At 40.4% G+C, this 410,000-nt stretch carries 404 protein-coding genes, 2 rRNA genes, 2 pseudogenes, 2 riboswitches and 1 other annotated feature (2 of these 411 running past the window's edge); of the genes and pseudogenes, 96 read left to right on the top strand and 312 right to left on the bottom strand.

Features of this window, described 5'->3' with window-relative positions:
• From IGI42_RS11125 to pth, 13 genes are all read right to left on the bottom strand, one after another.
• A 16S ribosomal RNA gene (locus IGI42_RS11125) occupies positions 1-1,323 on the bottom strand; it reaches 237 nt to the left of the window's first position.
• A gap of 518 nt (positions 1,324-1,841) precedes the next feature.
• Positions 1,842-3,338 carry a lysine--tRNA ligase gene (lysS, locus tag IGI42_RS11120; protein WP_438715926.1) on the bottom strand — a complete coding sequence of 499 codons (1,497 nt, stop codon included), beginning with the start codon at positions 3,336-3,338 and terminating at the stop codon, positions 1,842-1,844.
• Positions 3,339-3,429: 91 nt separating this feature from the next.
• Positions 3,430-4,437, bottom strand: a complete 1,008-nt coding sequence (dusB, locus tag IGI42_RS11115; RefSeq protein WP_438715925.1) for a tRNA dihydrouridine synthase DusB — start codon at positions 4,435-4,437, stop codon at positions 3,430-3,432.
• 1 nt (position 4,438) lies between these two features.
• Positions 4,439-5,326 carry an Hsp33 family molecular chaperone HslO gene (gene hslO, locus IGI42_RS11110; protein WP_438715924.1) on the bottom strand — a complete coding sequence of 296 codons (888 nt, stop codon included), beginning with the start codon at positions 5,324-5,326 and terminating at the stop codon, positions 4,439-4,441.
• 142 nt (positions 5,327-5,468) lie between these two features.
• Positions 5,469-7,544 (bottom strand): ATP-dependent zinc metalloprotease FtsH, encoded by a 2,076-nt coding sequence (ftsH, locus tag IGI42_RS11105; protein ID WP_438715923.1) that lies wholly within the window; start codon positions 7,542-7,544, stop codon positions 5,469-5,471.
• An 86-nt stretch (positions 7,545-7,630) separates the two neighbouring features.
• The gene (gene hpt, locus IGI42_RS11100) at positions 7,631-8,176 is read right to left on the bottom strand and encodes a hypoxanthine phosphoribosyltransferase (RefSeq protein ID WP_438715922.1); all 546 of its coding nucleotides are present in this window, start codon (positions 8,174-8,176) and stop codon (positions 7,631-7,633) included.
• 12 nt (positions 8,177-8,188) lie between these two features.
• Entirely contained in the window at positions 8,189-9,529 is a 1,341-nt protein-coding gene (gene tilS / locus IGI42_RS11095) for a tRNA lysidine(34) synthetase TilS (RefSeq protein WP_438715921.1), read from the bottom strand.
• A 58-nt stretch (positions 9,530-9,587) separates the two neighbouring features.
• Complete coding sequence (locus IGI42_RS11090) at positions 9,588-10,031, bottom strand: S1 domain-containing RNA-binding protein (RefSeq protein ID WP_438715920.1); 444 nt, start codon at positions 10,029-10,031, stop codon at positions 9,588-9,590.
• A gap of 44 nt (positions 10,032-10,075) precedes the next feature.
• A complete protein-coding gene (locus IGI42_RS11085; protein WP_438715918.1) occupies positions 10,076-10,501 on the bottom strand; it encodes an FtsB family cell division protein in 426 nt (141 codons plus the stop codon).
• A 75-nt stretch (positions 10,502-10,576) separates the two neighbouring features.
• Positions 10,577-10,846 carry an RNA-binding S4 domain-containing protein gene (locus IGI42_RS11080; protein ID WP_438715917.1) on the bottom strand — a complete coding sequence of 90 codons (270 nt, stop codon included), beginning with the start codon at positions 10,844-10,846 and terminating at the stop codon, positions 10,577-10,579.
• A 4-nt stretch (positions 10,847-10,850) separates the two neighbouring features.
• On the bottom strand, positions 10,851-12,413 hold the full coding sequence (locus IGI42_RS11075) for a putative polysaccharide biosynthesis protein (protein WP_438717042.1): 1,563 nt from the start codon (positions 12,411-12,413) through the stop codon (positions 10,851-10,853).
• Between the two features lie 39 nt (positions 12,414-12,452).
• Positions 12,453-15,965 (bottom strand): transcription-repair coupling factor, encoded by a 3,513-nt coding sequence (gene mfd / locus IGI42_RS11070; RefSeq protein ID WP_438715916.1) that lies wholly within the window; start codon positions 15,963-15,965, stop codon positions 12,453-12,455.
• A 15-nt stretch (positions 15,966-15,980) separates the two neighbouring features.
• Entirely contained in the window at positions 15,981-16,538 is a 558-nt protein-coding gene (gene pth, locus IGI42_RS11065) for an aminoacyl-tRNA hydrolase (RefSeq protein WP_438715914.1), read from the bottom strand.
• Positions 16,539-16,842: 304 nt separating this feature from the next.
• Between pth and IGI42_RS11060 the strand changes: the two genes are divergently transcribed.
• The gene (locus IGI42_RS11060; RefSeq protein WP_438715913.1) at positions 16,843-17,826 is read left to right on the top strand and encodes an L-lactate dehydrogenase; all 984 of its coding nucleotides are present in this window, start codon (positions 16,843-16,845) and stop codon (positions 17,824-17,826) included.
• 143 nt (positions 17,827-17,969) lie between these two features.
• Positions 17,970-19,376: a L,D-transpeptidase family protein gene (locus tag IGI42_RS11055; protein WP_438715912.1), complete on the top strand. Its 1,407-nt coding sequence runs from the start codon at positions 17,970-17,972 to the stop codon at positions 19,374-19,376.
• 62 nt (positions 19,377-19,438) lie between these two features.
• Here IGI42_RS11055 and IGI42_RS11050 read toward each other — a convergent pair whose 3' ends face one another.
• From IGI42_RS11050 to IGI42_RS10945, 22 genes are all read right to left on the bottom strand, one after another.
• On the bottom strand, positions 19,439-20,161 hold the full coding sequence (locus IGI42_RS11050) for a YebC/PmpR family DNA-binding transcriptional regulator (RefSeq protein ID WP_438715911.1): 723 nt from the start codon (positions 20,159-20,161) through the stop codon (positions 19,439-19,441).
• Positions 20,162-20,242: 81 nt separating this feature from the next.
• A complete protein-coding gene (locus IGI42_RS11045; protein WP_438715910.1) occupies positions 20,243-20,746 on the bottom strand; it encodes a VanZ family protein in 504 nt (167 codons plus the stop codon).
• A gap of 70 nt (positions 20,747-20,816) precedes the next feature.
• A complete protein-coding gene (locus tag IGI42_RS11040) occupies positions 20,817-22,205 on the bottom strand; it encodes a C40 family peptidase (RefSeq protein ID WP_438715909.1) in 1,389 nt (462 codons plus the stop codon).
• 213 nt (positions 22,206-22,418) lie between these two features.
• Entirely contained in the window at positions 22,419-22,952 is a 534-nt protein-coding gene (mreD, locus tag IGI42_RS11035) for a rod shape-determining protein MreD (protein ID WP_438715908.1), read from the bottom strand.
• A complete protein-coding gene (gene mreC, locus IGI42_RS11030; protein ID WP_438715907.1) occupies positions 22,949-23,809 on the bottom strand; it encodes a rod shape-determining protein MreC in 861 nt (286 codons plus the stop codon). Before mreC ends, mreD begins: the two co-directional genes overlap by 4 nt.
• Before the next feature lie 147 nt (positions 23,810-23,956).
• Positions 23,957-24,595 (bottom strand): thiamine diphosphokinase, encoded by a 639-nt coding sequence (locus IGI42_RS11025; RefSeq protein ID WP_438715906.1) that lies wholly within the window; start codon positions 24,593-24,595, stop codon positions 23,957-23,959.
• A complete protein-coding gene (gene rpe / locus IGI42_RS11020; RefSeq protein ID WP_438715905.1) occupies positions 24,595-25,245 on the bottom strand; it encodes a ribulose-phosphate 3-epimerase in 651 nt (216 codons plus the stop codon). The genes IGI42_RS11025 and rpe overlap by 1 nt, the downstream gene beginning before the upstream one ends.
• Before the next feature lie 20 nt (positions 25,246-25,265).
• Positions 25,266-26,147: a ribosome small subunit-dependent GTPase A gene (gene rsgA, locus IGI42_RS11015; protein WP_438717041.1), complete on the bottom strand. Its 882-nt coding sequence runs from the start codon at positions 26,145-26,147 to the stop codon at positions 25,266-25,268.
• A gap of 116 nt (positions 26,148-26,263) precedes the next feature.
• Positions 26,264-28,432, bottom strand: a complete 2,169-nt coding sequence (gene pknB, locus IGI42_RS11010) for a Stk1 family PASTA domain-containing Ser/Thr kinase (RefSeq protein ID WP_438715904.1) — start codon at positions 28,430-28,432, stop codon at positions 26,264-26,266.
• Positions 28,429-29,172 (bottom strand): Stp1/IreP family PP2C-type Ser/Thr phosphatase, encoded by a 744-nt coding sequence (locus tag IGI42_RS11005; protein ID WP_438715902.1) that lies wholly within the window; start codon positions 29,170-29,172, stop codon positions 28,429-28,431. Before IGI42_RS11005 ends, pknB begins: the two co-directional genes overlap by 4 nt.
• Before the next feature lie 12 nt (positions 29,173-29,184).
• Positions 29,185-30,546 carry a 16S rRNA (cytosine(967)-C(5))-methyltransferase RsmB gene (gene rsmB, locus IGI42_RS11000; protein ID WP_438715901.1) on the bottom strand — a complete coding sequence of 454 codons (1,362 nt, stop codon included), beginning with the start codon at positions 30,544-30,546 and terminating at the stop codon, positions 29,185-29,187.
• The gene (gene fmt, locus IGI42_RS10995; RefSeq protein ID WP_438715899.1) at positions 30,546-31,487 is read right to left on the bottom strand and encodes a methionyl-tRNA formyltransferase; all 942 of its coding nucleotides are present in this window, start codon (positions 31,485-31,487) and stop codon (positions 30,546-30,548) included. The genes rsmB and fmt overlap by 1 nt, the downstream gene beginning before the upstream one ends.
• Positions 31,480-31,971, bottom strand: a complete 492-nt coding sequence (gene def, locus IGI42_RS10990) for a peptide deformylase (RefSeq protein ID WP_438715898.1) — start codon at positions 31,969-31,971, stop codon at positions 31,480-31,482. The genes fmt and def overlap by 8 nt, the downstream gene beginning before the upstream one ends.
• A 9-nt stretch (positions 31,972-31,980) precedes the next feature.
• The gene (priA, locus tag IGI42_RS10985; RefSeq protein ID WP_438715897.1) at positions 31,981-34,383 is read right to left on the bottom strand and encodes a primosomal protein N'; all 2,403 of its coding nucleotides are present in this window, start codon (positions 34,381-34,383) and stop codon (positions 31,981-31,983) included.
• Positions 34,384-34,630: 247 nt separating this feature from the next.
• Complete coding sequence (gene tnpA, locus IGI42_RS10980; RefSeq protein WP_438715896.1) at positions 34,631-35,113, bottom strand: IS200/IS605 family transposase; 483 nt, start codon at positions 35,111-35,113, stop codon at positions 34,631-34,633.
• Positions 35,114-35,286: 173 nt separating this feature from the next.
• A complete protein-coding gene (gene rpoZ, locus IGI42_RS10975) occupies positions 35,287-35,592 on the bottom strand; it encodes a DNA-directed RNA polymerase subunit omega (RefSeq protein WP_438715895.1) in 306 nt (101 codons plus the stop codon).
• Between the two features lie 4 nt (positions 35,593-35,596).
• Positions 35,597-36,211, bottom strand: a complete 615-nt coding sequence (gmk, locus tag IGI42_RS10970; RefSeq protein ID WP_438715894.1) for a guanylate kinase — start codon at positions 36,209-36,211, stop codon at positions 35,597-35,599.
• Between the two features lie 94 nt (positions 36,212-36,305).
• Positions 36,306-36,590: a hypothetical protein gene (locus IGI42_RS10965; protein ID WP_438715893.1), complete on the bottom strand. Its 285-nt coding sequence runs from the start codon at positions 36,588-36,590 to the stop codon at positions 36,306-36,308.
• 13 nt (positions 36,591-36,603) lie between these two features.
• Entirely contained in the window at positions 36,604-37,488 is an 885-nt protein-coding gene (locus IGI42_RS10960) for a YicC/YloC family endoribonuclease (RefSeq protein WP_438715892.1), read from the bottom strand.
• A gap of 9 nt (positions 37,489-37,497) precedes the next feature.
• On the bottom strand, positions 37,498-37,716 hold the full coding sequence (locus IGI42_RS10955) for a YdbC family protein (RefSeq protein ID WP_438715891.1): 219 nt from the start codon (positions 37,714-37,716) through the stop codon (positions 37,498-37,500).
• The gene (locus IGI42_RS10950; protein ID WP_438715890.1) at positions 37,686-39,326 is read right to left on the bottom strand and encodes a patatin-like phospholipase family protein; all 1,641 of its coding nucleotides are present in this window, start codon (positions 39,324-39,326) and stop codon (positions 37,686-37,688) included. The genes IGI42_RS10955 and IGI42_RS10950 overlap by 31 nt, the downstream gene beginning before the upstream one ends.
• 61 nt (positions 39,327-39,387) lie before the next feature.
• Positions 39,388-40,101 carry a class A sortase gene (locus tag IGI42_RS10945; RefSeq protein WP_438715889.1) on the bottom strand — a complete coding sequence of 238 codons (714 nt, stop codon included), beginning with the start codon at positions 40,099-40,101 and terminating at the stop codon, positions 39,388-39,390.
• Between the two features lie 278 nt (positions 40,102-40,379).
• Between IGI42_RS10945 and IGI42_RS10940 the strand changes: the two genes are divergently transcribed.
• Positions 40,380-41,150 (top strand): hypothetical protein, encoded by a 771-nt coding sequence (locus IGI42_RS10940; protein WP_438717040.1) that lies wholly within the window; start codon positions 40,380-40,382, stop codon positions 41,148-41,150.
• Positions 41,151-41,194: 44 nt separating this feature from the next.
• Here IGI42_RS10940 and thiT read toward each other — a convergent pair whose 3' ends face one another.
• The 3 genes from thiT to IGI42_RS10925 form a co-directional block, all read right to left on the bottom strand.
• Positions 41,195-41,779 carry an energy-coupled thiamine transporter ThiT gene (thiT, locus tag IGI42_RS10935; RefSeq protein ID WP_438715888.1) on the bottom strand — a complete coding sequence of 195 codons (585 nt, stop codon included), beginning with the start codon at positions 41,777-41,779 and terminating at the stop codon, positions 41,195-41,197.
• A gap of 52 nt (positions 41,780-41,831) precedes the next feature.
• A riboswitch (TPP riboswitch) is annotated at positions 41,832-41,930 on the bottom strand.
• Positions 41,931-41,991: 61 nt separating this feature from the next.
• Positions 41,992-42,357 carry a hypothetical protein gene (locus tag IGI42_RS10930; protein WP_438715887.1) on the bottom strand — a complete coding sequence of 122 codons (366 nt, stop codon included), beginning with the start codon at positions 42,355-42,357 and terminating at the stop codon, positions 41,992-41,994.
• A 64-nt stretch (positions 42,358-42,421) separates the two neighbouring features.
• On the bottom strand, positions 42,422-42,880 hold the full coding sequence (locus IGI42_RS10925; protein ID WP_438715885.1) for a low molecular weight protein-tyrosine-phosphatase: 459 nt from the start codon (positions 42,878-42,880) through the stop codon (positions 42,422-42,424).
• 70 nt (positions 42,881-42,950) lie between these two features.
• Here IGI42_RS10925 and IGI42_RS10920 point away from each other — a divergent pair, with 70 nt between their 5' ends.
• Entirely contained in the window at positions 42,951-43,925 is a 975-nt protein-coding gene (locus IGI42_RS10920) for a 2-hydroxyacid dehydrogenase family protein (RefSeq protein WP_438715884.1), read from the top strand.
• Here the strand turns inward: IGI42_RS10920 and IGI42_RS10915 are convergent.
• The 10 genes from IGI42_RS10915 to IGI42_RS10870 all read right to left on the bottom strand — a co-directional run bounded on the left by IGI42_RS10915 (position 43,916) and on the right by IGI42_RS10870 (position 53,999).
• Positions 43,916-44,485 carry a TetR/AcrR family transcriptional regulator gene (locus tag IGI42_RS10915; protein WP_438715883.1) on the bottom strand — a complete coding sequence of 190 codons (570 nt, stop codon included), beginning with the start codon at positions 44,483-44,485 and terminating at the stop codon, positions 43,916-43,918. The two genes, IGI42_RS10920 and IGI42_RS10915, sit on opposite strands and share 10 nt — an antisense overlap.
• 10 nt (positions 44,486-44,495) lie before the next feature.
• Positions 44,496-45,494 carry a Holliday junction branch migration DNA helicase RuvB gene (gene ruvB / locus IGI42_RS10910; RefSeq protein WP_438715882.1) on the bottom strand — a complete coding sequence of 333 codons (999 nt, stop codon included), beginning with the start codon at positions 45,492-45,494 and terminating at the stop codon, positions 44,496-44,498.
• 30 nt (positions 45,495-45,524) lie between these two features.
• On the bottom strand, positions 45,525-46,118 hold the full coding sequence (ruvA, locus tag IGI42_RS10905) for a Holliday junction branch migration protein RuvA (protein ID WP_438715881.1): 594 nt from the start codon (positions 46,116-46,118) through the stop codon (positions 45,525-45,527).
• 91 nt (positions 46,119-46,209) lie between these two features.
• Positions 46,210-46,638 (bottom strand): peptide-methionine (R)-S-oxide reductase MsrB, encoded by a 429-nt coding sequence (gene msrB, locus IGI42_RS10900; protein ID WP_438715880.1) that lies wholly within the window; start codon positions 46,636-46,638, stop codon positions 46,210-46,212.
• Positions 46,639-46,700: 62 nt separating this feature from the next.
• Positions 46,701-47,258 (bottom strand): Maf family protein, encoded by a 558-nt coding sequence (locus IGI42_RS10895; RefSeq protein ID WP_438715879.1) that lies wholly within the window; start codon positions 47,256-47,258, stop codon positions 46,701-46,703.
• A 13-nt stretch (positions 47,259-47,271) separates the two neighbouring features.
• Entirely contained in the window at positions 47,272-49,281 is a 2,010-nt protein-coding gene (gene mutL / locus IGI42_RS10890) for a DNA mismatch repair endonuclease MutL (RefSeq protein WP_438715878.1), read from the bottom strand.
• Positions 49,282-49,299: 18 nt separating this feature from the next.
• Entirely contained in the window at positions 49,300-51,855 is a 2,556-nt protein-coding gene (mutS, locus tag IGI42_RS10885) for a DNA mismatch repair protein MutS (RefSeq protein WP_438715877.1), read from the bottom strand.
• A complete protein-coding gene (locus IGI42_RS10880) occupies positions 51,855-52,217 on the bottom strand; it encodes a YlbF family regulator (RefSeq protein ID WP_438717039.1) in 363 nt (120 codons plus the stop codon). The genes mutS and IGI42_RS10880 overlap by 1 nt, the downstream gene beginning before the upstream one ends.
• A gap of 12 nt (positions 52,218-52,229) precedes the next feature.
• Positions 52,230-53,024: a TIGR00282 family metallophosphoesterase gene (locus IGI42_RS10875; RefSeq protein WP_438715876.1), complete on the bottom strand. Its 795-nt coding sequence runs from the start codon at positions 53,022-53,024 to the stop codon at positions 52,230-52,232.
• 195 nt (positions 53,025-53,219) lie between these two features.
• Entirely contained in the window at positions 53,220-53,999 is a 780-nt protein-coding gene (locus tag IGI42_RS10870) for a Cof-type HAD-IIB family hydrolase (RefSeq protein WP_438715875.1), read from the bottom strand.
• Between the two features lie 382 nt (positions 54,000-54,381).
• Between IGI42_RS10870 and rpsD the strand changes: the two genes are divergently transcribed.
• On the top strand, positions 54,382-54,993 hold the full coding sequence (rpsD, locus tag IGI42_RS10865; protein ID WP_207671779.1) for a 30S ribosomal protein S4: 612 nt from the start codon (positions 54,382-54,384) through the stop codon (positions 54,991-54,993).
• Between the two features lie 132 nt (positions 54,994-55,125).
• On the opposite strand, the gene IGI42_RS10860 is transcribed toward rpsD, so the two are convergent.
• The 7 genes from IGI42_RS10860 to IGI42_RS10830 form a co-directional block, all read right to left on the bottom strand.
• A complete protein-coding gene (locus IGI42_RS10860; protein WP_438715874.1) occupies positions 55,126-56,055 on the bottom strand; it encodes a hypothetical protein in 930 nt (309 codons plus the stop codon).
• Positions 56,056-56,103: 48 nt separating this feature from the next.
• Positions 56,104-56,613, bottom strand: coding sequence for a hypothetical protein (locus IGI42_RS10855; protein WP_438715873.1), 510 nt, complete (start codon positions 56,611-56,613; stop codon positions 56,104-56,106).
• Between the two features lie 105 nt (positions 56,614-56,718).
• On the bottom strand, positions 56,719-57,198 hold the full coding sequence (locus IGI42_RS10850) for a hypothetical protein (RefSeq protein WP_438715872.1): 480 nt from the start codon (positions 57,196-57,198) through the stop codon (positions 56,719-56,721).
• Positions 57,199-57,212: 14 nt separating this feature from the next.
• Positions 57,213-58,787: an AAA family ATPase gene (locus IGI42_RS10845; protein WP_438715871.1), complete on the bottom strand. Its 1,575-nt coding sequence runs from the start codon at positions 58,785-58,787 to the stop codon at positions 57,213-57,215.
• Positions 58,788-58,803: 16 nt separating this feature from the next.
• Positions 58,804-59,247, bottom strand: coding sequence for a hypothetical protein (locus tag IGI42_RS10840; RefSeq protein WP_438715870.1), 444 nt, complete (start codon positions 59,245-59,247; stop codon positions 58,804-58,806).
• Positions 59,244-59,684: a hypothetical protein gene (locus IGI42_RS10835; protein WP_438715869.1), complete on the bottom strand. Its 441-nt coding sequence runs from the start codon at positions 59,682-59,684 to the stop codon at positions 59,244-59,246. Before IGI42_RS10835 ends, IGI42_RS10840 begins: the two co-directional genes overlap by 4 nt.
• Positions 59,684-61,399, bottom strand: coding sequence for a hypothetical protein (locus IGI42_RS10830; RefSeq protein ID WP_438715868.1), 1,716 nt, complete (start codon positions 61,397-61,399; stop codon positions 59,684-59,686). Before IGI42_RS10830 ends, IGI42_RS10835 begins: the two co-directional genes overlap by 1 nt.
• A gap of 454 nt (positions 61,400-61,853) precedes the next feature.
• On the opposite strand from IGI42_RS10830, the gene IGI42_RS10825 reads away from it, so the two are divergent.
• The 3 genes from IGI42_RS10825 (at position 61,854) to IGI42_RS10815 (ending at position 65,037) form a co-directional block, all read left to right on the top strand.
• Positions 61,854-63,680, top strand: coding sequence for a VWA domain-containing protein (locus IGI42_RS10825; protein WP_438715867.1), 1,827 nt, complete (start codon positions 61,854-61,856; stop codon positions 63,678-63,680).
• A gap of 175 nt (positions 63,681-63,855) precedes the next feature.
• Positions 63,856-64,230, top strand: a complete 375-nt coding sequence (locus tag IGI42_RS10820) for a hypothetical protein (protein WP_438715866.1) — start codon at positions 63,856-63,858, stop codon at positions 64,228-64,230.
• 264 nt (positions 64,231-64,494) lie between these two features.
• Positions 64,495-65,037, top strand: coding sequence for a biotin transporter BioY (locus IGI42_RS10815; protein ID WP_438715865.1), 543 nt, complete (start codon positions 64,495-64,497; stop codon positions 65,035-65,037).
• 49 nt (positions 65,038-65,086) lie between these two features.
• On the opposite strand, the gene IGI42_RS10810 is transcribed toward IGI42_RS10815, so the two are convergent.
• From IGI42_RS10810 to IGI42_RS10750, 13 genes are all read right to left on the bottom strand, one after another.
• The gene (locus tag IGI42_RS10810) at positions 65,087-65,869 is read right to left on the bottom strand and encodes a class I SAM-dependent methyltransferase (protein ID WP_438715864.1); all 783 of its coding nucleotides are present in this window, start codon (positions 65,867-65,869) and stop codon (positions 65,087-65,089) included.
• A 150-nt stretch (positions 65,870-66,019) separates the two neighbouring features.
• Positions 66,020-67,234 carry an ABC transporter permease gene (locus tag IGI42_RS10805; protein WP_438715863.1) on the bottom strand — a complete coding sequence of 405 codons (1,215 nt, stop codon included), beginning with the start codon at positions 67,232-67,234 and terminating at the stop codon, positions 66,020-66,022.
• A complete protein-coding gene (locus IGI42_RS10800) occupies positions 67,224-67,910 on the bottom strand; it encodes an ABC transporter ATP-binding protein (RefSeq protein ID WP_438715862.1) in 687 nt (228 codons plus the stop codon). The genes IGI42_RS10805 and IGI42_RS10800 overlap by 11 nt, the downstream gene beginning before the upstream one ends.
• Positions 67,907-68,728 (bottom strand): efflux RND transporter periplasmic adaptor subunit, encoded by an 822-nt coding sequence (locus IGI42_RS10795; protein ID WP_438715860.1) that lies wholly within the window; start codon positions 68,726-68,728, stop codon positions 67,907-67,909. Before IGI42_RS10795 ends, IGI42_RS10800 begins: the two co-directional genes overlap by 4 nt.
• A 207-nt stretch (positions 68,729-68,935) precedes the next feature.
• The gene (locus tag IGI42_RS10790; protein ID WP_438715859.1) at positions 68,936-69,769 is read right to left on the bottom strand and encodes a lysostaphin resistance A-like protein; all 834 of its coding nucleotides are present in this window, start codon (positions 69,767-69,769) and stop codon (positions 68,936-68,938) included.
• An 88-nt stretch (positions 69,770-69,857) separates the two neighbouring features.
• Positions 69,858-70,718 (bottom strand): ROK family protein, encoded by an 861-nt coding sequence (locus tag IGI42_RS10785; protein WP_438715858.1) that lies wholly within the window; start codon positions 70,716-70,718, stop codon positions 69,858-69,860.
• A 50-nt stretch (positions 70,719-70,768) separates the two neighbouring features.
• A complete protein-coding gene (locus IGI42_RS10780) occupies positions 70,769-71,668 on the bottom strand; it encodes a ketose-bisphosphate aldolase (protein ID WP_438715857.1) in 900 nt (299 codons plus the stop codon).
• A 15-nt stretch (positions 71,669-71,683) separates the two neighbouring features.
• Complete coding sequence (locus tag IGI42_RS10775) at positions 71,684-72,538, bottom strand: class II fructose-bisphosphate aldolase (RefSeq protein WP_438715856.1); 855 nt, start codon at positions 72,536-72,538, stop codon at positions 71,684-71,686.
• Positions 72,539-72,553: 15 nt separating this feature from the next.
• Positions 72,554-73,636: a PTS fructose transporter subunit IIC gene (locus IGI42_RS10770; RefSeq protein WP_438715855.1), complete on the bottom strand. Its 1,083-nt coding sequence runs from the start codon at positions 73,634-73,636 to the stop codon at positions 72,554-72,556.
• Positions 73,637-73,654: 18 nt separating this feature from the next.
• Complete coding sequence (locus IGI42_RS10765) at positions 73,655-73,969, bottom strand: PTS fructose transporter subunit IIB (protein ID WP_207671762.1); 315 nt, start codon at positions 73,967-73,969, stop codon at positions 73,655-73,657.
• A gap of 64 nt (positions 73,970-74,033) precedes the next feature.
• Entirely contained in the window at positions 74,034-74,519 is a 486-nt protein-coding gene (locus IGI42_RS10760) for a PTS sugar transporter subunit IIA (RefSeq protein ID WP_438715854.1), read from the bottom strand.
• Positions 74,519-75,991: a BglG family transcription antiterminator gene (locus tag IGI42_RS10755; RefSeq protein ID WP_438715853.1), complete on the bottom strand. Its 1,473-nt coding sequence runs from the start codon at positions 75,989-75,991 to the stop codon at positions 74,519-74,521. The genes IGI42_RS10760 and IGI42_RS10755 overlap by 1 nt, the downstream gene beginning before the upstream one ends.
• A gap of 237 nt (positions 75,992-76,228) precedes the next feature.
• A complete protein-coding gene (locus IGI42_RS10750) occupies positions 76,229-76,705 on the bottom strand; it encodes an S-ribosylhomocysteine lyase (RefSeq protein WP_438715851.1) in 477 nt (158 codons plus the stop codon).
• 475 nt (positions 76,706-77,180) lie between these two features.
• On the opposite strand from IGI42_RS10750, the gene IGI42_RS10745 reads away from it, so the two are divergent.
• Positions 77,181-77,699: a DUF2975 domain-containing protein gene (locus IGI42_RS10745; RefSeq protein WP_438715850.1), complete on the top strand. Its 519-nt coding sequence runs from the start codon at positions 77,181-77,183 to the stop codon at positions 77,697-77,699.
• Between the two features lie 23 nt (positions 77,700-77,722).
• Positions 77,723-77,932: a helix-turn-helix domain-containing protein gene (locus tag IGI42_RS10740; RefSeq protein WP_438715849.1), complete on the top strand. Its 210-nt coding sequence runs from the start codon at positions 77,723-77,725 to the stop codon at positions 77,930-77,932.
• A 42-nt stretch (positions 77,933-77,974) separates the two neighbouring features.
• Here the strand turns inward: IGI42_RS10740 and IGI42_RS10735 are convergent, their stop codons facing one another.
• The 4 genes from IGI42_RS10735 to IGI42_RS10720 all read right to left on the bottom strand — a co-directional run bounded on the left by IGI42_RS10735 (position 77,975) and on the right by IGI42_RS10720 (position 80,727).
• On the bottom strand, positions 77,975-78,712 hold the full coding sequence (locus tag IGI42_RS10735) for a 3-oxoacyl-ACP reductase (protein WP_438715848.1): 738 nt from the start codon (positions 78,710-78,712) through the stop codon (positions 77,975-77,977).
• Positions 78,709-78,930: a DUF2829 domain-containing protein gene (locus tag IGI42_RS10730; protein WP_207671755.1), complete on the bottom strand. Its 222-nt coding sequence runs from the start codon at positions 78,928-78,930 to the stop codon at positions 78,709-78,711. Before IGI42_RS10730 ends, IGI42_RS10735 begins: the two co-directional genes overlap by 4 nt.
• Positions 78,927-79,541 (bottom strand): DUF1054 domain-containing protein, encoded by a 615-nt coding sequence (locus IGI42_RS10725; protein WP_438717038.1) that lies wholly within the window; start codon positions 79,539-79,541, stop codon positions 78,927-78,929. Before IGI42_RS10725 ends, IGI42_RS10730 begins: the two co-directional genes overlap by 4 nt.
• A 214-nt stretch (positions 79,542-79,755) precedes the next feature.
• Positions 79,756-80,727 (bottom strand): helix-turn-helix transcriptional regulator, encoded by a 972-nt coding sequence (locus IGI42_RS10720; protein WP_438715847.1) that lies wholly within the window; start codon positions 80,725-80,727, stop codon positions 79,756-79,758.
• Between the two features lie 357 nt (positions 80,728-81,084).
• On the opposite strand from IGI42_RS10720, the gene IGI42_RS10715 reads away from it, so the two are divergent.
• Positions 81,085-81,819 carry an MIP/aquaporin family protein gene (locus IGI42_RS10715; RefSeq protein WP_438715846.1) on the top strand — a complete coding sequence of 245 codons (735 nt, stop codon included), beginning with the start codon at positions 81,085-81,087 and terminating at the stop codon, positions 81,817-81,819.
• Positions 81,820-81,923: 104 nt separating this feature from the next.
• Here IGI42_RS10715 and IGI42_RS10710 read toward each other — a convergent pair whose 3' ends face one another.
• From IGI42_RS10710 to IGI42_RS10695, 4 genes are all read right to left on the bottom strand, one after another.
• Positions 81,924-82,922, bottom strand: a complete 999-nt coding sequence (locus IGI42_RS10710) for a zinc-dependent alcohol dehydrogenase family protein (RefSeq protein WP_438715845.1) — start codon at positions 82,920-82,922, stop codon at positions 81,924-81,926.
• 323 nt (positions 82,923-83,245) lie between these two features.
• Positions 83,246-84,202, bottom strand: coding sequence for a Gfo/Idh/MocA family protein (locus IGI42_RS10705; RefSeq protein ID WP_438715844.1), 957 nt, complete (start codon positions 84,200-84,202; stop codon positions 83,246-83,248).
• Between the two features lie 19 nt (positions 84,203-84,221).
• On the bottom strand, positions 84,222-84,839 hold the full coding sequence (locus IGI42_RS10700; protein WP_438715843.1) for a TVP38/TMEM64 family protein: 618 nt from the start codon (positions 84,837-84,839) through the stop codon (positions 84,222-84,224).
• A gap of 13 nt (positions 84,840-84,852) precedes the next feature.
• The gene (locus IGI42_RS10695) at positions 84,853-85,725 is read right to left on the bottom strand and encodes an alpha/beta hydrolase fold domain-containing protein (RefSeq protein ID WP_438715842.1); all 873 of its coding nucleotides are present in this window, start codon (positions 85,723-85,725) and stop codon (positions 84,853-84,855) included.
• A gap of 102 nt (positions 85,726-85,827) precedes the next feature.
• On the opposite strand from IGI42_RS10695, the gene IGI42_RS10690 reads away from it, so the two are divergent.
• From IGI42_RS10690 to IGI42_RS10680, 3 genes are all read left to right on the top strand, one after another.
• Positions 85,828-86,838, top strand: a complete 1,011-nt coding sequence (locus IGI42_RS10690; RefSeq protein ID WP_438715841.1) for an acyltransferase family protein — start codon at positions 85,828-85,830, stop codon at positions 86,836-86,838.
• 153 nt (positions 86,839-86,991) lie between these two features.
• Entirely contained in the window at positions 86,992-87,573 is a 582-nt protein-coding gene (locus tag IGI42_RS10685) for a LemA family protein (protein ID WP_438715840.1), read from the top strand.
• Positions 87,574-87,575: 2 nt separating this feature from the next.
• Positions 87,576-88,391, top strand: coding sequence for a TPM domain-containing protein (locus tag IGI42_RS10680; RefSeq protein WP_438715839.1), 816 nt, complete (start codon positions 87,576-87,578; stop codon positions 88,389-88,391).
• 175 nt (positions 88,392-88,566) lie between these two features.
• Here the strand turns inward: IGI42_RS10680 and IGI42_RS10675 are convergent, their stop codons facing one another.
• From IGI42_RS10675 to IGI42_RS10555, 25 genes are all read right to left on the bottom strand, one after another.
• Complete coding sequence (locus IGI42_RS10675) at positions 88,567-89,295, bottom strand: DNA alkylation repair protein (protein WP_438715838.1); 729 nt, start codon at positions 89,293-89,295, stop codon at positions 88,567-88,569.
• Positions 89,296-89,346: 51 nt separating this feature from the next.
• Positions 89,347-90,435, bottom strand: coding sequence for a DNA alkylation repair protein (locus IGI42_RS10670; protein ID WP_438715837.1), 1,089 nt, complete (start codon positions 90,433-90,435; stop codon positions 89,347-89,349).
• 177 nt (positions 90,436-90,612) lie between these two features.
• Complete coding sequence (locus tag IGI42_RS10665) at positions 90,613-91,800, bottom strand: iron-containing alcohol dehydrogenase (RefSeq protein WP_438715836.1); 1,188 nt, start codon at positions 91,798-91,800, stop codon at positions 90,613-90,615.
• Positions 91,801-91,843: 43 nt separating this feature from the next.
• The gene (locus tag IGI42_RS10660; RefSeq protein WP_438715835.1) at positions 91,844-92,605 is read right to left on the bottom strand and encodes an alpha/beta fold hydrolase; all 762 of its coding nucleotides are present in this window, start codon (positions 92,603-92,605) and stop codon (positions 91,844-91,846) included.
• Positions 92,606-92,661: 56 nt separating this feature from the next.
• The gene (gene deoD / locus IGI42_RS10655) at positions 92,662-93,366 is read right to left on the bottom strand and encodes a purine-nucleoside phosphorylase (RefSeq protein ID WP_438715834.1); all 705 of its coding nucleotides are present in this window, start codon (positions 93,364-93,366) and stop codon (positions 92,662-92,664) included.
• A 121-nt stretch (positions 93,367-93,487) separates the two neighbouring features.
• Positions 93,488-94,306, bottom strand: coding sequence for a purine-nucleoside phosphorylase (locus IGI42_RS10650; protein ID WP_438715833.1), 819 nt, complete (start codon positions 94,304-94,306; stop codon positions 93,488-93,490).
• A gap of 69 nt (positions 94,307-94,375) precedes the next feature.
• Positions 94,376-95,548, bottom strand: coding sequence for a phosphopentomutase (deoB, locus tag IGI42_RS10645; RefSeq protein ID WP_438715832.1), 1,173 nt, complete (start codon positions 95,546-95,548; stop codon positions 94,376-94,378).
• Between the two features lie 762 nt (positions 95,549-96,310).
• Positions 96,311-97,264, bottom strand: coding sequence for an ABC transporter permease (locus IGI42_RS10640; protein WP_438715830.1), 954 nt, complete (start codon positions 97,262-97,264; stop codon positions 96,311-96,313).
• Positions 97,264-98,391, bottom strand: a complete 1,128-nt coding sequence (locus IGI42_RS10635) for an ABC transporter permease (RefSeq protein ID WP_438715829.1) — start codon at positions 98,389-98,391, stop codon at positions 97,264-97,266. The genes IGI42_RS10640 and IGI42_RS10635 overlap by 1 nt, the downstream gene beginning before the upstream one ends.
• Positions 98,384-99,919, bottom strand: a complete 1,536-nt coding sequence (locus IGI42_RS10630; RefSeq protein ID WP_438717037.1) for an ABC transporter ATP-binding protein — start codon at positions 99,917-99,919, stop codon at positions 98,384-98,386. Before IGI42_RS10630 ends, IGI42_RS10635 begins: the two co-directional genes overlap by 8 nt.
• Before the next feature lie 179 nt (positions 99,920-100,098).
• Positions 100,099-101,193, bottom strand: a complete 1,095-nt coding sequence (locus IGI42_RS10625) for a BMP family lipoprotein (protein WP_438715828.1) — start codon at positions 101,191-101,193, stop codon at positions 100,099-100,101.
• A gap of 62 nt (positions 101,194-101,255) precedes the next feature.
• Positions 101,256-101,651 (bottom strand): cytidine deaminase, encoded by a 396-nt coding sequence (locus IGI42_RS10620; RefSeq protein WP_438715826.1) that lies wholly within the window; start codon positions 101,649-101,651, stop codon positions 101,256-101,258.
• 25 nt (positions 101,652-101,676) lie between these two features.
• Entirely contained in the window at positions 101,677-102,339 is a 663-nt protein-coding gene (gene deoC, locus IGI42_RS10615) for a deoxyribose-phosphate aldolase (protein WP_438715825.1), read from the bottom strand.
• 13 nt (positions 102,340-102,352) lie between these two features.
• Positions 102,353-103,654, bottom strand: coding sequence for a pyrimidine-nucleoside phosphorylase (locus IGI42_RS10610; protein WP_438715824.1), 1,302 nt, complete (start codon positions 103,652-103,654; stop codon positions 102,353-102,355).
• A gap of 138 nt (positions 103,655-103,792) precedes the next feature.
• Positions 103,793-104,809: a LacI family DNA-binding transcriptional regulator gene (locus tag IGI42_RS10605; RefSeq protein WP_438715823.1), complete on the bottom strand. Its 1,017-nt coding sequence runs from the start codon at positions 104,807-104,809 to the stop codon at positions 103,793-103,795.
• A 30-nt stretch (positions 104,810-104,839) separates the two neighbouring features.
• Positions 104,840-105,400, bottom strand: coding sequence for a GNAT family N-acetyltransferase (locus IGI42_RS10600; protein WP_438715822.1), 561 nt, complete (start codon positions 105,398-105,400; stop codon positions 104,840-104,842).
• 203 nt (positions 105,401-105,603) lie between these two features.
• Complete coding sequence (locus tag IGI42_RS10595) at positions 105,604-106,830, bottom strand: zinc-binding dehydrogenase (protein WP_438715821.1); 1,227 nt, start codon at positions 106,828-106,830, stop codon at positions 105,604-105,606.
• 16 nt (positions 106,831-106,846) lie between these two features.
• Positions 106,847-107,701 carry a mannose/fructose/sorbose PTS transporter subunit IID gene (locus tag IGI42_RS10590; RefSeq protein WP_438715820.1) on the bottom strand — a complete coding sequence of 285 codons (855 nt, stop codon included), beginning with the start codon at positions 107,699-107,701 and terminating at the stop codon, positions 106,847-106,849.
• Between the two features lie 56 nt (positions 107,702-107,757).
• The gene (locus tag IGI42_RS10585; RefSeq protein WP_438715819.1) at positions 107,758-108,567 is read right to left on the bottom strand and encodes a PTS mannose/fructose/sorbose transporter subunit IIC; all 810 of its coding nucleotides are present in this window, start codon (positions 108,565-108,567) and stop codon (positions 107,758-107,760) included.
• 18 nt (positions 108,568-108,585) lie between these two features.
• On the bottom strand, positions 108,586-109,074 hold the full coding sequence (locus tag IGI42_RS10580; protein WP_438715818.1) for a mannose/fructose/sorbose PTS transporter subunit IIB: 489 nt from the start codon (positions 109,072-109,074) through the stop codon (positions 108,586-108,588).
• 1 nt (position 109,075) lies between these two features.
• Positions 109,076-109,492 (bottom strand): PTS sugar transporter subunit IIA, encoded by a 417-nt coding sequence (locus IGI42_RS10575; RefSeq protein WP_438715817.1) that lies wholly within the window; start codon positions 109,490-109,492, stop codon positions 109,076-109,078.
• Positions 109,493-109,501: 9 nt separating this feature from the next.
• A complete protein-coding gene (locus tag IGI42_RS10570) occupies positions 109,502-110,302 on the bottom strand; it encodes an SDR family oxidoreductase (RefSeq protein ID WP_438715816.1) in 801 nt (266 codons plus the stop codon).
• 569 nt (positions 110,303-110,871) lie between these two features.
• Positions 110,872-111,819 (bottom strand): sugar-binding transcriptional regulator, encoded by a 948-nt coding sequence (locus IGI42_RS10565; RefSeq protein ID WP_438715815.1) that lies wholly within the window; start codon positions 111,817-111,819, stop codon positions 110,872-110,874.
• Between the two features lie 189 nt (positions 111,820-112,008).
• On the bottom strand, positions 112,009-112,614 hold the full coding sequence (locus IGI42_RS10560; RefSeq protein ID WP_438715814.1) for a class I SAM-dependent methyltransferase: 606 nt from the start codon (positions 112,612-112,614) through the stop codon (positions 112,009-112,011).
• Positions 112,615-112,653: 39 nt separating this feature from the next.
• Positions 112,654-113,232: an SGNH/GDSL hydrolase family protein gene (locus IGI42_RS10555; protein WP_438715813.1), complete on the bottom strand. Its 579-nt coding sequence runs from the start codon at positions 113,230-113,232 to the stop codon at positions 112,654-112,656.
• A gap of 249 nt (positions 113,233-113,481) precedes the next feature.
• On the opposite strand from IGI42_RS10555, the gene coaA reads away from it, so the two are divergent.
• Together coaA and guaA are read left to right on the top strand one after the other, a co-directional pair.
• Positions 113,482-114,405: a type I pantothenate kinase gene (gene coaA / locus IGI42_RS10550; protein WP_438715812.1), complete on the top strand. Its 924-nt coding sequence runs from the start codon at positions 113,482-113,484 to the stop codon at positions 114,403-114,405.
• A gap of 96 nt (positions 114,406-114,501) precedes the next feature.
• Positions 114,502-116,070: a glutamine-hydrolyzing GMP synthase gene (guaA, locus tag IGI42_RS10545; RefSeq protein WP_438715811.1), complete on the top strand. Its 1,569-nt coding sequence runs from the start codon at positions 114,502-114,504 to the stop codon at positions 116,068-116,070.
• Between the two features lie 99 nt (positions 116,071-116,169).
• On the opposite strand, the gene IGI42_RS10540 is transcribed toward guaA, so the two are convergent.
• From IGI42_RS10540 to IGI42_RS10520, 5 genes are all read right to left on the bottom strand, one after another.
• Positions 116,170-118,029: a UvrD-helicase domain-containing protein gene (locus tag IGI42_RS10540; RefSeq protein WP_438715810.1), complete on the bottom strand. Its 1,860-nt coding sequence runs from the start codon at positions 118,027-118,029 to the stop codon at positions 116,170-116,172.
• Positions 118,030-118,032: 3 nt separating this feature from the next.
• Positions 118,033-120,240: an AAA family ATPase gene (locus IGI42_RS10535; protein WP_438715809.1), complete on the bottom strand. Its 2,208-nt coding sequence runs from the start codon at positions 120,238-120,240 to the stop codon at positions 118,033-118,035.
• Between the two features lie 91 nt (positions 120,241-120,331).
• Positions 120,332-121,879 (bottom strand): hypothetical protein, encoded by a 1,548-nt coding sequence (locus IGI42_RS10530; RefSeq protein ID WP_438715808.1) that lies wholly within the window; start codon positions 121,877-121,879, stop codon positions 120,332-120,334.
• Positions 121,851-122,303 carry a toll/interleukin-1 receptor domain-containing protein gene (locus IGI42_RS10525; RefSeq protein WP_438715807.1) on the bottom strand — a complete coding sequence of 151 codons (453 nt, stop codon included), beginning with the start codon at positions 122,301-122,303 and terminating at the stop codon, positions 121,851-121,853. The genes IGI42_RS10530 and IGI42_RS10525 overlap by 29 nt, the downstream gene beginning before the upstream one ends.
• Positions 122,304-122,658: 355 nt before the next feature.
• On the bottom strand, positions 122,659-122,880 hold the full coding sequence (locus tag IGI42_RS10520) for a helix-turn-helix domain-containing protein (protein WP_438715806.1): 222 nt from the start codon (positions 122,878-122,880) through the stop codon (positions 122,659-122,661).
• Positions 122,881-123,065: 185 nt separating this feature from the next.
• On the opposite strand from IGI42_RS10520, the gene IGI42_RS10515 reads away from it, so the two are divergent.
• Entirely contained in the window at positions 123,066-123,233 is a 168-nt protein-coding gene (locus tag IGI42_RS10515; protein WP_438715805.1) for a hypothetical protein, read from the top strand.
• 392 nt (positions 123,234-123,625) lie between these two features.
• On the opposite strand, the gene IGI42_RS10510 is transcribed toward IGI42_RS10515, so the two are convergent.
• A complete protein-coding gene (locus IGI42_RS10510) occupies positions 123,626-124,552 on the bottom strand; it encodes an anti sigma factor C-terminal domain-containing protein (protein WP_438715804.1) in 927 nt (308 codons plus the stop codon).
• A 2-nt stretch (positions 124,553-124,554) separates the two neighbouring features.
• Complete coding sequence (locus IGI42_RS10505; protein WP_438715803.1) at positions 124,555-125,019, bottom strand: RNA polymerase sigma factor; 465 nt, start codon at positions 125,017-125,019, stop codon at positions 124,555-124,557.
• Between the two features lie 236 nt (positions 125,020-125,255).
• Between IGI42_RS10505 and IGI42_RS10500 the strand changes: the two genes are divergently transcribed.
• The gene (locus IGI42_RS10500) at positions 125,256-126,134 is read left to right on the top strand and encodes a hypothetical protein (RefSeq protein WP_438715802.1); all 879 of its coding nucleotides are present in this window, start codon (positions 125,256-125,258) and stop codon (positions 126,132-126,134) included.
• Between the two features lie 237 nt (positions 126,135-126,371).
• Here IGI42_RS10500 and IGI42_RS10495 read toward each other — a convergent pair whose 3' ends face one another.
• From IGI42_RS10495 to IGI42_RS10485, 3 genes and pseudogenes are all read right to left on the bottom strand, one after another.
• Positions 126,372-127,367: a helix-turn-helix domain-containing protein gene (locus IGI42_RS10495; protein ID WP_438715801.1), complete on the bottom strand. Its 996-nt coding sequence runs from the start codon at positions 127,365-127,367 to the stop codon at positions 126,372-126,374.
• A gap of 9 nt (positions 127,368-127,376) precedes the next feature.
• Positions 127,377-128,075, bottom strand: a complete 699-nt coding sequence (locus IGI42_RS10490) for a helix-turn-helix domain-containing protein (protein WP_438715800.1) — start codon at positions 128,073-128,075, stop codon at positions 127,377-127,379.
• Between the two features lie 90 nt (positions 128,076-128,165).
• Positions 128,166-128,417 (bottom strand): annotated as a pseudogene (locus tag IGI42_RS10485) (hypothetical protein); the annotation flags it as partial.
• Between the two features lie 726 nt (positions 128,418-129,143).
• Between IGI42_RS10485 and IGI42_RS10480 the strand changes: the two are divergent.
• The 3 genes from IGI42_RS10480 to IGI42_RS10470 are packed head-to-tail and all read left to right on the top strand — an operon-like array spanning position 129,144 to position 130,004.
• Positions 129,144-129,473: a hypothetical protein gene (locus IGI42_RS10480; RefSeq protein ID WP_438715799.1), complete on the top strand. Its 330-nt coding sequence runs from the start codon at positions 129,144-129,146 to the stop codon at positions 129,471-129,473.
• Positions 129,474-129,522: 49 nt separating this feature from the next.
• Positions 129,523-129,738, top strand: coding sequence for a type II toxin-antitoxin system RelB family antitoxin (relB, locus tag IGI42_RS10475; protein WP_438715798.1), 216 nt, complete (start codon positions 129,523-129,525; stop codon positions 129,736-129,738).
• Entirely contained in the window at positions 129,738-130,004 is a 267-nt protein-coding gene (locus tag IGI42_RS10470; protein WP_438715797.1) for a type II toxin-antitoxin system RelE family toxin, read from the top strand. Before relB ends, IGI42_RS10470 begins: the two co-directional genes overlap by 1 nt.
• 346 nt (positions 130,005-130,350) lie before the next feature.
• Here IGI42_RS10470 and IGI42_RS10465 read toward each other — a convergent pair whose 3' ends face one another.
• From IGI42_RS10465 to IGI42_RS10455, 3 genes are all read right to left on the bottom strand, one after another.
• Positions 130,351-132,192 (bottom strand): ABC transporter ATP-binding protein, encoded by a 1,842-nt coding sequence (locus IGI42_RS10465; protein ID WP_438715796.1) that lies wholly within the window; start codon positions 132,190-132,192, stop codon positions 130,351-130,353.
• 12 nt (positions 132,193-132,204) lie between these two features.
• Entirely contained in the window at positions 132,205-134,553 is a 2,349-nt protein-coding gene (locus IGI42_RS10460; RefSeq protein WP_438715795.1) for an ABC transporter ATP-binding protein, read from the bottom strand.
• Between the two features lie 75 nt (positions 134,554-134,628).
• Positions 134,629-135,315, bottom strand: a complete 687-nt coding sequence (locus IGI42_RS10455; RefSeq protein WP_438715794.1) for a TetR/AcrR family transcriptional regulator — start codon at positions 135,313-135,315, stop codon at positions 134,629-134,631.
• Positions 135,316-135,676: 361 nt separating this feature from the next.
• Between IGI42_RS10455 and IGI42_RS10450 the strand changes: the two genes are divergently transcribed.
• On the top strand, positions 135,677-136,519 hold the full coding sequence (locus IGI42_RS10450; RefSeq protein WP_438715793.1) for an aldo/keto reductase: 843 nt from the start codon (positions 135,677-135,679) through the stop codon (positions 136,517-136,519).
• 300 nt (positions 136,520-136,819) lie between these two features.
• On the opposite strand, the gene IGI42_RS10445 is transcribed toward IGI42_RS10450, so the two are convergent.
• The 12 genes from IGI42_RS10445 to IGI42_RS10390 all read right to left on the bottom strand — a co-directional run bounded on the left by IGI42_RS10445 (position 136,820) and on the right by IGI42_RS10390 (position 150,653).
• Positions 136,820-137,806: a choloylglycine hydrolase family protein gene (locus IGI42_RS10445; RefSeq protein WP_438715792.1), complete on the bottom strand. Its 987-nt coding sequence runs from the start codon at positions 137,804-137,806 to the stop codon at positions 136,820-136,822.
• A 204-nt stretch (positions 137,807-138,010) separates the two neighbouring features.
• The gene (gene sdaAA / locus IGI42_RS10440) at positions 138,011-138,880 is read right to left on the bottom strand and encodes an L-serine ammonia-lyase, iron-sulfur-dependent, subunit alpha (RefSeq protein ID WP_438715791.1); all 870 of its coding nucleotides are present in this window, start codon (positions 138,878-138,880) and stop codon (positions 138,011-138,013) included.
• A gap of 12 nt (positions 138,881-138,892) precedes the next feature.
• Complete coding sequence (sdaAB, locus tag IGI42_RS10435; RefSeq protein ID WP_438715790.1) at positions 138,893-139,558, bottom strand: L-serine ammonia-lyase, iron-sulfur-dependent subunit beta; 666 nt, start codon at positions 139,556-139,558, stop codon at positions 138,893-138,895.
• Between the two features lie 21 nt (positions 139,559-139,579).
• The gene (locus IGI42_RS10430) at positions 139,580-141,013 is read right to left on the bottom strand and encodes an amidohydrolase (protein ID WP_438715789.1); all 1,434 of its coding nucleotides are present in this window, start codon (positions 141,011-141,013) and stop codon (positions 139,580-139,582) included.
• A gap of 5 nt (positions 141,014-141,018) precedes the next feature.
• Positions 141,019-142,230: an MFS transporter gene (locus IGI42_RS10425; RefSeq protein WP_438715788.1), complete on the bottom strand. Its 1,212-nt coding sequence runs from the start codon at positions 142,228-142,230 to the stop codon at positions 141,019-141,021.
• A 153-nt stretch (positions 142,231-142,383) separates the two neighbouring features.
• Positions 142,384-144,729: a helix-turn-helix domain-containing protein gene (locus IGI42_RS10420; protein ID WP_438715787.1), complete on the bottom strand. Its 2,346-nt coding sequence runs from the start codon at positions 144,727-144,729 to the stop codon at positions 142,384-142,386.
• A gap of 177 nt (positions 144,730-144,906) precedes the next feature.
• Positions 144,907-146,454 carry a bifunctional metallophosphatase/5'-nucleotidase gene (locus tag IGI42_RS10415; RefSeq protein ID WP_438715786.1) on the bottom strand — a complete coding sequence of 516 codons (1,548 nt, stop codon included), beginning with the start codon at positions 146,452-146,454 and terminating at the stop codon, positions 144,907-144,909.
• 81 nt (positions 146,455-146,535) lie between these two features.
• A complete protein-coding gene (locus IGI42_RS10410; RefSeq protein WP_438715785.1) occupies positions 146,536-147,339 on the bottom strand; it encodes a metallophosphoesterase family protein in 804 nt (267 codons plus the stop codon).
• A 2-nt stretch (positions 147,340-147,341) separates the two neighbouring features.
• Positions 147,342-148,124 carry a phosphonate ABC transporter, permease protein PhnE gene (gene phnE / locus IGI42_RS10405; protein WP_438715784.1) on the bottom strand — a complete coding sequence of 261 codons (783 nt, stop codon included), beginning with the start codon at positions 148,122-148,124 and terminating at the stop codon, positions 147,342-147,344.
• Entirely contained in the window at positions 148,121-148,900 is a 780-nt protein-coding gene (gene phnE, locus IGI42_RS10400) for a phosphonate ABC transporter, permease protein PhnE (RefSeq protein ID WP_438715783.1), read from the bottom strand. The genes phnE (IGI42_RS10405) and phnE (IGI42_RS10400) overlap by 4 nt, the downstream gene beginning before the upstream one ends.
• Positions 148,872-149,663, bottom strand: a complete 792-nt coding sequence (gene phnC / locus IGI42_RS10395) for a phosphonate ABC transporter ATP-binding protein (RefSeq protein WP_438715782.1) — start codon at positions 149,661-149,663, stop codon at positions 148,872-148,874. Before phnC ends, phnE (IGI42_RS10400) begins: the two co-directional genes overlap by 29 nt.
• Before the next feature lie 60 nt (positions 149,664-149,723).
• Positions 149,724-150,653 carry a phosphate/phosphite/phosphonate ABC transporter substrate-binding protein gene (locus tag IGI42_RS10390; RefSeq protein WP_438715781.1) on the bottom strand — a complete coding sequence of 310 codons (930 nt, stop codon included), beginning with the start codon at positions 150,651-150,653 and terminating at the stop codon, positions 149,724-149,726.
• Positions 150,654-150,851: 198 nt separating this feature from the next.
• Here IGI42_RS10390 and IGI42_RS10385 point away from each other — a divergent pair, with 198 nt between their 5' ends.
• Positions 150,852-151,529: a cyclic nucleotide-binding domain-containing protein gene (locus tag IGI42_RS10385; RefSeq protein ID WP_438715780.1), complete on the top strand. Its 678-nt coding sequence runs from the start codon at positions 150,852-150,854 to the stop codon at positions 151,527-151,529.
• A 280-nt stretch (positions 151,530-151,809) separates the two neighbouring features.
• Positions 151,810-152,775, top strand: a complete 966-nt coding sequence (locus IGI42_RS10380) for a hypothetical protein (RefSeq protein ID WP_438715778.1) — start codon at positions 151,810-151,812, stop codon at positions 152,773-152,775.
• Between the two features lie 80 nt (positions 152,776-152,855).
• Here IGI42_RS10380 and IGI42_RS10375 read toward each other — a convergent pair whose 3' ends face one another.
• The 12 genes from IGI42_RS10375 to IGI42_RS10320 form a co-directional block, all read right to left on the bottom strand.
• Positions 152,856-153,527 (bottom strand): TVP38/TMEM64 family protein, encoded by a 672-nt coding sequence (locus IGI42_RS10375; protein WP_438715777.1) that lies wholly within the window; start codon positions 153,525-153,527, stop codon positions 152,856-152,858.
• Between the two features lie 19 nt (positions 153,528-153,546).
• On the bottom strand, positions 153,547-154,239 hold the full coding sequence (locus IGI42_RS10370) for a putative ABC transporter permease (protein WP_438717036.1): 693 nt from the start codon (positions 154,237-154,239) through the stop codon (positions 153,547-153,549).
• 230 nt (positions 154,240-154,469) lie between these two features.
• Complete coding sequence (locus tag IGI42_RS10365) at positions 154,470-156,155, bottom strand: allophanate hydrolase (protein ID WP_438715776.1); 1,686 nt, start codon at positions 156,153-156,155, stop codon at positions 154,470-154,472.
• Positions 156,156-156,158: 3 nt separating this feature from the next.
• On the bottom strand, positions 156,159-159,782 hold the full coding sequence (gene uca / locus IGI42_RS10360; RefSeq protein WP_438715775.1) for an urea carboxylase: 3,624 nt from the start codon (positions 159,780-159,782) through the stop codon (positions 156,159-156,161).
• 4 nt (positions 159,783-159,786) lie between these two features.
• Complete coding sequence (locus IGI42_RS10355) at positions 159,787-160,500, bottom strand: urea amidolyase associated protein UAAP1 (protein WP_438715774.1); 714 nt, start codon at positions 160,498-160,500, stop codon at positions 159,787-159,789.
• A gap of 2 nt (positions 160,501-160,502) precedes the next feature.
• The gene (locus IGI42_RS10350; RefSeq protein WP_438715772.1) at positions 160,503-161,159 is read right to left on the bottom strand and encodes an urea amidolyase associated protein UAAP2; all 657 of its coding nucleotides are present in this window, start codon (positions 161,157-161,159) and stop codon (positions 160,503-160,505) included.
• A 12-nt stretch (positions 161,160-161,171) separates the two neighbouring features.
• Complete coding sequence (locus IGI42_RS10345; RefSeq protein ID WP_438715771.1) at positions 161,172-161,969, bottom strand: ABC transporter ATP-binding protein; 798 nt, start codon at positions 161,967-161,969, stop codon at positions 161,172-161,174.
• 11 nt (positions 161,970-161,980) lie between these two features.
• A complete protein-coding gene (locus IGI42_RS10340; RefSeq protein WP_438715770.1) occupies positions 161,981-162,790 on the bottom strand; it encodes an ABC transporter permease in 810 nt (269 codons plus the stop codon).
• An 84-nt stretch (positions 162,791-162,874) separates the two neighbouring features.
• The gene (locus IGI42_RS10335) at positions 162,875-163,939 is read right to left on the bottom strand and encodes an ABC transporter substrate-binding protein (RefSeq protein ID WP_438715769.1); all 1,065 of its coding nucleotides are present in this window, start codon (positions 163,937-163,939) and stop codon (positions 162,875-162,877) included.
• Between the two features lie 26 nt (positions 163,940-163,965).
• A complete protein-coding gene (locus tag IGI42_RS10330) occupies positions 163,966-164,319 on the bottom strand; it encodes a P-II family nitrogen regulator (protein ID WP_438715768.1) in 354 nt (117 codons plus the stop codon).
• Between the two features lie 12 nt (positions 164,320-164,331).
• Positions 164,332-164,658: a P-II family nitrogen regulator gene (locus IGI42_RS10325; RefSeq protein ID WP_438715767.1), complete on the bottom strand. Its 327-nt coding sequence runs from the start codon at positions 164,656-164,658 to the stop codon at positions 164,332-164,334.
• Positions 164,659-165,015: 357 nt separating this feature from the next.
• Positions 165,016-166,179, bottom strand: a complete 1,164-nt coding sequence (locus IGI42_RS10320) for an MFS transporter (protein WP_438715766.1) — start codon at positions 166,177-166,179, stop codon at positions 165,016-165,018.
• Positions 166,180-166,366: 187 nt separating this feature from the next.
• Here IGI42_RS10320 and IGI42_RS10315 point away from each other — a divergent pair, with 187 nt between their 5' ends.
• From IGI42_RS10315 to IGI42_RS10300, 4 genes are all read left to right on the top strand, one after another.
• Positions 166,367-167,041: a response regulator transcription factor gene (locus tag IGI42_RS10315; RefSeq protein ID WP_438715765.1), complete on the top strand. Its 675-nt coding sequence runs from the start codon at positions 166,367-166,369 to the stop codon at positions 167,039-167,041.
• A complete protein-coding gene (locus IGI42_RS10310; RefSeq protein ID WP_438715764.1) occupies positions 167,038-167,949 on the top strand; it encodes a sensor histidine kinase in 912 nt (303 codons plus the stop codon). The genes IGI42_RS10315 and IGI42_RS10310 overlap by 4 nt, the downstream gene beginning before the upstream one ends.
• Before the next feature lie 85 nt (positions 167,950-168,034).
• Positions 168,035-168,697, top strand: a complete 663-nt coding sequence (locus IGI42_RS10305) for an ABC transporter ATP-binding protein (protein ID WP_438715763.1) — start codon at positions 168,035-168,037, stop codon at positions 168,695-168,697.
• A 12-nt stretch (positions 168,698-168,709) separates the two neighbouring features.
• A complete protein-coding gene (locus IGI42_RS10300; RefSeq protein ID WP_438715762.1) occupies positions 168,710-171,310 on the top strand; it encodes an ABC transporter permease in 2,601 nt (866 codons plus the stop codon).
• A gap of 163 nt (positions 171,311-171,473) precedes the next feature.
• On the opposite strand, the gene alsE is transcribed toward IGI42_RS10300, so the two are convergent.
• The 12 genes from alsE to IGI42_RS10240 form a co-directional block, all read right to left on the bottom strand.
• Complete coding sequence (alsE, locus tag IGI42_RS10295) at positions 171,474-172,169, bottom strand: D-allulose 6-phosphate 3-epimerase (protein ID WP_438715761.1); 696 nt, start codon at positions 172,167-172,169, stop codon at positions 171,474-171,476.
• A gap of 24 nt (positions 172,170-172,193) precedes the next feature.
• Positions 172,194-173,294 carry a PTS fructose transporter subunit IIC gene (locus IGI42_RS10290; protein ID WP_438715760.1) on the bottom strand — a complete coding sequence of 367 codons (1,101 nt, stop codon included), beginning with the start codon at positions 173,292-173,294 and terminating at the stop codon, positions 172,194-172,196.
• A 13-nt stretch (positions 173,295-173,307) separates the two neighbouring features.
• On the bottom strand, positions 173,308-173,637 hold the full coding sequence (locus IGI42_RS10285) for a PTS fructose transporter subunit IIB (RefSeq protein ID WP_438715758.1): 330 nt from the start codon (positions 173,635-173,637) through the stop codon (positions 173,308-173,310).
• A 23-nt stretch (positions 173,638-173,660) separates the two neighbouring features.
• Positions 173,661-174,110 carry a PTS sugar transporter subunit IIA gene (locus tag IGI42_RS10280; protein ID WP_438715757.1) on the bottom strand — a complete coding sequence of 150 codons (450 nt, stop codon included), beginning with the start codon at positions 174,108-174,110 and terminating at the stop codon, positions 173,661-173,663.
• A 15-nt stretch (positions 174,111-174,125) separates the two neighbouring features.
• Positions 174,126-174,443: a PTS fructose transporter subunit IIB gene (locus tag IGI42_RS10275; RefSeq protein ID WP_438715755.1), complete on the bottom strand. Its 318-nt coding sequence runs from the start codon at positions 174,441-174,443 to the stop codon at positions 174,126-174,128.
• Positions 174,440-174,868 carry a PTS sugar transporter subunit IIA gene (locus IGI42_RS10270; protein ID WP_438715754.1) on the bottom strand — a complete coding sequence of 143 codons (429 nt, stop codon included), beginning with the start codon at positions 174,866-174,868 and terminating at the stop codon, positions 174,440-174,442. The genes IGI42_RS10275 and IGI42_RS10270 overlap by 4 nt, the downstream gene beginning before the upstream one ends.
• Positions 174,858-176,348, bottom strand: coding sequence for a BglG family transcription antiterminator (locus tag IGI42_RS10265; RefSeq protein ID WP_438715753.1), 1,491 nt, complete (start codon positions 176,346-176,348; stop codon positions 174,858-174,860). The genes IGI42_RS10270 and IGI42_RS10265 overlap by 11 nt, the downstream gene beginning before the upstream one ends.
• Before the next feature lie 389 nt (positions 176,349-176,737).
• Positions 176,738-177,973, bottom strand: coding sequence for an MFS transporter (locus IGI42_RS10260; protein WP_438715752.1), 1,236 nt, complete (start codon positions 177,971-177,973; stop codon positions 176,738-176,740).
• Between the two features lie 22 nt (positions 177,974-177,995).
• Positions 177,996-179,645, bottom strand: coding sequence for a family 43 glycosylhydrolase (locus tag IGI42_RS10255; RefSeq protein ID WP_438715751.1), 1,650 nt, complete (start codon positions 179,643-179,645; stop codon positions 177,996-177,998).
• Between the two features lie 417 nt (positions 179,646-180,062).
• A complete protein-coding gene (locus tag IGI42_RS10250) occupies positions 180,063-180,986 on the bottom strand; it encodes a helix-turn-helix domain-containing protein (protein WP_438715750.1) in 924 nt (307 codons plus the stop codon).
• 143 nt (positions 180,987-181,129) lie between these two features.
• On the bottom strand, positions 181,130-181,780 hold the full coding sequence (locus IGI42_RS10245; protein ID WP_438715749.1) for a GNAT family N-acetyltransferase: 651 nt from the start codon (positions 181,778-181,780) through the stop codon (positions 181,130-181,132).
• A gap of 21 nt (positions 181,781-181,801) precedes the next feature.
• Complete coding sequence (locus IGI42_RS10240) at positions 181,802-182,116, bottom strand: PTS lactose/cellobiose transporter subunit IIA (RefSeq protein WP_438715748.1); 315 nt, start codon at positions 182,114-182,116, stop codon at positions 181,802-181,804.
• 412 nt (positions 182,117-182,528) lie between these two features.
• Between IGI42_RS10240 and IGI42_RS10235 the strand changes: the two genes are divergently transcribed.
• Positions 182,529-183,191 carry an alpha/beta fold hydrolase gene (locus IGI42_RS10235; protein WP_438715747.1) on the top strand — a complete coding sequence of 221 codons (663 nt, stop codon included), beginning with the start codon at positions 182,529-182,531 and terminating at the stop codon, positions 183,189-183,191.
• A gap of 53 nt (positions 183,192-183,244) precedes the next feature.
• Here the strand turns inward: IGI42_RS10235 and IGI42_RS10230 are convergent, their stop codons facing one another.
• From IGI42_RS10230 to IGI42_RS10220, 3 genes are read right to left on the bottom strand one after another with little or no spacing between them, the layout of a single operon-like run.
• Positions 183,245-183,709: a PTS sugar transporter subunit IIA gene (locus IGI42_RS10230; RefSeq protein ID WP_438715746.1), complete on the bottom strand. Its 465-nt coding sequence runs from the start codon at positions 183,707-183,709 to the stop codon at positions 183,245-183,247.
• Complete coding sequence (locus IGI42_RS10225; RefSeq protein ID WP_438715745.1) at positions 183,702-185,087, bottom strand: class-II fumarase/aspartase family protein; 1,386 nt, start codon at positions 185,085-185,087, stop codon at positions 183,702-183,704. The genes IGI42_RS10230 and IGI42_RS10225 overlap by 8 nt, the downstream gene beginning before the upstream one ends.
• A 10-nt stretch (positions 185,088-185,097) precedes the next feature.
• Positions 185,098-186,654 carry a PTS transporter subunit EIIC gene (locus tag IGI42_RS10220; RefSeq protein WP_438715743.1) on the bottom strand — a complete coding sequence of 519 codons (1,557 nt, stop codon included), beginning with the start codon at positions 186,652-186,654 and terminating at the stop codon, positions 185,098-185,100.
• Positions 186,655-186,791: 137 nt separating this feature from the next.
• Between IGI42_RS10220 and IGI42_RS10215 the strand changes: the two genes are divergently transcribed.
• Complete coding sequence (locus IGI42_RS10215) at positions 186,792-188,333, top strand: helix-turn-helix domain-containing protein (protein WP_438715742.1); 1,542 nt, start codon at positions 186,792-186,794, stop codon at positions 188,331-188,333.
• A 73-nt stretch (positions 188,334-188,406) separates the two neighbouring features.
• Here IGI42_RS10215 and IGI42_RS10210 read toward each other — a convergent pair whose 3' ends face one another.
• Genes IGI42_RS10210 through deoD (IGI42_RS10200) form a run of 3 tightly spaced genes read right to left on the bottom strand, consistent with a single transcriptional unit; the run spans position 188,407 to position 191,688 of the window.
• The gene (locus IGI42_RS10210; RefSeq protein ID WP_438715741.1) at positions 188,407-189,777 is read right to left on the bottom strand and encodes an MFS transporter; all 1,371 of its coding nucleotides are present in this window, start codon (positions 189,775-189,777) and stop codon (positions 188,407-188,409) included.
• A gap of 14 nt (positions 189,778-189,791) precedes the next feature.
• Positions 189,792-190,958: a phosphopentomutase gene (gene deoB / locus IGI42_RS10205; protein ID WP_438715739.1), complete on the bottom strand. Its 1,167-nt coding sequence runs from the start codon at positions 190,956-190,958 to the stop codon at positions 189,792-189,794.
• Positions 190,959-190,974: 16 nt separating this feature from the next.
• Complete coding sequence (gene deoD / locus IGI42_RS10200) at positions 190,975-191,688, bottom strand: purine-nucleoside phosphorylase (RefSeq protein WP_438715738.1); 714 nt, start codon at positions 191,686-191,688, stop codon at positions 190,975-190,977.
• A gap of 126 nt (positions 191,689-191,814) precedes the next feature.
• Between deoD (IGI42_RS10200) and IGI42_RS10195 the strand changes: the two genes are divergently transcribed.
• Entirely contained in the window at positions 191,815-192,534 is a 720-nt protein-coding gene (locus IGI42_RS10195) for a GntR family transcriptional regulator (RefSeq protein ID WP_438715737.1), read from the top strand.
• A gap of 138 nt (positions 192,535-192,672) precedes the next feature.
• Here IGI42_RS10195 and IGI42_RS10190 read toward each other — a convergent pair whose 3' ends face one another.
• The 40 genes from IGI42_RS10190 to IGI42_RS09995 all read right to left on the bottom strand — a co-directional run bounded on the left by IGI42_RS10190 (position 192,673) and on the right by IGI42_RS09995 (position 231,809).
• Entirely contained in the window at positions 192,673-193,053 is a 381-nt protein-coding gene (locus IGI42_RS10190) for a hypothetical protein (RefSeq protein WP_438715736.1), read from the bottom strand.
• Positions 193,054-193,067: 14 nt separating this feature from the next.
• Complete coding sequence (locus IGI42_RS10185; RefSeq protein WP_438715735.1) at positions 193,068-193,988, bottom strand: phosphodiester glycosidase family protein; 921 nt, start codon at positions 193,986-193,988, stop codon at positions 193,068-193,070.
• Entirely contained in the window at positions 193,985-195,034 is a 1,050-nt protein-coding gene (locus IGI42_RS10180) for a glycosyltransferase (protein WP_438715734.1), read from the bottom strand. Before IGI42_RS10180 ends, IGI42_RS10185 begins: the two co-directional genes overlap by 4 nt.
• A 24-nt stretch (positions 195,035-195,058) precedes the next feature.
• Positions 195,059-196,870 carry a carbohydrate-binding domain-containing protein gene (locus IGI42_RS10175; RefSeq protein WP_438715733.1) on the bottom strand — a complete coding sequence of 604 codons (1,812 nt, stop codon included), beginning with the start codon at positions 196,868-196,870 and terminating at the stop codon, positions 195,059-195,061.
• Positions 196,871-197,130: 260 nt separating this feature from the next.
• Positions 197,131-197,808, bottom strand: a complete 678-nt coding sequence (locus IGI42_RS10170) for a DUF4956 domain-containing protein (RefSeq protein WP_438715732.1) — start codon at positions 197,806-197,808, stop codon at positions 197,131-197,133.
• Complete coding sequence (locus IGI42_RS10165) at positions 197,801-198,589, bottom strand: polyphosphate polymerase domain-containing protein (protein WP_438715731.1); 789 nt, start codon at positions 198,587-198,589, stop codon at positions 197,801-197,803. Before IGI42_RS10165 ends, IGI42_RS10170 begins: the two co-directional genes overlap by 8 nt.
• Positions 198,590-198,831: 242 nt before the next feature.
• Positions 198,832-200,103: a sensor histidine kinase gene (locus tag IGI42_RS10160; RefSeq protein ID WP_438715730.1), complete on the bottom strand. Its 1,272-nt coding sequence runs from the start codon at positions 200,101-200,103 to the stop codon at positions 198,832-198,834.
• Entirely contained in the window at positions 200,093-200,782 is a 690-nt protein-coding gene (locus tag IGI42_RS10155) for a response regulator transcription factor (protein WP_438715729.1), read from the bottom strand. Before IGI42_RS10155 ends, IGI42_RS10160 begins: the two co-directional genes overlap by 11 nt.
• 480 nt (positions 200,783-201,262) lie before the next feature.
• A complete protein-coding gene (locus IGI42_RS10150; protein ID WP_438715728.1) occupies positions 201,263-201,394 on the bottom strand; it encodes a hypothetical protein in 132 nt (43 codons plus the stop codon).
• A gap of 1,126 nt (positions 201,395-202,520) precedes the next feature.
• Positions 202,521-202,868 (bottom strand): hypothetical protein, encoded by a 348-nt coding sequence (locus IGI42_RS10145; RefSeq protein WP_438715726.1) that lies wholly within the window; start codon positions 202,866-202,868, stop codon positions 202,521-202,523.
• A 151-nt stretch (positions 202,869-203,019) separates the two neighbouring features.
• Positions 203,020-203,322 carry a DUF4176 domain-containing protein gene (locus tag IGI42_RS10140; protein WP_438715725.1) on the bottom strand — a complete coding sequence of 101 codons (303 nt, stop codon included), beginning with the start codon at positions 203,320-203,322 and terminating at the stop codon, positions 203,020-203,022.
• Positions 203,323-203,425: 103 nt separating this feature from the next.
• Positions 203,426-203,974, bottom strand: a complete 549-nt coding sequence (locus IGI42_RS10135) for a hypothetical protein (protein WP_438715724.1) — start codon at positions 203,972-203,974, stop codon at positions 203,426-203,428.
• Positions 203,975-203,992: 18 nt separating this feature from the next.
• Entirely contained in the window at positions 203,993-205,009 is a 1,017-nt protein-coding gene (locus IGI42_RS10130) for a hypothetical protein (RefSeq protein WP_438715723.1), read from the bottom strand.
• Between the two features lie 7 nt (positions 205,010-205,016).
• Positions 205,017-205,631 (bottom strand): hypothetical protein, encoded by a 615-nt coding sequence (locus IGI42_RS10125; RefSeq protein ID WP_438715722.1) that lies wholly within the window; start codon positions 205,629-205,631, stop codon positions 205,017-205,019.
• A gap of 160 nt (positions 205,632-205,791) precedes the next feature.
• Entirely contained in the window at positions 205,792-206,400 is a 609-nt protein-coding gene (locus IGI42_RS10120; protein WP_438715721.1) for a hypothetical protein, read from the bottom strand.
• Positions 206,401-206,627: 227 nt separating this feature from the next.
• Positions 206,628-207,089, bottom strand: coding sequence for a DUF5085 family protein (locus IGI42_RS10115; RefSeq protein WP_438715720.1), 462 nt, complete (start codon positions 207,087-207,089; stop codon positions 206,628-206,630).
• Between the two features lie 10 nt (positions 207,090-207,099).
• Entirely contained in the window at positions 207,100-207,528 is a 429-nt protein-coding gene (locus tag IGI42_RS10110) for a hypothetical protein (protein ID WP_438715719.1), read from the bottom strand.
• A complete protein-coding gene (locus tag IGI42_RS10105; RefSeq protein WP_438715718.1) occupies positions 207,521-208,246 on the bottom strand; it encodes a hypothetical protein in 726 nt (241 codons plus the stop codon). The genes IGI42_RS10110 and IGI42_RS10105 overlap by 8 nt, the downstream gene beginning before the upstream one ends.
• Positions 208,247-208,411: 165 nt before the next feature.
• A complete protein-coding gene (locus IGI42_RS10100) occupies positions 208,412-209,221 on the bottom strand; it encodes a hypothetical protein (RefSeq protein WP_438715717.1) in 810 nt (269 codons plus the stop codon).
• Positions 209,222-209,272: 51 nt separating this feature from the next.
• Entirely contained in the window at positions 209,273-210,121 is an 849-nt protein-coding gene (locus IGI42_RS10095) for a hypothetical protein (RefSeq protein WP_438715716.1), read from the bottom strand.
• 5 nt (positions 210,122-210,126) lie between these two features.
• Positions 210,127-211,782, bottom strand: coding sequence for a T7SS effector LXG polymorphic toxin (locus IGI42_RS10090; RefSeq protein WP_438715715.1), 1,656 nt, complete (start codon positions 211,780-211,782; stop codon positions 210,127-210,129).
• The gene (locus tag IGI42_RS10085; RefSeq protein ID WP_438715714.1) at positions 211,773-212,135 is read right to left on the bottom strand and encodes a hypothetical protein; all 363 of its coding nucleotides are present in this window, start codon (positions 212,133-212,135) and stop codon (positions 211,773-211,775) included. The genes IGI42_RS10090 and IGI42_RS10085 overlap by 10 nt, the downstream gene beginning before the upstream one ends.
• A 12-nt stretch (positions 212,136-212,147) precedes the next feature.
• The gene (locus IGI42_RS10080) at positions 212,148-212,399 is read right to left on the bottom strand and encodes a hypothetical protein (protein ID WP_438715713.1); all 252 of its coding nucleotides are present in this window, start codon (positions 212,397-212,399) and stop codon (positions 212,148-212,150) included.
• A 425-nt stretch (positions 212,400-212,824) separates the two neighbouring features.
• Positions 212,825-212,947 (bottom strand): hypothetical protein, encoded by a 123-nt coding sequence (locus tag IGI42_RS10075; RefSeq protein WP_438715712.1) that lies wholly within the window; start codon positions 212,945-212,947, stop codon positions 212,825-212,827.
• A 7-nt stretch (positions 212,948-212,954) separates the two neighbouring features.
• On the bottom strand, positions 212,955-213,644 hold the full coding sequence (locus IGI42_RS10070; protein ID WP_438715711.1) for a DUF805 domain-containing protein: 690 nt from the start codon (positions 213,642-213,644) through the stop codon (positions 212,955-212,957).
• A 3-nt stretch (positions 213,645-213,647) separates the two neighbouring features.
• Positions 213,648-214,013 (bottom strand): DUF805 domain-containing protein, encoded by a 366-nt coding sequence (locus tag IGI42_RS10065; RefSeq protein ID WP_438715710.1) that lies wholly within the window; start codon positions 214,011-214,013, stop codon positions 213,648-213,650.
• Between the two features lie 227 nt (positions 214,014-214,240).
• The gene (locus IGI42_RS10060) at positions 214,241-214,606 is read right to left on the bottom strand and encodes a DUF805 domain-containing protein (RefSeq protein WP_438715709.1); all 366 of its coding nucleotides are present in this window, start codon (positions 214,604-214,606) and stop codon (positions 214,241-214,243) included.
• Between the two features lie 82 nt (positions 214,607-214,688).
• Positions 214,689-219,152 carry a type VII secretion protein EssC gene (essC, locus tag IGI42_RS10055; RefSeq protein WP_438715708.1) on the bottom strand — a complete coding sequence of 1,488 codons (4,464 nt, stop codon included), beginning with the start codon at positions 219,150-219,152 and terminating at the stop codon, positions 214,689-214,691.
• A complete protein-coding gene (gene essB / locus IGI42_RS10050) occupies positions 219,130-220,305 on the bottom strand; it encodes a type VII secretion protein EssB (RefSeq protein WP_438715707.1) in 1,176 nt (391 codons plus the stop codon). The genes essC and essB overlap by 23 nt, the downstream gene beginning before the upstream one ends.
• A 7-nt stretch (positions 220,306-220,312) precedes the next feature.
• On the bottom strand, positions 220,313-220,567 hold the full coding sequence (locus tag IGI42_RS10045) for an EsaB/YukD family protein (RefSeq protein WP_438715706.1): 255 nt from the start codon (positions 220,565-220,567) through the stop codon (positions 220,313-220,315).
• Positions 220,560-221,057, bottom strand: a complete 498-nt coding sequence (essA, locus tag IGI42_RS10040) for a type VII secretion protein EssA (RefSeq protein WP_438715705.1) — start codon at positions 221,055-221,057, stop codon at positions 220,560-220,562. Before essA ends, IGI42_RS10045 begins: the two co-directional genes overlap by 8 nt.
• Positions 221,050-224,442, bottom strand: a complete 3,393-nt coding sequence (gene esaA / locus IGI42_RS10035; protein ID WP_438715704.1) for a type VII secretion protein EsaA — start codon at positions 224,440-224,442, stop codon at positions 221,050-221,052. The genes essA and esaA overlap by 8 nt, the downstream gene beginning before the upstream one ends.
• 61 nt (positions 224,443-224,503) lie before the next feature.
• Positions 224,504-224,800 (bottom strand): WXG100 family type VII secretion target, encoded by a 297-nt coding sequence (locus IGI42_RS10030; RefSeq protein ID WP_438715703.1) that lies wholly within the window; start codon positions 224,798-224,800, stop codon positions 224,504-224,506.
• A gap of 186 nt (positions 224,801-224,986) precedes the next feature.
• Positions 224,987-225,859, bottom strand: a complete 873-nt coding sequence (locus tag IGI42_RS10025) for an Rgg/GadR/MutR family transcriptional regulator (protein WP_438715702.1) — start codon at positions 225,857-225,859, stop codon at positions 224,987-224,989.
• Between the two features lie 667 nt (positions 225,860-226,526).
• Positions 226,527-227,126 (bottom strand): hypothetical protein, encoded by a 600-nt coding sequence (locus IGI42_RS10020; RefSeq protein WP_438715701.1) that lies wholly within the window; start codon positions 227,124-227,126, stop codon positions 226,527-226,529.
• Positions 227,126-228,556, bottom strand: a complete 1,431-nt coding sequence (locus IGI42_RS10015) for a glycoside hydrolase family 1 protein (protein WP_438715700.1) — start codon at positions 228,554-228,556, stop codon at positions 227,126-227,128. Before IGI42_RS10015 ends, IGI42_RS10020 begins: the two co-directional genes overlap by 1 nt.
• 466 nt (positions 228,557-229,022) lie before the next feature.
• The gene (locus tag IGI42_RS10010; RefSeq protein ID WP_438715699.1) at positions 229,023-229,820 is read right to left on the bottom strand and encodes a histidine phosphatase family protein; all 798 of its coding nucleotides are present in this window, start codon (positions 229,818-229,820) and stop codon (positions 229,023-229,025) included.
• A gap of 12 nt (positions 229,821-229,832) precedes the next feature.
• Positions 229,833-230,174, bottom strand: a complete 342-nt coding sequence (locus IGI42_RS10005; protein WP_438717035.1) for a PTS lactose/cellobiose transporter subunit IIA — start codon at positions 230,172-230,174, stop codon at positions 229,833-229,835.
• A 23-nt stretch (positions 230,175-230,197) separates the two neighbouring features.
• On the bottom strand, positions 230,198-231,466 hold the full coding sequence (locus IGI42_RS10000) for a PTS sugar transporter subunit IIC (protein ID WP_438715698.1): 1,269 nt from the start codon (positions 231,464-231,466) through the stop codon (positions 230,198-230,200).
• A gap of 28 nt (positions 231,467-231,494) precedes the next feature.
• Positions 231,495-231,809, bottom strand: a complete 315-nt coding sequence (locus IGI42_RS09995) for a PTS sugar transporter subunit IIB (protein WP_207671648.1) — start codon at positions 231,807-231,809, stop codon at positions 231,495-231,497.
• Positions 231,810-231,996: 187 nt separating this feature from the next.
• Between IGI42_RS09995 and IGI42_RS09990 the strand changes: the two genes are divergently transcribed.
• The gene (locus IGI42_RS09990; RefSeq protein WP_438715697.1) at positions 231,997-233,904 is read left to right on the top strand and encodes a BglG family transcription antiterminator; all 1,908 of its coding nucleotides are present in this window, start codon (positions 231,997-231,999) and stop codon (positions 233,902-233,904) included.
• Positions 233,905-234,211: 307 nt separating this feature from the next.
• Here the strand turns inward: IGI42_RS09990 and IGI42_RS09985 are convergent, their stop codons facing one another.
• From IGI42_RS09985 to IGI42_RS09975, 3 genes are read right to left on the bottom strand one after another with little or no spacing between them, the layout of a single operon-like run.
• Positions 234,212-234,421 carry a hypothetical protein gene (locus IGI42_RS09985; RefSeq protein ID WP_438715696.1) on the bottom strand — a complete coding sequence of 70 codons (210 nt, stop codon included), beginning with the start codon at positions 234,419-234,421 and terminating at the stop codon, positions 234,212-234,214.
• Positions 234,402-234,677, bottom strand: a complete 276-nt coding sequence (locus tag IGI42_RS09980) for a DUF2187 family protein (protein ID WP_438715695.1) — start codon at positions 234,675-234,677, stop codon at positions 234,402-234,404. Before IGI42_RS09980 ends, IGI42_RS09985 begins: the two co-directional genes overlap by 20 nt.
• Positions 234,674-234,889 (bottom strand): hypothetical protein, encoded by a 216-nt coding sequence (locus IGI42_RS09975; RefSeq protein WP_438715694.1) that lies wholly within the window; start codon positions 234,887-234,889, stop codon positions 234,674-234,676. Before IGI42_RS09975 ends, IGI42_RS09980 begins: the two co-directional genes overlap by 4 nt.
• A gap of 165 nt (positions 234,890-235,054) precedes the next feature.
• Here IGI42_RS09975 and IGI42_RS09970 point away from each other — a divergent pair, with 165 nt between their 5' ends.
• Positions 235,055-235,783, top strand: a complete 729-nt coding sequence (locus tag IGI42_RS09970; RefSeq protein ID WP_438715693.1) for a MurR/RpiR family transcriptional regulator — start codon at positions 235,055-235,057, stop codon at positions 235,781-235,783.
• 53 nt (positions 235,784-235,836) lie between these two features.
• Entirely contained in the window at positions 235,837-236,991 is a 1,155-nt protein-coding gene (locus tag IGI42_RS09965; protein WP_438715692.1) for a CapA family protein, read from the top strand.
• An 84-nt stretch (positions 236,992-237,075) separates the two neighbouring features.
• On the opposite strand, the gene IGI42_RS09960 is transcribed toward IGI42_RS09965, so the two are convergent.
• From IGI42_RS09960 to IGI42_RS09950, 3 genes are read right to left on the bottom strand one after another with little or no spacing between them, the layout of a single operon-like run.
• Positions 237,076-238,455 carry a gluconokinase gene (locus IGI42_RS09960; RefSeq protein WP_438717034.1) on the bottom strand — a complete coding sequence of 460 codons (1,380 nt, stop codon included), beginning with the start codon at positions 238,453-238,455 and terminating at the stop codon, positions 237,076-237,078.
• A 54-nt stretch (positions 238,456-238,509) separates the two neighbouring features.
• On the bottom strand, positions 238,510-239,841 hold the full coding sequence (locus IGI42_RS09955) for a 6-phospho-alpha-glucosidase (protein ID WP_438715691.1): 1,332 nt from the start codon (positions 239,839-239,841) through the stop codon (positions 238,510-238,512).
• A 1-nt stretch (position 239,842) separates the two neighbouring features.
• Entirely contained in the window at positions 239,843-241,450 is a 1,608-nt protein-coding gene (locus IGI42_RS09950; protein ID WP_438715690.1) for a PTS transporter subunit EIIC, read from the bottom strand.
• A gap of 234 nt (positions 241,451-241,684) precedes the next feature.
• On the opposite strand from IGI42_RS09950, the gene IGI42_RS09945 reads away from it, so the two are divergent.
• The 3 genes from IGI42_RS09945 to IGI42_RS09935 all read left to right on the top strand — a co-directional run bounded on the left by IGI42_RS09945 (position 241,685) and on the right by IGI42_RS09935 (position 242,370).
• On the top strand, positions 241,685-241,930 hold the full coding sequence (locus IGI42_RS09945; protein ID WP_438715689.1) for a toxin-antitoxin system, toxin component: 246 nt from the start codon (positions 241,685-241,687) through the stop codon (positions 241,928-241,930).
• A 97-nt stretch (positions 241,931-242,027) separates the two neighbouring features.
• On the top strand, positions 242,028-242,150 hold the full coding sequence (locus IGI42_RS09940) for a hypothetical protein (RefSeq protein ID WP_438715688.1): 123 nt from the start codon (positions 242,028-242,030) through the stop codon (positions 242,148-242,150).
• A gap of 19 nt (positions 242,151-242,169) precedes the next feature.
• Positions 242,170-242,370, top strand: a complete 201-nt coding sequence (locus tag IGI42_RS09935; protein ID WP_438715687.1) for a hypothetical protein — start codon at positions 242,170-242,172, stop codon at positions 242,368-242,370.
• Positions 242,371-242,417: 47 nt separating this feature from the next.
• On the opposite strand, the gene IGI42_RS09930 is transcribed toward IGI42_RS09935, so the two are convergent.
• Positions 242,418-244,181, bottom strand: a complete 1,764-nt coding sequence (locus tag IGI42_RS09930) for an ABC transporter ATP-binding protein (protein ID WP_438715686.1) — start codon at positions 244,179-244,181, stop codon at positions 242,418-242,420.
• Positions 244,182-244,200: 19 nt separating this feature from the next.
• On the bottom strand, positions 244,201-244,944 hold the full coding sequence (locus IGI42_RS09925) for a MarR family winged helix-turn-helix transcriptional regulator (RefSeq protein ID WP_438715685.1): 744 nt from the start codon (positions 244,942-244,944) through the stop codon (positions 244,201-244,203).
• Between the two features lie 202 nt (positions 244,945-245,146).
• Here IGI42_RS09925 and IGI42_RS09920 point away from each other — a divergent pair, with 202 nt between their 5' ends.
• Together IGI42_RS09920 and IGI42_RS09915 are read left to right on the top strand one after the other, a co-directional pair.
• Positions 245,147-246,952 (top strand): glycerophosphoryl diester phosphodiesterase membrane domain-containing protein, encoded by a 1,806-nt coding sequence (locus IGI42_RS09920; RefSeq protein ID WP_438715684.1) that lies wholly within the window; start codon positions 245,147-245,149, stop codon positions 246,950-246,952.
• Positions 246,953-247,110: 158 nt separating this feature from the next.
• On the top strand, positions 247,111-248,031 hold the full coding sequence (locus IGI42_RS09915; RefSeq protein WP_438715683.1) for a N(5)-(carboxyethyl)ornithine synthase: 921 nt from the start codon (positions 247,111-247,113) through the stop codon (positions 248,029-248,031).
• A gap of 441 nt (positions 248,032-248,472) precedes the next feature.
• On the opposite strand, the gene scrK is transcribed toward IGI42_RS09915, so the two are convergent.
• The 6 genes from scrK to IGI42_RS09885 all read right to left on the bottom strand — a co-directional run bounded on the left by scrK (position 248,473) and on the right by IGI42_RS09885 (position 253,716).
• On the bottom strand, positions 248,473-249,342 hold the full coding sequence (scrK, locus tag IGI42_RS09910; protein WP_438715682.1) for a fructokinase ScrK: 870 nt from the start codon (positions 249,340-249,342) through the stop codon (positions 248,473-248,475).
• Between the two features lie 3 nt (positions 249,343-249,345).
• Positions 249,346-251,025 (bottom strand): glycoside hydrolase family 13 protein, encoded by a 1,680-nt coding sequence (locus IGI42_RS09905; protein ID WP_438715681.1) that lies wholly within the window; start codon positions 251,023-251,025, stop codon positions 249,346-249,348.
• 18 nt (positions 251,026-251,043) lie between these two features.
• Entirely contained in the window at positions 251,044-251,433 is a 390-nt protein-coding gene (locus tag IGI42_RS09900) for a VOC family protein (protein WP_438715680.1), read from the bottom strand.
• Positions 251,423-252,280, bottom strand: a complete 858-nt coding sequence (locus IGI42_RS09895; RefSeq protein WP_438715679.1) for an endonuclease/exonuclease/phosphatase family protein — start codon at positions 252,278-252,280, stop codon at positions 251,423-251,425. The genes IGI42_RS09900 and IGI42_RS09895 overlap by 11 nt, the downstream gene beginning before the upstream one ends.
• A gap of 9 nt (positions 252,281-252,289) precedes the next feature.
• Positions 252,290-252,778: a PTS sugar transporter subunit IIA gene (locus IGI42_RS09890; RefSeq protein WP_438715678.1), complete on the bottom strand. Its 489-nt coding sequence runs from the start codon at positions 252,776-252,778 to the stop codon at positions 252,290-252,292.
• A 104-nt stretch (positions 252,779-252,882) separates the two neighbouring features.
• Complete coding sequence (locus tag IGI42_RS09885; RefSeq protein ID WP_438715677.1) at positions 252,883-253,716, bottom strand: AraC family transcriptional regulator; 834 nt, start codon at positions 253,714-253,716, stop codon at positions 252,883-252,885.
• A 201-nt stretch (positions 253,717-253,917) separates the two neighbouring features.
• On the opposite strand from IGI42_RS09885, the gene IGI42_RS09880 reads away from it, so the two are divergent.
• The 3 genes from IGI42_RS09880 to IGI42_RS09870 all read left to right on the top strand — a co-directional run bounded on the left by IGI42_RS09880 (position 253,918) and on the right by IGI42_RS09870 (position 256,754).
• Complete coding sequence (locus tag IGI42_RS09880) at positions 253,918-255,495, top strand: alpha-glucoside-specific PTS transporter subunit IIBC (RefSeq protein WP_438715676.1); 1,578 nt, start codon at positions 253,918-253,920, stop codon at positions 255,493-255,495.
• 72 nt (positions 255,496-255,567) lie between these two features.
• On the top strand, positions 255,568-256,338 hold the full coding sequence (locus IGI42_RS09875) for a MurR/RpiR family transcriptional regulator (RefSeq protein WP_438715675.1): 771 nt from the start codon (positions 255,568-255,570) through the stop codon (positions 256,336-256,338).
• Positions 256,335-256,754: a hypothetical protein gene (locus IGI42_RS09870; RefSeq protein WP_438715674.1), complete on the top strand. Its 420-nt coding sequence runs from the start codon at positions 256,335-256,337 to the stop codon at positions 256,752-256,754. Before IGI42_RS09875 ends, IGI42_RS09870 begins: the two co-directional genes overlap by 4 nt.
• Before the next feature lie 363 nt (positions 256,755-257,117).
• Here IGI42_RS09870 and IGI42_RS09865 read toward each other — a convergent pair whose 3' ends face one another.
• On the bottom strand, positions 257,118-257,573 hold the full coding sequence (locus IGI42_RS09865) for a DUF3788 domain-containing protein (RefSeq protein ID WP_438715673.1): 456 nt from the start codon (positions 257,571-257,573) through the stop codon (positions 257,118-257,120).
• Positions 257,574-257,697: 124 nt separating this feature from the next.
• Entirely contained in the window at positions 257,698-257,988 is a 291-nt protein-coding gene (locus tag IGI42_RS09860; RefSeq protein ID WP_438715672.1) for a hypothetical protein, read from the bottom strand.
• Positions 257,989-258,213: 225 nt separating this feature from the next.
• Here IGI42_RS09860 and IGI42_RS09855 point away from each other — a divergent pair, with 225 nt between their 5' ends.
• Genes IGI42_RS09855 through IGI42_RS09845 form a run of 3 tightly spaced genes read left to right on the top strand, consistent with a single transcriptional unit; the run spans position 258,214 to position 260,393 of the window.
• On the top strand, positions 258,214-258,654 hold the full coding sequence (locus IGI42_RS09855) for a LytTR family DNA-binding domain-containing protein (protein ID WP_438715671.1): 441 nt from the start codon (positions 258,214-258,216) through the stop codon (positions 258,652-258,654).
• A complete protein-coding gene (locus tag IGI42_RS09850) occupies positions 258,651-259,061 on the top strand; it encodes a hypothetical protein (protein ID WP_438715670.1) in 411 nt (136 codons plus the stop codon). Before IGI42_RS09855 ends, IGI42_RS09850 begins: the two co-directional genes overlap by 4 nt.
• 57 nt (positions 259,062-259,118) lie before the next feature.
• Positions 259,119-260,393, top strand: coding sequence for a D-serine ammonia-lyase (locus IGI42_RS09845; protein ID WP_438715669.1), 1,275 nt, complete (start codon positions 259,119-259,121; stop codon positions 260,391-260,393).
• A gap of 35 nt (positions 260,394-260,428) precedes the next feature.
• Here IGI42_RS09845 and IGI42_RS09840 read toward each other — a convergent pair whose 3' ends face one another.
• The 6 genes from IGI42_RS09840 to thiW form a co-directional block, all read right to left on the bottom strand.
• Positions 260,429-261,001 (bottom strand): phosphatase PAP2 family protein, encoded by a 573-nt coding sequence (locus IGI42_RS09840; RefSeq protein WP_438715668.1) that lies wholly within the window; start codon positions 260,999-261,001, stop codon positions 260,429-260,431.
• A 104-nt stretch (positions 261,002-261,105) separates the two neighbouring features.
• A complete protein-coding gene (locus tag IGI42_RS09835) occupies positions 261,106-262,029 on the bottom strand; it encodes a magnesium transporter CorA family protein (RefSeq protein WP_438715667.1) in 924 nt (307 codons plus the stop codon).
• A 137-nt stretch (positions 262,030-262,166) separates the two neighbouring features.
• Complete coding sequence (locus tag IGI42_RS09830) at positions 262,167-262,493, bottom strand: cupin domain-containing protein (RefSeq protein ID WP_438715666.1); 327 nt, start codon at positions 262,491-262,493, stop codon at positions 262,167-262,169.
• 16 nt (positions 262,494-262,509) lie between these two features.
• Positions 262,510-263,163 (bottom strand): thiamine phosphate synthase, encoded by a 654-nt coding sequence (gene thiE / locus IGI42_RS09825; protein ID WP_438715665.1) that lies wholly within the window; start codon positions 263,161-263,163, stop codon positions 262,510-262,512.
• On the bottom strand, positions 263,130-263,951 hold the full coding sequence (locus tag IGI42_RS09820; RefSeq protein WP_438715664.1) for a hydroxyethylthiazole kinase: 822 nt from the start codon (positions 263,949-263,951) through the stop codon (positions 263,130-263,132). Before IGI42_RS09820 ends, thiE begins: the two co-directional genes overlap by 34 nt.
• On the bottom strand, positions 263,944-264,462 hold the full coding sequence (gene thiW, locus IGI42_RS09815) for an energy coupling factor transporter S component ThiW (protein WP_438715663.1): 519 nt from the start codon (positions 264,460-264,462) through the stop codon (positions 263,944-263,946). The genes IGI42_RS09820 and thiW overlap by 8 nt, the downstream gene beginning before the upstream one ends.
• Before the next feature lie 234 nt (positions 264,463-264,696).
• Positions 264,697-264,786: riboswitch (TPP riboswitch) on the bottom strand.
• 108 nt (positions 264,787-264,894) lie between these two features.
• Between thiW and gloA2 the strand changes: the two genes are divergently transcribed.
• Positions 264,895-265,287, top strand: a complete 393-nt coding sequence (gene gloA2 / locus IGI42_RS09810; RefSeq protein ID WP_438715662.1) for an SMU1112c/YaeR family gloxylase I-like metalloprotein — start codon at positions 264,895-264,897, stop codon at positions 265,285-265,287.
• A 96-nt stretch (positions 265,288-265,383) separates the two neighbouring features.
• On the opposite strand, the gene IGI42_RS09805 is transcribed toward gloA2, so the two are convergent.
• From IGI42_RS09805 to IGI42_RS09785, 5 genes are all read right to left on the bottom strand, one after another.
• Positions 265,384-266,898 (bottom strand): helix-turn-helix domain-containing protein, encoded by a 1,515-nt coding sequence (locus IGI42_RS09805; RefSeq protein WP_438715661.1) that lies wholly within the window; start codon positions 266,896-266,898, stop codon positions 265,384-265,386.
• Positions 266,899-267,047: 149 nt separating this feature from the next.
• The gene (locus IGI42_RS09800; protein WP_438715660.1) at positions 267,048-267,377 is read right to left on the bottom strand and encodes a nucleotide pyrophosphohydrolase; all 330 of its coding nucleotides are present in this window, start codon (positions 267,375-267,377) and stop codon (positions 267,048-267,050) included.
• Positions 267,378-267,451: 74 nt separating this feature from the next.
• On the bottom strand, positions 267,452-268,009 hold the full coding sequence (locus tag IGI42_RS09795; RefSeq protein ID WP_438715659.1) for a hypothetical protein: 558 nt from the start codon (positions 268,007-268,009) through the stop codon (positions 267,452-267,454).
• Positions 268,006-268,311, bottom strand: coding sequence for a hypothetical protein (locus IGI42_RS09790; protein WP_438715658.1), 306 nt, complete (start codon positions 268,309-268,311; stop codon positions 268,006-268,008). Before IGI42_RS09790 ends, IGI42_RS09795 begins: the two co-directional genes overlap by 4 nt.
• Positions 268,312-269,220 (bottom strand): helix-turn-helix transcriptional regulator, encoded by a 909-nt coding sequence (locus IGI42_RS09785; RefSeq protein WP_438717033.1) that lies wholly within the window; start codon positions 269,218-269,220, stop codon positions 268,312-268,314.
• Between the two features lie 179 nt (positions 269,221-269,399).
• Between IGI42_RS09785 and proC the strand changes: the two genes are divergently transcribed.
• A complete protein-coding gene (proC, locus tag IGI42_RS09780) occupies positions 269,400-270,212 on the top strand; it encodes a pyrroline-5-carboxylate reductase (protein WP_438715656.1) in 813 nt (270 codons plus the stop codon).
• A gap of 112 nt (positions 270,213-270,324) precedes the next feature.
• On the opposite strand, the gene lpdA is transcribed toward proC, so the two are convergent.
• From lpdA to IGI42_RS09725, 11 genes are all read right to left on the bottom strand, one after another.
• Complete coding sequence (gene lpdA / locus IGI42_RS09775) at positions 270,325-271,716, bottom strand: dihydrolipoyl dehydrogenase (protein WP_438715655.1); 1,392 nt, start codon at positions 271,714-271,716, stop codon at positions 270,325-270,327.
• A 12-nt stretch (positions 271,717-271,728) separates the two neighbouring features.
• Positions 271,729-272,940 carry a dihydrolipoamide acetyltransferase family protein gene (locus IGI42_RS09770; RefSeq protein WP_438715654.1) on the bottom strand — a complete coding sequence of 404 codons (1,212 nt, stop codon included), beginning with the start codon at positions 272,938-272,940 and terminating at the stop codon, positions 271,729-271,731.
• A gap of 15 nt (positions 272,941-272,955) precedes the next feature.
• Positions 272,956-273,930 carry an alpha-ketoacid dehydrogenase subunit beta gene (locus tag IGI42_RS09765; protein WP_438715653.1) on the bottom strand — a complete coding sequence of 325 codons (975 nt, stop codon included), beginning with the start codon at positions 273,928-273,930 and terminating at the stop codon, positions 272,956-272,958.
• Positions 273,931-274,142: 212 nt separating this feature from the next.
• Complete coding sequence (locus IGI42_RS09760) at positions 274,143-275,144, bottom strand: thiamine pyrophosphate-dependent dehydrogenase E1 component subunit alpha (RefSeq protein WP_207671603.1); 1,002 nt, start codon at positions 275,142-275,144, stop codon at positions 274,143-274,145.
• A 69-nt stretch (positions 275,145-275,213) separates the two neighbouring features.
• Positions 275,214-276,161, bottom strand: coding sequence for a sugar-binding transcriptional regulator (locus IGI42_RS09755; protein WP_438715652.1), 948 nt, complete (start codon positions 276,159-276,161; stop codon positions 275,214-275,216).
• A 293-nt stretch (positions 276,162-276,454) separates the two neighbouring features.
• Entirely contained in the window at positions 276,455-276,730 is a 276-nt protein-coding gene (locus IGI42_RS09750; RefSeq protein ID WP_438715651.1) for a hypothetical protein, read from the bottom strand.
• Positions 276,731-276,754: 24 nt separating this feature from the next.
• Entirely contained in the window at positions 276,755-277,492 is a 738-nt protein-coding gene (locus tag IGI42_RS09745; protein WP_438717032.1) for an SDR family NAD(P)-dependent oxidoreductase, read from the bottom strand.
• Between the two features lie 22 nt (positions 277,493-277,514).
• Positions 277,515-277,793, bottom strand: coding sequence for a PTS sugar transporter subunit IIB (locus tag IGI42_RS09740; protein ID WP_438715650.1), 279 nt, complete (start codon positions 277,791-277,793; stop codon positions 277,515-277,517).
• The gene (locus IGI42_RS09735; protein WP_438715649.1) at positions 277,786-279,186 is read right to left on the bottom strand and encodes a PTS galactitol transporter subunit IIC; all 1,401 of its coding nucleotides are present in this window, start codon (positions 279,184-279,186) and stop codon (positions 277,786-277,788) included. Before IGI42_RS09735 ends, IGI42_RS09740 begins: the two co-directional genes overlap by 8 nt.
• A 45-nt stretch (positions 279,187-279,231) precedes the next feature.
• Entirely contained in the window at positions 279,232-279,696 is a 465-nt protein-coding gene (locus tag IGI42_RS09730; protein WP_438715648.1) for a PTS sugar transporter subunit IIA, read from the bottom strand.
• The gene (locus IGI42_RS09725) at positions 279,677-281,854 is read right to left on the bottom strand and encodes a BglG family transcription antiterminator (RefSeq protein ID WP_438715647.1); all 2,178 of its coding nucleotides are present in this window, start codon (positions 281,852-281,854) and stop codon (positions 279,677-279,679) included. The genes IGI42_RS09730 and IGI42_RS09725 overlap by 20 nt, the downstream gene beginning before the upstream one ends.
• Before the next feature lie 176 nt (positions 281,855-282,030).
• On the opposite strand from IGI42_RS09725, the gene IGI42_RS09720 reads away from it, so the two are divergent.
• On the top strand, positions 282,031-283,059 hold the full coding sequence (locus IGI42_RS09720) for a zinc-binding dehydrogenase (protein WP_438715646.1): 1,029 nt from the start codon (positions 282,031-282,033) through the stop codon (positions 283,057-283,059).
• Between the two features lie 72 nt (positions 283,060-283,131).
• Here the strand turns inward: IGI42_RS09720 and IGI42_RS09715 are convergent, their stop codons facing one another.
• The 4 genes from IGI42_RS09715 to IGI42_RS09700 all read right to left on the bottom strand — a co-directional run bounded on the left by IGI42_RS09715 (position 283,132) and on the right by IGI42_RS09700 (position 290,373).
• Entirely contained in the window at positions 283,132-285,795 is a 2,664-nt protein-coding gene (locus IGI42_RS09715; protein WP_438717031.1) for a cation-translocating P-type ATPase, read from the bottom strand.
• 849 nt (positions 285,796-286,644) lie between these two features.
• A complete protein-coding gene (locus IGI42_RS09710) occupies positions 286,645-288,366 on the bottom strand; it encodes an ABC transporter permease/substrate binding protein (protein WP_438715645.1) in 1,722 nt (573 codons plus the stop codon).
• Positions 288,359-289,564, bottom strand: coding sequence for a quaternary amine ABC transporter ATP-binding protein (locus IGI42_RS09705; protein WP_438715644.1), 1,206 nt, complete (start codon positions 289,562-289,564; stop codon positions 288,359-288,361). Before IGI42_RS09705 ends, IGI42_RS09710 begins: the two co-directional genes overlap by 8 nt.
• Positions 289,565-289,719: 155 nt before the next feature.
• Positions 289,720-290,373 carry a GntR family transcriptional regulator gene (locus IGI42_RS09700; protein WP_438715643.1) on the bottom strand — a complete coding sequence of 218 codons (654 nt, stop codon included), beginning with the start codon at positions 290,371-290,373 and terminating at the stop codon, positions 289,720-289,722.
• Between the two features lie 201 nt (positions 290,374-290,574).
• Between IGI42_RS09700 and IGI42_RS09695 the strand changes: the two genes are divergently transcribed.
• Positions 290,575-291,756: a NupC/NupG family nucleoside CNT transporter gene (locus tag IGI42_RS09695; protein WP_438715642.1), complete on the top strand. Its 1,182-nt coding sequence runs from the start codon at positions 290,575-290,577 to the stop codon at positions 291,754-291,756.
• Between the two features lie 28 nt (positions 291,757-291,784).
• Here IGI42_RS09695 and IGI42_RS09690 read toward each other — a convergent pair whose 3' ends face one another.
• From IGI42_RS09690 to IGI42_RS09680, 3 genes are all read right to left on the bottom strand, one after another.
• On the bottom strand, positions 291,785-293,158 hold the full coding sequence (locus tag IGI42_RS09690) for an APC family permease (protein ID WP_438715641.1): 1,374 nt from the start codon (positions 293,156-293,158) through the stop codon (positions 291,785-291,787).
• A gap of 153 nt (positions 293,159-293,311) precedes the next feature.
• Positions 293,312-293,617, bottom strand: a complete 306-nt coding sequence (locus tag IGI42_RS09685) for a DUF5960 family protein (protein WP_438715640.1) — start codon at positions 293,615-293,617, stop codon at positions 293,312-293,314.
• A gap of 71 nt (positions 293,618-293,688) precedes the next feature.
• Positions 293,689-294,096 carry a hypothetical protein gene (locus IGI42_RS09680; RefSeq protein ID WP_438715639.1) on the bottom strand — a complete coding sequence of 136 codons (408 nt, stop codon included), beginning with the start codon at positions 294,094-294,096 and terminating at the stop codon, positions 293,689-293,691.
• A gap of 195 nt (positions 294,097-294,291) precedes the next feature.
• On the opposite strand from IGI42_RS09680, the gene IGI42_RS09675 reads away from it, so the two are divergent.
• Complete coding sequence (locus IGI42_RS09675) at positions 294,292-295,218, top strand: alpha/beta hydrolase (protein WP_438715638.1); 927 nt, start codon at positions 294,292-294,294, stop codon at positions 295,216-295,218.
• Positions 295,219-295,269: 51 nt separating this feature from the next.
• Here IGI42_RS09675 and IGI42_RS09670 read toward each other — a convergent pair whose 3' ends face one another.
• The 34 genes and pseudogenes from IGI42_RS09670 to IGI42_RS09505 form a co-directional block, all read right to left on the bottom strand.
• A complete protein-coding gene (locus tag IGI42_RS09670; RefSeq protein WP_438715637.1) occupies positions 295,270-296,232 on the bottom strand; it encodes a sugar-binding transcriptional regulator in 963 nt (320 codons plus the stop codon).
• 61 nt (positions 296,233-296,293) lie between these two features.
• The gene (locus IGI42_RS09665; protein WP_438715636.1) at positions 296,294-296,647 is read right to left on the bottom strand and encodes a PTS glucitol/sorbitol transporter subunit IIA; all 354 of its coding nucleotides are present in this window, start codon (positions 296,645-296,647) and stop codon (positions 296,294-296,296) included.
• A gap of 29 nt (positions 296,648-296,676) precedes the next feature.
• Complete coding sequence (gene srlE / locus IGI42_RS09660; RefSeq protein ID WP_438715635.1) at positions 296,677-297,696, bottom strand: PTS glucitol/sorbitol transporter subunit IIB; 1,020 nt, start codon at positions 297,694-297,696, stop codon at positions 296,677-296,679.
• Between the two features lie 15 nt (positions 297,697-297,711).
• A complete protein-coding gene (srlA, locus tag IGI42_RS09655) occupies positions 297,712-298,245 on the bottom strand; it encodes a PTS glucitol/sorbitol transporter subunit IIC (RefSeq protein ID WP_438715634.1) in 534 nt (177 codons plus the stop codon).
• Positions 298,246-298,260: 15 nt separating this feature from the next.
• Entirely contained in the window at positions 298,261-298,641 is a 381-nt protein-coding gene (locus IGI42_RS09650) for a transcriptional regulator GutM (RefSeq protein WP_438715633.1), read from the bottom strand.
• A 58-nt stretch (positions 298,642-298,699) separates the two neighbouring features.
• Positions 298,700-299,950, bottom strand: coding sequence for an NAD(P)H-dependent oxidoreductase (locus IGI42_RS09645; RefSeq protein WP_438715632.1), 1,251 nt, complete (start codon positions 299,948-299,950; stop codon positions 298,700-298,702).
• Between the two features lie 769 nt (positions 299,951-300,719).
• Positions 300,720-301,337: an AAA family ATPase gene (locus tag IGI42_RS09640; protein ID WP_438715631.1), complete on the bottom strand. Its 618-nt coding sequence runs from the start codon at positions 301,335-301,337 to the stop codon at positions 300,720-300,722.
• A 1-nt stretch (position 301,338) separates the two neighbouring features.
• Entirely contained in the window at positions 301,339-302,205 is an 867-nt protein-coding gene (locus IGI42_RS09635) for a class II fructose-bisphosphate aldolase (RefSeq protein ID WP_438715630.1), read from the bottom strand.
• Between the two features lie 25 nt (positions 302,206-302,230).
• Entirely contained in the window at positions 302,231-302,635 is a 405-nt protein-coding gene (locus IGI42_RS09630) for a tetratricopeptide repeat protein (RefSeq protein ID WP_438715628.1), read from the bottom strand.
• A gap of 21 nt (positions 302,636-302,656) precedes the next feature.
• Positions 302,657-303,940, bottom strand: a complete 1,284-nt coding sequence (locus tag IGI42_RS09625; RefSeq protein WP_438715627.1) for a PTS sugar transporter subunit IIC — start codon at positions 303,938-303,940, stop codon at positions 302,657-302,659.
• Between the two features lie 26 nt (positions 303,941-303,966).
• Positions 303,967-304,275, bottom strand: a complete 309-nt coding sequence (locus IGI42_RS09620) for a PTS sugar transporter subunit IIB (protein WP_207673349.1) — start codon at positions 304,273-304,275, stop codon at positions 303,967-303,969.
• A 32-nt stretch (positions 304,276-304,307) separates the two neighbouring features.
• The gene (locus tag IGI42_RS09615; protein ID WP_438715626.1) at positions 304,308-306,392 is read right to left on the bottom strand and encodes a BglG family transcription antiterminator; all 2,085 of its coding nucleotides are present in this window, start codon (positions 306,390-306,392) and stop codon (positions 304,308-304,310) included.
• Between the two features lie 649 nt (positions 306,393-307,041).
• Positions 307,042-308,157 (bottom strand): annotated as a pseudogene (locus tag IGI42_RS09610) (glycerate kinase).
• An 87-nt stretch (positions 308,158-308,244) separates the two neighbouring features.
• Positions 308,245-308,598 (bottom strand): PTS glucitol/sorbitol transporter subunit IIA, encoded by a 354-nt coding sequence (locus IGI42_RS09605; RefSeq protein WP_438715625.1) that lies wholly within the window; start codon positions 308,596-308,598, stop codon positions 308,245-308,247.
• Between the two features lie 38 nt (positions 308,599-308,636).
• Positions 308,637-309,638: a PTS glucitol/sorbitol transporter subunit IIB gene (gene srlE / locus IGI42_RS09600; protein WP_438715624.1), complete on the bottom strand. Its 1,002-nt coding sequence runs from the start codon at positions 309,636-309,638 to the stop codon at positions 308,637-308,639.
• A gap of 23 nt (positions 309,639-309,661) precedes the next feature.
• Positions 309,662-310,213, bottom strand: a complete 552-nt coding sequence (gene srlA / locus IGI42_RS09595; protein WP_438715623.1) for a PTS glucitol/sorbitol transporter subunit IIC — start codon at positions 310,211-310,213, stop codon at positions 309,662-309,664.
• Between the two features lie 2 nt (positions 310,214-310,215).
• Complete coding sequence (locus tag IGI42_RS09590) at positions 310,216-310,698, bottom strand: transcriptional regulator GutM (RefSeq protein WP_438715621.1); 483 nt, start codon at positions 310,696-310,698, stop codon at positions 310,216-310,218.
• A 1-nt stretch (position 310,699) separates the two neighbouring features.
• Complete coding sequence (locus IGI42_RS09585) at positions 310,700-312,547, bottom strand: BglG family transcription antiterminator (protein ID WP_438715619.1); 1,848 nt, start codon at positions 312,545-312,547, stop codon at positions 310,700-310,702.
• Positions 312,548-312,565: 18 nt separating this feature from the next.
• Positions 312,566-313,366, bottom strand: coding sequence for an SDR family oxidoreductase (locus IGI42_RS09580; RefSeq protein ID WP_438715618.1), 801 nt, complete (start codon positions 313,364-313,366; stop codon positions 312,566-312,568).
• Between the two features lie 253 nt (positions 313,367-313,619).
• A complete protein-coding gene (locus IGI42_RS09575; protein WP_438715616.1) occupies positions 313,620-314,678 on the bottom strand; it encodes a 2-hydroxyacid dehydrogenase in 1,059 nt (352 codons plus the stop codon).
• Positions 314,671-315,513 carry a rhamnulose-1-phosphate aldolase gene (rhaD, locus tag IGI42_RS09570; RefSeq protein WP_438715615.1) on the bottom strand — a complete coding sequence of 281 codons (843 nt, stop codon included), beginning with the start codon at positions 315,511-315,513 and terminating at the stop codon, positions 314,671-314,673. Before rhaD ends, IGI42_RS09575 begins: the two co-directional genes overlap by 8 nt.
• Before the next feature lie 15 nt (positions 315,514-315,528).
• Positions 315,529-315,711: a hypothetical protein gene (locus IGI42_RS09565; RefSeq protein ID WP_438715614.1), complete on the bottom strand. Its 183-nt coding sequence runs from the start codon at positions 315,709-315,711 to the stop codon at positions 315,529-315,531.
• Positions 315,712-315,787: 76 nt separating this feature from the next.
• Positions 315,788-316,480, bottom strand: coding sequence for an L-ribulose-5-phosphate 4-epimerase (locus IGI42_RS09560; RefSeq protein WP_438715613.1), 693 nt, complete (start codon positions 316,478-316,480; stop codon positions 315,788-315,790).
• 11 nt (positions 316,481-316,491) lie between these two features.
• On the bottom strand, positions 316,492-317,553 hold the full coding sequence (locus tag IGI42_RS09555) for a galactitol-1-phosphate 5-dehydrogenase (protein WP_438715612.1): 1,062 nt from the start codon (positions 317,551-317,553) through the stop codon (positions 316,492-316,494).
• Positions 317,554-317,564: 11 nt separating this feature from the next.
• Entirely contained in the window at positions 317,565-318,986 is a 1,422-nt protein-coding gene (locus tag IGI42_RS09550; RefSeq protein ID WP_438715611.1) for a PTS galactitol transporter subunit IIC, read from the bottom strand.
• Between the two features lie 15 nt (positions 318,987-319,001).
• Positions 319,002-319,310: a PTS fructose transporter subunit IIB gene (locus tag IGI42_RS09545; protein WP_438715610.1), complete on the bottom strand. Its 309-nt coding sequence runs from the start codon at positions 319,308-319,310 to the stop codon at positions 319,002-319,004.
• Positions 319,311-319,329: 19 nt separating this feature from the next.
• On the bottom strand, positions 319,330-319,635 hold the full coding sequence (locus tag IGI42_RS09540) for a PTS sugar transporter subunit IIB (RefSeq protein ID WP_438715609.1): 306 nt from the start codon (positions 319,633-319,635) through the stop codon (positions 319,330-319,332).
• Between the two features lie 71 nt (positions 319,636-319,706).
• The gene (locus tag IGI42_RS09535; RefSeq protein WP_438715608.1) at positions 319,707-320,165 is read right to left on the bottom strand and encodes a PTS sugar transporter subunit IIA; all 459 of its coding nucleotides are present in this window, start codon (positions 320,163-320,165) and stop codon (positions 319,707-319,709) included.
• A gap of 211 nt (positions 320,166-320,376) precedes the next feature.
• Positions 320,377-322,467, bottom strand: coding sequence for a BglG family transcription antiterminator (locus IGI42_RS09530; protein ID WP_438715607.1), 2,091 nt, complete (start codon positions 322,465-322,467; stop codon positions 320,377-320,379).
• A 123-nt stretch (positions 322,468-322,590) separates the two neighbouring features.
• Positions 322,591-323,649 carry a zinc-binding dehydrogenase gene (locus tag IGI42_RS09525; RefSeq protein WP_438715606.1) on the bottom strand — a complete coding sequence of 353 codons (1,059 nt, stop codon included), beginning with the start codon at positions 323,647-323,649 and terminating at the stop codon, positions 322,591-322,593.
• Between the two features lie 15 nt (positions 323,650-323,664).
• Positions 323,665-324,933 carry a PTS galactitol transporter subunit IIC gene (locus IGI42_RS09520; RefSeq protein WP_438715605.1) on the bottom strand — a complete coding sequence of 423 codons (1,269 nt, stop codon included), beginning with the start codon at positions 324,931-324,933 and terminating at the stop codon, positions 323,665-323,667.
• Between the two features lie 124 nt (positions 324,934-325,057).
• Positions 325,058-325,351 carry a PTS sugar transporter subunit IIB gene (locus IGI42_RS09515; RefSeq protein ID WP_438715604.1) on the bottom strand — a complete coding sequence of 98 codons (294 nt, stop codon included), beginning with the start codon at positions 325,349-325,351 and terminating at the stop codon, positions 325,058-325,060.
• Positions 325,352-325,367: 16 nt separating this feature from the next.
• The gene (locus IGI42_RS09510) at positions 325,368-325,844 is read right to left on the bottom strand and encodes a PTS sugar transporter subunit IIA (RefSeq protein ID WP_438715603.1); all 477 of its coding nucleotides are present in this window, start codon (positions 325,842-325,844) and stop codon (positions 325,368-325,370) included.
• Between the two features lie 4 nt (positions 325,845-325,848).
• The gene (locus IGI42_RS09505) at positions 325,849-327,918 is read right to left on the bottom strand and encodes a BglG family transcription antiterminator (protein WP_438715602.1); all 2,070 of its coding nucleotides are present in this window, start codon (positions 327,916-327,918) and stop codon (positions 325,849-325,851) included.
• Between the two features lie 363 nt (positions 327,919-328,281).
• Here IGI42_RS09505 and IGI42_RS09500 point away from each other — a divergent pair, with 363 nt between their 5' ends.
• A complete protein-coding gene (locus tag IGI42_RS09500; protein ID WP_438715601.1) occupies positions 328,282-330,648 on the top strand; it encodes a phosphoketolase family protein in 2,367 nt (788 codons plus the stop codon).
• 58 nt (positions 330,649-330,706) lie between these two features.
• On the opposite strand, the gene IGI42_RS09495 is transcribed toward IGI42_RS09500, so the two are convergent.
• The gene (locus IGI42_RS09495) at positions 330,707-331,114 is read right to left on the bottom strand and encodes a DUF4809 family protein (protein ID WP_438715600.1); all 408 of its coding nucleotides are present in this window, start codon (positions 331,112-331,114) and stop codon (positions 330,707-330,709) included.
• Position 331,115: 1 nt separating this feature from the next.
• Entirely contained in the window at positions 331,116-331,787 is a 672-nt protein-coding gene (locus tag IGI42_RS09490; RefSeq protein WP_438715599.1) for an HAD family hydrolase, read from the bottom strand.
• A 191-nt stretch (positions 331,788-331,978) separates the two neighbouring features.
• On the opposite strand from IGI42_RS09490, the gene IGI42_RS09485 reads away from it, so the two are divergent.
• Entirely contained in the window at positions 331,979-332,173 is a 195-nt protein-coding gene (locus IGI42_RS09485; RefSeq protein WP_438715598.1) for a hypothetical protein, read from the top strand.
• A 157-nt stretch (positions 332,174-332,330) separates the two neighbouring features.
• Here IGI42_RS09485 and IGI42_RS09480 read toward each other — a convergent pair whose 3' ends face one another.
• The 3 genes from IGI42_RS09480 to IGI42_RS09470 all read right to left on the bottom strand — a co-directional run bounded on the left by IGI42_RS09480 (position 332,331) and on the right by IGI42_RS09470 (position 333,941).
• The gene (locus IGI42_RS09480) at positions 332,331-332,564 is read right to left on the bottom strand and encodes a hypothetical protein (RefSeq protein WP_438715597.1); all 234 of its coding nucleotides are present in this window, start codon (positions 332,562-332,564) and stop codon (positions 332,331-332,333) included.
• A gap of 65 nt (positions 332,565-332,629) precedes the next feature.
• On the bottom strand, positions 332,630-332,830 hold the full coding sequence (locus IGI42_RS09475) for a cold-shock protein (protein WP_438715596.1): 201 nt from the start codon (positions 332,828-332,830) through the stop codon (positions 332,630-332,632).
• Positions 332,831-333,125: 295 nt separating this feature from the next.
• On the bottom strand, positions 333,126-333,941 hold the full coding sequence (locus tag IGI42_RS09470; RefSeq protein ID WP_438715595.1) for a ZIP family metal transporter: 816 nt from the start codon (positions 333,939-333,941) through the stop codon (positions 333,126-333,128).
• 150 nt (positions 333,942-334,091) lie between these two features.
• Between IGI42_RS09470 and spxB the strand changes: the two genes are divergently transcribed.
• Positions 334,092-335,819, top strand: coding sequence for a pyruvate oxidase (spxB, locus tag IGI42_RS09465; RefSeq protein WP_438715594.1), 1,728 nt, complete (start codon positions 334,092-334,094; stop codon positions 335,817-335,819).
• A 72-nt stretch (positions 335,820-335,891) separates the two neighbouring features.
• On the opposite strand, the gene IGI42_RS09460 is transcribed toward spxB, so the two are convergent.
• The 6 genes from IGI42_RS09460 to IGI42_RS09435 form a co-directional block, all read right to left on the bottom strand.
• On the bottom strand, positions 335,892-336,746 hold the full coding sequence (locus IGI42_RS09460) for a PTS system mannose/fructose/sorbose family transporter subunit IID (RefSeq protein ID WP_438715593.1): 855 nt from the start codon (positions 336,744-336,746) through the stop codon (positions 335,892-335,894).
• The gene (locus IGI42_RS09455; RefSeq protein WP_438715592.1) at positions 336,746-337,513 is read right to left on the bottom strand and encodes a PTS mannose/fructose/sorbose/N-acetylgalactosamine transporter subunit IIC; all 768 of its coding nucleotides are present in this window, start codon (positions 337,511-337,513) and stop codon (positions 336,746-336,748) included. The genes IGI42_RS09460 and IGI42_RS09455 overlap by 1 nt, the downstream gene beginning before the upstream one ends.
• A gap of 19 nt (positions 337,514-337,532) precedes the next feature.
• The gene (locus IGI42_RS09450; protein ID WP_438715591.1) at positions 337,533-338,006 is read right to left on the bottom strand and encodes a PTS sugar transporter subunit IIB; all 474 of its coding nucleotides are present in this window, start codon (positions 338,004-338,006) and stop codon (positions 337,533-337,535) included.
• Between the two features lie 14 nt (positions 338,007-338,020).
• A complete protein-coding gene (locus IGI42_RS09445) occupies positions 338,021-338,440 on the bottom strand; it encodes a PTS sugar transporter subunit IIA (protein WP_438715590.1) in 420 nt (139 codons plus the stop codon).
• 24 nt (positions 338,441-338,464) lie between these two features.
• Positions 338,465-339,538 (bottom strand): alcohol dehydrogenase catalytic domain-containing protein, encoded by a 1,074-nt coding sequence (locus tag IGI42_RS09440; protein WP_438715589.1) that lies wholly within the window; start codon positions 339,536-339,538, stop codon positions 338,465-338,467.
• 308 nt (positions 339,539-339,846) lie between these two features.
• Positions 339,847-340,224 carry a PTS sugar transporter subunit IIA gene (locus tag IGI42_RS09435; protein ID WP_438715588.1) on the bottom strand — a complete coding sequence of 126 codons (378 nt, stop codon included), beginning with the start codon at positions 340,222-340,224 and terminating at the stop codon, positions 339,847-339,849.
• Between the two features lie 140 nt (positions 340,225-340,364).
• On the opposite strand from IGI42_RS09435, the gene IGI42_RS09430 reads away from it, so the two are divergent.
• Entirely contained in the window at positions 340,365-341,993 is a 1,629-nt protein-coding gene (locus tag IGI42_RS09430) for an ABC-F family ATP-binding cassette domain-containing protein (protein WP_438715587.1), read from the top strand.
• A 79-nt stretch (positions 341,994-342,072) separates the two neighbouring features.
• Here IGI42_RS09430 and IGI42_RS09425 read toward each other — a convergent pair whose 3' ends face one another.
• Positions 342,073-343,038, bottom strand: a complete 966-nt coding sequence (locus IGI42_RS09425; RefSeq protein WP_438715586.1) for an AEC family transporter — start codon at positions 343,036-343,038, stop codon at positions 342,073-342,075.
• Positions 343,039-343,059: 21 nt separating this feature from the next.
• A complete protein-coding gene (locus tag IGI42_RS09420; RefSeq protein ID WP_438717030.1) occupies positions 343,060-344,757 on the bottom strand; it encodes a malolactic enzyme in 1,698 nt (565 codons plus the stop codon).
• Positions 344,758-344,872: 115 nt separating this feature from the next.
• Between IGI42_RS09420 and IGI42_RS09415 the strand changes: the two genes are divergently transcribed.
• Entirely contained in the window at positions 344,873-345,790 is a 918-nt protein-coding gene (locus IGI42_RS09415) for a LysR family transcriptional regulator (protein WP_438715585.1), read from the top strand.
• Between the two features lie 93 nt (positions 345,791-345,883).
• Here IGI42_RS09415 and IGI42_RS09410 read toward each other — a convergent pair whose 3' ends face one another.
• The 14 genes from IGI42_RS09410 to dnaA form a co-directional block, all read right to left on the bottom strand.
• A complete protein-coding gene (locus IGI42_RS09410) occupies positions 345,884-346,750 on the bottom strand; it encodes a DegV family protein (RefSeq protein WP_438715584.1) in 867 nt (288 codons plus the stop codon).
• A 73-nt stretch (positions 346,751-346,823) separates the two neighbouring features.
• The gene (locus IGI42_RS09405) at positions 346,824-348,116 is read right to left on the bottom strand and encodes an adenylosuccinate synthase (protein WP_438715583.1); all 1,293 of its coding nucleotides are present in this window, start codon (positions 348,114-348,116) and stop codon (positions 346,824-346,826) included.
• A 280-nt stretch (positions 348,117-348,396) separates the two neighbouring features.
• Positions 348,397-349,758: a replicative DNA helicase gene (dnaB, locus tag IGI42_RS09400; RefSeq protein WP_438715582.1), complete on the bottom strand. Its 1,362-nt coding sequence runs from the start codon at positions 349,756-349,758 to the stop codon at positions 348,397-348,399.
• A 99-nt stretch (positions 349,759-349,857) separates the two neighbouring features.
• Positions 349,858-350,310, bottom strand: a complete 453-nt coding sequence (rplI, locus tag IGI42_RS09395; protein ID WP_438715581.1) for a 50S ribosomal protein L9 — start codon at positions 350,308-350,310, stop codon at positions 349,858-349,860.
• Entirely contained in the window at positions 350,307-352,274 is a 1,968-nt protein-coding gene (locus IGI42_RS09390; protein WP_438715580.1) for a DHH family phosphoesterase, read from the bottom strand. The genes rplI and IGI42_RS09390 overlap by 4 nt, the downstream gene beginning before the upstream one ends.
• A 114-nt stretch (positions 352,275-352,388) precedes the next feature.
• Positions 352,389-352,622, bottom strand: a complete 234-nt coding sequence (gene rpsR, locus IGI42_RS09385; protein ID WP_207673307.1) for a 30S ribosomal protein S18 — start codon at positions 352,620-352,622, stop codon at positions 352,389-352,391.
• A 23-nt stretch (positions 352,623-352,645) separates the two neighbouring features.
• The gene (gene ssb / locus IGI42_RS09380; protein WP_438715579.1) at positions 352,646-353,155 is read right to left on the bottom strand and encodes a single-stranded DNA-binding protein; all 510 of its coding nucleotides are present in this window, start codon (positions 353,153-353,155) and stop codon (positions 352,646-352,648) included.
• 43 nt (positions 353,156-353,198) lie between these two features.
• Positions 353,199-353,498 carry a 30S ribosomal protein S6 gene (gene rpsF / locus IGI42_RS09375; RefSeq protein WP_207673305.1) on the bottom strand — a complete coding sequence of 100 codons (300 nt, stop codon included), beginning with the start codon at positions 353,496-353,498 and terminating at the stop codon, positions 353,199-353,201.
• A gap of 195 nt (positions 353,499-353,693) precedes the next feature.
• Positions 353,694-356,138, bottom strand: coding sequence for a DNA gyrase subunit A (gyrA, locus tag IGI42_RS09370; RefSeq protein ID WP_438717029.1), 2,445 nt, complete (start codon positions 356,136-356,138; stop codon positions 353,694-353,696).
• A gap of 62 nt (positions 356,139-356,200) precedes the next feature.
• On the bottom strand, positions 356,201-358,150 hold the full coding sequence (gene gyrB, locus IGI42_RS09365; RefSeq protein WP_438715578.1) for a DNA topoisomerase (ATP-hydrolyzing) subunit B: 1,950 nt from the start codon (positions 358,148-358,150) through the stop codon (positions 356,201-356,203).
• Complete coding sequence (recF, locus tag IGI42_RS09360) at positions 358,151-359,269, bottom strand: DNA replication/repair protein RecF (RefSeq protein WP_438715576.1); 1,119 nt, start codon at positions 359,267-359,269, stop codon at positions 358,151-358,153.
• Positions 359,256-359,498, bottom strand: a complete 243-nt coding sequence (gene yaaA / locus IGI42_RS09355) for a S4 domain-containing protein YaaA (protein ID WP_438715575.1) — start codon at positions 359,496-359,498, stop codon at positions 359,256-359,258. Before yaaA ends, recF begins: the two co-directional genes overlap by 14 nt.
• A 222-nt stretch (positions 359,499-359,720) precedes the next feature.
• On the bottom strand, positions 359,721-360,851 hold the full coding sequence (dnaN, locus tag IGI42_RS09350) for a DNA polymerase III subunit beta (protein WP_438715574.1): 1,131 nt from the start codon (positions 360,849-360,851) through the stop codon (positions 359,721-359,723).
• A 165-nt stretch (positions 360,852-361,016) separates the two neighbouring features.
• The gene (dnaA, locus tag IGI42_RS09345; protein ID WP_438715573.1) at positions 361,017-362,342 is read right to left on the bottom strand and encodes a chromosomal replication initiator protein DnaA; all 1,326 of its coding nucleotides are present in this window, start codon (positions 362,340-362,342) and stop codon (positions 361,017-361,019) included.
• A gap of 500 nt (positions 362,343-362,842) precedes the next feature.
• On the opposite strand from dnaA, the gene rpmH reads away from it, so the two are divergent.
• From rpmH to jag, 4 genes are all read left to right on the top strand, one after another.
• Entirely contained in the window at positions 362,843-362,977 is a 135-nt protein-coding gene (gene rpmH, locus IGI42_RS09340; protein ID WP_002293121.1) for a 50S ribosomal protein L34, read from the top strand.
• Between the two features lie 554 nt (positions 362,978-363,531).
• Positions 363,532-363,891, top strand: a complete 360-nt coding sequence (gene rnpA, locus IGI42_RS09335) for a ribonuclease P protein component (protein ID WP_438715572.1) — start codon at positions 363,532-363,534, stop codon at positions 363,889-363,891.
• Complete coding sequence (locus IGI42_RS09330; protein WP_438715571.1) at positions 363,888-364,712, top strand: YidC/Oxa1 family membrane protein insertase; 825 nt, start codon at positions 363,888-363,890, stop codon at positions 364,710-364,712. Before rnpA ends, IGI42_RS09330 begins: the two co-directional genes overlap by 4 nt.
• Positions 364,713-364,774: 62 nt before the next feature.
• Positions 364,775-365,515: an RNA-binding cell elongation regulator Jag/EloR gene (gene jag, locus IGI42_RS09325; RefSeq protein WP_438715570.1), complete on the top strand. Its 741-nt coding sequence runs from the start codon at positions 364,775-364,777 to the stop codon at positions 365,513-365,515.
• 212 nt (positions 365,516-365,727) lie between these two features.
• Here jag and IGI42_RS09320 read toward each other — a convergent pair whose 3' ends face one another.
• Together IGI42_RS09320 and IGI42_RS09315 are read right to left on the bottom strand one after the other, a co-directional pair.
• Entirely contained in the window at positions 365,728-366,294 is a 567-nt protein-coding gene (locus IGI42_RS09320; RefSeq protein WP_438713796.1) for a DUF2922 domain-containing protein, read from the bottom strand.
• A 58-nt stretch (positions 366,295-366,352) separates the two neighbouring features.
• Positions 366,353-366,736: a hypothetical protein gene (locus tag IGI42_RS09315; RefSeq protein WP_438715569.1), complete on the bottom strand. Its 384-nt coding sequence runs from the start codon at positions 366,734-366,736 to the stop codon at positions 366,353-366,355.
• Positions 366,737-367,777: 1,041 nt separating this feature from the next.
• Here IGI42_RS09315 and IGI42_RS09310 point away from each other — a divergent pair.
• The 8 genes from IGI42_RS09310 (at position 367,778) to mnmG (ending at position 376,925) form a co-directional block, all read left to right on the top strand.
• Complete coding sequence (locus IGI42_RS09310) at positions 367,778-369,742, top strand: BglG family transcription antiterminator (protein WP_438715567.1); 1,965 nt, start codon at positions 367,778-367,780, stop codon at positions 369,740-369,742.
• Between the two features lie 20 nt (positions 369,743-369,762).
• Complete coding sequence (locus tag IGI42_RS09305; RefSeq protein WP_438715566.1) at positions 369,763-370,248, top strand: PTS sugar transporter subunit IIA; 486 nt, start codon at positions 369,763-369,765, stop codon at positions 370,246-370,248.
• A 3-nt stretch (positions 370,249-370,251) separates the two neighbouring features.
• Entirely contained in the window at positions 370,252-370,536 is a 285-nt protein-coding gene (locus IGI42_RS09300) for a PTS sugar transporter subunit IIB (RefSeq protein ID WP_438715564.1), read from the top strand.
• A 26-nt stretch (positions 370,537-370,562) separates the two neighbouring features.
• Positions 370,563-371,939 carry a PTS galactitol transporter subunit IIC gene (locus IGI42_RS09295; RefSeq protein WP_438715563.1) on the top strand — a complete coding sequence of 459 codons (1,377 nt, stop codon included), beginning with the start codon at positions 370,563-370,565 and terminating at the stop codon, positions 371,937-371,939.
• Between the two features lie 184 nt (positions 371,940-372,123).
• A complete protein-coding gene (locus IGI42_RS09290) occupies positions 372,124-372,633 on the top strand; it encodes a hypothetical protein (RefSeq protein WP_438715562.1) in 510 nt (169 codons plus the stop codon).
• 15 nt (positions 372,634-372,648) lie between these two features.
• The gene (locus tag IGI42_RS09285; RefSeq protein ID WP_438715561.1) at positions 372,649-373,290 is read left to right on the top strand and encodes a class II aldolase/adducin family protein; all 642 of its coding nucleotides are present in this window, start codon (positions 372,649-372,651) and stop codon (positions 373,288-373,290) included.
• A 336-nt stretch (positions 373,291-373,626) separates the two neighbouring features.
• Positions 373,627-375,021 (top strand): tRNA uridine-5-carboxymethylaminomethyl(34) synthesis GTPase MnmE, encoded by a 1,395-nt coding sequence (mnmE, locus tag IGI42_RS09280; protein WP_438715560.1) that lies wholly within the window; start codon positions 373,627-373,629, stop codon positions 375,019-375,021.
• Between the two features lie 11 nt (positions 375,022-375,032).
• Positions 375,033-376,925 (top strand): tRNA uridine-5-carboxymethylaminomethyl(34) synthesis enzyme MnmG, encoded by a 1,893-nt coding sequence (mnmG, locus tag IGI42_RS09275; protein ID WP_438715559.1) that lies wholly within the window; start codon positions 375,033-375,035, stop codon positions 376,923-376,925.
• 77 nt (positions 376,926-377,002) lie between these two features.
• Here the strand turns inward: mnmG and IGI42_RS09270 are convergent, their stop codons facing one another.
• Both IGI42_RS09270 and IGI42_RS09265 read right to left on the bottom strand, forming a co-directional pair.
• Positions 377,003-378,175 (bottom strand): site-specific integrase, encoded by a 1,173-nt coding sequence (locus IGI42_RS09270; RefSeq protein ID WP_438715558.1) that lies wholly within the window; start codon positions 378,173-378,175, stop codon positions 377,003-377,005.
• A gap of 45 nt (positions 378,176-378,220) precedes the next feature.
• On the bottom strand, positions 378,221-378,793 hold the full coding sequence (locus tag IGI42_RS09265; RefSeq protein ID WP_438715557.1) for a helix-turn-helix domain-containing protein: 573 nt from the start codon (positions 378,791-378,793) through the stop codon (positions 378,221-378,223).
• A 136-nt stretch (positions 378,794-378,929) separates the two neighbouring features.
• On the opposite strand from IGI42_RS09265, the gene IGI42_RS09260 reads away from it, so the two are divergent.
• From IGI42_RS09260 to IGI42_RS09165, 20 genes are all read left to right on the top strand, one after another.
• Positions 378,930-379,130, top strand: coding sequence for a helix-turn-helix transcriptional regulator (locus IGI42_RS09260; RefSeq protein WP_438715556.1), 201 nt, complete (start codon positions 378,930-378,932; stop codon positions 379,128-379,130).
• A gap of 32 nt (positions 379,131-379,162) precedes the next feature.
• The gene (locus IGI42_RS09255; protein ID WP_438715554.1) at positions 379,163-379,435 is read left to right on the top strand and encodes a hypothetical protein; all 273 of its coding nucleotides are present in this window, start codon (positions 379,163-379,165) and stop codon (positions 379,433-379,435) included.
• 257 nt (positions 379,436-379,692) lie between these two features.
• The gene (locus tag IGI42_RS09250; protein ID WP_438715553.1) at positions 379,693-379,986 is read left to right on the top strand and encodes a hypothetical protein; all 294 of its coding nucleotides are present in this window, start codon (positions 379,693-379,695) and stop codon (positions 379,984-379,986) included.
• The gene (locus IGI42_RS09245) at positions 379,983-380,219 is read left to right on the top strand and encodes a hypothetical protein (protein ID WP_438715552.1); all 237 of its coding nucleotides are present in this window, start codon (positions 379,983-379,985) and stop codon (positions 380,217-380,219) included. The genes IGI42_RS09250 and IGI42_RS09245 overlap by 4 nt, the downstream gene beginning before the upstream one ends.
• Positions 380,216-381,064, top strand: coding sequence for a bifunctional DNA primase/polymerase (locus tag IGI42_RS09240; protein WP_438715551.1), 849 nt, complete (start codon positions 380,216-380,218; stop codon positions 381,062-381,064). The genes IGI42_RS09245 and IGI42_RS09240 overlap by 4 nt, the downstream gene beginning before the upstream one ends.
• Positions 381,054-382,520 (top strand): VapE domain-containing protein, encoded by a 1,467-nt coding sequence (locus IGI42_RS09235; protein ID WP_438715550.1) that lies wholly within the window; start codon positions 381,054-381,056, stop codon positions 382,518-382,520. Before IGI42_RS09240 ends, IGI42_RS09235 begins: the two co-directional genes overlap by 11 nt.
• Before the next feature lie 270 nt (positions 382,521-382,790).
• Positions 382,791-383,264, top strand: a complete 474-nt coding sequence (locus tag IGI42_RS09230; RefSeq protein ID WP_438715549.1) for a hypothetical protein — start codon at positions 382,791-382,793, stop codon at positions 383,262-383,264.
• Between the two features lie 3 nt (positions 383,265-383,267).
• The gene (locus tag IGI42_RS09225; RefSeq protein WP_438715548.1) at positions 383,268-383,492 is read left to right on the top strand and encodes a hypothetical protein; all 225 of its coding nucleotides are present in this window, start codon (positions 383,268-383,270) and stop codon (positions 383,490-383,492) included.
• 2 nt (positions 383,493-383,494) lie between these two features.
• Positions 383,495-383,884 (top strand): HNH endonuclease, encoded by a 390-nt coding sequence (locus IGI42_RS09220; RefSeq protein WP_438715547.1) that lies wholly within the window; start codon positions 383,495-383,497, stop codon positions 383,882-383,884.
• A 147-nt stretch (positions 383,885-384,031) separates the two neighbouring features.
• Positions 384,032-384,172 carry an XtrA/YqaO family protein gene (locus tag IGI42_RS09215; RefSeq protein ID WP_438715546.1) on the top strand — a complete coding sequence of 47 codons (141 nt, stop codon included), beginning with the start codon at positions 384,032-384,034 and terminating at the stop codon, positions 384,170-384,172.
• Positions 384,173-384,260: 88 nt separating this feature from the next.
• The gene (locus tag IGI42_RS09210) at positions 384,261-384,743 is read left to right on the top strand and encodes a phage terminase small subunit P27 family (RefSeq protein WP_438715545.1); all 483 of its coding nucleotides are present in this window, start codon (positions 384,261-384,263) and stop codon (positions 384,741-384,743) included.
• Positions 384,736-386,430 (top strand): terminase large subunit, encoded by a 1,695-nt coding sequence (locus IGI42_RS09205; protein WP_438715544.1) that lies wholly within the window; start codon positions 384,736-384,738, stop codon positions 386,428-386,430. The genes IGI42_RS09210 and IGI42_RS09205 overlap by 8 nt, the downstream gene beginning before the upstream one ends.
• Positions 386,431-386,583: 153 nt before the next feature.
• Positions 386,584-387,786 carry a phage portal protein gene (locus IGI42_RS09200; RefSeq protein WP_438715543.1) on the top strand — a complete coding sequence of 401 codons (1,203 nt, stop codon included), beginning with the start codon at positions 386,584-386,586 and terminating at the stop codon, positions 387,784-387,786.
• Positions 387,779-389,278 (top strand): phage major capsid protein, encoded by a 1,500-nt coding sequence (locus tag IGI42_RS09195; RefSeq protein ID WP_438715542.1) that lies wholly within the window; start codon positions 387,779-387,781, stop codon positions 389,276-389,278. Before IGI42_RS09200 ends, IGI42_RS09195 begins: the two co-directional genes overlap by 8 nt.
• Before the next feature lie 58 nt (positions 389,279-389,336).
• Positions 389,337-389,621, top strand: coding sequence for a head-tail connector protein (locus IGI42_RS09190; RefSeq protein ID WP_438715541.1), 285 nt, complete (start codon positions 389,337-389,339; stop codon positions 389,619-389,621).
• The gene (locus IGI42_RS09185) at positions 389,608-389,940 is read left to right on the top strand and encodes a phage head closure protein (protein WP_438715540.1); all 333 of its coding nucleotides are present in this window, start codon (positions 389,608-389,610) and stop codon (positions 389,938-389,940) included. Before IGI42_RS09190 ends, IGI42_RS09185 begins: the two co-directional genes overlap by 14 nt.
• 335 nt (positions 389,941-390,275) lie before the next feature.
• Positions 390,276-390,857 (top strand): hypothetical protein, encoded by a 582-nt coding sequence (locus tag IGI42_RS09180; protein WP_438715538.1) that lies wholly within the window; start codon positions 390,276-390,278, stop codon positions 390,855-390,857.
• Between the two features lie 775 nt (positions 390,858-391,632).
• Positions 391,633-392,058, top strand: coding sequence for a GNAT family N-acetyltransferase (locus tag IGI42_RS09175; protein ID WP_438715537.1), 426 nt, complete (start codon positions 391,633-391,635; stop codon positions 392,056-392,058).
• Between the two features lie 172 nt (positions 392,059-392,230).
• Entirely contained in the window at positions 392,231-393,118 is an 888-nt protein-coding gene (locus IGI42_RS09170) for a diacylglycerol/lipid kinase family protein (protein WP_438715536.1), read from the top strand.
• Between the two features lie 76 nt (positions 393,119-393,194).
• A complete protein-coding gene (locus tag IGI42_RS09165; RefSeq protein ID WP_438715535.1) occupies positions 393,195-393,428 on the top strand; it encodes a hypothetical protein in 234 nt (77 codons plus the stop codon).
• Positions 393,429-394,604: 1,176 nt separating this feature from the next.
• Here IGI42_RS09165 and IGI42_RS09160 read toward each other — a convergent pair.
• A complete protein-coding gene (locus IGI42_RS09160; RefSeq protein ID WP_438715534.1) occupies positions 394,605-395,486 on the bottom strand; it encodes a shikimate dehydrogenase in 882 nt (293 codons plus the stop codon).
• 254 nt (positions 395,487-395,740) lie between these two features.
• On the opposite strand from IGI42_RS09160, the gene rsmG reads away from it, so the two are divergent.
• Genes rsmG through IGI42_RS09130 form a run of 6 tightly spaced genes read left to right on the top strand, consistent with a single transcriptional unit; the run spans position 395,741 to position 400,177 of the window.
• Positions 395,741-396,457, top strand: a complete 717-nt coding sequence (rsmG, locus tag IGI42_RS09155; RefSeq protein WP_438715532.1) for a 16S rRNA (guanine(527)-N(7))-methyltransferase RsmG — start codon at positions 395,741-395,743, stop codon at positions 396,455-396,457.
• 11 nt (positions 396,458-396,468) lie between these two features.
• Entirely contained in the window at positions 396,469-397,236 is a 768-nt protein-coding gene (locus IGI42_RS09150; RefSeq protein ID WP_438715531.1) for a ParA family protein, read from the top strand.
• The gene (locus IGI42_RS09145) at positions 397,223-398,116 is read left to right on the top strand and encodes a ParB/RepB/Spo0J family partition protein (RefSeq protein WP_438715529.1); all 894 of its coding nucleotides are present in this window, start codon (positions 397,223-397,225) and stop codon (positions 398,114-398,116) included. Before IGI42_RS09150 ends, IGI42_RS09145 begins: the two co-directional genes overlap by 14 nt.
• An 11-nt stretch (positions 398,117-398,127) precedes the next feature.
• Complete coding sequence (locus IGI42_RS09140) at positions 398,128-398,313, top strand: DUF951 domain-containing protein (RefSeq protein WP_438715528.1); 186 nt, start codon at positions 398,128-398,130, stop codon at positions 398,311-398,313.
• Positions 398,314-398,350: 37 nt separating this feature from the next.
• A complete protein-coding gene (gene ychF / locus IGI42_RS09135) occupies positions 398,351-399,451 on the top strand; it encodes a redox-regulated ATPase YchF (protein ID WP_438715527.1) in 1,101 nt (366 codons plus the stop codon).
• Positions 399,452-399,469: 18 nt separating this feature from the next.
• The gene (locus tag IGI42_RS09130; RefSeq protein ID WP_438715526.1) at positions 399,470-400,177 is read left to right on the top strand and encodes a DUF1129 domain-containing protein; all 708 of its coding nucleotides are present in this window, start codon (positions 399,470-399,472) and stop codon (positions 400,175-400,177) included.
• Positions 400,178-400,281: 104 nt separating this feature from the next.
• On the opposite strand, the gene IGI42_RS09125 is transcribed toward IGI42_RS09130, so the two are convergent.
• Both IGI42_RS09125 and IGI42_RS09120 read right to left on the bottom strand, forming a co-directional pair.
• Positions 400,282-400,989 (bottom strand): DUF4811 domain-containing protein, encoded by a 708-nt coding sequence (locus tag IGI42_RS09125; RefSeq protein WP_438715524.1) that lies wholly within the window; start codon positions 400,987-400,989, stop codon positions 400,282-400,284.
• Positions 400,986-402,446, bottom strand: a complete 1,461-nt coding sequence (locus tag IGI42_RS09120; RefSeq protein WP_438715523.1) for an MDR family MFS transporter — start codon at positions 402,444-402,446, stop codon at positions 400,986-400,988. The genes IGI42_RS09125 and IGI42_RS09120 overlap by 4 nt, the downstream gene beginning before the upstream one ends.
• Before the next feature lie 137 nt (positions 402,447-402,583).
• Here IGI42_RS09120 and IGI42_RS09115 point away from each other — a divergent pair, with 137 nt between their 5' ends.
• Together IGI42_RS09115 and guaB are read left to right on the top strand one after the other, a co-directional pair.
• A complete protein-coding gene (locus tag IGI42_RS09115; protein WP_438715521.1) occupies positions 402,584-403,060 on the top strand; it encodes a MerR family transcriptional regulator in 477 nt (158 codons plus the stop codon).
• Positions 403,061-403,155: 95 nt separating this feature from the next.
• Positions 403,156-404,640, top strand: a complete 1,485-nt coding sequence (guaB, locus tag IGI42_RS09110) for an IMP dehydrogenase (protein WP_438715520.1) — start codon at positions 403,156-403,158, stop codon at positions 404,638-404,640.
• Positions 404,641-404,739: 99 nt separating this feature from the next.
• Here guaB and serS read toward each other — a convergent pair whose 3' ends face one another.
• From serS to IGI42_RS09095, 3 genes are all read right to left on the bottom strand, one after another.
• Positions 404,740-406,020: a serine--tRNA ligase gene (gene serS, locus IGI42_RS09105; protein ID WP_438715519.1), complete on the bottom strand. Its 1,281-nt coding sequence runs from the start codon at positions 406,018-406,020 to the stop codon at positions 404,740-404,742.
• A 50-nt stretch (positions 406,021-406,070) separates the two neighbouring features.
• Positions 406,071-406,280: a binding site (T-box leader), on the bottom strand.
• Positions 406,281-406,315: 35 nt separating this feature from the next.
• Positions 406,316-407,500 carry a sensor histidine kinase gene (locus IGI42_RS09100; RefSeq protein WP_438715518.1) on the bottom strand — a complete coding sequence of 395 codons (1,185 nt, stop codon included), beginning with the start codon at positions 407,498-407,500 and terminating at the stop codon, positions 406,316-406,318.
• Positions 407,490-408,179, bottom strand: a complete 690-nt coding sequence (locus tag IGI42_RS09095) for a response regulator (RefSeq protein WP_438715517.1) — start codon at positions 408,177-408,179, stop codon at positions 407,490-407,492. Before IGI42_RS09095 ends, IGI42_RS09100 begins: the two co-directional genes overlap by 11 nt.
• 626 nt (positions 408,180-408,805) lie before the next feature.
• Here IGI42_RS09095 and IGI42_RS09090 point away from each other — a divergent pair.
• Positions 408,806-410,000 (top strand): 16S ribosomal RNA (locus tag IGI42_RS09090) (it continues 365 nt past the right edge of the window).

Raw genomic sequence — 410,000 nt, 5'->3', positions numbered from 1 at the left:
TCCGAACTGAGAGAAGCTTTAAGAGATTAGCTTAGCCTCGCGACTTCGCGACTCGTTGTACTTCCCATTGTAGCACGTGTGTAGCCCAGGTCATAAGGGGCATGATGATTTGACGTCATCCCCACCTTCCTCCGGTTTGTCACCGGCAGTCTCGCTAGAGTGCCCAACTAAATGATGGCAACTAACAATAAGGGTTGCGCTCGTTGCGGGACTTAACCCAACATCTCACGACACGAGCTGACGACAACCATGCACCACCTGTCACTTTGCCCCCGAAGGGGAAGCTCTATCTCTAGAGTGGTCAAAGGATGTCAAGACCTGGTAAGGTTCTTCGCGTTGCTTCGAATTAAACCACATGCTCCACCGCTTGTGCGGGCCCCCGTCAATTCCTTTGAGTTTCAACCTTGCGGTCGTACTCCCCAGGCGGAGTGCTTAATGCGTTAGCTGCAGCACTGAAGGGCGGAAACCCTCCAACACTTAGCACTCATCGTTTACGGCGTGGACTACCAGGGTATCTAATCCTGTTTGCTCCCCACGCTTTCGAGCCTCAGCGTCAGTTACAGACCAGAGAGCCGCCTTCGCCACTGGTGTTCCTCCATATATCTACGCATTTCACCGCTACACATGGAATTCCACTCTCCTCTTCTGCACTCAAGTTTCCCAGTTTCCAATGACCCTCCCCGGTTGAGCCGGGGGCTTTCACATCAGACTTAAGAAACCGCCTGCGCTCGCTTTACGCCCAATAAATCCGGACAACGCTTGCCACCTACGTATTACCGCGGCTGCTGGCACGTAGTTAGCCGTGGCTTTCTGGTTAGATACCGTCAAGGGGTGAACATTTTACTCTCACCCTTGTTCTTCTCTAACAACAGAGTTTTACGATCCGAAAACCTTCTTCACTCACGCGGCGTTGCTCGGTCAGACTTTCGTCCATTGCCGAAGATTCCCTACTGCTGCCTCCCGTAGGAGTTTGGGCCGTGTCTCAGTCCCAATGTGGCCGATCACCCTCTCAGGTCGGCTATGCATCGTTGCCTTGGTGAGCCGTTACCTCACCAACTAGCTAATGCACCGCGGGTCCATCCTCGAGTGACGCAAAAGCGCCTTTCAAAAGAAAACCATGCGGTTTTCTTTGTTATGCGGTATTAGCACCTGTTTCCAAGTGTTATCCCCCGCTCGAGGGTAGGTTACCCACGTGTTACTCACCCGTTCGCCACTCCTTTTCTTTCGGTGGAGCAAGCTCCGGTGAAAGAAAAAGCGTTCGACTTGCATGTATTAGGCACGCCGCCAGCGTTCGTCCTGAGCCAGGATCAAACTCTCATATAAGATGTTTGAAACAGTCCTAAGACTGTTAAGCTCAATTTAAAAATTGATTCGCTAGCAATTGCTTGCTATGTTGTTTGTTTCTATATAATAGAAACGCCCTACACATTTGGTTTGTTTTATTCGTTCAGTTTTCAAAGGTCTACTTAATGAAATTTGCGTTTCTCGCTGCATCAGCAACTCATATATCATATCAAGTTACCAACTCGAAGTCAACAACTTTTTTAACTTTTTTTGAAAAAGTTTTTTTCGATTTATTTGAGTTGTTCCGATGCGACTTTGATAGAATAACTGATTTCCAGTCATCTGTCAACGTCTTTTTTTATTTTTTTTCGAACGTTATTCGCTCGTTTTGGAACAATACATAATATACCAACATTATCGCCTGCGGTCAACGAAAAAAACAACTTTTTTTCAACTTTTTTTCACAAACGATTGTTGATAGTCCATCACTTAACAATCGTTCGTAAATAACAAAAAAAAGACTGATCTACCTTCTTAAAAGCAGATCAGTCTTTTTTTTAGCGCATAGTCGGAAATAATAGTACGTCACGAATTGACTGAACATCTGTTAACAACATTACTAAACGGTCAATTCCAATTCCTAATCCCCCTGTTGGAGGCATACCATATTCCAAAGCTTCAAGGAAATCTTCATCCACGCCATGGGCTTCGTCATTCCCTTGTTCTTTTTCTTTTTCTTGTGCTTCAAATCGCTCTCTTTGATCGATTGGATCATTCAATTCTGTAAAGGCATTAGCAAATTCACGACCTACAATAAACAGTTCAAACCTGTCTGTAAAACGAGGATCTTCATCATTTTTCTTAGCAAGCGGCGAAACTTCTACCGGATGTCCATAAACAAAGGTGGGCTGTTCTAAAGTATCTTCAACGAATGTCTCGAAGAACTCATTTAGGATATGGCCAACTTCCATATTTTCATTGATCTCAACATTGTGCTCTTTTGCTGCAGCACGGGCTTCTTCGATGGTCATTTCTTTCCAGAAATCCACACCGGTTTGTGCTTTAACGGCATCAGCCATATGAATTCGTTTAAAGTCATTGCCTAAATCAATAGCCGTTCCGTCATAGCTGATTGTTGTTTCGCCTAATACATTTTTGGCTACATTACGAATGATTCCTTCGGTTAAATTCATAATGTCTAGGTAATCACTGTAAGCAGTGTATACTTCCATCATCGTAAATTCCGGATTATGAGTTGTATCGATTCCTTCATTTCGGAATACCCGACCAATTTCATAAACCTTTTCCATACCGCCGACGATTAGTCGTTTTAAATGCAGTTCTAGTGCGATACGTAAGTACAAATCGATATCCAATGCATTATGATGAGTAATAAATGGGCGAGCAGTAGCTCCTCCCGCTTCATTGTGCAGCACTGGTGTTTCTACTTCGATATAGCCTAAACCATCTAAGTAACGACGGATTTGACTGATGATTTGACTGCGTTTCATAAAGCGATCAAAGCTTTCACGGTTACTAATCAAATCTAAGTAACGTTGACGATAGCGTTGTTCCACATTTGTCAAACCATGATATTTTTCCGGCATTGGACGCAATGATTTTGTTAATAGCGTAATCTCTTTAGCTTTAATAGATACTTCACCCGTGTTGGTTTTCATCACTTCACCGGTAACGCCGAAGAAATCACCTAGATCAGCACGTTTGAAGACTTCATAGTTTTCATCGCCAACTTCATCTTTGCGTACATAGATCTGAATTTGACCTTCGCGATCTTGCAGGTGGGCAAATCCAGCTTTTCCTTTACCACGTTTCGTCATCATACGACCAGCAATGCTAGCTGTTAACGCCAATTCATGTAATTCTTCTTTTGTGTTGCTATCATACTTTTCGTGTAATTCTTGCGAGTTTGCTGTGCGCTCAAAGCGTTTGCCAAATGGATCGCTGCCTTCTTCGCGAATAGCCTCCATTTTTTCGCGGCGGACACGCATTTGGTCATTCATTTCCGCTAAGCTGTTTTGTTGTTCCTCAGTCACGAATTTTCCTCCTTTGATGTAGGTACTCTTTCTTATAATGCCAATCTATCCACAAAAAATCAAGCCGAATCGATAATTCGGCTTGGAAAGATTAACTAATTTTTTGTTTTGCTTCTAGTGATTCGACAAATTGATCTAAAATATCCAGGATCACTTGTTTCTCTTCAGTTTGATTAATTGCTACTTTTACTTTAGCTGCTCGTGGAATTCCTTTTAAATAGTAGCTAGCGTGTTGACGAAACTCCCGGCAAGCAATTTTTTCGCCTTTTAAATTGATCAACCGTTCTAAATGCAGCTTAGCTGTTTCTATTTTTTCTCTTGGAGTTGGTTCCTCGATCAATTCACCTGTTTCCAAATAGTGTTGCGTGCGGTGGATCATCCAAGGATTGCCTAGTGCTGCCCGTCCGATCATTACACCATCTGCACCTACTTCTTCAATCATACGTTTGGCATCCTCAGGTGTTTTGACGTCCCCATTACCCATAAACGGAATTGTTAAATGGTCAGCTACTTCTTTTAAAATTTCCCAATCAGCTTGCCCATCATACATCTGAACGCGTGTGCGTCCATGCATAGCTATCGCTGACGCTCCTGCACTTTGAGCTGCTAAAGCATTATTTACAGCAAAAACATGTTTGTCGTCCCAGCCTGTACGCATTTTTACCGTTACGGGTATGTCCACTGCTGTAGAAACTGCTTGAACCATTTCATAAACTTTATCTGGATCTAAAAGCCATTTTGATCCAGCTTCAGCTTTAATTACTTTGTTTACGGGACATCCCATATTAATGTCAATAATATCTGCTTCAGTATTATCCTGCACAAATCGAGCAGCTTCTACTAACGATTCTTTGCTGCCGCCAAAAATTTGGACACTTAATGGATGCTCCCGTTCATCAATGTACAACATTTCCAAAGTCTTTTTGTTTCGAAAATGAATCCCTTGATCACTAATCATCTCGCAAACAACTAAACCCGCACCAAATTCTTTTACAGTTACTCGAAAAGCAGCATTAGTTATTCCTGCCATCGGAGCTACCACTACCCGATTGGGGATTTCTACATCACCAATTTTCCATGATCCGTTCAACGGCTTCACTCTAAACTTCCCCCATCGCTTCTCGTTTTAATTCTACTAAATCAGCTTCACTATATTCATATTTATTATTACAGAATGCACAAACAGCCTCAGCTCCGTGGTCTTCCTCAATCATAGCTTGAATTTCATCTGGGCCTAAGCTGATAATTGCTGCGCCAAACTTATCTTTTGAGCAATCACACTTAAACTGAACCGGCATCGTCTCCAAAAAATCGATATCATCTGTTCCCAATAAACCTTGCAGAATCTCTTCAGGGGTTTGTCCTTGATCTAATAATGATGAGATACGGGTTGTTTCTTTTAAGCGGTTTTCAATTTGATCAATTATTTCGTCACTAGCACCCGGCATAATTTGAATCATGAAACCACCGGCAGTTTTAATCGAATCGTCTGTATCCACAAGTACAGAAACCCCTACAGCAGAAGGAATTTGTTCAGAAACAGCAAGATAGTAGGTGAAATCTTCTCCTATTTCCCCTGAAACAATCGGTGTTTGCCCTGAAAATGGTTCTTTCAGACCTAAATCCTTAATCACTGTCAACATTCCTTCTGTTCCGACAGCACCTCTAACATCAATCTTGCCAATTGAATTTAACGGCAGACTAAGATGAGGATTTTTTATATAACCTTTCACATCACCATTGCCATTGCTGTCAACAACAATTCCACCTGCGGGACCATTACCGTTTATTTTAATTGTTAATTTATCGTCGCCTTTTAAAGTGGCGCCTAGCATTAAACCACCAATCATCGTACGGCCAAGTGCAGCAGAAGCAGTATTCCACGTGTCATGACGACACTGTGCTTCAGCTACTGTATCTGTTGCATCTACCGCATATGCACGGACAAATCCATCATAAGCTAAGGCTTTTACTAAATAATCAGACATTTGTTATCTCCTTCTTATATTACTTCGTTACTATCAAACATTTTACTTGTGATTGCATCATACTAGCACTTGAGTTTTTTTTCAACTTCATTGTATGACTTTAAAAGAAAAAAAGCATGTCAATTAAGACATGCTTTTAAGACTACTGTTCATCGTCGCTTGTATTGTCAGGTGATTCCAGTGATTCATTTTTTCCATTTGGATCATCGTGTTTCTTTTCATCCTGTGCTTGTTTTTCAGCATCTTCTTCTTCCAAAGCACGTTTAGCTTCTTCAAACGTAAGAGCCTGTGCTTTTTCACTTGGGTAAGGACTGCCTTTTCCTTCTGGCATTTCACCAGTTTCAAACAAGGATTTGATTGCTTTAGCATCTAAAGTTTCAAACTCTAATAGTTTTTCAGCAATTAGTTTATGCTGTTCACGATGTTCTTCAATAATTTGACGAGCTTTCTCGTGAGCTTCCATCAGAATCTTACGAACTTCTTCGTCAATTTCAAAAGCTACTTGTTCAGAGTAAGCTTTTGTCTGACCATAGTCGCGACCAACAAATACTTGATGATTTCCTTCATATTGAACAGGTCCAAGCTTATCGCTCATTCCGTATTCAGTAACCATACTACGGGCTAAGGCTGTTGCTTGTTCAAAGTCATTAGAAGCCCCAGTTGATTGTACATTGAAGACAATTTCTTCTGCAGTACGTCCACCTAATAGGCCAACAATCTGCTCAAACATATCATCTTTAGTCATCAACATTTGATCTTCTTTTGGCAAAGCAATCATGTATCCGCCAGCACGCCCACGAGGGATAATCGTTACTTTATGGACAACACGTGCACGGTTTAGAACCATTCCAATAATTGTGTGTCCCGCTTCATGATAGGCAACCATCGCACGTTCACGTTTGCTGATTACACGATCTTTCTTAGCAGGACCGGCAATCACACGATCTTCAGCTTCATCTACGTCTGACGCATCAATTTTCTTCTTGTTACGACGAGCAGCTACCAGAGCTGCCTCATTTAGTACGTTCTCTAGATCTGCACCAGCAAATCCTGGTGTTTGTTGTGCAACAACTTTCAAATCTACATCATCTGCAAGCGGCTTGTTCCGCGCATGGACGCGCAGAATTGCTTCACGACCTTTAACGTCTGGACGACCCACCAAGATTTGGCGGTCAAAACGACCTGGACGTAATAGCGCTGGATCTAGTACATCAGAACGGTTAGTAGCGGCAATGACAATAACACCTTCATTACCATCAAAACCATCCATCTCAACAAGCAATTGGTTTAAGGTTTGTTCACGTTCATCGTGTCCGCCGCCCATACCAGCTCCCCGTTGACGACCCACAGCATCGATTTCATCGATAAAGATAATCGCTGGAGCATTTTTCTTCGCCGTTTCAAATAAATCCCGAACACGGCTAGCACCGACGCCGACAAACATTTCAACGAAATCAGAACCTGAAATAGAATAAAATGGCACGCCTGCTTCACCAGCAACTGCTTTAGCTAGTAAAGTTTTACCAGTTCCGGGAGGTCCTTCAAGTAAGACACCTGCCGGAATACGAGCACCTAGTTCAACGAAACGACGTGGATCTTTCAAAAATTCAACAACTTCGACTAGTTCTTGTTTCTCTTCTTCAGCTCCAGCTACATCTGAGAAGCGTACACGGTTGGCTTTTTTGTCAGCTTCTTTGGCTTTAGATTTACCAAAGTTCATAACACGGCCGTTGCCACCGCCGCCACCACCTTGTTGTCCCATAATCATGTAGAAGAAGAACACCATTAACAAAATTGGCAAGAAGCTCACAAGCAAGGTTACCCACATGCCGCTACTAGATTCCTCTTGAATTTCAGTTGTGATTCCATTCTCGCTAGCAAGAGTTGTCACTTCATTCAAAGTCGAATCATTTGGCAAAACTATTGTGCTGAAATGGGTAGTTGAACTCTCAGTGGAGCCCATAATATTTAAACCACCTGTGTTAGCAACTTCTTGTTGTTCATTGTATTCACCAGTGACTCTGTATACGCCGCCTGCTGGTTGAATCCTGAATTCTTTAATCTTTCCTTCTTTTAATTGTTCAGTAAAAGTGGAATACTCGATATCTGGCGTCTGAGTTCGGTTGTCACCAAAAAGAAAATACACAACCATAACCATAGCCAAGATGACGAGGATATAATAGAGAGCATTTTTTGCTCCCTTTGGGTTTTTATTCATACGTTTCCTCCTCGTAATTGTCTCTTGCTTTAAGTTTTATCAATCCTGACCATTACAGTATATCATAATGTGAATTGTTCCTGTCACTAATTTGATTGATAAACTTCAGGTTTTAAAATACCGACATACGGCAAATTACGATATGTTTCTGCAAAATCTAATCCATAACCTACTACAAATTCATTAGGTACATTAAAGCCTATATAATCTGCTTCAATATCAACTACTCGTCCTTCTGGCTTGTCTAGTAAAGTAACAATTTTAACTGATTTCGCTTTACGGTATTTGAATAATTCGACTAAATAATGAAGTGTACGCCCACTATCAATAATATCCTCAACAATTAATAGATCACGACCTTCAACATTTGTATCCAAATCTTTAATGATTTTTACTTCACCTGAAGAAACAGTTTGGTTCCCATAACTAGAAACATCCATAAAATCCAATTCCAAGTAAGTATCGATTTCACGAACGATATCTGCCATAAATGGAACTGCTCCTTTTAAAATACCAACCACTAGTGGGTTTTTGTCCGCATAGTCTTCCGTTAATTCTTTGCCTAGTTCAACACAACGTTGCTGAATTTCAGCACGGTCAATCAAGACTCTTTCAATATCCTTCCCTTGCATGAGAGGCTCCTTTCAATAGTACAAATAATAGTCAAGTATGTAGTGTATTCTATCAGTTTCATTACTAATACTCAAATAGGAATTGACAAAGGGAAGCAGGCTCAAGACTTCCCCTGAAGCATCTGTGACTACCCAAGATTGTTCTCTGGCTTTTTGTGGGATTTTTTTATCAATAAAATAACGACTAACTTTCTTTCGTAACCGACTAGTTAGCTGAATTCGGTCACCATCTCTTCGCCGTCGTATAGTTAACGGCAACTTTACCGTTGTGGGTAATACGACTGCAAACTCTGCTTTATCATCTTGTTTCCCCCCCACGCTGAGACGTATTTTTTCAGCCTCAGATAAGCTTACAGTATCCCCTACAGCTAATAAATAGTCCTTTTGCACAAGATTTGATCGCTTTCCTAACGTATAGGTTTGATAACTAGCAGAGAATTGCCAATCCTGAGCTAAGTCAAAGGACCACTGTGCTGCACCATGATCTAGCAAGTGGACCAATTGGAAAAGCTGACGCTGTGAGACTTCAATATTCACAGTATTTCTGACTTCTTCAAATAAAAAGGTCAAAAAATAATAACGCAGACTTTTATCTGCAGGAAGGTCTTTCCTTGTGAACGTCCACTGCTGTTCCTTAGATACTACATTGTTTAAATTTTCTTTTAGTGCCTGGCGTAGGCCTTCTTCAGCCCAATTTAACTGTTGATGAAACAGATGAACCTGCTCTAATAACCGCGGATTTTCTTCTTTTAAAACTGGCAGCACTTGATGTCTCAATCGGTTTCTAGTATAGCTTAGTGTACCATTACTACTATCTTCAAAATAAGTAACAGAGTTTTCAGAAGCATAGTCAACAATCGTTTCTTTAGCAAATGGGAGTAAAGGTCGCAGCAAAGCTCCCGAAGAAAAAGGTCGTTTCTTCTGTATACCCGCATGTCCTAACAAAGTACCGCCCCGTACAAATCTCATCAACATTGTTTCAATTTGGTCATCTCCATGATGGGCAGTCATCAAAAGTGGCCACCCTTCTTGCTCCATTAATTCAGCAAAGAAAGCATAACGAAATTGGCGAGCTGCTGCTTCAACACCAATTTGAGGTGGTGATTCCCATACTTTTTCATAATATGGTAATTGATGTACTCGGCAATATTCGCGCAAAAACTGCGCCTCTTCCTTCGATTCTTCCCGAAGTTGATGGTCTACATGAGCAACACCTATCTGTATCTCTAACTTTATACACAGTTTTTCCATTAACTGTAAAAGAACCATCGAATCTACTCCGGTAGAAACTGCGATCAAAACTCGGTCAACTTTTTGAATTTCGGGGTTCATTTGCAAAAATTGTTGTTCCATTGAATTTCTCCTATTGAAAAAAGCTGAAATTCACTAAGAATTCCAGCTAGTTGTTTATTTAGTTGCGACGGCCGCCACGGCCACCACGTTTACCTTCAGTATTGCGTTTTAATGATGATAACCGATCATCGCTATCCTTTAAAAAGGAACTCATCAATGTATCGAAGTCTTCTTTCTTGTTCTTTGAAAAATTACCTTTTGCTTGCGGACGCGTTGGGCGACTTTCTCGTTTTTCTCTGTTAAATGGTTTCTTTTCGGGTTGAGGCTGATCTTGAGCTTTGCGAATAGACAAACCGACTTTACCATCATTACCTACAGAGGTAACTTTTACCGTCACTTCATCGCCGACAGTTAACACATCATGGATGTCTTTAACAAATCCATTGGAAATTTCACTAATATGGACTAAGCCTGTCTTGCCTTCCCCTAAATCAATAAATGCACCAAAATTGGTGATACCGGACACTTTTCCTTGTAGCTTAGCTCCTACTTCGATTGACATAAAAAGATTGTTCCTCCTATTTTTATCCTATTTATTAAAACCGCTTATTCTGCAGTTTCTGACTTAACAATTTCGTCAGATGCAGTTTTTTGCGATGTTTGCTCTTGGTCAGGCAAGACAAACACCAATTCTCCATCTTTTGAATAATAATAGCGGCTGCGCGCCAATTTAGCAACATATTCTTCATCTTGCAATAAAGCGACATCGCTCTTCAACGCCTTCACTCGCTGATCAAGTTTTGTAGACTCTGTTTCTGTCTTAGTTTGAATGGCCTTTAGTTCATTCAAGTGCTGATGTTCACCAAAAAGCTGAACGCCCATAATAGTGAAAACAAACGCAGCAATCAAGAAAAGTGCCGTTAAGCGACGACGTTTAAAAATTAGCTGGCGCTGTTGTTTTTGAAATTTCTTGTATTGATCTTTTGCATAGGGGGTACCTAGCGTAGCAACCTTCAGCTTTTTTTCTGCCATTCGCAATGCTCCTCTTCTCTTGAGTTTCTTTCCTATTATAGCAATTCCGAATTCTAATGTCTATTTGAAATACCTTTAATTATAGTTATTTTCAACTCTAGTCTCTTGAATGATCTCGTACATTCCTGCTGCATCTTCTTTTTTAGTTGACTCATGCAGTGCAGCAACTTTAGCTTCCATTATTTTATTGCCAAATTGAATACGAACCACATCACCAATCTTGACATCCGTAGAAGATTTAGCCAATTTCCCGTTTATTTGTATCCGTCCTTTGTCCGCTACTTCTTTTGCTACAGAACGTCGTTTAATGATTCTTGAAATTTTTAAAAATTTGTCTAACCGCATAATGTCACTCTCTCTTTCTTCTCATTCGTAATATTTTTGAACCCATTGGCAGCATCAACCACTCTCTGGTCGTTAACAATTTCAACCGAATTGCTAGAAATAAAAATATACTAGCACCGATTATCACTCCAATGACAGCAGCGAACAACGCTTGACTGCGATGTTGCACAGGATTCCCCAGCACTTGTAATACTGTATAATAACCAAATATGCTGACAGTCATTCCACTTAAACAGGTAACCAATTTTTTACCAAAATTTCTTTCTCTCAAATAGCCTGTGAGTTCTTCTTCACTTCCCCGACGCAGTACAGCTAAAACAACAAGTAGTCCAAATAGAGTGGACAAGCTTGCACCTACAGTTCCTAGAAATTTAGCAAATAAACTGGTGGTTAATGTTTTTGCTAGCAATCCCCCAATCGCAGCTCGTAATGAACTCCGATACAAGCTCTGACTTTGAGCAATACTTTGATAGCTTTGAATCATTGCCATTAAGAAAATTGCAAAAACAAATAGTACCAAAGTAAAGTTACCAGAATAGTCTTTGAATAATGCATAATTAACATATGGTAGTAACAATATCAATCCTATTGAAGCTGCTGCTGCTATTGCGCAAGTCAAACGTAGAAATATTTGGCTAGATTTAATAAACAATTTCCGTTCATGATTAGTAGTGTAACGCGTTAATATCGGCAGAAAGCTAGAGCTTAATGCCAGTGCTACTACTAATCCTAGCTGAACTAGCGGCTGTCCACGATCATAAACTCCCTTAGCAACTTTTGCTCCATACTCACTAAATCCAGAATCGACTAATGCTTTTTTTATAGTAAAGGAGTCCACCAATTGAAACAAAATCAGGTACCCGCTATAAATAGTCATTAGTCCCCCTTCTAAAATAAGCCGTTTCATCAATTGTTTAGAACAATCAGTAATTTTAAAAAAAGCTATTGGAATACTGCTACTTAATACTTTTTTGCGATAATACTGTAAGATAAATACAGCAGCCAAACCACCTGCTAAAGCTCCCACCATAGCAACAGTCCCAGTATGGTATACATCCCAATGAAACTGTTGAAAACACCAAGCCGCTAATAAAATGACAGCCACCCGTATCAGTTGCTCGACAACCTGTGAAACTGCTGTTGGAACCATTAATAACTTTCCTTGAAATTCTCCTCGGGTAATCGCTAATAATGGCATCACTACAAAAGTAAAGGATACTACTCGAATAAGTGACGCTAGTTCAGCATCGCCCATTCCGTTAGCTATTTGTCGGCTACCAAAAAAAGTGATTGCCCATAACACCAATCCTATTCCTGTTATCAAAGGAAATAGTTCCGTTAATGCGATACGTTGTTCTTTGGGCCCTCTTTTTTCTGCTACATATTTTGAAATAAATTGTGGCAATCCTGAAAGAGCCAATGTCATAGCAATGCCATAAATTGGATAAACTTGCTGGTAAACGTAAAACCCCTCATCTCCAGCCAAGTTTTGATAAGGAACACGATAGATCGCACTTAAAATTTTTGCAACAAAGGAAGCTACAGTCAATACAAAAGCACCATGCATCATGACTTTCATTTCTTTATTAGCCAGTGCTCTCAGCCCCTATTCCTTATATTTTTGTTCGCGCAATGCCTTAACAAACTTCGTCAGTTCTCGCAACCAAACCGCTTGATCTGTTTTGTGTTGTATGACTAGTTTAATCACCATTTTTTCTTTTTCAACGCCCAAAGTAGCTTTCAACTTGGTCGCACTCAACGCCTCAAACAATTGCTCAACAACATAAGCCTTGGTACCCACTTTACTTAAAGTAACTATTAGTTGTTGCTCGCGTTTTGCAATACTTTCAATTAATGCGCGATCACCGTCCATTTTTATTTGTCCGATGTTTAATAAGTTAGCCACTTCATCAGGATAATCACCGAAACGGTCTATTAAGTCAGCCTCTACTTCATCAAGCATTTCCCGGCTCTCCAATTCACGAATTCGCTTGTAAATTTCAATTTTTTGACGTTCATCTTCGATATATGTCCCTGGAATGTATGCATCGATACCTAGGTTGATTTCAACCGAAGTTCTTTCGATCTGTGTATTTTTCCCTTGCTTACGATCAACGGCTTCTGTCAACATTTGAGAGTACATATCGAAACCGACCGCATCAATAAACCCATGCTGCTGAGCACCCAGTAGATTACCGGCACCACGTATTGACAAGTCTCGCATTGCAATTTTAAATCCTGAGCCTAATTCAGTGAAGTCCTTAATAGCCTGCAAGCGTTTCTCACTAACTTCGTTCAATATCTTTTGCGGTTCATACATGAAATAAGCATAAGCAACTCGATTGCTTCTGCCTACTCGTCCTCTTAACTGATATAGTGTAGACAATCCCATATAATCAGCGTTTTCAACAAACATTGTGTTCACATTTGGAATGTCAACTCCGGTCTCAATAATTGTCGTAGTTACCAGAATATCATACTGTCCTTCAATAAAGTCCAACAATGTATTCTCTAACTGCACTTCAGTCATCTGTCCATGCGCATATCCTACTCGGGCGTCCGGCACAAGTATTTGCAACTCTTCTACCTTGCGCTCAATCGTTTCGACTCGATTATATAGATAGAACACTTGTCCTCCACGAGCCATCTCGCGTTCGATTGCTTCACGAATAGCACCAGGATTAGTTTCCATAACATAAGTTTGGATTGGATATCTATTTTCTGGAGGAGTTTCTATTACAGACAGGTCACGAACACCTAACATTGACATATGCAAAGTTCGCGGAATCGGTGTTGCAGTCAGTGTTAATACATCTACTTGAGATCGTAATTGTTTCAATCGTTCTTTATGTTTTACGCCAAACCGCTGTTCTTCGTCAATGATCAGCAAGCCAAGGTCGGCAAACTTCAAATCCTGAGATAGTAGTCGATGTGTCCCTACTACTATATCCGCCTGGCCAGTACGCAATTGCTCGATCGTTTCATTTTGCTGTTTTTTAGTTCTGAAACGGCTCAACATGGCTACATTGACAGGAAAGTTTTCAAAACGTTCAACCATTGTATCGTAATGTTGTTGAGCCAGAATAGTAGTAGGCACTAAAAAAGCTACCTGTTTATTCTCTTTAATCGCTTTAAACGCAGCACGCAACGCCACTTCCGTTTTCCCAAAACCAACATCACCAACCAATAAGCGATCCATAGGTCGAGACTTTTCCATATCGTGTTTAATCTCTGCTGTACTTCGAAGTTGATCATCCGTTTCCGTATATGGAAATGCCTCTTCAAATTCTTTTTGATATTCATCATCTGGACCGAAAGCGTATCCACGCTCAGCTTCACGTTTAGCATATAACTCAATCAAATCGTCTGCAATATCTTCAATTTTTTGTGAAACTTTTCGTTTCGTCTTACTCCATTCGCTACCTCCCAATTTATTGACTTTTGGAGGTTTGGCTTCAGAAGCGACATATTTTTGAATCAGATTCAGCTGAGTAACTGGGATAAAAAGCTTATCATCTTTTTGGTAAAGAATTGTCATGTAATCTTGATGAACACCATCAATCTCAATTGTCTCCATCCCAATATACTTGCCGATTCCGTGATTGGCGTGAACAACATAATCACCCGTTTTTAATTCATTGTAACTTTTTAATCGTTCAGCATTAGAAATAGTCTGACGCCGCGCGCGTTTCTTAGTAACCTTTTGGAAAATCTCACGTTCTGTAACAACTACTATATGATCTTGCGGCAACTCAAATCCCGATGACAAATTCCCTTCAATTACTTGCGTTTTTCCGACTAGTAATTGATCTGGGGTCGTCTCAAGAGCTCGAATCCCAACATCCTGAAATTCCTGCATTAACTTTTCTTGTCGATCTTGATCTGAAACAACAAAAATGACAGTTTGCTGTTGCTTTTCCCAGCGATCTACTTCCGTTTTAAGCAGCGGAATCTGTCCAAAGAATTGCTGCATTGAACGGTACTGAAAAGGGTGAATTGCTAAAAATCTTAGATTGCCCATTCCTTTTTGAAATAGCGAAAAGAAGGAAGTATTTAAGTTTGTCTTTTTCAACATGCTAAGTAGATCCATGCCAAAATGTTGCTCAGAAAAAACCCGTAGTTCTGATAATTTCTGAGTGTGCCATTCTGCTTCTTCTCTTTCCATCTCACGATTTGTTTCCATAATACGACCATAATCATCAATGAATAGCCAAGCATTATTTTCAACATATTGTAACAAAGAGTTGTCACTTCCATAAATTAAATCCGTATAAAAGCGGGCTTCCTCAGTCGGAATTCCATCTTTCCATGAAGCAATCAACTGTCCGTAATAATCCTTCAAAAAGTTCTGGTCTGATTTTTCCTTTGTTACCGCTAAACGATTTTCTAACAATTGACCAACTTTTTCCGCTCCGCGGTCCAAATCAGACTGATCAAATACTAGTTCAGTTGTCGGATTGATCCAAACCTCTTCTAAATTCCCGACAGATCTCTGAGTATCTGCCTCAAAATATCGGATAGAATCGACTTCCACGTCAAATAATTCTACACGAATCGGATAAGCAGTCGTTAAAGGATAAATGTCTACAATACTTCCCCGCATACTAAATTCGCCAGGTTTGCCTACCATTGATTGACGTTCATATCCCATCAGTACCAATTTCTGTGCTAATTTTTGAAGATCAATTTCGCTTCCAATCTTCCAATATAGTTGATTTTTTTGCCATGTTTTCGGCGCCGGTAAGTATTTTCTCAATGCTGCTGCTGGAACAACATAAATTCCTTTTTTTCCTTGGCTTAAAGCGGTTAACGTTTCTACACGCTCAGCACGTGCCTCAGGTGAAGAAAAAGCCATTTCAGCTGACAACACTTCATCAACCGGAAACAAATGCACATCTTCTGTAATTTGACGTAATTCTTCTGTCAGCTGATTACTATAGTAGAGATTAGGAACAACAACAATTATTTGCCGCTGGTATTCCTCATAAGCACCTGCCATTATTAACGCCTTAGCCGACCCAGCTAAACCAACTAATAGTTGGCGTTTAGCTTGCTGTTCTAAGTTTTTGTGCCACTGTTTTACTAAAGGTGTCTGATTAATTATTTCTACGAGATTCATAACTGAACCACCTCCTTAATTGAATCGATTCATTGTTTGAATAAAATCATTGCTTTCAATAAAGAAAGCTGCGGCTTCTGATGCCCGATCTACACAAGATAAAACCTCGGATTGTTCTTCTTTTGAAAAGGGACTTAAAACGTGATTGACTACTGTTTTCCCAGTCGGTCTGCCTATGCCAATTTTAATCCGATTAAATTCTTGGCTTTTTAAATGAGAGATTATACTCTTTAAACCATTATGTCCACCAGCGCTACCTTTTTGGCGCAGACGCAACTTGCCAAGTGCTAAATCTAGATCATCATGAATGACTACTAATTCCTCCGGATAAACACCAAAATAAGTCATTAAAGGCCCGACAGCCCTTCCTGACTCATTCATAAATGTTAAAGGTTTCACTAGTAACACTTTCTCACCGTTGATAAAAAAATCAGCTATCTCGGCTTCAAACGTATGCTTTTTGAATATCACACCTTGGTCTTTCGCCAATTGATCCACCGCCATAAAACCTACATTATGTTTTGTATTCTCATATTTTTTTCCTGGATTCCCCAGGCCTACAATCATCTTCATTATTTTTCCTTTCACTTAAAGCATGCCAAAATGCTGGACCGTCATATGACGGTCCAGTCGTTCTTAGGTAGTATAACACAAAACAATCTGTAATGGTCAAGTCTCTGTTTTTAGACTGACACAAAGTTTATCTTTTCATTAAGAACTCTCCTTTGGCTGTTTCCTTTTGCATCAATCATTAAACCGTTTTCCACTATAACAACAATTAGAACTGTATTAGTTTGAAGCGAAATACGTGACATTTTATACAAAATAGTGTTATGATGTCAACGATAGAACAAATAGAAGAAGGGACTGGTACACAATGACTGCAGCAGCAGGAAATGTTAAAAACCATCAAAAAGTAATTTTAGTCGGAGACGGTGCAGTAGGATCAAGCTATGCATTTGCTTTAGTTAACCAGAATATTGCTCAAGAAATAGGAATCATCGATATTGATAAGAATAGAACTGAAGGGGATGCGATTGATCTTTCACATGCCTTGGCTTTTACTTCTCCCAAAAAAATCTATTCAGCAACTTACGATGACGCTCACGATGCTGACCTAGTTGTTATCACAGCAGGAGCACCACAAAAACCTGGTGAAACTCGTTTAGACTTAGTTAATAAAAACTTACGTATCAATAAAAGTATTGTTGATCAAATTGTAGCATCTGGCTTCAACGGAATTTTCTTAGTAGCTGCTAACCCAGTAGACATCCTAACGTATGCTACTTGGAAGTTTTCAGGCTTTCCTAAAGAACGTGTCATTGGTTCAGGAACTTCATTAGATACAGCACGTTTCCGTCAAGCAATTTCTGAATTAGTAAATGTTGATCCTCGTAACGTTCATGCCTATATCCTAGGTGAACATGGCGATTCAGAATTCCCAGTGTGGTCACATGCTAATGTTGCAGGATTGCAAATTTACGAATGGGTAAAGGACAATCCAGAAGTTGATGAAGAAGCATTAGTTAATCTATTTTTCGGTGTGCGTGATGCGGCTTATGAGATTATCGAGAAGAAAGGTGCGACATTCTACGGTATCGCAGTTGCTTTAGCAAGAATCACTCGTGCTATTTTAAACGATGAAAGTGCTGTTTTCCCGTTGTCTGTCTACTTAGAAGGACAATATGGACAAAGTGATATTTATATCGGTGCACCTGCTGTTGTAAATGCTAAAGGTATCCAAAATATCATTGAAATTCCTTTAACAGACGCAGAAAAAGATAAGATGAATGCCTCTGCTAGTCAATTAAAAGATGTAATGGAAAAAGCTTTCGCCGAGTTAGAGAACGAAGAAAAATAACTTGCTAAATACCGTGAGAAAAAATCTCACGGTATTTTTAAATATTTTTTATATTACATCGTAGAAGACTCGCTTTTTATTGGTTCTATGGTATATTTGAGTCCGATACGCCACTTATTCTTTAAATTTAAGGAGTTATTTCAATGCGAAGATCTGATAAGAAACATTCACGCTCTAAAGTAGGTTTAATTGTCGTACTTGGCATTATTGTATTATCAGCGGCAGGCTATGCCTTCCGAAGTACATATTTTAACAATCGGTTCTTACCCAACACTGTGGTTAATGGTATAAACATTGAGAACCTCACTGTAGAAGACGCGAACAAAAAAATGGAAAAAGCTTTATCTAATGATCCTTTCGTTATTAAAATTGATGACAAAGACTGGAAAGAAATTGATCGGCAAGACCTTGGCTGGACAACCGATTATGCAGAAGAATTATCTTCTATAAAAGAATCACAAAATCCGTTTAGTTGGGGTATGCAATTAGTTTCTGCTGCCGAAACAAAAGATGTCTCTGGCAACACCCTGGATCAAGATCAATTAAACACTGTAAAAGAACAGGTCAAAACGGATCTCACTCAAGTAAACGAACCACGAACACCTACAGAAAACGCAACAATCCAACAGACTGATACTGGATTTGAAATTATTCCCGAAAAACAAGGAACAACAATTGATGTTAACGCAGCGGCAGATGCATTTGCTGAAGCAGCGTCTGCGGGCAAACAATCAATAAGTTTGAATGATTACCTAGAAAAACCAACGATCAAAAAAGACGATCCACAATTAAAAGAAACGCTAAATGAGATGAATAAAATAGCTGAAGTTAAAGCAACTTATAGCATCAATGGAAATACCTTTGATGTACCTGCTGATCAAATTCACGATTGGTTGACTGTAGGCACTGATGGAAAATTAGTATTGGATCAAGCAAAGGTATCCGCCTATGTTACTGAACTTGGACAAACATATAACACAAGCACACAGCCAACAAAATTCGCTAGTACCCGACGTGGCGAAGTAGAAATCCCAGCTGGCACTTATAGTTGGTCGATTAGTACCGACGCAGAGACAGCGGCATTAAGCGAACAAATCCTTCAAGGGGAAAGCTTTACCCGTTCACCTATTGTAGAAGGTGCTACAACAGATTCAGGTAAAGCTTTAATTGGGAACACCTATGTAGAAGTTGATTTGCAAAACCAACATATGTGGGTATACAAAGATGGCGCTGTTGCATTGGAGACTGATATCGTTAGCGGAAAACCCACTTCACCAACCCCACCAGGTGTCAACTATGTCTGGATTAAAGAAAGAAATGCTACGTTACGAGGTCTAAATGATGATGGCAGTAAATATGCTAGTCCTGTGAGCTACTGGATGCCCATAGACTGGACGGGCGTAGGTATCCACGATTCAGACTGGCAATCTGCTTATGGTGGAGATCTCTGGTTAACACGAGGATCACACGGATGTATCAATACCCCACCTGGAGTAATGGCGCAAGTATATGATATTGTTGATATCGGAACACCCGTATTAGTCTTTTAACTGGAAAAGTCGTTTGGAATTTAATTCCAAACGACTTTTTTTAGAAGATAAATTCTGTTTAGTTATTCAAGAGAAGTAAACACTTCTGATACGTCATCGTCATCTTCTAATTTTTCGACTAATCGATCCAACTGTTCTTTTTGTTGTTCATCTAATCTAACCGTTGTTTGAGGAACCATCGTTAACTCTGCTTGAGCCAAAGTCAATCCATCCTTCTCCAGATGATCACGAACGTTAGTAAAATCTTCTGGTACCGTGTAGATTTCGAAAACATCGTCTGAGGTTTCCATATCTTCACCACCTGCTTCGATTACCATTTCCAGCATTTCATCTTCATCAACTGTTACATTTTTACGTTCAATTGCAATATAGCCTTGACGCTCAAACATATAACTTACTGAACCTGTCTCACCTAAATTCCCACCGTTTCGAGTGAAGGCTACTCGTACATTCGTAGCTGTTCGATTACGGTTGTCAGTCAAGGCATGAACTAAAATAGCTACCCCGCCAGGACCATACCCTTCGTAAGTAATTTCTTCATAATGTTCACCTTCATCTGAAGCGGTTGCCTTCTTTATAGCACGGGCAACATTATCATTTGGCATGTTGGCACTTTTAGCTTTATCTATTACTAAACGCAGTGCAGGATTTATACTCGGATCAGGACCGCCAGATTTGGCAGCCATATAAATTTCACGCGAAATCTTTTGAAAAACTTTTCCTCTTTTAGCATCTTGTGCGTTTTTTCGACCTTGAATATTGTGCCACTTACTGTGTCCAGACATAGTGTTTACCTCCAATTATTTGTTTGAATACTAGTACTATTTTCACTCTTAAAAAATAGTTCGTCAAGAAAAAGCCCTATCTTACCGACCTTTCACAACTTTACTATAAAGTAAAATAAGTAAACACGCTGTTAGAGCTCCTGCAGAATCTAACATAACATCCTGAAATAGAGGCGTTCTCCCTCCTGTTAACATTTGATGAAATTCGTCCATAGCTGCATAACCCGTTGCTGAAAACCAAGCAAAGAATACTGCAAGCACTGATAATTCATGCTTTAGTTTGGGCTGTAGTCCTAAAAATAAACTTCCCCCCAATATAAAATAGGTACCAAAATGAGCCCCTTTACGAATAAAAAACTCTATAAATTTTGCATATCCGAGCGTTGAAATACTAATTTTACTACCAGCATAATTAAAAGAAGCCGAAGATAATAATCCTTTTAGCGGTTCGTTGCTCAATATCCGCTCAATTAATGATACTTGATTTTGCTGTTCATAAGTCATCGATGAACTGACAAATAGAATAACTATCATGATAAAAGCAATTCCTAAATATAAATTTCCGTTTTTCCGCTGCTTGATCATTTCTTGTCCTCCAAAAAAAGAAAAGCCGATACGAAAGAATTCTTCGTACCGGCCAATAATTTTAAATTAATTACATACGAACCGCAAAGCTTGGTGCGTAATATGCATATGAAGAAGTTGTTACTGTTTGTCCTGGTGCTGGTGCATGAACATATTGTCCGCCACCTAAAGCGATTGCTACATGGCTAGTACCACCATGGCCGCCCCAGAATAGTAAATCTCCAGGTTGCGCTTGGTCGATCGAGATTGTTGTTCCAGCTGACTCTTGAGGAACAGTCCATCCACCGATCTCACGTCCTGTCGCTACGCGATAAACATAGCTAGTAAATCCTGAACAGTCGAATGAATCAGGTCCCTTAGCTCCCCAAACATATGGTTTGCCAATGTGCTTCATTGCTTCAGCAACTACTGCAGCACCTGTACCAGATGAAACTGGCGGAGTTGGAACAGACGGTTGTTCTGGTACTTCAGGTTGCGGCTGTGGTTCCGGTTGAGGTTCAGGCTGCGGTTCTGGTTGTTCTGGTACTTGAGGCGTCTCAGGAACCGGAACTTCAGAAGGTGTTGTAACCTCTGCTTCTTCTGTACTTTCTTGTGTTTGCTCTTCAGTTGAAGGAGTAGTTGTTGATTCATTCCCACTAGATTCTACTGTACTTGATTCAGAACTTGCCGCTTCTTCTGCTTGTTTAGCAGCTTCTTCTTCTGCCTTGCGCAGTGCTTCCTCTTGGGCAGCAGCTTGAGCTTCAGCAGCTTTACGAGCTTCCTCTTGAATACGAGCTTGTTCTGCCTCGGCATCTGCTTTTTGTTGTTGCAAAGCAGCTTTTTCATTTTCAGCAGTTGCTTGTTCGGCAGCTAATGAAACAGTTTGAACATTTAAATCAGCTTGTTTAGCAATCAATTCGCCTTTTTGACTTTCTAATTGGGCTTGGTTAGCTGCAATTTGTTCTAATTGTTGTTGATTTTCGGCTTCTTTTTGCTCAACTTCTTGTTTATCAGCTTTTTGTTGTTCAACTAAGTCATTGTTCGCTTTAACAATAGTACTCATCGCTTGTACTCGACCAACTGCATCACTAAATGATTCAGCATTTAAAACAACATCAATCACGTTTGAAGTAGTTTGTTTTACTTGAACGTCACGCGCTTGTTCTTGAATTGCTTGTGAACGTTTTTCGATTCTTTCTTGTAAAGCTTGGATTTGTTTTTGTAACTCTTCTGACTTTTGACGTAAACTTGTTTGTTCACTGATTAGGTCTTGAGCTGTTGTATTGATAGCAGCGACTTCATTTTCCAAAGCACTGATAGTTGATTGTGCTGTTACCTGTTGATCTTGTAAATTTGAAATTTTCGCATCTTGATCAGCTATTTTATTATCGAATTCATCGGCTGAAGCTGCGGCTGGAGCTGCTAGTGCGCTTAATGTTACTGAACATACCATTAATGCTGATAACAAACTTTTTTTCACTCTTATATCCTCCGACTACTTTGTAGGTTTTTATTTTATGAAATTTATTAGACTTTTCTTCTAACACAATGATGAGTTTACCATAGCTGTATGTCATGTGTATAATAGCTTTGTTACAAAACCATTTCAATTTCAAGCTATTTTATAGGATGATCTGTCACAATAAAAAAAACAGAAGGAAATCCCCTCTGCTTTTTATAAGTTAACTTTTGATTAAATAATCCTTGATTTCTCATAGTTTTGTTCAACTAAGACCCTTCTGAAAGGAACGATTAAAATGACAAACATTATAATATTCAATGCTAATGTGGGACCCAAAAAGCGCGTAACAAAAAATTGACTATTTACATGAGCTAGCTGAAAGATTAGCTGCAAAAAAGAACTGCCCAATTCAAAAAAGGTTACAAAAATGATCATCGAATAAAATAGTGTCAATAAGCTCTGGTAAATTACCTGTCCAAACAAATAAATCAGAATTACAATTAAAGGTAAGATGACTGCATAAATGCCAATAACACCAACATAATACACATCATACAAAATGCCAATTGCTAACATAGTCCCAATCATGAAACGTCTATTTACAACTTCAGACATCACTAGAATAGCCAACACCATCAAATGAGCATTCATTAAATAATGACTAGTAAATACACTAGTAAATATTCGATTAATATGCGCATCTAACAACATGCAAATAAACAGAAGGGGGGGTGCAACATACTTTACGTAGTTTCTTGGGATCATTCGCCAGCCTCCACCATCCGCTGTACAATGGTTACAACAGAAATATCATACATTTGAGTGTACGGTTTGATATATACTTCACGATTCAAGCCAAAACTGTCTGGCTTCACCTTTACAACAGTGCCAATAGCCAAGTTAGCAGGTGAATTCCCCCCCAAGCCAGAAGTTTGAACAACGTCACCTTCTTTGATATCTTCTTCGCCAGTAATTTCAGAAGCAATCAGTTGCTGAGTTTCCGAGTCATAACTAGCTAGTACACCAAAAGAATCTCCCCCATCAGAAGTGATGCGTATTGGAAAATGATTAGTATTTGTATTATCGGAAGTTAGCAGTTCTACTTTCGATGTATGCACATTCACTTCAACTATACGCCCAACTAAACCTTTTTGTGACATTACAGCCATATTGCTCTCGATACCATCCGCACTACCTTTATCTACAACAAGCATATCTTGCCATGTATCAGGCGAACGAGTAATAACATTAGCAGTCACTTTCTGAAAGCTAGTCAATGTTTGGTTCAGCGCCAATTCTTCTTTCAATTGTTCAATTTCTTTTTCATGATTTGTATTTTCTAATGCTACTTCGTCATATTGATCGATCTTGCTTTTTAGCTGTTCGTTTTCCTTATACGTATTGATAAGATTCGAAACAGCATTTGTACCACTAGCTAACCATCGTCCTGGTGCAGTAATGACTTTATCTACAGCACCAACAGTGTCATTAACCATTGATTGCACAATATTGGTTTCACCTTCACGAGCGCGATTTGCCGCAGTGATTGAAATTGTCGTTACGACAATGATAGCCAAAATCAGCAGAATAATAATATTTTTATTTGTATTGAACTTTCTCACAAAGGCACCTCGGGACATAATAAGATACTTTAAATTCTACCACTAACCAATGGCATAACAAAGTAACGATACACGATTTTAAAGAATTTTAGCAACTAAAAAAGCCAGTAGAACAAATAAAATTTTTTTGCTCTGCTGACTTACTATCTAATCACGACTTTGTATTACTGCAATAGTTCCGCAAGTAAAACTTATTTCCGCTTCCCCAACCAAAAATTCATTACTAGCTAAACTGGTAGGTTGTAAAATATCACTATTGGTCAATGGATATTTTACATTTCTAAGGGTTAATTCTTTGATCGGCGTTAAACAGCAATAACCTAAATATTTCATATCTTTTTCTTGAAAAACTTTATGGCTGCCTGCTGCAAGATAACTGACCGTGTTAGTCTTGTCTTTCAACTGAAACTGTTTCAGATAGGGCTCAAACCGCGGTTCTAAACCTAACCATATATTAGCAAGCAGATGATCTAAGCGACCTCCAGTAGCACCAATGATAGTTACATCAGCTTCAGGGTAGCGCTCAAATACCTTAGATAAGGCTAACTGAGTATCTGTGTCATCTTTTTCAGCTGGTGATTGGGATATTTCATCAACTGAATGAAAGACCTTCCGCTGCTCATCCTCAGTTAACGAATCAAAATCTCCTACAGCTAAATCAGGACAGATTCCTGCGTTTAGCAAATAGAGATTGCCACGGTCTATTCCTACAAACAAATCAAAGTCTTCAACGTGAAATTTAGGCCATTGGTGCGGACTTCCGCCAGCAACTAACAATATTCTCATTAGTCTAAAACTTCCCTCAACGCTTTTATTTGTGCTTCAGGATTTTCTGCACCATAAATGTACGAGCCCGCTACAAAAACATCTGCTCCAGCTTCACGACATTTAGCAGCTGTTTCAGGTACAATCCCACCATCAACTTCAATTTCATAATGGTAGCCATTCTCTTTTCGTAACTTGTCTAACTCAGCAATCTTTTCAACTGTTTCTTCAATGAAAGATTGTCCACCAAAACCAGGATTTACCGTCATAACCAAAATTTGGTCAACTTGCGACAGCACATATTTAATTGACTCTACTGGAGTACCAGGGTTTAATACTACTCCTGCCTTCACGCCTGCTTGTTTAATCATTTGAACCGCACGATGAATATGTGGCGTAGCTTCAACATGCGCCATAATAATATCCGATCCTGCTTTCGCAAAATCCTCGATATATTTCTCAGGTGCATCAATCATCAAATGGACATCCAATGGTAGCTTTGTGATCGGGCGCAACGAAGCTACTACGCTAGGACCGAAAGTAATATTTGGTACAAAGTTACCATCCATTACATCGATGTGAATATAATCCACTCCTGCTGCTTCTACCATTTTTACTTCTTCACCTAAACGAGCAAAATCCGCACTTAAAATCGATGGGGCAATTTTCATTTTGTTTACTCCTTTTTATGTTAGTTTTTCTTTTTGTACACAGGTCGACGATTTTCAATTTCCTGTAAAAATTGCAAATAATTATCATAGCGAGACTGGGCAATTTCCCCAGCTTCTACCTGTTTTTTCACTTCACATCCAGGCTCTTTTACATGACGACACTCACGAAAGCGACAGTAAGGTGCCGCTGCCCGAAATTCAGGGAAATCTTTGGGAAGGTCTTCTGCTAGTAATTCCAGAAAATCAATTGAACTGAATCCTGGTGTATCTGCAACTAGCCCATTAAAAAGTTCCAATAATTCCACATGGCGAGTGGTGTGTTTCCCTCTTCCCAAGGATTCGGAAATTTCACCTGTCGCTAGTCCTAATTCAGGTGCCAATTCATTTAATAAAGTAGATTTTCCAGCACCTGATTGACCCATAAATACAGTTAATTTACCATTAAATAATTGTGTCAGACGTTCTTTTTCAGGAAGCCCTGCAATCACAGGATAGCCTAGAGGTTCATAGACTGCTTTAATTTTGTTCACTTGTTCTTCGTCTTCGATCAGATCTATTTTTGAAAGATAAACGACAGGATCGATTACTTTGCTTTCTAATGTTACTAAAAATCGGTCCAATAAATTATAAGAAAACTTTGGTTCAACCAAGCTAGCTACAACAACACCTAAATCGATGTTTGCTACGGGCGGGCGGACAAGTTCATTTTTACGCGGTAAAAGTTCCAAAATGTACCCTTCGCTATTCTTTTCGCTGCTGAAAACTACTTCATCTCCAACCAGTGGTGTCAATCCACGCTTGCGGAAATTCCCTCTAGCTCTTGTCTGGTGTATTTTTCCCTTACTAGAGACGTAATAAAAGCCACTCAATGCCTTGCGAATTTGTCCTTCGATGTTTCTCACTCCTTTCAATAAAATCTCTTACATTTATTGTACCATAATCAGCGAATAAATATTAGTAAAAAAAACCTAAAAAAAGCACCTTCACCGATAAGATGAAGGTGCTTTCTAAATATTTATTATGGAACAGTAATACTTGTTTCTTTATTTACATTTCTTTGTACGGCTGTAATACCATCTCTTTGAACTTCAATTGTAGCTTCTTCACCATCTCTTATGGTTACAGGTACTGCTTGACTACTGGAAGTAGTCCTTGCATCTAAAGTGAAGGTAGCTTTGTTAGACAAAGTACTGTTATTTGCATCTCTTACTAAAACCGTAATGGTCTCTGGTTGGTCATTGCTCCCTTTATATGCTGCATTGATGGTGACATTAAAGTTAGTTTCCTTAACCTCGGCCCCTTTTGAGACTCTTAAAGATACAGTGCTACCATTATCAACCGATTCGCCACTGCCAGGATTTGTTCCTATAACTCTTCCTGCATCTACATCATCGGAGAATTCTTCAGTTACAGTATATTTTAGTCCCAAATTTATCAATTCATTCTGCGCCTCATCTTGGGTCTGTCCACTTAAGTTAGGGACTTCCACTTTAGTAGGCCCTCGACTGACTTGAAGTTTAATTAAGTCATCTGCTGTTACCTCGGATCCAGCAACTGGGGTCTGTCCAATCACCGAACCTTCCTGTACTGTTTCACTATCTTCATTAATGCGTTGAATTTGAGCAGAATTAATTCCTAAGCTTATTAAAGCCGCCTCAGCTTCTTCATAAGTCATACCTGAATAGTCCGCAAGTGTAAAAGTTTGAGGCCCCTTTGAAACTTTAAAAGTAACCGTATCTGTAGAAGGATCCACTTGTTCACCAGCAGTAGGCTCTTGACTGATAACTGATCCTTTTTCAACTTCCTCATTGAATTCTTCAGACGTTTTGATCTGGGAAGACACAAAACCTAAATCTCGTAATTTAGATTTAACATCATTGATTGGCTCACCAGTATAATCATCTAGTGTAATTGTTCCTACACCACTACTTACGTATAGACGAACCGAGCGATTCCGTCGGATCATACTACCAGCTTCAGGATCAGTTCGGATTACGTGCCCTTCTTCAACTTCGTTATCGGGAATTGATTCTGCACGATCTGCAACGTTTATGTCTGCTTCTTCTAGTTTTTGACGAGCTTCTGCCTCTGTCATATTTTTTACATCAGGTATTGCTACTTCTTGGTTAGAACTAGCAAACATGTAGGCAGCAAATCCACCTACTGCTAAAACTAAGAACGCTAACAAAAACCATGGCCATTTTTTTTGCGTTTTCTTTTTCATAGGCTCAACAGGTTTGTTTACCAATTTTGGCACATCAGGTTTATTTTCTATTGTCTCTATATCATCGTCAGTTATAGGCGTTAAAACTTTCGTCTCATCATGCATTGCCGTTGGTCGCCAAGGACGTTCATTTTGCCGCTCCGGAGAGAGCGCTGTAGCTAAGTCTTCTGACATTTCTTCTGCTGTTTTGTACCGGTCTGCCGGATCCTTGGCCGTTGCATTCATCACAATATTTTCTAATGATTGCGGCGCTTCTGGATCGAATACCTTCACTGAAGGTATCGTATCTTGAAAATGTTTCAAAGCAATTGTAACGGCAGACTCACCATCAAATGGAACTTTGCCAGTCATCATTTCGTACAGGATGATACCCAAAGCATAAATATCAGATTGCTTAGTAGCCATACTCCCACGCGCTTGCTCAGGTGACAAGTAATGCACCGAACCAAGTAATGAATTGGTTTGTGTTAATGATGTTTCAGATAAAGCAATTGCGATTCCGAAGTCAGTGATCTTCACTACACCTTCTTGATCGATTAACACATTCTGTGGTTTTAAATCACGATGAATGATTCCATGGGCATGGGCTAAGCTAACTGCTGAAAGAATTTGCTGCATGATATCGACAATCTTTGTATATGGAATCGGATAATGCGTTTGGATATACCGTTTTAAGTCCATCCCTCTAACGTATTCCATTACTAAATACTGCATATCATCTTCTTCACCTACATCATACACACTAACAATGTTAGGATGGACCAACTCAGTGGCTGCCAGCGCTTCCCGTTGAAAGCGACGAATAGCCGTTTGATCGTTTTGAAAATTAAATCGTAGAACCTTGATTGCAACGTCTCTGTCTAAAATTAAATCGTGGGCTAAAAAGACATTGGCCATTCCACCACTACCAATACTAGCAATGACTTTATATCGGCCATTTATTACTTTTCCGATATCTATCATTCTGGTACCTCCTCCCCAAAGTGGATCAGCAATACAGTAATATTATCGGCACCGCCTGCTTCATTAGCTTCACCAATCAGTTGACTGGTTTTGGCTGTCAAAGGTTGGTCACTTTCAATAATTGAGAGAATTCTTTCTTCACTAACCATATTAGTTAATCCGTCAGAACACAACAACAGATAATCATTATTTTGGTAAGTATGATGGGAAACGTCTACTTCCACTGTACCATACACACCTACTGAACGAGTTAAAACATTTTTTTGCGGATGAACAGCTGCCATCTCTTCAGTAATTTCACCTGATTTTACCAGTTCATTAACTAATGAATGATCATCTGTCAACTGACTAATCGTTTGATCATGAATAAAATAAGCTCGACTGTCTCCTACATGGGCCAATGTAAAATTATCTTCAAACAAAGCAGCACACACTAAGGTTGTTCCCATTCCTTGCATTTCGGGATGCTCAATACCTTCGTGATAAATTTTTTGATTTTCTTTTTGAATTTGCTGGATAAACCACTGTGCAACTTTTTCACTTTCTGAAATGTCTGAAGCTTCCCAAGCGACACCTAGGCCGTTGACCGCCATTTTACTGGCTACATCTCCTGCCAAATGACCGCCCATACCATCTGCCAAAATGGCCAATGATTGCTGTTTTTGATTCACAAAAACATTGGTATAATCTTGATTCATTTGACGTCGTCTACCGATATCAGATTGAAATTGAATTTCCAATTTTGTTCCACCTCATTTGTCATTTTTGCGCATTGCGCAGATGAAAAAGCCATCAGTCATCAGCATTTCAGGATATAGAACAAGCATTTTTTCGTGAATTGCTGGCTGCAGTATTGCATTTAATTCGATATCGATCTTTTCAAATTCTGGATGAGCCGCTAAAAAAGCTGCTGTGACTTCTTGGTTTTCTTCAGAAGTAATTGTACATGTACTATAGACCAAGATGCCACCTTTTTTTAGTGTTGGGGCACAACTTTCCAAAATTTCCCGCTGAATTTTAGGTAGTTGTTGAAAATCCTGTGGTTTTTTCTGATATTTAATATCGGGCTTTCGGCGCATCAATCCGAGTCCTGAACAGGGGGCATCGATTAGAATGCGGTCAAAGCTTTCTTCAGCAAAATGTTCCGCTGCTGTTCGAGCGTCCATTTCCATGGTCTCGACTACCTCTGACACGTGCAAACGTTCTGCGTTTTCTCTCACTAATTTAAGTTTGTGTTCGTGAATATCCAGCGCAGTTATTTTCCCTTTGCCTTCTAGTAATGCAGCCATATGGGTTGTTTTCCCACCTGGCGCTGCACAAGCATCTAAAATTAATTCTCCCGGTTGAACACCCATGGCTTGTGCTACTAGCATTGAACTTTCATCCTGGATAGTTAATAATCCTTCTTCATACAGACAACTTCCAGCCAGAAATCCTCGGTCAGCAATAATACCGTAAGGAGAAACTTCACTGATCCTAGCTTCGATTCCTTCGTTTTGCAACTGGATAATTGCTTCTTTTCGACTAATTTTTCTAGTATCTACACGCGCACTTACACGACTCGGTTCCAATAAAGATAGGCCTAATTTCCGGGTTTCTTCTAAACCGATTTCTTCAACAAACTTTTCAGTTAAAAACACAGGTAAACTAATTTCAGTTGCTAAACGTTCGATTGGATCAGTAATTGTTTCCAATGAAGGGGCCCCTTTTCTTTGCAAAGAGCGCAAGACACCATTCACAAATTTACCGATTCCAGGATTGCCTTTTGTTTTACCAATCTCGACAGCTTCATTTAAAATAGCATGATCAGGTACACGGTCTAGGAAAAGTAGTTGGTATACAGAAAGCTCTAACAAGCTTTGAACCCACGTGTCAATCCGTTTAGCCTTTGCTGTAAAAGGTGACAAATAAAAAGCCAGCAAAAGTTTGCGGCTAACCGTACCGTAAACTAGTTCAGTCAACAAGCCAGTATCTTTATCCGCTACTTGATTTTTTTTGATCATTTCATTCAGTAGCAGGTTGGAGTACGCACCGCCATTGTTGATTCGTTCAATAGTTTCCAATGCTGTATAACGCACGGAATGCAATAATTTCTTTGGAATTTTTTTCGCCATTAGTTCACCTTTTGACCTTCCGCGACTGATTGGCCGCTGCCGTTTAGAAACGCTTGAACGGTTTGTTTGCCTTTGCCGGCTGGTTGTAATTCATCAATAGATAAAACAGTCCCTTGACCGCAAGCAATGTACAAGTCTTTTTTCGTGCGCAAAACAATTGTTCCTGGTTCTGCGTTTGTTGTTTCCTCCGTTGGCGTTGCATGATAAATCTTCCAGCGAGCATCTTTATAAGTAGTAAAAGCGATCGGCCAAGGATGCATGCCTCGTACTTGGTTGTCTACTTCTTCAGCTGATTTGTTCCAATCAATTGCTTCCTGTTCTCGAGTAATGTTCGGAGAGAACGTAACCTCTGTATCATTTTGCGGTGTCGGCTGAATTTCCCCGCTAATAATTTGCGGCAATGTTTCTAACAGCAGCTCTTTACCTACGGAGCTTAATTTTTCGAACATCGTGCCAACATCGTCTTGCTTAGTAATTGGGATACTGCGTTGAGCGAAAATACCGCCAGCATCCATTTTTTTAATCATTTCCATGATTGTTACACCTGTTTCTTTTTCACCGTTCATAATAGCGTAATGCACTGGTGCACCACCGCGATATTTAGGTAGTAACGAAGCATGGACGTTAATTGCTCCTAATTTTGGAACTTGTAGTAGCTTTTCTGGCAGGAATTGACCAAATGCCGCAGTAACAATCAAATCTGGAGCCAGTTCAGTAATTTTCTCCATTTCTGGTGATCCACTGATTTTTTCCGGTTGTAAAACTAACAGACCGTTCTCGACTGCCGCTTCTTTGACAGGTGTTGGTGTAATAGTCTTTTTACGACCGACTGGGCGGTCTGGCTGGGTAACCACAGCCGCTATTTCGTAATTTTCAGCTAGCAAACCTTCTAGAATAGGAACCGAAAAAGCTGGGGTTCCCATGAATACAATTTTAGTCATCAACATGTTCCTCCATATAACGTTCTAAATCCTCTGGTGCAATTGAATCAATCACTTGATCAATAAATAATTTTCCGTGAAGATGGTCTATTTCATGTTGGAAAGCTCGCGCTAAATAACCATAGGCTGTTACCTCCATCTCGTCACCTTCTCGATCATAGTAACGAACCGTTATCTCATCTGCACGTTCAACTGTTCCATAGGTTTCTGGAATGGATAAGCAACCTTCTACATCAATAGTAGTGCCTTTTTTATTCATTATAACTGGATTGATTAGATCAAAGCGATCTCCTTCCTCAATCTCGATCACAGCTATCTGTAAATTTTTTCCAATTTGCGGGGCTGCCAAGCCAATACCATCATGAGCGATCATTGTTTCATACATATCATCCAATAATTGGACAAGTTCATCAGTCATATATTCAACTGGTTCTGCCGCTTGACTTAAACGTCGATCAGGGTGAAGTAAAATTGGGTAGCGCATGGGTTCCTCCTAAATAAAATACATGGGTTCGCTGTCAATAGCAATTAGTAGCCCACTTCGTTGTTCCTTTTGACTTTCTTGTAAAATAGTTTCTAAAGTTGGATAAAGCATGGTTTCTTTTTTATATTTGATAATTAATTGGTAATAGTAGCGGTTTTTTACTCGTAAAATGGCTCCTGGTGTTGGTCCGAGTAGAATACTCTGCGGGCTTAACGCTTGCTTTAATTGCTCGCCTAATTGATAGGCCTTCTGCGCAGCACGTATTTCTTCTTGGTGAGAAACAGTCAACTTCACTGTGTAATAATAAGGGGGGTAGTCTGTTTGATGACGAATTCCCATTTCTAGGCGGTAAAACCCTTCATAATCATGCTTTTTCGCTAATTGGATCGCATAATGCTCAGGATTGAAAGTTTGAATTAACACTTCCCCCTTCTTCTCACCTCGTCCAGCTCGCCCACTCACTTGCGTCAGTAATTGAAAGGTCCGCTCACTTGAACGAAAATCAGGTAAATTTAATGCGGTATCAGCATTAAGGACACCCACGAGTGTTACATTAGCAAAGTCTAATCCCTTAGCAATCATTTGAGTACCTAAAAGGATGTCTGCTTCATGATTGCCGAAAGCATCTAATATTTTCTCGTGAGCTCCCTTACGTCTTGTAGTATCGACATCCATACGCAACACACGAGCCTCGGGAATTAATTGTGCCAACTCTTCTTGAATTTTTTCCGTACCGGTTCCATAATAGCGGATTTTATCTTTCCCACAATTTGGACAACGATGAGGGATATTTTCCTCATGGCCGCAGTAATGGCAACGCATAGTTTTCGTATCCATGTGTAAAGTTAGTGAAATATCGCAATTCGGACATGGCAAAACGAAACCACAGTCACGACACATAACAAAGGAAGAGTATCCACGTCTGTTTAGCAGCAGAACACTTTGTTCGTCTTTAGCTAGACGATCCCGCAACTTAGTCTCCATTTTTTCTGAAAAAGAAGAACTCATACGTCGCTGCATTTCCTCCCGCATATCAACAATTTCTACAATAGGTAGTGTTGCACTCTGACTAGCACGCTGAGTCATTGTTAATAATTGGTAAACACCCTTTTGGGCTCTTGCTCGAGATTCTAGCGAAGGAGTTGCACTTCCTAAAACAACTGGACAATGGTGATATTGTCCACGCCAAATTGCTAAGTCTCTTGCATGATACCTGGGGGTCTCTTCTTGCTTATAAGTCGTCTCATGCTCTTCATCAATAATGATGACCCCTAGATTCTCTAATGGTGCAAACACCGCTGAACGAGCTCCTACTACCACTCGGGCTTCTTTTCGCTCCAGTTTGCGCCATTCGTCGTATTTTTCACCTTGTGAAAGCCCACTATGCAATACAGCAACTTCATTTCCAAATCGAGACTTGAAACGGGTAGCCATTTGCGGAGTCAGTGAAATTTCCGGCACCAGCATCATCGCTGTTTGGCCTTTTTTCAACACATCTGAAATAACTTGTAGGTAGACTTCTGTTTTACCACTGCCAGTTATACCTTCCAGCAAGAAAACTTCGTGCTCATCCACTTCAACTTTATCATGAATTGCTTGATATGCCATCTGTTGCTGCGGATTCAAGTCCAAGGCATAGGTCTGTGTAAATTCACGTTCAGCAAAAGGATCTCGATATTTTTCCATTTCTTCAAAGGCAAGCCAGCCTTTTTCTTGTGCCTGTTTTAAATTGGCTAAGGTAAAATCTTCTGCTTTCATTTGCTTAACGGAGATTAACTGATCATCAGCTAAATTCGCTAAGTAATCGACCAGCTGTATTTGCTTTGGTGCATTTTTACGAATATTATTCTTAATTCTTTCGACTTCCCTCTGATCGAAAATACGCTTGATATATCGTTCAGTTTTCACTTTATTTTTCGTATGTACTTCATAACGTAATTCTACTAGATTTTGATCTCTTAACTGAGCCATTTGCTTTAGTAAACCTTGTTCCTCAGCCTCATCCCAATTCATCTCAGTTTTCCCGCCAAATATTTGATCACTTATCGTTTCATCTTCAACCAGCAAATAGAGCTTTTTTTGGTAATTGGCTTTCATGACACTCGGCAACATAGTTTGCAGGCAGGTAATTTTGAATGCAAAGGTGGTGTCCTTCATGTAGTCTGCTAGCTGTAACAGTTCGTGATTTAAAACAGGCGTCAAATCCAATACCCTAATAATTGCTTTTAGATTATCCGCAGGTGACTCTTTACTTTCTTGCAAATCAACGATAAAGCCCTGTACATGACGGCTTCCAAAGCTGACCTCTACTCGCATTCCGATTTCAACAGCCATTTGGGGCGGAACCAAATAGGTAAACGGTTGATCCGTCTGCATTGCCGGTACATCTACAATCACTTGTGCTAGTTTCATCCATTTCCGCCTCCTTATTGTCTGTATTGTACTAAAAATTTCCTAATAATGAATTAAAATTAAACTACTAATTGACAAACTTGTACTTTTTTTGAAAAATTTATCCACTAAATCATGACCACCCGTGAAAACGGGTGGTTTGCTCTGTGGGTGAAACCCCTTGTTGCTATGACTACGCCTCAAGACGCTACCCTTCACTTTGTTCAGGCTCATTGTCTTTGCCACTTTCACTACCAGTTAAACTGGGTTATTTTTTTCGGAATCCTCCATCTGAAAATGGATCCTCATACTCCCTTACACTCAACTTATCAATTGCTTGGTCGTGTTGCTCCTGCTCTCGAATATATTTTGCGATTGTTTTCTCATTCAATCCCACTGTACTTACATAATATCCTTCTGCCCAGAACTTTCGATTCCCATATTTATACTTCAGATTAGCATGTTTATCGAATATCATTAATGCACTTTTTCCTTTTAAATATCCCATGAAACTTGAGACACTCATTTTGGGCGGGATACTTACTAAAATATGCACGTGATCTGGCATCATATGACCCTCTATAATCTCCACTTTCTTATACTTGCATAACCGTTGAAAGATTTCGATTAAGTCTCGTCTTACTTGATTATAAATCACTTTTCGTCTAAACTTTGGAGTGAACACAATGTGATATTTACACATCCATTTTGTATGTGCTAAACTGTTCGCTTTGTTTGCCAAAAATACCATTCCTTTCTATTTGAGCCTGAACACTTTTATTGTAAAGGAATGGTATTTTTGATGGTATAACCAGTTGTCTCTACCCGCATAGCGGGTAGTTTTTTTGTTTCGGACAAAATTCGTCCGAAACTGGGCGTTTAGGCCCACAATAAAAAAGGAAACAGGTGTAAATACACCTGTTCCTAATTGTTTTGTTCGTTGCGGATACGAGCTTCTAATTCGCGTTGTTCCCGTTCCCGTTGCATTTTTCGTTCTTCTTCTTCTAACTTTAAACGTTCCCGTTTGATTTCTGGATGCGGGTCATTGATCACAGTACCTGCGTCAATCTCTTCCAAAGCCTGACCAACACTTTTTACAGAATCAAAGTTGTTCAAGGTTGGCTTAGCGCCAGAATCTAATTCGTGAGCACGTTTGCTGGCCAAGATTACCAAAGAATATTTGGAGTTAACATGGTCTAACAACGTGTCAATTGAAGGTTTTAACATCATAATCTTATATCTCCTTTAACATTTTAATATATTTCCCAATTACACGATCTACTCGATAATGCTCGCTAATAATAATATCCTTAATCCGATTCACTGCTAAGTGCACTTCGTCATTTACTACAGCATAATCATAAAGAGCCATCATTTCGATTTCTTCACGGGCTACTTTCATTCGTTCATCGATCACTTCAGGACTGTCTGTACCGCGACCCACAATACGTGCCTTTAATTCAACTAAATCTGGCGGCGTCAGAAATATGAAGACACCATCTGGCACTTTATCTTTTACTTGCTGTGCACCTTGAACTTCAATCTCTAAGAATACATCTTTCCCACGATCTAAAGTCTCATTTACGTAAGTTAGCGGTGTTCCGTAGTAGTTCCCAACATACTCAGCATATTCCAACATTTCTCCGGCTTCGATCATTGCTTCAAATTCTTCACGGGTTCGGAAATAATAATCGATACCATCTATTTCTCCTTCTCGCTTTTGACGGGTGGTCATAGACACTGAATATTCAAATTCATTGTCATCCCGTTCAAAAATTGCTTTACGAACAGTCCCTTTACCAACACCTGACGGTCCAGACAACACAATCAACAGTCCTCTTTCAGACATACTAACGCCCTTTCATGGTCTTTTTTCGCTAACGTTTATTGTGCACTTTTTTTGCCGAGATTTCAAGGGGTATTCGCATGGTGACACCTATTTCTTAAAATCCCATGTTGGATAGCGTATTGATGACATCCCGCAACTCGCCCTGGTGCTTAAGTTTTTCATCCACAGGGTCAGCTACTTCTTCCACCGTAATTGATACAACGAACCTGCGATTTAGAGTCACATAAATTCCTTCATTGACTATGATATTTATTTCTTTTTCGCTACAGGAAACCACGGCATCTTCCCACACCTTGAACCCTTTCTTCTCAGAGGCAACCGCCCGTTTAACAATACTGTGCCCGTTGCTTTGATGAAACGTTACATCGTAATACTTCATTGTATAAACACTCCTATTCCACATTTTGGATTTGTTCACGTATTTTTTCTAAGATCGTCTTTAATTGTACCACGATGTCTTTAATTTGAATGGGACTAGACTTTGAACCAATCGTGTTCACTTCACGATTCATCTCTTGAAGTAGAAAATCCAGCTCTCGTCCAACTGGTCCAGCCGACTGCAACAAGCTGTTCATCTTTTCTAGATGAATACTCAAACGATCCAGTTCTTCATGCACGTCACCACGTTCTAGCAAAATAGCCATCTCTGTCAGCAGACGGTCTTGATCCACAGCACCACCTAAATATTCCTGTAATTTCTCTTCGAAACGTTTTTGATAGTCTGCCTCGTAGACATCTACAAATTGTTTTAGTTCTTTAATTTGAGTAAAAATGTCTTGCTGGTAACTTGCAAGGACTGCTTGAATACCATTACCTTCTGCTTTACGACTTTGAACAAGTTGCTGGAAGGCTTGCATGGCTGCCTCCTGAACTAAAGATTCTAGCGTCTCGTCAGATTGCTGGCTATCTTCTAATGTCACATAATCGTCTTGCTCCAAACTTTTCAACAAAATTTCTTTTACAGGCAGATCAGTAACCCCGTAGCGTTCTTGGGCGCCCGTTTTAAGCTCCTTAATTAATTGGTCCAAAAGTTCCCACTGAATAATAACTTTTTTATTTCCTGTCTTCAAAGGAGCTAAATTAATATACATATCCACTCGCCCACGTTGAATTTGTTCTTTAGCAATTTTCCGCAATAATGTCTCATACGCATTCAGCTCTTTAGGCATGCGTATCTGCAAATCCAGAAAGCGATTGTTAACACTCTTTAATTCAATGCTTAATTCGTAAGCCTCATTTACAGCAGTCCCTTGGCCATACCCTGTCATACTTTTCATAGTTAACCTCTACATTTCCTTGATAATTTTCTGCAGCGCCTCAAATTCTTCGTTGGACAAGGTTACACCTTTACCCATTTTCTCATGTTCAGGTGCCCAATCTCGCAAATCAAACTTTGGTGGGCGACCATTCCAGCTAATTAAATTCAATTCCTTACGCCAGCCTTTGGCGTTTTCCGATAATACTGCAATTTCTTCTACAATTTCGTAACTAAATTCTCCTGCCATAGTACTTCCTCCTGAATGAATGTTAAAAATAAAGCCAGCAAGGTGGGCAACGGCCATGCTGAAAAGGCAGCTTCCCAATTATCCACCGGTTGTTGGTACAATTTTATCGTACGATTATAGGCGGATAACCGATTCATTTCTTGCCAGCGCTGATTCAAATGTTCTTTTACCGAAACGACCGAAGTCATTTCTATATCTTTTTCGATATTTTGACAAAGCTTGTTCACTAAACTACTGACCTGATAAACCTTTAAAGGTGAAACCTGCCGCCACTCCGCCCATTGCTCTAACATTGAAAGACTCAAATGCTCTAATGGCTGATCATAAATTTCCCATTGAATATCTGATAACTCTGTTAATGAAATAGTCAGCTTTCTTTGCACATAGGAAACAAATGCTCGCGTTAATTGCGTGAAATTTTCTGTCGGTTCAAAAAAATACCGACGCCCTTGGTTATTTCCCAAATAGCGCTGCATTTCAAGATAGCCTAATTGGATATTTGCCTTTGAACGATCTGACTCAAACAGCAACATCTCCCCTAAATCCCAAGTGCTTGCCAGCTTGATTGCAACCACATGTGAAGTCAGCTTCACCGACTTATCCAAACCTGGACCATGCACGTCTACTATAATAACTTCCGATGCTCCCTGTTTTAAAGCCACATCAACCGGTATATTGTTGCGATAACCTCCATCAACATAAAATTGCTCTTCAATCGATTCAATCGACATTAACGGAAAAAAGGCTGACGATGCCAGCAGCCAAGATATCATCTCGCTTTGTGTTTGTTCATTTAATTTTACCACGACTTCCTTAAATATGGGAACTCGAGTAGCTACTACATATAACGGCACACTTTTAGTCAGCTTATCAGCGTCTAAATGCTCTTGAAGTAAGTTCCTTAGAGGACCAGTAGATAAACCTTTCTGTTGGATAGCTTCGAAAAAGAATTGGTGCAATTGCTGAACATGATCCGAAAAATCAGCCTGTTCTAAATCGTCAAAGCTGATTTCCAGTACTTTATCAGTCGAGATTTCCTGCCATAAAGTCTCAGCAGCTTCTAAATCCCCCTGTGCAATCAAAGCGCCATTCAAGGCACCGACTGAACATCCTACTACCCACTCAAAAGAAATTTTATTTTCTAAAAGAGCTTTCCAAACGCCAATTTGATAAGCACCGCGAGCACCACCCCCGCCGAGAACCAGCGCAGTATTATAATTTAGTTGTTTTCGCCAACCACAATCACACCTTTTATAATTTTGATTTGTCAGCCAATTAGCCAAAGGTAATGGTGCATCTAGAACAAGTATGATATGGGTTCTAAAATATTGCCGAGCAGCCTTTTCTAAAAGATAAAGCCCTTCCTGCCAGGAAAGTTCTTTGACAATTAAAAAATTTCTAATTTTCCAAGTTTTTTCTATGTTCTGAACCTCAACAAATAGTTGCCCTTCCTGATCTGTTATGCAATAAACACGCCTTTTTCTTAAGGCATGAAGCATTCGTTGGGCAGCTTGACTATGTACCACATCAAAAGGAAACAGCAAACGAGCTTGCTGAATTATTTCATGATACTTTGACAACTCAGATGGATACAATTGCTGTACCTTCATTTACTTTCTCTCCCACTTTAAAAGAAAAGCCACAAAGCCCGTAAGCTCTGTGGTTTCTTAATTAATAAGTTCGTTGCTCCATGTTAAAAGCATCTTGCATTGGTTGCGTTGCTTTTTCCACAGGCGTAACTGCTTCTAGTTCTCCTTGTACAACTATTCGCGTGATCCCGTCAATTTCCCCGCAGGTCACCAAAGTAACCTGACGCCGATCAGGTAATACATCTAGATACTTTACCTCAGTTGGCTGTACGCGAACTTTAAGCGCTGTTCTATAAGTATAAATGCTGGTCAAATCAGTTAAATATATCTTGTCTCCTTCTTGAATATTATCTAACGGGGTAAACAACAAGCCAGCTTCTGCCGCTCGATGACTAGCTAAACCATAGTTTCCTTCACCCATCACTTGGTCAGGTTCCAAAGTCCCAGCACCAAACAGTAATGCTTCATTAGACAATCCTTTAAAAATCGGCAAATTAATCGCTACAGAAGGTATAGATATACCACCAATAACTGGTAAACGTTTATTACTTAACTGCGCCCGCATCACTGCCTCTGTACTGGCAGGAACAACCGCATCGAAATCAAAAGGCATATTTTCTTGCATATTTTTATCAATATCTTCCTTAGACAGATTCGAAACAGCATAACGATCGCCGTTGTATTGAATTAGAAAGTTTTTTATTTGATTATTGAAAATTAAAGCCAATCCAATTATTAATAATAAAATTAAAAAAAAATTGATTAGCCAGCTGGTCTTTTTTCTTTTTCTTTTCATGAGCTATCCTCCATACTATAATCGATTTTATCATATCACAAAGTAAGCGTAAATCTTTTACTGTAAGATGCTCAATTTACTAGTGTTAAGTTATTTAAAGGAGAATTAATCATTGGTTCATTTTGATCTTTTAAAGTATGTATGAAGATGAAAACTATTTGTGAAAAGTATTGCAATAACGCTTTCAACTGTAATGTAATTTTAAAATAAAAGAAACGAGCTTTTTTTTAATTGATGAGTTAAAATGATGATGACGATGATTGGAGAGGGTGAATGATTTGCTAGACATGCTTTTTGTATATATAGATACTACCAGCAATGCCGTTTTTTCTAAGGGACTTTCCCCAGCGGACTTTGTTGAGGGCATCGTGCATCAACCGGATCATCTACTCTTATTAGACCCCGCTGTCGAAATCGGTGAATTTGACACCCATAGCGGATTGAAGGTCATTAGTGGAACTTACGCTGTCAATCAATTTTTTACGAACAAAAACTTCTCACAATCTACAGCCAATAAGTGGATTGACTTTACAAATCCAGCTTTACTAAAGGAGTTGACACCTTTAGAGATTTCCGAATTGTTGTATTTTGGCCATATGCGTACACATTTGCATTCGCCATTCTTTTATAAGCTCCAAAACAACTTTGTTTATTTCAACTTGGGTAGTGAAACCCTACGTGTATATTATCGCTATTTAGATGAATTCTATCGAATCTTAGCAAATAAAATTACTCGTGTTGCCCTAGAAAAGGTCAACGATAAGCGCTCATTCTTCCGTAAAGGCTCTTCTGTTGCTCATTTAGAAGGAGAAATTTTAAAAGATTTATATCCAATTTTTCAAGAAGGTGCTGTTTTCTGTTTTTCAAAAGCTCAGCTTGAAAATAAATTATATCGCATTCCCATCTATTTATCTGATGAAAAAGGTTGGCGTAAACATCAGCCAAGTTATAAGCAAGATCAAAAAATGGGAACCTTATCTTATGATCTAGGTCGCCAAAAATGGAGTCTGTCCTTAGAAAAAGATGACTTAGCATTTGCCTTTCGTTAAAACGACCACTTTTGCCTTTAATTGACAGAAGTGGTCGTTTATTTTTATCTCGTTTTCATGCCTAATGTTACAGCATCACGTGGCAAAAACAACTGCGGTACTTTTTTCAAAACGCCTATTGCAATTACAGAGGTTACAATCCCCGTCGCCAAACCGCCGGCACCGTTCATCACGAAAGAAAAAATCCAAGGATTCATTCCCCACAATGCGTAACTGCCCCAGAAAACCACTCCAGCAATAAAATGCCAAAAGAAACGTGCACCAGTCCCCGCTAAGCTCCCTAGAATGATGTTTTTAGCTGCCTCTTTCTGATTGTGATCCAGCAGTGCCTGTTGAACTTTAGGTGCATATAATCCAGCAAAACCTGCAAAGGTAAAAGCTACTGGATACTCGATTAGAACTTGTAAAACGCTGAGAAACTGTAGATTTCCTGTGAAATGTAATATTCCCCAAATAAAGGATGAAAGTAAAGCTGGTCGAACTCCTCTTCGCAAAGCAAAAATAGTCATAGGCACCATCCCTAATGAAATTGTAAGGCTACTGCCGATGTTCGAGGGGATGAATGATAGCATATAAGCCAATGCTGCCACTATCGTTCCCTCCACCATAATTCTCGTTTTGTTGTGCATAAAAAAACTCCTCCTTTTTTTGAACATACAGTTCACAAAGGAGAAGTAAATTTATTTACTTCATCACAATTCCTACGCTCGCATGACCGAAACAGGTACCAGGGTTTAGAGTGTCCTCATTCTCAGCCCGAAGGCTCCCCTTTGTGACAGTATTATTCTTTTAGTATTTTTTACTATTACAGTATAGCACATAATTTATTTATTTCAAGCAGTTAGCGTGAAACACTCTCTTGATCGCCATTTGGTGCCAAAGTAGTTACTTTTTTTATGCGATCTACTGTTAACATCTGTAATTGATCATCTTGCGTTCTGATGACCAAAGAATCGTTGCCTACAGTTTTTGGCAGCCAACCAGATACCGTTTCAAATTTTTCTGGATCTTTCTCATGCTGTACTTGTAGAACAACCAAACTATTGTTCAAAGCTGCTAGTCGCAACTGACTCATAATCGTCTCATTCGCTTGTTCTTGTGCACGTTTATCAGCAGAATCGTTTAGAAAATCAGACAAAAAACGGAAAGATGAACTAGAAAAGGCTTTAATTAGATTTTTTTTTGCTTTTTCAGGTTTCTTCTTCATGTCATTTTCCTCCTTGAATGTATTCTGATTTTACTTAAAAGCGGGTTAAAAAACAATACATAGACTATTCTTCAAAAAAAGTTAACCAATAGGGCAACCCATCTTGAATCAAAGCATATGCTTCCTCAAAATCCCCTGTATACCAAGGATCTGGGATATCTTGGTTTTTTTTCCCAGGAACAATGTCTAAGTATAAATAGACTTTTTTGTCCGCTCCTTTTGGTGCTAGCGCCAATAAATCTTCCACATTTTCACGATCCATCCCAATGATCCAATCCGCTGTATAAAAATCATTCGTTGACACTTGACGAGAATGCATCCCTTTTGTACTAATTCCATGTCCTTTCAAAATTTTTTGCGTACCGTGATGTGGTGGATTTCCCACTTCCCAACGACTAGTTGCCGCTGAGTCTATTTTAAATATGTCTAATTTCCCCATTTTTTCAAATTGATCCCGGAAAATAGCCTCTGCCATTGGCGAACGACAGATATTCCCCATACAAACAAACAGAATCGTTTTCATTTGATTGCCTCCTTCAAGCTAAAAAGTGTATTTCGTGCTATAGTCAAATCATAGAAATGAGGTTGATAATATGAGTCGTATTTTTCTTTCTGCTAAAATTCCATCCATCGGTACCAAACTATTGGATAAAGCTGAGTTGGACTATCAAGTTTTTGATGGGACTGGTGTAATTTCTAAAGAGGAGCTTATAGAAAACATCACAGATTGCCAAGTACTAATTTGCCCTTTATCTACTATAGTTGATCAAGCAGTTATTGATCAAGCGCCCAATTTACGTTTGATCGCTAACTTCGGTGCGGGTTTTAACAATATAGATGCTGATTATGCTAAGAAAAAAGGTATCTATGTAACAAACACTCCGATTGTTTCAACCAATGCAACAGCAGAGCTGACTGCTGGTTTGATCATTGCTCTTTCTCGACGAATCGTAGAAGGCGATCGACTGATGCATGGTGCCGGCTTTGACGGCTGGGCTCCTTTATTCTTTTTAGGTAATGAACTAAAGGACAAAACACTAGGAATCATTGGCATGGGACAGATTGGACAGTCCCTAGCAGAAAAAATGTCTGCTTTTGGTATGAAGATTATGTACAGCCAACGGCATCAATTAGATTCAGAACAAGAAAAAGTATTAAAAGTTGAGTTCCACACCCAAAAAGAGGTTATTCAGCAGGCAGATATCCTTTCATTGCATGCTCCATTAACTGATGAAACACGTCATTTATTAAACTATGAAGTCTTTCAACAAATGAAAAATTCCGCTTTTGTTATTAATGCTGCTCGTGGGCCATTAATTGATGAAGAAGCCTTGGTTCAAGCGTTAAATGATCAGCAAATTGCTGGAGCTGCTTTAGATGTTTATGAATTCGAACCAGAAGTAACCGAAACGTTGAAACACTTCGACAACGTAATTTTAACCCCTCACATCGGTAATGCCAGTGTAGAAGCTCGTAATCAAATGGCTGAAATCGTCGTCAAAAATGCGATCGCTTGCGTCCAAGGTAACGCCCTAAACCACATTGTCAATGGTCTTCCTCAGGACTGATCTTGTTCATACAGATGATAGGCAAAAAATTCAATATCTTTAGCAAAACGGAACAGCTGAGCCGCTATGGTAATCGGCTGTTCTTTTGCGTCAGCCAACAGCCAATCTGTGAGAATTCCTCCACACCCATATGCAAGAAAACGCGCATAAAAATCCTTATCTGTATTAGATAATACACTTTCTTGATCCACATCTTCAAACAAACGAATAAATAAGCTTTTCGCCAAACCAATAAACTCTTTAGATAGCACTTCTGGATCAGCTTGCACAGTGTTCAAATAAAATTGATGGGAATACTGCATCTCTTTGAGCATTTCTAATACAGCTTCTTCCCAATTTTCTATCGTCATCACAGGTGATTCTAAATGGTTTAACCCGCATTGATAGTAAGTATAACGTAGCAAGGATTGCTTATCCTTAAAGTGGTAATAAAAGTTTTGACGGTTCACATTTGCTGCCTGACTAATCTCCTGTACAGTCAATTTATCAAAAGGTCGTGTCTGGCACAACAGCAATAATGCCTTGACCAACTGTTTTTTTGCTCCTTTGTCCTCCGCCATTTTTCCACCTCTACTCTATTGGATAATTAAAGTGTTCATACGCCATTGGTGTTACCATACGTCCACGAGGAGTTCGCTTCATGAAACCCTTTTGAATAAGATAAGGTTCATACATGTCTTCAACCGTCTCACGCTCTTCACCGATATTTACAGCTAATGTGCTAAGGCCAACTGGTCCGCCGTTATATAGCTCAATCATCGTCTTTAATAATTTCTGGTCTACGTGATCCAAACCAGCTTGATCAACTTGCAGCAAGCGTAATGCTTGGTCGGCAACCGAACGGTCAATTACTCCATTGGATTGAACTTGAGCAAAATCACGGATACGCTTCAATAGTCGGTTCGCAATCCGAGGAGTTCCACGAGAACGGCGAGCAATCTCAATCGCTCCTTCTTCTACAATTTCCGTATTAAAAATATCCGCTGAGCGTAAAACGATTTCTCGCAAATCATCTTCCTCATAATATTCCATGTGAGAAATAATGCCGAATCGATCCCGCAAAGGTGCTGAGAGCATCCCTGCACGAGTAGTTGCTCCAACTAAAGTAAATGGCGGCAACGGGAAATGAACAGGATGAGCAGTTGCTCCTTGTCCCACCATGATATCCACATAGTAGTCTTCCATCGCAGAATACAACGTTTCTTCTGCTACTCTGGGTAGCCGATGAATTTCATCGATAAATAAAATATCTCCTGGTTCTAATTCATTAAGAATCGCAACTAAGTCCCCAGGACGTTCGATAGCCGGACCACTAGTTGTGCGAATCTTAACACCCATTTCATTAGCAATCACCATGGCCATCGTTGTCTTACCTAAACCGGGAGGACCGTAGAGTAGTACATGATCTAAGGCTTCTTCACGATTTTTTGCTGCCTCAATATAAATTTGCAGTTCCAATTTCACTTTGTCTTGACCAATGTATTGAGAAAGAAACTGAGGACGCAGGGATTTCTCTAAACTTACTTCGATTTCATCTACCTCAGGCGATAAAAGACGTTCATCTTCCAACTTGCTGGCCTCCTTGTATCATTTAATAAACTATTTTTTCATCATAAGTTTCAATGCTGCTCGCAGATACTCGTCAGTGCTTTGATAACTTTCTTTTTCTAGAACTTTTTCTGCTCGTTTGGTTTCTTTTGGACTGTATCCGAGTGCTTGCAACGCTTCGATAGCTTCTGCCAAAGCATTGTCGTCAGTACCTTGATAGAACAGGGACATCGGATTTTCAACCAATTCGGTCAATTTCCCTTTTAGATCTAGGACCATTTGTTGTGCCGTTTTTTTACCGACTCCTGGGAATTTAATCAAGTAGTTTACATCACCCGCTTCAATTGCTTGGATCAAACCTTGATGATCTTCATTAGCCATAATTGCTAAACCACTTTTAGGACCAATACCAGATACTGACAATAACCGCAAAAATAGTTGTTTTTCAGCTAATGTCTCAAATCCAAACAACGAATGGGCATCTTCCCGTATTATCTGCTGAACATAAATAGTGATTGTCTGTTCTAATTTGCTGCTATAGCGATATGGGTTGCCTAATGCGATCTGATAGCCCACCCCCTGCACATCTAAGACCACATAAGCTGGACTAATGTATGTAAGTTTTCCTGTAATATATTCGTACATGTCTTTTCCTTTCTGTACATATGTTCTCATCATTTTAGCACAAATGAGCGAGACAAAAAAGACCGGGGCAATTTGTCCCGATCATTGAGTGTTATTCTACGTCATTTTTATATTCGCTATACCCTTGATCATCCATTTCATCGTAAGGGATGAAGCGCAAAGCTGCGGAATTGATACAATAACGTAAACCGCCCTTATCTGCTGGACCGTCGGTGAAAACATGGCCTAAATGGGAGTCAGCTTCTTTGCTACGAACTTCGACACGATGCATGCCATGAGAAAAATCAGCTTTCTCCTTTACACCACGTTTTTCCAAAGGTTTAGAAAAAGCGGGCCAACCGCATCCAGCATCATATTTATCACTGGAGGAAAAAAGCGGTTCACCGCTTACGATATCGACATAAATTCCTTTTTTGTAGAAGTTGTCGTATTTGCCTGTGAAAGGTCGTTCTGTCGCATTTTCTTGAGTAACAGCATACTCTACTGGTGAAAGCTTCTTTTTCAAATCTGCTTGTTCCATCTTTCATCACGCTCCTTTACATTCATAGTAAGAGCCAGTGTCAAAAAACACGAATTCTTTGCCTAAAAAGTGAAGCTTTTTAACATTTGATTTACTTTTCCAACCGGAAAACCTACAATGCTGTAGTAGTCCCCTTCGATTTTTTTTACAAAAACACCCGCTTGGTGCTGAATACCGTAAGCACCTGCTTTATCTTTATAATCACCAGTATCCAGATAACCTTCAATTTCTTCTTTGGAGAGAGTATAGAACGTGACTGTTGCCGAGGTTAAGGCTTCTTTCACCTGACCACCTTGACGTATAACAACAGCTGTATAGACTACATGACTGCCGCCACTCATGTCAGCTAGCATATCGTAAGCATCTTGGCGGTCTTTCGGCTTGCCCAAGATTTTATTCTCCATCACAACAACTGTATCAGAAGCAATAACCAAATCCTGCGGGTGTTTCTCAGCAATCACAGCAGCTTTTTGGCGAGCCATTTCTTGAACATAGCCTTTTGGTGTATGCTCAGGCTTGATTTCTTCATCTACATCAGCAGGCTGAACCTCGAATTCTGGAATCAACCAAGTCAGCAATTCTTTACGTCTTGGAGATTGTGAGGCTAAGATAACAGACATTTTTTTCGCTCCTTTAATGTGGATCTTGAATCCGTTTGAACAAGTGTTCCATGTCGCTGTTACTGAAATGAATCAATACTGGTCGGCCATGAGGACAATTAAACGGATTTTCGCATTTTGCTAAATCAGTTAATAAAACACGAGCTTGCGCCTCGTTCAAATGATGGTTCGCTTTGATGGATCGCTTGCAGCTCATCATAATGGCCGTAGCCTCGCGGAATTTCTTCACGCTGACTGATCCGGTAACTAGCAACATATCAATCATTTCCCGAACAATGCTTTCCTCTTGCCCGGCTGGATACCACGTCGGATGAGCTCGTACAACAAAGCTATTAGGACCAAATTCTTCTAAATAAATACCCACTTTTTCTAACAATTCTTTTTGTTCTTTTAGCTTGATTGCATCGTTGTTAGGATAATCTAGGACAAACGGAACTAGCAGCTCCTGCAGATCATCAGTAACATCTCCGATTTTTTCCCGAAAATACTCATATTTAATCCGCTCTTGTGCAGCATGTTGATCGATGATGTATAGCCCTTCTTTGCTTTGAGCAAACAAATAGGTGCCGTGCATTTGACCGAAGTATTCCAGCATCGGGAAACGTTCTTGGGGCTGCTCATTGGTTAATTTGTTGATGGCCTTTTCGACTTCTCGCTCTCCTGATAGGGTGCTTAAATCAAATTCAGGATGTTCAGCTGCTTCCTGTAATTCTTCTGCCTCGTCTTTTAAGGTTTGTCCAGCCCCTTCTGACGTTTCTTTATTTTCATCTATCTCAGCAGATGACTGTTGAAATACAGCCCTGGTTTCCTCAATAATCGAAGTAGATAGTGTTGAAGTTTGGAAGTCCGTTTCACACTTTGGTTTTGAAGAATCTTCCACTTTTTGATCCATATAAAAACGGCCTGTCTCAGGGTTAAAGCTTAATCCACTTTTTTTGCCAATTGGTTGTTCCAAAGCTAGGTCCAATTGTTCCGTTTTCGGCGAGTCTACTTTACGCTTAAAACTAGGTGATTCACTTGCATCTGGAATCAGATTCACTTGTCGTAGGCCCTCTGAAATAGTTTGACTGATTAATGTCATTAATTCTTTTTCTTTTGATAGACGTACCTCTTGCTTCGTAGGATGCACATTCACATCTACTAGTAGTGGATCCATCTCGATCTCAATAACCGCTATTGGAAAGCGGCCTACCATCAGCTTTGACTGATAGCCATTCACAATAGCCTTGTTTAGGGCATAATTTTTAATGTACCGACCATTGATGATAATAGACAAGTAATTTCGACTTGCTCTGGTCACTTCTGGTAATGAAATATAGCCCTTCAAAGAAAAGTCCAAATCCTGCGCCGTGATTTCTAACATTTTTTTGGCAATACTGATACCGTATATCCCAGCAAGTGCTTGTTTCAAATCACCATTACCACTAGTTGACAGCATCTTGTGCCCATCATGAACTAAGCGAAAAGCAATATTGGGATGACTTAATGCCATACGGTTGACAATATCACCTACATTAGCTAATTCTGTCTGTAAGCTTTTCACATATTTCAAACGAGCAGGAGTGTTGAAAAATAAATTCTCTACAGTAATCTTTGTACCAGTCCGCAAAGCTGTCGGACGATGCTCTTCAATTTTTCCGCCCTTTAAATATAAATATGAACCTTGACTCTCTTCAGCAGTTGCTGTTTCCAGTGTTAATTCTGAAACTGAAGCGATTGAGGGCAATGCCTCTCCCCGAAACCCAAGTGTACGAATACGGAACAAATCATCTCGGTTATGAATCTTACTGGTAGCGTGACGCTTAAAGGCATTTTTCACGTCATCTTGACTGATCCCTTCCCCATTATCTATAACTTGAATTTTTTTCAAACCTGCTTCTTCAATTAAAATATCTATTTGCGTAGCATGGGCATCGATGGCATTTTCCACTAGCTCTTTTACCACTGACGCTGGTCGTTCCACCACTTCACCAGCAGCGATTTGATTGGCCAGACGTTCGGATAATTCTTGGATTTTCCCCATCGTATCCCTCCTTAATGGTTAAATATGTTTCTGCAATTCGTACAGTAAGTTTAGTGCATCCATTGGAGTCATTTCCAGTAAGTTGGCTTTCTTCAAACGGTCAATAACACCCAACTCAGCGGTAGAGACTTCCGTAAATAAAGAAAGCTGTTCATTTTCCTCTTCCACAATTTGAGTCTGAGTTGTAGGGCTATCAGCCTCCAGCGCTGCTAGGATAGTTGCCGCTCGCGAAAGTAAGTCCGTTGGCATTCCAGCAATCTTTGCGACATGAATCCCATAACTTTTATCTGCTGGACCATCCATTAATTTGTGTAAAAAGACGACTTCGCCATTTTGCTCAACTGCGCCCACGTGAACATTTTTCAATTCAGGTAGTTGTTCCTCCAGCACGGTTAATTCATGGTAATGAGTAGAAAATAGTGTTTTAGCTTTTACATTTTTGTGAATGTATTCAATGATTGCTTGTGCCAAGGCCATCCCGTCATAAGTAGCGGTTCCACGCCCTAGCTCGTCAAAAAGAATCAAGCTGTTCGGTGTGGCATGACGAAGAGCCTGATTAGCTTCCATCATTTCTACCATGAAGGTTGACTGGCCAGCAATCAAATCATCACTAGCGCCTATTCGAGTAAAGATTTGATCAAAAATCGGCATTTCTGCGCTTTCTGCTGGTACAAAACACCCCATTTGGGTCATAATCACTGTCAATGCTAATTGACGCATATAAGTACTTTTCCCAGACATATTCGGACCCGTAATTAACAGAATCATTTCATCAGGATTCATGTGTACGCTATTAGGAATATATTCCTGATGTCCTAGCACTTTTTCAACTACCGGATGACGCCCCTCTTTAATTTGTAAGTCATGACTGTTGGCTTTGATCTCCGGTTGAATATATTGATAACGTTCGCTAACTGTGGCAAAGCTCTGTAACACATCTGTAGCACTGAGGCTTTTAGCTAATTTTTGCAAGCGAGTAATTGCCTTTTTTACTTCGTCTCGAACAGTTAAAAACAGATTATATTCTAAAGCAACGGATTTTTCCTCTGCTTCCAAAATAAGTGTTTCTAATTTTTTCAATTCTGGCGTAATAAAACGTTCTGCGTTAGTTAAGGTTTGTTTACGTTCGTACTTGCCTTCTTCTAAATTAGGTAAATTGGCTTTAGTAATTTCTATATAATAACCAAAAACACGATTATAGCCCACTTTTAACGTCTTGATCCCTGTTGCTTGGCGCTCACGAGACTCCAACTCCGCCAGCCAAGTTTTACCGTTCTTCATAGCTGCTCGGTATTCATCTAATTGTTCGTTATAACCGTCTTTGATTACATTGCCTTCTGTAATTTGTAAAGGAGCGTCTTCATTAATGGACTGGTCAATTAGTTCAACTAAATCATCCATTGGCTCCATATCTATCAATAAATCGTTCCATTCTCCTTGATTGACTCCCTGTAAAAGTTCACGGATTCGCGGAACTTGTATCAATGACGTCTTCAATTGGATCAAGTCGCGTCCATTTACATTTCCGAAAGCTACGCGACCAGCTAAACGTTCTAAATCATAAACTCTAGTCAATGTTTCATTTAAATCCATTCGCTCAAAATAAGCATTCAACAAAGAGGCTGCCATTGCTTGACGAGCTTGGATTTGACGTTTTTGAATCAATGGACGATCAATCCACTGTTTCAACAATCGTCCCCCCATCGCTGTTTTAGTTTCATCCAGCAACCAGAGTAAAGTCCCTTGTTTTTTACCAGTTCGAATTGACCGAGTTAATTCTAAGTTTGTCTTAGAAAAATAATCCAATTTCAAGAAATGCTCTGGTTGATATTCTTCAGCTTTTTGGATGTGTCCTAAGCTACGTTTTTGAGTAACCGCTAAATAAGTTAACAGCTTGCCAGTGGCTTCTTTTTCTAAAGGATGCTCGATATCTGCAGTTAAAAAACTAAATTCAGCATTGTCTTCAATCGTTTCCTGACTTGAAAAAACCAAGCCTAAACGTTCTTCTAGATTTTTGTGCAATTCAGCGGGGATTTCACTGCCTAGAATCAATTCTTTTGTCTGTAGAGCAGTAGCTTCGTTCATAACTGCTTCTTCATCTTGCAATAAGGCAGTCTTCAATTCCCCAGTTGAAAGATCAGCATAAGCAAATCCAAATTGCTGACCTGACTGGACAACTGCTGTTAAAAAATTGTTAGCCTTGGCATCAATACCTTTGCCTTCCATCAATGTTCCAGGTGTAATTAGCTGAACTACTTCGCGTTTCACCATCCCTTTTGCTTCTTTAGGATCTTCCATTTGCTCACAAATCGCAACTTTATAGCCTTGTTCTACTAAGGTATCAATGTAGCCTTGTGCAGAGTGATGAGGGACGCCGCACATAGGGATGGGCTCATCAGCATTGCGATTTCGACTAGTTAAAGTTAGTTCCAACAGCTGAGCCACTTGAATAGCATCTTCGTAAAATAATTCATAGAAGTCACCGAGACGATAAAATAGAAAAGCGTCCTTGTATTGATTTTTGATCTTTAAATATTGTTCCATCATTGGGGTGTTTTTCGTTTTCTGAGGCATTATTGCTCCTCCTCTAGTGCTTGATTAATTTCAGTTTGGATCATCGAGGTCAAATGATGCAGTAAATCGTTCGCTTCAGCTAATTGCTCTCGATAGGATGTCACCAGTGGATGTTGTTCCATTTGTTTAGTTAACGCATCCGCTTTTTTCACAGCCTCTTTCTCGGCAATCGGCTTATCATAATGAGCAAAGTGTACCGCATCTTTTTGCGCTTGCTTAATTTCTTCTTGCAGCGTATGTAAAGACGTGTTCGCGTCTACTCGACTTTTGATAGTCTGGTAGCTGCGAATCACGTCATTTTCAGCCAAAAGGCTAGTTAACTTATCTAAAGCAACTTGAACCTCAGTTTCATTTGTTAAAATTGTTGTTCACTCCTATTCACGAAACGGACGATCGTCACTGATTTGAACAGCTTCAATTTTTTGTGCCATCCCATTTTTATCCAGATCGATCACACAAGCAGATAGAACCGATCGGCCGTTTTCAATTACCTCAAAACGTTGCGGCATTGCTGTTAAAAATTTTTCTATTATTGGTTCTTTTTTCATCCCCAAAATACCATCATACGGTCCTGTCATGCCTACATCAGTCATATATGCCGTCCCTTTAGGTAAAATGCGAGAATCATTGGTTTGCACATGAGTATGAGTGCCGACTACCGCAGACACACGACCATCCAAATACCAACCCATCGCTTGCTTTTCACTAGTTGTTTCCCCATGAAAATCAACAAAAATAAACGGTGTTCGCGCACGAGCCTCTTCAAGCAGCTGATCAGCCTTGCGAAATGGATCATCCAAATCTACCATAAATGATCGAGCTTGCAAATTGATAATCGCAATTTCTTCAGTGTTTATCTTTACAAATGCCATCCCCTGACCTGCGGTGCCTTCAGGAAAATTCGCAGGACGGACCAATGTTTTCGCATCATGAATAAACTCAAAAATCGCCTTATTGTCCCATGTGTGATTTCCCATTGTAACAATATCTACTCCATCTTGTAAAAAACCCTTATAAATTTTCTCCGTAATTCCTCGACCAGCTGCTGCGTTTTCACCATTGACAATCGTCAACTGCGGATGATATTTCTTCTTCAAACGCGGCAAATAATCACTGATCATCTTTCTCCCCAACGTACCAACAACATCCCCTACAAATAATAACCGCACATTTTTTCCCCTTCTCTAGTTAACATCTTGTACTATTATAGTAGTTTTCTCACAGAATTGCGAATCTATCTTGACACAAATAACTGATTATTCGTTTTTGTCCAAGCTTTTCTTAGAGGTTTAATTTGCATCATTTGTGCTAACTTTTTAGACCTAAAAAAAGATCGGCTTTCGCCGACCTCAAGTGTTCTCTTATTAGTGGACCAACTCTAATTTTCGCAGGGCTTTATAGATACCATCTTGATCATTACTATCAGTAACGATATTTGCTGCTTCTTGCACATGAGAAGCGGCGTTGCCCATCGCAATTCCTGTACCAGCTAAACGTAGCATTTCTACATCGTTGTTGCCATCCCCAAATGTGATTACATGTTCTGGGGCAATTCCTACTTTTTGAGCTAGGGCTAAAATTGTTTCAGCCTTGGAACCGTGACGTGGGATAATGTCCACGCTGTTTTTATGCCAACGGACAAAGCGGAACTCTGGAAAGGCGTTGGAAAATTCTTCATCCATTGAGGAATCAAAAAAGACACAGCCTTGATAAACTTCGTGACGACTCAAGAATTCTGGTTCATATTGGGGCATTACACCGCCAAATGAATCCATCGCGTTGGCAACTAATGGAACATCAAAATCCGTAACGCGACCAATGGAATCTAAACCAAATAAGGATACGTCTTTTTGGCGTTCTTTAGCAAAATCAATTAAACGAACCAGCGCTTCACGATCCAAGAGATGTTTATAAATTTGTTCGTGATCTAAAAATGCTGCGGAGCCATTGCACACGATATAATTGCTGCATCCTAACTTATGAATCACTTCACCCGCTAGTAAACGTGAGCGTCCAGTCGCAATAATGACTAAGTGACCCGCTTGACGAAGTGCCTGCAATGCTTTCATTGTGCTTTCCAACGGTTTTCTTTGACTGTTTAACAACGTACCATCAATGTCTAGTGCAATTAGTTTTCTTTCCATTCCACTTCTCCATATTATGTATTTGCCTTCTATAAATAACTGTGCATGTAGTGCTATTTTAGTGAAAGTTTGTGAAATATGCAAAACAATTTAATGGAAACACACCGAAAATCCACAATTGTTACGAATTCCTAAAGAGATTCTTAAGAATAAGGGATTAATTCAAGCTTGACGAACCTTATCAATATCGGTTATACTGAACTTTGTGTAAAATAATGCAGCAGAAAAATAATAGCCCGTCACCAGTTCGTTGCCTTGAGAATTTCAGGTTCAATTGTGTAACCGCGGCTGCAAAGGTGAAGATTGAAGAACGAACTACACGGATGTGAATTTTTCAACGGATTATTTTACTCCAAATACAATTTATTGGAGGAATTTTTAAATGTCTCGTTATACAGGACCATCATGGAAACAGTCTCGTCGTCTTGGTATTTCTTTATCAGGAACAGGCAAAGAATTAGCACGTCGCCCTTATGCACCAGGTCAACATGGACCAAACAGCCGTGGCAAAAAATCAGAATACGGCTTGCAAATGGCTGAAAAACAAAAACTACGTTTCACTTACGGCTTAAATGAACGTCAATTCCGTAACATGTTCGTACGCGCTAGCAAAATCAAAGAAGGTAAACACGGTGTTAACTTCATGATCTTACTAGAACGTCGTTTGGACAATGTTGTTTATCGCTTAGGTTTGGCTTCAACTCGTCGCCAAGCTCGTCAATTAGTTAACCACGGCCATGTTATGGTTGATGGCAAACGCGTTGACATCCCTTCATACGAAGTAGAAGTTGGCCAAGTAATCTCTATCCGCGAAAAATCTCGCAACATGGTTACTGTTAAAGCAGCTGTTGAATCTGCATTAGGTCGTCCAGCTTTCGTAAGCTTTGATGATGAAAAATTAGAAGGTTCATTAACTCGTTTACCAGAACGTGACGAATTGAACCCAGATATCGACGAAGCGCTAGTCGTTGAATACTACAACAAATTACTTTAAGATTATTTACAAAAAACCAAAATCCTTATATTTAGGGTTTTGGTTTTTTTATTGGAAAAAGCGCAGTGAAGCGGGAAATCATTATTATCCCCTTTCACTGCGCTTTTCTTATTTATTCAATTTTAAAGCGATTTAAGCATGCTGCCACCCATTCACTGGGCTGAAATTAACATGCAAATATTCTTTCCCATCCAGAGTGATATATAGTTGATAAGTTGGCATGCCATCAATGGTAGTCGATCCAGTATTTTCAATTCTACTAATTTGCACATCAGGATTTTGCTGCTTAATCAACGCTTCATAATTAGAAGCTGGTGCAGCTGAAAGAGCAACCACCTTAGCAAGCTGGATCATCTGCTCATGTGTTGGCGTCTGATTGATGCCTAAGTCTTTTGCGGATTCTATAATCTGTTCATCAGAAACTGCTTGAACAAATGCTGGACTCCATTGCAATTCGGCAGCGGGATTAGGCTCACCTAGTTCTTCGTAATACTTATCCGTTCCAACAAAATTTTTCCAATCGGTCGCAATCGAACTGGTTGACCCCGAAGCTGTTTCAGTGTAGACCTTTGACCAGCTTGAATCCTTCGAAAACTCAATTAGTCCTTCAGAATTCTCTCGCCAGTATCCTAGTGGTGCATTTTCTGTTTCTCCTTGGTTCAATATTTCTTCTGTGTCATATCGTACACTATTATCAGTTGTATCAAATATAAGTGGCATTAGCCCCCAAAAGGCTCCTGCGCTGTGTTCGTAACGACCCTCTACTTTTTTCACTAAGACAGCTGGACTATAATTTTCGATATCGCTCAGACCACTATTCATTACTTGCACGATTCTATCTATATACTCCTCAGACAACCCTTCATCTGATTGACCTACTTGAGAGACACTCGAAGTGGTCAGATTTTCTTTTTCTAGCTGTGATGAGCTTTTTTTAGTCGATCCCATAGAAACGGTAGCAGTCTCTTTTGTAGTATCTTGTGTCTCCCTCGATTCAGTTGCACACCCCGACAAAACTAAAATAGCTAATGCCAAAATAAGTCTATTCATCTTTTTATCCATTTTTATCACCCTTAGATCACTTTTTCAAAAGAATTTTATTTGCAGTTGTTAAAAGCTTGCTACTTCCATTTTTCCAACAACATCCTCATACAAGATTGAAGTGTGTTTGTCGTAATAAAGAAGAGCGAGTGCTGCAGACCCGCTTGGTGCAGTTGTTCCAGATTCTCTTAGTTGCAAATCATACCCGTTGTCATCCGAACTAATCACCACGACAAAAAGTTTTTCAGCTGGCATCCCTGAACGAGCGGCATACCGACTTATAATCTCCGCCTTGATTTCTTCTTCGGTTTTTGGCTGAACTGGTTCTAGTTGCTGCTCTACAGGTATCTCTTCTAGTGATGCAGTGCTCTCAGGCACTGTCAAGTTTTCTTCTTCCTTACTTGAACTTGACGAAACAGTTGAGGTTGAAGTAACACTGGCAGATTCTTCAGTGACTATTTCACTTTTACTGGAGTACGTTGAATTCCCACTAGACTCATTACTAGTATTTTCTTTTGTACATGCTGACAAGCCAACACAAACAGCGGCAACTAACACAAACAAATATTTTTTCTTCAATTCTATTCCCCTTTTCTCTATTCCCAACCAAAAATGCTGGTATAGGATACGCTGAACTAAAACTGAACAGGGCTTTTTTAATACATTGTCTTATAACACAATATATTATCTGATGACCGCTACCGAACCATCTTCCGAAATAGCTCGACAACAATCCGTGTAAACTTCGATAAATTGGTAACCGCCATGGTAAGCAAGTGAACGAGCTTTTTCCATTCCATCGGGAAGGATATTGCCGCTTTTATAATGCTCGATAATTTGTAAATTGTAAGACAAGGTGTGAACTTCATAAGGCGTTCCTAAATAGCATTTAGAAACATATCCGATTAACAAACCACCTAATTCAATCTCTGGAAACTCCTTTTTGATGACCTCAACTATTCTTTCAAACTGCGGCTTACTCATAGTTGCACCTGAAGCGTCTAACTGACCTAAAGCTGCAAGATATTCAGTTGACCGTCTTTTTCTCAGCAATCGATCAACTACTAAGGGGTCTTGTGTTTTATGCCTTGGTTTATTAACAGATGCTGACAAATGATTTTGATTTTTCTTCTGTTCAGAATGATTTAAAAATACTCTAGGCATTCATTTTCTCCTCCTTAAACTAATACTTTTCTAGTTTTGAAGTTCTTTTTCTCTATTTCTAGAGATTCTGATCCAATTGGATGTCCAGATGCTGGAACAGCTCTGGTTTTTCCCCACTCACGGATAGACTCGATCTTTTCAGGAGAAGTCTGAGACAATGGTACAACGTTTTGAAAAGTTTCAATAATTGTCCCTTGGGTGACCTTAAATTCGTCTGAAGCGATTGAATTGTAGGCAATTTCCCTGACTGCGGATTCTAAATCAGCTCCAGTAAATCCATCAGTAATTTCGACGATTCGCTTAGCAAATTCTCCTTCAAACTTAAGTTTCAGATACTTAGCCATGTAAATGCTCAAGATTTCCGCACGCTCATCACTTGTTGGCAAATCGACAAAGAAAAGCTCATCAAATCTTCCTCTTCGAAGCAATTCAGATGGAAGCTTGCTGACATCATTTGCAGTTGCTACGACAAATACCTGCTTCTTACTTTCTTGCAGCCAAAAGAGGAATTGTCCAACCATTCGTGTCGAAACACCCCCATCATTTGCTCCAGCTGCCCCAGCTAACCCTTTTTCAATTTCATCAATCCACAATACACAAGGAGACACATGCTCTGCTGTTGTTAAGGCATCTTTTAGTTGTTGTTCAGATTGACCTACATAACTTCCTTGAACAGTAGCAAAATCCAAACGATACAATGGAAGCTTCCAATTTGCTGCGATTGATTTTGCCGACAAAGATTTACCACAACCGGGCACGCCTACCAACAAAATGCCTCTCGGTGATTGAAGCCCTCTTTTTTTCATTTCATTCCGTTTTTCCGGTGTTAATAATTCTTTTTTTACGTTCAACCATTTTCTTAGTCCGGATAATCCCCCAACATTTTTTACATTTTCATCAACATCAATTTTTTCTAATCCAGAAATATCAGAAAATAAGCGATCTTTTGAGGATCGAACTTCGTCAATATCTTGTTTCTTTATCTCCTTATTTGCAATCAAAGAGGCAATAATATTTTCCGTTTCTATCCGAGTTACTCCTGCCAACAGTGAAGCTACTTCACGAATATCAGAATCTTCCCATTCGATTGGGATTTCATTTCGATAATCGTCAATATAGTCTTTAACAATCTCATACATTTCATTTTCGTCAGGTGAATCAACCTTGATTAGCATTCCTAATCGCTGTAATTGACTCCAAACAGTATGATTCGTAAAGACGATAATTGAGCCACCTGTCTCGTTTGCTAAAGTTACCAGATCTAGAATTTGTTTCGATTCACTATTGTCAGAAGATAGGTCTGGTACTTCTGTCAATATCATCGTCACATTCTCTTTACGTTTCATTTGATCACTCATAAAATCAATTGCACTATAAAATGATTTGTCTTCACTCATTGACTGACCTGTCGTTAAATCATAGACACCTTTTGAAAGAGTATGGACATAAAAACTCAATGTTAAGTCCTGCGCAACTTCATTCAACATTTCAAGAGTTCTAGAACGTTCCACTGTATTTATTGTGATAAAAGGAATTCTTGCAATGGAATATCTTCTCATCAGATCTTTTACTTCATTTACCGCAGCCATTCTTTTTCCCCCTTGCTTAACTATTTACTCGATTATTGCGTACCAAACTCATCAGTTTTCCAGTCCTGTCTGATTTAGCACTCTCTTCTAAAGATTTTTGAATTTGATCTCTTTGGTCATTCACTAATTTGACTAAATCTTTCCGAACGTCATCAGGGATTGCAGAAAGATCCATAAAAGATTGAATCATCACCAATTCTTTTCGCAATGTTAGGATCGATTGTACGATAGAACCTTCTGTTCCTCGGGCGCGTGAAAAGTTCAATTGAAACTGATCTGTTGCCTTTTGAATTCTTTCTGAAGCAGCATCGGTCAACCGTTTGATAAATCGGTCTGCTACCCCTGCTTGCCACTGCAGACTTCCGTTTTTCATTAACTCAAGCGTTTCTGAATCATTTTTACCAGATTGAAAACACTCAATTATATCGATCCATTCACTATATGTTCTAGGTGTTTTCATATGCTCCGTTTTCTCCTTACTACCGTATTTGGGGGCACGATATCCCATTTAGGAAGGCCCAGGGCAAGCGGATTTTCTTCTACTTCTTCCTCTTCCTCAACCATTGTATTAAATTCAAAAACTAAGGGTTCTTCCTCTTCTATTTCTTGAATTACTTCTAAGTGTTCTACTTTAAGTTTTTCTTCTTCCTTATCAGCACCTGTGTATTTTTCATCAGTAAATGGCAGTTTTCCTATTGTTGTTAGAACCGTTTCTTCAACATTTAAGCTTTCTACCGTTTCTAAAGAAACTTGTTCTTCAGTTTGCTTTTCGCCTTCTCCTTTTTTACTAGGGGCTTCCTCAACTACAGATTCAGTTTTACTTAATTTTGTCCCACATTTGAAACAAAAATTCGCTGTTTCACTCTGAATATCATATCCGCAACTCTGACACTTCATTATTTTTTCCCTCCTACATTCACTTTTCTTTTTTCACCTGATAGTGATTGAATATAGTGTTCTGGAGAAAGTTGGTTCAGAAATGCAAGAACTTTTTTACTATTTTTATCTTCTTTTTCGAAATCCTTTCTAAAATCAACAATTTCAGCTATCATCGCCCGTACGATCTGTTGTCCAGCTATTTTTCTTTCTTCCATTTCTTGGGTAACCTGTTCTCTTTGTTGAACGACTTGCTTGTTTTTGCTATAAGTAGTCCACGCAAAATAAGCTCCTGCAATTGCTGCTATCCAACCTAATGCACCTAGGAAGATAATTCCTATAACACCGATCGCTATTCCTGCGTAAATCCCTAGATTCGAAGTCACTAATTCTTTTAAGCGTTGCTCTTTCAATATATCCATATGTCGAGCATATTGCGACACCAGTTCAGTCTCATTCGATCCATCTACCGTGACTGCCGAAAATCCGTCTATGGATAGTTCAATTTGATGCGGCACTCGTGAACGATTGGTAGCTACAACATCATTGTATGCGTCAGTGATCCAATTTTTAGAAACAGAGATCGCATATTTTTGTGTCGAGTAGCTAGCATTTGAACTTTCCGGTTTTAAAGCGGCATCAGTCAATAATTGAGAATAATCTTTCTTTTGATCTAGCGCTGTCTCTTCAACTTTCATCTCTTGATTGGCTAGTTGCATATTTCCACCATTTTGTACCACTAAATGATTTAGTAGTTCCTCACGGCGAAGGGGTGTTTCTTCGTCATCGAAGCTAGAGACTAAAGTGAACAAAATATCGTCTAGTTGTTCTTTTAATGAACGAGTCGAATTAGGTTGCTGGAATATATTCACAAAATAATTAAGTAAACGTTCGTGTAGCAAAGCCCCTTTATATACATCTAGAATCCTAGGATACGTTGGACTGTACTTTTCCAAGTAAGGATAATTTAATTGTGGATTGTGTGGTCGATATAAATTGATAGCTTGAGACCATTGATCGATTTGCTGTTCTGTAAATCCAGGTTTTTCAGTTATTTTTTCTAACCAATTTTCCAGTTGTCTAGAAACTAGTCCTTCTGAGTCCACTCCTAACAAACCACTAGCGAATGCATCAATGATAATAATCGTCTGTCTATCAAGACTCTCTTCTTCTTGAGTCGCTAAATAACGAGATACCCACTTTAGACTAGCTTGTTTTCTGCCAGCTCGGCGACAAATTAGTGCAAAAAGCAAAGAAGTCTTCTCATCATCTCGATGGATTGCTTCCTTGACTGCCCGCTCTGCTAATTTTTGATCATCATTAATCCAAGCGGAAACAGCTACTGTGCAAGAAGCCAACCAATAATTAGGTGCATTTAGCATCATTTCTTCACTGATAGAAGTGATTGTTTCTTTGCGAATGACTTCGAGATCATCTGCTTGAAGAATGCCTAAAGTTGTCCTACGAACTTCTTCGTAATGACCGTAAGTAGACTCCAACTCCTGACGAATTTTCACCAATCTGGTTTCAGCAACAGACAAGTTATGTTGTCGGTTTGCTTGGTCTACATAATTATGGAATTCCTTAGCTAAATCTGCGAGTTCTTGATAGACTGTTCTCAAATTATTGTCAACAGTTCCTATCCGATCATCAACTAATTCCATCCGTTGGTTGATCGCTTGTAAGCTTCCTTCAATGTAGCTCAAATTTGCTGTGCTAATCGCTTGATCTGCCATATAAACAACTCCTAACTTTTAATATACTCCTTATAAAAAAATGACAAGTTTCTAAGTTAAGAAAGCTTGTCATGTTTTACTACTCACTAATTATAACCTTTATAGATACCCTTACCTACTAGCATCGAAATTGTAATTACCCAAATTAATTTGAACAGTATTGATGATTGTTTTAGTTTAATTGATAATTCGTTCTATCGATAATCTTCTTGGATAATCGAATTACCACGACGCTTTACTTTTTCGCTCGTATTTCTTAACAAAAAAAGAGCATAAAAGAAGAACCCATTTCTCCGATTTATTCTCTGTTTTTTCACTTGGAAAATTTACTTTTAAAAGGTGTTGACTAATGAGATTATATCAATAATACTTGTTATATACAAATTATTTTATAACCACATTCTAATCTTAAAGTTCTTTGTCTCACCTGCTTAAAAAGAAATGGAGGGAGAATATGTTTTGCCATAATTGTGGAAAGAAAAATCAAGAGGACGCAAAATTTTGTGAATCCTGCGGAACCAAATTATTGGATGTAGGGACAGGTTACCAAGAAGAGAGTGTCCCTGAACCACCGTTAAAAAATCCTGCAGCAAACAAAGCAAACGCCAATAAAGCAATAGGATTCGTTTTAATTGCTCTCATTTTAGGAGTAGTTATCTTCTTAGGAATCAATTATTTGGGTAACAAAGATGATTCGTCGCTCCATTCAGCACCTACACAAAATTCGAGTTCGGAAAAGAATAGGAACTCTTTGGATATGAAAATTTCTCAAATTGATAACTCCGATTTTCCAAATATGACCCTCTACACCCGGATTCAAAATGAGGATGGTAGTGACTTTGAAGACATAAAAAAAGACTACTTTACAATTAGTGAATTAGGTACTGATGGAAAAACTTATGAGACTGAAATTTCCGAGATTATTCCTCTAGAAAAGGAAAATAGTATGAATATCAATTTAGTCATTGATCGCTCGGGAAGCATGGATGAAAATGGTAAGATGGATAATGCAAAATTAGCTGCAACCAAATTTTTAGATGAATTAATGACCTCTGGGAACAATCAAATAGAGATCACTTCATTTGATGATTATGTATACAACACACAGCCTTTTACTACTAACAAATCAGATTTAGTCAATGCGATTGATTCCATTGAAACAGAAGGACAAACCGCTCTTTACGATGCGATTTATGATGCATTGATCCAAACGAACCGAAAAAAAGGGTCACGTTTCATCATTGCATTTACCGATGGGGAAGAGAATGCTAGTCTTCACTCTGAAAATGAAGTGATTGAATTGTCTCGCTTAACCGGAATTCCCGTTTATATTATTGGTATTGGTTCTTCCGTCAATTATTCGGGGATCAGCAGCCTAGCTGTAAATTGTAACGGACTTTTTTATAATGCGGAAACAACGAACTTATCTACGTTGCTGTTAGATATATACGATGAAATTTATCAAGATCAAAAGAACCAGTATAAAATTTCCTATACGTCACCTTTGCAAGATGATTTAAATGATTACCGAACCGTTACTTTATGTACTAGTAAGAAGAACAGTGTTCCAGGTGAAACGAAACTTGACTACATGCCAAAAGACAATATAGCCAATATCGATCACGCAAAAATTATTTCTCTAATAGAAAATAAGTCTTCCACTGATGATGTCGCTGTGGCTATTGTCGATTTGAATACAGACTTGGAATATCGTGTGGGAAATGCTCGAAGATCTTATGTCGCATCAGGTTTTTATGCACCTATACACATTGTTGCCTCGGATAAAAATCTGGGAAATGCTGAGGCTATGATGAGCAAAATGGATAACGGTGCTGGCAATGCATTGATTGATGAGTTTGGCGGATTAAGCGCCATTAATCGGGCACTTTCTGACAAAGGTTACACACAAACAACATTTAATCGCAAATTTGGTGATGTGGCTTCTAGTGATCGGGGCAACGAAAATTATACTAGTGCTGTGGACTCTGCGAAAATACTAAGAGATATTTATCAAAACGGCGGGTACAAATTGATGAATTGGGAACTTAGCAAAGATGGTATTAGTACACCTAGTAATGCCACTGTTTACGCCCATCGCGGACAAGGGATCGGATCAGCCTATAATGTCTATGCCATTATCGAATCAGATGAAGCAACTTATGGTATTGCTATCATGACTGCCCACGAAGGGTTAAGCAATGAGAAGGCGAAAGAAATTGCTGTACCAATGATCTCAGAGCTGCTTTTAGAAATACATGCAGAAATGACCAAACAGTCATAATAAATAGGAGAGCGCACATGCTTAAATAAACTCCCCAACACCCAAGGAAAATTTCAGCGCTCCTACTGACTAGTTGCATTCAGATAGACAACCCATCCACAGATTCAGCGAGCCAGTCTTTTAGCACTGATGGAAAGTAATACTACAGAATCTAGAGGTCTTTCTGAGGTTGCGCGTGGATTTATCGCAAATTGAATTGGAAAGTCTGTTAACTGAAACACCAGAATGGGTTACTCGAGATAACAGCTATGACGATTTGATTATTTCTTTTGGCTCTTTCAATGAAACGGATGTCTTATTTGGTACTTTGCACAATCACTATGTTGTTATTGATCTGGAGCAACCCCTTACTTTAAATTCTGATGATAGGAGTTTTGATGTACCTTATAGAATAAACGAATTATTGCCTACCGATGCGGAACCTTATCAAAACCCTAGTGTTCATTTCACTATAGGACAAGAAAATGGAACTTATTATTTGAAAGTGTCTCCGCCAGTTCCTACAGGTAACGAAAGTAAATTAACGAGATACCACCAAGAAACTTATTAACAACAGACACTGACGTACCCTTGCTCAAAATCCTTTGTGGATTTTGAGCTTTTTTATTGGCTATGAATATAACCTAGCTCTTTTAATTCTTACCCAGCAACGGTACTACACTGGCTCACACCACTTGGGTAAATTGGTCGTATTTCCATCGTTTATCGCTCTTTTTTTTAATTATAGTAAATTTATGCTTTACTTTTTGGTTAACCCTCGGTATACTTTCGTTAACCAAAACAAAATAACAAGTTAACGAAAGTAGGTATTTAGATGAAATTATCAAGTCGTGAAATGGTGCTAGCAGGAATGTTCGCTGCAGCCACCGGAGTATTAGCGCAATTTACTATCCCATTGGGACCAATTCCTTTAACTCTGCAAACATTTGCAGTTGGTTTTGTAGTAACGGTATTGGGTAAAAAGACTGGGACCTTAGCTATTTTGATTTATTTATTAATGGGTTGCATTGGTTTACCTGTTTTTGCTGGTGGAAGTGCTGGAATCAGCGCTCTTTTCGGTCCGACAGGCGGATTTTTGGTTGGCTTTATCTTTAATGGATTAGTCACTGGCTGGTTAATTGAGAAAACGACGACTAATTATTTTTGGGTAATCTTTGCTAATATCGTAGGGGCCTTCGTCACCTTAGTATTTGGCTCGCTATGGCTAAAAGTTAGTGCAGGAATGCCGTGGGCCGGGGCCTTTTCAGCAGGAATGATTCCTTTCTTAATTCCTGGTTTGATTAAAGCCGTAGCAGCTGGTTATTTAGGCCAATTGGTTTCACAACGTTTGCCTCGATCCTTGTCCTTTTCAAAATAAAAAGAAGCTCAGTGATGAGCTTCTTTTTATTTTGATCAGTTTCTGGGTGCTATTTGGCTTGTAGTAGCCAAGTGGCACCTACAATATCAGTAGCAATATCTTCTGTTTCATTTTCTTGGCTTTGCACATAAGACAAAAACAATTCACGCTTTTCTGGACACTTCTGACTGAGCTCCTCTGCTCGTCGGCGAATCAATTGATTGTTATGCTCATTGCGCTCATTTTCGTTGCTTGTGTCAATTACTTGGGTAGCAATTACTTTAAAACCAGCTTGCTGAAATGCCTCATTCCACTGGTCAAGTGTTAAATAGTCGTAGTTTTGGTAGCGGATGTTTGCTAACTCACCAACTAGATAGGCATCGTCAATTAATAAAAAGCCTTGGTCTTTAATTACTTGTTTCAATTTTTGAAGCAGCTCTGATACTTCTCCAAGCACATCGCCAACAGCTCCAAAAATCGCAATGTCATATTCATGTTCTTGCTCCACTGCTTCATTGACATCACCAACTACAAACTCACACCATTCCTCCACCTGAACTTCGACAGCTTTTCGTTTCGCGTCTTTGATGAAATCTGGCAATAAATCAATTCCTTTAACCTGTACTCCTAGCTTTTTAGCTAAAGTAATCGCTACAGCTCCTTTGCCGCAACCTAGATCTATAACCTTAGTTTTGGCTGAGGTCATGATGTTATCTTGAATTAGTTCCTGCATCACAACTGGTACACTCCCTAATTCCCATAAGTCCTGCAACAAATAAGGCAAATAGGGCAAAAGCTCGGTAGTCTCAGCAGTTAACGAACCAGCTAATTTTTCTTCTATCGTTCTTTTCATTTTTTGATCCTCCAAATTTTTAATTCTTAGTTTAAACATTTTGAGGAGGACTTCGAGCTGTTGGTTAGTTAGGAGAACGGCAATTCATCAGCAAGCCCTTCTTTCGTTTTTATTTTAGTATAGCATATATAAAAAAGCGCTATCTTTGGTTTATCGTAGCAGAGAAACGATATCCTTGCTGGCGGCACTTTTAGCTGGTAGCCAACTGAAAATAATCCCAATGACAACCGATAATCCAAAAGCCAGCAACACTGTAAATAAGTCTGGTTGTACATTTAGCGGAGTAAATATACTAATCAGGAAAGCAAAAAACATGCCCAACAAGTAGCCGATCGTTCCACCAATCAGAGTCAAAGAAATACCTTCTAATAAAAACTGCATCATAATATTTCCTTTGGTGCCACCCATAGCGCGACGTACCCCAATTTCCTTCGTTCGTTCTGAAACAGAAATGTAAATCATGTTCATTACACCAATACCAGAAATAAACAGCGAGATGCCACCCACTACTGAGATCAACAATGTAATACTGGTCAATAAGGTACGCAAGGTGTCTACCTGTCCAGCTAAATCTTGGCTGGAATAACTGCCTAGATCTTTTTGTGTCCCGTAGCTTTTTAACATCGTCTCTGTATCTTTAGTGACCGTTTCAACATTGGCTGTTGGTGTCATCTTGACCTGTACCATTGAACGTTCTTCCGTTTCAAAAAATTGTTGGAAGACATTTTCGGGCATTTCTGCTATTACGTTGTCTTCTTCAGTGGAAATAATGCCGTTACTCTCTCGCTCTGCCATCACACCAACTACCTCAAACAGATGTCCACCAATTAGAATGGCTTGACCAACCAAGGCAGCTGGCTCATCGTCATTGATCGCTTTTGCGGCTACTTCATCAATCACTACCACAGGGTTTTCATTGACACTATCACTCATTTGAATGGCTCGACCGTGAATGACTTCACTTCCAGCATCGGCTAACAGCTTGAAATATCCCCAGCGAGTATCGCTACTAGCATCATCAATCGTTTGTTCGGCATATTTTACTCCATTTCGTTGACCAGTATAATAAGTGGCGGACTCTACTCCTGGTAAGCTTTCAATCCGACTAATGTCTTCTTCAGTAAAGCCGTCTAAGTGATTGGCGGTAAATGAATCATCATTAGGGCTAAAGGTTAATCCGACACTGCCGTCAAATTGATCTAATCCAATAAATTCTGAAGCATAATCTTCAAATGCTCGACCAATTGAAAAAACGGTAATAACTGCTGATACGCCGATGACCAGACCGATCATTGTTAAAAAGCTGCGACGTTTGTTTTTGCCGATCGCTTTAAAAGAGGTCTTCCATACTTCGCTAAACCGCATGCACTACACCTGCTTCCAAGATCTCGCCATCTTTCACCATAATGATCCGCTCACAGTAAGCTGCTGCATCTGGGTCGTGAGTCACCATTAAGATCGTTACTTTTTCTTCTTCGTTTAAGCGTTTAAATAAGTGCATAATTTCTTCCGAAGTGTGGCTGTCTAACGCACCAGTAGGCTCATCGGCTACGATGAATTTAGGATTGCCAACGATTGCTCGAGCGATTGCTACCCGTTGTTGCTGACCACCAGATAATTGTTTCGGCAGTTTGTTGTATTTATCAGCAATGCCGACTTTCTTCAAAGCTTCCATAACTAATGGCTTCGTTTGACGAGATTTCATCCCACCATATAACAAAGGCAACGCAACATTTTCCATGACTGTATTATTTTCAATCAACTGGAAAGATTGAAACACAAAACCAACTGACTGATTACGCAAAGCTGATAAACGCTCATCCTTGTAGCGATAAGCATTTTCTCCATTAAAAGTGTAGCTGCCTTCAAAATCCCCGTCTAAGAAGCTGATAGTATTAATCAGAGTAGACTTGCCAGAACCAGATGGTCCCATAACAGCCACAAACTCATGCTGCTGGATGGTCAAAGAGATGTTTTTCAACACGTGGATTTTTTCCTGATCGGCTGTGTAAAACTTATTGATGTTTTTCATTACAATCATTGAACGGTCACTTCCATCCCATTCTTAATAGCCGTAGCATCTTTAATAATTTCTTCATCGACAGCTAATCCATCTTGCAAAATATAGTAGCCGTTACCTTTTACTGCCGCTATTTGCTTTTCAACAGCTTTATCATCATCCACAGTGTAAACATAATGATTGCCATCTCTTTCTACGACACTTTTGATTGGCAGGTGTAACTCGTTTCTTGGAATCAGCAGTTCCACAGAGTAGCCTACAGGTATCGCTTCATCGGGAACCGCTGAGAAGTTATAGGTAACGACCGAAGAAGTAATTTCTGCTTCAGGTTCATTGTTCATTTCTGCGATATTTGTCACGTGACCAGTAACAATGCGATCATTATTCGTACATTGAATTTCAATTGGTTCATTTAGAGCGACTTTTTCTTTATCATATTCGGTAACAGTACCTTTAATAGCTGATTCTTCACTTTTTAGAATCATCAACGTTTGTTGAGGATCATTTTTCGCATCTTCGTTAATAGAGGTTACAACTGAATCATAAACAGCTCTCACCTGTTCACCCCAGTCATAAGTAATTAGAACTGTTCCCGCTAATACATGATCTCCTTCATTTACGTGAATGGTCCGAACTTTTCCTTTGTCTTCAGCGATTAATACTGTTTGTTTCTTTACTGGCTGGACTTGTCCCTTTAAATGTAAGGGCGTCTGTTTTTCAACCTGGTACAATTCTACGTATTCAGTTTCTTCATTGGCTGTGGCTTGGGTACTTTGATACCAAAAAAAGCCGCCCCCTGCCAATAATACAACACCTAATCCAATTAATAGTTTTTTCATTCTTATCCTCCTTTAATTATCTATTAATAAAATTGTAAGGCGAAACAAGTATTTGTGCGTCATGCAAAAGTATAAGATTGAAGTAGGACTTTAGATGTAGACTTTGGGTAAAAGGGATCAAGCAGTAAAATACGTTTTTTCTTGGTACAAAATGGACCAAATAAATACCCGCCTGAAATTACAGGCGGGTAGTATAGCTGCTGCCATTTAGATGATGGGTTGGAAATGTTGCAGCTTATTAGATTTTTTAGCGTATCCTAATAGTAGTAAACTAAAAATCGTTAGAAAAATTGTGCAGTAAATCGATCCTTCTGCTCCAAATGCCCCGCCGGTTATTACTGCATTGTCACCAACAATCCTAGTAATGAAATAGCCACTTCCCTTAGAACCGCTGACAGGTATTCCCATTATTGCACCTTGCACCCAATTCCAAGTAATATGAACACCTACCGCAGTGTAAATACTATTGGTAGCAAACATGGTTGATCCGATAAAAATACCAGCTAGAAAAATATTGACTAACGACAGCACGGTAACTCCTGGATTGGCTAAATGCAGCAGAGAAAAGATCGCTGCTGCAAATGCTAAAGCTTTGAATGGACCAAAGCGCAGGAACCTGTGCAGTAAAAAGCCGCGGCACAAAAATTCTTCGGTAAAGCCCACCGCAATAAACAAAATAAAATCCAAGACAACATCCCCAATAGCATAATCACCCGAATCTAACGAATATGCACCCGTCAGATAAAGCGGTGCACAGACGATTAGAAAGACCGCAATCCCGATTACTAAGCCTAGCAACAGCTTAGGAAAATCCTTTTTCTGCCACTTAATGCCGTAATCCTGCAACGACAGACGCTCCAATTTGCCAGCCAAAAAGATCCCGTAAGTACAGACGGCAATTTGCACTAACACCCCCAGGGTAAAGCGAATAAATACATTGATATCTCCTAGAACATTGGTGACTAAGCCGCCTAAAAGCATGGCTGCCATAAAAAAGACGAAAGCAATTAGGAAGGACCCAATTGGTTTTAAAATTTTCATAGGTAAACTCCTTCATTTTTCTTTTTATTGTAGCACAGTTTCATTCGCTACCTTCTTTTTTTCAGAGAAGGTTCTGAGACGGACAGAATCAGATCAGTTCCTGTTGCGCAAGCAGCAAAGTCCCCATCAAGCCGCTCTCATCCGGCATTCCCCAGCAGACGATGTAGTCATCAATGTTGGCAATCTCCACGTAGCCGTTTAACAGCTTTGTAAATTGCTGGCGGATTTTTTCCAGCAGATGCGGCTGATTCATGACGCCACCGCCTAAGACAATTTTTTCTGGATTTAAAATTAAGGTGTAGGACATCAAGGCTTGCGCCAGATAGTAGGCCTGCAGCTCCCAAACTGAATGGTCGGCTGGCAGATTCTCCCCGCGGATACCGGTGCGTGCTTCTAACGAGGGACCGGCCGCCAGTCCTTCTAGGCAATCCTCATGATAAGGACAGGTTCCTCCATATGTATCCTCTGGATGTCTTTTGACAAAAATGTGGCCCATTTCGGGATGGCTAACCCCTTCAAACACAGCATTATTCACGACAATGCCGCCGCCGATCCCGGTTCCCACCGTTAAATAAATACAGCTTTGACATCCCCAGGCCGCTCCCTTTTTCAGTTCACCGTAGGCTGCCGCATTCACGTCTGTCGTCCACGCCATCGGAATCCCGTAGCGCTCTTTCAAGTTGCCTAAAAAATCGAAGTTGGTCCAGCCTTTTTTAGGAGTTGCTAAAATATGGCCGTAGTTCGCTTGCTCCTTCTGCACACCAATCGGGCCGAAAGAGCCGACCCCTAGCGCATCCAACGTGAAGTGGTCAAAAAATTGAAAAACACCTGCCAAGGTTTCTTCTGGGGTAGTGGTAGGGATGCTGACTTTTTCGATGATTGTTAATTCCTGATTCGCCACAGCACAAACAAATTTGGTGCCGCCGTCTTCTATTCCGCCAATATACATGGTTTTCTCCTCCAAAAAAGCCAAGGAAAAATTTCCTTGGCTTTGATTTTTTATGCTTGGTCTTGTCTCCAAGGTTGAACATTTCTTTCACGATAAACTTTGGCTTGTCCGATGGAGTTGAACAATTCCATTTTTTGTTTCACCACCGCTTTGGCTGCATCAATACATTCTGGATAAATCGCATTGGCATCCCAAAGTTCGGTAGTTGAAAGAATTTCACGACATTTTTTGTAGAAGGCGTATTTGTAATCCGAAGAGATATTGACCTTTTGAATCCCGATTTGAACTGCTTTAGCAATTTCTTCATCTGGATTCGCTGATCCGCCATGGAGAACCAATGGAATATCCACCCGGTCTTTGATTTCTTGCAATACATCCATCTTCAACTGTGGTTTGATATTTTTTGGATAAATCCCATGAGCCGTTCCGATGGCAACTGCTAAAGTATCAATCCCGGTTTTTTGGATAAATTCATCGGCATCTTCTGGTCTGGTGTAGATCACTTCTGATACGCCGCCTTCGATCGTCGTACCGGTGTTGCCGATGGTTCCTAATTCCCCTTCGACGGACACGCCGATTTTGTGGCAGACATCCACGACTTCTTTGGTAATGGCGATATTTTCTTCAAATGGAAGCAATGAACCGTCGATCATGACTGAGCTGAAGCCGCAGTGGATTGCCCGCATGATGCTGGCTAAGCTGTCGCCATGGTCCATGTGAATAACGAAAGGTACTGAGCTGTTTTTCGCCCGTGATACGGCATATTGGAAGAACTCATCTTTGGTAAAATCTAATTCAGTCGGGTGAACCGCGATAATCGCTGGTGCATCATTTTCTTCCGCGGCTTCGATCACAACTCTTAGGAAGTTACTGTCAGCGACGTTGAAGGCCCCTACAGCGAATTTTTCCTCTTTAGCAATTTCCAGCATTTGATTCATATTGATTAACATTTGGCATAGACTCCTCTATAGTGATTTATTTTTAGAACCCGAAAGCTCTATATACTGTTTGACAACTTCTCTTCCGGCGGCCATCGTGTGATGGATCAGCGTCGGATAATCCACCTCGGGATTGTTGGCCAGCTGTGCTCTTACATCCTCTAGCTGTCCCTTCATAAAATCGGAACCGACATTGATTTTGTTGATGCCTAGTTCGATGGATTTTAAAATGTTTTCTTTGCCGGCACCAGAGCCGCCGTGTAAAACTAACGGCAGGTTGGTAGCGGCCTTGATTTTTTTAACAATGTCAAAGCGGAACTCCGGCACATAGCCTTCGGGATAATTCCCGTGACTGGAACCATAAGACAAGGCTAGGCAATCCACGCCGGTTTCTTGAATGAAACGAATCGCATCATCCGGGTCGGTGTACATTTCGTCATTGGTGAAATGATCGCCGGCCACCGCCCCCATATCGCCAACCTCGGCTTCAACGCTGGCATTGTACACCTGCGCCAGCTCCACGATATTGCGGGTAATCCGAATATTTTCTTCCAATGGATACATGGAAGCATCCATCATGACACTGGAAAAGCCTTCATGGAGACACTGCTTAACAAAGGCAACATCCTGACCGTGGTCCAAATTGATGGCCACTTCCACCTTGGCGTTGTTGGCCATACGGATTATCGGTTGGGTCAAATAACGATGATCCAGATGCTCCTTTAAATGATCCTGCAACAGGTCAACAATGATGGGCGAATGCATTTCTTCCGCTGCTTCGATTACAGCCTTGGCAGTTTCTAGGTTGAAGCAGTTAATCGCCAGCACCGCATATTTTTCTTCATTGGCCTTTTGCAGCATTTCTTTCATGGAAACGTACATGTAATCCCTCCAAGACTAGTTCAATTTAATTGAAGAAAAATCAACATCTTCCTCTTCTTCATCCACAACTTCATTTTCAACTGGCTCTTTCTTCAGAACAAACAATAGAACGCCAGTAACCACGGAACCAATTAATAAGGCTAAGGTAAATTTCAACGGATCAGTCATAGCCGGAATAATGAAGACTCCTCCAGAAGGAACCGGTGAGCCGACACCCCAGCTCATGCTTAAGCCGCCGCCAATTGCTGCCCCAGCTACACAAGAAACGATAACCCGAATCGGATCCACTGCGGCAATCGGAATGACACCTTCCGTGATCATACATAAGCCCATTGGGAAAGCGATTTTGATATTGTCTTGTTCTTCTTTTGAATATTTTGGTTTACGGAAGACACGAGACATTACCCAAGAAATCGTTACACCAAATGGTGGCACCATGGACGCCAATACTTTGACTGCTTCTGGTTCTTGAATCCCTTCCAGCAGCATCCCATCAGCGAATAAGGAAGCGACCTTGTTAACCGGACCACCGAAGTCAAAGGCGGCCATCCCACCAACAATTGAACCAAATAAGAATTTACCAGAGCCTTGCAACCCAACCAAGAAATCAGTTAAGGCTTCGGTTGCCCAAACAATTGGTATACCAATGACAAAGAACATCAATAACCCGATAATTAAGGTAGATAATAGCGGAACAATCATCATTGGCATTAAGCCTTGCGCCCAAACTGGCACCTTTAGATTTTTGACTAAGAATAGTACGAAGAACCCAACCAAGTAACCACCTAGCATCCCGCCTAAGAAACCAGCGCCGATGGAATTAGCGATTAAACCCATAAACAAACCAGGCCCAATCCCTGGACGGTCAGCGATGGAGTAAGCAATCGCCCCAGAAATAACCGGTGCCAACAAGCCCATCCCCAGCACCCCTAAGGAAACCAGTGCATCCGGTACTGAGTAAGCTGCTTTGTAATCTTCAATCACGGCCCCGCCGGTTAAGTTTCCGATGGCAATCAATAACCCCGCTGTAACAACTATTGGCAACATGTAGGAGATTGCCGTCAATGCATGTTTTTTCAGTTGCAGTTTTTTCATCATTATTTTGTCCTCCTTTTTTTACGCCTTCAAAACTTCCTCTTCGATCTTGTTGATTAATCCCTTTGGTGCTTTGATCACCATACTAGTTGGAATCTCAACGACTTTTTTCCCTTTAAAGCGGTCCTTCCCTCCTATCTTGATGTCGGCAGCAATAATCACTACGTCAGCTTCCTTAATGTCTTTGGCAGTTAGTTCATCCTCTGTTCCGATGGTGCCTTGGGTTTCGATGTGAATCTCGTGACCTAAACTTTTGGCTGCTGTTTCCAGCTTCTTCTTGGCAATGTACGTGTGGGCGATCCCTGACGTACATGCGGCTACTCCAACGATTTTCATGTATAATTCCTCCTATTAATAGTTATTAACCTTTTAGTAAAAAACTTTGTTTCGCTGCCGGCTCTTATTCTTCCGGCTCTTCCGATAGCAGCTCCAGCATTTCAGCTTTGGTTTGCGCTGAAACCATGTTTTCGATGAAGTCTTCATCAGCCAGCAGCATCGCTACTTTTTGTAGCAGTTTGATATGCATTGTGTTGGCATCGGTGTTGCGAACTGCGAACAAAATGATCACTCGGACCGGTTTTTCATCCAAAGATTCCCATTCGATAGGTTCTTTTGTTTTGCCAACAACTAATGAAGTTTGACTGACACTGTCTGATTTTCCGTGAGGAATGGCAACCCCATTGCCGATACCAGTCATGCCCTCGGTTTCCCGGAGGAACACATCCTCGGAGAAACCTTTGCTGTCAGTAACAATTCCTTGTGCAGCTAACAGATTCGTCAGCTCTAAAATAGCTTCCTCTTTATTCGTAGCCATCATTTCTAAAGTAATTAACTCTTCAGTAATTACATCAGCGATACTAAACTCTTCCATTGCATATTCTGTCATTATTCAATCTCTCCTAACATTTGTTTTACGCGGTGCTCGTCTTGTTTGGTAAATACTGAATTCACTAAAATGGAAGGAAATTGCATTTCCGTATTCAAGTGAACGGTGGTTAGAACTAAATCGATATTGTGGTATTGATCTGCTTTCTTCTGATATTGTCTAGCTGAAAGGACATCGACAATTTCTAATTCAGGAAAAGCTTTCCGTACTTTTACTTTCAATAACTCCGATGTTCCAACGCCACTGCTGCACATGATGAGTACACGTTTTTTGGAATTGATCATTTCCTTGTATTTCACAAAGTAGAGCGTTAGAAAACCAATCTCATCTTCGGAAATTTCATTGACTTGGAAAACTTCCTGTACCTCTTGACTTACCTGCTTCACTTGGTTAAAGGTTTCGCTGTATTCCAGCTTGATATCACTTAGCAGGTCGTTTTTGACAATGATTTCATTTTTTAAACGGTACAGCATCGGTTCAACGTGGCTGTATAAATCTTGCTGATTTGGTTGCTGATCAATCCTTATTCCCATCTTTTCGCTCATCTTTTTAGAAAAGTAATCAGTCATATCTAAAGCTGTTTGTGACTTTTCTACTAGCTTGATGGGCGTGTTTTCGATCCTAGAAGATATCAAGTATTGAAAAAGGTAAAAAGTTTCACTTTTAGGTAGTATTAGACTTAAATAATCATTCATCTTACCAATGACCTTTTCAGATAGCTGGTACAATTCGTGATAACGTTCAATTAGCTTCTGTTCATCTTCGTCCAATCGTTCAAAAGATTGATCGGCACGAATATCCCCCTCCCGTACCCGTTTAATTAATATGTAGATATGGGAAAATATATTCATGTTGTAGGGATAAACGATCCCACTTTGTAGCTGGTTCTCGATAAATTCCAGCAACGAGGTAATGAAATTGATGTCATAAGCGCTAATTTTGTGCTTTTGAGTAGTAAAATCAGCATCCAGCAGGGTGTTGGTACTCAACAAAACATTCACTACTTTGCGAATCTCTTTCTCATTGCCTTCAACTGAAATTCGCTGATCCTTTTTAATCAGCTCAAGCTGGTAATCTGTTAGAAATTCAGCAATTCGTGTTAAGTCATTGGTGATAACCGTGTCACTCACGTAATAAGGTGAAAAAAGATCGTGAATCAAAACCTTTCTAGGTGATTTGAACAACAAAGTTAGTAAAATTGCATTCCTTCGTTCCCACGGTCCCTGCACCTGATTTTCGCTACGTTTTTGAAAACTTTCTTTTAAATACTTTTCATAATCCAGTCGGAACCCTTTCCCGACTTCGGATACAATAATGTCGCCATTTTCTGATGCTTCGTTAATTTTCTTAATGGTTCGATAAATCGTTTTGGTCGAAACATTGGCAAATTCAGCTAGCTCTTGACCCGTCAACGTCATTCCATGCTTGATAAACAACTCAATCAACTGTGTCTCTCTTTTACTTAGCTGCATTTTGTCAACCTCCTTGTCTTTACTATAAGTGTTTTTTGCAACCGCAAACATTTTCTTGTGTCCACTTATATGGACATAAGAAAGCAAGCGTTTACAAATAGTTATTTGAGCTGCAGCATAAAAATAACTGGTTGCTTCTACCAAAGTCAATGGGACAAATAATGAAAAAGTGCAGAAAAAAAGACAATCCGTTGACACAAGTAATGTGCAAACGGATTGTCTTAAACTAACTATTTTTTATTTAACTACATGTCGCTCAAAAGGATCGTCACTAATACCTTGTTCGATAACCAATTTCGCATATTCTTTTGCACCGAATAGCGAATGATCACGGTAATTGCCGCAACTTTCGATATCCACGCCTTGAACATCTTCCCATTTTGTTTCATTAACAATCGTAGTTAATACGTCGGTCAATGCCTTAGCAACCTCAGTTGAACTGGGTACACCCCAAGTGATCAAGTGAAATCCTGTTCGGCAGCCAAATGGAGAGACATCAATGATACCGTCTAAACGATCTCTTAATAAATCTGCCAGCAAATGCTCTAAAGTATGGATCGCTCCAGTTGGCATTTCTTTTTCATTAGGCTGTAAGAAACGCAAATCATAATTAGCAATTACATCGCCTTTTTTTCCTGCTTCTTCAGCAATCAATCGTACATAAGGTGCTTTTACCTTTGTATGATCTAGGGTAAAACTTTCTACTTCTGCCATGAATATTTCCTCCTCATTTATAAGAAAGGCTTTGTGAACTCGCTCAGCTTTGAAGCAACGATAAAGCTAGCTTACGAAGCCAGACACTAATTAAAAAAGTCCGTTTAACAATATTCGCTGTCAAAAAGACGTTTTAGCATGGTACTACCATTAGAAGAGACACGCTCCCGCAATTCAATAAGAGACGAATCCAAAGCTGTCTACTCATTGATCGGTTTTCCTCAGAGACTTTTTTCTCTTCAGCGGAAATTTATCTATTGCTTTTTTTACTTTACGTGATTCTTTCGATACTGTCAATAGATCCCTCTGTTTCAAGGTTTGATGGTCTAATATTAAAATTCCCAGCATTTCCTGCAAACACCAATTTCGATAATTCGATATATTTTTATCGATATTCGATATATTTTTGTTGACTTTCGTTAAATAGCACGGTATACTCATTTCAAGTTAAACAAATAAAAGGAGTGTACGAAAAATGAATGTAGAAAAAAATGTGTACCGAGGATTGAAAATTGTATTTAGTATTATGATCGGATTAATGGTGATTGCGGCGGCGGGAATTGTGTTGGCGACTGTGCTGATGAATATCCCAAGTATCCATGACCAAATTACCACCCTGACACCTAGTGAAGCAGCCTCCGTTACGGGCTATTTTGCATGGTTCTCCTCACCGTTGATTATGATTACTTCGTTTGCTGGAATTGTTTTGAACATTGTCTTGTTCTACTTTATCCGCCGATTCTTTAAGAACTTGGAAATGGATCGTATCTTTGTGACCGAAAATGTCCTTACTGCTAAAAAAGTGGCCGCAATTTTACTGGTATTGTCTTTTGTTACCGGCTTGCCTGACTTGATTGCTTCGCTGCAAGGACTTGCAACAGATGGTTTCTCATGGGATCTGACTTATGTGATAGGAGCTTCAATCGTCTGGGCTTTGGCAAAGATTTTGGAAAGAGCGAATTTGATTGCGGAAGAAAATGAATTGACGATCTAGCCGCTTCTTAAGGAGGAAAACAAATGATTCAAGTAAATTTAGATGTGGTTTTAGCGAAAAATAAGATGGCTTCCGGTGAACTAGCCAAACGTGTGGGCATGTCCAATGCCAATATTTCGATTTTGAAAACCGGCAAAGCCAAGGCTGTCAGATTCTCTACTTTAAATGAAATTTGTAAAGTCTTAAACTGCCAGCCAGGAGATATTTTGGAATATATTGAAGATGAGGAATAAAACGAAAAGCGAAGAGCCCTGGGCCTTCGCTTTTTTTGCGTCTTATTTCAACATCCAGCCGCCATCCACAGGCAGCACGACACCTTGTAGATAACTTGCTGCTTCACTAGCTAAAAACAAGGTGGCAGTCGCTACTTCTTGAGGTTCTGCCCAGCGTTTCATGGGGGTTTCTTTGGCTACCCACTTGGCCATTTCACCATCTCCGGCAAAGTCCGCCGCATTCATGGGTGTCTTGATGGCACCAGGAGCCAAGGCATTCACGCGAATCCCATCCTTGGCATAATCCAGCGCCAGCTGCTTCGTGTAGCCAACCACCGCATGCTTTGCCATCGTATAAGCGGCCCCACCGCCACCGGCGATCTGCCCAGCAATTGAAGCCATGTTGACAATGACGCCGGCTTTTCGTTCCAGCATTTGGGGTAAAAACAAATTAGTCATGCGATAAATACTGGTCACGTTGGTTTGGAACACCTTCATCCACAGTTCTTCAGATGTGGATAACGTTGGTAAATAATTGTCCAAGATTCCGGCTGTATTGATCAAGATATCCACATGGGGATAACTTTTTAAAATAGTTTTAGCGGTGTTTTCCACCTGTGATCTGTCGCTGAGGTCTACCTGGTAAAAAATCTGGCCCTCTTTTTCAGGGATTGTTTGGCGATCCAAAGCAATCACCGTTGCGCCCTGATCCAGAAAAGCTTCCGCTTGTGCCTGGCCGATTCCGGAAGCTGCCCCGGAAACTACGACAACTTTCCCGGCAAATTCGGAGTAATGGATCATTCCACTAACTCCCAATCATCTGCTAAAATATCGCAGACCGTCGGCGCAAAGCTGGAGAAGCCTTCGTCGGCGGTTTTGATCAGAAAATAAGGGGTTACTGGTGAATTATCATAGGTTTCCCCTTCCACTAAGGTTACGTATAATTCAAATCCGCCCCAACCGCGGCGAATAATTTTGGCACCTTTTTTTAATTGCGGTAAAATTTCTTCAAATGTCATTGTGCTGCCTCCTGAATGATTGATTGATAAATCGGCATTAATTGTTGATAAGTTTCGATCATATATGCTTTGGCTTCTTCCGGCTTTTTCCACAGTGGACTGTCTTTAGGGATGCTGCGCCCAATTTGAAACTCACCTTTTTTCACATCGCGAAATCTTACTAACAGCTTTTCCACAGCTTCCGGAGTTAATTCTTGGGTATCCTTTTTTGTATGATCTCCTGACAATTTGAAATCTGGGGATAAGTTCTCAAATAGTTCCGGCTGATCCAGCATTTTTTGAGCAATTGCCTGTTCATTTTTCGGCTGATCGATGCAGGACAGCCACATAAAGACATATTCCGGCCAAATTCCCAGCTGAAAATGAGGCTCCATTTTGTAGCCGCGTTTTTTGCGACTCAGAGCAGACCAAGTATTTTCTGGGGCATGGGTCGTCCGGCGACGGTGCTGGGCAATGTGGATAAAGAAGTCCTCCTCCACCATTGGGGATAACTCGGAGCTAAAATATTCATTTAGCTCCTGGAACACCGGTTGGATCTCCGTCCGGATCGCCGCCATCCGATTATCCAAACCATCTATCTCAAAAACCTTAAAGCTTTCTGGGGTAAACATCATGTTTGTATCCTCCTGTTGAAAAGTCTGTACAAGGATAGTTTACCTGTTTTGGCGACAAAGAAAAAGACTCGTAGTTCCTTAATTGGAATTTACGAATCTTTTTTGCAGGGCTCTATCTTAACAATTTCACCTTCGATTCTAAAGGAAAAGCCTATTTCACCTTAGAATCGAAGGTTTTTTACCAATTTTCCTTTAAAATGAAAGCCTAAATTTACTTAGATTTACGAACAGGACGAACATATTTCCAGAAACGTTCAGGATAATGATAGAAATAAATCATCCGGCCCGATGATGTGTCATAGGCATACTCGGTTTGGGAGAAGTCAAAGCTGGCCATCGCCTGCTCCACCTTTTCCTCTACACTGCGATTTTCCTGCTCATAATCAAAAGGCCCATGCTCAAAAACTAAATACTCAGCCTCCGGCACATCCATTAAGATCATCTGTTCCGGTACTTTGCCTTGATAATCTGCGGGCAGGCGAACGCCGTAGCTTTCAATCCGCGGAAAACCCCAATCGCATAGCCGGCCAGCAGGATCACTGATGTAGGCCATGATCTGACCGCTGCTGCTGTTGGGCACGCTACCGCCATCATCATCTAAGTTTCCTTTAATACTCTCCAGCAAACCGGTAATGGTGTCACAGTCCTGTCCCGGAATATCGCTTTGCTTTTGCCAAAAATCCCAATAACCATTGCTTTCAGCATTTCGTATGTGTAAAAATTTATGCTCCGGAATTGTGACGAAATACGTTTGAACCGCTTCTGTCGATTTTACCATGCCAATCTCTCCAAATCCTAAAAAGTAGCGGTCGAAGGCACTGAGTTTCGTACGGAGGACCACCGGCTGGGGATTTTTTCGATAGTCCCGCGGTGCAATTCCGTACGTTCCCTTGAAGGCGCGCGTAAATGCTTCATGGGAGGAAAAGCCGTAATCAAAAGCAATAGCCAAAAAGCTTTTCTGGCTGTCCCGCACCTCTTTTAAGGCAAAGGCCAAGCGCCGCTGCCGCAAATAATCTCTAAACTGCATACCGGAAATTTCTTTGAACTTGCGGGTTGTATAAAATTCGGAATACCCCAGCTTACGGGAGAGAAAACGCAGCGTCAACGCCTCATCATTGTAGTTTCTGATCGACCGGTCAATCTCATCAACAATCAACTGAATTTGCTTTTGCCATTCGTACATTTTTTTCACCTCACTTCAACCACCCTACATTTAGTATAGAGAAGCAGAGAGATCGATACTTGATTTTAGTTGCTTTGATGAGGTTACTTAAGTTTCTAAAGTGATTTGGCATTTTTTCTTTAGAAACTTAAGTCAATTTTTCTAATCATCTCTACAAGTTTACCATTCTAACGATCCACTTAATATCTGCATTAGTGTTTAATGCTTAATACACTCATTAAAACGGGAAAAAATTACAGCGTTTGACTATTCCAAAATCACAAGGGTTATCGTTTGTCACAATCCAAAATAAGGAATAAGATATAAAATGGATTTTTTACTGAATTCTTTTACAAAAAAACTTTATAGGAGGTTCTCATGGATTATTCGTTAATGCAGCGTTTGGCGGCCGAATTTATTGGTACAGCATTGTTGATCATGTTGGGAAATGGTGCCGTGGCAAATGTGGATTTGAAAGGTACAAAAGGTTATGGCAGTGACTGGATGTTAATTGCTGTTGGTTATGGGTGTGGGGTTATGATCCCAGCTATGATGTTTGGTTCAATCAGCGGTAATCATATCAACCCAGCTTTCACTATTGGTTTGGCCTTAAATGGTATGTTCCCTTGGGCTGAAGTAGTTCCTTACATTATCGTACAAGTATTGGGTGCAATGGTTGGTCAACTAATCGTTGTTGCCTGTTACAAACCTTATTACGATCAAACCGAAAATACGGCACATGTACTAGGGACTTTTTCTACTATTAACAGTGTTGGTTCTAAATTCAATGGTTTCGTCAATGAATTTTTCGGTTCATTTATTTTATTCTTAGGTGCAATTGGGATTACGAAAGCCCCTTTCTTCCAAGACAATTTAGGTACTGCTCACTTTGCTTTAGGATTTTTAGTTTGGACTTTAGTGGCTTCACTTGGCGGACCAACTGGACCTGGCTTGAATCCAGCACGGGACTTTGGACCAAGATTAGTACATGCCATGCTGCCATTAAAATACAAAGGTGATTCCCAATGGAGCTATGCTTGGGTTCCGGTTTTGGCCCCAATTACTGCTTCAATCGTGGCAATTGCTTTGTATAAATTCTTGTTTATCGCATAAGCATAAAAAAATACCTTAGATGACTGTTTTCCGTAAGGTGTATTGACCTCCAAAAAGTCTAACTTTTGGGGGTCAATACACAGGAGGAGCCATCTAAGGTATTTTTAGGATATTTTTACGACTGCTTTAGTGATTTTTTCTTTATTTTCCCCAGACAAAACGGCTTCGACTTCATCTAGCGCTAACTCATGGGTAATCAGTTTTTCGACATCGATTACTTGATGATCTAAAATACTGATGGCATCTTCCATTACATGGGGATTGATGAAGGCACCTTTAATAATCAACTCTTTGAAATAAACATCATAAGCATTCACTTGGATAGTAGTATCTGGATCACCCACACCAAACATCAGAATTTGCCCGCCGCGTTCCGCCATCTGAATGGCCTGCTCTTGCGTATTGGGACGACCAACACATTCAATGATGACATCGAAAGTTTCGTCGATTTGATCTTTTTCTGGATCGAAAACCACATCGGCGCCGATTTCCTTCAATAGTGGAATCTTCTTCTCGTTATGACCGCTGACGTAAATTTTACCGACATTTCGAGCCTTCAACAGACTGACAAATAATTGGCCGACAAAGCCGTCACCAATTACTAGTGTTTTATAATGTTGTTTGATCTCTAATTCTTGAAATCCATGAACCACACAGCTCACAGGTTCAGTCATTGCAGCCGCTTTGTAGGATAAGCTGTCGGGAATTTTATAGACACATCGCTCAGGCACCGTAACGAATTCTTCCATACCACCATTGCGAGTTACGCCAACTGCCTCTAGATTTTCGCATAAATGAATTTTGCCTTCGTGACAATAGCGGCAGTGTAAACACGGAATGTTGGGATCAACCGTGACCCGATCCCCTACCTTCAGGCTTTCCACTAAATGACCGACTTCCACGACGACACCAGAATTTTCGTGACCTAAAACAATCGGCGGCGTAGCAGTGGCTGATCCAGGCAGTCCTTGATACAAATGCTTATCAGTTCCACAGATGCCTACATATTTCATTTGAATTTTGACTTCCTTAGGTAAAGGCTTAGGTTCTTCAATGTTCTTGATTTCCATTTTGGCAATTTCGGTTAATACTAGTGCTTTCATAAAAGCACCTCCTTGTTTTCTTCAATTGTAACAAGGAGGGACAGCTAGAGGGAAATAGAACGCCTCAGCTAAGTTTTATACAACACATTCAATAATTTGGATTAACAACTAAAAAAACCTCAAGAATAAATTCTTGAGGTCTAGCCCAGTACCATTAAAAATGATAGAAGCAGCTTTCGTCCACTAAATCTGCTTCCGACACCCTGAAATCCGCCAGGTGACTTTCGTCGTTGTGCCTCTGGATCGAAGGATCAATTGTGAAATCTGATCCGCTCGACTCGTCGCATGGACAAACTATAGCACAGATGCTTTAAAGAAGCCAATCATTTCCGAGCTCTGCGATACATTTCTTCAATGATTCTTACAGTTTGCAACGTCATCTCTTTGGTTACTACTGGACTAGTGAGGCGTTTTTGGTTTAAGCAAGCATTGACGTGTTCCACTTCAAACACAAATTCGCTCTGATGATCGGCCATAATTTTCTCCCTGCGACCATCCGGATACGTGACCTCCGCCTCTTTTGTCTTCCAAAAATTCGGAATATGCATCTGACCTTTTTCCCCATACAAAGTAATCCCAGGCGGCAAGTCCAATTCTACAGTTAAAAACATGGACCCGATGGTATTATCAGGAAAAGACAGCGTGACCGAAGCTTGTGTATCGGAAGCATCTAAAGGAAAAACGAGTGATCCAGTGACACTCTTTGGTGCTTGTTGCATTAAAAATTGCATGTACTCGATCGGATAAGTGCCCGCTCCACGAAAAACGCCGCCACCGGCATCTAATGAGTCAAACCAACTGATGTGATGGATGTTAGGATACGCCATTACTGCCTGCATCCAATGTATCTTACCAATTACCTCTTTTTCAAGTAGCTGTACAACCTGAGCAGTAATTGGCAGAAACAATGCTTTTTGTGCTTCCATAAGAAATAGTCCTTTTTCCTCTGCCAGTGCAAATAACTCCTCAGCTTGAGCACTGGTCATGGTGAAAGGTTTTTCCAGCAGGACGTTTTTGTTGTGAGCTAATGCCAATTTAGCAGCATCATAGTGCCCTTTGTTATAAACAGCAACATACACAATATCAATATCTGGGCTTTTGCAAAGCTCTTCATAACTACCGTAGGCTTGTGGAATAGACAGTTCTTGAGCCAGCTTTTCGGCTTTTTCTAAATTACGTGATGCAATAGCGACCACTTCACCCTCGATACTCTCTTTTACGCCAGCAACAAAACGAGGCACAACTTGAGCAGTGCTCAAAATACCATAACGAATAGTCATATGCTTCCTCCTTTTCACCTTAGAATAAAGTTGTTTTGTTCAATACAAATACAATCAAATAACCGTAGCTGGCAACAGACCACAATTTAAAGATCAGCACAATCTTAGCATATTCCTTAAAGCTCAAATCAGTCATACCAGCGACAAGACAAATAATATCATCCGGCAGGAAGGGAAATATGAAGCAAACAATCAATAATCGTCGAATCCCTTTCGTTCGCCGGTGTAATGTATTTTCAAAAGTTTGGTAATTTTTCGGCGACAGGACTAAACGAGCAAACTTGGGACCATAACGATGCGCTAATGCAAATAAAGCAAATTCCCCTATTACTAAGCCGATATAGCTATATAAAATCCCTGGTATATTCCCAAACATCAGCATCCCTACCACTGTCGCAATTCCCCCTGGCAAAAAAGGAACAACCGGCTGAATGGCTTGAACAATAATAAAAACCACTACCGCAAAGCTGCCAAACTGCTTGATGAATTCCTGCAGTTCATGGGGCGAAGCGAACAGTCCTAAGCGTCGCAAATGAATGGTTAATAAAACCAACGCAGCTAAACCAACTGCTGGTGCTAGCTGAATCAATTTTTGTTGCAGAGCAAATTTATGTCGTGCTTTGAATCTTGATGCCATAATTCCTCCTTTCCTATTGGAAAAATTCGCCCATCTGATCGATGTAGCGCAAGGATTCTTTTAACGGATAAATCACAAAATCGTGCATCATTCCTGGAACAATTTCCAAGGTCATTTCGGTATTTTTGCTACGAATCACTCGTTCCTGCAAACGCAAAACATCCGGATATAAAATCTCATCCGTCCCCGCAACCACTAGCAATTCGCCTAAATCATCAAAACCACCATAAATCGGCGATACACGGGGATCATTTAACGGAAGCGCCCCAGCATAATTTTCACCAGCTTCACTAAGTAACTCTTTTTCCAACACGACATCCTTTTCCTGCAATTCCTCTGTTCGAGGATCACTTAGTGTCGCATCTAGCCAAGGAGAAGCTAATGCAATTTTTTTAGGGCGCTTTTCCAATTGAATGTCTCGTAGTCGCTGAGCTAAGCTCATCGCCAAGCCGCCGCCTGCAGAATCTCCAAACAAACAAAATTCATCATCTGGATAAGAATACACCAGCTCACGAAAAGCTGCTTCAGTGATTGGCAATGTTTTTTCGGCGGTATTTTCTGGTGCCAAAGGATAATCAAAATAGCTGACCTTTAAATTATAACGCTTTACGAAGCGCTCTTGAATGTCTTTGTGAAAAGGAGAAGCCTCTAAAGCATAGCCGCCGCCATGCAAATAGAAAACATGTCGATTGGTGGGATGTGAAGGCAGCAAAGTAATGACTTCATGTCCATCCACCTGCGTGCTCACTTGTGGGATCCCCGTGCGACTCAATTGCTTAGCATTGATGTTGCGACGCTTAGGTGGATCAATCATATTAAAGCCTACTAACTTTTTCATGTTAATGACTTTAAAGACGTTTTTAACAAATTTCGCTGAATAGCGCATAGGCTTTCTCCTTCAATCCTACAATAAAGAGGATTTTTTTCTTGCTAGGTGCTACAATAAGTAACAAATAGTCTTTGCTTCATTTTAGCATAAACAAAGGAGGTGTCCACGATCACAAAACCGAATCGCGAATTTCTTTTCGACAATATTCGGGGTGTTTTAATTTTACTAGTAGTATTGGGGCACGCATTGGAGTACTTCCGGCTAGAAAACAAAGTCGGCGAGTTTTTGTATGTCTTCATTTATTTGTTCCATATGCCGGTATTTATTTTTATCTCGGGTTACTTCTCGAAAAATTTAGAAAAAGGCAGAAGAACAGCTGTCGAGATGTTTTTAGTTCCGTATTTGTTGTTGAATCTATTTTTGAGTGTAATCATGCTGGCGATTGGAAAAACGCAGGAGATCTTAATTCTCTCTCCCGGATGGACTTTGTGGTATTTGTACTGTATGTTCATTTGGCGCTTAATGCTGTCGGATCTAGTAAAAATTCGTTACGTACTGCTGCTAAGTTTTATCGTGGGCATCTTCTCGGGATTCTTGACAGAATTCGGAACGTACATGGCTTTAGCCCGAACGCTGGGATTCTTCCCATTCTTTTTGGCCGGCTATTATGCGAATTCTCAACTGATCAAAAATCTGCGACGGATCCACTACAGCAAATTAATCAGTGTTGGCATTATTATTTTTGCTATCGCGACAGCATTTTTTTGGATCAGTCACGATATTCCACCTGAACTATTATGGCGGGATCGAGCCTTCAACTCCTTCACTATTCCGTTATTGCAAAATTTATTGACGATTATTTTTCTTTACGGGATGGGCTTTGCCTTTGTTTTTGTCTTTATCACATTGGCTAATAATAAACTTCATTGGTTCACCGCATGGGGACAACGGACCTTAGCGATCTATCTGTTACACATTTACTTAGTCGCTCCATTGGTTCAAGGAACCGAATATATCGAAAATCCCGTGCTGCAGCTGCTCATTTTAATTGGTGGTTCGCTGCTGATTTTGTACCTGCTGTCACGACCTAAAGTAACAACCACCTTGCAAAAAACTATGGCACGAATTTTACATGCGATCATGCCCGATAGAACAGGCGACTCCTCGTGAGTCGCCTGTTTTAAACGACTTTGCAACCTTGTGGACTAAGCAGGCTTGTTGTATAAAGCTAGTACTTTCTCTACTATTAAAAATACATCCTTAGCCTTAGGTCTTGGGAAGACTTTCGTGATAGAATAAGAACATAACAAGGAGGAATTTATGATGAAAAAAGGTGTAAGCGGCGGCATAATCGCCTTGGTTATTGTTGGGCTATTAGCCGTTTTTGGCGTCACTCAATATAACGGTCTTGCCAAAGAAGAACAAGCAGTAGAAGCACAGCTTAGTCAAGTCGATAATGTTATGCAACGAAGAGCTGATTTGATCCCTAACTTGGTCAACTCAGTCCAAGGCAGTATGAATCAAGAGCAAGAGGTTTTTGGTAATATTGCTAAAGCTCGTGAAGCTTATGGCAGTGCTTCAACCGATGAGGAAAAAATTGAATCCAGTCAAGCATTGGATCAATCTGTCGGTACACTAGTCAATGTGATTAACGAAAATTATCCCGAACTAAAATCAAATGAAAATGTCCAAACTTTAATGACCCAATTAGAGGGTTCTGAAAACCGCATCTCTGTTGAGCGCAAACGTTACAACGAAGCGGTCCAAAGTTACAACCAAAAAGTGGTTTCCTTCCCGAAAAATATTTTTGCGAATATGATGGGACTAGGTAAAAAACCTTACTTTGAAGCTCAACCAGGGGCAGAAAATGTACCGGAAGTTGATTTCGGAAACTCTGGTGAATAATGATGAAAAAACGGCTTTTATGGCTACTGCCTTTTTTCACCCTGCTGGTCTTTTGGCTGCCTGTTCAAGGTCAAGCCGAAAGCCTGCCGGCAGCACCGAGCCATTTCTATTATGATCAATTAGGAATTATGAGCAACCAAACTAAAGACCTGATTGAAAACAAAGGCTTGGTCTACAAGGAGAAAAAAGAGCAGCCGCAAGTAGTAGTAGCCACTATTGAATCCACCGGCGGCGATGACATCGACAGCTATGCACCAGATCTTTTTGAGAAATGGAAGATCGGGAATGCAACGGAGGACAACGGAATTTTGATTCTGTATGCCTTAAACGATGGCGAACGCAACGTGAGAATCGAAGTGGGTTATGGCTTAGAAGGTGTGCTAACTGATAGCATCACCGGAAACATTTTGCAACAATCAAAAGATGATTTGAAATCTAGTGACGACGCACGGATCAACCAAGGACTCCAGCAGGTTTTTAACAGTGTAACAACTTTAATTGACCAAAACTACGGGTATCCTGCTGATGAACATGCCCTTAACGATGAAGAACTGGCAGCGATTGAAGACGATTCAGATGGATTATTTTCAATTATTGGACCAATCATTTTTATCGTTGTGATCTTTAGCATCTTCGGCGGTGGTGGTCGTGGTGGTCGAAATGGTCGTTACCGTGGACGTGGCGGCCCGCCAATTTTCTGGGGTGGCGGCGGTTTTGGCGGCGGATCTGGTGGTGGATTCGGAGGTGGTGGTTTTGGCGGTGGCGGTGGCTTCTCTGGCGGCGGCGGTTCTTCCGGCGGTGGTGGATCAAGCATTTAACCAAAACAGCTCAAATTTTCCGAGTCCTATGAAACCAACTACCTTAAACAGAAACCTGCATATACCGGTTGTCAACTGGTGTACGCAGGTTTTTTGATTCCACTACAACTAAGAAATCACCAGTAAATTTGCTGATATTTGCTGGTGATTTCTTTATTCTTCATGGACAATCCTGCTATTTCTGATTTCTGCGACCATGCTTAATAATCCATTCCTGTGCCTTGGATGACGGTGTTTTTTGCCATTGTGAAATTAACCATTCAGCTTTCTCAGGCGCATCTTTGTATAGTTCATTCAGGTTGTTGCCGACACTTTTTTGCACAAATTTTTCTGGATCATCCTTTAGATTTGTCATGATTTCACTAAAAAGGTCAAACTCTTCTAAAGCGACAAACAACTTTTGCGACCAAGGCAGACGAATTCTAACACCTTCACTAGCCAAACGGCGGACATGCACATTTCTATCTTTACTCCAGAGAACCAATTCCTCCATCACTTCCTGAGGATGCTCCTTCAATAGTGACCGAATTGCGTACTCACCAGTAAAACGTTTGGTTAACTCTTTCAAAAATGCTAAGGAAACTTGCCAGTCTTGATTCCCGTTTCGTTCTACATAGCGACCGATCGGCCAGAGCCACCAGCCAAAATTGAACATTCCTTCTGCTTTGGTTAATTCGGGACCCAATAACTGATAAAATCCCTGGATGTTTTCAGCATAATCCGCAGTTAAATATTTTTCCATCGCGTCCACAATACAATCAAAACGGCCAAATAATTCTTTGTCCTCCAAAGTACCGGTTAATTCATTGGAGAACCCCGCAGCATCAAATGACGGAAAGACTCCTGATAATTTTTCTGCTAAGGTTAAAACGTACTGGTCATCATAGTGATCTTTGTGCTTCATTTTTTCCACCCCTGTTGTTTTCATTTATCAAAAGCCGATCTAGTACCCTTGTTATTCACCTACTTCAAAATTCAACGTTCCTTGTTCGGTACCATTAACGATTAAGGTAACCGAGTGTGTTCCCGGATAATGCTTTCTGACACTGACATTTTTTAACGAGTGCTTCCGACGGTAAAATTTTGCTTCATTAGCTTTTAACGAAATCGCGGAAAGCTGAAAGATTTTACGACTAGATTTACCATTGGCTTTCATGTAATCAATCCCGTATTCCAGCCGAACTTTGCTGTCTTTTTTCGCCAGGACTGTAAAAGAGAATGTTATCGCTTCTCCGATAACTACCTCTTTCGTTTCCAACTTGAAATCCTGTACCTCAATAGCCGAACTATCGCCATAACCAAAAAGTGCCAGTACTTCGCGATTTCCTTGTTTTAATAAAGTTCGACAACCATGCTTAACGATCCAATTGGTGCGGTCATTTTCTCCGTACCAGTCTTTTGCTAGCTGGACAATCAGCTCCGGCTGATGTTTGGAGATATCGTTGAGATTGTTGGCGACACTCTTTCGTACATAAGCAGAAGGGTCTGCCTTCAATTGTTCTAGTAGTTGTAGAACGGGCGTTGGATCTTCTTTGTATTTTGTTAGCGGCTGACTCCATGGTAACAACGGGCGACATCCTTCACTAGCAAGCCGGCGAACGTGTTCATTCTCGTGTTTTGCCCATGCATTCATTTGTGCCATCATTCGTTCTTCGTGGTTAATAATGAATGGTCGGACGGCCATTTCAGACGACCAGTACTGCGTATACTTCTCTAACGCCTGAATCGACACCGCCCAATCCGCTTCAGCCTGGCCATAAACTTCCACAAAATCAGGAACAAATAAGCCAAAGAGACCACTGCTTAATAGAGGCGCTGCTTGATCGAGAATTGCTAGTGCTTCATGGTAATCAGCAGGCAAACATTCCCCCAAGCTCAAAGTAATTTTTCGCATGCGTCCCTTAATACCTAACTCTAACCAAGTTTCATCTATCGTCTTTGCTAAGAAGTGTTCTACGGGAAATGTTGGATCAATACTTTGAAATATTCCAGCCATTTCTCGCAGTGATTCCTCTGTGTAGATATCTTTCAATAATTCTGCCATCGCCTGCTCCTTTTAATCTATTTTCTTTTTATTATACTCCATAAGACTCGCTTCAAAAACTCACTTCATTTAATCGTGAAAACTACTAGAATAGATTTTATACTGGGCTAAAGCTATTCTTTCTACACGCAAAAAAAGCAGTTTTGCCGGCTATGACAAAACTGCTTTTGGATTGAATTATACAAAGCTGCTTTCAGTTAAGCAAGCTTCGAAAATACCTTTGACATCTGAAACATCCATTGGAACATACGCATCGGTTTTGATTGCGTTATGATCTACGGCTTGCTTGGCCATAATATCAAATTTTTCTTCGTTGATTCCTACTTCTGGTAAGGTCATCGGAATGCCGCAAGATTTGAAGTAATCATATGTTTTTTGAATTCCGATTCGAGCCGCCAACATCGGCACCCGTTCTTCAACATCCCATACATTCCAAGCATAGCGAGCAAATTTAGCGGCGGTTTCATCATTTAAGGCATATTCCATCCAACGAGGAGTTAAAATAGCTAAGCCAATTCCGTGAGTAATATCATAAAAGGCACTTAATTCGTGCTCCATTGGATGACAAGACCAAGAGCCATGTTTCCCTCCGGCAGTTAATCCGTTCAAAGCTAAGGTACTAGCCCACATCAAATTAGCCCGCGCATCATAATCATCTGGATACTTCAACGCAATCGGACAATTATTAATTACCGAACGCATTAAACCTTCAGACACAGAATCTTGGACGTCGGTTCCTTCAGTTTGCTTAAAGTAGTTTTCCATTAAATGACTTAAAATATCTGCTGATCCGGCAGCTGTTTGGTATTTGCTTACAGAAAAGGTATTTTCTGGATCTAAGAAAGAAACCTTAGGCAACATGGATGGACTGCCCACACCCAATTTTTGATTCGTAGTTAAATTAGAGATGACTGCGGCATTGTTCATTTCACTGCCGGTTGCTGCTAAGGTTAAGATCGTCACTAATGGCAAAGCAGGGCCTTGGAATTTTCTTCGGTGTAAGACCATCTCCCAAGCATCGCCTTCGTATAATGTCGCAGCTGCTACAACTTTCGCACAGTCAATCGTTGAACCGCCACCGACTGCCAATAGAACATCGATTCCTTCTTGGCGACAAATCTCAGCACCTTTACGAACCGTTTCCACACGAGGATTTGGTTCCACTCCAGCTAATTCGAACACTTGATTTCCATTGGCTTGCAGCTGCTCCATCACTTTGTCGTACAAGCCCATCTTCTTGATACTGCCGCCTCCATAAACGAGCAGTACCTTTTTACCAAATTGGTTCATGACCTCTGGCAATTCTGTCAGACGATCCTTCCCAAAGCGAATATCTGTTGTTACATGAAAATTAAAATTCTCCATAAAATCCCTCCTCCACTTCATGATAATCCAAAATGCGCAAAAACTAAAGCCGCTCTTCTTCCAGCTCACCAAATTGTGCTGCAAAAAAGTCGCTAATTGTTTCCATCGTTGGCACCTTCACTAGATGCCGCTCTTCCTCACTTAAAAAAGTGATGTTAGGTTTTTGTCCTTGGTCACGGACAAAATCAGCTACCTGCTGATAAGGAATTTTTTCATCCTGAGTGCCGTGCCAGAAAAGCAAGGGCCGTTTGGCTAAGGTATCTGGATGCAGCGACAAGTCATAAGCGGCTAGCCAAGCTGTCAATTGTTCATAATCTGTTGGCAAATAGTAGCCGGCAGCTGTTGCATGTAATTTGATACGATCGCGGTAAGCTACTGGCGTAGGCGAACCCATGATACAAGCCGCCACATCAATTTCTGGATGAGCAGTCAACAGCATACAAGTCGTGATGCCCCCCATTGATACTCCACCAACACCAATTTTCCCCATCGTTAAACCTAAATTCTCAAAATAATCCACTAAATAGCCGAACTCAAATAAATTCGTCTGGATACTATTCCAAAAGGTCAATGAGGGAATTTCTGATACGGTCACCTTGCGCTCTCCGTGATTGGCAGCATCCGGCAGCAACACGCGAAATCCTTTGGCTGCTAGTTTTCTTCCTTGAGTTAATACTAGTTCTTTGGCTGTCTGCCAGCCATGGTAATAAATAATTAATGGCAATGGCTCATAAACTTGCTCTTCACCAACAACCTCCAGCAAAGGAATATTGCCAACTAAACGTTTGCGAATTGTGATTTTCATATAAACCCTCCTTAGCGCAAAGAACCACCTCTGAATTCAGAAGTGGTTCGAATGTTTTATGCAATTGCCGTTTCTAAACCGACATACATCATGTCTTTAAAAGTATTTTGGCGTTCTTCCGCCGTCGTATCGGCACCAGTAACCATATGATCACTAACCGTCATGATCGCCAATGTTTGCACGTTGAATTTCGCACCCAAATAATACAGGATGGCTGCTTCCATCTCAACGCCCATAACTCCATATTCAGCTAAACGGAAGGTTGGTGCCATATCATCTTTATAGAAGGTATCTTCAGACAACACATTTCCGACGTGAGTGGTAAAGCCTTTTTCAGTTGCCACTTCATAAGCTTTTTGCAACAGCGCAAAGTCAGCTATTGGTGGGAAGTGGAAGTCTGGAAAATGCTTGGCTACCATTGATGAGCTAGTTACGGCTCCTTGTGCTAGCACTAAGTCACGGACGTGGACATCTTCTGATAACGCACCACAAGTACCTACGCGGATTAATTTCTTCACGCCATAGGATTGAATCAATTCTTGGGCATAAATCCCGGCAGATGGCATACCCATCCCGGTTCCTTGAACTGAAACCCGTTCACCTTTATAAGTTCCGGTAAAACCTAGCATACCTCGTACATTATTGTAGCATTTTGCATCTTCTAAAAAGTTCTCAGCGATGAATTTTGCCCGCAACGGGTCACCTGGTAGTAAAATTTTGTCAGCAATTTCGCCTTCTTTAGCTTCGATATGGACGCTCATGTAATCACTCATTTCTATTTAATATGGAATTTTTTATTGCCATTCATCTGACTGTCCGTCAGAAAAATAGTTTAACAAACCGCTTCTAATTTGGCACGTATTTTTTGCAAATCGCTACTATTTATAATACGGCTAAGGTTTCTTTGACCAATTTCTTGAAGTCTTCTTTTACTCGTTCAGTTGTTTCGACTACTTCTTCATGATTCAAGTTCGCTTGCATACCAGCTGCTAAGTTGGTGATGCAAGAAATGCCTAATACTTTCATGCCGCTGTGAACTGCTACGATTACTTCAGGAACAGTTGACATCCCGACAGCATCGGCACCCATTGCTCGTGCCATACGGATTTCCGCTGGAGTTTCATAAGTTGGTCCAGTGAAGCCCATATAAACGCCTTCTTTTAGATCCATTGACAAGCTTTGGGCTACTTCTCGTGCTTTGGCTTGATAGTCTTTGTTGTAGGCAGCGCTCATATCCGGGAAGCGTGGGCCCATGTTATCGTCGTTTGGTCCAATTAATGGATTGGTACCCATGAAGTTAATATGGTCTGTGATCAGCATTAAGTTGCCTGGCGTAAATTGTTCGTTGACTCCGCCAGCTGCATTAGTTACAACGATTGAATGGATACCTAGCTCAGACATGACCCTTACTGGATAAGTAACGGTCTCCATTGGATTACCTTCGTAAAAATGGAAACGTCCTTGCATTGCCAAGACTTTTTTACCTGCCAATGTACCATAAACCAATTGGCCTGCATGGCCTACCACGGTTGAAATTGGAAAATGCGGAACTTCGTTATAAGAAATTACTACTGGTTCCTCAATTTCATCAGCCAACTCACCTAAGCCAGAACCTAGGATCAATCCAAAATCAACTGCTCCTACTCCTCGGTCTTGAATGAATGATGCTGTTTGCTGAATTTTTTCTTGCAACTCGATCATAATGTCCTCCTTGTATAAATCAGTTTATCTCATAAGCCCCGCTTTTGACGGGGCTTCGTTTCATATGTTCTATTTTAATAGTTTTAAGAAGCTTTCGCCATTCTCGGTTGCCGGAACGTCAAAGTTTTCGGCAATCGTTGCGGCAATGTCTGAGTAATAGCCCTGCGGCAGTTTACCTTGGCCTTGCATTTTTTTGCTGTAAACCAATAATGGCACATATTCACGAGTATGATCAGTACCTGGGAAGGTTGGATCATTGCCGTGGTCGGCGGTGATCATCAGCAAATCGTCCTCTTCCATTGCGTCCAAAATTTCAGGAATCCGTAAATCAAAATCTTCAATCGCATGAGCATAGCCCACCACATCGCGACGGTGACCGTACAACGCATCGAAGTCTACTAAGTTAGTAAAGCTCAAGCCAGTAAAATCTTTTTTCATCACGTTCAATAATTGATCAACGCCATCCATGTTGCTCTTAGTACGAACCGAATCAGTGATTCCTTGACCGTTGAAAATATCGTTGATCTTGCCCACAGCAATTACATCTTTCCCATTATCCTTCAAAGAATCCAGTACCGTTTTGCCGAATGGATCTAAAGCATAGTCATGACGATTGCTGGTACGGGTAAAGTTGCCAGGTTCACCAAGGTAAGGACGCGCAATGATCCGGCCGATCATGTAAGGATCATCTTTAGTAATTTCTCGTGTGTATTCGCAGATACGATACAATTCTTCCAGCGGAATAACTTCTTCATGAGCCGCAATTTGCAGCACCGGGTCAGCCGAAGTATAGATAATCAAGTCGCCGGTTTTCATTTGTTCTTCACCGAAATCATCAATAACTTGGGTTCCGCTGTAAGGCTTGTTAGCCCCTAAAATAATTCCACGACCAGAAAATTCAGTAATCTTATCTAATAATTCTTGTGGGAAACCCTCTGGGAAAACACGAAATGGCGTTTGGATATTTAAACCCGCAATTTCCCAGTGACCAGTCATAGTATCTTTACCTACAGAGATTTCTTCCAATTTAGTCGCATAACCGTCATGCTCAGGAACATCCTTTACGCCTTTTAATGGACGAATCGTTCCTAGTCCTAATTGTTCCAAGTGAGGGATAGTCAAGCCAGCTTCTTCTGCGATGTGTCCTAATGTATCTGAACCGACATCGTTAAATTGCTCCGCATCTGGGGCCTCACCAATCCCTACTGAATCCATTACGACTAAATGTATGCGTTTAAACATTTTTCTATTCCTTCTTTCTGAATAATTGTCTTTGCGAACTTATGATTGAACATTGGTAAACTGATTCCTTAGATAGCCTTATAGTATCTTTTATTGTTGATTTAAGTAAAGCTGGAGGACTTGGTGGATAATTTACGATTAAGGGGGCAATTTATCACGATTTATCCTCCAGCAGGGGAAACTGATTGACCTGAAATTCTACTAATTATTTTGGTTTTCTCACTATGTTATAAGTCTATGTGTTGTGCGTTTTATTGATGGAAGCCGGGCTAACTCATGGATAATGGGCGAATTTTTCTTACATAAAATTCGTTGGATTTTCGTACGCATCCCACTCCACTAAACGGTATAGCTTTCTCGCTTTATTATGTCATATGCGTTGTGCGTTTGATTAGCTTAAACATTTGACGAACTGGGAGCTAGCTCACTAGTATTGTGGTAATTTTTCTCTGAAAATTACTTTCATCTTCGTACGCATCCCATCCAACTAAACAGTCTAGCTTTCTCGCTTTATTCTGTCATATGCGTTGTGCGTTTTATTGATGGCAGCTGGGCTACCTCATAGTTAATGGACGAATTTTACTCACGTAAAATTCGATAGATTTTCGTACGCATCCCACTCCACTAAACATCTCAATAATTTTATAGATCGTGATACTAACAATCATTTTTACACTATACAAACTGCGAAAACTGGAGCTGGGAAAAAGGGCGCGACTAAGAGACATTGTCCCGAAGTCCCACCCTTTAATACAAAAAGTCTTATTTTGATTTGATGTAGTTGACACCGTCGGCTTTTGGCGCAGCGGCTTTTCCTAGGAATAATACTAGAACTACAATTGTTAATACATATGGTGCTGCTTGCAGATACACGTTTGGAATCTGTGAAATCAATGGTAAATTTGCTCCGGCAATACTTAAGTTTTGAGCGAAGCCGAAGAAAATTGCTGCACCCATTGCACCGAGTGGATTCCACTTCCCAAAGATCATGGCTGCCATTGAGATAAAGCCTTGTCCGGCAATCGTGGTTGATGCAAAACGTCCTGCGATTGATTGCGCAAAGATCGCTCCACCCATACCACCAAGGAAACCAGAAATCAAGACACCTGAGTAACGCAAAGCATACACATTAATTCCTAGCGTATCAGCAGCTAATGGATTTTCCCCAACTGAACGTAAGCGTAAGCCAAATTTGGTTTTGAAAATGATGAACCAAGAAATGACGGCCACTAAAATAGCAAAGTAAGCAGGCAAACTAGTATTGTTAAAAAACAAATTACCAATTACTGGAATCTTGCTTAAACCAGGGATGCTGGTATAACCAAATTGTTCTCTAATTGTGTCTGTTTGTCCTTTACCATAGATAACTTTAATCAAAAAGATCGTCAGCGGTGGAGCTAATAAATTCATTACGGTTCCGCTAATGATATGGTCTGCCCGAAAATGGACGGTTGCTACAGCATGTAACAGGGCAAAAATTACCCCGGCTGCGCCACCTGCTAATACCCCGAGCCATGGCGTCAGCGAGCCAAGTTGCTCCGCAAAGGTCAGATTGAATACCACTGAAGTGAAGGCTCCAACCACCATGATTCCTTCTAAACCAACGTTTACAATCCCGCTTCGTTCCGAGAAGACGCCGCCCAATGCCGTTAAGATTAGAGGCGCTGAATATACCAATGTTTGGGTAATTAATGAACTAAGCAATTGCATATTCATCACAATTCGCCCCCTTCTTGACTTTCCTCGTTGGGTTTACTTTTTTCCTCAACAACTTCCACTTGTTTTTTATTTCCAGAAACTTTGGCTAAACCTAAACGAACAACATAGTTAATTGCAACAAAGAAGATAATTAATGGAATGACACTGTTGGCCAATTCACTTGGAATTCCGGCAAACTGCATCCCTTGTCCTCCAAGCTGTAGTACACTAAACAGCAGGGCTGACAATAATATTCCAATAGAGCTACCATTTCCTAACAAGGAAACCGCCATACCGTCGAATCCAATGCTGATCGATGAGCCTTGGACGAAGTAATTGTTAAACGTACCAATCCCTTGTACCACACCACCAAGACCTGCCAAAGAGCCTGAAATAATCATGGAAACGATGATTGTCCGTTTACTGCTCATCCCAGCATACTCAGACGCAAAAGGATTCAAACCTACTGAACGGATTTCAAAGCCTAGTGTTGTTTTCTTCATTAAGAACCAAACAATCACTAAGAAAATCAAGGCTAGGAAAATCCCCATATTAATACGGGAACCGCCAAAAATTTGGGTCAACCATGGTGCGCGAAGTGTGCCGTTCATACCAACAAGCTTGGTTACTCCTTTGTTGGAAATGATTTCTTCTGACATCACATTATTTACGATATGGTTAGCTGTATACAATAGTACGTAGTTCATCATAATTGTTACGATAACTTCACTTGTTCCAAAAAACGCTCTTAAAACCCCCGGGATAGCCGCAGCTACTGCCCCTGCTAATCCTCCAGCAATAATTGCCAAGGCCACTACTACGAGTTTAGGAGAATCTGGCATGCTCAAGGCAACCCATACACTGGCTACCCAGCCACACAAAGCTTGTCCAGAAAGCCCGATATTAAAGAATCCGGCTGAATTGGCTACCGAAAAGCCCAGTGCTGTAAAAATTAAAGGAGCTGCTCCAACAAGGATTTCCCCAACGGACATTGTGCTTTGGAAAGCGGCGCTAAACATCGCATTGTAACCAACGATTGGATTGTATCCAGTAACCAACATTAGCAAGGCCCCTAAGACGAAACCTAAAATAACCGAAATGATTGGTACAAGTATATTTCTAACTTTTTCTGCGCGATCATTCACTTGCCTCACCCGCCTTCTGTAATTCTGCTCGTGCTTCTTCCAAGCTGTAGCCAGCCATCAACAGACCTAACTCATTTTCAGAAGTTTCCTTCGGATCAACAATCCCAGTGATTTCACCTGAATGAATTACGGCGATACGATCGGAGACATTTAAGATTTCATCTAATTCGAAACTAACTAAGAGAACCCCTTTGTTTTTATCCCGTTGTTCTACTAAGCGTTTGTGAATGTACTCAATCGCACCCACGTCCAAACCACGAGTTGGCTGGGAAACAATCAACAGATCTGGATCACGGTCGACCTCACGAGCGATAATCGCTTTTTGCTGGTTACCACCAGACAATGAGCCTGCTGGAGCTTTTTCACTAGTTGTCCGCACATCATACTCTTCAATTAAACGATTGGCATATTTGTCCATTTCATTGTAATTCAATACACCTGATTTACTTAGCGGTGCACGATAATAAGTTTGTAACGCAATATTTTCTGATAACGATAATTGCAAAATCAATCCATATTTATGGCGGTCTTCTGGCACATGGCCGACTCCTGATTCAGTAATTTGACGCGGTTTCTTGCCGGTGATATCCGCACCATTCAAAGTTACCGTTCCACTTTCTACTTTACGCAATCCGGTTAGTGCTTGAATCAATTCTGACTGTCCATTGCCGTCAATTCCGGCAATACCTAGTACTTCGCCACGATGAACATCTAAGCTGAGATTTCTTACTGCTTCTAGTCCACGACTTTCTTTTACCACTAAATCTTTAATGGAAAGAACGGTTTCGCCCGGTGTTGCAGGGACCTTGTCGGTTTTAAAGGATACTGAACGTCCCACCATCATATCGGCTAATTGTTGTGAGCTGACGTCAGCTACATCAACAGTGCCAATGTACTGTCCTCGACGGATAACCGAACAACGGTCAGCAACCTTCTTAATTTCATCCAACTTGTGGGTAATCAAGATGATCGATTTCCCTTCTTTTACTAGGCCATCCATAATATCAATCAATTCATCAATTTCTTGCGGCGTTAATACAGCGGTCGGTTCGTCAAAAATCAACACATTCGCTCCACGATACAAGGTTTTCAAAATTTCTACCCGTTGCTGCATACCAACTGAAATGTCTCGCACATAGGCATCTGGATCCACTTGTAATCCGTATTCTTGTGACAAGCGTTTGATTTCATCTGCGGCTTTCTTCTTGTCTAACGTGATCCCGCTAGTTGGCTCACTACCTAAAATAATGTTCTCGGTAACGGTAAATGCATCTACTAACATGAAATGCTGATGGACCATGCCAATTCCTAATTGATTGGCTCTGGTTGGACTTGAAATATTCACCTTTTGTCCATCCATTAAAATCTCACCTGAAGTGGGCTGTAATAACCCTGACAACACATTCATCAGTGTCGATTTTCCGGCACCGTTTTCCCCTAAAAGCGCGTGAATCTCGCCTTTGCGGATCTGCAGATTGATATTGTCATTGGCTTTAAAGGTGCCAAATTGTTTGGTGATATTGCGCATCTCAATGACATATTGTTCTTCTGCCACTCTTTTTTCACATCCTATCACTTTTTAAGACCTAGACATCCATTAACTATCAAAGGGGTTCTTCCCTTAATTAAATCGCGTTCTCGACGCGACTTAATTAAACAAAGAAGGATACCATAACCTCCGTGAAGAGGTTATGGTAAGGTATTTACTTATGGTTTTTCTGGAACTTCTACATCGCCTGCGCTGACTTTATCTTTTGCTTCGTTAACTGCAGTTTTTGCTTCATCAGATAAGAAACCATCTGTTAGAGAAACGCCGCCGTCTTTCAAACCAAATACTAAGTGTTCGCCGCCAGGGAATTCGTCATTCAAGGCACGAGTTGAGATATCTTGAACCGCTGCACCTACACCTTTAAGTGTTGAAGTTAAGCAGAAGTTGCTGTCGTTGCCTTCGCTGTCAGTGTATTCACCTTCTTTTTGTTGGTCGCTGTCTACACCGATAACCCAAACTTTGTCGTCTGCTGCAACTTTTTCGTTACGTGCTTTTGCTTCTGAGAATACGCCATTACCAGTACCGCCTGAAGCGTGGTAAATTACGTCAATGTCGTTGTCGTACATGTTAGCTGCAATTGATTTACCTTTATCAGGTGCGCCAAAAGATTCTGCATAACGAACGTCGATTGAAATGTCTTTGTCCATTTCTTTTGCTGTATCTTCTACCCCTTTAACGAAACCAGCTTCAAAACGGTCAATAACGACCCCTTCTTCACCGCCGATAAAACCAACTTTGTCAGTTTTAGTTGTGTGTGCTGCTGCTACCCCTGCAAGGTAAGCTGCTTCGTTGTCTTTGAATGTTGCAGAAACAACATTGTCTTTGTCTTCGATTACTGAGTCAATAATTACGAAGTTTGTGTTAGGATTTGTGTCTGCTGCTGCTGTGATTGGCTCAGCCAACAAGTAACCTACACCAAAAATTGTGTGGAATCCATTTGATACTGCTGAATCGATGTTGGTCGTGTACTGTGAAGCATCATCTGATTGGATATAGTCAAATCCGCCTACACCGCGTTCGATATTGTGCTCTTTCCCCCAAGCTTGCAATCCTTCCCAAGCTGATTGGTTAAATGAACGATCATCCACTCCACCGATGTCAGTAACAATTGCTACACTGTGATCTGCGTCGCCGCCAGCTGCTCCACCACCTGATGAATCAGTTGTGCCGCCGCCACCGCCGCCACATGCACCTAGAACTAGCATTGAAGCTAACGCCACTGCGCCTAGACCAAATAATTTTGCTTTTTTCATTTCTGTAAAGCCCCCTAAATTATGGTATTTTTTTCAACAGTCAACAGACTGAATGAACAAGTTTATAAATCTTCCTCGGTAAACATATACGGCAGTAATCCTTCAACAGTCATTTCTTTTTGAACACCGTTGTCACCGACTAAGGTTACTGGCATGCTTGGTTCACAAAATTCTGCCATGACTTGACGACAAGCCCCACAAGGAGAAATCGGCTTGGGTGTATGCCCAGCGATTACTAAATGACTAAATTCTTTTTCTCCCTCAGAAACTGCTTTAAAAAATGCGGTTCTTTCTGCGCAATTGGTTAAGCCGTAAGAAGCATTTTCGATATTCAAGCCTTGGTAAATTTTTCCTTCTTTAGTGACTAGGCAAGCTCCTACTGGAAAGTGTGAATAAGGAACGTATGCTTTGTCTAATGCCTCGATGGCTACATCGATCCATTCTTGTTTTGCTGTCATGACATCTCCTATTATATCGTTAAACTTAGTATCCGGCACCTGATAAACCGTTCATGATAGCGACACCTGAGCTAGCACCTAAACGAGTTGCGCCGGCTTCGATCATTGCCATTGCTTCTTTCGCATTGTGAATCCCACCTGAAGCCTTCACGCCCATTTCTGGACCAACGGTTTCCCGCATTAATTTCACGTCTTCCACTGTTGCTCCGCCAGTTGAAAAACCAGTGGATGTTTTAACAAAATCAGCCCCGGCTGCTTTGGCTAATTCGCAAGCCTTAATTTTTTCGTCACGTTCTAATAAAGAAGTTTCGATAATGACTTTTACCAACGCTTTGTCTTTAGCAGCAGCTACTACAGCTTCGATATCTTTTTGAACCTTGTCATAGTTGCCGGCTTTTAATTCGCCGATGTTGATGACCATATCGACTTCATCAGCACCTTTTTCAATAGCATCTTTCGCTTCAAAAGCTTTCACTTCTGAGGTGTTGGCTCCCAATGGAAAACCAATTACGGTACAAACAGCTACTGGTTCACCTTTTAATTCTTCTGCTGCCATACTTACCCAAGTAGGATTAATGCAGACAGAGTAGAAATGGTATTTTTTGGCTTCCTCGATAATTTTCATTACATCCTCTTTGGTTGCATCAGCCTTTAGAATTGTGTGATCAATTGCGCGGTTTAATTCCATGTGTTCCATCCTTTCATTCGGTAACAATACCGTGTATTAATGTTGGTTCTACTGCTTGATCCCCAATTTCAATATTTTCATAAAGTAGGTTTTCTACTCCCTGAAGCTCGGTTGTGTTGGCATAAATAGTTAAAAGCGATTCGCCTTCTTCGACTTTGTCGCCAACTTTTTTGTGAAGCTTAATGCCGACTGCGTGATCTATCGCATCTTCTTTAGTTTTGCGGCCTGCACCTAATTGCATGGCTGCTATTCCAATCTCATTTGCCACCAGCTTAGTTACGTAACCGGAGGATTTCGCCGGCAACTCACTTTGATGGCTGGCTGTTAACAAGCTCTCTGGATGATCCACTACCGAGCTGTCACCGCCTTGATCTTCAATCATTTCTTTGAACTTTTCTAGTGCTTTGCCAGAATCTAGTGCTTCCTTCAACATTTGGCGGGCAGCATCTAAGCTCTCTGCCTTACCAGCTAAAACAACCATTTGACTACCTAGCACGTAACACATTTCTGTTAAATCTTCAGGTCCATGACCTTTGAGTGTATCAATTGCCTCAACGATCTCTAGGCTGTTTCCGATAGCTTCACCTAATGGTTCAGACATGTCTGAGATAACAGCCATCGTTTGCCGACCAGCTAATTTACCAATGCGTACCATCGTTTGTGCCAAGCGTTTTGCGTCATCTAAGTTTTTCATAAAGGCGCCTTCACCTGTTGTCACATCCAGCACAATTGCATCTGCTCCAGCAGCGATCTTCTTACTCATGATTGAGCTGGCAATGAGTGGAATCGAATCTACCGTACCAGTCACATCCCGTAAGGCATACAGCATTTTATCTGCTGGTGCTAAGTTCCCCGATTGACCAATTACTGCTACTTTGCTCTTGTTGACAATGTCAATGAACTCTTGATCGGACAATTCAATCCGAAACCCTGGAATGGATTCAAACTTATCAAGTGTGCCTCCGGTAAAGCCAAGCCCACGTCCTGACATTTTAGCAACAGGTACACCAACGCTTGCTACCAGTGGTGCTAAAACCAAAGTTGTCGTATCACCAACTCCGCCAGTGGAGTGTTTGTCTACCTTGATTCCTTCGATTGAAGATAAATCAATAATCTCACCTGAATTTGCCATTGCTAGGGTTAAATTGGAAATTTCTTCATCGGTCATGTCTTGGTAAAAAATCGCCATTAACAACGCACTCATCTGATAATCCGGAATTTCTTTCGCCGTATAGCCGTTAATAATAAATTCGATTTCGTCTTTTGTTAAGGTATTTCCATCACGCTTTTTCTCGATCAAGTCCACCATTCTCATAGAATTGCCTCCAAACTTAAAACTCATTATACATCAAAAAACCAAAAGGTAAACCACTTTAGTAAAACAGTTTACTATATAAGGAAACGCTTTAGGAAAACGCTACCATCGTTACTATACCTAGCTGAGGCTGTCTTGTCAAGCCTCAACTCTTTTTTTTACACTCTCACGAATAATTAATTTAGTTTGGAAGATTTTATTCGGGATTCTCTGAGAAGGAAAGTTAATAGCATCCACTAAAAATTTAGCCGCTGAAAAGCCAATTTCAAAGCTAGGTTGAAAAACTGTCGTCAATGGTGGAACCATATACTCACTCACCTCTAAGCCATCAAATCCAACGACGGAAATATCATCCGGAATTTTACGACCACTTTCGTAAACCGCCTGATAGCAGCCAATCGCCATCTCATCATTGCCGCAAAATATTGCCGTAATCTTGTCATTTTTCAGTAATTCCTTGGCTGCATTATACCCGCCAGCAATCGTTAAATCCCCCGTGCAAATATAGCTTTCGTCAAACGGTAATTGATGCTCAAATACCACTTGGCGATAAGCATTTACCCGTTCAGATAATTGATAGTAGCCTTCATTTTCCTTCAGCATACCAATGTGACGATGCCCATTATTTACCAGCATCCGCACGACTTCTTGCGCTCCTGCGTATTCTTCGACTAGTAATTGCCCCCAGTCCCGTTCATTTAACCCACGGTCAATTAAAACGATTGGGCGGTCTTTATAAAAGTCGCTGTCCAATGCTTGGGCAGGCGGTAAAATATTAGGCGTTGCCAACAAAATCCCGTCCACCGAACGATGAGATAGTTCGTTTAGGTAACGTTCTTCTTGTTCCTTGTCGTGGCGGGAGTTGCACAAAATAATCATGTACCCCAGAGGATTTAAATAACTTTCCACCCCTTCAATTACCTTAGAGAAGAAGAAATCTGTAACATCAGGAACAATCATGCCGATGGTCTTTGAGTGGCGATTGATCAAATTAGCCGCAAAAAAATCCGGCTTATATTGATACTCATCCACAATAGCTAAGACCTTTTTAATGGTCTTTTCACTAAAGCGACTACCCTTATTATTTAAAATTTGCGAGACAGTTGTTACCGAAACCCCCGCCTTTTCTGCAATTTCTTTAATGGTAATCTTCATACAGTGATCCGTCCTTTTGCTTATTTTCCCTCAGTGTAGCAAAGAAGGTTTTATTATGAAAGCCTTTTTGGCAATCCATTCATAAAAAAACAAATTCAGTTCCATTATTTTTCTTGAGCCAGCTTTTCCAGCTGTATCACCAGTCACTCGAAAGACCGTCCATTCATCCATGGGAACAGCACCCATTTTTTTATAAAATTCAATTGATGGTAGATTTCCATCCAAGCACCACCACTCCAAACGACCGTAATCACGCTGAATTACCAGATTGGCAAGGAAACTTAGCAATTGCTTGCCAAAACCATGACCCCGCCAATTTTCTCGAACATACAGATCTTCCAAATATAAACCAGGCTTGCCTAAAAAGGTCGAAAAATTACTGAAAAATAACGCAAAGGAAACCGCTTCACCCTCAATTTCTCCAATAATCACTTCCGCTTTCTTTTCTTCAAATAGTGAATTTTGTAGAATTTCTTCGGTCGCGACGACTTCATCAAGTAAATTTTCATAGTCAGCTAACTCTTTGATAAATGTTAGGATCAAGGGCACATCTTTCACTTCTGCCAGGCGAATAATCATCGTTTGCTTCATTACTAACACCTCCACAGGTAAGCATAGCACGAAAAAACAAGCTGCAGAAGACCGCAACTTGCTTTTTTCGAATGCTACCGTTACCTAACTTCACAAACTAACTTTGGCAACATTAAGCGAGGATTTGTAGAAACTTGAGGAGCAGTTTATTCAACTCCTCATCTTAATGCTCCATGGCTGTACGAGTTTGCATAGCTTTCTTACTAAATCACTGGAAAGTGTTTTAAGACATATTCTTCGGCTTCTTTGCTCCAGATGCCGTCGGTTTTGGCTAGGATTTGCCCTAGCTCTGACGCCGGATCGATCTCTGAAAGCTTCTTCAGCTCGCTTTGTTTATGGGTGTATACCAGCTTCTTTCCACCGCCGATAGCTGGTTGGTTCAAGGTAGTTTCTGCCACCGCATCCAAGCCTAGAATGTGGGTCACCACATTGGCAACCTTCACCTGTTTATCCTCAATCAGCTTCACGGCTTTGCGCATGTCTTCGGTGTTGCCGCCAGAGGTTCCCACAAAATGAGTGAAGGAATAATGCACATCGTAGAAATTGACCTTGGCTGAGAAGTCCTTATTTTGCGGTCCAGCAAAGAAGTTCAAGCAACCCTCGGGATTCAGCAGGTTCGCCGCATCTGTGATGACCTGCTCTGAAGGCACCATCACGAATATATCGTCGAAGCCGCCGTCCACGGTTTCTTGTAACAGACTTACTTGATCTTCAACATTGTCAACATTCACATAATGAACCGTAATACCATCTTGGCTAGGGTATAATTTTTCTGCACGCGCCAATTTTTCGGGATTCCGATCCGTCACGACTAAATGTTTAGGCCGGATTGGTCCGTGGAGCGCATAATCAATCGCTAGTAAGCCCATGGGACCCGTTCCACCCATAATTAACAGATTCCCGTCTTCTTTAATCCCCATTTTATGCTCATAGCTGCCTTCTTTTAAGTGATAGTTGGCTTCAAAAGCACCAATGACACACGATAAGGGTTCAATCAATGATCCTTCAAAGAAAGTTTCCCCATTATAAGGGATCAAGCAATCTTGATTCATTACATCTTCTGAGATAATGATATGGGTTGCATCGCCGCCAGTATACACATAAGAATAACCAGGGCAGTCCGGACGATCCGCTAACTGCAGGTTCGCTTGTACGACATAGCGTTCACCCTTTTTGTATTTATGTGCCCATTTGCCGCCAACTTCTAGAATTTCACCACAAAATTCGTGACCGACAATGATCGGATTTTCCGCCACATTGTCAGGCGCCTTTTTATGATCGCCTCCTTGATTGGCCAGCTTCCAGGTAGACATACAGATGCTGTCAGTAATGACCGAAGCCAAAATTTCATTTTCCTTGATTGTGGGTAATTCAAATTCTTCCAAACGCAAATCTTTCTTGCCATACAGGCGAACTGCTTTCGTTTTCATCATAATCCTCCAATATTTACGCTAAAATACCTAGTCCGTAACCAATGATCCCTACTGCAAACAAGACAAAGATCAAAACAATTGGACTGACTTTTTTCTTCAATAAGCGCATCATCAATAGTGTTAAACCTAAAGCTAGTAAACCTGGAACTAAGTCATCCAGCACGTTTTGCACCGTGGTGATGACTTCTTCGCCATTGGCTCCAGCTGTTCTAGAAACTACTAACGGAATGTTGATGGTGGTCCATTTCGTTACCAGAACCCCCATAATGAAGAGGCCTAGAATTGTGGCACCTTCAGTTAGTTTTTGCAGCAGGTTGCCGGATAGATCCGAAACGATATCCATCCCTTTTCTAAAGCCGTAGGTCAGGCCGAACCACTTCATGGCAATCCGCACGGCGTTAAAAGCAAAGAAGAAAAGCAGCGGACCGAAAATGTTGCCGCTTAAAGCTAGCGAAGCCCCCATTGCTGCGGTAATCGGACGTAACGTTCCCCAAACTAGCGGATCACCGACCCCACATAATGGTCCCATCAAACCGATCTTCAAACTATTAATAGTTCCTTCATCGATATCTGCTCCGGAAGCTTTGGCTTCTTCCATCGCCATTGTTACTCCGATAACCGGTCCGCATACTGCGGGTGTTACGTTGAAGAAAGTCATGTTGCGTTTTAAGGCTTCTGCCTGTTCTTCTTTGGTGTGATAGACTCTTTTAATAGTAGGAATCATATCGACACAAAAGGCTAAAGCGTGAATCCGTTCGTAGTTGAAAGAAGCTTGTTGAAAGTTTGAGTATAAAAAGGTGCGGAACAAATCTTGTTTAGTAATTTGTGATTGTACCGGCGCTTTGGTTTCAGTTGCTGTTGTTTCCATAGAGTATAATCCTCCTTGATCGATTGGTATTTTCGTCTGTTTTTATGTTAGAAAGGTTAGTCTTCCAGTTCGTCATCAGCCAACTCGCCCATGGCTGTAGCGGTGACCATACCACCGGCATCTTGTTTCTTGAAATTCGGGTTCAATTGTACGTAGACTAAAGCAATAATTAAGCCGACAATCCCGAATGACAGCAGACTGAAATCTAAGTAGCCGCCTAAAACGAATCCTAAGAAGAAGAATGGCATCAAGTATTTTACACTCATCATGTTCAAGACCATCGCATACCCGACGACTACGATAAATCCGCCGGCTACTGCCAAACCACCAGTCACGACATCTGGAATCATGTCCAGCATATTGGTTACCATTTCTGCGCTGACAAAGGCTGCCACGATTGTAGCTGGAATCGCTACCCGCAAGGCTTGTACGAACAATGCGCTAAAGTGAATGAAGATTATTTTGTTAAAGTTGGCCTTCTCAGCTTCCCGATCGGCCGCGTGCTGGAACGCCACGGTAATTGTCCGAGCAAAAACAGTTAAGACTTGTCCGGCTGCCGCTACTGGTAAAGCAATCGCAATCCCCGCTTGAATATCTTGTTGACCAACCACGACTAAAATCGTCGAAATTACACTGGCTAAGGCCGAGTCAGGCGATTGGGCTGCCCCGATATTCATCCAGCCTAAAGCAATCAGTTCCAAGGTTCCCCCTAAAATAATGCCAGTTGTAATATCCCCTAAAATTAATCCAACAACGGTACAGGCGATTAACGGACGGTGGGTTTGAAATTCATCTAGCACACTGCCCATTCCACAAATACATGAGAAAAGAAAAATAAGAACAATTTGAATCATTGATAATTCCATCGTTATTTGCCCCTTTCGTTAAAACCCGGCTTCTTTCAATTTCGCTTCAAAATCACCTTTACTGTCGGTTGCTACCATGCGTAGATCTAATTCAACCCCGATAGCAGCCAATTTACGGAATGCATCTACATCCTGTTGATCTACCGAAATTCCTTTAGTTACTTGTGTTCGGCCATCCTTAAAGTGCATACCGCCGATGTTGATGGACTTGATTGGCACCCCGTTTTCTACCATCGCCAAAACTTCTGATGGATTAGTGAAGAGATAAAAAACTGTTTCATCTGCATATTTGGGATTGTTGTAGACTTTTACGGCTTTTTCTACGTTGACGATGTTGGCTTTGATTCCCGGAGGTGCAGCCTGCTTCACCAGAGTGCGGCGAACCTCATCGTTGGCTACCTCTTCACTTACCACAATAATCCGTTCTGCTCCGGCTTCTTTCGCCCAAACAGTTGCTACTTGACCGTGAATCAACCGGTCATCGATGCGTGCTAATCTGATTTGCATCTTAAAAATCCTCCTCTTCTTCAACTTGTTGATCATTAAATGACTTCACCGTGTCAACGGCTACATTTGTAATGTGTTTCACAATATCAGCTAAACTATGACTTTGAAGCATACTGGCTGCTTCTAGTACGATTGGCAGCGACATGCCGGAAACGACTTCGATTTCCCGCTGGCTGTTTTTCATAGCTACTGCACAGCTGGCATTATAGGGCGTGCCGCAAAACAAATCGGTAAGGATCAAGTAGTTAGACTCAGGTTCTGCCATAGTAGTAAGTACTTTTTGCTGAACGGTATCCAAGCCCTCCTCTTTTAAAAATTCGATGGACTGAAAATCTGGCAGCTCACCGAAAATCATTTCCGCTGAGTTTTTCATTTCGTGCGCTAACTTGCCATGGGCCACTAAAATTACTTTATTCATCTCAGTCACCTATCCTCTCGTTTTTCCACCGGCAACATTTAACGTTACGCCGTCAACGTAGCTAGAACGTTCAGAAAGAAAGTAAGCAACGACATCCGCAACCTCAGTTAATTTTCCGTCACGGCCAATCGGAATTGTTTTGGTGTTGGTGTAACCAGCCCGTAATTGCTCAACCGTGATCCCACGGGTGTAGGCTAAAGCTGTTTCATATTCAATGGTTCTCAGACCGGTTTCTTCCATGATTCCTGGTGCCACACCGACTACCCGAACGCCTTTTTTACCAAGTTCTTTGGCCCATGATCGCGTGAAACTATTCACTGCAGCTTTGGTCGCCGCATAGACACTTTGACCTTCGGAACCTTCCAAACCGCACTCAGAGGACATATTGATAATTACACCTGAGCCCTGCTTGACCAGCTCGCGGCCAACTGCTTGTCCCATCAAGTAGACCCCTTTTTGATTAATGTCGATCATTTTGCTAAAAATATTTTCGTTGATTTCAAATTTCCCGTCGTCTGTTTGTTGTTCATCTACTAGCAACGCAGGAATATTAATGCCGGCATTGTTCACCAACCCGTCGATTTTGCCAAACGTTTTAACTGCCAAATCAACTGTCTGTTGTACCGATGCTGGGTCTGTCACATTTGTGGTGTTGAATAAAAGATTTTCGTGCTGAAAGCTTCCTGCCCGTAAATCCGCATTTACCACCTGTACGCCCAATTCACACAATGTCTTAACAATTGCTGCACCAATTCCTGAAGAACCACCTGTTACAATAACTGTTTTGTCTTTAATTTCTAGCCAATCCATCTTTACACCTCTTTTTACACATTTGTGATTTCTTTTTAACTTTTGTTACAAGTTGTATTCTAGACCCTAAAGAAAGCGTTGTCAACAACTTTTTGCAATTTATTTATCATACAATCACATTTGTGCTAAAGTTGAAAGCTAAATTGTTGCATGACGATTGGCAGCTAACTCCGTATTGAGGTAAGAAGTTTTAGGGGAAACTCTTTTATTTTCGTACGTTTACCATTCCACTAAACAGTACGAATCATAGTTAGCTGGTCATTTTTTTATTTTTTTCTCTCTAGATACACTGCGAAAAGTGGAACTGGCAGCTAACTCATTGGAGCGGTATTGAATTTTCACCGAAAATTCTTTTATTTTCGTACGCTTACCATTCCACTAGACAGTACGAATCATAGTTAGCTGGTCAGTTATTTAACTTTTTCTCACTATATACACTGCGAAAAGTGGAACTGGCAAAAAAAGACGATTGAGTTTTTATACTCAATCGTCTAACTCTTATCTATACGCAAGTTCTTAACAGATAGCTTATTTAACTACAAAAACTTTTTATTTACGGTGTTAAAGCCCTATCTCTTCAATACTTCCTGCGCTGTTTCTTCGGTTGTCACTAACACATTAATGTACTCACCCTTTAATGCGCTAGCAATCGCTTCGGCTTTGTCTATCGTAGCAGCTACACCAATCCGGTAAGGCGTTCGCTTTAAATCACTAACATCAATGCCGATCAAACGATCATCCAATTCATTGTCAATATGCTTGCCGTCAATACTATAAAAACGGGAAACCACATCCCCAATGACCTTTTTACCTTCTAGATAGGCTAACACATCTTCGCCATAGAACTGCTTCCAGCTTTCATTCATTTGCAAGATCGGACTACCGATACCCATAATCGCAATGTCCAGCTTACGCCAATAATCGATCAGCTCTTGGTTAAATTCATTTTCCATCAAAGCTTTTTTCAAAGAAACCGTCTCTGGAAAAGCTGGTGAATCAATCATCAAGGCTCGGCCATTTAATTTTTTCGATGCTTCATAGGCAATCGTATTTACGTGATAATCACTGATTAAGCGCCCAGATGGTCCACCAATCATCGGAATACAGGTAATATTTTTTACATTGTAGCTGCCTAATCCCTCAGGAATGGCGGACATGGTTTCACCCCAAGAAAAGCCGATAATCATGTCGTCAGCTAAAATTTCCCCCAAGTATTCCCCCACACCATTGGCTAGCAGCTTATCTTTTTGTGTCCGGTTTAAATCCGAAGCAGCTGGCACGATGACTGCTTTTTTCAACTGATATTTTTCCTGCAGCTGCTTTTCTAAATCGTAGGTGCCTGCTTTGTCGTAATTAATTGAAATTGTGACGATGCCTTCGTTGCGAGAACGCTTCAGTAAGCGGCTGATGGTACTGCGGTGAATATTCAGTTCTTTGGAAATTTGGCTCTGATTTTTGTCCTCTTGATAATACATTTCGGCAATCCGAACCAATAATTTATCTTCATCCTTATACATGGTACTTCCCCCTTACTTGAACAAACGTTTCATCACATTTGTGAAATTTTAATATCCAATGTGATTATACCGTTATTCTTTCCTCTCCTGCAAGCCTTTGGAATCAATTGTGAAAAAGAAATTTTGGCAACATTTAAAACCCTAGATATACAAAAACAAAAGCTGCCACCCACGATGACAGCTTTCGTTCTATTCTTTCACACTTCGTAAAATATAGTAGCCTTTGTCCTTAGAGACAATCTCGGCATTGCCGAAGACTTCTTCCATCTTGCTCTCGGCACTAGGGGCTCCTTGTTTCTTCTGGATGACTACCGTCAAAGTACCACCGGTTTTCAGTAAGGGCGCCGCATCAGCTAAAATCTGATGCACCACTTTTTTACCCGCACGAATAGGTGGATTGGTGACAATTGCGGCATAGCTTGTTTGATGCAGGTCTTCGTAAATATTAGACTGATGAATATCCGTTTGCTCCGCTAGCTGATTGCGTTGGGCATTTTCCTGAGCCAAAGAAACGGCACGGTTATTGACATCGATCATTTCCACTTGGCGACCCGTTCCATAGGCAAGTGCCAAACCGATCGGGCCATATCCGCAGCCTACATCTAAAATCGCCCCTTCCGGCAACTGGCTATTGTCAAATTGTTCAATTAACACCCGCGAGCCATAATCGACTGTTTGACGGGAAAACACGCCGCTGTCCGTGACAAATTGGAAATTTTTTCCCAGCAGTTCAAAGGACCATTTTTCTAAGTCATGCGCTGTTTCGGGATTTTCTGAATAATAATGATTGGTCATGGTGTCTCCTTGTTTAAGTTAGTTTTCAATTGATGGCTGTTATTCTGCTTCCAGCAACTTGTTTTTGATGTCTCGGGCAATTAAGGCGCCTAGGAAATGATAGCCTTCTTTTGATGGATGCAAGCCATCATCTTGCAAGAATTCGTTTGGTTCAGGATAAACAGTCATATGATGATACAAATCAATCACGTTTACGCCTTTTTCAGCTGCAACTTCTTTTGCCATTTCAGCATAAGCCTGTTGACGATCATTGTCCGCTTCCGTCCGAATTGCGACATTTACATAGCCGGGTGTCAGCACGATGACTTTTTCAGCGGGGAAAGCTGCCACTAGTTGACGTAGATTTTCGCCATAGGTTTCAACGGGATCTTTGTGTTTAATCGAATCGTTGGTACCAAAACAAATTACTACAAAATCAGGATTTGCTGCTACGACCTCGTCTAAACGTGCCAAGCCTTCTGCTGAACCTTCACCCCGGCGGCCAAATTCTAAAATATCATAGCCGGGAAAGCCCATATCCGCTAATTCATCAATTACATACCTATTGAGAATATCACTGGTTTCCCCATTCATCAAGCCTGTCATTAAGCTATCACCGTATAATGCAATTTTCTTCATTGCTGTAGCCTCCTCTTTTTCTACTATGATAGCACGAACTTTCTTTTCATACTGACTTCGGCTCTTTTGGTGAGCGATTCTAAAAAATAGACGAAACTAGCAGCATTTCCATAGCATTTTCCTCTATTTTTCAGCTAAAATGACGTATAGCCATAATATAGTAGAAAAATATTCGGTTTTCTAGCAAATCAGCAACAGAATACTACCTTTTTATGATAGAATTAAGCGCAGTTATCAAAGGAGGTTCCTATGAAAGATAAGATGAATTACTATCGTATTCCGCGGGAACAATGGCAAGATTTTTATACCAGCGGACATACCCCTTTGACCGAAGAAGAATTGGACAGTATCCGAAGCTTAAATGACCGTATTTCTATGAAAGATGTAGAAGATGTCTATATTCCATTGTGCCATCTGATCCATTTATACAAAAAAGAAGCGGAATCACTGAGTTTGAGCAAGGGACTTTTCTTACATAAATATGTAAAAATGCCGCCATTCATCATCGGTATCGCCGGAAGTGTTGCTGTCGGAAAAAGTACCACCGCCCGTCTGTTGCAAACCTTGCTGGGCCGCTTATTTACACACCAGCATGTTCAGCTGATTACCACTGACGGATTTCTTTATCCCAATAAAATTCTAGAAGAGCGGGGCATCATGGACCGCAAAGGATTCCCCGAAAGCTATGACATGGAAAAACTGATTAACTTCTTAAATGAAGTCAAATCAGGTCAGGAAAACATCCAGATTCCGAGATACTCTCACAATGTATACGATATTGTGGAGGGTGAATTTGAAACCATTCATCAGCCAGACATTTTGATTGTCGAAGGGATCAATACCCTGCAATTACCAGCCAACCAGCAGATTTATGTGAGCGACTTTTTCGATTTCTCGGTATTTGTCGATGCTGATCCAGCCTTGATTGAAAAATGGTACTTGGAGCGTTTTGAATCTTTACTAGATACCGCCTTCCAAGACCCCGATAATTATTACTACGACTATGCTATTGGCGATCGTAAAGCAGCGTTAGATATGGCCGAAGATGTCTGGGAAAGAGTGAATTTAGTTAATTTACGGGAGTACATCTTGCCAACTCGGGGTCGAGCTGATATTATCATGCACAAGGCCAATCATCATAAAATTGATGAAGTCTATTTGCGAAAATATTAATACGAAACTTTCGTAAGTGTGCTTAGCAAGCACCAGCAAAAAAAGCAAGGCTCGCCCTGCTTTTGAAATAAAACTATAAGAATAGAGGGAATAATTGTGACAAACGTTGCCAACGAAATGACAGACGTTGAAAAAATCATTGTACTTGACTATGGTAGCCAGTACAACCAATTGATCACTCGTCGTATCCGTGAATTCGGTGTGTTCTCAGAACTATTGAGCCACCGCATCACTGCCGAAGAAGTAAAAGCTATGAAGCCAAAAGGAATTATCCTTTCTGGTGGACCAAACAGTGTCTATGACGAAGGAGCTTTCTCGATTGATCCTGCGATCTTTGACTTAGGCATTCCCGTTTTAGGTATTTGTTACGGCATGCAGCTAATTACCTACAACCTAGGCGGAAAAGTTGAACCTGCGCAAAACCGTGAATACGGCAAAGCGTTATTGGAAGTTACTTCCGACGATGCCGTTTTATTCGCCGGCACACCAAAAGAACAAACTGTTTGGATGAGCCACGGTGACTTAGTTACTCAATTACCAGAAGGATTCGAAACAGTCGCAACTTCTGCCGACTGCCCAATCGCTTCAATTCAAGATACAACCCGCAACTTCTACGGTATCCAATACCATGCCGAAGTGCGCCATTCTGAATATGGAAACGACCTGTTGCGTCACTTTGCTTACGAAGTTTGCCAATGTACCGGTGACTGGAGCATGGACAACTTTATCGACATGCAAATTGCTCGCATCCGCGAACAAGTCGGCGACAAAAAAGTCTTGCTAGGCCTATCTGGTGGTGTGGACTCTTCGGTTGTGGGTGTGTTGCTGCAAAAAGCCATCGGCGACCAATTGACTTCGATCTTTGTGGATCACGGTCTATTGCGCAAAGGTGAAGGCGAGCAAGTCATGGAAGCTCTAGGCGGAAAATTCGGACTAAACATTATCCGAGTAGATGCTAAAAAACGTTTCTTAGACAAATTAGCTGGCGTTTCTGACCCAGAAGAAAAACGCAAAATTATCGGTAATGAATTTGTTTACCTGTTTGATGACGAAGCAACGAAACTTGCTGGTAAAGAAGGCGTCTCTTTCTTAGCCCAAGGTACGTTGTACACTGACGTGATCGAATCAGGAACCGAAACAGCCCAAACAATCAAATCTCACCATAACGTGGGTGGATTACCTGAAGATATGCAGTTCGAACTAATCGAACCATTGAACACTCTGTTCAAAGACGAAGTCCGCGAACTAGGAACACAGCTTGGCATGCCAGACTCAATCGTATGGCGCCAACCATTCCCAGGACCAGGCTTAGGTATCCGTGTTCTTGGCGAAATTACCGAAGAAAAACTAGAAGTCGTTCGTGAATCCGATGCTATCTTACGTGAAGAAATCGCTAATGCCGGCCTAGACCGCGATATCTGGCAATACTTCACTGTCTTACCAGGCATCCGTTCAGTTGGTGTGATGGGTGACGGTCGTACCTACGATTACACGGTCGGTATCCGTGCAGTAACCTCTATCGACGGCATGACTGCCGACTTCGCCCGCATTCCATGGGATGTCTTGCAAAAGATCTCTGTGCGGATTGTCAATGAAGTGGATCATGTGAACCGGATTGTGTATGATATTACGTCGAAACCGCCAGCAACAGTCGAGTGGGAGTAGCCTGAAAAAGCCTATAAACGTTGATTTTACGGCGTTTATAGGCTTTTTTGCTTGATGAAAAGACAAATCGAATAGAACCTAATTTCTATTGTACTAGCTTTATAGCACCACAATTTCTTCTTCAAAAAACCATTTATTCATCCTCGCGGTTTCTTTCACAGCTTCTTTATTTTTAGTATAAGCAATCACTGCTAAGCTTTTTTCCGCTCTAGTGCAAGCTACATAAAAAAGTCTAGTTGTTCTTAAGATGCTGCTATCTTTACCTTCTTGCTCGTTCTTCAGATCTCTTTCAGTTTTTGGAGTTGCACCAAAAAGTTTTTCATAGCTAAATAAAAAACCATTAGCCTCTGAATCATCCATAGAAACCATTACTCTTGGAAATTCTAATCCTTTAACACCTTGGTGTGTAGCGTATTGGGTTTTGTTGGTAACATAACTTGAATAACGTTCTAATTGATCAAACGTTACAGATAAAGATTCTCTAAGCGCTGCAATTTTAACATCTTCATCATCTACGGGTGGAGCTAATATTTGATCCACACGCGAATTCAAAACAAAAAGTTGAGTTTTTTTAATATTTTTCAATATCTCAATGCATGTAGGATTATTACCATTTTCCCAGAGTTTGACTAGTTTTTCAAAGGCTCGATTTGCTTCGTCCAAAATCTCCATTTGATTGAAATGGTTTTCTTCGAATTTACTTCTCCCAAGAAAGGGCGAATGCTTTCTAATGACTTTCGAGACTTCAAAGTCATTTTGATTTTGATAAGCAGTAATTAAAGGAGAAATAACACTGGATAAAAATGACAGTTCTGATATTGAACCATCTCTTAATGAAGAATCAAATTTTCTTGATTCATGAAGCGGTCTGTATAAATCTGAAAACCCGAACCTACTCGCTGCCATATGATGTTCTAAAATCAAACTTTTATATTCAGTTGAAATCAACCAGTTGTCATCTTTTGTAACACTTGACATAATTTGTTGTACCGATTTTTCAACACTCTCTTTGTTTGAATTGTCATCTACTATAAATAAACGTATAATCCCTGTTTCTGCGTCTGATCTTGGACATTGTTCATGTTGATCGATTGTCTTCCGTACGGTATTAGCTAACTCAACTATCCGTTTTGCGCTCCTGTGGTTCATTACTTTGTTTGGTTTTTTCCAATCAGATGGAATACATGATGATAGATTATCTTTACCATCCATGTATATTCTCTGCATCATATCCCCAAACATACCAATAACAAAATCTTTTTTGTATTTTTCATAGACAATTAGCAATGCTTCTACTAATTCTTTTTTTGTGTCCTGACTTTCATCAATAAAAAGAATTGGATATTTTCCAATCAAAACTTTTTGCATTGTCTCTTCATGAGAAATAAAATAGGCGCCTATTTTTATTACTTCACTGTGGGTTAAACAACCATAGCCCGTGTTTTCTCCGTTGGGATTATAAGAAAATTTTTTGATGAATTTTATCTTTTCTAATCGTTTAGACTTTTTCACTATGTCCTCTTGCCTTTTTAGTGCCGCGTTCCCCTTACGTCCTTTAGCTTGCTTCTCAGTTAGTTTTGATATATCTGATTCGATCGATTTTATAATCCACATTTTAATATCATGTTGATAAGGGTTAATTAGGTCCCATAGAAAACTATGAATTGTAGATACATCAAAAATTGGTTTAAAACCTAGTCTTTTTGAAATCTCATCACAGGCAGCATTAGTGTACGTTATGACAGCGACTTTTCTAGAGTGTACGGAAAGTTCTTCCCCGAATTCTTTATCTATAAATGATAAAATATTTATCAAGCTACGGGTTTTCCCAGAGCCCGCCCCTGCAAACATAAAAAAGCTTTTATGATTATCTTTTAGAAGGCATTGCTTAATTTCTTCATCTACGTGATCATCTACATGGTTATCTGACATTTTAAGTTCTTTCTCTACGTCAGTCATTTATTATACCTCCATCGGCTGAAGCAAGTCTTGTAGCCATTTCAATCCTTCCGCAATATAAGGAGGAATAGTTAAGTCTTCTGGAGCAAAAGCATATACTAAATCTAGAGCGAATTCAGCCTTCTCATCAGATTTCCCATCCCTTATTGCATTATAAATACCTTCTTGTAACTCACTAACAGATTTTGATTCTTTTAAAACTCCGCTTACTTTTTCCAATAAACTGCCAACATCTGTTTCTTCAATTTGTTTAAACAATTCATAATTGGAATAAATTAGACAATCTTCAAAAGTACTTGATAATGCTTCTTCTGGTTCTTCTGCTTCACTACACTTTACTAGAACTGGAGTTTGATATGCAATTCGAACAGAATAATCGTATGGATGTTTTCTATCAAAAACTTTTTCAGCATATTCTAACGATAGAAGGTTATCTAAATCTTTTTCTTTAACTAACCAATTAGTTATAGCTGCATTACTACTAATTAATTTTGCATTTTTTTGGGGCATAGCAGCTTTATGGTGTCCAGCTTTTTCCGCAGAATCTAAATCTGAAATAACAAGTGTTGGTATACACAATTTCTGGATCAACGGATCTAAACGTTGAGAATGGCGTCCATTGATATTGAGTATATTTATATATCTTGAGTGTAACTCAGGATAGTGGTTCCTTATGAAATGAGGGATTAATATATTTTCAGCAGATCCTTCTACTAATATTACAGCATCAGCGAAGAACAAATCACAGTGTGTAGATTGTAAATATCGAGTCACAAATTTGTCTGTCTTATCTCCACTCCCAAACACTTCAGAAAGATTTACAACTTGAGCTGTCGAAACTGGGCATAGATCATTCTCGAAAATTCGCTTGAAATAACGTAAGTTAGCAAAGTTGGTCTCACGAGCAATATGGCTTGAATGAGTACTTATTACTAGTTGAGTAGAAAAATTAGAGTGGTTTTCTAAAAAATCATTTTTTCTCAAGACAGAATATGCTTTCCTAATAAAAACTTGCTGAACCTGCATATGCAAATGGGCTTCGGGTTCCTCAACTAAGACTAAATGCAATGGTTCTATTAAGTCTCCGTCATATTCGGATTCTTTACGAGCTTTCCCTACTCTCATCCAATTGTCACGGAAACTCATAAGATCAAAAACTATCGAAATAAGATTTTGGTAGCCTAGTCCATTGTATTTTTCTGGCAACCTCAGCGATGTATTATTTCTACTTAAAGAATATTGAACTGCTGAGTCATGATTCAGCGTTTCGGAAGTGTTAACTCTAGTAGTAATTGTAATCTTAGGATCACTTAATCCTGGATAGCCCAATTCTTCTAATTCTGCAATTGCTGGAGAGAACTTCTTTTCTAAATTATCGTCAAAAACTTTCCTAGCCTCCTCAGTTACCCTTAGAATATCAATATCTTCTGGTACTGGAAGTTTCTCTGGATCTAGATGTCTATCGTAATATCTTCTCATTTGATTGGACAGTTGATTATTCCTCTTCCCGATTTCATTGGAAGAATCTGGATCTGAGAATCCCCTTTGCGCGTCAATCATATCTATCCGTATTATTTGCTTTAATGGATTACTAGTAAAGCAATCCATCTCGTACTGAGTTTCTTGTGGTGGGTATTGATTGTATTTATCCGGATCAAGAATGTAAGATTTTACCCCAAAGTAAGCGTGAATTCTCTTGTTCAAAAATTCACTTAAACTTGTAGGAAAAAGTTGAATTTTCTTCTCTTTGTTTCCAACATCTTCAGTAGTCCTAGCAGCTTTATAAGCTGTACGATACTCTAAAAAAAGAGTATCGATATCTTCCGGTTGATAAACTATTCTAACGCCTAAATTACCTCCTCGCCATTTCAGTGTGGGAATAATATTTGCAACATAATGGAATTCATTACTCTCAACTTCCAACCAAATATCCATTTTAGGCAAAATTTCCTCCCATTCTTTCAAACCATTAGGACTTTCCGCCTCTTCTGCTATCCAGTCGTTACCAATTTTATCGATTAGAACCCTATTAGATACAGTTAAATCGTTGAATTCAAACCTTCTATCTGCTAGAAACTTTCCCAAAGCATCCATAGCAGTTGTTTTTCCACTATTATTTGCTCCTACAAAAAGCGTTGTTGTTTTACTAAAATCGATTTTTGATAACTGTAATTTCCGAAAATTATGAACGCATATTGATGAAATCTTCATACTTACCTCCTAAAACTATTTTGATTGATATATCACACATGGATAGATAGAAAAAGCTTAATTTCCCAATACATTTATCCACTTATACGATTTACTTCACGATGTTTTCCTTCCAGTCTCTAATTTGTTTTCTATATGAATAATTATCATATTCATCAAAAACTCTTGAAAAACCTTGCTGTAAGTTTATTGTGATATCTACATCATTTTGTGGATACATATTAAAATTAGGACTTACAAAATACCCGTATTGTTCTAATTCATCAGAGTTAATTGATCTTATTGTTTTTAATCCTGATGTTCTATATTTAATATATTCAATAAGTTGATCTGGTTCAGATGCCCATAGAATTCTTTTTAGAGTAAACAAATTTACAATCCAAGTATCTTCATATTCTGGACTAAGAAAATCATGTGGTGATTCAGATAAATTTAAATAGTCATCTAAAGTTACTACAACCTTAACTAATTCAACCTTTTTTGTATTGGGTATTTCAATAACAACATTTCTTTTCTTTTTATTGTCTGAATCAAAAAAAACAACACTGTCATTGTCCGAAAAATTTTCTCTAACTCTCTCGCATTGTTGACATCCTTTTAAGATCACACGATTAAAAATTCTAGTTAATCTTGTAGATGCTTGTTTTTGATCTCTATAAATTTCCTTGAAATCTTGCGCTTTACACTCTATGGAAAAAAAATATTTTTTGTATCTAACCAAAATGTCTTGTTCGTTTCCTGAGGCATCGTAGAATGTTTTAATCACATTTGATTTACCAAAATAATCCTTAAGTACCTCTTCAACGTGTTTCTCTAAAATTTTTCCTTTTACCTCATTAGATTTTTCGGCTTCTACTAAATAGCGTAAAATATTTTCAAAAACGAAAGAACTTTGCGGAACAAAATACCCATGCTTAGTTTTTATCCCTATCCTTCCTTTGAAATTATTAAGAATGTCTGTTGGATATATAAATTTATCTTTTATCTCCGCCTCGTCTATGAAAAGACGGCTTATCATAAATGAAGACGATTTATCGCTGAACTTCCTTCTCATCTGTTTAAAGCTTATCCATTCATTTGTTAATCTATACTTACTCATTTCTTTATTAATAACAACATCACAAGTAAGCCACAATAATATATCTACAATATTATAGATCGAAAAGCCATATACCTCTCTCGATGTACCGTCAAATAACTTGAACACTTCTATATAATCTCCAGTAGAAATAGAAGGGTAATGAAAATGATAATTCAGATACGTAGAAAAATTTTTATCATTACTCTCATTTACTTGATCCATTTGTTGCCTAGTGTACATATCGTGGATTCTCATAACAAAACATCTAAATATTTGCATTTCAGAATCTATTTTATTTCGTTTAAAATAATTATAAAAACGCGGAAATTTTCTCTCAGGATAGGCTACAAAAATAAACGATAAGTTGGTTGCTAACTTTAAAGAAAAATAAGCATCCTCAGGATCTATTTTCCTATGAAATAAAACTCTATTAAAAATTATAGATCGTTCACTAATAGGAATAAGAGAATAATATCTTTTAGCTAAATCCAAAATCTCTTCAAGGGTAGATGAACTTCTTATACTTTCTTCAATGTTCTCTGATTTTATATCTCTCATTTCCTACTCCCTTAAAAACATTAATTGCTTTGATCAAACGGAATAAATCTTCTATTTTAAACTGGCCTCCAGCAACTAAACTTAAACGATCCGAACTAATCGCTCCCACAATTTTTTGCACGTCAAAATGAGGCAGCGCCACAGGATAGTGATGTTCACTCATCATCCAGGATGCTACCATTTCGTTTAGACAAACCACACTCTCGTAATAATTTTGCGACAGCAAATAAAGCATGATTGGTCCATCTGTAAGTTCACTTTTCAACCGTTCAAAAATTCGCTCCCCATAAACGATTCCTGTTGAATAGGTTGAACTGCAAAAAATATCTTTTTCTCGGAAACCAAAACTTTTGAGTAGTTCTACAAAAATTGTTGCATACGCTTGATCTTTGCTTGAATGACTAATAAATACTTCTTTACCCATCTCCTATACCTCGCTTTGACTCCCCCATATAACAAGTGTTATTCAAAACGAGTTATTTGTCAATAACTTTCTGTTCGATTCGTTTATAAACCAGGCTATACTTAGTGAAAATAATGAATATTCACCCTTACTTTGGATCTACTTCCCCAGAACTGGCAGCTCGTAAACAACTTTACTTTTGTTTTCTTGAATAAAGGTATCAATTGATTTATTCTCAAAATCTCTACTCAATTGGAAGCCACAGAAGTTTCTATTCTTCATTCTATATTTCCCACACACTTTTTAAGTAACCCATAAACTGATAGTCCCTATCAACCGCCCTATTTATCAATCTCCAAACCATCGCTTCCCAGACTTATTCAATATTTTTTAGTTGAATAATTTCACCAATATCATCTATATCCAAAGCTTCTGCAATTCTAATTAAATGATTGATTTGTATTCGTTGTCTTTTACCGTTAGCTAGTTCACTTAATCTTGCTACTTCAATATCAGACAGCCTAGATAATTCACTCAAAGATATACCGTGTTCATCCAGCAAATTATGTATTTTTATTTCCAGCATTTTTTCTTTCATAATAAAAGCCCCTTTCTTCATTGCTTATATAGGCATGGTAATATATAATGTATACAAAACCTTTGCTGATATAAGCAAAACAAAAGATGGGAATATTAAGGTATTAGAAAATCAGTTAAGAAATGTTTTCGCAGGTAAATATTTTGGGCATTTATTACAATTCTTAAAGAAGGAGAAAGCTTGCCATGGAAAGACAACAAAAAGAAAGAATACTGACAAAAAACAATCAACCCCTTAAGGAAATCACTTATCAGGATATATGCCTTTTAAATGATACTTTTTACCAAATTCAATCGTGGACAAAAGCATTATCCATGCTAAACGATTTTTTAGTAATAGAGCAATCCCTTTAAACAAGAAGAAAATAATCAAGGAATTTCACGCAAACGCTCATGTTTTCAATGCTTTTTATCAGGATTTTTTAGATCGCACAAGTACTTTAGAAAATCAGCTTGAAGAATTAAAAAAAAGACCCCAAGTGTGAGAGTCCAAAAGCCCCTTACCGTTTTGCTGGATTCCGAGGGGAGAGAAGTGAATTTTTTCCTAGAATCAGCTCACTTGTTTTTGCATAAATCAGACACGCCAAACTAATACGCTTCAAAAAAACCAGCGACTTGATTCTGAAGTAAGACGCTGGTTTAAATTATTACTCAAAAAATGAAAATTTGGATTCATCTGCGCTAAACAACTTGTCTCGCTGTTTGATTAGTCAAAATCGACAATTCAGTTGGTTCTCAGATATAAATCACCTCTCCGGCTCAATATAAGGTACAACTGGCACAGTCACCCCCACAGAACTCCCTCTTACAAACGCTTGATCCTCAAGCTCCGCAAAATTTTGCGTTTGACCAGTAACCATCACACCCAAGACTGGAAGTTCATCAACATCCTTATCCTTATTCTCACGGATAAACTTAGCTGCTTTCTGGTTATCCATTTGCAAAAAATGCGTTTCAAATGAGCTGAAGAAACTATCCTTATCCGCTTCTTCATCAATTGCTTTATTATCGGAATCTTTGCTTAGCTGAAATCCATATACAGATATTCCGGCAGGTCCTTTACTTTCATCCCTTTCCTCGGAGAACAAATAGAGCCACACTATATTCAAATTCTCGGGGATCATTTCTTTCACTTCACTGTATGTGTACGGCTTGTCAAAAGAAATTGCCATCTCAGCTACAGTATTATCCATCTGTGTTACTTCAGTCAGCTCATTCTTCACGTTATCGTAATAATCTTCAATGGTCGGATTATAGAAGGTGGCTACTTTTTGTTTAGTCTGTCGATTATACTCGTAGGAAATTTTTGCTGAATGGTACCAGGAAGGAGTCAACTCGTTATAATCAATCGAACTCTTCAAAATATCGTACTTATTGCGCAAGCTGGTCCACGGAACCATATATCCATCAATATTCTTAGATTGATTAGTTACAACTTCCCCACCTAAAAAAGAACTATTAGCAATCACTTGGGAATCGATTTGGGTATTAGGGGAAGCGATGGTTTGATAGTTAAATAGTGTGTCATTTAATTTGCGATAATTACTGGTCGCAACTTTGTCTAATGTAAAAATCAGCACACCCAGAATAATGCTGATACTTAGGATTGAGATACAGACAATCCGTACTAAATTTTTTCTTTTCGCTTTTTGAATGCTTTTGTTTAAGTCCATGGTTAGTCCTCCCAGTTGTTTTTCAATTTTTTTCGACTTCGGTATAGTTTCTTTCTCACCGTTTCGATCGATATGCCTAATAATTCAGAAATATCAATGTAAGATAGTTGGTAAAAATACTTAAGCACAATCATCTCTTGTTCTTCAGTCGTTAATGAATCAATGAGTTCAAACATAGTTGAATGGTTCTCCATCAGATCCGATTCGTTCGTACTTTGGCTATGAGTGAAGTCTTGCTCTCGTCTTTTTTTCCGGTACATGTTTATGTAGTTGTTGAATGACACTCTGAAGAACCAAGGCCGCAAGTTTTCTTGCGTGATATCGGTGAGCATCGAGAATATGGTGATATAGGTTTGAGAAACAGCATCTTGGGCGTCTTCTGGTGTACTACCTCTTTTGATTAAAATGTTGATGACTTCTTCCCCTAGTGAAAGTAGAACTTTTTCAAATGTCACATCCTTTTTCATCTTAGATTCTCCCTTCACCTTTACAACGTTTGAAACGGCTAAAAAGTGGACAATAAATTTTAAAAACATGAAAAAGCTAACAGCTGCTCCTTTATCTTACCGTAGCTGTTAGCTTCTTTGTACATCATCACAAACTTAACAATGGAAACTCTATGATATAATCATGCTATCAATAAAATAATACATGTTTTTTATACTACTAAAGAATCAAGGAGGACAAAATGAAGAAGAATCTTTTGGTTGGAACTCTACTAGCAAGCATGCTTTTGCTAGTAGCTTGTCAAAAACCTGATACTAATACAACTGCAACCTCTACTAAAGAGACCAGCAGCGTAAAACATTCTGAAAGTAGTTCAACGACTGAAAGTACGACTACAAATAGTAGTTCGGAAGAATCGAGCAGCGATGTGGAGGATTCATCTGCTAATGAATTGGACGTTATAAGTACTGCTCGAAACCAAATATTAGGGAAAAGATTTTCGATGGTCCCGTTACTATATGACGGTCAAGATGCCAATCAGGCAATGGCGGAGAATAAGGCTCCACAAAACTTAATTCATGATGGCGTGGTTGGATTTAACTTTATTGATGATTCTACTGTCCACGTTGAGCTGCTAGGCACGTATAGACCAGACCATGATGCTCCATACACCTTGACGGATAACATGATAATCATTAAACACTGGAATATTCCTTATACCTTGAACAATGGGATTATTTCATTTGATTCTTGGACAACCGATGCTAATGGACATACCATTACTTGGTCTTTCGGCCCTGAAGGAACTCCCGCAGAAAATGCTTCTGGCACGAGTGTTGATACAAAGAATTTAACCTCTGATCAATTAAAAGAGTGGGTCAGCGCTGTGCTAGACAAACAATTCAGTCTGGGCAGAACCTCGTTTCCCTACAAACTGTCTGTAGAAAATCGTGATGGCTATGCCTATGTTCGCGTGGACCACAGTGAACAACAGATAGACACGCTTGATATGTTTCGAATAAATAGTTCGGGACAATTGGAACAACAAGATCTTAGCAATGGATATCCGGCTACCTATAAAGTTGTGTCTTCAACATTCATGGATACCTCAACAGTTACTGCAGTGAATAATTAAAATACTAGTGGACTTGTTTAGTCTATCGCAAAAGATTTCTAAGTAAATTTGACTGTGGATTAGAAGTAAACTAAAACCCTATAATAGAATTCATTTAGCCCTACCAAGGATTTCCTTGGTGGGGCTAAATGTAGTATTAAACGAACAACTAGGGTTTCCAGCCCCAGTAGTCGCAATCAGCATGTCAAATATGGATTATATGACCCAATCACTCTCGTAGTCTTTTTCTATAACTATCTATTCAAATTCTTTTCCCATTAAAGGATTGCTGTTGCGATGGATGAGCATATTTTTACTTCTGTGATACTTAATTATATCTCCTGTATAATATGTTTTCTTATCGACATAATTATATCCCTTGATCCACCTCCTCAAATATATATCAAAGTGAATATCTTCTTTAAATATTTCAACTGCCTTATTCCTGTCAAAATCTTTATTTAGGATACCTTCTTTGTATAATTTTTCGGTCAAACGATCCACTAAAATAAACATCAAAAACTCTGCAGGTTTCTTTGGATAGTATTGCTTGTATCTGTGGTATTCTTCATTTGATATCGGGATCGCTATCAATTCCAAACCCTTGATAGTTAATTCTCTTATCATGAAGTTTAATACTTGCGATATCCATGCCCAAAAACAATAAAAATCTTCTAGAGTTTCTTTTGCCTTTATAAACTCTACTGAATTTTCAAATTCTTCAATTTTTTTATATGGGTACGACTGCCTGTTCTGCAAAACTTTTTTCTGAAGTTTCGATTGATAGTTCTCACTGAGTTTCGTTCGTTTCCACCAGCGTCCGCTATTATCTCCATAAAAATGAAGCAAAATTGGATCATTGTAAATTTCCTCATACATTGCTTTCTCAAAATCATCAGCTGCATCGTCAGGAAAGATTATCCTTTCCTCCCTCTCAATGAAATAATAATTTGAAAAAAATTGTTTGGAATTTTTCTCATTCGTAAGAAGTAGTAGTTTTTCCATCATGTCAATTAATGCTTGAGTTTCTTGAAGATACATCTTTTTATCATCCAATATATCATCTATATCAATTTTCAATGTCGAGCATAGTTCTTTGATCTTTTTTACTTTAGGTGATGTATTTCCGTTTTCCCAATTATAAATAGTTTCTACTGAAACATTCACTTTTTCTGCTAATTGACTCTGAGATAGGTGTCTACGGATTCTTGCCTCTCTAAGTTTATTGCCAATGCGTTTCATTCGTATTCTCATAATATCCTCCTAGAAAAATCGATTTTTTCTTATATATCTTTTCGAATAGACTTTTTCAGTTCCCCCTAAAGCCTTGCTTATGTCGTTGATGATTTCGATATAGCCACCTAATTCATCCGCAATCCCTTCTGCAATCGTAATCAATTCAGCTGTTTCAAAAATGATTTTGGGATCATATTGGCTTCTCGTTCCTACATTATCTTTCTTTGCAATTACAGCATGCTCTTCTTTAAAATCCTCATCATCATAATTCTCCAACCATAAAAACAAAGTTTCCAAAGTAGAAAAAAAAGAGTGAATAGAAGGATACGGTAGTAGTCTATTCATCTGTCTAAGTTCCATGTCGTATCGGAAAACAGTAGATACTTTATTCTTAGGAGCGATATAAAACATCGATAACAAATCAGAGTAACTAATCATACTCGTAACGCCTTCAATTTTTTCACCATAACTCAACAATTCTAGATCTGAGTCATCAATTTCAAACTTATTCTTTTCTTCTAAAAAATCAGATGGCTGTATATTGAAAATTTCACACAGACACTGAATTTCTACTAGAGTCAATCCTTCATAATCATTTTTTTCTCTTCTTTTAATAGTATCAGTAGATATACTAAATCCCGTTAAATCAAAAAGCTTTTCATCAAGTTCTTTTTGAGTCCATCCTTTTCTTTTCCTCTCATACTTAATTCTCTCTGAGATATTCATTAGGCTTCCTCCTTTTCTATATTCTTAATAATGAAGTATTTTTGTATAAAAGGACATACAAAGAATGCCACATTCAGGTAGCAATTTTTATTAAAATGATTTTTTAGCTGGAATAGAAAATTCTTCAGTGTGAACGTACATACTATTGATGATCTTTCCCAGAGTTGAGCGACAAAAATATTGAGCAGCGTAGTAGCCGCCTTTGGCTAGTAGTTCTTCGTGTATTCCTTGTTCCTTGATATCGCCGTCTTGCATGTAAAGGATCTTACCGACATCCTTAATCGTCGATAGACGGTGAGCGATAACGAAGGTGGTCCGGCCGGCCATTAGGTTGTTCACGGCTTGCAGCATGTTGGATACTTGCGCCAGCTGAGCGATTGGTTAAATCAGGTTGCGAACGTATAAGAAAACTTTAGACCGTATTGGAATGTGAATACAAACGTAGTCGCTCATGCTATAATAAATATACACTATGATTTGTACCCCAAAAGTAAAGATGTCATGCTGTCTACAGTAGTAAAATGAACCTAAGAAACGTACACAGGGGGACTTATCTTGGCTTTTAGACCAAATTCTTCACAAACGACTAACTATGGAGTAGGAGTTGCGATGTAATATGATTAAAAATAGAAACGATGAGGACAACAACAAGATAGATAAATATCAATGGTTTGTTACGTATCTATGTCTTATTATATTTTTAGGGGACTTTTTTCTACAATTTTTTGGAATTTCCAATAGATTTTTATTGTTTTTCGTTCACTCCGTAGTTCCTATAGTAAGCATACTATTATCGTTCATTTTTAAAAATTATCTATCGTTAACTTGGAAACAAGTAAAAAGTAGTCAAATTTTTATTGTTGTTTTTTCGGTAGGTCAGATGATAATGATGAATCTGTGATTCCTTTCAAAAGTTGGTAATAAGCATCTTCCTTGTATTAAACTTGCTCTTATGAGCGTCATTGTCAATGACAATAAGGTCCATTGTGGCTGGTTTGATAAAGAAACTTGCGAAGCTTGTCCATTGTTTGAAACCTGTAAACCAAAATTATCAAAGCAAGCAGCTACATGACAAAAAAGAAGATTGTACGAACAGAACATCTGAAATTCATGGAAATCGAAGGGTTTCAAAAACTCCCCCAATTCAGAAATGGTATTGAAGACGTACCATCGATTTTACGCCGTAGTTATCGCGTAGATCAGATGCCCGTCTGGGGATTCTTGCGCACCAAAATCTGGTTTTCGTTTAAGATAGGCGCAATCAATATAAAAAGTTTGATAAAAGGAACCAAGCAACAAGAAAAGCAATCTCTTAAAGACACCATTTTTAACCTGAAGAGATTTTTCAAAAATGACCAAGCATATCATGTCCCTTACCCAGAATTTTTAGTTGCTTAAAAGCCGACTTTTGGGGTACGAATCATACTATATAAGGAGTGGAACCATTATGACTACTACTACAATCCGCATACCTGAAGAAGATTATAAAAAAGTGAAAGCTCTGGCTGCATTTGAAGGAGTAAGTGTTTCTGAATTTATGCGTAACGCGATTATGGAACAGGTTGAAGATACGCTTGATTATGAAGCTGGTATCAACGTTCTGAATGAAAAAAATGAACGTGTTGCCCGGGAAGACGTATTGAAAGAGGTATTTCCCGACTAATGTATACTTGGAGTTTTGATAAAAAAGCATATAAGGAATTTAAGAAGTTAGACAGCCTGATACAAAAACGGTTAGTTAAATGGTTAGACACACATATTGAAGGAACCGAAAATCCTCGACAATGGGGAAAAGCTCTTGAGGGCGATAAGAAAACACTTTGGCGTTATCGAGTGGGGAGTTTTCGTTTGATTGTTGATATTATCGATAATGAATTTGTCGTGCTTGTTCTTAAAACCGGTAAACGAAATGATATTTACAAGCGTTAATAGCTTTTATCATACTGGATAAGTAACAGTTTTCTAAACTATCTCTGCTATTAGTTCCCGCAGGATCTATTGCATGTATACGTTCTGTATTTGAATAAGTTTTACTAAATGAAGTAAGCTAGTTTGAGGGAAAATCAAACTAACTTCTTTGTGTTCATTGATTATTCCTCCAAAGGCAATGATGGCCACCCGAAGTTCATCTGCCTTTTGCTCAGCTCTTGCTTCATTGCGTTGATGCCGTCATTCAAATGATTTTCTCGATTAATTAAACGACTGTTCATTCATACTAAAAAACACCAGCGAAACGTCTCTCAACATCCCACTGGTGTCCTCATTATTATCTACCCTACCCCGCCAACTCATCAAACTGTGAGTTATACAGCGCAGCGTAGTAGCCGCCTTTGGCTAGTAGTTCTTCGTGTGTTCCTTGTTCCTTAATGTCGCCGTCTTGCATGTAAAGGATCTTATCGGCATCTTTGATGGTCGATAGACGGTGAGCGATAACGAAGGAGGTCCGGCCGGCCATGAGGTTGTTCATGGCCTGCTGGATAAGCAACTCGGTTCGGGTATCGACAGAAGAAGTTGCTTCATCCAAGATCAGGATTGGTTTGTCTGCTAAGATGGCGCGAGCGATCGTTAGCAGTTGTTTTTGTCCTTGTGAGATATTGGATGATTCTTCGTTTAATTCCATATTGTAACCACCAGGCAAGGTTTCGATGAAGTGGTTTACGTGAGCAGCTTTGGCTGCGGCGTAAACTTCTTCGTCGGTGGCATCGAGTCTTCCGTAACGGAGGTTGTCCATGATGGTGCCTTTGAACAACCAAGTATCTTGAAGCACCATGCCGATGTTTTCCCGTAAATCTGCGCGGTTGAAATCGCGGATGTCGTGACCATCGATTTTGATGGCGCCGGTATTGACATCGTAAAAGCGCATCAATAGTTTCACCATCGTGGTCTTACCTGCACCGGTTGGTCCAACGATCGCCACGGTTTGTCCTGGTTCCACATGACTGCTGAAGTCGTTGATAATAATCTTATCTGGTGTATAACCGAATTTGACGTGTTCGAAATCAACTTCGCCGTTGACCTTGCCGATTTTGACGGGGTTTTCGACAGTTTGAGCTTCTTCTTCTTCGCCTAAGAATTCAAATACTCGTTCAGCGGCAGCGGCCATGGATTGCAGCATGTTGGATACTTGTGCCAGTTGAGCAATTGGTTGGGTCAGGTTGCGGACGTATTGGATAAAGGCTTGGATATCCCCGACTGTGATGGTGCCGTTGTAGGCTAAAATCCCACCAATAATCGCTACGGCTACATAACCTAAGTTTCCAACGAAGTTCATGATTGGTTGCATCAATCCAGAAAGGAATTGCGATTTCCAAGCGGATTTGAACAGGATGTCATTTTGCTTTTTGAATTCGGCTAAGGCATTTTCTTCATCATTGAAGAGATGCACAATGTTGTAGCCGCCGACAGTTTCTTCTACTTGACCGTTAATCATACCCAAATATTTTTGTTGGGTCTTAAAGTGTTTTTGTGAGAACTTAATAACGACCGTGATCAAAATCAACGAGATCGGTATGATTAAAACAGAAATGCCGGTCATCTGCACCGAGATGGATAACATCATGATAATGACCCCGATAATCGTGAAGGTCGATGTAATCAACTGGGTAATTGATTGGTTTAATGATTGTCCTAGAGTATCCACGTCATTGGTGATACGAGATAGGACTTCACCGGTGGTCCGGCTTTCAAAGTAATTCATTGGCATGCGGTTGATTTTTTCGGAAATTTCTTTCCGCATGCGGTAGGTAATTTTTTGCGTGATGGTGGACATGATCCAGCCTTGCATGATGCCGAAAACGGAAGCGACTAAGTAAAGTCCCAGCATGAAGAGCAGGATGTGTCCGATTTTATCAAAATTGATATCGCCGGTACCTTGATATTTTTCAATCAAGCCGTTGAACAATTCCGTGATTGCTTTGGATAAGATTTTTGGTCCCCAAATATTGAAAACAGTCGATGCCGCCGCAAAGATCATCACGAATAAGACGGGGATCTTATAGTTTGCCATATAGGAGACTAGTTTTTTAATGGTACCTTTGAAGTCTTTGGCTTTTTCGCCAGGACCCATTCCTCGGCCCATTGGTCCACGTTGCGGACGTTGTTGTTTTGTTTCTGCCATTTTCTTCCCCTCCTATTCTGCTTCTAAGCCTAATTCGGCGTTACTCAACTGTGAAGAAGCGATTTCTTGATAAACAGATGATGTTTCCATCAGTTCGTCGTGGGTGCCTTGTGCTACGATCCGACCTTCATTTAAGACGATAATTTTATCGGCATGAAGGATGGTTGAAATCTTTTGCGCCACAATGATTTGGGTAATGCCTTTGACTCTTTCGGCTAATGCCCGACGTAGCGCAATGTCGGTCTTGTTGTCTAGTGCAGATAGTGAATCATCAAAGATCAAAATCTTAGGATCTTTGGCTAAGGCTCTGGCAATCGACAAGCGTTGTTTTTGTCCGCCTGAGACGTTGGTTCCACCTTGGGAAATCTCCCGTTCGTAGCCTAATTCGTTGCCGTCAATAAATTCTTCGGCTTGCGCAATTTGTGCGGCTTTTTTCATTTGTTCATCGGAAATGCCTTCGACGTTCCCGAATTTGATATTTGATTCAATGTTCCCAGAGAAAAGTACGCCCTTTTGAGGAACAAATCCGATCAGGTCATGCAACTTGTGCAAGCTCATTTGACGAATGTCGACACCATCAATGGTGATGCGGCCGCTGCTTACATCAAACAGTCGTGGGATCAAGTTGACCACGGTGGATTTCCCTGAACCAGTTGACCCGATTAAAGCCGTAGTTTCTCCCGGATTGGCTGTGAAGTTGATATGATGCAGCACATCTTCACCAGCATCTGGATAACGGAAGGTCACACCTTCGAATTTCACTTGGCCTTCAAAGTCATGATCGTCTTGTGGTTGTTCTGGATCAATAATCGTCGGTTCAGTTTCTAATACTTCATCTACCCGACCAGCTGAAACGTTGGCACGAGGCAAGATGATTGAAACCATTGACAACATCATAAATGCCATGACAATTTGCATCGTATAAGTAATGAACGCCATCATGTCCCCAACCTGCAATTGTCCAGTGTCAATATTATGACCACCGACCCAGACAATCAAGACGGAAATTCCGTTCATCAAAAGCATCATAATCGGCATCATGATGGACATGCTGCGGTTGACAAACATTTGGGTTTTCATCAAGTTAGTATTGGCAACATCAAAGCGGTTTTCTTCGTATTTTTCACGAGAAAAGGCGCGAATAACGGGTAGACCAGTAATAATTTCCCGAGAAACTAAGTTCACCCGGTCGACTAATTTTTGCAGACTCTTGAATTTTGGCATCGTAAAGCCTAATAGCGTCAGCACTAAAACCAATACTAAACCAACTGCTAGGGCGATAATCCAGCCCATTCCGGTACCGGTTTTAAACACTTCGTACACACCGCCGATTCCTAAAATCGGTGCATACAGAACCAAGCGGATGGTCATAACCAATCCCATTTGAATTTGTTGGATATCATTGGTACTACGGGTAATTAAGGATGCTGGTGAAAATTGCTCCATCTCCGTATTGGAAAATTGCAGGATTTTGTCAAATTGACCAATCCGCAAATTCTTACCGACAGAAGAAGAAACCAAGGAAGCAATTAAGCCTACTAAAATGGCGGCTACAGCTGCGATCAAGGTCAGAATCAGCATTTCGGTTCCACGGTTGATCATATAATCCATTTGAATTTGTTTTGTGTCTTTATCCAGTGCTTTGTATTCAGCCAAGGTTAATTGGATTCCGACAGTCTTCATGGAGTCTTGACCGACATCGCCTAAACCTTCTTTGGTTTCCTTACGCGCAGCTTCGACTTTTGCCGGTAATTCGTTTTGCGTTTGGGTGATGGCATCGCCAATTGTTTGCGCTTGTTCGCCTTTTTGGGCAGCTTCAGCACCTTTTTCTTGTGCGGTTGCTAAATCACCAGCGGCGGCAGCTTCTTGGGCTGCGGCTCCAGCTTCTTGCGCTTCTTGGGCTAATTCTTGGGCTTGCTTGCCCTCAGTACCTAATTGCTGGTACTCATCGATAATTTCTTTGGCTGCCTGTCCATCCTTTGATGCTTTTGATTGGGACGTAGCCAGCATAAACATCGGCAGTTCAAAGATCTTAGCTAACTTTTCTTTGTTGGCTTCACTTTTATGCTGTAATTCATAGACAGTGACGTCTTTTCCGTCGACTGTTTCAGTGGTTTTTTTGTAGTTTTTGTTAATGGTATCTTTTTCGTCATCGGTCATGAAGAGCTCGATGGCTGAAAGAGTGGATTCCCGAATGCTTTCTGGGGTGGCTGTTTCTAAGCCCCCTTGTTGAATCCCTACATCCACGATGTCTGAGGTGATACTTGGTAATGTCAGCTCGCTATGGGCCTGAACAACTAACAGAATCAGCGCCGCGAGGATGGCATACCAATATTTGCGTAAATATTTAAATAGTTTCACGTTTATAACCTTCCTTGTCTATCCGTTTACCGGCTTTCTTGAGATGTCCAGCTTTGCAAACTAGCTGGCTTTGTCCTAACGCTCTAACTCTGAGCCAGATTGCGAAGCGCTTCTTACAGCGCCGTTTTTTAACCAATTTAATTTCAACCTAAATTCTGCCATGACTTCATCAATCGAGTGCGCATCGTTTTCCTGCATTTGACGATACCCTTCTGCAATCGTCGAGAAAACCGTATGCATCAGCATTTTCACTAAAAGCTGCAGCTCTTTCTGATCGGCTACCTTTAAAATGGATAAGTCGACGCGATCGTAAAATTCCTGTAGATTCTCCTTATGCTGCTGATCTGGAGGGCATGGGGCATGGGGCTTTTTGCCAAAATGAGGTGCAACTTTATGAAACGAACGATAATCCATACTGATAAACAGATTTTTATAAAATGCAGCGTTCGTTCCCTGCAGTACTTCCCTGACCATTTTTGAAAAATAAAGCTCAAATCCTTCAAATAGATTGCCATCGGCCTGTTCAATCGCCTGATTTAATTCCTGCTGGAAATTCCGGCGCATACTTTGAAAATAATAGAAATACAAGTCTTCCTTGTCTTCAAAGTATTGATAGAAGCTGCCTCTAGGAATCTCTGCATCTTTGATAATGCGGGCAATCGATGCATCCCCTAATGGCACTCTGGAAAACTCTTTTTTGGCGGCATCCATAATTCGCTGCTGCTTGTCTTTTGCCAAATGATAAAAGGTTTCTTTGGGCACGATCTTCCCTCCTAACTTACAATTTTCTCAAATGACACTCTGTCATGTGACACCTTGTCATTATACGCTCTTTCTTTACGAATACAAGTATTTTGCCTTGTGATTTCTGAAAAAATTTAACTCTTTTTCAAGTTCGTTTTTGCAAGCTAAAAAAGAGCTGCTAAACCAGCAATGGTAAGGCTTTCGGATAAAGCGTTTGATTGACAAGCTAGAACAATTTCTGTCGATTAGGGCAAAAATTCTACTAGTTTATCTAGCTGTTGCATATTTATTTAAGGAAGTTAAAGCGAAATAGTTACAGCACAGCGTTGCCTGCGTTATACTTTTAGATGTAATGAATTTTATTAGGAGGTTTTCGCAAATGGAACAGTTGAAACTAAACAATGGTCAAATGATCCCGCAATTAGGTTTAGGTGTCTTCAAGGTTCAAGATGCCGCTGATTTGAAATCAGCCGTGGCAGAAGCACTGAAAGTCGGCTATCGTCACTTTGATACCGCCACGATCTATCACAACGAAGAATGGCTGGGGGAAGCACTGGCTGAAAGTGATGTAAAACGGGAAGAACTATACATCACGTCAAAAGTCTGGAACAACAATACCACCTACGACGAAACCATCACCGCTTTCCATGAATCCTTGAAGAAATTGCAAACCGACTACTTGGATCTTTATTTGATTCATTGGCCTAGTGATGGCTACAATGAAAAATGGCGTGCATTGGAAAGCTTATATAATGATGGCCTAGTCAAATCCATTGGTGTATCCAATTTCGAAAAACCGCATATGGAAAAATTGATGACCACTGCTAAAATCAAACCAGCAGTCGATCAAGTAGAAACCCATCCTTATTTCCAACAAAAAGAACTAAACGACTATTTGAAGAGCATGGATATCGCACACGAAGCATGGGGCCCACTTGGCCAAGGAAAAAGCAATGTGTTAGAAGATCCTGTTTTGGTAAAAATCGCTGAAGCCCATGACAAAACCGTTGCCCAAGTTATCCTGCGCTGGCACCTACAACGGGACATCATCGTGATTCCAAAATCGGTTCACGCCGAACGCATCGCGCAAAATTTCGATGTCTTTGACTTTATGTTGACGGAGGAAGAAATGTCTATGATCGCTTCGATTGATAAAAATCAACGGGGTTCTGGTGATCCGAACGACGAAGAATTTTTGAAAGTTACAATGAGCCGGACATAATGAATTGAAATTGCTAATAGCATTCTTTTGAGGAAAAACTAAATGCTAACAACAACGACCTGCTCTTTTTTGGCAGGTCGCTGTTGTTAGTAGAAACAAAAAAAGACTGACGAAAAGAAGAATCACTTTTCGTCAGCTTGAACGAGTCTGCGTTTAAGTAACCTTAGCTGCTCTAATCATTCTCCATAAAACAGCATTTTAACGACTGCCATTCATCGCATTCGAATGCCTCGCACACAAAAACCAGCGGCTTGCTCTTTTTTTGAGTAAGCCGCTGGTTTCGCATTTTGTAGCTAGCTTTTACCGTGCATTTAGATCGGTCGCTTTGAAAGTTGCATCATAGGCAAATTCAGTTGGTTCCGTCTTATTCAGCAACGCTTCATCTAAAGTAATCTTGAACACTTCTTGCGATTCGTAAGGATTGAAATAATAGGTTAATTCTGTCACATCTAGCGCCGCACGGTATTGGGTATAATCGATTGCCCCATCATCCTTGATATTCACACCTTTAGGGATAGTCACATTATCTAGAATTTTGAAAATGGCGTTTACCCCTTCTTCCACCGTCTCGCCCGTATCAGTTAAGGCACGTAAAAAGGTTGCCCGAGCAAATCTTTCCGGTGAAGTATAGCCTCCCGGCAAGCCAAAGGTCCCTGATCCTTGTCCAAAAGGTTTGATCGCATAATCCCCAATTTTTTTACTCGCAAAATTAGTCGGTTGAATACTCAAGTAATTGTTTAAGTTCTTCAAATGCCAACCAAAATCGGGACTATTGGTCATCACACCGACTGGATTATCCTTAACCACCATTTCGCCACTGTCTGATTCAAGCACGACAGTCTCGCCGGTTTTGTCGGTGACGATAAAATGCAAGGGTGGAATAAAGCCCATCACAGGAATCGCTTCTTCCACCAGCTGAATTTCAGTGATTCGTTCTCGCAATTCAGAGATACTTTCGATCTGACCCAGTAACCACATAATAAATTCATGGGGTGCCAAATTCACTTTTCCTGCTTGAGGTTCTGCATAATACTGGGCTTCATCTAAGAAATACAGCTCTGCCACTGCCAATCCTTTTTCATTAACACCTTCTGCTAAAAAATATTCCCCCAAGTTTCTACCGGTACCGATAAATCCATACGTTGTGCTCTGGTCTTCTTGCTCCCGTCTCCAAGTATAATTTCGCGGAATGACCACTGGCCTACCCTCCAGTTGAAACCCAAAATCCATAGTTCTCGCTAAAAAATGATGCCCTGCATGACAGGTTAGTGTAAGACTCGTACACATTTTTACCACTCCTTGATCTAAAAATAAGTTTCTTCCATTATAGAGTACCCCTTTGATAACAAAAAGGAAACAAAAAAGAAATAAATAAGGATAAAAATGCTCATGAGACATTCTATCAAAGCTGTCGATCAAAAACCCATTGTTTCATTCGTGTTTGTATTCAAAAAAGCACCAGAACCCATTGACTCTGATACTTTCAAACTATTATTCGTTAACTGTTAACTCTTCCGCCAGCCTTTGACCAGTTGGTGTCACAGCCAGACCACCTTCAGCGGTTTCTTTGAAAATACTTGGCATTTGACGTCCCACCCGATACATCGCCTCTATGACTTCATCTGGCGGAATCACGCTTTCGATCCCCGCTAAGGCCATATCTGCTGAAACAAAAGCCTGCGCTGAGCCTAAAGCATTGCGCTTCACACAGGGAACCTCAACTAACCCTGCAACCGGATCGCAAATCAAGCCCATCATATTCTTTAACGTAATCGCCACAGCTTGGGCGGCTTGATGTGGGGTTCCACCATTAGCTTGGACTAAGGCGGCTGCGGCCATTGCACTGGCAGAACCGATTTCAGCCTGGCAGCCCCCTTCGGCACCGGAAATTGACGCATTATTTGCGATCACCAGACCAAAAGCGCCGGCAGTAAAGAGAAAGTTAAGTTGCTGCTGATGACTCAACTTCAAGCGATCCCGACACGCCAGCAGAACACCGGAAACAACTCCGGCACTGCCAGCAGTTGGCGTAGCACAAATTAACCCCATTTTTGCATTGACCTCATTCACTGCAATGGCATTTCTGACTGCGGTTAAAAGGGTTGCTCCACTTAGGAAATTTCCAGAGGTTAGATAGTTGTTCATTTTAACCGCATCGCCGCCAGTTAATCCTGTCACTGATCTGACACCCGCTACGCCTTCTTCGATTGATTGTTCCATGACCGCCAAGTTTTTATCCATCAATCGGATAATTTCTTCTCGGGTGCGTCCGCTTAATTGTACTTCGGTCGCAATCATCAATTCACTAACAGAGTCATACTTCTGACTTTGAGCGACTAGCTCTTCGATACTGTAGAACATCGGGCGCCTCCTTTATTCGAAATATGATGCACTGAAAACATATTCCAGCTTTCTTATTTTATTCAACATCGCTTCGTTGCGCTCATCGGTCTCAATAACCGTGATCGCCTTCTCCCCTACTGCTTCACGGGAAACAGACATTGTACCAATATTGACATTGGCATCATAGAAGAACTGACTGATGTGGGCAATCATCCCAGGTACATCTTGATGAACGATCACAAAGGTTGGCATTCCCAGTGATAAGGATAACTTGAAGCCATTTACTTCAGAAATTTGAATATTTCCCCCGCCGATTGAAATACCGGTAACTGTTAAAACGTGTTCCCCACGAGTCAATTTTAATTGCACCATATTAGGATGCTCCGATTTTTCCTGCTTTGGTACAAACAAGACCTCCATTCCTTTTTCATGAGCAATTTTCAACGAATCACTCAGGCACGGATCTTCTGGCTCCATACCCAACAGCCCACCAACTAGTGCAATATCTGTTCCGTGGCCACGATACGTTTTGGCAAAGGATTCATACAGATAAATATCCACTGAATCGGGACGTTCGCCAAAAATTTTGCGAACCACCTTCCCAATGCGAGCAGCCCCAGCAGTATGAGAACTGCTGGGACCGATCATGATGGGACCAATGATATCAAAGACACTTGTATACTTTAACTGTTCCATTAGCTAACCCCTTTGTTTAATTTATTTTGGCATTACTTCAGCTGGGATTGCGGATTTGTAGACCTTGCCTCCCAACGTTTTTTGATGTTCTTCTTTTGCTTGGGCAATTAATTCTGGTTGTGTGAATAAATCATAGGCCGTTGCCGCGATCGTTTTGCCCGCTGCCAGCAGACCTTCGTGAGCGATTGCTGATTTCCCATTTGCTACCCATTGCCAGCTGTGAGCCGGCGTTCCTTGTGGCTCGCAACCAATAAAGATTTGGGCAGTCGGACAAACCCAACTAACGTCACCGACATCGGTGGAGCCAGAAGTTGCTTCAGAGAAGACTAACGGCTGGATTTGTTCAGCGATTGGTAACGAACCTAAGCGTTGGAGCTCGGCTGCATCCGTTTCTGGTGCAAATTGCTGCGCCCGATCAACTAATGATTGCTTAGTAGCATCATTTAAACTGTCGTAATATCGTTGTGCGTAGTTCATATCTTCATCCGTCAGATTCATTTTCCCTTCAACTAAAAGGTTCTTATACATCGCTTTGGTTACTGCATGGTTAGGAAGATAATTGTAGCAAGCAGAATCAAAATCAATCGTCAATTCTGTTTCAGTCATTAGCGCTGCCCCTTGCGCAATCTTATTAACTCGTTGATAAATTTCTTCGACTTGCTCAATTTTAGGTGCACGGATGAAATAATAAAGGCTGGCTGTCGGCTGCACTACATTGGCTGATTCACCGCCGGCATCGGTAAAGGCGTAATGAACGCGCCCCTCATCAATGATATGTTCCCGCAAAAATTGTACTCCAATATTCATTAACTCCGCTGCATCTAGCGCACTGCGTCCTTGTTCGGGTGCTGCTGCGGCATGAGCTGAAACTCCTTTAAACCGGTAATAAACTTGATAGACCGCTAAGCTGCTAATGGACCATGCACCACTAATATCCCACGGATGCCAAGATAAAGCTACATCTAATTCATCAAAAAGACCCGCTCTTGCCATATAGGCCTTTCCATAGCCGCTTTCTTCCGCCGGACAACCAAATAATTTGATGGTTCCTTCAAGCTTATCGGCTGCCATATAGTCTTTAATTCCAACTGCGCCAGCTAGAGCGCCCGTCCCCAAGAGATTATGGCCACAGCCATGTCCGTTGCCGCCTGGAACTTCGGCTTGCTGTTCACCTAAATCAGCAATCTGACTCAAGTTTCCTAGTGCATCATATTCTGCCAAAATACCGATGACCGGTTTGCCCGATCCGTAAGTTGCTACAAAGGCATGCGCCATATCTGCGACTCCTTTTTCAACTTGAAACCCTTCTTCTGCTAGTATTTCATAAAAAGGCTGGACGGATTTTTCTGTGGCAAAACGTGTTTCTGGTGTTTCCCAAATGCGATCAGCAGCTGCGATGAATTTGTCGCGCTTTGCTTCGATAAATTGTGAGAGTTGTTCTTTTGGATTTGTCATGATTGTTAACCCCTATCTTTTAATGTTAATACTGTTAGACCACTAAGAATACTTGCTAATGCCATAAAACCAAAAGGAATGGTAAAAGAACCGCCACCTAAGTTGATCAATTGACCTAAAATCATCGGTGCTAAGAACCCGCCTAAAGTTCCACCGGTATTGATGATCCCGATGGCTGAACCAATGATTGAGCCATCCATAATTTTATGCGGCAGCGTAAAGATTGCAGTAAATGCCGAAACAGAAATCATGCTTAGTAAAATCAGTGCGCCCATTGCAATGACTAGGTTGCTTGATAAAACAAAGACTACTACAAAGACTGCTGAAATAACTGTGGCACCTAGAATAAATAGTTTTTCTTTCCCTAAGAATAGTTTTGACAGCAAGACACCAGCAAACATTGTCGCAATCGTCTGGAAAATGGCGTTGACTGCTAGTAGGTACCCTACTTGAGTGATCTCCAAATTGAATTTTTGTGCCAATACGGTTGGCAGCCAAGAAATGTTGCCATAAAGCAAAAAGTTCAGTAACAGCATTGCCACAAACAACGTTAAGACATTGCGATTGGCAATTACTTCTTTAAAAGGAATCCGTGCTGCTTGTTGATTCTTAGGTAACTGGATGTCCTTAGGCACAAAGATCGCTACTAACACCAAAGCTGCTGCAAACAGACTCCCTAAAACAAGATAGCCTAAGCGCCAGCTCTGGCTGATCAAATTTGCCCCTAGAGTGAAGGCTAAGATCCCACCGATTCCCGAAGTAGACAAAATCATTGATTGGATAAAGGTTCGTCGTTCCTGTGGAAAATTATTGGTAATTGCTTTTGAAACACTTGGCGGATAGCCGCCATGACCGACACCGGCAAAAAAGCGAATCATCATAAACAGCATTAATCCGCTGACTGCGCCAAAAGCAAACGAGAAGAAGGAGATAATCGCTAAGGACAGCATCAACACTTTTTTGGCACCAATTTTATCGGCTAACCAACCGCCCGGAATTTGCATCAATGAATAGCCTAAGAAAAAGAACGACATAATCAAACCGGTTTGACCCGAATCTAAATTAAATTGTTGCGCAATGGGAATAATTGCTGTTGACACCATTGATTTGTCCATGTAAACCATCGAATAACCTGCCATTAAGGCAAAAACAATACCCATACTGCTTTTTTTCGAAACCGTTGACAGTTCAACTGTTTCTTGCACTTTTCTTTCCATCTACTACACCTCTTTATTTTTTTAGGGCCCTTACTGTCTCCCAGTATAAAGAAAGCGGATACATGAATAATGGCAAATATTGTCTAATCCTACGATTTTTTTTGATGAAATAGTATTACTAAAACTAAGCGGACAAAAAATGCCGTTACACTTTTAAAAGTGTAACGGCTTAATTTTGATGAGACGGCAAGCATTGAAGGTAAGTAACTCTTTAAAGTTTAGCTGTTCAACTACTTGGGTTTGAGAAACTTCTAGCTTAGGCAGGATGGCTTGTTTCAAATAATCGGTCGTCTCTTGGTCAATAAATTCTAATCCGCCCACTTTCATTACGTCGTTGTAAATCCCACCATGATCTTTATCTAATGTATAGGTTTTGATCTGATAAGTACTTGGAGGCATGTTCAGCAACTCTAGAGTAATCACCTGAGATTGATACTGCATATAGGTTTCATCAATACTCATTGCCGGATTAAAATAAGCTGGGTTTAGCAAAAGCAGATAGTAAGTCTGTCCTTGTTTCGTGAGATAGATAGATTCTTCTTGATAAATGGTGGACCCTTTTAATTGATCAAACAGCTGCAGAGCGAAAAAGGCTGGACGCTTTAACTGATAGCCCACAAATAAGGTGAGCTGATTTTGATTATTGCTGGGCTGCGCTAGACGGGTTAGCTGGGTATCATTGTTTAGCCAAAATCCCGCACCGTCGATTTCTGCGGATAAGTAAAATAGATCCTTCAACATAATAGCCGCACGGAAAAACGTGCCTCGTAAAGTTGTCCCCTTTCCGATTAAGGTGTTCCACTCGCTCAGAAGAATTTTGCCTGAATACTGCTGCTTGTTTAAAATCGAATGCAAGGTTGCTAGATTATGCTGCTGATAATTCTCTAACAATTCTTGAGGGATTTCATCCCACAAATAAGCCGTATTGGGATCACTACGATAATCAATGAATCGGATGGTCAAGTGTTGCTCCACTACACCCGCTAAAAAAGCTTCTAGCTGAACAACCGTTGAAGGAGCATATGAGGCACCAATATTTATTCCAATTGTCGGCTGACTAAAAATCCGCTGCATCTGTTGGTAAAACAGTAAAAAAAGTGCTTGCGAATTCGCTGGTAAAGGATCAATGTCAAATTCTAAATGCCACGTATCAGCTATTTCACCGAATTCATCCACCAGCTGTTGCAAGATCGCTAAGCGTGGGCCCAACCACTTAAGAAAAGCTGTCTCAATAGCTGCAGGATCAGTTACACCCTGCGCAAAATCACTAGGTACCTTAAAATGAATAATCGGGGTCAACTGATTTTCAACCGTAAAGCTCAACAACCGATTCAGTTGGGAATCTTTCGGTATGATATTGAAGGCATCAATGGTTAGCTGATTTTCAATTAAGACGTCGCTAAAGCGCAAGTACTCGAATCTTATTTTGTGACAGATCTCCGTTAGCGCCTGCCGGCAGTCGCCCCGCAACCAATTGCTGCAAGGTCCGATATTTAAGATTTTTCCTAATGCCGGACGTTTTTTTGTCGGTTTGGTCAAAGAAATACGCCTTTTTAATTGCTTTGGTTCTAAAAATTCTTCTGGGTCTTTACGAACCATGTAGTTGGAAAGTACCCGCATTGCTGATTCAATATCCAACAGTTCAAAATTATCCGCTGCTGGTTTGCTGTTGTTATCTGCTGCAGAAACTACCGGGTTTTGCTGGAACCGATACTCATTGGGCGTCACCCCGTAGTAATTCTTAAAGGCTGAATGAAAGGCTTTGCTATTGGTGAAGCCATTTTCCAGCGCAATTTTTAATATGGACTGATCAGAGATTCGTAAAGCTGTGGCTGCCTTTTTCAAACGATATGTGGTCAGGTATTCTTTAAAAGAACTGCCCACTTCGGCTTTGAATTTACGAGACAGATAATGATAGGATAAAAATGTTTCGTCAGCGAGTTGCTGCAAGCTCAAGGGCTTAGTATAGTTCAAATGAATGATCCTTAAGACTTGCTGAATTTTCTCATCATAATCCGCTGCGACTTGAAAATCGGCTTTCTGGAAATGACTTTTTAAGAAGCTCAGCATACTAAAGAACTTTTCATAAACGGCAAACTTGTTTTGCTCTTTTAAATCATAAAAACTCGCCAAGCACGACAAGAGTTTCCCACGCAGTTGACTAAACTCTTTTTCCTGATATGAAAATTGCTTGCCCGCCACCGAATTGCACTCAAATACAGGAGTCCATTGCATGTTTAATTGATTTTCAATTTCTTCGCGATAGACCTCGATAAGAAAAAATGCTGAGTCTTCACTTAATGCACTTGCTTGAGCGTTTTGAAAAGCATTTAGAACCAGCACATCTTCTGCTGATAGTTCATAAACGGCGTCTTTCATTCGAATTTCCCAACTTCCCCGAATGCCAAATAAAATACGCAGGTTACTGTCACTACTTGAAGTCCATTGCTGACCAATAATGCCGTTGATGGTAAAAGGAAAATTTTCGGTCACTGTCATGTATTCGCTCCTCTCACATGAAAAAGCTGCCTTCTCCATGCTAAACGTTTCATTAGGTTTATTCTAAGGGAATTTACTCAGTAAAACTACTCGTGTTGGCATGTTTTCAACAGATACTTAAAAGAAGCTTCCCCATCAAAAGAGGAAGCTTCTATCTATTGATTCAGTGACCGAGGCTTACAGCACCACCCGAAAATTCTGATCTGTCTGCGCTTTGATCACCGGATGCTCCTTCAAGTAGTCGGCAATTAATTCTGTCATGTCTACTTGAATCTCCCGTACGATTTTCTCGGCACTGAACATCTTGTAATCCCCACCACCAATCGCCCGGTATTGATTAGTAACTACTTCTAGCTCTTGATCCGGCGTAATCGGCGCACCTTGGAAAGAAAGCGCAGTAATCCGCTGACCAGCTGGTTGGTTCATGTCGATGGTGTAGTCGATTCCTTCGTACATATCGTAATTGTAGTATTGCGGTTTTGGTTGGATAAAGGCTGGATTAAAAACAATCTTTCCCTTGTCAACTGCCAAATAATTCGCCGTTTGCTCTAGAGCTGCCCGTAAGTCGGCGCCACTGATTTTAATCACTGCCAAGGTATTTGGGTATACATAGTTAGTGATGACATCCCGCATCGTGATCGTCTGGCCAAAGCCTTTACCATCATTATTGAACAGGGCAGTTGCAGAAATTGGTGCCCCGCTGGCTGCCAGTTGAACTTGATTGATAAACTCTACATACGGATGCTCCACCAAACGAGCCTGCATCGGATCAGTGATTCCCATATCGCCTTCTACTTTACCTAGTGTTCGATCTAGCCAAGTTTCTAATTCCTCCTCCAATGTTGCCACCGATGAAAGAATCTGCGGATCGGCTGCGACATCTTCGACTGAATGCAAGATAGCCTCACTTTCGGTAATCGCTACCTGATCCCCCTGTTTCTCGACTTTCAGCTGAATCTCGCCAACATAACTGCCACGATAACCGGGCTGGACTACCGGAACACCGTTAATCTTTGTGGCAATAACACGGTGCTGGTGTCCGGTGAATAGGGCATCTATCCCCGGCACTTCCTGTAATAATTGATAGCCTTCGTTTTCGCCAGTCAACGCTTCTGTTGGCTCACCTGTTTCTAAATCCCGTTCAAAGCCGCCATGGTAGCTGACCACTACTAAATCGGCTTGTTCTCGTAATCTAGGAATATATTCTTTGGCGGTTTCGATAATACTTTTAAAGGTGAGGCCTTTCAAGGTTTCCGGTTTTTCCCAATGGGGGATATACTGAGTGGTTAAGCCTAAGACGGCAATTTTTACCCCCTCTTTTTCCAAAATGGTATAGGCTTTACCAAAGTAGGGCTGACCATCCTCATTTAAAATATTTGCCGCCAAGACTGGCGCTTGGTAGCTAGCGATCGCGGCTTGTAAATAGTCGATGCCATAATTAAATTCATGATTGCCTAAAAGCTGCACATCGTACGCCATTTGATTGATGACAGTGGTTAATTCCTTTACTTGATGCTGGCTTTGGGAAAGGTAATAGCTCAAGGGAGAGCCTTGGATGAAATCACCATTTTCGATGCTGATTACCGGTCCGGCTGCTTGTGCCCGCAGTTGCTTCAATTTGGTTGCGACTTTGGCAGCGCCAAGGGCTAAATCATGCTCGCCCGCATAGTTAGTGGGATAAACATAGCCATGCATATCGCTGGTTTCTAGAAAGGTAAGTTTCACGTTGGTTGCTCCTCCATTTTTAAGGATAATATCGAAGAGACCGAAGCACACGGGGCGATTCGGTCTCTTCAAGCTCAGTTTTTATTGTCGCATATTAAGGGTTTTTAATACGTGACCAGAAATAAAATTCTCTGACGTTTGTCTAGTGACCCTTGCGTTTTCGACACCATAAAGATTGTAGCCGTGCCGTTCTTCAAAGCGAACCAGCCCCTCGCCTTCGTCTTCGCCCACAAAGGACATGCTCGCTACGGTAAAATAAGGAATCCCATTGATTTCATCAGTAAAAGGATGGTGGGTATGCCCATTTAAAATGCAGCGAATATCGTAGGATGCAAGTAGATCCAACAGTCTTTCAGTCCCTGGCCATTTGGGCATATTGCTTTGTTGAGCAAGTAGATGATGATGGGTCACCAAAATAATTGGCTGACCTTTTAACTGCTCCAGCGTTTGGGCGAGCCACTGAAATTGGGCTTCATCCACGATGCCATCTGGATAGCCGTAGCAGGAATTATCAAAGGAAAGCACGGTGAACGCTGGATACTCCACTACTTGATTATAAAAGGCAGCCGAGGCGGGTGCCCCACACCAACCAACCCAGAAATTTTCTTTAATATCATGATTGCCTAAAGTAACGATGACGTCCGTATCACCTAGAGCAACTTGCAGCCACTCCTTCAAATAACGGTAATCCTCTACCTCACCGTCTTCAGTCAAATCACCACTGATGATCACTAAATCGACCGTGGTCTGCTGCTGAATCTGGCTTAAACATTGCCCCAATGGAATAAGGGGGCTTTGCATATTCGCCAGCATTCCTTTGTAGCCGTCTTCGCTTGCTTCGTATTCTCTACGAAAATGTATGTCTGATATATGCAATATATTCATTCTTATCTCAATTTCTTTCTTATGATTCCGGTTATTTGGTCTAAAATAAACACGGTAACAACAACACCAATTAGAATAATGCTGACCTTGCTCCAACTACGAGTTTGGATGGCGAAAATCAAGGGTGCCCCGATCCCACCGGCACCTACCAAGCCTAACGTAGCCGCACTTCTGACTGCTATCTCAAAATGATTCAAAGCTAATGAACTGTAAATCGGCATCAGATACGGGACCCGGACAAAGAAAATCGTTTGCCAAAAGTTTGCCCCAACTGCCTCCATTTCTTCCGTCAAGCGTTCATCCATTGCTTCCATTTCTTCAGTGAAGAGCTTGCCTAACATGCCGATTTGATGCACGCCAATTGCCATTACCCCAGCAAAGGGACCCGGTCCGACAACTCGGACAAAAATAATCGCAAAAACCAATTCGGGAAACGCACGCAAGATATTGCAAACGAATTTCCCCACCTTAGTTACCCAAGGATGAGCTTTCCACAGATTTGCTGCACTAAGCAACGTCAACGGAATCGCTAAAACGGTCGCAATCATTGTTCCTAAACAAGCAATCCCGATGGTGAGAATTAGTAAACTAATTAAATCTTCTCCACTGCCGTCATAAAGGAAGCTCCAGTCAGGCTGACTTAACCCGCGTAATACATCCAATCCCATATTTAAGGAGAAGGTGCTCAATCCTGAATAATCAATACTAGCTGCTGAGAAAATAACGAGGACAATTAAGATGACAAAAGACCAGATTGTTTTCTTACTCATCTCACGAATCATCATAATAGCGACCTCCTAACCAATTCACTTAATTTATCAACTAGCGTAACTGTCACTAAGATCGTCAAGATAATGATCGAAACCCGTTCATAATTCAATAAAGCTAGCGAAGAATTCAAAATCACACCAATCCCGCCGGCTCCCACATATCCTAGCACAGTGGATGCCCGAACGTTGACTTCAAAGGCATAGAATGCGTAGCTGGCAAATTGGCTTAACACTTGCGGAGCTACTGACCAAACAGCGATCTGCATTTTATTGGCTCCAACTGCCGAGGCCGATTCAATCGGTCCAAAGTCAATCGTTTCAATCGCCTGAAACATCAATTGTGACACCATCCCAAAGGTAAAGACTGCAATCGTCAGTACCCCGGTGGCTTCACCAATGCCAAACACAGCGACAAACAAAGCCGCCAACAGCAAATTAGGAATGGTTCGAATCAAGCCGAGTAAAAAGCGGAAAATAGTCGAAAGCCAGCGATTTTCGGTCACCACTGTCGTCGCCAAAAAGCTGATGGGAATGGCTAGTACCACACCAATAACAGTACCCAATAAAGACATCTGCAAGGTTTTAACCATCGGACTAACAAGTCGCGGCAGATAGCTAAAATCAGGATGCAAAAACCGCGACATAAAAATACCTACCTGCCGGGAATTTGAAAATACCATGGCAAAGTCAGCCGAGGTAATTCGGGCACTGCCTTGAAAACAAACCAGCAAAAAAACAAGAATCAGCAGGTGCTTATACCACTTAAAGTGGACGGTCTCTTTCAGCTTCATACGTCTCTCCTGCCTTTTCTTCAAAAATCGCCTTGCCATAAATTTGTTCCAACTGCTCATCGGTTAATGCTTCCGTCGGTCCGTCAAAAACAACCGCTCCAGCCTTTAAAGCAATTACTCGTGTGGAATATTCCCGCGCCAAAGGAACCGAATGGAGATTGACGATGACGGTTTTGCCCATGGTTTGGTTAATCTTTTTTAAATCATCCATTACTTTTTGTGTAGTAATGGGATCTAAAGAAGCAACTGGCTCATCGGCTAAAATGATGGGGGCTTGTTGCACCAGGGTCCGAGCGATCGAAACCCGCTGCTGCTGACCCCCACTTAGCTCATCGCTACGGGTTTGCAGTTTATCTAATAAACCAACTGTTTCCAAGGCTTCCTTAGTCCGTTGATAATCTTCTTTCGTGAACAAACCAAAAATACTTTTCCAAGTCGAATAATAGCCTAGTCGACCTGACAGAACATTTTTCTGAACGGTGCTGCGTTTTACCAGATTGAAGCTTTGAGAAATCAAGCCAATCTGCCGCCGAATCAGGCGTAATTCTTTCTTGTTGGCCTTAGTAATCGATGTGCCGTTAATCTGAATGTCGCCTTCGGTAACCGGCACTAAGCGATTAATCGCTCGTAGTAACGTACTTTTCCCGGCTCCGCTCAAGCCGATGATCGAAACAAATTCGCCATCTTCAATAGTTAAATTAATATTTTGCAGGCCTTTTACGCCGTTAGGATAAACCTTCGAAACATTTTCAAAAATAATCATGATCGTTCTCCAATTTTTAGCGAGTGCCAACACAACTTCGTGTCGACACTCGCTGGTGATTTATTCAGCTGCTTTTTCGCTGTATGCTCTAATTGTATCGTAAGCGGAATCTGCGGCTTCTTCATAGCCTTGGTGACTCCATAAAGACATTGCTTCAGCGCCATCTTCGTCATCTTTCATAGAAAGGAAGACTTCTTTAATTTGCTCTTTCAAGTCTTCATCCATGTCTGGTTGAACGGCAATGGCATCGTTAGGAATCTCGCCTTTAGTTAAATATAATACTTTCAAGTCCTTAAACAGATCATTATCTGAGAAGCTTGATGCAAAGACGTTTCTTGCTCCTTCAAAAACAAAAGCGGCATCCATTTGGCCATTTAATACGGCGGTGATTTCACTTGGAATGTCATTAACCGTCGTCATTGTTGCATCCGTTGTTGGGTCAACGCCTGCATCCTTCAACTCAGCAACAGGATAGATGTAGCCGCTGGCAGAATTAGGACTCAATGTAGCAATATTTTTTCCTTTTAAATCAGTTAGCTTAGTCATATCACTATCGGCACGAACCAAAATTTCGCCTTTAAATGTACTCGTTAATTCATCTTCTGGTAATCCAGTTTCATCATTATAAGCGCCCAGTTGTGACGTTAGCAACGCTTCAGCTGCATCTTGATCTCTTGCTTGAACATAAGCTGCTGGGGGCATAATCCCGACATCTACTTGTCCAGAAGACATTGCTTCAACAATTGTCGAATAGTCAGTTGCCAAGGTTACTTCTACTTCACGGTCTAGTTTGTCAGATAAGTAGTCAGCAAATGGTTTCGCTTTGGCTTCCATACTGCCATCGTTGTTGGTTGGAACGAATTGAACGACTAGTTTTTCTTTCCCTGCCTCACCAGAACTATCCGTTGTGCCACCAGAGCCGCCACAGCCAGCTAATGCTGCGATCAACAGAACACCCATAAATCCTTTTGCCAATTGTTTGAAATGCATTTTTTCTCCCCCTGTTGGAAATAATTTCTATTACCTCTAAATCATAGCAAATTTCCGCTATTTTCGAAGTGACGCACGTCCTATTTTACATTATTTTTACATACAATTTACAAACAAAACCAATTATCGTTCGTGTTGTGGCTTCGACTCTTCTAGGCTATAATGAAAGAAAAAAACACTTTAGGAGTTGTTTTTTTCGTGAAAAAAATTCAAGACCCCCAACAATTAGCACAGTACATAAAACTTCATGATTTGCAGGATTATATGGACTCAGATCTTTTTGCCATGGCTTCTTTACAGTCTTTTGAAAAGGAAGAGCACCTGATTCAGACCGGTACTACCTCAGAATATCTCTACTTTTTGGTAGATGGTACCGTAATGGTCTATTCTTATTCTTCTGATACGCAAAATATCTGTATCGACTATGCCGAAGCAGCAACGCCTTTAGGTGAAGCCTCTTCTTTATGGGGCCTTTTACCAAAAAGCAGTGTGAAGGCAGTGACTCCTTGCATTTGTGTTAGTATTCCGCTGAAGCAATACCGAACCATACTGCAGCAAGATGTTCGTTTTTTGCAGAACATTTGTCAATTGCTTAGCTGTCGGCTAAACTCTGGCGTCAGTCTGGCAAACTCGTTGACCGAACCGGTTGAAACCCGGCTGGCTAAGTTTATTTTGTCCCATCGTGACGATGACCGCTTTTCCTTCCGTTTGACCACTTGTGCCGCTATTTTAAATGTCAGCTATCGCCATCTATTGCGAACAATCACTGGCTTCCGCGAAGGTGATATTTTGGAAAAGCATAAAAATTATTACATAATTCGTGATTTTGCCGCTTTAGAGGACCTAGCGGAAAATCTTAGCCATTCAACTAAATGAATGATCTTTATTAGGCTGTGACATCAACCGTCACAGCCTATTTTTTGTCTATTTCTTTACCTGTTCGAACGCGCCATTTCTAATTCAAATAACAACCTTCGCCCTCAATACACGCCATTAAAATATCAACCGTTATTTTAATAAATATTTCGATAAGATAAAATAAAAATAATTAACGATTACTATTGATTACCATCGGACAACTAGTTTATAATGAAAGCGGATTAATTCGAGTGAAGCAAATAAAAAAGATAAATTAATGCGTGAGGAGTAGGAGTCTATGGGAAAAAAATTGGAAATAAAGAAATTGGGGACCAGACAAGTATTCGCTATGAAAAAAGAAAGTTTAGAAGCTAGGTTTGTCGATTACTATGAGGAGAATAGTAATGCTTCTTATCTTATTCAGTGTGCCGTTGCCGTTTTAGTAAGAAATGCTTTTAGTGCCCTCGATTTTTCATTTCTGGCTAAAGACTTAATTCGGGAGCTGTTTTTAACAAGCGATTCCGTGGGAGCAGCCCGTAAATATTGTATTTATTTCCAAAATTATTTTTCCGACGATGAATGGCAGAAAGTAATTACACGTTTATTTGCCGATCAAAAAGAGTTTGAACGAATTACCGAGAATACTCGTTTAACGATCGAACCATTGTTGCCTATACTCCATTCTAAATGCCAAGAATCAGACAAGAAGCTTAACTTGAAGGCAGCCTTTAAGGATGAGACCGGTAAAATGCACAGCTGGAGTCTCGGTAATGTGGTCCGTCGTCTTGAACCTTTAGAGCATCGAGCACTCGTAAGTATTTTAGGCGATTTAACCATTTTTAAAACAACTGACGGGGCACGCCGCTTTGCCCAAGTTATTTGGGTAGATTTTGCAGTCGATGAGCGAGAGCGGGATTTTGATATTAGAAAAGAAGATAACCTAACCACTTTAGAAGAGTCTGCTCAGCCGCCGCTAGAAGATACCCTTGATCCGACTGATTTTTCTTCTGAGCCCAAAGACACCACCCCTCAAGATAGCGAAAAATCAGCGAACCGTCTTGGCAAGCCTGTCGATGCACCAGCTGAAGAGGGACCTCCCCAAAAAGAAGACAAACAAAAAACAGGAACTACTAACGCTAAGCCAAAACTCACATTTGAAGACATCCAAAAGCAACTTCGCGGCAGACTATCCAAGAAAAACAAAGGGAAACAACAGCCACCGTTTACTGGTAAAAAGAAGAAAAATCGGAAGAAGCGGAAATAACGAGGTTCCCTTAAAAAAAATCGCTAAACGCTTATTTTTGCGCTTAACGACTTCAACGACTATTTTATTGTAAATAGGCATTAATTCACTAGGTGATGATCTCTTTTGATCAATTTCACTAACAGAACGAGTACGATCACACTGGCTATTAGGACCACGGCTGTTTTCGTGTACCCATGAAATAAAGCTTCTCCACCGCAGGCATAAAGAATTGAAGCTGGTAGCGCACCGATTAAGACGGGAAGAAACACTTCTTTGATGGAAAGCATTAGCGAATCTGCCGTAACGTTGACCACAAACGAGGGAATCATCGGGACCATATAAGCAATCATCAGCCCGGTCTTAGGGTGCTTCATTTGCGAAATTCGCTTGACCCATTTACTGGCCTTTTGTTCGTGTTCCACAAGTTTCAGGTGTCTTAAAACAGTCAGCGATAACAGGTTGCCGCTAGCATTTCCGACGATATTTATACAGCTGCCAATCAACGGACCATAACAAACGCCTACTAAAATACCGATTACCGAGGTAGGCAAGCCAGGTAGTGCACACATCAGTGCCGTCAAAAGAATCAAGATCCCCGCAGTTAAGAAACCATGGGAGCGAACTTCCCGCAGCAACATCTCTCGGCTAGCTTCGGGATTAAAAAGTAGGGCGATTTCTTTGTGGAATTCCAGATACAACCAGTAAAACAGGCAGACTAGCAGAACAATTCCTATAACCAAAACTAGTTTTTTCAGCCATTTTTTGTCCATTTTTCACCTCATTCGTTGGCTATTTGTGGAACCGCAAGTTCGGGTAATTTTTTATAATGCGACTTAAGTTATGATGCTTCAGCTGTTTAGGCTTGCTTTCAATTAATTGCAGCACTTTGGTTCTATTAATAGACGATTTGTGGTTTGTGATCAAATGCTTCAATCGAAATTCCTTAATGGCGGCATTCTCAGGATCGGAGGTATCCACCACCGCTTCCACTTCTTTTTTGGTGGTAAGGGTAAAGAACAACGTGGATAACACATCACTCAAGAACAAACCGGCTAAAACAATTGGTCCTAGGTTATTTGTGCTGGCAATAAAGTCATGAATCCCTTCTTGAATCATCGGATTAATGATTTTTATCAGCAGCAAACACCCCACGCCCCAAAACAACGACACCGGCACTGCCACTCGCCCTTCAATATTAAGGGGCACATGAGTATAATCCCACAGCTTCATCTTGAATAATTTTTCCAACAACCAACTGGTGACAAACTCGATGATCGTCACAATCACCACGATATTAAAGTATAGATTCAGCAGCGTCCCCGCATGTTCCGGCACCAAAAGCAGCACCGCTGCCACCCCAAAGCCATAAACCGGACAATAAGGTCCTAACAAAAACCCTCGGTAAACAAAATGGCGGGCTTTAATGGAACAGTAAAAACTCTCCCACAGCCAACCAATAAAAGAATAGACAATAAAGGTCATAAATAAGTTATCCAAATAATTGCACCTCTTTCTCTTCACTCAGTATAACAAAGATGCATTATTCTGGATAATATTATATTTATTTGATCAAAAAGCCGAATGTACAAGAAAAGCTGCGCAAACTTGCTCACACTAAAACTCAGATCTTACATTTTCTTTACCACAGAAAAAAACCTAGAAAAGGAGACCCTTCACTAGGTTTTATTCGTAGACAACTAACTTTCCTCAAACTACAGCTGCACACCCAACTGATAATTCCGCCACGAACCGTATTGGGTAATATCCTCCATCTCCTCTTCAGGAAGGTTTTGACACACAAAGCCTAGCTTTTCTTCCCCATTTTCTAGCCGAATTTTACCAATGCCTAATGGATGGGGAATCGTCTGGATAAAGCTGCTTAATTCTTGATTGGGCAATTTCCAAACTTCTACTTCAATTTCCTCACCCTGATTTTCATTTTTGATAATGCCCGGCTTGCGCGGTTCGGTGTCTAACGCATACAAGCGATAATCATCGGAGGTTCGGGTTTCGTAATGGAATTCACCACCGCGCGCCAGTAATTCTTTTTCTAAAGGAAACCCCCGCATGTGCAACCCGCAGACCACTAATTCGGTTTTCTGAGCTTCTTTTTCGATTTCCGCCCCGTAGGATTTTAACAACGGTTCATCTTCCGGAACGGTAAATAGCGTAATGCCAAAAGGCAAAGCAGTATCGACGGGCGCTGGCACTGCCAGCGCACTCAAGTCCAATAGGTTGCAATGATTGGTGTACAATCCCATCTGGCTGTTAGTAAAGATTGGATCAGCCAGCACCTGCTCAATCTGCCAAGTTCCCGTACAGGTTGGCAGCAACAGGATGTTCCCGGCTAGTTTCTTTTTCAACGTTTTCTCGACTCGCTGACAAAAGTGCTGGGCTTCAAACAACTGGTTCGCTGAGTAAGCAATTTGACGAGCTTGAGTCAAAATTGTCTGCAGCGGAGCGACGATTGCTTCCGGTTGTACATCCGCAAAACTCCCGATCGCCACATCCCGCTCAACGACAAAAGGCCCTTCATACAATGACCGTGCAACTTGTTGGATCTCGGTCATGTCAATAATTTCGACAACTGCTTTTTCTTTAAAGTACGCAGCGGTTTGCTTCCAGGCCATTTCGTAAAGTTTGGCATAAGGGCCGAAGAATTCCAGCTTGTCTGGCAAGAAAATTTTATGCGGTACTTCTTCATTAGAGTTGCTACCGTTTTCTGACACCTGCTGATCGATCAAACAAATATCTTCCATTGTATTGGCGAAGACCGAAACACAATCGAGGGATTCACAAGCTGGAACCACTCCTTCAGTGGAATAACTGCCTAATGCCGCTTTGTAGCCGATAATATTGTTCAAAGCTGCTGGTACTCGTCCTGAACCCGCTGTATCGGTGCCCAACGAAAAGCAAACCTGACCTAAAGCCACGGCCACTGCTGAGCCGGAACTTGAACCCCCGCTGATCAATTCGGGATTCAAGGCATTTTTGGTCGCACCATGAGGAGATCGTGCCCCCACCAGCCCGGTCGCAAATTGATCCAGATTGGTTTTGCCAATTGGAATCGCACCGGCGTCAATCAACTGCTGGACCACTTGAGCCGATTTTTTAGGAATATAAGAAAATTCGGGACACGCTGCTGTGGTGGGAATACCCGCCAAATCAATATTGTCCTTAATAGCAAAAGGGATTCCCCATAAAGGCTTGTCCTTCAAAGAGCATTTCTCCAATTGCTGAACGTACGCCATGATTTCTGATTTTTTCAATAACCGAATCCAAATATTGTATTCTTCATATTCTTCTGCTAAGGCTAAGGTTTGATCAATCACCTCTTCAATCGTAAAGGCGTCACGCCGATAGCCTTCTTGTAATTGCTGAATAGTTAATTTGTTCATCCACTAGACCCCCTCAATAAAGGCTAATGATTCGCCGGAGCGCAAAATGTCGCCCTGTTTAATCAAAATTTCCGAAATCGTCCCGTCACATGGTGCATTATAGGAGATTTCTGTTTTCATACTTTCGGTGACAATCATTGGTTCCCCGCTTTTAACAAAGTCGCCTTCGTCCACTAAGATCTTCCAAACACTTCCCGGAATCGAGCATTTCAAGACTTCATTGTTTTCTGGAACAGCCAAGGCGGCCTCGGTCTTTTCTTCCATCACTTCCGGCACAAATTCCAACAAACCTTTTTTGCGCCAATCTTCTCGTTCTACTTCAAAGGCGGTTTGCTGACGGACTTTGGCTTCGTGAATTTCGGTGTCGTGTTTTTCCAACTGTGCCAAGTATTCCTTGATCGAAAATTCGGTTTCTTCAATTTCTAATTCATACTTGCCTTTAAGAAAATCTTTGCGGTATTGCAGCAAGTCTTCTGGTGAGACTAAGAAAAATTGCAGCTGATCGAAGTAATCCAAAAGCCACGGCTTTTCCTTGTTAAAATAATCGGTTTCTTTTTGCAAATTCCACATTTGAATTGTCCGACCAAACAGCTGATAGCCACCAGGTCCTTCCATCCCATACACACAAAGATAAGCACCGCCGATTCCTACTGCATTTTCAGGTGTCCACGTACGGGCGGGGTTGTACTTAGTCGTTACCAAGCGGTGCATTGGGTTAATCGGTACGGCCACAGGAGCACCTAGATAAACATCCCCTAGACCCAACACCATATATTTAGCCGACAAAATCGTATCCTGAACCGTTTGTTTATTTTTCAACCCATTGATGCGGCGGATAAATTCGATATTATCGGGACACCACGGTGCATCTGGTCGCACATTGCCTTGATAACGTTCCATCGCCTTTACCGCTTGAGGATCGTTCCAAGAAAGCGGCAGCTTCACTACTCGTGATGGGAAGACCGCATTTTCTAAATCGGGTAGTTGGTTGTCCATTGTTACTACTTTCGACACAACTTCAGGTAAAGTAATTTTTTGTGTATTCACATGAATTTGCAGACTGCGAATCCCTGGGGTTAAATTGATTATCGGAAGATCGCTCTCCTTTAACTCGCGATAAAGGGCATGAATGCGGACCCGTAAAATAAAGTCCAATGCCATTTCGCCGTACTCCACCAATAAATATTGGTCACCAGATAAACGAACCGTTAAATCAATCCCTTCAGCATTTTTTCCTTGATAGAAAATCGGGTAATCCGGTTTGCCAGCCAGCTCAGCCGTTTGATGTTCTTTGGCATTGCGGTACAATTGCTCTAAGGTAGTCGTGCTTAATGGCTGCTGCAGCAAGTTTTCTTGTTCTGTGTTCAACGCGTTTGCCGTTTCAATGTCAACTAAACGAAATTGCAGGGTATCTCCGGGTTTTAATTGACCGATTTTCCAGAGGTCGCTGGTAATGACCGTTGCCGGGCAGACGAACCCACCCAAGCTTGGACCATCAGGACCTAAAATGATCGGCATATCTCCGGTAAAATCGACCGTCCCCACCGCATATGCATTATCATGGATATTCGATGGGTGCAAGCCTGCTTCGCCACCATCTTCCCGCGCCCAATTTGGTGTAGGTCCGATCAAGCGGACCCCAGTTCGAGAACTATTGAAATGGATTTCCCATTCGGTTTCACAGCATTCTTGTAAAAAGCTGGTATCTAAGAATTCTTCGGTACAATGAGGCCCCGGTGTTACATGGAGCAGCCAGTTTTTACCGGTTTTCGTCAATTCAAAAGGAGCGGTAAAACTTGGAGTTGCTGCCGCTGCTGATTCCGGTAAAGCATGGAGTACATCCCCCGTCTGCAACGTTCGGCCATTTTTCCCGCCAAAATTGCCTAGGGTAAAGCAGGAAGCACTACCTAAGACTTTTGCTGCACTAAACCCATTCTTAACTGCTAAATAAGTCCGCATCCCGGTAGTCGATTCACCAAAGCTTAATACCTGACCAGCTTGCGCTTTAATCGCTTGATACATCGGAATGTTTTTACCGTCTAGTTGGGGTTTCAGATTAGCTCCGGTTAAAGCAAACTCCAGCTCGCCACGGAACAACCATTTCCCACCTGCTAAGGTCAGCTCGATTACCGGTACTTCCACTGGATTGCCTAAAAGCTTATTGGCTAAACGTCCCGACAAAGCGTCCATCGAACCTGATGGTGGTACACCGACGCCCCAATACCCTACGCGACCAGGATAATCCTGCAAGGTACTGTGCAAGCCACCCTCTAAAACTTCCAAAGCCGGAACAGTAATCGTCATCTTTTCTAAGGTTTTCGTTGTCGTATTACCGCTTATTACTTGGGGCTGATTCAAGACTTCTTGTAGGAAGTATAGGTTGGTTTCAACTCCGTGAAGCTGCGTTTCGGCTAAGCTTTCTCGTAAAGCAGTTAAAGCAACCTCACGAGATTCACCTTTCGTGATGATTTTTGCCAGCATCGGATCATAAAAAGGACTAATGTCTAAGTGATCGCTGATAAAGGTTTCGATTCTTGCCTGAGCACTCCAAATTACTTCATCAATGTGACCAATGCTAGGACGGAAATCATGATAGAAATCTTCTGCATAAACCCGAGCTTCAAAGCTGACTCCTTGAGGTACTAACGCTACTGTATTTAACTCCGGAAATTCGTCGGCTGCTTCCTTAATCATCCACTCAACCAGATCAATTCGGAAGACTTCTTCCGTGATCCCATGTTCCACTTGCAGACGCGTGTTGACTTCTAAAAAGTAAAAGTTCTCAGTCGCCACATCGTATAAGAATTCCACTGTACCAACACTGCGGTAGCCTACTGATTTCCCTAGTTTTTCGGCTGCTTGATGCAACGCTTGACGGGTCTTTGGAGAAATGCCAAAAGCTGGACATTCCTCAATCACTTTTTGATTCCGGCGTTGCAAGGAACAATCTCTTTCGCCCACTGTTACTAACTCGCCCGCTCTATTTCCAAAAATTTGAACTTCAATATGTCGGGCGTTTTCCACGTATTCCTCCAGAAAAACACCGCCATTACCAAAGTTGGCTTCTGCTTGGTTCACTACTGAATCAAAGGATGCTAGCAGCTCTTCTTCCGAGTGACAAATCTTCATGCCAATGCCCCCGCCGCCAGCGGTACTTTTCAGCATGATGGGATAGCCGATCACTGCCGCTTCTTTTTTTACCTGCCACTTATATTGCAGCAAGTCGGTTCCTTCAATCATCGGAACATCGGCTTTTTTAGCATATTCTCGGGCCAAATGCTTCATCCCGAATTCGCGAATGTGACGACTCTCTGGACCAACGAAGACAATATCGTTTGCCCTGCATTGCTCAACAAAGTCGGCATTTTCACTTAAAAAACCATAGCCGGGAATAATTGCTTCAGCACCGCTTTTTTTGGCAATCGCCAACAGCTGGCGAGTATCCAGATATGTTTCGTTAACGGTTTGACCCTCTAGCAAATAGCTTTCATCAGCCAGTTCCACATGTAGACTCTTTTCATCCGCCTCGGCATAAACCGCAACGGATGCAATAGACATTTTTTTCAGTGTTCCAATGATTCGAACAGCGATGGTGCCACGATTTGCGATTAATACCTTTTTAAACATCTAATCACCCTTTTATTTGATTTTCGGCCAAGTTATTTTCAAAAGCCCGTGTATTTTCGCCACATTTGGTTACCACTGGATCTAGTAGATCGGCTGGGGCTCCTTCATAAATTTCCAACAACACTTCTCCTTGGGGATAGTCCCGTGTAGGATTCAGCGGATGCGGTGTATTGGATAAAACCATCAACACCGGTGCATCCGTTCGTAAAATGACTTCCTTGTCCAAGGTATTCTCTGTTTGATACTCAAGCTTTCCACCATCAGAGGCGATAACTTTTGAGAACAAATTCACTACCGCTGATAGGTCGCGTTTGCCTAGCCCCCGACGGAATAGTTCAATCGAAAAATTGTCATAGCTGTTGCGAGTCCGGGCATTGCGTTCCTTCTGATAGGTAGATTCACCGTACTGCGCTTGAACTTTGCGTTTAATTGTGTGGCCGCAAACGGTATCGTGCCAGCCATAGGTATCTTTGAGCATGCTCAGCAGCATCTTGCCGTTGTCGCTCATTAACAAATCGTTTTTAGTTAGGAAAAAGGTATGCTGCGCCTTCAAAGAATCCGGCATGTTGTATTTTTCCTCAGGATGTTCCCCATGATAGGCGCCCATCACTACATTGCAATCTTCAGCTTTGGCAACTAGTCGAACCCATTTTCCCGCTCCGATATATTCAGACCACTTTTCACCTGATAATAATCTCTTCGTATATAATAGCTTCATGCTTATTCCCCTTTCCAAATCAACACATCAATCGGTGTTGGGTTGTAGTCATTACATGGATTGTTCAACTGTGGACAGTTACTGATCAACACAATCACATCTTCTAAGGCTTCCATTTCGACATAATAGCCTGGCCCAGAAACGCCATCTTTAAAGTCTAGCTTTCCCTCCGGATCAACTGGTACATTCATAAAGAAATTAATATTCGGGGCTAAGTCTCTTTTGGTAAAAACATAAGGTGAGGCATAATTACTCATCTGCAGCATGAAGGTATCTCGGCAAGCGTGCATGTGAACCTTTTCCCGTTGGTAACGTACGGTGTTGCTTTGGCAAGAACAAGCGCCACCAATCGTATCGTGCTGACCGCAAGTATCCGCAGTAATCTTCAGCATTCCCCGTCCGGACTCACTCATCAACACGGTGCCTGTGCTCAAGTAAAGACTCGCCTGCTCCTGAATAGTCATCGTCGCACTGTAATGATCGGCTGGATCGTCCGCTAAAAAGAACAACGTATCAGCTGCTTGATTACCTGCCTGATCGACAATCCGAATCGTATCCCCTTTTTTAATTTCCTTCATAAAACCGTCGCCGGCTAATACTTCTTGTTTGTAGTCAGAATTTTCTGATATTTTATCGCTCATAGTTGGTACAAATGCCATGTTCGCTCCTCCTTAACTGTGAATGATCTGATCGATTTTTTTCTTTATCTCAATAAATTGTGGTTCATCCTTTAAGCTCAAGCCTCGTTGATAAGGCAAATACACCGGCAGGGTTTGTTTAATTTCGCCGGGTCCCGCACTCATAATCACCACTCGTTGACCAAGAAAGGCCGCTTCTTCAATATCATGGGTGATGAATAGCACGGTTGGCCGTTCCACTTCCCAAATCTCCCGCATCAACAGCTGCATGTTGCTTTTCGTCTCTGGATCTAACGCCCCAAAAGGTTCATCCATCAGCAAGATTTCAGGACTGTTCGCCAATGAACGCGCAATCGCTACCCGCTGCTTCATCCCACCAGAAAGCTCTTTCGGCAAGCTTTTGCGGAATTTTTCTAAGCCAATAACTTCAATATAGCGATCCACAATGTCTTTGATCTCGCCTTTAGACTTTTTGCTAATCTTCAACCCAAAGGCAATATTTTCCTCAACAGTCAACCAAGGAAACAAGGAGTAGCCTTGAAAAACCATTCCGCGGTCGGCTCCTGGGCCGACTAGCTCTTGGTCGTTTAACACGATACTGCCGGAACTGAATTCCTCTAGCCCACCTAGTATCCGCAGCAAGGTTGACTTGCCGCAGCCAGAAGGGCCTACCACACACAGAAATTCATTATCTAAAATTTCTAAATCGATATCCTTTAACGCCAATACTTCACTTTTTTTGGATGCATAAATTTTATTTACTTGCTCAAACGATATTTTGCTATTGGCAATTTTTGCTTCTAAGCCAAATTCTCCAGTAATTGCTGCCATCAGTGAACCTCCTATTCTTCTACCCAGCGGAAGAGTACTTTATTCAATAAGCCAAACAAGCGGTCAGTAATCAATCCTAAAATCCCGATAACTAAAATCCCCATGAAAATGGTGGACGTATCCAAAAAACGTTGGGCCTTCAAGATGTTGTAGCCTAAACCAGAATTGGCTGCTACTAGTTCAGCTACCACTAGATAGGTCCAAGCCCAGCCCATGATCATCCGTAAGCTTTCCATTAACTTGGGTAACATCGCTGGAATAATCACTTTAAAAATGACCGTGGAGGATTTCCCTCCTAATGTATAAGCGGCATTAATTAAATTTGAGGGCACGCTTTTCACATTGTCGGCTACCATCGGGATCAGCTGGAATAAAATTCCCAGCAGAATAACTGCCACCTTGGCATTTTCACCGATTCCCACCCAGACCATAATTAATGGTACAAAGGCTGGAACTGGCAGGTAACGGAAAAACTCAGTTAAAGGTAAGACAAAGGCTTCAATCTTGGAAAAAGAGCCAACTAAAATCCCGATTGGCACACCAATGATCATCGCCAGTAGAAAGCCCTTCATGATCCGTGAAAAACTAATCCATGCATCGGCTGCCAATGAACCATCTTGAACACCATTGATGAAAGATTCAATGACGGCTGCAGGTGTTGGTAAAAAGATCTGGCTCACCATACCACTAGTACTAACTACCTGCCACACTCCTAAAACTAAAATGAAGGCGCAGGCAGCAATAATGGAATATTTTTGTTTAGAAATGCCTTTTCTAAGTCTAATTTTGGTTCCGGTTCGTGATGGAAGTCGCATATCCATCCAATCGCCTCCTAAACGTATGTTTTAATGATTGTCCCCGAACGCTCCTGCTTGGGGAAGTGTGTTTAGCAGGAGCGATTCAGTCTATTCCGCTTGCGTATCCGGAACTACCATATCCGGATTTTCTTCGTATAATGCATCGATATAGGTTGAATCAAAAATACTTTCAGGATCTGACAATTCATCCGATACCATGCCTTGATCTAATAAGAACGCTGCTGTTCGTTCAGCGGTGTAAGGCAAGTAGGTATAATCTTCTGCTTCTTCGTGGAAGGCTGCATAGTTATCAGCAATTGAGAACAACCGGGCTCCTTCCATCGCAACCGCCATTTCATCGGTACTAATACCTGCCTGCTCTGCCATGAATTCTAGTGCTTCAGCTGGTTTTTCATTATAGGTTTGCATTCCTTCAAAATAAGCAGTCACAATTTTCTGAACGTCTTCCGAACGATTGTCTAAGATATCGCCGCTGATCATCAATGTATCTGGGATTAACCCCGGTGTTTCAGAAGAATCGAACAGTAAATTCGTATCTCCTTCAGAAGCTGCATAGCTTAATGAAGGCTCCCATAAGCTGGCAGCATCCACTTGACCAGAAATTACCGCCGGTCCGGCATTTTCAACGGTCATATTGGTTAGCTCAATATCATCTTCGGTCATACCTACTGTTTCTAACGCATTCAATAGGAAGAAATGTTCAATCGTTCCTATTTCGGTAGCGACGGTTTTGCCTTTTAATCCTTCCAATGAAGTGATATCTCCTTGAGATACAATTCCGTCAGCGCCGGCTGAGTTGTCGTTGATCATAACCACTTTGAAATCAACGCCGCTAACCGCAGGTGAAATCGTGTCACTTAAAGCCGCACACACCCCATCGATCTGACCACTGTTAAAGGCTTGCAGCGAGTCACTATAGGTATTGAACCAAACCAGTTCAACGTTGACATCGTTGTCTTCAAAAGCACCAAAGCCTTGGACCGCATACCAGGTATACCAGCCAGGAAAAGCACTTACTCCGATTTTAATTGCATCATCGGCTGAGTTGCTGTCACTAGAGTTTTCAGCGGCTCCTCCGCCACTGCCTCCGCAACCCGTCAATAGCAGTACCAGTAAACACATCATCGTTAAATAGCTCATTAGTTTTTTCATACACGTACACTCCCCATTTTTTATGCTTATGCTAATGCTTCAATTCCTGTTTCCTGTGTGCGAATACGAATCGCACCTTCTAATGGTGTCACAAAGATCTTCCCGTCCCCTTTGTTTCCGGTTTGATTCACTTTCAAAATCGTTTGGATCAAGCGATCAACATTTTTTTCTTCTATATAAATCTCAATAATTCGCTTGCTGACAAAAGAACAATTCTTAACTTTACGATTGGAACTCATATCGCTGACCGCATAATTTTGCTGCTCTTTCCCCCGACCCAACACGCGATACGTGTTCAACGAAAAGAAATTTTCACTTAACAAGGCAGCCTTGGTTTCGTAATACTTATTATCCCGAATAATGATCGTTACTAATTTCATAGGTCTCCTCCTCTAAAGCATCTCTACGCCGCTACTGACGGTTACCGCTTTTTCAACGGGTAAAACAAAGATTTTCCCGTCACCGAATGATCCTTCCGAACCTGAGCGGCAGACCTTTTGCACAATATCAATCACTGCTTTTTCATCTTCATCTTCAACGACTAAAACGATCGTTTCTTTGGGAATCTCATCATAATAGACATCGCCTAGTTTCAATCCTCGCTGTTTGCCGCGACCTAACACACTGTAGCGCGTTGCCGAAATAAAACCCGCATCGGCTAAATCATTTAATACCTCATCTGCTTTTTCTGGTCGAACCACTGATTTGATCATTTTCATACATTATCCATCCCTTCTGAGTTAAAAAAAGACTGGTGGCCTCTCGCACTCAGAGGCCTACCAGTGCTAAGCGTTCTCCATATGAACCATCCACCCCGGCAGGTGAATGCTTCTGGATATTTTTTATTATCATATACGGTTCCGATAGATTTTACAATAACTTATGTTATATTTTCTGACATAGACCAAAACTTTTTCTGAAAAAAGGACAATCCGTGTTAGGAAACATGACACAGAAACTTCTCTTCACTCCAAAATCACATAAAAAAACGGATTTACTAAAGGTTATTGACACCAACCCTTAGTAAATCCGCTCATTAAAATCTCCAGTTACGCTAAAATCAACAATTGAACCCTTTAACTTTTCAACCGATTCAGCTTCTCTGACATCACCAGCATTAATAAAGCCAACAGCAATAAATAAATGGGATACAACCCTAAACTGATTTTCTCAGCAATTAGACCAAACAACGGTGGCATGAAGGTAGTGCCCAAATAGGCGCTGGCCATCTCTACCCCGATCACTGCCTGGGAATGCTCTTTGCCAAAGTTTGCAGGTGTCGCATGAATGATCGCCGGATAAATCGGCGCACAACCAATCCCGGTCAACACTAGCCCACTCAAGGCAAAAAGATCAACCGGTAAAGGCAGGAATATCAGCAAAATCCCCAGACTCAACAGAAAAAGTCCCAAACGAATCAACTGCTTATCCCCCAACCGATCCGAAATAAAGCCACATAAAAAACGGCCAAAGGTAATCCCTAAGTAAAACAAAGAAGCAAAACGAGCGGCAGTTTCTACCTCAATCCCGCGAAATTGAACCAAGTAGCTGCTCGCCCATAAGCCGGTGGTCATCTCCAACGCACAATAACCAAAGAAGGTCATCAGGACAAACGGGACGCCTTTTATTTTCAAAATCTGCCCCAGCGACAATGCTGGACCTGCAGAAACAGCGCTGACCGCATCATTATTTTTTTGCTTGTTCCACAGAGGAATACTAAAAAACAAAGCAATCGTCAAAGCCAATTGTAAAACGGCCACTAAGAGATACCCTAAATTCCAACTATGATAGTGCGCCAAACCAAAGCCCATGATATAGGGACTAATAGATGCGCCCACACCCCAAAAACAATGCAGCCAGTTCATATGCCGCGATGCGTAATGCACGGCGACATAATTATTCAGCGCGGCATCAACTGCCCCGGCACCTACACCATAAGGAATAGCCCACAAGCACAGCATCCAAAAGGCCGAAGCCGTTGAAAAACCAAACAACGCCAAGGCAGTCGTCAGCACACTGATCGCCGTTACCCAACCGGTCCCGAACTTGCGCGTCAATCGATCCGAAAACAAGCTAGAGACAATCGTTCCTCCCGCAATGATCATCGTAACCACACCCACTGCTGATAAAGGAACTTGCAAGTCCTGATGCATGATCGGCCAAGCCGATCCAACTAGTGAATCCGGCAGCCCCAAGCTGATAAAGGCCAAGTAAATAATAACTAATAATAAATTGAACATGTCGTTCCTCCAAAACGTTTGTCACTCTAATAAGAAACACCTGCGACTTTTTCTTTCAGTTTATCATTTACCAGACGTCTTCGTTCACTTTTTTCAAACGTTGCCTGCGCTACTTGAGAAAAAGGCACTCGTGACCAATAAATGGATATGATATGCTAGAAGTACCCTACAATCAGGAGGTGCCGTTGTGAAAAACATTCTAATTTTAGAAGATGATCGTCCGTTAAATGACGGAATAAAGTTAGCCTTAGAAAATGCCGATTACCGCTTTTTTCAATGCTATAAAATCAAAGAAGCCAAAGAAGTGCTGCGGGAGGTTTCGTTGGATCTGATTTTACTTGACTTGAATTTACCCGATGGTCATGGTTTGGACTTTCTAAAAGAGATTCGTTCCGTTTCCAACACGCCGATCATTATCATTACCGCAAATAATATGGAAAGTGATACGATTATCGGCTTGGAAGCAGGTGCCAATGACTATATCACCAAGCCTTTTAGCTTAATGATTTTACGGGCTCGAGCAGCGGTTCAATTACGACAAAATCCCAAAAGCAATACCTTTTGTATCGACAACATGCAATTTGACTTCGATAAGATGCGTTTCATGGTCGCAGGAACACCGATCGAATTGAGCAAGACGGAACAACGGCTGCTTCACCTGCTGTTGAACAATCGTGGCGCAACCTTAAAACGCAGTGATTTAATCGATAAAATCTGGTCTGGAAATACCGAATATGTAGAAACTCACGCACTAACCGTTGCTATCAAGCGCTTAAGGGGGAAAATCGAACCCGATCCCAGCCGACCTATTTATATCAAAACCATCTATGGGCTAGGCTACTCGTGGGGTGGCACCTTATGAGTTGGTTCATTCCTTTTATACTAGCTAGTTCAGCCCTCATCCTATTGCTAGTTTGGTATTCCTTTCGACAACGGGAAAAAAAGCTGATCCGCTCCTTGCATACCCTGCTGGAAGAAGCTAAAAATGGCCAGTTAACCATTCACAAATTCCAAGAGGGCGACTATGCTTCTTTAGAAAACGACTTCTACAACTACTTAAAGCAATCCGAACTTTCGGCGGAGATGCTCCAAGAACAAAAGCAAGTAATTCAAACCTTGATTTCTGATATTTCCCATCAATGCGTCACACCAATTGCCAACATTCTGCTTTATGCTCAGCTATTAGAAGAAAAACAGACCGTTCCCCCAGCGGAAATTCGCTTAATTAGCCAACAAAGTCAAAAGTTGGATTTTCTGATTCAATCCTTAGTGAAGATGTCACGACTAGAAAGCGGAACGATTGCGCCAGTAACTAAGCAGCAACCTATCACACCACTTCTGCATTCGCTAGCCTTACAATTTCAGTCTAAAGCGGATGCCAAAGAAATTCGCTTAGCCATTGATCCAACCTCAGCCCTTGCCAAGTACGACCTAAAATGGACCAGCGAAGCCTTAGCCAATATCTTAGATAACGCAATCAAATATAGTCCTAATGGCAGTCAGATCGAGCTTTCCGCCGAGAGCTATCAGTTGTTTACCAAAATCGAAGTAAAGGATCAGGGCATCGGTATTTCTGAAGCAGAAATACCGCACATTTTCCAACGCTTTTATCGGAGTGCAGAAGCAGCTGAACAAGCGGGCGTTGGTGTGGGTTTATACTTAGCCCGCCAAATTGTTGAAGCACAAGGTGGATACATCAAAGTCACTTCTCAAGTTGGTGCCGGTAGTACCTTTGCTCTTTACTTACCCAATGAAATCTATCAAGACTGATACATTTCAGTTACTAGCTGGACACTTTTTATTGCTAAGATTTGTAGTGTAGAGCGCTCATACAACTTTTTCGGAGGTGACGAATATGAAGATTGTAAAAACAGCCGGCTTGGAACGAACTTTTGGCAAAGGGGATACCGCTGTTCATGCTTTACGGGGGATCGATTTGGAGATAACCCATGGGGAATTTTTAGCGATTGTTGGAACCTCTGGCAGTGGCAAGTCTACCTTGCTGCATATTCTTGGCGGGTTAGATCAGGCTACCCAAGGGCAGGTACTCATTCATGATACGAATCTAGAGAGCCTGCAGGATGAAGAATTGACTATTTTTAGACGGCGCAATATCGGCTTTGTTTTCCAGAAATTTAATTTGGTTCCCATCTTGAATGTTTGGGAAAATATCACGATTCCGGTTTTACTGGATCATAAAACGGTGGATGAGCCTTACGTTAATGAGCTGATTCAGCTTTTGGGGCTGACCGAAAAAATCAAGGCCTACCCGAATCAACTATCAGGCGGCCAGCAGCAGCGCGTGGCAATCGCTCGTGGTCTGGCGAATAAGCCGGCGATTCTTTTTGCCGATGAACCGACAGGAAACCTAGATTCGAAAACCAGTCAGGATGTCTTAAGTCTGTTGAAGGTTACCAGTCGTCGTTTCAAACAAACCATGGTAATCATTACTCACGATGAAGAAGTGGCCCAGTTAGCAGATCGCATCATTCGGCTAGAGGACGGGAAAATCGTCTAGGAGGGACGCGTTATGAACAAGCAAATTACGCGCCATCCTCTTGCGGGATTGACTTGGCGCTTTATCACGAGTTACCGAAAGAATACCTTGGCGCTGATTTTCAGTCTGGTTTTAGCGATTGGTCTAATTTTCAGTATGCTAACGCTGCTGCACACCAATCATCGCATCACTGCCAAGCAAAATTTATTTATCTATACGGCAATTGATTATGAGCTTACTGGTCTTTCCTCAGAACAGGTTCGCCAACTGGAGAAAATCGAAGGCATACAGCACCTCGGGGTCAGCCAGATGTTTTCCGAAACCATCGAGACTCCGGATCACCAGCAGGGGCGACTGCAAGCGGCGAATGAGACGGACATCTTAGCTGTTTCCACCTTGCTGTCGGGACGGATGCCGCAAAATAAACAGGAAGTGGTGGCAGAAAAATGGGCGCTGCTGAATCTGGGAATCAATCCTTTAGTCGGTCAGTCCTTTAGCCTTCCGGTTAGAGAACATCACGATTCTAAGGAGACCCAGCTTCAAACCTTTACTTTAGTGGGGATTATTAATGACCTAACTTTTAATAAACGAGCTGGGGTAGTCTCGTTAGTCACAAACTTAGACCTGTCTACCATAGAAGATGATTCATTGGTTGCTACCGTCACTTTTAAAGGCAGCAACAAACAAAAACAAATCGACAATATTCAAGCGAGTCTGCATTTAAAGGATAAACAAATCCAACACAATGTCTGGCAGGAAAATACCGATGAGCTGCTAATCACCGATTTTCAGGTAGGTGCACTACTAATCGTTATTTGTTCCTTAGTTATTTACGGGATTCATCGAATTGCCTTAATGGTGCGAAAAGAGCACTTCGGCGTGCTGCGGGCACTGGGGCTGACGGAAAGACAAGTTCGCCGGATCATTTTGAACGAACTAATCCTGCTGTTTTTTGTCAGTTTGCCGTTGGCTATACTGGTAGGCTGGCTGTTTTCCTACGGTGTTGCCTACTTATCGAAAGACTTGGAAAATCAAATTTATTTCTGGGGGCAAGCCGATCCCTTTGATTTAGTGATTCCCCTACTGCCGATTGCCCTTTGCTTGTTAGGGTTGTTGGTAGCTGTTTGGCTGATTGGTCTGATTGGCTCTCGCAACGTCAACAATGGGTCGATTACTGAGATCATTTTTGGCGAAAAGGATTCATCAGAAAAATCCTTGCAACTCATTCATTTGAAGGATAAGCCCAAGCTATTGAGCATCAGCCAGCAAATCGGACTAAAGTATGTTTTTCGCGACATCAAAACCTCGCTGTTTGTCGTCCTATCACTAGTCATGGCTTGTACTGTCTTTATCAGCTTAAGTTACCAAGCCGTTTTGGCGAAGGAACGACAGCAGATCCGACTGAACACTGATTTTTTCACGAGCGATTATCTGATGAGCACCTACAATGATCTGGACACTAGCTTCGGTATCCGCCAAAGCACCTTTGAAAAGATCAAAAAGGTTGAAAATGTTACCCAAATTGAAACCCAGGCTGCCCTGCCAGTGAAGGTTGTAGACACGGGCGTAACGCGCAATACTGAATTTTTCGATGTGAGGAACCACTATGTGCAGCGAGATTACGGCTTCTCCCTTAATGGTCAACAGTTGGGGGATACGGTTTTTCATACAAAATACAAAGGCTACAACCATACTGCCTTAAAAGAGCTGCGACGCTATCTCGTCAGCGGTGACTTTGATCCTGCCAAACTGAAAGAAAATGAAATCATTGTGGCTATGCCTACCACCAGTCAAGCTGGGCAATCAAAGGGGCTGACTGGCTTTTTCAAAACGGGACAGCCTGTGATGGACTATCAAGTTGGCGATCAGCTAACCGTTAACTATGTCAGTGACTTAAAAACAGCGGAGGACACCTACTGGCAAATGACGGATACAGGTCCCTATGTTGAGAAAAAGCTAAAAATTGTAGCGCTTGCCTATTACCCTTATATGCCTGAGGTATCTTTGCTGGAGCAAGCCTACCCGCTTTTAATCACCAGCCAAAAAAACTTTCAACAAATCGTGCCTGAACCAACCTTTGAAACCATTAATCTTACTGCCGAACCGGGAAAGACTAAACAAGAACAAGCCCAAATTGAACAAGAATTAATTGGCTTAGCAGTGGAAAATCAGCAAGTGACCGCCCGCAGCATGATCGAAGAAAAAGAACAGCTACATTCCATCTATCGTAAAGAAATGGTCTATGTTATCGGGATTGCCGCCGTCGTATTGATACTGGTCATTATGAACCTCAGCAAAACCTTCAAATACCGGATTGAAACCCGCAAAAGTGAGCTATTTTTACTAAAAGCTCTGGGATTAACGGCAAAAGAAACCCAACGCATGGTTATTTTCGAGAATTTGATGTTTGGGATTTCTTCGGTAGTGGTTGCTATTGGGCTTTCACTTCCGGTTACTCGCCTGCAATATCAACAGTCACAGATTTATCTACTAGGCAAAAGCTACGAATATCCCGTGATTCAAACCCTACTTTTGGTTCTTTTGACTTTAGGCTTTTGCATCCTCATCAGTCTGTTACTGGCAAAAGACTTGCACCAGTCAACTATCTTAGAGGAATTGGATAAGGTGGAGTAACGAAATTTCTCGGAGCTGAACACTTCTGTCACAACCTCAATTTTTGCTTCGTTCGACAAAGCTATTTTTTGAAGCCGGGCATCGTTAACACTGGTATTCCAAGCATTCCAATTGAGAAAAACTTATACTTTCACCTAAAAAAAACGAGGAAAAATCCCTCGTTTTAAGCATAAACTATCTTTTTACCCGTCATTTCTTCGTAATCCTTCACCATGATCGCCCATGCTTTGGCAATGTCTTCATCTAAACCGAAGAGCCCGCTGCGACCAACGATATAAATATCTGGTCCGGCTTCATCAATCCGTTTGAAGGATTTACGGTTGGAAGAACCATCCATCTCGATCACATACTTGTAGCCTTTTTCTTCTCGTAACGCTCTTAGTTCCACAATCTTATCCAACGTACTTTCGATAAACCGTTGACCGGCAAAGCCCGGGTCAATTGTCATAATCGTGATCTTATCCACCAATTCAATGTAGGGGAAGATGGTTTCAATCGGTGTTTCTGGATTTAATACGACACCTGCTTTCAAGCCCGCATCCTGAATTTGATCGATCAAACGGAAAGCCAGTCCGTCTAAAACTTCCGCATGCATACAAATCCACTCGCAGTTTAAATCGATTAATTGCTGTACCCAAAAGCTGGGATCAGTCACCATCAAGTGCGCTGACATTGGCAAAGCAGTGATCTTTCTTAATTCTTGAATGAACCATGGTGACAACGTGATATTCGGCACATAGTGTCCATCCATAATATCAATATGATAAGAGTCCACATGGTCATTTAAAAAGGTGATTTGTTCCTTGAATTTATCTAAATCCATGGTCATTAATGAGGGTGAAAATTCTACTTTGTTCATTAGGTTCCTCGCTTCAATTTTAGTTTAGAAAATTTGAATATCGTCCAAGCTGATCTCGTCTTCTTCTTTTTCTACCTGCATGGCCGCCTCTTCATCGGTTACGTTTTTCTTGATTAAGGCTAACGTTATACCAGTTACTAAGATGTTCACCACTAAGGCCATCACCCCTGCCATTGGTCGCGACATTGTAGGAATCATTAACACACCGCCAAATGGCACGGTCGCATCGGCACCTAAGATCATAGAAACTGCACCACCAGCGGCACCACCGACTGCGGTTGCAATTAAGCTGCGGGCGATGTCATTCATTACTAAGGGGATGACACCTTCAACGATATTAACCACACCCATTGGTACGGCTGATTTCAAGGTTTCCACTTCAACGGAAGTATAGATGTTCTTTTTGAATAATTTCGCAATGAAGAAGGCCAAACCAAAGCCGATTGGTGTTGCGGTATTGACTAATTGCAATGCTGTGATCGGGCCATTTAATCCTTCAGCCTGCATAGTTAATACAAAGGCGAAAACCGTTTTGTTGATGGGGCCGCCGTAATCCACACCACTTAACAAGCCAATCACTGCCCCAAATACTAACAATGATGAAGAACCTAACCCGTTCAAGAAGTTCGTTAGTAAACCGGTCAAAGCGGCAATTGGTGTACCAATGATGTAAACCATAACCAAACCGCCGATAATTGAAGTAAAGAATGGGATAACTAAGGTTGGCATTAAGCCTTTTGCCCAGTTTGGTAATTTAAGATGTTTGATAAGAGCCATTGCAAGATAACCGGATAAGTAACCACCTAAAATACCACCAATGAAGCCTGCGCCGATGGCATTAGCTGTCAAACCAACGACAAAACCTGGTGCAATCCCTGGTTTACCGGCAATCGAGAAAGAAATTCCGGTCGCAATAACTACTGGCAGTAAACCTAGACCAGCGCCACCCATTGTTGCTAATGAATCCCAGATTGAGAATTCGCCTTGAACTAGTTGTCCCTGACTTGATCCGCCAAAGGCCATCCCGATAGCGATTAAGAACCCAGCGCCACAAACAATCGGAATTAAATAAGAAATTGCTGTCAGCAAATGACCTTTAAGATTTAATTCTTTGATTTTTTTCATCTCTTTTTTCCTCCTAGCGTGCTTTTGTTTTTTCTTGTGCGATAACTTCTTGCGCTTTTTCAATCAATTTATTGGGTGATTTAACGGCAACTTCCGTTGGTACTTGGATGATGCGTTTGCCTTCAAAGCGTTCGCGGCCTGAAATTTTTACATCGACGGCTAAAATCACGATATCAGCTTGATCAATCTCCGCCTGGGTTAATTCATTTTCGATCCCGATGGTTCCTTGCGTTTCGACTTTCATGTTACAACCGGCTTTTTTTGCGGCATTTTCTAACTTTTCTTGAGCGATGTACGTGTGGGCAATCCCCACGGTACATGCTGCGACTCCGACGATATTCATAAATAATTCCTCCATTTTTTTACTTAAGCAAAAGCTTCGACAACATCCTGTGGTTCTTTAGCAAGCAGTAAATTACTTACTACTTCATCATTCCCTAATTTTCTGGCAAAGAGAGATAACAACTTCAAGTGGCTAGTAGCACCATCATTGTCATTGCCTACCGCAAAGAGAATAATCCCGCGAACTCCTTTGCCATCTAATGATTCCCAGGGGATCTCTTCATTGTTAATCCCAATCGCTACCCCAATTTTATTCACATACTCGCTTTTTCCATGAGGAATGGCGATATAATTGCCAATTCCAGTTTGTCCCTCGGCTTCACGGGCATAAATATCTTTAATAAAGCCTTCCACTTCGGAAATATAGCCGCTTGCCAATAATTGATTGGCTAAATCTCTCAACGCTTCATCTTTAGTTTGGGCATTCATGTTGGTTTTTACCGTCTTTAAATCGACAATATCTGTTACTTGCATGTTGGTTTCCCTCCTTTAATTACTTTGTTTTGCCACTTCTTGGGCTTTTTCGATCAATTTATTCGGTGATTTTACGGCAACTTCGGTTGGTACTTGGATGATGCGTTTGCCATCAAAGCGTTCGCGGCCTGAGATTTTTACATCGACTGCTAGAATCACGATATCGGCTTGATCAATCTCCGCTTGGGTTAATTCATTTTCGATCCCGATGGTTCCTTGCGTTTCGACTTTCATGTTACAACCGGCTTTTTTAGCGGCATTTTCTAGTTTTTCTTGAGCGATGTACGTGTGGGCGATCCCGACGGTACACGCTGCGACTCCGACAATATTCATGAATGATTCCTCCTAATTTTTTGGTAAAATGCTTCAGGGTCTTCTTCTATTAAAAGCTCGGCTAAGTAATCTTCATCCGCCAAAGTTCTGGTAAACTGACTGATGGCTACTTTGACCGCTTGTTCTTCGTTTTGTTTCAAAATAATCACAATTGCCAGTTTTACTATTCCGGTTGCTTCATCCCAGTTCAAAGGTTCATGGAATTTAATAAACAGAACCTGACTAGCTTGCACCAACTCACTTTCTAAGTGAGGTAAAATGATTTCCGGGGCAATCAAGGTGCTGCCCACCTCTTCACGTTTCAGCAGCAAATCCACCAGCGCCGCCTGTTCATCAGTATTCACGTGATGAGCAATGAAAGCGAAGACTTCTTCTTTGGTCTTCCACTCACTAGTGAAAAAGACTTGAAAAAAATTATCGTTCATCGTAAATCTCCTCAATCTTCCTTTGCAAACGGTGCTGATCATCTGGCGTAAACATGGCACTAACTAACAAAAAGTGCAGCGGCAACTCTTCCTTTAATTGAATCGTGGATAAAATTAAATCCACCCCTGGATATTTATCCAAGAAATGTTGGGAATCTCGTGAGGCAATCACATCGACAATTTCCAACTCGGGAAATTTCTTTTCTACTTTGACCTTCAACAATTCCGAAGTACCTAGACCAGTGGTACACATAATCACAGTGCGTATCGGCAATTGATTGGTTTCAATGATGCGGGCAAAGTACAAGGTGATAAATCCGTTTTCATCTTCATTTACCGCTGGCAAGTGAAATTCCTGACAAACCTCATCTGAAACTTCAGCCACATAAGTGAAAATTTCTTCATAGGTCATTTTGATCTGGTTTAACAGACTGTTTTTGACCCGAATTTGATGTTCCAGTCGATTCAGCATCGGCTTGATGTGGTTAGCTAAATCAAGAAAAATCGATTCTCCTTTGATGGGAATATTCAAGCGTTCACTCATCCCATCCAAATAGGCTTGAGTAATCGTTGCGACTTCCGATGAGAATTTGGTTACTTTACTGATCGCTCGCTGCGTTCGCGAAGATGTCAGGTACTGGTATAAATAGTAGACTTCTGCTTCCGGCAAGGAATCATGCAAGTAATTTTCGACATTAGCAATTGCTGCTTGGGCCACTTGGTAAAGAGCCGCATCTTGCTGCATCTCTTCCTTTTCCTTTTTCGTCAAACTGCTCAAATCAGCGGTAGAAAGCTTACCCACCTTGCGCAGCCGACTGATTAAAATATAAAGATGGGAAAAAATATTGACATTGTAAGGATAGGGAATGGTCGTCTCCAACTGATGCTCAATAATTTTGATTTGATCCAAAATGAACAACACATCGTAACGATTAAAATTCAGCTCCTGATTATGCTTCAAATCATTAATATCAATGATGTCGTGCATTTGAATCAGATCCGCAATTGCTCGCCGGATATTTCCTTCCTTTCCTAGTACCGCTAACGTTCGTTTTTTACGTTCCAGCTTCAAATCGTAAGGCTGAAGCTGTTCCGCAATCAGCTGCTCATCGCTGAAAATCACCGAATCACCGACAAAATATTCTTCAAATAAGTTGTAGACATTTTTTGCTTGGGGGGCAGACAACAATAGCTCTTCGGTTACCCGATTGCGACGTTCAGTTGGCGAATATTGACTTCTTTGAGCAGGTACTACATTTTTCTGACCGATGTACTGCTCATAGTTTAATTTGTAGCCTCTCCCTTTTTCAGACGCGATCACATCACCCTCTGCGCTATCGCCATTAATTTTTTTAATTAAGCGATAGACCGTCTTTTGCGATAAGCCCAAAAACGCGGCTAATTCTTCAGCGGTAACATAATCTTGTCTTTTCGATAGAAGCAGCAACAGCCTTTGTTCGCGATCTTTTTTTGATCCCATGGCTATCATCCTCCCCTTGTTGTATTTATCATAACTGATATTTCGGAAAACGCTTCACTCGCTTTTGACCGTTGCAACGGTCAAAAATTTACAAGCTGTTTATTCATTATAGCCAATCGCTGAAGTCTAGGTAGAAAAAATAAACCTGCCTTCACTTCCAAAATGGGAGGTGAAGACAGGTTTATTTTAAAGGTTTAATAATCGAAACGATTAATTAACACGCCATCTTTCCTAATCTCACTGTGCTTTATTTTTCTAAAATCAGTTCCGCAGCACAACGCTTCTCGATAGGTTTGACAGTTTTTGATAAGTTGCTTGCCTTGTCTAGTGACTTGCTTAACCACGTATTTTCCTTTTTCCAACGGCTAGTCACAACCTTTCAACCAACCCTAGCGTGTAACCGACTTGATGGAAAGAATCGATAGCCCACCGACCATTGAACAAATAAAGGAAACAATAAAGATCGCAGAAAAACTAAATTGCGAGATAACAAAAGCGGCTAAAACTGGCGCAATTGCTTGGGTAATCGTGTTGCCCAGATTGTAAACACCTAAGAAAAAGGCCACGCGTTTTTTGTCAGGAATTACTTCCAGATTCAGCAGATTATCCAATGAATTCCAGATTCCCATCCCTAAGCCAGCCGCAAAACCGTAAATCAAAATCCCCACATCGCTTTGCAAGAAGAACATGCTTAACGCACCGATTCCTAAAGAAATCGTGGATAAGCCCACTGGCAGCTTCAACAGTTTGTATTTATCCGAAAACGGTCCAGCAATAAAGCCCATCGCAATCCCGAATAGCAGCATAATCGTATTAATTAACTGAATCGATTGTTGGGTATCTGTTGTTCCTTTTCCTAAGAAGTCAGTCATAATAAATAAAAGATAGCCGGTAACCGTGAAGTTTCCTACTCCTTGGAACAGTTTGCCAATCAGAGCTAAGTAGTAATCTCGACCCACTGACCAGCTAGGGAAAATCGTCAACGCTTCTTTAAAGGAAGTCTTTTCTTTCTTTTTAGGAATACTGATTTCTTCATCAAGATTAGACGGCTCACGCACAATAAGCGCAGCAATCATTGTACCAATAAAAGTTAACGTGCCAAAAATAACGAATCCTAAGCGAAATTGCCCCAAAAACATGGCCGCAAAAATGGTAAAGCCGTTATTCCCTAAAGCCATACCCAGACCACCATAAGCACCCGATGCAGTCCCGCGCCCGTTTTCCGGCGCTAAATCCAGCCAAGCAACCATTGGCGCCACGATAAAGTTCAAGGCAACTTGCCCCAGCATCCAGCTAGCCAGTAAAAAAGGAATCCCATTTGCCAAAGAAGCGAGAATCATCGCCAACATGAAGACCGCTGCTCCACCGACTAACCAAGGCGTCCGCTTGCCAAAACGAGAGCGCGTACGATCGGATAAGTAACCTGCCACCATATTAGAAACCGCTGCTACTACCATCCCACAGGTAGAAAACAATGCGACTAGTTGAATTTTATTAGCCGCATCAATTTGCTGGATCATTGCCGGTAAAAAGAGACTCGAAGCGGCAATATAGGGTCCCAGCCAAGAAGCTGGTCCAATAATCAGTCCTGGTACCAAACGTTTTAACGAAACTGTTGCATTCATTTATTTTTTCCCCTTTCAGAACCTACACATTTTTCACGTAGTAATAATCAAAGTCAGCATAAGAATCTCGTTGATGGGCATCGACCGCGCCAATGAAATTAAAGAGTGCCGTAAAGCCGCCAATTTCGCCGGGCTCACCATTTACTCCTTCATCAGATAAGTAAGAGACCTCGATTCCTCCTGCAAACAATTCCCAATCGTCAGCTTGACGGTACAGCAGATCTGCTACCCCATTGTCATACTTGATCTTCAGCTCAATCGCTTCATCTGCCACTTCTAAGCGATGCTCACTGTATTCAATCCGTTCACCTAATTTCGCTTGTAAAACCGTTAAAATTGTGGTCGCCTGCTCCTCAGAATAAGTTAAATGCAAGTACAGCCAATTATTGGAATCATAATAAAGACCTACGCCCGCAGTTTCGGAATAGTGGTCAGGTTTGAAGGCTACTTTAGTCTGTACTTCATACTTAAACGAAGTCGCACGCGTCGCCATAATAGCTGGATTTACTTGTGAGAAGAACGAATTTTCTCCGTAAATCCGCAAATGACCAGGTTGTTCCGTCGTGTTCGCCCATTTTTCTTCCTGATTACGATATGGTGTCATAAATTGAAGGCTGTAGTCAGAATCAAAGTCATCCTTTACATCAAAAGTTGTCGACTCTTCAATTGAAGACCCTTTCATTCCTTCGACAGTCATCTTGGCTAAATTGGACCCATCAGCCATCACCAACCAATCATCTTTTGTCCAGTGCATCTTTTGAAGCGATGTTTCCCGTCCCAAAGGATTTAACAACGTACCTGCTAATGGACGCGACATCAAATGCGCCACATACCACTCACCTGTCGTGGTTTCGACCAACGATCCATGTCCGGCTTTTTGCATCAGCGTATTGGGATTGTACATTTCAAAATGTCCTGCATCCGGATCACCTAGGGAGAATAAATGTCTAGGAGAAGACGTAATAATCGGTTCGCCTGATGGATGGGCTTCGTAAGGACCGAAAACCTGCTTCGACCGCCCAATTTCTACCCCATGGGCATACCCCGTGCCGCCAGCTGCAATTATTAGATAGTAGTACTCGCCTCGTTTGTAAATTTGTGGTGCCTCAGCACAGCCACGGGTAGTAAATCCGTGATTAATTCGATGCCACTGACCGATAATTCCACCATTTTCCAAATCAACTTCGGCAATTACAATGTGACCTGGTGCTTGATAGCCTTGACGCGTCTCCCATTCAAGAATGGCTAAATAATGCTTACCATCTTCATCATGGAAAATTGCCGGGTCAAAGCCAATCGCTGTCAAAAAGATTGGTTTGGACCAAGGACCGCGAATATCGTTTGCCCACATCGCATAGGAATCCGAATTGAATTCCCGACCGGCCATGTTGACCATATGGGAGTAAGCTAACCAGTATTTTTTCGTTGCTGGATCATAAGATAAGTGGGGTGCCCAAATGCCCGCTGGTGTGTTGGTTCCTCTTAAATTTACTTCTCCTTTTTTCAAGGAATAATCAATCAACTCCCAATTGGCCAAGTCTTTAGATTCAAAAATTTGAATTGCTGGGTTCCAATGGAAAGTTGAAGTAGCAATATAATAGGTATCCTCCACGCGAATAATGGAAGGATCAGGTGCCATACCAGGAATAATTGGATTTTGAATCATCGTCATTTGTTTTCTTCCTTTCTGTTTTTCCAGTCACCGTTTGGTCATTTGTATCCGGATACATCTGTTTCTAAAACAACAATCAAACGATAATGAGCCTTCTATGCTCTAATGAGTTCGCTTTCAACAATTGGCATACTTCACTACAAATCAGATAGCTCCCTCAAATGGAATCGGTTACTTTTAACTTGAACCCATCATAAAAGAAATCGGGCAGCAGATATATATCAAAAATCGGGCAATGTTTACCATTTTCCGTAAACCATGTTTGTAAATAACCTTCTCAATGGTCGTTTGATCTACTAAGAAAAGCTTCGGTAACCCCTCCACTAAGACGAAAATTTGCATTTTCTGCATACGAAAAAAGCCTGTTTCCGGTGTGCAGAAACAGACTTTGTCCATCGTTTAGTAAACCACTAAAAATTACTCTTTTACTACCTTCATTTTATTTAAGTCTCGATACTCTTTCGGCGACATGCTGCTCCAGCGTTTGAACTGGCGCGAAAAATGAGCGAGATTCTGATAACCAACCACTTCCGCAATTTCACTAATCGATAGTGTTGGCTGATGCAATAGAAACTTCGATTCATTGTAGCGAAGTTGGTCCAAATACTGTTTAGGACTAACTGAGTAAACTCGCTTGAAGACTTTCAGCATCGTGCTTTCACTGATGTTCATCGCTTCTGCTATTGTCCCCATAGATAACAACGAACGATTCTCCTCTAACGGATACTCAGTAAAGGTGCGGAAGTTTTTTTGAATCGTATCGGCAATTGACTTAGCCAAAATCAACGACGAATTATCCGAAGCTTCAATTTTTTCTTGTTCATAAGCGGCATAATCCAATAAGCAGATCACCAGCTCAATCAACAGCTTCTCCACTAATAATTTTTCCTGCAAGGAAAAATTGGTGTGTGCCAACAGCTCGACGTAAGTAGCTAAGATCTTTTCGATTTTAACAAATTGGATATTGTCTTTTCGCAGTTGAATCGGACAATACATCAAGAGGTTTTGCTGAATTCCCGGATCATCCATATCAAAATGCACACAAAAATAGCGCATGCCTTCCGTTGATACACAAGAATTTTCGTGAGATATACCTGGTGGGATTAAAAGAATATCTCCAGCATGAAAGTCATAGGTCCGACTATCAAAATCAGTATGCTGAGTACCTGCTAAAATAATCATAATTTCAAAGGCAAAATGTGTTTCCCGTTCAGCCGTCCAGCCATAAGGAACCCACTGCTGGTGTCCGCCGAAGAATTTCATAGTGGTATTGATCTCTGGTAAGTTGGTAATCTTTTTTAGCCATTCAGGTTTTTCGTTCATCGTATTTCCTTTCAACATGTTACGCTTCTATAATTAATATTTGTACAAACACACTACGAAATAGTTAGCCGAATCATAACAGAAATATCAGTCCCTATTCTTTACCCGTTAAAAAGAAGCATCCAAAATTCTCAAATCTTGAACACTTCTTTTCCGTCAATTTACGCATAACTATTCGTATCAATCTCACTAGCGGCTTTTTCAAAGTCTGCTTGGCAAGGTAGAACCCGCTTTTCTTTTGGCGGAAAAGTCGCATCGTACTCGGCTAGTCCCGTTTCATCTGGATACATCGCTGGTGAAAAATGTATCTTGCCACTAACACCATCTAGCGCTCCTTCATACAGAGGAAGAGCCATAATTCCGGTATAGAACTTCCCATCTGGCATACTAATATCGTATTTTTTAGTTCCCATAAAGCCATAAGGATGGTAATGGTAAGGAAATCCACCGATAATAATCGCAGGGTATCCCAGCTTTTTTGCTTCATTTATCGAGTGCTCGATCAGCCTGCGACCGTAGCCTTGGCGATGATATTTTGGCAAAATGCTAACCGGACCAAACGACACTACCTGATGTTCATCACCGGCCTCATCGACAACTTTCGCCTTCGTGTACATAATACTCCCAATAACCTCACCATCTAGTTCAATTACAAAAGATAACTCAGGTAGATAATCGGCATGTTTCCGAATGCTATGGGCTAAAAAATGCTCCACTGCTCCGGGTGTATACAAGTTCCAGAAAGCTTCTCGTGTAATTTCCTCAACCACACGATAGTCTTTTTCTTCTTCGTTACGAATCGTAATAACCATTCATTAACCTCCGTTTATTTACTAACCAATACGTTTATGCAAATCAACAATCTCTTTTGCTAAATCGAGAAAAGTAATCGCTGTCATTAAATGATCTTGACTATGCACCGTCAGCAGCGTTACCTCCATATGATTTCCGTTCGCTTCTTCTGTCAGCATATCTGTTTGCGCTCGGTGCGCCTCAACTAGCGATGCCTCGGCACTTTGGATTTTTTCTTCTGCCTCGGCAAACTTACCAGCCTTAGCTGCTGCGATTGCTTCCATTGCATCACTTCTAGCATTTCCACCATAAATAATTAGTCCCATGATTGCTTCTAATGCTCTTGGATCGTCCATTTGTCTGCCTCCTGTCGCTTATTTATTAAAGCTGCTGTTCATTTTACTTTGTTAATTTTAATTATCATACCATAATTAGTTATGGGGATAACATCTAATGGAACTAATTTTATTTTTTGACTACTAGCCATCTGAAGGCTCACGTATAATAATTTTCATCTATTTCGTAAAATCGACTGTCCAACTTTTTTAATCCGATTAAGATTTCAGCAAAATCAGGTCCGACCAAGCTACTAATTCCGGTCTTACCACAACATACGCCAAAAAACTAAAATTCAGCAACAAATTACCTGAATTCTCCATCCCGCAGTCTCGCTGAACCTCTAGCAAGACTCACACACTTTACTTGATTCCTTTTACCACACTTATCCTCTATAATTAAAAGCAGCAAGCACCAGAAAGGAGCACCTACATGATTATTCAAACAAATGGCATCGCGCTTTTCTACCAAGTTAGCGGCAAAGGAAATCCGCTGTTGCTGCTGCACGGAAATGGCGAAGATCATCAAATATTCACTGAGCTGGCAGCCAAACTAGCCGAGCATTATACCGTCTACGCAATCGACAGTCGCAACCACGGACAAAGCCAGAGAACAGATGACTATTCCTATGAGACAATGGTTGAAGATGTTTACCACTTTATCCAAGACCTTCGTTTAGAACAAGTAGACTTAGTTGGCTTTAGTGACGGGGCAATCATCGGATTAATGCTAGCAATGAAGGCCCCCGACGTAATAAACAAACTGGCATTGTTAGGGGTAAATCTGAAGCCAGAGGATTTTACCGCTGAAAGTTACCAGGAAATTAGGGAGACCTACGAAGAAACAAAAGATCCTTTGTTCAAACTAATGCTAGAACAACCAAATATTGAGTTAGCGGATGTTCGTAAAGTAAACAATCCTATTTTACTGGTAAAAGCTGACAATGATTTATTTAAACCGGAAACTTACATTCAGCTGCTGGCAGCTCTGCCAAATGCTACCTTAAAATTTATGAATGGTCACGATCATGGCAGCTACATTGTCAATCAGGATTTGCTTTATCCACATTTGATGGATTTTTTCAGCAGTAAATAGCGCAGCAACAACCCTCTGCCCAGAAACAGAGGGTTGTTGCTGCTTTTTAATTATTACAAATTTCCGATAACTGCTTTTGCTTGAGCAGTACCTTCTTTTACTTTAATGGTTTTATCTGTCAAATTAGTGAAGACAATCATGGTTGTTACAGGTTTTTCCTTACTACGCAGATAGTCTAAATCGACCTGTGCCAATTGGGTATCTGAGGTCACAGCTTCTCCTTCACTTACTAAAATATCAAAGCCTTCACCATTTAACTCAACGGTATCAATCCCAATATGAACCAACACTTCTATACCATTTTCAGTGACTAAGCCAATTGCATGTTTTGTAGGAAAAATCGAAGCTACCTTGCCAACAACAGGGGCATATATACTGCCATCTATCGGCTCTACTGCATAACCATCCCCCATTGCTTTTGAGGCAAACACTTGATCATTCACGGCTGTAATCGCTAATACCTTGCCATTGGCTGGACAAAATAATTCAAGACTTTTTTTCTTAAATCGCTTAAACATAGACTCGCTCCTTTGTTTTCTGCTGAAACTTACTGATAGCCGTTCGAGCTTCATATACCATTTCTTTGGTCAGTTGTGTTGATAATCCGGTGTAATTTTCCGGCTTCAGCATCCCTTCAATTTCTTCATCGGAAAATAAGTTGCGGATCATAGCATTGCTTAACAGTAATTCCCGATAGCTCTTTTTCGTCAATTCCGCTTCAATCGCTAAATCGTAAATAAGCTCGTGGGCCTGATCTTTCCCAATGTGTGGGGCAATTTGCATCATGATGTATTCACTATTATCGAGTCCATGATTCAACTCAGCATTAATCCGCATTCGTTCTTCATCAATCGTTAGTGTGCGCGATAGTTCCTCGGCTCGCATTAAAATTTCAGTCATCAATTCCAGAGCTTGGTTCATTACCCCATCGAACAACATATTTGAGGTGCTATCAGCTTCGAAAGGTCTAGCTGCAGAACAATATGTGACTGCTGACAGTGAATAAAGCATCTGAGCGTTGGCAATAATTCCCTTTGAAAGCTTCGGGTTGATCTTATGGGGCATCGTACTACTGCCGACCGTTCCATTAGTAAATCCTTCGGCTACTTCACCGAACTCTTCAATCGAGGTTTGAAAAACTTCTTCTGCGATTTTATGCACATTGTTGGCTAGTAATTGCAGCGTATTAATATATTCAATTTTAGGTGAGCTGATATTACGTGATGGAATCATCATTGGCTCCAAATCTAAAATTTCAGCCACCCGTTTTTGAACGGCAATCCCAATTTCACCCGTAGAGTTGAAAGCTCCAACTGCGCCACCCATCATAGCGGTGAAGACACGCTTTTCTACCTCTTGCATTCGTTCCAGTGACATCACTAATTCTGAAATCCAAACTGAAACCTTATAGCCATAAGTAATCGGAATCGCGTGCTTGCCGTGAGTCCGTCCAGCCATAACTGTATCCGCATGCTTTTCCGCTAACAGGTTCAGATTTTCAATAATTTCCACTATATAAGCTAAAAATTGTTGATGAATTTTTTTCATCAACAGATTTTGAGCGGTCTGCTGGATGTTTTGGGTCGTCGCCCCATAGTGGATATATTTGCCGCTTTCTTCATCACAAGCCATCACGAAGACTTTTAGAAAGGGCACAAAACCGTGCCCGACTTTTCGATAAATTTCATCCATTTTCTCAAAATCAATGTTCTCAATCTGGGCCTGGGCGACAATCTTTTTAGCCGCATCTTGAGGAATCACGCCTAGCTCTCCTTGCGCTTGAGCCAGTGCGGCTTCTACTTGCAACCATGCCTGATACTTTTCTTCTGATTTAAGCAGTTGCTTAATCCCTTTATCATCCAGTGTTTTACTTTTCGAATCGTAAAGTGCTCTCATTGGTTGTCACCTATCCCTTTTTCAATTCTTCATCAACGGCGTTTCGTACAAACTCAACATATGGTCCGAATACTACATGGATATGATTCTCTTGTGGAAAGAAGACCCCGGATGTCCCTGAATTTTTCAGTTCTTCCACATCTACCTTCGCTTGATCGACTAAGTCAATTCGCAAACGCGAGACACAATTATCCACATTTTTAATATTGGCTTTGCCGCCTAATGCAGGCAAAACGATCCCAGCAATTTCATCGAATTTCTTCTCTGCTAATAACGTGTTGTCTTTCAAGCCTTTTTCACGGCCTAAAGTTTCTAGATTGAATTTCTTAATGGCAAACTTAAAGACAAAATAGAAGACGAAGAAATTGGCAATTCCTAGAAGAATCAAGTTGATCCAATTGGTGTCCTCATACATTAAACCGAAAATCCCAAAGTCAAAGATCGTTCCCCGAATATAGCCGATCCCGATATTTAAGAAGTTCAAAGGAATCGCCATTACTCCACATAACAAGGCGTACACTGCGAACAATTGTGGTGCAATAAATAGGAACGAAAATTCCAAAGGTTCGGTGATATTCCCTAAAAAGGCGGTTAATACAACGGTCAATATTGCTCCTTTAGCAATCTTCTTATTGTCAGCAAAAGCGGTATGGTACATCGCTAAACCGATTGCTGGTACGCGGAACAAAGTCGTTAGCATTTGACCAGATGCCAAGTATTTGAACAAATCAGGTGCCATTTCCCAGGCAGGATGATCGGGACCTAAATCAAACAAGACTTTGTTGGCTGCATTTAAAATTCCGATATATTGCTGTCCATCAATCATATAAACACCACCGGCTTCAGTAAAGCGGACAATTGAAGCCAACACATGATGTAAACCAAATGGTATCAATGCGCGATGGGCTACCCAGTAGGCACCAACCCCAAACACATCGTTCATGAAGATTGGTGAAATCATGATCAGGAATTTAGTAAATACTCCCCAAATGATTGGAATAATGAAGCCGATGGGAATCATAAAGAAGAACGTCGCAATGGGTACAAATTTCTTCCCGCCGAAAAAGGCAAAGGCTAATGGCAATTGGGTTTTATAAAACTTATCGGTACACTTAGCTGCTACTAATCCAGCGATGATTCCGCCAGCAGCATCCAACTTCAAGGTCTGAATTCCTAAAACAATCCCTTGTCCTACAGCAGCCATGCTTTCTGCATCAGCAATGGCACCGGTAAGTGTTAGGTAAACATTCACAACAACTAACAAAGTGACATACCCTAAGACTGCCGAGAAGACGGCAATTCCTTTATCCACCTTCGACATCCCGTAAGCCACACCCATGGCAAACAGTAACGGAATATTCTCAAAAACAATGCTAGTAATGGTTTTTAAACTATTAATAATGGCTTGAACCGTTGGATCGCCCAAAAACGCAACCTGCTCGATCATATAACTTTGTGATAAGGCATTGGTCAATCCCATGACCATTCCGATCGGTGCCATAACTGCGATTGGCAACAATAAGGACCGCCCAAATTTTTGAATCCCCTTCTTTAATTGGTCTTTCATATTTTCTCCTCCTCATGTATTTCCTTTACACCCATAGTCTAAGCTGTAAACGGTTACCCAACAAGGTCATCATCTGATTGGCGTTTTTTTCAAGAAATGACCATGCTATACTGAAAGTGACTAGGGAGGGATTTTCCATGACGATTAACTCATTTGATTTGTATATTGCTAACCGAATTCAAGAAAAGCAGCGGCTTACTATTGACGATCTAGCCAAAAAGACGAACCGTTCATCTGCGACTATTCGCCGTTCTGTGCAGTCACTAAATGATTATTTACCTGAGACAAGCCGTTTTATTGTTACTGATTCAGCCGTTGTCAGTCAAATGAGCTATCAAACCCTGATTGCTTTCATCCAATCACTGGAGCTCCATGATTTTGCTGCTAATGCACAAGAGCGCTTTGAGTACGTGCTAACCTTAAGTAGTTTGCATCCTTCTATTAATTTGACCAGCCTTTACGATGACATTTATGTTAGCCAATCTACCAAGAAAAAGGATCGCAGCTATTTTGTCGAAGCCTTAGCGAAACACCAGCTTCAACTGACCGCTTTACGGGGAAAAGGAACCACTGTTACGGGCAACGAGTTGGCCTTACGAATTTTAGTCGCTAAAATTTTAAGTCAAACCATCGAAATCAATGAGCAAAATGGCATTATTCCACGACAAGCCAATACGCCGTTACAGCACCTGATTTTCCAAGAAGCCCAACCGCTTTGGCGAACCGACAATCAGTTATTAGTAGAATTTCTCAAAAAACAGGATTTGCGCTTCAATTACACTGCAACTAAATTTTTATTTACTTATACTTATCTATCTTTAAATCGGCTAGCGAACCAGCATTCATTATCGACTGTACCAGAATTTTTAGTGCCCCCACCAAGCTACGCGTTTTTTCAAGTATCAGTAGAAGATCTGGTCTATAGCAGTATATTAGCCAGTCTGGATAATGATGGTCCACCTATTTACCAAGCGAATGCCTTGATTCAAAACATTGTGGCTGAATTAGTAGACTATGTCGAACATCGTATTGTGACAACTTTTTACACCAAGGAAAGCTTAAAATTAGAAATAGAACACTACTTATACAAGTGTCTATTCCGCAATGAGTTAAACTTTGATTTTTATGACAACAAACTAGACGATGTAAAGGGTGAGTTTCCCTTCCTTTTTCAATTAGTCGAATATTTTTACGAAACACAGCTTTCCAGCAGCTTTCAACTAGATGAATACCAAATCAGCACCTTGACCCTTTTATTTAGAGAACATGTGCTGAAAAATAAAATTGCTGGGCGCAACCGCAAAAAAATTATTATTGTCACCAATTCGGCCAAAGAAAAAAGTGATTTCTTCGCTCAACAGCTGAATTATTATTTTGATGCCGAGGTGGTAGACTATGTAAATCTCCATCAAATTTACAAACTGGGCGCCTTTAAATATGATCACTTAATCACTTTTTCTAATCGGATTTCTGGAATATTGACCGAAAACGGCTACCCTAACATTAAATTAAATTACTATTTGCATGAAGAGGATCGTAAATACTTGGTAAAACTGAATTTCTCGTTGAACTCCCAACGCAAGCTAGTCAGTGAAGACTTCACGAAGGAAATTCAAGCGATCCCACCCGAACAACTGAACACCTTTTTGAAGCAAAAATACCCTGATTTTTTTGTGTGATGCAACTAGGATAGACAGCAAAAAACAGGAAGCAGCTGACTAACTGCTTCCCGTTTTTTGCTTGTGTTATTTCTTATTTTCCAACCTTCAACTGTCTTCTAGCAAATACCACAAATACAGCCAATGACAGAAAAGCGATAAAAGCGATAATCATCAGCACCGCACTATAATGAGCCTCAGTCCCACCAGCGATAAATGGCACTTGTAATTTTTGATTATCAATAAAGAAGGAAGAATAGGTGAAGCCTACAGACATGGCGACATTAATACATAGATTGTAAAAACCTAAAGCTGTTCCTTTATGTTCTTCCCCAACCTTTAGCAAACTCATGTGAATCATCGGAGCATACAACATCGCAAAACTGCAAGAAGTCAGAACCAACGAAATGATAAAGATGAGAATCGATTGCCCCATAAACAAGGCACTACCCAGAATGTTGACTATGATTAAACCCATCGCTACATAGATACACTGCTCACTGCTTAGTTTTTCACTGATTTTACCTGAAAGACTTCCCACCAAAGCGGCTGCCAAGCACGCTGGAATAAACATCGCTGATACTGAATCCAACCCAATATGATACACATCCACCATAAAGAAAGAAAAAGCATTTAAGGTATATGCCGATTGAGTAGAATACAATAAGAAGGCGGTTAACAGGACAAATACGAACAATTTATTTTTGAAAAACTCGATCGTGATAAATGCGGTTTTGCTTTTAGTGATATAAGCTAAGAATAAACCAATCGCAATCACGAACACTACGAAGAAACGCCAGTCAAAGTAAGATAGATACATCATGATTGAAGTCGACACTGCTGCTACTAGAATCATTCCTAGTACATCAATATGTCTTTTCGTGGATTCTTCCTTTGGCAAATACTTCAAAATAAACGGTACACATAACAACGTGAATAAAGGAATAATGAATAAGTGCTGCCAAGCCAAGTGAGTGGTGATAAAGCCGCCAGTTAAGGTACCGATGACGGTTGCAATTTGAAAACTACTAGTGCTGTAGCCCATATACTTTTTCTGTTTTTCCGGTTCCACGTATTTAGCAATAAAAATCAGGTACAATGTTTCTGTCGCACCCAACCCTGAAGCTTGGATTACCCGCGCCAAAACGACTAACCAATAGCTTTCGTGAACCAAATAACCCATCAATGATCCGACACAAATCAAACCAATCCCAATCACTAACAAAGTCCGAATACTAACTGAATCCGCCAAAGATGCATAGACAACGGCACCCATCCCAATGAACAAACCAGCTAAGGTCACCTGCCAGCTTACTGTGCTGGCAGAGACACCAAAATATTTAACTAATTCCGGTGAGATAATCTTAAAGGAATTATCAATCACCAAGGAAAAGACCATTAAAAACAAAATAATCGGTACAACTTTCCCTACTTCAACCTTCTTCTCTTCTGCTACAAACTCCATTTTTTATATCCCCTTTATTTTAGCTCGGCTAAAAAGCTCTGACCATTTTCTGGTTGTGGTACAGCAAAATTCTCAGCAATCGTCGCAGCAATGTCAGAATAATATCCTTGAGGTAAACTGCCTTGTTTTTGCATTTTTTTACTATAAGCTAACAACGGTACATACTCCCGAGTATGATCGGTGCCCGGAAATGTTGGATCATTCCCGTGATCAGCCGTAATCAGTAACAGATCCTCTTCCTCTAATGCTTCATAAATTTCCGGTAAACGACGGTCAAATTCATCAATCGCCTGACCATAACCGATAACATCCCGACGATGACCAAACACGGCATCAAAATCCACCAAGTTAGTAAAGCTCAAGCCGGTAAATTCCTGCTTCATCACTTCCAGCAACTTGTCTACCCCGTCCATATTGCTTTTCGTACGAACCGATTCAGTGATTCCCTGACCATTAAAAATATCGTTGATCTTCCCAACAGCAATTACGTCTTTGCCATTGTCCTTCAAGGAATCCAACACCGTTTTGCCAAAAGGATCTAACGCATAATCATGACGATTACTAGTTCTGGTAAAATTCCCGGGCGTTCCTAAATATGGCCGGGCAATAATACGACCAATCATGTAAGGCTCATCCTTGGTGATATCACGGGCATATTGACAAATCTTGTACAGCTCTTCTAACGGGATAATTTCCTCATGAGCCGCAATCTGTAAGACCGGATCAGCCGATGTATAAACGATTAAATCGCCGGTTTCCATTTGGTGGGGACCATAATCATCAATGACCGCTGTTCCAGAGTAAGGCTTGTTACAGACAATTTTACGACCTGAAAATTCTTCAATCTGCTTTAATAGTTCTTCAGGAAACCCATCTGGGAAGACCCGAAACGGCTTTTGAATATTTAAGCCAGCAATTTCCCAGTGCCCAGTCATAGTATCTTTTCCTACTGAAATCTCTTCTAATTTTGTCGCGTAACCATAATGATCAGCCAGTGCTTTTACACCAGTTAGCGGACGAATGGTTCCTAATCCCAGTTGTTCCATATTGGGAATGACTAGTCCTGCTTTTTCAGCAATATGACCTAACGTATCTGCTCCTACATCACCAAAGGCCTCTGCATCTGGTGCTTCACCAATTCCGACTGAATCCAAAACAATTAAATGTACCCGTTTAAACATATCTGTTCCTTCTTTCTTAGAGTGTCATTTCTAAAGCTGTTTCCATCATGTTGGAGAAGGCGGTTTGTCGATCTTCTGCCGACAAAGCTTCACCAGTGATTATGTTGTCACTCACTGTCATGATGCTCAAAGCGTTTACATTAGCTGCCATTGCGTTCCAGTAAAGAGCGGCTGTTTCCATATCGATCGCTAAGACACCCATTTCCTGCCATTTTTGATTAAACGTTTTGCTTGGATGATAAAACACATCAGAGGTCAAAATAGTGCCCACATGATAGTCTTGACCGTTAGCCTTGGCGGTATTTACTGCTTTTTCTAACAAACTGTACGAAGCCGTTGCTGGAAGTTGACCAGGAAGCTCATATTGATCGGCATAGCTGGAGTTTGTGGCTGCTCCCATGGCAATCACCAAGTCATGCAACGGAATTTCTGCTTGTAAAGCCCCGCAAGAGCCAATCCGAATCAAATTCTTCACGCCAAAAGTATGAATCAATTCATAGGAATAAAGTCCCATGCTAGGCATACCCATACCTGTTCCCATAACGGATATTTTCTGTCCTTTATATTCCCCAGTATAACCAAACATATTTCGTACATGATTGAATTGTACCGAGTTGTCTAAAAATGTATCCGCAATCAATTTCGCTCGTAATGGATCACCTGGAAGTAAGATTGTTTCAGCAATTTCTTGTCCTCCTAATACGATATGGGGTGTGCTTTTCTCAGTCATAATCATTTCTCCTTTTTAACTTGTCTAATTATTATCAACTATTTTATACAAGTATAATAGCGCTGCCATGTTTTTGCAAGCCCTTTTATGGTAAAATAAAATAAAAAACAGTACAGGAGCCGAATTATGAACGGAGAAAACCGTAAAGAACCCTTGTATGTCAAGGCATACCACCGGTTATATCACATGATTAATAATAATGAATTTTCTTCAGACAAGCTGCCATCAGAGCCCGAATTAGCGAAGCAACTAGGAATTAGTCGCATGACACTTAGACAAGCCTTAGCTTTTTTACAAGAAGATGGACTGGTTAAAAACATTCATGGCAAAGGGAACTTCATTATTAAAGAACCAGTAGACAAGCAGAAAGATGGCTTAGATACGCTTAGTAATCCCGTTTATAAAGCGCAGATTGAACCAATTGAGGACGTCGAGCTTTATTTCAGTATCAATTTAGATACTGAATATACTAGACAAGTGCTGGAAAAGAAGTCTACTGCCGTCGTTTCAGTCGAACGCTGGTATGGGGCGAAGAAGAAATACTTAGCCTTTTGTTTTACCTATTTAGCGATTGATATCGTGGAAGAATTGGGAATTGATTTAAACAACGAAGAAGGGTTTAAAGTTGTGCTAGAAGAAGAAATTTACAATCAAGCCACTCATGCCACCATCGAGATCAAAAAAACCGCAGCTGGCAATATGACTTCGCAGCGCTATAGTATGGTAGGCGGCGAAGCCTGTGTTCTACTGGTGGAAACTATCTATAAAGAGGATCGCGTCCTAGCTCACAACAAATTCTACATCCCAGAACAATTTTGTCAGCTGCGAATGACGGTGAGAAAGTAAAGACGATCGGATTGTTTCATCCGCACAACATCATGAATCAGCAAACTTGTCTAATTGAGTAAAGAGCAGCCTTGATATGAAAAAGACATCTTTTACCAAAAAAGTAAAGGATGTCTTTTCTTTAGCTATTCTCATGTCCTAATCGCTAATTCGTAAAGCAGCCATCAAAAAGAAGCTGCCGATCAACACTAAAATGAACGCTGTCACATAATAAACGACTACATAACCTGAAGAAGTCCCCGCAATTTCAAAAATCCCCGTCAATACTCGTCCGCTTACTACACTGATTACTGCCAACAAAAAACAGCGATAACTAACACGCATTCGCGGCGTTTTAATAATAGCAGGACTGACGCTTTTTATGACTAGCAGAAAAACGACTAATACGAGCGGCCAGCACCAAGCACTGTCTAGTGCCGCACTAGTTACCCCGTGACCAAAGTAGTTGTAGACTGTTTTAAAAAGGTATAGAAACACCGAGCCTGCGCTTAAACTAGCCAACCACTTATTTATCTGCATAAAACCCCTCTTTTCTAAAAATAAATGATGTCGCTAACTGAACGTTCGCTGCCAGAATTACCTTTGGCTCCGGCTACAGGAGTGTTTACCACTTGCCCATTGAACACCATCGTAGAAGAACCTCCGCCATCAAGATTATAAGCAACTGTTGCCCCTTTGCTTTCAAAAATTTCGGCTAGCTGATACAAAGACAAGCCGACACTTTCGTCTGTTCGACCATCCGATACGATAATCATGTAATGATTTTCACCAATCTGACCGATAGCTGTTCTGGGATTACTACTCATTGATTGAGAAACTTCTTCCTCAGTGGAGACTGCTATCTCACTGTCTTTCACCAAAGTTGGACCAAAGGAAAGCACTTGTGCCGCCCCTTCTTCCAACAATGTTTCAGCCGATACTTCCCCTTGATTCACAATAGAAAAATCCCCATCCTCATTAACCACTAGGGCATCCGTATCTTCCTCCGGCGTATCTCGATATAAGCTGCCGTTTCGAAGAACATAGCCTGTGTCACGGAAACCGTAATAGTCACCATTAATAGCCAACACTGCTTGGTTTGCCGCAGCCATAGAAGAAGTCGTTTCTTTAATATTTCGGCCATACGTCCCATTGGCAAAAGCTGTCTTCAACTGATCGCTGCTTTCCACTTGGATATCAGCAACATAGTAAGTCGTATCCGCAGTTTGTTCAGTCGTGATTGCTATGGTCATCTTGTCATCTTGGTAACTGTTTTCCGTGATAATGGCTTCGGAGTTTTCACTTGAAGCCGTGTCCGCGTCCGCCGTGGCAGTAGTTGTCTCAGTTGTTGTATTGGTAGCTATAGCTGAATAAGTTTTGGGTACAACAAATGTATCCAGCAAGACAAAACCAGTAAAACCACTTAACAGCAATAACACGGTGAAAAACCAAGGAAACCCTCTATATCTGCTCAAGCTTCATACGCTCCTTTCTTAAAGACAAAACGGCGCTGAATGTAAAAGCTAAGAAAAAATATCCCACAATCAACCACTAATTTTATTAGAATAATATGCTGAAATAATCCAGCCAGCCCTTGCACTAATAGAAAACTTAGCAGCAATTGACTCGCAAAGAGCAGGGCGTATTTACTGGCTTCTTTGAGTTGTTGATGCTCTGTTTTAAAGACAAAGTGCCGATTCAACTGATAGTTCAACACACCGCTGCAAATTCTAGCTAAAGCCGTAGCCGCAAATAGTGCGTTAGATGCCGTAGGAAAAACTAGCTTCAATAATATGACAAAAAACAAAATATCGAAGACAGCGGATAAGCCCGAGCTGGCGATGAATTTCAAAAAGGGGAGATAGACTAGTAAGGAATCTGCCACGCTACGAAAATGTGAGTGCTCATTATTGCCAAAGTAAACTGTCTCAATTGGGACTTCTTCTAGCGAAAGCCCCACTTCTTTTGCTTGCATCAACATATTCATTTCGTATTCAAATCGGCGCCCGGGTATTTCCAGCAGTTGCTCCAAGTGGTTTTGAGGAATGCCCCGTAAGCCCGTTTGGGTATCTGATAAGGTAGTACCTGTAGAGAAGCGAAACATCTTAGCAGTCAGTTTGTTTCCATAGCGACTTTTAAAGGGAACCTGGGCTTGATCAAATTGCCTAGCACCTAAAAATAAGGTGTTTTCGTGTTTTTCTACTAGATTAGCGATGTTTAGAATATCCGCCGTGCGATGCTGGCCATCACTATCAGCTGTTACAATGCCGCTCGCCTCGGGTATATTCCGTAATTGAAAGCGCATGGCGGTCTTTAATGCGGCTCCTTTGCCTAAATTGTGCGGATGCGTCAGCAAAATCGCCCCTTTACGCTTCGCTTCCGCGAAAACAGCTTGATAATCAGGTCCCGATCCGTCATCAATTACGATGACAGGACGATCCGTTTGGCAAAGTAAGTTTGTTAAAAAAGTCAAAAAACGAGGTTCCGGTTCGTAAGCTGGAATAACAATACTGGCTTTCATAGCGTTCGCTCCTTTCTTTACTTGTTATTGTCGTCCGCCCATACCGCCGCCAGGGCCGCCACCACCCATCATTCCTTGGGTAGCTTCCACCGCAGCACCAGCTGAATCAACGGATGTCACTGCTGAGTCAACAGTGACTGCAGTAGAAGTACCGCTAGAAAATTCAACGGTATAGGTTTCTCCCGTTTGGATTGCTGGATCGCTGACAATCAAATTCGAGAAGGCTTTGGCAGCTGTTACTTCACTAATCACATTCCCTTGATTATCTGTTAGGGTAACTACCTCGCCGGCTTGCAGTTCACTATCTAGCCAGATTTGAATGCTCGGCTGAGTGGAGGTCTCACTTAATGATTGTGCCATTTCCGCAGATCCCAGAGTATAAAGTGTTCCACCGCTTATATCAAAGGTTCCATCATAATCCAGAGCGGAATTTCCACCACTAACTGGACCATAAACGGTCATTTGTCCACCTGTCATGTAAATGTTGCCATTAGAATCTAAACCATCACCTTCTGCATCAACTTGAATCGTTCCACCTTCAATCGTAATTGAATAGTCTCCACTGCCGCCTTCTTGGAAAGAGTCAGCGCCAAATTGGTTCTCATCACCGGTTTCTGTAGTTTCATTGGTCGTTGAGCCGCCCGCAGCATTTACACCATCGTCTGTCGCAACAACGGTGACATTCCCTCCTGAGAAAACAACGTTGGCCCCTTCAATTCCTTCGTAAGAATTTAGAACATGGACTTCTCCACCAGAGATCGTGGTAGTCTCATCCGCATGAATCCCATCGTCTTCAGTCGTTAAATTCAATGTGCCCCCTTCAATTGTTACATTGCTATTGGAATGAATACTGTCATCTACTGAATCGATCGTATAGGTGCCGCCAGTTATGGTCATCTCACCACTTGCCTTTAGTCCTTTATAACTCTGGGTAGAATCAACAGTACCACTGCTATTGGTAGTAATAACAACCGTTGGATTGTTGGCAATTAAATATGTTTCGGCTTGAATTCCATCTGTTTCGCTGTCGATTGTATACGTGCCGCCATCTAGAATAATGTAGCCTTTGTCGGTTTCTTCAGCATTAGTCGCTTGAATCCCATCGTTAGCAGCTTGAATAGTAAAGGTTCCATCTAAAATCTGAACAGAGTCCTTCCCTTTTATTCCTTCATTTCCACTATCAATCATATAGTTACCACTGGTTACTTTTAAATCATTCTTACTTTGAATACCATGACCAGCTGTTGCTTGCACTTCAAGAGTGCCAGCACCATTCAATGTTAGATCATCTTCACTGTAAATCGCCGCTTGTGCCTCATCTGTCGCAGCAAAACTTTCAGCCGTCGCATTTATCTGATTGGTGGTATTTTCTACTGTAGTTAAAATGGTTTTTTCAGCTTGCGAAACGGCAATTGCAGCCGTCGTTTCATTTGTAATTTCAACACCATTTAATATGATTCGAACGGTTTTGGCATCCGTACTGCTAACAACAATTTGACCATTAGTTAATGACCCAGTTAAGACATACGTTCCTCCTTTGGTAAGAGTAATCGTATTATCTGCAACTTCCGCTCCCTCACCATCAATGGTGGAACTGTCATCTGCTAGTGTAATCAGTGTAGCCGTGCCCTCGTCATAGGCAGTTTCCATATCTTCTTCGTCGTATTCCCCAGTAGTTGATGTGGCAGTAGAACTAGTCAGATTGGTAGTAGAAGTTCCTGCCAAACTGGTAGCAATGCCGGCTTCCTCGGTTTGGCTAGCTGTCACTTTATAGACAATACCGCCAGTTAATGCAAGGGCTAATAAAACAGACGTAATAGATAGTCTCTTTTTCATATATTTTTTCCTCTTTTCTTCTCGATTTCAAGTATCTAGTAAAGTAACAATTCCGTAGTCTGACTTTTCTTGAATGTGAATAAACTATACGTCTTTCGCAATTAGTTAGCGGCGCTAATAAGCAGATCTCCTGTTTTATCTGCTTATCTTTTTCTCTTAGTGACACTCATCTATTTCACTGTTTCTCAGGTACTAACATCCATACTAAACCGAACAAAGCCGTCAAACAGATTAGCATTCGATCCCTCTTCTCTTTGTACCTATAAGTCCTTCCCACTTCCAGCTGGCTGGACAATGATAGGCAAGTTGCTGTTTACTAAACGCAGCTCATCTAAAAACTCTTTTTCTTTGTACGGATTTTTTTCATGAACCGTGAAAGAAACTTCAAATAAGCTGCCTAAGTTGGTAGTTTTAATCTGATCCAACTGGTGATAATCGGTAAATTTCTTCAACACATCATCAAAATCCTTCATATAATTGGTGTACTCGGGTACGGTAATTCGGACCTGTCGCGCGTTCTCCGTCGCATCGCCAAACCGCAAATTGGTATAAACAATCATGGCAAGACTGACAATCAAACTAAAAATTGCGGCATAGACAACGTAGCCCATTCCAATCGCTAATCCCACTGCCATCGAGAAAAAAATCGTGGTAATCTCACGCGCATTCCCCGGTGCCGAACGGAAACGAACTAAGCTGAAAGCTCCTGCTACCGTTATCCCTGCCCCTAAGTTTCCGTTGACCATCATAATGACGGAGGAAACTAAGACGGGCAGAAGTGCGATGGTGAACATAAAATTTTTGGAGTAGCTGTTGCGATATTTATGAACCATCGCAATGATAAAGCCTAAAATTAAGCTAGATGAAATAGTTAATAAAACTTGCGTCAGCGTAACAGTCATTGCGCTGGCATTACTGCTAAGAATACTCTCAAGCATAAATTGATTCTCCTCGCCCAAATGTTTTTATTGTTTGTCCGGTATAACGAGCCACCTGTTGTTTCTCCCATTCAGGAAATAATACCCAATGATAAACATTGCCGTATTTGGTAAACTTCCCTTGAAAAACCTGTAGTTCTGAGAAAAGGCGACTGATTTCTAAAGGAAAGGCTTCAAAAATCTTAACCTCCATCAACACCGTTGGCTCTGCCGTTAACAAAGTTTGCGGGTACTGATCCACCTGATCCAATTCGAAATGTTCCAATGAATACCGAATATTTTGATCAAACGTGATCCGGAAATTTTCATCCTTGTTTGATTTCAAAGCGATTCGATCATAGCTGATCAATACGGTAGGCTGAAGTTCTTGTTGGCGTGTGTACCAATCAACTTCTTTGAAGATCTGCTTTTGTTCCTGTGGCTTCACACCGTAAGTTAAAAAGTTTTTCGCCTCCTGATAAGTCATCGCCGTCCTGCGTTTGTAGGTGACACCTGCCACCTTCTTTTTTAATTCGAGGTACACTGTCGATTGACTAGTTGCCAAGCCATAACTGCGCAGCCGCATTTTTTCCTTAAATTTCGGCTTGTCTACCGAATGACGAATAACCGCTAAATCTTCTGTATCATAATAAACGGTATGAATCGTGTGCAGCCCATAGTCATCAATCGTCATATATTCTTGTAAACGAGTCAGCAGCACCTCGAATTTATCCGGTGTCAGCAAATATTTTTTCTCGCGGCGTTCAAATATCTCCCCGCTTTTAACTTTTGCTTTTGCCATATTGAACTTCCTCCTTGTGTCAAACATCATTTATTTAGTAACGATGAATGTATCATAACGTGTGAATCTGAACTCCTTCTGAAGTAAATCTGAACAAATCTGAAGTTTGGGTGAGACGGACTTCGCACACTCGTGGAGTCGAACAACAATTATGCGAAACTGATCCCTTACCCATCCAAGGTACGAAAAAAAGAGCAGCCATCAATCGACTACTCTTCCATGCATTTTCAGTTGTAAAAAGATTATTTTTCAAATTTTATCGGAAAAACTAATTCCGTTTGGTAAGTTTCTCCGATCAATGCACTCGTCATCGTACCTTGGTGCAGCTCGACAATCATCGCAGAAATTTTTACCCCTAAGGATTTCCCGATGCTCGAATCGTTCTTGGAAACTGTATTTTTAATTGTGATGTGAAGCTGTTCATTCAGCGTCTGGATGTGGATCGTTACACCTTCAGCAAGCTCCGCATGTTGATTAATATTGGAAATAAGGTTATCAAACAATCGCTCTAGCAGACTCATATCGCCCACAATCTTGGCCTGTGCGGGAATATCCAGTGTATAAGTTACCTCTACAATCGGCAATAACTCAGTAATAAATTGCTCAAAAAGCATCCGACTATCAATCAATTGCAGCTCTAACGGGCGCTGACCAGAAAAGATTGTTGCATATTCCAACAAATCATTCACCCGGCTATTCATTTGCTTGGTTTTCTTATGGATCAGATTTAGATATTTCCGCTGCTCTTCGGTTAAGTCAGTCTCTAGCAGCACGGGTAAATAGCCGCTTAAAATCGTCAACGGTGTTCGAATGTCATGACTTAAATCGCTGATAATTTCTCTAGAGGTCTGAGTCGCCTTCGCTTCTAAAATAATCTTCTCACTGAGGGACTGGCTCATCTTGTTGATGCTGGCAGCGATTTGAGTCAGCTCATCATGCCCTTCTTCCGCTATTCGATAATCGAGATCGCCCGCCTCTAAAATAATCGTCCCTTTTTCAATTTGGTGCATATATTTCGCCTTATTCAACAGCTGACGGTAAAACAAAACAATCGCAAAAATCAAGCCCAAAACTACTGAGGCGACCACGCCAATATACATCACCCAACGATTCTCTACAATTAGAAAGGTCGTTGCACTTTTCCCATCTGAGTAAGTGATATCTACAGCCTTTTCACTGCCCAATGGTCGCCGTTGCTCCATCGGCCCCTCTGGTTCTTTATGGAATTTCGGTGCGCTGCCATTTCCAGCATCATTTCGCAAATAAAAGACCGTGCCATCTGAGGACTGCCAAGTAAAGCGGCTGAGACTGTTGGCCTCCTGCTGGGTAACGAACGTCTGAAACTCCTCCGTTGCGTCCGCAAAGTTTTTCTTTGCCATCTGCGGCTGAATCACCTGTTGGTATAGCGCCTGATTACCTACGAACAGCAACAAGAACAATACCCCACCACTAATGATACTTAAGATTAAATAGCGAAAAATTTCTTTGGGAAAGGTCGTTTTTTTACTGTTCAATCTTATACCCCACTCCCCACACAGTCAAAATGTACTGCGGTTTTTTCGGGTCTGTTTCGAGCTTTTGCCGCAATTTTTTTATGTGCGTCATAATCGTACTACTAGAGCTATAAAAATACGGCTCTTGCCAAACAGCATCATAGATCGCTTCTGCCGAAAACACATGTCCCGGTGATTCAGCCAGCAGCTGTAGAATATCAAACTCTTTGCCAGTCAAAATAATTTCCTGATCCTCCAAGACTACCTTTCGCGTTTCCGGATGCAAGACCAACCCACGAATTTGAATCGAATGGGTTGCTTGTACGTACGAATTACTATAATTCAAATACCGCCGCAACATCGCTTGGACCTTCAACTGCAGTTCCTGCGGCGAAAAAGGCTTCACCAAATAATCATCCGCACCGGCAGAGTAACCCACTATCTTGTCATATTCTTGACCTTTTGCCGAAATAAAAAGAATCGGAACTGAATAAGCTTTGCGGATTTCCTTGACCGCATCCACTCCATTCATTTTAGGCATCATATAATCCATGATAACCAGCGCAACCTCCTGGTCGATCATTTCCACCGCTTCTTGCCCATTTTCTGCTTCAATAATTTCATCCACATAAGTAGCCAGCAACATTTTTTCTAATTCACGAATATCGACCTCATCATCCACAATCAGCAGCTTAGTCATTTCTATCCCCTCATTCACAATATTTTCTGCTTAGTATGCCACAAGTCGATACTCGAAAAGTCATTCTTTTGAAAAGGTCACAAAAAAATCTCGGATTCTTAAGGTTTATTGTGCAATCAATCCACCTTTCTGCTCGCTAGAAAATCCATCGAAATAACTCCATCTGATTAAAACTTCACTTATCCACATAATTTCATTAGGAAACTTGGTTAATTATTTTTCCACAACCCCTATTCTGTGGAATTCTCCTACCCTTTTCCACATAATTCCACAACGTTATCCACAAACTTATCCACACCTGTTCATAACTAGCTTATTACTGCTTTGAAAATCCTAAGACTCATTATTTCTTCAACTAGCGAAATAACTAGGCTCTATCAAACAAAAAATAGCATAAACATAGCCTAACTAACGACTTTTTGTACTCTTTCTATTTTACCCAACTAAAAAAAGACTGATTTTCAGTCTCGTCTGCTCACACTACTCGTACAAAATACTACGAAGAGTATCTTTTAATTCTTCAATCTTACCTTCATATTTTTCAAGACCGATTTTTGCTTCAATTCCTTTTTCTTTACCATTTTCAGCAAAATCGAAAACTAAAAAATTCATATACTACACTCGTGTTTAATTGATTTAAGTATCTTGATTCTTTTGAGTGTTTTCTCCTGAAAAAGAATGGCTAAGCACAGATAGAATGCCCAGCTAAAAATTAAAAAAGCAAAATTCGAATTGATAACAAAAAGAAGAGCCATTACTACTGTAAGTACCACGAAACATATTTTAATTTTCAGAGCTCTCTTACTATTTAGTAATTCCCTTTCAATCATCCTGCTGGTTTCTTCTTTTGAAAAATAGTAATCGTGAAAATTAGTGTTCTTCATTTTTCTCTCTAGAGAGTATACACCATAATATGAAATGCAGATAATCCCTACGGACAATAGCATAAGATTGATAAACTGATTTGCGATATTTCTATACATCAAATCTAAAACCCTTATTATAGGAGTACTAATCAGTATTATTGCTACTAAGTGTCGCGGATTCAATACTTTGGCATCTCTCTTATAACTTAAAAGCAATCTGTTTCTCTCTAAATTGAAGTAAATTTTCTCCTGTTCTGTTTGGCCTATTGCTATTATATTTTTCACGAAGCCTCCCTTCCCACCTAATCAACTATTCGAATGATTCAGTTCTTTATACTTCTAATAAATTGGATTTTCTTTGTTTTATTTCCCGGAGCATGTATCAATAGATATGCCCAAACAATTATTGCTACCAACAATATCAACATAGCTATATTTAATGATGAGGTTAACAAAAACATCGTAGATAAAACCACTAGTACAATACTAGAAATTATGGTAAGTTTTATCTCTTTTTGCTGTAGCAACTTTCCATTTTCAAGTTTATCTTGTAATTCTTCTTTTCTTAGATAAACCTTTTGCGGATTTTGGAAATTATAAACGTTGTTCAAGAAAATTGATGTGGAAAACCTTGATAATAAAATCACTATAATGAGTGTCAGGCAATTGATTAAAGGCGAGGCCCATCCTTGGTATATTGGATTTAACAGCTTTGGTAAATATAGACACAACATAAATAGCAAAATATACTTTATTTGGCTATTTTGATCGCTGTGGGATACTCTAACCAAAATTAGTTTTTCTACGTCGAGAAAAACTGAAGAATTTTTTCTCTAAATATCAAAATATAATTTTTCATTGCTTCTCCTCTTTCATCCAAAAACTGTATCCAAACCACTTGTAAAGGATTTGAATGCATCACCAACTTTTTTTAACCCTTTTGAAGCCGACTTTGCTATGTCCTTTTTGTTATCATATACCCAATCAAATGCCATTGATCCAGCAACGCCTACTACAAAGCCAACAGCGGTACCAACGCCAGGAATGGGAATAGCATATCCTATAGCCGCTCCTGCTAATCCGGCTCCAATATGTCCACCAGTTTTTATCAACGCATCTCCTGTACTTTCACCTTGAGCCTTCTGCATTCCAAAGTCTATTGCTGAACCAATCACTGGCGCTGCGTACTTAGCTCCATTACGAATAACACTAGTTAACAATGTCGGTGGAGCACTAAAAGTGACATTACTCCCTGCTGTAGTTACTGCAACTAGCCTACTGAATAGTATCCCTCATATGTTTCAGCCAACCCTAAAGAAAAATCAGATATGTAGATACTCAAACAGCATTTGCTATCTGAGTATCATGTATTTATTTATATGTGTCCTTCACTGTTATTCGAGGATACTTAATGTTAGGAACTTGTTCTTCCAAATCTTTTCGTAATTTCTCTTCCTCATCTGAAATATATCCTTCAAAATGAACCGTCTCAATATCTTCATGATTAAAAAAGAAATTTTTCTCATCCACTTGACCTTGTGGATAAAGACATGCTGCATATTCAAAGTACCCTATTTCTCCATTGTTGTTATACAGAGGATATCTTGAGGTAATCATTAGCTCTTGCTCAGCATCATAAAGTGTAACAATTGTTCCAATCGAATAGATTTCCATATAATTTCTCCTTGATCCATATTTTTTAAACACACTAATTTTGTTTATTGAATTTTACTAATACGCTTTGTAAAATTTACTCTTTGAACTAAGACCTAACCAATTACCATTCATTTTTTGTTATATATGAAACATGGTAAATCGTTGGCTCACATATGAAAAAGACACTCGAAAAAATGAAAAGCCATGTAAATATGGTTAGTAGTAAGATATGTGTTAATAGAAAAACTATGGAGCTAAACACACCTAAACCTATGAAGACAATTGAAACCTTTACAATACCCTTATTAATTGTATCTGTGCTATCTATCATTAGACGAGCGACTTCTTCTTCCGAGAATTCAATCTGATTTTTGTCTAGTATTCTAGATTGATTTTTTTTCATAATTATAAAAAGCGTTATCCCACTAAATATGGCTAATAGGTATACTATTAGTAGTAATTGGAGTGGATTGGAGCCTTCATTAAGAATTAGTTTGCCTATTATGGAATTGCTTAACAAAGCTGCAGCTAAAGAGATTAATCCAAAATTACTTTTCACAGTTCTATCATTTGATGAAGAAATATTTAAATTAAGCCTAGCCAATTTCTGATTCTTTTTATCATAAAATATTTGAGTTCCCTCTTTATTATCATAGATTAGTTGATACATTATTATCTACTCAACCCCTTATTTTTTTGTTTTCTCAATTATATAATCTATACCTTTGTTGAAGGCAAACCCTATTAAGGTTCCTGCAGCGACACCGATTACTGTTCCAACTACTGGAATAGGAATTGCAGTTCCTACAATTCCGCCTATATAGGCTGCAGCAGGCGCTGCTGTTGCACCCGCTATAGCGGTTCCTGCTATACTCCCAATTGCGTTACCAGCTATATGTCCTACAACTTTTTGTCCAGTATTTGGATCCTTCTCAGAAATTAACGTAGCTGTGTCTATTGCAATACCAATATAGGGTAATGCTCTGGAGGCTCCACCTATGACTTTCCCACTTGCGTAAAGAGCCGATCCTGCTTCTATCCCTAAATATTTCGAACTATTACGGTATAAAAAATTAGTAATCTGATTTCCATTTTGATCAAAAAAATATTCCATAGATTCCATATTAATTGCATTCAGAACTTCCAATGTTAACTCGTTTGTCATATTGTTCTTTTTTAAATTATCATTTTCTTTCACAGAAACCGCATTGATTTCCCTCTGTATCCGATCAATCTCTTCTTTAGTTATTGTTCCCTTCGTCGCAGATATGGCTGGATGAATATTTAATAAAGCACGTCTTTCTGCTTCTAACCTCTCTTTTTCAAGCTTCATACTCTCTTTGTGCTGCTTATCGACCTTATTTTTAAACTTCTTATCCTGGAAGATTGTTAATGCATCTGGTGAGTTGTAGCTGACTCCTAAGGTTCTATTTAATTTTTTCACCTGTGAGCTTTGACTTTTGAGCATATCAGCTAGAGAACTCTTTTTTTCTTTGAAATTGCCCATAGCTTTGTTTGTATCTTTTAATACTGTTTCAGCTTTTTTAATCGCATTGTTAAAGGAAACAACTTTTGCTATTTTAAGTGGAACAATTCTCTCAACTTCCGAATAGGCATTTGAAAATTGTTTATCAATTTCTCCAAACTCAGTTAACTTAGTAGGAATCTTCCCTAACAACTGGCTTAATACCTCTATATCAATCACCGCACTGCTACTGGTTACTGGATTCCTTAACAATATTACTAAAATATTTGTACAATCTTTTTCTCCTAAAGAAATCAAAATAATCGATCAGATAAATGATTATTGTCCATAAGGGAATAATCAGCATCAACACAACAGTGTCCTTAACGATTACAACATCAAAGACTGAAAATATAATAGTCACTGTAAATAAATATATCATTCCAAAATTAGCCTTGTACTGTTCATTAGCCAACAGTAATATATCTTCTAGTGCTTCTTTTTTTTTCAATGGTTTCAGTGTAATTCCTTTTGCATTTCTATTTTTAAAGAAAACGAGTAGGCTCCCTAAAATGATCCCCAAAAAAGACAAAACTACGTACATAACAAGTGGATCGTAATTGAAAACAGTTGTGTCAATCATCCTAAATAAAATGTAGGAAATCACGCTGACAACTGCCCCAGCACTTGCGGTTGCATACTTTTCTGTATCCACAATATAACCCCAAGTATCGTTTTCTAAGTTATAGTATATTTTTCGTTTTGGATTTTCCGTTTTGTACATAAGAATTTGTCTCGGTTTTAAATGATTGTGGAATACTTTTTCCTCAAGAAAACTAATTCTGCTTTTTTTTATTATCATAGATATAATCCACTCCCTTATTGGTGAGCATAAAAAATATTCCTTCATCTGTACAGCTTAAAATAGCTGATTCTCCTATCCAACAATATTTACCTTTTATTTTAATCTTGTTGATAATTAGCTAATTTTTACTACAGTTTAGAATGTGTAAATATTTACGTTATTTTCCCTCAGCAATAATTTTACTCAACTGATTATATAATCTTTTCCTTCTGAAAAAGTCGAAATAATCGACTGAGTAAACTGCCCATATCCATAATAGGATATTTAATAGTAACGAAGGAGAATTATCTCTGTCCAATATGTTGAGAATTATGAATATAGATCCTACTGCAAACAAGTATAAAACTCCTATGTTTGCTTTGTATTGTTTTTTTGCTGCCATTACTACATTATCTAAACTATCTATTTTTTTTAGAGATTTGATTGTAATATTACGAGCGCTTCTATTCTTGACATAAATAATTAACCACCCTAACCCTAGACCCAATAAAGATGATAACAGGTACGCCAAGATAGGATTTTGGTAATATATAGTAATGTTCAACGTTCTATAAAAAATGTAAAATATGATGCTAGAAGTCGAAACTATGCTTGCACCTGCATAGTTTTCTGTATCCGCTACGTAGCCTAAATTTTCATATTTAGGATCATAAAATATCTTTCTTTTTGGTTGGTCCGTTTTATACAAAAGAATTTGTCGTGGTTTTAACGCAGTGCGAAATACTGTTCTTTCCAAGAACTTACTTACCCTTTTTATTACTATCATAAATTGTATCCACCCTTTCATTTATTTCAAACTCTCTTAGCAGGCCTTACAATAATAAGTATCCCAAACATGAATTTCGTCGTCTCATTTTATATAATACACTCATTTTCTCTTGAAGTTATTTTTTGTACCGTTTTTAGCACTTATGTGTCGGAAACGATACATCCTTTAGTAAAGTACGCACGAAAAACGATATCAGCTTATGCTAATATCGCTTTTCCTACTCATTACTCTTTTTCTCTTACTCCAATCATCAAATCAGTATAAACTGTTTCCCCTATCACTTGTGGACGGTAAAAAATGGGGGATGTGACCTCAAAGTCAGTGTCTACAATATATACAACCAATTCCTGCAATGCCTCAGAAATTTCACTTTGCTTGTCACCTTTTGCCCTTGTCGCAATCATGTCGTTTACTTGAAAGTAGGTCTGATAACGATACTCCTCTGATAGATTGTTCTGCCACTCTTCATTTACTGGCATGAATACTTGAATTAATAGCTCATCTTCATCGCGAATATCCGAATTCATTGAATAAAAGAAATTCTCAGACAAAGAATATCCCGCATCAAAAATCGTTTGCAAAGCATCTTCAAAGGATTCACCCGTTTCATTTGCATTCATTAAATAATAGCGACTGATCACATTTTCAAATTGTAGAGATTGATTATAGCCAATTGTTCTCTTCATTTTCATCCACCTACTCTAAAATGGGTATCATTAAATCTACCCAGTACTCTCCGTAGACTACAATCATAGCCATCAATAATTTATCTGCGTATTGGATATCATTCTCTTGAAGTATCGCCTTCATGGATTCCAAAGCAACATCGATTCCATCATCAAATGGAACTCTCTGACGCAACAACTTATCAAAGTGCAAATTATCCACCAATTTCGAATTACCGTTGTCCACTGGCTCATTCACAGGAATATAAAATTTATAAGTTTGTTCTTCAAGCTCCATTTCAGTTGGCTTAATCTCTATCAAAGTCGGGCCATTTTTATAATACCCCTCCTCAAATAGCAACTCTTCCGACTGTAAAACTAAAGATAAAAAATTGTCTGGAACGGTCTTTACCTCGGTGTATACCAAATTATTCATCTCTAAAGAAATCGTATCAATCATTCTTTTTTCCCCTTTTCATCATACTTAATGATTTCCCATACATAGAAACTTCCGGTTTATCTTCCTCTCCACGCCAGTAAGGGAGTATACGAGGAAAATTGAAAGTACCCACGACAAGCATTGCCGTTAAAATTGTCATAATTCCTACTTGAATAAAGAAATCACTATCGAAAGTAAAACCATAAATCATACTACTTATTGCTATAATCCCAAGAATATTGACATAATAGTCAGCATATACATCTCGAATATTCATTGAATTCTGCTTTATTGATGTAATTACTAAAAATAAATGGATGAAAATTCCTAGTAACCAACCAAGTATGATCAATAGTCCTCCATAAGTAGCATACTTAATCGGGTTATCAGTAATGCACGTGAAAAATGCTGCTATGAAAAAAGGGTACCCCATACCACAGCCATATGCTATTACAACAGCGAATTTTTTTAGTTGGGGCAATTTGAATAGGAACAATCCTACACTTGCCAAAACAACTACTGTCAATATTCCTTTTACTTGAATATCCAAAAAAATATTTGTTTGTGTATCAAATAAATTGTCTTGATTCCCGGCCCATCTGCAGACTATCATCAACCCAAGTAAAAACAGATATCCATAAATAATCACTGCAAACGACTGGCTAGTAAAAGGTTTTCGCGAGAACGGTTTATATCTCTTTGAAACGAAATTCTCGAATATTTCCTTCATTGAAACCAATTTGACACCCCTTTCACTAAAGAGTTAAATCCACTCTTCAACGTTTCAGTTGTTTTAAACTTCTTATCCAACTTATCTACAAGCAACGACGCTCCTACTCTAGCTGTTACGACTGCAATAACAGGTGCATCCAAGAGTGTATACGGAGCTAATACGGCCTAAAGTCTATTCGCTATACCATTTTTCTTTTTCAAATTCATATTCTTTTCGAAAGTCTTCTGAATATCTCCGTAATATTAATCCATCAGCAAGGGTCTCTGAATCCAAAAGAAGTGTTGGTAGTAATGTAATCGTACTTAATACAAATATACCTATAAACACTGAAATGATAACTATTATATTTCCAATTATCGACCCATTTAATCCGGAAAGGAAATCGTAGTCATTGCTATTTATCCACCACTTATTAAATCGATAAAACTGCATTACTGTAATTAATATAGCTATAAACGTGACTAACACTACCGAAAACGCTCTTACAATTTTTATAATGTTCGCTTTGATTTTTTCCTCTCTTCCTAGTAAATACTTCTCTTGTATAGTATCGATTAATTTGATTTTCACTATATAAAGCGAAAACGAGTAGCTTAGTATAATGTAAATTACAGCTACAGTCCTGTTCAGAAGGACACTATCCGATATTTCCAAAGAACATATATAAAAAATAAACATATTCTGTGCAAAAAGGTAGATCACACTGTCATAAGCTGCTTTTTTAAAGTATAGAGGGCTCCTAAAATAGAATACTATTCCGCAAATAACCATCGACAATGAAAAAACAGGGGATATGAACCAATTTATGCTTGAGAACAAGCTTATGCTCCAAGAAACACCTGCTAGTACAAAAACTTTAAGAGTTTTAGGAAACAATTCATTTTTAGGGTCATTCATAGTTTCATATACTTTATGAAGCGTATTTTTTTCTAAGGCATGTGGAAAAGATATGGCCTCTATTAATTTAGAAACATCTTTCATCTATTTATTCCCCCAATTATTTACAAAAGCCTTATTTTCAGATTGTTACTATCATTCACTGTACCATTCTTTTTTTGTATAGTTATACTGCTCCCTAAACTCTTCAGCATATTGCGAAATAACTTTCCCTTGAACATAATGCTTTGCATTAAATAGAAAATAGGTCGGTATCAAAGAGATGAGTAGAAGTAACGGAATTCCTACAAATATTCCTATAAGGTCATCCATTAAACTATTTTGAGCTAGTGGATTTTCGGCTATAGCATTGTTTAACCACCACTTATTTAATCGATATACTTGTATACCTATCAAAATTAATATAGCAACAACACCAGATACTTTTAACATGATGTTCATTACTTTTGATGTCTTATAATCCCTGTTAAATGTTTTATTCATTTCTTCTAAAATCATATTTTGTTCTACTCTAGAATAAAGAAACAAGAGTACCAATATACAGAAAGAAAATATAACGAACGTAACTTTATAGTCACCTTGATTCATTCCAAATCCTACAACAAAGTAGGAAATGTACGCCAACTTAGCGCTTGTATAACAATATTTTTTATAGCCCCAATTACGCAAAAAATTATTATATGGTTTTAGAAATTGATATACTATTAAACCGATAATTAGTAGTTCTAATACGATAACAATTACTTTAGGGTAAAAAAAATTATTTGTCGTGGTAACTTCTTGAATGAAGACTAGCTCCATAAAAACAGGGAAAAATAGTGCAGCAATTAAAACTAATATTTTCTTTATTCCCATGGAAAATTTCTGATCTTTCTTCCCGTTCATAACTAAATCAACATCTTCCAAATCAATATATTCATTTGCTTCGTCTAAAGATATATAATTTAAACATTCCTCTATTTTGTGATTTAACTTTTTGTTCATATAATTTAATTCACTCCATTCGGGAATACATTTCCATTATTGATATTAGGATTTGAATTAGGACTTCCTGAGTGTGACGGAATGCCTGGCTTATAGTCACTGTTGGGTATTTTAAAACCTGAATAATCACCAGTTTTTAATCCCTCATGTCTTTTGTCATAAATTTTATACTGCTCTTTTATCCAGTTTTCTTTGTCTTTTTCACTAAAAAATGTGTGTTTTTCATCTATCCAATTTAGAGCATCCTTTATGTAGGGAATTTTATTTACTCCAGGAACATCAGATAAACCACCGCCTTGACCAAAGTAATTTAGTGTCCCAGCTACTGCACCTATAGCGCCGCCATACTGAGCTCCTTCCAGAGGTCCGCTATTTACTAAAAACTTATTAATACCACCATATAATGCTTTACTTTCATTTCCATAAGCAGGACTTTTAGGATTGGTATATTCTTCATATGCATATCCAGTAATTGTTAATACATCCCCACCATAGGAAAGTCCTTCTCTCACCGCCGGATGTGCTTTTACAAACTTAGAAACAGGTTCTAGTTTCTTAAACAAAGTTAATCCGACTTTAGAGCCTGCAATCACTTTCTCACCAGCTTTTGATTTAGATAAAACACTTGTTACATATCCTAGAGGAGCTAGTACTTCCCAGCCCTTGTCACTTAAATACAGTAAATTCCCATAAACTTTGGCTTGATCATCTAAAGATAATTTACTAACATACAATCCAAATTTCGGATTATTTAATACATTCTTAGCAATATTTTTAGGGAGTTGATTCCAACTTTCTTGCATAATAAATAGATTCAACGCAGCATTTTGAATTCCTTCTGGAAACTTATCTAGTGCCGCAATGACATAGCCAAATAATCGATCATTATTTTTAATTTTTTCGAGTGCAGCTGCTGGGTTTTTAGAAAACAAATCGTTCAGTTCTTTAATTGCTAAATTCTTTTCTTTTTCCTCCATCTCTTTTAACTTAGCTGTATTTTTAAGAGAATTAAACCAACTTTTATCTACTCCAGCAGGTAATGTATACGAGCCATCAGGATTTACAATTGTCCCGTTTAACACCAGGACTCCCTGCATAGCTATCTTCAAATCATTGAGACTATTACTGAACAGACCATTCGTTTGAGAAGAAAAATTGTGTAGCTTTTCTAATTTCTTGTTTAATTGATCAATATCGCCTTGAATTCCCCCCGAAATACGAGTTAGACTTCGCTGAAAATCAAGCAACGCATCTAAAACAGCTGCCACAGGATTATTTCTTGTTGCTGTTCTTGACATATTTGACGCAAAATCTACAGAAGCTTTCATCGCTTTCTTTGTCGCAATTTGTTGATTCAAATTATCTTCATTTAAGTAGCCTTCACCTGAAATAGCACGATCGGCTGATTGATATTTTTGTAATTCTTGTTCAATTGCATCACAAGCAGTCGTTGCTCTTGTGATCGTCGGGATAATCAGATCGCTAAACAATCCTTTTCCTGCAGTATAAGCAGCACCTGCTAAGGTGCGCCCATCAACTGCAGCAACTATTTTTTTACTTCCAGATTTTAATTGGTTGATTGATTCTTTTCCACTAGCCAAATTACTTGTTAATGCTTGAATCAAATCTGCGGACTCACGACTTGAATAAACTAATCCCAAGAAATATCACTCCGTTTCTTATAAAGTAACTCTCGTTCTTCATCTATCTTTTTTGTTTCTTTCTTGTAGGCTGCTGCAATCCGTTCATTGGATTCACGTAGTAATTGACGAAATGCTCGTTCTTGCTCTTCGTTATTACGGTGTAGCCAACTAGTATTGGAACCACCAAATCTTGAATTCTGATTGTCTAAATTATTTAGTTTCCGAAATCCTCTATGAAGGTCTTCTTCTAAGCTATGAATGGATTCTGCTATTTTTCTGTTTTCATTATTAAGTTCATCAATTAGCTGTTCATTTTCTAAAATTAGCCGATCATATTTCGCACGTTCTTGATCATTCGTTTTTTTTTCCAATTCTTTCACCTCTTAAAACTTAATCTGGCTATCTCGAAATGCAATAAGTTCTGCAATTTTTGGGAATTTTTCGCTTTGAGTCGTTACACATTCAACTAGTTGGGCTAAATCTGACAACAACTGGTTATTAACTTCCATTCCAGTTATCATACTATTTATTGTACTTTCTCCCAAAAAGACTGGTTGCCCTTTATTAATAGTTACTGATTTTACTCCTGCAACAGCGGCGGTTGCTAGGCTAGTACTAGAAGCAATCTTGCTCATATAATGCCTCCTCTCGTTATTTATATACTAATTTTTAGTCTGATTTATTAAAAAATCAGTCACTAGTGTTGCGTGAGATTTATCAGAATACTCTGAAGAACGTTTTCCGTTTACTTCACGTTAATCCGATCAGAGCGTCTCAAACCATTTTCAACTGGCTTAATGAACTGCTCTTTTCAGTTGAAAAAGTGTCACAGTGACCTTCAGTTAAATCTTAATCAAGTAGGTCGGAAGCGTCACAATCAAGATGAGTATGACTTGATTGATTGCGCCTTTCTCACTTTGAGAATACAGACATTTGATGGTCACGTTCTGCTCCAAACGTTAGAAAAAATTCAATGTTCCACTGTGCTTGATACATATCAGCGACCTCATTTGGCGAAACGTCAAAACGATTGATGCAGTTTCGCAGTAACTTTTGACCCTTAGTTAAATTTGAACAGTTCCAAAATCTTTGCAACACTAGTGTATTTATCCTGCCGATTAGCTGCTGCTCTTTTTTGCGCAGCCTGAGCCCTTCTTTGTGCTTTTGCAGCTTCTTCACTCATAGAATAATCAATCCTCTTCTAATGTTTGTGGCGAAGTCTCTTCGGTTATGTTTACTTGATTTTCTTCAACCATTATTTCCTGAATAGGCAGCTCCTTTGCTCGAAAGAAAAAACGCTGGAAGCCGCTTTTTCCGTTAGTGGTCAACTCATTAGTTGGCATTAAAGTGAAGATAAAAAGTTCGACACCAATACCCGTTAGGAGCACGCTGCAAAATAGTGCTGCCACAGAATAAGTTGACGATTCGTAAGTCATCACCTCAGCAATCTTAAAGGTGTACTGGAATATCGTTAGACCAGCAATCACTAAATAATGGGCTAAAATTCCGCGTCCGCTCAAACCAGTGTCTCTTAATCTTCGACAGGTTAATGCCAAGTCAGGTAAGAAAAAAGCCAGATAGATGAAAACAAATAAAATAAGCAACGGCAAGTACGGCATTAAGGCAAGGATTACTTCCAGTCCTAACTCTTCTTCCGTAACATACTCATAATCATAAAATTGCAAAGCTTCAACCGATGCTTTGAAAAAGAGGCCGAATGCCAGCACTATGACAAAGAAATTGAACAGCATTGTGATTAGCCGAACCCACCAATATCCGGCGCGGGTCGTACGGCCTTTGAACTCTACATAACCCAAAAAGTAATCTTTAACAGCTCGCGTAAAGGAAACTTCTCCTGGTTTTTGATTGATCATTTTCATTGATTAAAACTCCAATTCATCAGTAATCTTTGGTTGTTGTTTAGTTGGCATGCAGACTAGAACGATTGACGCAATTGATCCAATATATGGTACCAGTCCGATGAACATAAACGCCCAATGGAACCCTGCATCTCGTAACCTGCGAACCTTCAAAGATATTGAGCACAGAAATGTTACCCCTGAAAAAATTACTAAAAAGCACATAAGCAGCAAAAATAAAATTGATTCAGAATCAAGCATTACCATCAGTATTACAAATACTAGCTGCACTAAGATACTAGCAATTGAAGCTAACCAATACTCTTTCCTCCCCGTTACCCCACTATAATTACCAAAATTTTCCCAAAACTTTTTATACGCATCTACCACTTTTTAACATCCACCATTTCTATATTTTTTGAAGTGTTCCCTTTAAGCTTTTGCTTAAAAGCAGCAACTGTGTTCACCTCTTACGCTATTATCAACTTCACGCAGCAAGCGTTAATAACTCTTCATGATCAGCACATAATCCAACAATATCCGGTGTGGATAGTTCAATCCTTAACAGCTTGAGTGAAGTTGCCTTTTCCTGGTTGGTGTTTGGTTGCCTATCTTGATTAAAACTCCAATTCTTCAGCAGTTTTTGGCTGTTGTTTAGTTGGCATACAAACTAGAACGATCGACACAACTGATCCGATATAAGGCAGCAGTCCAATGAACATCCAGGCCCAATGGAACCCAGCATCTCGTAATCTGCGAACCTGCATAGTTAATGAACCAAACAGTACAATCAATGAGAATAGCACTGTAATTACAACTATTATTAAAGACAAAATTGATCCGTATCTAACCAGTATCAAAAGAATCGCCATTGCTAAAAGCACTAAGCTATTAGCAATTGACGCTAACCAATAATCTTTTCTCCCAGTTACACCTCTGAAATTACCAAAATTTCCCCAAAACTTTTTATACGCATCTACCATTTTTAAAACCCACCTTTTCTATAAATACTTCCTTTTTAAGCTGCTACTCTTAGATGTTTATCTAAAAGTAGCAACCTTGTTTCTATTGCTCTGTTACTAGCTTCACTCGGCAAGCATTGCGGCCGACAAAGAAGTGGCTCTCATCTAATTCGACAGTTGGTTCCCCGTAACTGCTCTTTACATTGATTATATTTTGATCAATCAAGCGAGTTCCAATCATTCCAGCTGGCACATTCGCTCGTAAAGCTTTATTTACATCGTCAAAGCTGCTTTCGATTTGTTTTTGATTGCCATGGAAGATGAAGTAAATCCCCACCTTCGCACCTTTTTTCAAATAGATAGTGAAATTCTCTCTGGATATAAAGGTTTTCTCACCAAAGGAATGAGCATCTGGTATATAAACAAACATTGGTTCATGGATACCGCTGACTTCACGTTCACTAATTTCGCTGACTAGATCATTCACAAAAGTACTGTATTCTGCTGCAGAAACCAGCAAGTCAAAGCTTTCTGAATACTCTCCAAAGCGTTCACTTTCATTAAACACCACTCTTTGAGCCCGACCGCTTAATCGTCTGAAGTTTTCAACTATTACCCGTTCAATTGCTTCAGTTTGCTGCGGTGTATCGTCTCCAATTACAAAATACCCGTGATTTTGCGGATCAAAGCCTACAACGTTTGTTGTTTCTTTATCTAAAGCAATCGGTAACTGCAAGTGCCCCAGCATTTGCTGGGCTGTTTTGTCGGCAAAGAAGTCTTCCATGCTAATTACATTTGAAAGCATTGGAATCTTCAGCGGACGCTCTCCCTGCCAAGCTTGATCCATTTCAGCGATTTCTGCCTCTAAGCGATTCAGACGATCTAAATCATTTTCACCACCTACCGGCAAATAGATTTGGACTTCCTGCGGCACTTCAAGCTTGATTTGAGCGCGTCCGATTATTTCTTGTGGTATCAAGGCATCGCGCCCTACTACGTCACGAATAGCTCCTTCTTCTACTAAGAACAGGCCAATATGTGACGGAATATTGCTGGACATACTCATGCGGAAGCTGTTGGTGCGTAACACCGTCATTACTGCATACAAGCCTAGGCTGGCCCCTTCGCGCAGCAGCTGATTTAGCACAGATTCTACTTGTTCTTCCATAGGACTTTCTTTAACGGCATCAAATCCATCTACAACAGTCACGATAACCGGCAGGCTTACACCAGATTTCTTTTCGTATTGAGACAAGCTGGCTACGCCGTAAGCGGTAAAGGCTTCTTTTCTTTCTTGAATTTCCAAGCGAATCCGCTTCAAGAATTTTAACAGCTTCTCTTCATCCTCCAAGCGGACATGATCGACTACGTGGGGCAAATCTTTTAATGGCAGCAAGCCATTTGTTCCAAAGTCAAAAAGATTAAATTGAACTTGTTCCGGATTGTTTTGTCGAGCCAAGTTCATTATTAAGGTCTGAACTAATGTCGACTTTCCGAACCCTGGAGAACCATAAACAGCAGTATGACTGAAAGTATCCAAATCATAGTCAAAATTGATTTGTTCTTGACGAGCTGGTATGTCCATTAAACCTAGTGGCACTGCTAGCTGGCGTTCTTTTTCCCAAGCATTTTGTGAGATTACAGGTGTATCTATAGTATCCTCCAAAGGTGGCAACCAAGGTTTTTCTGGCAAGACTGCCTGAGTAGTCTTTGCATATTCAGCTATTGCCTCTACAACTGCTTCTAGCTGAGTTTGTTCTTCTTCTTTTTTCGCAACCACTTCGTCATCTTCAGACAAATCTGCTGTCAGAAGTTCGTATTGTCCCAGACTGTTAATCAACCAGATTCGTTCATCTACCTTCTCTTCATGCGTAGCATCAGGATCATAACTGGCACCGCTCCATGCGGACTGGAACAGTTCATAAATTTCATTATTCCCAACTTGCAAATAAGCACGACCAGCTTGTGTGATACTGGCAGCATCAGGTGTCTTAATAATCTCATTGGAATCGGCTGGATCAGCAACCTTTAACGCCAACTTGAAGCGAGAGTTAGACCAGATTTGATCATCCACGACGCCACTAGGCTTTTGTGTTGCCAAAATCAAATGGACCCCCAACGATCGACCAATTCGCGCCGTTGAAACCAACTCTGCCATAAAATCAGGTTCATTGGCTTTCAATTCAGCAAATTCATCACTAATCAGAAACAAATGTGGTAATGGATCATCCGGGTAGTCTTTTTTCTCAATTGGATCAGTCACTTCTTTGCCTTGTTTGTACAATTTGGTATAGCCATTGATATGATTGACACCAAATTCACTAAATTTCCGTTGTCGCTTTTGCAGCTCTGCCCGAATACTTTGCAACGCCCGAGCAGAGCTGGCACCATCTAAGTTGGTGATTGAGCCTAATAAGTGGGGCAGCTCTGCAAACAAGTTCGCCATTCCGCCGCCTTTGAAGTCAATCGGTAGAAAACCCACATCCTCAGGTGCGAAGTTCACGGCTAAAGATAATATATAGCTTTGCACAATTTCCGATTTTCCTGATCCCGTTGTACCTGCCACTAGTCCGTGAGGTCCATGAGCTCGTTCATGCAAATTCAAATAAACAAGATCATCTTTTCCACGCAAGCCCAATGGAACAGATAACGATTTGGAGGTATTGGCTTTTTGCCAGCGTTCTGCAATTTGCAGCTCACCAACCTTTTTAATATCATACATACCAAGAAAATCGATGGATTCAGGTATGGCATTTTTTTCTACTTCAACATGATTTAGATTAGCTAAACGCTGAATCGCTTCAGTCACTGTAAAGTTAGTTGGTAGATGAAGTGGCCGGAAACTTTGATTAAGGTATATATGGTTTTCGTTCACCAAGGTTGCTGCTTCACGACTTTGGTATTCAATCAAGGTAGTCGTTGTTTCCGGCAGCATATTGGCAATCTCTTTCCCCCAGATCACCGTCACGCCGTATTGACTCATATCTTCTGCTAGGTATTCATTCAACCCATGTCCGGAAAGCCAACTCTCATCCAAAATAGTTAAAATATAATGGGGAGCGAACCGAATTTTTTCGTTTTTACCAGCTTCTTTCAACTGCTGACGACGTTTGGTAATTAATTGATAAAAAGAATTTAGACCCATATCCCGACTCTGAGCATTGTGAATAATTCCTCTTAGGTTCAATTGTTGAATCTGAAAATGCGGCAACCAGCGCCAATTATGCCAATAAGTTAAGTACTCTTCTTCAGGTAACAAGGCAACAAATTGTACATCACGGTACGAATGAAAGACCGCTAGCTGAAATAGGATTGTTTGAACTGCAGTTCGTAAATTCTCCGGTGTTCTCGCTAAGCCAATGGTTTGCTCCATAAGAGTAGTCGTAATAGGTGCATCTTTTAACGTCTTGTGAGGCGCCACAACTCGTTCTTCAGCAAAATCAGCTAGTTCGTCTATCTCGTGTTCACTCCTGCGAAATTCTACTTTGTAGCTGGTCGCTATTTCACCAGTGCCTAGACGACATTGTAAGAAGTCAGCATTCGTAGCCGTACGTTCATAAATACGAGCATCATATTCTTTAGTCATTTTTGCTAAAACTTCCATAGATGGATTTTGGTATTCTAAAGCTGCACGCTGTTCTTGAGCTAAGCAGTTTAATTTCTTTTGCTGTTGAATCAAGTAGCGCTGATAAGTTTCATTACGTAACGCATTTTTTTGTTTTGTTTCTTTTTTATTCGTAAAATAGCTGGATACTGAGAAGCCCGCAGTTAATAGGCTAGCTCCACCCATACTTAGCATCATGATCGGGTTGCCGCCGCTCAAGACACTAGTAGCACCACTTAAAGCAACCATTCCTAATGGTGGAACGATTGACCGTAGCAGCTCGCTTTTTCCTTCACTTTCCTTTGTGCTTGGCGGTGCCACCGTTTGCTCTTTTTCTGGCGGTTTCAAATGAATTCGGGGACTACGCCGGAAATCAGGAAAACTCAATGGAAATTCTTGTTTTGTTTCTTCTGGCATGATTTTGTAAAAATTGAATTGAATACCATTTTTTATTGTAGTAATTTTTAACTGGTGTTCCCGCCGCTCGATTAACACGCCATCGATAATTACTTGATCGCTTACATTAAAGCTGGCATCGACTTCCTCAACCAATTCTCCTCGCCAAAAAACTTCAGCTCCGTTAGCATGCAGAATTAAGTGGTGTTGTTCATTTTTGCAATTCAGCATGCCAAATGCTTCAGTCGTTAAGCATAACTCCACTCCAGGAGTCTTTGAAATACGAATAACTTCTTCTGGCACAGTAGTAGTGTACACAGTCAACTGGTCATGAGGTAGGATTGTAAGCTTTTTACTTTCATGAAGCGAGTAATCTTCTCCGTTGATAAAGAGAACACCATTTCTACAGGTCAATTGCTGCCCCAGAAAATCTACTTGTTCTCCTTCAGATATTTCTCTATGAGCAAAGACTGTACCGAAATAGAAAATATCGTACAAAATATGGTCTTTAGCAACATTCTGATCATCGATCGAGGCCATTTGCTTATTGTGCTTCATTGCTTCCATCTGTTTGACCTCCCAACAATCCTACATATTGATTGATTTGTTCCTCATACTCCTTTAACAGCTCTTGTTTTTTCTCACCATCCATTTTTGTGTTAGCTTTGGTAGAGTCGTAAAGCTTAGTATAGGCATGCAGGACATATTGATTGTCGCCGATGTTTTTTGCTAAGCTTAAGGCTTCATCAAAATTACCCCGACCAAGAGAAATCCAAAATAGCAACGTGTTTTCACTAGATTTTTGTGAAATCGTGTTTAGTACTGCCTCTTTTTGTTCGTTCGTTAAACTGTCTAACTGAATATAACTAGCCGCTAAAACATACTGTGCTGAAGCAGGTAGTTCAGCGGCATCGTCTTCTTTCAATTCATCCGTTGCACCAGAATAATCACTAAAGATAAACTTCGATTCTGCTTCAATGATCCGTTCTTGCAAAGGGACTACTTGTCCTGCATACACAGCCAGCCCTATACCCATAGCAATGGCTACGGCCAAGAGCGTGATACTCCCCCATTTAAATAATCGATAGTGTTGTTTTTTTACCAGCTTTTTCTCCCGCAAATTTCTTTCTCTTAAAAAAGTAACCATTTCTGCAAGATGCTGATTGATTTCATGCAATGTGTCGGCTTGATAAATTTTTTCGATCAGCTCATTTCTAACCGCACCTAAACCGTCTACTAAAGTCTCATAGCTTAGCTGAGGTTGTAAGATACAACTAATTAATGCTTTATATTGTTTCATAAACAATTCTTTATTTGGGGTGAACGGCGCTACGACTTCTAGCAACCCACGATGACCTACACAAACTGCATCCCCTACCAAAAATAGATTGTCAGGATGAATAAATGGGTTCAACAGCAGCTTCTCTACCTCCCAAAGGAACTTCATTTTTTGTGCAAGTTTTAGCCGCTCCAATTCATCTGAACGCTTGGCAAAACTAGTAACTGTCTCTGACAAGTTGGGGAGCTCATAGTCAATCACCAGCTCTTCTTCTGATTGTTGGGATATTTGACCATTTAAACACTCTGCGGTCTGGTTCAATACTTTTTGAAATTGTTTTATGTTAGTCAGTTTAAATTGACTAGCAGGCAAGTGAGTAGTCAGCTTGCCTTTTGTCACTATTTGCTCAATTGCTGTGTCACCATCTCTTAATACTGTCATAAGGATCTTACTCCATTTCTTTCACTAATAATTGATCGCCATTACCGATTGGGTAATGAGCGAGGGGAATATCAGGCTTTATATTGATTGGTTTATTGATCAGCTCTAACGAAAATTTTGGCGGTAATGTTAGATTCATAACTGCTAAGGCCTCTTGCAATAATTCTCCCAGCCGATCCAGTGTTACCTGATTAGGTATTCGTAAATCAATAACCTCATGCTTGAGGATTAATCCAATATTTATAGCCGTTTTGTCATTCAACGTATGAGCCTCCTTTTTTCACAAATACTCTAGAAAATTTTCTTCCTAAAAGAACACCTATAATCAGCATTCCTGTGACTATCAAGCCAGCAAATATTCGCAACAACCAGCTTGGTAATTGCCGGTTTTGCTGATTGCTTTGCGTTAGATGAACAACCGTCTCCTGGTAATCGCCCAAAAATAGCCATTTGGTATGCTCGAAAGATGTACTCGACGTATCAGGTAGTTGATAACGGGAGAAAAGCTGTCCTTGAATATTTTTAGCCAGCTGCTCCTGTTGCTGCTGTTTCTCTTGATTGATCTGGGTTTTCTTTTCCAAAAACAGATCGGGGGCGATTTGATATTCAATAGAATCTTCTTTTTCTTCATTTTTTTCATAAATCACCTGATTATTGATAATTAGCTTCCCGTTTTCAGCATAGCTTTGGGGAATACCTACCAATAAGCCTAGTATTATGACTATGACTACCACATACTTTTTTTTATTCATAGGCATTCACCTGTTGGGAGTCCTCAGCCTTCTTTTTCTGATCATCTACAATAAAATTTGTACCGAAAGCTACCAGAGATAACACACCTAAAAATAAATAAGTGAACCAACCAATCGAGTAACCATTAAGTAAAGCCGTGTAGCCATTCTCAATATTTTGCAGTGGTGAAAAACGGAAAATGATATTCACGATACTTCCTGGTGTAGTCGTCATCCCCAACAACGGCGTCATCATTAAATAGAATCCGAACAACAAGCCCCAAAGATAAATTGCTCCACGTTTAAACTGTCTAGCTAATGCTGTTGCAAATAAGTTGTAGCTTAAGAAGACCAGTAGGGTATACATAAACCAAGGAATACTGGCTATGTTTGGGAGCAAATTAGTAGTAATCCCACTAACTAAAATCGCCATCAAACTACTTACAGCCAATGTGTGTAAAGCCTTTGGCGTATTTTTCCAAATACGGGTTTTTGTTACAAAGAAATCCTGCTGACGAACCTTTCGTTCAAACAGACTAGAAGCAACCCCGTAGCCTAATGCAATTGCGACAATTGTTCCAATCAACGTCATGTAATAGGGAATAACAGAGATGGTCCGTTTTTCACCAAATTCCCCTTGAATACTCATTGGGCTAGCTAAAAAGTTGAATACTTTTTGATTATCCGCTCCCCCCTGACGTGTGTTTGCCAAGACCTGTTCAAAATTTTTGCGGTAATCATCATTGGCAACATCCGATCCTCTAACTTCAGTTACTACACTTTCTAAGTTGTTAAGAACCGTATCGGCATTACTCTGCACATCTTTTGTCGTCTTGGTTAACTCTTCGATTTGAGGACCTACATCTTGAACCTCGGCAGCTGATTTCTCGGTTACATCTGCTGCCTCTCTCGTACTCTCGATTAGTTCTTTCATACCCTTTACAATTGATGCCGTTTCTTCAGCAACTGGTTTAGTATCTCCCAGCTCAGGATGAGGATTTTCTTCATTTATTACCGACTGAGCTGCTACTTGTTCGGATTCCTTCCAAGTATCGTAAGTGGTTGAAATTTGCTCATTTGCATTAACAAACCACTTGTTTAGCTTATCGGCTTCATCCAGAAACAGCTTAGGCTGAGACATAAAATAAAGTGTATTGTACAAGGTATTACTTTCATTTGCTGCATTTTCAGCAGTCCCGATCGTTGTCTTTAGCGCTGAGATTTGATCAACTGTTTGCTTGTACAGTCCGTCTCCACATTTTTTATACTCTTTAGCTAAAGAATCTTGAATAATTTTCTTTTTCTCTTCGTTACTGATGTTGTCATAAGCCATGTAGATCGACTTTTCTCCAGCAGCATCCCCTAAAGTCCGTCCCCTATTTTCTGAAGCATTCATCCAATTGTAAAAACTAGTAGCATCCATAGGTGCATTCGGATCTGCAAACAAAGTAATAATTTGCTGCGAGATTTTCCCGACTGCTTCAAACTGAGAAAAAATAGCTGGAAGATCGCCAATCAGAGGTTTATTTTGGTCAATAAAGCTAGCATGATACCCACTGATTTTTTGCCCTCCTAGTTGCCATTCAAATTGAGATTCAACAAACTGCTCAGATCTTTCCACTTCTTTCAAAGTCCACTTTACCTTTGTCCCCACAGAAAAAGTCACTTCATTTGGTAAAGGATTACTTGGTGGTACAGTAGTCGGATTCACTGAGCCTGGATTACTATTTGGATCAGGAATAAACTCAATTTGCAAGCTTGAAGGGGATACTACACTCACCTCAGAAATATAATTACTGCCGGAAACTGCAGGATCTAATCTAGCTTTGATTTGTTGTGCTAAATGAGCTAGGTCATCTATCACCACATCCTCAGATGAGGACAACTGAAGCGTGCCACCATTTGTCGGATTCAACGAAAACGTGATCTGCTGAGGAATCGTAATAAATTCTGGATGCGGAGTGTTAGCTCCTATGAAAGAAAATGCAGGTGACGTTCCAATTGACACGTTATAGTCATTGGAGTAGCGCTCAATAATGTCCAGTAAAATAAAGTATCTATTCTTTTCACTTTCTGACAGCACTCCTTTATCTACCAAGCACTGAAGCATCACACGTAATTCTGTGGGATTTATCGTACCTAAGTCAAAAGCAAGATGTTTAAAGTAAGTTTCTACTAGATTTGAACCATTCGCTGTGGGCTCTTCCATTAATTTAAGGATCGCTAATTTCGCATCATCTTCAGTAGCCGATTCTGGTGTTTTTTCACTATCAGCATAATAAACCGAGGCAATTTTTTTTCGTAATTCTTCTAATGTTACGACTTGCTGCTCTAACTGTTGAATTTCATTTTTTAGTTCAACTAACCGTTCGTTCTGTGTATTCTGAAAATGAGCTGCCTGTGAATAAAAATCGACGTACACACCACTTTCTTGATTAGTAAGAGGATCTCTTTGATAAAAATGACTCATTTGTTGGTTAGCTGTAAAATTTAGACCATCAAATTGTCCACGGTAATTTTTTAAATCCTGATCCCATTGAGTCGTTAATTGCTCTTTTTGCAATTCGACTTGCGCATTGAATTGCTGAACAGCGGTTTCGATTTTTTTGTTCACTTCTTCAGTAAAATCATCTACCGTTGTTTTCATATCTTCGGTAGATTCGCTAGTGTTATTGATGCTGTCGATATTGCTTTGCATCAGCTGATTCACTGATTCTACAAAGCTTTTTTGTTCAACTAGAAAGCGTTCATTATCTTCGTTTAAAATACTGGATACATCTAATACACTTGAAAAGCCTGTAGGTAACTCTTTAAAAGGAACTTGGACATTGGTTTCTAACGTTGTATGTGTCGCTTTATCTCCTTGAACAATTGTATTTACATTTCTCTGGGCTTCAGCAAGATTTCCTACAATACTTGAAAAATACATTTGTACAATTCGCTGATTAAAATCTTTTAAAATGTCATTTACTTTCAACTGAATGGTTTGATTAGTAATTTCATTCTGACCTTCACTAACACGATAATTAATAGTTGCTTGATCTGGTTCAACGCTCTGCAGATTAAGTAAGCGTTCGGAGAAATTTTGCGGAATGTATATTACCGCATCGAACTGGCCGCTATCTATTCCAGCATCGGCTACACTTCGCGTAGTCGTCTGCCAATTGTTTTCTGAGTCTTGATTGATCAAGGTCACAAAATCTCTACCCAACACATACTGCTTGTTTTCAAAGGTGGCACCGATATCTTCATTTACTAACACATATGTGACTTTCGAATTTTGATCTTCTGTCACCTTTCGCAGATTCTCGTCCTTCAAGCCAAAATAGAGCAGAAGTATTGCTACTAGCGCACCGCCCAAAGCAATCGCTAGTAAGGAAAGTTTGTTTCGATTCTGTATCTTCATTTTCTTCCCTCCGAAAAAGCGTCAGCGCATTTAGTTGCACTGACGCTTCACCTGATCTTGTTTAGTTTAAGCCGAAAGAGCCCGCATCTTGGCGATCACGTTCTGCAACAGTATCAGCGTATTTATTCAACTGACCATGAATACTTTCTAAAAGTTCCTCCATTTGTTTCACGTTGCCTTCAAGTTGGCTGTATTGCTCCAAATAAGCTTTGAAAGCTTCCCCTTGCCATTGTTGAGCAATCGTAGAATTCATTGAATTCACTTTCCGGATCGCATCCTCAATTTGTGCTGACGCAGTTTGATAAATTTTTGCTTGCGATTTCAGCTGTTCTGGTGTGACTGTAATAGCTCCTGCCATAATTCATTCTCCTCAATTCATTTATTTTTGAGATGGTTATGTAGCTAACCACCCCTATATACATTCTATACCAATAATGGTGATTTTTTTCATTTTGTACCGCATTTAGCACTTAAGTGTCGGAAACGACACATGTGTATCAAAAAAGCTACATACAAAACCGTCAAAAACATAGATTTTGTTGCTTTATTCTTCAAAAGTGAAAGAAAAGTCATGTTTTCGCTGTACATGTTCAATGAGTTCCTTATTCGCTGTGTAATAACTTGTTGCTCCTAAGCTTTTACAAACAGACAAAGCTGTTTTTAGTTTGGTTTTCCCTTCCACATTTCCTCTTATGATTTCCCATAAGCCATTAATAACTAAAGATAGGCATTTTTCGAAAAACATTTCTTCCTCTAATGGAAATTTATTTAACCGATCGATATACTTCCATGCAGTTATTAATTGATCATTTTGGATAAACAGTACAACTACATTTACTAACATTCTAAAGCATTCAACTTTTCCTTCTTTGGATTCGCTATATTGCTTCATACCCAATAAAGCCTTATCAGATACCGCTTCAACGAATTCAGGAGAAAATGTGTGTAAAAAATTATTGAACATCACCAATTCGTACTGTGTCCAGGTCTGTACATTGATTAAGTAATTGTACAGCGTAGTATCATTTGCCTTAATTTCTTCACCTGTAAGCCTCTTTATTGAGTATTCACATAAATCCATTAGGTGCTGAAAATTTCCTTTTCCACTGTTTTCATTTGCTTGACAAAAACTATAAATTCTGTGAAGTTCATTAACATCTTGTTCTACATAAGCAATATCTATTTCATCGATTATTTGACTAACATCATTAACCCCTGCAGGATAGTCAAACATTTTTAGTTCATCGAAACTTAGATTAATTTGCTTCATCATATAGACAACATTGCTAATGTTGGTACTTGAACGATTTTTAACAAAGCGATTGTATACTGAACGACTAATGACGTCTCCGCAGACATCTTTTACGCTCAACCCCTTTTGTTTCCTTACAAAGTCAATAATCTCTCCGATTTCCATGTTAATCTTTTCCTCCAATTAATCATAAGCATAATTCCTCCCATTATTTTTCTACTTAATCCAACTATGTTCATTCGGATAACTCATATCTACTATACTTACTATAAATAAAGCAGAACATATAGATTGCGGATCTACTAATTAATCAGCTAATTGAGATTGAGCCAAAATTTACGAAAACAAAAAAACATTATTTTTAGTATTTAGTAACGATGAATATCGTTTATTTTAAATGTTGAAAAAACCTTCAACAATCAATTAAAAATAATGAATATCTAAAACGAAAACTTTATTTCCCAACGGAAAAACATAGCGGTATAAGTGCATCTCTTCCCCAAGACAAGACACAACCAGCTCTATTATACCATTATATTTATCCACATCAATACAATTATCCATTTATCTTTAATTAATCACTCTGCCAAATAAATCCAAAAATAACGATACAAAAATCGACTTATTTATTAACCAAAATAAATCGTTCGTCGTTTAAATTAACGATAATATGCGATTTTTGATACTATCACTTCTAAAGCGGTTACTAGAGCTAATTACAGTTATTATCATTTACTCACTTCTCTCAATACCAGTACACCTTTTACACTTTTGCTTTTAAACAAGCAAAATCAAAAAAAGAGAAGCAGCATTTTGCTACTTCTCTTTTTATCTATCTCATAATCGGCAGCATCTTCTGCCCACAATATTGACTCGTTAGTTTCAATAACGGTCCGATCAACAATACACCAAAAATTGGTCCAATCATAAATTTACCGCCCAACAGCATTCCAGTAATAAAGCAGATCAAATCTAAACCCATCCTAATCTTAGCTAGATCAATCGACAAACGACCGCTCAAAGCAAAGCTTAAAGCAATGTAACCTTCCTTACCCGTATTTGTAGCTGCTGCAATTCCTGAACCAATACCAATAAAAGAGATGCCGACAATCACAATTACTAATTTTAATAAGAAAGCTCCCTGAACAGACACTTGTCTGATAATTAAATCAGTAAATATACTGGTGGCAATAGGATTTAAAATGGTCGCCCATCCTAATTCCTTCTTATTAATAAAGGCAACTAAGATAAGACAAATACTTGTAACTAATAGAGAGGCCTGCCCCACCGTAATGGGAAGGTGATGAGCTATACCTTCCCATAATACGCCTAGCGCATCGGCACCAAGGCCGGTGACAACACATAAACCCACGCCAACACCTACCAACGACGACCCTAATACTGAAATTAGATAGCGGATAAACATTTTCATCAGTCCAATTTAGCAGCGTTAGTGGCAATTACATCTTTATACCAATAGAAGGAATCCTTGCGGATGCGGCGGCATTCTTTTGGATCTTCATCGGTGCGGTCTACATAGATGAGACCGTAGCGTTTTTTGTAGCCATTGCTGGTTGATAACAAGTCTAGCGCTGACCAAGGCATGTAGCCTAACACTTCAACACCCAAGTCCATTGCGCGTTTGGTTGCTTTGATGTGTTCACGTAAGTAGTCGATACGGTAGTCATCATGAACTTTTTCGTCTTCGGTTAATTCATCATACGCACCTAGTCCGTTTTCAGTGATCATGAATGGTACACGGTAACGCGTGTACAAGTCGCGATACACGTATTCTAAACCGATCGGATCAATCGCCCAATCCCAGTCAGTTGTTTTCAGCTCTGGATTTGGACACATTTGGTAGAAACCAGGATGCGTCTCAAAACCGGACATGTCGCCTTTTTTGCCTGATAAGTTATAGCCAGACCAGCGACGCTCAGCATCCTCTGGACACGCATGGGCACATTGGCTGTCGTAATAGTTGATGGCGAAGAAGTCAGACAAGTTTTCAGCGAAAAAGGCTTCGTCTCCTTCTTCCATTTCCGGTGCTAAGCCAGCTTTTTCTAAATAAGTCAGAGCTGCTACATTGTAATAGCCTCGGAAATACACATCTAAGTAATAGCTGTTACGCAGATCGTTGGCGTTCAAAGCCGCAATTTGATCTTCTGGTTTGCAAGTACGAGCATAAATTGGTGAGTAACCTAATGCTGGACCTGCCAAAGCACCTGCTTCGTGAGCGTATTTCACCGCAACGGCTTGCGCTAAGTTCATGTGGTGATTGATTTGGTAGCGCAATTGGTTGTTGTCTTGATGTTCCGGCAGGATGTAGCATTTTTGTGTCCAGTATTGCACGATGATACTTTGTTCGTTGATAGTAATCCAATATTTGATATCATCTTTAAATTCGTTGATGACATATTTAGCGAAGACTTCAAAATCTTTGACTACTTCACGAGACAGCCATCCGCCGTATTTTTCAACTAATGGCCAAGGCAGGTCATAATGATACAAAGTTGGAATTGGCTCAATGCCGTTGTCTTTTAATTCTTTGATTAAATCGCGGTAGAACTGGATACCTGCTTCATTGACCACATCGTCGCCGTTTGGAAAAACCCGTGACCAGGCAATTGAGAAGCGGTAGCTCTTGAAGCCCATTTCTTTGAATAAGGCGATATCTTCTTTATACATATGGTAGTGATCACTGGCTACACTTGCGTCCGCAAAACCAAACTTTTCGTGTCTTTCAGTGTTGATAATATCTTGCTGGGATAGTCCTTTCCCATCCTCTAATGCTGCACCTTCGACTTGATAGGCGCTGGTTGACGCTCCCCATAGGAAGTCTTTTGGAAATTCGTTGTTCATTTAGTAAATCCTCCTCTAGTTTTTTTGTTACATATATGTTGTGGGAAAGGAATTTGCCTTTTCCACGATGCCAGAGGGTATGCGGGTGAGAAGATTTTGGAGCTAAGGTGCTAGCTCGTTTTTCAGGAAACAAATTTTGGCAAATTTGTTTTAATTCTCATACGCATACCATTCTGCTAGACCTTGCTAGCTTTGTTTGGGTTTAAATTTGTTAATAGATATCTATTCCAAGCTAAACTGGGAAAAGCAGAACTGGCAACTGGCAGCTAACTCGGTAATACGGAGACAAATTTTGACAAATTTGTTTTAATTCTCATACGCATACCATTCTGCTAGACCTCGCTAGCTTTGTTTGGGTTTAAATTTGGTGATAGATATCTACGCCAAGCTAAACTGGGAAAAGCAGAACTGGCAAACTGAAGGATGGTCAATAACGGACTTGCTTCAGGTTTCACATTAATTAGTCTTAGTCTACAAAGGTGGTGTCGCCGATTTTATCAATCGTATACTTGCCGTCCTTGTAGGTTAAAGTGGTCACGCTGCAATTGGCGATTTTTTCGCCTTGGTACTCGCCAGGAGCGACACTTTCTAAAATAATCGGGATGATCCCGCCGGAAGAGACGATCAGCACGTTACCGCCGCCGTTTGCTTCGACTTCTTTAATCATCTCGGGCATCACTTTTTCCACTCGTTGGTGCATTTCATCATAGGTTTCCGCAGTTTGGGTTGGGTCAACCTCAGCGACTTTGTTAGCTAGTTCTTCTTCGGTTAATTGTTCCTTCAAGAAGTCCCACAGCTCATCGCTGCCTTCTGGGTAATCAAGATCTAGCGCTTTCGCAACAGCAAGGTTCATGTCATCGTTGGATTGGCCTTCAAAGCTGCCGAAATTCTTTTCTCTAAATCCGTTGTTCTCAATAATTTGTGGAATATCATTTTGATTTTGTTCCAGGATCAGCTTCGCTGTATTACGTTGTCGGCCTAAATCACTGGAATAAGTCGATGTAAACTCGACATCTTGCAAGCCTTCGCCAACTAACTTAGCTTGTTCTTCACCCTCTTCAGTCAAAGGACTGTCGCTATAACCTTGAACTTGGTTCATAGTGTTGAACCAAGTCTTACCGTGTCTTACTAGATAAATGGTAGTTTCTTTTGGCTCACTGGTACTAGTAGCTCCGCCAGAATCGTCGGTCCCAGTACCATTTGAACCGCAGGCTGTTAAGAATAAAGCAGCTAGCGGCAAAATCCACAAAAGCTTTTTCTTCATCAAGTAGCCTCCCTATTTCTGCATAACTAGTTCGAACATATCCACCAAGTCACGTGTCATATTGACTTCACTAGTGATTGTCATTAAGTGATCTTGCGCATGAGTAAATAGCAGACAAGGTTCGTAGCTTTTACCTGCAGCCTCGTTTTGAATCACGGATGTTTGTGAGCGATGGGCTAAAACAATATTGTCTTTGGCTTCTTTCAAAGCAGCACGAGCCGCCTCAAAATCTTGCTCTTTCGCTAATTTAATCGCCTCTTGAGCTTTCGTACGTCCATTACCGGCATGTAGAATAATCTGCATGGCAACAGGAATCAGTTCATTTTCTTCTTCCAATAAGTCTTTTTCTTCCATCATAGTCATGTACTCCTATCTATTTAGACTGCTTCAACGGGAGCGGACATTTCAGCTCCAACTTTTTCTTCTTTTACTTCTTCAGCTAACACTTCTTTTTCATAAACTTTGAAAAACGGATACCAAGTACCGATATAAAGGACAAACAGTAACAGGTACCATAAGATAGCTCGGAAATCTTGCAGAATCATCACACTGGAAATCGGTGCTGGAATTTGAGCAACCTGCATCAGCTGTTCAGGGATGTTCAATAGTCCTCCTCGCATGGCAAACCAGACTACACAACTACCAGTGATAGAGTTAATCCACATTGGCATCATTAGAATCGGGTTCATAACAACGGGTGTACTAAAGACAATCGGTTCGTTGATATTAAAGATGGAAGGCGCAATGCAAATGCGACCTAAGGTTTTCAGCTTTTTAGCTTTTGAGAAGCACATTAAGATATTCAAAGCTAGTGTCGCTCCGGTACCACCCATCATAATCAAACCTAAGCTATACACAGTTTCGTTGGTTACGATGTTCATTGCTGCATCACCGTTTTGTACTGCTAAAGCATTCGCAGCAATCCCAGCGATAAAAATTGGATTTTGAATAGCTGACCACAACCAAGTTGAGATTCCCATTGAATAGAAGAAAGCGGGAATCAGTACAAGTAGGATCAAGCCTGGTAATGATTGTCCGAAGCTTTGAATTGGTTCAAATAGATTGATAATGACTTGGAAAATATCGATGTTCAAGCCGAAAATCAATGTTGACCACAATGCCAAGCTCAAGAAAATCGGAATGATGTTGTTGATCCACTCAATAACAAAGTCTGGCATTTCGCTGTTTTTAAATAATTTTAGTTTGCTGTAGTAATGGAAGATTACACTTACCACGGCTCCAGTGATAACCCCGATTAGAATACCGGTGGGCCCTACCCGACCCATGTCATAGACACCTTCTTCAGCTCCCACTGGATGCAGTGTCATCATCAAAGCACAAATTGCTACGATTCCAGCAGTAATGGAATAATTAGCATGTTTGAATTTCTCCATGTATTGATTAGCTACCATGAAGGCAGCAATCAAGCCGATCATCCCAAATGAATAGTTGGAGATATTGCCTAAATCCGGCAGCTGCGGGATGTAAGAACGAAATACATTGTAGAAGAAGACAATTGAGCCGGTCATGATAAATGGAATTAATTTTTGCATGGCACTGGAGAGTCCAGCCACTGCTGGTTTTTGCGTCAGCGTCTTGGCCCTTGGCGCAAATGAATTCGCCAGCCAATCCATAAATTTTTTCATTTTGCTTACCCCTTTGTTTTGATTTTGTTTAGGCGTTCAATTTTTCTATGGCGAAATCCAACAATCCTTCGCCATCCAGCATGCCGTAAATATCTTGAGGGATCACATCCACCACTACATTATGTGGAGCAGCTTGCTGAGACATCTCATCTTTGTAAGAAGCATAATGTGGGCCTAATAATAAAATATCGATTGAATCTAAATAAGAAGCCACTTCGCTTTCACTTCTTGCATCGATCGAACCTGAAATCCCACGTTTTTTTGCTGCCTTACGTGTTTTTTGAGCTAAGAACCCGCTTGACATTCCAGCACCACAACATAATAAGATATTAATCGTTTCCATTTTGAAAACCTCCTGATAGTTTTTTTACTGCCTGTGCGTGTTTTGTTTTTCTTTACACCCTTATTATTGTCCAGAACAGCTTGCACCCTCAACCAAACAGTTGCACCCTAGTCGTGCAAGTTTCTATTTTTTCTTATGGATAGAACCGCTATAATATAAGTAGTCATAAAAAAAGAAGGTGAAGTGCATGAAGGAAAAACAAGAGCGGTTGTTGCAATTATTGCTTCAAAATACTCAGCCAATTCCTGCAAGAAGTTTGGCAGAGAAGCTGAACGTTTCAGTCCGCACAGTTAAAAACTATATTTACGAACTGAATCAGCTAGGTAAATCTCCAGTGATTGCCTCTTCAAATGCCGGATACAAAGTGCACCCGCAGGAAGCTCAAGCTCTGTTAAAGAAGCCCGACAATGATAGCGCTTTACCGCAAACGTTTAAAGATCGTTCTTTTTATATTATTAAGAAGATACTGGTGGAAAACGAAGTCTTGAACTTATTTGATCTTTCAGAGGAATTGTTCGTCAGTTATTCCACCTTAAAAGCAGATATTGCACGAATGAATAAGACCTTCGAAAAATACCATGTGAAATTTATTGTTAAGCAAGATACTATCCATATAACTGGAGAAGAAAAAGAAAAGCGGCGTCTGATTTCCTATATTATCTTTGAAGAAGTACCCAATAAGTTTGTAGATAAGGATGTTTTGGCAGCAAATTTTGATACTCAGGATATTGAGAAGCTGTCAGAAATTATCCACACCACGATGGAAGAATCCAATTATCATTTGAACGATTTTTCCTTCATTAATTTAATGATGCATTTATTAATCTTGTTAGAATCGGTACGCAAAGGTAAAACGCTAGTCACCCGTAACTGGTTTAGTTCCTGGCTACGGGAAGATAAAGCTAAATTAGTCACCAATATGATTGAAAAAATCGAAAAAGGTTTTAACCTCTCTTTGAATCGTCTAGAAAAAGAAGAGATCCACATGATTTTTCAAGCCAACGCCAATTACATCCCTTCTAATAATTTGAAGGAGCTTGAACAAATTGTTGGCGATGATATTGTGGCTTCAGTGGAGACTGTTTTGGATGAGGTACGGCAGACCTTTGGGATTAATTTAAGTAGTGAAAATTTCGTGGTTCCCTTCTCACTTCATGTTAGTGGCTTGTACTCGCGGGCAAAACAAGGAAATTCCTTAAAGAACCCGATGCGTAGTGCATTAAAGAAGGATTTTCCGATGGTCTATGATATTGCCGTGTATCTATCGTTACGCTTAAGCACGCTGCTGGATATACTTGTCAGCGAGGACGAAACCGCTTACATCGCCTTGCATATCGGTTCAGAGTTAGAGGGACAAAAACGAAATCAATCCAAAATACGTGCAGTATTACTTTGTCCAAAATATATGAACCTAGATGAAAAACTATATGAGCAACTAAATCAGCATTTTGGTAGCGAGCTGAATATTCAAACGATTGTATCGGAGTTTTCTGAAACGGAAGGACTGTATTTTGAATTGCTGCTGACAACTTTGCCAGTACCGCAAACCGATGCTTATACAATTATTCAGATATCTCCGATTTTCACCGAAGAACAGCGCTTGATGTTAAACACTGAGTTTGGCAACCTGCGCCTAAATTGGAAGAAGAACATTTTGCGGAAGAATTTCGATGATTATTTTGATGAAAAATTTTTTACCAGCCAACTAATGCTGGAAGAGCGCAGCGAGGTAATTGAAGAGATGTGTAAACAATTGGCTAAAGAACAAATTGTCCCACCAGAATTTTTAAGCCATGTCTTGGAACGAGAACATGCCTCTTCTACAGCCTTTGAATCCATTGCTATTCCACATTCAGTGTATATGGAGGCTCATAAAACATTGATTAGTGTAGCAATATCAGATAATGGGATCATTTGGGGCAATAAGCGGGTTCACGTGGTCTTATTGGCTGCTATCAACGATGTAGATCGCCGACGTTTTGCAGATATTTACGAGGCCTTGATTTCCTTGTTTGATCAGCCAGAGACTTATCAAGAAATCAAACAGTTGAGGACTTTTGAAGAGTTTCGTCGATTCATTTATTCTAAGATATAAACAGATATACAGGGACTGCTATCTTACGACAAAATGGCTCGCAAGGCAGTTTTTATTTTACTAACGGTTGTTACGCAAAACACTAACTGAAATAATTAAGCTAATTCAGGATCATCGATAGCTACCGGTTTTATCTACCTTTAATTACATTAAAGAAAAAACACCCTAAGGCTCGTGTAGTTAATGATAGCAGTAAGATTGGCAAACTGAGTGATACAATTCATGATGATTTCTATGCCGGCAGAGTTTTTTCAATTAATTAAAAAAATGGTCCAACACAGGAAAGCTGTCTGTGCTGGACCATTTTCTACCATTCTTCTAAAACTCTCTTTGGCTCTGGCTTCTTCATTTTAGCCACTTCTTGGTCATACATTTTCTTATAGTGAAGATAATCTTTTTCCAGCTGCTGCAGGGATTCCTGAGACTTTTGGTCCTTGCATTGCTTCCGCAACCCATCGACTTGGAAGGCCAAGGTTTGGACATACAGCTCCAGCTCCTCAAAGGTTCCACTGTTCATCGCTTTTCACTCCATTTATCTTCTTATAGTTAACGACGACACGACCATTATAGATTTCTTGTTCACGCTTGTTTAAAGCAGTCGTTTGAGAGATATCTATTAAACAACTGTTAGTGTACTTTTTAAGGACGGTTCCTGCTAGTTGCACTGTATCCTCTTGGATAGAAAAAGCTACTTGGTCTCCTACTGAAAATTGTTGGTTGTACTGATTGACCTGAACTTCAAATAAAAAGGCAGGAGGACGTTGATTAATCATTTTTCATTTTCCTTCCTTAATTGAGTTAATCGCTCTGTATTTCGAATCAGCTGTTTACGCAGGTGACGGTATCTTTTGCAGAAGGAACAGTTTTTTTCAGTACCGATCCGATGGTTGTAATCTTCGTGGGCAAAAACTATTTCTGATAAAGTACGGGATAACACACGCTGTTCTAAGCGGATATATTTTGGGTTTGGCATAGTAGAAATCAATTCATCCCTCCTCGGTCTTTTCTTTTAGTTTAACCGATAGTAAGGCCTAGTAATGACGAATCTTAACAATAATTTAACATATTTCCAACGAGTGGACTTCTAAATTTTCTAGTCTCCAATATCTTTTGTTATGCTATACTTATTTTTGTAGGGAGGCGTTGTTAGATGGATTTAGATCTTATTATGAAGGGTAAAAAACTCTCAGCCAATGAGCAAGAGATTCTTGAATATTTGATTAGTCATGTCGATCAATTGGAAGGGGTTTCTTTACGAGAACTGGCTCACCGGTTATTTACCTCACCTGCAGCTATTGTTCGCTTGGCACAAAAACTAGAATTTTCGGGCTATCTAGAGTTGTTCTATTTTCTAAAAAACCAATTTCGTACGAGTGGACAAGGTGTCTCTGCCACGATTGATTTTAACATCGATACTCAAAAAATCGAGCCTTCCATTGTAGGGATGAGAGATTTTTATGCCAACAATAAAGATAAATTTATTACCATTTATGCAACCGGTTTTTCTAGTATTGTAGCTGACTACCTCCATAAGAAACTATTAGTCAATGGAATTAAAACATTATTCGTCAACGCCGGTGATTCGTCAGGCATCATTAGCAACAATACAGACAACATCAGTATGCTCATTTGTATTTCAAAATCAGGGGAAACACAAAAAGTCATCGAAAAAATGACGTTCTGCCAGGAAAAAGGTATTCCTACTATTCTTTTCACTGGCAACTTAGATTCACGAGCAAAGCAATTAGCAACAATCTGCTTCGAGGTAGAGGATGAACGACCTTTAGACAGTCAGAACATAAAATACAACAGCTTTTTTGGGAAGTTAATGCTGTTATTAGAATATATCGTACAAGAATTTGTTGAAGAATCTTCTTAGCTTAATGGAAGGTCTACAGCAGAAATTAATTCATGACAAGGAGATAATGGAAAATGAAAAAATGGTTGGCAGGTATTGCCTTAGTGTTGGTTTTAGCTGGGTGTAGCGGAAATAATGAAGCGGAGGAAGGGACTTCGAAAGCTAGTAACAAAGCGGAAGAATCTGATTCTCAACCGGTGGAAATTTCCTTTTCCGCAGTTGGAGATAATTTGATTCATGACTATATTTACGAGAAGAATCAAAATGCTGATGGCACTTATAATTTTGATTATATGTATGAACCTACTCGTTACTTAACTAGCGATGCAGATATTTCTTACATTAATTTAGAAACGATTTGCGGCGGTGAAGAATTGGGATTATCCGGTTATCCGTCCTTTAATGGTCCTACTGAGATTCTGGACGCAGTGAACAATGCCGGTTTTAATTGGTTGGCAGCAGCAAGTAACCATACAATGGACCGGGGCGAAGCTGGCATCGTCAATCAATTGACTTATTTAGAAAAAAATTACCCTGACACAATGGTGACTGGTTCTCAAAAATCAGCGAAAGAGGATCGTCTGAAGGTCCAAAATATCAATGGGGTTAAAGTAGGCTTTACTACTTACACCTATGGACTTAACGGTTACACAATACCTGAAGGAAAAGACTATTTAGTTAATTTGATCGATGAAGATTTGATTAAAAAGGACATGAAAGAGCTGAACAAAATTAGTGATGTACAAGTAGTCAGTATGCACTGGGGACAGGAATATCAATTTGTTCAAGATGAAGAGCAAGAACAATTAGCCCAAATGCTTAGCGATGCGGGCGTTGATGTGATTGTCGGCGGACACCCTCACGTGATTCAACCGGTAGATTATGTCACCGGCAGTGGTGGTAATGAAACGTTGGTAATTTATTCGTTAGGCAATTTCCTTTCTTCTCAAGCTGAAAGTGATCAGATGCTTGGTGGAATGGCTCGCTGGAAAATTAACTATGACAAAACCACAGATGAAGTCAGCTTTAAAGATGTTGCCTTTTGGCCGACGATTACTTATATCGGCGACAATTATCAAACCTATGAAGTTTATGCCTTGAAAGACTACACCAATAAATTGGCTAATCAGCACATGATTCACGTCTACGGAGGCCAAGATATGTCTCGTGAGTACTTTATTGAACGAGTAAACGAGATTATGAATGACAAAGTAGAATTAGTCTACTAATAACATTGCTGTGACTTAGTAGCTGTGAAAAATTTATACTTTCTGATAGGCAAAAAGCGACGAGACCTGCTCTCGCCGCTTTTTCTATTCATTAAAATAATGTTGTGCAAGTTCATGATACTGCTCACTAGCGGTTTTCTGCGGTTCAAAGATTTTGCCAGCTTCAACTATTCTTTCTGGCTGGTGAATCAAATAGTAAATACCAAAAAGAGGTTCATTTTCTTCTGCATACAAGCATGGCAGCCCTAGTAAATCAGCAGTCATTTGGGTTAACGCCTCTGTCTGGAAGAAACCGCCGCTGACTGATAAGCCCTCTCTTGCTCCTACCATCTCGCATAAAATACGGATATTCATCAGCATCCCTTCTATCACCCCACGAATCATATCAACCTTTGTGTGCTCCACCGTCAACTGTTTAAATTCAGCTTTTTTATTGGCTGACCAAAAAGGAGCACGCTCACCGTTTAAATAAGGGAAAAAGCGCACACCTTTAGCACCAATAGGTGAAGCGGCTAGCTTATCGGGCAGTTTTTGATAAAAAGTTTCTGGCTCATCGATTGTTTGTGCAGCCCACGCCAACACGCAACCTCCATTGTTTGAGGGCGCTCCAATCACGTAATGGTTTTGATCTAAGTAGTAACAAAAATTCTGCTTTTCAGTATCAAAATGGGTTTGTTGGGTAATATTTCGGACCGCAGCACTGGTACCAATCGTTAAACTGCTAGTATTTCCCGTTCGATAAAAACTAGCGTAAGCTGTCAAACACCCATCACTAGCGCCCGCAATCACAGTAACATCTGATGCTAACCCTAATGAAGTAGCAGCACTCGTATCTATTGGAAATTCCGCTGTCGTATCGGCCAGCTCGGCTAATTGCTTGGGTACTATTTCCAGATAGTCTAAAATTTCTTGATCCCAAGTTAGGGTTTCTAAATTCAAGAGTCCTGTAGCTGAAGCAACTGAATAGTCGATCCGAGCTTTTCCGGTGAAATATTCCAGTAGCAGCTCCTTAATCCCCCACCACTTTACATTTTTGGGGTAACTTTTTTGCTGCCCGAAATAAAGGATTTTAGCAAACGGAGACATAGCATGAATCGGCGTACCGGTTTTCTGGTAAAAATGTTTCGCTAAGTCTGTTTGCTTAAACTCTTCAATTACTTCACTAGCTTGTTCATCTGACCAAAGGAAGATTTTTCCAGCAACACCATCTACCACCGGCATTACACTGTGCATCGCTGTACTAAAGCTGACACTGCTGATCAACGCCCTAATTTCGCTAGGGATGCTTTTCACCCCTTGAACAAACGCTGCTTCCAATTCAGAAGACTGCTGATATTTAATCAATCCATCTACATAAGTTGTCAGCTTCACTGACATTTCATAAATAAGCTGATTCTCTTCGATTACGCCAATCTTTACGGCAGTAGTTCCCACATCAATCCCTAAAAAAGCATTCTTCAATATACTCACCTTTCGATCTGGCAGAAAAAAGGCAGCCCGTAGTCTGCCTTTTTTCTACTATTTTAATTCTGGCCAATATTCACCATTTTCGACAATTAGATCATCTAGTAAATCTTTGGCTACCTGGGCACTTGGCACGGTTTTCGACAAGGTCAAAGCCTGCCACATTTTTTGATAGCTTTGTTCCACATATGCTTCCACTACTAATTTTTCAACCGTAACCTGCTGGAACATTAAAGCTTGCTGGAAAGCTGGAATTTTACCTTGAGCTAAAGGCTCTGGCCCATCCACGCCCACAACACACGGCACTTCTACCATTGCGTCATCTGGGAAGTTGGCAATTGCACCATTATTTTCAACGATCATAACCATCCGTTCATGAGTATTGTAGGCGATTGCCCTTGCTAAGTCCACAATAAACGTTGCATGGGCATCAATGTCAAACGCAATTCCTTCTGCTGAGCCGTTTTCGATAATTTTTTTCGCATGGTCAAAGACGGTTTTTTCCCGGCCGGCCATTACTTCGTTAGCCCGAGTGAATTCTGGATGCTCCTGCATATGATTTACTACATAATCAGGATATAAATAATATTTCAAATACGTATTCGGCAAGTATTCTGGCGCCACCGCTAAAATGTCCTTCGCCTTGCGATGGGTTTCCTGCCAGCTTGGATCGGTATGCTGGGTGTCTACTTCGATTTGCGTTAGATAACCGTTTTCTGCTACATACTCACGGATTTGTTCCAGGTATTCATTGCCTTCTTTGTCTTTAACACTGGTCCACCAGCCAAAATGATTTAGACCAAAATAGCGAACTTCCAATTCTTCCGGCTTCTTGCCGATAATTTGCGACATCCGCCGCAAGGTTCCTACCGGCATATCACAAATATTCAAGACCTTTGAATCCGGCCGCAGCACACGGCACGCTTCGGCGACAATCGCAGCTGGGTTGGAATAGTTTAACATCCATGCATTCGGCGAGTATTTTTCCATGTAGTCGATAATTTCCAACATACCGGTAATACTGCGCATGCCGTAAGCAATCCCGCCAGGTCCGCAGGTTTCTTGCCCTAGAACGCCATGACGCAAGGGCACCTTCTCATCTTTTTCCCGCATGGCATATTTACCGACCCGGATATGGGCCATGCAAAAATCTACATCACTGAAAGCTTCCTCGGGATCAGTCGTGTAGGTAAATTCAATTTCTGGTGCTTGCTCTTTCAGCAAAATTTCTAAGGCTTCCCCTAAAATTCCTTGACGCTTACCGTCATTATCATACAGCTTCAGCTTTCTTAATGGAAAACGATCACTGTTATCCAGCAACATCATCACGATTCCCGGGGTAAAGGTACTGCCGCCACCGGCAATTACTACTGAAAATTTCTTCATTTTATTCGTCTCCTTCTGGGTTTCTGCCTAAAAATTTCTCTAAATCTTCCCGAACCTGAGGAACAGTCAGCCCATACACTACGTGGACATTTTCACCATTTTTGATGACACCTTTGGCACTGGTTTGATCCTTTAATAAAGCTTCATCCACTAATTCAGGATTTTGCAGCTTCAAACGTAAACGGGTGTAGCAGTTATCAATCGTTTTAATATTGGCTTCGCCGCCTAGGCCTTCGACAATCATGGCCGAAAGTCCTGTGTTCGCCACAGTTGCGGAAGCACCGGCAGGAAGCGTTCCTTTCTTCTCCTTGTAGTCCTGCTTAGAATATAGCTTTGTTTCCTGCCCGCCATCTTCGCGTCCTACCGTTTTCAAATTCAACTTAGTGATTAACAAACGAAATGTAAAATAGTAAATAAAGAAGAAAGCAATTCCCACCACGATATATACTGGCCAACGAGTCTTCTCTATTCCCAGTGGCAAATTATATAGTAGGAAATCGATAAAGCCATTCGGTCCGATTGCCCGCGAGCCAAAGATGTTCAAAGCCACCATACTCAACCCGCTCAAGGCAGAATGAATGACAAACAAAATTGGTGCGACAAACATGAACGAAAATTCAATTGGTTCAGTGACCCCTGCTACAAAAGAAGTAACGACTGCTGGAATCAAAATCGCTTTTACTTTGTTTTTGTTTTCTGGTTTAGCTGTTTGATACATTGCTAAACATGCACCAATCAAGCCAAACATTTTAGAGATTCCACGAGCGTCCCAAATCACACTACCAGATAAAACACGAACCGCTGGATCGGCAATCTCTGCAAAATAAATATTACGGGCACCTTCGAAGACTTGACCGCCCACCTCAGCTACTCCTCCTAATGAGGTGTATAGGAAAGGTGTATAAATCAAATGATGCAATCCAGTTGGAATAAGTAAACGTTCTAGTGAGCCATATAAAAAGACCCCAAAATTACCGGTTTCCTTAATAATTCCACCTAAACCATCGATCCCTTGCTGAACCACTGGCCAGATGAAGGACAAGGCAATGGCCGACAAAACCAAAATTGGAATCAAGACGATAAAGACAAACCGGGCACCACCATACACTTGGAATGCATTGTTAAACTTCGTATCAATGAAGCGATTATGGATCAAAGCAACTACTAGTCCCAAAATTATTCCTAAGAAAACCCCCATATCCAAAACTTGAATGCCTAGAACCATCGCTTGTCCAGAACCCTGTAGTGCATCCGGCTCGACCAGCATTCCTCTAAGTTCCAAAAATTTATTCATAGCGTACAAGAATACTAAGTAACCCAGTAGTGCCGTGAAGGCCGCTTCAGCTTTTTTCTTGTTGGCCAAACCAAGAGCAATCCCTACACAGAAAATAATTCCTAAATTGGTTAAAATCGGCAATAACGATGCGGATAAAATACTGCCGAAGCCCATCGTAATTGGATTATCTAAAAACGAAAATTGCTCAATCAGTCGGGGATTCGTAAATACATTACCAATAGCGATTAATAAGCCGGCGATTGGTAAAATTAAGACCGGTACGAACATCGCTTTGGAAAACTTTTGCATAGCATCCATTATCTTTGCTTTCATTTCGTTGTCTCCTTTTTTCTTTGATGGGTTCATTATAGGGAATAATTTCGGCATTTTATATAGATAACGCTTACAAGGGAACTCGTTTCAGGATTTGAAATCTGTTTCATCTGGGATAAAATTCACAGAATAAGTCGCTAAGAGTACCTGATCCTTTTTCACTTCGTCAAATATCCCAGACTTTCCTTAAATTCTCACCCATATGTGTTACACTCAGGCTAAGAGGTGGTTTTTATGCTACGAACACAAGTTGATATTGTTTCACTAATGAAGAAGGTTTCGGAAAATGTGGCTGATTCTTTCGACAGTGCGTCGATTGTTGCCGAATATGCTACACCTAAAGAACTGTTGGATTCCTCAGAAGTCGTTTGCGATAAAATGTTAAATGAATTTTTGGATTCTTTCCGTAAAGATTTTCAAGCTGCTTATGTAGAAGAATTAATGAAGCAGTTAAGTGAACAAAGCGTTAAGTTCAAGTAGACTCTCTTGCAGGGTCTTTTTTCTTTGGAGTGATTTTGTGTTCTTCTACTAAAAATCGGAAAATAATTTCTGCTATAATTAAAGCAGGGGTGTTACTATGCTGCTTAGTACAATATTCGGACTCATTTATGTTGCTTTTGGCGCACTGATTCTTTATGGCATTATTCGATTGGCAGTAAGGCATGGGATTCAAGATGCCGAAAAGGCGAAAAACAGATGAATGGCTAGGAGGTCTCACTATGTTCGATCCAGCAACTAAAACTTTCCATTGCAACCATTGTCAGAAACAAATCGAAACCGATGAAACGGTCTGGACAAAATGGCGCTTTCCACCGAAAAATTCGGCCGGCCAATTAAAAGCCCGAAAAGATCTGGAGCTACAGAACGCTCCGATCTTGTGTGAAACTTGCGCCCAAGAAATTATCAATAAAACATTCTAAAAAGCACTGGCACCTCGGTCCAAATAGGATCGCTGTGTCAGTGCTTTCTAATTTACTACCTGTTCTTTTACATATTCCGCATACAACGGATGAGTCTGCATTAGTTCACTGTGGGTTCCGTGTCCGGTAACTTCACCTTTTTCAATGAAGTAAATGTGATCGGCATCAACAATTGTAGATAGTCGGTGCGCAATAACCAATGTCGTGCGCCCTACCATCAGCTTCTCTAATGCCCGCTGAACTTTTTCTTCCGATTGAGAATCCAAGCTGGCGGTAGCTTCGTCCAGCATTAAAATGTTAGGATCCCGTAGAAAAGCTCGCGCAATCGCGATGCGTTGCTTTTGTCCGCCAGATAGTTTAACGCCGCGTTCTCCTAGTTCAGTTTCCAATTGTTCCGGAAATTCCTGAACAAATTGATCAGCATAAGCCAGTGATAAGCCATGCCACAGTTCTTCATCGGTTAAGGTTCGGTCCAAGCCATACTGCAGGTTATCCCGAATACTGCCAGCAAAGACGGCGCTGTCTTGAGAGACATAGCCAATTTGCGAACGCCAATGAGTCAAGTCGATCTCTTGAATATCCTCTTGGTCGATCAAAACTTTTCCATCGGTGGGTTGATAAAAGCGTTCCAACAACGCGAAGATTGTAGACTTCCCACCACCACTTGGTCCGGCGAAGGCGATCACGGTATTGGGCTTAGCTTCAAAAGAGACATTGCTTAATACTGGACGATCATCTGTGTAACCGAAGGACAAGTTTTTAGCAGTAATGGTTTTTCCAGCAATCGGTGTTTCTTTGCCGTTGCCCATAGGTTCGACGGGCGTTTCCAAAATTTTTTCGATCCGTTCGGTTGCCCCCATAGCTTTTTGCACCTGAGAGAAAAATGTCGCAAAAGTTGCAGCTGGCATAATGATGTTAAACAAGTAAAGCAGGAAAGCCACTAATTCACCGCTGCTTAAAGTTCCTGCTTGTACCCGAATCGCACCGTACCCGAGAATACCAACGAATAAGCCCAGCATAGCGGTCATCATAATCGGTTGCAGCACTGCTTCTACCTTCGCATCCTTAACCCCTAGACGGAAAATCTGATCCACCAAACGACTGCCGCTTTGCTTTTCAAATTCTTCCCCGTTGCTAGACTTAATTAGACGAATTTCTGACAGCTTTTCACTAGCTTCGGCGTTAAAATCAGCGGTAGCCGTTTGCAGCTGCTTGCCAATTTTCATCATAATCCGTCCGATTGGCAGCATAATCAAGGCAACTACCGGAACTGCTAGAAACATCAAAGCCGCCATTTTCCAATCCATTACAAACAGAATAATCATGGAACCAACAAGTTGGATGGCACCAGTAATAAAGTTAGGGAACTGGGAAGTCACTAGTTCTTTGATAACGGAAGTATCATTGACTAGGCGGGAGCTGCTTTCGCCAGATTTATGGTTATCAAAATAACCAACTGGTAATTGCAGCAGATGCGCCCATAATTTTTCCCGTAAAGTTTTGACAGCACTCTCTCCCACATAACGTAGGAGAAAGCCGCCGATGGTTCCAAAACCCAGTTGCGCTACGAAAGCTAAAATCAACACAATCAGCATCCCGCTGTCAATACGGGCCAGCTCACTAGTATCAATTAAGCCCTTCGTCAGCTGTGGCACGATCAAACTGGCACCGCTAGTCACCAAACTTAAGGCAATCCCCACAAAGAACAAAGCTTTCTTAGGATTGACGCTGTTGATCAATTGGATAAAATCTTTTAATTTAAACGGAGCTTTCCCCGTGGTTGTTTCGTTAAAATGTTCTCTGCGTTCCATCGTAAATCCTACCTTCTAACTAAAAATCTTCCCATTCACCCTGGTCTTCAGAAGAATCGCGGGGATCTGAGGGCTTAGGTCCTCGATCAAATTCGCCGCCAAAGAAGTCATGGGTAAATCCTCTGCGACCACCTCTTGGACCGTGGTGAGGACCAGGTCCATGATGAGGACCGCCAAAGAAGGGATTGTTCCGCATTCCTTTGCGCATCTCATCCCGCATTTTTCGGCGTTCATCATGGGACATCTTGCGCCAGTCACCCTCAAAGCCTTCGAACTGCTCCCGGAAGTCTTGCATTTGACGCAGACGATCCATCGGGTCAATAAAACGTTCTGCCTGTTGTTGAAATTCTTCATTCCAGCCGTCAGCGATTTTTTGCAAATATTCACTAAACTGTTGTTGTTCTTCTTCGCTTAACCCGGCAAAAAAATCTTCGCTCTGGTCTTTGCCATTGTCGGAGAAGCCGGCAATTTTTTCTTTGCCTTGTTCCGTTAAAAAGACCCGCTTCAAGCGACGGTCCTGCTCTTCTTCTTTGCGAATCACATCGCCGCTTTTTTCCATTTTCTTTAACAGCTCCGCCAACGAACTAGGCCGCAAATCCAAAATCTCGGCTAATTGACTTTGAATCAGACCGTCTTCTTTTTCTAAAATAGCTAACACCCGCATTTGACCAGTTAAGTGTTTTTTCTTTTGGCTCATAAAGGCATTGCTGGCAACACCGATAAAACGCAATTGCTTCATTAATTCATCTGTAAATTGACTCATACAATTTCCTCTTTCCTTTTTAATTCGGTACCGAACTAATTAATACGTTGATTATAGTTCGGTGCCGAACGATTGTCAACTAGTTTATTGCAACTTTTTTTGAAGAACTCAAAAAGATGGGATTTCTTCATGCAATAAGAAGACTTATCCTGTTTCTTTTAGTAAAATAAAGAATGGATTTCCCACAATTGGAGATGTTTAGATGGTTTACGTAAAAAATAGTTTTCTGCACTTATTCCGCTTTTTACGCAGTACCATGTCCTATTTTCGGGACGTGTTGCTGCTTCACGGCTTTATGCTGTTTGTGCTTTTGCCCTTCTTAACCAGCTTAATTAAATTTATTTTGCGGCGCGGACAGATTGAGTATCTTTCCTATGATACTTTCGGCATTATTTTGCGGGAGCATCCGGGGGTGCTGGCTGCCTTAATTGCCGTTTTGCTGGCGATTTTAGTGGGCGTCTTTTTTGAATTCACCTTTTTGTTAATCAGTGTCTTTTTCATTAAAAAGAAAGAGCCGATTTCATTGAGGCAGCTGTTAAGAGGCACCTTGATTCAGCTGAAAAAGATTCGGCCTTCCTCGATTTTGTTCTTTCTGGTGTACTTTTTGCTGGTGCTGCCCTTTGGCGGATTGAACTTTAATTCAGATTTATTAGCCAAGGTGAAAATTCCGGCCTTTATCTTGGATTACATTTTCGCCAATCGAGTAGCAGTCATTGCTTCGGTGGTGGCAGCTTATCTGGTTTTGGTTTACTTCTCGATTCGCTTGATTTTTGCCTTGCCCCAGATGATTCTGCGGGATCGGCGCTTTGGACAAGCCGTCAAGGAAAGCTGGCAGGCAACTAAAGGCTGGAATTTTCTGCGTTTGCTGGGGCAATTTTTATTGATCAGCGCTGCCGTGATGCTATTGGCATCCGTCAGCTACGGATTGATTTTACTGCTTTTGAGCTTAGTGGAAACCAATCTGCCGGAATATGCGTTACCTGGTGCAGTGGTTGCCATGACGATTATGCAGTTTGTTTTCTTGGCGAATATTGTGTTATCGACGGTGGGGATTTTTTACATCACGATTGCTTCAATGGATGACAGCGGACTGCTTACCGGCTTGCCGGAGTGGTTTACGAAGAGTGCCGCTGGCGAAAAAGAAGCCTGGTCCTTTGGCAAAGTTTCCTTGTTCGTTGTGGTGGCGGTATTGTTCGGGATTGGCGTGGGAACTTACAACACCAACTACCTCAGCAACTATTCCTTAAAGGAGCCGCTGACGATTTCCCATCGCGGCGTTTCTAATGGCAATGGGGTGCAAAACAGTTTGATGGCCTTGCAGGAAACTTCCCGCCTCCACCCGTCTTATGTGGAGATGGATGTGCAGGAGACTAAAGATAAACAATTCGTGGTAATGCACGATTTTAACTTGAAAGCTTTGACTGGGGTGGACAAGCGGCCAAATCAATTAACCTTGGCGGAATTAGAGGAGCTGCAGGTTCAGGAAAATGGCGACAGCGCCCCGCTGGTTTCTTTTGATGAGTATTTGACGGAAGCTATTGCGGTTGATCAGCCTTTGCTGATTGAACTTAAAGCTACGCCCCAAGACAGCCCAGATATGGTGGACCGCTTTATTGAAAAATACAAGCACGTGATTTTGGCTCAGCATTCGATTTTACAATCCTTAGACTTTGATGTCGTTACACAGCTGAAGGAAAAAGTGCCGGAATTTTATGTCGGCTACATTATGCCCTTTAATATTGTGGGCCCGCCCATCAGCAAGGTGGATTTCTTTACAATCGAGTACACCACATTGAATCGCAACTTCATCGATGCGGCCCACGACGATGGCAAGGATGTTTTCGTTTGGACGGTTAATGATGAAGACACCATGACCCGCATGATGTTTTACGGCGTGGACGGGATTGTCACTGATAATCTGGAGCTGCTGCAGCAGACCGTCAAAACCGACTTGAAAGAACCGACTTATGCTGACAAGCTGTTCTATTTTGTGACGGGAATTGGGTAATAAGGGAGTCACCAGAGAAAGCGCACTATTCTCTGGTGACTTTTTTTACAGCTGTCATTTGAAGCAGGCTGCGAATCCTTTAACAGCAGGGGTTTAGAGCACCTTCCTATCATTAATGAAAAATACGTGTTAGGCTTAAAGGAGAAAGGATGATTTAGATGACTTTAAAAACCGTTGGATTTCCCATCAGCAGCAAGACCGGCGAAAAGCGGATTGCTTTAACGCCAAAAGATGTAGAACAGTTGTCAAATAAATCTCAGCTCTATTTTGAAAGCGGATACGGAGAGGGGCTAAATATTCCCGATTCTTCCTATGAAAAACTAGGATGCCACATCGTCAGCCGAGACGAGACCCTGCAACAAGACATTATTTGTGCGCCAAAAATTGGCGACGAGGACTTTTTTTATCAAATTAAACCTAAACAAACCCTTTTCGGCTGGATTCATGCGGAATCAAATCCGAAACGCATGGATTATATTCGCGAAAATGATCTTATCGCCTATGAATGGGCAAACATGTTTGATCAATCCCGCAATGTTTTTTGGAAAAATAATTACCTGGCGGGTTCGGCGGCGATTCTTCATGCCTTTATGTCGCAAGGAAGATTGCCTGCCAACCTGAAAATCGCTATGATTGGCCGCGGGAATGTTGCGCAAGGGGCACTAGCCATCTTGAACAAATACACTAATGAGATTTCGGTGTTCAACCGCAAGCAAGAGGATTTGTTTAGAAGTGAGCTGCTGGATTTTGATGTGATCATTAACACCACCTTGTGGGATATCACTCGAAAGGACCATTTAGTTTATCGATCGGATTTGAAAAAAATGCGCCATGGCACCTTTATTATTGATATTGGCTGTTCCATCAATGGAGCGATCGAATCCTCAAGATTGGCCACTTTCCAAGAGCCGATTTATCAGGTGGAGGGCGTGAATCATTACGTAATCGACAATACCCCGAGTATTCTCTACGCTGATGCTAGCACCGCCATTTCAGATGAAGTGAAGAACTATTTGAATTTGTTGATCGAAGGCTCAGAGAATCAGATTCTTACAGAATCACGAGTTGGTCAAAACTAATAAGAAAGGCTTCGCAAACTCGCTCAGCTTTGGAGCACCGATTAGGTACTGTTCTACATCAACGCGGCTTACGCAGTCGTTGTGTATCACAGCAATAAGACTAAAATTTTGATAAACTGCTCCTCAAGTTTCTCAAAATTTTCGCTTATTGCCGACAAAGCTAGCTCCTTAATGCGGTAGTGAATTTTCTGCAAAAATTCACTTTATCCTCGTACGCATACCATTCCACTAAGTGGTTCAAACCTGATACTCGATATAGCTTTATTATCTGATAAACCAGCTTTTTAAACTTTGAAAAGTGGAAGTGGCAAGCTAGTTTGTGAAGCCGGGCACCAGTAGAATTGGTTTAATAAGCTTTCTAATTGTGAATAACTTATACTTTCTTTAAAGTTGAAAAAATAGCACAAAGATCTTCCCTAGGAAAATCTTCGTGCTATTTTTTTATGAATGCAATTTAGCTTCTCTAGCCAAAGCCAGACAGCCAATCGTGCCGGCATTATCTTCTAAAGCTGGCGTAACGATATACTCTGATAGCTGCGGGGTTTTGACGTAGCTTTTCATCAGGCGTTCAAAGGCTTGATGAACCTTCGTCATTAAATGCTGCTGCTTCATCACGCCGCCACCAAAAATAATCACATCCGGCGAAAGCATCAAAGTGGTATTATAGGCACATTGGGCAATGTATTCCGCCTCAATCTCCCAAAACGGATCGTCTTTTGTTAAGGTTTGGCCTTTTCGTCCCAAGCGCTGTTCGATCGCCGGGCCGGCTGCCATGCCTTCTAAGCAATTCCCGTGGAATGGGCAACTGCCGGTGAAGTCATCAGCAGGATGATTGCGCACCAGCATGTGACCCATCTCAGGATGGCTAAAGCCTTCTATAAATTTGCCTTCCTGCAACGCGCCGCCGCCAATCCCGGTACCAATGGTGTAGTAAACCACACTAGACAAGCCTTTACCATTTCCCGCCACGTATTCGCCAAAGCAAGCGGCGTTAACATCGGTGGTCCAGGCAATCGGCAGCTCAAAATGCTGCTTCAAGGTGCCGATAAAATCAAAGTTCTGCCAAGCCAGCTTAGGTGTAGACGTAATGTAGCCATAGGTTTTTGAATCCCGATGAATATCGATAGGACCAAATGATCCAACGCCGATACTCTCTAACTGAGCTTCATGTTTCTTGAAAAATTCTACCACCAAGGCCATCGTTTCCGCAGGCGTAGTCGTTGGGAAGCTTTCCCGTTCTAAAATTTCTAATTCACTGTTGCCGATGGCGCAGACAAACTTGGTGCCGCCGGCTTCAATTGCTCCGTACATTCTCTACCCTTCTTTCTTAATGTGATAGACTTTGCTTTCGTAAGGGCGCAAGGTCGTACCTAAATCATCAGAATAATTGGAAATCAACACTGCAGCACCGCCAGGTACATCATATTCTCGCTTGATGGTTTGATCGGTAAAGTTGTTGATGACAACCAACTCTTCATTCTCATAATGACGAACATAAGCAAAAACTTCGCCATCTTCGGCATTCAGTAATTCATAATCCCCGTAAACGATAATCGGATACTTTTTCCGCAGCTGATTGATCTGTTGATAGTAATAGAAAATAGATTCATGGTCTTGCTTGACTGCTGCGACGTTAATCTCAGAGTAATTTGGATTCACCCTTAACCAAGGTTCACCGGTAGTAAAGCCGGCTTGCTCAGCGGCGTCCCACTGCATTGGTGTCCGAGCATTGTCTCGTGACGAGTGGTGCACAAAATCCATCATGGTTTCCGGTGTCAGACGTTTTTGCTCCTCAACTAAATCCCGATACGCATTCAAGGTATCAATGTCGCGATACTCCTCGATAGTTTCAAAGGCCACATTTGTCATGGCAATTTCTTCCCCTTGGAAAATATACGGCGTGCCTTGCATGAAATGCATGGTGGTTGCCAGCATTTTGGCCGAAAGCTCGCGATATTCCGGTGAATCATTGCCGAAGCGGGAAACTACTCGCGGACGATCATGGTTATTCCAATACAAGCTGTTCCAGGCTTTGTTATGCAGCTCCACTTGCCATTTTGACAAGATTCGTTTCAGTTCTACTAGGTCAAAGCGTTCGTTGCTCCACTTGCCTAAGCCTTCTTTGCTGTCGTCAATCACCGCATGTTCAAATTGGAAAACCATCTGTAATTCCCCTGCATCAAAGCCGGTGTATAAAATCGCATCGTCCGTAGAAACGCCTGGTGTTTCCCCTACTGTAATAATATCCGCCTTCGACAAGACTTGGTCGTGCATTTCTTTTAAGTATTGGTGAACATTGGGACCATTCGCCACCATTTCCATCGATGAGCTATGGTTTTCATAGTCAACATCGGGATCATCCGGAAAGGCTGAATCTTTGGAAATCAGGTTGATGACGTCCATTCGGAAGCCGTCTACCCCTTTGGCCAGCCAAAAATTCATCATGTCGTAAATTTCTTGACGTACCTTCGGATTGTCCCAGTTCAAATCTGGTTGTTTTTTCGAGAAAATGTGCAAGTAATACTGACCGGTGGTTTCGTCGTATTCCCAAGCCGATCCGCCAAAATCAGAGGCCCAGTTGTTGGGTTCTTTGCCGCCTACCGGATCTTTCCAAATGTAGTAATCCCGGTACGGGTTGTCCTTGGATTTGCGGCTTTCTTCAAACCAGCGATGCTCATCTGAGGTATGATTGACTACTAAATCCATCATCACCTTTAAGCCTAATTCATGAGCTTTGGCAAACAAGGCTTCTGCATCGGCCATCGTCCCGTATTCTGGCTGGATGGCTTGGTAATCGCTGATATCATAGCCGTTGTCATCATTAGGTGATTGATAAACCGGACTTAGCCAAATCACGTCGACGCCTAATTCCTTTAAATGGGGCAGGCGTTGAATAATTCCTGGGATATCACCCACACCATCGCCGTTGCTGTCTTGAAAGCTGCGAGGGTAAATTTGATACACGACTGCTTCTTTCCACCATGTCTTCTCCATTGCGTTTCCTCCTAGTTACTACAGATTAATCTGACAAAATTCGATTTTTTCTTGGTTCGGGCCTTCCACGATGAAAAAGCGGATGCCTTTTTTCCAGTAATGCAGCGATTCGATGCCGTTAGAGACGATCGGATATGGTAATTCCTTGACTGCCTGATACAGCTCATCAATCTTGATGACATCTAAAGCAATATGATCAATCGCCCCAATCGAACGATCTTCTGTTAGCTCCCACAGCTCAATCACTAAGCCTTTTAATTCTAGAAAAGCCACGGCTCCACCATTGACTTGTTCTTCTTCGTTCATTAATTGAAAGCCCAGGTTTTCGTAAAAAGCAATCGACGCCTCCATTTTTTTAGTGGGGATGCCAATATGCTGCAGGCCTTGAATACAGTCTTTAACTAGCATAGGCGCAACTTCCTTTCTCTTCTTGGTTAATCTCGACAACAATTCCGCAATGATCGGAAATCATCGGGTAATTGTCACCGTCAAAGATGGTTTGATAAGAATCCACCGGTAATGCTCTTGAAGTGAATACATAATCAATTCGTAATTTTTGTTTATTTTCGTCCCAGCCGGCAATTTTTTTGGTTACCGTGTGTTCGCCATTTTTTTCTTGAGCCGCATGGAAGCTGTCCTGCCACTGCTGCTGGGCTTGGATCAACTGATAGCCTTCTGCCAGCTTCTGGGCATCGTTGTTAAAGTCTCCCAGTAAATAGGTAGGATGCTTCAAGCTAGGCTGAATAGCTTGCTCAAAGGTCCGCCATTCTTCATTAAACAGCGCTTCGCCTTTAAATTCCCACCAAGAAAAGTGAGCCGAATAGAACCATTGCAGCTCCCCTTCCACCTCAACGCTGCCACCGACAACGGTACGGCGGCGAACATCTTCAAAATCCAGCTCTGAACGGAAGGTGATTTTTTGCGTTTCTTGAAACGGCTGACGAGACAACAGGGCTGTTCCTTCTTCATAAATATCAAAGCCGATATGGCAATCGCCCCAAATACCAAAATATTGCTGACCTTTGTTTGCCAAAATTTTAAGCAACATATGGGCAAAGTTGTCTTCTTTAATCGGTAAATCCGATAAAGAAGCGACTTGGCTGTCGGCAACTGGCAGGCTGCCGTGAAATTGATTGACCTCCTGCAAGGCGATGACATCGAATTCTTCTTTAACAATCACATCCGCCAGCTGATGAAGCTTGGCGATTTGATCGGTTTCGACCCAGCTATGGGTATTTAAGGTTAATAGTTTCATGATGGGGCCTCACTTTTCTTTGATTGCGCCGATTTCTTCGCCTTGTTGGACATCTTTTGCTTGAATCTCAGGCAATTGGAACTGATCAGTATTGGTGACCACAATAATTACGTCGGTGCCTTTGCCATCGGCTTCGATAGCTTTGCGGTCCATTTTGGCAACCGGCGTTTCCGCGGTGACTTGGGCGCCTTCTTTGACTAAAACGTCAAAAGGGGCGCCGGCTAATTCCACCGTGTCTAATCCCATATGCAGCAGAATTTCGGCACCATTGGTTAATTTAAAGGTAATTGCATGCTTGGTTGGAAAAACGCTAATGACCTCACCTGCACCTGGGGCAAAGATCTCATCGGATTGCGGTTCAATTGCAAAGCCGTCTCCCATCATCTTAGTAGAAAAGACTTCATCCTCTACGGCTGTAATGTTCTTTAGGTAGCCGGCGGTCATGGCATATAAACTAAGGTCGGTTGATTTCGCTGATTTCTTGAAAAAGTTAAACATATCTAAATTCCTCCAGTACATTTTTATAGGTACGAAAAAAGGATCGTCCTAGTGATAACTCCACTATACGTGACGATCCTTGACTATTCTTCCCATTTTTTGTCCTACTTTTTCCCAAGAATTATCTTTTGATAGCGTAAAGGAGGAATTCCTTCGATCTCCTTGAACACTCGATGGAAGGTCTTCTCGCTGGAAAACCCAGAGCGCTCCGCCACCTCGGTCATGGGGATGGTTTCTTTTGATAGAATGTATTTGGCTTTGTTGATACGGTATTCATTTAAAAAGCGGTGAAACGGGATGCCCACGTTCTTTTTAAAAAAGCGGGAGAAGTAGGTAGGGCTGACATTTAAAATCGCCGCCACATCTTCAATCCGGATATTTTCCAAGTAATTCTCGTCAATAAAACGATACACCCGATCCAAACGTTCCAAAATCTCTTGATTATTTAAGGTTTGCAGGCTCACCTTCTGCATTTGCCGGGTACTTTGCGGCAATTTAGCCAAGGTTGAAAATAATTGCGTCAAGCTAGTGAGCTGATCCAATTTTTTCAACGGCTGGTCTAGTTCTTCCCCTTCATATAATGCTAAAATGAGTTGACCCATCTCCTGCTGGCGCTGCTGGGACCAGTTTTTACTATGGCTTTCCACTTGATCGATGGCCTGCTGCAGGAAAACCGCTTCTTCTATAGAAAGAAATTCGTTAAACAGGCGCGGGTCCACCTTTACAATAATGTATTCGGTATCTGGTGAAGCTAAATAATAGTGACTGATACCGCTGTTGATGATGTACATCTCTTCCTCCAACAGCTGAATCACTTCTTGCTCGATGCCGGCGGTTAACTTTCCTTCTACTATATAGATGATTTCCAGCTCCTGGTGCCAGTTAGGGGCCACGCGTTCTTCGCCGGTTTTGTAAAACAGCTGCAGGTTATTCTTCATTTGGATGTACACCTCCCACTTAGATTATAACGAGCACGTAGGAGAAAAGCTAGGTCACGGGAAAATGCGGAACTTTGTTTCATCGGTTGACACTAAATTTCTACTTCACCGACTTTAGTCCAGAATGTCCCAAGTCTATTGTAAGCGGATTACAAAGCATGCTATAACTAAGTCATCAAAACGAAAGAAGGTGTTCTCTACATGATGGAGAAAATACAACGCTTCGGAGGCGCAATGTATACACCGGTGCTTTTATTCTCATTTGCCGGGATTGCAGTTGCCTTGTCAGTCGTATTCAAAAACCCACTATTAGTAGGAAGTATCGCAACAGAAGGATCGGCTTGGTTTAACGTCTGGTCAATTATCGAAAATGGCGCTTGGACCGTGTTTAATCAATTGGAACTGCTATTTATTATTGGATTGCCGTTAGGTCTGGCGAAAAAAGCCAGCGGCCGAGCAGCAATGGAATCATTTGTTATCTACTTAACTGCTAATTACTTTATCAGCAGCATCCTGCAATTTTATGGAAACACGTTTGGGGTCAATTTTGCAGCTGATCCTGGCGGCGAATCTGGCTTGAAATTAATCGCCGGCATCAAAACATTGGATACTGGTGTTTTAGGAGCCATCGTCTTTGCTTCCATCGCTGTTTGGTTGCACAATCGCTACTTTGAGAAAAAATTACCGGATTGGTTAGGGGTTTTCCAAGGTTCAACCTTCGTTTACATCCTAGGCTTTGTGGTTATGTTGCCGGTTGCTTTGCTAGTCTGCTTAATTTGGCCAAAAGTTCAAATGGGCATCAGCTCGATGCAGGGCTTCTTAGTTTCATCAGGGGTCTTCGGCGTTGGTCTGTACGCTTTCTTAGAACGGGTGTTAATCCCAACAGGTTTGCATCACTTCGTTTATACCCCATTCCTTTATGGTCCAGCTGTCGTTGAAGGCGGGATCGCGAAATACTGGATGGAACATTTAAACGAATTTGCACAAAGTACTGCTTCATTAAAAGAGTTGTTCCCACAAGGTGGCTTCTCATTGAACGGAAACTCAAAAATCTTTGCTTCCCTTGGTATTTCCGCAGCCTTCTATGCAACGGCTAAACCAAGCAAGAAAAAACAAGTCTTGTCGATTTTAATTCCGGTGGCTCTAACTGCAGCATTAATCGGAGTTACTGAACCATTAGAATTTACGTTCCTATTTATTGCACCGCCATTGTTCCTGCTTCATGCCGTCTTAACAGGAATCATGGCAGCAACGATGTTCAGCTTCGGGGTTGTCGGTGACATGAACAGCGGCTTGATCGATATGCTGACGAGAAACTGGTTGCCATTATGGCCAAACCACTGGCAAACTTACTTGATCCAAATTGCCATCGGCTTAGCCTTTGTAGCAATTTACTTCTTCTCCTTTAGATACATCATCTTGAAATTCGACTTTGCCACACCAGGGCGGGAAAAAGAAGATACTGAAGTGAAATTGTACAGTAAAAAAGACTACAAAGAAGCCAAGAAAGCTGGCAACGACTCAGTAGCCAGCGATCCTTATTCTGAACGCGCCCAAGTCTTTTTGGAAGCTTTTGGTGGTCCGGACAACATTAGTAAAGTAAATAATTGTGCAACTCGTTTACGGATTAGTGTCAAGGATGAAACCAAAGTAGCCGATGATATGGCATTCAAATCTGGCGGAGCTCATGGCGTAGTAAGAAAAGGCACTGCCTTCCAGATCATCGTTGGTATGGACGTTCCGCAAGTCAGAGAACGCTTCGAACAATTGTTGAATTAATGATTTGCTCCTAGTCGCTGTTGGTTTCTTACATTATAATAGAAGAAACAAGAGGGATTAGGAGCTGTTTTTATGAATCTACGAGATTTGATTAATTCACGGCAGGAAAGCTTTAGCGAAACTGAAAAAGAAATATTAGCTTATATGCTGGATAATCAGCCCACCGTTGAAGCCATGACCATCAGCTCCTTGGCGACAGCCGCTCATGTGTCAAAATCCTCCGTGATTCGCTTAACAAAAAAACTAGGCTTTTCTGGCTATTCAGAATTGAAATACTTTTTGAAATCCTCCAAGGATAACCCGAATGATAATTTTTATGATGTTTTAGCCAATCAACGAAAAGATATTGAAGATACCCAGAAATATTTGGATCAGTTAGACTTCGAACCGCTGATACAACTGCTAGCTAGTGCTAATATTGTTTATTGCTACGGTACTGGCTATGCTCAAAAAAATGCTGCCAACGAATTTTCAAAATCTTTACTAGGCTGTAAAGTCCGTTCGATGGTTTTACCAGCTAAAACCGAATTTGATGTCAGTATGTCCGCCTTCACAAAACAGGATTTGGTGATTTTTATCTCCCTAAGTGGAGAAACAGATGAGATGAAGGAAGACATTAAAATCTTGAAATTGCGGCAAATTCCTTTTATCGCTATTACTGAATTTAGTCAAAACTATATGTCTTCATTGGCCAATTACAGCCTGCACTATCACGTAACGCCAATGGTGATTCACGGCCAAAGCCGCCAATTGCATTCCTTTATTACATTGAACTTATTGCTGGATACGATTATCAGACGCTACATCGTCTCGCTAGGAAAAGAACAGGAGAGCTCATTATGATTCAGACTATTAAACGTTACAATCCCTTCCCGATTTTGCAGGGCTACTGGTTGATTAGTCCCATCTTGATTTTGGTTTATGTCTATCTGACCACCCTTAACTTACATATCAGCTTTACGGAGCTCTTGAATCAAGCACCCTTTGCCTTCATCTTTTTGAATGCCTGCATCGCTTTTACGCAAAGCTACTGGTTGAAAATGTTGAAAGGCAAACAACAGAAACACTATTTGTTTGTGGCCTTGGCACAGCAGTTGATCAGCTTTAATATTCTTGGTGCTGCTCTGGTGTTTCTTTCTTTAAGAAGAGGATCGGATAAAGCAAGTGCGGAACATCCAAAAGCTTTCTTTTTACTAGGCTGCGGGGTTTTGTGTCTGTCTATCCTGGTGTCTGGGTTGTTGTTGGCGCAGATGGTTTAGGTTGGAAATAAGGTAAGTCATCGTATATTTCGGTATGCGGTGGCTTATTTTTTTTATTTCTAGCTAAATCCGTTTCGGAATAGCTTCAGTAAATTTCTTTAAAGGTAGGCTGACAAATTATTCTACCACTAAAAGTACTTTTCATCTTAAGTTTACCGATGAAGTTCCGGTGGAGTTGATTAATGACATCATCAGGTATAATCTTTTATTGCTGGAAGGTGAAGGTTAATCGAAAGTTTTTGGAACGGAGGGGGAAAAGTATGCTAAGAGAGCTGCTTATTTTAGCTTTGTTTCTCAATCGGCTGATACATCTTTGTCAGCAGCTCTTCTTCCGGCAGCTTCTTTTGCATGATTTGAGTAATTCTAGTCATTCAGCTCTCCCCAGTCGATTCGATTTTTTGGCTTGCGCCGCAATGCAACGAGTTTTAACGCGTCCTCTAAAATTTCCTGCTCCTTGATTTCCATCATCAGCCATTTTTGTCCTTGACCAGCTTTTGTTTGCTGGAAGACTTGTTGCGTATAGGTCGACAGCAAAGGCATCATTTCTTCCGCTTCAGCCATCTCGGCTTTTCCTACAACCACTAGCATAATAAAATAGCCAGCTATTGGATACAAAGTGCACAAGGATTTACCTGCCTTGTGGTATTTGACGTTCCAGCCAGCTTGCATGGAGCATCTGCTATGACTGTATTTTGGTTTTACTTCATAGGCTTGTTGCAAATAGTGATTCAGCTTGCCCCAAAGTTGATTATCAATAAATTCCGCAATTTGCTGCTCTGTCGGCTGTTTTGTTGCGGGGAATTGTTCCTTCCAATCCATTTCATCACCTGCTTTTTTCTTCTATCATACGGAAAAATAGTGACCTTCGCTTGCACTCCAGTGCTCTTTTTTCGTAAGACAATAAAAAAGAGACTTAGCTTTGGCTAAATCTCGTTTGAATCGTTTATTTTGAACGTTCAGCGTTTCTTTCTAAGCTCCAAATAATCACCATCAGAAAGAAGGTACAAATTAGGGCAACACCCGCCGCAACAATTATTGATGTGTAATTCACCATACTTTTATCAAACCAGCTGCTAATTATTAAGTAACTGAACATGATACCAAAACCAACAACAGCTTGTGTTCGCGTCTTCAGTTTTGCGGAGTAGAGGCCATACGCCAGTAAAAAATAAAGCCCTAAAAAAATTGTGCCTTGCAGGTCATACCAAATAGGTCGTTGTCTCGAGATATTCACATAGATATCACCGGCAGCGAATATGGCAAATATGATTAACAAATGAAGCCCCGGTCTCCTATCCAAATAATTATTAAGCTTTTTATACACCCCTGCTCACACCCTTTCTCACTTTTATGATAGCACAGATTTTTTGCAACAAAAACGGCTTTTTTTGCAACAAAACAAATAGTAGTATTGTTGAATAAACATTCCTGCTATGCTTAATCCATAAAGGAGGCGCCTATGAAACTTAACACCATTTGGAACAGTCAGAAAGAAAAAGACCAAATTGATATTATCAGTCACCCCAGCAACAAAGAACAAGTGACCGCTTGGGCGGAATCATGGATTCAGCCGCCAACATTAAAGGCGATCAAGCCCTCCAATCAGCGAACCGTTTTGGTGACTTTACCGGAAATCGAAGCAATTGAATCTATGGGACACATAAGTAAAATTCGTCTGTTGACCGGAAGCGAGCTTTGGCTGTCGCAAAAACTGAAGGAGCTGACTTATTTGGAATCCTCCAATTTTTTCCGGATTAATAATTCAACTATTTTAAATATGAACCAGGTCACAGCCTTTGCTTCAGGTCAGCACGCTCGGCTGGAAGTGTTCACGAAAAGCCAACAAACCTATATTGTCAGTCGTCATTACGCTAAACTAATTAAGGAGTACTTAACATGATTAAACAATTGAAGAACAATTTTATGCAGGCAGCCTTTAGTACTACTTTGTGGATCGCCCTTTTGATCACCCTGTTTGCCCATCAGGCTACAATCCCTTTTTCTTTTATCTGGCGGTTACTGGGGATGGGCTGTTTGTTCGGACTAATTTTCGGTGTCATCTATCCTTATTTATGGAACTATTCCACCTTTAAAGCTCAGGTCAATATTACTCTTAGCACAGTGGCCAACACTCTTGGCGGTTTCGGTATTCTTTATCTTTTTTCTTGGGAAATGTTCGTACAGATCCGGCCCTTCTTTTTACTGATTTTGCTGGTTACTTTGCTGGGGCATATCGTCGGTTTTTACTTCTATTCTAACTACGAAAATAAGAAGCTAGCAGCCGCTCTGAATCGTGGAAGAAAATAAGCAGTCATAACTCCTAAGCAAACATGGTATATTTGAATAAAAACTAAGGAGTACTTTATGATTCAAATAGATGATTTCTTAACTGACTTACAAAACTACCAGGAAGTTCAATGGAGAAATCCCAATTTTGGTATAGAAAAACCCGCAGCATTTACTTTGGCGGATGTAGAAGATGCTGCAGCCCGTTTGGAGCGCTTTGCGCCTTATATTGCAAAGGTCTTTCCAGAAACACAAGCAACAAATGGGATTATCGAATCGGAATTAAAGCAAGTCCCTAAGATGCTGACAGCCTTAAAAGATTCTGATGAGCTTGACTTTGGTGGGAAACTTTACTTGAAATGTGACAGCCACCTGCCAATCTCTGGATCGATCAAAGCCCGCGGTGGCATTTATGAAGTATTGAAATTAGCAGAAACTATTGCTCTAGACTCCGGTACGTTGAAGTTGACCGACAACTATGAAAAATTAACTGATCAGGCCTTTCAAGAATTGTTCGCTTTCTATGAGATTGCAGTAGGTTCTACTGGAAACTTGGGTTTAAGTATCGGAATTATGGGTGCAAAGTTAGGCTTTCAAACGACTGTACATATGTCGAAAGATGCCAAGCAGTGGAAAAAGGACTTGCTAAGAAAACGCGGCGTTTCGGTTATCGAGCATCCTGGTGATTTCAGTGAAGCAGTCGCAGCTGGAAGAAAGACCTCCGATACAAATCCCAACTGTCATTTTGTTGATGACGAAGCATCACGGGATCTTTTCTTGGGGTACAGCGTCGCCGCCTTACGCTTGAAGCAGCAGTTAATTGACCGAGGAATTGTTGTTTCCACAGAGGAGCCTTTAGTTGTTTATCTTCCTTGTGGTGTCGGTGGCAGTCCAGGCGGGGTAGCATTTGGTTTACATCAACTATTTAATGAAGCAGTCAAGCTTATATTTGTAGAGCCAACCCATGCACCCTGTATGTTGCTAGGAATGTATACGCAACTAAACGACAAAATTGCTGTTTCTGATATTGGTTTAGATGGAAAAACAGCAGCAGATGGCTTGGCAGTCGGTCGACCTTCTCGACTCGTAGGTGAAGTAGTTGAACCCTTCTTATACGGTGAGACTACTGTAGCTGATCATCGCTTATACCACTATCTGTGCTTGTTAAAAGATCAGGAAGATATTTTTGTAGAGCCTTCATCTACAGCTGGCTTTGCGGCTTTTTCCGACGTGAACCGGACTTGGAGCCATGAAAATCCCCAGCTTCGTAAAGGAACCCATATTGTTTGGGGCACTGGCGGAAAAATGGTACCAGAATCTGAGAGAATCCGTGCTTATCAACTAGGAAAATAAGTAAACCCCTGCGAACTTATACTCGCAGGGGCTGTTTAATTCATCAAAAGTGGGACTAAAAAAGCAACTGTTAGTCCTAGAAACCAGCCGCCTAACACATCAGTAAAATAGTGAATACCTAAGTAAACACGACTAAAGCCAACTAAAAAGCTAAGAAGAATAGCAGGGATCATGACCCACCAAGATGCTTCCATAAATAAAAGTGCATTTAGAGATATACCAATATAAAGCGTTGCAGCTGTCGAAGAATGACCGCTTGGAAAGCTGTGATCTGTTTCTTCTACCAAACGATTATCCCGTGGTCTCTCCCGCTTGAATATACGCTTGATAATGTAGGTAAGCCCCGTAGTTACCATAACATTGACTCCTACATTCAAAGCAATTGTTATGCGCGTTTGAGGGAAAAGGACAAGTAGTAAACAGATGAGCAGTGTCGGTATAGCTTTTCCCAACTTAGTAAAGAAGAGAAACAGTTTCGTCAGTTCGTTCCTACGCTTAGCAACCACTTTTTGAGAAAACGAAACATCTGCTGATTGAATATTCTTGCCTCGTACTAGAACGAGAATTGCTAAAAAAGCGATGAATGAACTTGCAGCGGCTCCTATCATAGCTGTTTCCTCCCAACTCTTTTCTTTCACTTTCATCTTACCATAAAGTGGGACTACCGGTTTGGAGAATAACTAACTCAAGGATATCCTTTTGCCATCCTTAGTTATCCCATGTAATCTTTTCGTCGAAGTAAAATAATACCGATAATCGTCACAATTAATGCCAATAAAACAACTGCCAGTGACCCTAAGATAGAATCCTTCCATAATAAACCACCCGTATTTATTCCCCACAAGCTGAAAATCAATGTAGGAATAGAAATAATTAAGGCAGCTGAATCCAAATATTTCATTAAATGGTTTAAGGTATTATCCATCAAAGCAGACACCATGCCGCTAGTAGAATCGACTAATCCGCGATACAAATGAACCAACTTTTCTACCCGGCGACAGCTAATTCTTACATCATTCAACGTTTCCTTAGAAATCCGGTTGATGATTCTTTCATCTGCTAAAATTAAATCGGTGGTTTGCTTCTGATCATCTAGTGTATGCTCTAAATAAACCAGATTTTTTTCAATGTCTCGCAACAAAATTAGGTTATCCTTTTCGGTACTAGTCTTAGCAGCTTCGTTGACTTCATCAATCATTTGTTTTTGCTTATTCAATGCCAACAAAAAATTGTGGTATGTGCGTAAAATATACTGAATGATGAATTGGTCGACTTCCCCTCCGCATTCTTCAACCATTCGTTGAATTTTGAGTAATTCATAGGTTTCATTCGCAACAGTAATCACTTGTTCCTCAGCAAAGATAAAGGAGATTGGTAACAAAGCCCCTTCCACCGAATTAGAAACATCTTGTTCTACCTGATAGCTAATCAGCACCAAACTGACACATTTCCCTAGTTTTTCCGACTCAAGGATTTCAATCCGAGAGACCTCTTCAGTGAACGGGTGAAGGGTGAACACATCCTTAGGCAATTCAAATTCTTCAACATAGCGAAGGATTTCGTCATTTGTTGGTGCAGTGATAGACAGCCAAGATCTTGTTTTATCACCGGTTGTAATAGTTGATTGTTCAATCATGGAATTGCTCCTTTTGTTTCTCGAACTTTTCCCTTTATTATACGCTAGCTTAGTTAGAAACCCATATTTCACGCTTATGAAACAAAAAGCCGATGAAGTCTCCTTCATCGGCAAATAGCTTTTCACTTACGAAAAACCTATAAAAAATCTTTACGAATTGGTGTGAATGTATCAACTAATTCGGAATTTGGTTCTAATGGAATACAGCCATGACGTACATTAGGCTCAAAGCGTAAAAAGTCTCCTGGTCCTACAATATATTCCTGGTCCTCTTCAAAAAACTTGAATTTCCCTTTAACAATGTAGGTTACCTGTTCTTCTGGATGGCTGTGCAGCGATGTACTTTCTTGAACTTCTTTAAAACGCACGACTACTGACATAATCTTGTCGCTATGAGTTACGACACAACGTTCGGTATTCTCATCGACTTTTTGAAACGTTTGGTCCTTTTGATAACTAATCATTTGGTTTCCTCCTAAATTATAAGGCTTCCACTGCTCGACGTAAGCTTTCAACTGTACGAGGGACATTTTCAGCTTTCATTATTTCACTTACTACTGATATACCAGCAATTTCGCTATCTGTCAAAGCAGACATATTATCCAGCTTAATTCCGCCAATTGCTACTACTGGTAGCTCCACTGATTGCGTAATCTCCCTTAGTGTTTCCAGTGATGTAACCTCGGAATCCTTCGTTTGTGTCGGAAAAATCGCACCAACTCCTAAATAATCTGCTCCGTCTACTTGGGCTTCTATACTTCGCACCAATGTTTTCGCAGATACGCCCAATATTCTATCTGACCCTAACAAACGCCGGGCAACCGTTACTGGAAGCTCATCGTCACCAATATGCAACCCTTCAGCACCGACAGCTAGACAAACATCTAAACGATCATTAATAATCAGCGGAACATTATAGCGCCCAGTGACTTCCTTAACCTTCAAAGCCAGCTGATAAAAATCATAGGTGGATAATTCCTTTTCCCGCAGCTGGACCAAAGTTACTCCGCTTTGACATGCTTGGTCAATGATCGTTAAAAACTGTTCCTCGCTAAAGTCGTAACGTCCGGTTACTAAATAAAGTTTTAATAGTTCTTTATTCACACCATTTGCCCCTTTACTTGTTTTTCCCATTCCTGCTTCATCAACACCGAAAGCTGATTTAAAGTCGCTTGACGAAAGTCAGCCAATCCCTCGGGAACTAGTTCCTTGGCTCTTTCTCCACAACAATTAAAGTAACTAACCGCTGCGATGACTGCCGGGAATGTTTCCAGTCCAATACCTAATACGGCTGCAATCATCGCCCCTACGATATCACCAGTTCCGGTAAAACAGTCCAGCTCCGCTACACCATTTTTTAACAAACACGCCTCTGTCTGGTTGACGACCACATCAACAGCTCCAGTTGCTAAAAAGGTTGTTTGTGGATATTCAGCTGCCAAAGACTTCAGTGCATCTGTCAATTCTACTAATGCTTCCTCCGACTGATCAAGCGAACTACCATCAACTCCTCGTCCATGACTTTCCAATTGGCAAAGCGCCCGCATTTCTGAAATGTTACCTTTGACTACTTCAGGTGGCTGCTTCATTAATTGCAGCGCCATTTCCTGACGCAAAGGACTAGCTGCCAAACCCACTACATCGATTACAGTTGGTTTGTGGTTCTTTTTAGCAAAGCGGCTAGCTTCAAATATATTTGCTTCGCGCTGTGGAGATATGTGTCCTAGATTTAGCAATAGACTATCCGTCTGTTGGAAAAAAGCCGGAAACTCACGGGCGTCATCAGCCATTACTGGCTTAGCATCAATATACAACAAAGCATTTGCCATTGACTCGCAAGTAATTTCATTCGTGATACACTGAACCAATGGTGACGTGGATAACGGAAATACATCTTCTACTGCTGCTAATAGTTTAGTCATTACTGATCCCTCCAAATAATTGCTGACATCTTCTGAACACGGGTACTCGATAAATCAATTTCCAAACAAACAAGGCAACAAAGGAACCAATTATGGCCGCTCCAATAAATCTGGGAGTATAAATTAACCAATACATTCCTTGTTGGCTGCCGGTAAACAGAACCATTACCGGATAAGACAATAATGAACCAATAATCCCTGTTCCAATAATTTCTCCAACCATAGATCCATAAATATTGTTAGTAACTCGATATAACAGTCCTGCTAAAAATGCTCCAAAGACTGCTCCAGTCAGTGCTAACGGTGGAATTCCTAATAAAAGCATTCGAATAATTCCACAGCACAAAGCCATCACCGTTCCATAAAGTGGTCCTAACAGTCCACCGGCTAGAACATTCATCACACTAGACATTGGTGCCATTCCTTCCACACGAAAAAGTGGCGACAGCACCACATCCAGTGCGATCATCATTGCTAACAACATCATTTTTTGCAGTTTATCTTTTTGCAAACTTCCAACTTCCTTTCTGTATTTTACTCCCACCAATAAAAAAAGACTCCTCTTTCAAAATAGAAGCAAAAGGAGTCCTCAGAAAGGTTTAGCAAATCGCTTTTTTATTGTAGTTCAAAGCGACTTTGATGAAGCCAGACCTCGATACTACGATTACAACAACCCATCAATTTGTCAAAAAGATACCTCACAATCGATGAAAAAAGCCCGACCAAAAAATGGACGGGCGCGCTTGATGTTTTTACGACATTTCCCTGCGCCAGTTCTAACTGTTTCAGGTTCCATGGGTATAATCTCAGCTTTTAAGCACCCCAAATGTTTCTATATGAAATTGTAATTAAAGTATATCATACTTTTTTTCATTAAGGTAGACACCTATCAAGATTTCTATCAAAATCTATGCTATGCTTTAGGTCAGAAAGGGGTCTATTTATGCAACATCCATCATTTAACACCATCCATCACGTTGCGATTATCGTATCAGATTATCAGAAAGCTCGTGAATTTTACGTGGATATTCTAAAACTTCCTATTTTAAGAGAGCACTATCGTGAAGAGCGTCAAGATTACAAACTGGACTTACAGCTGTCTAATGGTGCTGAATTAGAGATTTTTGCCGTCAAGAATCCTCCAAAGCGCCCTAGTTATCCCGAAGCTAGTGGGTTGCGTCATTTAGCCTTTAAAACTGATAGAATCGATGAGACCATTGCTTATTTGGAAGCAAGAGGTGTGTCGTGTGAACCTTTACGGACCGATGATTTCACCGGTGAAAAAATGACATTCTTTTTTGACCCTGATGGTTTGCCCTTAGAATTACATGAGTAAAGCCAGCAAAATTCACTGGCTTTACTTGATTTCACTCGTATCTGAAGACCGAGCTGATAAATTATTAGTCTTATTAACTGAGAATAACAGAATGTTTTATAGTCCTAATTCTTTCTTCAAAGATAGATCATTAACTAAATTTTGAATAACTACCAAAGCTTTAGGTGTCACGAATGGATCCATTACTATTACCGGAAAATCATTCGGCACACCTTCTACTGAACCAGTAGTGATCAAGCCGTCATAAGTTAACATCTCTTTATACATGCCCTGCTTGCGGTCTACTACATTTTCAAAATAGAAGATATCAAAATTCCCATGCACAATTCGGCGAATCTGTTTAGCTAAAAAACTTTCTTCTGTCGGAGTCAAATCGGACAAAAGCAGCAAGCGAATCTTCTGATCTTGTTCCACCAACATCTGTAAGCTATCCACTTCCGCCGTCAAAAGTAAATACACATAATTCATCACAAAATCGGATTCTCGGTACATCGCATATTTTTTTACGAATTTTCGGACAATTTCCGATACAAGAAAAATTGGTTTTTGATACATAATCTCGGTCATTTCTAAAAAGGTATCGCGGTTACGACGTAGAATAGACACAAATGCTCCATCTTTGTCATATAAGTAGTAATCATTCATTAATACTGTGGTCATATTAATCAGTGCCTGTTGATCCATTTTTTCACTCACTAGCTTATTGAAGTCCTCAGCTAACTCAAAGTGCTGATGAAATAATTTTTGATAGCGCAAATTATCTGCCAGTGCCATTTCGCGATGAGCGCTACTAAAAACGATGGTATCGGAATAAATTAACCACATACAGTCCCGTAAAACGTCAGTTGACAATTGTACATGAAAAAGATCCTGAGCAGTCTTATTAAATCCGTCATACCTTTCTTGATCTGGCAAAATAAATCCTTCCTTACGCAGTTCATCTGCTGGGTACATATGGCCATTTTTAATTCGCCATAAGCTGACATAAATTGTATAGATTAACCTTTTTTGAAAGATGTACTTCCGATATAAATTATTCTTCTTAACAAAATCAACTACAAATTGTTCAATCGAATTAAATTGGAAATCCTTTAGCATCGGCAAAATATTGTCAAAAGCATTCTGCTTCTCAACGAAATAACGGTAATAAAAGTGTCGGATCACACTTTCCTTGCCTTCAATTCGCAACGGTCGATAGCGTAAGTACATCCCCGCTTTCTCTAACGCAACTTTCACTTTTTTCAAATAGCGTTGTGTGTTGGAAACACTTAGATACAACCGTTCAGCTAAAGAAGTAATATTGTTACATTCCTCATACAGCAACTGTTCAATGATCTGAAATTCTTGTGAATGAATTAAAGTGTCTGCATACAAATTACCAATACTGACTCGTCCTCTCATCGATAAGCGATAAAGACCTTTATATTTTTCAATATGAAAATGATCACTCTGTTCATTTATTAGTTTTACATCATCTAGCAATATGGGAAGTGAGCAGTCCAGCTCACTCATTAGCTGATCACTTGGCAATCCGTCACGCTGATAATACAGCGCTTCAATTAGTCGCAGTCTTCGCTTATTGCTTGTACCGAGAATATCCCGAAAGTCCATCCCATCTCCCCCTTTATGCACTCCCTTACAATTTGAGGGTATCAGGTTTTTACATTTTTGTAAATTTAGCTTCACGAAAAAGCAAATTAGAATTTAATTAAAAAATTAGTATAATCCAGCAAGTATAGTTAGAGCAATAGCATTACTAGCTACTGACTCAACTCCGTATATTTTTTCTTATTACCTTTACTGTTTTCAACCGGGTATTTGATCGTATTTTTTTCTAACTTTTCTGTAATAATTCCATCGATATCAAACCCTAAATTATCGGCCATCATATATGAATAAATTAACACATCGGCCAGTTCTTCTTTCAAGCGTTCGGGATTTTTAAGTGCCTCCTCGGAAGTCTTCCATTGGAACAATTCCAATAATTCCGCTGCTTCCAAAGAAATTGACAAAGCTAGATCCTTTTCATTGTGAAACTGCCGCCAATTCCGTTCTTCACGAAATTGACTAATTTTTTCCATGCTATTCAACGCACATTCTCCTTTTTTTATCTCGTAAACAAATCTTTACTTACTACATAAAAAGCTCCCTTAACCAGCATTTTTTACATAAGTGCCTCTAAAAACCAACGAGTAACCTCTTCCAAAGTTCCTTGATAGTCCACCATCAACTGCTCTAAGTTAACCGTTTCTGAGAATGCTTTAGGGAGAAGAACTTCCAACTGTAGCTCTTCTTCGCCTAAATGGGCTTCCATCACCAATTCATCGTCAGTTACTTCTTCCAAACGATTAGTCAGCTCTTCGAAAAATTTATCCGTCACTACATCTGCTACTTCCTGAAAAACACTCGTCAGAAGTTTATTAACCTTAGTAAAAGGAAACTGTAGTAACTGCTCTAGGGTTGGTGAAGCCAAGCCATTCTCATAATTTATATAAATAAAGTCGATAAAATCCTCAGTTTCTCCAATGCTCTCTAATAGCTCGTACCCTTTTTTGATCAATTGTATACAGGCATTTTCTAACTCCTGAAACAGCTCTTCCCTTTCGGTTGAACGATAAGAATTGTTGACTTCCACAGTATGAGTTTCACCTAACAAGGACAAACTAGCTTTTTGAAAGGTTAACACAGGTGTTTCCAAAACATAGAGTTGGATGACAGTCATTCTTTCCCCTCCAAGTCAAACCAAGATAGGTCATCTGGTGTTTCACCATCGTAGTATCGGAAGAAGTCTTTAGCGCTTAACAAAGTCTCTTCTTCCGCCTCCTCTTCATCCTTTTGCTGCTCGTCACGATAGGATTGGTATTGCTCCAGCAGCTGGCGATAAAGCTCTTTTTTTGAATTACCTTCTCCAATAATAAAAGGTAATTCTTTTAAATAGCCTGAATAAATTGGTACTTCCTCAGCCCATTCAACAGGTAAGTTAATCACCGTTAAGTGCAGCTCGCGAAAATTTTCCTCATACATCTACTTCTCCTCCTTGTATTGCATGCGGTACGCTCTAGGAGTTGTACCCACTGCTTGCTTGAACTTTTTATAGAAAAAGGCCTTATCTTTGTAACCTAGGTGTTCAACAATTTCTTGAACAGATAGATTGGTTTGCAATAGATTCTTTTTGGCTAATTGGATGCGTTTATGTAACACAATCTCAGTGAAGGTTTGTCCTGTTTTTTCTTTTAATAATGCCGACAAATAATTGGGATGAAAATGGAAATACTCGGCCGTTTCCTCCAGCTTTATCGTTCGAATCATGGTATCAATATAAGCTAAAACTTCTTCGATCAGCTGATCATTAGCTACATAGCGATCTTTTTTCACCAAAGCTTGGTCGGCTCCTTGACTGATCTCGACGATTAACAATACAAAAGCTGCTTTGGTCACTTTGTTGTTGAAGTAATACATCTTCACCACTTGTTTCAGTAGTAACAAAGAATAGACGTGTACATCCGTCATCTGAGCAAAATGAAAAATCATATAGCGGCTGGTATGACGAAATTCCTCACTGATGGCCTCTACAAAAAAACGGTAAAGCTGCTGCTCTTCAGCAAACTGAGTCAGCAGCGAATCGGTGAAGTAACTGTCCTTGAAATAAAAGCTGATTACTGCAGTCTGCTCCTGCTCTTCATAAGCTATTTTCGTACGAGCATTGGTTAAAAACAAATGTCCTGCTTGATAATCAGCAGTATCTCCGTCGATTTCTACCCTAGCAGCTCCTTCAAGGATGTACAAAATTCGCGTATAACCTCGGGGAACCTCCACTCTTCCTCGGGCTTCCTGAGAAACAAAAGCCGAAATTTCTCGCTGAGGATTCGCCGCAAAAGCGGTCACTTCCTTAACCATAGACTCATTGTCATGCAGATAGCAGTCTAAAGTCATTAAAAACTGGTAAAAAGCTTCATAATGAGCTTCATTAAAGTAAGCGATTTTTGCCACCACCTTATCATCCAACACTTTTTTCTTTATCTACACTATTTTTCACAGACTAAAAACACTCTATAATAACTCTATTAGTATATCAGAAAGATTAGAATCAAACACTTTTTGGAGGGATAATTATGAAAATAGGATTTATCGGTGCCGGAAATATGGCCTCAGCAATTGCGCAAGGGCTCGTGGATAATCAGTTTAGTGAAGCGAAGGATTTATATCTTTATGATATTGCAACAGAAAAGGTGCAGACTTTTGCCGCTAAATTAGGTGCACATGCTGTTGCTGACCCACAAGAATTAATTCAAATCGTGGATACCTTGGTTTTAGCGGTGAAGCCAAATGTGATTAAAGGGGTATTGCAAGAAGCCAAAGATGAAATTCTCACCAACCAACCCTTGGTGGTGTCGATTGCGGCAGGAACGAGTACCGAAGCCATTTACGAAGTCTTTGAAACCGATCAGCCAATTCGGATTGTGCGGGTCATGCCCAATGTGAACGCCATGGTTGGTCAAGGTGCGGCAGCAGTTTGCGGAAATCCTCATGCCACAAAAGAAGACGTGGCCAATGTGATTGCTTTGTTTAATGCCATTGGCAAGGCTTGGCCGTTGGATGAGCATTACTTCTCCATCTTCACAGCCATTGCCGGCAGCTCACCTGCTTATGCCTTCTTATTCATTGATTCCATCGCTCGGGCAGCAGTGAAAAACGGTATGCCGAAAGACATCGCGTTAGAAATGGCGACGCAAGCCATCTTAGGTAGCGCCGAAATGTTAGCGGCCAGCGGCGAAAACCCTTGGACCTTGATCGATCGCGTCAGCTCGCCAGGCGGCACAACAGTTGCCGGGATTGTGGAACTAGAAAACAATGCCTTTATCGCAACTGTTATCAAAGGCATCGATGCTACAATTCAAAAAGATTGGGAATTAAATCAAAAATAGCTGAAAAAAGGGACTGCGCCTACTTTGAAAGTACGGCGCAGTCCCTTTTTTCATCTAAAAATCGTAGACCAAACAAAAAACATGAACAGTCTCGTCCATGCTTTTCGCAAAATTACATATGAATTGGTAAACCTAGTCCTACTTCGGTAGCATCCATTACCATTTCTGATAAGGTTGGATGTCCGTGAATCGTTAAGGCAATATCTTCTAGAGTTAAGAAGGATTCGATTGCCAAAGTGACTTCTGCGATCAGGTCGCTGGCATTTACCCCAACGATCTGTGCACCTAAAACGAGTTCGGTGTCTTTTTCGAAGACTAAACGCACAAATCCTTCTGTTGCGTTCAATGATAATGCACGACCATTGGCTTGCATTGGGAAATTGACACTTTTCGCTTTGATTCCTTGTTCTTTAGCTTCAGCTAAAGTATAGCCTACCGTTGCGATTTCCGGGTCAGTAAAACAAATTGAAGGAATTGCTCGGTAATCTTTGGCAACGTTTTTGCCGGCAATCACTTCAGCGGCAATTTTGGCTTCATAGCTGGCTTTATGAGCCAAGGCTAAGCCGGGTACAATATCGCCGATGGCAAAAATATTCTTTTGCGTGGTGCGGTATTGTTCATCGACTTTGACTAGGTTGCGTTCGTTTAATTGAACTCCCGCTTTGTCTAAGCCTAAGTCATCGGTGTTTGGTTTCCGACCAACGGTAACCATCACGTAATCCACTTCGATTTTTTCGGTTTTGCCTTTGGCTTCGAATTCAACGACTACTTTGTCGCCTTTCTCCACCGAACTTTTGGCTTTAGCACCAGTGAACACGTTGATGCCATTCTTTTTGAAGTTTTTCGTCACCATTTGCTGGATATCAGCTTCAAAGTTGGGCAAAATGCTTGGTGTGCCTTCAATGATGGTGACTTCTGATCCAAGGTTGGCATACGCGCCGCCTAATTCAGAGCCGACAATCCCGCCGCCGATAATCGCAAATTTTTTGGGAATTTCTTTTAGATTCAAGCCGCCAGTAGAATCTAACACACGACCGCCGAATTTAAAGCCGGGGATTTCAATCGGACGACTGCCAGTAGCGACAATCGCATTTTTGAAATCTAACTTCTCATTGCCTTTTTTCGTTTCAATTTCAAGGGTATTTTTACCAATAAAACGAGCCCGACCATCAATCGTTGTTACGCCGTTTTTCTTCAATAGCATAGCTACCCCTGAAGTTAAGGTTTTAACTACTTTTTCATTTTTCCATTTTTGCGTTTTCTCAAAATCTAACTCAACTTCTTTAGTTTTTAAGCCTAGAAAATCCGAGTGCTGGGCTTCTTGGTAGCGATGGCCCGCTGTGATTAAGGCTTTGGAAGGAATACAGCCGACATTTAAACACACACCGCCGACATGCTCCGCTTCAACAACGGTTACTTTTTGACCTAGCTGTGCGGCCCGGATCGCTGCGACATAGCCGCCAGGTCCAGCCCCGATCACTACTGTATCTGTCTTTTTCGTCATAGCCATCTCCCCTTATAACAACAAGCTCATTGGATTTTCCAACATGTCAACAATAGTACTTAAGAAGGCTGCTGCTGGTGCGCCATCTGCTACTCGGTGATCGAAAGATAGAGAAAGTGTTAATGTCGAAACATTCTTAACTTCGCCTGACTCAGTTAAGACTAACTTGTCGTACATTCCGCCGACGCCTAAAATTGCTACTTCTGGTGCATTAATGATTGGATTGAAGCTTTGGACTTTACTGCGGCCTAGTGAGCTGACAGTAAAGGTGCCGCCGCTCATTTCCTGCGGCATTAATTGTCCGTCGCGGGCTTTTTGGGTAAGTTCTTTCACCGATTTGGTCAAATCGCTTAGACCCATCGCACTGGCATTTTGGACCACGGGAACGACTAAGCCAGCTGGAACTGCCACAGCTACCCCCATGTTTACATCTTTGAAACGTTTGATGCCTTCATCTAAGGCATGGGCATTGAATTCTGGGTAAGCTTTCAGTGCTACCATTGAAGCTTTGATGATGATTTCCAAGAATGAGATCCGGTTGCCGGTTTGTTCTTCCACCATTGGCAACAGCTGGCCTCGTAATTCTTTTAGTTTCGTCATATCCACTTCTGCATTCATCGTGACGTGCGGAATTGTGGTCTTGCTGTTAAGCATGCGATCAGCAATCACCTTGCGCATGCCGCTCCATGGGATTAATTCCCCTTCGTCGGTTGCGGCTGCAACTGCTGGTGCAGCTGGTTTTTCTTCGTAATTGGCAACATCCAATGCTTGGATCCGGCCTTTTGGCCCTGAGCCGTTAACCTTTTGCAAATCGATGCCTTTTTCCCGGGCAATGCGGCGTGCAGCAGGTGTAGCGCGAATGTTTTTCGCTACGACATTGCTGGTTGCTTCTGCAGCAGGTGCTGCGTCAGCTTTTGGTGCTTCTTTGGCTTTTTCAGGAGCCGCTTCTGCTTCAGCACCCGGCATTTCATCAGGAACTTTTTCTCCAGCTTCACCAATGTAGGCAATTACCGAGTTAACCGGCGCACTTTCATCATCGCCAATGTATTTCTTCAATAGAATTCCTTCGTCGTAGGCTTCGACTTCAATCGCAATTTTATCCGTCATAACTTCGAAAATCGCTTCGCCTACTTCAACCGAATCTCCTTCTTCTTTAAACCAAGTAGTGATGGTTCCCACATCCATCGTGGAGCTTAATTTGGGCATTAGTACTTCATTTGCCATAATTTTTCTCCCTCCCTACATCAATCCGCGGCAAGCTTCAACGATATCTTCCACTTGCGGTACGGCTCTGCGTTCTAGTTCAGGATGATAAGGCATTGGAATCTCTTTACCAGCCAAACGAATGATCGGTGCGTCCAAGAAATCAAACGATTCGTTTTCGGCAATCACACTAGCTAGCTCCGCACTAAATCCACTGCGCTTCACAGCTTCGGTAACGACTACGGCTTTACCAGTTTTCATCACTGATTCAACAATCGTATCTTTATCCAACGGTACCAAGGTCCGTGGGTCAACCACTTCAACATCAATGCCTTCTTCAGCCAAAATTTCGGCAGCTTCCAAAGCTTTATGAACCATGATCCCAGTTGCTACGATGGAAATGTCTTTGCCCTCACGCTTCACGTCAGCTACACCAATTGGAATCGTGTACTTGCCTTCAGGAACATCCGAAGTTGTCCGGTAGCACAATTTATGCTCGTAGAACATTACGGGATTATCATCTTCAATCGCTGCATGCAGCAAGCCTTTTGCATCATAAGCCGTTGCTGGCTGGATAACTTTCAGTCCTGGAATATGAGCGGTCCAGTTTTCCAAGCTTTGAGAATGCTGAGCCGCAGCTCCGGTTCCTGATCCGCCTGGTGTACGCATTACCAAAGGAATCTTCGCTTTTCCGCCGTACATGTAGCGGATTTTCGCTGCTTGGTTGACAATTTGGTCCAAGGCAATCGCGATAAAGTCTGAAAACTGAATTTCAAAAATCGGACGCATCCCGGTCATGGCTGCACCGACTGATGCTCCGGCAATCACTGATTCGGCAATTGGCGTTGAACGAATTCGCTCTTCCCCAAACTCTTCATACATTCCCCGGCTGACCCCAAAGGCCCCGCCATATATCCCAATATCTTCTCCCATCAAGAAGACGTCTTCGTTTTCCCGCATCGCTTCTGACATTGCTTCTCTTACTGCTTCTGAATAAGTGATTTCTCTCATCAACTTGCTCCTCCTTGTTATTACTACGGTATTCATTTTTCTCTGAAAATCTAACGCTATATTGTTGGCAGCTAACTCCATACAAAGGGGATAAATTTTACAAATTTATCTTTATCGTCGTACGCATAACATCCAACTAAACGGTTCTAGCAAAGATTGTTCTAACTATTTAACTTCTCTTCGATCAATTCAGACTGCGAAAAGTTGGACTGTCAGTCCGAATATACATCCTCAAACATGCTTTCGATTTCTGGCATTGGGCTTTCTTCGGCGAATTTCACTGCGTCTTCAATCGCTTGTTTAGACTCAACGCGAATCGCTTCAGCTTCTTCTTCCGTGAACAATCCAGCAGCGACAAATTTTTCTTTCGCCAGCTTGATTGGATCACGGTTTTTACGCCAGTCTTCTTCTTCTTCCTTGGTGCGGTATTTCTTGGCATCGGATTTTGAATGGCCTTTCCAACGGTAAGTCATGGCTTCGATTAAGGTTGGTCCTTCACCGCGGCGGGCTTTTTCCACTGCATCGTAAGTCGTGTTGATGACTTCGATCAAATCGTTCCCATCAATGGTAACGCCTTCAATACCGTATGCCTTCGCCCGATCAGAAAGCTTATCGACTCTCATCATGGTTTTGAATGGACCACTCATGCCGTATTGGTTGTTTTCAATGAAGTAAACCACCGGCAAATCCCAGATAGCTGCTAAGTTGACTGCTTCATGGAAGCTTCCTTCATTGGTAGAACCATCTCCAGCGTAAGCTAAAGCAACATTGTCCAAACCTTTCATTTTCGCTGTTAGTGCTGCTCCTGTTGCAATCGGGAACCCGCCGCCGACAATTCCGTTGGCGCCTAAATTTCCTGTATCTAAATCGGCGATATGCATTGAACCGCCTTTACCATTGTTTGTCCCAGTTGTACGACCGAAAAGTTCTGCCATCATTTCATTAATGTTGCACCCTTTAGCAATGGTTTGACCATGGCCTCGGTGAGTAGCGGTAATCCAGTCGGTTTTTCTTAACACGGCCCCGCTTCCAGCTGATGAGGATTCCTGTCCTACTGCTAAGTGAGTAGTTCCATGGATTAATCCTTTGGCAAACAGCTGATCCACCTTTTCATCGAAGTAACGAATTTCCCACATCGTTCTAAATACTTTTTTGAGATCTTCGTCGGTCAATCCTGCACGATTTGGTACGGACATTTTAGTTGTCTCTGACATAATTTACGCTCCTTTTCTTAATTCATATCTATCACCAATTCTGCTGCATTCAGCAAAATCAAAGTGGTCCTAATCTAGTAATGCTTTGGCTGTTTCTTCATCGGTAATTAACACGTTAATTAATCCGGCTTTTAATGCGGCGCGAATGCCGCCCACCTTTTCCTTGCCGCCGGAAACACCGATACGGGTAGGAATATTTTTTAGATCAGCTAAGTCAATCGCTAACACCCGTTCGTTCCAAGTGCAATCAGCTAATTTGCCCTCTTGATCAATAAAGTTGTAGCAAATATCGCCAGCAATTTTCCGGTCAGATAGTTCAACTTTCATTTGATCTGAATCAGCTAACAAATAGGTTTTCGTCATAGTGGAGTAAGCAGGCACCCCTCCGACTCCGACTAGTGCTACATCTGCTTGCTTGCCTTCATCAAATACTCGCTTAATAAAGGACTGTTCCATAAATACCTGCTTAGCTGCTGCTGAATCAACTGTAATCGGTGCATGTAATTCTACTGCGATGCTGTCACTTTTTTTAGCAAACAATTCGCAAACGACATTGGCTTGTAATGCCATGTGTTCTTGACCAAGCCCTCCCACTAAAGGAATGAACTTCACGTTTTCCAACTGATTCTTTGGTGAGAAATTCATAGCTGCCTCGTGGACCACCGTCCCAGCAGAGACCCCCACCTTCTGACCTGGTTGTAAAATTCTGGCCAAGTACTTCGCAGCTGCAGTGCCGATTCGCTTGCCTAACATCTCAACTCCCGTGGGAGCGATGCAGATCACTTCCTGCAAACCATACTGTTCAACAATTTTCTCTTCCAGCAAGCGATAAGGATGGGCTAAATCATCATGAATAATGATTTCCACCAGACCTAATTTGCGAGCCTTCGACAAATACTTGGATACTAACGAACGGCTAATGTTAAATTTCTTGGCAACCTCTGATTGTTTGGCACCTTCTTCGTAATACATTGAAGCGATCTCAATTAATAACCTGCGATCATCTGAATAACTCATTTCTTACCCTCCAACAGACTGCTCACACTTTGTGAACATCCGCCAACTTGCTTCTCCCTACCATATGTTCTAACACGTGACATATGTTACACTCTTATATTAGGTCGATTTGAAGCTGATGTCAACGCAATCTGAGCCCTTAAGCTCATATTTATAATATGTTCTATTTTGCAAATGGCATCTGGCAAATGTTACATTTGTGAAAAGCAGTGAAGCCACTGACTCCAGCCAGCTGCGCTGTGTTAAAAAACAGGCCGCCTTTGGATCAATGGCTTCATTTCTGAATGGAAAGGTTATTGAAGAGCTTCGATCAATTTATCGCAGCAGGCCTCCATACCAAATTTTGTAATGAAGGGTGTCCCATCGATTTTCGGAACATCCGAGGTGAATTTTGGCTGACCGATGACCACGACGGCCGAAACATTCGGATCAAGAGTCTCAACATCATAGATGCTTTTTCCTGTGACCGTTGCTTCTACGCCTTTTTGGGTTAAATAATCCTGAATATAATTCACGGCAAAGTTGCGTTTATTATCTGACGTACCGGCTGCTACTAAAACATTCTTCATCTTTTTTCGCTTCTTTCTTCTATATTAATAGGTTCTGCCACCATCAGCTAAGATGATCTGTCCATGGATATAGGCGCTTTCCGGGCTGGCTAAAAACAGCGCTAGGTTGGCAATATCTTCTGGTTGACCGATGCGAGAGATGGGGATCTTTTTCAACAATTCACTGCGGCTGGCTTCATCTGGATACAAATGATCCAAAATTTCCGTCTGAATCACCCGCGGTGCAATCGCATTGACATTTACACCTTTTGGACCCAATTCTTTCGAAATAGTCCGCATCAAACCGTGCTGACCAGCTTTCGAGGAAGCATAGTGAGCACCGCCGCCGGTTCCGGTAATGGCTGATCCGGAGGTAACAAAAATAATCTTGCCTTGGTTTTCGGTGAAATCATCGTAAAAGGCTTTGACGGTATAAAAGGAGCCGTCCAAGTTGATGTGCAGCACCCGCTGCCATTCTTCGATACTGATTTCTTCCATTGAATGACGATAGCTGATACCGGCATTCACCACCAGCACGTCTACCCGACCAAAGGCGGCAAAAACTTCCTTTCGCACCTGCTGCAAATCCTCTGGCTTAGAAACATCCGCCTTCACGAAGATCGCCTTGGCATACTGTTCACTTAACTCCGCCGCCGTTTGTTCTCCGGCTGCCTGATCAAAATCGACAATCACCGCATGAGCACCGGCTTTCGCAAATTTCTCGGCAATTGCTCGACCGATTCCTTTGGCTGAACCGGTCACAACTGCTACTTTTCCCTGCATAATTTCCAAATCATCCACGTCCTTATTGCAAAATTTCTACAATTTTTTGTACGTCGGCTTCGATTCCCACGCCGGTTAAGAAGGATAAGGCACGAATCACCGGAATTTGGTCGCTTTCATAAGAAGTCGTAGTAACTACCAAATCAGCACCGCCGATTTTTGATGGTAGTTCTGCCACTTTGCATTGCTCCACCGTTGCTGGAATATTGTTTTTTTCCAGCTCTTCCTTAACTCTCATACAAACTACCGTTGAAGTTGCTACCCCAGTACCACATGCGATTAATACGTGTTTTTTATTCATTTGTCTTTACCCCTTTATCTGTTGAATTTTCTGGTTCAATGTCAAATTGTTTTTTAATATCATTGCGCGTCCAGAACCACAGCGCCCCATACATCACTAGGGCGATAACCCCGGCTGCAAAGGCTGGTACATTGGACGGATCAATCAGCTTCAGCATAATCCACAAAGTAATATGACAACTCAAGTCAATTCCGGAAATCATGGTAGCACCTTCTGGGAAGGCAAAGCCTACCGCATGAGCCATCGTTGTAGTCAACGCCCCTAAGTTGGTACCGATAAAGAAGACGATACAAACCGACAGAATCGCATTCAGCAAACCACGGAAAATATTTCCTTTTGAAGCGGCCACAGACCATATGACGGTAAATGGCAATACTGCTAAATCGGCAAACGGCAGCATCCGGTTATACGGCAAAATAGCTGCTAATAAAATAGTGATTGGTACCATGATCAACGCAACAGTGATGATCGCTGGGTGAGCTGTTACTACAGCTGCATCCAACCCGATGTACACTTCTTTTCCTGGGAAACGTTTTTGAATGAAGGTCTTCGCTGCTTCCGCAATTGGTGACAAACCTTCCATTAATAGGGCAACCATTCTTGGCATCAAAATCATAACCGCTGACATTTGAATCCCTAATTGAATAATGGCTTGTGAATCATAGCCAGCCAAGAAGCCCATGCCCACACCTAAGATCAAGCCGATCATCATCGGTTCACCGAAAATCCCTAATTTATCCTTCAGGTTATCCGCATTGATGTCAATTTTGTTGATGCCTGGAATTTTGTCCCAAATGCGATTCAGGGCATAGGTGATCGGCGCAAAATTGACCGTTTCCCCATGGGGCAGTGAAATTCCTGGAAGACCGTAAAAGTGCTCTACCGCCGGTGCTGTCCAGTCGGCGAGCTTGAAAATGACAAAGGTGTTGATCAATGAACAAACAATCGCAATGATAATTGAATCAGTTGCGTAATAAATCATCGCCCCTGGAAAAATCAAATGCCAATAATTCCAAATATCCACGTCCATTGTTTTGGTCTGATTAAAGCGCAGCAGCACCATGTTAAAAATGAAAATTACCGGAATCAGCAGCACCGCAATCGGTGTCGCAAAGGTAATCGCTGCCCCAATCGGCCAACCAACGTCCAAAATATCCAGGTTCAAGCCTAACCGCTCAATCATCGCCGTTGACGCCTGCCCCACTGAATCCGACAGCAAACCGATAACCAAATTCAGCCCAGTAAACCCAATCCCAACGGTTAAACCTGCCCGGAAGGAACGACTGACTTTTTGTCCCAACACAATCCCGAAGACGGTCAAAATAATCGGCAGCATCGCCGCTGCTCCTAAGTCCAAAATGTAATTAACCCCAGCTTTGATAATATCTAGCATTCCATTCAGCTCCTTAAAATAGTCTGATTTTCTCAGCGTATACCCTTAATTAATCGTTGCTAACAACTCTTCCACTTCTTCCATTTGCTGGCCTGATTTCAATAAATGCAAGTTCTTCTCGTCCTGACATAGGCCAATCAGCCGCTGCAGCATCACCAATTGTTTTTGCGGCTCTTTAATCGCCAGCATAAACACCAATTCCACATCCACATATTCTTCGTTGCTAGCCATAATTTCGAAGGTCACTGGATGCTCCAGCACCCCCACCAAAAAGCCTTCCTTTTCCACGTGATCCGAATCCGTATGAGGGATCGCCACGCTGATGCCGGCTGTCGGCAAGCCAGTTGGGAAATTTTTCTCCCGCTCGATGACCGCCGTCTGATAACTTTCTTTGACATATCCATGCTCCAGCAGCACTCCACTCATTTTCTTCAGCAGCTCTTCTTTGTCGGTTTCATCAAAGGCGTAATACAAAAACTTCTGCGTCTTATCACATAATATTCTCTTCATAAGAAAACCCCATCACCTTGTCTTCCATTTTTTTTAGTTCAATCATGATTTCCTCCGGTGTCTGACACCGATCCATCCGCTGTAAAAAATCCTCCGTTGCCAGTATTTCAGTAAAATAGTACAAACAAGTGCCGATGGATTTTCCTTCTGGCAAACTAAAGGCAATCACGTATTTTACCGGGTCATTGAGTTGATGATTAAAACAAATCGGTTCCTTCAAACGCAGGAAGCTGGCCCCAATCCGCCGCGCCCCTTGAGAAGCCTCCGCATGAGGAATTGCTACCCCCGGCGAAATAACGATATAGGGATCATTGCCTTCAATAATCTGAATCATCCCTTCAATATACTCAGCTGTAATGTATTGATCATTCAACAAAATCTGACCTGATTGGCGAACTGCATCCTGCCAATTCTCTGCTAGCCGATCCAATACGATATGATTCAAGCGTAAAATCGACGACAAACGCACAACCTCTTGTGTATCCAGCGACATTTGCTCATTCAAGCGATAGAATTTTTCCAAATCTCGCAGGAAATCCTGCTGATTCGCTTCATCCACGTACTTTTCTATTACTGGTAAGAAGCTTTGAATAAGTTTTTCTTCTTTAGAAATCAAATAGTTTTGATCGATAAATTGTTGCGGCTTGATCTGATAGATGGCTTTTTGAATCGTCACAATATCATCTTCAGTTAAAATTGGATGCACCAACACTACCGGTGATTTGCTAAATTGCAAAGGGACCGTCGAAACAATCAAATCCTGATTTTCTGGTTGAATTTTCTGTAGCGTATGTGAAGAATCTACTGAAACAATTTCCAAATGAGGAAAGGCTGACATCAACTTTACTTTAATAAGTTGAGCGGTACCGCTTCCAGAATTACATACAAGTCGAATTCGAATTGGTCCTTGAAAAGTAGAGTTAATCGTATTTTCCAGAATCGCCATCACATACATCACGATGAAAGACAACTCGTCGTCGGTCACTTCTTTACCTAAAAAGTCTTCAATCTTGTACAAATGCTTCTTAACTAAAGGAAAAATATCAGTGTAGGAGTGATACACTTCATCATACAAAGCATTTTTGACACTGCTATTTAATTTAATGCGATAAATCAGTAATTTGAGGTGATTCTCCAGTAGATCAAACAAATCGCTATTCAAGTAATACTTAATTCCAAGTTCCTTAGTCAAATTAAAAATAAATTCATTGATCAAAATCTGAATCTCAATTGAGTCAATTTTACGACTATTGTTTTTGATGTAGCTCTTGCTACGGAGGATCGAGACTAAATAATCCGTTTCCCCATCGTTAATGGTCAGATGATAATGTTGACTAAGCTTTTTGATAATTGCTTTAGCAAAATTATACTTAGAACTTTCCCTTAATCGGTGTAAACTGTCAGCATCTTCAATTCGAAATCCTAATTGCAATCGCTCTAGCATAATTAGTAGATAACAAACCACTTCCTGATACGAAAAGTCAGATAATTCCACTTTCTCTAGTTTTTCAACTTCCAGCAACAACTGCCCGACTTCTCGGTAACGAGTTTGTTTATCGATAATGTCTAGGAGCAGGTTTTGAAAAATATTGTTCTCACTGCTGAAAGCATAATCATAATCTGTGTCAAACAAACCATTAAAAATTATCAATTTGGTCATGGCTGTCCGAATCTTCTGCTCATTACCTTTTACCTTGTAACCTTTACCCACTGCTGAATAAAGCACCAGGTCATTACGTTCAAACCACAGCTTTAATTCTTCAATATCGCTCACCAACGTATTGCGGCTGACCAGAACATATTCAGACAAATAATAAGTTGTCACGAAGTCTTTATTCGTCACTAACAACAAAGCAAGAATTGTTCGCCGTTCATCCTGAGATAGATGATAGTCCTGAAATGAGCCATAGGTTTTTAATAGTTTGTTTAAATCAACCTCCTTAGAAACTCGTAGGTGTCCTGCTTCGTCAAAAATGATTTTCGCGTCGTTGTCTTTTTCCAATTGAAAATTGATTTCCTTAATATCATTGCGTATCGTTTGCTCGGAAACTTTGAATAAACTAGCGTAACTATGCAGCGTTTGCTTTTTCCCATGCAAAATATCCAATAAGATTTTATTGATCCTTCGATTCACATCGATCACCTCTACACTTCTCATTATATTTTCCTCAATTTATTTCACAAGACCAATCCGTTTTACTACGCTATCAAAAAATTTGTACTAGAACAATGATTGATAAAAAAAACAGAACGTGATAGGCTGATATAAATCAATGATTCTTCCTTATAAAAAAACATCGATCCCTCTACAATAAACTAAGGATGATGTGATTTATGAAAGCATTGAGAAAAGTTAAAGCTGGTTATGGAAATATGGAAATCGTTGATATGAAAGAACTTTCTCCTTTAGAAGGAGAGCTGAAGGTCCGAGTGATCGCTACGGGCATTTGCGGATCGGATATCCACGCATTGAAGGGAGAATATAACAAACAGATCCCTTTAACTCTAGGACACGAATTTGTCGGTGAAGTTGTGGAGGTAGGCGAGAATGTAACAGCATTCACACAGGGAGAACGCTTAGTCAGCGAAACGACCTTTGAAGTTTGTGAAAAATGTGAGTACTGTTCACAAGAAGAATACAATCTTTGCAGCCACAGAAAAGGAATTGGCACTCAAGTCGATGGCAGTTTTGCCGAATATGTAATCGTTAAAGCTGCCCGCTGTCACCTGCTGCCGGATGAAATTGATGACAAGGTGGCAGCCATGATGGAACCCTTGGCTTGCTGCATTCATGCTGTGATGGAGAAGACCACGGTGACTCCCGGCGAAAAAATTGCTGTCTTCGGTCCTGGACCGATTGGTATGCTGCTGGCGGCGGTATTGGTTTCTTTAGAGGCCGAAGTCTTCATGATCGGGATTACGAAAGATGCAAAACGCCTAAGCTTAGCCAAACAAGTCGGCGTTCAGCACATTGTTGACAGTCAAAAAAAGGATTTAGGCCAAGTGATTTTGGATCATACTGACGGATTAGGCGTCGATCAAGTCTTCGAATGCTCCGGCAGCCCAATCGCCGTCCATCAAGCGATGGAAATTTTGAAGAAAAAAGGCCGTCTAATTCAAGAAGGCCTGTTTGCCAAAGACATGAATGAAATCAATATGAGTCTTCTGATTCATAAAGAGCTCGAATACATCGGCTCCCGTACGCAAAAACCAACTTCCTGGAAGCTGGCATTGGAATGGCTGGTAGAAAGGCAAGTCGATCTCACACCGATTGTTACGAAAACTCTACCGCTGGATCAGTGGGAAGAAGCTTTTCAGTTGGCGATGAACGGAGAAGAATTGAAAGTGTTGATGGTACCTTAATAAACACAAAAAACCAGCTAGCAAAAAGTTGCAATCAACTTCTGCCAGCTGGTTCTTATTTTTTCTATACTATTATGCTTTCGTATCCGCCATTTCTTCGGCTGAATGTCCTTGAACCTTCAGCAAAATCAGCTTAGTAATCTCCATCAAGATCACCGCTGCAAGTGCCAGCACTAAGCTAGTACCGACATGACTAAAGTTAAAACTTGCTGGTATAGCAAAAATTTCTCGAATGCCCGGAATCAAGGTAACCATGTATAAACCACCACAAACGAGAATTGCCAACCAAACCATTTTATTAGCAAAAAATCCCGCTTGCCAAGATGTTTGAGTATTGGAACGAGCTGGCAAGGTTTGCAAGGTCCGGCTCATAATCAAGGTGGAGAAGGCCATCGCAATCCCCAGCTCAGGAGCTTCCTGCATGCCTAACCACTGAGCAAAGATTACGGCTGCCGCAATCAAAATTCCTCGATACGTCACTGAACTCAGGGTCTTCCCAGTAAAAATCCCCTCATCAGGATCGCGGGGTGCCCGCTGCATAATCGTCGGCTCCGGTTTTTCCAAGCCTAATGCAATTGCCGGCAGCGAGTCATTCACTAAGTTGATAAACAACAGTTGCAGTGCCGTAAAAGGATTGCTCCAGTCCATTACTAAGGCAAAGATGATCGCAATGATCGCTCCCAAATTTCCGGCAAACAGATATGCAATAGCCTTTTTAATGTTGTCATAGACATTTCGACCAACCTTCACGGCACTAATGATCGAAGCAAAGTTGTCATCCGTTAGCACCATCGCCGCTGCATCTTTGGCAACGTCCGTCCCAGTTCCCATGGCAATCCCAATGTCCGCCTGCTTCAAGGCGGGTGCATCATTGACGCCATCACCAGTCATAGCAGAAATTTTGCCTTTGTTCTGCCATGCTCGGATAATACGAATCTTATTTTCCGGAGAAACGCGGGCGTAAACGGTGACTTGTTCCAAGCGTTCCATCAATTCTTCTTCACTTAATTGATCCAGCTCAGTTCCCGTTAAAGCCAAATCGCCATCAGCCGAAATACCAATCTCTTTAGCAATTGCAACGGCTGTCGTCTTGTGGTCACCAGTGATCATCACAGTCTTCATACCAGCATCTCTCGCATCACTGACCGCTTTAAAGACTTCCTTACGGGGTGGATCAATCATCGCCATCAGACCGACAAAGATTAGCTCTTCCTCATCTTCAAAGTCTAAATCTCGATCAGCCAGCGGTTTATAAGCAAAAGCCAAAACTCGTAAAGCTCGTTCAGAGAAGGCTTCATTTTGCTGCTGAATTCGCTGCTTTTGTTCTTCTGTCATTGGAACAACTTCACCATTTAACAACACATGGCTGCTACGGTTAATAACAATATCTGGTCCACCTTTGGTCAAAAGTAACTTCGCGCCATCGATCTCATGTTGAGTGGACATCAATTTCCGATCCGAATCAAAGGGCAATTCGTTAATACGGGGATATTTTTTCCGAACTTCATCATAAGGCTGCTCCTGCTTATTACTAAAATCGATCATGGCAACTTCTGTTGGGTCGCCTAGTTTCGCGCCATCTTCAGCAATCGCTGCATCATTAGCCAACACACCAATTTCTATTAAGCGGCGTTCATCTTTTGACCAAGTTTCCGGTGTTTTCGAAAATTCGCCCGTTTGTCCATTTGGTAAAAAGTAATCCACTACTGTCATCCGATTTTGCGTCAACGTCCCAGTTTTATCGGTACAAATGACACTAGTTGAACCTAAAGTTTCTACAGCCGGCAGCTTGCGGATAATCGCATGCTCCTTGGCCATCTTCTTCGTACCCAATGACAAGACAATCGTCACAATCGACTGCAAAGCTTCCGGAATAGCTGCCACAGCTACCGCAATCGCGAACATAAAGGCATTCACTAAGTCTGCCGTCATATCGCCAGAGCCGCCGCCCATGAAAATACGCACTACTTGTACACCTAGAATGACTAATGACAAACCTAAAATCGCTAGACTAAGCTTTTTACTAAAACGATCCAATCCCCGTTGCAATGGCGTCTTTTGCTCAACTGTCGTCTCCAGCAAACCCGCAACTTCACCTATCGCCGTATTATTTCCGGTAGCTGTTACGGCAAACTTCCCACGACCATAAGTGACAATTGTACCACTGTAAACCATATTCAAACGATCACCGATCGGAACCGTTGCTTCAATCATTTGAACTTCTTTTTCTGCCGGCGTCGATTCCCCCGTCAGCATCCCTTCGTCCACCTTCAAGGAACCCTCTTCCAGCAAACGGCCATCCGCCGGAACATAGTCGCCGGCTTCTAGCAAAACCACATCTCCTACGACTAAGTCCTTTGCCAAAATCGATTGTTCCTTGCCTTCGCGAATCACATTGGCATCCGGTGCCGATAAATTTTTCAAGGCAGCCAAGGAGCCTTCTGCCTTTTTCGTTTGGACAACACTGACTACTGAGTTCAGCAGTAGCACCGCAAAAATTACGATGGACTCTACATACGCTCCCATCACTAGTTGAACTGTCGCAACAATTAATAGGACAATCACCATGGCATCTTTGAACGTTTCAAAAAACAGCTGAAGACTAGATTTCCGTGGTGCTTCCTTCAGTTGATTTGGGCCTTGTTCTTCTAAGCGTGTTTGCGCCTCTTGCCTTGTCAGCCCTTCTTCTGATGTACGAGTCTCAACTAGAACTTCGGACAATTTTTTTTGATACATTTCTTGTGTCAATCGCGATTCTCCCTTAATTTTTTTCAGTAATTTTCCTAGCAGAAAGGCTTCGCAAACTCGTTCAGCTTTGGAGCATTAAGACTAAAATTTGGATAAACTGCTTCTCAAGTTTCTCCAAATTTTCGCTTAATGCCGACAAAGCTAGTTTGGGAAGCCGGACAACGCTGACATCGCTGTAACTAGGCTAATTAATGATCAAAGCTGACCCGTTTCATTACCTATAAAAAAAGGAGACCTAAGACAAGCGAACTTGTCTTAGGTCTCACCGTTTCAAATAATACCAGAAAGTCTTACGACTAACTTATTGTTGGCATTATTACAACATTGTTGTCGGTTACTCCCCTAAGGAATAATCTTACTGTTTAATTATCATAGCCTATGCTTATCCATATCACCATTTTTATGCCTAGAAATAAAGAAAGTTCTAAGAGTACGAATTAAATTCCTCCCTATCTATTCCTGCAAATCGCACTAAGTTAAAAGTCGATAATATTTATAGATAAAACTAATTTATACCAATAATAAGAAACTGGAGTGGTTGATAGTTTACGAACACGCCCTATTTAGTAAACGGTTGCAAAATTATGTAAACTTAGTAGGTTGAAGAAATTTTTTTCTAGCATTTTCAATTTCTGTTGTTGTCTTTTTAAGTATCAAACCGCTAGAAAAATATTTCCATGGTTCTCCAACTATTTCATACCCACAAAAAAAACAAGAACAACTTCCTTAAAGTGGTTGATATCCTAGGAGGTTGTTCTTGTTTTTTATTCAAGAGAATCATAATTTTCTATTATTGTTCAACTTTACTATTTCTGGCTATATATCTATTTATTTCACTTACTTTTTCCATTCTGCTACTTGCTCAGGATGAGCTTCGATCCAATCCTTCGCTGCATCAGCTGGGTCTTGTCCTTCATTGACCGCCAGCATGACACTTTCCATGTCATCTTTGGTCCAATGGAAGTTGTCCAAAACCTCGTTCACTTCTGGCATATCTTTATCTAGATCCTTGCGAGTAATCGTATGAATTGACTCGGCCTGACCCATAGCATTTTTTGGATCTTCTAAATATTTCAAACCATATTTAGCAAACATCCAATGAGGAGACCAGCCAGTAATCACGATAGGTTGTTTGTTCTTCACTGCTTGCCCAAGAGCTACAGTCATAGCACCCGAAGATGAGGTTGATACATTCCAATCTGCCAAATTGGGGTACTCGCTAAGTGTATTTTCAGCAGCGTTAACCACGCCAGCTCCAGGTTCAATTCCGGTAATCGTTTTATTGGCTTGATCACTTAAATCCTCGATGGAGTTAACATCCATATAGTCAGGTACAACTAGACCGACTTTAGCTCCTTCAAGATTAACGCCCAAGTCATTCACTTGATCCTTATACTGAGCATACTGAGCTTTATGAGTATTAGGTAGCCAAGCAGCTACCATTGCATCTGTTTCTCCATTCGCTACTGACTCCCACATAATTGCATTGTCTAATGGTGTTAAAGTTACCTGATAACCCATTTCTTTCAAGACTTCACCCACGACATTAGTCGAAGCAACTTCTGTATCCCATTCTACATAAGATAAGTTAACTGTTCCTTTGCCTGTTTCTTTAGTTCCGCCAAAAGCAACAGAACCTATTATTACAACTACGGCAGCAGCCGCAACTAAGATTCCTGCTTTTTTCTTACTGCTAGAAGTCTGTTGAGCCTTCTGCTGCTTAGGTTTATTAACATATTGAGTAAAGCGGTCTACGATGATGGCTAAGATTACTAAAGCCAGTCCGTTTACAAAACCGTTGCCTACTTGTGCACGTTGTAAGGCTGACAATACCCCACGTCCAAGACCAGGTGCACCAATCATTGAAGCAGTAACTACCATTGATAAAGCCAACATCATCGTTTGGTTAATACCAGCTAAGATAGTGCTTTTGGCTAATGGCAATTCTAGTTTGAATAATTTTTGGCTGCCGGTCCCCCCGAAAGAATCAGAAGCTTCTACCAGTTCTTTAGGAATTTGACGAATTCCCAAATTAGTAAACCGGACAGTTGGAGGCAATGCGAAAATAACTGATGCAAATACTCCTGGTACCATCCCGATACCAAAGAAGGCTACAGCTGGAATTAAGTAAACAAATCCCGGCATCGTCTGCATAAAGTCCAAAATCGGTGTGATGATGGCTTTGGCTGTTTCGTTTTTAGCCATCAAAATTCCCAAAGGAACACCAACAACGATGGAAATCAAACTGGACAGGATCACTAAGGTTACTGTACTCATTAAGTCATTCCACAGTCCTTGGTTATAGATAAACAGCAGACCAATCAAGGTAAAAGCAGTCAGCCCCAATTTCTTGTTGGAAATGATAAAGGCTACTCCTGTTAAAAGAACTATTAATAATAAAGCAGGAATACTGGTTAAAATTCCAGTCATCCCATCCATAACGAACTGTCCGCCCTGCTGAAGGGCTGAGAACAACCCGTTAAAGGTTTGGGTCAGCCAGCTAGTAAAGCTTTCCACCCAATCTGCGACTGGTAAGCTTTGTTGTAAGAAATTAGTCATTTGCGGTCACTCCTTCTGATTCTTCTGGGGTATCGGCCAGCGCTTCTAGCACGCTACCGCGAATAACTACCCCTTCTAATCGATTGTTTTCTACTACCGCTAATGGTGTAGGTGAATCAAAGATTAGCTTGAAAATGTCCGTAACCAACATGTCTTTAGGAATCGTCCGAACATTTTTATCGATCACATCTTTTAAAGACAAATTATTTTGGCGTGCTTCCAAGGCTTTTTCGGCAGTTAAGCTACCTTTTAGCATCCGTTTTCGGTCCACTGCCAGTAGCATACTGACTTCTTCTTTACGCATTCGGTTCAAAGCGACATTTGGTCCGTCAATTTCAATATTGGTAGTAAAGGCTGGGACCATGATGTTCGCAGCAGTTAAAACTTTGGAACGATCGACATCCTCGACAAAGTCACGTACGTATTGATTTGCTGGATTAGTTAAAATCTCTTCACCAGTACCAATCTGCATAATTTGCCCATCTTTCATCAATGCAATTCGGTCGCCAATCCGTAATGCCTCATTTAAATCATGGGTAATAAAAATAATAGTCTTTTGAACGTTAGCTTGCAGCTCTAATAGTTCATCTTGCATCTCTCGGCGAATCAATGGATCCAAAGCAGAGAAGGCTTCATCCATTAATAATATTTCAGGATTGTTTGCTAAAGCCCGTGCCAATCCAACCCGTTGCTGCATACCACCAGATAATTGGTCCGGATATTGATCCTTAAAGGAAAGCAGACCGGAATTATCCAAAGCTTGTTCAGCGAGTTTTTGACGTTCTTCCTTAGGCACACCTCTTACTTCCAAGCCATACTCCGTATTCTCTAGAATAGTTCGATGAGGAAAGAGTCCAAAATTTTGGAACACCATGTTAATTTTGTGGCGACGAACTTCCCGCAATTCGTCTTTGTTCATTTTGGCAATATCCTGTCCATCAATTGAAATGACTCCTGAGGTTGGATCGATTAAGCGATTCAATAAGCGAATCATGGTTGATTTCCCACTACCGGAGAGTCCCATCACCACAAATATTTCACCTTCGTTCACCTCAAAGCTAGCATCATAAACTCCGACAGTGGCACCGGTTTTTTCAAATATTTCATTTTTACTTTTATTTTCTTTAATCATAGCCAGCGCTTGTTGCTTACGCTTGCCGAATATTTTCGTTAAGTGTTCTACTTTTACTTTACTCAAATTAACTCCTCCTTCAAACAAAGTGACCATATCATACTAACACTATGTGGTCACTTTGTCAAAACTCAATTGTAAGTTTTCAGAAAATCGTCAGCAAACAATAAAAAAAGCCCGTTAACCGCAGATTATCTGGGATTAACGGGAAAATTTCTTAATTATTCTTTTACTTCTGCCGGTTGACCAGGATAAAACAGGTGCTGCATTCGTTGAAAGCCTAGCTCGGTACTGACAAAAAACAGCGTGCTACCCACCGATAGTTTGGCGTAAGGCCCTGGTGACAGCAGCAACTCCTCACCATTCTGGATTGCAATCACTGTGGCGCCAGTCTCGTGCCAGATGTTTAAATCGATCACCGTAGCATCCAAATGATGCGCTTCTTCGGTGAGTTTTAATTCATAGGGAACAAAGGGAGCAAAATTATGCACTCGCTTGGTTTGCGAGATCAGCTGATCCAACAAACTGGAAAAATTTTCCAGCTCTTGTTTTTGCTGCTCCACACTTTCCATAATGTCGTGTTTGATTTCTTGAATGGATTGGACATCCTGGTATTTCTCTAAATAGCCCTGGGCCTTTTCCCGCGACAACACATAGGCGCCGCTGCCATGGCGGACTTCCATAATTCCCAGATCCACCAGCACATTGATGGCTTTGCGGGCCGTCTCCGGCGACACATTGAAATTACTGGCCAAGGTAGAGCGTGCGTGAATCTTCTGTCCGACGACGTAACGCTGATCAGCAATCCGTTCAGCGATCTCCACTGCAACCTGCTGGTAGCGGGGCAATGACACCCGTTTTTTCTCTTTATCCATGGTAACCCTTCTTTACGTGGTTTGTTCAAAGCATATCATAGTTTACCCTATGGATAGATTCTTGCGCAAGGGGAACCTTAATTTGTTAGTGTTTTCTCGCTAACATCCTGCTAAAAATCCCGGTCTGACAAGTGATTTTCCTCGCAATTTTCTTAAAAAAGTCGTAACCTATCTCAGATCAATTTTTTAGGAGGAGATTATTTGTCATTTGTGATGGGAATTATTGGACTGGTTTTAGTCTTAGGATTAAGCCTGCTGATCAGCAGTAATCGTCAAGGAATTGCCCTGCGACCGCTGATTGTAATGCTGGTACTGCAATTTTTATTGGGTTTTATTTTACTGCGCACCACCTTTGGAACTACTTTAGTGGGGGGATTGGCGGATGTTTTTGCCGCGCTGCTGACCTTTGCGCAATCCGGTGTGACCTTTGTTTTCGGCGGCATTGCCAATCAGGGAGCGGCGCCGTTTTTCTTAACAGTATTAATGCCAATCGTGTTTATTTCTGCCATTATCGGGATTTTGCGCTATATTAAAGTCCTGCCTTTTTTCATGAAATGGGTGGGTTTAGGTTTAAGCAAAATTAACGGCTTAGGCAAGCTGGAATCCTACAACGGCATTGCTTCAGCGATTCTTGGTCAATCAGAGGTCTTTATCTCGGTGAAAAAGGAACTGCCTTTTTTATCGGAAAAACGCCTGACCACCATGAGTATTTCCGCCATGTCGACGGTTTCTATGTCCATCGTAGGCTCTTATATGGCTTTACTGGAGCCTCGTTATGTAATTACCGCATTAGTAATGAATCTATTCGGCGGCTTTATCATCGCTTCAATTGTGAATCCGTATCAGCTGGAGGAGCAGGAAGATGAGCTGATCATTGAAGAAGATGGCAAACAAACTTTCTTTCAAATGCTGGGAGAATACATTTTGGACGGCTTCCAGGTAGCGATTACTGTGGCGGCTATGCTGATTGGGTTTGTGGCCTTAATTGCCATGATTAACTTCATCTTCAGCAAGATCACCGGCCTGACCTTCCAGGAAATCTTAGGCTATGTCTTTGCACCGTTAGCCTTCATCACCGGAATTCCTTGGAACGAAGCAGTGGACGCCGGCAGTTTGATGGCGACTAAGCTGGTAACCAACGAATTTGTCGCCATGACTGAATTAGCCAACGGCTCCTGGGCTTTCAGCGGCCGCACCACCGCAATTGTTTCGGTGTTCTTAGTATCCTTCGCTAACTTTTCTTCTATTGGCATTATTTCCGGGGCTATGAAGGGATTGAATGAGGAAAAAGGCAATTTGGTGGCTAAAAACGGACTGAAAATTTTACTAAGCGCTACTTTGGTGAGCTTTTTGAGTACCATTGTAACCGGCTTGATTTATTAAGACAGACTGAAAGCTTAAGGCTTGGACCTTAAGCTTTTTTGTTCCACCAATACAGCAGCGCCGGCATCACCACAAAGCCCATCACCATCGCTCCTACTGCCAAGAGATTCAGCTGACGCTGGCCATTTTCGACACGGGTGAATTGATCAATCCAATCGAATTTGATTAACAGGAAGATCGTAATAACTAAGCCCACCAGCGGTACCAGTACATCTGTCAGCCAATTATGCTGGACCTCTTGCAGCACTGGCTGTTTTTCTCTTCCATAATAAAAGCGTACCACCGCCAAGGGCACTACAATAAATTGCAGGAAACGGGATATGGAGCTGACTACCATAATTTCCGTCATTTGATAATTAAAGGCCAGCGGAATCAGCACTGCCAGCAACACCGTAATACTATAATTCAGCACCGACACCCCGTAGCGATTTTTCCGAGCCAAGACCTGAGGCAGCTGATGCTCCGCTACGATGGCATCCAAAATCCGCGGTACGTTAAAAGACAAGGCGATATTGATCCCAATCATGGAAATCAAGGCGCCGTAAACAATGATGTGATGCACCAGCGGATTACTGAAGGCATCCGCCAACGCCACCGGCGAGTGACTCAGCAGCACCCCTTCCGGATTCACCAGCATAATCACCGTCACTAAACTAACGTAAATGGCGATGATGATCAAAAAGGCTACCGGCAGCGCCCGCGGCAAATTCCGGGCCGGCTCTTCCATTTCCTCAGAAGCGGTGGCGACATTTTCAAAACCAGCCAAGGCATAAAAGGTCGTCACTACTCCACTGACAAAAAGGGTGCTAGTCATAGGCGGCACCAGCCGTGACCCGTCCGGTGCCGTTAATTGATTGATTTCCGCAAAATGATTGATCCCGGTTTGCTGGAAGACCCAAATTCCAGCGACAATCGCGGTAACCAGTGCCAGCAGCTTGCCAATGGTGGAAAAATTGTTCACCCATTTAATCACCCCAGTGCCCCACAGATTCACGCCAAACAACGCCGCCATAAACAGGAAAAAGCCCAGCGTCAAACGGCCGTAGGTGGCCCCATCAGCCCCCATAAACAAAACAAGAATCAAACGTACTACGGCAGTGGCCTGCACACCCCAGGCCACTGCCATGGCGAAATAGCGGGTAATCCCGATGTAATAACCGATCGTATCACCATATCCCGCCTCCGCGTAGGCATAAGAAGCGCCGTTGCGACTCACATATTTCGCCGCTGAAGCAAAGGTCATGGCCAAGATCCCCGCAAAAATCGCCGCCACGATATATACCAAGGGCGTATAGGTTCCCGCTATTTCCAACACACTGCCTGGGGAAAGAAAAATCCCTGACCCTACAATTGAATTAATCGTCAATAAGACAATCGACCAAAAGCCGAATTTTCGCTTCATAATAACCACCTCACTTCTAGCCTAGTAGAAACTGAAGCGTTTGTCTTTTCAGGCGACTTAAAAAAGCCAAAAAACACCCAAACCAGCTAACGCAGACCTTTGTATGTTCCACAGGCTCTGCCAAGCATGGCTTAGGTGTTTTACTAATGATTGTTACGGCTGTTCGTCTTCCTGCAAATCTACTTCGTAAGGTTCTCCTTCGTAGAAATACAAGGTATCTACCACGGCTTCCGGGTCCCGAGTGACCAATTGCTTGCTGAAGGGGAAGGTTGACTCCTTGCCGCTTTTGGTTTTGCTGGCAGCAAGGGTGTAGGTCAGCTTACCGTCGTCGTCCGCTGGCCTGCTCAATTGCGCCATCACATCATCTATCACCGTTTGTTTGTCAAAATCCTCGTCTTTGACTGCCTCTTTATAATCCTTGAAAAAATTTTCTTGTCCATCAAAATATTCCAACACCATCTTGGTTCCTTCCTTTCACGACCTCTTTCTTCTATTGTAAAAGAAATTCCAAAAAACTGTTAATAAAAGGATTAAGACAAATCTAGTAGTCCTTCTTCCGTTTGGTACAACGGCCAGCTGCCGGTCATTTCTAAGCGAATCAGCTTCAACTCGCCCTCTGCCTCCATTTTCCGCAGCTCCCCAATCATCGCCTGCAAAAGCTGTTGCTGCTGAGACAGGTGCTCATTGCTGGGCAACAGCGCATCCTGATCCAAGGCCTGCAAATAGCCTCGGTGATTGGTCCGCAGTTTTTTCAAGATCGCCTTCAAATCCCGTTCGTCATTGCGAGCCAGCTTCGGCTTGTTATCCATGGTGTAAGCCAATCGCTTTTTATCCAGTAAAAAGGTGGCAAAGATCAAGGGTACCGGCGAGACCGGTTTGTTAGGTTCCACTATGTTCCATTCATTTTCTAATAAGTCAATTGCTAGTGTTAGTTTCATATGTATGCTCTCCCTTTGACCTAATTGTAGCACGTTTGACGCTAATCACCGGGGAGCAACGATGACTAATTAGTTATTTTTAATTATTTTGAACTCCCTCTTGTCTCAAGGGGCAATCTTCTCTATACTTGCAATCGGACAACATTTCAGTCTATATATACTATGTAAGCTAAACCATCAAGAAGGAGCATTTTTGTGAAAAAGAGCATGAAAATTTTAATTGGCATGGTCGTAGTTATCATTATCGCGTTAGGCTTTGCCGGCAATTATTTCTATAATTACGCCTTAGTTCCCGCCGAAAAGGACTTTTTAAGCGGCAGCAGCAGTGAAAAATCCCCTGAATTAGTTCAGGCTGAGGCTTGGTTTACTGATGACAATAACCGAACCACCTGGCAAATGGAGTCTGTGGACGGGTTGAACTTATCCGCCATCTACCTGCCGGCTGACAAGGACCAAAAGAAAACCGCCATTATTGCCCACGGCTACATGGGCAAAGCCGAAGATATGGCTCAGTATGCCGAGCTTTACCACAGCTTAGGCTACAACGTGCTGTTGCCGGATGCCCGCGGCCATGATGCCAGCGAAGGCGACTACATCGGCTTTGGCTGGGATGAGCGCAAGGATTATCAGCAGTGGATTCAAGAAGTTTTGACTAAAACCAATCCCGATGAAGCCATCGTTTTACACGGGGTCAGCATGGGGGCAGCCACCGTCATGATGACCAGCGGCGAAAAATTGCCAGACAATGTTAAAGCCATCGTAGAAGACTGCGGCTACACTTCAGCCAAAGACGAACTGACCTATCAGCTAAAGCAAATGTTTAATTTGCCGCCGTTTCCGCTGATTCCCGTAACCAGCCTAGTGACCAAAATCCGCGCCGGCTACTTCTTCGGAGAAGCCGATGCGGTCAAACAGCTTCACAACAACACCACACCGATGCTGTTTATCCACGGGGACAAGGACGATTTCGTGCCCTTTTACATGCTGGATGAAGTCTATGCGGCTACCGATGCACCTAAGGAAAAATACGTTGTCCCTGGTGCCGGACATGCGGAAGCCTTCTCTAAAGATCCTGCGAAATACAAGGAAATCGTAGCCAACTTTTTAGCGGTTCATCTTTAATTCGTTCCACAACAAAAAATCGGAAGCGGGCTGCTTCCGATTTTTCGTCGTTTAGAGAGGATTTTCTTTTCTCTCAATCAAATACTCCGCCAGCACATCCGTCACCGCTACACAGTTAAACACTTGGGATTGCATAGCTGCGTACAGGACTTCCTTTTTAACATCCTCGTAGCAAATCGTGGCCACCTTAGGAATCTGGCGAATACTTTCCAAGCTGACCCCAATAACATTTTTATTGATACTGCAGTCAACCTCCTGGCCATCTACATCAAAGAATTTCGAATTAATATCTCCTACCACCTCAGCTTCAGCCAGCTGCTGGATGTCGGCTTCACTAATATAGCCGATTTCCGTCATGGTATTGCTGGAAGAAAAAGGAGAAGCCAGCCCCACCACCGCCATGTCCACATTGCGCCCGGCATCCAGTACATCCTTAATGGCTGCGTTGTTGATCAAATTTTCGCGAATCGTCGGATTATCCACCAAGGCCGGCGCATACAAAAATTTACATTTAGCTCGTAGTTTCCTAGCCAAATCATACGCAAGTTGATTGGAGTGAATATCCACATAATCTGACCCCATTCCGCCAATTAGTGGAATAATCGTCGCCTCAGGATGGTTTTCATACGGGTATTCATCAACAAATCGACGTAAAATTTTTCCCCATGACAATCCGATTCTTTTCGCCTTGGCAATATCCTTTTTATACGCAGTAATCGCCGTCTGAATGATAATTTTTTCGATTTCATTTTCTCGCAATGTGCTAGTGTCTAAAACAACAGCCTTCGTCAAATCGAACAATTTTTCCAATTTAAGCTCTAATTCAACAGAGTAAGCGCTTTCGCTTTTGATGTAAATATCTACAATCCCTTGATTTTTAGCATCAATCAGATACTTCGATACCAGAGAACGGGAAATACCTAATCGTTTAGCAATATCTGATTGCTTCATATTCTCCTTATGATACATCGTTGCCACTTTTACTAAGTCTCGGTTGTTTTGTCCTTTGTCCATCCTGATCCGCCCCTAACTACAAAAAAATCCTCCCTTAGAGTGTAAGGGAGGTCGTCGTTAATTACAATAGTTCAATTGTATCGCCAACTTCAAATTTTGGAAATCCGCCAGGGCTTGCGATAATTGCTCCTGGAAGTACTTCTTCAGCTTCATTTCGGAAGTAGATAGAAATATGTCCTAATTCTTCAAAATTTGCGTTCGCATGAGAGCCAACTTCATCAATCGTAAATACTTGATCTCCGAATTTTATTTTCCCACCAACTTTTAACGCATCTTTTGGTGTATCTTCAAATTCATGAATCACACAGATATCTCTTAGTTCAGCAGTTGCTGTTGGGCCAAAGAGAATAATTAGTTGCTCCTCTTCAAAAGCTGGTACCATGCTACCGATTTCTACAATTTTTGTTTTTACCATTTAGTCATTCGCTCCCATTCAACTTCTTTTTAATACATACCAAAACTTGCTAACCAAGCTATGATTACTGCAGTAAATCCAGTTAACATCCGGCCATAAAGAATTGCCGGTACACCGATGGCTACGGTTTCAGGTTTTGCTTCCCCTAATGATAAACCAACCGGGATAAAGTCACAACCAGCATGGGCATTAATGGCAAACAAGGCAGGCAAAGCATATTGCACTGGAATTGAGCCGTTGGCAATTTGCGTACCAATCAGTACCCCGATTACCTGTGAAATTACCGCACCAGGTCCTAAGATTGGTGACATGAAAGGAATCGTACAAATTAGTGACAAGACAATCATCCCTGGCAGTGAGCCTGCTAGTGGTGACAGCACCTCAGCCAACCAGTCACCGATACCAGTGTAGTTGATAATCCCAACCATCATACTGATGAAGGCCATAAATGGAATGATGTTCTTCAACAGCATGTCTACTGCGTCACGACCTGATTGATAGAAAGTACTCATAACTCCACCAATGGCACGAGAGAAGCGTACTAGGATTCCATCTTTTTTCGCCACTTCTTGGGCATGTTCTTCTTTAATTTTCGAATAGCGTTCCTTGAACTCCGTTTCTGATTCCCGGCCTTCTTCTTCTTTAGCAGTTGTAGCTTCAACTACTGGCGCTGCTTCTGCATTCTCAACTACTGATACATCTTCTGGGCGAACGCCTGATACGAAGATATCTTCAGTAATATGTTTTGACAATGGTCCAGATGGCGATGAAGGTAAAATATCCACTGTTGGAATTCGTTTCATTGGATAGACCCCAATACGAGCTGTACCCCCACAATCGATGACTGCACATAATGTTTCATCTTCTGGAATTTGATTTTTGAATCCGTCGCAGGCTTGACAGCCTGTCAAAGTTGCGATTTGCTGCGCCACCGGATGGATGCCGCCGCCAGTAACAGATACAACTTTATTTTTCTTATCTGTAGGTGTTAAGGTCAAGCCTACGCCCCAACCTTTATTTCCCGGTTTTACAAAGACTGTTTTATACATGCCGCTTCCTCCTTTTTATGCGTTCGCTTTTTTCGCTTCTTTAGCCATCATGAATTTCGTCAATGTTTCAGTTACAATTCCACGCATTAGAATCACGACGATCCCAACTAGGAAGTAACGAACTGCTAGACTAGACTGGTTGTAGCCAGCTTCCATTACCCCATTGGCAATCCCTAGGTAAACGAACAATTCACCTGCATTGGCATATGGGAATAACCCAGTAACGGGATGGACAAAAGAAACCGCTGCATCATAAAAGGCTGGTTTTTCTTCTTCTTTAACAAACTTGCCGAAAGTATAAGCCATCGGGTTTGTCAGCATCAGTACTGCTAAAATCGGCATCAACGTATAGCGTAAAATCATGTATTTAGAACAATAGCGGATCGCTCGGTCAACACGTTCTTCCCCGATAAATGAGATAACTGAGTAAGTGAAAGTTAGCAACACAATTAACAAAGGAATAATTCCGGTCATGTAACCCATAAATTGTTCCCCGCCTGCTTCAAACAAACCAATAAAGTTTTTTCCTGCCCATTCAATATATTTCATACTAATATCCTCCTTTTAGGTAACCGCTTCCAACTTACGTGAGTATATCTTTGACAAGCCTTCTTCAATTTTTGTCATTTCACTTTCTTGGACTTTCTTACTATAAAATTCTTCTAAGCGCATGCCTTGATAGGACGAGTCCTCTTTAAACTTAGCAAAAACCGTCATTCCGCTGCAGCCATAGCATTGGATCACTTTGCCTTCTTTGTCCACAACCACTGCAACAACTGTTCGCATCACGCGTCCTTTAACAACCTCCGTATAAAAATCATATTCCGTTCCAGCTTGCTCAGTAGTAACCTTTTTAATGAAGCTTTGGTACTGCTTTACTTGGACAACACTTAGCACACTTTGCAGCAACATCAATACTACTAAAAGAATAACAAATCCACTCATAGGCTGATTCCTTTCTAAAAGCAGACAGGGGGACGCCCCTATCCGCTTTAATGATTACTTAGTCACCAAATGTTGAATCTTGCAGCTTGCGTAAACGATAAACTGTTGTTGATTCGTCAATCTCAATGTCGTCATATGTTAAGAAGGTACCATCTTTAATGTCACGTTTCGCAACAGATGATCCACCAACTAAACCGATTGGCACATTGCCGTTTTTCGCCATATCTTCATGAGTTTCCAGAACACCGCGGACACAATAGCCGCCGATTCCGTCAATTTTTTCACCTTTTTTAATGTCTTTCTTCGCTACCGCTACCGTTTCAGAGATTGGAGCACCCATTGGCACAATCGCATGGTCATGATTTAAAACGGCTTTAGCAATTGTAATTGGTGTTTCTAAGCTTGCTAAGTGATATGGACGGTAAAGAATATGATGATCACGATCACCTTTCTTCATTAAGTAGCTTAATTCATGCTGTACGCCTTCGTTTTGACCCTTCACAATTACGAATACTCCTGGTGCTAAACCGTCAACGTATTCAACGACGCCATATTTGCTTAGGACACCGCCATTTTCTTTCGTATCTAAATCTTTCACAACTGAATCTACATCGCCACTGATTCCATGCATTCCTACTTTATCTGGAACAAACCCGATTGCATTAGACAGCAAGTTCATTTCTGCCATAGTCTTTGTACCATCTTGGAAGGCTGCTAGCATGTGACTAGACATGTGCTTCGCATCCGCTTCTGCCTGTGCAGTATCTGGATTTGCGCTAACTTGTAGTTTATTGTTCTTACCTTTACCAGCAACTAGAACTTCCATCCCCATGCTTTTCGCAAATTCGAACAATTCAGTTGTTGCTGCCGGCTCATCGCCATCAGATCCAGTGTAAACTAAATTCGCTGAATCATACATTTTCTTCATGAGAGGTCCAATGGTAATGTCCACTTCTACGTTTAAGAGAACTAAATGCTTTTTAGCTAATAAAGTTTCCAGGGAAATTTGTGCGCCAACTTCAGGTACACCAGTCGCATCGACAACTACTTCTACTTTATCGGAATGAATAATTTCTTTGAAATCGGAACTAGTCAAGATATCGACTTTCTTCTCTGCACTTGCATTGTAGGCATCGGCTGCACGTTTCGCCGCATCAAAGTGAATGTCACTGACACCTGTCACAGCCATCCCTGGGATTGTTGAAATCTGTGCAATCATCCCAAAGCCCATTTGCCCTGCGCCAATTACTCCAACTTTGATTGGGTTATTATTTTTTTCTCTTTCTAAAAGCTTTCCATACAGTGTCATTTGAACCCCTCCATTTAATTGTCATATGACAATTTGTCTGTCATATGCTTAAGACACCTTTAGTATAACACGGGTTAAAATCATGTCAACGCTTTCTTTTTTCTTTTTGCACCTTTTATAGGTATTGGAACATATGTTACACAGGTTGAAAACCTTATAGAAAAGGTGATAACAGCTGATCTATCAATCTATTTCGTCTATATTTTTTTATATAAAGAATCAGATCGATCGATATTAAATAACGAATATTTTTTAAACAGAAAATTGGTTATTCATTTTTTTTATGAATGAGCAAAAGATTGATCAATGGTTCACGTTTCACAAATTCACAGAGTTGAGTTGCAAGAATTGGACTTCAAAGTTAATTTTTACCCGTGTTTATAATAACTATTCACTAATCATTAGTGAATAGTTATAAACTTGTGAGCGGTTACACATTCTCGGCGGATACTAGTTTCTCTGAAAAAGAACTGTGTCTCTTTATCCAACTTACTTCTGTTTTTGATTCCTTTTGTCATTTAACTTCATTGATTTTTTCATTGCAACCTAAAAAATCCTACAAATTTTCTTTTGCTGGAGAATTTTTGCAGGATATTCTACCTATAATCTTTGTTCTTTCACAGCTTCATTGATAATTGGGTTGGTGTGCTACTAAATTTGCTTACTTTTCTGTAAACATCTTCAGATAAGATAAATTCCTTCTATGAATATAAAGAGCAAATAAGAAACCATCGGAGCTAATCAAGTTTGATCGGCTTCGATGGCTACTTTATTGATTCGATTCAATCCGTTCTTTCAACTCTTTAATAAATGGCTGATAATTCACGTTATTAAAATCCGACACATCAAACTCCACTAATTCTCCCAGCTGAAAATTATTATAACCCCGATCTTGGATTACTTGATGAAATTCTTCTTCAGTGATAATTGCATCCGCTTGGGTACGGTCTGCTAATTCATCGCCAAAATGATAATGTGTCATAATATGGCACAGATGTCGATCGTTTGCTACATCACGAACTTTTCGTCGTTGCCACAATACATCAAAATCAGCAACTAACCTTACCGTAATTACTTGGTAGTCGTACTTTTTGGCTAATCCCTGCAGCTTATCAGCTTGCTTAACGCTAAACGGATACTCCGACAGAATCACTCGCTTGCCAGCTTCCATATACAAATCCAGTACACCGTAGTAAAATTTCCAGACACGTTTTTCTAATTCGGCTTTTTCTTCCACATTATCAAAACCTACTGAATCGGCTAAAATTTCTTTCCCTTCATCCGGAGTTAGAACAAATAACTCCGGAATAGCTTTTTTGATTTCATTGATCAAATAGGTTTTACCGGTTGCGGGACTTCCTGCAAGTAAAATCAAATATTTCTTCATACTATTTTTTCATAGATAGTGGGCTATCTGAATTCATAAATAGTCCAATTTTGTGTTTGACGATTTCTTTGACCTTCATGTTTGCAGGAATCACGTTATGACGCAATGATTTATTGACCTCGGTTTCACTGAAAGATTCTTTAGCCGTTTTTGTCCAGTTGACTAACAATTCGGTGCCGACATTAAATTTGCGGATGCCATTGTTGATTAATTCAGGATAGTCTTCTTCTTTTACGCCAGTTCCGCCATGGACCACTAACGGAATATCAACCACTGCGTGAATTTCCTTTAATAATGGAATGTTTACTTCCGTTTTTGATTTGAATTGGCCGTGGTTGGTGCCGATAGCAATAGCTAAAGCGTCCACGCCAGTGTGTTTAACAAATTCAACTGCATCTTCTGGTTTCGTGTAAACTTTGTCGTCTTCAGCCACCGAAATACCTTCTTCGGTTCCGCCGATGGTTCCCAGCTCACCTTCCACTGAAGCGCCATGAGCGCGAGCGTATTCCACCACTGCTTTGGTTTTGGCAATATTTTCTTTGAAAGGTAAGTGAGAGCCATCGTACATCACACTAGAATAACCTGCGTCAATAGCAGCTTTGATTTCGTCAAAGTCGCGAGCATGATCCAAATGCAGGCAGACATCTACCATCTCATCTTCAGCGATTTCTTTTGCGACAGCCACGATTACCTTATAACCAATGTATTTAGCCGTATCGATACTTGTTTGAATGATGATTGGCGCGCCCATTTCTTTGGCAGCTCGAATCATTTCCGGAAGCATTTCTAAGTTGTGGGTGTTAAAAGCACCGACAGTCATATTCAATTCAGTTGCTGTTTGTGTTACTTCTTTTAATGTTTTATACATGTATTCATTACCTTCTTTTCTATTTTTAGCCACTGATAGTGACTTTTTTCGCAATTTGTCGCATGTCGTCCATTTTACCCATGTAGTAATCGATGCCGACATCATCGCCGTTGCGAGCAGCTTCCGCCCGTTTGGCATTGTAAAGACTCATTAATTTTTTGTACCCGTCTTTGATGGTTAATTTGTAATCCAGACTTGTTTCCAAAGCCTTGATGGCCTGCTCCGTGTCATCTAATTGCGCATAGGCCAAACCTAGTTGTTCGTACAGTTGGGCCATTGCCTCTTTTTGTTCTGGATCAGCAGCCTCAATCTGTTTAGTTAAGTCTTGAATCTGATTGTTTAACGTTTGTTTTTCTTCTTCGGTTAAGGTTGGTTCAACTATTTCTTCCACCTTCGCCTTTTTATCTTTCTTCTTTAAAAATCCAAACATAATGTGCTCCTTTCACTCAACCTAAAATGCTTTTAAAATTGGGCTTAGAATCCATGCATATAACAAGGCAGCAGCAACAGTATCGACATCCGTAGCAGTCGCATTGATGAAGCCCATTTGGTTGAAGATAGTTACCAATAAAGCTGGTAATAAGGTGATGAAAAATCCGTGTGCAATCCCACCGATAATCGCTCCTCGACGTCCACCGACCGCATTTCCGAAGATACCAGCAGTACCACCGGCAAAGAAGTTGGTTAACATACCAGGCAAAATCATGGCTAAGCTGAACATTGGCAAGACAAACATTGCGATAATTGTTCCGATAGTTGTGGTGATGAAGCCTAAAATTACTGCATTTGGTGAGTACGGGAAGAATACTGGGCAATCCAAAGCTGGGATCGCGTTTGGCACTAGCTTCATGGCTATACCACGGAAGGCTGGTACGATTTCACCTAATAATAGACGAACACCAGACAATAGAACGTAAACCCCTACAACAAATTGAATAGCTTGTAAGAAAGCAAACATTATATAATGTTGTGAACCTGTATCGACTACACCTGGGCCAGCAAATGCCGCAGTGATGATATACAATGGCACCATTACTACCATTACTGATAAGTAAGTATCTTGTAAGAATTCAAACGATTTAGGCAGGTTGATGTCTTCGATTGATTTTTTGTTTTCACCTTTTTCACCGAAGATATAAGCAACACCCGCTTCAAACATGTAACCAATCGTACAGAAATGACCTAAGGCAATATCGTTTGATCCAGTGATTTTGCGAATAATTGGCTGAGCGATCGCCGGCATTGCTACTGCGAAGACGGCACCTACGAATCCACCGACTAAAATTAAAACGATGCCACGTAAACCAGAGAAATAACCGAAAACAGTTGTCATTGTTGCCATCCATAGAATTGCTTGACCCGTTAAGAAAATATATTTAAATTTCGTAAAACGAGCAATGATAATGTTGAAAATAAAAATTGCTAGGAAAGTTAAAGCAATGTCCCGGCCCAAACCTAGTTCGTTCATAGCCTGTCCGTTAATGGCTTCAATAGAAGGAATAATTCCTTGCATGTGGAATCCAGCAGTAAAAATTTCACCAAAGTAAGTCAAGCTGCCAACGATAATACTGGAACCAGCACTTAAGACTTGGAAGCCCAGCAACGTTTTCAATGTCCCGGAAATAACCATCCCGATCGATTTCTTTTGCAGTACTAGACCCAACATAGCAATTAGAGCAATAGTGATTGAGGCTTGTGTCAAAATGTTTTGAATAATAAAATTAATTACACCCATTTTTTTGTCTCCTTTATTCTATTTTTTTACAAAGCGCCTTTTGCTTCTAAAACCGGTAATAATTTTTCTTCAATTTCTGCTTTTGAGACAATGTTCTTCAAAAAGACCACTGACGTTTTACTTTCATCAATTGAAAATTTTTCAAATTGTGATTTAAAATTTTGTGCCGTGATAATAATATCCGGTTGAACAGATGCAGCAGTTGAAATATCCACATGATCTAATTTTGCATCCACGTTATGCGCATTTAATACATCTTCAGCCGCCATTTGAGCTGCAAAGCTACTTCCTAGACCAGCACCACATACAAATAAAATTTCTACTCTTTTTCCCATAATAAATTCTCTCCATTCTATAGTTATAAAACTTAATTACCTGATTCATTAAACAATGCGGCTTTAAATTCCTCGATATCAGTAAATTCACTTAATTGATCAATCTTCTCTTCGTCATTGATTAACTCCACCAAGCTTTTCATAATGTTCAGGTGAGAGAAGGAATCAACGGCAGCTAAACAAAACACAATTTTTACTGGATCGTTGAAGTCATTGCCAAATTCTACCGGTTCTTTCAACGTCGCAACGCTCAGTCCTAATTTATTTACACCATCTTCGGGACGAGCATGTGCTAACGCAATGTGTTTCCCAATTACAATGTAGGGTCCAAATTCTTTTACTGAATCGATCATCGCCTGGACGTAACTTTTTTCGATTACCGCTTCTTTTAATAAAGGCTCGGCGACATTTTCAATTGCTTCTTCCCAATCAGCGACGGGTTGATTCAATAAAATCGCGCTATCCTTCAGTACATCTTTTAACATTGGCTGAATCTCCTTTTTATTGATTACTAAATGATTTTGGTCAAAGATTAGTTCTAATTCTTTATAAATTTCACCATCCACCTTGCCCTGACTTTTTTCGATAATATCGATCAAAGAATAAAACAAGCGAGTGGAGTCATTCGAATTGTTAATTAAACGTTTGTACTTACTGTTTTCATTCAAAAAGTGCTGGATGCGTTTTTTACTTTCTTCCTTAATAATTGGGTCCAGCTCTAATAATGGCTTTTTGTTATAGTTGACCCGGACCGTTGAGAAGATTAAATCCACATCTAATTTTTCAATCAACTCAATTTCTCGTGAGCTTAATACAGCTAAAACTTCAATATTAAAAAGTTCTTTCAAATTTTCTGATAAGAGTTTCCCTGTTGCCAGCCCATGATTGCAGATAACGACTGCTTTATATACATAGTGCAAGTCTTGATTAATGGCACTAACTGAAGTAGAAAAGTGAATAGTCAGAAAAGCGATCTCATCGTCACTCAGCTTTTTTATCGTCCATTTCTCAATCTCAGGCGTAAATTGTTGGATGGCCTCGTAAATGTTGCCATAATTTTTCTGAATGTTCTCCTTCAATGGGTTAACGATTTGCACATCGTTTCTTACGCGATTGATTAGACCAGCAATATGTTTATAGAGTCCTTCTTGCAAAACCTCTTCCTTACGAGAGAAAGGTATTTTCGTTTTAATTTCGACAAATTGAATCATCTGAATCGATAGGAGCTGGGCTTGTACCCATTCGATCGAATTATTCATGTCTCTTGCGTTAAAAGTATTAAGCATAAACACAATGTATTTGATTTCGATTTCTGGTGGTCGAATAGCAAAAGTTTCGCAAATAACATTTACATAATCGCGAATTTCACTTTGAGGTGTATCGACGACTTCCCAAGCCGTGCTGGCAATCAAATCCTGTCGTAAGTAACGACTTAGCCAGACTGCTGTAAAAACAATTAATTGATTGCGATAAATATTATCTTCTAATGATGAGATGGATTGGTCATACAATTGGTCTAGCTTTTGCAGTAGCTGTATTGGGATATAACGATCCAAAAGCGAACGATTTAACGAGGAAAACTTTTCTTTTGCCGGATCGATTACACCAACTGTGTGATTGATAATGTCATAGATCATTGTACGAATTGAACGTTCCGCACCTCGAAGCACAATACCTTGTTTGGGTATACTCAATACTTCAATCCCATAAGTTTGTAACGTTGTACGAACCCGACGCATATCTTCATCCAAGGTACTTTTAGAAATTAAATATTCGTCTTCTTTTTTATAGAGATAAACTGGACGCTTCCCTAGTGAGAAGGCTAGAATCAAATCAAAAATCCGATTTTCTCTTTCTAAGTAATCAGGCTTATCGACTTTTTCGGTAAACTCATTCAGTCGGTTACGCTGCTCTTTGGTTAAAACCAACTGATACCCTTTTTTACGAACATTCTCGATTTCTGGAAAATCTTCGTTAATCAAAAATTCGTTAATCTCTCTTAGCTCATTACGAATCGTTCGCGCACTGATATGGAATTTTTCCTCCAGCGCCTGCAGGTCCAAAGGATAGTCAGTAGTTATAAAAAGTTTTAAGATAGTGATTGTTCGATCTTTCATTTTTTATCCCCTCGTCTAAACAAAGTATATAGGCGGCAGCAACTCTTGATAAGTAGAGATTATTGCCACTTTTTTGTGCAAAAATGTAAGCGCTGCGATTATTTGGGATTTTCCACCTCAAATAATCAACAACTTTTTCAAGTTATTTTTATCAATAAAGAAAGATACTAAAGGCTTCGTAAACTCGCCCAGTTTGGCAGGATAAGACTTTAGATAAGCTGACCTTCAAGTTCCTTCAGTTTTTCGCTTTGTACCGATAAAGTTAATTTGTGAAAACGGACACTGTTAACGTTGCTCTAATAGGTTTAATAATTGTGGAAATTTTATACTATGTAACAGGTCAAAAAAGCTCCCATTAACAAAAATTCTCTGTTAATGAGAGCCTTTCATTTGCGTAATTATTTTTTCCGTATTTCAATTGCTGTGTCAATACCACGGCACGACAATTTATCAGTTTACTTAATTACTTCTCAATTGATAGTACCATTACTAGTCTTTCAACTTTCAGACATTGTTATATCTTGACCAACCGAAAGAAAAATACAATTCAAGTATTATACAATTTTTCTCTATTCTTAAAAATAGTGTAGGTATTTTGAACGATGCTTCTGTTGTTATCCTATACAACTCGATACAGTTTTCGTTATTGTCAATTTTTTTCAACGAATACGCGATAGAGACTAGCCACATTTTCTGCTGTACGGATCAGATTCGCTTCGGTATCTGTCAAAGCTGCTGCTAAATCTTCTGGTTGATGTAAAATCGGAAACACCGCATCGATTCCTGATTTGACTGTATTAGTTAATTCTTTATCAACGCTGCCGCAAATTGCTACTACAGGAATTTCTTCCGGAACACGCCGGGCGATTCCTACAGGTGCTTTTCCTGCCAAGCTTTGGTGATCCATCCTTCCTTCACCAACTATCACCAAATCAGCAGCTTTTACAATTTCGTCAAACTTTATCAAGTCCAAGACATAATCAATCCCTTAAACAATCTCACCACATGCAAAAGCTGCAATGCCTGATGCCATACCACCGCCAGCCCCCGCACCCTTTAATGATAAGATTTCTGGTTGGACTTTTTGATAAAAATGCTTCAAAGCTGTATCGACAACTTGAATTTCTTCTGACTTCAGGCCTTTTTGCGGACCGAAAACGGCAGCTGCGCCTTGCTTGCCGCACAAAGGATTTTGCACATCGTTAATAATCTTAATTGTTACGTTCTTTAGCTCTAGCTTTGATTTTTCTACAGCTGCAACTTTACTAAGATTTCCCCCAATCGGTAATAGTTATTCGCCCTTTTCATCCAAAAAACGATAGCCTAGTCCAGCCGCAAAACCAATCCCGCCATCGACACTGGCACTGCCGCCAACCCCGATGCCGATTTCATTGAAGCCTTGCTGGGTTAAATAAACTAGTAGCTCACCTAAGCCTTTAGTTTGTAATTGTAAAGGTGCCCGCTTTTCTTCAGGAATCTGCGGCAGACCGACTAAATCAGCCATTTCAAAAAACGCTTGGTTTGCCTTAAAACCATAACGCATATTGACCTTTTCACCAAAGGGTCCTGTTACCTCTACTGTTGCTATTGCCAAATTTAAACTGCTAATTAAGGCATCCAGTGTCCCTTCCCCGCCATCGCCTACTGGCAACAATTGACAATTCATCTCCGGTAAAACTTTTTCCATTCCCTTCTTGATCGCAGTCGCAACCTCCGGCGCCGACAGACTTCCTTTAAAGGAATCCGGCATAATTAACACGTTCATCTTCTTCACCCCGCAAAAAAATACCTTCTTGGTTCAAGTCTGACATTTCTCAATCGAAAATGCAAAACTTTTCCAAGAAGGTATCTCTTATTGAATACTGATTTTAGTACCGACTTGAATTGTCGGCATTTCTTTGTCTTCTACATACAAGGTACCAGGCAATTCCGCCTCGGTTGAACCATCAAAGCGTAAAGTAATGTGACCTAGATCATCCAAGTTCTTTTTCACCACATCACCTACTGCCGTAATCTTGTAGCTTTGATCATCAAAGGTGAAGGTCATACCGGGAGTGATATCACCTGTTGAAGACTTCAAGACAATGTTGTAGCAATAATCTGCTAAGGTTTCTGGTGCTTCATTCCCAAAGAAAATCAGCATATTTTCCGCTTGAAACATTTCGGCCTCAGGACCAATATTGGTTACTTCCGTTTCATAAATCATTTGTCATCTCTCCTAACTAACTACTTAGTACTTCTAGTTTAACTGTACATACCGAAACTTGCTAGCCAAGCTACGACAACCCGGGGAGCGCCGTTTAAGAAACGAGAGTACAATACAGATGGCACGCCGACTTCTACAGTTTCCGCTTCGGCTTCTTCCAACCCTAAACCAACCGGAATAAAGTCGCAGGCATTTTGGGTATTAATGGCAAATAATGCTGGTAAAGCCAATTGTGGCGGGATATTGCCTTTGCCGATTTCTACCCCGATCAACGTTCCTAAGATCTGACTGATAACAGCACCAGGTCCTAAAAGCGGGGATAAGAAAGGCAGTGAGCAGATAAAGCCAATGATAATCAAACCGACTACATTTCCAGCTAGAGGTTTCATTAAGTTGGCAAATACCGTACCGACGCCAGAACCTTGAATGATCCCAATCAGTAATGATACAAAGGCCATAAAGGGAATGACCGTGTTAATCATGGTTTGCACACCTTCACGGGCTGATTGATTGAAGGTTGCTACAACTTTACCAGCGCCCATCCCAATTTTAGCGATGAAGCTTTGCTGCTCTGCCCGTTGTTCGGTAATCTTTTTATCAGTAGAATACTTGAATTTCTTTTCTTCTTTTGGCGCTTCGGTTCCTGCAGCGACGGTTGCTTCGTTTTCGTCAGCTAACATGATTTGTTCTGGGCCAACCGCCGAAACATAGATCGTCTCATTAATATATTGAGCTAACGGACCGCTTTTTCCAGTTGGTACGATATTAACGGTGGGGATATTTTTCTTAGGATAAATCCCGCAGCGCAAGGTACCTCCGCAATCAATAATCGCCAAAGCAATTTCGTCATCAGGGATAGAAGTTTTAAAGCCATTCACTGATTCCATTCCTGTTAATTCTGAAATTAGATCAACAATGGCAGGTTTTTCACCGCCGCCGGTTACGTAAATAAATTTATGTTTTTCTTCAGTTGGAGTAATTACTAATGGTCCACCAAATCCGCCGTTACCTTTAACAATCTTTATACTTTTATAAGCCATGGTATTCTCTCCTTTATTCCGTCTTATTCTACGCTAGCAACGTCTTTGCTAAGTTCAATTCCTTGTTGTTTACAAACAAAAGCGGTTGTAAAGTCTGTTACCCAGCCGCCGATAAAGTTCATCACAATTCCGACTAACATGTAGCGAATCGCTAACTCCATTGAGTTCAATCCTAAAGCCGTAATCCCTTGAGCGATCCCCATCCAAACGAACAATTCACCTGGATTAATATGAGGGAACACGCCGTTGCTTGTGTGACAGAATTGTGCTTGAGAGGCATAATAGCTTGGTTTGTAATATTCAGGCAAGAAACGAGCCATGGTAAATGACATCGGATTGCCCAGCATGAAAGCTGAAACGAATGGCAAAATCAAGTAACGAGTCAGCGGGTTTTTAGAAGAAGCCTTTGCAACTTTGGTTACCCGCTCTTCTCCTAAGAAGGCAATTAACGTATTCATTGCCACCATCAAAAGTAATACAACTGGTACGATCCCCGTCATCCAGCTAATAAATGTCTCTGCACCTGTTTGGAAAAGTCCCATGAACCCTTCCGCAAAATTAATTAGAAAATCCATTTTTATACACTCCTTTTAGTAAACTTTGTTTGAATTGATTGTTTCATTAATGACAACTGTACTCCCAGATTCATAACTGGTGAGACAGGTTTTGTCTCTTGATAATTGCCTTTTTCTACTTTTAAATAGACTTCTTGTGCATTCAATGCTGCCTGACGAGTTAATTTATTTTCCTTCAATAATACTGGATGATCTTCACTCAATTCGTGAACATTTAAGCCATTAAACTGAGGTCTTGGTTTGAAACGAGCCAGAATCGATGTTCCTTGCATCATTTCCGCTTCTTTAATCAAACCAGTTGAATCAACAGAAAATAATAGGATAGTCCCCGAAGCAATTTTTCCCGGTCTTCGTCCGATGGCAACTTTTCCATTACGTCGCATTCTTCCATACACCGTATTGAAATTTTTAATTTGTTTTAAGCCTAGGAACATTTGAACAATATAAGCAACAAGAGCAATAGCACCTAAGAAAAAGATATTCATGTTAGACTTCTCCTTTCGTCAGTAAGCGCGTGTAATCTTCTTTAGAAGAAACCGTTCTCACTTGCGCCCGTAAGCGCGGGTTGGATGAAATAGTAAAGATCGTGTCGTAAAAGCTTAGCAGTTCATCCTCTGCTTCAACTGTCAGATCGGCTGGAATAGCCACCAAGAAAACCAATTCAATCTCATCAATTGAAGTTTGTTCCTTGTAGGAACCAATCGAAACAATAATGCGACCACTATGGTTATTGATACCATGAGGAAATGCAATGCCATTTTCGATCACAGCTGATTCTTCCTGCGCTTTCAATAAAATGTAATTTTTAAATTCCTCATCTGTCCAATTTTCTTCAGCTAGTCGGTTCAGCATTTGTACAAGGTTCTGCTCGTAAGTTGCTCGAGGATTTAAATCCTCAAAATAAAACTGAATGTTTTCAAATGATGCCGCTTTAGAAGCCATAATCCGCTTCCACTCACCTAACAGCCAATTGTCGTTGAATAAATCAGTTAATTTAATCAAGGTGGTTGGTACCTTGGTTTCTTCCAAAGGGATTGTTGTAAATATCGCAAAATAGCGATTCAAATCTTTGGTATGATACTCTTCTTCTGAGTAATGAGCAATTCGAATATTCGGTCCTAATACATTTCCCAGCTGACGTTTAATCATCAATGCTGTTCCCTTACCGGTGTTACAGACAATCGCAATTTCCTTGAAATTTCCACTAGTATCGGCTTTCAACGCTAACTCAAAATAGATCGCCAAGTAGGAAATTTCTGTGGCCTGTTTTGGTTTTCCTAAAAAATCAGCTAAAGCTTGAATACCTATGTCGGCTAGTTCATAAGCAAAGGCATGCTTTAAACGAAAATCCTGACCAAAAATATCATAGGCATGGACTCGGAAAATGATACGATTGGCTAAAAACATAAAATGTGCCTTTAAGCTATTGAACAATTCTGCTTCATCAATTGAAATAATTACTGCTTCATGAATCGCTTCTAACATAATCTGGAACAAGGTCTTAACTTCCTGATTTTCTGAGTAGCGGTCATCTACGACATTGTTGTTGAAAATATTCAATGGGAAGCAAAGAAAGTCAAAGTCAAATTGACTAATAGTGATACTGTAGCTTTCTTCTAAAGTAACCAGCAGCTCCTCTAATTGAGGATCCTCGGCAAAGTAATTGACATAATAAGGAATCGCTTCGGAAAGGTTGTTCCCCTCTAAGATTCGTTCAGAAGTTAAGGTAATTACCTTTTTCAGCAAGCCCGATGTTCGAAAATCTAATTTTTTCGTTAAAGAGATTTCTTCTATTAATAGTAGAAGATTTTCGTTTAATCCATCATGCTCTAAGTAGTCATAAGCATGATATAAATAGAGCATTCGCAAGTTTTCTTCTTGTCCTTGCAGCAGTAACCCCTTATTAGGTGTACCAATTAGCGAAAGATCAAACTCAGCTAAGATTGTTTTTAAGTTTCGCAGATCCTTGTTAACTGTCGAACGGCTGACACCAATCATCTCTGATAGATCATCAATCACTACGTAATCATCACTTTTAATGAAGCACTCGATTAGAACGGCCATTCGTTTAGAACTAGAATTAAAATCCATTTCCTGCTTTAAACTGCCGTTCATCACTTCTTCAAACTGTTTTGAATCAATTACTTTCAATTGATACACACCAGCTGACTCCACAATTTTTGCAATGTGTTCCAATTGTTCATTCAATAGTAGAATGGTTTTTTTGACTGTCTGTGAAGTTGTGTCGGTGATCTGCTGCAACTCATCTAAGGTCAGCCGATCTTGAGTAATAAAATGCTGCAACACTTGATACCAACGATTCACCAACGCCATCTTATTACCCCACTTTCACTAACCTCTTGTTTTACCACCTGCGACGTTGGTTGTGACTCCAGTGATATAACTTGCGCGATCCGATAAGTAGTAACAAACTAGATCTGCCACTTCGCTTAATTTACCGCTTCTACCTAATGGGATCGTTGTGGTTTTGCTGTAATTTTTTCGTAAGTCATCCACAGTGATTCCGCGAGTGTAAGCTAAGGCTGTTTCATATTCAATCGTTCTCAGACCAGTTTCTTCCATAATACCGGGAGCAATTCCCACCACTCGGACACCTTGCTTACCCAGTTCCTTTGCCCATGACCGAGTGTAGCTATTAACAGCCGCTTTAGTTGCTGCATAGGCACTTTGCCCTTCAGAACCTTCAATTCCACTTTCAGAAGACATGTTGATGATTACGCCGCGTTTGTTTCCTACCATTATTCTAGCAACTGCCTGACTCATTAAAAAGAGGCCTTTTTGGTTAATGGCGAAAATCTTATCAAAAATAGCATCTGATAATTCAAATTCTCCATGGGGATTTTTAGCGTCTACCAATAATCTTGGAACATTAATTCCTGCATTGTTTACTAACCCATCAATTGTGCCAAACTGTTCCTCTACTTTCGCTACATTTGCTTCCACCTGTTCTCTTGATGAAATGTCGGTTGCAAAGAACGTTAGGTTGTCGTGCTGCTGAATGCCTTCACGCAAATCAAAATTTGCTACTTGAACACCTGACGCTAATAATTCTGAAACAATACTTGCACCAATGCCTGATGAACCACCTGTAACAATTACTTTTCTGCCTGCAATGTTTAACCAATCTGTCATAGCGTTGTTCCTCCTGCTTCCTAATACTAGATTAATTTTTCTAAAAACGAAAAATTAATTCGAGCTTCAATTCGTCGATCATTTTGCCAAGCTGTTGATCTATTGGCTGACCTCTCCTTGATTACATTCTCAGTATAGGAGCCTGCTCATCGAAAATTAATACGGTCTTTTTTTTCATTTCGAAAAAAAACGTGCACTAATTCGTGAACTCGTGAAAAAAAGACCAAACGGATGCCGTTTAGCCTTTAGATGATTATGCATTTTTATGACAGATAAGCAGTTCGGATTTTCCTTGCTTTAAGTAACGATTCAATTCTTGTACCAGTAATTCCGGCGACCGCTCAATTGCGTCAATAGTATCACCAGCAATATGCGAAGTAATAATCAAATTATCTAAATTTAATAAAGGATCATCTTTTGGAATGGGTTCTTCCCAAACTACATCAATTCCAGCTCCAGCGATTCTTTTTTGTGCCAGTATTTCGTAAAAATCGGATTTATTCAAAATATCTGGTCTGGCTGTATTAATTAGATAAGCACTAGGTTTCATTAGTCGCAATAGTTGTTGATCAATCAAATTGATTGTTTCCGGTACTACTCTGAGATGCAGTGAGATAATATCTGCCTGTTGGAAAATAGTTTCTATATCTTTTAACTGAAGTTGGTATCCAGCGTTTTTTAGCTCTTCTTCATCTGCAAATACATCGTAAGCTATGACTGGAATACCTAGTCCATTAAGCTTTTTCACAACCAATTTACCAATATATCCCAATCCGATTAATCCAACGGTCATAGTAGAAAGTGACGTTTTATACTGATCATTAGGAAAATGCTGTGGCCAATTGCCGGCTTGAACTTCTTTATATGAATAGGCAATATTACGAACCACACTGTACATCAAGCCAATCGTAAAATCTGCCACCGGCTCTGCGTTACGGATCACGTGCAGGAGCTGAACTTCTGGCCGTTTTTCCCACTCTGCTAAATCAATGTGTTCTAAACCTCCGCGACAGGTACCGATCAACTGTAATTTTCGAGCTGCCTGCAACATTTCTTTGGACACAGGTGCAATGTGTACGAGCAAGATGGTTGCATCTTTCAAGGCGGCAATTAATCCTTCTGGTAATTCAAAGTCATTGGGACCCTCATGCTCAATTATTTTAATTGTCTGGCGAAATTCTTCTCGTGACTGCTGCAAACACCAGTCAAAAGCCTTGATCTCCACAGTTCCTGACAAATCCAGCTGCTGGGCTGCTTTAACTAAGCTAGTGGCTGGAACAAAGGGATCGCCTACAACTACAATCTTAGTCATCACTTTCCCTCGCTTCTAAAATTCCTGATCGTGGTGTCACCTGAAAGGCATCTGCTAAAGCCCATAGTTGTTGATCTGTGATTGTTTGTCCCACTGGTTGATTAGTTGAAGAAATCTTCAAATAGATTTCGGCTGCTTTTTCTGCTGTTTCAATCAAACCAAAAGCATCATCCATTGATTGTCCGGCACTCATGATGCCATGATGGGGCCATACTACGATTCGGCAATCCTTCATTTTTTTAGCTGAAGCTTCCCCTAGTTCATTGGTTCCAGCAACCATCCAAGGTAAGACTGTTACGCCATCGGGGAACACCACTAAACATTCGGTAATCATTTGCCATAAAGTTTTTGTAAAAGCTTGATCCGTTAGTTCATGAATAAAGGTCATCGCTGAGATCGCTGAGGCATGAGTATGTAAAATGACACGGTGATTGGCATCCTGTTTTAAGCGAACGGCATGGCATTTTAAATGAGAAGCTAATTCACTCGTAGGTACATCACCATTTTCTAGTCCCCATATCAGCTCATATTGATCGCCTAATTTGGTAATTCGAATTAAGGCTAAACAGTCGGCGGGATTGTGCTTGACGTTTTTAAAATATTTTCCTGATCCCGTAACTAAGAAAAACTCCCCAGCTAACTCAGGAATAGTAAAAGATAGATCAATCATTGGGAATTTTTGATCTAAATTCAGATAATACTGCACTTCATCAGCAGGCAGACGGTAGCTGATATTTCCACCATTACGTTCTGCCCAGCCATATTGCCATAGCTGATCGGTGGCTTCACACATCTCTTGAATAAAAGGTGCCGTTAAAATATTGTGTATATTCACTACATTACCTCCTTATTATAAGAACAACAATAGCAGACGACTAACTATAATGAAGGCAAAACCCAGTCCAGCATGAATCGCATACGTTTTATTCTTAACAATATCCCCATTAGATCCAACAATAATTTTCTTAGCTCCATCAAAAAATATTTTGATAAAAAAAGCGAAACCGATCAATGTACATAATTCACTTAGCATTTGTTTTTCCTCCTGATGTTTATTCATTTTTTTAAAAGCGAATAACCAACTCATTGAGCTGGCTATTCGCATCTTTTTATTGTCCGTAGTAGGCATTGGCTCCGTGCTTGCGCAAATAATGCTTATCTAGTACTCGTTGCGGTAAATTCCCCGCATAAGTGTTCAATTGACGAGTAAACAAATTTAATTTGCACACTTCATCTAAAACCACTGCATTCATCACTGCACTGACTGCATCTTTGCCCCAAGTAAATGGTCCATGCCCATGGAGCAACACTCCTGGAATCTCCATCGGTTTAATTCCACGTTCTGCGAAAGTTTCAACAATCACATTCCCTGTTTCGTGTTCATAGCCTTCATCAATCTCTGCTTGAGTTAACAACCGAGCGCAGGGGACTGATCCATAAAAGGTATCCGCATGTGTCGTTCCCATCGCTGGGCAATCCAAACCAGCTTGCGACCAGATCGTCGCCCAAGTTGAATGGGTATGAACAATCCCGCCAATTTCTGGGAATGCCTTATACAAAACCGCATGTGTTGGTGTGTCAGATGAAGGATTCAATTCCCCTTCAATTACATTATTTTCTAAATCAACGACTACCATATCGGAAGCCTTCATGTTCTCATAGCTTACTCCGCTTGGTTTAATGACAAAATACTGAGTTTCTTTATCAAAAGCACTGACATTACCCCAAGTGTATTTGATTAAGCCATGCTTTGGCAGCTCCAAATTGGCTTGAAAAACTTCTTCTTTTAATTTCTCTAACATAATCGCTACTCCTATTCTGGGTTAACAGCAACCACAATCTTATTGTAGTTCAATTCTCGTTTAAACATTTTAGGCAGCACATCTGACAACTCCCCTAATGAGATTTCATGGGAGATCATTTCTTTAAACTTGACTCGACCCTTCGACATTTCGTCTAGCGTTGCTTCCCATGCTCGACCTGGATAAGGGGCTGTATAAGAATTCCAAGAACCAGTAATGGTTAATTCCGCCCGCATGATACGTTCAGCTTCTGTTTCTGATAAAGGCAAGTCTTGATGAGAGATTCCCACAAAGACAATTCGACCATGTTTTCTGGTAATCAATAACGATTGCTTTTGGGTAATTTTGCTGCCGGCAGTTTCAATTACTACGTCTACTCCTAGGCCGGCCACGACTTTAATTGCTTTTTCTAAGTCTTCATCTTTGCTGTTAATTGCAATGTCAGCTCCTAATTCTTTGGCTAGCTGCAATTTATCATCAAAAATGTCGACTGCAATAACCGTTTTTGCGCCGAAAATTTTCGCAATCTGAATAGCAAATTGTCCAATCGGTCCGCAACCTAAAACAGCGACTGTATCTCCTACCTCTACTTGCGCTCTGCGTAAAGCATGCCAACTGATTGTTGCTGGTTCTACACCCGCCGCTGAAAGCAGATCTAATTCCTCCGGCATAATTACGGCATGGTCTTCAGGAACTTTGACATACTCGCTGAAAGCCCCATTACTCCCAGTACCGATTATGTTATAATTATCACTAAGCCCAAAGTTTCCTTCTTTTGTGTATTCAGAATTAGGATCAGGGATTAATGGTGCAACAGCTACCTTGTCACCGACCTTAATTTTTGACACTTTTGATCCCACTTTATCAACAGTGCCGCTAAATTCATGGCCTAAAATGATCGGGTACATTCTTGCGCCGTTTTCTAAGTTTGCGCGGGGCACATCTGACCCACAGATTCCCGCGTAAGCTACTTTTATCAAAACCTCATGTTCACCGATTGCTGGAATTTCCACTTTTTTTAATTCCAAAACCCCCGGTGCTACTAATACGCTTGCTTCCATTTGTGCTGACATCTCTTCATCTCCTACGCTACTTTTGTCTCACCAGTTGGCTCTTCACCATTATTCTTTGCTGCTGACCGTTCAAGGTAGCTGTAAAATGCTTCTTTATTTTTGCGGAATAAGAAGTAAAGAACGAAGTAAACAACAATGGTTAAACCAATTAAAATCGGGTTCTGACTTAAGAAAGCTAAGAAAATTAAACCAAAAATTGGTTTTCCTAAAATATTGAAGCTAGTAACCATCAAAGCTCCAGCTGGCAGAGTCACCCCTACAGTTTGAGCAATTTCTGTAAACATTGGCGCAGTGTAGGTACACATATATAGCCCTAAGCTGAACCAGATCGTCCCATTTAAAATCGTTTTAGCAATATTTCCGTTTGTTAAACATACTAAAGCTTGTACCATATAAGGGATCGCCAACAAGTCAACTACTGGTAATGTTTCGTTACCTGGAAGGATCATTGCTAGTGCAACCATGATCGAAATCAAGATAATTCCTGAAATCAAGGTAGCTGGTTCACCGTATCCCGTTGCATCGTTAACTCCCAAAAACCATTCTCGCTCTTTGTTGTTTCCACGAACATTTTTACTTGCTGCTTGCGAAATTGGATTAAAGGCTTGAGCAAAGATCCCAGCTACTTTCGGGAAAATCGCCATTACAGCACTCGTTGCAATACCGACTTGCGTAATTTGCCCCCAGGAATCTAAGCTAGTCAATTGACTAAAGTTGCCAAGTATTCCCAAGAATAACCCTAAGAACAAACCAAGTGAGATTGGTTCACCTAAGAAACCCAATTTTTTCTGTAGTCCTTGTGGATTCATCCGAACCTTGTGTAAGCCCAACATATTCCAAATCGGGTCCATAATTAAGGCGAAAATCCCTGGTTCAATATTGTGCATGGCGATAATTGTACAGTTAGGATAGTTGTAATAAGTTGACCATCTGCGGGCTAACATTTCTGCCAATAACAGACTGTACATATTCAACAGACACATCAAAACAATGGCTAAAACCATGTTGCCTGTAGCTAAGTACACCATTGATCCCCATACCATGTAGGAGTAGTTGTTCCAAAGATCGGAAGGTTGAAAAACATTGGTCCATTTTGCTAAGAACAATACCGATTGAAGCACTAGTGCAATAACTAAATAAATCATGCCCGCTTCTGTTGAATAAGCTACAAGTGCCGTTGCCTGCCATCCCACATCAAAGGATGGTAAATTGATTCCGGTTTGATCCACCATCTGCTGGACGACTTCTGAAATGATGGGTGTGTAAGAATTCAAGATCAGAGTAAAGCCCATCAACCCCACACCAGCGTACAAACCAGAAAGGAAAGCTTTTTGTGTTTTTACTTTTAATACTTTGGCTACCACAAAAATCATGACCGGGACAAAAACCGCTGAGCCAAACGTATCAAACACACTTTTTAACGTTTCTAACATCTTATTTCTCCTTTTCTACTGTTTATTTTTTTCTAGCTCATCTAAAACTTTTGCGACCTCCGCCAAAAATTCATCGACAAAGCCAGTTAAAAACCCCATTGCATTTACCGTTGGCACTCCATAGTCTCCTTCTGGCAACGGACTGGTGTAAGTAATGAAATCAAACATTCCACCTTGCGCTAATTGCAACGCTTCTGTTGGACGGGCCTCCGTTGTCGTAATAAAAAAGCCCATTTCTTCCGACGATTCACGCAATTTTTCTGCTACCATAGAGGAAGTCACTGTACCTGATCCACAGACCGATAAGACTTTGTAGTGCTTCATTCTTTCCCCTCCTACTCTCCTACTGTTTATCTAATTCGGCTAAAACACCGTCGATCTCTTCTAGAAATTCTTCATCACCAAATCCTGTTAAAAAGCCAATCGCATTAACGATGGGAACACCATAGTCTCCATCTGGTAAAGGACTAGTGTAAGTAATGAAATCAAAGCTACCCCCTTGTGCCAACTGTAAAGCTTCAGTTGGACGAGCCTCCGTTGTCGTAATTCGATAGCCTTTTTCTTCTAAAGCTTCTCTTAGTTTTTCTGCCACCATCGATGAGGTAACTGTTCCTGATCCACAAACTGATAATACGTTGTACTGTTTCATAATAAATTCCTCCTGATTAAACTTTTTTTGATCATCTTGTTGAGTTGTATTTCACTTTGAATATTTTGCTTTTATACAACTTCTAATTCTAACTTTGATAATATTTGATACATCTCGTCCGACGAATTAGACAATTCAAGCTGCTTTAAAGTTTCAACATCTTGAAAAAGCCCCATCAGCTTACTGAGCATTTTGACTTGTCCATCGGGATCTTCTACCGCCATCAGTATGACTAACGAAACTTCTACTACCTGACTAGGATCAATCATTGAATGAACTTGAATTGGTTTTGCCAACGTAGCAATCGCTAAAACCGATTGATGAACATGTTCCCGATCGGTATGAGGAATAGCAATTCCGTAATCTCCCATATTTAGTCCTGTAGGAAAGCCTTTTTCACGTTCGATAACTGCCGGCACATAGCTGGCTTTAACATAACCCAGCTCTTCCATCTTCCCGCCAAGAAAACGAACCAATGATTCGTAATCATCTGGTGCTAGTTTATAAAATAATAATTCTTTTTTGAGCACGCTCTCTCCTCCTTATTTTATTTATGTGTTTCTCTTGCTAATGAAAAGATAACACGGAACCGCTTACTTTTATATTTGTTTTGGAATCACTTTTTACTCAATGAATTCCGCAATACTTGTATGAATTGCTGAAAACGTTGATTTCACAAACTTTTTTACTAGCTAGTACAAAGAAAACTCCTCGGACTTTTAATGTCAGAGGAGTTGAAAATCATTTTTTTGCAGCTGATATGACGGATAAAATAGCTTCTTTATCTGCTGCGGCTGCTAATTTTCCAATCATTTTTGGGTCACTGGCAATTTTCAGCAGCTCCATCATGGGTTGGATATGTTTTTTCTTGTCGATTGCCGAAATGACAACCACATAATAAAAGCGCTGGTCACCACTTTGGAACCCTTTTGTAACCTTAGCAAAAGACATACCTAAACTTTTTGTCCCATTCTCGGGAATAGTATGAGGAATAACCACGCTGTTTCCTAACAAAATATTTGGTACAACGGTAGGAAACTGCTCCTGTAGACTCGTTAAATAGCGGGGCTCTACAATGTCACGTTCGATCAAATTCTGAGTTGTTTTTTGCAATACACTTTCCCAGGTTTCTTTGCCTTCCAACAAAATAATGCTCTCTGGTGTAATTAAGTCACAAAGATGCAGCTTAATTTCATTCGTCAACACTTCTTGATCTTGAATTTGGAAAATTGAATTGTAGGAAATCATCAATTCTTTCCGGATTTTTTCTTCGATTTCTGGCGCTAAGTCAATATACTTTTTGACAATTGCTAACGTGTGCTCTGGTTGAAGCTTGTAACTGTCGATTTTGTAGATCAACTGAATAACTTCGTTTACGACCAGATTTTTGTTCATAGCTGACAAGTCGTTGCCTACCACAATTACTGGTAACTGAGTCGTTAGCGGTGTCGTGGAAAAAACTAGCTGAACATCTAATTCTTGTTCTTTTTCGTAGAATTCACGAATCGAAAAAGCGGGAATGAACTGAATCATAGGAAACCAGTTATCCAAGGTGTTTTCCAGCAGCTTAGAGCTGATAATTCCATTAGGACAAACAACTACGGCATTTACAGTAGTTTTACTTTCGTTGATGGGTTTTTCCTTTTGCATATAGGCACCTACGAACATCGTGATTAAATAAATCTCGTCATTGGGAATGCGTTCTTGGAAAAATTCTTCCAAAGGAGCGATCGAGGACTTCACCATGAAAAATAATGGATCTAGTTGATTTTTCACAAAATCTGTAATGGTGTATTCTGAGGTTAAACCGTATCTGATACGATAATATGCTGGAGCTAAATGCAATGTCAGGTTTTCGATTAGCTGCGCTTTATCATTTAATTGAATTACAATATTCTTTTCCAACACTTGAATAAACTTTGTAATGTAACTTCGAAGGGCATCTGTATTCAAAGAAAAAGTATTGCTTAAATCAGTAATTTTTAGCGATAAAATGAACAAGCATAAATACAAATGCTCACTATAATTTTTCGGCAATTCATATCTACCTGCCAAGACCTTTGCGATTGCTGCATATTCTCTAGTATCCATAACTTCTTTAGCCATTTCACCAAAACGAGGTTCCAGTATGTGTTTGTTTTGCACACGCTTGGTGAGTAAATTTAGAAAATATGGAGCCGTTTGAATCCGGTTATCGGTATAGTGGACTTGCATCTCCGTTTCAATCATCCGAATTAATTTTCTTTTTTCTTCGATTTCTTCTTCTGAGATCATAAGATACTTGTGAAAAATGACTGTGTTATAAATCGACTCCATCACTTGGTCAGTGATTGAAAGAATAATTCCTCGAATGACCTCTTCGTTCCCTTTAAAGTAATAGCCTTTCTTACGAGAATATTCGATCGTGATCCGATGCTTTTTTAGATAGGCTTTCAACTTTTTTATATCAGAAACAATTGTATTTTTGCTCACTTCCAAAGTATCGGAAAAGTGATATAAAGAAAGATAGTCTGAGGAAAAGATCAGTAATAAGATGACTAGTAACCGATACTCCTCATCTAAAAAACTGCTCTCTGTTGCTTTCAATCGACTTTCACTATTGGCTAAGCCAGAAAAATCATCCACTACTTTAGTATCCACTACAAAGTGACCTTTACGGGAACGAATCAGCGGTTCATAATTGTTCTCTTTCAAAAAATCATTGATTTTCTTAATGGAGTAATCTAGTTGGTTTCGGGTAAGTTGATGCTTTTCCATCAATTCTTTGGACGTAATTTGGACACTGGAGGAAATCATTTGTAGAATATGTACATTCCGATTATCTAATTCCACTTTCTTCACCTACCTCTTTCAATTTCCACCTAGTCTACCTTGAAAACGTCGTTTAGTAAACGCTATCTTTTGAAAAAATAAAAAATAGCCCCAGACATTTCACTGTCTGAAGCTACCGTTTTCTTAAAACTCATCCGGATTGGATTCAATCATGACTTTAATTTCGTTACCTTCCATTACTTTGTCGAAGGCGGTACGCCATTCTTCCAGCGGATACTTTTTAGTAATCATTTCATCAATATGGATCGCCCCCTTAGCCAACAAATGAATCGCAATTGGCCAGTCATAGGGATTTTGTGAGCGGCTGCCCACATACTCGATTTCTCGTTGAATAATGGTTTCCAAGTCTAATTCGTTCATTTTATCTCGGAACAAGCCGACTTGAACAAATACTCCCTGTTTGCGCATCAAAGGTAGGCTGGCATTCACTGCCGGCAGAGCACCAGAAGCATCGTATACTTTATCGACGCCATAACCATCGGTCACCGCTTCGACAACTTGTGTCAAGTCTTCCTTCATCGTATCAACAATTACATCGGCACCCATTTTTTTCGCTAATTCTAACCGGTGGGCATCCTTCGTGATTCCGGTCATGATGACAAACGCACCAATGTCTTTCGCAATTTGTAGCAAGAACAAGCCGATTGGCCCTGGGCCCATGATAATGATCTTGTCCTGTAATTCCAGGCGGCTTTTTTGATACATCGCATGAACACAGCAAGCCAATGGTTCACTCATTGCGGCACCTTCATAGCTCAAGCCATCGGGTAAAAGATGGATACTTTCTTCTCTGGCCAATACATAATTTGCCATACTGCCATTTTGCTGCGTACCAATTCCTTTACGATTCGGACAAAGATTGTACTGTTTTTCCTTACAATAATCACACTCGTTACAAACCGTAAAGGTGGTTTCACTAGTCACCCGATCGCCTACTTTTACTTTGGCTACCTTGTCTCCAACTGCAACCACTTGCCCGGAAAATTCGTGGCCTAAAACCACTGGTGTGGTAGGATTTTTGTACTCTCCTTTAAAAGTGTGAATATCTGATCCGCAAATTCCGGTGTAGGCTACCTTAATCAATACCTTGTCTTCGGTTGCCTCAGGTACTGGTAAGTCAATAAATTCCATTTGGTCATAACCTGGCGCCTGCTTTGAGACACCTTTCATCATTTCGCTCATTTATTTAAATGCCTCCTACATGATTGAGTTCACTAGTTGTGCTAATTTTAAGAAGATCCAGTTTAAGATATTTCCGCCGGTATCTAAGTTACTGATTTGAGCAGCCCCTTCTGGAAATTCGACGATTCCTTCTGCCATCGTTGTTAAAGTTGGCGCAAAGTCGGTAGCCATTAGTAAAGCTACAGCCATCACGACAGTTAACGAAAGAACGGAGTGTAAAATGTTTCCTTTACGACTTGGTACAACCAACGCAGCAAAGAAAGGAATGGTTGCTAAGTCTCCAAATGGCAACACGCGATTCCCTGGTAAAATAACGGCTAAGAACAAAGTAATTGGAACCATTAACAGACCTGTTGATAAGGCCGCAGGTGAGCCCGTTGCCAAGGCAGCGTCCATGCCTAAATAAATTTCACGATCGCCGTAGCGGCTTTGTAACATTTTTTGGGCACTTTCTTGAATTGGAATTAACCCTTCCATCAAAATTTTAACCATCCGCGGCATTAAGAACATCACGCCGCCCATCGTCATCCCAATTTGCAGGATACCTGAGATATCATAGCCGCCTAAGAGGCCCAAGAATACCCCGATGATAATTCCCATGATCATTGGTTCCCCAAAGATACCAAAACGTTTTTGAATCGTTTCTGGTTTTACGTCTAGTTTGTTGATCCCCGGAATACGGTCAATCACCCAGCCAATCGGAATTGCTAAGACTGCATAGCCTTGTGCCGAGCCTGTTGGTAAGCTGACCCCTTCCAAACCATAATATTCTTGCATTTTTGGTGCGGTCTTGTCGGCAATAATTAGTACAAAAACGGTATAAATAATCCCACAAACAATGCCAAACAGGAAATTATTTGTTACAATGTAACCGGTTGCTGCAGCAGCGCTCATATGCCAATAGTTCCAAATATCGATATTTAGTGTTTTTGTCCAGTTCATTGCTAACATGATCAGGTTCACGATTAAAATAATTGGAATCATCACAGCTGCGATTGGTTGCGCCCAAGTACCAGCTGCGACTGTTGGCCATCCTGCGTCAATGATTGTTAAGTTTAAGCCAAAACGTTCAACCATTGCCTGTGCTGCAGGACCAACACTTGTGGTCAATAAATTAATGACTAGATTAATCCCAATCATCCCGATACCAACCGTAAGACCCGAAACAATGGCTTTTTTCAACGGAACTCGAAACACAATCCCTACAATAAACATAATAATCGGTAGCACGACACTTGAACCCATGTTCAAAATACTCTGTACAACGTTCGTTAAGCTATCCATTCACTTAACTCCTCCTTTGATTTGTGCTTATGAATAAATTTTCCATGAAAAATTATTCTGTTTCTGATGTGTGGAATTCCCAGCTAAACGACTTGATTAAGGCTATCGAATAGCTGGAATACCACTATTGAATTGCATTAACGGCTTCTAAAATTTCTTTTTCAACTTTTTCGGTATTAATCCCCGTTAAGAAGGCCATCGCTTTGATCGCTGGAATACTGTATTCTGTCGGCAACATCGTGGTTGAAATCAAAATATCGGCTTCATCTTGTTTGGCTGCCGCTTCTGCGATTTTGATTTGAGTAATTTCAACCGGAATTTCATTACGGGCAAACAAGTCTTCTACCTTTTTCATTACCACGGTTGATGTTGCGATTCCTGCTCCACATGCGACTAATACTTTTACTTTTCTGTTCATTTTTGTTTCTCCCATTCTATAAGTTATTTTTTTTTACGATTTTTAACAAAGACTCTTCATTTGATGCCAGCAGCAACTCAGATAACACTGCTTCATTTTGCAATAACCCCATTAAGGACTGGAGCATTTCTAGTTGAGCATGGGGCTGATTCAAGCCTAAAACAAATACAATATCGGCTTTCACCTGAACATCTTTATCCTCCATGCTATTAAAAACAACAGGTCGACTATTAGTTATAACAGCTACGAATTCCTTTACTACACATTCTGAATCAGTATGGGGAATCGCTGCTCCTAAATTTTGCAACGGAATTCCGGTGGGGAATGTTTCTTCCCGTTCTTTAATTCGTTCTAAAAAATCTTTCCGCACCCAGCCTAAGTCATACGCTCGCTGGTATACATGTTCCAATAATTCATGGCGGGAATCGTAAACCTCCTGAACAAAAATCAAGGGCTCTTTCAGATATCCGCTTAGCTTCGTTTCTGCCGTCATCTAATTACCTCCAATATTCTTCGTTAAAGCTTAGTAAAGCTGCTCGAACTTCCTCTTCATTTTTCGCTTGTTCCAATTGGTCAATTTGTTTGGCACCTGCTAAACTCATTAGCTCAAAGATTAAATCAATATGTTCATCCTTATCATTGGATCCCAGCAATACCACGGTCTTAATCCGGCTGCCATCATCAGCGGTTAACGGGTGCTTCAATATCCCTAAGCTGATGCCGACGCCTAATGCTCCTGCTTCGGGAACCGTATGAGGCAGGACGATTCGATTGCGCAGTACTGTATAGGCTGGCAAGGTGGGCATTTCTTCCTTTAATGCTTCGATATAATTCTCATTGATTACCTGCTGCCTTTTCAGCGGTTGAGCCAACTCATCCAGTACTGTCAGCCAGTCAATCGGCTCTTCAAATAACTGAATGGTTTCCCCTTTTAATAAATCCACTAAGCGTGGACGTTTCCTTGATAAAATTTTTGATTCCTTCGGGGTAAATAAATTTAATAGCTCGTTATACAGCTGATCTTCGTCGGTGATAGTTGCATACTTTTTCACCACCGCTAAAACCTTCTCCGGCGTCACCACTCTTGGCTGAATCGCCGCTGTTGACTGCAAAACTCGTTCCCGCAGCTGTTTTTTCTCCTGCTCTGTCAAAAAGCTGTTCACCACAAACACGTGCTTTTCGGTTTTTAACGGAACAGCCGAGAAGATAAAATCAGCTTCATATTCCTTTTGATAAAATTCCCTAGCTGACATCAATGCGATAAAGTCAATTTCCGGCAACAGGTTGCGCAACGTATTTTCCAGCAGTACCGCTATTGAAACGCCGTTAGGACAAACGATGATGCCCTTCTTGCGGTTTTCCGGATGAATGATTTCTGTGCTTTCGATGATGTGGCTGCCGATAAACAAGGAGATGAAAAACAACTCAGCTTCAGGAATTTCCTGCCCGAAAAAGTCCTCCAATGGACCACTGGCTTCTTTGACTAGATAAGCTAGCGAGAATAGATTTGCATCTTTATTTTCCTGATAATATTTTGTCTGCAAATTCAGATGATATTTGATTCGATAATAAGCCGGTCGCATATGAACCAGTAATCGCTCCAATAACTTTTCTTTATTTTCTAAACTAACGCCGGCAATCTTTTCAAAATTAGCGATAACCTCTTCCAGTGCTTCCTTCATTTTGTTAATTTCCTTGACTGAAAGAATGTCTCCGCGGGAAAGATTGGTGGTCAAAAGCAGCAGTGTCAAGTATACCCGCTCATTTTCACTGATGCCGTCTACATCCCAAACTACCCGGTCGGCTGCCAAATACTCCTTCGTATCCGCTAGTTCTCGATAGTTCACTTTAAAGCTGTAGGAGATTAACCGGCCTTTTTGTGCTCGTCGGATCAACAAAATGATTAGCAACGGCAGAATTTTCAAGCGCTCATCGGTAAATTGAACATTTAAATCCTCTTCAATTAACTCCACTCGCTTACGGAAGGTTTCGATCCTATCAACATCCAAGTTGGCAAACTGGATAATAAATTGAATTCCATTGTACATTTCCGCTAGGTGGCTCAAGACATTTGATAGTAATTGACGCTTGTTCCATTCGTCACCATCAATGAAATAGCCTTTTTTTCGCGTGTATTTTAAGGCTAAATCATGGCGGCTGACATCTAAGTTAGTCTCTTTTAAATCCCGTAAAATCGTGTTACGACTAACCTGTAATTCATCAATAAAATGGTTCAAAGAAAGATAGTCTTCTTTGCTTAACAGCATTAGTTCAATCAGACATACTCGTTCTTTGCCAGAAAATACATAATTTTCTTTGACTTCCCCGAGTGTTTCATCACCACCTTTAAAATAGGATAAGGTTTCGTTTGGAATGATAAAGCGACCATTTTTTGTTCGTTTAATGACCCCCAGCTTTTCATCCTGCAAAGATTCATTGATTTTTTTTAAGGCATAATTTAACTGGCCGCGTGATAGATCAAACTTCTCGCATAAGGACTTACTAGCCAGTTGCGGATTGTTGATCAACTCAATAAAGATTTGATTTGTTCGTTTTTCTAAGTTCATAGCTATCCCTCTCACAACTACAATTTATTATAAAATCGCTTACAATACTACAAGTGTTGTTCCCAAAATATTCAGTGTTTTTTATGCAACATGGGACCTTCTTTTTTAGCACCTGCTTCGACTTACTGGTTGTTACATTAAAAAGTTGATCAAACCAAAGTTATCTATTCCTTCAATATACTTTTTTTCTATCTCTTTATGCAACTTGGTACTGAGCAGCTAGCTTTTTTTCGTCAATGAGTCTCATTATTTAACTATGGCTTGCTGCAACAAGAGACTGATTGTTTTACAATTTTTTCTAATCGCGCTATAGTGAAACTGGATACTTTATAGTAAAAAATACTAAAAAGGGAGCTTCTAATTATGACAGTAAACGTAGATTCTAAAGAATATTTCGACCGTCTAAACGCTTGGTGGCGAGCAGCCAATTATATTTCCGTTGCTCAAATTTATTTAAAGGACAATCCTTTATTAAAGCGCTCTATTGAAAAAGAAGATATCAAAACACATCCGATTGGGCACTGGGGAACGATTGCTGGTCAGAACTTCATTTATGCCCATTTGAATCGGGTAATTAATAAGTATGACTTGAATATGTTTTACATTGAAGGCCCTGGTCATGGTGGTCAAGTAATGGTCTCAAATTCCTATCTTGATGGCAGCTACACGGAAATTTATCCTGAAGTAACACAAGACGAAGCCGGTTTGAAACGTCTTTTTACGATGTTCTCTTTCCCTGGCGGAATTGCTTCTCATGCGGCACCGGAAACGCCGGGTTCCATTCATGAAGGCGGCGAGTTGGGCTATTCCATTTCTCACGCTACTGGTGCTATCTTAGACAATCCTGACGTAATTGCAGCAACCGTCGTTGGTGATGGCGAAGCAGAAACAGGACCGCTAGCTGGCAGCTGGTTTTCTAATGTCTTTATTAATCCAGTTAATGATGGCGCAGTTTTACCAATCCTTTATTTGAATGGTGGGAAAATTTCTAATCCAACGATTCTTTCTCGCAAGAGTAATGAAGATTTAACTAAGTATTTTGAAGGAATGGGATGGAAGCCTTATTTTGTTGAAGGGACTGACCCAGAAAAAGTTCATCCAGTTATGGCTGAGACCTTGGATACAGTAATCGAAGAGATCAAAGCGATTCAAGCAGAAGCACGCAAAGGGACTGCTGAAGAGGCAACGATGCCGCAATGGCCGGTAATTATTTTCCGTACGCCAAAAGGCTGGACTGGTCCCGAAGAATGGGATAATGAACAAATCCAAGGAACCTTCCGAGCACACCAAGTGCCAATTCCGGTCGATGGTGAACACATGGAGCATGCCGACAAATTAGTGGAGTGGCTAAAGTCTTATCATCCTGAAGAACTATTTGACGAAAATGGCACATTGATTGAGTCAATTCGTGAGCTTGCTCCTAAAGGTGATAAGCGGATGGCAACTAATCCAATCACTAATGGCGGAATTGATCCAAAACCATTGAATATGCCTAATTGGCGAGAACTAGCTGTAGATACGTCTCATCCGGGAGCGGTAACTGCCCAAGATATGATCGTCTTTGGTGGTCATGCTCGTGACATTATTAAAAATAATCCTGATAATTTTCGGATTTTTGGTCCCGATGAAACCAAATCTAATCGCTTGAATAAGGTCTTTGAGGTAACCGATCGCCAATGGCTAGAGCCTAAGAAAAGCTATGATGAATGGCAGGCATCAGCAGGCCGCGTAATCGATGGTCAATTATCTGAACACCAAGCAGAAGGCTTCTTAGAAGGGTATGTTTTAACTGGGCGTCACGGCTTCTTTGCCAGCTATGAATCTTTCTTACGAGTAGTCGATTCGATGTTGACACAACATTTTAAATGGATGCGTAAAGCCAGTGATCAACCTTGGCGCAAAAATTATCCATCATTAAACTTAATTTCAACATCCACTGTCTTCCAACAAGACCATAACGGCTATACTCACCAAGATCCAGGTATCTTATCTCATTTGGCTGAGAAGAAACCAGAATTTATTCGTGAATATTTGCCAGCAGATGCCAATTCATTGATGGCAGTTATGGACAAGGCCTTGCAGGAAGAACAAGTAATTAACTTGATTGTTTCCAGCAAACACCCACGCCCACAATTCTATTCTGTTCAAGAGGCTGAAGAGTTAGTCGATAAAGGAATGAAGATCATTGACTGGGCAAGTACTGATGGTGACAGTGAACCGGATATCGTCATTGCGGCTGCCGGGACTGAACCAAACTTAGAAGCATTAGCGGCTGTCAGCATCCTAAACAAGCACTATCCAGAAATGAAGATTCGCTTTATCAATGTGGTAGATATTTTAAAACTGCGTCATCCTGACAATGACCCACGGGGATTAAGTGATGAAGAATTCGATGACTTGTTTACAACAGATAAGCCTATTGTGTTTGCTTTCCATGGATATGAAAATATGATCCGCGATTTCTTCTTTGATCGTCATAATCATAATCTGCACATCCATGGTTACCGGGAAAATGGAGATATTACGACACCATTTGATATGCGCGTCTTTAGCGAAATGGACCGTTTCCACTTAGCACAAGATGCCGCCACTGCGGTGCACGGTGAAGCTGCTGCTGAATTTTCGGAGGAAATGGATGAAATTCTGCAACGCCATCATGATTACATCCGCACCGAAGGAAAAGATCTGGTTGATGTAACCGACTGGACTTGGCAAGAGTTGCAAAAATAATATTTTTATCAAAACAAAAAAGGCAAGAACTTTTGAAATTAAAAGTTCTTGCCTTTTCTTATCTTGTTAATTCAGAAAGTATATAGCCTTCGCAGTCAAATACGTCTTGAAGTAATTGGTTGATACGTTGAAAGAGTACTTCAGTTTCTGGAATTACCTTTGGGATTGGGTATGCTTGGTGGACACCCTGATACACCAACATAGTCCCGAGATCCTCTACTTCTACTTGTTGATCTTCTCTTTTAAAAACTAATGCTTCTTCCCCCATATCCACCTGAATATACGTTTGTCGCCAGCCATTTTTCATTACTAAAGCTGTAACGATTGAAGGGACATCGTACTCATCCAACAATGAAGTTTGGCCATCTTCAAAATGAAGTGTGTAGGTAATGTAGCTTTGGAAGCCGCAAGCATTACACCCACCCTCAGTGGTAAACACTTGTTTATTAATGACTGCTTGCTGCATCTTAGTGGCCTCTCACTTCTTGATGGATTTTTGCCAAAACGTCCCTATCCAACTCGTCAAAACTTTCGACAATTCGATCCGCTTTTTGCAAATCTTGTTTGGGATAGATCGGATTATGAAAGCCTACGCACACCATTCCCGCACGGCTAACCGAAGTACTGCCGTTTTTTGTGTCTTCAATGCCTAAACAATTTACTGGTTCAACCCCCAAACGGCGTGCTACTTCTAAATAGACGTCAGGAGCTGGTTTAGAGTTTGGCACCTCTTCACTGCTCATAACTACTTGGAAACAATCAGCAATACCCAGAGCTTTTAGGTTCGATTTGATTTCCTTTAAAGTCGAAGAAGAAGCAACACCTAAAGGTAAACCCGCCTCATGTAGACGTTTAACAAAAGCCGGAGCACCTTTAATCGGACGCACCCCATCTTTTTTCACCATTTCTTCCCGCATTTGAACCATTTTTGTTACATATTCGTCGGTTGCCAGCGGCAAATTGAATTCTTCTTTCATCTTTTGCCACATGTACTCTCCAGTCGTTCCCATAAATTGGTAATGGTAGCTTTCCGCTACTGGGTGACCCGCTTCTTTTAAAATAGCTGATTTACTCTCAAAATAGGTATACTCTGAATCAACCAATACCCCATCCATATCAAAAATAATTGCTTCTAACATCACTTTACTCCTCATATTTAGTCATTTTGTTTCTACTCTAGCATAGATAAACAAACTAGGATAGCTCTATTTTACTAATTTACTACTACTTATAGCCAATCTAGAAATACATCTTAGGTTGGACGTTTTTATTAAAAACGTTTGTTATACTTTATACATCATCAAGAACAACAAGGAAGAAGGAAAAACTTATGAAAACTTATTCAACGCCTGTACGTATTTTAATGGTCATCGGCTTTTTTCTCGTAGCTAGTCTCGCATTGCACATCGTTGGCCCACTAATTTCTGGAGTACTGTCTATTGCCTTTCGCATTGGAGTTCCTTTAGCCATCGCTTATTTTATTGTCAATTGGTTAACCAAGCGCAGCCAGCAGCGTCGTTATTAATACCTAATCTAGTTTCAACGTATCCTTACAAAAATTAAAAGCTTCGCACACTGTTGCCATTCCTAAAAATCGTACTAACGTGAATAAATCATAAAAAAAGAAAACAAGTCATCTCAAACAGGATCAGATGATTTGTTTTCTTTTGTTGTATAGAAGATTAGTTATTCTTGGTATCCTGCATATCCGCATAACGAATGACTGTAGTGAAATCGTGTAATGTTTTGGTAGGACTAAGAACAATTCTGACAACTGCTGAGTTATTCAACATGGTTTCAATCACACCGACTTGGGATTCTTCTTTGTAAAGAAATGCTACTTCCGAGCCCACCATAAATTTTTCACCAATTTCTGAAGGGACATTCGGTCTATATCCAAACGTTTTTCCAGCCATTTTTCATCCTCCTAAATATAAAAAAAAGAGAAGATCTGAATAGATCTCCTCATCAATTATCGTAATTAAGCTTTAACAATGTTAGTAGCTTGAGGTCCGCGTTGTCCTTCTTCGATATCGAAAGAAACTGCTTGGCCTTCTTCTAAGCTCTTGAATCCTTCACCTTGAATAGCTGAAAAGTGAGCAAATACATCGTTGCCGTCTTCTCCAGTGATAAATCCAAATCCTTTGTCTGCGTTAAACCATTTTACTGTACCGTTATTCATAATAAGTACCTCCAAATACACATCAGCTGTGTTTATTTTTGTAATATAAAATGACGTGTAGAAAGAAGTGCGTATCAAAAAGTATAGATAAACAAATAGTCACATATCAAACGTATTACATGAAATAGCATAACACTTCCCATCAATGATTGCAACTAAATATGAACATTTCCATGAAATATACCGCAAAATATTAAGAAAACGATTTTTATCTTAATAACTACAGCGATACTGCCAACGCCACAAGTATCGAGTGACGAACGAAAAAAAGAGCGGTACAAATCCGCTCCTTTATTTACCCTAACGCTACATCTAAAATCATCATAATGATAAACCCTGACATAGCCCCAAATACAGCATGATGATGCTTGCTGTCGGTGGTTGCTTGCGCTTCTGGAATCAGCTCTTCCACTACGACATAAATCATCGCACCTGCTGCAAAAGCTAACGCATACGGTAACAGCGGTTGAACGCGCATTACCAGCACAGCACCGATGACTGCAGCAATCGGCTCAACAATCCCTGAGGCTTGACCGTAAAGAAAAGATTTCCAACGGCTTAACCCTTCCTGACGCAACGGGATTGATACAGCCGCTCCTTCAGGGAAATTCTGGATGCCGATCCCTAAGGAAACCGAAATGGCTGCCAGTACTGCTGCGGTTGGATTAGCCGCTTCGTTGGCTGCCCCAAAGGCAACACCTACCGCTAAGCCTTCTGGAATGTTGTGTAAGGTAATCGAGAAAACCAATAAGATTGTTCGTTTTAAATGACTGGGTAATCCTTCTGTTTCATTATTAGGTCCAAAGTGCATATGGGGGATTGTTTTATCCGCCGCATATAAAAACAGACCACCTAAGCCAAAGCCAATACTAACCACTAGCCAAGGAATTGAACCATTCTCCTCGGCCGCTTCAATGGCTGGATCTAATAAAGACCAAAAGCTAGCCGCAATCATTACACCTGAAGCAAATCCTAACATGGTGTTTAACACATTGCGATTAATATTTTTAAAAAAGAAAACCATGGCTGCTCCCAAAGCAGTCATTCCCCATGTAAATAGTGTACCTACTAAAGCTTGCTGCCAAGCAGATAACGCCAACAACCATTCCATCCTCTAACCTCCTAAAGCGTTTCCCGCTTTTTTTTAGTGTATCACAAGATAGACGACCCCTCAAATTCCCTGCGAAACACATTCTTTGGTGGGATTTAGTAAAAGCGTTATACTTATCTTGTTAGCTATCTAAGAAAGCGAGTGAGAAACATGACAAAAATTAATGCTGCTATTGCAATGGTCAAAGTGTTCGAAGCGTGGGGCGTTGATCATATTTACGGAATCCCTGGTGGTTCCTTTAATTCAACGATGGATGCCTTATACAAAGAAAGAGAAAGTGTAAAATACGTACAAGTACGCCATGAAGAAGTAGGCGCATTAGCTGCGGCAGCTGATGCCAAACTTACTGGTAAAGTCGGTGCGGTCTTTGGTTCTGCCGGACCAGGTGCTAGCCACTTAATCAATGGGCTATACGATGCTCAAATGGACCATGTTCCGGTTGTAGCGTTGCTAGGACAAGTAGCTTCTACAGCTATGAACTATAACATGTTCCAAGAAATGAATGAAAATCCAATGTTTGCCGATGTAAGTATCTATAATCGCACGGCGATGACACCTGAAAGCTTACCTCATTTAGTCGATGAAGCGATTAAAGCCGCTTATGAACATAAAGGGGTTGCGGTAGTTACGATTCCGGTTGATTTTGGGTTTGCCGATATTGAAGAACAAGAAATTGCGACGGCTAAAAATCATCGTACTGGTGTGGTTATGCCGGCTGAAGAAGACTTAAAAGCCGCCATTCCATTAATCGAAGCGGCTAAACAACCAGTTCTATATATAGGACAAGGAACGCGGGGTGGTTTTGAAGAAATCAAAGCGTTCTCTGAACATTTTTCTATGCCTGTAGCTGCAGCGGTTTTGGCTAAAGGTATTGTTCCTGATACTTATGAAAACTTCTTAGGATTTGCGGCGCGCGTGGCGACTAAACCTGCTAATGAAGCCTTGGCTAAGGCTGATTTAATCGTCTTTGTCGGCAGTGACTTCCCATTTGCCCGGGCCTTCTTTAATCCCGAAGCGAAATTTATCCAAGTCGATATTGATATGGTTAAATTTGGGCGTCGTCATCACACCGATGTAGCAATTTTAGGGGATGCCAATACAGCCTTACGCAGAATGGTTGAACTAGGTGAAGCACGTCCAGCCGATCATTGGTTTAAAGCTAATCAAACCAATATTAAAAATTGGCACAACTGGCGTAAGAGCTTCTATGAAGATAAACAATCACCCTTGCGTCCTGAACCAGTTTTCAAAGAAATTAACCGGATCGCTGAAGAGGATGCTGTCTTTGTGACTGATGTTGGTAACACTACTATTCACGCTATCCGTCATTTAGAATTGAACGGTAAACAGCTGCACACTACTTCTGGTTGGTTTGCTACGATGGGCAATGGTGTGCCAGGCGGGATTGCTGCTCAATTAAGCTACCCTGATCGCCAAGTCTTTACCTTAAGTGGTGATGGCGGCTTTGCAATGGTCATGCAAGATATTATGACTCAAGTGAAGTATGAGATGCCAATTATCAATGTCGTATTTTCCAATGAATCCTTTGGGTTTATTGAAGCCGAACAAGAAGACACTGAACAAAAGAAATTTGGTGTATTCTTAGGTGGTGCAGATTTTGGTAAAGCGGCTGAAGCAATGGGTGCTGAAGGCTTTACCATCACTGAGTATGATCAATTACAACCAGCTTTTGAAGCAGCGAAAAACAGTAAACGACCGGTCGTTATCGATGTAAAAATCAAAAATGCTCGTCCATTACCTGTGGAAGAATTGAAATTAGATCCAGCCGAGTTTTCAACTGAAGAAGTTGAAGCCTTCAAAGAAAAATACCAAGTTCATGATATGCCTGCCTTAGGGGAAATTTTGAGAGAACAATAGGATAAGTAAAGACCTTGCTGAGAATGTACAGTCTCCTCAGCAAGGTCTTTTTATATTGGTTAGCTCTCTAGTTTACAGAGAATTCACAATTAAGCCTAGTGCGCCTAAAACAGCACCACCGACAATTTGAATCACTAGCACTTTGGTGGGTGTGTATTTCTTGTTTTTCAATAAATAGTAGGTGAGTAAGGTAACCCCTAAAGGCAGAATTCCTTTTACCAAGCTGTCTAATACATCCGTTTGAATGGATAAAGATTCTTGACCACTTAAATGAACCTGTAGTGGGGTAGCGATATTTACAAAGTTTGCAGCCAATGACCCAATGACAATGGCTCCTAACGTTTGCGAGAAGGTCATAATGTAAGACAAGCGACCACCCGCCATCATCTTTTGAATTCCTTCTTTTCCTTGCTCATACCCTTGAATCCACAGGAAGTAAGCAATGACGGTCATAATAATCCAGTGCAAAGCGAAAAACAGAACCGGACCCATAAAAATATTTCCTTGCGAACCAAAAGGTAACGTGAACGATAGCAAGATGGGAATCAACGTTCCTTGCCAAAGCGTATCGCCAATTCCGGCCAATGGTCCCATCAAGCCGGTCTTCAATCCATTGATTGTTTGATCATTGATGTCCGCTCCGCTGGCCCGCTCTTCTTCCATTGCAATAACCATCGACAAAATGGGGCCCCCAAAGGAAGGCTCGGTATTAAAAAATTGCATGTGGCGATCCAAAGCCGCTTTCATTTCATCCTCGTCTTTGCCATAAAGTTTTTTCAAAATGGGACTAAAGGCATGAACTACTCCGGTTGCTTGTAATCGTTCGTAGTTGTAATTGGCATGGGAGAAAAAAGTCCAACGCCAGAAAGCTTTAACCACATCTTTTTTGGAAAGTAGTTTCGTTTGTTCAACCGTTGTTTGTTCCATTAAGCCATCCCTCCATTTTTATCTTTCAAGTATAATTCAGTAAAGACATATCCAATGACTAGAGCGAAAATAGCAATCGGTACTGCTGGTAACCCTGAGTAAACGGCGATCATAAAACCTAAGACAAAGAATAACAATGTTCCTTTACCATTCATTGCCCGCAAGTTCATGGCAATCCCTAAAGCTGGTAGAATTCCACCAATTGCTGATAACACTGCTAATGGTCTTCCCCCTAATGCATCAACAACACCTTCTACCGCATCTGCCCCTAAGTAAGCTGCTGCTGCAACAGGTACAACGGTGATTAGTAATAAAAATAATTGCGGTGGTACGATATGCAGCCAATTAATTTTATCAATGTTCCCTTCTTCAGCGGCTTTGTCTGCCATGTGAACAAAGGTAATATCGACCGTCATGTGAGCAACCCAGATCAATGTTCCTAATAAACCAATAGGTACTGCTAGTGTTGTTGCGACAGATGGACTAACATTTGCCGCCATTGCCAAGGCAGTCCCTAACGTTCCCGCTAAAGCCGGGTCCATCGCCACTGTTCCGCCTGCTGAGATAAAAGCCAGGTATGGCAAGTTGATAGCTGCACCGATGATACATCCTTGGACCGGGTCCCCTAAAATCAAACCAACTACCGTCCCATTTACCAAAGGGCGCATCCAGCCATGCGTTCCAACTAGTGAAAGCCACGGGGTTCCATTAATTCCCAAGTAATAAACAACACCAATTAAAATCGCTTGAATCAAATTGATCTTCATTTTGTCACTTCCTTTTCACCTATAATAAGTTATCAATTGCTTGTGAACCTTGATCAGGAATTACATGAATTTTCATTTTGACACCGCTTGCAACAATCTTTTTGAAGGTCTCTTTTTCTTCTTCTGTTGCTGAAATATTCTTATGGAAGGTTTTTCGATCTTTTCTAGCACCCATCCCGCCAATAATGATTTCTTCAAAAGATACACCTTGTTCAATCAATTGCCAGTAGGTTTGTGGTTCCTTAGCTAACACAATTACCTTTTCATTTCCAGGGATGGCCTTTAGTAGTGCTGAACCGTCATTAATACCTAAAATTGATAACTTAATACCGTTAGGAACCGCCATTGACATAATAGACTTCGTGAATTCGTCCCCCGCGGTTGCGTCATCCACGATCACAATATGATTGCCTCCTGTAAATTGCAGCCAGGCAGTCATCACCTGGCCATGAATCAACCGATCATCAATTCTTGCTAATACAATTTCGCCCATTTTTATTTGCTCCTCTATTTTAATTTTTGGATTTCCTCGAAAAATTCTTTTATTCCTGTTTGACCCGCCTGCATCGCTGTCTGGTATGTAGCTTCTAAATCAGAACCGATTAATCGCTGGTTAAACGCTTCGATGACCATCGGTAAGTTCACTCCGGAAAGTAGGCGATAAGCATGCTTTGCTTTTAGTTTGTTGAAACACATTGCTGCCTGATTGTAAGGACTCGCTGAAAATAAATCAGTCATCACTAATACCCCATTGCCTTGATCCAGTTGAATGATCGCCGCTTGAATCTGTTCGTTAAACTCACTAATGTCATCACCATGTTTTAACCCCATCGTCTGGTAATCCGTTTGCTCACCCATGATCAGCTGCAAACTATCCATAATTCCAGCAGCCATCTCTCCGTGGGTAATTAGTAAAATTCCTATCATCTTATTCACTCCTTTTGTTTACGATTACCAATTAAAACGCATGACCGTTTTGTTCCAGCCAGGATCTTCTACAAACTTCACCATCGTTTGACGAAAATCTTCGCCGCTGGAAATCTCAGTCACTTGCTTAGGTAAGATTTTACTCAGTGCTGCACGATATTCCTCATTTTTCATGCCTTCTATGACCGCAGCGAAATTGACGGTGGAGGACCGACTGCTGCCATGAACGGTGATCCCTTTTTCTAAAATGTCGCGGGTATTAATTGGAACTAGTTCTTCTGTTACACCCATAAAGATGATATCGGCTAAAGAATCAGCAATCACGATTGCTTGATTTATGGCACTTTCACTAAAGCGTCCGCCAGTACATTCGATAATTACATCGAATTTCTCAGCTTCATGCTGGAAATCATACGTTAAAACATTGGCCGTTCTAGCAAAGTCAAAATGCGCCAATTTATCTTCGGCTGCGCCAAACACCATGAAACGTTCTGCATTAATACCATATAGATATCTCAGCATAGCTGCGGTGAAGTAACCCACTGGACCATCACCAAACAATGCCACTTTTGTATTTTTTTTACTTAATTTTTCTGCTACGTGACTAATTGCATGGTGAGAAACAGAAGATAGTTCCGCAAGTACCGCTATTTCATTAGGAATTTCATCTGGAATTATCACTAGGCACTCGGCTGGGTGAACTAAAACACTTTGAGCCAATCCATCATAACCACTACCTAAAAAAGCATTTCCTTGTGAGTAATTAGGTGGGACATTCGCCTTTTGTTGTATTTCTGGATGCAAAATAGCGCCAGGAATATTCGGAACAACTACGACCCGATCACCAATAGAAAAATCTGGTGAGCCAGATTGTTTTACGATACCAATACCTTCATGCAATAAAGCCATCGGCAGCTTTTTGGCTAAAGCTTCTGGTCGACGCAAGCCTGCAAAATACCGCAAATCAGCGTGACAGATACTTGCATAAGTTGGTTCGACGGCTACCCAACCTTTTGGTACCTCCCGTGTTTTTTCAACTTCTTCAATGACTTCTGGTTTCGTCAAGCTAAATACTCTTGATTCAAGTGCTAGTGTCATCATTCAACCTCCTCATATTCGAGCTAAAATTCTGTTTATTGCTCGTAAACGAGTATAACACTCAATAACGAGTGTGTAAACGCTATTTTTGCATTTTTTTATCTTTTATAACTCCTTTTCACTCGAAAAAAACTTTTCTATACTCATTTTTGCTTGTGAAAAGGTATGGGCGATTATCGTCCCCTTGCTTTAACAAGCGCTTTAATTGTGAGCAACCGATACTTTTTTCAGCAAACAAAAAAAGCATGACACTATTTTTCCCTTAACGAAGAATAGTGTCATGCTTTTTTATTTATGATAGAGTTTTCTTACATACGTCTGATCGCTTCTTTACTTTCATCCTCTAACTGCTCGGTTAGCAATGCTGCGGATATATTGCGATTCATTAATGCCTGCAGTAGCATTGGTAAATTAATACCGGTTACTAAATGTTGTTTTGGATGATTGACTACACATTGGCTAGCGAAACGAAATGGTGTACCGCCAAAAATATCAATTAGCCAGACAATTTCATCGACTTCCTCCAGCATCTTTTTAGCTTTATTGTCAAACATCTCTTGCAGATTCCCGTCTTGAGCCTCCACAGCGATGGTATCTACGTGTTGTTGTTGTCCCATAATTGCTTGTGCCGTCTCAACCAAACCTTCAGCTAAATTGTCATGCGCAACCACAATTATCCCGATCATTTCACCTTCACTCCTTCCCTTCTTTAGTCTAACGTATTTTAAAACACAAGTAAATTCACAGTTATTGGCTTGAAACTTCCTTAACCCCTCGTTATAATGCAAAAGAGGCTTACGCCAATAAAAAAAAGCGAGGAAAACTATTGATTACTGTAAGTGATGTAAGTTTACAATTTTCTGACCGTAAACTTTTTGATGATGTGAATATTAAATTTACCCCTGGCAACTGTTATGGACTGATTGGCGCAAACGGCGCTGGCAAATCGACCTTTTTAAAAATTTTATCTGGTGAAATCCAACCATCCACTGGGACAATCATTTTGGGTCCTAATGAACGGATGGCTGTTTTAAAGCAAAATCATTTTGACTACGAAGATTATCCTGTAATTGAAACAGTCATGATGGGCCATGAACGGCTGTATCAAGTGATGAAAGAAAAAGACGAGGTCTACATGAAAGAAGACTTTTCTGATGAAGACGGCATTCGTGCGGCTGAATTAGAAGGGGAATTTGCTGAACTAGGCGGCTGGGAAGCTGAACCAGAAGCAGCTGTTTTACTACAAGGCTTGAATATCCCCGAAGAACTTCATCAGCAAAAAATAAGCGAGTTAACGGCTGGACAAAAAATCAAAGTCCTTTTAGCGCAATCATTATTTGGCAAACCCGATGTTTTGCTATTGGATGAGCCCACCAATGGCTTGGATATTCAATCCATTAATTGGTTGGAAGACTTCTTGATCGATTTTGAAAATACCGTTATTGTCGTATCCCATGACCGTCACTTCTTGAATAAAGTGTGTACACATATGGCCGATCTTGACTTCGGTAAAATTCAATTATATGTCGGAAACTATGATTTCTGGTTGGAATCTAGCCAATTAGCTACCAAGCTGAAATCTGACTCAAATGCAAAAAAAGAAGAAAAGATCAAAGAGCTGCAAGACTTTATTGCCCGCTTTAGTGCTAATGCTTCGAAATCAAAACAAGCAACTTCACGTAAGAAAATGCTAGAAAAGATTACTTTGGATGACATTCGACCTTCTTCAAGACGCTACCCGTTTGTGCAGTTTAAGCCAGATCGTGAAATCGGCAATGACCTGCTGCAGCTGGAAAACGTTAGTGTAACGATTGATGGCAAGAAAATTCTTGATAATATTTCCTTTATCTTGAATCGTGAAGACAAGGTAGCTTTCGTGGCCGAAAATGACATTGTTACAACTACTTTATTCCGCGTGATCATGGGCGATTTGAAGCCTGATACTGGCACTGTCCGTTGGGGAGTTACCACTAGCCAAGCTTATTTGCCTAAAGACACAAGTAGCGAGTTTGACAGCAACTTGCCAATTTTAGATTGGTTGCGTCAGTATGCCAGCAAAGAAGAAGATGATAATACCTTCTTACGCAGTTTCCTAGGTCGTATGCTGTTTTCAGGCGACGAGGTAATGAAACCTGTTAACGTCCTTTCCGGAGGCGAGAAGGTGCGTTGTATGCTTTCTAAGCTGATGCTGTCTAAAGCCAACGTCTTAGTTTTAGATGATCCAACCAATCACCTGGATTTGGAATCTATCTCAGCTTTGAATGAAGGGTTGATCGCTTACAAGGGTGCGATGCTGTTTGCATCCCATGACCACCAGTTCATCCAAACCATCGCCAACCGTATTATTGCCATTTCTGAAAATGGCGTTGTCGATCGCAGCGAAACAACTTACGATGAATTCTTAGAAAACAAAGACGTACAAGAAAAACTTAGCCACCTGTTTACCGGGAACTAAGAAAGGTTTAACAAACTCCCTCAGCTTTGGAGCTGAACACAAAAAAGGAAAGCTCGCAATTTGAGCTTTCCTTTTTTATTTAGATAAATTGTACTAACTGCATCAAGATTGGAACAACAATTACAAATAACAATGTACTTGTTGTAACTAAGTTGGTAGCGTACTTCACGTCACCGTGCGCTTCGTTAGCCAAGATTGGCAAGACAGCCAACATTGGAGTCGCTGATTGAACAATCAGGGTTTGTTGCAATAGTGGTGCTAATTCTGCTCCAAAGACATTTTGTCCGACTAGCAATAAACCAATTAGGACAGCTGGTGCCAAAATGAAGCGACCTAGTAAAGCTACAACGGTATCTCGGTCAAAGCGGATACTCTTAAGACCAGCATCATGCAACACAATCCCAATATAAAGCAAGGACAATGGTGTTACGATATTCCCAACATAGGTCAACGTAGAGTTAATAAATGTTGGTACTGGAATGCCGACTAGTAAGAAAATGATCGCTACGATAAAACCAAGCAATGGTGGTGGCAGCAATTTTTTCCAATTTAGTTTGGCTTTGTTTTCACCTTTTACTTTGGTTGGGTCATCGTTGGAGATCAAGAATACCCCAAAGGCCCAAGTAGAAACCGTGTTGGTTACATAGTAAACCAAGAAGTAAGGTAAAGCTTTATCACCAAACAAGGCAATATTTAATGGCAAACCGATAAAGATGGTGTTGGCATTAACGACTGCGTTCATGAAAATCCCGCGGCGACCGGGTCTGATTTTCAAAACCTTTACTAAAATATAAGCGATAATGTAGGAAATTACGACCCCACCAACTGGGTAGATTAAGCTACCCGATAGTTGGAATAAGGTTTCCTTTGTTAAATTTTTTAAAACAGAAACGAAAATGGAAGCTGGCAATGCGACTTTCGTGATTAATGATGAAATGCTGCCGCCAAATTTTTCGTCAAACCATCCCTGGCCCTTCAAGATATAACCCAAAGCAATCATGAGAATGATACTGATGACGCTTTGAATCGATTGAAAGAAGATCATCTTAATTTCCCCCTCTAAAGATTATTCAGCGTCTAGTGAGCGGTATTCTGGGTACCATTTCATGTCAGCGACTGCTTGTTTAATATCTTTGATTTCTTCTTTGTTTAATTTTTGATCCAAGACACTTTGTCCCACAACTTCAGCAATGGTGTGTGAGAATTCTGTTAACTTAGATACTGGTGGTAATACAGCTGCACCTGGTTTGCTTGTATCGACAATCCCCCCTAATGCATGGCTGGCTTGTGACAAGATTTCGCCATTTACCCGAGAAGCAGTCGAGGCAATGATACCAAGACCTAAACCTGGATACATTAAAGCATTGTTTGCTTGTCCGATTTGGTAAGTCACGCCTTTGTATTCGACATCCGCTGCGGGAATACCTGTACCGATCAACGCTTTACCATCGGTCCATTTGATCAAATCTTCGGCTGTTGCTTCTGCTAACTTAGTTGGGTTAGACAATGGGAAGATAATTGGACGTTCGGTATTAGCCGCAATTTCTTTCACGATTTCTTCAGTGAAGGCACCTGGTTGAGTCGATGTCCCAATGATAATCGTTGGATGAATTGCTTTAACGGCTGCTGTTAAGTTGGTTAATTCGTCAGCATTATCAAATTCACTGCGTTGGCGCGTAAATGGTTTTTGACCATTCGTCAACTCTTCAGTGTCTTCGAACAATACGCCTTGTTTGTCTACCATGTAGAAGTGTTTGCGGGCTTCTTCTTCAGATAGACCTTGACGAGTCATTTCGTCTAACAATTGGTTGGCAATACCAACACCGGCAGTCCCTGCACCAAAGGTCATTACTGTTTGTTTAGTTAAATCTTCACCTGAGATATTCAAGGCACCTAGAACACCGGCTAATACCACGATACCTGTTCCTTGAATGTCATCGTTGAAGGTCGTAATTTTATCTTCGTATTTTTCTAAAATATTGGCAGCATTTGAACGGCCGAAGTCTTCCCAGTGCAACAATACTTTAGGGAACAATTCTTGAGTCGCATTGACGAATTGATCGATAAAGTCGTAATAACGATCGCCTCTTACTCGTTCATGACGGTTACCTAAGTACAAAGGATCATTGATTAATTCTTGGTTGTTGGTTCCGGCATCAATTGATACTGGCAATACTTGTGATGGATCGATTCCAGCAGCTGCGGTATAAACCATCAATTTACCAATAGCAATATCTACACCATTAACGCCCCAGTCACCAATCCCTAAAATACCTTCAGCATCAGTCGCAACGATCAAACGAATGTCACGGCCGGCAGCTGCGTTTTCCAAGCTAGCTTTGATGGCTTCTGGTTCATCAACTGACAAGAAAGCTGCATCTTGTGGTTGAACAAACAATTCATTGTATTGTTCGATAGAATCAGCAACAGTTGGATCGTAAACGATCGGCATAAATTCAACGACATGTTCGTCCATTAATTTAAAGAATAATGTACGGTTCGTATTGAAGATATTCATCAAGAAAATACGTTTTTCCAGATCACTGGTTTTGCTTAAATATTGACCATAGGCTTGAACAGATTGTTGTTCCAATGTTTGAACTTGTGAAGGTAGCATACCTTCTAGTCCGTATTGTTTTCTTTCTTCTTTAGTAAAGGCTGTTCCTTTATTCAAAAATGGATTGTTTAAAATTTCGATCCCTTTCATAATTAAATTCCTCCTTGTTATTGGTTCAGTTTGTCTGTTGTTGTGCGCCAACAACATTCTCATTGAGTACATTAACAAGGTACACCCTTCGGCTTGCCATAGTCAAAAATTAGGATTATGATAAATAATATTTATATGATGAAATGTTTAGTCATTTCTAAAGGAGCCTACTATGAATCTTAAAGACCTAGAATATTTTCAACGATTAGTCCGTGATAAAAGCTTTACTAAAGTGGCTCAAGCTTTTCATGTAAGCCAACCGACTATTACCTATGCAATCAAGCGCTTGGAAAATGAGCTAGGTGCTGACTTGATCATTCGGGATCAATCTCACCGTTCCGTGATTATTACAAAGGCCGGGTTAATTTTATCCAAGCATATTAGTGTGATCTTAAAGGAATTATCAGTAGCTATCCGAGAAATTGATCGTTTAAAGGAAGAGACCTTGGAATTTGGTTTGCCGCCAATTATTGGTAATTACTATTTTCCTAAGCTCTCCAGTTTCTTATTCAAAAATGATTTGATGGAGCATGTGAATCTGATTGATGGCGGCTCAAAGGATTTATATGCCTTGTTAAAACGGGGAAAAATTGATATGGCTCTCTTAGGCTCCACTGAACCGATTCGTGATCCCGAGCTTTACAGTGAGTTACTGGTGAAAAAGAACTTTACGATTGTGGTGAGTCCCGAACATCCTTTAGCTAAGAGAAAAAGTATTGCTTTTAGTGAGCTGGAACATGAGTCCTTTGTTCTGCTAAATGAACATTACGTTCACCCGATTGCCTTTGAAAAGTTTAGTCAGCAAGCCCACTTTGAACCGAAAATCATTTACCAAAGCAGCAATCTGAATATCTTAAAAGGAATGATTAAAGAGCAAGTAGGTATCGGCTTTTTAGTGGAGCTGGCAGTTAATGCAGAGGATCATCTAGTAAGTATTCCGATTGAAGATCGCCCGCAGCCAGATTTTTTAATTTCACTGGTTCAGCGGGAAAATGTCCTGCAGACTACCTACCGGAACCAAATCAGCCAAATCATTCGTGAGTTTTCAGACGAACGAAAGGCTTCGCAAAATCGCTCGGATTTAGAGTAACAAGTGGAACTTTTACTCTTTTTTCATTTCCAGACGCAAAAAAAGCATCTCAACCTTCGGAGTAATCCTGAAAGTTGGGATGCTCATTTACGTTTATTTTCTAATTGGACCTCGAGTAAAGACGGCAATACAGCCTAAACCGGTGTGACTAGCAATCGTCGGACCTAAAGGAAAAAGCCGAATTTCTTTAGGTTGGATCTGGGCTTCAATCAACCGTTTTACGTCTTCAGCGCCATCATTATCGCCACTGGCATTAATAAAAATAACTTGTTCTGCTGGCTCACCAGTGTTTTCAACAATTTTGTCAGCAATATGCTGTAGTGCCTTTTTGCGTCCGCGAATTTTTTCTAACGTTCGTAGTTTTCCTTGCGGGTCTACGTCAATAATCGGTTTGATATTCATTAAACCACCAATTGCTGCACTGGTTTTAGAAATTCTTCCCCCACGCTGCAAGTGATTCAAATCATTCACTGTTACCCAATGCTGATAAGTTAAGCGATTCGTTTCCAACCATTCAAGCAAATCGGATAAAGGTACGCCTGCTTGCTGCTTTTGGACTGCTTCATAAACCATCAAGCCTTCACCACCGCTTGCTGCTAACGAATCAAAGACATGGATTTCTGCTTGCGGATAGTCCTCTTTAACAAGCTCCACTGCCTGCAACGCACTTTGATAAGAACCGCTTAAGCCAGATGAAAAGCAAATATATAAGATTGGGATATCCTTTGCTGCATATTGTTTAAAAAATTCAGTATATCGTCCTACATTTACTTGAGAGGTTGTCGGTAAGGCACCCTCGGCAATTTCTTGATAAAACGCATGAATATCAAAATGTTCACCTAGATCATCAACCATTTCTTGCCCGTTGACATCGATAAACATCGAAATAAAGTCTACACTTAATTCCTTTAACAATTGATAAGGAACATCACAACAGGAATCGGTTAGAATTTGATACATGTTTTATCCTCCTAACACTATTTTTGTAATGTTCATTATACTAAATAACTTATTGTTTGTTCCATTATGACCTTTAAATTTGTGCCCAAACACTTTCTAAAATATTAGTTTGTGTGCGATCTGGTCCCACTGAGAAGGTTGAAATTCGTACACCAACTAATTCCGAAACGCGACGCACGTAATTGCGGGCATTTTCAGGTAAGTCTGCTAAATCACGGCAGCCAGTAATATCTTCGCTCCAGCCAGGTAGTTCTTCATAGACTGGTTTGCAACGATTTAATTCTTTCAAGCTGGCTGGGTAATGATAGATCAATTCGCCATCTAGCTCATAAGCCGTACAAATTTTGACTGTTTCTAAACCACTCAAGACATCAATCGAGTTCAAAGATAGATTGGTGATTCCTGACACCCGTTTTGAATGACGCATAACAACCGAGTCAAACCAACCCACACGTCTCGGACGTCCCGTTGTTGTCCCATACTCACGGCCGACTTCGCGGATTTGTTCACCGATTTCGTCATGTAATTCTGTTGGGAAGGGGCCATCGCCAACACGTGAAGTGTACGCTTTACACACACCCACGACTTTATCAATTTTTGCCGGACCTACTCCGCTACCGATGGTTACTCCACCAGCAACTGGATTAGAAGAGGTAACAAATGGATACGTTCCTTGGTCGATATCCAGCATTACACCTTGAGCACCTTCAAATAATACGCGTTTGCCTTCATCTAATGCATCGTTCAAAATAACTGATGTATCCGTTACATAATGTTTAATTTGTTGGCCATATTCATAGTACTCTTCAAAAATAGTATCGTAATCGATTGGTTCAGAATCAAACATCTTCACAAATTGGCGATTTTTCTCTTCTAAATTGATCGTTAAGCGTTCTTCGAAAATCTCTTTATCTAAAAGATCCGCAATCCGAATGCCTACCCGAGCTGCCTTATCCATGTAAGCTGGTCCGATCCCTTTAATGGTCGTACCGATCTTATTGTCGCCCTTTGAATCTTCTTGCAATTGATCCAATTTAATATGGTAAGGCAAAATCACATGTGCACGATCAGAGATACGTAAATTGTCAGTTGAAACACCACGTTCATGTAAATACGCTAATTCCTCAACCAACGATTTGGGGTTGATTACCACACCATTACCAATTACGCTGATTTTTTCTTTGTAAAAAATACCAGAAGGAATCAAGTGTAACTTGTATGTCTCATTATCAAATTTGATGGTATGTCCTGCGTTGTCTCCACCTTGATAGCGAGCAATGACTTCAGCATTTTCACTTAAGAAGTCAGTAATCTTTCCTTTACCTTCATCGCCCCACTGCGTGCCTACCACTACTACAGATGACATCTGAACACCTCGTTTTATTTTATTTAATCCTGAACCATTGTATCAATAAATCGGCTATTTTTCAATGTAAATTCGAATATTAGGAAAACTACATTCCATATTTTAGTCAAATTCCGAACATTATTTTAAATAAAGGGCTTTACTTGCTAAATTTTCTTAACCTTACCAAAATAAATAAGAAAGGAGAACACTCACAAAAAACAGTCCGAATTGGACGCTTTATCCAATGAATGGAGTCAACGAAAAAAATAAAGAGCGTGCCATAAAATGACAACGCTCGTTAAAATTCGTCTCTAGGTGATAAGGAGGAGAACTTATTGTATTCTTTGATGAATAGCAGTTCCACTGTACCTCGGGCGCCGCTACGGTTCTTTTCAATGATTACTTCAATCACATTTCGGTTGGCACTCATATCTTCTTCTTCATCGCCTTCTCGTTCGTAATAGTCCTCACGATACAAGAACGCTACGATGTCCGCATCTTGCTCAATCGAACCAGACTCACGAATATCACTCAACACCGGACGCTTGTCCTGGCGTTGTTCCACACCCCGGGAAAGCTGTGAGAGTGCAATAATTGGTACTTTTAATTCCTTGGCTAATTTTTTCAATTGCCGAGAAATTTCTGAAACCTCTTGCTGACGGTTTTCTCGGCCAGTTCCTTCAATCAATTGCAGGTAGTCAATTAAAATCAATCCCAAGTTACCTTTTTCTTTCGCCAGCTTGTGGCATTTCGCCCGAATCTCTGAAATCTTGATCCCTGGTGTATCATCGATAAAGATATTCGCTCGCGATAAACTCCCCATCGCTACAATCAAATTTTGCCATTCTTCTTCTGACAATTGTCCAGTACGTAAATGACTGGCTTCAATTGAACCTTCAGCACAAAGCATCCGGTTTACTAAGGACTCTGCCCCCATTTCCAGACTAAAAATAGCGACTGAACGATCCGTTTTTGTTCCGATATTTTGAGCAATATTTAAGGCAAATGCGGTTTTCCCTACCGCTGGACGAGCGGCCAAAATAATCAGCTCCTCTGGCTGTAAACCGGCTGTCATTTTATCTAAAGCGGCATAACCTGTCGGAATCCCGGTAATTTCTTCATCATTACGGGCCAATTGGTCAATATTTTCAATGGCGGTATTCAAGACTTCCGCAATCGTCAAAAAACCACTCTTATTTCTACGTTCAGATACTTCCATGATACTGCGTTCAGCTGTATCTAGGATAGTCTGTACATCATCACCTTGTTCAAATCCTTGAGTCACAATGTTGGTTGCGGTTTGAATTAGATTGCGTAACAATGATTTCTCTTCCACAATCTTCGCATAATAGCCGACATTAGCAGCTGTCGGTACACTTAATGCTAATTCTGATAAGTAACTTACCCCGCCAGCATCTTCCAAGAGATGTTCTTGCTCCAAGACATCTTTAACTGTAACTACATCAATCGCTTCGTTGCGATCGTTTAGTTTGATCATGGTCTGGAAAATTACTTGATGGCTGCGACGATAGAAGTCTTCTGGTTGGATGAATTCCATTGCGGTAATTAACGCATCCGTATCTAAAAATATCGAGCCTAATGTTGCTTGCTCTGCCTCAGCACTCTGTGGCGGTATGCGATCTTGTAACATTTCACTCATGTTTTTCGCTCCTAAAATTCTTCGTCCACCTATTTTACAAAATAAACCTAAGAAATACAACAAAGGCTGAGACAAATTGTCTCAGCCTCATTTATTCCTCTATTCCTCACTTACGTGAACTTTGATAATTCCGCTAACTTCCGTGTGAAGCTTCACAGGTACTTTTGTATATCCTAGTGTTCGAATTGGATTATCTAATTCAATCTTCCGTTTATCTAATTTCAAATCATACTGTTTCTTTAAGCCTTCAGCAATTTGTTTGGATGGGATTGAACCAAATAGGCGACCATCTTCACCCGCTTTAGCTGTTAATTCTACCACTGTATCTTCTTTATCCAAAAACGCTTTTAGCTTTTCAGCCTCAGCTAATACTTCGGCATCCTTTTTAGCTTGTGCTTTCTTTTGGGCGGACAGTGCGGAAATACTACTTTTGTTTGCTTCTTGTGCTAATTTGTTTTTGATTAAGTAGTTTTGAGCATAGCCTGTAGGTACTTCTTTTACTTCCCCTTTTTTACCTTTACCTTTTACATCTTCTAAGAAAATTACTTTCATTCTTTTTCTCCTCCCGACAATTGTTCTTTAATAGTGGCCAATAGCTGCTGCTTTACTTCAGCAATAGTAGTCGCCTTTATTTGAGCGGCTGCATTTGTGAAGTGTCCGCCACCACCTAATGCTTCCATAATCATTTGGACATTAATCGTCCCAGTGCTACGAGCGCTTATGGCGACGACCCCATCGTTGCGTTTAATGATCACAAAAGCGGCATTGATATCCACCATTGACAATAGCGTATCTGCTGTTTTAGCAGCCGTAACACTATCGTACTCTTTTGTTTCACTTCCTGCAGCGATCACAATATCTTCTCCAACGTATTCACTCTCACCAACTAGTTGACTGATCTCGAGGTAAGATTTAATATCTGTACTTAAAATATATTGTACTAAAGAAGCATCCGCACCACAAGTCTTTAAATAACTAGCGACGTCAAAGGTGCGAGCCGTCGTCCGAATGGAAAAATTCTTCGTATCCACCGTAATTCCAGCGAGTAACAAGGTAGCTTCCATCTTAGTCATTTTGCGATTCTCTTTGCTTTCAAATTGAACCAATTCAGCTACTAATTCTGAGGCAGAAGATGCGGAAGACTCGATGTATGTCAACAACGGTTTGCTAGGAAACTCTTCTCCTCTTCGGTGATGGTCAATAATGACGACATTTTCAAATTGCTCATAAAGTTCTTGTGAGATAGACAATGAGGGACGATGATAGTCCACCATCACTAATAGATCACCGGCTTTTCGTTGCTTCATTGCTTCTGCCGGAGAAATTAGTAACCCCTCCATTTCACCATCTTTATGAATTTCTTCTAGGCAACGATCCACATCTGGAATGATTTCTTGTTCATCAATTACCACGTGAACATTTTTGTTATGAAAACGTGCAAGACACGATACACCAAATGAGGCACCTATCGCATCCATATCTGGAAATCGGTGACCCATAACATAGACTGTTCCGGTTTCATTGAAGACGTTTTTCAACGCAGTAGACATCGCGCGAGAACGGACTCGCGTTCGCTTAGCAGCACTGGTTGAATTACCACCATAGAATATCGGTTTCGCATTTTCTTCTGCATCCTTTACTACAACCTGATCTCCGCCACGTACTAAAGCGATATCCAAATTATTCTGTGCGGTATCTCCAATAATTTCTAATGATTGGTTACCATAGCTGATACCCATGCTAACTGTAATCAAGACGCCTTCTTTTTCAGCGGCCACTCGAATCTTTTCCAACAAATCAAAATTATTATCTGTCATTTTAGTCAAGTCTTCATGTCTTGCAAAAAAGAAGAAACGTTCGGCATTTACACGTTTATAAAAAATTTGGTAGGAATCCATCCAATCTGAAATAACCGTCGTTATAAAAGAATTCAAATAAGAGATTTCTTTATCATCTTTACGATCAGTCACATCATCATAATTATCCACCGAAAGAATACCCACGACTGTCTGTAGATTCTGCTCTTTTGTTTCTAATTCAACTTCTTTAGTAATATCAATCAAATAAACTAGTGCTTTTTCTTTATTCAATTGAAAATGATACAGGGTATCTTTAATCTTATAAACATTCTTTCCTTTTTCGTCCCGTTGTATTAATTCATTAATCATGTCCTGCTGATCGGCTACTGTGAGATCGTTAACTTCAGCTGTAATATAAGGATTCATCCAAATAAATTGCCGATCCACCCCCCATGAAATAACACCTACTGGCATATCTTCTGAAACAAAGTCTAGCGCTTTTTCCGCAACTATTGATGCCTGTATAATTTTCTGATGGTTGCTGATTTGCAAGCTACGTTGCTGCATAATGATCTGGATTAATAAGAGTACATCGATGAAAATAACAATTATTGCTGTGATGTAATTAAGGGGTAGAAAAAAAATCGCCATTAATTGCAGCAGCAACAATAAAAAAAAGAAAAAAAGAGACCACCTGAGCTTTGTGTTCTTCTCCATTTATGTACCTCCTGACAGACTTTATTCTATCACAATCATTGCCAGCAAGCGAATCTCAGGATGTAATGTTTCACGTGAAACAAAAAAAGACTTCACAAGGAAGTCTTTTTGTTTTTACTCTTCTGATACAAATGGTAGTAAGCCCATGATCCGTGCGCGTTTAACTGCTACAGTTATTTTACGTTGGTTCTTAGCGCTTGTACCTGTTACACGACGTGGTAAAATTTTACCGCGTTCGCTGATGAATCGTTTTAGTAACTCGATATCTTTATAATCAATATATTCAATATGGTTTGCTGCAATGTAATCTACTTTGCGACGTTTACGACCTCTTCTTTGTTGTGCCATTCCGTTTCCCTCCCTATCAATTGTTAGAATGGTAAATCATCATCTGAAATGTCGATCGTTGAACCGCTAAACGGATCAGAATCCCGATCGAAGTCAGGCATCGTGTTTTTAGCTGACGGCGAAGATTGTTCAAAGTTGTTGTTAAAGCTATTATTGGATCCTTGCGTTCCACCACCATCAAAGTTAGGACTTTGTTGGCGCTGCTCACTTGCATTACGTGATTCAAGTAGTTGGAAATTATCCGCTACTACCTCAGTTACGTAAACTCTTTGACCTTGTTGGTTTTCATAATTACGTGTTTGGATACGTCCAGTAACACCTAATAGCGTTCCTTTACGGGCATAGTTTGCTAGTGTTTCTGCTGATTTACGCCAAATGACACAATTGATAAAATCTGCCTCACGGTTTCCACTTTGATTGGTAAAATTACGATTTACCGCCAAAGTAAAAGTAGCTACTGCAGTACCGCTTGCTGTGTAGCGTAAATCTGGATCTTTTGTTAAGCGACCAACTAATACAACATTGTTAATCAAGTAAAGCCAGCTCCTTTCTCGTCAATTGTTTCACGTGAAACAATTACTCCTCAATCTTTACGATCATGTGACGAATGATATCGTCATTGATCTTTGCAAGACGATCAAATTCGTTGATTGCACCGGCTGATGCTGGAGCAGTTGCATTGACGATATGGTAGATACCTTCACGAAAATCGTTCATTTCATATGCGAAACGGCGTTTTTCCCAATCTTTTGAATCGATAATTTCTGCACCATTATCTTTCAAGATTGTATCGAAACGTTCTACTAAAGCAGATTTTGCTTCTTCATCAATGTTCGGACGAATGATGTATGTGATTTCATACTTCGTGTTTTCCATTGATTTTTCACCTCCCTATGGACTATAGGCCCTCAGCTTTCCTGAGAGCAAGGAGAGCGCTCTAAAAAAATATAGACACTCACAAATAAACATTATACACAATCATCTTGCAAAAATCAACCTGTTTCTTTGTTTCTCACTATTTCTATCTTAAGGTACGCAAAAAGACTGAGAAAAATCTCAGTCTTTCAGCAATTATTCACTTTTTTCTTCTGTCGTTGCATCTGTAGCTGTTTCTGTTGTTCCTTCTACCTCTTCAGATACATTTTCCACCACAGCCATTGTCACAACTTGGGTATTTTCTTCCATCTTCATCAGACGAACACCTAAAGTTGCCCGACCTGTTTGTGAAACGCTGTCCACGTTGAAACGAATAATGACACCTTTATTAGTAATTAACAAGATATCTTCGTCCCCGTTAACTGCAGCTAAACCAGTTAATGGTCCGTTTTTAGTCGTGATATTAGCTGTCTTAATTCCTTTACCACCACGGCCTTTGACAGGGTAATCAGATACTTTGGTGCGCTTGCCGTATCCTTTTTCAGTAATAACCAGCACTTCTTGATTTTCCTTCAAGACCGCCGAGCCAATCACGTAATCATTTTCCCGTAGACGAACCCCTCGAACCCCGCTGGCTGTCCGACCCATATCACGAACAGCTTTCTCAGCAAAAGTGACTGAGTAACCGTCATGCGTACCAAGGATGATTTTTTCTTCCCCTTCAGTAAACAACACATTAACTAGCTCGTCATTTTCTTTCAATCCAATCGCAATTAAACCGTTGCTGCGAATGTTTGAGAAGGCGGTAACGGTTGTCCGCTTAACAATCCCATTTTTTGTAACAAAGAATAAGAATTGTCCATCTGAGGCTTCGCCGTTTACAGCGATCACTGCCTGAATCGTTTCGCTTGAATCAATTCCCAACAGATTGATAATTGGAATCCCCTTGGCAGTTCGACCGTATTCAGGAATTTCATAGCCCTTCGCTCGATACACTCGACCAGTATTGGTGAAGAACAATAACGTGTCGTGCGTTGAACATGAAATGAGTGTTTTTACAAAATCATCATCATGAATGCCCATTCCTTGAACGCCACGTCCACCACGGCGTTGCGCTCTAAATTCACTGGAGACCACGCGTTTGATGTAGCCGTTGTTGGTTAGAGTAATCACGATATCTTCTTCTTCAATCAGATCTTCGTCTTCCAAGCTTAAAACTTCACCGACTAATAATTCAGTCCGACGCGCATCCCCGAATTTAGCAGCTACTTCACTTAATTCAGTCTTGATGATTTCCACTACACGCTCAGGACGCGCTAGGATGTCGTTTAAGTCCTCGATAAATTTTAGCAGCTCTTGGTATTCATTCTCGATTTTCTCGCGTTCTAAGCCTGTTAGACGGCGCAGACGCATATCTAAGATGGCTTGTGCTTGACGATCAGACAATTCGAAGCGTTCAATCAAGGTATTTTTGGCTACTTCGTCCGATTCAGATCCACGAATGGTCGCAATGATCTCATCAATATGGTCTAAAGCAATCCGCAGGCCTTCCAAAATATGAGCCCGTGCTTCTGCTTTGCGTTTTTCAAATTTCGTCCGGCGAGTAATAACGATTTTTTGATGGGCCACATAATTTTCCAAAATTTGTTTCAAATTCAGAATACGTGGTACCCCATTTTCAATCGCCAACATATTAAAGCTGAAAGACGTTTGCAGCGAAGTCATTTTGTACAAGTTATTCAAAATAACTGAAGCACTGACATCCCGACGTACTTCGATCACGACCCGCATTCCTTCACGAGAAGTTTCATCCCGTAAATCAGTAATCCCTTCAATTCGCTTGTCACGATGAAGTTCAGAGATACGTTCGATCAATTTAGCTTTATTTACCATATACGGCAATTCCGTCACGATAATACGTTCTTTGCCGTTCTTTTGTTCTTCGATTTCAATCTTTGCTCGAACAGTGATCGAACCTTTTCCGGTCTCATAAGCGCGACGAATACCGGATTTCCCCATAACGATACCGCCTGTTGGGAAGTCTGGACCAGGAAGGACTTCCATTAATTCTTGGGTCGTAACCTCTGGATCTTCCATCAATAGACCAATTGCTTCAATCACTTCTTTTAAGTTGTGAGGAGGGATATTAGTCGCCATCCCAACCGCAATCCCAGTTGCTCCATTAACCAAAAGGTTCGGAAAACGAGCTGGCAACACGTCTGGTTCTTGTTCACTGTCATCGTAGTTCCCATGGTAATCAACGGTATCTTTATTGATATCTCGCAGCATTTCCATAGCAATCTTACTTAGTCTTGCTTCGGTATACCGCATCGCTGCCGCTCCGTCGCCATCGACTGAACCGAAGTTCCCGTGACCATCCACCAGCATATTACGGTAGCTAAAAGGCTGTGCCATCCGTACCATCGATTCATAAATCGCACTGTCACCGTGAGGATGATACTTACCCATTACATCCCCTACGATACGGGCAGATTTTTTATGGGGTTTATCAGGTGTAACACCTAATTCATTCATGCCATATAAGATTCTTCGGTGAACCGGCTTCAAGCCATCACGAACATCAGGCAAAGCCCGAGCCACGATAACACTCATGGCGTAGTCAATAAAGGATTCGCGCATTTCACTGCTCAGATTGACGTCACGGATATTTTCTCTTTGATCTTCCAAATCGATCCTCCTCACTAAATATCTAAGTTCTTCACGTAATGGGCGTTTTCTTCAATAAAGGCCCGACGTGGTTCTACGCGATCACCCATCAGCATTTCAAATACTTGGTCAGCCTCAATGGCATCATCCACGCTCACACGCAGCATTAAGCGATTGTCAGGGTCCATTGTCGTTTCCCATAGTTGATGATCATCCATCTCTCCAAGACCCTTATAGCGTTGAATATTGGCTTTTGGTGAGGCTGGTAATGCTTCTAGCTTTTGCTGTAATTCTTCTTCAGCGTTCTTACCTGGTTGAATATACGTGATATTCTTTCCTTGTTTAATCCCATATAAAGGTGGTTGTGCAATATAAACATAACCAGCTTCTACAATTGGGCGCATATAGCGATAGAACAAGGTAAGCAGCAAGGTACGAATGTGCGCACCATCGACATCGGCATCTGTCATAATAACCAATTTATGATACCGCGCTTTGGCTACATCAAAGTCAGAACCAAAGCCAGTCCCCATTGCCGTAAACAATGAACGAATTTCTTCGTTGGCTAAAATTTTATCCATTGATGCTTTTTCAACATTTAGGATTTTCCCGCGGATGGGCAAAATAGCTTGAAATTCACGATTTCGCCCTTGTTTTGCTGAACCGCCGGCTGAATCTCCTTCGACGATAAATAATTCACAGCGTTCTGGATCATTACTAGAGCAATCCGCTAATTTACCTGGCAGGTTGCTGATTTCTAGTGCGCCTTTTCGACGAGTCACTTCACGGGCACGCTTTGCAGCTAATCGTGCGCGAGCTGCTAGCATTCCTTTTTCAACAATCTGACGGCCAACGGATGGATTTTCCATCAAGAATTTTGAGAAGCTTTCTGAAAACAGTCGATCGGTTACCGTCCGAACTTCTGAGTTCCCCAGCTTGGTTTTGGTTTGCCCTTCAAATTGCGGCTCTGGATGCTTGATAGAAATAACTGCCGTTAACCCTTCACGAACATCTTCTCCAGAAAGATTTTCCTCGTTGTCTTTCATGATCTTCTGTTTACGAGCATAATCATTAATTACCCGAGTCAAAGCGGTTTTGAATCCAAATTCGTGGGTCCCACCTTCGTAGGTATGAATGTTGTTAGCAAAACTCAAGATATTGGTATGATAGCCATCTGTATATTGCATTGCGACCTCTACAATGATATCTTGTTGTTCCCCTTCAACAAAAACAGGCTCTTCAATCAAAACTGTTTTACTCGCATTCAAATGTTCCACGTAGCTCTTGATTCCGCCTTCGTAGAAATATTCTCGCAAAACGGCCTCTTCTGGACGTTTGTCTTTGATTGAAATTTTTAAGCCACGATTCAAAAAGGCTAACTCACGAACCCGAGTAGCTAATTTTTCAAAATTAAATTCGGTGCTTTCAGTAAAAATCTCTGAGTCTGGGATAAAATGGACGGTCGTTCCATGTTTTTCTGTGTCTCCGATAATTTTTAAATCATCTACTACGGCACCGCGACGATATTCTTGGTAATAAATTTTACCATTTTTAAATACTCGTACATCTAAACTACTAGACAAAGCGTTTACTACTGACGCCCCTACACCGTGCAAGCCCCCGGAAACCTTATATCCGCCGCCGCCAAATTTTCCTCCAGCATGCAACACGGTATAAACTGTTTCTAGTGCCGGACGACCGGTTTTAGCTTGAATATCTACAGGGATTCCTCGGCCATCATCACTAACAGTAATGCTATTATCTTTTTCAATAACTACCTCAATACTTGTAGCAAAGCCTGCTAATGCCTCATCGATCGAGTTATCAACGATTTCCCAAACTAAGTGGTGTAATCCTTCTGTACTGGTTGATCCAATGTACATCCCCGGGCGTTTACGAACAGCTTCTAATCCTTCAAGTACCTGAATCTGACTAGCATCATACTCATTAGCCCGTTCTTGTAAACTCTTTTCTTCTTCTGTCATTTAAGTTTCGTTCCTTTCTATCTGTCCATGTTGGACATAAAAGATATCCGGATGAACGGTCATCTTTCCTTTTACATGTTCTAAGGTGGTGGTGGTTAAAAAGGTCTGAACTTTGTCTTCTATGGTTTCCAATAAGTGAACTTGACGGTTGTCGTCCAATTCACTCATCACGTCATCTAACAAGAGCAACGGGTATTCCCCAGTCTCTTCTTTCATCAAATCAATTTCCGCTAACTTCACACTTAACGCAGTTGTCCGCTGCTGTCCTTGGGAGCCGTAAGTCTGAACATTTTGGTCGTTTACTAAGAAACGCAAATCATCGCGATGCGGCCCGATCAAAGTGGTCCCTCTAAACAATTCCCGTTTGCGATTTTTTTGCAGCTCCGTTTGAAAACTTAGTTGGATGTCTGCTAGTGTTTCACTTTCAAGCGGTAGACTCCCAACATATTCGATTGCTAAGTGTTCACGATGATTGGTAATCTTCGTATGCAGTTCATTGGACCAATGCTCCAAGCGCTTAATAAATTGCAAACGATTAGCCAGTACCTTACTGCCAAATTCCACCAGCTGCTCGGTAAGGATATCGAGGTATAGTTCATCCGTCTGCTTTTTTTCAGCTAATTGTTTGAGGTAGAGATTTCGTTGTTTTAATGTTTTTTGATATTGGGCTAAATCATATAAATACATCGGACTAATCTGTCCTAGTTCCATATCGATAAAGCGCCGTCTCATCTGGGGACTTCCCTTCACTAAAGAAAGGTCTTCAGGAGCAAATAAGATGACATTTAATTGGCCTATGTAACTACTTAAACGTTTTTGTTCAATATGATTAACTTTTGACTTACGACCTTTTTTTGTTAGCAACAGCTCCAATTCCGTCTCACCCACACCTTTTGATACACGTCCTTTGACTTGGGCAAAATCTTCTTGCCAGCCAATTAATTCGTGTTCATTATTGGTGCGGTGACTCCGAGTTAAAGCTAATACATAAATACTTTCTAACAAATTCGTTTTTCCTTGGGCATTTTCCCCCAAAAAGACATTTAAGCTATTAGGGAATTCCAAAAATAAATCTTGGTAATTTCGATAGTTTTTCAACTGAAGCTTATTCAGTTTCATCTTCAGTATTCCCATTTTTAGCCATAAAAAAAGTACCCATCTCAGGTATTTCAATCATCATACCCGGATAGAGCTTACGCCCACGGCGATTTTCTGGCTCGCCATCTACGAACACTGTTTGTTCAGCTAAATACCATTTAGCCTGACCACCGCTAGATATCAAATTGATCTCTTTTAGCAGTTGGCCGAGTGTCATATATTCTGTTTTTAAAACAATTTTTTGTTTCACATTTCATCCCTCATTTTCATTTCAGAGATACCTCTATATTATACTCTTTTTTCAGTTAGAAAACAAATAAACTCGTTGTATTTTTCGTTTTAAGAAGTTTTATTCCATTTCTTATGTTTTACTACAAAAAGAAAAAAAGGTCTTAAAATCGATTTTAAGACCTTTTACTCAAATTTCAGCTCTTTCTGACGTTTTTCAAGAAGAGTTATGAAACTTTTCAGATTAGTTCGTACGTACGGGTGTAATTAGTTGAATAAATGAGACTTCACCTTCACTTGGCTCCAAGGTAAATGGACGTATTGGCGAGATAAAGTGAATGGTAATACTCATGTCACCAAACGCCCGTAATGCCGCCTTCATATAATCAGGATTAAATGAAATTTCTAAAGGATCACCGGTTACTTTTTCATAAACTAATTCTTCTTCCACTTTACCGATCTCCGGTGAGTTTCCATAAAGAACGACAGAGTCAGACTCGATTGCCAAACGAACAATATTATTTCTACCTTCGTGAGAAAGTAACGATGCCCGTTCAATGGCTGCTAGTAGTGTAGGAACTGAAAAGGTAATCTCTGTATTGAAGCTAGTCGGAATTAATCGATTCGTGTCTGGATAATTTCCTTCAAGTAAGCGTGAATAGAAATACATAGATGGTGTTTTGAATAATACTTGATTTTCCATAATGCTAACTTCTACTTCTGCTTCTTCATCCCCCATCGAGCGTGAAAGCTCAACCAAGCTTTTTCCAGGGATTACAATATCAAAATCACTCGTTGCATTCTCTACAGGTACAACTCGTTGACTCATTCGATGTGAATCAGTAGCCACAGCTAATAGTTGATTGTTTGCTAGCATAAAATGAACCCCAGTTAAAATTGGACGACTCTCATGCTGAGAAACAGCAAAAACAGTTTCACCAATTAACTTTGTCAACATGTGGACAGGTAATTTTAATTGGTTTTGCTCTTCCACAACTGGTAAATGTGGATAATTATCTGCATCCAGTCCATTAACGGTAAATTCAGCAGCACCAGATGTAATGGCTACTTGAAGATTGTCTAAGACTTCCAGTGTAAAGGTATCTTCTGGTAAGCGACGAATAATTTCACTAAAGAAACGTGCCTGCAAAACAATCATCCCAGATTTTTCAATTTGCAGCTGAGCTTTTTCATCATCGGCAGCTAAAAAGGTCTCGATTGAAATATCCGCGTTACTACCGGTTAAATTAAGTCCCTCTTCGTTTAAGACAATTTTTACACCTGTCAAAATAGGGATCGTTGTTTTAGAGGAAATAGCACGTTGCACCGTAGCTAGTTCTTGGATGAAGCGTGAGCGATTAATCGTAAATTTCATTGGGAAACTCCTTTTTTATATATATTTATTTATAATATTAAGTAATAAAAGTAGTAGGGCCTGTGGAACCTGTGGAAAACGATGAAAAAGCGTTCGGGTTAGAGTTTTCCACTTGTGGAAAAGGTGTGGAAAACTTTCACTTTTTCTTTAGGTCTTTTCCACAAGCTAATTTAGCAGTAAGTTTTTGATCTCAGCAACTTCTTGTTGCATACTGTGATCTTTTTTCATTAACTGGGCAATTTTTTCGTGGGCATGAATGACGGTCGTGTGATCCTTACCACCAAATTCGGCACCAATTTTCGGTAAAGAATTATCCGTCATCTCCCGAGACAAATACATGGCAATTTGGCGAGGAACAACGATCGCTTTCACGCGTTTCTTTCCTTTTAAGTCTTTTACTTGAATATGGTAGTATTTAGCAACCTCTTCTTGAATTTGCATAATGGATAATTGCGTATTGCTGGTTCCTTTTAGACTTTTTAGTGCGTCCGCTGCTATGCTGGTTGTAATATCTGCATTATTCATGGTCGCAAATGCTTGAACGCGGACGAGTGCCCCTTCTAATTCGCGAATATTAGAATCAATCTGGCCAGCGATGTAGCTCAAGGTATCATCAGGTATCTCAAGCTTCTCCGCTTGGGCCTTTTTGCGTAAGATAGCCGTTCGTGTTTCTAAATCTGGTGGTGTGATATCAACAGATAACCCCCACGCAAAGCGAGAAACCAAGCGTTCTTGTAATTTGGGAATTTCATTTGGCAAACGATCACTGGTTAAGACAATTTGTTTATTATCATTATATAAGTTCTCGAATGTATGGAAAAATTCTTCTTGTGTGGCCTCTTTTTCCGCAAAAAATTGAATATCATCCACTAGAAGCAGGTCTACATTGCGATACTCTTGCCGAAACTCTTCCGAGATTTTATTTTTGATAGAATTAATAAAATCGTTCGCGAACGTTTCGCTAGAGACATATTTCACTTTCGCTTGGGGATTAATGGCTAACATTTGGTGGCCAATCGCATGCATCAAGTGGGTTTTCCCTAACCCAACGCCACCATAGAAGAACAAAGGATTATAGATTGAACCGGGTTCTTCCGCTACAACTAATGCTGCAGCATGGGCCATTTGATTTCCTTTCCCAATAACGAAGGTATCAAAGGTGTACTTTGGATTAAGCATTGCCCGTTTCGTAACCTCAACTGTTGGTGTTGCAGGTTTTGCTACAGGGGTAAAAACCGGTGCTTCGTCGGGTGTGACAAAGGCTGGCATAATTTCATCTCCGGTTAATTTAAAGCCGATTTCAACAATTCTTGCTGCTAAGTGTTTTTCCCAGTATTTTTTATGAAGATCACTGGTTACTTCAATAGTTATTTGATTGTTGTTAAAAGACAAAGGCTTGGCAGTATCTACCCAAGCATCGTAACTGGCAGGGTTCAATTCATTTTTATAACTTTCCTTCAACTCTTGCCATAGATCTTCTAATGAGGTCAAATAATTCGCCTCCTACCTTAATAAAATTCAGATAGTTCTACTTTATCATTTTTTACGAAAGTTTTCCACAGGCAAAAGCTGCGATGTTTTTTTACAAAGTTTTTCCACAATCTGAAAAAAGCAAAAAAAGATATACACGCTGTTGAAAAAAGTTATCCACACCCTTTAGGATAGGGAAGAAGATTCTCCTTTTTCCACGATATTTTCCACAGATTGATCGCAACACTAGGTCAGTGATAGCAAGGTTTATAAAAGTTATTAACAAAAGTTATCCACCATGTGCATAACTTTTCCATACTGTCAATTCTTGGGGATAAATATGCGGACAGATCAAAACAACTTTTTCTGTGGATGAATTATCCCCAAAGAACTTTTACTTATCCCCAGAAAATGTGGATAAACTAAGAAATTTTTTATTTTTTTCGGATTGACAAACAGTAGGTAAAGTCGTTATACTACTAAAGTATGTCTATGTATCGTTGATAATGGAGGTGGAATAGATGAAAAGAACTTATCAACCTAATAAACGTAAACGTCAGAAAGTTCATGGTTTCCGCAAACGTATGAGCACTAAAAATGGCCGCCGTGTTTTGGCAAGCCGTCGCCGTAAAGGAAGAAAAGTACTTTCTGCTTAAACCACTGCCGATTCAGTGGTTTTTTTCTTTTTAAAGAGATTTATCAAGTGGACTTATTAATAGTGTGTTTAACGATCTCTGGCTTCACGAACTAGCTTTATCGATCTTAGGTGAAAAAGCTGAACCAGTTCGTGAAGCTTTTTTATTGGAACTGAAAAGAAGAAGGTTTTTCAAAATTCAAAAGCATGCTCCAAAGCTGAGCAATTTTGCGAAGCCTTTCTTAAAAGTAAAGATTTTTTTAATTGAAAAATTTTTAACAACAATGTTAACGATGTCCGGCTTCATAAACTAGCTTTGTCGACACTAAGCGAAAATTGAGAGAAACTTGAGGAGCACCAAGTAGGTACCAATCAACCTCAGCTCCTACGATCGCTGTGTTTCTTGGCAGTGTATCCCCATTTTAGTCTTAGCGCTCCAAAGCTGAGCGAGTTTGTGAAGCCTTTCTTATGTAATAGGATCGTCTTTCTCATTTTTTCATTTAAAATGAGATGAATCCTTAAATTGAAATATGGTATTATTGGTAAGTATAGATTTAAAGAAACGAAGGAAGCCGAATGAAAAAAGCATATCGTGTAAAGAAAGAAAAAGAATTTCAACAGGTTTTTCAGGAGGGAACTTCCTTTGCCAATCGTAAATTTGTTGTTTATCGATTAGAGCCTTCTGATCAACCCCATTTTAGAGTTGGACTCTCTGTAGGGAAAAAAGTTGGAAATGCCGTAGCGCGCAATCGTGTAAAACGACTCATCCGGGCAGTTTTACAAGAATTGTCACCCAAAATTGATCCTAGACTAGATTTTATAGTCATTGCCCGTCCGGCGATCAAAGACCTTTCTTATGAAGAAGTACGCTCTAATTTGATTCATGTATTGAAATTAGCAAAAATATTGAATGAGGAAGGGAACAGAATTAAGTGAAGAAATACAATCGAATATTTTTAATGGCAAGTTTGCTTGTCTTGGTCGTCTTATTGTCCGCCTGTGGTACTGGGGATGTAGATGCTAGCAGTACGGGTATTTGGAGCCGATACATCATCTATTATTTCGGTGAAGCAATCCAGGCACTGTCCTTTGGTAGTGTGGGTGTTGGTATCATATTATTCACCATTATTATCCGGATTATCCTGATGCCTTTGATGCACTTCCAAACGAAGAGCATGCGTAAAACACAGGAGCTGCAGCCAAAAATCAAAGCGCTTCAACAAAAGTATGCTTCAAAGGATCAAGAGACCCAAGCGAAGCTGCAAGCTGAAACGAAGAAACTGTACGCTGAGCATAATGTAAATCCGTATGCCGGCTGTCTGCCATTGTTGGTTCAAATGCCTGTTATGATCGCACTGTACCAATCAATTCTACGTGTACCAGCGTTACGCCAAGGACAATTTATGTGGTTAGATTTAAGTAGTCCCGACCCATACTTTATTTTACCAATTCTAGCAGCGATCTTTACCTTTGCTAGTACGTATCTATCAAGTATGAGCCAATTGGAATCAAACCCTTCAACTAAGATTATGACCTTTTTCATGCCGGTAATGATCTTTGTAATGGGGATGAACTTAGCCAGTGGGTTATCACTCTACTGGGTGGTCTCAAACGCATTCCAGACCGTACAAACATTATTAATCAATAATCCGTTTAAAATTCGTCAAGAAAGAGCGGAAGAAGCGCGTCGGATTCGCGAACGTGAACGAGCACTTCAAAAAGCGAAAAATCCAAAGAAAAAACGTAAAAAAAGATAAAAGCTGAGCATTCGTTTTAGTGGATGTTTCAGTACGAATTTAGAGCAAGGAGGTACTAGTGAATGCCTGTTTATGAAGGTGCTACGATTGACGAAGCAATCAAGCATGGATTAGCTGTTCTAGGGTTAACAAAAAATGAAGTAGAAATCAGCATTTTGGATGAAGGAAAAAAAGGATTCTTAGGAATCGGCAAAAAAAATGCGCAAGTATCGATGGAACCAACTGTCGCAGAAGAAATCAGTGAAGCTGTTGAAGAAGCGGTGGAAGAAGTTCTAAGCGAACCTGTCCCAGAGGAAATTACTGAGACGCCACTAACTGAAGAGCTCACAGAATTAGATAACGAAGAAGCACTGAAACAATTAGCCATCTACCTGACTGATATTACTAAACAAATGGGTGTACCTGCGTTAGTAAAAATTGAACGTAGTGACAATGGATTAACCACTTTCAACTTGGAAACAGACAAACAAGGGATGCTGATTGGTAAACATGGAAAAATTTTAAATGCTTTACAGTATTTGGCTCAAGTCTTTGTTCATCGCGTAGCGAAAAACAAACTTTCCGTGGTTGTAAATGTCGGCAACTATCGGCAAAAGCGGGAAGAAGTGCTGGTACGTTTAGCTAAGCGTACCGCCGAAAAGGTGAAAGATACAGGTCGCCCAGTATTCTTAGAGCCAATGCCTGCATTCGAGCGTAAGATGATTCATTCAGCATTAAGTTATGATGATTACATCAAAACCCATTCTGAAGGTGAAGAACCGTATCGCTATCTAGTAGTAGAACCTGCTAAAAAATATTTTTAAAAGAAAAACCGTGTCCTAGTGATGCGGTTTTTTTTTGTTTTTTTTCCATGTGCGGACGGATTATTCAATTTTCAAGGAACTAATACTTCGTTACGAATGTTAGTTTCGCAACAAAGTTTAAATCGATCACCTGTGAAGTGCCCAATGTTCATAGATGACGGCTAGTAAAAGAGCTTAATTAATTAAATAAATTTGCTGAACTTGTGGGCGGCTTAATTGAGATTTTTCTTCTGTTTTTCCTGCGCTTTTCGTCGGTTTTTTCTGTGGATCAGTTGTGAGATCAGATTGTAGGGTTTTGGTTTTGTTTCTTGTTCGGGTGCATCTTCAGGTACTTCGGCAGGTACCTCTGAAACTTCTTCTTTTGGTTTCTCAAGTGAAACCGTCGGTACTTGTGGCAAATCACGATAACTGCTTTGTGCTTTTAACTCCTCTAACTTTTGATGATTCTCCGCTGCTTCGACCTTCTCTTCTTCAGGTACTTCTGCTTGCTCGGTGGCTGGCATGCGATTCAATAACGATTGATTTAAAGTAACTGGTTCATCGGCATCTCCGAAAACTTCCTCCTTTTCGAAAATCGGTGTTTCAATCGTTTCGACATATTTCGCACTGACTGTTTCTTGAAACAAAGCCACGCCGTCTTTTTCAAAGAGATCTAAGGTGGTTAGTAGTTCTAAGTTCTCTCTGACTACTTCGGGACTCAAGTTAGTATTCGGGTCCTTCATAATCAGATTGTGTTTCTTTCCGGCATCGTTCAAGAATGTTCCAACTAATTTGATCATTTTGATAACTCCTTTCATAAGTTTTTAGCATGAGAGACAGGACAACAAGTTAACAGTCTCAAGGTACCGCCGTTTCTGATGGACGGAATTGAGCAATGAGTGATCCAGCGATTGATTTAGCTTTTTCAATGAAATTACGAATCGGAAAAACTCTTAAACACAATTTTTTCCATTCGGCAGTGTCAAAATATTCAGCGAAGTAATAGAAGAAGCGTTTCATAGTTCTGGTCGCTTTAGTTTTCGTGAATAAATATTTCACTAGATCTTGCAAGACTAATGCGAATTCCTCTGCGCCTAACTGGTAGCGAACCCGTAAAGCCAGCAATAATTTGATGGTAGTGGCACCATCTTGTGTTTCGTCATAGTATTCTCCAATACGCTGCTCGAGTGTCTCGCGGGTGAGATTGAAGAGTTGATAGTCAGTAAATGGTTGTTGTGACATAATAATTCCTACTTTCTAGTTGTTATTTTCAATCGATCAATATTTTTTGATTGTATTTTTGATTTTTTATGAGCTGTTTTCTATCTTCGGCCGTTGGTTAAAAGATAAACCGTTTTTTGCAAAAAGACAAAATCGCTATTTTGCAAAACCCCCCTCTATTTTGCACAGTCAAAAAAACAAAATGTTGATATGACGGGATTTTTAAATTTTTTTCATGAAAAGCCTGCAAAATAGAGGGGGGTAAAATTATTTAGCGATTTAGCCAAAAAGTGAGCAAAAATGACTGTGAATATGTTCTTATATGCTTCCTGAAATCAGAGTAAACAAGAGGTATCTATTTGTTTTCTAGTTATTTAAACAAATTTAATCGTTTTCTACTATTTTGCCTGTTGATGAGATGCTCTTCAGAAAACTTGGAAACAGCTCTACTTGTTGGCTGATGCCCTGCCAATCGTTTCCAAGTTTTTGCATTCTGTTATTTCCCTCTACTGTATTTTTTTGGTGTTAATCTTAGGTTTCGTTTTTTTGTCCCGGCCGTTGATTAAAAGATAAATCATTTTTCAAGAAAAGACAAAAACGCTAACGTGCAAAAGACCCCTCTAACGTGCACGTTGAAAATGGGAAAATGTTGATAGATCAATGTTTTTGATTTTTAAGGGTGCACGTTAGAGGGGGGTAAAAAAAGTTAGCGAGTTGGCAGAAAAAAAGGCGTAAAAAGATACCTATACGTTTTTAAATTAGGTTAAAGATCGTATAGGTAGTAGAATGATAGATTTATTGTTAGTTATTTATTGAACTTGAAACCGATGTTAGGATACATCCAATCCAGCTGGGTGGAACAAGATGATTCTGATATGTTTTCAGAAAGAGGAGAAGGTTGGTGCCTGACAAAAAGGAGAAGGTATTTTTAAGCGTTAATAATACCGTTTTAAAAAAAAGTTCCACAATAATGTGGAAAAAAGAATGCATACTAAAGAGATTTCATTTTCGATATGATAGATATATAAAGAATTCTTTATTACACAGGGAGATGGGGGAGTCATGAACAAAAAATCCTTTAGGCAGTGCCAACTGTTCAAGCTATTGTCTAGTGAAAAAGGGTACCGATCCTCTCGATATTTTAGCGAGATACTGGCTGTCTCAAGCAAAACGGTCTACAACGATATGAATCAATTGAATGAAGCAATGGTGGCATTTGATTTGCATATTGAAAAGAAGCCTAGCTCTGGTTTTCTGCTGGTCGGTGAAGCAAAAAATCGTAAATTATTTGACCAATATTTGCTTTCATTACAGGAAGAGAAAACCGATTATTTTACCATTGAAGATCGACAAATTGATATTGTTTGTACCTTATTACGTAGCAAAAAGGGGATTTTACAAGAAGAGCTAGAAGACAAGTATTATATTTCTGATTCAACGCTACGTTTGGATCTAGAACAAATTCGCGGGAGTCATTCGGTACAATTATTTGCCCGTAATAAAGGACGGGTTTGTTTGAAAGGAGATGAAGCATCTGTTCAATATGTGATAAAAAACTATTTAATGGAAAAAATTCCTTGGTCAGTGATCGATTTAAAACAAAAAAGTAAAGTCAGTCGTTTCTTTAATGAAAATGAGCTCCGCTTTGCAGAAGAAAGCTTGAAGCAAGTCCTAGTTTTATCCAATGCCACTATTTCAGATTATTACATGAATTCGCTGTTTTTCTTTTTTCTAGTGTTCGGTATTCGCGTAAATCAGGGCTTTCACTATTGTCATGATGTGATGAGCAAAGAGGACTTAAGCATGCTGGAAACTTATTTCATCTCTTATGAATTGACGAGCTTTTATCAGCAGCAATTTGAATTGGACTTAACAAAAAAAGATATCCAAGCAATTAATGAACAATTATATGCGAATGGTATCTATTTAACGTTAGACCCGACAACAATTGATCCAGTAACGGAAAAAACAGTCGATACTATTTTGAGAAATTTAGGAAATTTACTCAAAGTTGATATTTCAGATGATGTGGAATTAAAACGCTCGTTAATGGCACATATTCCACCAATGGTTTTTCGTCTGAAGCGTAATATGCGGATTGAAAACCCTCTACTAGGAGAAATTAAGAAGCAGTATTTATTGCTGTTTTCTCTTTTATGGTATGTCCTTAGTGATTTAGAAGAGCAATATGACATCCGCTTAAATGATGACGAAATTTCCTTTTTATTAATTTATTTTCAGGTTTCATTGGAGAAGCGCCACGGGGTGTATTTTAAGAATATCGTGATTGTCTGTCCTCTAGGGTTATCTACTTCTGAACTGTTGTATACCAAAGTTCGTGGCATGATCCCGATACGTGATCGGGTAATTACTCGGACAGTCGAAGAACTGCAGGATATATCTCTTGATGATATTGATTTCATCATTTCTACCGTGTATTTAGACATTGAAGAAGTCCCGGTTGTTTACGTATCCCCTTTATTGACTAGCGCAGATGCAGTCAAAATTATGAATGAATATGCTAACCAAGATAACCAATACAAAAGCATTGCATTAACTAGCAAATCAACCCTCTATAAAAATATTGATACGTTTATCGATGAAAAATACATTTTTTGCAAAAAAAAGCTCCAGAACAAGCAAGAATGTCTCGATTTTCTTATTACTATCTACGAAAAGGAAGGGGCTGTTTCGGAAAAATTTCGTCAATCGGTCTATGATCGTGAAGTGATGGGAGACACGAGTATCTATACCGGTGTAGGAATCCCTCATGCGGCGCCAGAGACCGTTCGGCAGACAAAAATCAGCTTCGTTACACTAGAAAAACCGATCCAATGGGGGGCAAACGAGGTTAGCTTTGTAGTTTTATTAGCAATATCCAACAGTGACATTGATTTAGCACGGGAGATTATTAAAAAGATTTTTAGTATGGCTGAAGACAAAGCGGTCGTCAAACGAATGAATGAAGCGGAAACGAAAATTCAACTTATTTCGGCAATACGCAATGAAGTATTTGAACAAAATTGATAAGCAGAAAGGTGATTACTTTGGCAGATAGTTTAATGGATATGTTTATTTCCAGCAGTTTAGTTCGAATAAACATAGAAGCAAAATCAGATCTAGAAGCCTTGCAGCAACTTTCAGACGTAATGATTGGAGAAAAAGTTGTTAAGGATTCCTTCAAAGAGGCAGTTCAGGCAAGAGAAAAAGAATTCCCTACAGGCTTAATATTGGAACATTTAGGTGTAGCTATTCCACATACCGATGCGATTCATGTTGAAAAACAATCACTAGCCATTGGTATCTTAAAGAATCCAGTGAAATTTCATGTGATGGGAGGAGATGAAAATGACTATGTAGATGTAAAAATTCTGTTTATGCTGGCAATCAAAAATCCGAAAAAGCAACTGGAATTTTTACAAGCATTAATCAACATTATGCAAGATGATCAGCAAATCTTGCAATTATTGAATGCAACATCGGAAACTGAAGCTGTCGAAACGTTTGAAAAAATAATTCAATTGGGGGAATAGAAAATGAAAAATATTTTATTAGCTTGTGGTTCAGGTATCGCTACATCAACGGCGGTAAATGCAAAAATCACCAAAATGCTAGATGAAAATGGGTACAAAGGAAAGTATAAAATCACTCAGTGTAAAATTTCTGAAGCGACCCAAAAATCGAGCAGCTACGACTTTTTGATTGCTACAACAATGGCACCTAAAGAATTAGATTGTCCTTTTGTTCCAGGGGTTTGTTTCTTAACGGGTGTGAATGCTCAAAAGTCAATCGACATGATTTTAGAATTGATGGAGAAATAGCTTGATTTAAATAAAGGAGGAAGAAAATGGACGCAATTATTTCGTTCTTTCAGTTTGTTCAAGGATTAGGTGTTTCCGTCGTTATGCCTCTAGTTATCTTTATTTTAGGCTGTGTTTTAGGGACCGGAGTGGGTTCAAGTATACGGGCCGGTTTGACAGTAGGGGTAGGATTTATTGGACTAAATTTAGTTATCAATAGTTTACTAGGGACAAGTTTGTCACCAGCTGTTCAGGAGATGATCAGTCGTTTTGGACTAAATTTGTCGATTATTGATGTTGGTTGGCCTGCCTCTGCAGCAATTGCGATGGGCTCAACCGTGGGATTAATCATTATCCCATTAGGTTTATTAGTAAATATCGTGATGCTTTTAACGAATACAACCCAAACAGTGGACGTAGATATTTGGGATTATTGGCATTTTGCATTTACTGGTGCACTAGTAGCAATTCTTACTGACAGCTTACCTCTAGGTATCTGTGCTGCGGTCATTAATATGGTCATTATTATGGTATTGGCAGATTACACAGCACCAGAAATTGAAAAATCATTGGACTTGCCAGGCATTTCTTTACCACATGGATTTACGACTGCTTATGCACCAATTGCCATGCTTTTCAATAAAATAATGGATAAAATTCCGGTCATCAATAAGATTGATATTAATATGGATACAGTTCAACGACGTTTTGGCGTGTTCGGCGAACCAATCTTAGTAGGTACTGTCTTAGGTATTGGTATTGGGATTCTAGCGGGGTATGATGCAACCGGGGTTCTAACACTAGGTGTATCGCTGGGAGCAGTACTGGTCTTGATCCCTAAAATGGCAGCGCTTTTAATGGAAGGTCTAATTCCTATTAGTGATGCAGCAAGTGAATTTATTCAAACAAGATTTCAAAATCGCGGCAAGATTTATATTGGTTTAGATTCTGCGATCGGTGTAGGTCATCCGGTTACATTGGCGATTTCCTTTGTGTTAGTTCCATTATTGATTTTTATTGCCGTAATCTTACCTGGGAATCAAGTATTACCATTTGCAGACTTAGCAGTTATTCCGTGGATGTTTGTTTTAATTACGCCAATTGTAAGGGAAAATGGTTTCCGCGGCATTATTATCGGAATTATTGTACTAGTAGTCGGCCTGCTGATTGCGACAGATTTAGCACCGATGATTACTGTTGCAGCCCGCAACGTTAACTTTGAAATGCCAGAAGGCGCAAAAATGATTTCTTCTATCTGTGATGGCGCCAATCCGTTAACTTGGGTACTCGTTCGCTTGAATGGCTTAGGATATATCGGAACAGGCATTTCTGCGGTGGTGGCTTTAGTAATGGCGATTTGGAACCGTGGTCGAATCAAACAAGAAGCTAAATTGTTACATGAATCTAGTGCTAACGGAGAATAAATTGTTTGTGTGGCTGTGACATAAAACGTCACAGCCACTAAAAAACCGCATAATCGACGTAAATGAAGCAGCCCTTTTTGAAATAAGCAGATTCATCGCAATAATATGAAAAGTTATTTTCGGCTTATTTCTCGGAGCTGAACACTTCTGCCATAACCTAAACTAATCAGAAGGAGGTCTCCACATGCAGACCAAAATATTTTCTTACGACAAGCTGCTCTTTTTCTTCGATGTAAAGCTGACGGGGGGATTTAGTGGCGTAATTACGGTAGTTTGCCTGTACTTAGGAATTGTCGGGAAGTATAATCGCGGCATTCTATTTTTTATAGCACTCATTGCATTTTATACCTTTTGGAATAGCTTTATCGGGAAATGTACGACCCAACAAGTCACAATTAGTGAGACGACTCTTGCTTTTACTTCGTTAGGACGAAATGATACTTATGAAATTGCCGAAATTAAGAAACTTCGTGTGCGAGAATTTCCTACTGGTGGAAAAATGTATATTCGAATAGATAATTACAACTTATTTAAAGGCCGCTATTGGGTTCAATTTAAGAAGTTTAATGATAGTCAAGAGTTGATGCGGCAAATACTAGATATCGAGTACAAAATTCATCCTGAAACTTTAAAAGCAAGAGCACGCAGAGTCAATACACAATACTTAGAATTAGAGAAAAAACGCGGACAATAACGAGAGGGTGGAGAAATGTTCACTGCAGAAAAGGAAATAATTATCCAAACAGGTAAGAAGTTGGATCGATACGGTTTAATCGCCTTATCAGGTGGAAATGTTAGTTGGCGTATGGATTCAGGAGAGATCTTGGTAACACCCAGCGGAATGGTCTACGAAGAGCTGACACCTGAAGATATCATTGTGTTGGATAGTGACGGAAATATCTTGGAATCTAAGCGACGACCTAGTGTTGACACTGTTGCCCTGTTGTACATCTTCCAAAAAAGACCGGATATTAATGGCATTATCCATACCCATCAACCGTATGCCACAGCTTTAGGTTTAATCGAAGACGAAATTGCATGTAATTTAACGACTTTAGCTAATGCGGCTAGAGGAAATGTCAAAGTAGCACCCTATTCATCGGCAGCAAGCCTAGATATGGGGATCAAAGCGGTCGATTATTTAGGCGATCAGCTAGCAGTTGTATTGAAGCATCATGGGGTGATAGGAGTAGGAGATTCTTTGAAGCAGGCACTATATTCATGTGTATACTTAGAAGAAGCTTGTAAAACAATCGTTGCAGCCAGATCTTGCGGCAAAGAGCTGGCAATGATGAATCCAGAGCAGATCAATGAAGCCGTAGATGTTTTTAAAAACTATGGGCAAAAATAAACAACTCAGCGTTAAAAGGAAGTTAAACGATTTAAAATAGGTTTTATCCTGAGTAATAGTGGGGACACGTTACTAAAATATCCCAGAACAGATTGACAAAGCTAGGTAAAGCAAGTATATTGTGGTAGAAATCATTCTTATCAGAGTATACGACGGAGCTGTTCCTACTTTGATATGACCCTCGTCGTGGCGGGGGTTTTTTGAACTTGAAAAATAAAATAAAATGTGCTAATCTAGCAAAATAATAAAGAGACAGCAGTCAAAGTGCTAAGTCTACCCTTGAAATAGTCAGGGGTGGAGTGGGCGCTTTTTTTGTGCGTTTAAGGAGGAATTTTCGTGGCAGAGATTTTGGAATTTGATACCATTGCAGCAATTTCCACTCCTCCGGGAGAAGGAGCAATCAGTATTGTTCGTCTAAGCGGCGACCAAGCAGTTGAGATTGCCGATAAAGTATATCAAAGTGGTACAAAATCGTTAAAAACAGTCGATAGTCACACCATCCATTATGGACATATAGTTGATCCAAACAATCAACAGCCAGTAGATGAGGTCATGGTTAGTATTATGCGAGCACCTAAGACCTTTACCAGAGAAGATGTAGTAGAGATCAACTGTCATGGCGGTATTGTTGTAGTCAATGAGCTATTACAGCTAGTATTACGGCAGGGAGCTCGTTTAGCTGAACCGGGTGAATTTACCAAACGAGCATTCTTAAATGGTCGGGTAGATTTGTCGCAAGCTGAAGCGGTGATGGATCTGATTCGGGCAAAAACCGATAAAGCCATGAATGTGGCGATCAATCAATTAGACGGCAACCTTTCTAAATTGATCCGTCAATTACGTCAAGAAATCTTGGAAACCTTGGCTCAAGTAGAAGTAAACATCGATTATCCTGAGTATGATGATGTTGAAGAACTGACGACACGCTTATTATTAGAAAAAGCCGCACAAGTCAGTCGACAAATTGATGCACTGTTGGTAAACGCCAAGCAAGGAAAGATTTTACGGGAAGGCTTAAGCACCGCAATTATTGGTCGTCCAAATGTAGGGAAATCAAGTTTGTTAAACTATTTGTTGCATGAAGAAAAAGCGATTGTTACCGAGATTGCCGGTACTACACGCGATGTAATCGAAGAATACGTAAATGTTCGCGGTGTACCACTTAAATTAGTGGATACTGCTGGCATTCGTGAAACAGAAGACATTGTTGAACGAATTGGGGTCGAGCGCAGTCGCAAAGCATTGAGCGAAGCAGATTTAATCTTATTGGTATTGAATCAAAGCGAAGAGCTTACTCAAGAAGACCGTAACTTATTAGAAGCAACTCAAAACTTAAAGCGAATCATCTTACTAAATAAGACGGATTTACCAGCAAAATTAGATCAAGCCGAACTACGTCATCTGACTGGTGAGGATGAGCTGTTTGCGATATCGGTTCTACAGCAAGATGGCTTAGATCAATTGGAAGAAGCTATTGCATCGCTATTCTTTGGCGGTCAAACCGGCGAAAAGGATGCGACCTATGTATCGAATACTCGTCATATTGCCTTGCTTGAGAACGCCTCACAGGCTCTTACAGAGGTCCAAGGCGGGATTGAGGCAGGAATGCCTGTCGACCTTGTTCAAATCGATATGACGCGCTGTTGGGACTATCTAGGCGAAATTGTCGGCGATAGTGTTCAAGATGAATTAATCACCCAATTATTTAGTCAATTCTGTTTAGGAAAATAAAGGAGCGAATCATGGAATATCAAGCTGGATCATATGATGTCATTGTAGTTGGAGCCGGTCATGCCGGTTCAGAAGCTGCTTTAGCAGCGGCTCGGATGGGCTCAAAAACGTTGTTAATCACCATTAACTTAGAAATGGTAGCCTTTATGCCATGTAACCCATCAATTGGCGGACCTGCAAAGGGCGTCGTGGTACGTGAAATTGATGCCTTAGGCGGTGAAATGGGTAAAAACATCGATAAAACCTATATTCAAATGCGGATGCTGAATACTGGTAAAGGACCTGCCGTGCGTGCGTTAAGAGCACAGGCTGATAAACACGCTTATGCGGAAGAAATGAAGCATACGATTGAAAAAGAAGAAAACTTAACATTAAAACAAGGTGTGGTTGATCGTCTAGTTGTTGAGGAGGGCATTTGCAAGGGAGTCGTTACTTCTACTGGAGCTGTTTACTCAGCTAACGCAGTGATAATTACTGCCGGTACAGCTTTACGAGGAGAAATTATTATCGGTGAATTGAAGTATTCTTCAGGCCCTAATAATTCTCAACCGGCAATCAAGCTGTCTGACCATTTGAAAGAATTAGGCTTTGAGATTCACCGGTTTAAAACAGGTACACCACCGCGGGTAAAATCAGGATCGATCGATTACAGTAAAACGGAAATTCAACCGGGAGATGGAGCACCTAATCACTTCAGCTATGGTACACCGGATGAATCCTATAACATGGAACAAGTACCTTGCTGGTTGACTTATACGAATCCTGGAACTCACGAAATCATTCAAGCAAACTTGCATCGTGCACCCATGTTTACTGGAATTGTAGAAGGTGTAGGTGCTCGGTATTGCCCATCGATTGAAGACAAGATTGTCCGTTTTTCAGATAAAAGCCGTCATCAGCTATTCTTAGAGCCAGAAGGTCTGCACACAGAAGAAGTTTATGTACAAGGCCTATCAACTTCTTTACCAGAAGATGTCCAAAACGATGTCCTGCATTCAATTGAAGGCTTGGAAAATGCTGAAATGATGCGAACAGGCTACGCAATCGAATATGATATGGTTGCACCGCATCAATTGCGACCAACACTAGAAACTAAGGTTGTTGAAAATCTCTACACAGCGGGTCAAACCAATGGAACAAGTGGCTATGAAGAAGCGGCTGGCCAAGGGTTAATCGCTGGAATCAATGCGGCATTGAAAATTCAAGGTAAAGAACCCTTCATCATGAAACGCAGCGACGGTTATATTGGAGTGATGATCGATGATCTTGTAACCAAAGGAACCAACGAACCTTACCGTCTATTGACTTCGCGTGCAGAATATCGCTTAATTTTGCGTCATGACAATGCCGATTTGCGCTTGACGGAAGCTGGACACCAAATTGGCTTGGTGGAAGAAGAACAATACCAACGCTATTTATCCAAGAAGGCCAATGTTGAAGAAGAAATCAAACGACTACAAAAGATTCGGATCAAACCAACTGCTGAAGTTCAAAGCTTCTTACGGGAAAAAGGCAGTGCTGAATTAAAAGATGGCGTCCTAGCTGCTGACTTTTTAAAACGTCCAGAAATCAATTATCAAGAAGTCATCCAATTTATACCCGCTAATGCTGATTTAAACGCCAAAGAAGTGGAACAAGTTGAAATTCAGATCAAGTATGAAGGCTACATCAAGAAAGCCATGGAAAAAGTTGAAAAATTGAAACGACTTGAAGCCAAACGGATTCCTGAACGAATTGATTATGAAGCGATTAACGGCTTAGCTACAGAAGCTCGTCAAAAGCTGCAAAAGATTCAACCAGAAACCATCGCTCAAGCAAGCCGAATCAGTGGTGTAAACCCGGCAGATATTAGTATTCTGATGGTTTATATTGAACAAGGAAAAATAGCGAAAGTAGAAGCTTAAGAACCTTGTTGCAAAGCCTTTTCTTTGTTTCACATGAAACATTTGAATTGATTGAATACGGCTTTTGAATACGGTTCTTAAAATGCCATATAATCCGAAAATTTTTCGGCAGTTTCGTTTTGTTTAATCTTTGTCACTTTGATATAAATATCAGTGGTGATCTTGGTTGATTTATGCCCTAAACGTTGAGAAACATCTTTAATACTTGCGCCGCTTTCAAAAAGTAGTGAAGCATTGGTTTTCCTAAAGTCATGAACCTTGATAATTTTCATGTTAGGAAAGTGCCGTTTTACTTTTTCAAGCACATTATTAGGATAGGCTTTATATAAATACTGGTTTTCTCTATAGAATACCGAATTGCTAAATACCACATTGTTATTGAAATTTTCATCTCTAATACCAAGAGAGAATTTTTCTTTGATGATGTGGTTTTTATATTCTTTCAATATACTACAGGTTCTACTATCCATTTGTACTATCCTATTAGATGATTCTGTTTTTGTCTCTTGGATGACCGCTTTACCGCTTTTCAGTTCCGCTAACGTTTTATCAACGGTGATTAACCTATTCTCAAAATCAATATCGCTCCAAGTAAGAGCTAAAGCCTCACCTTTCCTAAGACCAACAAAAGCTAGCACCCTAAAAAAAGTATAGGCTCGTTTATCATTCAACTTCTCCAAGCAAGAAAAGAACTCTTTTAGTTCCTCTTTGGTGTAATAACTATCTGTTTCCTCTTTATTAGTATCAATTTTACGTTTTGGGATGATTGTTCGTTCCATCGGGTTATCATCCATAGCGCCGATTAAAATGCCGTATTTAAAGACTTTGCTGACATAAATACGCATTTGCTTATAGGTAACAAAATTGTCAGCCCATTCGTTCAAAACCTTTTGACAATACATTGGTGTGATTCTAGTTAACCTCATGTTGCCAAATTTTTTTAGAATATGATTGTCAAAATAAATCTGTATTCGTTGTTCTGTAGTAGCCTTAATATCTTTTTTGTGTTGTTCAAACCATAATTCGTACAAAGGTTTAAACGTAGTTATCTTATTAGATTTTTCGCTTAATCCATTCTTTTCAGTTTCAACTAACAATTTAGCTAGTGCAAGTTGTGCTTCTTTTTTAGTTGAAAAATTCCTTCTAGTTGTTCTCTTTTCTTTTCCTGTAACAGGATCAACACCAAGATAGGCTTGAAATAAATATGCTTTAGTGCCGTCCTTCTTAGCATAACTTTTGATTGTTGCCAAAATATTTCCTCCAGTTCTGCTGGGGGCAAGTTGGGGAGGTTAATCTTAGCTAGGATAATTGGTCATTTCTAGTGTCGATTTGAAGAAATCATCAAGACTGATATTGGGATTATTTTCAATTTCAAAATTTAAATTCTGTAGTAATACAAGAATAAAATCTTTTGTATTTTTTGATAGTTTTTCATTTTCTATTGTTCTTAGAGTATTTAATATTCTGTATAAATTATTGATAGACCAAGTTTCTAATTCGTCGTAATCATTGTAATTTTCCAGAAAATCTAAAGAGTAGTTTATTACATTTTCTCTTATTTCATTATCGCTCCCTTCAAACATTTGATAAAGCTCAAATATTGTTCCTTTGGGTGCTTTTTCCATATCTGTAGATGTCAATTTACCTTCTAACAGATAAAATATTGAAACATTTCCTAATTCAGCAATTCGCTTTAATCTCCTATTGTTCGGTAAATTTTTCCCAGTTTCCCAATTACTAACAGTTCCACTTTTAGCTTTTTCATCAATTTTTGTTGCAAATTCTGCCATACTATAGCCTAAATTTTGACGTATTTGACGTATTCTCGAACCAACAATTTTAGCATCAATATTTTTTTCTTCAGACAAAATTATCCTCCTAAAGTTTATTTGATAAAACTATTTTAAGCTATTTCGCAAAGAAATACAAAGTTTTTCTTGACGAAAATTAAAGTTTATGTTTTAATGAGCCTGTACTAAGAAATGCAAAGAAAAGAGGTGCCTTATGAATAAGATAGTTGGTTATAGAAAAATGTTAGGGAAAACGCAATCTGAAATGGCAAAGATATTCAATGTTTCTACCCAATCGTATTGGCAAAAAGAAAATGGGAAGGCTCGTTTTTCAGATGAAGAAAAGATATTATTCAAAAAAATGGTGCAAGATATTTTTCCTAATATTACGATTGATGAAATTTTTTTTAGTTAGACACAAAGAAATGCAAAGAAAAAGGTGAGCGGATGAAATTGGAGGTTGACCTATCGCCAACGATTGAACAGCAATTAACAGAAGTTGCTAGTCGTGTATGGGCGGAAACAATGCAACGGGAGGTAGAAAAACAAACATTTCCACAATGGATGGACTTGGAAACAACATGTGCATATTTACAAGTGTCTAGGTCTAACCTATCTAAGTTTATCAAGGAATTAAACTTTCCTGTTTCTTCTATCAATCAAACGAAGCGTTGTAATAGAAAAAAAGTTGACGAGTGGATGGCACAATTTGAAATTTAATATATAGCTGGGGGCAAAGTGGAAGTCACGAAAGGCACAAGTTAGTCACTGAGAATTTAATTTGAAATCCTAAATTACGACTTGAGTCGTATTTTCCATCTAAAATAGAAAACGTGGATTAGAGGAAAAGGACATGAATAGAGCAAAGAAAAAAGCCTTATCTCATACAGTCTTGGCGGACAGAGATAACGGCTACAAGTAGGTTTCTAACCTATGTTTCTTTGCTCTAATTATAACAAACATTGGAGGGAATTACTATGAAAACAGAAAATCTTAGTTTAACAAATGATGAATTATATGAAAAAGCAGTTGTACTAACAGCAACTGTTAACCGAATTAGAATCGTTGAAAGGTTGATCGAGAACTTCGAATATGCAAGAGTTCGTGGAGATGTTTCTTTAGTTCAGTTTCAAATTAATAATGGAGTATTTTCTGATATTGGCGATAGTTTATCAGATATAAAAGATGTAATTCAGAACGTTTCAGATAGGATTTGTCCAACTGCAAAACTACTCATTGAGAACCCAGAATCATTGGAGGAAGCAAAATGAAATCAGAAGTACAAAATGTAGATTTTGATGAATTAGTTGCTGATGCCTGGTTTATTCGCAATTCTTTGGCAGCGTTGCAAAAAAATTCTATTGAGCTTGATACGAGACTCACAATCACAGACCTAGACGAACTGAATGGCATTATATATGCAATTCTTTGTTTGTCGGATAAGCACGCAAATGATATGGAAAAAGTTGGCGGAATTGAGTCAATAGGGGGTGAGGCTGATTGACAACAAACTATCAAGCAGCAATAGATTTACAAAAATCTGGTTGGGCAATATATCCCTTTTCACCTGGGTCGAAAATCCCTTTAAAGGGTTCTAGCGGTTGGAATGACGCAACGAATGATTTTAATCAGATTAATGAATGGTGGATGGAAGATCCAGCAAGGAATATTGGTTTAATGCTTGAAGATCATCACATGATGGTAGTCGACTTAGATCAACACATAAAGGAAAAAAATGGAGTAGAAAACTATAAAAAACTTGCTTCTATGTACGCCCCTTTTCCAAATACTTATACAGAGATTACACCAGGTAAAGGGATTCATTTCTTTTTTAAAATTCCTGATGGTGTAATCATTCAACAAGAGACGGGAGCTTTTAGGGATATTTTTGGTTGTGACGAAAAAGGTGATAGTTTAAGCGGGATTGATATTATCACTAAAGGGGTACCTATAGCACCAACGATGATTATTGCTGGTAATGTTGGTACTCCATACCAGCCAATAAATGAATCAACATTAGATAAGTGTGCAATGACACCTGATTGGTTAATAAATCTTTTGCTGAAAAAACCACAAGAAATAAACACTCAATACAGACCGGTAACAAAAACAAAAACGGCAAAGAAACTAGATATGATTGTTCAAGGTGCTGGCGAAGGTGGTAGAAACGATCATCTAACCAAGTTGTGTGGTTGGTTATTGTGGCATGGAGTAGATAACAAAACTTTAGCTGAATTGATCTACACAGCAAACGCATACAACGAGCCGCCATTAGGAGATAAAGAAGTAAATCAAATTATCCGGTCAATGATTAAAAAGGATGTGAGGGGGAAGGCGAATGGCACATAAACACAAGTTGGAGGGTGTCTTAGATTTCCCAGAAGCTAATGAGCGTGAGGATAAAATCGTTGAGTTAAAAGCTTGGATGTCACGTTTGCGGTGTACCGAAAAAGATCAAATTAAAAGCAATAGCGTTCTAAATGTTGAGTTGATTTTATCTAACGATAGCAATCTAGCCGGAACTATTGCTTACAACGAATTTAGTGGAAGTATTCATTTAATCAAGGATTCTCCTTGGATCAATCGCAATGCTGGTGAGTGGGAAGATAGTTTTGAAGATGCGCTAACCGCATATATTGAAGAAAACTATAGTGTAGTTTTCGATGATAATAAAATTCATAAAGCTGTGGTAAACGTGTCTCGTAAAAATGTTTTCAATCCTGTAAAAGATCGTATTGAAAAAGTTAAGTGGGATCAAAAACCTAGACTTGAAACAATGTTTATTGATCTTCTAGGCGTGGAAGACAATCTTTATACAAGAGAAGTCACTAAACGTTGGGTTGTCGGATCAGTTGCACGTATCTATAAACCAGGAACAAAATTCGAAATTGTGCCTGTTTTAGATGGAAAACAAGGTATAGGGAAAAGTACCGTGCCAGCATTGCTTTACACAGATGAGTTTTTCACGGATTCATTAGATTCTTTAGGTGAAAAGAAAGATGATTATATGCAGTTACAAGGCAATGTCATTATCGAACTTGGTGAGTTATCTTCAATGGGAAAAACTAAAATTGAACAAGTAAAGAATTTCATTAGCGCTAAGGTGGATAAAATTAGACCACCATACGGGAGAAATGTTATAGCTTGGGCAAGACAATGTGTATTTATCGGAACATCTAATGATGGTCAATATTTGAAAGATGATACAGGAAACCGCCGATTTTATCCTTTGCCTTGTAAAAATGAACCACAGATGAATCCATTCAAAACTAATGATGATTATTTTCTTCAAGTTTTAGCAGAAGCTAAGGTTCTTTATGATAAAGGGCAACGAGTTTATTTCAGTCCAGACGAAGATAAAGAGGTGCTAGAAATTGCGGAAGTGTATCGTGAGGATGCGAAAAATGAGAATCCAATTAAGGAATCCATCGTTAAGTATCTTGAAATGGAAATCCCCTGTAAGTGGGAAGAAGCGCCAGCTTGGGCAAGACGTTCATATTATCAGAACTACCCAGATAGCAAGAGCGATGAGAAGAACCTCAAGTATTTCTCGAATGGCACAACTATGCGGCAAGATTTTTATTTAGTGGATAGTGTATTAACCGCAGACATTTTGGAAGCTGTCTTTGATAAACAAGCTAAAGATTTGTTGAATGGCAGATCAGATGCAGAAGCCAAAAAGATTGCTTTAGTTATAACTAGTATACCTGGTTGGGAACGAAAACGACTATCAAGAAGAAATAAAAGACGAGGATTTTACAATAAATCAAACGCCTATGAAAATGGAAAGCGAGCTGGGAAATAGTGACGGGTTGATCCGGGGGAGTACCACCTAACCTGGCACCAGTTCAAGCCTTCTGCCCCAAGGGATAGATAGATTTGGTGACGGGGTACCACCTAATTTATTTAAAACTTTTGAATGAACTGTTTGTAGCTTGGGGAATAATGTTACTGGATTTTACTCGGTACCCGTCACCAAAACGCTATAACCCTTATGTCCATTGGTGTTGAGTAGTACCGGGGTACTCGGTACTTAGGTGGTACTACGTGTTACCTTTTTAAGGAGGGTAGAAAAATGAAATGGATTTCTATTAGAAAATATCCTTTCGAGAATCTCAAAGGAGATAGGAAACACTATAAAGAGAATTATAAACTGTTTATAAACGCATTCAATTTTGATGAGTGGACTTACTATGAACAAGTAAGAGATTTAAGAAAGTTTCTTTCAAATGATCGTAATTACAACGATTGTCAGCTAGATGCTTCAAATGTATCTATTGGAAACATGCATTGGATTGATCATGCAAGATTCTTTAGGAACAAAAGTTTAGGTCGAACTTGGTTAGTAAGTCAACCATATGGATACGAACTGAAAGAGATCAAAACGTTTGTTGAAGAATTAAATCTGGTTGTCTATCCATTAGATCAAAAATGTGGCTTTTACTATGCGAAAGGAACAATACCCATTATTGTAATGACTGTGGAGGATTCAAAAAATTTTTTTATAGGACATGACAACTTAAAGAAAAGATTGATGATAGGAGTGTAGAGAATGATCCAAAAGATAAAGTATTTTGATGGAGAAAAGCATATCGAATATAAGGACAGCGATGAAAATGTAGCTTATATCAGTTATCGTGTTGATAAAGCAACCGAAATAGGTTTTTCTGATGGCAGTTGCCTTAAAATCACATCACCATTCTTAGAGTATCAAATGATGACCGATAGAAAGAAAGAAAATGAAGAATTAGACGCTTTACTTTCTATGAAATTTTAATTATGCCAGTAAAAAAGCAATGCAATCATGCTGGATGTAAAATATTGGTCGATTATAGGCAGAGATATTGCGATAAACACAAACCAGCGACAACGCAGACCAACGCAGATCGATATGAAAACCGTAAACAAATTGGTGGCAAGTATTTCAAATTTTATCACTCAAAACAGTGGCAGAAGGCTTCACAACTATATAAATTAAGTCATCCTTGTTGTGAACACTGTTTAAAAGAAGGTGTGATCCGTAAAGCTGATGTAACCGATCATATTCAAGAACTACGTGATCGATGGGATTTGCGGCTAGATGAAAAGAACTTTCAAGCGTTATGTCACTATCACCATAATCTGAAAACGAGAAAAGAACGAGAGAAAAGAGCTACCCTAAAACTATAGGGGGCTATCTACCCAATCGCTGGAAACCGAGGAATGGGTCATTTTTTCATGAATAGCCTTTGTGAAATCCACTACTACAAACTAACGTTCGGCAAAACCGTTTACAACTGTAATCAAAAATAGTATACTAAGGAAGTAGGAGATATTATGCAAGATAAGGTAATTATTTGTTTTCCAGATGGACGAAAAAAAGAAGTTGATTTGCCTAAATATGGCGAAATAAAACTGGTTGTTCGTAATGGAAAAGTAGCCGACATCGAAACCAATAAAAAAGAAAAAATTTGTTAGTACACCTAAACGGTAAAGCCGAGGATGTATTGCTAGTAAGAAATTACTGGTGATACATCCTTTTTTTGTTAGGAAGGAGGAACGGCTTATGGCAACGCCTGTAAAGCTATTAGAAGAAGTAAATATGCACTTATCAAATGAGCAAAAGGCGCAACGTGAGGACGCAAAACAAGCACTATTTACACACCAAGAATTAACTAGCACCACACCCCCCGAATGGCTGCCAGCAAGCGCCAAGAGTGAATGGGCTAGATTATTGCCAGTAATGAAAAAAGATTATCCTTTATCAGAAACAGATTACGGATTGCTGATTTCTTACTGTTTATCTTTTTCAAGAATGAAAACAGCCGAAGGGGAAATACGAAAATTCGGCACATTTATCACTAATACGAAAACGGGAACAAAGCGAGCAAATCCAGCAGTAGCAGTGCAATCACAGGCTATGAAGGATTTAAAATCAAGTGCTGGTGCTTTAGGTATGACCTTAGAAGCCCGTTCAAGACTAGCTTTGAATAAAGCAAAAGAAAATACACCCATTGATCCATTTGAAAGTTTGATGGCTGATGGATAGATACATTGAACAAGTCTTATCTGGTGAACTTATCGCCCCTAAAAAGATGATTCTAGCTTGCCAACGTCACAAGAATGATTTAAACCGTTCAGAATCAAATGATTTCCCCTATACTTTTGATAAAAAGCAAGCTGATAAAGCAATCCAATTTATGGAATTATTGCCAAGCACTGATGGTAAAAAAATCACTATGTTAGGTTTTCAGAAATTCATTATTGGCAGCTTGTACGGTTGGCGAACAAAAGAAGGAAATTACAGGCGATTCAACCGAGCCTTTATTAGTAAATCACGCAAGAACGGCAAAACGTATATTGCTAGTGGTATGGGTGCAAATGCGTTGGTCATGGAAAACGAACCAGCAGAAGGCAGACAAGTATTATTTGTATCAAACGCACTGAAACAAGCAAAGCTTGGCTATGACATGCTTTCTAATTCCTTGCGAAGTGCCACAAAAAAAAGTAAGTTTTTACGCCAGCAGCTAAAAATAATGAACTCTAAAATCATTCACAAGCCCTCTAATTCGTTTGCTATGGCGTTAGCCAGTGAAACCAGTACATTGGATGGATTCGCACCGACAACCGCTATATTGGACGAATGGCACGAAGCTAAGTCACGCAAAACCTATAATGTTATTCGTTCGGGTCAGACGCAACAAAAGAATGGGTTGCTATGTGTCATTAGTACCGCTGGGCTTGATTTAAACGTTCCTATGTATGAAGAATACCTTTTGCTAGAACGTATTTTAAAAGGTGAAGATGAAGCCGATAGATATTTTATAGCAATATGGGAGCTAGACGATGCAGAAGAACTTCACGACCAAGAGTTGTGGATCAAAGCCAACCCGATTTTTGAGAGTGAAGAAATAAAGAAAGTGATGCTGCCAACCATTCAAGATGATGTGAACTTAGCTTTAAAACAGAACAATCTAAATTCTGTATTGGTAAAAAACTTTAATTTATGGAGACAGGCGAGTGAAGACAGTTATATGGCGATAGAAGATTGGAATGCAGCAGAAGTAAGTTCCGAGGATATATCAAACAAACCTGTTTATATCGGTGTTGATCTATCTAAGACGGATGATTTAACCAGTATTTCATGGATTGTACCGTTAGAAAATGGAAAGTTATATTGTGATTCTCACAGCTTTGTAGCCACAAAATATGGTTTGACGGATAAAGAAAAGCGGGATGGATTGCCATATAGGGAATTGGAAAAAGTTGGTGAGTGTTCGATCACTCAATTAGACAGTGGGATTGTGGACTATGACCAAGTATTTGACTTTATTCAAGGATTAATCGAAATGAACGATTTAGAGTGTATGGGAATTTGTTACGATCCGTACAACGCCAATTCATTGATAAGTAAAGCTGAAAAGGCGAATTATCCAATGCTAGAAGTCAGGCAAGGAACACTAACCTTAAATGTTCCAACTAGAACATTCAGAGAACAGATTTATGAGGGGAATATTATTCATAGGAAGAATATCATCTTAACTCATGCGGTAAATAATGCAATCCTAAAAGAAGATAATAATGGGATTCAAATTAATAAATCAAAAAACAGTAACAAAATTGATCCAATAGCTGCATTAATAAATGCCTATGTCTTTGCGATGGATTATTTCAATACTACGGAAGGAGCGAAAGCAGATAATGAATTTTATATCAGTGAAGAGTTTTCTTTCTAAAAACATTCATACTATCCTGTTGCTTCTCGGATTGGTCTTGATCCTTGCAGCAATCACTTTTCTAACAAACTTCTACTGGGGATTGTTAGCGCTGGGCGTGGTGCTTATAGGAATTGCTATTTTACTAAATAAACAACAGGAAGGAGGGTAAAGATGGCATTTTTCAAAGGGAAAAAAATTTCAAATACCACAGGAGATCCGTTCTTAGATCATGTAGTAGAAATTGTTACTGATGAAGGAAACAATTTTGTCAGTATCAAAGCGTTGCGAAATAGCGATGTATTTACCGCAATAAAAATTCTAGCCTCTGATATTGCTTCCAGTCCTTTACAGCTTGTAAAAGATGGATTGCCAACTAAAGAGAATGAAATTACTACTTTGTTTAATGGAAAGCCTAACGAACTTATGGATGGATGGCATTTTAAGTTTTGCTTGGCAGTCAACATGCTTTTGAATGGCAATAGTTTTGCGGAAATCATCCGTTCTGATGATGGAAAGCCTAGTCAATTAGAAATTATCGCTAATAGTGAAATGAATATGAAGCAGCTTGATAACGGGCTATTAAGTTATGAAATAGGTAAACAAAATAAACCTAAGAGAAAGTTAAAAGCTACAGATGTTTTGCACTTCAAATATTTCACACAAGATGGCTTAGTGGGGATACCGCCGCTATACGCATTAAAAGATGAATTAAAAATACAAGATGCTGGTAATAAAACGATTTTCAATTATTTCAAGCGTGGAATCAATAGCAGTGGGATTTTGACAGTTAAAAAATCAGACTTAGACTCTAAAGCAAAAAAAGCAATTCGAGAAAAGTTTGAGGAAGCCAATGGATCGGACAGTGGCGATAATGCAGTTCGAACCATTGTACTAGACGACACAATGGACTACAAAAAATTAGAAGTAGATACAAGCGTATTGAAACTAATTAATTCCAATGATTGGAATACAAAACAGATTAGTAAGTGCTTTGGTATTCCATCGGATCGGTTAGAAGTCGAAAGCGCCCATTCGAGTGTTGCGCAATCCAACTTGATTTATTTACAAAATACGTTAAGCCATTACTTCGCTTGCTTTGTAGCAGAAATAAAAAATAAATTGCTTGATGGCGAAAAACTAAGCGTCCGCTTCAATACAGAACGGTTTATGGAAACAGACCCGTTGACTATGGCGGAAACAACATTAAAGCAAGTACAAGGTTCTTTACTTACTATCAATGAAGGGCGAGCAAAACTAGGATATTCACCGATCGATGGTGGTGATCGGTTACTAGCAAGTTTGAACTTTACTTATTTGGATACATTAGAAAAATATCAATTAAAGGAACAGGAAGGAGTCACGCCAATTGAATAATGACGAAGAAAAAGAAAAAAGGTTAACGGAAGATGCCGATCTAAAAACCAAGAAACCAAAAGATGTCAATGAGGAACAAGAAGGGAAAACTATCTCAGGGTACGCACTGAAATTTGGACAACCTTCAAAAGACTTGGGTGGTTTTGTAGAAGTTATCACGCCAGAAGCTCTGAAAGAGGTAGATTTATCGGATGTGTTCTTACTACACAACCATGATTACAGCAAACCGTTAGCTAGTACCAAAGCCGGTACGTTGAAACTGAATGTAGATGAGGTGGGGCTTCACTTTGAAGCAGAATTAAATGATACGAGCTATGCTAACGATGTGTATGAAAATGTATCAAAAAAGTTATTGGATTCGATGAGTTTTGGTTTTGTATTGGGAATCGATTCCTTCAACAAGAAAGAAGATGGTGAAATTATTCGATCCATTGAGAAAGTAAAAGCACTAAATGAAATTAGTGTTGTTACAGTACCAGCTTATGATTCATCAAATGTTCAAGTGAATAAGCGTTCTTATGAAGCGTTTATGAATAACCACGCAACTAAAGCAAATAAAAAAGCCTTAGAATCCACTTCTAAGACACAAAAGGAGAAAGAAAACATGGTAAAAACTTTAATCGATAACGAAAACACAGAAATTAGAGGATACGAAAATTATATCCGTTCACAAGGTGAAGTACGTGACGGAGTGACTACTGTAAACGCAGCCGCAGTTGTACCGGAAGAAGTGATTGGCGAAGTATTTGATTTAAAACGTTCAAATTATAATTTGGCGCAATATGCGACTGTAAAAACAGTATCCAATGGACAAGGAAAATATCCAGTTGCTACCAATCAACAAGCAGTGTTAGCAACAAAGGCTGAACTAGCAGAAATTGGTGATATTGATGCGGATATGTTTACGCAAGTGGAATATAAAGTAGAAACACGTGCTGGTAAAATCGCTTTGTCTAACGAAGTGGTAGAAGATTCAGCAGTGAATATCGTTCAAGAGGTGAAAGATCAGTTAGCAAAATTGGTTGAGAATACGGATAACAAACATATTGTTGACCTATTAAAAACTTTCACTAAGAAAACAGCAGCCACATTGGATGATTTAAAGCAATTGCACAATGTAGCGCTTGATCCAGCTTTAAATAAAATGGTGATTCTAAATCAAAGCGGATATAACCACCTAGATACGCTAAAAGATTCTGATGGACGCTATATTTTGCAACCAGATGTAACAGCTCCAAGCGGAAAATCATTGTTTGGAATGCCTGTTGTTTTGATTGCTGATTTATTGTTTGCCAATCCTAAAGCCGGTACGTTCCCTATGATTATGGGTGACATTGCGCAATCAGTATTTGTAGCTCGTAGAAACCAAGTCACAACTCAATGGGAAAAATTTGATTACTACTCACAAGGTCTAGCGGTTATCGTTCGTAACGATTACAAGAAAATTGACGAAAATGCTGCCGTATACATTGAGTTTACACCAGCACCGTAAATCATAATTTAGGGTTCTCTGATGATAGAGAATCCTTTCTTTTAAAGAGGTGAATAAAATGATAGAGGTATCCGATGTGAAAAACAGTCTACGAATCGATCATAATCTTGATGATACTCTTATCGATTTGCTGATTGAAACGGCAGCAGATTATATTATCAGTGCAATTGATGCAAAAGCTGAAAGAGAAAATATTGAAAAATATCAACAGTTTAATTGGGCTGTTTCGTTGCTTACACAACATTGGTACGAAAAACGTGATACAGCTAATAGTGATCGTATGCCTGTAACGGTGCAAGCGTTAATACAACAAATGAGGGGTGCTTACTATGCCACTCATTAAGAGCGTTAACGAATTCAACGAACGTATAGACGTAATAACAGTAAAGCCCAAGCCAGGTCCAATGCCAGGTGAAGATGTTGAGAAGATCATTTTTAGTTGCTGGGCGAAAATACGAACTCAAAATATTAAAGATGTGAAAGAAATGACCGGTACGAATTATGAAGACACATTAGAAATCGTAATTAGACAAGACCAAAAAGAAACGGTCACTAACAAGATGAGAATAGGCTGGCGAGGGAATCATTACAACATTGTAAAAGTCAATCCAGACACGGCTTATAAGGAGTTTATGGTACTGTTAGTTAAACAATCTAACTAGCGATTACGGTTGTAAACGATAGCGTTTTTTAGTATAATCAAGGTAGTAAATGTTGGGAGTAGCTACCCAAAGTTTACAGATAAATTTATCGAAATCTATTATTGGACTGAAAACTGTAGGTATGGTTGCAAACATACCGGACTAGGAAAAATAATAGATAATGAACGTTCAAAATCTGGTACTGGTGTAGGGGTTACGCTTTTTTTGCTAAACGGAATGCTGAAGTTAGTTTTAATCCGAAAATTATCCAGATCTTCTATTACACGTCCTTTATGGGCGTGTTTTTTGGTATACTGAAAAACAAGAGTTTTTGGTGATGAGGAGGAATAAAGATAATGATAAAGAAAGTAAAAGACATCGTATTTATGAAAGAAAGCACAGAAGTAAAATGTTGGAGGGTTTCTATCCCACTATTCCTATGCTTTTTATTATGCTTAATAGTTGGTAAAAAAATGTGGGTATTATGTTTGGTTGGTCTATTTCTTTTTATTATGTATTTTATTATTCCGAAACTAGTATTAAACTATTACCTTTCAAGAGCCAAAGAAATCGCTGATGCAAAAGATAATTTTGATGCTAAAAAAAGTTATTTAGAAAAAAAGAAAATTTCAATTGGTAAAACTATCGATCGACTTTTTGATATTTCATATGCGCTAGTAATTGGAGCTGTGGTAAGTGTTGGAGTGGGATATGAAAGTTTTAAGGAATCTAATCTTTGGAAATTGCTTAATGATAATAAAGATGATAATGGAAATGGAGTTAACTATGAAGTGTATATTTTTGGTGCTAAAGATCATTTTACCATATTGTTAGTTGTTAGCTGTTTTATATTCTTGGTGTATTGTCATTTTTCCAGCTTGTCAATCATGAATAAATTTGAAGAAGAAATAGAGAAGATTACTTGTGAAGATTCTTAAAATTTTTGTATGCCAATTAAACAGTTGGAATGATAGATACGAGGCAGCAAGATTTATGAAAGTAGCAAAGGAATTACCAAATGTGGGCACGTTCGCACATTTAGGTGAAAAATCAAAAAAATGATTTGAAAATTATACTAAAAGGGCGGATGCTAAAAAGCCTAATGTTGGGTAATTTAAGTGGAGCAGCAGAATGAAAACTATTTCAATAATGCCCCCAGCTAATATAAATTGAATACGGTTTTGAATACGGGATATTCAAAATATACGAAAATGTGCGGTAGTAATTTCTATAAGGAAGGTCAAATGATTACTTATAAATCAATACTTTTGAACGCTAGTTATCCAACTTCTCGAATATATTGAACAAGGAAAAATAGCGAAGGTAGAAGCTTAGGAACCTTGTTTTTGTTTCATGTGAAACGTTTGAATAACAAATGGGTTAGAAATATATACACCGAAATAGCGACTGTTACATCTTACTTAGGGAAGATGTCGGTCGCTATTTTTATTGATTTGTGATAAAACCGTAGTCTTTTCTGAAAGCATTTTTCCAATGCTCAAGAAGAATACTTTCACGCCTTTTAAAGCGACAATGCAATTAAATCCCCCTCTTTATTACAACAAAACATCGTAAAGAATATAACTAGTCTGTTATAATCGATGAGAACATTACAAAAAAACCATTTATAGAACTGGCGTGGACAAAATGAAGCAGGAATTTTGGAAGCGTGCGAACAGAAAAAATCGTTAGAGAGATTTAGGAGAACAAAAAGTGCACATTATAGAAAATAATACCCTTGAGATGCAAGAACTAGTGAAGGACAAAATAGTGGAATTTGGAAACAGGAGCTTGCCCACTTCAATTGATACCTTGCCAGAAGCTTCGTATGGCTGTTACCTGTATGATGATAAAAATAACATAGTTGGAGGCATTGTTGCCCACTGCTACTGGAATATCATGCATATAGATTTTTTCTGGGTGGATGAATCGTTGCGAGGTCAAGGACAAGGTAGAAAGTTGTTAACTAAAATGGAGAGCATTGCGCAAAGAGAAAAATGCAAGGTTATTCATTTAGAAACATTTTCATTTGAGGCACCATTATTCTATGAGAAGAGCGGCTATCAAGAGTTCGGAAAAATTAACGATGTTCCAGTAATGGACTGTGATTACTTTTTCTTCAAGAAAAATCTGGCATAACCTCCAAGAAAGCGGTCAGAATTTAATATCAGCTTAAATGATTGATGATAATGAAATAAAGCAGTTGCTATCGATAAGTCTATTAGCTTATAACTTTCAAGAAAATCTATTATGATAGTGGTAACGATTAAACAATCACTGTAGTGGTTTAGTCGATTATGGGAGGTGCCCTATGAAAAATGTTTTATTAATTATAAATCCTAGCTCAGGTGGCGAAAAAGCGAAAGAATACGAACATTTAGCAAAAGAAAAGCTTGAGAGTCTGTTTGATAACGTGGAAGTCAAACGAACGGCGAAGGCTGGCGACGCAGAGGAGTTTGCTAAAAGTGCAGCTCAAGAAAATTACCATAGCGTGTTTACTATGGGTGGTGATGGAACGGTGAACGAAGTAATCAATGGTCTAGCCGGAGAGCAAAAACGCCCTAATTTCGGCTTTTTTCCATTAGGAACGGTGAACGATTTGGCACGAGCACTGAACATCTCGCTGGATCCGAAAGAAGCAATTAACTCTCTAGATAGTACAAAGCAGAGACCTATGGATATTGGAAAAATCAATGATCGGTATTTCTCAAATGTTGTGGCGATTGGTGCTATTCCTGAAGGGATTAATCAAGTTGATACAGAAGAAAAGACAAAATTCGGTAAACTAGCTTATTTTATTTCAGGCGCTAAGCAGCTGTCGGCGAATAAATCCTATCAATTTAATCTCACCATCGATGGAGAAGAACAGACAATAAAAAGCAGCACCTTGTTAATTGGTTTGACTAATTCAATTGGCGGATTTGACTCTTTGCTGCCAAATGCCAAAATCGATGATGGGAAATTGCATTTTTTGTTCTTGAAGGATCAAAATTTTCTTGATACCGTAAAGACCGTACCAGATCTTTTGAAAGGGATTAAAGAACCGACTAAAAACGTTGCCTATCTAACAGTAAAAACACTTAAAATAGAAGTATTGAATCAAGTGGAGTTAGCGACTAATGTTGATGGTGATCCAGGTGCAGAATTACCAGTAGAAATTCGCGTCCTACCTGCTCATTTAACTGTTTATGCAGGGTAAACTTGTTTGCGAGACAAGGCTTCAGCTGTATTTTTTACGAGATGATTAACTGCTTTTTAAATAGGAGGACAAATCTATGGAAGAAACGGTATTTTTTAATTTGGGGAATGCCTTAGCTTCAAAAAAGGACCCCAAAGAACTGATTAAAGAAGCACAAATTGTTAAGGACCAAAGAGAGTCATTAGGCAAACTAGTTATAGTAGAAGATCCAAAGAACGGTGACCACATTCTATTTGAATTATCAGATCAAAAAGAAAGTTCAAGTTCAGAAAAAACAACAGAGTTCAAATTGAAAAACGTGATTGATTAAACGCAAATCGACTATTGTTTTAGTCGGTTTTCGTTTTTTTTATTTTTTGATTTCAGGTTATTTTAATCCGCAAAAAACAGTCAGAATGTTTCACATGAAACATTTTATAAAGGAGGATAGATTGACAGAGGAAGGCAAAACTTAAACAAGAAGTGCTTGATTCATAAATGTATGACTGCGGTGATTTATTTGACGAAAGTGCTCATGGATTTCGTTATTAGATTCGAATAATGATCTAAAAAAAAGAGTAACTTCGCGAGAACTGTGGTGTTTAAATAGAATTTAATTGATTTTAAATAACTGTGTTTTCTGTTTGTTCAGATGGATGAGTATAATTTGCGATATACATGATAGGCATTTAATCAATTAAAGGATGATTGTTTAATAATTAGGATAACGAATAATAACGATGGAAAGATGCTTTTAATGTTTAATCCTCTTTCGAAGAAACACAATCTAAATTGAAAATGCTCCATAGCGTTGGCGTTGATCATAACAATATTAATAGGAGCTGTTATCTGATTATTAGTTACGCAAGACAAAAAAGTTCATCAAAAAATTGAATTACTGAGAATCCAAGCATGCATTTTATAGATATTAGCTAAGAAGAGACTCTAATCATAAAATGATCAGAGTTTTAATATTTGCTTTGTCAGTTATTTTAATGCGCTAATTATCTGTGTCTTTTGTTTTTTATTAGTTGGCAGATTGCATAGGAGAATATTGTGCTAAGCAGCTTTTTTTAGTGTAAATAATCTTGAAAAATACCTAACACTATTTCACAATCTATGGAAAAGTGGGCAAGGTTTGGTATGGATTATCCGAGAAAGGGGCGCTTAAAAAGTACAATAATAGAGCTCATTCCGAGTAGTTGATCAAGGATAAACTCCAGGAAAACACACGCGGTGTTGTATAACAGGAGATGAGGCGGCGGATTAATATGCATTTTTATGCATAGTTTGACAGCTAGAAATAAATTAATTTTAACTATATTTCTAATAAAAAGTAGGAGGGAGAAGATCAGGAACCGGATTATCAATGGTCATTTTAAACTAAAAAGACACACAGGATCTTTATCCCGTGCGCCTGTTCCAAATATGTTCACAGATTAAGTTTTTCACAATGCTAAAGCTCACATTGTACTTAGCTGAATGAGTTTGCAAAACGTTCTTAAGTTTATTCTTCGTTAAAAAGTAAATCTTTGATATAAGCTACGGGCATGTCTTCATCGGTAAATAATTTGAAGGCTGCAGCTCCTTGGTAAAGCATCATACCTAAACCGTTGATCGCTTTTTTCGCACCGTGTTCTTTAGCGAACTTCAATAGTTTGGTTTCTCTAGGTGAATAAACCACATCAAAGACAACCAAGTCTGGACGAATCATTTCAGGATCTTCAATTAAGCTAACGTCTTCTAAAGGTTTCATACCAGCTCCGGTAGCATCAATATAAATAGAACTTTCGGCAACAGATTTTTTGAAGGCTGCTTGATCGGCTAAGTCAGTTGCGGTGGCGATACAATCAGTATGTTCATTGATTTTCTTTGCGGTTTCTTTGGCGTTTTCAAATACACCATCGTTTACGTTGAAAATGCGAACTTCTTTTGCGCCATCAAAGGCTGCTTGAACTGCTACGGCAGTACCTGCTCCACCAGCACCGGTTAAGGTAATAATTGCATCTTTTACTTCTACGCCTTCGTCTCTTAAAGCTTCCATTGCACCAATGCCGTCAGTGTTATATCCAACTAGGTGGCCTTTAGCATCTTTGTTAGTTACAGTATTAACCGCACCAATCAATTGGGCTTCTGGAGAGACTTCATCTAAATACTGAATAATTTCTTGTTTGTTAGGCATTGAAACATTTGATCCTCGTAAACCGAGCGCGCGAATTGCTTGAACAGCATCTTTCAATTCGTCGTTACCTACTTCAAAAGCTAAGTAAGCATAATCGAGTCCAAGTTTAGCAAAAGCTTCATTGTGCATGGTAGGTGACATACTGTGGCGGATTGGATAAGCCATTAAACCAATAAGCAGTGTGTGTCCAGTTAATCGTTCAGTCATAAAATGTACCCTCACTTCTTTTATTTAGTTACATAGTCATTCTACGTGAGCAACTGCATAAGTACCAATGTTTTATTTTGATAAATTGGATAAAGGATTTTTATATAAAAATAGTATTCGATTGAGGGTGTTAAAACTTTCTTTATTCAAGTTGTGAAACTTAGCTAAGGCATTGCATCAAAAGGGAATTTGCGTTAAAGTAGAGGTTAGTCTGTGAAACATTTTATCTGTTTCACAATAAGAGAGGATTTTCTATGAAACCAGAAGAATTTCAGGCGGAATTAGCCAAACATGGACTGGATTTAACCAGTGAGCAGATGGATCAATTTTCCGCTTATTATAGACTCCTTGTTGAATGGAATCAAAAGATGAATTTAACGGCAATTACCGAATTAGAAGAAGTGTATTTGAAACACTTTTATGATTCATTGACGTTACTTTTTTCTGAAGATTTTCAAACAGATGGATCGCTATGTGATGTTGGTGCCGGTGCCGGTTTTCCGAGTATTCCTTTGAAAATTGTTTGTCCGCAACTGCAAGTGACGATTGTGGATTCCTTAAACAAACGAATTACCTTTCTCACTACGCTAGTAGAAGAGCTAGGTTTAGATAATGTTTTTCTGTATCATGATCGTGCAGAAACCTTCGCTCAGCGAAAAGAGCTGCGGGAATCTTTTGACTCTGTTACGGCTCGAGCGGTAGCACGGCTAAATGTGTTAGCAGAACTTTGTTTGCCGCTAGTAAAAAAACAAGGCTATTTTTTTGCACTAAAAGCTGCTAAGAGTGAGGAAGAGTTGGAAGAGGCACGTAAAGCGATTGCTGTTTTAGGTGGGAAATTAGTCAAAGAGCAAGACGTTTCGCTACCAAATGACGGCGGTAGCCGCTACGTGTTAACGATCCAAAAGAAAAAAGAAACACCTAAAAAATATCCGCGAAAACCGGGGCTGCCTAATAAGCAACCACTTAAATAGGAGGAAAGTATATGGCACGGATTATTTCTGTCGCAAACCAAAAAGGCGGTGTGGGTAAAACAACCACGACCGTCAATCTGGGCGCTTGCTTGGCATTTACTGGAAAAAAAGTCCTATTAATTGATAGTGACGCACAAGGGAACGCAACGAGTGGTCTAGGAATTAGAAAACCAGACGTAAAAGAAGATATTTATGACGTATTGGTAAATGAAGTTCCAATTAAAGAAACAATTATTCAAACGGAACGGGAAAACTTATCAATCGTTCCTGCAACCTTGCAACTAGCCGGTGCAGAAATTGAATTGACTTCGATGATGGCCAGAGAATCTAGGCTAAAAGGAGCACTTAGTGACGTAAGGGATGAGTATGACTTTATCTTAATTGACTGTCCACCTTCTTTGGGACATTTGACCATCAATGCGTTTACTGCGAGCGATGCCATTTTAATCCCTGTTCAATGTGAGTATTATGCATTAGAAGGGTTGAGTCAATTGTTGAATACCGTCCGCCTTGTTCAAAAGCACTTTAATCCTGAATTAGAAATTGAAGGCGTCCTATTAACCATGTATGATGCTAGAACAAATTTAGGAGCGGAAGTAGTAGAAGAAGTCCGTCGCTATTTCCAAGAAAAAGTTTACGATACCATTATTCCTCGTAACGTACGTTTGTCCGAGGCACCAAGTCACGGCAAACCAATTATTGATTATGACCCCCGTTCAAAAGGTGCGGAAGTGTATCAGGCGCTAGCAAAGGAAGTGTTAGATCGTGAGCAAAAATAACAAAGGTTTAGGTCGCGGAATTGATGCGTTGTTTCAAGATTTGTCCGAGATTGAAGAGGTCGATATGAAAAATGATCAGATTATTGAAATCCCCTTAAGTGAATTACGTCCGAATCCTTATCAGCCCCGAAAGTCATTTGATGAGACTTCCTTACAAGAGCTGGCAAATTCGATTGCACAATCTGGGGTATTTCAACCAATTATCGTTCGAAAATCAGCAGTAAAGGGTTATGAGTTAATCGCCGGCGAACGCCGTTTCCGGGCTTCAAAATTAGCCGGAAAAGAAACGATTCCAGCAATTGTCCGTGAATTCGACGAAGAAGCAATGATGCAAATTGCTGTGTTGGAAAATTTGCAACGGGAAGATTTAAATCCGTTGGAAGAAGCAGAAGCCTATGATATGCTGATGAAAAATTTGAATTTAACCCAAGCAGATGTAGCTGCTCGTTTAGGTAAGAGTCGTCCATATATTGCTAACTATTTGCGTTTGTTGTCTTTACCTAAATTAGTAAAAGAAATGGTCCAAGATGAACGTCTTTCGATGGGGCAAGCACGGACACTTTTAGGCTTGAAGAAAAAAGATCAAATCTTGAAGCTTGCCAATCGGGTCGTAAAAGAAGGGCTAACCGTTCGCCAATTGGAACAAATCGTGGCGGAATATAATGAAGGAAAAACCAAAGAGAAGAAAAAAGGTCCACGTCTCGCTAAAGAAAAACCGTATTATCTAAGAGAAAGCGAAGACCGCTTAATGGATAAATTCGGGACAAGCGTAGAAATTGTGGAGAAAGATGGCAAAGGAAAAATTGCCATTGAATATTTGTCACCAGATGATTTAACCCGGATTTTAGATATTTTAAGTATTCATTTTGATGAAGCGTAGGAGGAATAACTATGTATGATTTGGGCGATATTGTTGAAATGAAAAAGCCCCATGCGTGCCAAACTAATCGCTGGGAAATCGTGCGAATGGGAGCAGACATCAAAATCAAATGCGTAAATTGTGGACATGTCGTAATGATGACACGTCGCGATTTTGAGAAAAAGATGAAAAAAGTACTTGAGAAAAAAGAAAACTAAGCAATCGTAATCTAAAAAAGAAAGAGATGAAAAAGTCATGGCCTTAACAGCCGGAATCGTGGGCTTACCAAATGTTGGTAAATCAACTTTATTCAATGCAATTACTAAAGCAGGAGCCGAAGCGGCCAATTATCCATTTGCGACCATTGATCCAAACGTCGGAATGGTTGAAGTACCTGACTGGCGCTTAGAGCGTCTAACAGAATTAGTGAAACCGAAGAAAACTGTCCCTACAACGTTTGAATTTACCGATATTGCTGGAATTGTCAAAGGTGCCAGCAAAGGTGAAGGACTAGGCAATCAATTCTTGAGCCATATTCGCCAAGTCGATGCAATTTGTCATGTAGTTCGTTGCTTCGACAATGAGAATATTACGCACGTTGAAGGGCGCGTAGATCCACTGGAAGACATCGAAACGATCAACTTAGAGTTGGTGTTAGCCGATTTAGATTCAGTGAATAAGCGTTATGCACGAGTAGCTAAGGTTGCTAAAACCAAAGAAAAGAATGCTGTAGCAGAATTAGCAGTATTAGAGAAGATCAAACCGGTTTTAGAAGAAGGTATGTCCGCTCGTACAATCGAGTTTTCAGAAGATGAACAAAAAATTGTCAAAAGCTTGTTCTTATTAACCAGCAAACCTGTTTTATATGTAGCCAATGTCGACGAAGAAACCGTAGCTGACCCTGATGGCAATCACTACGTTCAAGTAGTACGCAACTTTGCTGCAACTGAAAATTCTGAAGTTATCGTCATCAGTGCGGAAGCAGAAGAGCAGATCGCTGAATTAGATGATGAAGACAAAGTCGAATTTTTAGAAGCAATGGGCGTAGAAGAGTCTGGATTAGACCAGTTAATACGGACTGCGTATGATTTATTAGGTTTAGCCACTTACTTTACAGCAGGTGAACAAGAAGTTCGTGCGTGGACTTTCCGTAAAGGAATGAAAGCACCACAAGCAGCAGGGATTATTCATACGGACTTCGAGCGCGGATTTATCCGAGCGGAAACCGTATCTTTTGAAGATTTAGACAAATATGGCAGTATGCATGCTGCTAAAGAAGCAGGGCGTGTTCGTTTGGAAGGAAAAGACTACGTTGTTCAAGATGGCGACGTAATGTTGTTCCGTTTCAACGTCTAAGCTGAAAGGGGAAAAAAGATGGAACCAGAAAAGTTGCAGGAGCTAGCGGCCGATAATCGTCAGCTAGAGACACAGCTAACAAAACGTAATCAGCAATATATCTTCGATTTGAAAAAATCATTCGCTGCGGCTAATTTTTCAGAGGAGCAACAAGAAGAAGCATTACACGATATGTTGCCAACCTTGGTCGCAGAACAAAAAACTGGGAAAACAGCTCGTCAGTTATTCGGTACAGTTTCCGAGCATTTGGACGCAATTGTCAACAAACCAGTAAAAAATGAACTAGCTACTAAGCCTGTATTGATGTGGCTGGATAACTTTATGTTCCTGTTTGGGTTGCTGTCCCTTATTTCGGGCGCTATGGCTTTATTCGTTTCACGTGGAACACAACAAACTGCTACTTATGGATTAACCGCTATAATCGTCGCATCAGCGACCGGAGGTTTGTTGTTCTATTTCATGTATGTGTTCGTCTACCAATACGAACAACCTGGAGCAGACAAATCTAAGAAACCAAAAACTTGGAAGACTATTTTGATTTTAGGTTCGATGACTCTGGTATGGTTTTTGATTTTCAATGGTGCGATTTTCTTACCGCCAGCATTGAACCCAATTATCGATCCATTTATATTAGTAGCACTAGGAGCGCTCGCATTAGCCGCTCGTTACTATTTGAAAAAACGTTTTGGGATTGTCAGCAGTTTGTCAGGTCCAAGACCACAATAATAAAAAATGAGCTTTCCGTTTTCGGAGAGCTCATTTTTTTGTTGGAGTAAGGACTCAACAGTGCATTCGCTAGAGTGTTAAAGTAGAGAAAATATAACTTCTTCCTACTTAGTCACTTCAGCGACGATATTTGCCATCGCATATTTTTGAAAGTCATTAGTAGCTTGTTGAGCAATTTGCTGCTGGGCTGCTTGATCCAACGAAGGATTTTGCATCATCGCTTGTGCTACCTTTTCTTGAACGAATGCTTTGGCTTGCTCAGCCAGGGCTGCTTGATTTTCAGCAGCTAGTTTCGCTAGCTTTTTCGCTTGCTCAGTAGTTAATACGAACCAGTCATCGCTGACTTCAAAGGTATTGTCTTCTTTGATTAATTCATGGTCTTTACTGGTCAAATTAAACCAGCGTTTTGCTGTATCATTTTTGTAGGTCCAGTAAGTTTTTTTCTCAATCAATTGCGCCTTTTCTTGACCAGTCTTCAAATGATTGGCAACCAAATCTGTACCAGTAGCGGTGGGTTTCTTCTGCTCTTGCTTTGTCTTGTATAGATAAACCTTTTCGGTACCATTTCCCAAAGGTTGATACAATAACAGATTGCCTTGTTGACCGTCTGCGCTGGAGACTAGGGGTTTAACCGTGGTTACCGTGACTTTCTTCATGCCATAGTGGTAGTGATCATTCGCAGTGATGAACCCTAAGCTAACTAAAAAGATGGCCGCAAACAAAATCGAAAGTCCGGTTTGCCAACGTTTCTTAGCAAAAATATTTGTTACCGTAAATGCCAAGACACTTAAAATAGTGATGATGAAGATCATGACTCTTGCCCCCCAACTTCTGTTTTTTTCTGTTTTAAGAAGAAGGTAATGACAAAACCAACGATACCAAAGGCAACGGCGGTGTAAAAAGCAGCATGGTAACCTGACAATGTAGCATTTAATGCTTGTGTTTTATAAGTCAATGGCAATGTCTTCAACAAGTTTGCTTTAGGCAAATTGCCCTTTGTTACATTACTCAAGATACTAATTAAAATTGCTGTACCAATTGAGCTAGCTACTTGGCGGAACGTATTATTAACTGCTGTTCCGTGACTAATTAAGTCCATTGGCAGAGCATTCATACCAGAAGTTGTAACTGGCATCATTACCATCGAGATGCCAAACATCCGTAATGCGTACAAGATGACAATCATCGCAATAGGTGTTTCCTTAGTTAAGAAAGCAAACGGCAAGGTTGCGGCTGTTAGAATCAGCATGCCGCCAATAGCCAAACGTTTTGCCCCGTATTTATCAAAAATAGATCCGGTAATTGGCATCATAGCACCCATCACAATAGCGCCAGGAAGCAACATCAAGCCAGAATGAAAAGCCGATTCTCCCCGAATATTCTGAATGTATAATGGAAGAACCATTTCTGCCCCAACCATCGCCATGTTAACAACGCCAACTAAAATCGCAGCGATCGTAAAGGTACTTGATTTAAACACGCGCAATTCTAAAAAAGGATGCTCCAAGTGTAGTTGTCGCCAAGCAAAAGCCGCAATAACTAAAATGCCAATTGCCAAGAAGCCAAGGACTTCAGGACTGCCCCAACCGTTGTCGCCAACTGTTGAAAATCCATAAAGCAAACTACCAAAACCGATGGTAGACATGACTGCTGAAAGGATATCAATACTAGGGTTAGACAAGCGAATCACACTCTTCATCAAAAAGCTGGCTAAGATCAATACTAAAATGACAATTGGGATAACCATGCCAAATAGATCGCGCCAAGTGTAGTGATCAATAATCCAACCAGAAAGGGTAGGGCCTAATGCAGGAGCTAGACCAATAACGATACCGGCCATACCCATCGCAGAACCCCGTTTTTCTGGTGGGAAAATTGAGAGCATAATATTTTGCAAAAGTGGCATGGAAATACCAACACCAGCAGCCTGGATTAACCGACCAATTAATAGAGCAGAAAAGCTTGGTGCAGAAAAACAAGTAATCGTTCCGATCAGAAAAATGATCATCGCGGTCATGTATAATTTTTTGGAGCTAAATTTATTAATCAACCAAGCACTGATTGGAATCATGATACCATTTACTAGCAAAAAGCCCGTCGTTAACCATTGCACACTCGAAGCAGAAATATCGAAAGCTTTCATTAGTGTAGGAAAAGCAGTGGTTAGTAAGGTTTGGTTCAACACAGTACAGAAGGTTCCAATTAGCAGTACGACTACCAACAAGGAGCGATTGTACGGTTTCCCATAAATATCGATCGATTGGTTCACGATCTCACGTCCTCTCTTTTTATGAAAATTTCAGAAAAATGTTCGAAAATCACTTTACTGCTGTTTGTGATTTTTGTCAACTTACTTGACACGGGCGTTAGCCAACGTATAATTTGAAGTAGAAATGAGGTGTTCCTGTGAATAAAGCGAAAGTAAAACAATTACTAGAAAGTGATGAATTAGTCGTTGGTATTAGTGAGCTAAGTAAGATGACGGATGTTTCTCCAAGACAATTGAGGTATTGGGAAGAAAAAGGGTACATTTCTTCAATTGTTTCAGAAAGTAAGGGCAATCGTAAATATCGACTGCCGATGGTAGTTAAGGTAGAAATGATCAAGAATTATTTAGACGAAGGATATACATTGACGACAGCCGTCGAGAAAGCCAAAGAACAACAAAAAGGGATTCATGAAACGAAACGAATGATGAAACAGGTGGTCAAAGGGATACACCAAGTGGGGGAACAATTTGTTGTTTTGCATTTAGCTGATTTTACCAACCAAGGTGAGCTTTATTTAATCAGGGATACGACCAGTGGAGCGAATTGGTACAAGGTAGCCATGCAAGAAGTAGAGTTGTCAGCAGAGCAATTGATGGAGTGGATAGAAAAGTGAAGGTTAGATGAGTATTTGTTTCATGGTTATTGACTTACTTAAAACCATCTGTTAGTTTAATCAGTAAAAATAATTTAGAGGAGTGGTTACGAACAATGTCTAATTGGGAAACGAAATTTGTAAAAAAAGGTCTAACCTTCGATGATGTCTTACTAATTCCGGCAGAAAGCCATGTGTTACCAAACGAAGTGGACATGAGTGTGCAATTGGCAAAAAATATTAAATTGAATATTCCGTTGATGAGTGCAAGTATGGATACTGTTACTGATAGTAAAATGGCAATTGCAATGGCACGTCAAGGTGGATTAGGTGTTGTGCACAAAAACATGAGTATTGCTGCCCAAGCAGATGAAGTTCGTAAAGTGAAACGCTCAGAAAGCGGCGTCATCATCGACCCATTTTTCTTAACACCCGATCATAAAGTGCACGATGCGGAAGACTTAATGAGTCGCTACCGTATCAGTGGAGTGCCTGTGGTTGAGACTTTAGAGAATCGTAAACTGGTAGGAATCATTACGAACCGTGACATGCGATTTGTGACTGATTTTCAAATGCCGATTGCCGAAGTGATGACCAAAGACAACTTGGTCACGGCACCAATCGGAACTTCTTTAAAAGATGCGGAGAAAATTTTACAAAAACATAAAATCGAAAAATTGCCAATCGTTGATGAAGAAGGCCGTTTAAGCGGACTAATTACGATTAAAGATATTGAAAAAGTAATTGAGTTTCCAAATGCTGCCAAAGATGAACACGGACGTTTATTAGTAGCAGCCGCAGTTGGAGTGACTAGCGATACGTTTGAACGGGCTGGAGCGTTATTGGAAGCTGGAGTAGACGCAATTGTTATTGACACTGCCCATGGACATAGTGCTGGAGTACTTCGGAAAATTGAAGAAATTCGGTCAACATTCCCTGAAGCAACGTTAATCGCTGGAAATATTGCTACGGCTGAAGGTGCGAAAGCATTGTACGATGCTGGCGTCGATGTAGTAAAAGTGGGGATTGGTCCGGGTTCCATTTGTACAACTCGTGTGGTTGCTGGCGTGGGTGTACCTCAATTAACCGCTATTTACGATGCAGCTTCTGTGGCACGTCAATATGGTAAATCAATCATCGCTGACGGCGGAATCAAGTATTCAGGAGACATTGTTAAAGCGTTAGCCGCAGGTGGTCATGCCGTAATGCTAGGATCAATGTTAGCCGGGACGGATGAATCTCCAGGAGAATTTGAAATTTATCAAGGGCGTCGTTTCAAAACGTATCGCGGAATGGGCTCTCTTGGTGCGATGGAAAAAGGCTCGAGTGACCGTTACTTCCAAAGTGGTGTAAATGAAGCAAATAAATTAGTACCAGAAGGAATTGAAGGTCGTGTAGCCTATAAAGGAAGTGTAGCGGATATCGTCTTCCAAATGATTGGCGGTTTGAAATCTGGGATGGGTTATGTTGGTGCACCAAACTTGAAGGATTTAAGAGACAATGCACAATTTGTTCAAATGAGCGGCAATGGACTAAAAGAATCACATCCACATGATGTTCAGATTACCAAAGAAGCACCAAACTATTCCGTAGAACAATAAAAGAAACGACAAAAAGAGGAAAGAATCCCGCAATTCTTTCCTCTTTTTTTTATGGATGAATTCAAAGACAGCAGCCGCTCCCGTCTTGAATTTTTCCCGTTACTTTTCTTTTTCGATCGTTTTTAAGTTCCCCATATATGGTACCAAAACTTCTGGAATTGTAACAGTCCCATCTTCATTTTGATAATTTTCCAAGATGGCGGTAACTGTCCGTCCAACCGCTAAACCAGAGCCGTTCAAGGTATGAGCATACTGAACTTTCCCATCTTCATCGCGGTAACGGATCATTGCCCGTCTTGCCTGGAAGTCTTCACAGTTAGAGCAAGAACTGATTTCCCGATACGTATTTTGAGCAGGGACCCAAACTTCTAAATCATAAGTTTTAGCAGCTGAAAAGCCCATATCCCCAGTAGAAAGTGCCACAACGCGATAAGGTAAATTCAGTTTCTGCAATAGTACTTCTGCATCGTTTGTCATTTTCTCTAGTTCATCATAAGAGGTTTCTTTATCACTAAATTTCACCATTTCTACTTTATGGAATTGATGCAGACGGATTAATCCTCGCGTATCTCTACCAGCGCTTCCTGCTTCAGAGCGGAAAGAAGGAGACAACGCTGTAAAGTAAATTGGCAATTCTTGGCCATCTAAAATTTCATGGCTGTAATAGTTCGTCAAAGGGACTTCAGCAGTTGGAATCAACGTTAGATCCCGGTCTTCAATTTGGAAGACGTCTTCTTTAAATTTAGGGAATTGCCCTGTGCCAAACATTGCTTCGCTGTTAACTAGGTAAGGTGTGATCATTTCAGTATAACCTTGTTCATAAACATGCTCATCCAACATGAAATTGTAAACGGCGCGTTCTAAACGTGCCCCCAGCCCTTTATAGTAGACAAAACGGCTACCTGCAACTTTTGCCCCACGTTCAAAGTCCAAAATATCTAGTTCTTCGGCTACTTCCCAATGTGGCTTCGGTTCGAAATCAAAGTGACGCGGTGTGCTCCAACGACGGACTTCCACGTTATCATCTTCATCGGCACCAACAGGAACAGAGTCATGAGGTAAGTTTGGAAGCGTAGTAGCAATTTCAGTTAGTTGAGCGTCAATTTCCGCTACTTCTCCGTCTAATTCCTTGACTTTAATTCCGACTTCTTTCATTTCAGCAATCTTGTCATCTGCATCTAGCTTTTCGCGTTTTAATTTGGCAATTTCACCAGAAACATCATTGCGGTATTTTTTAAGTTCTTCTGTTTTTACCAGCAACTGCCGGCGACGTTCATCTAAATCAACAAAGCGCTCCAATATATCACTGGTTACGCCACGTGTTGCCAATTTTTCTTTCACTTCTTCAAAGTTGTGACGAATCATTTTTACATCTAACATTTATTTTTTCCTCCTTAGATAAAATAAAAAACACCATTTCATCCCTATAATCTTGGGACGAAACGGTGTGTTATTTCGCGGTACCACCCGAGTTCAGCCAAATTGGCTGCTCTTAGTTGACAAATATCGGCTGTCTTCCGGCTTTTTTTTCAAAAAGCGCAGATAATGAAACTGGATTTCCCTAAGCTGTTTATTGGTTTTCACCAGCCACCAACTCTCTAAAAGAACAGACTTACGTACTCGGTTTCCTGCTTTTGTATGATTACCCACAGTATAAGCAAAATGAAATTTAAAGTCAATGGTCTTTAATAACAGGTTCTTTTGTTAGATTTGCTTTTAGCGGCAGGTGAATAATAAAGGAAGTCCATTGTTTATTGGACTGTGCGTAGATGTAGCCACCATGCAAATTGACAATGTTTTGTGAAATAGCTAATCCTAAACCAGTCCCGCTAATTTCTTGTGAACGGGACTCATCTACTCGATAAAAGCGGTCGAACAATTGATCCAGTGATTCGCGTGGAATAGGAGTACCATTATTTTTAACCGTGATGATAGCTTCAGTCTTAGCTTTTTCAAGTTGCATAACAATCTGTGTTGCGCCACCGCCATACTTGAGGGCATTAGTAATAAGATTATTAAAAACACGAACCAGCTTTTCTGTATCTCCATCCATAATCAAGCTAGTTTCGGTGGTTTCAACTGAAATTTGGATATTCTTTTTGCGTGACTCTAATTCAAAATCAGCCGCTAATTGTTCCAACAATTGTACCATATCAAAAGACATTGCCACTATTGGAACGGAAGGCTGACGAACTTTTGTATACTCAAACAAATCATCAACCAGCGATTTCATTTGTTTCGCTTTAGTGTAGGCAATGTGGGTGTACTTAAGAACTTCCTCTTTTGATTGATACTGTCCATCTTCAATTAACCCAAGATAGCCAATAATAGAAGTTAGAGGTGTTCGAATATCATGGCTCACGTTCGTGATCAGCTCATCTTTTGATTGTTCAATTTCACGTTCATCTTCAATTGCAGCTACGGTACTGTCTACCAATCCATTGATACTGGCAACAACCTTGCTCAAATCTCCCCGCAATTCAAACGGAATCCGGTAATCATAGTTGCCATTAGCAATATAATGAAGCTCGTTTATGATATGACGCAGCTGCATTTGTCGATAGCGACGAATCAGGCGCCAAAAAACGATCAAGCCATCGACGATAAAAAAGAAAGGAAAGAGAAAATTACGAGCACTTAAAAAAATATCAGTATTAAAATTTTGAGCAAAAATATTTCGTGAGTTGTAAATCGCATCACTTAAGTTAGGAGAATTCTCAATCATTTGTGTGAGTACAACCATGATTGCCACATTAAGTAGAAGCAAAATGATTACTGTGACAATGCCCTCAGCAATTAATTCGCTGATTTCTTTTGATGTTAGAGTAATCCGGCGTTTTTTTTCTACGCTATTTTGCATCAATCTTGTATCCGACTCCCCATACGGTTTGAATCACTTTTTCCCCATCGGTTGCTTCTTCAATCTTATCTCGTAAATGGCTGACATGGACCATCACGGTTTTAGCGGATACGATACTCTCTTGTTTCCATACACGTTCAAAAATTTCATCGGCACTAAACACCCGATTTGGATGACTAGCAAGCAAATACAAGATTCCGAATTCTAAAGCGGTCAGTTGAATTTCTTTTCCATCAACTGTTTTCACTTCGTGGGAATCTTTGTTGATAATTAATGATTGGATCTCAAGGATATCTGGTTGATCCTCTGCGACTTGCATTTTTGTCCGACGTAATAAGGATTTTACGCGCGCCATTACTTCTAAAGGATTAAACGGCTTAGTAACGTAATCATCTGCTCCAGCGACTAACCCCTTGATTTTATCCATGTCAGTTGTTTTGGCGGTTAACATGATAATCGGAATTTGTGACTCTTTACGTAGTTCTTTAACAACTTGCATGCCATCCATAACAGGCATCATGATATCCAAAATCAATAACTCAATATCTGTAGATGTTCGTAACTTGCTTAAGGCATCTTTGCCATCATAAGCTTTTACCACCTCATAACCTTCATTGTGTAAATAAATACTCAGTAACTCAACAATTTCTTTATCGTCATCTGCAACTAATACTTTCATGTGAAAACCTCCATCGTTCATTAAAATATGTTCTTATCCCCATTTTACCAGAGAAACAGGGGGAAGGCGAAAATCCGCTTCATGAGTTTAAAAAAAATCAAGAATACAATTAGCAAAAAAATTAGATGAATCAGAAAGAAGTATTGTCATTTTTCAGCTAAAAACGAACGAAATAAAATGATGCAACATAGATAAATCGGATTTGAAAAAAAGTGAAAAAAACTCTCTTTTTTTCGTTGACCAACCGCTCTAAAACTGCTATATTATTGAATGTTCCAAAAAGTAATATACATTTTCAACTTAATAAAAAAAGGCGTTGACAGACGACTGGAAATCAGTTATTCTATCAAAGTCGCAGTTGAACAACTCATACAAATCGAAAAAAACTTTTTCAAAAAAAGTTAAAAAAGTTATTGACTTTGATTCAGTAACCTGATATGATATATGAGTTGCTGATGCAGCGAGAAACGCAAATTTCATTAAGTAGACCTTTGAAAACTGAACGAATAAAACAAACCAAATGTGTAGGGCGTTTCTATTATATAGAAACAAACAACATAGCAAGCAATTGCTAGCGAATCAATTTTTAAATTGAGCTTAACAGTCTTAGGACTGTTTCAAACATCTTATATGAGAGTTTGATCCTGGCTCAGGACGAACGCTGGCGGCGTGCCTAATACATGCAAGTCGAACGCTTTTTCTTTCACCGGAGCTTGCTCCACCGAAAGAAAAGGAGTGGCGAACGGGTGAGTAACACGTGGGTAACCTACCCTCGAGCGGGGGATAACACTTGGAAACAGGTGCTAATACCGCATAACAAAGAAAACCGCATGGTTTTCTTTTGAAAGGCGCTTTTGCGTCACTCGAGGATGGACCCGCGGTGCATTAGCTAGTTGGTGAGGTAACGGCTCACCAAGGCAACGATGCATAGCCGACCTGAGAGGGTGATCGGCCACATTGGGACTGAGACACGGCCCAAACTCCTACGGGAGGCAGCAGTAGGGAATCTTCGGCAATGGACGAAAGTCTGACCGAGCAACGCCGCGTGAGTGAAGAAGGTTTTCGGATCGTAAAACTCTGTTGTTAGAGAAGAACAAGGGTGAGAGTAAAATGTTCACCCCTTGACGGTATCTAACCAGAAAGCCACGGCTAACTACGTGCCAGCAGCCGCGGTAATACGTAGGTGGCAAGCGTTGTCCGGATTTATTGGGCGTAAAGCGAGCGCAGGCGGTTTCTTAAGTCTGATGTGAAAGCCCCCGGCTCAACCGGGGAGGGTCATTGGAAACTGGGAAACTTGAGTGCAGAAGAGGAGAGTGGAATTCCATGTGTAGCGGTGAAATGCGTAGATATATGGAGGAACACCAGTGGCGAAGGCGGCTCTCTGGTCTGTAACTGACGCTGAGGCTCGAAAGCGTGGGGAGCAAACAGGATTAGATACCCTGGTAGTCCACGCCGTAAACGATGAGTGCTAAGTGTTGGAGGGTTTCCGCCCTTCAGTGCTGCAGCTAACGCATTAAGCACTCCGCCTGGGGAGTACGACCGCAAGGTTGAAACTCAAAGGAATTGACGGGGGCCCGCACAAGCGGTGGAGCATGTGGTTTAATTCGAAGCAACGCGAAGAACCTTACCAGGTCTTGACATCCTTTGACCACTCTAGAGATAGAGCTTCCCCTTCGGGGGCAAAGTGACAGGTGGTGCATGGTTGTCGTCAGCTCGTGTCGTGAGATGTTGGGTTAAGTCCCGCAACGAGCGCAACCCTTATTGTTAGTTGCCATCATTTAGTTGGGCACTCTAGCGAGACTGCCGGTGACAAACCGGAGG

It is taken from the genome of Enterococcus sp. AZ109, assembly GCF_051714625.1.
In the GTDB taxonomy this organism is placed as follows: domain Bacteria; phylum Bacillota; class Bacilli; order Lactobacillales; family Enterococcaceae; genus Enterococcus_A.
The sequence above is the reverse complement of the archived record's forward strand: the minus strand, read 5'-3'. Positions and strand labels throughout refer to the sequence as shown.

Coding starts and splice junctions, on each gene's coding strand:
- hslO (WP_438715924.1), bottom strand. CDS start 5,326: ATGTCTGATTATTTAGTAAAAGCCTTAGCTTATGATGGATTTGTCCGT.
- ftsH (WP_438715923.1), bottom strand. CDS start 7,544: ATGAATAAAAACCCAAAGGGAGCAAAAAATGCTCTCTATTATATCCTC.
- hpt (WP_438715922.1), bottom strand. CDS start 8,176: ATGCAAGGGAAGGATATTGAAAGAGTCTTGATTGACCGTGCTGAAATT.
- tilS (WP_438715921.1), bottom strand. CDS start 9,529: ATGGAACAACAATTTTTGCAAATGAACCCCGAAATTCAAAAAGTTGAC.
- IGI42_RS11090 (WP_438715920.1), bottom strand. CDS start 10,031: ATGTCAATCGAAGTAGGAGCTAAGCTACAAGGAAAAGTGTCCGGTATC.
- IGI42_RS11085 (WP_438715918.1), bottom strand. CDS start 10,501: ATGGCAGAAAAAAAGCTGAAGGTTGCTACGCTAGGTACCCCCTATGCA.
- IGI42_RS11080 (WP_438715917.1), bottom strand. CDS start 10,846: ATGCGGTTAGACAAATTTTTAAAAATTTCAAGAATCATTAAACGACGT.
- IGI42_RS11075 (WP_438717042.1), bottom strand. CDS start 12,413: ATGCATGGTGCTTTTGTATTGACTGTAGCTTCCTTTGTTGCAAAAATT.
- mfd (WP_438715916.1), bottom strand. CDS start 15,965: ATGAATCTCGTAGAAATAATTAATCAGACACCTTTAGTAAAACAGTGG.
- pth (WP_438715914.1), bottom strand. CDS start 16,538: ATGAAGATGATTGTAGGCCTGGGGAATCCAGGAAAAAAATATGAGAAT.
- IGI42_RS11060 (WP_438715913.1), top strand. CDS start 16,843: ATGACTGCAGCAGCAGGAAATGTTAAAAACCATCAAAAAGTAATTTTA.
- IGI42_RS11055 (WP_438715912.1), top strand. CDS start 17,970: ATGCGAAGATCTGATAAGAAACATTCACGCTCTAAAGTAGGTTTAATT.
- IGI42_RS11050 (WP_438715911.1), bottom strand. CDS start 20,161: ATGTCTGGACACAGTAAGTGGCACAATATTCAAGGTCGAAAAAACGCA.
- IGI42_RS11045 (WP_438715910.1), bottom strand. CDS start 20,746: ATGATCAAGCAGCGGAAAAACGGAAATTTATATTTAGGAATTGCTTTT.
- mreD (WP_438715908.1), bottom strand. CDS start 22,952: ATGATCCCAAGAAACTACGTAAAGTATGTTGCACCCCCCCTTCTGTTT.
- IGI42_RS11025 (WP_438715906.1), bottom strand. CDS start 24,595: ATGAGAATATTGTTAGTTGCTGGCGGAAGTCCGCACCAATGGCCTAAA.
- rpe (WP_438715905.1), bottom strand. CDS start 25,245: ATGAAAATTGCCCCATCGATTTTAAGTGCGGATTTTGCTCGTTTAGGT.
- pknB (WP_438715904.1), bottom strand. CDS start 28,432: ATGATAGATATCGGAAAAGTAATAAATGGCCGATATAAAGTCATTGCT.
- rsmB (WP_438715901.1), bottom strand. CDS start 30,546: ATGGCGAAAAAAATTCCAAAGAAATTATTGCATTCCGTGCGTTATACA.
- fmt (WP_438715899.1), bottom strand. CDS start 31,487: ATGACTAAAATTGTATTCATGGGAACCCCAGCTTTTTCGGTTCCTATT.
- def (WP_438715898.1), bottom strand. CDS start 31,971: ATGCGCTACCCAATTTTACTTCACCCTGATCGACGTTTAAGTCAAGCG.
- priA (WP_438715897.1), bottom strand. CDS start 34,383: ATGAAACTAGCACAAGTGATTGTAGATGTACCGGCAATGCAGACGGAT.
- tnpA (WP_438715896.1), bottom strand. CDS start 35,113: ATGGTATTTTTGGCAAACAAAGCGAACAGTTTAGCACATACAAAATGG.
- rpoZ (WP_438715895.1), bottom strand. CDS start 35,592: ATGATGTTAAAACCTTCAATTGACACGTTGTTAGACCATGTTAACTCC.
- gmk (WP_438715894.1), bottom strand. CDS start 36,211: ATGTCTGAAAGAGGACTGTTGATTGTGTTGTCTGGACCGTCAGGTGTT.
- IGI42_RS10965 (WP_438715893.1), bottom strand. CDS start 36,590: ATGAAGTATTACGATGTAACGTTTCATCAAAGCAACGGGCACAGTATT.
- IGI42_RS10960 (WP_438715892.1), bottom strand. CDS start 37,488: ATGAAAAGTATGACAGGGTATGGCCAAGGGACTGCTGTAAATGAGGCT.
- IGI42_RS10955 (WP_438715891.1), bottom strand. CDS start 37,716: ATGGCAGGAGAATTTAGTTACGAAATTGTAGAAGAAATTGCAGTATTA.
- IGI42_RS10950 (WP_438715890.1), bottom strand. CDS start 39,326: ATGAAGGTACAGCAATTGTATCCATCTGAGTTGTCAAAGTATCATGAA.
- IGI42_RS10945 (WP_438715889.1), bottom strand. CDS start 40,101: ATGAAAAGAAAAAGAAAAAAGACCAGCTGGCTAATCAATTTTTTTTTA.
- thiT (WP_438715888.1), bottom strand. CDS start 41,779: ATGCACAACAAAACGAGAATTATGGTGGAGGGAACGATAGTGGCAGCA.
- IGI42_RS10930 (WP_438715887.1), bottom strand. CDS start 42,357: ATGAAGAAGAAACCTGAAAAAGCAAAAAAAAATCTAATTAAAGCCTTT.
- IGI42_RS10925 (WP_438715885.1), bottom strand. CDS start 42,880: ATGAAAACGATTCTGTTTGTTTGTATGGGGAATATCTGTCGTTCGCCA.
- IGI42_RS10920 (WP_438715884.1), top strand. CDS start 42,951: ATGAGTCGTATTTTTCTTTCTGCTAAAATTCCATCCATCGGTACCAAA.
- IGI42_RS10915 (WP_438715883.1), bottom strand. CDS start 44,485: ATGGCGGAGGACAAAGGAGCAAAAAAACAGTTGGTCAAGGCATTATTG.
- ruvA (WP_438715881.1), bottom strand. CDS start 46,118: ATGTACGAATATATTACAGGAAAACTTACATACATTAGTCCAGCTTAT.
- msrB (WP_438715880.1), bottom strand. CDS start 46,638: ATGGAACAAGCAGATTTGAAAAAGAAGCTTTCACCAGTAGAGTATGCT.
- IGI42_RS10895 (WP_438715879.1), bottom strand. CDS start 47,258: ATGTCTGTTATCTTAGCCTCACAATCTCCAAGACGTAAAGAATTGCTG.
- mutL (WP_438715878.1), bottom strand. CDS start 49,281: ATGGGGAAAATCCAAGAATTATCCGAACGTCTGGCCAATCAAATCGCT.
- mutS (WP_438715877.1), bottom strand. CDS start 51,855: ATGCCTCAGAAAACGAAAAACACCCCAATGATGGAACAATATTTAAAG.
- IGI42_RS10870 (WP_438715875.1), bottom strand. CDS start 53,999: ATGGAAAGAAAACTAATTGCACTAGACATTGATGGTACGTTGTTAAAC.
- rpsD (WP_207671779.1), top strand. CDS start 54,382: ATGTCTCGTTATACAGGACCATCATGGAAACAGTCTCGTCGTCTTGGT.
- IGI42_RS10860 (WP_438715874.1), bottom strand. CDS start 56,055: ATGGATAAAAAGATGAATAGACTTATTTTGGCATTAGCTATTTTAGTT.
- IGI42_RS10850 (WP_438715872.1), bottom strand. CDS start 57,198: ATGCCTAGAGTATTTTTAAATCATTCTGAACAGAAGAAAAATCAAAAT.
- IGI42_RS10845 (WP_438715871.1), bottom strand. CDS start 58,787: ATGGCTGCGGTAAATGAAGTAAAAGATCTGATGAGAAGATATTCCATT.
- IGI42_RS10840 (WP_438715870.1), bottom strand. CDS start 59,247: ATGAAAACACCTAGAACATATAGTGAATGGATCGATATAATTGAGTGT.
- IGI42_RS10835 (WP_438715869.1), bottom strand. CDS start 59,684: ATGAAGTGTCAGAGTTGCGGATATGATATTCAGAGTGAAACAGCGAAT.
- IGI42_RS10830 (WP_438715868.1), bottom strand. CDS start 61,399: ATGGCAGATCAAGCGATTAGCACAGCAAATTTGAGCTACATTGAAGGA.
- IGI42_RS10825 (WP_438715867.1), top strand. CDS start 61,854: ATGTTTTGCCATAATTGTGGAAAGAAAAATCAAGAGGACGCAAAATTT.
- IGI42_RS10815 (WP_438715865.1), top strand. CDS start 64,495: ATGAAATTATCAAGTCGTGAAATGGTGCTAGCAGGAATGTTCGCTGCA.
- IGI42_RS10810 (WP_438715864.1), bottom strand. CDS start 65,869: ATGAAAAGAACGATAGAAGAAAAATTAGCTGGTTCGTTAACTGCTGAG.
- IGI42_RS10805 (WP_438715863.1), bottom strand. CDS start 67,234: ATGCGGTTTAGCGAAGTATGGAAGACCTCTTTTAAAGCGATCGGCAAA.
- IGI42_RS10800 (WP_438715862.1), bottom strand. CDS start 67,910: ATGATTGTAATGAAAAACATCAATAAGTTTTACACAGCCGATCAGGAA.
- IGI42_RS10795 (WP_438715860.1), bottom strand. CDS start 68,728: ATGAAAAAACTATTAATTGGATTAGGTGTTGTATTATTGGCAGGGGGC.
- IGI42_RS10790 (WP_438715859.1), bottom strand. CDS start 69,769: ATGAAAATTTTAAAACCAATTGGGTCCTTCCTAATTGCTTTCGTCTTT.
- IGI42_RS10785 (WP_438715858.1), bottom strand. CDS start 70,718: ATGTATATTGGCGGAATAGAAGACGGCGGCACCAAATTTGTTTGTGCT.
- IGI42_RS10780 (WP_438715857.1), bottom strand. CDS start 71,668: ATGTTAATCAATATGAATCAAATGCTGGAAATTGCTAAAGAGGAAAAA.
- IGI42_RS10775 (WP_438715856.1), bottom strand. CDS start 72,538: ATGTACGTTTCCATGAAAGAAATGCTGCAAAAGGCCAATGAAGAAAAA.
- IGI42_RS10770 (WP_438715855.1), bottom strand. CDS start 73,636: ATGATGAAAAAACTGCAACTGAAAAAACATGCATTGACGGCAATCTCC.
- IGI42_RS10765 (WP_207671762.1), bottom strand. CDS start 73,969: ATGAAAATCGTTGGAGTAGCCGCATGTACGTCAGGGATCGCCCACACG.
- IGI42_RS10760 (WP_438715854.1), bottom strand. CDS start 74,519: ATGACAGAATATGCAATGGAAGAGTTTAGTATCGCTGATGTAATTACT.
- IGI42_RS10755 (WP_438715853.1), bottom strand. CDS start 75,991: ATGCAGCTAAGTAAAAGAGAGACACAGTTGATTGAGTTGTTTATCAAG.
- IGI42_RS10750 (WP_438715851.1), bottom strand. CDS start 76,705: ATGGCAGAAGTAGAAAGTTTTACCCTAGATCATACAAAGGTAAAAGCA.
- IGI42_RS10745 (WP_438715850.1), top strand. CDS start 77,181: ATGAATGTAGAAAAAAATGTGTACCGAGGATTGAAAATTGTATTTAGT.
- IGI42_RS10740 (WP_438715849.1), top strand. CDS start 77,723: ATGATTCAAGTAAATTTAGATGTGGTTTTAGCGAAAAATAAGATGGCT.
- IGI42_RS10735 (WP_438715848.1), bottom strand. CDS start 78,712: ATGATCCATTACTCCGAATTTGCCGGGAAAGTTGTCGTAGTTTCCGGG.
- IGI42_RS10730 (WP_207671755.1), bottom strand. CDS start 78,930: ATGACATTTGAAGAAATTTTACCGCAATTAAAAAAAGGTGCCAAAATT.
- IGI42_RS10725 (WP_438717038.1), bottom strand. CDS start 79,541: ATGTTTACCCCAGAAAGCTTTAAGGTTTTTGAGATAGATGGTTTGGAT.
- IGI42_RS10720 (WP_438715847.1), bottom strand. CDS start 80,727: ATGTACGAATGGCAAAAGCAAATTCAGTTGATTGTTGATGAGATTGAC.
- IGI42_RS10715 (WP_438715846.1), top strand. CDS start 81,085: ATGGATTATTCGTTAATGCAGCGTTTGGCGGCCGAATTTATTGGTACA.
- IGI42_RS10710 (WP_438715845.1), bottom strand. CDS start 82,922: ATGAAAGCACTAGTATTAACCGAAATTGCCAAAATGGAAATCAAGAAC.
- IGI42_RS10705 (WP_438715844.1), bottom strand. CDS start 84,202: ATGACTATTCGTTATGGTATTTTGAGCACTGCTCAAGTTGTGCCTCGT.
- IGI42_RS10700 (WP_438715843.1), bottom strand. CDS start 84,839: ATGGCATCAAGATTCAAAGCACGACATAAATTTGCTCTGCAACAAAAA.
- IGI42_RS10695 (WP_438715842.1), bottom strand. CDS start 85,725: ATGCGCTATTCAGCGAAATTTGTTAAAAACGTCTTTAAAGTCATTAAC.
- IGI42_RS10685 (WP_438715840.1), top strand. CDS start 86,992: ATGAAAAAAGGTGTAAGCGGCGGCATAATCGCCTTGGTTATTGTTGGG.
- IGI42_RS10680 (WP_438715839.1), top strand. CDS start 87,576: ATGAAAAAACGGCTTTTATGGCTACTGCCTTTTTTCACCCTGCTGGTC.
- IGI42_RS10675 (WP_438715838.1), bottom strand. CDS start 89,295: ATGAAGCACAAAGATCACTATGATGACCAGTACGTTTTAACCTTAGCA.
- IGI42_RS10670 (WP_438715837.1), bottom strand. CDS start 90,435: ATGGCAGAATTATTGAAAGATATCTACACAGAGGAATCACTGCGAGAA.
- IGI42_RS10665 (WP_438715836.1), bottom strand. CDS start 91,800: ATGGAGAATTTTAATTTTCATGTAACAACAGATATTCGCTTTGGGAAG.
- IGI42_RS10660 (WP_438715835.1), bottom strand. CDS start 92,605: ATGAAAATCACAATTCGCAAACGTTTAGTTGGCAATATTCCTTTGCTG.
- deoD (WP_438715834.1), bottom strand. CDS start 93,366: ATGAGCGTCCATATCGAAGCTAAAGAAGGCGAAATTGCTGACAAAATT.
- IGI42_RS10650 (WP_438715833.1), bottom strand. CDS start 94,306: ATGATCGAGTTGCAAGAAAAAATTCAGCAAACAGCATCATTCATTCAA.
- deoB (WP_438715832.1), bottom strand. CDS start 95,548: ATGTTTAAACGCATACATTTAGTCGTAATGGATTCAGTAGGGATTGGT.
- IGI42_RS10640 (WP_438715830.1), bottom strand. CDS start 97,264: ATGAATATGCAATTGCTTAGTTCATTAATTACCCAAACATTGGTATAT.
- IGI42_RS10630 (WP_438717037.1), bottom strand. CDS start 99,919: ATGCGCAATATCACCAAACAATTTGGCACCTTTAAAGCCAATGACAAT.
- IGI42_RS10625 (WP_438715828.1), bottom strand. CDS start 101,193: ATGAAAAAAGCAAAATTATTTGGTCTAGGCGCAGTGGCGTTAGCTTCA.
- IGI42_RS10620 (WP_438715826.1), bottom strand. CDS start 101,651: ATGACAGCAAAACAAGAATGGATCGATGTAGCCATCGAGGCATTAGAC.
- deoC (WP_438715825.1), bottom strand. CDS start 102,339: ATGGAATTAAACCGCGCAATTGATCACACAATTCTAAAGGCTGATGCA.
- IGI42_RS10610 (WP_438715824.1), bottom strand. CDS start 103,654: ATGAGAATGGTGGACTTGATCGAGAAAAAGCGTGATGGAAATACCTTA.
- IGI42_RS10605 (WP_438715823.1), bottom strand. CDS start 104,809: ATGAAGATTACCATTAAAGAAATTGCAGAAAAGGCGGGGGTTTCGGTA.
- IGI42_RS10600 (WP_438715822.1), bottom strand. CDS start 105,400: ATGAAGCAAACGATGATTATTCGCCTGGCAGAAGTGAAAGATGTGCCC.
- IGI42_RS10595 (WP_438715821.1), bottom strand. CDS start 106,830: ATGAAAACGAAAGCAGTTCGCCTGTATGGCAAGAAAGATTTGCGTTTG.
- IGI42_RS10590 (WP_438715820.1), bottom strand. CDS start 107,701: ATGGAAACAACAGCAACTGAAACCAAAGCGCCGGTACAATCACAAATT.
- IGI42_RS10585 (WP_438715819.1), bottom strand. CDS start 108,567: ATGGAATTATCAATGATTCAAATTGTTCTTATTTTTCTTTTCTCATGT.
- IGI42_RS10580 (WP_438715818.1), bottom strand. CDS start 109,074: ATGCAAATCAGATTAGCACGCATCGATGACCGGTTGATTCACGGTCAA.
- IGI42_RS10575 (WP_438715817.1), bottom strand. CDS start 109,492: ATGAATAAAGTAATTTTAGTGGCCCATGGCAAGTTAGCGCACGAAATG.
- IGI42_RS10570 (WP_438715816.1), bottom strand. CDS start 110,302: ATGGATTGGCTAGAAATTAAAGACAAAACAGTTATTGTAACAGGTGGT.
- IGI42_RS10565 (WP_438715815.1), bottom strand. CDS start 111,819: ATGTATAAGGATGAAGATAAATTATTGGTTCGGATTGCCGAAATGTAT.
- IGI42_RS10560 (WP_438715814.1), bottom strand. CDS start 112,614: ATGACCAATCATTATTATTCAGAAAATCCCGAAACAGCGCATGACTTA.
- IGI42_RS10555 (WP_438715813.1), bottom strand. CDS start 113,232: ATGAAGAAAATTGCATTATACGGTGATAGCTTAATGACAGGCTTGATG.
- coaA (WP_438715812.1), top strand. CDS start 113,482: ATGAAAGATAAGATGAATTACTATCGTATTCCGCGGGAACAATGGCAA.
- IGI42_RS10540 (WP_438715810.1), bottom strand. CDS start 118,029: ATGACTGACGTAGAGAAAGAACTTAAAATGTCAGATAACCATGTAGAT.
- IGI42_RS10535 (WP_438715809.1), bottom strand. CDS start 120,240: ATGAAGATTTCATCAATATGCGTTCATAATTTTCGGAAATTACAGTTA.
- IGI42_RS10530 (WP_438715808.1), bottom strand. CDS start 121,879: ATGAGAGATATAAAATCAGAGAACATTGAAGAAAGTATAAGAAGTTCA.
- IGI42_RS10525 (WP_438715807.1), bottom strand. CDS start 122,303: ATGGGTAAAGAAGTATTTATTAGTCATTCAAGCAAAGATCAAGCGTAT.
- IGI42_RS10520 (WP_438715806.1), bottom strand. CDS start 122,880: ATGAAAGAAAAAATGCTGGAAATAAAAATACATAATTTGCTGGATGAA.
- IGI42_RS10515 (WP_438715805.1), top strand. CDS start 123,066: ATGGAAAGACAACAAAAAGAAAGAATACTGACAAAAAACAATCAACCC.
- IGI42_RS10510 (WP_438715804.1), bottom strand. CDS start 124,552: ATGGACTTAAACAAAAGCATTCAAAAAGCGAAAAGAAAAAATTTAGTA.
- IGI42_RS10505 (WP_438715803.1), bottom strand. CDS start 125,019: ATGAAAAAGGATGTGACATTTGAAAAAGTTCTACTTTCACTAGGGGAA.
- IGI42_RS10495 (WP_438715801.1), bottom strand. CDS start 127,367: ATGAGAATACGAATGAAACGCATTGGCAATAAACTTAGAGAGGCAAGA.
- IGI42_RS10490 (WP_438715800.1), bottom strand. CDS start 128,075: ATGAATATCTCAGAGAGAATTAAGTATGAGAGGAAAAGAAAAGGATGG.
- IGI42_RS10480 (WP_438715799.1), top strand. CDS start 129,144: ATGACAAAAAAGAAGATTGTACGAACAGAACATCTGAAATTCATGGAA.
- relB (WP_438715798.1), top strand. CDS start 129,523: ATGACTACTACTACAATCCGCATACCTGAAGAAGATTATAAAAAAGTG.
- IGI42_RS10470 (WP_438715797.1), top strand. CDS start 129,738: ATGTATACTTGGAGTTTTGATAAAAAAGCATATAAGGAATTTAAGAAG.
- IGI42_RS10465 (WP_438715796.1), bottom strand. CDS start 132,192: ATGGCAGAAACAAAACAACAACGTCCGCAACGTGGACCAATGGGCCGA.
- IGI42_RS10450 (WP_438715793.1), top strand. CDS start 135,677: ATGGAACAGTTGAAACTAAACAATGGTCAAATGATCCCGCAATTAGGT.
- IGI42_RS10445 (WP_438715792.1), bottom strand. CDS start 137,806: ATGTGTACGAGTCTTACACTAACCTGTCATGCAGGGCATCATTTTTTA.
- sdaAA (WP_438715791.1), bottom strand. CDS start 138,880: ATGTTCTACAGTATCGAAGAGCTAGTCGCTCAAAGTCAGAAGTATGAC.
- sdaAB (WP_438715790.1), bottom strand. CDS start 139,558: ATGGAACAGTTAAAGTATACAAGTGTCTTTGATATCATTGGTCCCATC.
- IGI42_RS10430 (WP_438715789.1), bottom strand. CDS start 141,013: ATGACAAATCCAAAAGAACAACTCTCACAATTTATCGAAGCAAAGCGC.
- IGI42_RS10425 (WP_438715788.1), bottom strand. CDS start 142,230: ATGGAAAGAAAAGTGCAAGAAACAGTTGAACTGTCAACGGTTTCGAAA.
- IGI42_RS10420 (WP_438715787.1), bottom strand. CDS start 144,729: ATGACAGTGACCGAAAATTTTCCTTTTACCATCAACGGCATTATTGGT.
- IGI42_RS10410 (WP_438715785.1), bottom strand. CDS start 147,339: ATGAATATATTGCATATATCAGACATACATTTTCGTAGAGAATACGAA.
- phnE (WP_438715784.1), bottom strand. CDS start 148,124: ATGATGATTCGTGAGATGAGTAAGAAAACAATCTGGTCTTTTGTCATC.
- phnE (WP_438715783.1), bottom strand. CDS start 148,900: ATGAAGCTGAAAGAGACCGTCCACTTTAAGTGGTATAAGCACCTGCTG.
- phnC (WP_438715782.1), bottom strand. CDS start 149,663: ATGATTATTTTTGAAAATGTTTCGAAGGTTTATCCTAACGGCGTAAAA.
- IGI42_RS10390 (WP_438715781.1), bottom strand. CDS start 150,653: ATGCATTTCAAACAATTGGCAAAAGGATTTATGGGTGTTCTGTTGATC.
- IGI42_RS10380 (WP_438715778.1), top strand. CDS start 151,810: ATGGGAAAAAAATTGGAAATAAAGAAATTGGGGACCAGACAAGTATTC.
- IGI42_RS10375 (WP_438715777.1), bottom strand. CDS start 153,527: ATGGACAAAAAATGGCTGAAAAAACTAGTTTTGGTTATAGGAATTGTT.
- IGI42_RS10370 (WP_438717036.1), bottom strand. CDS start 154,239: ATGACCTTTATTGTCTATTCTTTTATTGGTTGGCTGTGGGAGAGTTTT.
- IGI42_RS10365 (WP_438715776.1), bottom strand. CDS start 156,155: ATGAACAAATTAACTATTCAGCAATTACAAGAAGGCTATCGGCGTGAC.
- uca (WP_438715775.1), bottom strand. CDS start 159,782: ATGTTTAAAAAGGTATTAATCGCAAATCGTGGCACCATCGCTGTTCGA.
- IGI42_RS10355 (WP_438715774.1), bottom strand. CDS start 160,500: ATGAAGCTATTATATACGAAGAGATTATTATCAGGTGAAAAGTGGTCT.
- IGI42_RS10350 (WP_438715772.1), bottom strand. CDS start 161,159: ATGGCATTTGTACCAACTATGAGCGATAAAATATCAGAAAATTCTGAC.
- IGI42_RS10345 (WP_438715771.1), bottom strand. CDS start 161,969: ATGGCAGCAATTACTGGAGAATTTGGCTTAGAAGCAAAAATTGCCAAT.
- IGI42_RS10340 (WP_438715770.1), bottom strand. CDS start 162,790: ATGGATATGCGACTTCCATCACGAACCGGAACCAAAATTAGACTTAGA.
- IGI42_RS10335 (WP_438715769.1), bottom strand. CDS start 163,939: ATGAAAAAACTAATGAGCTATTTAACGATGATGTGTTTACTGGTACTG.
- IGI42_RS10330 (WP_438715768.1), bottom strand. CDS start 164,319: ATGAAATTAGTAACGATCATTATTCGGGATAATAAGTATTACGAAACC.
- IGI42_RS10325 (WP_438715767.1), bottom strand. CDS start 164,658: ATGAAAATGATCAAATCAGTGGTTCGACCAGAAAAAGCAGATGAGGTA.
- IGI42_RS10320 (WP_438715766.1), bottom strand. CDS start 166,179: ATGTTCAATTTATTATTAGTTATTATTTACTTGGCCTTTATCAGCTTG.
- IGI42_RS10310 (WP_438715764.1), top strand. CDS start 167,038: ATGAGTTGGTTCATTCCTTTTATACTAGCTAGTTCAGCCCTCATCCTA.
- IGI42_RS10305 (WP_438715763.1), top strand. CDS start 168,035: ATGAAGATTGTAAAAACAGCCGGCTTGGAACGAACTTTTGGCAAAGGG.
- IGI42_RS10300 (WP_438715762.1), top strand. CDS start 168,710: ATGAACAAGCAAATTACGCGCCATCCTCTTGCGGGATTGACTTGGCGC.
- alsE (WP_438715761.1), bottom strand. CDS start 172,169: ATGAACAAAGTAGAATTTTCACCCTCATTAATGACCATGGATTTAGAT.
- IGI42_RS10290 (WP_438715760.1), bottom strand. CDS start 173,294: ATGAAAAAAATCAAAGAATTAAATCTTAAAGGTCATTTGCTGACAGCA.
- IGI42_RS10285 (WP_438715758.1), bottom strand. CDS start 173,637: ATGAATATCGTCGGAGTCGCAGCATGTACCGTGGGGATTGCCCACACG.
- IGI42_RS10280 (WP_438715757.1), bottom strand. CDS start 174,110: ATGCAAGTAACAGATATTGTCGATTTAAAGACGGTAAAAACCAACATG.
- IGI42_RS10275 (WP_438715755.1), bottom strand. CDS start 174,443: ATGAATATTGTCGGAGTCGCAGCGTGTACCGTCGGGATCGCCCACACG.
- IGI42_RS10270 (WP_438715754.1), bottom strand. CDS start 174,868: ATGAACGATAATTTTTTTCAAGTCTTTTTCACTAGTGAGTGGAAGACC.
- IGI42_RS10265 (WP_438715753.1), bottom strand. CDS start 176,348: ATGGGATCAAAAAAAGATCGCGAACAAAGGCTGTTGCTGCTTCTATCG.
- IGI42_RS10260 (WP_438715752.1), bottom strand. CDS start 177,973: ATGAATGCAACAGTTTCGTTAAAACGTTTGGTACCAGGACTGATTATT.
- IGI42_RS10255 (WP_438715751.1), bottom strand. CDS start 179,645: ATGACGATGATTCAAAATCCAATTATTCCTGGTATGGCACCTGATCCT.
- IGI42_RS10250 (WP_438715750.1), bottom strand. CDS start 180,986: ATGTTGAAAGGAAATACGATGAACGAAAAACCTGAATGGCTAAAAAAG.
- IGI42_RS10245 (WP_438715749.1), bottom strand. CDS start 181,780: ATGGTTATTACGATTCGTAACGAAGAAGAAAAAGACTATCGTGTGGTT.
- IGI42_RS10240 (WP_438715748.1), bottom strand. CDS start 182,116: ATGGACGATCCAAGAGCATTAGAAGCAATCATGGGACTAATTATTTAT.
- IGI42_RS10235 (WP_438715747.1), top strand. CDS start 182,529: ATGATTATTCAAACAAATGGCATCGCGCTTTTCTACCAAGTTAGCGGC.
- IGI42_RS10230 (WP_438715746.1), bottom strand. CDS start 183,709: ATGTTTAAGCGATTTAAGAAAAAAAGTCTTGAATTATTTTGTCCAGCC.
- IGI42_RS10225 (WP_438715745.1), bottom strand. CDS start 185,087: ATGAGAGCACTTTACGATTCGAAAAGTAAAACACTGGATGATAAAGGG.
- IGI42_RS10220 (WP_438715743.1), bottom strand. CDS start 186,654: ATGAAAGACCAATTAAAGAAGGGGATTCAAAAATTTGGGCGGTCCTTA.
- IGI42_RS10215 (WP_438715742.1), top strand. CDS start 186,792: ATGACGATTAACTCATTTGATTTGTATATTGCTAACCGAATTCAAGAA.
- IGI42_RS10210 (WP_438715741.1), bottom strand. CDS start 189,777: ATGGAGTTTGTAGCAGAAGAGAAGAAGGTTGAAGTAGGGAAAGTTGTA.
- deoB (WP_438715739.1), bottom strand. CDS start 190,958: ATGTTTAAACGGGTACATTTAATTGTTTTGGATTCAGTCGGAATTGGT.
- deoD (WP_438715738.1), bottom strand. CDS start 191,688: ATGACTGAGAAAAGCACACCCCATATCGTATTAGGAGGACAAGAAATT.
- IGI42_RS10195 (WP_438715737.1), top strand. CDS start 191,815: ATGAACGGAGAAAACCGTAAAGAACCCTTGTATGTCAAGGCATACCAC.
- IGI42_RS10190 (WP_438715736.1), bottom strand. CDS start 193,053: ATGCAGATAAATAAGTGGTTGGCTAGTTTAAGCGCAGGCTCGGTGTTT.
- IGI42_RS10180 (WP_438715734.1), bottom strand. CDS start 195,034: ATGAAAGCCAGTATTGTTATTCCAGCTTACGAACCGGAACCTCGTTTT.
- IGI42_RS10175 (WP_438715733.1), bottom strand. CDS start 196,870: ATGAAAAAGAGACTATCTATTACGTCTGTTTTATTAGCCCTTGCATTA.
- IGI42_RS10170 (WP_438715732.1), bottom strand. CDS start 197,808: ATGCTTGAGAGTATTCTTAGCAGTAATGCCAGCGCAATGACTGTTACG.
- IGI42_RS10165 (WP_438715731.1), bottom strand. CDS start 198,589: ATGGCAAAAGCAAAAGTTAAAAGCGGGGAGATATTTGAACGCCGCGAG.
- IGI42_RS10155 (WP_438715729.1), bottom strand. CDS start 200,782: ATGACTAAGCTGCTGATTGTGGATGATGAGGTCGATATTCGTGAATTA.
- IGI42_RS10150 (WP_438715728.1), bottom strand. CDS start 201,394: ATGAATTTTTTAGTTTTCGATTTTGCTGAAAATGGTAAAGAAAAAGGA.
- IGI42_RS10140 (WP_438715725.1), bottom strand. CDS start 203,322: ATGGAAATCTATTCGATTGGAACAATTGTTACACTTTATGATGCTGAG.
- IGI42_RS10135 (WP_438715724.1), bottom strand. CDS start 203,974: ATGTATCAACTAATCTATGATAATAAAGAGGGAACTCAAATATTTTAT.
- IGI42_RS10125 (WP_438715722.1), bottom strand. CDS start 205,631: ATGATAATAAAAAAAAGCAGAATTAGTTTTCTTGAGGAAAAAGTATTC.
- IGI42_RS10120 (WP_438715721.1), bottom strand. CDS start 206,400: ATGATAGTAATAAAAAGGGTAAGTAAGTTCTTGGAAAGAACAGTATTT.
- IGI42_RS10115 (WP_438715720.1), bottom strand. CDS start 207,089: ATGAAGAGAACAATTGGCTATAATCAATCTCTACAATTTGAAAATGTG.
- IGI42_RS10110 (WP_438715719.1), bottom strand. CDS start 207,528: ATGATTGATACGATTTCTTTAGAGATGAATAATTTGGTATACACCGAG.
- IGI42_RS10100 (WP_438715717.1), bottom strand. CDS start 209,221: ATGAAAGATGTTTCTAAATTAATAGAGGCCATATCTTTTCCACATGCC.
- IGI42_RS10095 (WP_438715716.1), bottom strand. CDS start 210,121: ATGAACAAAAAGTTAAATCACAAAATAGAGGAATGTTTAAATTATATA.
- IGI42_RS10080 (WP_438715713.1), bottom strand. CDS start 212,399: ATGAGCAAGATTGCTTCTAGTACTAGCCTAGCAACCGCCGCTGTTGCA.
- IGI42_RS10075 (WP_438715712.1), bottom strand. CDS start 212,947: ATGAGTGAAGAAGCTGCAAAAGCACAAAGAAGGGCTCAGGCTGCGCAA.
- IGI42_RS10070 (WP_438715711.1), bottom strand. CDS start 213,644: ATGAAAATGATCAATCAAAAACCAGGAGAAGTTTCCTTTACGCGAGCT.
- IGI42_RS10060 (WP_438715709.1), bottom strand. CDS start 214,606: ATGGTAGATGCGTATAAAAAGTTTTGGGGAAATTTTGGTAATTTCAGA.
- essC (WP_438715708.1), bottom strand. CDS start 219,152: ATGGAAGCAATGAAGCACAATAAGCAAATGGCCTCGATCGATGATCAG.
- essB (WP_438715707.1), bottom strand. CDS start 220,305: ATGACAGTATTAAGAGATGGTGACACAGCAATTGAGCAAATAGTGACA.
- essA (WP_438715705.1), bottom strand. CDS start 221,057: ATGAATAAAAAAAAGTATGTGGTAGTCATAGTCATAATACTAGGCTTA.
- esaA (WP_438715704.1), bottom strand. CDS start 224,442: ATGAAGATACAGAATCGAAACAAACTTTCCTTACTAGCGATTGCTTTG.
- IGI42_RS10030 (WP_438715703.1), bottom strand. CDS start 224,800: ATGGCAGGAGCTATTACAGTCACACCAGAACAGCTGAAATCGCAAGCA.
- IGI42_RS10025 (WP_438715702.1), bottom strand. CDS start 225,859: ATGGAAATCGGAGAGATTATTGACTTTGTAAGGAAACAAAAGGGGTTG.
- IGI42_RS10020 (WP_438715701.1), bottom strand. CDS start 227,126: ATGAAAATGTTTATCCGCTATCTAATTTCAGTATTAGGGTCGTCGTTG.
- IGI42_RS10015 (WP_438715700.1), bottom strand. CDS start 228,556: ATGAACAACGAATTTCCAAAAGACTTCCTATGGGGAGCGTCAACCAGC.
- IGI42_RS10010 (WP_438715699.1), bottom strand. CDS start 229,820: ATGAAGAAAAAGCTTTTGTGGATTTTGCCGCTAGCTGCTTTATTCTTA.
- IGI42_RS10005 (WP_438717035.1), bottom strand. CDS start 230,174: ATGGAAGAAAAAGACTTATTGGAAGAAGAAAATGAACTGATTCCTGTT.
- IGI42_RS10000 (WP_438715698.1), bottom strand. CDS start 231,466: ATGAAAAAATTTATGGATTGGCTGGCGAATTCATTTGCGCCAAGGGCC.
- IGI42_RS09995 (WP_207671648.1), bottom strand. CDS start 231,809: ATGGAAACGATTAATATCTTATTATGTTGTGGTGCTGGAATGTCAAGC.
- IGI42_RS09990 (WP_438715697.1), top strand. CDS start 231,997: ATGAAGGAAAAACAAGAGCGGTTGTTGCAATTATTGCTTCAAAATACT.
- IGI42_RS09985 (WP_438715696.1), bottom strand. CDS start 234,421: ATGAACAGTGGAACCTTTGAGGAGCTGGAGCTGTATGTCCAAACCTTG.
- IGI42_RS09980 (WP_438715695.1), bottom strand. CDS start 234,677: ATGATTAATCAACGTCCTCCTGCCTTTTTATTTGAAGTTCAGGTCAAT.
- IGI42_RS09970 (WP_438715693.1), top strand. CDS start 235,055: ATGGATTTAGATCTTATTATGAAGGGTAAAAAACTCTCAGCCAATGAG.
- IGI42_RS09965 (WP_438715692.1), top strand. CDS start 235,837: ATGAAAAAATGGTTGGCAGGTATTGCCTTAGTGTTGGTTTTAGCTGGG.
- IGI42_RS09955 (WP_438715691.1), bottom strand. CDS start 239,841: ATGAAGAAATTTTCAGTAGTAATTGCCGGTGGCGGCAGTACCTTTACC.
- IGI42_RS09950 (WP_438715690.1), bottom strand. CDS start 241,450: ATGAAAGCAAAGATAATGGATGCTATGCAAAAGTTTTCCAAAGCGATG.
- IGI42_RS09945 (WP_438715689.1), top strand. CDS start 241,685: ATGCTACGAACACAAGTTGATATTGTTTCACTAATGAAGAAGGTTTCG.
- IGI42_RS09940 (WP_438715688.1), top strand. CDS start 242,028: ATGCTGCTTAGTACAATATTCGGACTCATTTATGTTGCTTTTGGCGCA.
- IGI42_RS09935 (WP_438715687.1), top strand. CDS start 242,170: ATGTTCGATCCAGCAACTAAAACTTTCCATTGCAACCATTGTCAGAAA.
- IGI42_RS09930 (WP_438715686.1), bottom strand. CDS start 244,181: ATGGAACGCAGAGAACATTTTAACGAAACAACCACGGGGAAAGCTCCG.
- IGI42_RS09925 (WP_438715685.1), bottom strand. CDS start 244,944: ATGAGTCAATTTACAGATGAATTAATGAAGCAATTGCGTTTTATCGGT.
- IGI42_RS09920 (WP_438715684.1), top strand. CDS start 245,147: ATGGTTTACGTAAAAAATAGTTTTCTGCACTTATTCCGCTTTTTACGC.
- IGI42_RS09915 (WP_438715683.1), top strand. CDS start 247,111: ATGACTTTAAAAACCGTTGGATTTCCCATCAGCAGCAAGACCGGCGAA.
- scrK (WP_438715682.1), bottom strand. CDS start 249,342: ATGTACGGAGCAATTGAAGCCGGCGGCACCAAGTTTGTCTGCGCCATC.
- IGI42_RS09905 (WP_438715681.1), bottom strand. CDS start 251,025: ATGGAGAAGACATGGTGGAAAGAAGCAGTCGTGTATCAAATTTACCCT.
- IGI42_RS09900 (WP_438715680.1), bottom strand. CDS start 251,433: ATGCTAGTTAAAGACTGTATTCAAGGCCTGCAGCATATTGGCATCCCC.
- IGI42_RS09895 (WP_438715679.1), bottom strand. CDS start 252,280: ATGAAACTATTAACCTTAAATACCCATAGCTGGGTCGAAACCGATCAA.
- IGI42_RS09890 (WP_438715678.1), bottom strand. CDS start 252,778: ATGTTTAACTTTTTCAAGAAATCAGCGAAATCAACCGACCTTAGTTTA.
- IGI42_RS09885 (WP_438715677.1), bottom strand. CDS start 253,716: ATGAAGAATAACCTGCAGCTGTTTTACAAAACCGGCGAAGAACGCGTG.
- IGI42_RS09880 (WP_438715676.1), top strand. CDS start 253,918: ATGATGGAGAAAATACAACGCTTCGGAGGCGCAATGTATACACCGGTG.
- IGI42_RS09875 (WP_438715675.1), top strand. CDS start 255,568: ATGAATCTACGAGATTTGATTAATTCACGGCAGGAAAGCTTTAGCGAA.
- IGI42_RS09870 (WP_438715674.1), top strand. CDS start 256,335: ATGATTCAGACTATTAAACGTTACAATCCCTTCCCGATTTTGCAGGGC.
- IGI42_RS09865 (WP_438715673.1), bottom strand. CDS start 257,573: ATGGATTGGAAGGAACAATTCCCCGCAACAAAACAGCCGACAGAGCAG.
- IGI42_RS09855 (WP_438715671.1), top strand. CDS start 258,214: ATGAAACTTAACACCATTTGGAACAGTCAGAAAGAAAAAGACCAAATT.
- IGI42_RS09850 (WP_438715670.1), top strand. CDS start 258,651: ATGATTAAACAATTGAAGAACAATTTTATGCAGGCAGCCTTTAGTACT.
- IGI42_RS09845 (WP_438715669.1), top strand. CDS start 259,119: ATGATTCAAATAGATGATTTCTTAACTGACTTACAAAACTACCAGGAA.
- IGI42_RS09840 (WP_438715668.1), bottom strand. CDS start 261,001: ATGATAGGAGCCGCTGCAAGTTCATTCATCGCTTTTTTAGCAATTCTC.
- IGI42_RS09835 (WP_438715667.1), bottom strand. CDS start 262,029: ATGATTGAACAATCAACTATTACAACCGGTGATAAAACAAGATCTTGG.
- IGI42_RS09830 (WP_438715666.1), bottom strand. CDS start 262,493: ATGATTAGTTATCAAAAGGACCAAACGTTTCAAAAAGTCGATGAGAAT.
- thiE (WP_438715665.1), bottom strand. CDS start 263,163: ATGGGAAAAACAAGTAAAGGGGCAAATGGTGTGAATAAAGAACTATTA.
- IGI42_RS09820 (WP_438715664.1), bottom strand. CDS start 263,951: ATGACTAAACTATTAGCAGCAGTAGAAGATGTATTTCCGTTATCCACG.
- gloA2 (WP_438715662.1), top strand. CDS start 264,895: ATGCAACATCCATCATTTAACACCATCCATCACGTTGCGATTATCGTA.
- IGI42_RS09805 (WP_438715661.1), bottom strand. CDS start 266,898: ATGGACTTTCGGGATATTCTCGGTACAAGCAATAAGCGAAGACTGCGA.
- IGI42_RS09795 (WP_438715659.1), bottom strand. CDS start 268,009: ATGACTGTCATCCAACTCTATGTTTTGGAAACACCTGTGTTAACCTTT.
- IGI42_RS09790 (WP_438715658.1), bottom strand. CDS start 268,311: ATGTATGAGGAAAATTTTCGCGAGCTGCACTTAACGGTGATTAACTTA.
- IGI42_RS09785 (WP_438717033.1), bottom strand. CDS start 269,220: ATGACTTTAGACTGCTATCTGCATGACAATGAGTCTATGGTTAAGGAA.
- proC (WP_438715656.1), top strand. CDS start 269,400: ATGAAAATAGGATTTATCGGTGCCGGAAATATGGCCTCAGCAATTGCG.
- lpdA (WP_438715655.1), bottom strand. CDS start 271,716: ATGACGAAAAAGACAGATACAGTAGTGATCGGGGCTGGACCTGGCGGC.
- IGI42_RS09770 (WP_438715654.1), bottom strand. CDS start 272,940: ATGGCAAATGAAGTACTAATGCCCAAATTAAGCTCCACGATGGATGTG.
- IGI42_RS09765 (WP_438715653.1), bottom strand. CDS start 273,930: ATGAGAGAAATCACTTATTCAGAAGCAGTAAGAGAAGCAATGTCAGAA.
- IGI42_RS09760 (WP_207671603.1), bottom strand. CDS start 275,144: ATGTCAGAGACAACTAAAATGTCCGTACCAAATCGTGCAGGATTGACC.
- IGI42_RS09755 (WP_438715652.1), bottom strand. CDS start 276,161: ATGAGTTATTCAGATGATCGCAGGTTATTAATTGAGATCGCTTCAATG.
- IGI42_RS09750 (WP_438715651.1), bottom strand. CDS start 276,730: ATGAAGAATGTTTTAGTAGCAGCCGGTACGTCAGATAATAAACGCAAC.
- IGI42_RS09745 (WP_438717032.1), bottom strand. CDS start 277,492: ATGCAGGGAAAAGTAGCAGTTGTGACCGGTTCAGCCAAAGGAATCGGT.
- IGI42_RS09740 (WP_438715650.1), bottom strand. CDS start 277,793: ATGAATAAAAAACACGTATTAATCGCATGTGGTACTGGGGTAGCAACT.
- IGI42_RS09735 (WP_438715649.1), bottom strand. CDS start 279,186: ATGCTAGATATTATCAAAGCTGGGGTTAATTACATTTTGGACTTAGGA.
- IGI42_RS09730 (WP_438715648.1), bottom strand. CDS start 279,696: ATGAAGAGAATATTATGTGATAAGACGCAGAAGTTTTTGTATTACGCC.
- IGI42_RS09725 (WP_438715647.1), bottom strand. CDS start 281,854: ATGAGAAGTGTAGAGGTGATCGATGTGAATCGAAGGATCAATAAAATC.
- IGI42_RS09720 (WP_438715646.1), top strand. CDS start 282,031: ATGAAAGCATTGAGAAAAGTTAAAGCTGGTTATGGAAATATGGAAATC.
- IGI42_RS09715 (WP_438717031.1), bottom strand. CDS start 285,795: ATGTATCAAAAAAAATTGTCCGAAGTTCTAGTTGAGACTCGTACATCA.
- IGI42_RS09710 (WP_438715645.1), bottom strand. CDS start 288,366: ATGACTAATTTCTTACAACAAAGCTTACCAGTCGCAGATTGGGTGGAA.
- IGI42_RS09700 (WP_438715643.1), bottom strand. CDS start 290,373: ATGGATAAAGAGAAAAAACGGGTGTCATTGCCCCGCTACCAGCAGGTT.
- IGI42_RS09690 (WP_438715641.1), bottom strand. CDS start 293,158: ATGAAGCGAAAATTCGGCTTTTGGTCGATTGTCTTATTGACGATTAAT.
- IGI42_RS09685 (WP_438715640.1), bottom strand. CDS start 293,617: ATGGTGTTGGAATATTTTGATGGACAAGAAAATTTTTTCAAGGATTAT.
- IGI42_RS09680 (WP_438715639.1), bottom strand. CDS start 294,096: ATGAAACTAACACTAGCAATTGACTTATTAGAAAATGAATGGAACATA.
- IGI42_RS09670 (WP_438715637.1), bottom strand. CDS start 296,232: ATGGACAAAGGACAAAACAACCGAGACTTAGTAAAAGTGGCAACGATG.
- IGI42_RS09665 (WP_438715636.1), bottom strand. CDS start 296,647: ATGGTAAAAACAAAAATTGTAGAAATCGGTAGCATGGTACCAGCTTTT.
- srlE (WP_438715635.1), bottom strand. CDS start 297,696: ATGTATAAAACAGTCTTTGTAAAACCGGGAAATAAAGGTTGGGGCGTA.
- srlA (WP_438715634.1), bottom strand. CDS start 298,245: ATGAAATATATTGAATGGGCAGGAAAAAACTTTATTGGTTTGTTTGAA.
- IGI42_RS09650 (WP_438715633.1), bottom strand. CDS start 298,641: ATGAGTGGATTTGTTATTCTTTTAGTAGTATTGATGTTGCTGCAAAGT.
- IGI42_RS09645 (WP_438715632.1), bottom strand. CDS start 299,950: ATGACACTGTATGGAAAGCTTTTAGAAAGAGAAAAAAATAATAACCCA.
- IGI42_RS09640 (WP_438715631.1), bottom strand. CDS start 301,337: ATGAAGAAATATTTGATTTTACTTGCAGGAAGTCCCGCAACCGGTAAA.
- IGI42_RS09635 (WP_438715630.1), bottom strand. CDS start 302,205: ATGTATAAAACATTAAAAGAAGTAACACAAACAGCAACTGAATTGAAT.
- IGI42_RS09630 (WP_438715628.1), bottom strand. CDS start 302,635: ATGTTTGGATTTTTAAAGAAGAAAGATAAAAAGGCGAAGGTGGAAGAA.
- IGI42_RS09625 (WP_438715627.1), bottom strand. CDS start 303,940: ATGGGTGTAATTAATTTTATTATTCAAAACATTTTGACACAAGCCTCA.
- IGI42_RS09620 (WP_207673349.1), bottom strand. CDS start 304,275: ATGGGAAAAAGAGTAGAAATTTTATTTGTATGTGGTGCTGGTCTAGGA.
- IGI42_RS09615 (WP_438715626.1), bottom strand. CDS start 306,392: ATGAAAGATCGAACAATCACTATCTTAAAACTTTTTATAACTACTGAC.
- IGI42_RS09605 (WP_438715625.1), bottom strand. CDS start 308,598: ATGATTTATGAAACGGAAGTAACCAATATTGGTCCTGAGGCCGAAATG.
- srlE (WP_438715624.1), bottom strand. CDS start 309,638: ATGGCTTATAAAAGTATAAAGATTGTTAAAGGTAACGGCGGATTTGGT.
- srlA (WP_438715623.1), bottom strand. CDS start 310,213: ATGGATTTTCTAATTAATTTTGCGGAAGGGTTCATGGGACTTTTCCAA.
- IGI42_RS09590 (WP_438715621.1), bottom strand. CDS start 310,698: ATGAATATCTTTTTCTTAGGTGCTATTGCTCTTGTTGCTTATATTGTT.
- IGI42_RS09585 (WP_438715619.1), bottom strand. CDS start 312,547: ATGGCGTTGGTGAATCGTTGGTATCAAGTGTTGCAGCATTTTATTACT.
- IGI42_RS09580 (WP_438715618.1), bottom strand. CDS start 313,366: ATGACAGATTGGTTAAACATTGCAGGCAGAAAAGTAATTGTTACAGGT.
- IGI42_RS09575 (WP_438715616.1), bottom strand. CDS start 314,678: ATGACTAAGATTGTAGTTGTAGGCGATCCCTTTGTTCCAGCCACTAGC.
- IGI42_RS09565 (WP_438715614.1), bottom strand. CDS start 315,711: ATGCTAAGTGAATTATGTACATTGATCGGTTTCGCTTTTTTTATCAAA.
- IGI42_RS09560 (WP_438715613.1), bottom strand. CDS start 316,480: ATGTTAGAGAAATTAAAAGAAGAAGTTTTTCAAGCCAATTTGGAGCTG.
- IGI42_RS09555 (WP_438715612.1), bottom strand. CDS start 317,553: ATGTCAGCACAAATGGAAGCAAGCGTATTAGTAGCACCGGGGGTTTTG.
- IGI42_RS09550 (WP_438715611.1), bottom strand. CDS start 318,986: ATGTTAGAAACGTTAAAAAGTGTGTTTGATACGTTTGGCTCAGCGGTT.
- IGI42_RS09545 (WP_438715610.1), bottom strand. CDS start 319,310: ATGAAGCACTACAAAGTCTTATCGGTCTGTGGATCAGGTACAGTGACT.
- IGI42_RS09540 (WP_438715609.1), bottom strand. CDS start 319,635: ATGAAACAGTACAACGTATTATCAGTTTGTGGATCAGGAACAGTTACC.
- IGI42_RS09525 (WP_438715606.1), bottom strand. CDS start 323,649: ATGAGCGAAATGATGAAAGGTGTCTCAAAGCAGGCGCCAGGTTATGAC.
- IGI42_RS09520 (WP_438715605.1), bottom strand. CDS start 324,933: ATGGATAGCTTAACGAACGTTGTACAGAGTATTTTGAACATGGGTTCA.
- IGI42_RS09515 (WP_438715604.1), bottom strand. CDS start 325,351: ATGAACAGAAAAGTAAAAGTATTAGTCGCATGTGGAGCAGGAATCGCA.
- IGI42_RS09510 (WP_438715603.1), bottom strand. CDS start 325,844: ATGACGGCAGAAACGAAGCTAAGCGGATATCTGAAAGAGCCCTTGATT.
- IGI42_RS09505 (WP_438715602.1), bottom strand. CDS start 327,918: ATGAACTTAGAAAAACGAACAAATCAAATCTTTATTGAGTTGATCAAC.
- IGI42_RS09500 (WP_438715601.1), top strand. CDS start 328,282: ATGACAGTAAACGTAGATTCTAAAGAATATTTCGACCGTCTAAACGCT.
- IGI42_RS09495 (WP_438715600.1), bottom strand. CDS start 331,114: ATGCAGCAAGCAGTCATTAATAAACAAGTGTTTACCACTGAGGGTGGG.
- IGI42_RS09490 (WP_438715599.1), bottom strand. CDS start 331,787: ATGTTAGAAGCAATTATTTTTGATATGGATGGGGTATTGGTTGATTCA.
- IGI42_RS09485 (WP_438715598.1), top strand. CDS start 331,979: ATGAAAACTTATTCAACGCCTGTACGTATTTTAATGGTCATCGGCTTT.
- IGI42_RS09480 (WP_438715597.1), bottom strand. CDS start 332,564: ATGGCTGGAAAAACGTTTGGATATAGACCGAATGTCCCTTCAGAAATT.
- IGI42_RS09475 (WP_438715596.1), bottom strand. CDS start 332,830: ATGAATAACGGTACAGTAAAATGGTTTAACGCAGACAAAGGATTTGGA.
- IGI42_RS09470 (WP_438715595.1), bottom strand. CDS start 333,941: ATGGAATGGTTGTTGGCGTTATCTGCTTGGCAGCAAGCTTTAGTAGGT.
- spxB (WP_438715594.1), top strand. CDS start 334,092: ATGACAAAAATTAATGCTGCTATTGCAATGGTCAAAGTGTTCGAAGCG.
- IGI42_RS09460 (WP_438715593.1), bottom strand. CDS start 336,746: ATGGAACAAACAACGGTTGAACAAACGAAACTACTTTCCAAAAAAGAT.
- IGI42_RS09455 (WP_438715592.1), bottom strand. CDS start 337,513: ATGAAGATCAATTTGATTCAAGCGATTTTAATTGGTGTTGTTTATTAC.
- IGI42_RS09450 (WP_438715591.1), bottom strand. CDS start 338,006: ATGGGCGAAATTGTATTAGCAAGAATTGATGATCGGTTGATTCATGGC.
- IGI42_RS09445 (WP_438715590.1), bottom strand. CDS start 338,440: ATGATAGGAATTTTACTAATTACCCACGGAGAGATGGCTGCTGGAATT.
- IGI42_RS09440 (WP_438715589.1), bottom strand. CDS start 339,538: ATGACACTAGCACTTGAATCAAGAGTATTTAGCTTGACGAAACCAGAA.
- IGI42_RS09435 (WP_438715588.1), bottom strand. CDS start 340,224: ATGATCGGGATAATTGTGGTTGCGCATGACAATTTAGCTGAAGGTTTG.
- IGI42_RS09425 (WP_438715586.1), bottom strand. CDS start 343,038: ATGATCTTCTTTCAATCGATTCAAAGCGTCATCAGTATCATTCTCATG.
- IGI42_RS09420 (WP_438717030.1), bottom strand. CDS start 344,757: ATGTTGTTGGCGCACAACAACAGACAAACTGAACCAATAACAAGGAGG.
- IGI42_RS09415 (WP_438715585.1), top strand. CDS start 344,873: ATGAATCTTAAAGACCTAGAATATTTTCAACGATTAGTCCGTGATAAA.
- IGI42_RS09410 (WP_438715584.1), bottom strand. CDS start 346,750: ATGTATCAAATTCTAACCGATTCCTGTTGTGATGTTCCTTATCAATTG.
- IGI42_RS09405 (WP_438715583.1), bottom strand. CDS start 348,116: ATGTCATCTGTAGTAGTGGTAGGCACGCAGTGGGGCGATGAAGGTAAA.
- dnaB (WP_438715582.1), bottom strand. CDS start 349,758: ATGAGTGAAATGTTACAAGATCGCATACCGCCACAGAGTGCTGAGGCA.
- rplI (WP_438715581.1), bottom strand. CDS start 350,310: ATGAAAGTAATTTTCTTAGAAGATGTAAAAGGTAAAGGTAAAAAAGGG.
- IGI42_RS09390 (WP_438715580.1), bottom strand. CDS start 352,274: ATGGAGAAGAACACAAAGCTCAGGTGGTCTCTTTTTTTCTTTTTTTTA.
- rpsR (WP_207673307.1), bottom strand. CDS start 352,622: ATGGCACAACAAAGAAGAGGTCGTAAACGTCGCAAAGTAGATTACATT.
- rpsF (WP_207673305.1), bottom strand. CDS start 353,498: ATGGAAAACACGAAGTATGAAATCACATACATCATTCGTCCGAACATT.
- gyrA (WP_438717029.1), bottom strand. CDS start 356,138: ATGCGCGAATCCTTTATTGACTACGCCATGAGTGTTATCGTGGCTCGG.
- gyrB (WP_438715578.1), bottom strand. CDS start 358,150: ATGACAGAAGAAGAAAAGAGTTTACAAGAACGGGCTAATGAGTATGAT.
- recF (WP_438715576.1), bottom strand. CDS start 359,269: ATGAAACTGAATAAGCTTCAGTTGAAAAACTATCGAAATTACCAAGAT.
- dnaN (WP_438715574.1), bottom strand. CDS start 360,851: ATGAAATTTACGATTAATCGCTCACGCTTCATCCAAGAACTAGCTACG.
- rpmH (WP_002293121.1), top strand. CDS start 362,843: ATGAAAAGAACTTATCAACCTAATAAACGTAAACGTCAGAAAGTTCAT.
- rnpA (WP_438715572.1), top strand. CDS start 363,532: ATGAAAAAAGCATATCGTGTAAAGAAAGAAAAAGAATTTCAACAGGTT.
- jag (WP_438715570.1), top strand. CDS start 364,775: ATGCCTGTTTATGAAGGTGCTACGATTGACGAAGCAATCAAGCATGGA.
- IGI42_RS09320 (WP_438713796.1), bottom strand. CDS start 366,294: ATGATCAAATTAGTTGGAACATTCTTGAACGATGCCGGAAAGAAACAC.
- IGI42_RS09315 (WP_438715569.1), bottom strand. CDS start 366,736: ATGTCACAACAACCATTTACTGACTATCAACTCTTCAATCTCACCCGC.
- IGI42_RS09310 (WP_438715567.1), top strand. CDS start 367,778: ATGAACAAAAAATCCTTTAGGCAGTGCCAACTGTTCAAGCTATTGTCT.
- IGI42_RS09300 (WP_438715564.1), top strand. CDS start 370,252: ATGAAAAATATTTTATTAGCTTGTGGTTCAGGTATCGCTACATCAACG.
- IGI42_RS09295 (WP_438715563.1), top strand. CDS start 370,563: ATGGACGCAATTATTTCGTTCTTTCAGTTTGTTCAAGGATTAGGTGTT.
- IGI42_RS09290 (WP_438715562.1), top strand. CDS start 372,124: ATGCAGACCAAAATATTTTCTTACGACAAGCTGCTCTTTTTCTTCGAT.
- IGI42_RS09285 (WP_438715561.1), top strand. CDS start 372,649: ATGTTCACTGCAGAAAAGGAAATAATTATCCAAACAGGTAAGAAGTTG.
- mnmG (WP_438715559.1), top strand. CDS start 375,033: ATGGAATATCAAGCTGGATCATATGATGTCATTGTAGTTGGAGCCGGT.
- IGI42_RS09260 (WP_438715556.1), top strand. CDS start 378,930: ATGAATAAGATAGTTGGTTATAGAAAAATGTTAGGGAAAACGCAATCT.
- IGI42_RS09255 (WP_438715554.1), top strand. CDS start 379,163: ATGAAATTGGAGGTTGACCTATCGCCAACGATTGAACAGCAATTAACA.
- IGI42_RS09250 (WP_438715553.1), top strand. CDS start 379,693: ATGAAAACAGAAAATCTTAGTTTAACAAATGATGAATTATATGAAAAA.
- IGI42_RS09245 (WP_438715552.1), top strand. CDS start 379,983: ATGAAATCAGAAGTACAAAATGTAGATTTTGATGAATTAGTTGCTGAT.
- IGI42_RS09235 (WP_438715550.1), top strand. CDS start 381,054: ATGGCACATAAACACAAGTTGGAGGGTGTCTTAGATTTCCCAGAAGCT.
- IGI42_RS09230 (WP_438715549.1), top strand. CDS start 382,791: ATGAAATGGATTTCTATTAGAAAATATCCTTTCGAGAATCTCAAAGGA.
- IGI42_RS09225 (WP_438715548.1), top strand. CDS start 383,268: ATGATCCAAAAGATAAAGTATTTTGATGGAGAAAAGCATATCGAATAT.
- IGI42_RS09220 (WP_438715547.1), top strand. CDS start 383,495: ATGCCAGTAAAAAAGCAATGCAATCATGCTGGATGTAAAATATTGGTC.
- IGI42_RS09215 (WP_438715546.1), top strand. CDS start 384,032: ATGCAAGATAAGGTAATTATTTGTTTTCCAGATGGACGAAAAAAAGAA.
- IGI42_RS09210 (WP_438715545.1), top strand. CDS start 384,261: ATGGCAACGCCTGTAAAGCTATTAGAAGAAGTAAATATGCACTTATCA.
- IGI42_RS09205 (WP_438715544.1), top strand. CDS start 384,736: ATGGATAGATACATTGAACAAGTCTTATCTGGTGAACTTATCGCCCCT.
- IGI42_RS09200 (WP_438715543.1), top strand. CDS start 386,584: ATGGCATTTTTCAAAGGGAAAAAAATTTCAAATACCACAGGAGATCCG.
- IGI42_RS09190 (WP_438715541.1), top strand. CDS start 389,337: ATGATAGAGGTATCCGATGTGAAAAACAGTCTACGAATCGATCATAAT.
- IGI42_RS09185 (WP_438715540.1), top strand. CDS start 389,608: ATGCCACTCATTAAGAGCGTTAACGAATTCAACGAACGTATAGACGTA.
- IGI42_RS09180 (WP_438715538.1), top strand. CDS start 390,276: ATGATAAAGAAAGTAAAAGACATCGTATTTATGAAAGAAAGCACAGAA.
- IGI42_RS09170 (WP_438715536.1), top strand. CDS start 392,231: ATGAAAAATGTTTTATTAATTATAAATCCTAGCTCAGGTGGCGAAAAA.
- IGI42_RS09165 (WP_438715535.1), top strand. CDS start 393,195: ATGGAAGAAACGGTATTTTTTAATTTGGGGAATGCCTTAGCTTCAAAA.
- IGI42_RS09160 (WP_438715534.1), bottom strand. CDS start 395,486: ATGACTGAACGATTAACTGGACACACACTGCTTATTGGTTTAATGGCT.
- rsmG (WP_438715532.1), top strand. CDS start 395,741: ATGAAACCAGAAGAATTTCAGGCGGAATTAGCCAAACATGGACTGGAT.
- IGI42_RS09150 (WP_438715531.1), top strand. CDS start 396,469: ATGGCACGGATTATTTCTGTCGCAAACCAAAAAGGCGGTGTGGGTAAA.
- IGI42_RS09140 (WP_438715528.1), top strand. CDS start 398,128: ATGTATGATTTGGGCGATATTGTTGAAATGAAAAAGCCCCATGCGTGC.
- ychF (WP_438715527.1), top strand. CDS start 398,351: ATGGCCTTAACAGCCGGAATCGTGGGCTTACCAAATGTTGGTAAATCA.
- IGI42_RS09130 (WP_438715526.1), top strand. CDS start 399,470: ATGGAACCAGAAAAGTTGCAGGAGCTAGCGGCCGATAATCGTCAGCTA.
- IGI42_RS09125 (WP_438715524.1), bottom strand. CDS start 400,989: ATGATCTTCATCATCACTATTTTAAGTGTCTTGGCATTTACGGTAACA.
- guaB (WP_438715520.1), top strand. CDS start 403,156: ATGTCTAATTGGGAAACGAAATTTGTAAAAAAAGGTCTAACCTTCGAT.
- serS (WP_438715519.1), bottom strand. CDS start 406,020: ATGTTAGATGTAAAAATGATTCGTCACAACTTTGAAGAAGTGAAAGAA.
- IGI42_RS09100 (WP_438715518.1), bottom strand. CDS start 407,500: ATGCAAAATAGCGTAGAAAAAAAACGCCGGATTACTCTAACATCAAAA.
- IGI42_RS09095 (WP_438715517.1), bottom strand. CDS start 408,179: ATGAAAGTATTAGTTGCAGATGACGATAAAGAAATTGTTGAGTTACTG.